Source organism: Bradyrhizobium sp. NDS-1, assembly GCF_032918005.1.
GTDB lineage: Bacteria > Pseudomonadota > Alphaproteobacteria > Rhizobiales > Xanthobacteraceae > Bradyrhizobium > Bradyrhizobium tunisiense.
Window position 1 is genome coordinate 7,161,937 of record NZ_CP136628.1, and the last position, 460,230, is coordinate 7,622,166.

Annotated in this window: 418 protein-coding genes, 4 tRNA genes, 1 other RNA gene, 1 pseudogene and 1 riboswitch (2 of these 425 cut by a window edge); of the genes and pseudogenes, 189 read left to right on the forward strand and 235 right to left on the reverse strand. The window is 64.5% G+C overall.

Annotated elements, in window-relative coordinates:
• On the forward strand, nt 1-415 hold the 3' portion of the coding sequence (locus RX330_RS33430) for a TetR/AcrR family transcriptional regulator (protein WP_317241309.1). Its footprint begins 215 nt before the window's first position; 415 of the gene's 630 nt are visible here — the last part of the coding sequence; the start codon falls outside the window, past its left edge; it ends in the stop codon at nt 413-415.
• Nucleotides 416-585: 170 nt separating this feature from the next.
• Here RX330_RS33430 and RX330_RS33435 read toward each other — a convergent pair whose 3' ends face one another.
• The 5 genes from RX330_RS33435 to RX330_RS33455 form a co-directional block, all read right to left on the reverse strand.
• Nucleotides 586-1,410 (reverse strand): alpha/beta fold hydrolase, encoded by an 825-nt coding sequence (locus tag RX330_RS33435; protein ID WP_317241310.1) that lies wholly within the window; start codon nt 1,408-1,410, stop codon nt 586-588.
• A gap of 129 nt (nt 1,411-1,539) precedes the next feature.
• On the reverse strand, nt 1,540-2,049 hold the full coding sequence (locus tag RX330_RS33440; RefSeq protein ID WP_317241312.1) for a hypothetical protein: 510 nt from the start codon (nt 2,047-2,049) through the stop codon (nt 1,540-1,542).
• Between the two features lie 206 nt (nt 2,050-2,255).
• On the reverse strand, nt 2,256-2,564 hold the full coding sequence (locus tag RX330_RS33445; protein ID WP_212087400.1) for an EthD family reductase: 309 nt from the start codon (nt 2,562-2,564) through the stop codon (nt 2,256-2,258).
• A 234-nt stretch (nt 2,565-2,798) separates the two neighbouring features.
• On the reverse strand, nt 2,799-4,505 hold the full coding sequence (locus RX330_RS33450) for an FAD-dependent oxidoreductase (RefSeq protein ID WP_317244022.1): 1,707 nt from the start codon (nt 4,503-4,505) through the stop codon (nt 2,799-2,801).
• A gap of 24 nt (nt 4,506-4,529) precedes the next feature.
• The gene (locus RX330_RS33455) at nt 4,530-4,718 is read right to left on the reverse strand and encodes a hypothetical protein (protein ID WP_317241313.1); all 189 of its coding nucleotides are present in this window, start codon (nt 4,716-4,718) and stop codon (nt 4,530-4,532) included.
• A gap of 317 nt (nt 4,719-5,035) precedes the next feature.
• On the opposite strand from RX330_RS33455, the gene RX330_RS33460 reads away from it, so the two are divergent.
• Nucleotides 5,036-5,110: transfer RNA gene (locus RX330_RS33460), tRNA-Thr, on the forward strand.
• A 94-nt stretch (nt 5,111-5,204) separates the two neighbouring features.
• The gene (locus RX330_RS33465) at nt 5,205-6,299 is read left to right on the forward strand and encodes a site-specific integrase (RefSeq protein WP_317241314.1); all 1,095 of its coding nucleotides are present in this window, start codon (nt 5,205-5,207) and stop codon (nt 6,297-6,299) included.
• A 1,107-nt stretch (nt 6,300-7,406) separates the two neighbouring features.
• Here RX330_RS33465 and RX330_RS33470 read toward each other — a convergent pair.
• Nucleotides 7,407-10,793: a phage tail tape measure protein gene (locus RX330_RS33470; protein ID WP_317241315.1), complete on the reverse strand. Its 3,387-nt coding sequence runs from the start codon at nt 10,791-10,793 to the stop codon at nt 7,407-7,409.
• Between the two features lie 765 nt (nt 10,794-11,558).
• Here RX330_RS33470 and RX330_RS33475 point away from each other — a divergent pair.
• Nucleotides 11,559-12,248, forward strand: a complete 690-nt coding sequence (locus RX330_RS33475; RefSeq protein ID WP_317241316.1) for a recombinase family protein — start codon at nt 11,559-11,561, stop codon at nt 12,246-12,248.
• A 598-nt stretch (nt 12,249-12,846) separates the two neighbouring features.
• Here the strand turns inward: RX330_RS33475 and RX330_RS33480 are convergent.
• The 13 genes from RX330_RS33480 to RX330_RS33540 form a co-directional block, all read right to left on the reverse strand.
• The gene (locus tag RX330_RS33480; RefSeq protein WP_317241317.1) at nt 12,847-13,212 is read right to left on the reverse strand and encodes a hypothetical protein; all 366 of its coding nucleotides are present in this window, start codon (nt 13,210-13,212) and stop codon (nt 12,847-12,849) included.
• A complete protein-coding gene (locus RX330_RS33485; protein ID WP_317241318.1) occupies nt 13,212-13,409 on the reverse strand; it encodes a hypothetical protein in 198 nt (65 codons plus the stop codon). Before RX330_RS33485 ends, RX330_RS33480 begins: the two co-directional genes overlap by 1 nt.
• Nucleotides 13,410-13,800: 391 nt before the next feature.
• On the reverse strand, nt 13,801-14,259 hold the full coding sequence (locus tag RX330_RS33490) for a hypothetical protein (RefSeq protein WP_317241319.1): 459 nt from the start codon (nt 14,257-14,259) through the stop codon (nt 13,801-13,803).
• A 109-nt stretch (nt 14,260-14,368) separates the two neighbouring features.
• Nucleotides 14,369-15,301 carry a hypothetical protein gene (locus RX330_RS33495; RefSeq protein WP_317241320.1) on the reverse strand — a complete coding sequence of 311 codons (933 nt, stop codon included), beginning with the start codon at nt 15,299-15,301 and terminating at the stop codon, nt 14,369-14,371.
• Nucleotides 15,302-15,373: 72 nt separating this feature from the next.
• Complete coding sequence (locus RX330_RS33500) at nt 15,374-15,553, reverse strand: ribbon-helix-helix protein, CopG family (RefSeq protein ID WP_317241321.1); 180 nt, start codon at nt 15,551-15,553, stop codon at nt 15,374-15,376.
• A 446-nt stretch (nt 15,554-15,999) separates the two neighbouring features.
• A complete protein-coding gene (locus RX330_RS33505; protein WP_317241322.1) occupies nt 16,000-16,260 on the reverse strand; it encodes a hypothetical protein in 261 nt (86 codons plus the stop codon).
• Between the two features lie 251 nt (nt 16,261-16,511).
• Nucleotides 16,512-16,703, reverse strand: a complete 192-nt coding sequence (locus RX330_RS33510; RefSeq protein ID WP_317241323.1) for a hypothetical protein — start codon at nt 16,701-16,703, stop codon at nt 16,512-16,514.
• Between the two features lie 69 nt (nt 16,704-16,772).
• A complete protein-coding gene (locus RX330_RS33515; protein ID WP_317241324.1) occupies nt 16,773-17,948 on the reverse strand; it encodes a GIY-YIG nuclease family protein in 1,176 nt (391 codons plus the stop codon).
• A 6-nt stretch (nt 17,949-17,954) separates the two neighbouring features.
• Nucleotides 17,955-19,934: a DEAD/DEAH box helicase gene (locus RX330_RS33520; protein WP_375848069.1), complete on the reverse strand. Its 1,980-nt coding sequence runs from the start codon at nt 19,932-19,934 to the stop codon at nt 17,955-17,957.
• A complete protein-coding gene (locus RX330_RS33525; protein WP_317241325.1) occupies nt 19,927-22,704 on the reverse strand; it encodes a class I SAM-dependent DNA methyltransferase in 2,778 nt (925 codons plus the stop codon). Before RX330_RS33525 ends, RX330_RS33520 begins: the two co-directional genes overlap by 8 nt.
• Nucleotides 22,705-22,885: 181 nt before the next feature.
• Complete coding sequence (locus RX330_RS33530; protein WP_317241326.1) at nt 22,886-23,767, reverse strand: hypothetical protein; 882 nt, start codon at nt 23,765-23,767, stop codon at nt 22,886-22,888.
• Nucleotides 23,768-23,826: 59 nt separating this feature from the next.
• A complete protein-coding gene (locus RX330_RS33535; RefSeq protein ID WP_317241327.1) occupies nt 23,827-24,477 on the reverse strand; it encodes a DUF4145 domain-containing protein in 651 nt (216 codons plus the stop codon).
• A gap of 168 nt (nt 24,478-24,645) precedes the next feature.
• Complete coding sequence (locus RX330_RS33540; RefSeq protein ID WP_317241328.1) at nt 24,646-26,343, reverse strand: DUF262 domain-containing HNH endonuclease family protein; 1,698 nt, start codon at nt 26,341-26,343, stop codon at nt 24,646-24,648.
• A 307-nt stretch (nt 26,344-26,650) separates the two neighbouring features.
• On the opposite strand from RX330_RS33540, the gene RX330_RS33545 reads away from it, so the two are divergent.
• A complete protein-coding gene (locus tag RX330_RS33545; RefSeq protein WP_317241329.1) occupies nt 26,651-27,001 on the forward strand; it encodes a RidA family protein in 351 nt (116 codons plus the stop codon).
• A gap of 1,049 nt (nt 27,002-28,050) precedes the next feature.
• On the opposite strand, the gene RX330_RS33550 is transcribed toward RX330_RS33545, so the two are convergent.
• The 4 genes from RX330_RS33550 to RX330_RS33565 all read right to left on the reverse strand — a co-directional run bounded on the left by RX330_RS33550 (nt 28,051) and on the right by RX330_RS33565 (nt 30,919).
• Nucleotides 28,051-28,527, reverse strand: a complete 477-nt coding sequence (locus RX330_RS33550) for a Crp/Fnr family transcriptional regulator (RefSeq protein ID WP_212084525.1) — start codon at nt 28,525-28,527, stop codon at nt 28,051-28,053.
• Between the two features lie 137 nt (nt 28,528-28,664).
• Entirely contained in the window at nt 28,665-29,303 is a 639-nt protein-coding gene (locus RX330_RS33555) for a ferric reductase-like transmembrane domain-containing protein (RefSeq protein ID WP_212084523.1), read from the reverse strand.
• A gap of 12 nt (nt 29,304-29,315) precedes the next feature.
• Complete coding sequence (locus tag RX330_RS33560) at nt 29,316-29,819, reverse strand: Twin-arginine translocation pathway signal (RefSeq protein ID WP_317241330.1); 504 nt, start codon at nt 29,817-29,819, stop codon at nt 29,316-29,318.
• Between the two features lie 161 nt (nt 29,820-29,980).
• Nucleotides 29,981-30,919: an ABC transporter substrate-binding protein gene (locus RX330_RS33565; protein WP_317241331.1), complete on the reverse strand. Its 939-nt coding sequence runs from the start codon at nt 30,917-30,919 to the stop codon at nt 29,981-29,983.
• A gap of 224 nt (nt 30,920-31,143) precedes the next feature.
• Here RX330_RS33565 and RX330_RS33570 point away from each other — a divergent pair, with 224 nt between their 5' ends.
• Nucleotides 31,144-32,148 (forward strand): LLM class flavin-dependent oxidoreductase, encoded by a 1,005-nt coding sequence (locus tag RX330_RS33570; protein ID WP_317241332.1) that lies wholly within the window; start codon nt 31,144-31,146, stop codon nt 32,146-32,148.
• A gap of 117 nt (nt 32,149-32,265) precedes the next feature.
• Here the strand turns inward: RX330_RS33570 and RX330_RS33575 are convergent, their stop codons facing one another.
• From RX330_RS33575 to RX330_RS33600, 6 genes are read right to left on the reverse strand one after another with little or no spacing between them, the layout of a single operon-like run.
• On the reverse strand, nt 32,266-33,141 hold the full coding sequence (locus RX330_RS33575) for an amidohydrolase family protein (RefSeq protein WP_317241333.1): 876 nt from the start codon (nt 33,139-33,141) through the stop codon (nt 32,266-32,268).
• 13 nt (nt 33,142-33,154) lie between these two features.
• Nucleotides 33,155-33,550, reverse strand: a complete 396-nt coding sequence (locus tag RX330_RS33580; protein WP_317241334.1) for a RidA family protein — start codon at nt 33,548-33,550, stop codon at nt 33,155-33,157.
• Between the two features lie 25 nt (nt 33,551-33,575).
• The gene (gene hpaH, locus RX330_RS33585) at nt 33,576-34,379 is read right to left on the reverse strand and encodes a 2-oxo-hept-4-ene-1,7-dioate hydratase (RefSeq protein WP_317241335.1); all 804 of its coding nucleotides are present in this window, start codon (nt 34,377-34,379) and stop codon (nt 33,576-33,578) included.
• A 3-nt stretch (nt 34,380-34,382) separates the two neighbouring features.
• Complete coding sequence (locus tag RX330_RS33590) at nt 34,383-35,243, reverse strand: fumarylacetoacetate hydrolase family protein (RefSeq protein ID WP_317241336.1); 861 nt, start codon at nt 35,241-35,243, stop codon at nt 34,383-34,385.
• A 45-nt stretch (nt 35,244-35,288) separates the two neighbouring features.
• The gene (locus tag RX330_RS33595) at nt 35,289-35,906 is read right to left on the reverse strand and encodes a flavin reductase family protein (protein ID WP_317241337.1); all 618 of its coding nucleotides are present in this window, start codon (nt 35,904-35,906) and stop codon (nt 35,289-35,291) included.
• 3 nt (nt 35,907-35,909) lie between these two features.
• Nucleotides 35,910-36,875: a Bug family tripartite tricarboxylate transporter substrate binding protein gene (locus RX330_RS33600; protein ID WP_212084503.1), complete on the reverse strand. Its 966-nt coding sequence runs from the start codon at nt 36,873-36,875 to the stop codon at nt 35,910-35,912.
• Nucleotides 36,876-37,021: 146 nt separating this feature from the next.
• On the opposite strand from RX330_RS33600, the gene RX330_RS33605 reads away from it, so the two are divergent.
• The 4 genes from RX330_RS33605 (at nt 37,022) to RX330_RS33620 (ending at nt 40,565) form a co-directional block, all read left to right on the forward strand.
• Entirely contained in the window at nt 37,022-37,813 is a 792-nt protein-coding gene (locus RX330_RS33605) for an IclR family transcriptional regulator (RefSeq protein ID WP_317241338.1), read from the forward strand.
• A 97-nt stretch (nt 37,814-37,910) separates the two neighbouring features.
• Nucleotides 37,911-39,206 carry an O-acetylhomoserine aminocarboxypropyltransferase gene (locus RX330_RS33610; RefSeq protein ID WP_317241339.1) on the forward strand — a complete coding sequence of 432 codons (1,296 nt, stop codon included), beginning with the start codon at nt 37,911-37,913 and terminating at the stop codon, nt 39,204-39,206.
• 3 nt (nt 39,207-39,209) lie between these two features.
• Nucleotides 39,210-39,992, forward strand: a complete 783-nt coding sequence (locus RX330_RS33615) for an alpha/beta fold hydrolase (RefSeq protein ID WP_317241340.1) — start codon at nt 39,210-39,212, stop codon at nt 39,990-39,992.
• A gap of 69 nt (nt 39,993-40,061) precedes the next feature.
• Entirely contained in the window at nt 40,062-40,565 is a 504-nt protein-coding gene (locus RX330_RS33620) for a DUF6496 domain-containing protein (protein ID WP_317241341.1), read from the forward strand.
• Here the strand turns inward: RX330_RS33620 and RX330_RS33625 are convergent, their stop codons facing one another.
• Nucleotides 40,566-40,769, reverse strand: a complete 204-nt coding sequence (locus RX330_RS33625) for a hypothetical protein (protein ID WP_212084635.1) — start codon at nt 40,767-40,769, stop codon at nt 40,566-40,568.
• A 393-nt stretch (nt 40,770-41,162) separates the two neighbouring features.
• Here RX330_RS33625 and RX330_RS33630 point away from each other — a divergent pair, with 393 nt between their 5' ends.
• Nucleotides 41,163-41,894 carry an SDR family NAD(P)-dependent oxidoreductase gene (locus RX330_RS33630; protein WP_317241342.1) on the forward strand — a complete coding sequence of 244 codons (732 nt, stop codon included), beginning with the start codon at nt 41,163-41,165 and terminating at the stop codon, nt 41,892-41,894.
• Nucleotides 41,895-42,081: 187 nt separating this feature from the next.
• Here RX330_RS33630 and RX330_RS33635 read toward each other — a convergent pair whose 3' ends face one another.
• From RX330_RS33635 to phnG, 9 genes are read right to left on the reverse strand one after another with little or no spacing between them, the layout of a single operon-like run.
• Entirely contained in the window at nt 42,082-42,693 is a 612-nt protein-coding gene (locus RX330_RS33635; protein ID WP_317241343.1) for a pyridoxamine 5'-phosphate oxidase family protein, read from the reverse strand.
• Between the two features lie 22 nt (nt 42,694-42,715).
• Entirely contained in the window at nt 42,716-43,312 is a 597-nt protein-coding gene (gene phnN / locus RX330_RS33640) for a phosphonate metabolism protein/1,5-bisphosphokinase (PRPP-forming) PhnN (protein ID WP_317241344.1), read from the reverse strand.
• Nucleotides 43,309-44,463 carry an alpha-D-ribose 1-methylphosphonate 5-triphosphate diphosphatase gene (locus RX330_RS33645; RefSeq protein ID WP_317241345.1) on the reverse strand — a complete coding sequence of 385 codons (1,155 nt, stop codon included), beginning with the start codon at nt 44,461-44,463 and terminating at the stop codon, nt 43,309-43,311. Before RX330_RS33645 ends, phnN begins: the two co-directional genes overlap by 4 nt.
• Before the next feature lie 11 nt (nt 44,464-44,474).
• Entirely contained in the window at nt 44,475-45,173 is a 699-nt protein-coding gene (phnL, locus tag RX330_RS33650; RefSeq protein ID WP_317241346.1) for a phosphonate C-P lyase system protein PhnL, read from the reverse strand.
• Nucleotides 45,174-45,181: 8 nt separating this feature from the next.
• On the reverse strand, nt 45,182-45,979 hold the full coding sequence (phnK, locus tag RX330_RS33655; RefSeq protein ID WP_317241347.1) for a phosphonate C-P lyase system protein PhnK: 798 nt from the start codon (nt 45,977-45,979) through the stop codon (nt 45,182-45,184).
• Nucleotides 45,972-46,862, reverse strand: a complete 891-nt coding sequence (locus RX330_RS33660) for an alpha-D-ribose 1-methylphosphonate 5-phosphate C-P-lyase PhnJ (RefSeq protein ID WP_317241348.1) — start codon at nt 46,860-46,862, stop codon at nt 45,972-45,974. The genes phnK and RX330_RS33660 overlap by 8 nt, the downstream gene beginning before the upstream one ends.
• Entirely contained in the window at nt 46,859-47,962 is a 1,104-nt protein-coding gene (locus tag RX330_RS33665) for a carbon-phosphorus lyase complex subunit PhnI (RefSeq protein ID WP_317241349.1), read from the reverse strand. The genes RX330_RS33660 and RX330_RS33665 overlap by 4 nt, the downstream gene beginning before the upstream one ends.
• Nucleotides 47,963-47,965: 3 nt before the next feature.
• Entirely contained in the window at nt 47,966-48,574 is a 609-nt protein-coding gene (phnH, locus tag RX330_RS33670) for a phosphonate C-P lyase system protein PhnH (protein WP_317241350.1), read from the reverse strand.
• 4 nt (nt 48,575-48,578) lie between these two features.
• Nucleotides 48,579-49,004, reverse strand: coding sequence for a phosphonate C-P lyase system protein PhnG (gene phnG / locus RX330_RS33675; RefSeq protein ID WP_375848261.1), 426 nt, complete (start codon nt 49,002-49,004; stop codon nt 48,579-48,581).
• A gap of 157 nt (nt 49,005-49,161) precedes the next feature.
• Here phnG and phnF point away from each other — a divergent pair, with 157 nt between their 5' ends.
• Nucleotides 49,162-49,893 (forward strand): phosphonate metabolism transcriptional regulator PhnF, encoded by a 732-nt coding sequence (phnF, locus tag RX330_RS33680; RefSeq protein WP_212084465.1) that lies wholly within the window; start codon nt 49,162-49,164, stop codon nt 49,891-49,893.
• A gap of 172 nt (nt 49,894-50,065) precedes the next feature.
• On the opposite strand, the gene phnE (RX330_RS33685) is transcribed toward phnF, so the two are convergent.
• The 4 genes from phnE (RX330_RS33685) to phnC all read right to left on the reverse strand — a co-directional run bounded on the left by phnE (RX330_RS33685) (nt 50,066) and on the right by phnC (nt 53,676).
• On the reverse strand, nt 50,066-50,890 hold the full coding sequence (gene phnE / locus RX330_RS33685) for a phosphonate ABC transporter, permease protein PhnE (RefSeq protein WP_317244024.1): 825 nt from the start codon (nt 50,888-50,890) through the stop codon (nt 50,066-50,068).
• Between the two features lie 20 nt (nt 50,891-50,910).
• Nucleotides 50,911-51,795: a phosphonate ABC transporter, permease protein PhnE gene (gene phnE, locus RX330_RS33690; RefSeq protein WP_317241352.1), complete on the reverse strand. Its 885-nt coding sequence runs from the start codon at nt 51,793-51,795 to the stop codon at nt 50,911-50,913.
• A 73-nt stretch (nt 51,796-51,868) separates the two neighbouring features.
• A complete protein-coding gene (gene phnD / locus RX330_RS33695) occupies nt 51,869-52,804 on the reverse strand; it encodes a phosphonate ABC transporter substrate-binding protein (RefSeq protein ID WP_317241353.1) in 936 nt (311 codons plus the stop codon).
• Between the two features lie 62 nt (nt 52,805-52,866).
• A complete protein-coding gene (gene phnC / locus RX330_RS33700) occupies nt 52,867-53,676 on the reverse strand; it encodes a phosphonate ABC transporter ATP-binding protein (RefSeq protein WP_317241354.1) in 810 nt (269 codons plus the stop codon).
• 174 nt (nt 53,677-53,850) lie between these two features.
• Here phnC and RX330_RS33705 point away from each other — a divergent pair, with 174 nt between their 5' ends.
• From RX330_RS33705 to RX330_RS33715, 3 genes are read left to right on the forward strand one after another with little or no spacing between them, the layout of a single operon-like run.
• Nucleotides 53,851-54,546, forward strand: coding sequence for a chloramphenicol acetyltransferase (locus RX330_RS33705; protein WP_317241355.1), 696 nt, complete (start codon nt 53,851-53,853; stop codon nt 54,544-54,546).
• A complete protein-coding gene (locus RX330_RS33710; RefSeq protein WP_317241356.1) occupies nt 54,543-55,739 on the forward strand; it encodes an alpha-D-ribose 1-methylphosphonate 5-triphosphate diphosphatase in 1,197 nt (398 codons plus the stop codon). The genes RX330_RS33705 and RX330_RS33710 overlap by 4 nt, the downstream gene beginning before the upstream one ends.
• 18 nt (nt 55,740-55,757) lie before the next feature.
• Nucleotides 55,758-56,456: a DUF1045 domain-containing protein gene (locus RX330_RS33715; protein ID WP_317241357.1), complete on the forward strand. Its 699-nt coding sequence runs from the start codon at nt 55,758-55,760 to the stop codon at nt 56,454-56,456.
• Between the two features lie 9 nt (nt 56,457-56,465).
• Here the strand turns inward: RX330_RS33715 and RX330_RS33720 are convergent, their stop codons facing one another.
• From RX330_RS33720 to RX330_RS33775, 12 genes are all read right to left on the reverse strand, one after another.
• Complete coding sequence (locus RX330_RS33720; protein WP_317241358.1) at nt 56,466-57,053, reverse strand: hypothetical protein; 588 nt, start codon at nt 57,051-57,053, stop codon at nt 56,466-56,468.
• Between the two features lie 83 nt (nt 57,054-57,136).
• On the reverse strand, nt 57,137-58,537 hold the full coding sequence (locus RX330_RS33725) for a selenium-binding family protein (protein WP_212084439.1): 1,401 nt from the start codon (nt 58,535-58,537) through the stop codon (nt 57,137-57,139).
• Between the two features lie 350 nt (nt 58,538-58,887).
• Nucleotides 58,888-59,826: a dihydrodipicolinate synthase family protein gene (locus RX330_RS33730; protein WP_212084438.1), complete on the reverse strand. Its 939-nt coding sequence runs from the start codon at nt 59,824-59,826 to the stop codon at nt 58,888-58,890.
• A gap of 222 nt (nt 59,827-60,048) precedes the next feature.
• Complete coding sequence (locus RX330_RS33735) at nt 60,049-62,130, reverse strand: methyl-accepting chemotaxis protein (protein ID WP_212084430.1); 2,082 nt, start codon at nt 62,128-62,130, stop codon at nt 60,049-60,051.
• Between the two features lie 120 nt (nt 62,131-62,250).
• Nucleotides 62,251-63,021, reverse strand: coding sequence for an enoyl-CoA hydratase (locus RX330_RS33740; RefSeq protein ID WP_317241359.1), 771 nt, complete (start codon nt 63,019-63,021; stop codon nt 62,251-62,253).
• Nucleotides 63,022-63,033: 12 nt separating this feature from the next.
• The gene (locus RX330_RS33745) at nt 63,034-63,498 is read right to left on the reverse strand and encodes a MarR family winged helix-turn-helix transcriptional regulator (protein WP_317241360.1); all 465 of its coding nucleotides are present in this window, start codon (nt 63,496-63,498) and stop codon (nt 63,034-63,036) included.
• A 48-nt stretch (nt 63,499-63,546) separates the two neighbouring features.
• Nucleotides 63,547-65,208, reverse strand: coding sequence for a tannase/feruloyl esterase family alpha/beta hydrolase (locus tag RX330_RS33750; protein WP_317241361.1), 1,662 nt, complete (start codon nt 65,206-65,208; stop codon nt 63,547-63,549).
• Nucleotides 65,209-65,291: 83 nt separating this feature from the next.
• Nucleotides 65,292-66,536: a phosphoglycerate dehydrogenase gene (serA, locus tag RX330_RS33755; protein ID WP_317241362.1), complete on the reverse strand. Its 1,245-nt coding sequence runs from the start codon at nt 66,534-66,536 to the stop codon at nt 65,292-65,294.
• Between the two features lie 117 nt (nt 66,537-66,653).
• Complete coding sequence (locus RX330_RS33760; protein WP_317241363.1) at nt 66,654-67,886, reverse strand: rhodanese-like domain-containing protein; 1,233 nt, start codon at nt 67,884-67,886, stop codon at nt 66,654-66,656.
• 70 nt (nt 67,887-67,956) lie between these two features.
• Nucleotides 67,957-69,135 (reverse strand): PepSY-associated TM helix domain-containing protein, encoded by a 1,179-nt coding sequence (locus RX330_RS33765; protein ID WP_317241364.1) that lies wholly within the window; start codon nt 69,133-69,135, stop codon nt 67,957-67,959.
• 2 nt (nt 69,136-69,137) lie between these two features.
• Nucleotides 69,138-71,468: a TonB-dependent siderophore receptor gene (locus RX330_RS33770; RefSeq protein WP_375848066.1), complete on the reverse strand. Its 2,331-nt coding sequence runs from the start codon at nt 71,466-71,468 to the stop codon at nt 69,138-69,140.
• A gap of 200 nt (nt 71,469-71,668) precedes the next feature.
• Nucleotides 71,669-72,553 carry a dihydrodipicolinate synthase family protein gene (locus tag RX330_RS33775; protein ID WP_317241366.1) on the reverse strand — a complete coding sequence of 295 codons (885 nt, stop codon included), beginning with the start codon at nt 72,551-72,553 and terminating at the stop codon, nt 71,669-71,671.
• A gap of 174 nt (nt 72,554-72,727) precedes the next feature.
• On the opposite strand from RX330_RS33775, the gene RX330_RS33780 reads away from it, so the two are divergent.
• On the forward strand, nt 72,728-74,140 hold the full coding sequence (locus tag RX330_RS33780) for an FAD-binding oxidoreductase (protein ID WP_317241367.1): 1,413 nt from the start codon (nt 72,728-72,730) through the stop codon (nt 74,138-74,140).
• An 8-nt stretch (nt 74,141-74,148) separates the two neighbouring features.
• Nucleotides 74,149-74,829: a GntR family transcriptional regulator gene (locus RX330_RS33785; RefSeq protein WP_317241368.1), complete on the forward strand. Its 681-nt coding sequence runs from the start codon at nt 74,149-74,151 to the stop codon at nt 74,827-74,829.
• 6 nt (nt 74,830-74,835) lie between these two features.
• Here the strand turns inward: RX330_RS33785 and RX330_RS33790 are convergent, their stop codons facing one another.
• The 3 genes from RX330_RS33790 to RX330_RS33800 all read right to left on the reverse strand — a co-directional run bounded on the left by RX330_RS33790 (nt 74,836) and on the right by RX330_RS33800 (nt 76,338).
• Complete coding sequence (locus RX330_RS33790; RefSeq protein WP_198172788.1) at nt 74,836-75,000, reverse strand: hypothetical protein; 165 nt, start codon at nt 74,998-75,000, stop codon at nt 74,836-74,838.
• A 125-nt stretch (nt 75,001-75,125) separates the two neighbouring features.
• The gene (locus RX330_RS33795) at nt 75,126-76,070 is read right to left on the reverse strand and encodes a DMT family transporter (RefSeq protein WP_317241369.1); all 945 of its coding nucleotides are present in this window, start codon (nt 76,068-76,070) and stop codon (nt 75,126-75,128) included.
• The gene (locus tag RX330_RS33800) at nt 76,051-76,338 is read right to left on the reverse strand and encodes a hypothetical protein (protein ID WP_317241370.1); all 288 of its coding nucleotides are present in this window, start codon (nt 76,336-76,338) and stop codon (nt 76,051-76,053) included. Before RX330_RS33800 ends, RX330_RS33795 begins: the two co-directional genes overlap by 20 nt.
• 207 nt (nt 76,339-76,545) lie before the next feature.
• On the opposite strand from RX330_RS33800, the gene RX330_RS33805 reads away from it, so the two are divergent.
• A complete protein-coding gene (locus tag RX330_RS33805) occupies nt 76,546-78,567 on the forward strand; it encodes a YgiQ family radical SAM protein (protein WP_317241371.1) in 2,022 nt (673 codons plus the stop codon).
• A 15-nt stretch (nt 78,568-78,582) separates the two neighbouring features.
• Here the strand turns inward: RX330_RS33805 and RX330_RS33810 are convergent, their stop codons facing one another.
• Nucleotides 78,583-78,876 (reverse strand): DUF718 domain-containing protein, encoded by a 294-nt coding sequence (locus RX330_RS33810; RefSeq protein ID WP_317241372.1) that lies wholly within the window; start codon nt 78,874-78,876, stop codon nt 78,583-78,585.
• A 290-nt stretch (nt 78,877-79,166) separates the two neighbouring features.
• On the opposite strand from RX330_RS33810, the gene RX330_RS33815 reads away from it, so the two are divergent.
• The 5 genes from RX330_RS33815 (at nt 79,167) to RX330_RS33835 (ending at nt 81,964) form a co-directional block, all read left to right on the forward strand.
• Complete coding sequence (locus RX330_RS33815) at nt 79,167-79,625, forward strand: Rrf2 family transcriptional regulator (protein WP_317241373.1); 459 nt, start codon at nt 79,167-79,169, stop codon at nt 79,623-79,625.
• A gap of 43 nt (nt 79,626-79,668) precedes the next feature.
• Nucleotides 79,669-80,334 carry a class I SAM-dependent methyltransferase gene (locus tag RX330_RS33820; protein WP_317241375.1) on the forward strand — a complete coding sequence of 222 codons (666 nt, stop codon included), beginning with the start codon at nt 79,669-79,671 and terminating at the stop codon, nt 80,332-80,334.
• Between the two features lie 246 nt (nt 80,335-80,580).
• The gene (locus RX330_RS33825; RefSeq protein ID WP_212084376.1) at nt 80,581-81,111 is read left to right on the forward strand and encodes a DUF1003 domain-containing protein; all 531 of its coding nucleotides are present in this window, start codon (nt 80,581-80,583) and stop codon (nt 81,109-81,111) included.
• Between the two features lie 212 nt (nt 81,112-81,323).
• Complete coding sequence (locus RX330_RS33830; RefSeq protein ID WP_212084368.1) at nt 81,324-81,488, forward strand: hypothetical protein; 165 nt, start codon at nt 81,324-81,326, stop codon at nt 81,486-81,488.
• A gap of 170 nt (nt 81,489-81,658) precedes the next feature.
• Nucleotides 81,659-81,964, forward strand: a complete 306-nt coding sequence (locus RX330_RS33835) for a hypothetical protein (protein WP_317241376.1) — start codon at nt 81,659-81,661, stop codon at nt 81,962-81,964.
• Nucleotides 81,965-82,126: 162 nt separating this feature from the next.
• On the opposite strand, the gene RX330_RS33840 is transcribed toward RX330_RS33835, so the two are convergent.
• Nucleotides 82,127-83,266 carry an HWE histidine kinase domain-containing protein gene (locus RX330_RS33840; RefSeq protein ID WP_317241377.1) on the reverse strand — a complete coding sequence of 380 codons (1,140 nt, stop codon included), beginning with the start codon at nt 83,264-83,266 and terminating at the stop codon, nt 82,127-82,129.
• A 768-nt stretch (nt 83,267-84,034) separates the two neighbouring features.
• On the opposite strand from RX330_RS33840, the gene RX330_RS33845 reads away from it, so the two are divergent.
• The 3 genes from RX330_RS33845 to RX330_RS33855 all read left to right on the forward strand — a co-directional run bounded on the left by RX330_RS33845 (nt 84,035) and on the right by RX330_RS33855 (nt 86,054).
• Nucleotides 84,035-84,193 carry a hypothetical protein gene (locus tag RX330_RS33845; RefSeq protein ID WP_317241378.1) on the forward strand — a complete coding sequence of 53 codons (159 nt, stop codon included), beginning with the start codon at nt 84,035-84,037 and terminating at the stop codon, nt 84,191-84,193.
• Nucleotides 84,194-84,440: 247 nt separating this feature from the next.
• On the forward strand, nt 84,441-84,914 hold the full coding sequence (locus RX330_RS33850; protein WP_317241379.1) for a hypothetical protein: 474 nt from the start codon (nt 84,441-84,443) through the stop codon (nt 84,912-84,914).
• Nucleotides 84,915-85,031: 117 nt separating this feature from the next.
• On the forward strand, nt 85,032-86,054 hold the full coding sequence (locus RX330_RS33855; protein WP_317241380.1) for an LLM class flavin-dependent oxidoreductase: 1,023 nt from the start codon (nt 85,032-85,034) through the stop codon (nt 86,052-86,054).
• Nucleotides 86,055-86,091: 37 nt separating this feature from the next.
• Here the strand turns inward: RX330_RS33855 and RX330_RS33860 are convergent, their stop codons facing one another.
• Both RX330_RS33860 and RX330_RS33865 read right to left on the reverse strand, forming a co-directional pair.
• On the reverse strand, nt 86,092-87,426 hold the full coding sequence (locus RX330_RS33860; RefSeq protein ID WP_317241381.1) for an aminotransferase class V-fold PLP-dependent enzyme: 1,335 nt from the start codon (nt 87,424-87,426) through the stop codon (nt 86,092-86,094).
• Nucleotides 87,427-87,520: 94 nt separating this feature from the next.
• Entirely contained in the window at nt 87,521-87,679 is a 159-nt protein-coding gene (locus RX330_RS33865) for a hypothetical protein (RefSeq protein WP_317241382.1), read from the reverse strand.
• A 438-nt stretch (nt 87,680-88,117) separates the two neighbouring features.
• Here RX330_RS33865 and RX330_RS33870 point away from each other — a divergent pair, with 438 nt between their 5' ends.
• From RX330_RS33870 to RX330_RS33890, 5 genes are all read left to right on the forward strand, one after another.
• Nucleotides 88,118-88,462, forward strand: coding sequence for a DUF1236 domain-containing protein (locus RX330_RS33870; protein ID WP_212084354.1), 345 nt, complete (start codon nt 88,118-88,120; stop codon nt 88,460-88,462).
• Nucleotides 88,463-88,536: 74 nt separating this feature from the next.
• On the forward strand, nt 88,537-88,941 hold the full coding sequence (locus RX330_RS33875) for a hypothetical protein (RefSeq protein ID WP_317241383.1): 405 nt from the start codon (nt 88,537-88,539) through the stop codon (nt 88,939-88,941).
• A 234-nt stretch (nt 88,942-89,175) separates the two neighbouring features.
• Complete coding sequence (locus tag RX330_RS33880; RefSeq protein ID WP_317241384.1) at nt 89,176-89,679, forward strand: hypothetical protein; 504 nt, start codon at nt 89,176-89,178, stop codon at nt 89,677-89,679.
• 58 nt (nt 89,680-89,737) lie between these two features.
• Nucleotides 89,738-90,091, forward strand: a complete 354-nt coding sequence (locus tag RX330_RS33885) for a hypothetical protein (RefSeq protein WP_317241385.1) — start codon at nt 89,738-89,740, stop codon at nt 90,089-90,091.
• Between the two features lie 22 nt (nt 90,092-90,113).
• The gene (locus RX330_RS33890) at nt 90,114-90,542 is read left to right on the forward strand and encodes a hypothetical protein (protein WP_212084346.1); all 429 of its coding nucleotides are present in this window, start codon (nt 90,114-90,116) and stop codon (nt 90,540-90,542) included.
• 53 nt (nt 90,543-90,595) lie between these two features.
• Here the strand turns inward: RX330_RS33890 and RX330_RS33895 are convergent, their stop codons facing one another.
• The 7 genes from RX330_RS33895 to RX330_RS33925 form a co-directional block, all read right to left on the reverse strand.
• Nucleotides 90,596-91,054, reverse strand: coding sequence for a hypothetical protein (locus tag RX330_RS33895; RefSeq protein WP_317241386.1), 459 nt, complete (start codon nt 91,052-91,054; stop codon nt 90,596-90,598).
• A gap of 10 nt (nt 91,055-91,064) precedes the next feature.
• A complete protein-coding gene (locus RX330_RS33900; protein ID WP_212084341.1) occupies nt 91,065-91,283 on the reverse strand; it encodes a hypothetical protein in 219 nt (72 codons plus the stop codon).
• 74 nt (nt 91,284-91,357) lie between these two features.
• Nucleotides 91,358-92,947 carry a hypothetical protein gene (locus RX330_RS33905; RefSeq protein WP_317241387.1) on the reverse strand — a complete coding sequence of 530 codons (1,590 nt, stop codon included), beginning with the start codon at nt 92,945-92,947 and terminating at the stop codon, nt 91,358-91,360.
• A gap of 81 nt (nt 92,948-93,028) precedes the next feature.
• Entirely contained in the window at nt 93,029-94,168 is a 1,140-nt protein-coding gene (locus tag RX330_RS33910; RefSeq protein WP_317241388.1) for a glycoside hydrolase family 5 protein, read from the reverse strand.
• 2 nt (nt 94,169-94,170) lie between these two features.
• Nucleotides 94,171-96,345 carry a GumC family protein gene (locus RX330_RS33915; protein WP_317241389.1) on the reverse strand — a complete coding sequence of 725 codons (2,175 nt, stop codon included), beginning with the start codon at nt 96,343-96,345 and terminating at the stop codon, nt 94,171-94,173.
• Between the two features lie 243 nt (nt 96,346-96,588).
• Complete coding sequence (locus RX330_RS33920) at nt 96,589-97,632, reverse strand: zinc-binding dehydrogenase (RefSeq protein WP_317241390.1); 1,044 nt, start codon at nt 97,630-97,632, stop codon at nt 96,589-96,591.
• Between the two features lie 13 nt (nt 97,633-97,645).
• On the reverse strand, nt 97,646-98,332 hold the full coding sequence (locus RX330_RS33925; RefSeq protein WP_212084325.1) for a class I SAM-dependent methyltransferase: 687 nt from the start codon (nt 98,330-98,332) through the stop codon (nt 97,646-97,648).
• 211 nt (nt 98,333-98,543) lie between these two features.
• Between RX330_RS33925 and RX330_RS33930 the strand changes: the two genes are divergently transcribed.
• From RX330_RS33930 to RX330_RS33940, 3 genes are all read left to right on the forward strand, one after another.
• Nucleotides 98,544-98,870: a hypothetical protein gene (locus RX330_RS33930; RefSeq protein WP_212084323.1), complete on the forward strand. Its 327-nt coding sequence runs from the start codon at nt 98,544-98,546 to the stop codon at nt 98,868-98,870.
• Nucleotides 98,871-99,078: 208 nt separating this feature from the next.
• Complete coding sequence (locus RX330_RS33935; RefSeq protein WP_317241391.1) at nt 99,079-99,870, forward strand: phytanoyl-CoA dioxygenase family protein; 792 nt, start codon at nt 99,079-99,081, stop codon at nt 99,868-99,870.
• A gap of 346 nt (nt 99,871-100,216) precedes the next feature.
• Nucleotides 100,217-101,704: a hypothetical protein gene (locus RX330_RS33940; RefSeq protein WP_317241392.1), complete on the forward strand. Its 1,488-nt coding sequence runs from the start codon at nt 100,217-100,219 to the stop codon at nt 101,702-101,704.
• A 105-nt stretch (nt 101,705-101,809) separates the two neighbouring features.
• On the opposite strand, the gene RX330_RS33945 is transcribed toward RX330_RS33940, so the two are convergent.
• The 5 genes from RX330_RS33945 to RX330_RS33965 all read right to left on the reverse strand — a co-directional run bounded on the left by RX330_RS33945 (nt 101,810) and on the right by RX330_RS33965 (nt 107,201).
• Nucleotides 101,810-102,712: a hypothetical protein gene (locus RX330_RS33945; RefSeq protein ID WP_317241393.1), complete on the reverse strand. Its 903-nt coding sequence runs from the start codon at nt 102,710-102,712 to the stop codon at nt 101,810-101,812.
• 59 nt (nt 102,713-102,771) lie between these two features.
• Nucleotides 102,772-104,637 carry a tetratricopeptide repeat protein gene (locus RX330_RS33950; protein WP_317241394.1) on the reverse strand — a complete coding sequence of 622 codons (1,866 nt, stop codon included), beginning with the start codon at nt 104,635-104,637 and terminating at the stop codon, nt 102,772-102,774.
• Nucleotides 104,638-104,875: 238 nt separating this feature from the next.
• Nucleotides 104,876-105,232, reverse strand: coding sequence for a 6-carboxytetrahydropterin synthase QueD (queD, locus tag RX330_RS33955; protein ID WP_317241395.1), 357 nt, complete (start codon nt 105,230-105,232; stop codon nt 104,876-104,878).
• A 90-nt stretch (nt 105,233-105,322) separates the two neighbouring features.
• Nucleotides 105,323-105,399 (reverse strand) — tRNA-Arg (locus tag RX330_RS33960).
• Between the two features lie 302 nt (nt 105,400-105,701).
• Entirely contained in the window at nt 105,702-107,201 is a 1,500-nt protein-coding gene (locus tag RX330_RS33965; protein ID WP_212084308.1) for a sensor histidine kinase, read from the reverse strand.
• A gap of 365 nt (nt 107,202-107,566) precedes the next feature.
• On the opposite strand from RX330_RS33965, the gene rpmH reads away from it, so the two are divergent.
• The 11 genes from rpmH (at nt 107,567) to dapE (ending at nt 117,293) form a co-directional block, all read left to right on the forward strand.
• Nucleotides 107,567-107,701 carry a 50S ribosomal protein L34 gene (gene rpmH / locus RX330_RS33970; protein WP_008542748.1) on the forward strand — a complete coding sequence of 45 codons (135 nt, stop codon included), beginning with the start codon at nt 107,567-107,569 and terminating at the stop codon, nt 107,699-107,701.
• A gap of 27 nt (nt 107,702-107,728) precedes the next feature.
• Nucleotides 107,729-108,115 carry a ribonuclease P protein component gene (rnpA, locus tag RX330_RS33975; protein ID WP_212084305.1) on the forward strand — a complete coding sequence of 129 codons (387 nt, stop codon included), beginning with the start codon at nt 107,729-107,731 and terminating at the stop codon, nt 108,113-108,115.
• 16 nt (nt 108,116-108,131) lie between these two features.
• Nucleotides 108,132-109,976 (forward strand): membrane protein insertase YidC, encoded by a 1,845-nt coding sequence (gene yidC, locus RX330_RS33980; RefSeq protein ID WP_317241403.1) that lies wholly within the window; start codon nt 108,132-108,134, stop codon nt 109,974-109,976.
• A gap of 182 nt (nt 109,977-110,158) precedes the next feature.
• Entirely contained in the window at nt 110,159-110,821 is a 663-nt protein-coding gene (gene yihA / locus RX330_RS33985; protein ID WP_212084301.1) for a ribosome biogenesis GTP-binding protein YihA/YsxC, read from the forward strand.
• On the forward strand, nt 110,818-111,186 hold the full coding sequence (locus tag RX330_RS33990; protein ID WP_317241404.1) for a DUF423 domain-containing protein: 369 nt from the start codon (nt 110,818-110,820) through the stop codon (nt 111,184-111,186). Before yihA ends, RX330_RS33990 begins: the two co-directional genes overlap by 4 nt.
• Before the next feature lie 225 nt (nt 111,187-111,411).
• Nucleotides 111,412-112,299 (forward strand): acetylglutamate kinase, encoded by an 888-nt coding sequence (gene argB / locus RX330_RS33995; RefSeq protein WP_128919182.1) that lies wholly within the window; start codon nt 111,412-111,414, stop codon nt 112,297-112,299.
• Between the two features lie 182 nt (nt 112,300-112,481).
• Nucleotides 112,482-113,468 (forward strand): DUF1036 domain-containing protein, encoded by a 987-nt coding sequence (locus RX330_RS34000; RefSeq protein WP_317244025.1) that lies wholly within the window; start codon nt 112,482-112,484, stop codon nt 113,466-113,468.
• 202 nt (nt 113,469-113,670) lie between these two features.
• Entirely contained in the window at nt 113,671-114,363 is a 693-nt protein-coding gene (locus RX330_RS34005; protein ID WP_317241405.1) for a pyrimidine 5'-nucleotidase, read from the forward strand.
• A gap of 126 nt (nt 114,364-114,489) precedes the next feature.
• The gene (dapD, locus tag RX330_RS34010) at nt 114,490-115,335 is read left to right on the forward strand and encodes a 2,3,4,5-tetrahydropyridine-2,6-dicarboxylate N-succinyltransferase (RefSeq protein ID WP_317241406.1); all 846 of its coding nucleotides are present in this window, start codon (nt 114,490-114,492) and stop codon (nt 115,333-115,335) included.
• 147 nt (nt 115,336-115,482) lie between these two features.
• A complete protein-coding gene (locus RX330_RS34015; protein ID WP_317241407.1) occupies nt 115,483-116,130 on the forward strand; it encodes a DUF805 domain-containing protein in 648 nt (215 codons plus the stop codon).
• Nucleotides 116,127-117,293 (forward strand): succinyl-diaminopimelate desuccinylase, encoded by a 1,167-nt coding sequence (dapE, locus tag RX330_RS34020; RefSeq protein WP_317241408.1) that lies wholly within the window; start codon nt 116,127-116,129, stop codon nt 117,291-117,293. The genes RX330_RS34015 and dapE overlap by 4 nt, the downstream gene beginning before the upstream one ends.
• Nucleotides 117,294-117,455: 162 nt before the next feature.
• Here the strand turns inward: dapE and truA are convergent, their stop codons facing one another.
• The 3 genes from truA to def form a co-directional block, all read right to left on the reverse strand.
• The gene (gene truA, locus RX330_RS34025) at nt 117,456-118,193 is read right to left on the reverse strand and encodes a tRNA pseudouridine(38-40) synthase TruA (protein WP_317241409.1); all 738 of its coding nucleotides are present in this window, start codon (nt 118,191-118,193) and stop codon (nt 117,456-117,458) included.
• Entirely contained in the window at nt 118,193-119,128 is a 936-nt protein-coding gene (gene fmt / locus RX330_RS34030; RefSeq protein ID WP_317241410.1) for a methionyl-tRNA formyltransferase, read from the reverse strand. Before fmt ends, truA begins: the two co-directional genes overlap by 1 nt.
• A gap of 206 nt (nt 119,129-119,334) precedes the next feature.
• Nucleotides 119,335-119,859, reverse strand: coding sequence for a peptide deformylase (def, locus tag RX330_RS34035; protein WP_212084262.1), 525 nt, complete (start codon nt 119,857-119,859; stop codon nt 119,335-119,337).
• A gap of 170 nt (nt 119,860-120,029) precedes the next feature.
• Here def and RX330_RS34040 point away from each other — a divergent pair, with 170 nt between their 5' ends.
• The 3 genes from RX330_RS34040 to RX330_RS34050 all read left to right on the forward strand — a co-directional run bounded on the left by RX330_RS34040 (nt 120,030) and on the right by RX330_RS34050 (nt 123,063).
• Nucleotides 120,030-121,229 (forward strand): DNA recombination protein RmuC, encoded by a 1,200-nt coding sequence (locus RX330_RS34040; RefSeq protein ID WP_317241411.1) that lies wholly within the window; start codon nt 120,030-120,032, stop codon nt 121,227-121,229.
• 83 nt (nt 121,230-121,312) lie between these two features.
• A complete protein-coding gene (locus tag RX330_RS34045) occupies nt 121,313-121,615 on the forward strand; it encodes a GIY-YIG nuclease family protein (RefSeq protein ID WP_317244026.1) in 303 nt (100 codons plus the stop codon).
• An 86-nt stretch (nt 121,616-121,701) separates the two neighbouring features.
• A complete protein-coding gene (locus RX330_RS34050) occupies nt 121,702-123,063 on the forward strand; it encodes an AmpG family muropeptide MFS transporter (RefSeq protein WP_317241412.1) in 1,362 nt (453 codons plus the stop codon).
• 100 nt (nt 123,064-123,163) lie between these two features.
• Here the strand turns inward: RX330_RS34050 and RX330_RS34055 are convergent, their stop codons facing one another.
• The 5 genes from RX330_RS34055 to ffs all read right to left on the reverse strand — a co-directional run bounded on the left by RX330_RS34055 (nt 123,164) and on the right by ffs (nt 126,595).
• Nucleotides 123,164-123,601, reverse strand: coding sequence for a hypothetical protein (locus tag RX330_RS34055; protein WP_317241413.1), 438 nt, complete (start codon nt 123,599-123,601; stop codon nt 123,164-123,166).
• A gap of 30 nt (nt 123,602-123,631) precedes the next feature.
• Entirely contained in the window at nt 123,632-124,234 is a 603-nt protein-coding gene (gene recR / locus RX330_RS34060) for a recombination mediator RecR (RefSeq protein ID WP_212084249.1), read from the reverse strand.
• Nucleotide 124,235: 1 nt separating this feature from the next.
• Complete coding sequence (locus RX330_RS34065; protein WP_317241414.1) at nt 124,236-124,556, reverse strand: YbaB/EbfC family nucleoid-associated protein; 321 nt, start codon at nt 124,554-124,556, stop codon at nt 124,236-124,238.
• A 23-nt stretch (nt 124,557-124,579) separates the two neighbouring features.
• Nucleotides 124,580-126,403 carry a DNA polymerase III subunit gamma/tau gene (locus RX330_RS34070; RefSeq protein WP_317241415.1) on the reverse strand — a complete coding sequence of 608 codons (1,824 nt, stop codon included), beginning with the start codon at nt 126,401-126,403 and terminating at the stop codon, nt 124,580-124,582.
• A gap of 95 nt (nt 126,404-126,498) precedes the next feature.
• Nucleotides 126,499-126,595: signal recognition particle sRNA small type (gene ffs / locus RX330_RS34075), an RNA gene on the reverse strand.
• A 229-nt stretch (nt 126,596-126,824) separates the two neighbouring features.
• Here ffs and RX330_RS34080 point away from each other — a divergent pair.
• The 4 genes from RX330_RS34080 (at nt 126,825) to RX330_RS34095 (ending at nt 129,730) form a co-directional block, all read left to right on the forward strand.
• Nucleotides 126,825-127,244, forward strand: coding sequence for an HIT domain-containing protein (locus tag RX330_RS34080; RefSeq protein ID WP_212084243.1), 420 nt, complete (start codon nt 126,825-126,827; stop codon nt 127,242-127,244).
• Nucleotides 127,245-127,254: 10 nt separating this feature from the next.
• Nucleotides 127,255-128,193 (forward strand): NAD(+) diphosphatase, encoded by a 939-nt coding sequence (gene nudC / locus RX330_RS34085; RefSeq protein WP_317241416.1) that lies wholly within the window; start codon nt 127,255-127,257, stop codon nt 128,191-128,193.
• Nucleotides 128,194-128,199: 6 nt separating this feature from the next.
• On the forward strand, nt 128,200-129,123 hold the full coding sequence (locus tag RX330_RS34090; protein WP_317241417.1) for a sugar kinase: 924 nt from the start codon (nt 128,200-128,202) through the stop codon (nt 129,121-129,123).
• Nucleotides 129,124-129,220: 97 nt separating this feature from the next.
• Entirely contained in the window at nt 129,221-129,730 is a 510-nt protein-coding gene (locus tag RX330_RS34095) for an Lrp/AsnC family transcriptional regulator (RefSeq protein WP_126260215.1), read from the forward strand.
• A 106-nt stretch (nt 129,731-129,836) separates the two neighbouring features.
• Here RX330_RS34095 and RX330_RS34100 read toward each other — a convergent pair whose 3' ends face one another.
• Together RX330_RS34100 and RX330_RS34105 are read right to left on the reverse strand one after the other, a co-directional pair.
• The gene (locus tag RX330_RS34100; protein ID WP_317241418.1) at nt 129,837-131,186 is read right to left on the reverse strand and encodes a sensor histidine kinase; all 1,350 of its coding nucleotides are present in this window, start codon (nt 131,184-131,186) and stop codon (nt 129,837-129,839) included.
• Nucleotides 131,186-131,908, reverse strand: coding sequence for a response regulator (locus RX330_RS34105; RefSeq protein ID WP_212084235.1), 723 nt, complete (start codon nt 131,906-131,908; stop codon nt 131,186-131,188). Before RX330_RS34105 ends, RX330_RS34100 begins: the two co-directional genes overlap by 1 nt.
• 183 nt (nt 131,909-132,091) lie before the next feature.
• On the opposite strand from RX330_RS34105, the gene RX330_RS34110 reads away from it, so the two are divergent.
• From RX330_RS34110 to RX330_RS34120, 3 genes are all read left to right on the forward strand, one after another.
• Complete coding sequence (locus RX330_RS34110; RefSeq protein ID WP_212084233.1) at nt 132,092-132,313, forward strand: hypothetical protein; 222 nt, start codon at nt 132,092-132,094, stop codon at nt 132,311-132,313.
• A 76-nt stretch (nt 132,314-132,389) separates the two neighbouring features.
• Nucleotides 132,390-132,713, forward strand: coding sequence for a cysteine rich repeat-containing protein (locus RX330_RS34115; RefSeq protein ID WP_212084232.1), 324 nt, complete (start codon nt 132,390-132,392; stop codon nt 132,711-132,713).
• A 9-nt stretch (nt 132,714-132,722) separates the two neighbouring features.
• Nucleotides 132,723-133,562 (forward strand): sterol desaturase family protein, encoded by an 840-nt coding sequence (locus RX330_RS34120; protein ID WP_317241419.1) that lies wholly within the window; start codon nt 132,723-132,725, stop codon nt 133,560-133,562.
• 12 nt (nt 133,563-133,574) lie between these two features.
• Here the strand turns inward: RX330_RS34120 and RX330_RS34125 are convergent, their stop codons facing one another.
• The 4 genes from RX330_RS34125 to RX330_RS34140 form a co-directional block, all read right to left on the reverse strand.
• Nucleotides 133,575-135,074, reverse strand: coding sequence for a phosphomannomutase/phosphoglucomutase (locus RX330_RS34125; protein ID WP_317241420.1), 1,500 nt, complete (start codon nt 135,072-135,074; stop codon nt 133,575-133,577).
• Nucleotides 135,075-135,267: 193 nt separating this feature from the next.
• Nucleotides 135,268-135,780: a TIGR02281 family clan AA aspartic protease gene (locus tag RX330_RS34130; RefSeq protein ID WP_212084226.1), complete on the reverse strand. Its 513-nt coding sequence runs from the start codon at nt 135,778-135,780 to the stop codon at nt 135,268-135,270.
• Between the two features lie 168 nt (nt 135,781-135,948).
• Nucleotides 135,949-138,423: an ATP-dependent helicase HrpB gene (gene hrpB / locus RX330_RS34135; RefSeq protein WP_317241421.1), complete on the reverse strand. Its 2,475-nt coding sequence runs from the start codon at nt 138,421-138,423 to the stop codon at nt 135,949-135,951.
• A 124-nt stretch (nt 138,424-138,547) separates the two neighbouring features.
• On the reverse strand, nt 138,548-139,864 hold the full coding sequence (locus tag RX330_RS34140; protein ID WP_212084222.1) for a UDP-glucose dehydrogenase family protein: 1,317 nt from the start codon (nt 139,862-139,864) through the stop codon (nt 138,548-138,550).
• A 194-nt stretch (nt 139,865-140,058) separates the two neighbouring features.
• On the opposite strand from RX330_RS34140, the gene RX330_RS34145 reads away from it, so the two are divergent.
• The 3 genes from RX330_RS34145 (at nt 140,059) to RX330_RS34155 (ending at nt 145,196) form a co-directional block, all read left to right on the forward strand.
• Nucleotides 140,059-141,126, forward strand: coding sequence for an acyltransferase family protein (locus RX330_RS34145; protein ID WP_212084220.1), 1,068 nt, complete (start codon nt 140,059-140,061; stop codon nt 141,124-141,126).
• A 193-nt stretch (nt 141,127-141,319) separates the two neighbouring features.
• Nucleotides 141,320-144,397 (forward strand): DNA polymerase I, encoded by a 3,078-nt coding sequence (gene polA, locus RX330_RS34150; protein WP_317241423.1) that lies wholly within the window; start codon nt 141,320-141,322, stop codon nt 144,395-144,397.
• Nucleotides 144,398-144,560: 163 nt separating this feature from the next.
• Nucleotides 144,561-145,196: a LysE family translocator gene (locus RX330_RS34155; protein ID WP_317241424.1), complete on the forward strand. Its 636-nt coding sequence runs from the start codon at nt 144,561-144,563 to the stop codon at nt 145,194-145,196.
• Nucleotides 145,197-145,371: 175 nt separating this feature from the next.
• On the opposite strand, the gene RX330_RS34160 is transcribed toward RX330_RS34155, so the two are convergent.
• A complete protein-coding gene (locus RX330_RS34160) occupies nt 145,372-145,998 on the reverse strand; it encodes a glutathione S-transferase family protein (RefSeq protein WP_317241425.1) in 627 nt (208 codons plus the stop codon).
• Nucleotides 145,999-146,172: 174 nt separating this feature from the next.
• On the opposite strand from RX330_RS34160, the gene pyrE reads away from it, so the two are divergent.
• The gene (pyrE, locus tag RX330_RS34165; RefSeq protein WP_212084206.1) at nt 146,173-146,736 is read left to right on the forward strand and encodes an orotate phosphoribosyltransferase; all 564 of its coding nucleotides are present in this window, start codon (nt 146,173-146,175) and stop codon (nt 146,734-146,736) included.
• Nucleotides 146,737-146,920: 184 nt separating this feature from the next.
• Entirely contained in the window at nt 146,921-147,697 is a 777-nt protein-coding gene (locus RX330_RS34170; RefSeq protein ID WP_317241426.1) for a DUF2865 domain-containing protein, read from the forward strand.
• A 55-nt stretch (nt 147,698-147,752) separates the two neighbouring features.
• On the opposite strand, the gene RX330_RS34175 is transcribed toward RX330_RS34170, so the two are convergent.
• From RX330_RS34175 to RX330_RS34205, 7 genes are all read right to left on the reverse strand, one after another.
• Nucleotides 147,753-148,184 carry a hypothetical protein gene (locus RX330_RS34175; RefSeq protein ID WP_063199785.1) on the reverse strand — a complete coding sequence of 144 codons (432 nt, stop codon included), beginning with the start codon at nt 148,182-148,184 and terminating at the stop codon, nt 147,753-147,755.
• A gap of 118 nt (nt 148,185-148,302) precedes the next feature.
• On the reverse strand, nt 148,303-148,974 hold the full coding sequence (gene pdeM, locus RX330_RS34180) for a ligase-associated DNA damage response endonuclease PdeM (RefSeq protein WP_317241427.1): 672 nt from the start codon (nt 148,972-148,974) through the stop codon (nt 148,303-148,305).
• Between the two features lie 42 nt (nt 148,975-149,016).
• Nucleotides 149,017-151,614, reverse strand: a complete 2,598-nt coding sequence (locus tag RX330_RS34185) for a ligase-associated DNA damage response DEXH box helicase (protein ID WP_317241428.1) — start codon at nt 151,612-151,614, stop codon at nt 149,017-149,019.
• A 258-nt stretch (nt 151,615-151,872) separates the two neighbouring features.
• Nucleotides 151,873-152,238, reverse strand: a complete 366-nt coding sequence (locus tag RX330_RS34190) for a nuclear transport factor 2 family protein (RefSeq protein ID WP_317241429.1) — start codon at nt 152,236-152,238, stop codon at nt 151,873-151,875.
• Between the two features lie 111 nt (nt 152,239-152,349).
• A complete protein-coding gene (locus RX330_RS34195; protein WP_212084196.1) occupies nt 152,350-152,700 on the reverse strand; it encodes a RidA family protein in 351 nt (116 codons plus the stop codon).
• 83 nt (nt 152,701-152,783) lie between these two features.
• Nucleotides 152,784-153,704 carry an alpha/beta hydrolase family esterase gene (locus RX330_RS34200; RefSeq protein ID WP_317241430.1) on the reverse strand — a complete coding sequence of 307 codons (921 nt, stop codon included), beginning with the start codon at nt 153,702-153,704 and terminating at the stop codon, nt 152,784-152,786.
• 4 nt (nt 153,705-153,708) lie between these two features.
• Entirely contained in the window at nt 153,709-155,367 is a 1,659-nt protein-coding gene (locus RX330_RS34205) for an FAD-binding dehydrogenase (protein WP_317241431.1), read from the reverse strand.
• Between the two features lie 262 nt (nt 155,368-155,629).
• On the opposite strand from RX330_RS34205, the gene RX330_RS34210 reads away from it, so the two are divergent.
• The 5 genes from RX330_RS34210 to RX330_RS34230 all read left to right on the forward strand — a co-directional run bounded on the left by RX330_RS34210 (nt 155,630) and on the right by RX330_RS34230 (nt 159,947).
• A complete protein-coding gene (locus RX330_RS34210) occupies nt 155,630-156,151 on the forward strand; it encodes a hypothetical protein (protein WP_212084189.1) in 522 nt (173 codons plus the stop codon).
• 126 nt (nt 156,152-156,277) lie between these two features.
• Nucleotides 156,278-156,472: a hypothetical protein gene (locus RX330_RS34215; RefSeq protein ID WP_317241432.1), complete on the forward strand. Its 195-nt coding sequence runs from the start codon at nt 156,278-156,280 to the stop codon at nt 156,470-156,472.
• A gap of 24 nt (nt 156,473-156,496) precedes the next feature.
• Nucleotides 156,497-157,087 (forward strand): SCO family protein, encoded by a 591-nt coding sequence (locus RX330_RS34220; RefSeq protein WP_317241433.1) that lies wholly within the window; start codon nt 156,497-156,499, stop codon nt 157,085-157,087.
• 197 nt (nt 157,088-157,284) lie between these two features.
• Nucleotides 157,285-158,220, forward strand: a complete 936-nt coding sequence (locus RX330_RS34225; RefSeq protein ID WP_317241434.1) for a transporter substrate-binding domain-containing protein — start codon at nt 157,285-157,287, stop codon at nt 158,218-158,220.
• Between the two features lie 83 nt (nt 158,221-158,303).
• Nucleotides 158,304-159,947 (forward strand): lysine--tRNA ligase, encoded by a 1,644-nt coding sequence (locus RX330_RS34230; protein WP_317241435.1) that lies wholly within the window; start codon nt 158,304-158,306, stop codon nt 159,945-159,947.
• Between the two features lie 103 nt (nt 159,948-160,050).
• Here the strand turns inward: RX330_RS34230 and RX330_RS34235 are convergent.
• Nucleotides 160,051-160,801: pseudogene (locus RX330_RS34235) on the reverse strand (carbonic anhydrase).
• A gap of 97 nt (nt 160,802-160,898) precedes the next feature.
• A complete protein-coding gene (locus RX330_RS34240; protein ID WP_212084177.1) occupies nt 160,899-161,510 on the reverse strand; it encodes a TetR/AcrR family transcriptional regulator in 612 nt (203 codons plus the stop codon).
• A 93-nt stretch (nt 161,511-161,603) separates the two neighbouring features.
• Between RX330_RS34240 and RX330_RS34245 the strand changes: the two genes are divergently transcribed.
• The 3 genes from RX330_RS34245 (at nt 161,604) to RX330_RS34255 (ending at nt 163,322) form a co-directional block, all read left to right on the forward strand.
• Complete coding sequence (locus RX330_RS34245) at nt 161,604-162,062, forward strand: ester cyclase (protein ID WP_317241436.1); 459 nt, start codon at nt 161,604-161,606, stop codon at nt 162,060-162,062.
• 55 nt (nt 162,063-162,117) lie between these two features.
• On the forward strand, nt 162,118-162,609 hold the full coding sequence (locus RX330_RS34250) for a DUF3237 domain-containing protein (RefSeq protein ID WP_317241437.1): 492 nt from the start codon (nt 162,118-162,120) through the stop codon (nt 162,607-162,609).
• Between the two features lie 77 nt (nt 162,610-162,686).
• Complete coding sequence (locus RX330_RS34255; RefSeq protein ID WP_317241438.1) at nt 162,687-163,322, forward strand: aquaporin; 636 nt, start codon at nt 162,687-162,689, stop codon at nt 163,320-163,322.
• Nucleotides 163,323-163,334: 12 nt separating this feature from the next.
• On the opposite strand, the gene RX330_RS34260 is transcribed toward RX330_RS34255, so the two are convergent.
• Nucleotides 163,335-163,988 (reverse strand): helix-turn-helix transcriptional regulator, encoded by a 654-nt coding sequence (locus RX330_RS34260; RefSeq protein WP_317241439.1) that lies wholly within the window; start codon nt 163,986-163,988, stop codon nt 163,335-163,337.
• Between the two features lie 292 nt (nt 163,989-164,280).
• On the opposite strand from RX330_RS34260, the gene RX330_RS34265 reads away from it, so the two are divergent.
• Both RX330_RS34265 and RX330_RS34270 read left to right on the forward strand, forming a co-directional pair.
• Nucleotides 164,281-164,625: a DUF952 domain-containing protein gene (locus tag RX330_RS34265; protein ID WP_212084169.1), complete on the forward strand. Its 345-nt coding sequence runs from the start codon at nt 164,281-164,283 to the stop codon at nt 164,623-164,625.
• Nucleotides 164,622-165,719 carry a quinone-dependent dihydroorotate dehydrogenase gene (locus tag RX330_RS34270; RefSeq protein WP_317241440.1) on the forward strand — a complete coding sequence of 366 codons (1,098 nt, stop codon included), beginning with the start codon at nt 164,622-164,624 and terminating at the stop codon, nt 165,717-165,719. The genes RX330_RS34265 and RX330_RS34270 overlap by 4 nt, the downstream gene beginning before the upstream one ends.
• 85 nt (nt 165,720-165,804) lie before the next feature.
• Here the strand turns inward: RX330_RS34270 and RX330_RS34275 are convergent, their stop codons facing one another.
• The 5 genes from RX330_RS34275 to RX330_RS34295 form a co-directional block, all read right to left on the reverse strand.
• Nucleotides 165,805-167,130, reverse strand: coding sequence for an MATE family efflux transporter (locus tag RX330_RS34275; RefSeq protein ID WP_317241441.1), 1,326 nt, complete (start codon nt 167,128-167,130; stop codon nt 165,805-165,807).
• A gap of 1 nt (nt 167,131) precedes the next feature.
• Nucleotides 167,132-167,866, reverse strand: a complete 735-nt coding sequence (locus tag RX330_RS34280; RefSeq protein ID WP_317241442.1) for an MBL fold metallo-hydrolase — start codon at nt 167,864-167,866, stop codon at nt 167,132-167,134.
• A gap of 23 nt (nt 167,867-167,889) precedes the next feature.
• Nucleotides 167,890-168,195, reverse strand: a complete 306-nt coding sequence (locus tag RX330_RS34285) for a DUF6460 domain-containing protein (protein ID WP_212084161.1) — start codon at nt 168,193-168,195, stop codon at nt 167,890-167,892.
• Between the two features lie 128 nt (nt 168,196-168,323).
• A complete protein-coding gene (locus RX330_RS34290) occupies nt 168,324-169,985 on the reverse strand; it encodes a cisplatin damage response ATP-dependent DNA ligase (protein ID WP_212084159.1) in 1,662 nt (553 codons plus the stop codon).
• Nucleotides 169,982-171,019, reverse strand: coding sequence for a ligase-associated DNA damage response exonuclease (locus tag RX330_RS34295; RefSeq protein ID WP_317244027.1), 1,038 nt, complete (start codon nt 171,017-171,019; stop codon nt 169,982-169,984). Before RX330_RS34295 ends, RX330_RS34290 begins: the two co-directional genes overlap by 4 nt.
• A 131-nt stretch (nt 171,020-171,150) precedes the next feature.
• Between RX330_RS34295 and RX330_RS34300 the strand changes: the two genes are divergently transcribed.
• Both RX330_RS34300 and RX330_RS34305 read left to right on the forward strand, forming a co-directional pair.
• The gene (locus tag RX330_RS34300; protein ID WP_317241443.1) at nt 171,151-172,077 is read left to right on the forward strand and encodes a class I SAM-dependent DNA methyltransferase; all 927 of its coding nucleotides are present in this window, start codon (nt 171,151-171,153) and stop codon (nt 172,075-172,077) included.
• Between the two features lie 116 nt (nt 172,078-172,193).
• The gene (locus RX330_RS34305; RefSeq protein ID WP_317241444.1) at nt 172,194-173,423 is read left to right on the forward strand and encodes an ABC transporter substrate-binding protein; all 1,230 of its coding nucleotides are present in this window, start codon (nt 172,194-172,196) and stop codon (nt 173,421-173,423) included.
• Nucleotides 173,424-173,469: 46 nt separating this feature from the next.
• Here RX330_RS34305 and RX330_RS34310 read toward each other — a convergent pair whose 3' ends face one another.
• From RX330_RS34310 to RX330_RS34355, 10 genes are all read right to left on the reverse strand, one after another.
• Entirely contained in the window at nt 173,470-174,321 is an 852-nt protein-coding gene (locus tag RX330_RS34310) for an amidohydrolase family protein (RefSeq protein WP_317241445.1), read from the reverse strand.
• A gap of 2 nt (nt 174,322-174,323) precedes the next feature.
• On the reverse strand, nt 174,324-175,301 hold the full coding sequence (locus tag RX330_RS34315; protein WP_317241446.1) for an aldo/keto reductase: 978 nt from the start codon (nt 175,299-175,301) through the stop codon (nt 174,324-174,326).
• A 102-nt stretch (nt 175,302-175,403) separates the two neighbouring features.
• Nucleotides 175,404-176,336 (reverse strand): sugar-binding protein, encoded by a 933-nt coding sequence (locus RX330_RS34320; RefSeq protein WP_212084149.1) that lies wholly within the window; start codon nt 176,334-176,336, stop codon nt 175,404-175,406.
• Nucleotides 176,337-176,428: 92 nt separating this feature from the next.
• Nucleotides 176,429-177,511 (reverse strand): ABC transporter permease, encoded by a 1,083-nt coding sequence (locus RX330_RS34325; RefSeq protein ID WP_212084147.1) that lies wholly within the window; start codon nt 177,509-177,511, stop codon nt 176,429-176,431.
• Nucleotides 177,511-178,269 carry an ATP-binding cassette domain-containing protein gene (locus RX330_RS34330; protein ID WP_317241447.1) on the reverse strand — a complete coding sequence of 253 codons (759 nt, stop codon included), beginning with the start codon at nt 178,267-178,269 and terminating at the stop codon, nt 177,511-177,513. Before RX330_RS34330 ends, RX330_RS34325 begins: the two co-directional genes overlap by 1 nt.
• 12 nt (nt 178,270-178,281) lie before the next feature.
• Nucleotides 178,282-179,604: a xylose isomerase gene (gene xylA, locus RX330_RS34335; protein WP_317241448.1), complete on the reverse strand. Its 1,323-nt coding sequence runs from the start codon at nt 179,602-179,604 to the stop codon at nt 178,282-178,284.
• The gene (xylB, locus tag RX330_RS34340) at nt 179,605-181,059 is read right to left on the reverse strand and encodes a xylulokinase (RefSeq protein ID WP_317241449.1); all 1,455 of its coding nucleotides are present in this window, start codon (nt 181,057-181,059) and stop codon (nt 179,605-179,607) included.
• Nucleotides 181,060-181,141: 82 nt separating this feature from the next.
• Nucleotides 181,142-182,185 (reverse strand): LacI family DNA-binding transcriptional regulator, encoded by a 1,044-nt coding sequence (locus RX330_RS34345; protein WP_317241450.1) that lies wholly within the window; start codon nt 182,183-182,185, stop codon nt 181,142-181,144.
• An 87-nt stretch (nt 182,186-182,272) separates the two neighbouring features.
• Nucleotides 182,273-182,737, reverse strand: a complete 465-nt coding sequence (locus RX330_RS34350; RefSeq protein ID WP_317241451.1) for a GNAT family N-acetyltransferase — start codon at nt 182,735-182,737, stop codon at nt 182,273-182,275.
• Between the two features lie 24 nt (nt 182,738-182,761).
• On the reverse strand, nt 182,762-183,343 hold the full coding sequence (locus RX330_RS34355) for a helix-turn-helix domain-containing protein (RefSeq protein ID WP_212084135.1): 582 nt from the start codon (nt 183,341-183,343) through the stop codon (nt 182,762-182,764).
• Nucleotides 183,344-183,515: 172 nt separating this feature from the next.
• Here RX330_RS34355 and RX330_RS34360 point away from each other — a divergent pair, with 172 nt between their 5' ends.
• The gene (locus tag RX330_RS34360; protein WP_317241452.1) at nt 183,516-184,508 is read left to right on the forward strand and encodes an alpha/beta fold hydrolase; all 993 of its coding nucleotides are present in this window, start codon (nt 183,516-183,518) and stop codon (nt 184,506-184,508) included.
• A gap of 5 nt (nt 184,509-184,513) precedes the next feature.
• Here the strand turns inward: RX330_RS34360 and RX330_RS34365 are convergent.
• Nucleotides 184,514-184,587, reverse strand: a tRNA-Gly gene (locus RX330_RS34365).
• Nucleotides 184,588-184,761: 174 nt separating this feature from the next.
• Here RX330_RS34365 and RX330_RS34370 point away from each other — a divergent pair.
• From RX330_RS34370 to RX330_RS34390, 5 genes are all read left to right on the forward strand, one after another.
• On the forward strand, nt 184,762-185,340 hold the full coding sequence (locus RX330_RS34370) for a methylated-DNA--[protein]-cysteine S-methyltransferase (RefSeq protein WP_317241453.1): 579 nt from the start codon (nt 184,762-184,764) through the stop codon (nt 185,338-185,340).
• Between the two features lie 97 nt (nt 185,341-185,437).
• Nucleotides 185,438-186,277, forward strand: a complete 840-nt coding sequence (locus RX330_RS34375; RefSeq protein ID WP_317241454.1) for a helix-turn-helix transcriptional regulator — start codon at nt 185,438-185,440, stop codon at nt 186,275-186,277.
• A gap of 213 nt (nt 186,278-186,490) precedes the next feature.
• Nucleotides 186,491-186,850, forward strand: a complete 360-nt coding sequence (locus RX330_RS34380) for a VOC family protein (protein ID WP_026202432.1) — start codon at nt 186,491-186,493, stop codon at nt 186,848-186,850.
• Nucleotides 186,851-186,991: 141 nt separating this feature from the next.
• Nucleotides 186,992-187,393: an SRPBCC family protein gene (locus tag RX330_RS34385; protein ID WP_317241455.1), complete on the forward strand. Its 402-nt coding sequence runs from the start codon at nt 186,992-186,994 to the stop codon at nt 187,391-187,393.
• 113 nt (nt 187,394-187,506) lie between these two features.
• Nucleotides 187,507-187,962 (forward strand): hypothetical protein, encoded by a 456-nt coding sequence (locus RX330_RS34390; RefSeq protein ID WP_317241456.1) that lies wholly within the window; start codon nt 187,507-187,509, stop codon nt 187,960-187,962.
• On the opposite strand, the gene RX330_RS34395 is transcribed toward RX330_RS34390, so the two are convergent.
• The 4 genes from RX330_RS34395 to RX330_RS34410 form a co-directional block, all read right to left on the reverse strand.
• On the reverse strand, nt 187,959-189,404 hold the full coding sequence (locus RX330_RS34395; RefSeq protein WP_317241457.1) for an MATE family efflux transporter: 1,446 nt from the start codon (nt 189,402-189,404) through the stop codon (nt 187,959-187,961). The genes RX330_RS34390 and RX330_RS34395 overlap by 4 nt on opposite strands.
• Nucleotides 189,405-189,569: 165 nt before the next feature.
• On the reverse strand, nt 189,570-190,622 hold the full coding sequence (locus RX330_RS34400; protein ID WP_317241458.1) for a hypothetical protein: 1,053 nt from the start codon (nt 190,620-190,622) through the stop codon (nt 189,570-189,572).
• 104 nt (nt 190,623-190,726) lie between these two features.
• Complete coding sequence (locus tag RX330_RS34405; RefSeq protein ID WP_212084119.1) at nt 190,727-191,143, reverse strand: PAS domain S-box protein; 417 nt, start codon at nt 191,141-191,143, stop codon at nt 190,727-190,729.
• Nucleotides 191,144-191,198: 55 nt separating this feature from the next.
• Complete coding sequence (locus RX330_RS34410; protein ID WP_375848060.1) at nt 191,199-192,335, reverse strand: 2'-deoxycytidine 5'-triphosphate deaminase; 1,137 nt, start codon at nt 192,333-192,335, stop codon at nt 191,199-191,201.
• Nucleotides 192,336-192,415: 80 nt separating this feature from the next.
• A riboswitch (SAM riboswitch) is annotated at nt 192,416-192,495 on the forward strand.
• A gap of 74 nt (nt 192,496-192,569) precedes the next feature.
• Here RX330_RS34410 and RX330_RS34415 point away from each other — a divergent pair.
• Complete coding sequence (locus RX330_RS34415) at nt 192,570-193,757, forward strand: O-succinylhomoserine sulfhydrylase (RefSeq protein WP_317241460.1); 1,188 nt, start codon at nt 192,570-192,572, stop codon at nt 193,755-193,757.
• A gap of 50 nt (nt 193,758-193,807) precedes the next feature.
• On the opposite strand, the gene RX330_RS34420 is transcribed toward RX330_RS34415, so the two are convergent.
• From RX330_RS34420 to RX330_RS34430, 3 genes are read right to left on the reverse strand one after another with little or no spacing between them, the layout of a single operon-like run.
• Nucleotides 193,808-194,800, reverse strand: a complete 993-nt coding sequence (locus RX330_RS34420; protein WP_317241461.1) for an SGNH/GDSL hydrolase family protein — start codon at nt 194,798-194,800, stop codon at nt 193,808-193,810.
• Nucleotides 194,801-194,812: 12 nt separating this feature from the next.
• Nucleotides 194,813-195,583 carry an SGNH/GDSL hydrolase family protein gene (locus RX330_RS34425; RefSeq protein ID WP_212084111.1) on the reverse strand — a complete coding sequence of 257 codons (771 nt, stop codon included), beginning with the start codon at nt 195,581-195,583 and terminating at the stop codon, nt 194,813-194,815.
• A complete protein-coding gene (locus tag RX330_RS34430) occupies nt 195,583-196,839 on the reverse strand; it encodes an OpgC domain-containing protein (RefSeq protein ID WP_317241462.1) in 1,257 nt (418 codons plus the stop codon). The genes RX330_RS34425 and RX330_RS34430 overlap by 1 nt, the downstream gene beginning before the upstream one ends.
• Before the next feature lie 207 nt (nt 196,840-197,046).
• Between RX330_RS34430 and apaG the strand changes: the two genes are divergently transcribed.
• A complete protein-coding gene (gene apaG / locus RX330_RS34435) occupies nt 197,047-197,439 on the forward strand; it encodes a Co2+/Mg2+ efflux protein ApaG (RefSeq protein WP_212084606.1) in 393 nt (130 codons plus the stop codon).
• Between the two features lie 911 nt (nt 197,440-198,350).
• Here the strand turns inward: apaG and RX330_RS34440 are convergent.
• The 3 genes from RX330_RS34440 to RX330_RS34450 all read right to left on the reverse strand — a co-directional run bounded on the left by RX330_RS34440 (nt 198,351) and on the right by RX330_RS34450 (nt 201,784).
• The gene (locus tag RX330_RS34440) at nt 198,351-199,370 is read right to left on the reverse strand and encodes an Hsp33 family molecular chaperone (protein ID WP_212084107.1); all 1,020 of its coding nucleotides are present in this window, start codon (nt 199,368-199,370) and stop codon (nt 198,351-198,353) included.
• A gap of 282 nt (nt 199,371-199,652) precedes the next feature.
• Nucleotides 199,653-200,576, reverse strand: a complete 924-nt coding sequence (argF, locus tag RX330_RS34445) for an ornithine carbamoyltransferase (protein ID WP_212084105.1) — start codon at nt 200,574-200,576, stop codon at nt 199,653-199,655.
• Nucleotides 200,576-201,784, reverse strand: a complete 1,209-nt coding sequence (locus RX330_RS34450) for an aspartate aminotransferase family protein (protein WP_212084103.1) — start codon at nt 201,782-201,784, stop codon at nt 200,576-200,578. Before RX330_RS34450 ends, argF begins: the two co-directional genes overlap by 1 nt.
• A 457-nt stretch (nt 201,785-202,241) precedes the next feature.
• Here RX330_RS34450 and RX330_RS34455 point away from each other — a divergent pair, with 457 nt between their 5' ends.
• Complete coding sequence (locus tag RX330_RS34455; RefSeq protein ID WP_317241463.1) at nt 202,242-202,754, forward strand: GcrA family cell cycle regulator; 513 nt, start codon at nt 202,242-202,244, stop codon at nt 202,752-202,754.
• 229 nt (nt 202,755-202,983) lie between these two features.
• On the opposite strand, the gene phoB is transcribed toward RX330_RS34455, so the two are convergent.
• The 10 genes from phoB to RX330_RS34505 all read right to left on the reverse strand — a co-directional run bounded on the left by phoB (nt 202,984) and on the right by RX330_RS34505 (nt 212,991).
• Complete coding sequence (phoB, locus tag RX330_RS34460; protein ID WP_008143479.1) at nt 202,984-203,691, reverse strand: phosphate regulon transcriptional regulator PhoB; 708 nt, start codon at nt 203,689-203,691, stop codon at nt 202,984-202,986.
• A 23-nt stretch (nt 203,692-203,714) separates the two neighbouring features.
• A complete protein-coding gene (phoU, locus tag RX330_RS34465; RefSeq protein ID WP_212084098.1) occupies nt 203,715-204,431 on the reverse strand; it encodes a phosphate signaling complex protein PhoU in 717 nt (238 codons plus the stop codon).
• Between the two features lie 11 nt (nt 204,432-204,442).
• Nucleotides 204,443-205,264: a phosphate ABC transporter ATP-binding protein PstB gene (pstB, locus tag RX330_RS34470; RefSeq protein WP_212084096.1), complete on the reverse strand. Its 822-nt coding sequence runs from the start codon at nt 205,262-205,264 to the stop codon at nt 204,443-204,445.
• Nucleotides 205,261-206,112 (reverse strand): phosphate ABC transporter permease PstA, encoded by an 852-nt coding sequence (gene pstA, locus RX330_RS34475; RefSeq protein WP_212084094.1) that lies wholly within the window; start codon nt 206,110-206,112, stop codon nt 205,261-205,263. The genes pstB and pstA overlap by 4 nt, the downstream gene beginning before the upstream one ends.
• A gap of 4 nt (nt 206,113-206,116) precedes the next feature.
• A complete protein-coding gene (pstC, locus tag RX330_RS34480; protein WP_317244028.1) occupies nt 206,117-207,106 on the reverse strand; it encodes a phosphate ABC transporter permease subunit PstC in 990 nt (329 codons plus the stop codon).
• A gap of 144 nt (nt 207,107-207,250) precedes the next feature.
• Entirely contained in the window at nt 207,251-208,264 is a 1,014-nt protein-coding gene (gene pstS / locus RX330_RS34485) for a phosphate ABC transporter substrate-binding protein PstS (RefSeq protein WP_317241466.1), read from the reverse strand.
• Between the two features lie 145 nt (nt 208,265-208,409).
• Nucleotides 208,410-209,708 carry an ATP-binding protein gene (locus RX330_RS34490; protein WP_317241467.1) on the reverse strand — a complete coding sequence of 433 codons (1,299 nt, stop codon included), beginning with the start codon at nt 209,706-209,708 and terminating at the stop codon, nt 208,410-208,412.
• Between the two features lie 44 nt (nt 209,709-209,752).
• Entirely contained in the window at nt 209,753-210,808 is a 1,056-nt protein-coding gene (locus RX330_RS34495; protein WP_212084088.1) for a lysylphosphatidylglycerol synthase domain-containing protein, read from the reverse strand.
• Nucleotides 210,809-211,297: 489 nt separating this feature from the next.
• Nucleotides 211,298-211,594 carry a hypothetical protein gene (locus tag RX330_RS34500; RefSeq protein ID WP_212084086.1) on the reverse strand — a complete coding sequence of 99 codons (297 nt, stop codon included), beginning with the start codon at nt 211,592-211,594 and terminating at the stop codon, nt 211,298-211,300.
• 2 nt (nt 211,595-211,596) lie between these two features.
• Entirely contained in the window at nt 211,597-212,991 is a 1,395-nt protein-coding gene (locus tag RX330_RS34505; RefSeq protein WP_317241468.1) for an OmpA family protein, read from the reverse strand.
• Between the two features lie 164 nt (nt 212,992-213,155).
• Here RX330_RS34505 and RX330_RS34510 point away from each other — a divergent pair, with 164 nt between their 5' ends.
• On the forward strand, nt 213,156-214,214 hold the full coding sequence (locus tag RX330_RS34510; RefSeq protein ID WP_317241469.1) for a polysaccharide deacetylase family protein: 1,059 nt from the start codon (nt 213,156-213,158) through the stop codon (nt 214,212-214,214).
• Nucleotides 214,215-214,463: 249 nt separating this feature from the next.
• Nucleotides 214,464-215,264, forward strand: coding sequence for an SDR family oxidoreductase (locus RX330_RS34515; RefSeq protein ID WP_317241470.1), 801 nt, complete (start codon nt 214,464-214,466; stop codon nt 215,262-215,264).
• A 179-nt stretch (nt 215,265-215,443) separates the two neighbouring features.
• Here RX330_RS34515 and boxB read toward each other — a convergent pair whose 3' ends face one another.
• The 5 genes from boxB to RX330_RS34540 form a co-directional block, all read right to left on the reverse strand.
• On the reverse strand, nt 215,444-216,895 hold the full coding sequence (gene boxB / locus RX330_RS34520; protein ID WP_317241471.1) for a benzoyl-CoA 2,3-epoxidase subunit BoxB: 1,452 nt from the start codon (nt 216,893-216,895) through the stop codon (nt 215,444-215,446).
• A 144-nt stretch (nt 216,896-217,039) separates the two neighbouring features.
• A complete protein-coding gene (boxC, locus tag RX330_RS34525) occupies nt 217,040-218,728 on the reverse strand; it encodes a 2,3-epoxybenzoyl-CoA dihydrolase (protein ID WP_317241472.1) in 1,689 nt (562 codons plus the stop codon).
• Nucleotides 218,729-218,845: 117 nt separating this feature from the next.
• Nucleotides 218,846-219,370, reverse strand: a complete 525-nt coding sequence (locus tag RX330_RS34530) for a DUF309 domain-containing protein (protein WP_317241473.1) — start codon at nt 219,368-219,370, stop codon at nt 218,846-218,848.
• Between the two features lie 18 nt (nt 219,371-219,388).
• A complete protein-coding gene (locus RX330_RS34535) occupies nt 219,389-220,207 on the reverse strand; it encodes an alpha/beta fold hydrolase (RefSeq protein ID WP_212084072.1) in 819 nt (272 codons plus the stop codon).
• Between the two features lie 135 nt (nt 220,208-220,342).
• Entirely contained in the window at nt 220,343-221,884 is a 1,542-nt protein-coding gene (locus tag RX330_RS34540; RefSeq protein ID WP_317241474.1) for a benzoate-CoA ligase family protein, read from the reverse strand.
• 138 nt (nt 221,885-222,022) lie between these two features.
• Here RX330_RS34540 and RX330_RS34545 point away from each other — a divergent pair, with 138 nt between their 5' ends.
• From RX330_RS34545 to RX330_RS34565, 5 genes are all read left to right on the forward strand, one after another.
• The gene (locus RX330_RS34545) at nt 222,023-222,931 is read left to right on the forward strand and encodes a helix-turn-helix transcriptional regulator (RefSeq protein ID WP_212084063.1); all 909 of its coding nucleotides are present in this window, start codon (nt 222,023-222,025) and stop codon (nt 222,929-222,931) included.
• Between the two features lie 2 nt (nt 222,932-222,933).
• Nucleotides 222,934-223,329 carry a group II truncated hemoglobin gene (locus RX330_RS34550; RefSeq protein ID WP_317241475.1) on the forward strand — a complete coding sequence of 132 codons (396 nt, stop codon included), beginning with the start codon at nt 222,934-222,936 and terminating at the stop codon, nt 223,327-223,329.
• A 64-nt stretch (nt 223,330-223,393) separates the two neighbouring features.
• Nucleotides 223,394-224,074 (forward strand): transglutaminase-like domain-containing protein, encoded by a 681-nt coding sequence (locus tag RX330_RS34555; protein ID WP_212084059.1) that lies wholly within the window; start codon nt 223,394-223,396, stop codon nt 224,072-224,074.
• 6 nt (nt 224,075-224,080) lie between these two features.
• Nucleotides 224,081-224,908, forward strand: coding sequence for a helix-turn-helix domain-containing protein (locus RX330_RS34560; RefSeq protein ID WP_317241476.1), 828 nt, complete (start codon nt 224,081-224,083; stop codon nt 224,906-224,908).
• Nucleotides 224,909-225,017: 109 nt separating this feature from the next.
• Complete coding sequence (locus RX330_RS34565) at nt 225,018-225,452, forward strand: VOC family protein (RefSeq protein ID WP_317241477.1); 435 nt, start codon at nt 225,018-225,020, stop codon at nt 225,450-225,452.
• An 11-nt stretch (nt 225,453-225,463) separates the two neighbouring features.
• Here the strand turns inward: RX330_RS34565 and RX330_RS34570 are convergent, their stop codons facing one another.
• Nucleotides 225,464-226,249, reverse strand: a complete 786-nt coding sequence (locus RX330_RS34570) for an IclR family transcriptional regulator C-terminal domain-containing protein (RefSeq protein ID WP_317241478.1) — start codon at nt 226,247-226,249, stop codon at nt 225,464-225,466.
• Nucleotides 226,250-226,360: 111 nt separating this feature from the next.
• On the opposite strand from RX330_RS34570, the gene RX330_RS34575 reads away from it, so the two are divergent.
• The 3 genes from RX330_RS34575 to RX330_RS34585 all read left to right on the forward strand — a co-directional run bounded on the left by RX330_RS34575 (nt 226,361) and on the right by RX330_RS34585 (nt 229,889).
• The gene (locus tag RX330_RS34575; protein ID WP_317241479.1) at nt 226,361-227,719 is read left to right on the forward strand and encodes an aromatic ring-hydroxylating dioxygenase subunit alpha; all 1,359 of its coding nucleotides are present in this window, start codon (nt 226,361-226,363) and stop codon (nt 227,717-227,719) included.
• Between the two features lie 153 nt (nt 227,720-227,872).
• On the forward strand, nt 227,873-229,309 hold the full coding sequence (locus tag RX330_RS34580) for a glutamine synthetase family protein (RefSeq protein ID WP_317241480.1): 1,437 nt from the start codon (nt 227,873-227,875) through the stop codon (nt 229,307-229,309).
• A 298-nt stretch (nt 229,310-229,607) separates the two neighbouring features.
• A complete protein-coding gene (locus tag RX330_RS34585; protein ID WP_317241482.1) occupies nt 229,608-229,889 on the forward strand; it encodes a hypothetical protein in 282 nt (93 codons plus the stop codon).
• Nucleotides 229,890-229,893: 4 nt separating this feature from the next.
• Here RX330_RS34585 and RX330_RS34590 read toward each other — a convergent pair whose 3' ends face one another.
• The 9 genes from RX330_RS34590 to RX330_RS34630 all read right to left on the reverse strand — a co-directional run bounded on the left by RX330_RS34590 (nt 229,894) and on the right by RX330_RS34630 (nt 238,656).
• A complete protein-coding gene (locus tag RX330_RS34590; protein ID WP_317241484.1) occupies nt 229,894-232,203 on the reverse strand; it encodes a TonB-dependent siderophore receptor in 2,310 nt (769 codons plus the stop codon).
• Between the two features lie 106 nt (nt 232,204-232,309).
• Nucleotides 232,310-233,194, reverse strand: coding sequence for an AraC family transcriptional regulator (locus RX330_RS34595; RefSeq protein WP_317241486.1), 885 nt, complete (start codon nt 233,192-233,194; stop codon nt 232,310-232,312).
• Nucleotides 233,195-233,332: 138 nt separating this feature from the next.
• Nucleotides 233,333-234,046 (reverse strand): ABC transporter ATP-binding protein, encoded by a 714-nt coding sequence (locus RX330_RS34600; protein WP_317241487.1) that lies wholly within the window; start codon nt 234,044-234,046, stop codon nt 233,333-233,335.
• Nucleotides 234,039-234,806, reverse strand: coding sequence for an ABC transporter ATP-binding protein (locus RX330_RS34605; RefSeq protein ID WP_212084035.1), 768 nt, complete (start codon nt 234,804-234,806; stop codon nt 234,039-234,041). The genes RX330_RS34600 and RX330_RS34605 overlap by 8 nt, the downstream gene beginning before the upstream one ends.
• On the reverse strand, nt 234,799-235,743 hold the full coding sequence (locus tag RX330_RS34610; protein WP_212084033.1) for a branched-chain amino acid ABC transporter permease: 945 nt from the start codon (nt 235,741-235,743) through the stop codon (nt 234,799-234,801). Before RX330_RS34610 ends, RX330_RS34605 begins: the two co-directional genes overlap by 8 nt.
• Complete coding sequence (locus RX330_RS34615; protein WP_212084031.1) at nt 235,740-236,657, reverse strand: branched-chain amino acid ABC transporter permease; 918 nt, start codon at nt 236,655-236,657, stop codon at nt 235,740-235,742. Before RX330_RS34615 ends, RX330_RS34610 begins: the two co-directional genes overlap by 4 nt.
• Nucleotides 236,658-236,953: 296 nt before the next feature.
• Complete coding sequence (locus RX330_RS34620; protein ID WP_212084029.1) at nt 236,954-237,172, reverse strand: hypothetical protein; 219 nt, start codon at nt 237,170-237,172, stop codon at nt 236,954-236,956.
• Nucleotide 237,173: 1 nt separating this feature from the next.
• Nucleotides 237,174-237,833, reverse strand: a complete 660-nt coding sequence (locus tag RX330_RS34625; protein WP_317241488.1) for an acyl-homoserine-lactone synthase — start codon at nt 237,831-237,833, stop codon at nt 237,174-237,176.
• An 85-nt stretch (nt 237,834-237,918) separates the two neighbouring features.
• Entirely contained in the window at nt 237,919-238,656 is a 738-nt protein-coding gene (locus tag RX330_RS34630; RefSeq protein WP_212084025.1) for a helix-turn-helix transcriptional regulator, read from the reverse strand.
• Between the two features lie 166 nt (nt 238,657-238,822).
• Between RX330_RS34630 and RX330_RS34635 the strand changes: the two genes are divergently transcribed.
• The 10 genes from RX330_RS34635 to RX330_RS34680 all read left to right on the forward strand — a co-directional run bounded on the left by RX330_RS34635 (nt 238,823) and on the right by RX330_RS34680 (nt 248,820).
• Nucleotides 238,823-238,999, forward strand: a complete 177-nt coding sequence (locus RX330_RS34635; protein WP_212084018.1) for a hypothetical protein — start codon at nt 238,823-238,825, stop codon at nt 238,997-238,999.
• A gap of 291 nt (nt 239,000-239,290) precedes the next feature.
• A complete protein-coding gene (locus RX330_RS34640) occupies nt 239,291-240,229 on the forward strand; it encodes a LysR family transcriptional regulator (RefSeq protein WP_317241489.1) in 939 nt (312 codons plus the stop codon).
• A 144-nt stretch (nt 240,230-240,373) separates the two neighbouring features.
• On the forward strand, nt 240,374-241,252 hold the full coding sequence (locus RX330_RS34645; protein ID WP_317241490.1) for a shikimate dehydrogenase: 879 nt from the start codon (nt 240,374-240,376) through the stop codon (nt 241,250-241,252).
• Nucleotides 241,253-241,308: 56 nt separating this feature from the next.
• Entirely contained in the window at nt 241,309-242,439 is a 1,131-nt protein-coding gene (locus tag RX330_RS34650; RefSeq protein ID WP_317241491.1) for an ABC transporter substrate-binding protein, read from the forward strand.
• A 100-nt stretch (nt 242,440-242,539) separates the two neighbouring features.
• Nucleotides 242,540-243,415, forward strand: a complete 876-nt coding sequence (locus tag RX330_RS34655; protein WP_317241492.1) for a branched-chain amino acid ABC transporter permease — start codon at nt 242,540-242,542, stop codon at nt 243,413-243,415.
• Nucleotides 243,412-244,410 carry a branched-chain amino acid ABC transporter permease gene (locus RX330_RS34660; RefSeq protein WP_317241493.1) on the forward strand — a complete coding sequence of 333 codons (999 nt, stop codon included), beginning with the start codon at nt 243,412-243,414 and terminating at the stop codon, nt 244,408-244,410. The genes RX330_RS34655 and RX330_RS34660 overlap by 4 nt, the downstream gene beginning before the upstream one ends.
• Nucleotides 244,407-245,150, forward strand: a complete 744-nt coding sequence (locus RX330_RS34665) for an ABC transporter ATP-binding protein (RefSeq protein ID WP_317241494.1) — start codon at nt 244,407-244,409, stop codon at nt 245,148-245,150. Before RX330_RS34660 ends, RX330_RS34665 begins: the two co-directional genes overlap by 4 nt.
• A gap of 9 nt (nt 245,151-245,159) precedes the next feature.
• Entirely contained in the window at nt 245,160-245,897 is a 738-nt protein-coding gene (locus tag RX330_RS34670) for an ABC transporter ATP-binding protein (RefSeq protein ID WP_317241495.1), read from the forward strand.
• The gene (locus RX330_RS34675) at nt 245,894-246,952 is read left to right on the forward strand and encodes a Gfo/Idh/MocA family protein (RefSeq protein WP_317241496.1); all 1,059 of its coding nucleotides are present in this window, start codon (nt 245,894-245,896) and stop codon (nt 246,950-246,952) included. The genes RX330_RS34670 and RX330_RS34675 overlap by 4 nt, the downstream gene beginning before the upstream one ends.
• Entirely contained in the window at nt 246,949-248,820 is a 1,872-nt protein-coding gene (locus tag RX330_RS34680) for a bifunctional sugar phosphate isomerase/epimerase/4-hydroxyphenylpyruvate dioxygenase family protein (protein WP_317241497.1), read from the forward strand. Before RX330_RS34675 ends, RX330_RS34680 begins: the two co-directional genes overlap by 4 nt.
• Before the next feature lie 286 nt (nt 248,821-249,106).
• Here the strand turns inward: RX330_RS34680 and RX330_RS34685 are convergent, their stop codons facing one another.
• Nucleotides 249,107-250,279 (reverse strand): ABC transporter substrate-binding protein, encoded by a 1,173-nt coding sequence (locus tag RX330_RS34685; RefSeq protein ID WP_212083990.1) that lies wholly within the window; start codon nt 250,277-250,279, stop codon nt 249,107-249,109.
• A gap of 329 nt (nt 250,280-250,608) precedes the next feature.
• Here RX330_RS34685 and RX330_RS34690 point away from each other — a divergent pair, with 329 nt between their 5' ends.
• Nucleotides 250,609-251,871: an NAD(P)/FAD-dependent oxidoreductase gene (locus tag RX330_RS34690; RefSeq protein WP_317241498.1), complete on the forward strand. Its 1,263-nt coding sequence runs from the start codon at nt 250,609-250,611 to the stop codon at nt 251,869-251,871.
• Between the two features lie 172 nt (nt 251,872-252,043).
• On the opposite strand, the gene RX330_RS34695 is transcribed toward RX330_RS34690, so the two are convergent.
• Together RX330_RS34695 and RX330_RS34700 are read right to left on the reverse strand one after the other, a co-directional pair.
• On the reverse strand, nt 252,044-253,255 hold the full coding sequence (locus tag RX330_RS34695) for an ABC transporter substrate-binding protein (protein ID WP_317241499.1): 1,212 nt from the start codon (nt 253,253-253,255) through the stop codon (nt 252,044-252,046).
• Between the two features lie 44 nt (nt 253,256-253,299).
• Nucleotides 253,300-254,520: a cytochrome P450 gene (locus RX330_RS34700; RefSeq protein ID WP_317241500.1), complete on the reverse strand. Its 1,221-nt coding sequence runs from the start codon at nt 254,518-254,520 to the stop codon at nt 253,300-253,302.
• 83 nt (nt 254,521-254,603) lie between these two features.
• Between RX330_RS34700 and RX330_RS34705 the strand changes: the two genes are divergently transcribed.
• Nucleotides 254,604-255,110 carry a MarR family winged helix-turn-helix transcriptional regulator gene (locus RX330_RS34705; protein ID WP_212083982.1) on the forward strand — a complete coding sequence of 169 codons (507 nt, stop codon included), beginning with the start codon at nt 254,604-254,606 and terminating at the stop codon, nt 255,108-255,110.
• Nucleotides 255,111-255,382: 272 nt separating this feature from the next.
• Here RX330_RS34705 and RX330_RS34710 read toward each other — a convergent pair whose 3' ends face one another.
• Nucleotides 255,383-257,239 (reverse strand): feruloyl-CoA synthase, encoded by a 1,857-nt coding sequence (locus RX330_RS34710; protein WP_317241503.1) that lies wholly within the window; start codon nt 257,237-257,239, stop codon nt 255,383-255,385.
• 152 nt (nt 257,240-257,391) lie between these two features.
• On the opposite strand from RX330_RS34710, the gene RX330_RS34715 reads away from it, so the two are divergent.
• Both RX330_RS34715 and atzF read left to right on the forward strand, forming a co-directional pair.
• Entirely contained in the window at nt 257,392-257,898 is a 507-nt protein-coding gene (locus RX330_RS34715; RefSeq protein WP_212083978.1) for a MarR family winged helix-turn-helix transcriptional regulator, read from the forward strand.
• A 194-nt stretch (nt 257,899-258,092) separates the two neighbouring features.
• Nucleotides 258,093-259,913, forward strand: a complete 1,821-nt coding sequence (atzF, locus tag RX330_RS34720) for an allophanate hydrolase (protein WP_317241504.1) — start codon at nt 258,093-258,095, stop codon at nt 259,911-259,913.
• Nucleotides 259,914-260,010: 97 nt separating this feature from the next.
• Here atzF and RX330_RS34725 read toward each other — a convergent pair whose 3' ends face one another.
• The 10 genes from RX330_RS34725 to ugpB all read right to left on the reverse strand — a co-directional run bounded on the left by RX330_RS34725 (nt 260,011) and on the right by ugpB (nt 271,135).
• Nucleotides 260,011-260,733 carry a GntR family transcriptional regulator gene (locus RX330_RS34725; protein WP_212083976.1) on the reverse strand — a complete coding sequence of 241 codons (723 nt, stop codon included), beginning with the start codon at nt 260,731-260,733 and terminating at the stop codon, nt 260,011-260,013.
• Nucleotides 260,730-261,125 (reverse strand): oxalurate catabolism protein HpxZ, encoded by a 396-nt coding sequence (gene hpxZ, locus RX330_RS34730; protein ID WP_212083974.1) that lies wholly within the window; start codon nt 261,123-261,125, stop codon nt 260,730-260,732. The genes RX330_RS34725 and hpxZ overlap by 4 nt, the downstream gene beginning before the upstream one ends.
• A gap of 12 nt (nt 261,126-261,137) precedes the next feature.
• A complete protein-coding gene (locus RX330_RS34735; protein WP_212083972.1) occupies nt 261,138-262,529 on the reverse strand; it encodes an AtzE family amidohydrolase in 1,392 nt (463 codons plus the stop codon).
• Nucleotides 262,530-262,536: 7 nt separating this feature from the next.
• Nucleotides 262,537-262,716: a DUF4089 domain-containing protein gene (locus tag RX330_RS34740; RefSeq protein WP_212083970.1), complete on the reverse strand. Its 180-nt coding sequence runs from the start codon at nt 262,714-262,716 to the stop codon at nt 262,537-262,539.
• Between the two features lie 18 nt (nt 262,717-262,734).
• Nucleotides 262,735-264,477 (reverse strand): ABC transporter ATP-binding protein, encoded by a 1,743-nt coding sequence (locus tag RX330_RS34745; RefSeq protein ID WP_317241505.1) that lies wholly within the window; start codon nt 264,475-264,477, stop codon nt 262,735-262,737.
• A 91-nt stretch (nt 264,478-264,568) separates the two neighbouring features.
• Entirely contained in the window at nt 264,569-265,468 is a 900-nt protein-coding gene (locus RX330_RS34750; protein WP_212083966.1) for an ABC transporter permease, read from the reverse strand.
• Nucleotides 265,469-265,471: 3 nt separating this feature from the next.
• A complete protein-coding gene (locus tag RX330_RS34755; RefSeq protein WP_212083964.1) occupies nt 265,472-266,485 on the reverse strand; it encodes an ABC transporter permease in 1,014 nt (337 codons plus the stop codon).
• Nucleotides 266,486-266,748: 263 nt separating this feature from the next.
• Entirely contained in the window at nt 266,749-268,371 is a 1,623-nt protein-coding gene (locus tag RX330_RS34760) for an ABC transporter substrate-binding protein (RefSeq protein ID WP_212083962.1), read from the reverse strand.
• A 373-nt stretch (nt 268,372-268,744) separates the two neighbouring features.
• A complete protein-coding gene (locus tag RX330_RS34765) occupies nt 268,745-269,686 on the reverse strand; it encodes an aminoglycoside phosphotransferase family protein (protein ID WP_317244029.1) in 942 nt (313 codons plus the stop codon).
• 126 nt (nt 269,687-269,812) lie between these two features.
• The gene (gene ugpB / locus RX330_RS34770; protein WP_375848050.1) at nt 269,813-271,135 is read right to left on the reverse strand and encodes a sn-glycerol-3-phosphate ABC transporter substrate-binding protein UgpB; all 1,323 of its coding nucleotides are present in this window, start codon (nt 271,133-271,135) and stop codon (nt 269,813-269,815) included.
• 297 nt (nt 271,136-271,432) lie between these two features.
• Here ugpB and RX330_RS34775 point away from each other — a divergent pair, with 297 nt between their 5' ends.
• The 10 genes from RX330_RS34775 (at nt 271,433) to RX330_RS34820 (ending at nt 282,503) form a co-directional block, all read left to right on the forward strand.
• On the forward strand, nt 271,433-272,428 hold the full coding sequence (locus RX330_RS34775) for a TRAP transporter substrate-binding protein (RefSeq protein WP_212083956.1): 996 nt from the start codon (nt 271,433-271,435) through the stop codon (nt 272,426-272,428).
• Between the two features lie 6 nt (nt 272,429-272,434).
• Entirely contained in the window at nt 272,435-274,513 is a 2,079-nt protein-coding gene (locus tag RX330_RS34780; protein WP_249153206.1) for a sensor histidine kinase, read from the forward strand.
• Complete coding sequence (locus RX330_RS34785; protein WP_212083954.1) at nt 274,483-276,228, forward strand: DUF3369 domain-containing protein; 1,746 nt, start codon at nt 274,483-274,485, stop codon at nt 276,226-276,228. The genes RX330_RS34780 and RX330_RS34785 overlap by 31 nt, the downstream gene beginning before the upstream one ends.
• A gap of 10 nt (nt 276,229-276,238) precedes the next feature.
• Nucleotides 276,239-276,976, forward strand: coding sequence for a response regulator (locus tag RX330_RS34790; protein ID WP_212083952.1), 738 nt, complete (start codon nt 276,239-276,241; stop codon nt 276,974-276,976).
• A 324-nt stretch (nt 276,977-277,300) separates the two neighbouring features.
• Nucleotides 277,301-277,912, forward strand: a complete 612-nt coding sequence (locus RX330_RS34795; protein ID WP_212083950.1) for a sigma-70 family RNA polymerase sigma factor — start codon at nt 277,301-277,303, stop codon at nt 277,910-277,912.
• Between the two features lie 334 nt (nt 277,913-278,246).
• On the forward strand, nt 278,247-278,945 hold the full coding sequence (locus tag RX330_RS34800; RefSeq protein ID WP_212083937.1) for a cytochrome c biogenesis CcdA family protein: 699 nt from the start codon (nt 278,247-278,249) through the stop codon (nt 278,943-278,945).
• Nucleotides 278,946-278,976: 31 nt separating this feature from the next.
• Nucleotides 278,977-279,564, forward strand: coding sequence for a thioredoxin family protein (locus RX330_RS34805; protein WP_317241507.1), 588 nt, complete (start codon nt 278,977-278,979; stop codon nt 279,562-279,564).
• 102 nt (nt 279,565-279,666) lie between these two features.
• Entirely contained in the window at nt 279,667-280,641 is a 975-nt protein-coding gene (locus RX330_RS34810; RefSeq protein WP_212083933.1) for a hypothetical protein, read from the forward strand.
• Between the two features lie 174 nt (nt 280,642-280,815).
• Nucleotides 280,816-281,409 carry a L,D-transpeptidase gene (locus RX330_RS34815; RefSeq protein WP_212083926.1) on the forward strand — a complete coding sequence of 198 codons (594 nt, stop codon included), beginning with the start codon at nt 280,816-280,818 and terminating at the stop codon, nt 281,407-281,409.
• Nucleotides 281,410-281,465: 56 nt separating this feature from the next.
• Nucleotides 281,466-282,503, forward strand: coding sequence for an amino acid ABC transporter substrate-binding protein (locus RX330_RS34820; protein WP_212084595.1), 1,038 nt, complete (start codon nt 281,466-281,468; stop codon nt 282,501-282,503).
• A gap of 266 nt (nt 282,504-282,769) precedes the next feature.
• On the opposite strand, the gene RX330_RS34825 is transcribed toward RX330_RS34820, so the two are convergent.
• The gene (locus RX330_RS34825) at nt 282,770-283,909 is read right to left on the reverse strand and encodes an acyl-CoA dehydrogenase family protein (RefSeq protein ID WP_317241508.1); all 1,140 of its coding nucleotides are present in this window, start codon (nt 283,907-283,909) and stop codon (nt 282,770-282,772) included.
• Nucleotides 283,910-284,037: 128 nt separating this feature from the next.
• On the reverse strand, nt 284,038-285,237 hold the full coding sequence (locus RX330_RS34830; protein ID WP_317241509.1) for an acyl-CoA dehydrogenase family protein: 1,200 nt from the start codon (nt 285,235-285,237) through the stop codon (nt 284,038-284,040).
• A 138-nt stretch (nt 285,238-285,375) separates the two neighbouring features.
• Between RX330_RS34830 and RX330_RS34835 the strand changes: the two genes are divergently transcribed.
• Together RX330_RS34835 and RX330_RS34840 are read left to right on the forward strand one after the other, a co-directional pair.
• The gene (locus tag RX330_RS34835; protein ID WP_212083920.1) at nt 285,376-285,921 is read left to right on the forward strand and encodes a carboxymuconolactone decarboxylase family protein; all 546 of its coding nucleotides are present in this window, start codon (nt 285,376-285,378) and stop codon (nt 285,919-285,921) included.
• 109 nt (nt 285,922-286,030) lie between these two features.
• Nucleotides 286,031-286,525, forward strand: coding sequence for a VOC family protein (locus tag RX330_RS34840; protein WP_317241510.1), 495 nt, complete (start codon nt 286,031-286,033; stop codon nt 286,523-286,525).
• A 122-nt stretch (nt 286,526-286,647) separates the two neighbouring features.
• Here the strand turns inward: RX330_RS34840 and RX330_RS34845 are convergent, their stop codons facing one another.
• Together RX330_RS34845 and RX330_RS34850 are read right to left on the reverse strand one after the other, a co-directional pair.
• Nucleotides 286,648-287,883 (reverse strand): MFS transporter, encoded by a 1,236-nt coding sequence (locus tag RX330_RS34845; protein WP_317241512.1) that lies wholly within the window; start codon nt 287,881-287,883, stop codon nt 286,648-286,650.
• 265 nt (nt 287,884-288,148) lie between these two features.
• Nucleotides 288,149-289,396, reverse strand: coding sequence for an MFS transporter (locus RX330_RS34850; protein ID WP_317241513.1), 1,248 nt, complete (start codon nt 289,394-289,396; stop codon nt 288,149-288,151).
• Between the two features lie 207 nt (nt 289,397-289,603).
• On the opposite strand from RX330_RS34850, the gene RX330_RS34855 reads away from it, so the two are divergent.
• Complete coding sequence (locus RX330_RS34855; protein WP_317241514.1) at nt 289,604-291,673, forward strand: prolyl oligopeptidase family serine peptidase; 2,070 nt, start codon at nt 289,604-289,606, stop codon at nt 291,671-291,673.
• Between the two features lie 53 nt (nt 291,674-291,726).
• Here the strand turns inward: RX330_RS34855 and RX330_RS34860 are convergent, their stop codons facing one another.
• On the reverse strand, nt 291,727-292,398 hold the full coding sequence (locus tag RX330_RS34860; RefSeq protein ID WP_317241516.1) for a DUF938 domain-containing protein: 672 nt from the start codon (nt 292,396-292,398) through the stop codon (nt 291,727-291,729).
• A gap of 260 nt (nt 292,399-292,658) precedes the next feature.
• Here RX330_RS34860 and soxX point away from each other — a divergent pair, with 260 nt between their 5' ends.
• The 10 genes from soxX (at nt 292,659) to RX330_RS34910 (ending at nt 300,258) form a co-directional block, all read left to right on the forward strand.
• Entirely contained in the window at nt 292,659-293,012 is a 354-nt protein-coding gene (soxX, locus tag RX330_RS34865; protein WP_317244030.1) for a sulfur oxidation c-type cytochrome SoxX, read from the forward strand.
• Nucleotides 293,013-293,037: 25 nt separating this feature from the next.
• The gene (gene soxY / locus RX330_RS34870; protein WP_317241518.1) at nt 293,038-293,523 is read left to right on the forward strand and encodes a thiosulfate oxidation carrier protein SoxY; all 486 of its coding nucleotides are present in this window, start codon (nt 293,038-293,040) and stop codon (nt 293,521-293,523) included.
• A 12-nt stretch (nt 293,524-293,535) separates the two neighbouring features.
• On the forward strand, nt 293,536-293,847 hold the full coding sequence (soxZ, locus tag RX330_RS34875) for a thiosulfate oxidation carrier complex protein SoxZ (RefSeq protein WP_317241519.1): 312 nt from the start codon (nt 293,536-293,538) through the stop codon (nt 293,845-293,847).
• Entirely contained in the window at nt 293,847-294,710 is an 864-nt protein-coding gene (gene soxA, locus RX330_RS34880; protein ID WP_317241520.1) for a sulfur oxidation c-type cytochrome SoxA, read from the forward strand. Before soxZ ends, soxA begins: the two co-directional genes overlap by 1 nt.
• Nucleotides 294,707-295,012, forward strand: coding sequence for a hypothetical protein (locus RX330_RS34885; protein ID WP_317241521.1), 306 nt, complete (start codon nt 294,707-294,709; stop codon nt 295,010-295,012). The genes soxA and RX330_RS34885 overlap by 4 nt, the downstream gene beginning before the upstream one ends.
• A 56-nt stretch (nt 295,013-295,068) precedes the next feature.
• Nucleotides 295,069-296,820, forward strand: a complete 1,752-nt coding sequence (gene soxB / locus RX330_RS34890; protein ID WP_317241522.1) for a thiosulfohydrolase SoxB — start codon at nt 295,069-295,071, stop codon at nt 296,818-296,820.
• Nucleotides 296,817-297,275, forward strand: a complete 459-nt coding sequence (locus tag RX330_RS34895) for a hypothetical protein (RefSeq protein ID WP_317241523.1) — start codon at nt 296,817-296,819, stop codon at nt 297,273-297,275. The genes soxB and RX330_RS34895 overlap by 4 nt, the downstream gene beginning before the upstream one ends.
• A 291-nt stretch (nt 297,276-297,566) precedes the next feature.
• The gene (locus RX330_RS34900; RefSeq protein WP_317241524.1) at nt 297,567-298,604 is read left to right on the forward strand and encodes an MBL fold metallo-hydrolase; all 1,038 of its coding nucleotides are present in this window, start codon (nt 297,567-297,569) and stop codon (nt 298,602-298,604) included.
• Nucleotides 298,605-298,689: 85 nt separating this feature from the next.
• A complete protein-coding gene (locus RX330_RS34905) occupies nt 298,690-298,860 on the forward strand; it encodes a hypothetical protein (RefSeq protein WP_317241525.1) in 171 nt (56 codons plus the stop codon).
• Between the two features lie 186 nt (nt 298,861-299,046).
• Complete coding sequence (locus tag RX330_RS34910) at nt 299,047-300,258, forward strand: MFS transporter (protein ID WP_317241526.1); 1,212 nt, start codon at nt 299,047-299,049, stop codon at nt 300,256-300,258.
• 156 nt (nt 300,259-300,414) lie between these two features.
• Here RX330_RS34910 and RX330_RS34915 read toward each other — a convergent pair whose 3' ends face one another.
• The gene (locus tag RX330_RS34915) at nt 300,415-301,755 is read right to left on the reverse strand and encodes an MFS transporter (RefSeq protein WP_317241527.1); all 1,341 of its coding nucleotides are present in this window, start codon (nt 301,753-301,755) and stop codon (nt 300,415-300,417) included.
• Between the two features lie 152 nt (nt 301,756-301,907).
• On the opposite strand from RX330_RS34915, the gene RX330_RS34920 reads away from it, so the two are divergent.
• From RX330_RS34920 to RX330_RS34935, 4 genes are read left to right on the forward strand one after another with little or no spacing between them, the layout of a single operon-like run.
• Complete coding sequence (locus tag RX330_RS34920) at nt 301,908-302,561, forward strand: ABC transporter ATP-binding protein (protein ID WP_317241528.1); 654 nt, start codon at nt 301,908-301,910, stop codon at nt 302,559-302,561.
• Complete coding sequence (locus tag RX330_RS34925) at nt 302,558-305,020, forward strand: ABC transporter permease (protein WP_317241529.1); 2,463 nt, start codon at nt 302,558-302,560, stop codon at nt 305,018-305,020. The genes RX330_RS34920 and RX330_RS34925 overlap by 4 nt, the downstream gene beginning before the upstream one ends.
• Nucleotides 305,010-306,092: a lipocalin-like domain-containing protein gene (locus tag RX330_RS34930; protein ID WP_317241530.1), complete on the forward strand. Its 1,083-nt coding sequence runs from the start codon at nt 305,010-305,012 to the stop codon at nt 306,090-306,092. Before RX330_RS34925 ends, RX330_RS34930 begins: the two co-directional genes overlap by 11 nt.
• 27 nt (nt 306,093-306,119) lie before the next feature.
• Complete coding sequence (locus RX330_RS34935) at nt 306,120-306,506, forward strand: MAPEG family protein (protein ID WP_317241531.1); 387 nt, start codon at nt 306,120-306,122, stop codon at nt 306,504-306,506.
• A 159-nt stretch (nt 306,507-306,665) separates the two neighbouring features.
• Here the strand turns inward: RX330_RS34935 and RX330_RS34940 are convergent, their stop codons facing one another.
• From RX330_RS34940 to RX330_RS34950, 3 genes are all read right to left on the reverse strand, one after another.
• Nucleotides 306,666-307,859, reverse strand: a complete 1,194-nt coding sequence (locus tag RX330_RS34940; RefSeq protein WP_317241532.1) for an ABC transporter substrate-binding protein — start codon at nt 307,857-307,859, stop codon at nt 306,666-306,668.
• Between the two features lie 284 nt (nt 307,860-308,143).
• Entirely contained in the window at nt 308,144-311,314 is a 3,171-nt protein-coding gene (locus RX330_RS34945; protein WP_317241533.1) for an efflux RND transporter permease subunit, read from the reverse strand.
• A complete protein-coding gene (locus RX330_RS34950; protein WP_317241534.1) occupies nt 311,311-312,516 on the reverse strand; it encodes an efflux RND transporter periplasmic adaptor subunit in 1,206 nt (401 codons plus the stop codon). Before RX330_RS34950 ends, RX330_RS34945 begins: the two co-directional genes overlap by 4 nt.
• Before the next feature lie 314 nt (nt 312,517-312,830).
• Between RX330_RS34950 and RX330_RS34955 the strand changes: the two genes are divergently transcribed.
• The 7 genes from RX330_RS34955 (at nt 312,831) to RX330_RS34985 (ending at nt 321,397) form a co-directional block, all read left to right on the forward strand.
• The gene (locus RX330_RS34955; RefSeq protein ID WP_212083871.1) at nt 312,831-313,985 is read left to right on the forward strand and encodes an iron-containing alcohol dehydrogenase; all 1,155 of its coding nucleotides are present in this window, start codon (nt 312,831-312,833) and stop codon (nt 313,983-313,985) included.
• An 18-nt stretch (nt 313,986-314,003) separates the two neighbouring features.
• Nucleotides 314,004-315,554 carry an AMP-binding protein gene (locus RX330_RS34960; RefSeq protein ID WP_317241535.1) on the forward strand — a complete coding sequence of 517 codons (1,551 nt, stop codon included), beginning with the start codon at nt 314,004-314,006 and terminating at the stop codon, nt 315,552-315,554.
• A 363-nt stretch (nt 315,555-315,917) separates the two neighbouring features.
• Complete coding sequence (locus RX330_RS34965) at nt 315,918-317,516, forward strand: ABC transporter substrate-binding protein (protein ID WP_212083867.1); 1,599 nt, start codon at nt 315,918-315,920, stop codon at nt 317,514-317,516.
• 40 nt (nt 317,517-317,556) lie between these two features.
• Nucleotides 317,557-318,504, forward strand: coding sequence for an ABC transporter permease (locus tag RX330_RS34970; RefSeq protein WP_212083864.1), 948 nt, complete (start codon nt 317,557-317,559; stop codon nt 318,502-318,504).
• Nucleotides 318,505-318,513: 9 nt separating this feature from the next.
• A complete protein-coding gene (locus RX330_RS34975) occupies nt 318,514-319,407 on the forward strand; it encodes an ABC transporter permease (protein ID WP_212083862.1) in 894 nt (297 codons plus the stop codon).
• Nucleotides 319,407-320,414 (forward strand): ABC transporter ATP-binding protein, encoded by a 1,008-nt coding sequence (locus RX330_RS34980; RefSeq protein WP_212083853.1) that lies wholly within the window; start codon nt 319,407-319,409, stop codon nt 320,412-320,414. Before RX330_RS34975 ends, RX330_RS34980 begins: the two co-directional genes overlap by 1 nt.
• Nucleotides 320,411-321,397, forward strand: coding sequence for an ABC transporter ATP-binding protein (locus RX330_RS34985; RefSeq protein ID WP_212083851.1), 987 nt, complete (start codon nt 320,411-320,413; stop codon nt 321,395-321,397). Before RX330_RS34980 ends, RX330_RS34985 begins: the two co-directional genes overlap by 4 nt.
• Here RX330_RS34985 and RX330_RS34990 read toward each other — a convergent pair.
• From RX330_RS34990 to RX330_RS35025, 8 genes are all read right to left on the reverse strand, one after another.
• Complete coding sequence (locus RX330_RS34990) at nt 321,369-322,130, reverse strand: hypothetical protein (protein WP_317241536.1); 762 nt, start codon at nt 322,128-322,130, stop codon at nt 321,369-321,371. The two genes, RX330_RS34985 and RX330_RS34990, sit on opposite strands and share 29 nt — an antisense overlap.
• A gap of 312 nt (nt 322,131-322,442) precedes the next feature.
• Entirely contained in the window at nt 322,443-324,431 is a 1,989-nt protein-coding gene (locus RX330_RS34995; RefSeq protein ID WP_317241537.1) for an acetyl/propionyl/methylcrotonyl-CoA carboxylase subunit alpha, read from the reverse strand.
• Entirely contained in the window at nt 324,428-326,044 is a 1,617-nt protein-coding gene (locus RX330_RS35000) for an acyl-CoA carboxylase subunit beta (RefSeq protein WP_317241538.1), read from the reverse strand. Before RX330_RS35000 ends, RX330_RS34995 begins: the two co-directional genes overlap by 4 nt.
• Nucleotides 326,045-326,146: 102 nt before the next feature.
• Complete coding sequence (locus RX330_RS35005) at nt 326,147-327,013, reverse strand: 3-keto-5-aminohexanoate cleavage protein (protein ID WP_212083843.1); 867 nt, start codon at nt 327,011-327,013, stop codon at nt 326,147-326,149.
• A gap of 198 nt (nt 327,014-327,211) precedes the next feature.
• Nucleotides 327,212-328,012, reverse strand: coding sequence for a helix-turn-helix domain-containing protein (locus RX330_RS35010; protein WP_212083841.1), 801 nt, complete (start codon nt 328,010-328,012; stop codon nt 327,212-327,214).
• A gap of 171 nt (nt 328,013-328,183) precedes the next feature.
• Nucleotides 328,184-328,840, reverse strand: coding sequence for a glutathione S-transferase family protein (locus RX330_RS35015; RefSeq protein WP_212083839.1), 657 nt, complete (start codon nt 328,838-328,840; stop codon nt 328,184-328,186).
• Nucleotides 328,840-330,003, reverse strand: coding sequence for an acyl-CoA dehydrogenase family protein (locus tag RX330_RS35020; RefSeq protein ID WP_317241539.1), 1,164 nt, complete (start codon nt 330,001-330,003; stop codon nt 328,840-328,842). The genes RX330_RS35015 and RX330_RS35020 overlap by 1 nt, the downstream gene beginning before the upstream one ends.
• Nucleotides 330,004-330,114: 111 nt before the next feature.
• On the reverse strand, nt 330,115-331,251 hold the full coding sequence (locus RX330_RS35025) for an acyl-CoA dehydrogenase family protein (protein WP_317241540.1): 1,137 nt from the start codon (nt 331,249-331,251) through the stop codon (nt 330,115-330,117).
• Nucleotides 331,252-331,513: 262 nt separating this feature from the next.
• Here RX330_RS35025 and RX330_RS35030 point away from each other — a divergent pair, with 262 nt between their 5' ends.
• The gene (locus RX330_RS35030) at nt 331,514-333,064 is read left to right on the forward strand and encodes an acyl-CoA synthetase (protein WP_317241541.1); all 1,551 of its coding nucleotides are present in this window, start codon (nt 331,514-331,516) and stop codon (nt 333,062-333,064) included.
• 39 nt (nt 333,065-333,103) lie between these two features.
• Here the strand turns inward: RX330_RS35030 and RX330_RS35035 are convergent, their stop codons facing one another.
• Nucleotides 333,104-334,588, reverse strand: coding sequence for a glycosyltransferase family 2 protein (locus tag RX330_RS35035; protein ID WP_317241542.1), 1,485 nt, complete (start codon nt 334,586-334,588; stop codon nt 333,104-333,106).
• Nucleotides 334,589-334,640: 52 nt separating this feature from the next.
• The gene (locus RX330_RS35040) at nt 334,641-335,411 is read right to left on the reverse strand and encodes a transcriptional regulator (protein ID WP_317241543.1); all 771 of its coding nucleotides are present in this window, start codon (nt 335,409-335,411) and stop codon (nt 334,641-334,643) included.
• Between the two features lie 184 nt (nt 335,412-335,595).
• Here RX330_RS35040 and RX330_RS35045 point away from each other — a divergent pair, with 184 nt between their 5' ends.
• The 3 genes from RX330_RS35045 (at nt 335,596) to RX330_RS35055 (ending at nt 339,757) form a co-directional block, all read left to right on the forward strand.
• Nucleotides 335,596-337,857 (forward strand): marine proteobacterial sortase target protein, encoded by a 2,262-nt coding sequence (locus tag RX330_RS35045; protein ID WP_317241544.1) that lies wholly within the window; start codon nt 335,596-335,598, stop codon nt 337,855-337,857.
• Nucleotides 337,858-338,034: 177 nt separating this feature from the next.
• Nucleotides 338,035-338,604, forward strand: coding sequence for a class GN sortase (locus RX330_RS35050; RefSeq protein ID WP_317241545.1), 570 nt, complete (start codon nt 338,035-338,037; stop codon nt 338,602-338,604).
• A gap of 160 nt (nt 338,605-338,764) precedes the next feature.
• Nucleotides 338,765-339,757, forward strand: a complete 993-nt coding sequence (locus RX330_RS35055) for a glycosyltransferase (RefSeq protein ID WP_317241546.1) — start codon at nt 338,765-338,767, stop codon at nt 339,755-339,757.
• Nucleotides 339,758-339,768: 11 nt separating this feature from the next.
• Here the strand turns inward: RX330_RS35055 and RX330_RS35060 are convergent, their stop codons facing one another.
• Nucleotides 339,769-341,409, reverse strand: coding sequence for a glycosyltransferase family 2 protein (locus RX330_RS35060; protein ID WP_317241547.1), 1,641 nt, complete (start codon nt 341,407-341,409; stop codon nt 339,769-339,771).
• A 211-nt stretch (nt 341,410-341,620) separates the two neighbouring features.
• Between RX330_RS35060 and RX330_RS35065 the strand changes: the two genes are divergently transcribed.
• Entirely contained in the window at nt 341,621-343,840 is a 2,220-nt protein-coding gene (locus tag RX330_RS35065; protein ID WP_317241548.1) for an acetate--CoA ligase family protein, read from the forward strand.
• A gap of 142 nt (nt 343,841-343,982) precedes the next feature.
• A complete protein-coding gene (locus RX330_RS35070; protein WP_212083816.1) occupies nt 343,983-344,813 on the forward strand; it encodes an MlaD family protein in 831 nt (276 codons plus the stop codon).
• Between the two features lie 29 nt (nt 344,814-344,842).
• Here the strand turns inward: RX330_RS35070 and RX330_RS35075 are convergent, their stop codons facing one another.
• The 9 genes from RX330_RS35075 to urtA form a co-directional block, all read right to left on the reverse strand.
• On the reverse strand, nt 344,843-347,833 hold the full coding sequence (locus tag RX330_RS35075; RefSeq protein WP_317241549.1) for an autotransporter domain-containing protein: 2,991 nt from the start codon (nt 347,831-347,833) through the stop codon (nt 344,843-344,845).
• A 320-nt stretch (nt 347,834-348,153) separates the two neighbouring features.
• On the reverse strand, nt 348,154-349,194 hold the full coding sequence (locus tag RX330_RS35080) for an aliphatic amidase (RefSeq protein ID WP_317241550.1): 1,041 nt from the start codon (nt 349,192-349,194) through the stop codon (nt 348,154-348,156).
• A gap of 43 nt (nt 349,195-349,237) precedes the next feature.
• Complete coding sequence (locus RX330_RS35085; RefSeq protein WP_212083804.1) at nt 349,238-349,615, reverse strand: FmdB family zinc ribbon protein; 378 nt, start codon at nt 349,613-349,615, stop codon at nt 349,238-349,240.
• A 97-nt stretch (nt 349,616-349,712) separates the two neighbouring features.
• On the reverse strand, nt 349,713-350,942 hold the full coding sequence (gene fmdA / locus RX330_RS35090) for a formamidase (RefSeq protein ID WP_254140991.1): 1,230 nt from the start codon (nt 350,940-350,942) through the stop codon (nt 349,713-349,715).
• Between the two features lie 27 nt (nt 350,943-350,969).
• The gene (gene urtE, locus RX330_RS35095) at nt 350,970-351,659 is read right to left on the reverse strand and encodes an urea ABC transporter ATP-binding subunit UrtE (protein WP_317241551.1); all 690 of its coding nucleotides are present in this window, start codon (nt 351,657-351,659) and stop codon (nt 350,970-350,972) included.
• A gap of 11 nt (nt 351,660-351,670) precedes the next feature.
• Nucleotides 351,671-352,426, reverse strand: coding sequence for an urea ABC transporter ATP-binding protein UrtD (gene urtD / locus RX330_RS35100; protein WP_212083793.1), 756 nt, complete (start codon nt 352,424-352,426; stop codon nt 351,671-351,673).
• A gap of 12 nt (nt 352,427-352,438) precedes the next feature.
• The gene (gene urtC / locus RX330_RS35105; protein WP_212083791.1) at nt 352,439-353,578 is read right to left on the reverse strand and encodes an urea ABC transporter permease subunit UrtC; all 1,140 of its coding nucleotides are present in this window, start codon (nt 353,576-353,578) and stop codon (nt 352,439-352,441) included.
• A gap of 17 nt (nt 353,579-353,595) precedes the next feature.
• Nucleotides 353,596-354,522, reverse strand: coding sequence for an urea ABC transporter permease subunit UrtB (urtB, locus tag RX330_RS35110; protein ID WP_317241552.1), 927 nt, complete (start codon nt 354,520-354,522; stop codon nt 353,596-353,598).
• A 126-nt stretch (nt 354,523-354,648) separates the two neighbouring features.
• Nucleotides 354,649-355,908: an urea ABC transporter substrate-binding protein gene (gene urtA, locus RX330_RS35115; protein WP_212083787.1), complete on the reverse strand. Its 1,260-nt coding sequence runs from the start codon at nt 355,906-355,908 to the stop codon at nt 354,649-354,651.
• A 168-nt stretch (nt 355,909-356,076) separates the two neighbouring features.
• On the opposite strand from urtA, the gene RX330_RS35120 reads away from it, so the two are divergent.
• Nucleotides 356,077-359,448 (forward strand): ATP-binding protein, encoded by a 3,372-nt coding sequence (locus RX330_RS35120; protein ID WP_317241553.1) that lies wholly within the window; start codon nt 356,077-356,079, stop codon nt 359,446-359,448.
• Nucleotides 359,432-360,358 carry a response regulator gene (locus RX330_RS35125; RefSeq protein ID WP_212083783.1) on the forward strand — a complete coding sequence of 309 codons (927 nt, stop codon included), beginning with the start codon at nt 359,432-359,434 and terminating at the stop codon, nt 360,356-360,358. Before RX330_RS35120 ends, RX330_RS35125 begins: the two co-directional genes overlap by 17 nt.
• A gap of 235 nt (nt 360,359-360,593) precedes the next feature.
• Here RX330_RS35125 and RX330_RS35130 read toward each other — a convergent pair whose 3' ends face one another.
• Both RX330_RS35130 and RX330_RS35135 read right to left on the reverse strand, forming a co-directional pair.
• On the reverse strand, nt 360,594-362,096 hold the full coding sequence (locus tag RX330_RS35130; protein ID WP_317241554.1) for a flavin-containing monooxygenase: 1,503 nt from the start codon (nt 362,094-362,096) through the stop codon (nt 360,594-360,596).
• Between the two features lie 124 nt (nt 362,097-362,220).
• The gene (locus RX330_RS35135; protein ID WP_212083779.1) at nt 362,221-362,979 is read right to left on the reverse strand and encodes a S1 family peptidase; all 759 of its coding nucleotides are present in this window, start codon (nt 362,977-362,979) and stop codon (nt 362,221-362,223) included.
• Between the two features lie 111 nt (nt 362,980-363,090).
• Here RX330_RS35135 and RX330_RS35140 point away from each other — a divergent pair, with 111 nt between their 5' ends.
• On the forward strand, nt 363,091-363,726 hold the full coding sequence (locus RX330_RS35140; RefSeq protein ID WP_317241555.1) for an HAD-IA family hydrolase: 636 nt from the start codon (nt 363,091-363,093) through the stop codon (nt 363,724-363,726).
• A 120-nt stretch (nt 363,727-363,846) separates the two neighbouring features.
• Here the strand turns inward: RX330_RS35140 and mtnA are convergent, their stop codons facing one another.
• The 3 genes from mtnA to RX330_RS35155 all read right to left on the reverse strand — a co-directional run bounded on the left by mtnA (nt 363,847) and on the right by RX330_RS35155 (nt 366,397).
• Nucleotides 363,847-364,953 (reverse strand): S-methyl-5-thioribose-1-phosphate isomerase, encoded by a 1,107-nt coding sequence (gene mtnA, locus RX330_RS35145; RefSeq protein WP_317241556.1) that lies wholly within the window; start codon nt 364,951-364,953, stop codon nt 363,847-363,849.
• Nucleotides 364,954-364,983: 30 nt separating this feature from the next.
• Nucleotides 364,984-365,859, reverse strand: coding sequence for an S-methyl-5'-thioadenosine phosphorylase (locus RX330_RS35150; RefSeq protein ID WP_212083774.1), 876 nt, complete (start codon nt 365,857-365,859; stop codon nt 364,984-364,986).
• A 265-nt stretch (nt 365,860-366,124) separates the two neighbouring features.
• Nucleotides 366,125-366,397, reverse strand: a complete 273-nt coding sequence (locus RX330_RS35155; protein WP_212083773.1) for a phosphopantetheine-binding protein — start codon at nt 366,395-366,397, stop codon at nt 366,125-366,127.
• A 358-nt stretch (nt 366,398-366,755) separates the two neighbouring features.
• Between RX330_RS35155 and RX330_RS35160 the strand changes: the two genes are divergently transcribed.
• The 7 genes from RX330_RS35160 (at nt 366,756) to RX330_RS35190 (ending at nt 376,491) form a co-directional block, all read left to right on the forward strand.
• Entirely contained in the window at nt 366,756-367,973 is a 1,218-nt protein-coding gene (locus RX330_RS35160) for an acyl-CoA dehydrogenase family protein (RefSeq protein WP_317241557.1), read from the forward strand.
• 54 nt (nt 367,974-368,027) lie between these two features.
• Nucleotides 368,028-369,008, forward strand: coding sequence for an amino acid--[acyl-carrier-protein] ligase (locus RX330_RS35165; protein WP_317241558.1), 981 nt, complete (start codon nt 368,028-368,030; stop codon nt 369,006-369,008).
• The gene (locus tag RX330_RS35170) at nt 368,989-369,921 is read left to right on the forward strand and encodes an acyl-CoA acyltransferase (protein WP_317241559.1); all 933 of its coding nucleotides are present in this window, start codon (nt 368,989-368,991) and stop codon (nt 369,919-369,921) included. The genes RX330_RS35165 and RX330_RS35170 overlap by 20 nt, the downstream gene beginning before the upstream one ends.
• A gap of 325 nt (nt 369,922-370,246) precedes the next feature.
• Complete coding sequence (locus RX330_RS35175; protein ID WP_317241560.1) at nt 370,247-373,114, forward strand: PAS-domain containing protein; 2,868 nt, start codon at nt 370,247-370,249, stop codon at nt 373,112-373,114.
• A 208-nt stretch (nt 373,115-373,322) separates the two neighbouring features.
• A complete protein-coding gene (locus RX330_RS35180) occupies nt 373,323-374,300 on the forward strand; it encodes a tripartite tricarboxylate transporter substrate binding protein (protein WP_317241561.1) in 978 nt (325 codons plus the stop codon).
• A gap of 192 nt (nt 374,301-374,492) precedes the next feature.
• Complete coding sequence (locus RX330_RS35185) at nt 374,493-374,978, forward strand: tripartite tricarboxylate transporter TctB family protein (RefSeq protein WP_317241562.1); 486 nt, start codon at nt 374,493-374,495, stop codon at nt 374,976-374,978.
• A gap of 4 nt (nt 374,979-374,982) precedes the next feature.
• Complete coding sequence (locus tag RX330_RS35190; protein WP_317241563.1) at nt 374,983-376,491, forward strand: tripartite tricarboxylate transporter permease; 1,509 nt, start codon at nt 374,983-374,985, stop codon at nt 376,489-376,491.
• A gap of 84 nt (nt 376,492-376,575) precedes the next feature.
• Here RX330_RS35190 and RX330_RS35195 read toward each other — a convergent pair whose 3' ends face one another.
• Nucleotides 376,576-378,270 carry a bifunctional diguanylate cyclase/phosphodiesterase gene (locus tag RX330_RS35195; RefSeq protein ID WP_317241564.1) on the reverse strand — a complete coding sequence of 565 codons (1,695 nt, stop codon included), beginning with the start codon at nt 378,268-378,270 and terminating at the stop codon, nt 376,576-376,578.
• A 220-nt stretch (nt 378,271-378,490) separates the two neighbouring features.
• Between RX330_RS35195 and RX330_RS35200 the strand changes: the two genes are divergently transcribed.
• Nucleotides 378,491-378,751, forward strand: a complete 261-nt coding sequence (locus RX330_RS35200; RefSeq protein ID WP_212084593.1) for a hypothetical protein — start codon at nt 378,491-378,493, stop codon at nt 378,749-378,751.
• A 6-nt stretch (nt 378,752-378,757) separates the two neighbouring features.
• Here RX330_RS35200 and RX330_RS35205 read toward each other — a convergent pair whose 3' ends face one another.
• The 3 genes from RX330_RS35205 to mtgA all read right to left on the reverse strand — a co-directional run bounded on the left by RX330_RS35205 (nt 378,758) and on the right by mtgA (nt 380,581).
• Nucleotides 378,758-379,414 carry a hypothetical protein gene (locus RX330_RS35205; RefSeq protein WP_212083747.1) on the reverse strand — a complete coding sequence of 219 codons (657 nt, stop codon included), beginning with the start codon at nt 379,412-379,414 and terminating at the stop codon, nt 378,758-378,760.
• 141 nt (nt 379,415-379,555) lie between these two features.
• On the reverse strand, nt 379,556-379,738 hold the full coding sequence (gene rpmF, locus RX330_RS35210) for a 50S ribosomal protein L32 (protein ID WP_007598106.1): 183 nt from the start codon (nt 379,736-379,738) through the stop codon (nt 379,556-379,558).
• Between the two features lie 168 nt (nt 379,739-379,906).
• On the reverse strand, nt 379,907-380,581 hold the full coding sequence (gene mtgA, locus RX330_RS35215) for a monofunctional biosynthetic peptidoglycan transglycosylase (RefSeq protein WP_212083745.1): 675 nt from the start codon (nt 380,579-380,581) through the stop codon (nt 379,907-379,909).
• 161 nt (nt 380,582-380,742) lie between these two features.
• Between mtgA and RX330_RS35220 the strand changes: the two genes are divergently transcribed.
• Together RX330_RS35220 and RX330_RS35225 are read left to right on the forward strand one after the other, a co-directional pair.
• Entirely contained in the window at nt 380,743-381,666 is a 924-nt protein-coding gene (locus RX330_RS35220; RefSeq protein ID WP_317241568.1) for a polyprenyl synthetase family protein, read from the forward strand.
• A 9-nt stretch (nt 381,667-381,675) separates the two neighbouring features.
• Nucleotides 381,676-382,368, forward strand: coding sequence for a DUF1345 domain-containing protein (locus RX330_RS35225; protein WP_317241569.1), 693 nt, complete (start codon nt 381,676-381,678; stop codon nt 382,366-382,368).
• 45 nt (nt 382,369-382,413) lie between these two features.
• Here the strand turns inward: RX330_RS35225 and RX330_RS35230 are convergent, their stop codons facing one another.
• Together RX330_RS35230 and RX330_RS35235 are read right to left on the reverse strand one after the other, a co-directional pair.
• Nucleotides 382,414-384,225 (reverse strand): caspase family protein, encoded by a 1,812-nt coding sequence (locus RX330_RS35230; protein ID WP_317241570.1) that lies wholly within the window; start codon nt 384,223-384,225, stop codon nt 382,414-382,416.
• 180 nt (nt 384,226-384,405) lie between these two features.
• Nucleotides 384,406-384,834, reverse strand: a complete 429-nt coding sequence (locus RX330_RS35235) for a GFA family protein (protein ID WP_212083738.1) — start codon at nt 384,832-384,834, stop codon at nt 384,406-384,408.
• 93 nt (nt 384,835-384,927) lie between these two features.
• On the opposite strand from RX330_RS35235, the gene RX330_RS35240 reads away from it, so the two are divergent.
• The 3 genes from RX330_RS35240 to RX330_RS35250 all read left to right on the forward strand — a co-directional run bounded on the left by RX330_RS35240 (nt 384,928) and on the right by RX330_RS35250 (nt 388,009).
• A complete protein-coding gene (locus RX330_RS35240) occupies nt 384,928-385,302 on the forward strand; it encodes a nuclear transport factor 2 family protein (RefSeq protein WP_007598116.1) in 375 nt (124 codons plus the stop codon).
• A 193-nt stretch (nt 385,303-385,495) separates the two neighbouring features.
• Nucleotides 385,496-386,353 (forward strand): class A beta-lactamase, encoded by an 858-nt coding sequence (gene bla, locus RX330_RS35245; protein ID WP_317241571.1) that lies wholly within the window; start codon nt 385,496-385,498, stop codon nt 386,351-386,353.
• 48 nt (nt 386,354-386,401) lie between these two features.
• Nucleotides 386,402-388,009, forward strand: a complete 1,608-nt coding sequence (locus RX330_RS35250; protein WP_317241572.1) for a Na+/H+ antiporter — start codon at nt 386,402-386,404, stop codon at nt 388,007-388,009.
• 8 nt (nt 388,010-388,017) lie between these two features.
• Here RX330_RS35250 and RX330_RS35255 read toward each other — a convergent pair whose 3' ends face one another.
• From RX330_RS35255 to RX330_RS35265, 3 genes are read right to left on the reverse strand one after another with little or no spacing between them, the layout of a single operon-like run.
• Complete coding sequence (locus tag RX330_RS35255) at nt 388,018-388,830, reverse strand: N-acetylmuramoyl-L-alanine amidase (protein WP_317241573.1); 813 nt, start codon at nt 388,828-388,830, stop codon at nt 388,018-388,020.
• A gap of 3 nt (nt 388,831-388,833) precedes the next feature.
• Nucleotides 388,834-389,664 (reverse strand): hypothetical protein, encoded by an 831-nt coding sequence (locus RX330_RS35260; protein ID WP_317241574.1) that lies wholly within the window; start codon nt 389,662-389,664, stop codon nt 388,834-388,836.
• 12 nt (nt 389,665-389,676) lie between these two features.
• Nucleotides 389,677-390,171, reverse strand: a complete 495-nt coding sequence (locus RX330_RS35265) for a Rieske 2Fe-2S domain-containing protein (protein WP_317241575.1) — start codon at nt 390,169-390,171, stop codon at nt 389,677-389,679.
• A gap of 429 nt (nt 390,172-390,600) precedes the next feature.
• On the opposite strand from RX330_RS35265, the gene RX330_RS35270 reads away from it, so the two are divergent.
• The gene (locus RX330_RS35270) at nt 390,601-391,434 is read left to right on the forward strand and encodes an outer membrane protein (protein ID WP_212083722.1); all 834 of its coding nucleotides are present in this window, start codon (nt 390,601-390,603) and stop codon (nt 391,432-391,434) included.
• Between the two features lie 85 nt (nt 391,435-391,519).
• Here RX330_RS35270 and RX330_RS35275 read toward each other — a convergent pair whose 3' ends face one another.
• From RX330_RS35275 to RX330_RS35290, 4 genes are all read right to left on the reverse strand, one after another.
• Nucleotides 391,520-392,416, reverse strand: a complete 897-nt coding sequence (locus RX330_RS35275) for a TauD/TfdA dioxygenase family protein (protein ID WP_317241576.1) — start codon at nt 392,414-392,416, stop codon at nt 391,520-391,522.
• Nucleotides 392,417-392,563: 147 nt separating this feature from the next.
• Nucleotides 392,564-393,847: a flavodoxin-dependent (E)-4-hydroxy-3-methylbut-2-enyl-diphosphate synthase gene (ispG, locus tag RX330_RS35280; RefSeq protein WP_317241577.1), complete on the reverse strand. Its 1,284-nt coding sequence runs from the start codon at nt 393,845-393,847 to the stop codon at nt 392,564-392,566.
• 12 nt (nt 393,848-393,859) lie between these two features.
• Nucleotides 393,860-394,813, reverse strand: coding sequence for a DMT family transporter (locus RX330_RS35285; RefSeq protein ID WP_317241578.1), 954 nt, complete (start codon nt 394,811-394,813; stop codon nt 393,860-393,862).
• Nucleotides 394,814-394,849: 36 nt separating this feature from the next.
• Nucleotides 394,850-395,344: a Fur family transcriptional regulator gene (locus RX330_RS35290; RefSeq protein ID WP_317241579.1), complete on the reverse strand. Its 495-nt coding sequence runs from the start codon at nt 395,342-395,344 to the stop codon at nt 394,850-394,852.
• 155 nt (nt 395,345-395,499) lie between these two features.
• On the opposite strand from RX330_RS35290, the gene RX330_RS35295 reads away from it, so the two are divergent.
• The 3 genes from RX330_RS35295 to RX330_RS35305 are packed head-to-tail and all read left to right on the forward strand — an operon-like array spanning nt 395,500 to nt 398,711.
• Entirely contained in the window at nt 395,500-395,982 is a 483-nt protein-coding gene (locus RX330_RS35295; protein ID WP_212083701.1) for a MarR family winged helix-turn-helix transcriptional regulator, read from the forward strand.
• Nucleotides 395,975-397,150, forward strand: a complete 1,176-nt coding sequence (locus RX330_RS35300; protein WP_317241580.1) for an HlyD family secretion protein — start codon at nt 395,975-395,977, stop codon at nt 397,148-397,150. The genes RX330_RS35295 and RX330_RS35300 overlap by 8 nt, the downstream gene beginning before the upstream one ends.
• A 4-nt stretch (nt 397,151-397,154) precedes the next feature.
• The gene (locus RX330_RS35305) at nt 397,155-398,711 is read left to right on the forward strand and encodes an MDR family MFS transporter (protein WP_212083697.1); all 1,557 of its coding nucleotides are present in this window, start codon (nt 397,155-397,157) and stop codon (nt 398,709-398,711) included.
• A 163-nt stretch (nt 398,712-398,874) separates the two neighbouring features.
• Here the strand turns inward: RX330_RS35305 and RX330_RS35310 are convergent, their stop codons facing one another.
• The 5 genes from RX330_RS35310 to pcaF all read right to left on the reverse strand — a co-directional run bounded on the left by RX330_RS35310 (nt 398,875) and on the right by pcaF (nt 404,677).
• Nucleotides 398,875-399,936 (reverse strand): phosphotransferase, encoded by a 1,062-nt coding sequence (locus tag RX330_RS35310; protein WP_317241581.1) that lies wholly within the window; start codon nt 399,934-399,936, stop codon nt 398,875-398,877.
• A gap of 77 nt (nt 399,937-400,013) precedes the next feature.
• Nucleotides 400,014-401,702: a methyl-accepting chemotaxis protein gene (locus tag RX330_RS35315; protein WP_317241583.1), complete on the reverse strand. Its 1,689-nt coding sequence runs from the start codon at nt 401,700-401,702 to the stop codon at nt 400,014-400,016.
• Nucleotides 401,703-401,962: 260 nt separating this feature from the next.
• A complete protein-coding gene (gene pcaG, locus RX330_RS35320) occupies nt 401,963-402,565 on the reverse strand; it encodes a protocatechuate 3,4-dioxygenase subunit alpha (protein WP_317241584.1) in 603 nt (200 codons plus the stop codon).
• On the reverse strand, nt 402,566-403,267 hold the full coding sequence (gene pcaH, locus RX330_RS35325) for a protocatechuate 3,4-dioxygenase subunit beta (protein ID WP_317241585.1): 702 nt from the start codon (nt 403,265-403,267) through the stop codon (nt 402,566-402,568).
• A 201-nt stretch (nt 403,268-403,468) separates the two neighbouring features.
• Nucleotides 403,469-404,677 carry a 3-oxoadipyl-CoA thiolase gene (gene pcaF / locus RX330_RS35330; protein WP_317241586.1) on the reverse strand — a complete coding sequence of 403 codons (1,209 nt, stop codon included), beginning with the start codon at nt 404,675-404,677 and terminating at the stop codon, nt 403,469-403,471.
• Nucleotides 404,678-404,893: 216 nt separating this feature from the next.
• Here pcaF and mutS point away from each other — a divergent pair, with 216 nt between their 5' ends.
• On the forward strand, nt 404,894-407,626 hold the full coding sequence (mutS, locus tag RX330_RS35335) for a DNA mismatch repair protein MutS (RefSeq protein WP_317241587.1): 2,733 nt from the start codon (nt 404,894-404,896) through the stop codon (nt 407,624-407,626).
• 109 nt (nt 407,627-407,735) lie between these two features.
• Here mutS and RX330_RS35340 read toward each other — a convergent pair whose 3' ends face one another.
• The 6 genes from RX330_RS35340 to RX330_RS35365 all read right to left on the reverse strand — a co-directional run bounded on the left by RX330_RS35340 (nt 407,736) and on the right by RX330_RS35365 (nt 414,179).
• Nucleotides 407,736-409,412 (reverse strand): PAS domain-containing methyl-accepting chemotaxis protein, encoded by a 1,677-nt coding sequence (locus tag RX330_RS35340; protein ID WP_317241588.1) that lies wholly within the window; start codon nt 409,410-409,412, stop codon nt 407,736-407,738.
• A gap of 381 nt (nt 409,413-409,793) precedes the next feature.
• A complete protein-coding gene (locus RX330_RS35345) occupies nt 409,794-410,600 on the reverse strand; it encodes a hypothetical protein (protein ID WP_317241589.1) in 807 nt (268 codons plus the stop codon).
• Nucleotides 410,601-410,775: 175 nt separating this feature from the next.
• On the reverse strand, nt 410,776-411,285 hold the full coding sequence (locus tag RX330_RS35350; RefSeq protein ID WP_063199224.1) for an OsmC family protein: 510 nt from the start codon (nt 411,283-411,285) through the stop codon (nt 410,776-410,778).
• Between the two features lie 55 nt (nt 411,286-411,340).
• The gene (locus RX330_RS35355; RefSeq protein ID WP_212083669.1) at nt 411,341-412,126 is read right to left on the reverse strand and encodes an ABC transporter ATP-binding protein; all 786 of its coding nucleotides are present in this window, start codon (nt 412,124-412,126) and stop codon (nt 411,341-411,343) included.
• Nucleotides 412,127-412,131: 5 nt separating this feature from the next.
• Nucleotides 412,132-412,977, reverse strand: a complete 846-nt coding sequence (locus RX330_RS35360) for an ABC transporter permease (RefSeq protein WP_212083667.1) — start codon at nt 412,975-412,977, stop codon at nt 412,132-412,134.
• A gap of 230 nt (nt 412,978-413,207) precedes the next feature.
• Nucleotides 413,208-414,179 (reverse strand): aliphatic sulfonate ABC transporter substrate-binding protein, encoded by a 972-nt coding sequence (locus RX330_RS35365; protein ID WP_317241590.1) that lies wholly within the window; start codon nt 414,177-414,179, stop codon nt 413,208-413,210.
• 188 nt (nt 414,180-414,367) lie between these two features.
• Between RX330_RS35365 and RX330_RS35370 the strand changes: the two genes are divergently transcribed.
• Nucleotides 414,368-417,157 carry a [protein-PII] uridylyltransferase gene (locus tag RX330_RS35370; RefSeq protein WP_317241591.1) on the forward strand — a complete coding sequence of 930 codons (2,790 nt, stop codon included), beginning with the start codon at nt 414,368-414,370 and terminating at the stop codon, nt 417,155-417,157.
• Nucleotides 417,158-417,295: 138 nt separating this feature from the next.
• Here RX330_RS35370 and RX330_RS35375 read toward each other — a convergent pair whose 3' ends face one another.
• Nucleotides 417,296-417,826 (reverse strand): methylated-DNA--[protein]-cysteine S-methyltransferase, encoded by a 531-nt coding sequence (locus RX330_RS35375; protein ID WP_317241592.1) that lies wholly within the window; start codon nt 417,824-417,826, stop codon nt 417,296-417,298.
• 50 nt (nt 417,827-417,876) lie between these two features.
• Here RX330_RS35375 and RX330_RS35380 point away from each other — a divergent pair, with 50 nt between their 5' ends.
• Together RX330_RS35380 and RX330_RS35385 are read left to right on the forward strand one after the other, a co-directional pair.
• On the forward strand, nt 417,877-418,284 hold the full coding sequence (locus tag RX330_RS35380; RefSeq protein WP_317241593.1) for a DUF1304 domain-containing protein: 408 nt from the start codon (nt 417,877-417,879) through the stop codon (nt 418,282-418,284).
• Between the two features lie 146 nt (nt 418,285-418,430).
• Nucleotides 418,431-419,657: an ABC transporter substrate-binding protein gene (locus RX330_RS35385; RefSeq protein WP_212083657.1), complete on the forward strand. Its 1,227-nt coding sequence runs from the start codon at nt 418,431-418,433 to the stop codon at nt 419,655-419,657.
• Between the two features lie 198 nt (nt 419,658-419,855).
• On the opposite strand, the gene RX330_RS35390 is transcribed toward RX330_RS35385, so the two are convergent.
• Entirely contained in the window at nt 419,856-420,281 is a 426-nt protein-coding gene (locus RX330_RS35390) for a DUF1330 domain-containing protein (RefSeq protein ID WP_317241594.1), read from the reverse strand.
• A 170-nt stretch (nt 420,282-420,451) separates the two neighbouring features.
• Between RX330_RS35390 and RX330_RS35395 the strand changes: the two genes are divergently transcribed.
• On the forward strand, nt 420,452-422,659 hold the full coding sequence (locus tag RX330_RS35395; protein WP_317241595.1) for a transglycosylase domain-containing protein: 2,208 nt from the start codon (nt 420,452-420,454) through the stop codon (nt 422,657-422,659).
• A 345-nt stretch (nt 422,660-423,004) separates the two neighbouring features.
• Here the strand turns inward: RX330_RS35395 and RX330_RS35400 are convergent, their stop codons facing one another.
• From RX330_RS35400 to RX330_RS35415, 4 genes are all read right to left on the reverse strand, one after another.
• The gene (locus RX330_RS35400; protein ID WP_212083651.1) at nt 423,005-423,844 is read right to left on the reverse strand and encodes a M48 family metallopeptidase; all 840 of its coding nucleotides are present in this window, start codon (nt 423,842-423,844) and stop codon (nt 423,005-423,007) included.
• Between the two features lie 268 nt (nt 423,845-424,112).
• Nucleotides 424,113-425,441 carry a polyhydroxyalkanoate depolymerase gene (locus RX330_RS35405; RefSeq protein ID WP_212083649.1) on the reverse strand — a complete coding sequence of 443 codons (1,329 nt, stop codon included), beginning with the start codon at nt 425,439-425,441 and terminating at the stop codon, nt 424,113-424,115.
• A 121-nt stretch (nt 425,442-425,562) separates the two neighbouring features.
• Nucleotides 425,563-426,378, reverse strand: a complete 816-nt coding sequence (locus RX330_RS35410; RefSeq protein WP_317241596.1) for an ABC transporter permease — start codon at nt 426,376-426,378, stop codon at nt 425,563-425,565.
• 150 nt (nt 426,379-426,528) lie between these two features.
• Entirely contained in the window at nt 426,529-427,332 is an 804-nt protein-coding gene (locus tag RX330_RS35415; RefSeq protein ID WP_317241597.1) for an ABC transporter ATP-binding protein, read from the reverse strand.
• 105 nt (nt 427,333-427,437) lie between these two features.
• Here RX330_RS35415 and RX330_RS35420 point away from each other — a divergent pair, with 105 nt between their 5' ends.
• Entirely contained in the window at nt 427,438-428,760 is a 1,323-nt protein-coding gene (locus RX330_RS35420) for an ActS/PrrB/RegB family redox-sensitive histidine kinase (protein WP_317244031.1), read from the forward strand.
• A gap of 101 nt (nt 428,761-428,861) precedes the next feature.
• Nucleotides 428,862-429,416 carry an ActR/PrrA/RegA family redox response regulator transcription factor gene (locus RX330_RS35425; RefSeq protein WP_212083645.1) on the forward strand — a complete coding sequence of 185 codons (555 nt, stop codon included), beginning with the start codon at nt 428,862-428,864 and terminating at the stop codon, nt 429,414-429,416.
• A gap of 151 nt (nt 429,417-429,567) precedes the next feature.
• Here RX330_RS35425 and RX330_RS35430 read toward each other — a convergent pair whose 3' ends face one another.
• Nucleotides 429,568-430,056 (reverse strand): MmcB family DNA repair protein, encoded by a 489-nt coding sequence (locus RX330_RS35430; protein ID WP_212083644.1) that lies wholly within the window; start codon nt 430,054-430,056, stop codon nt 429,568-429,570.
• A 281-nt stretch (nt 430,057-430,337) separates the two neighbouring features.
• On the opposite strand from RX330_RS35430, the gene RX330_RS35435 reads away from it, so the two are divergent.
• Nucleotides 430,338-432,035, forward strand: coding sequence for an alpha-amylase family protein (locus RX330_RS35435; RefSeq protein WP_317241598.1), 1,698 nt, complete (start codon nt 430,338-430,340; stop codon nt 432,033-432,035).
• A gap of 168 nt (nt 432,036-432,203) precedes the next feature.
• Here the strand turns inward: RX330_RS35435 and RX330_RS35440 are convergent, their stop codons facing one another.
• Nucleotides 432,204-433,802, reverse strand: coding sequence for an alpha-amylase family glycosyl hydrolase (locus tag RX330_RS35440; RefSeq protein ID WP_317241599.1), 1,599 nt, complete (start codon nt 433,800-433,802; stop codon nt 432,204-432,206).
• A gap of 174 nt (nt 433,803-433,976) precedes the next feature.
• On the opposite strand from RX330_RS35440, the gene RX330_RS35445 reads away from it, so the two are divergent.
• Entirely contained in the window at nt 433,977-434,645 is a 669-nt protein-coding gene (locus RX330_RS35445) for an MBL fold metallo-hydrolase (RefSeq protein ID WP_212083641.1), read from the forward strand.
• Nucleotides 434,646-434,846: 201 nt separating this feature from the next.
• Here RX330_RS35445 and RX330_RS35450 read toward each other — a convergent pair whose 3' ends face one another.
• The gene (locus RX330_RS35450; RefSeq protein WP_317241602.1) at nt 434,847-436,028 is read right to left on the reverse strand and encodes a PHB depolymerase family esterase; all 1,182 of its coding nucleotides are present in this window, start codon (nt 436,026-436,028) and stop codon (nt 434,847-434,849) included.
• Between the two features lie 783 nt (nt 436,029-436,811).
• On the opposite strand from RX330_RS35450, the gene RX330_RS35455 reads away from it, so the two are divergent.
• Together RX330_RS35455 and RX330_RS35460 are read left to right on the forward strand one after the other, a co-directional pair.
• Nucleotides 436,812-438,047, forward strand: coding sequence for an LLM class flavin-dependent oxidoreductase (locus RX330_RS35455; protein WP_212083639.1), 1,236 nt, complete (start codon nt 436,812-436,814; stop codon nt 438,045-438,047).
• A gap of 249 nt (nt 438,048-438,296) precedes the next feature.
• Complete coding sequence (locus tag RX330_RS35460; RefSeq protein ID WP_212083638.1) at nt 438,297-439,673, forward strand: cytochrome P450; 1,377 nt, start codon at nt 438,297-438,299, stop codon at nt 439,671-439,673.
• Nucleotides 439,674-439,779: 106 nt separating this feature from the next.
• On the opposite strand, the gene RX330_RS35465 is transcribed toward RX330_RS35460, so the two are convergent.
• The gene (locus RX330_RS35465; RefSeq protein WP_317241604.1) at nt 439,780-440,619 is read right to left on the reverse strand and encodes an SDR family NAD(P)-dependent oxidoreductase; all 840 of its coding nucleotides are present in this window, start codon (nt 440,617-440,619) and stop codon (nt 439,780-439,782) included.
• A gap of 194 nt (nt 440,620-440,813) precedes the next feature.
• On the opposite strand from RX330_RS35465, the gene RX330_RS35470 reads away from it, so the two are divergent.
• From RX330_RS35470 to RX330_RS35525, 12 genes are all read left to right on the forward strand, one after another.
• Nucleotides 440,814-441,779, forward strand: a complete 966-nt coding sequence (locus tag RX330_RS35470; protein WP_212083634.1) for a sensor histidine kinase — start codon at nt 440,814-440,816, stop codon at nt 441,777-441,779.
• A gap of 209 nt (nt 441,780-441,988) precedes the next feature.
• Complete coding sequence (locus RX330_RS35475; RefSeq protein WP_317241605.1) at nt 441,989-443,725, forward strand: putative bifunctional diguanylate cyclase/phosphodiesterase; 1,737 nt, start codon at nt 441,989-441,991, stop codon at nt 443,723-443,725.
• A 160-nt stretch (nt 443,726-443,885) separates the two neighbouring features.
• A complete protein-coding gene (locus tag RX330_RS35480; protein WP_317241606.1) occupies nt 443,886-445,325 on the forward strand; it encodes a sigma-54 interaction domain-containing protein in 1,440 nt (479 codons plus the stop codon).
• A 396-nt stretch (nt 445,326-445,721) separates the two neighbouring features.
• Nucleotides 445,722-447,749, forward strand: a complete 2,028-nt coding sequence (locus tag RX330_RS35485) for an acyl CoA:acetate/3-ketoacid CoA transferase (RefSeq protein WP_212083627.1) — start codon at nt 445,722-445,724, stop codon at nt 447,747-447,749.
• 106 nt (nt 447,750-447,855) lie between these two features.
• Nucleotides 447,856-449,040 (forward strand): substrate-binding domain-containing protein, encoded by a 1,185-nt coding sequence (locus tag RX330_RS35490; protein WP_317241607.1) that lies wholly within the window; start codon nt 447,856-447,858, stop codon nt 449,038-449,040.
• A 169-nt stretch (nt 449,041-449,209) separates the two neighbouring features.
• Nucleotides 449,210-449,983: an ABC transporter ATP-binding protein gene (locus tag RX330_RS35495; protein WP_317241608.1), complete on the forward strand. Its 774-nt coding sequence runs from the start codon at nt 449,210-449,212 to the stop codon at nt 449,981-449,983.
• Entirely contained in the window at nt 449,980-450,702 is a 723-nt protein-coding gene (locus tag RX330_RS35500) for an ABC transporter ATP-binding protein (RefSeq protein ID WP_317241609.1), read from the forward strand. The genes RX330_RS35495 and RX330_RS35500 overlap by 4 nt, the downstream gene beginning before the upstream one ends.
• Entirely contained in the window at nt 450,699-451,709 is a 1,011-nt protein-coding gene (locus tag RX330_RS35505; protein WP_212083619.1) for a branched-chain amino acid ABC transporter permease, read from the forward strand. Before RX330_RS35500 ends, RX330_RS35505 begins: the two co-directional genes overlap by 4 nt.
• A complete protein-coding gene (locus RX330_RS35510) occupies nt 451,706-452,791 on the forward strand; it encodes a branched-chain amino acid ABC transporter permease (protein ID WP_317241610.1) in 1,086 nt (361 codons plus the stop codon). Before RX330_RS35505 ends, RX330_RS35510 begins: the two co-directional genes overlap by 4 nt.
• Before the next feature lie 174 nt (nt 452,792-452,965).
• Nucleotides 452,966-456,076 (forward strand): EAL domain-containing protein, encoded by a 3,111-nt coding sequence (locus RX330_RS35515; protein WP_317241611.1) that lies wholly within the window; start codon nt 452,966-452,968, stop codon nt 456,074-456,076.
• On the forward strand, nt 456,076-457,140 hold the full coding sequence (locus tag RX330_RS35520; protein WP_212083612.1) for a diguanylate cyclase: 1,065 nt from the start codon (nt 456,076-456,078) through the stop codon (nt 457,138-457,140). Before RX330_RS35515 ends, RX330_RS35520 begins: the two co-directional genes overlap by 1 nt.
• Before the next feature lie 50 nt (nt 457,141-457,190).
• Nucleotides 457,191-457,267 (forward strand) — tRNA-Arg (locus tag RX330_RS35525).
• 27 nt (nt 457,268-457,294) lie between these two features.
• On the opposite strand, the gene RX330_RS35530 is transcribed toward RX330_RS35525, so the two are convergent.
• Complete coding sequence (locus tag RX330_RS35530; RefSeq protein WP_212083610.1) at nt 457,295-457,504, reverse strand: hypothetical protein; 210 nt, start codon at nt 457,502-457,504, stop codon at nt 457,295-457,297.
• A 334-nt stretch (nt 457,505-457,838) separates the two neighbouring features.
• Here RX330_RS35530 and RX330_RS35535 point away from each other — a divergent pair, with 334 nt between their 5' ends.
• Nucleotides 457,839-459,842, forward strand: a complete 2,004-nt coding sequence (locus RX330_RS35535) for an acyltransferase family protein (RefSeq protein WP_317241612.1) — start codon at nt 457,839-457,841, stop codon at nt 459,840-459,842.
• 29 nt (nt 459,843-459,871) lie between these two features.
• Here RX330_RS35535 and RX330_RS35540 read toward each other — a convergent pair whose 3' ends face one another.
• Nucleotides 459,872-460,084 (reverse strand): hypothetical protein, encoded by a 213-nt coding sequence (locus tag RX330_RS35540; RefSeq protein WP_317241613.1) that lies wholly within the window; start codon nt 460,082-460,084, stop codon nt 459,872-459,874.
• Nucleotides 460,085-460,140: 56 nt separating this feature from the next.
• Nucleotides 460,141-460,230: the 3' portion of a type I restriction enzyme HsdR N-terminal domain-containing protein gene (locus RX330_RS35545; protein ID WP_317241614.1), read on the reverse strand. Its footprint extends 753 nt past the window's final position; the window shows 90 of its 843 coding nt (coding positions 754-843); its start codon lies off the right edge, out of view; its stop codon occupies nt 460,141-460,143.

Genomic DNA, 460,230 nt, shown 5'->3' on the forward strand with positions numbered 1-460,230 from the left:
CAAGGAGGACGTGGTCGCCGCCTGGCAGGAAGGCGCAGCAAGCGCATTGGTCGCCGAGATCGTTGCCCGGCCTGCGGATGAACCCATGCTGACGGCCGCGGAGAATGCAATCGCCGCCGCGATCAAGCGGATCGATCCGGCGGAAGCCGCGGCGATGTCGCGGCTCAAGCGCGACAATCCGGCGCTTCAGGCCCGCGACCAGCTCAAATACGAGAAGCTCGAACGCGCGCTGGCCGACGGGCTCGCCCGGCGGGCCAGAACCAAATCGGACCAGTTGAAGGCGCGGCTCGTCGCCATGATCGCCACCGGCGCGATGCGCGTCGGCGGCGAGAGCTGGATCGGCGACGGCGCGCGGGAGAAGCCGGAGATTTTCGTCAAGCGCACCTTCGATGCGATCAGGGCGATCTTGAAGTGAGGCGCGCGTTTACCCATCAGTATCGTAGGGTGGCAAAGCGACTTGTCCGCCGTAGCTCGCAGAGCGCAGGCGGAAGCGTGCCCACGTTCTGAGTGTGATCGGAGAATGATCGTGGGCACGGCGCAAGTGCGCCTTTGCCCACCCTGCGATTCGAGACTCGCGGCGAGCCCTCACTCCCTGAAAAACGCCAACAGGTCCGCGTTGATGGTCTCGGCGTGCGTGGTCGGCATGCCGTGCGGGAAACCCTTGTAGGTCTTCAGCGTGCCCTTCTTGAGCAGCTTGGCCGACAGCGGGGCGGAATCGGCGTAAGGCACGATCTGGTCGTCGTCGCCGTGCATGACCAGCACGGGCACGTTGATCTTCTTGAGGTCTTCGGTGAAGTCGGTCTGCGAGAAGGCGACAATGCCGTCGTAATGCGCCTTGGCGCCGCCCATCATGCCCTGGCGCCACCAGTTCTGGATCACCGCTTCCGACGGTTTTGCGCCGGGGCGGTTGTAGCCGTAGAACGGGCCGGCGGGGAGGTCGCGATAGAATTGCGTACGGCTGGCGGCGAGCTGCTTCTGCAGATCATCGAACACGCTCTTCGGCAGGCCGCCGGGATTGGCGGGGGTCTGCACCATCAACGGCGGCACCGCCGAGAGGATCGCGGCCTTCGCGACCCGGCTCTCGCCGTGGCGCGCAATGTAATGCACGACCTCGCCGCCGCCGGTGGAATGGCCGACATGAATGGCGTTCTCGAGGTTGAGATGCGCGGTGACGGAAGCGAGATCGTCGGCATAGTGATCCATGTCGTGCCCGCCGGCGACCTGCGACGAACGGCCATGGCCGCGGCGGTCATGCGCGATGACGCGGTAGCCGTTGTTGACGAAGAAGATCATCTGCGCGTCCCAGTCGTCGGACGACAGCGGCCATCCGTGGCTGAACACGATCGGCTGGCCGCTTCCCCAGTCCTTGTAGAAGATCTCGACGCCGTCCTTTGTGGTGATGGTGGGCATTGTGGGGGCTCCTGTAATGAGAGAGTCATTCCGGACCACGCGAAGCGTGGATCCGGAAATCCCGAGATTGTGACGAGCGATCCCGGGTTCATCGCTGCGTGACGCCCCGGAATCACGGCCGGTCAGTGATCAGGCAAACGTCATCGGCTTGAAGCGGCGCCAGGCGCCGATGGTGATCACGACGAAGAACACCAGCACGATGCCCTGCACCACCGCGAACACGGGGCCCGACGGCGGCGCGGGCGCCACGGCGGGCGCGAGCGCGGCGAGCGCCGGCACCTTGAGGAACGACTGGATCACCAGCACGAAGACGTTGAAATAGAGCGAGATCATCGCGGTCACGATGTAGACCGGACGCCAGACGCCGGTGAGCTTCATGGCGTACAGCGCGACGCAGGCGATGGCGAGCAGCACCAGCGATATGATGCCTATGATGTGCGAGGGCAGCAGCGTTTCGAATGGAAACAGGAAGCCGGTGGCGCTGGTCAGGATCGTGAAAGCCAGGAAGATCGCGGTGAGACCCGGCATCGACTTCGAGCCGAGCAGGCCGAACATCACGACGAGGCCGGCGGCAATGGCGATCAGGCTGATGACGACATGGATCAGAGTCAGGGCGGACAGGCTCAAGCCAAGGATCATGACATCTCTCTCCTATTCTCCGCGTTGAGATCGAAGAGTAGTATTACGGTGCTCACGCAATTGCCACATGCGTTGTCGCCGCATGCATGTTCGCAGCCATGCGTCATCGTGCGAATCGACGAACGCATGACTGAATTTTTTGCATCGCCGTCACAAACGACAGCAGCTGGTGGCTCGTCGCTTTCGACGAAAGTTGAATCGTTTCCTCACACTTCCTTGGTGTCGAAGATCAGGAGGTCGGCGCCGCCGCTGGCGAATTTCGGCACGTCGGCCCCGGTCGCCTTGCCTTCCTCGCTGCCGAATGCCGCCTGAATATCGGCCACGCTGTCGAAGGTGAGGATGGCGACGAGATGGATTCCGGAAGGTCCGGCGGGGGATGCGACCGGCCCCTTGCTGATGGCGTATTTCTTCAGGCCGGGAAGTTTCTTGGCGAGCGGAATATGCGTCTCGGCATAGTACTTGTCGAAGGCGGCAGCATCCTTGGGTGTCTTGTAGAGCACGACGATTTCAGCCATTTAGTCCTCCCGTTAAGCGTTTTGTTTGTAGACCCTCATGGTGAAGGGCGTGCGAAGCACGCTTGCGGACGATGCTTGCGCATCGCCGCGCGAACCGTGAAAGGCCCAGATGCATCCGGACCTTCATCCTTCGAGACGCGCTCCGCGCTTCTCAGGACGAGGGGAGATAGTCACGCATGACGCGGCGCAATGGCAAGCCGGATTCGTCTTGCCACCCGCCCGTCTTCTCCCTGCCTAAAGCGCCGGTTTTGCGGCGTCGCCGAGATAGCCATGCAGGGAGGCCACGACCTGGGCGCCCTCGCCGATGGCACCGCCGACACGCTTGACCGAACCGGAACGGACGTCGCCGACGGCATAGACGCCGGGCACGGAGGTCTCCAGCGGCGCCACCAGCCGGCCCTGGTTCTGCTCGGACTGCGCGCCCGTCACGACGAAGCCGCCGCGATCGAGCGTCACGCCGCAACCGTCGAGCCAGGCGGTGGCGGGATCGGCACCGACGAACAGGAAGAGATTGCGGATGTCGGCGGAATCCTCGTCGTCGGACAAGCGGCTCTTCCAGCGGATGCGCCGCAGCAGCGAGGCCTCGTCGCCCTCCAGCGCCGTGATCTCGGTGTTGAACATCAATTCGATGTTCGGCGTGGCTTCGATGCGCTCGATGAGATAGCGCGACATGCTGGCGCCCAGGCCGCCGCCGCGGATGATCATCAGGACCTTCTTGGCGTGGCCCGACAGGAACACCGCCGCCTGGCCTGCCGAATTGCCGGCGCCCACCAGAGCCACCTCCTCGCCGGCACAAAGCCGCGCTTCGACCGGCGAGGCCCAGTACCAGACGCCGCGGCCCTCGAACTTGTCGAGGTCTGCGATCTCCGGCCGGCGATAGCGCGCACCGCTCGCGACCACGACGGCGCGCGAGCGCAAGGGATCGCAGCCGTCGAGCGATACCGCGAATGCGCCGTCCTTGCGCGTGCAGTCGAGCGACGTCGCAGTGACCGGAATCATGATATCGGCGCCGAACTTTTGGGCCTGGGTGAAGGCGCGCGCGGTCAGTGCCTGGCCCGAGATGCCGGTCGGAAAGCCCAGATAGTTCTCAATGCGCGCACTGGCGCCGGCCTGGCCGCCGAAGGCCCGGATGTCGAGCACGGCGACGGACAATCCTTCGGACGCCGCATACACGGCGGTGGCAAGCCCGGCCGGTCCGCAGCCGACGACCGCAACGTCGTAGATGCGGCCATCCTTGGCGCCGCCGATCATGCCGATGGCGCGCGCGAGCTCGGTCTCATTGGGATTGCGCAGCACCGCACCGCTGGCGGCGACGACCAGCGGCCAATCTTCCAGCTTCGGCGAATAGCGCGCGATCAACTCGGCGGCGTCGCGATCGCGGTCTGGATCGAGCAGATGATGCGGCTGACCGTTGCGGGTGAGGAAGCCCTGCAACCGCACCACGCCGGCGGAGTTCGACGGTCCGATCAGCACCGGACCGCCGATGCCGTCCTGAAGCAGGTTGACCCGGCGCAGGATCAGTGCGCGCATGATGCGCTCGCCGAGCTCGGCCTCGGCGACGAGAAGCGCGCGCAGCCGGTGCGGCGGCAGCAGCAGCGTCTCGACATCGCCCTCGGCGCGGCCGTCGACCAGCGCCGGCTGGCCCGAGAGCTGGCTGAGCTCGGCCAGGAATTGCCCCGGCCCCTGGTCGATCACGGGCGTGACGTGACCGAGGCCGTCGCGCTGGGTGATGGCGACATGGCCTTTCACCACGACGAACATGCCGGGCCCGGGCTTGCCGGTCTCGAACAGGAACTCGCCGTCCTTGTGATTGCGGACCTCGCCGAAATGCCTGACACGCTCGATCTCGGCCGGGGTCAGCGTCGGGAAGGTCTGCTCTGGGCGCGTGAAGCGCGACATCCGCGCGTCACCTTCATCTCGTTGCTGTCCGTCCTGCGCCATCGTCATTCTCACTCATTCCAAATTCTAGGTGCCGGCTTTGCCGGCGGTCCCCTCATTTAGGGAACCATCCTCGTTCTGCGAGGGCTCGGAGCTTGCCGCGCGTTCGCGCGCCTGCAGCTTCCGCCGCTTCAGGTTTTCGCGCAGCGCCGATTTCAGCCGGTCGTCCCGGGACGTCTTCGCCTGTCTCGTGCTCTTCTCGGTCTCGTCAGCCATCACACGGGTCCACTCGATGTCGTCGGCGCTACCATGCCCGAGGAATACGGCAGCTCAAGAGGCCCGTGCGACGGGATCGTGCGAAACGCGAAATGGATCCAGTGCGAGCTTTCAGGCAACTGGCCGTTTGGGTGGGGGATATCGGACCTGATCGACGGAAAGCCGGTGATTTCGGGCCCAAATGGGCACTTTGGCCCTGATATCGGCTCGATTTTCTCGTTTTGACCGGCCGAGCAAGCTTGCACAGGAGGGGGGCTTGTGGCAGATATCGGCCCGCTTGGTAGGCCCCTCGGGCGCCCGATTCTTCACCAGCACATGCTGCCGTAGCTCAGTGGTAGAGCACTCCATTGGTAATGGAGAGGTCGACAGTTCAATCCTGTCTGGCAGCACCAGCCATCTTATTGGATGCATTGATTTTCTTGAAAATTCGGTCCTGAGTGCCACACGAGAGTGCCACACAGACCAATGGTTTCAATAAAGCGTCGCATGGACAAGCGTGCTAATTCCAACGTCCCGCAATTCCGCTGTCGGGTTCCAACAAAGCTCTTAGGTGAGTTACGCGGCAAGCGGATCTTGCTGCACTTGTCGCGCCATACCGAGCCCGCGTGCATCAAGATCATCACGATCGGCGCAGACGTCGCGTTCAGTCTGGAGACCACGGATGAAGCGATCGCTTCGGCGCGCCACGCCGTTGCGCTTGAGCACCTGCAACGGCTGTTCGATCTGACGGCCGCACCACCAACCACGATGTCGCATCGTGACATGGTCGCATTGTCTGGCGAGACCTATCGTCTCTATTGCGAAGTTCACGAAAACAATCCAGGCGACCCTGGCAAATGGGCGTACCACAAGGCGATCAGCCGAGCCGTCCTGGAAGGTCGCATAAAGGATGCACCGCCAGCGACTCTCAAGGTGGACGACGCCACGGCAGCGACGGATTTATTCGGAGCCCAGGATCTTACTGCGGCAATCGACGCTCTGCCTCCCGATCAGCACGACGGGCTGGAGAATCGGTTTGGGCTTCTGGCGGACTGGGTTCTCATCCGACATCGAGTACGTCTTGCTCAATCCCACCGCCGAAGATTTCTTCAGCTGATCGGTACCGCTTCGCTTGATGCTGGTTGGCAGCTAAAGCGCAACGCAGCGGGCGACTACACTCCTGACCCGAAGGCGCAACGCTTCCCTCGTATCGACAGCGTTGCAGCGATCAAGCCTAAGCAAACCATCACCGGCCTGCTTGAACTGTGGTGGAGAGAGGCCAAGGCGACCGGACGCAGCCAAAACACTTACAACGCCTACAATGGAGCCATAGAGCGGCTCGTTAAGCACCTCGGTCACGACGATGCTGATCGCGTCACTGAGGAGGACATGCTGGCCTTTAAGGACGCTCGCCTGAAGGTCGTCTCCGCGAAGACCCTGAAGGATGGAGATCTGCCCGGGATCAAATCGGTGTTCGGCTGGGCGGTAGACAATCGAAAGCTGCCCCTGAATCCAGCTGATGTGGTCAAGGTAAAGGCCGAGAAGAAGATCCGGTCGAGATCCAAAGGCTTCCACAGATCAGGAGGCAGGAGCGATCTTTGACGCGTGCATTGGATATATCCAGAAGCCGAAGGAAGATCCGAGGACGGCGGCGGCCAAACGATGGGCACCGCTGATCGCTGCCTACACCGGCTGCCGGATCGCCGAAGCGCTTCAACTTCGGAAGGAGGATGTTCGTGAAGAAGCAGGCCATCACATTTTCGACCTGAATCCGCTCGCGGGCAGCATCAAGAGCGGAACCTACCGGCTAGTGCCTATCCACCCTCACCTTCTTGAGCTCGGCTTGCTGCGCTTCGTTGAGAGCTCCGAGGACGGTCCGTTGTTCGCGAAGGGAAGCTACAAGCGGGTCGTGGATTTTGTTCGAGCGGTAGTCACTGATAGCAGGGTTCAGCCGAACCACGCCTGGCGACATCGCCTAAAGTCCATCGGACGCAACCTCGGTTTAAACGAGCGCGTAGTGGACGCCATTCAAGGTCACGCACCTCGAACAGCAGGAGAAGATTATAGCGATGTTTCCGTCATTGCTATGGCTCGAGTGATCGCAGCGATCCCAAGACCACCCGGCAGAGCCACCCCAGCCAACCGGAACTGATGGTGGTTGCAATTCTTTCCAATCAAAGTGGAGTCTGCTTGTAGGTAGATGTTTGGCATCAAGTCGGTTTGTCACTCCAGTTTTTCCCGTCGGCTCTGCAGCCGCCTCGCCAATCTCGCTTGGCCAGACTCCTCGCCTGAGTACCCCACTCCTGGGGATGCGAATATTCGTCTCGCCTTTCGCGAACTTTCAGCTCCGGGCGCGTTGGCCTGAATGCGACACAGACGTCGCATATCCTCGATATCGGAGAGCGTCGTGTAGTGCTTTCCGGCGATCACCTCATAGGCGAGCCGCCCACGTGAAATCTCGCGGCGCAGCCCCGCCAAGGTCATGGAGCCGTCGGGGAAGGCAATTCTCGCTGCGACCGCTAGCCTTAACGGCGTCGTCGGCGTCAAGGACTCCTGAGGTAATTCGTTCTTTCTGTTGGACTGGTCGCACATTTCTCGGCCTGTATTGCTTGATCGGACGAGAACTTACCATGCGACTGGGCGTTCAGGAATTTGCATTCATGCAAATCCGAAATATTTTGGACGGCGATTGTGCTCGCCGTCCACTTTTCAGGTGTACTCCGATGTCGTGTCGTGCGTACGCCAGTTCATCGACTCGTCGATGCGGCGCTGTACCAGCGTGGCCAGCGCTTCCGGATCGTGGCTGGTACCATTGATGTTGATGCTCACCGGGCCGGCAGCACCGCCGACTCCGCCGCGCGGTACGCCTAGGCTCGCGTCACCACGGATCGGCGATGGGACGTTCCGGATTGTATCTGCCGGCGCTGGCACATTCTTCCACGGCTGCATCCCGTTCCACTCGAAGTGCATCGGGTCGTTGTACCTCCGGGACCAATCACCACCCCATGACAGACCGTACTTGGCCGCCATGTCGCGAACGTTCGCCGGCATGTCCGTGCGTCCGCTGCCGTCCTGAGAGTTCTTGCCCGGGTTGATGTCGATCGCGTTTCCATATGCATGCTGTGACCAGCCGCCGCCCTTGCGCTTGCCACGCATCGCGTAACCGCCGATCGACCCGATCTTGTAGCCAGAACCTTCCAGTTCATCGACGAAGCCCTTGAAGGACTCCGCCGCAGCCGCGTTGACGGTCAGCTTTTTGCCGGAGGCTAACGTGATGGTGGCCAGGTTCTGCCCCACCCCTCCGTACTGGCCATGCATGAAGTTCGCTTTGCCACGTAACCCCAACCTATCAGCCAGTCCAGGCGAGACTCCGGACGCGATAGCCGCAGCAGAGTTGCTGGCCATTATCGTTCCGTCACCCATGTCGCTCATGAACTTTTGGACGCCAGGAAGCCAGGAGCCGTTCAGCCCCCTCGGGTCATTCTTCGCACCGAGTGGAGCGTACGAGTCCCGCATCTTGGCGAGGTCACCGCCGGCCGCATTGAAGTTCTTCGCGACCGCGATCGCCGTTCTGTCGATGCCGGAGTCGAGATCGCCGAACTGCATCAGGCCGCCCCTACCCATGAGGCCACCGGGATTGTTGCCCCGCATGTGCTGTCCGCGACCTGTCTCCTGCGCCATGACTGACGCAAGCAGTGCGGGGCTCACCCCGGCTCTTCGGGCAGAGGCAACGATCTGGTCGTACTTTCCGGCCAGCGGCGTCCAGGCAAAAGTCTTCTCGAACTCGCTCCTGTTGAGCGAGCTGGGAATTCCCCCCGGACCGACTCCGCCGAACGACGGGATCTTGTCACGTTGGATGATGTTTCCGAGGTTGGCGTCGGGCGAGAAGAACGACCCGGGCCGACTCCTTAGCATGTCCGGGACGTTTCCAATCAGGCCTGAGCCGAGTCCGCCGCCGCTGCGTCCGAGCCCCCTCCCCGACCCACCCATAGCCGCATACTGCAACCCACCACCAAGACTGCTGTTGATGAACGCGGCGCGCTCGACCTTGCCCGTGAACTTGTTCAGCTCGCCTGACAGATCACTGGTGCGACGACGACCAGTGAAGTCGGTCGGACCCTCATAGCTGGACTTTTTGTATAGCTCCTTTCTGTGTTCGCGCTGGCGGACACGCCAATCGCTGGTAGATTCGCCGCGGCGCTTGATGTTGGCCTCGGGCAGACCGTAATTCTGGTACCGAGTCGCGAACATGCTCAGCAATGCGACCGCGGCCGGCATCCCGGCGATGAACGCGAGCGCGTTTCCAAGTCCCGTTAGTCCGAGAGTGACCGCGGCCAGAACCGAGATGAGTGGCGACAACGCCGCCAAGGCGACGGTCAGTCCGGTCAGCTGCGCGACGAGGTTGCCCATCTCCCTGGCATCAGCCGGGTTCTTGCCAGCGAGGAATCCCAGTGCTGAGAAGGTCGTCTTGAGACCGTTGGCAAAGTCGCGAAGGCCCTCCGCGAAACCCTTTCCGAACTCCCGCCACTTCGCGACGGTCCCGGCATCGAAGTTGTCGGCCATGGATTTGACGACTTCGCCCCAGTCCTTCAGCCCGAAGCCCTCGCGGGCACCATCAACCAGGGCTGCAAAATGTTCGCGGATCGAGTCGAAGTTGAAGCTGTCCGCTAGGTTGATGACGGCGCCCGAGATTTGGTCAAACCAGGTCTCAAGACCAGCGCCAACCTTCTCCCAGACGAGACCGTGCGCCGCGCTGATGGACGCCCACCGACCCTGCATCGATCGAATTTTCTGCAACGCGGTCTTGTCGAGGAAGCCAGGCTTGCTCTCGATATCCCGTACAACATCCCTCAGCTTGTCGCGACCAAGGACGAGAGTCAGAAGTTCGTCCATCCACTCGCGGCCACCGATCTGCTTTGCGACCTTCGTTCGCAGCCGCTCCGGCATCTTCGCGAGACCGTCGAGGATCTGTGTGATCGCCTCCATGGGCCGTTCGCGAATGGTCTTAGCCATACCGCTGCGGCTACCAAAACCAAGGGCGTTCGCGGCAGAGTTCAAGTCGGAGGCCTGTTGGCCCCTAGCAGAATCCGCGCCAGCGATCTGCGAGGTGAGGAAGCTGGTGAACGTGCCCATCTTGTGCGGCTGCACGCCAAGCGAGATGCCGGTGGCATCGATCGCGGCCAACTGCTCTGGGGTCATCCTCGTCGTGGCGAGCGCGGACAAGCTCCGACGCATCGCCTCGATGATCTCATTTCCATCGGCGGCGGTGGCGTTGTTCGCGACCGCGACTGCATTGAGGATGCTGCCGAAGCGGCCGGTGTTCCATGGCATCTGAGTCGAGAGGCGACCGAGCAGCTTTCCGACTGCTTCGGGGTTGACGTCGAGACCTGCCTGAGCCTTCAAAGCTAGGTCCGCGAACTCACCCGCGAACTGCTTTGCAACACCCGCCTTGAGACCTCCAACCGCCGTGTCGATGACTTTGCTGCTTCCGATGCCGTACTTGATGCCGGCGCGATCGGCAAAGCTCTGGCGCAGATCCGCGACTTCTTTGGACGTGAGATCGCCGAACATCTGGGCGCGCACTTCGGCCGCCTGGACCTCCATGCGCTTACGAAGGGCAGATGCGACACCAGCCCCCGTGATGGCCGCACCTGCTGCAATGGTGCGGATGTTCGGTGCCGGCAAGCGACCGACTCCACCGCCGTAGGACCGGCCCGAGCTTGCCTGACGTTCTACGGCAGCACGGCGCGCAAGCTGGCGCTGGTACCCAACCTCGAGTCGATCAAGAGCGGCATACGTCCTCCGGGCGTCGCTCAATCGCTGTGCGTTAGCTCGATTCCAATCAGCTGCGTACTCGCGTGCGGCAGACCGGCCGATGTTGGCCAGGCCTCTCATCTGATCTGAGACTGCTTTCGCAGATCGATTGAACCCGTCCAGAGCCGACATGCCGGCGCGTCCCATTCCGTTCAGTTGAACGTTGACCCTTTTGGCGACGCCTTCGAACTTCTGGATGTCGCTGAGGACGCGCTGGAGCACGGGGCTCAGTTCATTGATCGCGGTAAGGCGTGCCCGGATATCGAGATTGTTGTCTGACATTTTTCTTTCTTGAGAAGAGTTGATGTGATCGGGACAGCGCAGGGGGAAATCGGTCTTTTAGGAACTGCGCCGAAGAAAGGGTTTCGAACGTGCCCGCCAGATTTTTCGACCTGGTGGGGTCGTGCGGGAAGACTTGGTAATGCGGTCTTTTCCGGAATCGACAGCGGAGAAAGTCAGACGCTGCCAGGGCCATGCCGCATAAAAAATCTCGCCTTCACCTCTCCAGGCCTTCCGATCGCTAGGAAACTTCTGCGGAGCGGGCGAGGACGGTGCTGGCGTTGGTGACACTCCGAGGCAGAGCGAAGCGTAGCAAGGGCCAGTCGTGACCGCGTGCTCCGTCGTGGTCGTGCTGAAATATCCAGAGGCGAAGGGATCAGCGCTGGGCTGCCCGTCCTGGTCAGAGCGCCGGCCGGCGATAGGCAGAGAGGCGGAGGAGCATCCCTTACAGGGCAGGCCCGTGAAGTGTGGTTGTCGTGCCTCCACGCGAGCGGCGACGCGTCGGCATATGCGATGGCGGATCGAGGCTGGAGGCCTGGTACAGAGCACATCGCATGGGTGGCAATGGCGACTCGCCAGCCTCGCCATGGCACAGCCAGCACGGGAGCTGGCATGGACCACCGCGCGGCCGATGGTGCAAAGAGGCGAGAGCCAGCCTCTGCCCCTGCGAAAATTACGGGTGGTCGTCGAATTTTCCGATTGCGATCCTCTGTCGTCGCACTGTATAAAGTCAATACGTTCGTATTGAACTTGTACAAGGACCTTCAGATGACCGTCGCTGCCAAGAAACCTCTCGTTGGATACGTTCGCGTCAGCACGATCAAGCAAGGTCGCAGCGGCCTGGGCGAAGCGGCACAACGGGAGAGCATCCAGCGTTTCGCCGACGCTGAGGGTTTCGAGGTTGTAGCGTGGCATGCGGAAGTCGAGACCGGAAAGGGCAGCGATGCCTTGGAGCGCCGCCCTCAACTCGCAGCGGCCTTGCAGGCGGCTCGCAAGGTCAAGGCTATGGTGTGTGTCTCCAAGCTGTGCCGACTGTCACGCGACGTTGCTTTCGTATCGGGCCTGATGGCGCAACGGGTTCCGTTCGTCGTCGCGGAATTGGGAAAGGATACGGACCCCTTCCTGTTGCACTTGTACGCCGCACTGGCGCAGAAAGAGCGCAGCCTGATATCCACGCGGACTCGCGAGGCATTGCAGGCGAAGAAAGCTCAAAACGTGAAGCTTGGCGGACCTAAGCTGGCAGAGGCTCGCATTGCCGCCGCCGCGTTGAAAACGGCGGAAGCAGACAAGTTCGCTGCGAACGTTCTGCCGAATATCGAGGCTGTGCGGAAGGCTGGCGCCAATACCTTGCGTGCCATTGCGGAAGCGCTCAACAATCGTGGCATTCGCACCGCGAACGGTGGAAACTGGCACGCGACGACGGTCAAGAATGTCTTGGACCGAACCGTCACCGCTTGAGGGTGACGCAGTAGTCGCTATTGCTGGCGAATGCCCCGGTCGGACATGATCGACCGGGAACGCGGGCGAAGGCCCGTGGTGTGTTGTAGTGGAGCGCCTCGCAACATCGTCCAGTAGAGACGTATCCGCTTGGACAGACGCGGCCAGTCTCTGCGATCTGATTGCGGTCGTTAACGGGCTGACAGTAGGGGTCAGCGAGGGTCGGAGACGCAGCGGAGAGAGCCGCGAACGCCGCGAGCATGGCTATTCGAGCATCAATCATTTCCGCCGCGCCTCCAATAGACGGCGGCCAAGCTGGAGAACCATAACCGCCATCCGAACATGATCTATTTAGGCGGCCAACGCTTCTTTTGCCACCTCGCTCTCGACCTCTTCGAGCTTTGCACGCGCGGCCTTGAGAGCAGCCGCAGTTGCCGGCACGCTGGCCTTTGCGTGTTCATGTGCCTCGGTTGCCGCAGCCACTTCCGCCTGAGCCGCTGCCAATCGCTGGCCTCGCTCACGAGCGATTAGGTGCTGAGCCCGTTGCTCGCGCGCTTCGGGTTGGATGGCCTCAATGGCATGCCTAGTTGCGGTGGCGCTCCGTAGTCGTCGTGTCATGTCAGTTCCCTTTGCCTTCGCGGCGAGTTGCGATCTCGTCCATCATGGACTTGGTGATGCCGGTGGCACTGGCGAGGCGCGCACGCCATGCGGCATCGAGCGGTCGTTTCCGGCGAAGTTCGGACACCGTCAATGCAGCTTCCGGCTTGCCGTCGTCGATGGTGCTGAAGGCCTTAGGCATGCGAGCGCGAAGCGAGCGGGTGAAATCGGCCACCGAGATTGCACCGAGGCCGGGAAGGTGGATCAGCCCTTGGCTAGTTAAGATAGCTCCGGCAAGATCGACACCGGCCTGCCTGATAGCGTGCTGATCGGGTTGGCAGCCCTGCCGGTTCGCTTCCGTTAGGATCAAGGATTCAAGGTCGGTCATCAGGCAGCCTCTGCCTGACGGGCGAGATACGAGATGAGGGCGCGCCTCACCACCGATGATCGGTTCGGACTGGAGGGATCGTCGATCGCTGCTGCGGCATCGACCTTGTCGAGCAGGATTTTGGGTAGCCGGAACGTGCCGTGCGTCATCGGCGAGCAGACCAGTTCGTCCGCCCCGAATAGGGGTTTTTTCTTCATGAGAAACTCCAATAGAAAAGCCGCCTCGGCGACGCCGGGCGGCTTGCGGTGCAGGTATGACAAAGGCCCCGCGTGGGGGCCTTGATGGTTGCCTTTGGACCGGCCCTGAGACTCGATCCGGGCTGGCGTGTGTAAAAGTGCTAGTGTGCCTGTGAAGGTACCACGGTGGGTGGGGTTTCGTCAAGGGGTCCCTTCACACATGCGCGATTAACCGATTGAAATCGCGATCTTTTATGCCGCGCGTAAAGCTCATGGCGCCAGCCTCCCCCTTACATCTCACGCCGGAATCAATGCGCTTCCGACAATGGACCTACAAGCCGCAGGTGTGGCCGCTGATGGACCGAGGCGGGATAGGACCGCCCGTTCCGAATAACGCATGGAAGGTCGATTATCAGGCCTGATAGCAGGGGAAATTTTCACGCCGCTGGCGAGCGACGGTCAGCGCTTCAAGTGCCGCTTCGTCCATTGCCCGCGCCTTCCTGATCCGGAGGGTTGTCCTCAAGGTCTCCGCCTGCCCCGCCGTCAGCGGCCGGTGGATGCTCAACACGCCTTCCGTGTCGCCGTCCTGGGAGACGGTCGCGAATGAGAGCCGCGACTTGGCGCTGGTCCATGCCCGGGCGCTGGCGCAGGTGAGGTGTGCGTAGACCGCGCTGCCGTCGGTCGACACATGGCCGACCAGTCCGGTGATGGTCCAGTCTCCGCATGCGTCCCGCTTTAAGCTGGTCTTGGATGCGCCGATGGTCGCGGCGAACGCGGCCAGCTTGGCGCGGTCGGCTGCCTTGTCGTCGAGGTCGCTGCGGCGGCGGATGAAGGTTGCCTTAGTCGGCTTGCGGCGGGTGATGGTCGTCATGGTCATACTCGATTGCTTTCGGCCGGCGCCAAGCTCTGGCACCCGGCATGGTGGTGCTGTGGGATAGGTCGTCATCGCCGGCACCGCGAGGGGACCGGCGATGGCCCGACTAGATGGCGCGGGCGAGCGAACCATTGCTGTTTGCTCCCCGGGGCGGGGTGATGTCTTCGCCTTGCATAACGGTTGCGAGACCTAGTTCGCGACGAAGGCGGCCTCTCACTTCGTACTTGGCGATGGCCTTGACGGTCAGGTTCGCTGACATGCCCGCGCGCTTCCCGAAGATTGGCCCCCCAAGCTTGGTCGTGCGCCCCAAGTTGCGGCTGGCCTCGGGGCAGTTCTTCGTGATGTACGTAAGGACGTTCTCCGGTGCACCCCGACTGTTGCGTTTCGAGTAGTAGGAACTGGCCCTGACGTCGATTTCGTTGGCGGCCTCTGACCATCCGCGCACCACTTTGTTGAACCGGCGAGTCAGATGCTGCGGCACATGCATCAGAACGTGCAGATGTTCGTCGTCTCCGGTGTTTCGCTTCGACTCTCGCGTCCAAACATAGGCGAGCGGGAACTGATGATAGCTCGCAAACTCACTGAGCTTGTTCAGATACCGTTGCCACAGCTTGACACGCTCACCCGGATTAAGCCCGTCGATGATGGCTGACGCTGGCTTGACGGAGATGAAGCGGTTCAGGGGCAGGTGGAGCGTGGCTGCATGATACCAAGCTCTCTCTGCATCGCGGTACTGGGACAATGACAGAGACCTCGTGACCTTGCGGTTACCGATCCTGTGCTTGCTGATCCAACCTGTGAAGTTGTGCTTGGACACGGTTTGGTGGGAGAAACACGGGTCGGTGCTCTCAACAATATAAGGGTCGGCGCCAACCATCTGGGACGGCTCAGAACCTACGGATAGCGGAATTTCGCTGGGATTTTGATCGTTTCCACCATCTGCCTTGGTTGAAATTCGCTCTGAAAGTTCTGGAAAGTTTTCGGCGGAGTTTTCTGGAAAGTTTTTGCAGAAGTTGTCGCTGCGCTGATTTTGTGTCATGGTTGCTACGTGATCTCGAACTAAACTTTGAAGCCCATGGGCGTTGCTGCGCCCGTGGGTTTTTCGTTGGGATTACTTCGTGGCAGGGTGACGCTGATCCAAATAAGCAGCCACCGCCTGCCGCAGGAATTGCGACCTGGAGAGCCGCAGTTCGGTGCGCACTTGGTCCAGCTCTGCCAGCTGGTCGAGCGGCATGACGAAGCCGACATAGCCGCGAGCGGTGTCCGGGTTAAAGTGCATGTAGGTTCCCATTGGGTTCTTCTCCAAAAACAAAAAAGGCCGCAGCGGATGCTACGGCCATGGGTGGACGGAAAAGGCCCCACCTCCGGCAGGGCCTTTGTTCAAATAAAATAGCGATGTGAAGATAAGATAATCAGCGCTCCGGCAAAATGCAAATTTTTGATCTTCCGGGCCAACGCCTCGGGTGCTTTGCAAAAGTTGACACACCCAAAAAAGTCAGGGGTGCGCCTTAGGCTCGTCTGAGCAGCGAGTTTCCGCCCCGCCTCCGCTGACGCGAGTTCGATAAAGCCAAGGGCGACACAGCGTCTGACGATAAGCTGCACCCGCTGGGATCACCTAGGCAGACTCCCAATCAGATCGAGGAGGGCGGTGCGGTGCGCATCAATCGTGCCTGGAGACGTCTTCGCCGACAACGACGCCCTGTCCTTCCGACCAGGGAAGTAGGATAGCCGCGGGGATTACTTCTTGCTCGATGCAAAAGCTATTCCGAGAATAACGATCACGACGAGAATCCCAAAAGCTAGTCCTGCGTCGCGGCCGAAGAACTCCCGCCAGCCCAGAACAATCAGAATTATGACCGTAAACACCGCGGCGACCGCGGGCGGATTTTGAATGAGCGTTCGGTTGCTCATAAATTGACGAGAGCCTATCGCCACGAAAAACAGAACTATCAGGTACAGTGAGCCTATGCCTATAAGTGCCCAAAACAGGCTCTCCATATGAATCCCTCCCGCTACCTGATTGTGCATCGGCATCGACGAGATTCAAGCCGGGTAATGATTTCGGTGGCCGACCTTTCTTCGCAGGACGGTACGGCGTTTAGCTTGCGGGTTTGTATTCAGGCTCGGCTACCTTCTCCGCTTCCGCCTCGATCTGCTCGACGAGATCCTGTCTTCGCTGCGCCCAAGGCGGTCCAGCGATCAGCACCCGCTATGAGTTGTCGTCGCAATTCGCGCAACGCATTCCGGCCCTATTGGGCTCCGGGAGTAATCCCGACGATAGCAATCCGGGCGCCGTGCTGAATAAGCTCAAAGGGTGCATAGCTGATCGCAAGCGGATACTGCTGCGCGAGGAGAAGGCGGCCACCAAGCGTGACGTCTGCGGCAATCTCGGCCTCACGGGCCTCCGTGATCAGGTTCGCGAAGCGTTTTAGTTCCGACACCTCAATCCTCTTTACACTCGCGATCACTCGCGTGTCAGACGGTCGAGCAAAATCCGGCGATCGCTCTGGTCAGTCGCCCTTGGTAGCGATTGGCACAAGCGCACCCGCATCACGATCGTAGCGATAATTGACTATCGACCCATCCTTCAATCGTACAACCGCCTCGCCAATGATGTGGGATGGCACCAAGAACCATTCACGGGGCCGCACCTTCTGGCCAAAGCGGTCCGTGATCTCGATATCGAGCCGCGCGGATGCAAATAAATCGTGCAGTAAATGTTCAAGCTTAACCCGGTCGATGTTGTAGAGAGTGTAGGTCGTCACCGGATGCACGGAGGCCATCAGAAACGTTGGATCGTCCTTAGCATTCTGAATGCGGATTTCCATCTTGCCTGAAGTGAAGCCGATCTTGTGAAGCACGCCGTCCAATTTGCGGATTTCTGGGTCGTCTGAAAGGCTTTTCACAACGTAAATCATCCCCGTCTGCGCGTCGCCCGCAGCAGGTGTGTCCGTAAAGAGCGGCCCCATGTCGGTGGTGGTGATCCGGCGGCCGTTGGGGTCTTTGTACAGTTCAGTCGCAAGCGAACGCAAAAGGTTGTTGCCTTCGGTTCCGTTATCGAAGATGAGTCGCAGTCGCGCATTCTTCTTTCCGTTGCGGATGTGCATCTCGCCCACCTCCGCGACGTAAACGAGCACGCCGTTCAGGATGAAGAACTCCCCCGCGCCGATTTCCTGCTCGTTAGCGAAAGGGATGGCTTTACGCTTGCCATCAGCCATTTCGCGGACGCATTGCTCAAACAACGGCTTGAATTTGTCGAACTCGGTGCACAGCTGACGCTCGGCGATTTCGTCCGGCTTGGCAGCGGCCGGCTTAACATGGACGAGATCGAAGATGTCATCTTGCGGCGTCTTCAGCAGGTCGTCGTCGAATATCTCATCGAGCGTCTGCAGCTGCTTCACCGGAGCGATCGGAAGCAGCGCGTGGCGATCGAGCGGCAACAATACGTCGCGGATGGTCGGGTCCTTCAATAGGCCGTTCAATTTCATGCGCAAGGCCCGCTCGGAGACGGTCGGCTTGTCCGTATCGCCGGGTTTGCGCTTGTGATGATCGATGAACTTATTGACATCGACGAAGGTATCGACAATTCGCTGTTGCTCGCTTGAAACTGCTTTGGTGGCGGCTGGCTTGACGTCCAGCAAGGGGTCGCTACCGCTTAAGAGGTCATGGAGCGTCGGTTTTGGCATGGCGACTTAGCCCGACTGTTGGGCGCGCATCTGTTCGCGCTTTTTTGCCCTAATCCATTCAAGCGCCTCGGCGAGGCGGCGCTCCATCGGGTTCTGCGCCGTCAAGCTCGGCTCACGTCCATGCGTCTCGTTGAAGCTCTTGATGCGCGGCCAAAGTGCTACCGCCTCCTCCTCGGTCATCTGAATGCGACGCGCCGTGATCGCGCCGTGGATGCGCTTTAACACATCGGCATCTACTGACTTCGACATGATCTCATACGCAAGCTGGAACGGATTGATGCTATTGATCAAATCAATATCGAGCTCTTTAACGTTGACGAACTTATCGGCCATCTTGATGAGATTATCGTTCAACTCCGGCAAGCTGCCGTTACTGCTCGCCTTGAATGCGGCGTTAGCGACGACATGTTGGCGCACCTCTTCGACCTCTTGGGGCGTGAGGTCGGGGTATTTGGTCTCGATGACTTTCGGCACATAGACTTGCGTCACGACTTCCGCAGGAATCTCCTCCGGGTTCATCGCGGCACGGAGCACGCGCTCGTCCTGCATGACCGAAGCGGTGAGGTCGATCAGGTCGCTCTGCAGGATCTGCCGCACGCGAGGCGTACTGGGCTCGGCGAAGCCCTTGATGGCGACGGTAGTTTCGCTGTTCGTGTAGTCGATATCGACGATCTTGGTGCCGCCGTCTATATTATCGTCCGTGGCGCGTGTCTTGAACTTGAAGTTCGGTGCAAGCACCTGCTCCATCAGGAGCGAGGCGGCGATCGCCTTCAGCATGTTGTTGACGGCTTCGGCAACGTTGTCGGCGGAGGCGTCGGGCTCGGCGATTAGGTTAGTGAACTGGGCGTGCGACTTACCTGGGCAGTCCCGCGTGGCGCGCCCGATGATCTGGATGATTTCCGTAAGCGAGCCGCGATAGCCGACAGTCAGCGCGTGCTCGCAATAGATCCAGTCGAAACCTTCTTTAGCCATGCCGAGGGCAATGATGATGTCGACGTCATCGCGATCCTTGATATTGCGCAGCGTCTCCATCACACGGTTCCGCGTCTTCTCGTCATCCTCCACAAGATCGGCCACTTTGAGAATCTTGCCGCTCTTGTGCCGGACATGATGGAGCCCGGTGGCCGCATCTGTTTGGATGACGTCTCCCAAGTGATCTAGGATGCGGTCGACTTCCTCATACTTCTCCTTGGTGCTCTCGGCGGCGTTGACGCTTGGGATATGGATGATGGTCTTTTTGTCAGGGTCGAGAATCTCATTGATCGCATCGAGATAGCGGCCCCGGTAGAAATGATACCCAATGCCGAGGCTCTTAAGATGCGTGTAGCCGTTCAACTGCTCATAGTAGGTGTAGCTGACGCGAGTGAACCGCTCCTCGTCTTCCGGCCGGAGCACTGGAATGCTGTCGCCCCGGAAATAGCTGCCAGTCATAGCAACAATATGAACACGGCCGTCGGCCATTAGACCGCGAACGACCTCGCCAAGGCGGCTATCTGCGTCAGCCGAGGCGTGGTGAAACTCGTCGACGGCGAGGAGGCAATTGGCAAACGGCTCAGGGCCAATTTTGTCATAAGCGAAGCGTAGCGTGGCATGCGTGCAGATCAGCACCTCGGCGTCGCTCTCGATGAACGTCTGAAACCGGCCGACCTTTCCCGCATCACCGCCAGCGGTGCAGAGGTTCCATTCATCATCGACGGCCCAATCCCGAAAGAAGCCGTGGTCGGTGAGCTTCGTCGCACGAAATGACGAACCGATCGATCGCTCGGGCACAGCGACGATGACTTTGCGAATGGCCTGATGTTGCAGCTTGTCAAGACCAATGAACATCAAAGCGCGGGACTTGCCGGAGGCTGGTGGCGCTTTGACGAGGAGATATTGGGAGCCGCGCTCAGCGTAGGCTCGCGCCTGCATCGCGCGCATTCCCATGGCGTCCTGCTTTTGGCTCGCGCCGGTTTGCCCGTAAGTGACATGCACGAAATCAGGCACTCGCTACCTCCTTTTCCTTGCCGGAGGTCATCGCTGCATAAAGTTCGAACAAGTGTTCGAGGCGCTCGGTATCATTCTTGAAGGGCCGCCCGATGTAAATTCTCTCAAGACATGAATCGAGTTCACGATGAGCGTCGACCAAATTCTGCGGCATCGTTTTTGATGCATAAAGCCAAGCCAACGTCTTGCCCGAATGAGCTTCTCGTGCAGCGAGAACCTCCCATGCAAGTTCTTCGAGTAAGTTTATCTGCGCTTCGTCAAGACGAGGTAGAGGGAACGTATTGTACACGACGGTGTTCGAATATCGAAAATCGGTCTTCATCCGGCCGCCGACAAGACGCAACCACGCGACATGCATTTTTGAAACAACTACAGACAGCAAGTAGGCTGGCGGATCGACCACCATGTACGCGAGATGGGTAACAATGGTGTTGGCATCGACGAAACCGGCGGGTATGTACTCTCGACGTTCGGAAGAGACCGCTGGAACGACCAGCGTCGTCTCCTTTGCCGTGCGGCGCAGAAAGAACTGATGAGGACGATCGGCGCACGAAACGGCTGTCTGGCCGCCCTCAATACGGAATGCGCGAACCGCTTGAATGCGGCTCGCGATTTCCTCAATACGGCTTGCCTCCACTAGGTCCGCATCTTCAATCCACAGGCACCATCTTTTGATGCCGTTAATGTGCTCGCGAGAACCGACAACGGGACGAAGGAACTTGGCGGCGCCGGGCGCTGATGCCAGAAGTCGCTCCTTGTCTGGATCGGACAGTAGAAGCTGTCCGTCATCAAGCGCCGTATTGCCGTGATACATGCGTGGCAATCCCGACAATTGCCCTGATCGCTTGCGTACATAGTAGTTTGGCGCAGCGATGAGGTAGGAATTAATGTTAGGTACCTGAATCTGGGCTCCTTCCTTGAAGAGCCGCTTTCTACCTGGGCCACCAGCCCTACGAGCACCTACAATTGAACAAATGACGTTGGCATTATGCGACGCACTATTTGACCACTTGAAATCTCTAAATGCGAAAGAAATTTCCACGTTTCGTGCAAATATCTCGCGCCAAAGTTCGGAGGCGTGAATGCCCTGATTTAGAGAGTTGGTGCAAACAAAGGCGAACTCGATAGAATCGAATTTGCCAAGATAGTCAGTTGCCTTTGCAAACCAGCCAGCTACGTAGTCCAGATTTTTGGGGCTAAGCGGCCAGCCATCAAAGGACCGGCGCAGATCTCCCTTTTGAGTCGCATTCTGGATTTTTCCTCCCAGATAAGGCGGATTCCCAACAACGAACGTTTCTGCCTCGTTGTCGATCACTTCCTCGCTCGCATGAACCTTCTCCACACGCGCGAGGTCGAAAATTTTCTCCTTCTGAACCGTCTTGGTCGGCCGGGGACAAACGAGAAGCCAATCGATCAGCAAGGCGTTCCCGCAAACGATATGGCCCCCATCTCGTAGGGGAAAGCTCTTCGGCGCCTCGCCGAAGAGGCGCTTGAATCGCTGATTCATCTGGTATTCGGCGATCCAAAGCGAAAGTTTCGTCGTTTCCGCCGCAAAGTCGGCTAGTTCGATTCCGTAGAAGCTCGATAGCTTGACCCCACTCTTCTCGCGCCACGTCGTCTGGCCTCCGCCAATCTCGTCGATGCGCTGAAAGATGCGCATCTCGAGCGTGCGCAGTTCCCGGTACGCGATAATCAGAAAGTTGCCGGAGCCGCAGGCCGGGTCGAAGACGCGAATCTTTGAGATGCGCGTCAATAGCTTCCGCAAAAGCGAGCGCTCCTCGCGGTGCCCTCGTGCACGCTCAAACTCTTCTTCGAGCGACATCAGAAAAAGAGGCTGCAAAACCTTCATGATGTTCGGCACGGACGTATAATGCATGCCGAGATCGCCACGCATGGCAGTGTCGACAACGGCCTGGATCATCGACCCGAAGATGTCTGGATTGATTTCACGCCAATCGAGCTGGGCGGCTTCGATTAGCATACGTTTGGAGCGCCGATTGAAAGCGGGGACTTCCGTACTGTCCGCAAAGAGACCCCCGTTCACATAAGGAAACGCACGAATGTGAGCGGGCAGCTCGTTGCGACGGTCCTCGGGCAGGTTCATTACGTCGAACATCTGCTTCAAAAGTCCTTGCAGATGCTCGCCGTCGTTACCTCCATGTTCGGTGATGGTCTTGACGAACAAATCTTGAGGAAAACTGCCGGTGTCCTCGGCGAACATGCAAAAGAGGATGCGCGTAAGAAATTGATTGAGCGCGTGCCTCTTTCCCGGCACCAACCACTCGGGGTTTTGACGTTCGATTTCGTCGTGCAATTTAGCCAGACGGCCAGCCGCTTTGATGTCGGCCGGGTTCTCGGCGACCGCTTCGTACTTTTCGATTCCTACTAGCGGCAGGAAGAAATCGAAGCGATCGTTTAGCTTGTCGAAGTCGCAATGACAGGTGTCGTCGGCCTTTGTGTCGTAGACAGCAACGTCGCGCCCATCGGTTACCAGGAGGAAGCGCGGCTTTTGCGTCTTCGCCGCCTTGCTTTCCCTGAGCTGGTCCAGTGTCTCTGCAACTTTTCCGACTGGGGCGGGGCGGTAATAGAGCTTTCGTGACCAGAGCACATCGCTCGGCCTCTCCCCCTTATTCTGAGTGCCTGAGCGCAACTTCGTGAGTGTCGCCTTGGGAGCGTTGTAGACTTCTAGAAGTCGGAACGCGAACTCGCCTTGGTCAAATGGCTCCTTCACGAGGTCGGCAAACTGCATTACGATTTCGGCGATGTTCATCCGGCACAGCATTCATAGGTAGGGGGCACGCAGCGTTGCTCGGCATTTAGCGCCTTTGGGTGACGCATCTCGAAACGCGCGGCGTCCAGGGAATCTTCCGCGAGAATATATGCGAAGTATACCGCCAGGTCCAACGGGGACCTGTACATCTTTGGAAGCAGGCTGCCCATCGCGAGGGTCCTTACACTAGCTGCCTATCGACGATTTCGCCTTGTGTGATGAAGAGCCGGTTGATCTTCCGATCCTTCATCGTGGGTTGCGCAACGACCCTAAGGGTAAGTCCCTCATTAAGGGCACGGGTGTATATGTTTCCCGGCTTTAAAAGCTCATCGTCTGCGATCTTTCCGGAGACGATCTTCTTCTTTGGCGCGTTCAGGATTTCGACACGGCAGGCCCCATTCGTTTTGAAGACGCCGTGAATGCGAACAACATACTCCTCCTTTTCGCCGAGACTAAGCATGTCCGGCGATCTGAGTACCTCCGCTGCCGGCTCGTCTATTACTGTAGCGACGCTGGCCTCACCGATCTGCATGTGATTGACGGTTCTTCCGACTGGGTCGGGAAGCTGTCTGATCGAGGCCCGGTTCTCGCGCGCCATCGTTGTGATCATACGCTGTAGCCAAGCCTTATCCCGCATATGACCTTCGTGAACCTGCTTCCCAAACTCGTTGTGGGCCATGGCAAGTTCGTGGATACGATCGACGGCGTTGTTGCTCTCCTTCTTTGAAAGGACCCTGTCGATTACCGCCTTGATCGAAAGCTCGATGAACTTCTTCGCGACCGTAATGAGGATCGGACTGTAAAGCGGAAGCTGACCAGAATTGGAGATCGCGAAGATCTCTTGCAGTAGACCGTTCTCGCGGCTCGGCCCCACACAAAAGCGTATGTGATAGGAACGCGGATCGTGCGTGATGTTCTCCCAGAAGAGTTCGTGACAGATGCTATTGGCGAGTTTAGTTGTCCCAATGAGCGATCGGCCGAATTGCTGAGCATCAACGAAATGCTGATCGGCAAGCAGTCCTCTGTACGCAATAGGTATCGGCTCAAATAGTGGTTCCGACATTCTACCCCCGTTGACCAAACACCCTATCCATCCGGACCTCAAGGAGCCCCACCGTTGAATTACTTCTTCCTGGGCGGCACACGCCCGGCCAATGCGCGCGCTTCGTTCGCATGTCCAAAGATGGGAGCCATGACACCCTCGACGACGTCTAGCGCGACGTTCAAGTCTGCCTCGGTTGGTACAAAGCCGCGGTGCATTGCTGCATCACCGACATCAAGCGTCGCTCGCATTGCGTCGCGCTGAAGTGCAGATATGTAGCCGTCTCTCTGGAATGCGTCGAGTTTCTCATTGAATGTAGGCAAGTCGCCCACCTTCATAATCATCACCTGTTCGAGAAGCGCTCTGATACCCATTGCTGCAAGGCGATGCTGGCTTCCGTGCACGGCTTGATAAATTTCTCTTAGCAGGAACATCAGCTTCGCCGCTTGCTGCTCAGCGCTTGAACGAAACTGGCCCAGCCACACCCAGTACACCCAGTCTGGCTCTCTCCTCGACACGGGTGATGGAAAGAAATCATGGTCTATCGTGCCATCGTCCTTCCATACCCGCTGATAGCCCATCGAAATTCGAGAACAACCGCAGCATTCGATCATCGCATATTTCTCGATGGTCTCCTCTTCGTGTTGGGCCGTCTCGAATAATACCCGATGCTTCCGCTTGCCGAGGCAATCGGAGCAAGGCGCCATGACGATTTTGTCTTCCTCAATCACGACTAAGCTTCACTCGGTCTTTCGGGGCAGCATTCGATCCACCGCCTTTCGTTTTTGGATTCGATAGCTTCGGTATCGGTAAGTCGCTCGCCCCTTATCGATGGCCATCTGGCGGAGAGACACTCCCAGCTTATGTGGATGCGAGCGTCCGAAATTTGGGCTGCTCGATCAGGCTTTCCGGTTTTGCAAGCGCCAATGGCTCTCAAGCTTCTCGCAGAGTTGCTTCTGGCGAGCCTCAACAATCGAGGGCGTCCAATCAGCGTGCTCCAAAACTTGAGTGGTTAGCACGAACGGCGACACACCATCTTTGGCGAAATAGGCCTTCTTCTTGCGATCGAAATCCCAATTACTCGCCGCCGCGTTCTTCTTTCGCGTCAACAGGGCTAAATTTCCGAGGGAGTGAACCACCTCTAGACGCTTCTGCGCATCCGGAAACCACTCTACCCACTTGCTGTCTGCCTTGGGATTTTGGGGAAGCACATGCTCCACCGTGATCGTGTCATAGTCGTAACTTGCGCCGCCACCGGACATCAGTGCGTCCAGACGAAGCAACACCGCCGATCGGGCGCGAGCCGCAAGCGTATCATAGAGAGGGCCGCTCAGGACCTTGTATGTCGCCGCTTGTTCTGCCTGGGAGAGCTGCAAAGCGGATTTCGTGCTATCCAGGTCATCTCCATTCTCGACCTCTTTCGTAAGTCTAGAAAACTTTTCTATACGATCGTTTATGCTACTCTTACGGACCAGCATCGAATAGGCGAGACGCTCCAAATCTCGGAAGAACGCCTCCATTTTTTTGGGTTGATTTCGGTGTCGGACCGCAAAGGCCAGCCCTGGCGGCAGCCAATCATTAAACTCAAGTCTATTGAGCCACTTGAGATGCTCATTAATGATCTCAGCCCTTTCTGAGCTGACGTAAGCAGCGTCAGTCAGTTCAGCGAAGACTTCGCCAATTGGCACGATCACGTCGTCGACTAATTGCTTCGGTTTATAGGCTTGGGCTACGTGCTCGCGAAACTCTTTCAAGACTGTGCCTTTCGGCTTTGCCTTGCGATAGATCATGCGAATGAGGCTCAGAAGTTCGCTAAACTGATCGCGCCCTAGGGACTCTTCGAGGTCTTCCCATTTCTTGGTGTATGCGTCGCGTTGGCCATCTTCGATTGCGCCAACGATCTCCGCCTTCAAGATGTCACCTGGAGCGAGAGGCAGACCGCGGCTGTTGAGGATGGAAAAGATGCGGTAGGCGGAATCAAGATCGGGAGTTGACACTGCGACAAGAAAGCAGCGCGTCACAATGAACTGGGCGAGCGTAACGCGCTCCGCGGCAGTCAACTTCTTCAATCGTTCATCGAAATAGAGCGCATTTCTTCGCAGGTTTTGGCGGCTGTCGGAATTTTGTTCGCCCAGTGCGACAAGCTTGGCGAACCCGCCCTCACGTTGAACATACGTTTGAAAAAATTCGAGATCTCTGGATCGCAACGCCAGCCGAAATCGATCCTGCGTCCCAAGAATCTGACTACCCTTCTCGTATATCAGCTGGGTAATATCGCGGCCTTCTTCCGTAGCCAAGTTGGCGCGGATAGCTGAAAGCAGCAGAGTAATCGTTGTCAGCCTCTGCTGGCCGTCTACGACCTGACACAGGGGGGCGGTGCTTTCTGGTTTAATTAGAACAATGCTTCCGAGGAAATACGGCGTCGAGTCATCGTCCGACTCCTCTGATCTCGCGGTGTCCCAGATGTCATCAAATAGATCGCGCGCCTGCTCAACAGTCCAAGCGTAGGGACGTTGAAAACTGGGTATTTCAAAAACATAGTCGCCGCCAAAAATCTTGGATATGGGATGTTCGTGCGCTGAAAGTGGTGATGCCATTGATTTCCCCCGTCTAGAAACATTGACATCTGGCACCTAGGGTTGTCGAGAACCAACGCTACAAGCTAACAAGGTTCTTCGCTCAACGCGCAGTCCGCTTGACTAGACGCGGCCACGCATTGTGTTAGCTTGGAGCGATAGAGCGCCACCCAAGAGTGCCACACAAATCCATATCGCCGGGCCGAAAACTTCAATAAAATCAATTGACAACAGGACTGCGACATTAGTTCAATCCTGTCTGGCAGCACCAGCCTTTCCCTCCCGAAGCGAGCCCTCCAGAGAGTCCGCAACGTCCACGGATGCCATCGTGATCAAACGTTCCCTGCCCTATGAAGGACTGCTCCACGAGATCGTCGAGCACAACGGCGTGCTCTACCTCGGCGGCATCGTCCCTGAGGATGCGGGGCTCGACATGGCGGGCCAGGCCGACGATGTGCTTCGACAGTTGAAGACCCTGCTTGAAGGGGCCGGCTCCGATCTTTCCTGTATTCTGCAGGTGACCATCTTCATGGCTGACCTCGCCGACAAGGCGGCGTTCAACGACGTGTGGAAGCGCTATTTCACCGCGGACCATCTGCCGGCGCGCGCCGCTATCGGCGTTGCCGATCTCGGCAAGGGCGTCAGGCTGGAGCTGACCGCGACCGCCGCCCGTCGGTGACTCGAGCGAGGCGAGAAGGCGAGACGCCTAAGTCATTCTTGTGTTCACACATGAAGCTTCTGTGTTCACACATGAAGCTGCGTTCTCGCGGCTTGAAACGCCCGAGTTTTGCTCTTTTCCTTGACCCTCTTCCTTGAAGAGGGCGCAGGGAAGACCGGGTGCCGACAGGCACCCGCGGTCCGCTGCGCGAAATGCACACGCAGAAAGAACCGCACAGCAGCATACAGGTGGTGCCGATCACTCGGCCTTCCCTGCGCGATGGTCGGACGGCTTATGCCGTGCTCTCCCGGGAGCCGAACTTTCCTCTGGCCTCCCTCGCCCCGCGAATTGGATGATGCAGCCCGCCCGGTTGGGCTCGCTCGCACCTCCGAAGGGCTTGACCGTAGCAACGACGGCCAGGACCACACGGTTTTGCCGTACGCAGCAACATCGTTCGTCACACGGAGAAGGACCTCACGAGGTTCACCCGCCCTGGTCCCGCCTTGCCGTGCCCGACGCAGCCGCGTCCACCGCAGCCCGGCCCACGTTCGTTGCGACGTACGATCGCCCCTCTCCTCGGGCCGGGATGCCGGGACTATGCCGCAATTCCGAATTTCGGTAAAGTGGAATATTTTTGCAGGAGGGGATTGACGGGGTTTGGGTGTTTTGCCCGACGCGCCCAAATCGCTGCATGATGTCGGTTTCCGATGTCGAAAAGATGCAGCCATACTGTCCTTTTGACCGCTAAATTCGTGGTGATAGTGTCATATCGCGCAGTTTGTCCGGGAGGACACGATGGAATGGCTTGACCGGCTGTTTGGAAGGACGTCGGCGCCTCCGACCCGATTCTTTGCGAGATTTAGGCGGAGGGGACCGACCGATCCCGACCTTCTGAAAATTGCCAAGGACCGAAAAGGGCATGTCTCACGAAGGGCGGTACGGGATGAATATAACCGGCTGGTCTTGGAGAAGTACGCGCACGACAAGTCGTGACGTCCAAGACCCGTCGAGACCCTGCTCAGTGGCGAGACATGATGGTTTCGCAGCTGCCCTAGCGGTGCTGCGCACCATCAATTGTCGTTCTCCGCCTGGAGGCCGGTGAAGCGGTTATCCGCCCGGCGCAAGCGCCGGCAAAGCTCGCGATTGATGTTCTGCAGGACGACCACATAGGCGTGGATGTCGGCCTTGTAGCAGGCGTAGAGATTCCGGGCCGTCAACTCGTACAGCACCGTCGGCACCTCCGCGACGACCGTCGCCGAGCGGTTCTGCATTTCGATCAGCGTCATCTCGCCGAAGAAATCGCCACGCTCCAGAACGGAAATCGGGATGGTGCTTCCCGCATTCGCCCGCTTGCTCACCGCCAGACGGCCGGATTCGACGATGAACATCGAGCGTCCCGGCTCGCCCTCCGCCACGACGGTCGCCCCGGCATCGAAGCGGCGCTCGACCAGCATCGACATCAGGAGATCGAGGCCTCCGTCCGAGAGACCGCCGAAGAACGGCGTCGCGAGCAGGAACGCTTTCAGATCGGGGGCGGTGACGGTCATGGCGCGAGGGTACGCCTCGGCGCTATTTGCGGCAAGCGGAGCGGCGTGCTCCATCATTGCGAGCGGAAGCGAGGCGATCCGGAATCTTTCCGCAGAGATGACGCGTGGAGAGGCCTTCGCTTCTCGAATCCCAAGATCTACTGCCGCGCGACACTTTCCCCGCGCAACGTCCTTCGCTTTCGCCAGACCTGCAGATCAACCATCACCTTGATGCTCGCCGCGAGGATCAGCAGGCAAAGCGCCACCTTCGAAACCGTCTCCATCGTCCCCTCGATCAGCAGGCAATGGACCACGCTGCCTGCGACGATGACGATTGCGAGCGGAAGATGGACGATACGCCAGGTACGCAGGCGCAGTCCCAATCGCCGGCGCAGTGCAGCCAGAACGGCAACGATGAAGATGGCCCACATGGCGGTCACGCCAAAGGGTGAGAACGGCGTCGGCGATGCGTAGGTCAGCGCGTCGATCATATCGGGCGGGCTGGTGATCCAGAGACCGGCGACGTGGATTACCACGGCCAGTACCAACGCGCCGCCGATCCAGTGATGGACGCGCCGGCCACGATAGGTCGACAGGCCCGGCAGATAGCCGCCGATCAGCAGGGGCTGCACGAGCACGAGACCGAGGGCAATGATCCCTGCAAAGCCGGCGAGGATGTAGACCGGACCGCGCCATGCGAGCTGCTCGCTTGTCGCCGCCAGCGCGACCGGCACGCCAATAGCCAAGGCAAGAGCGACCCAGATCAGGATCACCCGCGCCGATCTCCACTCCGTCATTCGCTGGCCCGGTCAGGCCGGCTGCAGGACGAAGTGCGCCTCGAGGCTGGTCTCCTTTGCGCTCCGCATCACCGGCCGCAGGAAGACGGTCTTGAACTCGCCGCTGTCATAGGCGAGGTGGCCGTGCGGCTGGCCGAAGATCGGAATGATCTGCGGCATCTCCAGCCGGAACTTGCCGTCCTTGTCGGTGAGCGTGGCGCCATGGCTCTGCGGCTCGTGCTCCTGGCCTTCGACCGTGTGCGCCCAGATCTGGATGCGCTGCCCGGCCAGCGGCGTGCCGTCGCCGGCGCGACGGACGGTGCCGCTCATCCAGAAGCCGCCCTTGCCGATGCGATCCACGATCTGCGCGCCCTTGCGATAATTGTTCGCGCCGCCCGACATCGTTTCGGTCGGCGCGAGGCCTGCCGCACGGGCGGGGAGCAGGAGACCGGAAACGCCTGATGCCAGGACGCCTGTTGCGAGGACGGTGCCGCCCGCGGCGAGCAGGCTTCGGCGGTTGAATACGACCGTGGTCATGTCGGTTCCTCCTGGCAACCCTGCGGCTGCTCCCGCAAGCTACAACAACAGGCCCAAAACGCCCAGTTGCGACGAAGGGCGCCATAGGCCGCAATAACAGTGTTGTGAACGGGCGGGCGTGGGCCACTCAGGGCAGGCAGGACGGAAGCCATCCTGCGCGCTTACTCGATCACTTCATCCGTCAGCACGAGGATGGTGGGAGGAACAGTCAATCCGAGTGCACGCGCCGTCTTGAGATTGACAGCCAGCTCGAATTTGGTGGGGAGTTGAATCGGCATGTCCGCCGGCTTTTGTCCCTTCAGAATCAAATCGACATAACCCGCGGCGCGACGAAAGAGGTCGCCTATGTCGGCACCATAGCTGAACAGCGCGCCAGCTCGCGCAAATTCGCTCTGCTGACCGATGACGGCGATCTTCCTTTCGATGCCGATCTGACAGATCTCATTCTGCATTGCAGCGGTCATGTAATCGCGAATGACGATCACGGCGCTGCCACCGGCGGCCGCCAGCACATCAAACTGCTCGGCGACCGCTGCCGGCGACGCAGTGGTGAGACCAAGTCGCACCGGTTCGACGCCCGCTCGTCGTGCTTCCAGCACGGTTTGCGCGCCCCAGGCACTAAACGTCGGGTCCGTTGCGTTATTCAAAACGCCGATTCTCCTGAGCGTTGGCAAAATCTCGCGGATCATCTCGATGCGTTTGGCCGACATCTCTTCGCCAAATGCAGCAAAACCGGTGAGGCTGCCGCCGGGACGAGCGAGGCTCTCAAACAACTCGCGGTCGCTCTGCACAGCAGGCAGCGCGACCGCAACAACGGGGATATTGGTCCTCTTCACGATCGCGCGGGCCGCGGCCGGTCCCGGCGCAAGCAGCACATCGACGCGTTTTGCCACGAGCTCATCAATCAGCGTCAGGCCGCGCGAGACATCCCCTCCGGTCGAGCGTGCGTCGATGATGATGTTGCGACCCTCGACGTAACCGAGCCCAGCCATCGCCTTGCGAAAGGGAGCAAGCGCGGCGTTGTCCACCTCAGTGGTGGCAAACCCGACGAAGCCCACGACCGGAACGCGCTGTTGGGTAAACGCCACACGTGGCGACATGGCAGCAAGTCCCAAGGAAGCTAGAAAATTCCGCCGTCTCATTTGACCGTCTCGATAGACCTGAACGGTCGGATCATAGCTTGTCGGAGGGGTGGGGCGAAGCGAAACCGGCCAAGGTCTTGTACGATGGCGGTGCCTGCGGATCTCGCCAGTGCTCTACCGATCCGATGCACCGACACTACATGTGTGCAGACCCACACACGCGCTCAGTTCAGGTACCCCCCATGATCCCCTTCTCCGTGCTCGACCTCGCACCGATCTGCCAGGGCAGCGATGCCGCGCAGGCGTTTCGCAATTCGCTCGATCTGGCGCAGCATGCGGAGAGCTGGGGCTACAAACGGTTCTGGCTCGCCGAGCATCACAACATGACGGGGATCGCGAGCGCCGCGACATCGGTGGTGATCGGGCACATCGCAGGCGGGACCAGGACGATCCGCGTCGGCTCCGGCGGGATCATGCTGCCGAACCATTCGCCGCTGGTCATCGCCGAGCAGTTCGGCACGCTGGAATCGCTTTATCCCGGACGGATCGATCTCGGGCTCGGTCGGGCGCCGGGCACCGACCAGTTCACCGCACGGGCGCTGCGGCGCGACCTTGCGACGACATCCGAGAACTTTCCGCATGACGTGCTGGAATTGCAGGCCCTGCTCGGCGATTTGCAGCCGAACCAGGCGATCCGCGCCGTGCCCGGCATGGGCACCAAGGTGCCGCTGTGGATCCTGGGATCGAGCACCTTTGGCGCACAGCTTGCCGCGATGCTCGGGCTGCCGTTCGCGTTCGCCTCGCATTTCGCGCCGCAGATGATGATGCCGGCGCTGCGTGAATATCGCGCGCGCTTCGAGCCGTCGGCGCAGCTCGACAAGCCCTCCGCGATGATCGGCGTCAACGTCTTCGCCGCCGACAGCGATGACGAGGCGAAACGAATGTTCTCCTCGCTGCAGCAGCAGTTCATTAACCTGCGCCGCGGCACGCCGGGGCCGCTGCCGCCGCCGGTGGCCGACATGGACGCGCTGTGGTCGCCGGCCGAGAAGGCCATGGTCGACCAGTCGCTGTCCTGCTCCGCGGTCGGCTCGCCTGATGTGGTCGAAGCGAAATTGAAGGCGCTGATCACGGATACCGGCGCGGACGAATTGATGACGACGGGGCAGATCTACGATCACGCCGCCCGGCTGCGCTCGTTCGAGATCGCGGCCGAGGTGCGGGACCGGGTGGGGAGGCAGCCGCTGTGAGCGGTAGGACCGCACGTCATTGCGAGCGCAGCCAAGCAATCCAGACTGCCACCGCAGCAGGACTCTGGATTCCTTCGTCGCAAGAGCTCCTCGCGATGACGACCGAGGGAGTTCGCTCTAATCCGCAAACCCGAACAGCTTTGCCGGATTGCGCACCAGGATCTTCTCCAGCTCCGTCTGATCCGCGACGTAGCGGTACATCAGCTCGAGCAGGTCGGCGTCGTTGGGCGGCTGCTTCACCGAGACGGGATGCGGCCAGTCGCTGGCCCAGACGCAGCGGTCGGGCGCGGCCTCGATATAGACGCGCGCGATCGGGATGACGTCGTCATAGGGCGCACCGAGTTTCGAGGTCTTCTCGCCGAGCGACAGCATCACCCAGAAATTGCCCTTCTCGAGCAGCTCGAGCATCTTGCGCAGGTTCGGATCGGCCTTGCCGGCCTCGGGGTCGGGGCGAGCCATGTGATCGATCAGCACGGGCACGTCGAGGTTCTCGTATTTGGCGACGCTCGACATGATGCCGTCCTTCTCGGGCTGGATCTTGACGTACCAGCCGAGCTCGCGAATGCGCGCAATCGCACGTGCGAAATCGGCGTCCGACAGCACGGCGCCGAGCTCCTGGCGGAAGCTGAAGCGTGCGCCGCGCACGCCGGCCTGGTGCAGCTTGGAGAGGTACGAGTCGCTCGCCTCGGCGAACACCAGCGCGTTGGCGCAGCCGCGATAGTTCGGGCCCATCGCGGCGAGGCCGTCGAGCACGACCGCATGGTCGGCGCCGTAGGTCGTGGTCTGCACGATGATGCCGCGCTCGATGCCGAGCGTCTTGTGCATGCGCAGCGCCGCTTCCCAGGTCGCGGTCGGCATCCGATAGGCCGCGCCCGGACGCTCCGGATATTTGTCGATGGGCCCCAGCACGTGGAACTGGCTGTCGATGGTCTTCGGCGGTGGCGCCTTGCTGGGGCGGCGCGGGTTGGGATCGAACGGCAGATAGGTCGGCATGCGCAAAACTCCTTCAGTCGATCACGGCGGTAAAGTCGCACTGCACCAGCGCGCCGCCGTCCATGTTGTCCATCGGCAGCGCGTGGCGCGCCGGGCGCGAATGCTCGTCCGGAAACATCTTGAGCCATTCGACGTTGACGGGCCCGCGGTTGCTGCGGTCCTTCAGCCACACCGTCATCTTGATGATGTCGTCCGTGCTGCCGCCGGCGGCCTCCACCGTCGCCTTCATGTGCGCGAACATGTTGGCGCATTGGGCGTCGAGACTCTCAGGCATCGCGTTGGTCGCGGGATCGCGGCCGAGGATGACGCCGGACATCACGAGATTGCCGATGCGGCAGGCGTTCGGAATCGGATTGGCGTGCTTGAAGCCGCCGATGTGGATGCTCTTGCGCCGCGATTGACCACTCATGATGCGCTCCCTTTTTGTTGTTGGTTCAGACGAACTGGCACGACACCGAGCCGAACGGGCCGTAATCGGCGTGGAACGTGTCGCCGCGGCGGATGTCGACCGGCCGCGTGAACGATCCCGCCAGCACCACCTCGCCCGCCCTCAGATGCTCGTCATGCGGCGCGAGGCGGTTGGCGAGCCAGGCGATGCCGTTCGCGGGATGATTGAGCACGCCGGCGGCGAGGCCGGTTTCCTCGACCTCGCCGTTGCGGAACAGCAGCGCGCCGATCCAGCGCAAATCGGCATCAAGGGGGCGGAACGGCCGGCCGCCCAGCACCAGCGCGGCATTCGCCGCGTTGTCCGAGATCGTGTCCATCACCTTCCGTGTCTTGCCGGTCTCGGGATCGACGCGGTGCATGCGCGTCTCCAGGATTTCCAGTGCCGGCGTGACGTAATCGGTGGCGTTGAGGACGTCGAAGATGGTGCAATCGGGCCCGCGCAGCGGCGCCTTCAGCACGAAGGCGAGCTCGACCTCGATGCGCGGCGCGTGGAAGCGGTCGAACGGAATTGGCGTCGCGTCGGCATAGAACATGTCGGCGAACAGCACGCCGTAATCCGGCTCGGAGATGCCGACCGCGTTCTGCATCGCCTTCGAGGTCAGGCCGATCTTGTGGCCCTTGATAATGCGGCCGCGGCCGAGCTGGAGTTTCGTCCAGGCGCGCTGGACCGCATAGGCGTCCTCGATGCTGAAATCCGGATACTCCTTCGAGAACATCGGGATCAGCGACTTGGTGCGCTCGGCCTCGTCGAGGCGCGCGGCGAGACGTTCGATCGTGGCGCTATCCAGCATGATCTAGCTCTCCGCGGCCACGGTGTTGCGCAGCACGCCGATGCGACTCGACTCGACCTCGACGACGTCGCCCACCTTCAGCCAGCGCGGCGGATCGAAGCGGGCGCCCGCACCGGTCGGCGTGCCCGTCACGATCATGTCGCCGGGCTTGAGGGTCGCGAAGGTGGAGAGATAGGAGATGATGAAGTCGAACGGAAACATCAGCCGCTCGGTCGTGTCCTGCTGCCGCACCTCGCCATTGACGCGCGTGACGATGTCGTGGGGACCGCGCGGATCGAGCTCGTCCGACGTGACGATCCACGGACCGATGCTGCCGGAGCGGTCGAAGTTCTTGCCTTGAGTCACGTTGAACTTGCCGTGACGCAGCCAGTCGCGGATCGTGCCCTCGTTGCACAGCGTCATGCCGAAGATGTGCGACCACGCCTTGTCCCGCGGGATGTGACGGCCGCCCTGTCCGATGACGATGACGAGCTCGCCCTCGTAGTCGAGCTGGTCCGAAACCTTCGGCTTCTCCAGCGGCTGGCCGGAGCCCGTCATCGACGACATGCTGCGCACGAACAGGCTCGGATATTTGGGCAGGTCCGAACTGTCCTTGTATTCGGCGTTGCGCTCGGCATAGTTGACGCCGATGCACCAGAGCTTTTCCGGCGCCAGCACCGGCGGAAGCAGGACCAGCTCTTCCAGAGCGTAGTCCGGCGCGGCGCCGGCAACCGCTTCCTGCGCGTCGGGCAGCGCGTTGGCCGCGATCAGCGCGCGCACATCCGAGAAGTCGTGGCCGATCCGCTTGGTCAGATCGATCACGCCGCCTTCGACGGCCGCGCCGTAGCGCGGCTCTCCGTCCATGAGATAGCTTACGAGGCGCATGGTCGTTCTCCAATGGTGTTCGGGCAGAGCGGCGGGCGGCGGCGCTCAGTCTTTCGATTTCGGGGTCTGGAACACGGTCTTGAGCGTGACGATCTCGCCGAGCCGGGCGTAACGGGGACCTCCGATGCGGGCGATCGGGTCGAGGGCGGCAGTCTCGACCTTGCCGTCGTTCACGAGGCCGTCGCGAATGTGGAACATCACGACCTCGCCGACGATGAGCCGGCTCCTGGCCTCGCCGAATTCGAGGCACTGCCGGAAACGGCATTCCATCGCGACCGGCGCCGCCGCCAGCCGCCGCACCTTGACGAGCTCGCAGGGCAGCGTTTCGAGCCCGAGATGTTCGACCTCGCTGATCTCAGGCGGATGCTCGACGGATGAATCGTGCACCGCCGACATCAGTGGGGTATCGGCGATGTGGATGACATATTCCTCGGTATCGAGGATGTTGTGCGCGGTGTCCTTGTAATCGGCGCCCTTGCGGCCGACGCTGATGGCGAGCATCGGCGGCTTCTGCGAGACGAAGGTGAAGGCGCTGAACGGGGCGAGATTAAGCACGCCGCTGCGCGACAGGCTCGTCACCCAGGCGATCGGACGCGGCACCACGATGCCGGTCATCAGCCGGTAGATGCGCTCGGCGCCGAACTCGGTGGGATCGATCCGCATGGCTCAATTGGCCGTGATGTTGGCCTTGCGCACCACCGGAATCCACTTGGCGTCCTCGCGCTCCAGATAAGCCCTGAATTCGGCCGGCGTCATCGGCGTGGCTTCGCCGCCGAGTTTCTCGAATTTGTCGACCACGCTGGGGTCCTTCAGGATCGCGACGAGCGTCTCGTGCAATTTCTCCACGACCGGCGCCGGCGTGCCGGCAGGAGCGAACAGGCCGGTGAAGGTCTGGCCGTCGAAATCCTTGTAGCCGAGCTCGGCGAAGGTCGGCACGTCGGGCAGCGACTTCAGGCGGTGCGGGCTGGTGACCGCCAGCGCGCGGAACAGGCCGGCCTTGATGTGCTGGAGACTGACCGTGAGCTGGTCGAAGGCGAACTGCACCTGCCCGCCGAGCAGGTCGTTGATCGCCGGCGCGTTGCCGCGGTAATGCGCGGTGACCCATTGCACCTCGAGGCTTGATTGCATCAACTCGCTGAGCAAATGGTTGGTGGTGCCGGGACCGGGCGAAGCCATCGTCAGCTTGCCGGGCTCGCGCTTGGCAAGATCGAGAAACTCCTTCAGCGTCGTCGCCTGCACCGACGGATGAACCTCGAGCACCAGCGGCGTCATCGAGATCGTCGAGATCGGCAGAAAGTCCTTCTTCCAGTTATAGGCGTCGCGCTTGTTGATCTCGGTCGCGAACAGCACCGGGCCGTTGGCGCCGACGAACAGCGTGTAGCCGTCGGGCGCCGACTTCGCGAAAGCCTCGCCCGCGATCATGCCGCCGGCGCCGGCCTTGTTCTCGATGACGAAGGGCTGGCCGAGCTTTTCCTGCAGCTTGTCGGCGACGATGCGCGCGGCGCTGTCGACATTGCCGCCGGCGGGATAGGGCACGATCAGCTTGACGTTGCGTGCCGGCCATTGCTGGCCCGATGCGGGCCCGGCCAGCATCGCAGTCGCGGCTGCTATGGCGATCCAGATTAATCTCATGTTAACCTCCCGGCGGCGCTTTTCAATTTCACGTCGAATGCCTGACGTCGCACTGAGGGCAACTCGATAGGCAGCTCGATCGGAGCGCAATCTCCAGATGATTGCGCTTTACCTGTCGAGTGAATTGTGGCGTTCTTGTCCATATTATGGACAAAACCAGAGTACCCCGCAACGCCATGGCACCGCGGCAGGGCGCGCAGGCGATCCGGCGCGCGCTCGCGGTGCTGCGCATTCTGGCCGCAGGCCGCGAGGCCGGCGTGCCATTGGCCGAGGTCGTGCGCGGAACCGGCCTCACCCGCCCGACCGTGCATCGCATCGTCCACGTGCTGATCGAGGAAGGCATCGTCGAGCGGAACGAGCGGAGCGGCTGCTACGCGATCGGCAACCAGGTGCCGGAGCTGGCGCTGGCGCGGCCGCGGCCGTCGCGACTGCTGATTGCCGCCAATCCGTCGCTGCAACGCGCCTCCGCCGAGATCGGGGACACGCTGTTCCTAACGGTGCGCACCGGCAACGACACGCTGTGTGTCGACCGCAGGATCGGCGTCTATCCGATCCAGGTGCTGTCGATCGAGATCGGCGCGCGACGGCCGCTCGGCGTCTCCAGTGCGGGCGTCGCCATCCTCGCCGCGATGCCGGCGCAGGATGCGCGAAAGATCGTCGCAGCCAACGAGAAGAGATTCGAGGCCTACCGGACCGATGTGGCGACGGTAATGGGCGAAGTAATGGCGGCCAGACGCTTGGGCTACGGCAAGCGGGAGATTGGCCTCGTGCAGGGCACCAAATCGATCTCGACCTGGATCAAGACGCCGGACGGCCAGCCGGCTGCCGCGATGACGGTCTCCGCCGTGCGGACCCGGCTCGGCCCCCGCCGCGAGCAAGAGGTCGCGGAGATATTGCTGCGGGAGGCCCGGATCATCGAACAGGCGATCGGGGGTTAAACCCTGCAAGGCACTGTGCGACGCTTCAATGGGCTGACTTGCCCCGCCGTTCTGTGGCACAAGAGCGGCCTCCGCCGATTGACCAACGAGGCCACGCATGCCCGCACCGAAACCGCCTGCCTTCGAGACCCTGAGCCTGCATGCGGGCCAGCATCCGGATCCCGCGACCGGGGCCCGCGCGGTGCCGATCTACCAGACCACGTCCTACGTGTTCCAGGATTCGGATCACGCGGCTGCGCTGTTCAATCTCGAACGCGCGGGCCACATCTACACGCGCATCTCCAATCCGACCACCGGCGTGCTGGAGGAGCGGCTCGCGGCGCTTGAGGGCGGCGTCGGCGCGATCTGCACGGCAAGCGGTATGGCCGCACTGCATCTGGCCATCGCGACGCTCCTCAACGCCGGCGATCACATCGTGGCGTCGAGCTCGCTCTATGGCGGCACCATCAATCTGCTGGCGCACACGCTGCCGCGGTTCGGCATCACAACGACCTTCGTCAAACCGCGCGATCTCGACGCGTTCCGCGGCGCGATCAAGCCCAACACGAAGCTCGTGATCGGCGAGACCATCGGCAATCCCGGGCTGGAAGTGCTCGACATTCCCAAGGTCGCGGCCATCGCGCATGACGCGAAGATTCCGCTCTTGATCGACAACACCTTCGCCACGCCCTATCTCAGCCGGCCGATCGAGCTTGGCGCCGACATCGTGATGCATTCGGCGACCAAATGGATCGGCGGCCATGGCATCGCGATCGGCGGCGCGATCATTGACGGCGGCCGCTTCGACTGGCGCGGTTCCGGCAAGTTCGCCGTGCTGACCGAGCCCTATGGCGGCTATCACGGCATCGTCTTCGACGAGCAGTTCGGCACGGCCGCCTTCATCATGCGCGCCCGCACCGAAGGCTTGCGCGATTTCGGTGCGTGCCTGTCGCCGACCAACGCATTCCAGCTGCTGCAGGGCGTCGAGACGCTGGGCGTGCGCATGGACCGCCACATGCAGAACACGCATCTCGTGCTGGAAGCCCTGAAGTCCAACAAGGCGGTCGACTGGGTGCTGCATCCCTCGCTGGAGACGCACACGGACTATCAGCTTGCAAAGCAGCTTCTGCCGCGCGGCGCCGGCTCGATCATTTCTTTCGGCATCAAGGGCGGGCGGCCCGCGGGCCGCAAGTTCATCGAATCCCTGCGCATGATCAGCCATCTCGCCAATGTCGGCGACGCCAAGACGCTGGTGATCCACCCGGCCTCGACCACGCATCAGCAGATGGACGCCGAACAGCTCAAGGCGGCCGGCATCGGGGAAGAGCTGGTGCGGCTGTCGGTCGGCATCGAGACCGCGAGCGACATCATCGACGATCTCGCCCAAGCGCTGCGCATCTCGCAAAAGGTCTAAGCCATGAAGCTCTCCGTCAACGGCCTTGAAGTGTTTGTCGCAACCGGCGGCCGCGACTTCGACAAATCGCTGCCCGCGGTCGCCTTCATCCACGGCGCCGGCTTCGACCATTCGACCTGGGCGCTACATACGCGCTGGTTCGCTCATCACGGCTTTGCCGTGCTGGCGCCTGATCTCCCCGGCCACGGCCGCTCTGGCGGGCCTTCGCTCGGCAGCATCGCCGAGATGGCCGACTGGACGGCGGCGCTGCTCGATGCGGCAGGGAGCTCGAAGGCACATCTGATCGGCCATTCCATGGGATCGCTGATCTCGCTGGAGACGGCGGCGCGGCACCCGGACAGGGTTTCCGCGCTGAGCCTGATCGGCACCGCCGCGACCATGACAGTCGGCCCGGATCTGCTGAAGGCCGCCGAGGCCAATTCGCAAGACGCCAACGATATGGTCTCGATCTGGGGCCTCGGCTTCAACGCGGAGCTCGGCGGCAGTCTCGCGCCTGGCCTGTGGATGCATGGCGGCGCGCAGGCCGTGCTGAAGGCTTGCGAACCCGGCGTGCTGTTCAGGGATCTGTCGGCCTGCAACGCTTACGCGAATGCGCTGACCGCCGCCGCGACCGTCAAGGTGCCGACAACGCTGATCCTCGGCGAGCGGGACATGATGACGCCGGCGAAAGCCGGCAAGGCGCTCGCGGCGGCAATTCCCCATGCAAAGACCGTCGTGGTGCCCGGCGCCGGTCACATGATCATGGCCGAGCGGCCTGATGAACTGCTGGCTGCCTTACGGAACTGAAAAGGATCAATCGTCCGCGTCATGCGTTGCGGTCCGACATCCCTATGTCTCTCAGAGGGAACTCGGCCCATGCCAAGACAGGAAATCATTCGCAAAGCGAAGCAGGACAAGCGCGCCGGCAAATCCGCGAGCACGCAGGCCGGCGAATTCGTCAAGGACAAGATCGACAGGATCCGCAAAGGCAAGCACGGCGCACGCTCGACGAAGCAGGCAATCGCCATCGGCCTTTCCGAGGCACGCCGCGCCGGCGTCGACCTGCCGCCACCGCGCAAGGGGCGAACCAAGAAGGCGACCCGCCGCAGCGCCAAATACGCCTATGAGGTCGGCCAGGGCAAGCGCACGCCGAAGCGCCGGCCGAAAGTGTCACGCGCGGTCGAGAACGTCTTGAAGAAGGAGCCGCGCTCGACCGCATCGCGGAGCGCGCTGTCGAAGCAAAGCAAGCGTGCTGCGAGCCAGCGAAGCGCCGCGTCGCGTTCAGCGGCCGCGCGGAAGGCGAGCCGGACCAAGGGCGCCAAGGTCCGCTCGGCCGCCGCGAAGAAGGCGGCACGCACCAGGGCGCGCCGCCGCAGCTGATCAACTCGGACGCCGGCCCCGCTCGGAAAGCACCGCTCGTGCGGCGCGTTCGGCCTCACGCGCCGAGCGGAACTGGCGGCCCTCGAGACTGTCGAACAGGCGCTCGGAAGAGAAGAAGCGGAAGCCGCGCTGGTCCCTCGTGACGATGCCGGCGGCGCGGTCGTGGATCTCGATGATGTAAGCGTTCGATTGGGCTTGGGACATGACTGCTCGCTCGCCGTGGTCCCGGCGTTCCTGTTTTGAGATTTGTCGTGTGGGCTGCTGCTGGAAGGCGATCAGCAACAACAACAGGCGCCGGTAGCCGCCGAGAAACAGCGCGGCGTCATGCACGCATGCATGTCGTTCTGATTGCGCTGGTGATCGGTTCTCATATCGCGGCGTGGGCTCGAGGAGCAGTTTCGATGCTGCGACTATCGAGCGATCGGCGCGATTGGTCAATGAAATGGCTCTCCATATTTGCGATGACGGCGCTGGAGCGCTTCTCCTGCGGCAAGCACCGGCAACTGGATTCATCTCGCGATGAGTTCAACGCGGGGGCGCAGTCGTTATGATAGGATTCCAGCAGCCTACAGAACAGAAGAACCGGGAGGTCCGGCGATGACGCATGATTTGAAGGGACGCACCGCGCTCGTGACCGGCGGCTCACGCGGGATTGGCGCTGCCGTCTGTCGCGCGCTGGCCGCATCAGGCGCGGCGGTGGCGATCAACTGCCGCGAACAGATCGGCCAAGCCGAGCAGCTTGCAGGCGAGATCGTCAAGCAGGGCGGCCGCGCCATCGTCGTTGCCGCCGACGTCTCGCAAGCCGGGGCCGTGGCCGGCTTGGTCGAACGCGTGACAGGCGGGCTCGGACCGATCGACATCCTCGTCAACAACGCCGGCATCGCCATCACGCGCGGCATCGAGGATCTCACCGAGGAGGATTTCGACCGAACGATCCTGATCAATCTGAAATCCGTCTTCCTGTGCACGCAGGCGGTGCTGCCCTCTATGCGAGCGCGGAAATGGGGCCGCATCGTCAACATCTCCTCGGGCGCAGCGCGCGGCGCTGGCTCTATCGGACCGCACTACAATGCATCCAAGGCCGGCATGGAGGGCTTGACGCGAGGCTATGCGGCGCGGCTGGTGAAGGACGGCATCACCGTCAATGCGGTGGCGCCGTCGCTGATCGAGACCGACATGATGAGCGGCCCGCCCCAGCTCGTCAGCCGCATCCCGCTCGGCCGCTTCGGAACGGCGGATGAGGTGGCCAAGGCGGTGATGCTGCTGGTGGACAATGCCTATATGACCGGACAGACGATCGCGCTGAGCGGCGGTATGGCGTTCAATTGAGGGGGCGAAGCGGCAATCTCCACTTTCCTTCTCCCCTTGTGGGAGAAGGTGGCGCGCAGCGCCGGATGAGGGGTATCTCTCCACGAACCTCGATCGCGAGAGATGCGCGAATGGAGAGATACCCCTCACCCGTCTCGCCGCTATTGCGTCGAGCCACCCTCTCCCGCAAGGGGAGAGGGTAAGGCAATCACCACATCGTAGCGGCTGCGCGTTCCGGCCAGATCCGATCATATTCGTCGCCGCCGACCTTGTTGTCGCTCATCTCGGCGAGGATCTGGCCGGGCGTCGGCAGGGCCTTCGGATCAACCCGTTTGTCGGGATTCCAGAGGTCGGAGCGCACGATGGCGCGGGCGCACTGGAAGTAGATCTCGTCGACCTTCATCACCATGACGCTGCGCGGCGCCTTGCCTTCCACCTTGAACGAGGCCAGCAGCTCGGGATCGATGGAGAGATGGGCGCGGCCGTTGACGCGAACCGCATTGCCCGAGCCGGGGATCAGGAACATCAGCGACACCCTGGGATCGCGCACGATGTTGCGCAGGGAATCGACGCGGTTGTTGCCGCGGCGGTCCGGCAGCATCAGCGTCTTGGGGTCATGGATCCGGACGAAGCCGGGCAAATCGCCGCGCGGCGAGCAGTCGATGCCTTCAGGGCCGATGGTGGCGAGCGCCGCGAACGGCGCCTTCTCGAGGAAGACCCGATAGAGCGGCGTGACATGGTCGGCGACTTTCACGGTCGAGGCGTCGTTGGTGACGCCGTAGATGGCCTCGAGCTGAGCGACCGTTTCGATCACCGACATTCCGTTCTCCTGGTTGTACCGGCTATTCCTGCCAACCGTCATTCCTGATCACGCGCAGGAGCTGGCGGCCGTGATAGTCCGCGCTGCCGGCGTTGAGGATGGTGACATCGGCAGGCGCCGAGGCCTCATCGACGCTGCGGGCGAGGCGTTCGGCGATGTTGCCGTCGCTGTGCCGCGCACGCGCGGCAAGCCGCTGCGCCAGCACATCCGGCGGTGCCGTGATCGCGACCACCACGACATTCGCATAGGTCTGGCGCAGTGCGCCGATCACCGTACGCGAGACGTTGGCGACGACCGTGCGTCCGGCACGGATATCGTCGTTGATCCCAGTCGACAAGGCGTAGGAATGCCCATGCGCCTCCCAATGCACCGCGAAATCGCCGTGCTCGCGCGCTTGGCGGAATTCGTCCGATGTCGCCGCGATGTTGTCCTCGTCGGCGGAAGATTCGCGCGTCACGACACGGCGCGGAAAGACGACGCGGTGGTCATCGACGCACGCTGCCCGCGCCAGCCGCAGCAGCGTGTCCTTGCCGGCGCCGCTGGGACCGACCACGAGCACGAGCCGCCCGGGTCCGATCCCGCCTGCTGCGCCCTGCGCCATGGCCGCGGTCTCGCTCATGCGACGCGGCTGCCTTCGCGCCAGACGCTGCGGACGACCGGAACGTGGCCTGCTACATGCACGCGAATGAGGTCGGCGCGCTTGCCGATCGCGATCTCGCCGCGGTCGGTGAGGCCAACCGCCTCGGCCGGCGCCTTCGTCACCGTCCGGATCGCCGCCGGAAGGCTGATCGCGGGCACATGCTCGGGCAGTTGCAGCGCGCCCATCAAGAGGCTGGACGGGATGTAATCCGAGGACAGGATGTCGAGCAGGCCCTCGCGGGCCAGATCGACCGCGGCGATGTTGCCGGAATGCGAGCCGCCGCGCACGACGTTGGGCGCGCCCATGAGGATGTCGATGCCGGCCTCGTGCAGGCCGCGCGCGGCCTGCAGCGTGGTCGGGAACTCCGCCACGGCGACGCCGTCGCGCACTGCGTCCGCGACGTTCTCGTCGGTGGTGTCGTCATGGCTTGCGAGCGGGATCCTGTAGGCTTGCGCCAGCGCCACGATCTCGCGCATGTTGGTGGCGGCATAGGCCTTCTGGTACTCGAAACGCTTGGCGAACAGCTCGTCGAGCTCGGCATCGGTCTTGCCACCGCCCTTGCCGCGATAATAGTCGCGCAACTTGACCTCGTCGCGGAACTGGCGCTGGCCGGGGGTATGATCCATCAGCGACATCAGCTTGACGTCGGGGCGGTCGATCAGCTCCCTGGCCTCCTCGACCACGCTCGGCATCGGGATTTCGCAGCGCAGATGCAGGAAGTGGTCGGCGCGCAGCAAGTCGCCGTCACGCGCGGTCGTGATCGCGGCGGCGAGCACGCCGGCGCGACCATCGACCTCCTCGGCGCCGTCCTCGCGCCAGACACGCAGCGAATCGAACACCGTGGTGATGCCCGAGGTCGCGAGCTGGCCGTCATAGGAGATGACGGCGGCGACCGGATTCCAGAACACTTTCGGGCGCGGCACGTAATGGGCTTCGAGATGGTCGGTGTGGAGCTCGATCAGGCCTGGCATGATCAGGTCGCCGCCGGCATCCTCCGCACCTGCTGGCGCCCGGCCCTCGCCGATCTCGGCAATGCGGCCATTGGCAAGGGCGAGCCAGCCTTGCTCGATCACCCGGTCGGCCAGCACGATCCTGGCATTGGCGATCACGATGTCCTTCGGGGCGTTCATGTCCATGTCCTTCAGGCAGCGGCGGCAAAGCTGGTGACGTCGACGATACGGTCGGCAATCAAATGGCGGATTTCGTCGTCATGGACAATGGCGACCATGGCGACGCCCTGGCGCTTCTTTTCAGTGACCAGCTCGACCACCACAGCGCGGTTGGCGGCATCGAGCGAGGCGGTGGGCTCGTCGAGCAGAAGGATCGGCAGGTCCGAGATAAAGCCGCGCGCGATGTTGACGCGCTGCTGCTCGCCGCCGGAGAAGGTCGCGGGCGGAAGCTGCCACAGGCGCTCCGGAATATTGAGACGGTGCAACAACTCGCTGGCGCGGGCTTGCGCATCGGCGCGGGCCATGCCGTTCACGATCAACGGCTCGGCGACCACGTCGATGGTCGCAACGCGCGGCACTGCCCGCAGGAACTGGCTGACATAGCCGATGGTGGAACGGCGAATGTTGAGCACCTGCCGCGGCTCCGCGCTGGCGAGATCGATCAGCGCACCGCGATGGCGGATGCCAATGCGCCCCGAATCACAGCGGTAATTGCCGAAGATCATCTTCAGGATCGACGATTTTCCGGCGCCCGATGGCCCCGAGAGCACCACGCACTCGCCGGGATTGACCTGGAAGGTCACGCCGCTGACGACCGGCAGCTCGATGCCGCCCTGCAGGTGCATCGTGAAGGTCTTGTTGGCGTCAGCGATTTCGATCATTGCGGTCATCTGTGAGCTCATGGCGGCAGAATCGAGGAGACGAGGAGTTGCGTATAGGGCTCGCGGGGATCGTCGAGCACCTGGTCGGTCAGACCGGTCTCGATGACCCGGCCGCCCTTCATCACCATCACGCGGTGCGACAACAGGCGCGCGACCGCGAGATCGTGGGTGACGATGATGACGGCCAGATGCAGCTCGGCGACGAGGCTGCGCACGAGGTCGAGCAGGCGGGCCTGCACTGAGACGTCAAGCCCGCCGGTCGGCTCGTCCATGAACACCAGCCGCGGCTCGGTGACGAGGTTGCGGGCGATCTGGAGGCGCTGGCGCATGCCGCCGGAATAAGTCCGCGGCGCATCGTCGATGCGGGCGATGTCGATCTCGACACGCGTGAGCCAGTCGGATGCGGTGTCGCGGATGCGACCATAGTGATTCCAGCCCACCGCCATCAGCCGCTCGCCGACATTGGCTCCGGCCGACACCGCCATGCGCAGGCCCTGCGCGGGATCCTGATGCACGAATCCCCAATCGGTGCGGAACAGAAAGCGCCGCTCGGCCTCGCCGAGCGTGGCGAGATCGCGAGCGACCCCGTCCCGCATCCGATAGGACACATGCCCGCCGCTGGCCGCGAGCTGGCCCGACAGCAGCTGCAGCAGCGTCGACTTGCCCGAACCGGACTCGCCGACGATTGCCAGCACCTCGCCGGGATAGAGCGCGAACGACACGTCGCGGCACGCGGCGATGCGGCCGAAGGACTTGCTGAGAGATGTCGCGACCAGCAGCGGCTGGTCGCTTTCAAGGGCATCGAGATCAGCCATGTGCGCCCGCCTTCTCCTTGTACGGCGCAGCGCTGAGGCTGCCGTGATGGCCAGCGGCCTGACGGCCCTCGCAATAATCGGTGTCCGAGCAGACGAACATGCGGCTGCCCTTGTCGTCGGTGACGATCTCGTCGAGATAGGAATTCTCCGCGCCGCACAGCGCGCAGGGCGCGTTGAAGCGGTAAGGCTCGAACGGGTGATCCTCGAAATCGAGTGACACCACCTTCGTGTAGGGCGGGATCGCGTAGATGCGCTTCTCGCGGCCGGCGCCAAAGAGTTGCAGCGCCGGGCAATTATCCATCTTGGGATTGTCGAATTTCGGCGTCGGCGACGGGTCCATGACGTAGCGCGCGTTCACCTTTACCGGATAGGCATAGGCGGTGGCGATGTGGCCGAAGCGGGCGATGTCCTCATAGAGCTTCACATGCATCAGGCCGTATTCGGCGAGCGCGTGCATGCGCCGCGTCTCGGTCTCGCGCGGCTCGAGGAAGCGCAGCGGCTCCGGGATCGGCACCTGATAGACCAGCACCTGATTCTCATGCAGCGCCGTCTCCGGGATGCGGTGGCGCGTCTGGATCACGGTCGCCTCCTCCGTCGCCGTCGTGGTGGCGACGCCCGCGGTCTTGGCAAAGAACTTGCGGATCGAGATCGCGTTGGTGGTGTCGTCGGACCCCTGGTCGATCACCTTCAGCACGTCCTGTGGACCGAGGATCGCGGCGGTGACCTGGACGCCGCCCGTGCCCCAGCCATAGGGCATCGGCATTTCGCGGCTGGCGAACGGCACCTGATAGCCGGGAATGGCGATCGCCTTCAGGATAGCGCGGCGGATCATCCGCTTGGTCTGCTCGTCGAGATAGGCAAAGTTGTAGGCGGGCGCGTTCATTCCGCGGCTTCCTTCATGGCATCGGGCGCCTGGGCATCCGCGAACTCCTGACGCAGCTTGCGCAAGAGGCCGAGCTCGGACTGGAAATCGACGTAGTGCGGCAGCTTCAGATGCTCGACGAAGCCGGTCGCCTGGACGTTGTCCGAATGCGACATCACGAATTCCTCGTCCTGCGCCGGCGCACGCACCTCCTCGCCTAGCTCGCGGGCGCGAAGTGCGCGATCGACCAGCGCCATCGACATGGTCTTGCGCTCGCTCTGGCCGAAGGCGAGGCCATAACCGCGGGTGAAGCACGGCGCTTCCGTCGCAGAGCCCTTGAACTGATTGACCATCTGGCACTCGGTGAGTTCGATCGAGCCCAGCGGCACGGCGAATCCGGCGTCCTCCGCGACAAAGTCCACCTCGACCTCGCCGAAGCGGATCTCGCCTGCGAAGGGATGGTTGCGGCCATAGCCGCGCTGGGTGGAATAGCCCATCGCCAGCAAGAAGCCTTCGTCGCCGCGCGCGAGGTTTTGCAGGCGCAGGTCACGGTCCGCCGGAAAATTCAGCGGCTCGCGGGTGAGATCGCCGACGCTGGCGCCGTCTTCGGCCTGCGGCGAGGATTCGATCAGCCCGTCGCGGCCGAGAATGTCGGTCACGCGCGGCGTTGGCGCCGTCGACGCCTCAGCAGTCGCCGGCGCCTCCGGCACAAAACCTTGCGCGAGCGAGGGATCGAGCAGGCGGTGGGTATAGTCGAAGGTCGGCCCGAGGATCTGGCCGCCCGGAATGTCCTTGAAGGTCGAGGACACCCGCCGCTGCACCCGCATCGCGCCGGTGTCGACCGGCTCGCTCGCGCCGAACCGCGGCATCGTGGCGCGGAAGGCGCGGACCAGGAAGATCGCCTCGATCAGATCGCCGCGTGCCTGCTTGATCGCAAGCGAGGCGAGCTCACGGTCGTAGAGCGAGCCTTCGCTCATGACGCGGTCGACGGCCAGCCCAAGCTGCCCCGAGATCTGGTCGAGCGTGACCTCCGGAACGGCTTGGTCGCCGCGCCGCACATTGGCGAGCAGGCGGTGGGCGTTCTCAATGGCGCGTTCGCCGCCTTTGACTGCGACATACATGCTTTAGCTTCCCTTGCTCACGACGCGCGTGGTGCGGGGGATCGCCACCAATGCGTCATCGGCGACCAGCACGACATCGATGCCGCGCGGAAACAGCGCCTCGTTGACATGCAGGCGCTCGAACAGATCGAACGGCTTGATCGAGGCCTGGAGCGTCGCGGCGCCGTCGATCCCCGGACCTCGCAGCTCGAAGCTGCGTCCCGAGCCCAGATGATCGACCTGGATGATCAATGTGGTCGACCGATCCGGATATTCGCTGGTGCCGAGCGCGAAGCATTCGAGCGGCGGAAGCTCCGCGCCATCGCTGATCAGCGCGAAGCTTGCGATCGAGGAATCCTGCACCACCGGCGCGCCGGTGTGGAATTTCAGCCATTTCACCAAATCCGAGCTCTCCGCCATGCGCGCATCGAGCCAGAGCGGCGTATCATGGTCGAACAGCGTCAGCGCGATCGCGGCGGTGCCGCGCATCATCCTGTCGGGCGCCCCCGCTCCCGGCACGATGCGCCGGACCGAGCCGGGCCGCGCCATCGCGTCCATCACCGAGCGAAAAGTCGATTGCGCCGATAGCACCTTGTCGACGAAACCCGGCGGCAGTTCCGCAATCGTGGTCATGATCTCACCCCTCACCGCGCACCATGGTGTAGAAATCAACCTTCGTCGCGGCGGTCTCGGCCGCCGCCTGCTTGCGGCGAATCATAAGCTGCTCGCGCAACGGCGCGATAACGTCCCGTTCGACCGCTCTGCCGAAATCCCTGGACTGCACCAGCGCATCGCACAGGGCGATCAGCCGCGCCTTCTCACCGTCCCGCCCGAGCGTGTAGCCGAAGCCGACCTCGCCGCTTGCAAGCCGGACCGCCGCGCGCGAGACCGTGGCTTCGCCGAGATTGAAGGGCGCGCCGTCGCCGCCGGCCCGGCCACGCAGCATGACGACGCCGTTTTCGGGGGCGCGCAGATCCTGATGGGCCGGCAGAGCCGAGTTCAAGCCCAAGTCGCGGAGGCGGGCGGCGATCTCGCCCGCCTCCGCGTGCGCCAGCACGGCCATGGCGGCCTTGCGCTGGGCTTTCTGGTCGTTGTGCTGCGTCACCGATTCACCGAACTTGCCGATTCTAAGTTGTCTATGATAATAGACAACTTCATAAGTGAGCGCCATGACTGTTTCGTGACAAAACCGTGATTTCTGGGCTAGGCTGACCGGCGATATGAGCATGCAAGACACTGCGTCGTCGGGCGTTGCGCTGTGGCGCCTCGTTGCCGACGGCATCGAGCGCGGCATCGCCGACGGCCGCTTTGCGGCCGGCGACAAATTGCCGGGCGAGATGGAGATCGCCGAAACCTATCGCGTCAACCGCCACACCGTGCGGCGCGCGCTGGCGGCCCTTGCCGAGCGCGGCCTGGTGCGGGCCGAGCGCGGCAGCGGAACCTATGTCGAGGCGCAGAAGCTCGCCTATCCCTTGCGTTCGCGTACCCGCTTTTCCGAGATCGTCGGCGCCGAGGGGCGCGAACCGCATGGCCGGCTGATCGAGGCAACGGAGGACGTCGCGACGCGCGAGCTGGCGCGGGAGCTCGGATTGAAGACCGGCGCGCCCTTGGTGCGGATCGAGGCCATCCGCCTCGCCGATCGCACGCCGATCTGCGTCTCGACCACCTGGCTGTCGGCCGTGCTGTTTCCCGACGCGGGCGCCGTGTTCGCCGCGACGCGCTCGATGACGAAACTGCTCGAACATTTCGGCGTGCGCGACTATCGCCGCGGCGCGACCCGGATCACCGCCGGCATCGTGGACGCGACCGATGCGGCCCGGCTCGATCTCGCGCTGGGACGCCCGATCCTGGTGGTCGACGCGACCGACCACGATCTGGCCGGCAAGCCGCTGATGACCAAGCATTCGCGCTTCGCCGCGGAGCGGGTGGAGTTTCTGGTGGAGAACGGCTGACGTGACCGCTTCTTCCCCTCTCCCCTTGTGGGAGAGGGTGGCTCGCCGCGATTGCGGCGAGACGGGTGAGGGGTTCTCTCCGCGAGCGAATCTCTCGCGCCGAACTTGCGGAGACAGACCCCTCATCCGGCGCTTCGCGCCACCTTCTCCCACAAGGGGAGAAGGAAAAAACTCAGGCTATCGCGCGCCTTCCGATGATCGCAAAGCGCAGCTTGCCCGAGACGAAGTCGATCGCGGCGACGGCGACCAGGATCATCAGGATCAAGAACGACACTTTCTGCCATTCCAGCACGCGGATCTGCTCGGCGAGTTGGAGACCGATGCCGCCGGCACCGACGATCCCGATGATGGTGGCCGAGCGCGTGTTGGATTCGATGAAGTACAACACCTGGCCCGCGATCACGGGCAGCACCTGCGGTAACAGGCCGAAGCGGATCTCGTGCAGCGCGCTCCCGCCGGAGGCGCGAATGCCTTCGACCTGTTTCTGGTCGGCACCTTCGATCGCCTCCGAGAACAGTTTGCCAAAGGCGCCGAAATCCGCCACCGCAATGGCGAGCACGCCGGCGAACGGGCCCAGCCCGACGACGTTGATCCACACCAGCGCCCAGATCAGCGTGTCGACGCCGCGGATCGAATCCAGCACGCGGCGAACCGGAAAGCGAAGGAGCTTCGACGGCACCACGTTGCGCGCGGCAAGCAGGCTGACAGGAAGCGCGAACACCGCGGCCAGCGTCGTGCCGAGCAGCGCGATCGAGAGGGTCTCGCCGAGGGCCTTCAGATAGATCGGCAGCGAAGAGCCGGGATCAGGGGGGATCATCATCAATGTGATCCAGCCGAGCTGGCTGAGACCAGCGATGAATCGCGCCGGCGAAAAATCGAGATCGACGAGGCCGTAGACGAGGATCGCGAACGCCGCGACGATCATCCCGGGCATGGCGAGGCGCGCCGAGGCGGGCCGGTCGAAAACATCGGGGTGGCGCGCGCGAAGCTCTCGCATATCGAACTCGTGCGGCCTCGTCACGTGCGCACCTCCCCGCCGAACAGGCGGCCGCGCAGCCAGCCGGTGGTGATGTCGATGATGAAGACGGTGATGATGATGGTGAGCAGAATCGCGCTGACGTCCGAGTAATAGAACTTGCGGATGGCGACGACGAGCTCCTGACCGATGCCGCCGGCGCCGACGAAGCCCATCACGGAGGCTTCGCGGACGTTGATCTCGAAGCGCAGCAGCGCGTAGCTGGCATAGCCCGCCGTCACTTGCGGCACCACCGCGAACCGCATGCAGGACAGCCAGCTCGCGCCGGTCGAGCGGATGCCCTCGACCGGCTTCATGTCGGCGTTCTCGACGATCTCCGAAAACAGCTTGCCGAGCGCACCGGTGGAGTGGATCGCGATCGCCAGCACGCCCGCCATCGGCCCAAGCCCGAAGGCGATCACGAACACCAGCGCGAAGACGATGCCCGGAACGGTGCGGGCGAATTCGAGCAGGCGCCGCACCGAGAAGCGCAGCCAGGGGGCCGGCGAGGTGTTTTCGGCCGCGAGAAAGTTGAGGCAGAATGCCAGGGTCGCACCGATCAGCGTGCCGACATAGGAGATCAGCAGCGTCTCGCCCAACATCTTCAGCCATTTGCGCCAGCCCCACAGCCACTCACCGACGTCGGTCCAGACGCGCTGACCGGTGTCGAGCGTGAGGATACGGTCGAAATAGCTGATGAAATTGCCGAAATAAGTGAAGAGCGTGCGCAGATTCACTTCGGCGCCGATCGCTGCCAGCAGCAGCGCCGCGGCGAAGACCACGATCCCCAGCAGCAGGCGGAGCCGCTTGCGCCCAACCGCCCGGCGATAGGCGGCATTGAGCATGGCGAGCTGCTGGTCGGGAAGGAGCGAAACCGCTGTTGTCATCGGCCTGAGATCAAGTCCGGTCAAAGAAAGAGCCGGGTCGATGGACCCGGCTCGAGGTGCCTCGTCCCGAAACTCAGGACGCCTTCTTCTTACGTAGCGCGTCGACGAACTTGATCAGCTCGATCGTGCCATCCCAGTCCTTGGTGGTGGCGGGATGAAAGCCCTTCTTCTGCCCGTCGGAGAGACGATCGAAGGCGGCCTTGTCCTTGGTCGGCGCGTCGAAGAACGCCTTCGCGATGGCCGCCTTGGCCTCTGCCGGCAGGTCGGAATTATAGGCATAGGGCCCGTTGATGATCGGCGCCGATTTGTGGATGATGCGGAAATCGTCCTTCTTCATCGCCGAGCCGTCGGCGTTCTTCAGCATGCCCTTGGTCAGCATCTGCGCCAGCGTGGAATCGTTGTCGCTGGTCCACTGGTTGGCGGCAACCTCGACCGTGCCTTGCGCCAGCGCCAGCATCGCGTTCTCATGGCTGCCGGTGAAGACGACCTTGCTGAAATAGGTATCGGCGTCGTGGATGCCCAACTTGTCGAGTTCGAAACGCGGCACATTGTTGCCCGAAGTCGAGTTCGGATCGACGAGACCGAGGTTCTTGCCCTTGAGGTCATCGATCTTCTTGTAGGGGCTGTTTGCCTTGACGAAGAACACTGAATAATAGCCGGTCGAGTCATCGGCATTGATATCGTTGGCGAAGGCTTCGCTCTTGACGCCCGTCAGGCGCGCGCGCGCGAACGCCGCCGAGCCGTAGCTGGCGACGTGGATATTGCCGGCTCGCTGGCCCTCAATCACCGCGGCGTAGTCGTTGGCGATGCGCAGCTTGACCGCCACACCGAGTTCCTTCGACAGGTAGGTCATGAACGGGGCCCAGCGCTCGGTGACACCGGACGCGTTCTCGGCCGGGACGACCGCGAAAGTCAGTTCGGGATATTTGGCTTTCCAATCGTTTGCCGAGGCGGAGGCCGTGAAAGCGAGCGCGGCGGCGCCGGCAAGGACTAATCTGCGAGTGATCATGCTACCCTCTTCATCAGTTTGGGTCGGTTGACGCAAAGACTTGCAAAAGAAACAGGCGCCGCTCAGGCGGCCGCGGCCGTTCCGAGCGCCGGGACCCCGTCGGGCGCCGGGACAGGCACGGTGCCCATGACGTCGGCGGCTTCGAGATCGTAGAGCTCGCGTGCCACGTGGTCGGTCAGCGCGGACGGCGCCCCGTCGAACACGACGCGCCCCTGCGCCATACCGATCAGGCGGTCGCAATAGCTGCGCGCCAGATCGAGCGAATGCAGATTGCAGAGCACGGTGATGCCGAAATGCTTGTTGATGCGCAGCAGCGCGTCCATCACGATCTTGGTGTTGCGCGGATCGAGCGATGCGATCGGCTCGTCGGCGAGGATGATGTCGGGCTGCTGCACGAGGGCGCGCGCGATCGCCACGCGCTGCTGCTGGCCGCCGGAGAGCTGGTCGGCGCGCTGGGCGGCAAGCGACGCAATGTCGAACTGTTCGAGTGCGGACATCGCCAACGCCTTGTCCTGCTCCGGCCAGATTTGCGAGAGCGAGCGCCAGGCCGGCATCGTGGCAAGGCGTCCCATCAGGACGTTGGTGAGGACATCGAGCCGGCCGACCAGGTTGAACTGCTGGAAGATCATCGCCGAGCGTGCCCGCCACTGCCGCAGCTCCTTGCCGCGCAGCGCGGTGACGTCGATCCCGTCGAACAGGATGCGCCCGTCGTTCGGCGTCACCAGGCGGTTGATGCTCCGCAGCAGCGTCGACTTGCCGGCGCCGGACCGTCCGATCACACCGACGAACCCGCCGGGCGAAACTTGAAACGAGGCGTCGTCGACCGCGGCTTTTGCGCCGAAGCGACACGTCAGACCATCCACCACCAGCATGCAGCGCTCCAGATTAGCTGGGGCCAACCGCTAACGCCGGCACTTAACACTTGTGTGACACGGGCGTTGCAATGCGGCGATCCTGCACAACTCATCCCCTGTCATCGCGGCGTCATGACATCGTCATCAAGCCGCTCGAAGAGGAACGCTCACCCTCCTGACTCCGGATGCAACATGGTCGCCAAAGCTCTTTCGGTCCAGCCGACCATCGATCCCTCGGCCAAGCTGCATGAGACCAGGCTCGGCGCCTATACCGAGGTCGGCGCGCGCACGATCCTGCATGACGTGGCGATGGGCGATTACTCCTATGTCGTCAACGATGCCCAGATCACCTACGCCACCATCGGAAAGTTCTGCTCGATCGCGGCGATGACGCGGATCAATCCCGGCAATCATCCGATGCTCCGCGCGACGCAGGCGCATTTCACCTACCGCTCCAGCGCCTATTTCGAAGGCGAGAGCGACGATGCCGAATTCTTCGACTGGCGGCGCCGGCACCACGTCCATATCGGCCACGACGTCTGGATCGGCCATGGCGCGATCGTGCTTCCCGGCCGCAACATCGGCACCGGCGTGGTGATCGCGGCCGGCGCCATCGTCACCAAGGACGTGCCGGCCTATACCATCGTCGCCGGCAATCCGGCCCGCATCATGCGGCGGCGGTTCTCCGAGGAGATCGCCGGACGGCTCGCCCGGCTGGCCTGGTGGGATTGGAATCACGACAAATTGCGTGAAGCCCTGCCCGATTTCCGCAAGCTCGGGATTGAAGATTTCCTTGCGACATACGAAGCACGGGCGAGATCTCTCACCAATTCTCCTGCCAGTTCCCTTGCTAGTTCCCTTGCCAGCAAACGAAGCGCGGTCGCGTGACAGACATCATCCTTGAGGGCGGCCGGGCCCTGATCGGCGCCGAGCTCGTCGAAACGTCATTGGCGGTGTCCGGACAGGACATCGCCGCGATCGATGCCTCTCGCGGCCGGGCGCGGCTTGCGATCGATGCCCGCAATCTGCTGGTGCTGCCCGGCATCGTCGATCTGCATGGCGATGCCTTCGAGCGGCAGATGATGCCGCGCGCCGGCGTCGATTTCCCCATCGACGTCGCGCTCGCCGACAGCGATCGCCAGGCGATCAGCAACGGCATCACGACGGTCTTTCATGCCACGACCTGTTCGTGGGAACCCGGCCTGCGCAGCGCCGACAACGCGCGCGCCCTGATGGAGGCAATCGAGCGGCAGCGCCCGCAATTCGCCGCCGACACCCGCTTCCACCTGCGGCACGAGACCTACAATCTCGACACCGAGATTGAGATCAGCCAGTGGCTCTCCGAGCGCCGGGTCGACCTGTTCGCCTTCAACGACCACATGGACGGCACCGTCGCCGACATGGCCAAGCCGCGCAAGCGCAACCGCATGGTGGAGCGCACCGGGTTGTCAGCCGAGGATTTCGACCGCCTCGTCGAGAGCGTCGTCTCGCGCGCGGACGAGGTGCCAGCTTCCGTATCGCGTCTCGCCGCCGTGGCCCGCGCTGCCGAAGTGCGGATGCTCTCGCACGACGATGCGACACCGGCAATGCGCCAGGAGTTTCGCGCGCTCGGCGCTGAGATCGCGGAGTTTCCGGTCAACGAGGAGACGGCGCGGGCGGCGGCAAGCCACGGCGATGCCATCGTCTACGGCGCGCCGAACGTCGTGCGCGGCGGCAGCCACACCGGCTGGACCAGGGCCTCCGACATGATCGCCAAGGGCCTCTGCTCGGTGCTGGCGTCGGACTATTACTATCCCGCGCAGCTGCTCGCCGCGTTCCGGCTCGCCGCCGACGGCGTGCTGCCGCTGACCGAAGCCTGGAACCTAGTCTCCGCCGGCCCTGCGCGCGCGACCGGTCTTACCGATCGCGGCGTGCTCGCGGAAGGCCGCCGCGCCGACATTCTGCTGGTCGACGACAGCGTGAAGCTGAGACCGCGGCTGATCGCGGTGATATCAGGCGGAAAGCTGGTTCATCTCACCGATGCGACGCGGCTACTCACCGCTGTGGCGGCGGCGCCACGCGAAGCTGTCGTCGCGGCCTAAACCGGCTATGCTCGAGCAATGACAGGTTTTCCCCGCTACGCGATCTATTTTGCCGCAGGCGCCGATCACGCGCTCTCGCGCTTCGGCGCGGAGCTGCTCGGTTACGATGCCTACACCGGCAACGAGCTGCCATTTCCGCGCGAGGCGTTGGAGGTCGCGCCTGACTGGCGCGACGTCAGCGCCGATCCCCGCAAATACGGCTTTCACGCCACGCTGAAGGCGCCGATGGCGCTCGCGCCTGGCAAGACTGATGCCGAGCTGATGGCCGCCTGCGCGACATTCGCCGGCAAGCCGCGGCCGCTTCCTGTGATCCGGCCGGTCGTCGATGCCATCAGTGGCTTCATCGCCGTCATTCCAGCCGAGCCTGTCGAGGCACTTCAAGCGCTCGCCGCCGATTGCGTCCGCGAATTCGACTCGTTCCGCGCCGCTTTGTCTGCGGAAGACCGCGCGCGGCGCAGACCCGAGAAGCTCAGCGAACTGCAGCGCGACCATCTCGACCGCTGGGGCTACCCTTACGTGATGGAAGAATTCCGCTTCCACATGACGCTGACCGGGCGGCTCGATGCGGAGCGGCGCGGGCCGATTTTGGAGATGTTGCGAGCGCGATTTGCCGCGCTCCGTCTCGGCATGTTGGCAATCGATCGTCTCGCTCTGTTCGAGCAGGACGATGCGAGGGCACGCTTCCGCATCATCGGTGAATGGGCGTTGGCGCGGTAGGCATGACCCTCAGCTCGCAAGACTGAATGCGAGCGCCACCGCGCCGACCAGAACGAGGCTGATCGCCCAAACCGCATCCAGATTGAACCAGCTTCGCGAAACGAACTGCAATCCCAGATAGCGGTAGACCAGCCAGGCCAGACTTCCGCCGGCGCTGACCATGGCGATCACGTGCACGAAGGACACCAGCACCGCCATCCCGAGATTTGCCTTCATTAGCGCTTCTGCCGCCTCATGGCCGGGATCGAGTGCCAAGGCCTGGCAAAGCCCGAGATAAATCGGCACGAGCATCAGTGCGGCGCCGTGAGCGATGGCAACGGCAAATGACCAGAGTGCCAATTGCGTCGGCGGAATTCGTGCCAGCGCGCGGGGATGGCGCCGCGCGATCAACCGATAGACACCGAAAGCGATGACGAGAAGGCTCGCGCTGAGCTGGATCGAACGCTGCCACTCGGCCAGCACGAACAGGAATGCGAACGGCAGCACCACGAGAAGCGTCGCCAGAAGATGCCCGGCCGCCAGTGCCCACAACGCGCGGAAGAGCGCGCGTGGGCTCTTGTCCATCAGCCCGGCCGAAACCGCGAGCGGCCATCCCATCCCCGGATTGACCCCGTGGTAGAAACCGCTCGCAACAAGAGCGAACCAGAGCCAGCCAAGCGCCGGGCTCGCGTGCCCCCCGTCTAGACCGACGGGTAGCAAAACGAGTCTGTCGAACAATCGCCGCCCTCGAGCCTGATCTGGTGCGCGCGATATCCGTCGGGGAAGCTCACGAAGTAGTCCTTGTCGAGCTCGAGGCCGCCGTTGCGACCGACATTGGCCATCACCTCCACGCCCGGAACTCCGTCGGGATAGAACTGGTCGTCCCAGGTGGAATAGAGCGAATTGGTCCAGTATACGCGCCTGCCGTCGCGGCTGATCTCGACCATTTGCGGGCCGGCCGCAAAGGCCTTGCCATTCGGATGCGCCGTTCGGCGTGCAATGCCGCCGATGTGAACCGAGCCCGCAAGCTTCGGCTTGCGCGGATCAGTGACGTCGTACTGCCGCATTTCACCCGTGCCCCAGCACGAGACATAGAGGAACCGGTCATCCATCGACAGGTCGATGTCGGTCACCAGCGGCGGCACGGCACCAAAGCCCTGCAGCAGCGGCGGGAGCTTCTCCTTTGGCGCGGGCTCGGGCGGGATCGTGGCCGTCTTCTCTGCGTGGAATTTCCCGCCTTCGCGCCACCACGTCCAGATCGATGCTTCGAGATTGGTGGTGTCGACCACAACGCCAACGAAGCCGTATTCGCGAACCGGATCGTGCGCCGGCCGCACCTCCAGCGCCATCTGATGGTTGGCGCCGAGATCGATGGTCTGAACGTTGCGACGTGCGCGTAGATCCCAGAAGTGGAGACGATGGCCATATTTGTTCGACAGCAGATCTTCCGGGACGATCCCGTTCTCGAACTGCGGCGGCAACGCCCATTCGCTCGTCACCATGTAGTCGCGCGGCAGGTTCCACCAGAAATCATAGTGCAGCGTCTGCGGACCGCGGTCGATCTCCCATCGTCCCAGGACTTCGAACGTCTCGCAATCCATGATGAAGACGCCTGGAGGCCCGTTGGTGCCGTCCTTGCCGCCGCCACCCAGCGTGCTGACATAAATGCCGTCCGGCCCGCAATGGATCGTGTGCGGCCGCGAGTAGCCGGTTTTCTTGAACACTTCCTCGGGCTCGATGATCTTGTGGATCTTGGCTTGGGTCGGATCCGGCTTGGTATCGATGATGTAGATCCGCGACGAGCGCAGCCCGGGGATGATGAGATAGCGTCGCTCGATGAAGGCATGTCCCGCAAGCGGCGACAAGGCGGAGGAGCAGGCATTCCAGCCGAAGTGATGAAACTCGTCGCCCTTGTTGGGCATCGTCACGGTGTGGACGATCCGACTGTAGGTCGGCGATCCCGGCTTGACGTCGATGACCGCAAGAGCATCCGGCTTTGAGAAATCCGGACTGAGCAGCAACGTGTAGGCAAAGTTCTCCGCGGGCGCCTCCATCGCAAGCCTGGGCGATGCGTGGAAGGTGGGATCGGGCCTCATCGTCATGGCACTGCCTCCCTGTTCTGTCGGTTCGCGCCAACCTGGCTCGGGATAACGGCATAATGAAGAGGTATTAAGCGATGTCTTGGGATTCTCCGCAGGGCCGGCTGGCAGGCGTACAATATGTCATTGCCGGGCTGCGGGAAACCGGCGGAATCGCGCTAATTCGAAGCCTTCGGCCGAAATGCGGGCGCAACGTCCTACCCGCAGCCCTCGTAGGGCGAGCAAAGGCGCAGAGCGCCGTGCCCCCACTCTCCTCGACGGCAGACAGGTTGGTGGGCACGCTTCCGCCTTCGCTCTGCGAGCTACGGCGGACAAGTCGCTTTGCTCACCCTAGGCCTGCGGAGGCTGGGACTCTACTTTCCCCACCGCAAGGCCAGCGCATCGCGCTCCTTGGCGAGTTCCAGCAGGCCCGCGCGCGTTGCCGGATGCAGCGGTTGGAGCGGATGGCGCACGGCGTCCGACTTGATCACGCCGCCGGCTTGCATCATCGCCTTGCAGGCGATCAGGCCGCACTGGCGGTTCTCGTAATTGATCAGCGGCAGCCAGCGCTCATAGGCGGCCTTCGCCTTCTCCCGATCGCCGGCGAAATAGGGATCGATGATCTGGCGGATGCCGTCGGGATAGCCGCCGCCGGTCATCGCACCGGTCGCACCCGCGTCGAGATCGGCCAGCAGCGTGATCGCCTCCTCACCGTCCCAAGGACCCTCGATGTCCTTGCCACCAGCCTCAATCAGGCTGCGCAGCTTCGAAGCTGCGCCTGCGACCTCGATCTTGAAATAGCGGATGTTGGCGAAGTCGCGCGCCAGCCGTGCGAGCAGTTCCACCGAGAGCGGCGTACCGGCAACCGGCGCGTCCTGGATCATGACGGGAATGTTGATCGCGCCCGAGAGCACGCGGAAGAATTCGACGATACCCTTCTCCGGCACGCGAAAGGTCGCGCCGTGATAGGGCGGCATCACCATCACCATGGCGGCCCCGGCCGCCTCCGCCTGCTGGCTGCGTGCCGCGCAGACGGCCGAGCTGAAATGGGTGGTGGTGACGATCACGGGAACCCGGCCCGCGACATGCTCCAGCACGGCATGCATCACGGTTTCGCGCTCGGCATCGGTGAGAACGAACTGCTCGGAGAAATTGGCGAGGATGCAGATGCCATGCGAGCCGGCATCGATCATGAAATCGATGCAGCGACGCTGACCCTCGAGGTCGAGCTCGCCGCGCTCGTCGAAGATGGTGGGCGCGACCGGGAACACGCCGCGATAGGGGCGCTGGGCCTTGTGAGGGGTGACCGGCATCGAACTCTCCATCCCTGATGTGTCTTACGTCTGTTGCCGCCTACGCGACGCGGCGCCACAGATGTAGCCGCCGCACGGATCGGCGGCAATGCCCGCGCGACATCAGGTGGAGAATTGCGAGAAAGCTCGCTTGCGGCCATCCTTCGAGACACCCGCCTTCGGCGGGCCCTCAGGATGAGGTCCAGGTTCGTGGCGAGATATCGGCCAAGTGATCTAACGGAATTACGCGGTCTTCACCGCTCCCAAGAAGCCCTCGACCGCAACGCGGAGGCGATCGGCGTCGGCCGACATCTTCTTGACGGAGTCCGACAACACCGTGCCGGCGTTGCCGGTTTCCTGGTTGAGCCTGGCGACGCTGCCGATGGTGTCGGTGACCTCGCGGGTGCCCTGCGCGGCCTGCTGGAAGTTGCGCGAGATCTCGGTGGTCGCCGCGCGCTGCTCTTCGACGGCGGCGGCAATCGCCGTCATCTTCTCGTCGATGCCGCTGATGGCGCCGCCGATCGCGCGGATGGCGGTGACAGCCTGGCCGGTGGCGCCCTGGATTTCCTCGACCTGGCGCGAGATCTCTTCCGTCGCCGTCGCAGTCTGCGCCGCGAGGCTCTTGACCTCGCCGGCGACCACGGCGAAACCGCGGCCGGCCTCGCCTGCGCGCGCCGCTTCGATCGTGGCGTTCAAGGCCAGAAGGTTGGTCTGGGCGGCGATGGCATTGATCATTTTCACGACCTCGCCGATGCGGCTCGCGGTCTGGTCGAGAATCTCGACCGTCGCATTGGTCTGCTCGGCCTGTGCAACAGCCTCGCGGGCCTCGCGCGCGCTGGACTGCACTTGCGCGGAAATCTCGCCGACGGACGCGGAGAGTTCTTCGGTCGCCGCCGCGATGGTCTCGAGATTGTTGGTGGCCTGCTCGGCCGCGGAGGAGACCGCCGCGGTCTGGCTGCTCGATTCCGAAACCAGCGAGCGCACGCCGGTCGCGGTCGCATCGAGCTCCCGCGTCGAGGCCACAACGCTCTGGATGACGGCCTGCACGGTGTCGTCGAAGCTGCGGCATGCGGAATCGACGGTGCCGGAGCGGGCGAGTTGGAGTGCCTGCTGCGATTCGCGTTCCCGGCCCAGCCGTTCCGCAGTCGCCGCACTCTCGCGCAGGCTTTCGAGTGCGGCGGCCATGGTCCCGAACTCGTCGGGGTGCCGGGATTGCGGCACCGGCGTCGCGTAGTCGCGCGCACTGATGCGGGCGATGGCGCCGAGAATGGCGCGCACCGGGCGCATCAGGCGATTGCGCACCACGTACACGCCGGTCAGAGTCACGGCCAGCGCTAGCAGGAAGGCGAACGATTGCACGATGAGGTTGGTGAGGGCTTTCGCCTGAACCATCTCCGCACGCGCGATCGACTGGTCGAGCGCCATGTTGGCGACAGCAACGATGGGCGCGAAGGGCGACTGGCACAGCGCATTCCATTCCGCAGCGGGCATCGCCGGCTTGCCGCTGCCGTCGAAATTCCTGGTGAGGTCACCGATCTGCTTGAGGACGCCATCTGTCTTGGCGCGCGCTTCCTTCGCCGCGTTGACCAGGCTCGCCGTCACGTCGGGTGCGGCCAGCAGCTCCTCCATGCCGGTCCACCCGGCGGTGACGATGCCGTTCCAGCCGGCCACGGTCTGCTTCTGGGTCTCGTCGAGCGGCTTGGAGGTGTTGACGTTCGGGCGCAGGGTCGAGCACTGGATGCCGTAGCGGTCGCGCACCTGCCAGGCGAGGCGGCGGGCCTGGATCATGCGGGCGATGAAGGGATCATTCATCCAGGCGCGGTTCGACACCGCGGTGGACGCGAGGTTGGCGGTCTCGATCACCTTGGTGATGCCATCGTACCAGGGGGCGGTGCGCTCCACCTTGCGCTCGGCGCGCGGCAGCTTGGCCTCGTCGTGGAACAGCTGGAATTTCGGCGCGGCCTCGCTCCAGCGCTGCTTCAGCGTGCCTGCGAGCTCGTCGCGACGGGCGAATTCGACGGTGGAGAGCGCCGCGACGATGGCATCAAAGCCGGCCTGCTCGGCCTTCTCGGCGGCCCCGAGCTTGGCGCGCGGATCGTCCTCGCCGAGCAGCGCACTCTGGGCATCGCCCCGATTGTTGCGCAAGGACAGCACGCCATGGAAGATCGCCTTGTCGGCATTCGCAAGCCGTTCGGTCTCCAGACTATCGCTGTAGCGGCCGAAAGCCCCGACCATCTGGATCGCGGTCGAGGCCAACGCGCCGGCGGCCAGCAGCGCCATCAGCGTCAGGAGAAGCGAGCTTACCGATTTCTTAAACATCGTCATGGGTCGGGGGCCTACTCTTCACGAGAGGCCACCTTGCATGGCGACATGCCAAGGTTTGGTTAAGACTTTAATCAAGAGCCTGCGGTGGTGTCCGCCGCCGCTCCTGGCAGGCCGGTTCCCTCACGCAACCTTGGTGAAATCCGGCGGGCGGCGCTCGGCAAAGGCCGTGAATGCTTCGCGCGCCTCGGCGGTGCGCAGGCGCTGGGCGAACTGCTCGCCTTCGGCCTGCATCTGCGCGACCAACGCCTCGCCGTTGCGCATCAGCTTCTTGGTGGCGGTGAGGGCGCCGGCCGGCTGGCGGGCGAGACGCTGCGCGAGCGCGAGCGCCTCGGCATCGAGCTTGTCGAGCGGCACCACGCGGTTGGCAAGGCCCCATTCCAGCGCCGACCTGGCGGGAACGGTCTCGCCCAGCGCGAACATCTCATAGGCGCGGGCATAGCCGATGCGCGCCGGCATCAACAGGCTGGAGGCGGCTTCCGGCACCAGCGCGAGGCTGACGAAAGGAGTCGACAATTGCACGTTGTCGGCGAGCACGACGAGATCGCAATGCAGCAGCATCGTGGTGCCGACGCCGACGGCGCGGCCTTGTACCGCCGCGACCAGCGGCCTGGTGCAGCGCGCCAGCGATTGGATGAAGCGGATGACATTGCGGCTGCCTTCCGACTTGCCCGACGCCACAGCGGCGAATTCGCCGACGTCGTTGCCTGCAGTGAACATGTCGCCCTCGCCGCGGATCAGGATCACGCGGGCCGACGGATCGAACTCCGCGGACTCGATGCTGTCGGCGAGCTTGCCGTACATCGCATCGGTCAGCGCGTTCTTCTTGTCGGGACGCGCCAGCGTGAGGGTGAGAATTCCGCCATCGTTCTCGATCCGGACGTGCTCGGTCATCGGTCTCTCCTTCTAGTCGTCTGAACTTCTTGTCTCTGAAGGTCTTGGAAACTTGTCCTGAATGCTGGTCAGCCAGCGTGCGACGATGTCGATCTCCGCGGCTGTAAATCCGTCCGTCAGTGCCGCATTGACCTCGGCAGCGCCGGCCTTCGCCTGCGCCAATGCCGTCCGTCCCTTCGGCGTCAGCCAGATCCGCCAGGCGCGTCCGTCCTCGCGATCGGCCCGCCGCTCGATCAGCTTGGCGGCCTCCGTGCGGTCGACGAGGCCGGAAATGCCGGCCGGACCCAGATCGAGCGCCGCGCCCGCCTCGCCCATCAGGACGCCGTCCTGCCTGCCGAGAATGAACAACAGCCCGGCCTGCGCCGGCGTCACCTCGCTCTCGGGCCGAGCCGCCATCCAGCGCTGCAGGCGGCGCTGCGCGACGCTCAGCAGGTAGATCAGCCGATGATGCCGGGCCTCGATGCCGTTATTTCGCATGCGAAATAGATAGCCGGGCCCGAGGCGGTTGTCAAACCAGCCGTTTCGCTAGGGCGCGCAGGTAAAGCTCGCCGCCTCCGTCACCGCACCCGCCTTGTAATGCGGCCAGGCCGGCCAGCGGCACAGCGGCAGCGCGCGCAGTGTCGCGAACGACGGTGGCTCGACCTTCTGCTCGATCACCTCGAGATCGCCGGGCGCCTTGCCCTTCTCGACCCAGTCGACCAGCACACTGAGCATGTCGACATTGGCCGGCGCGCCGGAGCCGACATGATCGACGCCGGGCGCAGTGTAGAGCCGCGCGAACTCGGCGGTCTCGGCCTTGCCCATCTTGCGCTCGACGTTCTCGAAATAGCGGATGCCGGCATAGGGGCTCTGGGCGTAGTCGGCCATGTGCTCGAGCATGATCAGACGGCCGCCTCGGGCACGGAAGCGGCTGAGATCGGGATCGGTCGAATCCATCAGCTTGGAGACCTCGAGCAGCCGCGCCTTGTGCTCCTCCACCTTGTAGGTGGTGACGTCGAGGTTGGGATCGCGCGCGAAGACGTATTTGATGCCGCCGGCGCCGTAGATCCAGGCGATGCCGTTGTTGGGCGCAGGCGGTTGCGCCGGCGGCGCGGTGCCGAGCCACCACGAAACCCAACCGCCGGTCGGACCGATCGCCGGCGTGTCCTCGCCCGACACGCCCCAGCCGGGATAATCGTCGAGACCATTGGCGAGCGCGAACGGAAACTTGTAGGTGCCGTGCAAGGTCTCGATCGCCTTGATCTGCGGATCGGTCAAACACTGATCGCCGCTCTGGCCAGAGTCGCAGCGCAGCGTCTCGACCTTGAATGCCGCCTTGCAGGCGACGGGGTTCTGCACCAGCGCATCGTCGGAGCCGTCGGCCTTGTCGCAGGCCGCGCGCACGGCGTTGCCGACGAGCTTCACCTGCGCCGGATTGATCCAGCCCGGACCCATGGTCGCGAGACCCGAACGCGTACCGGCGTGCTGCAGGCCGACCCAGTTGATCACAGGCACGCGGGCAAAGATGCCGTCGAAATCGTCGGGGTAACGCTGCGCCATGGTGAGGCCTTCGCGGCCGCCTTCCGACGAACCCATGAAGTACATCTTTTCCGGCTTCCTGCCGTAGGCTCGCTCCATCAGGCCAACGGCCGCATCGCGCACTCTCTTGTAGGAGCGGTGAGCGAAATTCTCGAAGGCTTCGTCGTTGAGTGCGAACACCTGCGGCGGCTCGCCTTGTTTCGTTTCATGGCCGGAATCGGTGCCGTAGGTGACGAAGCCGCGCGCAAGCGGCGACGGCTTGTCGAAGGGATAGGCCGGCGGCAGCGCAAGGCCGGTGATCAGCACGCCGTTGAAACCGCCGCCGCCATATTGCAGCGAGCGGCCGTTCCATTCGACGGGAAGGTTGACCTGGAATTTGATCGGGGGCGCCTTGGGGTCGACCGGGTCGACATGGCCGAGCACCTTGCAGAAGCCGGGATTGGCCGGCGTGATGCGTCCGGACGGCGTCGGCCCGCGTTCGGCGACGGCGATTGGCGAGGGTGCCTGCAACGTGGTGGAATTGATCTTCACGGCGTCGGTGCCGCCGACGAGACCCTTGCAGACGGTTTCTGCGTCCTCCGCCAAAGTCAGCGCCAAGGCGGAATTCGCGCTCAGCGCCGCCGCCGTGGCCAGGAGCCATACGCACAGCTTCGCTCTTGTCAGCGTCATCGTTCCCACCCGGTCTTATGTTTCTCGTTCAACCCACCAGAGGCCGCATTCAATGCGACCTCCGGCCTGCCGTCAATGACGCGCTAATGCTCGAACACCAGCCGCGCGCCGACCGTGCCGTCGAGACCGCGGATCTGCTCGAGCAGCGCGCCGGAATCCTGGCCGCCGAGATCGGCATCGAGCACGACGTAACCGAGATCGCCGGATGTCTCCAGATATTGCGCTGCGATGTTGATGTCGCGCTGGAGGAAGACCTCGTTGAGCCGCCGCAGCATGCCCGGCACGTTGCGATGGACATGGCTGAAGCGCGCGCCGGAGGGGCGAAGATGCAGCTGCACCTCAGGGAAATTCACCGCGCCCATGGTCGATCCCGTGATGAAATAATCCACCAGCTTGCGCGCGACCTCGCCACCGATGCGCTCCTGCGCCTCTTCGGTGGAGCCGCCTATATGCGGCGTGAGAATGACGTTCTCGAGGCCCTGCACCGGGCTGTTGAAGCGATCCGCGTTCGAGGACGGCTCGACCGGAAACACGTCGATGGCGGCGCCGGCGAGATGGCCGTCGCGCAAGGCGCGCGCGAGCGCATCGAGATCGACCACGGTGCCGCGGCTGTTGTTGACCAGGAACGAGCCCGGCTTCATCGCCCGCAGCTCCTTCTCGCCGATCATGCCCGCGGTTTCCGGTGTCTCCGGAACGTGCAGGCTGACGACGTCGCTCTGCGCCAGCAGATCGTCCAGCCGCTCGACGGGCTCGGTGTTGCCGTGGCGGAGCTTGTCGGTGCGGTCGAAATAGATCACGCGCATGCCGATCGCCTCGGCCAGCGTCGAGAGCTGCGAGCCGATATTGCCGTAACCGACGATGCCGAGGGTGCGGCCGCGCACCTCGCGGCTGCCGGTCGCCGACTTGTCCCAGCCGCCCTCATGCGCCGACACCGAACGCGGAAAGATCCGCCGCAGCAGCATCACGATCTCGCCGATCACGAGCTCGGCGACGCTGCGCGTGTTGGAGAAGGGCGCGTTGAAGACGGGAATGCCGCGCTTGCGCGCCGCCGCCAGATCGACCTGGTTGGTGCCGACACTGAAGCAGCCGACGGCGAGCAACTGGTCGGCGGCGGCGAGCACCTCATCGGTGATCTGGGTACGCGAGCGGATGCCGAGCAGCGACACGCCCTTGAGCGCGCGCCGCAGGTCCTCGCCGTCCAGCGCCTTGGTCAGCCGCTCGACATTGGTGAAGCCGGCACTCCTGAACAGGTCCACGGCACTGTCATTGACGCCTTCGAGCAGCAGCGCCTTGGCACTCCGCTCAGGGCTTTGGCCTGGGGCTGGCATGGTGACTCCTGAAATGGCGGCTTTGCCGCAGCTCTTAGACCGCGGAAGAGGCCCAGCACAATAGGGGTCGGATACGGGGAGAAGATGGCGGGGCGGTGGGTGGGCCCAATAGCTGGGTCAAATCACATAAAACCCGTGCGTGCCGTCGCGGCGGAGCTGTTCGACGAGGCCATATTCCCAATCGAGATAGGCCTGCATCGCGGCTTGCGCGACGTCGGTACCTTCATAGGGACGGCGATAGCGATGGGCCGGATCCGGCTTGGGCAGCACGCGCGGCGGGCCGATCTCGAGCGCGCCGTCATAGCGGCCTTCGAGCACATAGACCTCCCAGCCCATCTGCGCCAGCCACGACGCCGTCATGTCGGCGCGGACGCATTTGTCGTCGGTCAGGACGATGCGCGCACCGCGCACGGGCGCAGCCATGTCGGTTTCCTGCACCAACTGGCCACCCGGATAATGGCGGAAGCCCGCGAGATGGCCGGCCGCATACTCTTCCGCGTCGCGCACGTCGAGCCGGTAGAGCGTGCGATCCGTCTGCGCGACAAGCGCAGCCATCTCGTTCGCGCCGATGAGGCGCACGCCGGCGCGATAGGCGACGTCGCGCGCATTGGCCGGACCGCCCTCGAACGGCCCGATCGCGCCGCGCCTATCGGCGCCGTGGTCGAGCGTATGTCGTGCCAGCGTCCACCCGATGGTGCCGTTGCGCAGCGCGCGAACCTTGTTGGGCACGCCGGCATTGATCAGCGACTGGGTGCCGATGATGGATCGGGTGCGGCCGGCGCAATTGACGATGATGGTGGTCTGGGGATCAGGCGCGGCCTGCCCTGCACGCAACACCAGCTCCGCGCCGGGCACGCTGACCGAGCCCGGAATGTTCATGGTGGCGTATTCGTCAAAACGGCGGACGTCGAGAATGGCGATGTCAGCCTTGTCGGCGATCAGCTTGGCCACCTCGTCGGCACTGAGCGACGGCGTGTGCCTGCGCGACTCGACCAGTTCGCCGAACGCTTTCGAATAGGAGTTGACGTCCTCGAAGACCTCGTAGCCTGCCGCCCGCCAGGCCTTCAGTCCGCCATCCAGCGCGCTGATGTTGGTATAACCCAGCGCGGCGAGCCGCTCGGCACCTCGCGCGACCAGCCCCTCACCGTCGTCATACAGCACGATCGCCACGTCCTTGCGCGGCAGCCGCGTCTCGGCCTCGATCTCGATCCGGTCAGCGGACATGTTGGCGGCGAACAGCGGATGCCCCGTCGCGAAGCCTGCCTCGTATCTGAGATCGAGCACCGCTATTTCTTCGCGCAGCAGCAGGGCGCGGCGGATATCGGCGGGAGTGACGGCGGGAAGCTTCATGGCATGGACCTTAGCGAGGACAGGCCTGGGCTTTTGACCGATTGGAAGCGTATTGGCTAGCCTTGAACGCTCACTCGCCGGGGACGAGCCGCCCGAGCGGCGGCTGCGCCGGACGCCGCAGCCGGCGGCGCGACAGATAGAGCAGGATGCCCGTGACCGCGAACAACGGCATCAGGATCGCGGCAATCATGAACGCGAGCTTGCCGGGCCAGCCCAGGATTTCGCCGCGATGGATGTCGTAGATGGCCGCGATGATCGTTTCGCCAAAAGTCTTGTCGGCGTAGCGCTCCGCGGAGACCAGTTGCCCGGTGACGGCGTCGATGCGGAATTCATCGCGCGTGGTCTCCAGCAGCGACGCCTTGCCCCACGAGCGGATGCGGATCGCCGTGCCCGATCCCGCCGGCAGCGTCAGCAGAGCCTTGGAGAACCGAGCGCCTTCCTCGCGCTGGAACGTCATCCAGGCTTGATCGAATCCGATCGGCGACGCCGGCTCTGCTCGGCCACCCGGCGACTTTGCGGGCATCTTCGCTGCGGCGACCTGGGGACGCGCCAGCAGCCAGGTTACGCCGTCCTTGTACCATTCGAACGAGAAATACAGTCCGGTGAGCGTCATCGTCAGATAGACCGGCAGGACCCAGGTGCCGATCACGGTGTGCAGCGTCCGGTGCAGTCCGCGGCCGCTGAGCCCGAGATTCGGCTTCAGCCACATCTTCACGCTACCCGTGCGACGCGGCCAGCGCAGCACGAGGCCCGACACCAGCATGATGATGAGGCCGATCGCGATGCTGCCGGTGATCGGGCGTCCCCAACCCTTGCCGTCGCCGGGAATCAGCAGCCAACGATGCAGCTGGCGCACGGTCGCGAAGAAGGCCTCGCCGCGGGGCGAGCCCAGGACGCGCGCATCATAGGGATCGACATAGAGCGAAGCGGGCCGGCCGCCCTGCTCGTCGCGGCCAAAGCGGACGTGGACCGCCGCCGACGGATCGCTCGACAGCGTGACTGCCGCGACCTTGCCGAGATGCTGCCCCGCTTTCAACCGCGCCACCAGCTCATCAGGCATCAACGCCGGCGCCTGGCGCGGCGCGACCTGCATGATGCCGGCATTGAGATGATCGACGATCTCGTCCTCAAAACTCATGATCGCGCCGGTCAGCGCGATCAGGGACACCAGTAGCGCGAGGACCAGGCCCGCGATGGAATGAACCTGGAACAGGACCGCCTTGATCGTGTGTCCTAGCCGCACTGCCATCGCTAGAACTTCACCGTTGCTGACAGCGAGACGCGACGCGCATCGCCGATGGCGACGTTCAGATTGTTGACGGCCGAGGAGTAGTAGACGGTGTCGAGCAGGTTCTTGACGTTGAACTGGTAGACCACCGGCGTGTTCTGGCGTTTCATCTCGTAGGTCGCGAAGATATCGGCGACGACATAGGACGGCAGGAAGAAGCTGTTGATGGAATCACCGGGGCGGTCGCCGACATAACGCGCGCCGCCGCCGAGGCGGAGCTGACCGGGCAATGCGGTGCCGAAGTCATAGACCAGATAGAGCGAGGCGGTGTTCAGGGCGACGTTTTGCAGCTTCTTGCCGAGCAACGTCAGATCGTCGGACGCCGTCACGCGGGCATCGGTAAAGCCATAACTGCCGATCAAGGCCCAGCTGTCGGTGAGCCTGCCGGTCACGTCCAGCTCGACGCCGCGCGAGCGGGCACGGCCGACGGTATGGAGCTCCACGATGCCCGCACTGTTGGTCTTCGTCGTCTGCACGTTCTTCTTGTCGAGATCGTAGAGCGCCAGCGTACCCGAGATGCGCTTGTTCAAATCGAACTTCACGCCGGTCTCGTACGACACGCCTTCCTCGGGCGCGACGTTGGAATCGATCATCACGCCAATCGGCGCAATCGTCGAATTCGGCTTCAGTGATTGCGTGTAGCTCGCATAGAGCGATATCTGGTCAGTAAGCTTGAAGATGGCGCCGCCGAGCGGAAGCACCTTGTCCTGCGACACATTGGTGTTGGTGATGAACGGCTTTCCGCGGCCGGCGATCTGGTCGTAGTCCATGTAGCGCACGCCACCGACCAGCGCGAACCGCTCGGTAAGATGCAGAGTGTCCTGGAAGAACAACGACCACTGGCCGAGCTTGTCGGTCTGGGCACTATCGGGATTGGAGGCGGTCGTCCCGGGCCCGATCAAGCCGTAGACGGGATTGTAGACATTGAAGGCGGGAGTCGTCTGCCGGATCAAGGTGTCGCGGTAGATGGTACGATACTGACCGTCGCCGCCGAAGACCACGTCATTGCGCATGTTGCCCAGCCAGAAGCTGCCGGACATGTAGGACGTTCCATAGCTGACATTGCTGAGCGAGCCTCGCGTGCCGTCATTGCTCCGCGTTTCGTTACCGGTCGTGAAGTTGATGCCGGTGATGCGGAGCTGGTTGGCGCTGAAGGTTTCGGTGTTGTAGCTGTAGCCGGCGTAGAGCTTCCAATCCTGGTTCAAGCGATGCTCGACCGAGGCCTGGATCAGGTCCGATGTCCCCCAAGTGTTGTTGAAGGGCTCATCCAGCCGGCGCGTCGCTGGCACCGCCAACGGTGCCTTGGTCACGGGATTGAAGGCCGTGCCGCGATCGAACGGATAAATGAACTCGCGGTGCTCGTAGTTGAGCTGGACCGTGGTGTCCTGGCCGTACCAGGCCAGCGACGGCGCGACCAGCATCTCGCGGTGACGGCCGAAATTACGCCAATAGTCCTCGCTGACGCCGTAGCCGATGAAACGATAGGCAAGGCCCTGATCGCCAATCGGACCGGTAACGTCGAGCAGGCCGTCCGCGCCGGTCTTCGAGGCACTGAAGGCCGATCCGAGCAGCGTGACGGAGCCGTGCTGATAGAGCTCCGGACGCTTGCTGATGGTGTTGACGATGCCGCCGGGATCCATGATGCCGTAGAGCAGCGAGGCCGGCCCTTTCAGCACCTCGACGCTTTCGACCGCGGGATTGAAGCTGCGGCCCTGCACCAGCGGCATGCCGTTGCGCATGATCGAGCCGTCGCGGTTGTCGCCGAAGCCGCGGCGGATCACGGCGTCCTGGCTGCCCGCCAGCGTATTGGTCTGGGTGATGCCGGAGACGTTGATGAGCGCATCATCGATGTTGCGCGGGAGCTGGTCCTTCAGCACCTGCTCAGGCACGACGTTGACGGCCTGCGATGTGTCGAGCGGCGTGGCGCCGCTGCGCAGCGTCGTCGCGCTCGGCATCGCGCGGTAGCCGAGCCTGGCGGCCTGCTGCGCGGCGGCTTCCGCGGCCGCGCGCTCCGAGAGCGTTGGCGGCGCGGGGGCAGGATTGCGGGCGGATTGGCGGCGAGCGGCCTGCATGCGGCGTGGCGATTGCTCCGACGCACGTGCTGGCCTGGACCGCGGCGCCGGGGCTTCCACCGTCACCGGCGGCAGCGCCGACTGCGCCCGCCCGCTCGTGGTATGGGACGAAAATCCGGTGAGCAGCACGACTACACCGACGAAAAGACCTGCACGGCTCTCGCCGGCACGATGACGATGGCTGCCGCTACGCAGGCCATCCACGGAGGCACGCACTTTCAATCCACTTCACGTCAGGACATTGAAGTGTGCGCGTGTAACAGCCGGCGAGATCGAGGAGAACCGTGACCGAGCTTGAATCGCTCCAGTATGGAATCGTTCTAAGAACGGACCGGCATTGAGCGGCAATCTCTAATTGGCCTCGCGTCGGCCGCGACACGCAGTACGCGAATCGCGGCGGCGTGTCGCGATGTCGTGCGGTCTCACGCGATGGCAGGCGCCATCAACTCGTCGAGCTTCCGCTTGAACGCGGAGCCGTCCGACAATGCGCGGAGCGGCGGGCGCACGCGCAACCACGCGGGGTCGCCGGTCTGCGCCGCAATGATGGCCTTCAGGGTCGCGAGGAACGACGGCGTCTTCAGCACGATATCGGCCGCAGCCTGCATGCGCGGTTCGACATCCTTGCCGTCGATCATCGCCCTGACCAGCTCCGGCACGATGTTGGCCATGCCGCAGATGGTGCCCGCGCCACCGGCGGCGATCGCGCGGGCGATGTCGGTTTCGTTCCCGACGGTGATGGCCAGATCGGGAGCCGCGGCACGGAACGCCTGGAACTGCTTGAAGTCGCCGCTGGAATCCTTCAGGCCCGCGACCACCCTGCCGTAACGCTTGCGCAGGTTCGCGGCGACGCCGGTCGGGATCGCAACGCCCGAGATCTGCGGGATATGATAGAGATAGGCGCGCAACCGGTCGTCGGAGACGCCGTCGATGATCGCGGCGAAGGCATCCTCGATGCCTTCAGCCGTGGCGCTGCGATCGAAGTAAGGCGGCAGCACCAGCACGTGACGCAGGCCGAGACCGAGCGCGGCGCGCGCGAGCGCGATGCTGTCCGTGATGGCGGGGAAGCCGCCGCCGATGCCGATGCGTTCCGGCGCGACACCAGCCTTGAGCACGGCTTCGATGGTTGCAACGCGCTCGGTGACATTGAACGAGGTGCCCTCGCCGGTGGTGCCGAACAGCACGACGCCGTCGACACCCTTGCCGAAGAGCTGCTTGGCATGAGCCGCGAGCTTTGCGGAATCCACGCTGCCGTCGGCCGCCAGCGGTGTCGCCGATGCCACCCAGAACCCGCGAATTGCCTCAGTCATCACACTGCCCTTTGCTTCGATCCCGAGCTAAGCCTCTGATCTCAAAGATCTTCCGAAGCCGGATCGGTCCTTGTTTTTGCTTTACTTTTTATCTTGTACCTTACATACAAGAAGCGCGCAAATCCTTTTCCGGTGTCACGGCGTATGGCGCAGCCAGATTTTGAGGAGGTTCGCATGGACATGGTGACCCCGGCCGGGCGCCCCGACCAATTGCTCGGCGCCCTGCGCGACAAGCTCGGCGCAGCGGCGGTGCTTGTCGGCACCGACGTGCCGGCGCGCAATTGCAACGACTGGAGCGCGAGCCTGCCGCAGACGCCGCTCGCGGTGATCCGCCCCGTGGATGCGCAAGGTGTCGCCGACGCGATTCTGACCTGCCGGCAGGCGCATCTGCCGTTCGTGCCGCAGGGCGGCTTGACCGGACTGTGCCGCGGCGCCTCGCCCGAGGCCGGCTGGGTCGCGATCTCGCTGGAACGCATGACCGGCATCGAGGAGATCGATCCTGCCTCGATGACGATGACCGTGAAGGCAGGCACGCCGCTCGAGACAATTCAGAAAGCCGCGGATGAAGCCGGCTTCTTCTTTCCGCTCGACCTCGGCTCGCGCGGCTCCTGCGCGATCGGCGGCAATCTCTCGACCAATGCCGGCGGCAACCGCGTGATCCGCTACGGCATGACGCGCGAGCTGGTGCTCGGTCTCGAAGTGGTGCTGCCCGACGGCACCGTCATCACCAGCCTCAACAAGCTGATGAAGAACAACGCCGGCTACGATCTGAAGCATCTGTTCATCGGCTCGGAAGGCACGCTCGGCATCATCACCCGCGTGGTGTTGAAACTGTTTCCGAAGCCGCGCTCGACCATGGCTGCGCTCTGTGCGCTGAAGGACTATGCCGCGGTGGTCGCGCTGCTCGGCGCGGCGCGCAGCGGGCTCGGCCCGCTGCTGTCGGCGTTCGAAGTGATGTGGCCGGACTATTGGGACGTGATCACGACCCGCGCCGGCGTGAAGCCGCCGGTCACCGCAGGTCACGGCCTCTACGTGCTGGTCGAGGCGCAGGGCACCGACGAGAGCGTCGACGCGCCGCGCTTCCAGGCCTGGCTCGAAGAGCTGATGGAGCGCGGGCTGCTGGCGGATGCCGCCGTGGCGCAATCGCTGGCGCAGACGCAGGCCTTCTGGCGCGTGCGCGACATCTGCGCCGAGTTCGGCCAGGTGCTGGGCCCGCACATCTCCTATGATATTGGCCTTGCCGTGGCGCGGATGGACGAGTTCGCCACGCGCTGCAAGGCCGCGCTGGCTTCCGGCATCGAGGGCTGCGAGAGCGTCTATTACGGCCATATCGGCGACGGCAATCTGCATCTCGTCTCCTGGGTCACCGGCCTTCCCGTCGAGCAGCAGCCGAAGGAGGAGATGGATACGATCATCTACGGTCTGGTGCGCGAGCTGGGGGGCAGCGTCTCGGCCGAGCACGGCATCGGCACGCTGAAGAAGAAGTGGCTGGGACATGCCAGGAGCGAGGCCGAGATCGCTCTGATGCGGACACTGAAGGCGGCGCTCGATCCTGACCATCTGCTCAATCCCGGCAAAGTCGTCTGAGAGAGCAGATGCGCTCGCTCAAGCTCGACACGCCGAAATCACTGTCGCAGCGGGTGATGCAGCGGTTGCGGCAGGCGATCATCGAGGGCGAGTTCACCCTGGGCGCCGCCATCTCCGAGGAGATGGTGGCCAATTCCTTCGGCGTCAGCCGCACGCCGGTGCGCGAGGCGATGGGCCTGTTGCAAGCGCAAGGCCTCGTGGTGATCCGCCCGCAGGTCGGCAGCTTTGTGTTCACGCCGAGCGCGGAGGACATCAATGCGCTCTGCACCTTCCGCATCGCGCTCGAACCCAGGGCGGCCGAGCTCGCCTATCGCTGCGATCGCGACGGTGCGGCCGCCGCGATGAGCGATGCGATCGCCGCAATGGAGCCGGCGGTCGCGGCGAAGGACAACATCGCCTATGGCCGCGCCGATGCGGCCTTTCACGAGGCGCTGTTCACCCATTGCGGCAACCGCTACCTCGCCGAATCCTATCAACTTGTCTCCGGCCGCGTCGCCGCGCTCCGCACCAATCTGACCTCGCCGATCGACGTGCGCACCCGCACCTCGTTCGACGAGCACCGCAAGCTTCTCGATTTGTTCGCGCGCGGCGACCTCGCCGCCTTCGAGGAGTTGATGACCACGCATATCACCAATTCGGGGCTGGTCTATGCCAGGGCTTTGAAGGTCGAGACATCTAAGGTGGATTGAGCGCGGCTATTTCGCGTCCTTCGATCCCGGCCTGTCCAGAAAATCCAGCGCGGTGTTGATCTGCTCGAGCTGGTGCTCGATCTTGTCGCGATCCTCGACCGATGGCGCCTTTTCGAGCTGCTCCACGAGTTTCTGCTTCCGCAACAGCAGGTTCTCTATGACTGTACTCACGGCTCCCCCACGCCAGAGGCGAACGTTGCCAGCGCGCGCGAGCCGGGCCCGCCGCAACCCCTCCATCAGAATGTTCACGACACCGGATGGTTCCTGCGGATGAACCGGGACGCGTGCGGATGGAACTAGCGGCGGAGGCTGGCCCAGACGCCGCCCAGGATCAGCAAACCGCCGAAGAGATGGATCAGCTTCGGCGGTTCGCCGAGGATGGCGAAAGACAGCAGCGCGCTCGCGATCGGCCCGAGATAGAGCACGAGCGAGGTCCGCACCGAGCCGAACTTGCCGCCGAGCCAGGCAAAGCCGGCATAGGCGAGCAGGCCGGGAACGATCCCGGCGAAGACATAGGCCGAGAGCGCCTTGGTGCTGAAGACCTGCCCCGGCGACGCCCACATCTCTATGGCCGCGAGCGGCAGCGAGAACAGCGCGCCCGCGCCGGAGAACAGGCTGATGCGTGCCAACAGCGAGGCCTTCGGCGCGGCGCGCGATTGCAGCAGCGTGTAGCCGGACCAGCCGAGCATGGCGATCACGACGAGGCCGTCGCCTGCCGCGGTCTGAAGCTCGATCAGCGTCTGCGGATGGCCGCCGGAGATGATCAGCAGCGCACCGGCGAGCGCGAGTGCCGTGCCGAGCCATTGCAGCGGGCCGACATGCTCGATGCCGCGCACGGCCGAAATCAGCAGCACCGTGATCGGCGACAGCGCCATGATCAGCGCGATGTGGATCGCCGTCGTCGATACGCCCGCGGCATAGACCGGACCGCCGCACAGGAACATGCCCATGAATCCGGCAGCGAGGATGGGCCAGATGCTCCCGGCCAGCGTCACGCGGCCATCGCGGATCTCCTTGAGCGCGATCGGCGCGAGCCCGATGGCGACGATGCTCCAGCGGAAGAAGGCGAGCGCGAAGGGCGGGACCGAGCCGGCAAGTCCGCGCGCCAGAATTTGATTGGAGGCCTGCGCGGTCGCCACCAGGATGAAGCCGATCAGCGCGACCGCGCCAAGCCAGGCGTGCGTGGACGGTGATGCACCGGTGCTCGCGCCACGACCGCCGTCAGAGGTTCCCTTGCCCATGGATCAATCGGATATCCGATGTCTGCGGCGGTGAGAACCCCGACGACGGCTCGTCCATATGCATATGAGGCACGCGCACCATTCCGGAAGGCGCGGAGGTGCTAGCGAGGAGAACCGGCACGATGGGGGTGCGGGTGATCGAGAGCGAGAACACCGCGAGCAGCGCGCACAGCATGCAGAGCCTCATCCGCACCGTCCGACGATCGGTGATCGGCAGGAACAGGAAGAACAACATCGCCAGGATCAGCAGCGCATCGACCAGCAACATGGGGCTCTCCTAGAGGACTGGAGTGAGCATGACGCGACGGCACCGGCTGTTATGTGGACGGCGTCACACACCTGCCGCCGCTGGTCGGGGAGGAGACGGTAGGCGCTGGCGAACCCGTTAACGCAGCGCATGGGCGGCTGGGGAACCGCGATCTTTCACGCGTCCGTCGGTTGTATTCGCAGGCCCGGAGTCCTATGCCTACGCCCCATGGACACCCAGATCATCACCGCCGCAAAGCCCCTGATGGCTCAGGCCCGGCCGCGCAAGCCGGCACCGTTCCTCCCGATGAGCCGCGCCGAGATGGACGCGCTCGGCTGGGACGCTTGCGACATCGTGCTGGTGACCGGGGACGCCTATGTCGATCACCCCAGCTTCGGCATGGCCATCATCGGCCGCCTTTTGGAGGCACAAGGCTTTCGGGTCGGCATCATCTCCCAGCCCGACTGGCACTCGGCCGAGCCGTTCAAGGCATTGGGCAAGCCAAAAGTGTTCTTCGGGGTCACCGGCGGCAACATGGATTCCATGGTGAACCGCTACACCGCGGACCGCCGCATACGCAGCGACGATGCCTATACGGCCGGCGGCGAAGGCGGCAAGCGGCCGGACCGCTGCACCGTGGTGTATGCGCAGCGCTGCCGCGAGGCGTTCAAGGACGTGCCGATCGTGCTCGGCGGCATCGAGGCTTCGCTGCGCCGGATCGCGCACTACGATTACTGGTCCGACAAGGTGCGCCGCTCGGTGCTTGCCGACGCCAAGGCGGACCTGCTGCTCTATGGCAACGCCGAGCGCGCCGTGGTCGAAGTCGCGCAGCGGCTCGCCGCCGGTGAAGCGCCGCGTGAGCTGAACGACATCCGCGGCGTCGCGCTGTTCCGCCGCGTGCCTGAAGATTACTCCGAGCTGCACGCCGACGATCTCGATTCCGCCGACGAAGGCGCAACCCGCCAGAAGGGCGCGACCGTGATCCGGCTGCCGGCGCTGGAGCAGGTCGAGCAGGACAAGGAAGCCTATGCCCGCGCGTCACGCGTGCTGCACCGGGAGAGCAATCCCGGCAATGCGCGGCCGCTGGTGCAGCGTCACGGCGACCGCGATCTCTGGCTCAATCCGCCGCCGATCCCGCTGACCAGCGACGAGATGGACGCGGTCTACGATCTGCCCTATGCGCGCGCCCCGCATCCGTCCTATGGCGACGCCAAGATCCCGGCCTGGGACATGATCAAGTTCTCGGTGACGATCATGCGCGGCTGCTTCGGCGGCTGCACCTTCTGCTCGATCACCGAGCACGAGGGCCGCATCATCCAGAATCGCTCGGAAGGCTCGATCCTGCGCGAGATCGAAAAAATCCGAGACAAGACTCCGGGCTTCACTGGCGTCATCTCCGACATCGGCGGCCCCACCGCCAACATGTACCGGATGGCGTGCAAGGACCCGAAGGTCGAGGCCGCGTGCCGGCGGCCGTCCTGCGTCTTCCCCGAGATCTGCCCGAACCTGAACACCTCGCATGACGATCTCATCAGGCTCTATCGCAAGGTGCGCGAGACCAAGGGCATCAAGAAGGTGATGGTGGCCTCGGGCGTGCGCTATGACCTTGCAGTGGAGAGCCCCGAATACATCAAGGAGCTCGTCACCCATCACGTCGGCGGCTATTTGAAGATCGCGCCCGAACATACCGAACGCGGCCCGCTCGACAAGATGATGAAGCCGGGCATCGGCGCCTACAACAAGTTCAAGCGGATGTTCGACGAAGCGGCCGAGCGGGCCGGCAAGAAATATTATTTGATCCCCTATTTCATCGCGGCGCATCCGGGCACGACCGACGAGGACATGATGAACCTCGCGCTCTGGCTCAAGAAGAACCGATATCGCGCCGACCAGGTGCAGACCTTCCTGCCCTCGCCGATGGCGACCGCGACTGCGATGTATCACACCGGCGTCAATCCCCTCCGCGGCGTGCGGCACGGCGGCAGCGACAAGGTCGAGGCGATCAAGGGCCTGCGCCAGCGCCGCCTGCACAAGGCGTTCCTGCGCTACCACGACCCCGACAATTGGCCCGTGCTGCGCGAGGCCTTGATCGAGATGGGCCGCCGCGACCTGATCGGCTCGCAGCCGCACCAGCTCGTGCCCGCGCACCAGCCGCCCGGCACCGGCAAGGCCGCCGGCACAAGGCGTCCGGTCCGTACGGGCGACAAGACCCAGCGGTTCACGACCAAGGGCCTGCGGGTGATGAAGTAGCGGGCCGATCGCCTGCTAGAGACCGAGCACCACCTCGCCCGAAACGGCATCCGTCACACCGCGGCCGTTGCCCTGGTCCTCGAGCACCGACCTGAAACTATCGAGGGTCTTGATCATTGCTGGTCGTGCCGCGAGCAGCGCATCCTGGCTGGACCATGTGCCGATGAGGCAGAAGGTCTGCTCGCCGGTCTTGATGATGACGCCATGCTCGAGGCCAGGCCATTTGGCCTTGCCGTTCCGGTGCGCGTCGAGGAAGGCGGCTTCCTCGCCCGGCTTCACCCTGAACTTCACCACATTGTAAACCTGCATGATGCGCCTCCAAAAAATGGATGGATGAAAACCGGCGCCGCGCGAGGTGAGGGACAAAAAGTCCACGCGGTGTCCGGCTGATTGTTGTCCTCGCGCGCGGCGGCGTCACCGTGACAAATCAGCATGGCGGCCTCGGTCCTTGGGCTCACCGAAACAAAAAAGTCGAAAACAACCCCATGCACAGTAGCCGGCATGAGCGGGATCAATGGGTTAGCGCGCAGCAAAATCGGGGGATTGTCATCGGGCCTTGGCCATTTGACATTTGAGCATCACGTAACATATAGAGTTACATGAAACGAGATTCCCGGCTGTCCGGCGTGCTCCATGTGCTCTTGCACATGAAGCAACAACCCGGCCCGTTCACGTCCGAGACCCTTGCGAAAGCCATGGACACCAACCCGGTGGTGATCCGCCGCATCATGGCCGGGCTGCGCGACCTCGGTTACGTCCGCTCCGAGAAGGGGCATGGCGGCGGCTGGACGCTTGCCTGCGACCTGTCGAAGGTGACGCTGCGCGATGTCTACAACGCGCTCGGCAGTCCCTCGCTGCTGGCCATGGGCAATCGCACGGAGGCGCCGGGCTGCCTCGTCGAGCAGGCCGTCAACGCCGCGCTCGACCAAGCCTTTCACGATGCCGAGGCTCTGCTGCTGTCGCGGCTCGGCGAGGTGACGCTGGCGATGCTGAGCGAGGATTTTCGCAAGCGCCTCGGCTCCCGCAAGCTTCAAGGCATCAGCGCGCATCACGCCTGATGCCGGCTTCAGCAAGGACAACGCAATGACCAGCATTCAAGATATGTTCTCCGATCCGCAAGCGGTGGCGACCTACACCAAGGGACCGCCGCGCTTCGTTCCCGGCTACAATTCCATGCTGTCGATGGCGGCGATCCTGCTGGCCGAGCGCGCGCGTGAGGATGCACGGATCCTCGTGCTCGGTGCCGGCGGCGGCCTCGAGTTGAAGACGTTTGCGCAGGCGCAGCCCGCCTGGCGTTTCGACGGCGTGGATCCGTCTGCGGCGATGCTGGCGCTCGCCCGGCAAACCCTGGGCCCGCTCGCATCGCGCGCACATCTTCATCAGGGCTATATCGACGACGCGCCGCAGGGACCGTTCGACGGTGCCAGCTGCCTGCTCACCCTGCACTTCGTGGACGTCGCGGAGCGACGCCGCATTGCCTCGGAAATCCGCCGCCGGCTCAAACCGGGCGCCGCCTTCGTGGTCGCGCATTTGAGCGCGCCCGACGGCGAGAAGGAACGTCCGCTGTGGCTATCGCGGTACTCCGCGTTCCTGGCCGCCTCCGGCGTCGAGCCCGACAAGGCCGCGGCCGCGCGAAACGCCGTCACCAACCACCTGGAAATTTTGGAGCCCGCGCAGGACGAGGCGGTTTTGCGCGATGCCGGCTTCTCCGAGCCGACCCTGTTCTATACCGGATTCACGTTCCGAGGGTGGGTGGCCTACGCCTGAGGCGGCACGGCTTCGCCAACCCAGCCGGGCATCAGGCAATGCCGGATAAGCCCGGGCGCGCAGTCACGATTCACTAGCCCGCGCGTCCGCTCTGGCTTCCAAACCGGACGTCGCCAGCTTCGCCCTGGCGAATCGGCGCCGGCCAATAAGTGACATAGTCACGGACTGGTCTAGGATGACCGCCAACTGAGCGGCGAGCAATGAAGGGCGCTCAGGCGCCTGGATCTCTCTTTACCGGGGATGCAAATGACCAGTGAGCAAAGCCACAAAATACACCTAAGTCTCGAGGATGAGCAGCGGTTGCAGGAACTTCGTGCGCAAAAGCCGGCTCGCAACATACCCAAACCTGCTCTAACGCCGGGAGCAATGCTGGCCGACCGGGTTGCCGAAACGGTCGGCTCCTGGCGCTTCATCATCATCCAGAGCGGACTACTCGGCCTCTGGATCATTCTGAACACGACAGCATTGATTGAGAGTTGGGACCCTTATCCCTTTATCTTGCTGAATCTGGTCCTTTCTTTCCAAGCAGCATACGCGGCGCCCATCATCATGATGAGCCAGAATCGTCAATCCGAGATTGACCGCAGACATGCCGAGCACGACTATCGAATCAATGTGAAGGCCGAACTCGAAATCGAACTGTTGCACAACAAGATTGACGCCTTGCGTGAGCAGGAAATCCTGAAGTTGCTCAACATCATTCAGCGCTTGTCCGCTCACCTCGCGCCCGAGCTTGTTGCAGCTATCGGGGCCGAAGCCGTGCCGGGGCGGTCCTAGATGATCCTGCTCGACCTACGTGCTTTCCAATACCGGCGGTCAGCGAGCGCGAATACGAATCAAGAAGCTGCGTGAATATCCCGAACCGTCATTAAGGGACAGCGCCGCTGAGGCATCTGGTCATCGGCCCAAAATAGACCTTGCATCGCGTGCGCAAGGGGTGGCTGATGTCAGCGTGAGCGCGCCACGCTGCTGAACTGCCGGAGGGCGCAATGAAGAATTACGTAAACCACGAAAACATCAGACGTTATGAGAAGCTCATCGCCATCAGTGAAGGTGACCCGTCGCGCGATGAAGCACGGCATCAGACGCTGTTGCGCCTCCTAGCCGAGGAAAAAGCCAAGGACGTGCGGCCGGACGACAGGCCGACCATCTGATCTGGACCGCCATAGGCGACGCAATCCAATTCGCTCCGAGTTCCGTTCCGGGGCAATCGCGTCCGTTTGCCGCTTACTCGCACATGGAAGAGTTTCTTCTTACGTTCGCGGAACCATTGTTCCTCGAGTCCATTGGCTCACTGACACAAGCTTCATTCAGGAGATACTTCATGAGAATATTCACAGTCTTGGCAGCCGCAGCCAGTACACTCATCGTGACGGCTGCTTCGGCAGCACCGCTTACCCTCAGCACGTCGTCCGCGCCGGAGAGCAGCCTCCAAAACGTTCGCATGGTCTGCAACGAAGACGGACGGTGCTGGCGCGAGCGCAGCGAAAGACGCGTCATCATCCGCGAAGGCCGCGATGCCTACGGATATGCACCTCGTGAGCGCTACCTCGAGCGGCGCGGCTATGAGGAACGCAGCGGCGTTGGCTTCCGCGCTCCGGGCGTAAGTGTCGGTATCGGCACCTACTGAGCGGCGAAGCGAGTGAATTCAAAAGGTCGCGGTGCAAACCGCGGCCTTTTTTGCTGGTCTCAGGTGATCGGCCGGCAAGTGATGCCGGCTCGGCTGGAGCGCCGCACGCACGACTTGCCGTCGATCCCGCGACCGAAACCTAGATCTCTCGCAGGCCCAAGCTCACGCTGCCGCGACGACCGAGCCGAGTGGCACGTCCAGTGCGTAAACGAATCCGCTCCGTTCATATGCGAGGCTCACCTGCCCCGTCAGTTGCTGGCCGAGAGACCCCATCATCCGGGTGCCGAAACTCCGGCGTGTTGGCGGTTCGACCGGGGGGCCGCCCCTTTCGGTCCAGACAAGGCGAAGCCTCTGCTTCACCTCATCAATCGCCCACGAAATCTCGACGCGGCCTGTCGGGACGGACAGCGCGCCGAACTTGGTGGTGTTGGTGCACAGTTCGTTGAACGTCATCGCAAGCGCAATGACGGCGACGGAGGTAATCCTTATATCCGGTCCATTGAAGTGGAAGCGTCGGTCTCCCTGACTGTCGTAGGGCTCCGTTGCGCTGCTCAGCGTGTGGGTCAAGCTCGCATCGGCCCAACTCACCTGCATCAGGAGATCATGGGCTCGCCCCAAGGCGAGCAGCCTGCCCTCCATGGCTTTCTGTCCATGCTCGATGCTCGGCGCTCCGCGGAAGCTCTGGGACGCGATCGCACTCACCATGGCAAGCGTGTTCTTGACGCGATGATGCAGCTCTCCGAGGATCAGCTTCTGCAACTTGTCGGCGGCACTTCGCTGCTCGGCATCGATACCGGCCTGAACGATCATAGCCCTTGCGTCGATCTCGGCCTGTTCGAGCAGCAAGCGAAGGCTGTCGTTCTCGGCAGACAGAGAAGCCTCCTGCTCCGACCGGGAGGTGGGCGCAGCGGTCCGCGCGGCGTCAAATATCGTACTTGGCGTCCAGTCGCCTGCCGTCGGAACGATCTGCAAAGCACCTGCGCCGACCATGGCCTTAAGCTCGGTGATCATTTGCTCGACACCGAGCGGTTTACCGAAAAATCTGCTGTCCGCTGGCCGTTCCGCCTCGGACGGCTTCACCTGGCCGGACACCAGAATGATCTTGATCGAGGGCCAGCGCTCGTGCACCGCATGGGCGAGCTTGAGGCCATCGATACTGCCGGGCATCTGAATGTCGGTCAGTAGCAGCGAGATGTCCGATCGGGACTCCAGAACCGAGATCGCCTCGTCGGCATTGATCGCCTCTATGGGACAGAACCCGGCATCCTCCACGATGTCGACCGCACGCATCCGCAGGATCATCTCGTCCTCCACGACGAGAACGTTCGGCACCTGGATTGGATCTGTCGACATGGTGATCTCGCTCTCTCTCGGCGGGGCCCGAGCGGTCTCGGCACCCGCGCAATGCTCTAGGCCGATTGCCCTTGACCGACGTCCGCACCCATTGCTGCGCTTCTCGGGCGGAGAAGGCCAGCCAATTCGCCTGCGTCAGCAGGTATCTCGTCTCGGCGCGACGGCCTGATCACGACCACGCGGGTCGGACGGGAAGCACTGGAGGGTTGGGCTGATCCCTCAAGAGCGGACTGACGGACGACCGATCTAACGCCGGGCAGTCACGAGGCGAGCTTCCTGGATCTTCGTTCCAGCACCGGCGTGTCGCAAGCAGGACGTGGTAAGGTCCGGCCAGACCTGTGCCGAGCAGTCCGTTGAAGCGGCCTGGATTGCGAGCCGGTCCCCTTTGGCCAGTGCCTGAAGCTCATCCGCTTGCACTTTTGGAGCAAAAGCCGGCAAAGCGATCACCGACGCTCCAAGGAGTACGAAAGCCGCGAGGGATGACAGAGATCCTACCATTTTTGTTCTGCTGACTTTTTCTCGTCGACCCTGCACGTCTGAGGATCCGGCATGACAACAACCATAACGAGATATTGTTCCAGTTTCTCAACTCTGCCGTTTGGCTTTACCCATTCCTGTGGCTGGTGCGCCGCGAGTATCCAGCGGAGCGACGCGCGCTGACACAACAGATTTGAACCATTGGCCCTGCCGATCGTCTTCCTCCGTGGAGGACAACAGATGATGGAAGACCAATTGGCGCGCCAGGAGCAGATCGCTTCTCGTTTAGAGCAATCCAAGCGCCTGCTGCGGGCTGCGAAAAGCCCCACGACCACGCAGCGCATTGGGAAGCTGATCAGTGCCCTTGAGCGGGAGCAAGCGGAAGAAGGCGAAAGATAATCACCGCTCGCGGCCGCGAACCCGCCCCGGGTCAGGCTTGCGCCGGCACGGGGCGTCACGCGTCGAACGGTAGCGACGGGTCGCAGCTCCCACGCGACGAACCGAAAGAGACCCGCCAGCGATCATCGGCACCGCCGCCGTTAACCCTGTCGGCAAATGATTCGCCGTGGGTCGGCGGCCGCCGGCAAAGTTGCCTTATTGGCGCGGAGAATTTCCCGCGGGGGCTAACTTGGGTTAGAGGCGCGTAATGCTGAGAATGGCGCTGTTGGGCCTCCTCATCCTGTTGAGCGTGGGAATGCTGTCAGCCATGGAGCTCAGCACTCCACCGCGTCGCTCCGCCGCGATCGTCCAGCCGCCTGCCGAAAGCACAGGCATCTCTGCTACGCATGACGCGCTAGAGAAGGCGGATCGCCTCGAAGTTGCCGCGGTAAGCAGCGCGATGCCGATGGCGCCAACGTCGGTCGACACCCCCGTTGCTCCGCAGGACGTCCATGTCGGTTCGCCCGCGCCGGCGCCGATCGTCCGTCAGCGAAACAAGCCGAAGTCCGTCGCCACCGCCGAACCTCCCAAGCCCAAGCCCAAGCCAAAGCCAACAGCAGCTGTCGTCAAGCGAACAGCCAATGTTCAGCGTGCAAAGGCCGCCAGCGAGAGCGAGTCCTGTCGGCTCAAGGCGTTCGGCGGCTTGCTCAAAGCGCTGAATTTGGCCCGCTGCGAAATCTGAGGGCGCCACAAGCAGCCGAGCCGGTGCCTGCTTCCTCCAGGAGCCGCTTACTGGCACGCGGCTCTTTCCCTCGGCCGGCGTCTCGCAAATTCTCCCCTTCGTCCATATGTTGCCCGCATGAAAAAGATCGGATTCCTCTCCTTCGGGCACTGGACGCCCTCGCCGCAATCGCAGACCCGCTCTGCCAGCGATACGCTTCTGCAATCGATCGAGCTGGCCGTGGCGGCCGAGCAGCTCGGGGCCGACGGCGCCTATTTTCGCGTGCATCACTTTGCGCGCCAGCTCGCCTCGCCCTTTCCGCTGCTTGCGGCCGTCGGCGCCAGGACCAGCAGGATCGAGATCGGCACGGCCGTGATCGACATGCGCTACGAGAATCCGCTCTACATGGTGGAGGACGCCGGAAGCGCCGACCTCATCGCCGGCGGCCGGTTGCAGCTCGGCATCAGCCGCGGCTCGCCCGAGCAGGTGATCGACGGCTGGCGCTATTTCGGCTATCGGCCGGCCGAGGGCCAGAGCGACGCCGACATGGGACGGCGTCACGCCGAAGTCTTTCTCGACCTCCTGCGCGGCGAAGGCTTTGCCGAGCCCAATCCGCAGCCGATGTTTCCCAATCCGCCGGGACTGCTGCGCCTCGAGCCGCATGCGCAGGGCTTGCGCGAGCGGATCTGGTGGGGCGCCGGCTCGAATGCGACCGCCATGTGGGCGGCCAAGCTCGGCATGAACCTGCAGAGCTCGACGCTGAAGAACGACGAGACGGGCGAGGCCTTTCACGTACAGCAGGCCGCACAAATCCGCACCTACCGCGCGGCGTGGAAGGAAGCCGGCCACGTCCGCGAGCCCCGCGTCTCCGTCAGCCGCAGCATCTTCGCGCTGATGAACGATCGCGACCGCGCCTATTTCGGCGGGGAGCGCGGCGGCGAGGACCAGATCGGCTTCATCGACCCGCAGACCCGGGCCATCTTCGGCCGGAGTTATGCCGCCGAGCCCGACGTGCTGATCGAGCAACTCAAGCAGGACGAAGCCATCGCCGAGGCGGATACGTTGCTGCTGACGATCCCGAACCAGCTCGGCGTCGACTACTGCGCGCATGCGATCGAGGCCATACTGAAGCACGTGGCCCCCGCGCTGGGGTGGCGTTGACATCAGCTCGCGCCGCACGACCAGAAGTCCGCGGCCTTCACCCCGTCTTCGTCCCCGTGACGACCGCCAGCGCCTCGACGAGGCGATCGAGATCGGCCTCGTCGGTGAAGAGTGCCGGCGTAACGCGGATGCACTGGCCTTTGGCGACGCCGGCCCGGCGCACCGTCATGATCTTGTGGCTGTCGCGGAGCTTCACCACCATGGTTTCGTTGTCGGCCTTGCTGGTCTTGCCGGCGAGGCGGAACGAGGTGATCGCGCCGTAGGAGCCGGCTTCGTCCGGCGTCAGGATCTCGATGTCCTTGAATCCGCGGACGCGGCTCACCCAATAGTCGCGCAAATGGCGCAGGCGGGCCTGCTTTGCGGCGGCGCCGATCTGCCGATGCAGCGCCAGGGCCGTCGGCAACGTCAGCACCGTCGCGAAATTGACCGTGCCGGTGTGGACGCGCGAGCGGATGTCGCTCTCGGCGAAGTCCTCGTCGCCCATGTCACGATCGATGGCCGCAAGGCGGTCCTTCCTGATGTAGAGGAAGCCGACGCCAAGCGGCGCGCCGATCCATTTGTGCAGATTGAAGCCGACGAAATCGGCCTCAAGCTCACTCACCTTGAAGTCAATCTGTCCCCAGGAATGCGCGGCGTCGACGATGGTGTCGATGCCCTTGGCCTTCGCCATGCGGGCGATCTCGGCGATCGGCATCACCAAGCCGGTGCGGTGGCTGACATGGGTCAGGAGCAGAAGTCTCGTCCTCGGGTTCGCCTCGATGGCGCGGGCATAGGCGTCGAGCACGGCCTGGCGTGTGGCGGGCTCCGGCACGTCGAACCTGACCACGTCGACGCCGCGCCGCGCCCTGAGCGAGTTCATCGCATACTGCATCGAATCATAGTCGAGGTCGGCATAGAGCACGGCGTCGCCCGGCTTCAGCCTGTTGTAGCCGCCGATGAGGAGCTGCAGCGCTTCGGTCGCACCGCGGGTGAGCGCGATCTCCTCCACAGCCACGCCGACCGCTTCCGCCACCTTGGCGCGCACCGCCTCGAAATCTCTCCCCGCGCGCAGCCGCGCGTAGTAGGTGTTCTGATAATTGATCATGTCGGACTGGCGAATGAACTCGTGCCTCACGGGTTCAGTCATGATGCCCCAATAGCCGTTCTCCAGATTGACGACGTCCGACGTGACGGCGTAGAGCCGCTTGACGTCCGCCCAATAGGCCTTGTCGGTGGCGATTGAGGCAGCCGCTCCAGTCGGCTGTGCCGGAAGACCTTCGACGGTCAGACCCTCGGCTGCCATGGCCGGTGCCGCCAGCGACGTGACGGCGGCGGCCGCCAGACCCTTCAGGATCGACCGCCGGTCGGACGAAATTTTCTCAGTCAGATGCATGTCAGCCTCCACGATGCGCGGCGAAGGAAGCAGCGATCAGTAGAGCGCGGATGACAGAGCTGTGACGGTTCGATGATAGCGGATCAGAGCGATCTCACACCAAGGAGGCTTTGGCCGCCTGCTGGTAGATCATCGCGGCCACGAGGGAAAGCAGCAGGCCCGCGCCGGCGAAAATCAGTAGCACCCTCAGAGTTTCGACGTCGAAATTGGTTCGCGTCGCGCGGGAGATTGCCCTTGCCAGTGCAGCCAACATCGCCATCTCCGAACTGGGCCACGCGGTGGCGAGGCCTGGGTTCATCTAGCCTCGCTGGCCACGTTTGCATGTGAAGCAGATTACAATGAGCTTGTGAGCTGCATCGAAGGCGAGCCGAGGGACAACCGGGAAATCGCCGACCACCGATTCATCGCCCGCACTCATAGGCAAGGCAGATTGCGCGGACCCCAATTTCTTCGTCACGGAAACCGGGGCCCCGTTACGTTCAATGCATATAGCCAATGAGATAGATGCCACCGCCAACAATCAGGATCGCCGGCACGGCCCAGAGAATCAATACGGGCATTGTCCTCTCCTCCAGTGACTGCTCCCGGCAAAGAAACGGGAAAAACCAGCAAATGTTCCGTTCGCGCTCGGAACGGCCATGCCAGTGGCGAGTTCATCGCTGCGTCGCATGTAGCGGCGAAGGAGAACGTGATGAAGAAGTTCATGCTGATTTCAGCCGCCGCCCTGCTCGTATCAACGAGCGCGATGGCGCAATCCACCGTCGTCACCACCACCGGTGCGGGCCATGGCGCTGCCGTGCAGATCGAGCCGGAGTATCGCACCAGGATTCGGTCTTACGTCACCGAGCACAAGGTCCGTCCGGTCGAAACGCGCGAAAGGATCGTGATCGGCTCGCCAGTGCCGCGCGACGTCGAGCTGGCGACGGTGCCGAGCGATTGGGGCCCCTCGCTTACCAAATATCGCTACGTCTATTCGGGTAGCCGCGTCATGCTGGTCGATCCCGAGACCCGCATGGTCGTCCAAGAGGTGGACTGATCGCATTGCGTGGCGGGCCGTCGCCGGCGGCCCGCCCGTGCAATTGCTCTTGGCTCGTCTATCGGTAGCGCCTGATGCCCATCATTCGATATTTTGCCTTTGCGGGCGCATTCGTCATAGCGCTGCTCTTCGTGCTCGATCGCAATCTGCCGCAGCCTGCGACGGCGTCCACGGCCCCGGATGTCGATCGGACAATCATTCGAATCCGTTCCGCCCACGCCCTCCCTGAAAAGATCATCCTGGACACGTCGGCCGGCATCGCCGCTGCGGCATCCCCGCCCCCGATCGCCGCCGGGGCGCCAAGCCATGCCGCGAGCGACGCGCTGGAAATGGCTGAGACATCGAAGGCGGAGACGAAAAGTGCGCCTCCAGCCCGACAGGGCGCGACGCACGCAGCCGGTGTCCGCTCGAATCGCATGGCCCGCCCGACGCCCTCGCATCGACACTTCGAACGCCAAGTGATGGTCGGGGCATTCTGAGAGATGCCGGCGTTGCGTGATTGCGAGGCAAGAGACGAGAAGCTTCCGGCAGATGAATGCTGGATGAATAGACGCGATGCGCGGTGCTCGTCGCGCGTTGCGCGTGGAACTGCGAGACCAAGGCGTGAAGAGAACGCGTCTGCGTGCACGACCTAAAGGAACGTTTGAGCGGTTGCCAATTTATCCCGAGCCTGATTTGGCAATTCGTTTTTGGAAACCCTGGAGGAGATCAACATGAGGATCCTGAAGCTTTCTGCGGCTGCGGCCGCGCTGCTGGCCGGCACTGCACTCGCGGTTGCGCAATCGAGCTCGACGATCGGCACCGGCGGTTCTTCGGCCGGCGGCGGCACGAGCAACTCGACGGTCGGTACCGGCGGCTCTTCCGCAGGCGGCAGCGGCTCGGGCTCTGCCTCGACGCTCGGCACCGGCGGCTCGTCGGCGGGCGGCGGCACCAGCAGCTCGACCGTGGGGACCGGTGGCACTGCGGCCGGCAGCGGTTCGGGCAGCGGCTCGGCCTCGACGCTCGGCACCGGCGGCTCATCGGCCGGCGACGGCAAGAGCTCGTCCAGCGTCGGCACCGGCGGGTCCGCTGCGGGCAGCGGCTCGACCGTTGGTCAGTCGGGCGCATCGAAGTCGCCCGGCATGGGCGACGGCAAGTCCGGTAGCCATGCCAGCGATACGGGCCTCGAGAAGGGCAAGGGCCACAACAAGGACGAGTGGAAGAAGGACAAGAACTAGTCCGATCCCGGGAGCGGCCATGTGCCGCTCCCTTCGTCCATGTTGAGGAGGACACGCAATGAAGAAGTCACTCGTTGCGATCACGGCGCTGGCTCTGATGAGCGGTGCTGCATCGGCAGAAACCATGGAAAAGACCGGGAAGACGACATCCGGCGAGACCTGCAAAGTCACGGTCGAGAAGCACGCTGACGGCAGCATCACCGCGGCCGGCGCATCGCGCTCGGGCACGACCGGATCGACGTCGTCGAGCGGTTCGCTGTCGAGCTCGAGCTCGGCGGGCGGATCGTCGGTGCATGTGCAGGCCGGCGGCGGCAGCGTATCGAGCTCGTCGTCGACGGCGGGCGGGCCTGGCTCCACCAGCGCCAGCACCATCACCGTCAACGGCTGCACGATCTCGACGTCGTCCCCCTGAATTCATAGAAAAGGATTGAGACATGAGAACTCTACTCACGACCTCGGCGGTCGCGCTTCTGCTTGCTGCCGCCTCGCCAGTTGTCGCACAGACCAGCATCACTGGCGGAAGCGGCGGCTCGGCCGCAGTGGGCGGCACTTCCGCTTCCACGGTCGGGACGGGCGGCACCTCCACTTCGACCGACGGCCGCACCGGCTCCTCGATCGCGGCCGGCGGGAGCGCTGCGGCCACCGACGGCAAGGCCCGGACCGGCGTCAGCATGAACAAGGGCAACGGCCCGGTGATGAACTCCAACGCCCGGGCCCAGGCCCATGACGGCGGCACGTTCAGCCGCTCGCACACCCGCACCAAGGTCAAGGCCGGCCAGGAGGTGGGTTCGACCACAAAGACGATGTCGCATGTGCCGGGCTCGAAGCCGACCATGTCGACCACATCGACAACGGCGCGATAATCCTCACGACCTGCTGCCCGGCTCGCCCCCGGGCAGCTTCTTCTCGCTCCGCTTCAGCCTGGGCTCAGACTGTGGCTAATCCGCGTGACGACACGATCCCATTGCCGCTTCTCGGCCGCGGGATAATTGATCAGCACGCAGTGCACGTAGCCCCGCGAAAAATTGCAGCGGTTGTACCAGATCGTGTCGCGCTTGATGCTCGAGACCACGAAGAAGTTCCGCGCAATGCGCTTGTAGATGATCCCGGGCGGCGGATTCTTCGCGGCGAGGAATTGAGCCGGCGAAAGGCCCTGCTGGTTGGCAACGGCCTGCACGGTGAAATCGGCCCTCCCGTCTGACGTACGAAATCGCTGGCCGTAGCCGTCGGGCTTGCCGGCTGTCTCCGTAAAGAGCGAGGCGGGAATGTCGACCGACGTTCCGGATTCGACGATGCGGTAGGTCGTCCAGCTCTCCGCGCGAGCGGCCGAAAGCGAGGTAAGGAGTGCAACGGTGACAGTGAATGTCGCCCTCATGACCGCCTGCCTATTCACGCGGCACCAGTTGCAGCTCCAACAAGGCGATCCTTTGCAGATCGACGGCGTTGCGCTCGCCCGCGCCGGCGGTACGCAGGATGGATTCGGCCAGCGCGTTGACATGCGAGGCATGCACGGGCTCGGGCAGGCTCGCAATCGCGGCTTTTAAGGCGCCCGTCATGACCTCGATCACATCGGGAGAAAATGCAGCGTTTGAAAAATCCTTCATCTCTCGCAATCGGCTGGGTGAGAGGCCACCCAGGATCAACGCCGAGAAAAACGGTCGGTTCCTGCGACAGTGAGTCAGGCCCGCACTGATGCGGAGCTACGCTCGGGCTGGTAGTGAGTGAGCTGCTCGAACGCGGCCTCCTCGCGGGCGAGGGCCTGCATTCTCACATGACTGCCGATGACGAGGCCAGTGAGCGAGAGCATGAGGCCGAGCGCCAGCGGCGCGAACAAGGCTTCTTCCTGAAACAATCCGTTGAGCAGCACGACCATGACGCCGAAGCCGGCGAGCCCCTGTGTCAGATATCCCGAGGACGCGTAGAGACGCCAGGCCTTGAGCGCCATCGCGAAATAGAAGGCAAGCGGCACGAAGGCGGCGATGCCCATCTGGTAGAGCAGCACGCCGATCGCGCTTTCGACCGCGCCGTCGATCGTGCCGGCCGCCTGCGCGGCGTTCCAGTCGATGGAAAAATAACTATCCGACAAATTGCCGCCGATGCCGAGCCCTCGGCCGAAGGGTCTCTGCACGAATCCATCCAGGCCACCCATCAGCCCAATGACATGATAGTCGCCGATCTGCAGGCCGAGGCGGATCGCCAGGACCGCAAAGGCGATCATACCCAGGAAGCCGAGCAGCAACGTCACCACGGCGCCGAGCAGACGGGTCGCGATCCAGGCCGCGACCACGAAGACCACGACGATGAGCGCTCCCTTCACGCTGCAAAACACCAGGAGCGGCAACGCCGCGAAGGCCAGGAGCGGACGTCCCACCGAGAACAGGAACAAGCCGAGAAAGCCGATCCCATAGGCGAAGCTGATCGGGTGCATGTTCGGACCGTGGATACGCAGCATCTTCGAGAGGCCGAACCCTTCGAGCAGAGGCGTGTTCAGGAAGTCGAAGCTGAAGCGATCCTTGAGATCGACCGGCACGTTTCCAGTCTGGCGCATCTGGGCTTCCCAGACACCCGAATGGGTCGCCTTGAGCTCGTCGAAACCCCAGAACGTATGGCCGTTGGTCATCGCCAGCCAGACGTCGCGGAAGACGAGTTCGACATAGCCGCAGAGCATGAGCACGACCGCAAGGGCCACCAGGAACGGCGTGATGCGCACCTCATAAGTCGCGGCGGTCAGAAGCGAGAGCTGGAACAGGAACAGCGGCAGCACGATGTTGCGCAAGTACACCGCTGCCGGCTGTCCGTCCTGGACGAAGCCGATCGCGAAATACAGCGACACCACGGCGAGGGTGACGACACCCCAGCGCATGATCCGGTTCACCTCGGCCGATTGTTTCCTCTGGCCCAGGACGTACAGGCCGAACGTCGCCAGCCACATGACGGAGCAGACGAGGAAGTTGTAACCCTTGATGAAGTCGAGATCGGACGGCAGCGGGACCAGCGGCGACAGAAGCGAGACGAACAGATTCTGGAAGAACAGAACGAAGATCGCAATGGCGGGCGCATAGGTCGGAACGCTAAGGACAATGGCGATACCGACCAGAGCCTCGACGGCAATGGCCAGGGCCGGATTGGCAAGGTGCAGGACCGGCGCGAAGCCGATCGTCGCCACGGCGATGCAGAATGTCGTGACCAGCTCGCGCCAGGCCGGCGGCGACGGCTCGGCCTGCTCGGTCTGCTCGGTCTGAACCTGGGTTAAGTCCCCGGCACTCATCAATCGTCCTTTGGCAGCGCGCGGGGAGCACGATAGCGGGGGGTGTGTAAGGATTCGTTAACGATAGCGGAAGCGAAGAGGTCAGCGCCGGCCGGGCCGCGGCGCGCCGAGCAGCGCCCGCATCACATCGGGATCGGGCTTGCCGGTGCTGCGGTCGACGAGGCCAAAACCCTGCGCCAGCTCCCAATGCGTCCAACCCCAGCAATGGTCACGGGCAAAAGCGGTGACTTCCGCCAGCCAGCGCACGCGGCTCTGCCTGGGCGCGCCGGCTTTCAACACGCCGAATTCGTTGATGATGATCGGCCGCGCAAACTGCTGCTGCCATTGAAGCGCGGGCGCGAGCCAGCGATCGGCACTTGGCCTGTCCCTGGCGGCGGCAATCGCGACGTCGAGCATACCGAGCGCCTTGGTCGCGCCCCGATCCTGCAGATCCTGGCGCAGCGCGCGAACTTTGGGATCGTCGGCGTTGATCGGATAAGGCAGATCGATGATGTCGTGCAGCGGATCCTGCGCATCCCAGTGGGCCTGATGGGTGAACACCATGGGATCGTAGAAGTGGATGGCATAGACGATGTCGGGATCCGGCAGCGGCCGGAACTGTGGCAGCGAGTCCGCGCGCTGCCAATTGACCGGACCGACAACGAGAGTCGTCTTGGGAAGCAATCCGCGCACGAAGACGGCGAGCGCCTCGACCTCGGTTTGCCATTTGCCGGCATCGACATCGGGCTCGTTGAGCAGCTCGGCGAAGATGCGATCGGGCGGATAGGATCGAATGACCTGAGCAAGACCGCTCCAGGCCTCCTGCATCTGACGCAGCGCCTCGTCCGGATCCTCCTTGTGCAGGCGGTTGAAGCGCTCGCCGGGATGAAGATCGACGGAGATGGCGTAGCCGAGCGCCGTGAGCTGCTTCAGCGCCTGGTCGAGCACGCGCAGCGCCTCGTCGCGCTCGGCCTTCGCAGCGAAACGAGGCATGACGCGCTCTGCCGGCACCGGAAGGCGGACATGTCTCATTCCCGCCTTGCGCAATTGCTGCAGCAACTCGCGGCTCGGGGCCGCACCGTTGATCCAGCCGTCCGCATTGAAGCCGCGGGACAGCGCGGCAAGCCGCTCCGGTGCGACCGTCTGCGGCAAGGGCACACAGTCCCCGGCAAAGACCGGCGGGCCTGACGAGATCGACAGGAGCATCGCAGCAGTCAGCAGGCGACGGCGCGAGCCCGTCATCGTCAAACCGCAAGGCCCAATGCGCCACCCTCGGGGTGCGGCGAGAGCGAGCCTGCGGGCGCATGATTGACGACGAGACCTGTCGGCACCGCGTCATACCGCGACAGCGCCGCGGTCACCCTGCGCATCGCCGCCGAGCCGAGCTCGCCGGAGCGCGCCACCAGCACGATGAGGTCCGCGTGCGCCGCCAGCGCGATGGCGTCGGGCTGCAAGGCGAGATTGCCGGCGTGGACGATGATCAGATCGAATTCCGAGCGAATATCGTCCTCGGGCCGCGCATCGGCCTTGCGGCCGGCGCTCAGGAGCTCGTCGATCGACTGAAGTCCCGCCGTGGTCGAGCCGTCATTCCATTCGGTCACCGGAGGCTGGTGACCTGCAAATTCCGGCTGCAGCCGGATCAACACGCTCATCATGCCGCGGTTCACGGCGGCGCGATTCAGGGAGCGGGCAACGGTGTTGCCGCCGGCGCTCTTGCCGACCGACAGCACGAGGGCGACCTTGCAGCCGCGCACCGGCACGCGATCGATCCGCTCGAGCAGCGGCCGCAGATAGGCACCGAGATCGAACTCGGCCGGGGTCGCACCCGGCCTTTGCCACACGGTGTTGATGGTGTTGGTCCCGGCTCCGGACGAAAGATCGGGGATGCGGGCCCAGACGGGAAGGCGCGGCATCGCTTCGGGCCGGCCCATGGCGGCGGTCGGTGGTTGAATTTGAGGCTGAACGTGAGCCTGGACCTGCCGGCCTTGCGTGCCCTCCACGACGGAAGGCACGGGAGCTTCAGTGGGCGCAGACTGGTCGGACATGCTCGTCATCGCCGCAATTGCGGCGGTCGACGTCAGCAGCGAGCCGATCGCCAGCGCCGCCAGCAGCAGAGCGAGGGGCGGACGCGTCGAGCGCAGCGGCGGAATGGCGGGCGAGGCGATCTTGGTCTGGGACGCCTGCAGTTGACGCTGCTCGTTGGTCGTCTTGAACCGTGACAGGAACTGCTCGTAGATGTTCCTGTTGGCGTCGGCATCGCGCTGCAGCTCCTGCAGCTTCACCAGTGCCTGACCGTCGACCAGCATCTGCGTCTCGACCGCCTTGAGCTGCTTTTCCAGCGCCTTCTGCTGCTCCAGCTGAGCTTCAAATTCGGACTTGGCGGTGTCGATGTTTTTCTTCCGCTCGACCTCGATCTGCCGGTTGATGTCGGCGAGCTGGCTGTAGGAGATCGCGAGGTCGGGATGGCGCTCGCCGTACACCGCCTTCTTCTGCGCGATCTGGTCATTGAGGGTCGAGCGCTGCGCCCGCAACATGCTCAGAAGGTCCTGCTTCACCGGTCCTTCGACATTGGCCTTGAGATCACGCTGCACCTGCTCGTAGCGCGCCTTGGCTTCCTCGGCGCGAAGACGTGCGGCAGAGACCTGCTGATTGAGATCGGTCACCCGCAATTGCTGGGTGGTCGAATCCTTGCCGGCATTAAGAATCTTGTGCTCAAGCCTGAAGGCGGCGACGGCGTCTTCCGAGGCGCGCAGGCGCTCGTTCAACGTCTTGAGCCGGTCCTTGAGCCAGTCGGCCGCCTCGTCGGTGGCCTCGGTGCGGACGCGGCCTTGGCTGGCGACGAACGCCTCGGCGATGGCGTTGGCATAGTAAGCGGCCCGCTCGGGGCGGTTCGAGGTGAAGGAAACCGCAATGACATAGGTGAGGCCGCGGCGCGTGATCTCGAGGCGGCTGCGGAATTTTTCGAGCAGGCGCGTCATGTCGGTATGACCGCCCGCGATATCCTCGTCGTCGGCGATCTTGAGCTGCTCGATCAGGGGGCGGAGAAAGCCGTCCGATTTGGCGATCTCGATCTGGCTCTGAAGCGCGGCGGCGTCCTGGCCGATGCCCGGCAAGACGTCCTGCTCCGTGGTGATCCGCAACTCGCGGGGATCGAGCACGACCAGGGCCGTCGCCGCGTACCGGACCGGCAGAACCATGAGAACGACGACGCCGAGGGCGAACAGCGCCAATGCCAGCGTCAGAATGCGCCGGCCGTTTTCGCGGAGGAACGAGAGCGCTCCGGAGACGGTCAGCGATCCCTTGATCAGCGCCGGCGCGGCGCCGTCAGGTTTCGTCCGCGCAGCCCGCGGCGCTTCCCACGAAGCCGCTGGCTCCGTCGGGGCGATGCTTCGCGGAGATGGGCGGCTACCGAACGCCATGGGCTCGACTCGAAATCAACTGACACAGTTCAGAGGCTTTCGACACCGTAAATATGCATGGTTAACCGGCGGTTACGGCCGGCGCGAAGCCGCAGGACGTCTGGCTTGGCCAGGCTGTCAGCCACGGCGCCATTGCAGATGCCGAAAGGCCTGCGAACGGCCCCGTTCAGGCTGAAAAGAACGGCTTTGATGATCTGCGCGCCGGACTTGCGGTGCCGGCTGCCTCGACCAGACTTGGCGCGCTCAGCAGATGTTCAGCAGAATTCGCCCCGATGTGCCGCTGCGCATCAGGTCCAGCGCGTCATTGACGTCGTCAAGCGCGAACTCGTGGGTCACGATCCCGCGATAGCTCACCTTGCCGGCATCGCTCAGCCGAACGAGACGCGGGATATCGCGCGCCGGCTGGCATTGCCCGCCTTCCGAGCCCTTCAGCACCTTCTCGAAGTGGAGCGGCAGCGTGTAGATTTCGGCCTTCTCGCGGGGAACGCCGACGAGGATGCAGCGGCCCTTCTTCGCCGTGATCTCGTAGGCGAGCTCGATCAGATGCTTGACGCCGGTGGTCTCGACGACCTTGTCGGGTCCCTCAGTACCCGTGATCGACCGAACCTCGGCAGCGATATCCCCGGCCGCTTCGGAGTTGATGGCGTGGGTCGCGCCGAACTGCCGGGCCATCTCGAGCTTGTTGTCGAGGCGGTCGATCGCGATGACGGGATAGGCGCCGACCATCGCGGCAAATTGCACGATGTTCAATCCGACGCCGCCGACACCGAACACGACGACGGCTTCGCCGATGGCGATCTGGGCGTCGTTGTTGACGACGCCGAGCGCGGTCGTCACCGCGCAGCCGAGCAGCGGCGCGCTGGTGCGGTCGATCGAGGCCGGAACGGGCGTGACGCGATTCTCGGACACCACGGCATAGTCGTTGAAGGTGGTGACCCAGCCTGCATTGAGGCGCTTGCCGCGCCAGGAATAGACCGGCGTGTTAGACTGGACGCCCTTGCCCGGGCGCCAATGCATGATGACGGTGTCACCCTGCTTGCAGGAGACGACGCCGGGTCCGGTCTCGACGATCGTCGCCAGCGCCTCGTGCCCGAGAAGGTGCGGCAGGAACTTGTCGACGCCTTTGACGGCGTCGATTTCGTTGATCTGCGCGCCACAGATGCTCGACGTGTGCACATGCGCGAGCACCTGACCGTGTTCGAGCCTGTCGGGCAAGGTGAACTCGTCGACGATCAGCGGCTTACCCGATTCGACGAGAATGGCCGCCTTGGCTGTCTTGATGTCCATGAGGAGCGCCCGATCACTCGAAATAGATGAATTCGTAATCGCCGGTGTAGCCGAGCTTGCCGTACAGCCAGATCCATTCCGAGGTGTGCAGGATGGACTCCGCCGTCAGCGCCCAGCACTCGAGATTGTGCAATTCGGCAACGGTCCGGTAGCCCTCGACCATGACGTATTTGTTCTTGCCGACGCGCTCGATCTCGTTCAGCGCGGCATTGAGTTCGTAGAGACGGAGATTGTGCAGCGTGCCGAGCGAGATCACGAGGTCGAAGCTCTGGTCGCCATAGGGATAGATGTCCTGGGCGCGATAGTTGAACAGATACGGCTTCACCTGCTCGTGGGCATTGGCAAGACCGTGCCTGGAGATGTCGAAGCCGACGACCTTCAGGCCGGGCAGGATCTTCTGCATCTCGTAGAGCAGAAAGCCCTTGCCGCAGCCGACGTCGAGCACGCTGGAGCCGTCCTTGAGGCCATAGGTCTCGATCAGCGCCTTGGCGACCGGCGCCCAGCGCCCTTCGATGAAGCGGTAACCGCCATAGCCGAAGCGGCGGTCGCCATCCCAATAATCGGCCTCGTATTCCCGCGCCTTCAGCGAGCAACCGATCTTGTCGTCGTTCATGCGGCCCATGTAGTCGCGCTTGGTCGCCGTATGCAGCGGCGTCACGATATTCAGGAGTCGTCCCATTGAGTCCTCGGGTTCCAGCACGCGATGCTGTTCTCGCGACCGGCTGGTCCGGAGTCGCGACTTGCGAATCGCTCTAGCATTTGTGGTCGAGATCATCATTGCTTCAGATCAATGACCCTAACCGTGCGACGGTGCCGTCGGCGATCGGCATGGGTCCTGTCACCGGCAGTGACGCGCAGACACATGGAACGGAAATGCGAGGCACAGCGTTTCGCCTCGCAGGAGTCCCGCCATGCCGACCAAGCCGACCATCGCCCGCATCTGGCGCGGCCGTACCCGCCGCGATCTCGCCGATGCCTACCAGGCCTATCTGCAGGCCGAGGGCATTCCACCGTTGCTGAAGACCGCACTCGGGGTGCAGCAACTGCGCGAGGACCGCGATGAGGAGACGTGGTTCACGACCATTTCCTATTGGGCCGACATTGCGGCCATGACGGCCTTCACCAAGGGCGAGCCGACCAAGGTCCATCATCTCGCGCGCGACGCGGAATTCCTGATCGAGCTGCCGCAGCGCATCGAGATCCACCGCATCTTGATCGACGAACAGGGCCTGCGGTGAAAGCCTGAGCTATGGAACTGAAGCTCGCATGGCCATGAAGCCGCTCGGCGCGACTTGATTCTCCGGTCTGCCGCTGTATACGTTCCCGCATGATGTTCATGTCCACATTCTTTCCGCTGATCTGAACGGCTGACGTCGCCGCGGCGCATCCGCGCCAATCAGATCAAACCGGCTGCGCTTGATGCGATAGCCGCACGGAGAATGTGCTATGCCCCAAACTGAACAGGCTGGCCTGACGTCTCGTCAGGTCCAGAACTTCATCGACGACGGTTTCGTCAAGATCGAGAACGCCTTCAGCACCCATCTCGCAAAGCAATGCAGGGACGAGCTGTGGGCGGAGATCGGCTTGTCACCGGACCGACCTGAATTTTGGACTCGACCCGTCGTCCGGGTGGGATTCAAGGCTTCGCCCCCTTTCATTGAAGCTGCGAACGCGGCGCCCCTGCACAAGGCCTATGATCAACTCGTGGGCGAAGGACGCTGGCTTGCACCCACCGGCCTCGGGACCTTTCCGATCCGCTTTCCGTCAGCCGAATCGCCCGGTGATGACGGCTGGCATGTGGACGTGAGCTTTGGCACCGCCAATCCGGATTTCATGGAATGGCGCGCCAATGTGAAGAGCAGCGGACGCGCATTGCTGATGATCTTCCTGCTCTCCGATGTCGGCGCCGATGATGCGCCGACGCGAATCCGGAAAGGCTCGCATGCCACCATCGCGCGGGAGCTGCTGCCCTATGGCGAGGCCGGCGCGACGCTCCGGCAGCTCGCTGCCGAGGACTGGGCCTCGACGAATGATTGCGAGATCGAGCTGGCGACCGGTACGGCAGGCAGCGTCTATCTGTGCCACCCGTTCCTCGTTCATGCCGCACAACCCCACCGAGGGACACGGCCGCGCTTCATGGCCCAGCCTCCGCTGTTGCCGAAGGGCGAGTTTGACCCGGCGTTGCCGCCTTCGCCTGTTCAGATCGCGATCCGGCGGGCTTGCGGGCTGACGGTGTAGTCGCAGCACGCCGTCAATGCCGGCGAGCAAATCCGTGACGCCCGCAGTCGCGATTCGCCGACGACCGGCAGCTTGCAGCACGATGGCGAGGCGGGACGCATCAGCGTCCGGCTGTCGTCACCACCCCTGATATTCGGCCCAGCAGTCCGCCGTTTCGTCGACCTGGACCGCCGCCAGCTCGTCTGCCGATCAGACGCCAAGAAATTCGTCGCATCAATTCAATCAGGCCCGCCATTGCGCGGCGTGTTCTCACCCGGAAGGGTGATGTGGCGTGCATTCGATTTGTCTAATTCAGCTTGGTCTTCCCGACTTACAGCAGCTGATAGCTCCATGCGATGAGGATGCGATGCCGCAGATCACCTTCAACCTATCGCAAACCTCTTTGTCTCCCGGCTGGGACCCTCACTCAGCGCTTCACGATCATCTCTGGAGAAACTTCGCGGCGGGTTACAAGTACAGAATTCTGGACAGCGACGGAACGCAATACGACAGTCTGCGCGGCTCCGATCCCGCTACACGCGGAACCTCTGACACATTTCAATCGTCAGCCGGGTCGCTCGACCTGTCCGCGAATAACTTCGCGGGAAATGTAAGTCTGGATTGGTTGGACGCGACCACGGCGCGGCTCTCGCTCGATTCGGCCTGGAATACAATCAAGAACGTCTATGTCAGCGATTTCTCAGGCTCCAAGCTGATTCTCGAGAACTGGGTCGATGCTTGGGTGTCGCTCGACAACACCGCCGGGCAAGAAATTCTGGTTGACGGCGCCAAGCGCGGTGAAATCTCGACGGGATCCGGGAGTGACGTCGTTTGGATAGGCGCGGACAGCAACGGCGCTGATTGGACGAATTATTTCAAGATCGATACCGGCGATGGCGACGATGTGATCACCATCGCAGCCGCCTCTCGCGACTATAGCGGCTCGGCTTTCTCTGCCGCCTACAATCCCGATTGGACAGATACGGATATTCACTCCGGCGCAGGTCATGACACGATTACAGGAAGCGGTGGAACGGATACAGCCGACGGTGGAGGCGGGTTGGACACCTTCGTATTTCACGGCCCGCGTTCTGCTTACGATCTAAGCTGGGACGGCGACACCTTGACCGTGACGGATACGCGAATCGGCCATTCAAATCTCGACGGGACGGATTTCTTGACGGGGATAGAGCGGCTGCAGTTCGAGGACCTGATCGAGTATGTCGGCTCGCCCGAGGACGGTGATGGTGTAGGCGTTCTCGCTCCGAATTTTTCTGCGCAGGACATCGACATCTCCCCGAGTCCCGCTCTTTTGACGGCGACACTCGATTTTGGCGATGATCCATATGACGCGACCGACTTTGGCGAGCTCAGCGAGGCCGCTCAGACCATCATCAGCTCGCACGCTCCGGGAGCCAGCGCCGCTTTATCGGAGGCTTTTTCCTTCGAGGTGCTGTTTCGTGCCGCCAATGCTGAACTGATCAAGACTGAGGATCAAATTCAGTACCTCGATCAAGGTGGCGAGAAAATCGACTACACTGTCGAAATCGACGGCGATGTCTTCGGCGTTTCGGCCGGCAAGGCAGCCGAATTTCCTCCGGGCACGCCGATAGGCGCCCCTGACGCCCTTGCCTTTGTGGAGAGCAGTCTGCAAGAAATTCAAATGGCCCGCGCAAACGTCACGATGGATGATCAATGGAGCAAGGGAATCCTTCATTATCTTGCCATCGATCAGCAAGCCGCGGATGCGGTCAGCGCTGCCTGGAACGCGGTAGACGACGGAACACGCGGTGATACGATCCTCATCGTCACTCGCACGGACGGTCTCGATCAATCCCTCTATTTCGTTCTGTAGGAGCAGCTTCGCGTCCAGAGCTGCCACGGCCAATGGGGAGCTCGAAAGCCGGCGTAGGCGTTCAGCTCATCCGCGGGCTATTACAACAATCGTCCTGCCGCGCCGTTACAGCTTTCCATAGATGCGCCCGGCGACCGCCTTCAGGCGCTCGACCGAACCGGACTCGGGATGCGGCTTGACCGGTGCGAACACGACCGAAGCCTGCCTGCCGTTCTTCCAGACATAGATGGTGACGGCGTTACCGTTGCCCTTGGTGCAGGAATGCTCGCCGAACGCTTCACTGCCGAGTTCTTGTATCGCCACATGCTTGCAGGGTCCTGCGCGCTTCATCATGCTGATGGCGGTGTCGCGCGAAGTCGCGATCACCGAGGCGATCATGGTGTTGGCCTCGCCATCGAACATCATGCAGCTGCCCGCGCCGGTCCGCTGTACCGTCAGCGTGCTCTTGTCGAGAAAGCCGTCGGCATCCGCGGCCGTGAGCCACTCGCAATTGCCGAACCGCTCGCTGCTCCTGCTCACGCTTCCGACGGCAATGCGCGCGGCTTCGGTCAGCGGCCCGAGCAGCGCATCGTCGGCACGCCGGCCTATCGGATGGACGGTGATCTGGAGAATGTAATCGCCGGCCAAAACGACGACCGAGGCCTCCTGGCGCTCCGCGCCGGCGGCGCTCGTTCCGCGCTGGGCTTCGTCGCCGATCCCGGACACCGCGCTCAGTGGCATGCGCTCGCCGAGGGTCTTGACGAAGGTCGCGTACAATTCCTTTGCGCGGTCCTTGTCGGGATTGCGGAAGACGGTGAGCATCATCGTGTCGCCGCGCCCGGCCTGGTAGATGCAGCCGCGGCCATCCTGATTTGAAATCAACGACCATTTGATCGCCGGCATCGCGCCGGCGAGCTCCTTGGCACTGATGAACGGGCAGGGTTCGGCCGCGGCTGCGGGAAGCGCCGGGGCGGCTGCGATGGCAAGGAGTAGGACGAGGCGGAAGAATAGATGATCGATCGTGCGCATCGGACGAACTTACTATCGAAACGGTGCGCCCGACGAGATGAAACTGAACAAAAATCCTATTACGCAGCCCCCGGTGCCTTCGCCCGCGTCAGGTCCTTCAGGAACTGCTCCATGAGTGGCTTGTTGCCAAACCGGCGATAAGAGCGCTCTGCCTCCAACGAAAATGTCGGTTGGGCTCCTACCAAGCTTGCCATCGTCAGCTGCGCCGCTTCTTCATCACCGCGCCGCCCTTGCAGCGCAGCCTGGATGAGCAGGCAGTTGGCATCGCGCGGCGCCCTTACAAGGCATTCGGAGATCACGGTAGCCGACTCATCGCGACGATCAGCGGCGTAAAGAGCCTGGCCATGCACATAGGCGTAATATTCCGGTGCCATGGGATGAAGGCGACGCGCCCGCTCGGCATTGGCAACGGCGTCCGCGTAGTCCCCGAAACGGACTTGCGCTTTTGCCAATGCCATCATGCTATCCGGGTCATTGGGATTCAGTTCGACGGCGCGCTTGGCGGCCTGCAAGCCGCCCGCATAATCGCCCTGCACCGCCAGCCCGAAGCTGATCACCTGATAGCCGAGCGAGAGATTGGGATCGAGGCGCACAGCCTGGCGCGCTTCGCTAAGACCTAGTTCCAGCTCATGCGCTGTCGCCCGACCACTCGACCTCTTGGCCACATCCGCGATGTAAGTGAGGGCCAAGCCCGCACGGGCGGCGGCATAGGCCGGGTCCATTTCCAGCGCGCGGTGATATAGGCCGCGTGCCTCCATAAGTGCTTCCGCATCCTGGACGCCATGCCGGTATCGATGACGGGCCCGCAGGAGAAGATCGTAAGCCTGGAGGTTGTCGGTCGGACGTTGCGCGGCAGCGATGGCTTCATTTCGGCCGATATACGGCGCGAGCTGGGCGACGATTTCCGTGGTCAGCTCGCTTTGTACGGTGAAGACGTCGGCAACCTGCCTGTCGAAGCTGCGCGACCAAAGGTGCGCGCCCGATTTCACGTCGATCAGCTGCGCCGAGACGCGAAGCCGGTCCCCCTCGCGGCGCGCGCTGCCTTCCACCACGTAGGAAACGCCCAGCTTTGCCCCGAGCTTGCGCATATCGCTTTCTTGCCCGCGCACGGCATAGGTGGAGTCGCGCGCGATGATCTGAAGCTCGGAATTCCTTGCAAGCGCCGTGGTCACATCCTCGGTCAGCCCGTCTGCAAAGTACGACTGGTCGCCGCTCATGGTCGCAAAGGGCATGACCGCAACTGACGGCCGCGGGTCGGCGCGGGTCTGGTCGAAAAGCAGCGCGGCCGGGAGCCGACTGACCATCGCCGCCAGGGAAAGCGGTTGGATTTGGGTACCGATGAGGACAAGGGCTACGGCGGCGACGCCATACGACCAGCGCGCAGCGGTACCGTGTAGAACGCGCTGGACTTTTCGCCAGCGGGACCACGAGGATTGCGCGCGCCGGACCCGGTAGACATTAAGACGCTCGGGAATGTTCTTGGCGCGCCTGCGGCCCACACGCGCGAACACATCGCCGCGATTGCGGTCTGCGGCCATGACGACAGCGCCGCTAACGAAGATGCTACCGGGATCGGCCATCGTCTCAAGCCGTGTGGCGACATTAACGCCGTCGCCGTACATGTCGCCATTGTCCTCGATGACATCACCGAGGTTGATGCCTATGCGCAGCTCAAACGGGGCGTTGTCGAACCCTTGCTGGATGGCAGAGCCCGCATCAACGGCTTCGTTGACGCTTGGAAACATCGCCAGAAACCCGTCCCCGGTCATCTTGAAGATGCGTCCACCATGCTGCGCGACTGTGGGCTCGATCAGGTTGTCGAAGACCGCGCGCAGCTCTTTATAGGTGGAGGCCTCGTTTTCGGCCATCATCAGGCTGTAGCTGACGATGTCGGCGGCCATGATCGCGGCGAGCTTGCGTTCCATCAGCGGTTTCCCTGAACGGGGGCCAAGCATAGACTGGCATTGCAGACATTCGACGCCAGCTTGAAATTAAACCCTCCAACCCGCGTGCGGTTATCAACACAGCTCATATATTCGTGAGTAATGAGACCCGTCCGGCGGCGCGCAAGCAGCACCACTCCGCTCATACGGCTGATCCTGAGTTTCCCTGCGGGTTCCCATATGGCGACGGTGAGGCCGGCGCTGGGTCAGCGGGCCGTCGTCACCGCCCCTGATATTCGGCCCAGCAGTCCGCCGTTTCATAGACGCGGACGGCCGACAGTTGCGCAAGGCCCGGCTTCAGCCGATCCCAGATCCAGATCGCGATGTTCTCGGCGGTCGGGTTTTCGAGGCCTGCGACCTCGTTCAGGCAGTGGTGATCCAACGCGCCGATGATGTCGGCGAAGCACTTTTCAATATCGAAGAAATCAGCGACGAAGCCGGTGTGCGGGTCGACCGGCCCGTCCAGCTGGACCTCGACCCGGTAGGAATGACCATGCAGCCGGCGGCATCGATGGGTCTCGGGCACGTTCGGCAGCCGATGCGCTGCCTCGAACTTGAACGCCTGCGATATCTTCATCCAGCTTTCTCACACGGCATGGCCACTTGGTCCTAGGCCATCTGGCGACGGCGACCGGATGCTGCTTTGTCCTGATCTTTCGTCGAAGAATGGCGCGCCCGGAACGATTCGAACGTCCGACCCTCAGATTCGTAGTCTGATGCTCTATCCAGCTGAGCTACGGGCGCGTTTTTCGCAGACAGCGCGGGCTGGGCCCGCAGGCAGCCTCCGGACAGCGCCGGAGGGGTGCGAAAGAGCGCTCTGACTAACCGCTCTTGTCCCGATTGGCAAGGTCCGGGATGGGGGATTTTCGCGTACCTCCACCTCACCGTCGTCATTCCGGGATGGCCCGTAGGGCCAGGTCCGGACTCCATAACCCCGGCTGGTGGTTATGGATTCCGGGCTCGCGACTTCGTCGCGCCCGGGAATGACGGGTTAGATGGCTGTGCACGGCCGCGCGCAAAAATCGCCAACTCGGCCCATGGCCGACTTACGCCCTCTGCCGCTCGTTGCGGATGGAGAGCAGTTCCACGGGGCGGTCGGGGATGACGATGCGGAAGGTGGCGCCGATGGTGCCTTCGACCAGATGAATGTCGCCGCCATGGGCGCGGACCAGCTCGGCCGCGATGGCGAGGCCAAGGCCGCTGCCGCCAGGGCGGCCGGAGGTCTGGAACGCCTCGAACAGGTGCTCCCGGGTCTTCGGGGGCACGCCGGGACCGGTGTCGGACACTTCGATGATCGCCACGGCGCCCTCGCGCTTTCCGGTGATCCGGATCTGCTGCGGGCCACCCTCGCCGGAGGAATGGCTCTCCAAAGCCTGGGCGGCATTGCGCACGAGATTGAGCAGCACCCGGAACAGCTGATCGGGATCGGCATCGATCGCAAGCCCGCGCTCGATCGCAGCGACCCAGGCGATCGAGGCATCGGAGGCGAGGCCCGCGGTCTCGCGCACCTCCAGCACCACGGGCTCGATCAGGATCATGCGGCGATCCGGCGCCGCCTCCTGGGCGCGGCCGTAAGACAATGTCGACTGGCAGAAGGCGATGGCGCGCTCGAGCGAGCGCACGAGCTTGGGCGCAAAGCGCTGCACCCGCGGATCCGGCACGCTGGCGAGCTGATCCGACAGGAGCTGGGCCGAGGCCAGCAGATTGCGCAGATCGTGGTTGATCTTGGAGACGGCAAGGCCAAGGGCGGCGAGCCGGCTCTTTTGATTCAGCATCGACATCAAATCGCGCTGCATGTCCGACAATTCGCGCTCGGCGACCCCGATCTCGTCGCTGCGCTGGCTCGGCACGATGATGCGCGCGGAGCTTTCAGGGTTCTCGTGGAAGCCGACCAGGCTCGCGGTCAGCCGCCGCATCGGGCGCACGAAGAGATAATGAAGCGCGAGATAGACGAGGCCGGCAGTCAGCGCCGCGATGATCAGCGCGACCACCACGAGGTTGCGGGAGAAGCGGTACATCTGCTGCCGCAGCGGCAGCTCGTCGGTCACGATCTCGATGAACTGGGCATTGCCGACGCCCGGCCCGACGATGCGGATGGCCTGGTTGCCGGTCTCCAGCATCATCCGGAACGAGCCGGTGATCGCCTCCCACGCGGTCATGTCGCGCAGGTCGAGGTCGTGCTCGATCGTGGCCGGAATGTTGTCGCTGGCGAGCAGCCGGCGCTGCTGGCCCATCTTGATGGCGACGGCGCGGGCATTGATGCTTTTCAGGATCTGGCGCGACAGCGAATCGGGAACCATGCCGAGCGGCGCCGCATCCAGCACCAGCGCCGCGGTGTTGGCCGCCGCGACGCGGTCGTTCAGCCGGTTGACCCAGAAATTGGCAATGGCAGGCACGTAGAGCAGGATGGCCGCGATCATCACCAGAGGAATGGTGAGCAGCAGCAGTTTGCCCGACAGCCCAAGCCCGCGCGTCCCGCGGGGACGTATCGCCGGCGGGTCCGGCTGATCCTGATCCTGGATCGGCTGGAGGTCTGTCGCTGCCACGGATTTCGCCCTTGCTGCCTTTGGCGGGTGAAGGATTGGCGGTATGAAGATGCGGCCCGACCCCCGGTCGGGTCAAATTACGGATCGCTAATCTGCCAAGGTGGGATGTAAGCGCTGATATCGCGAGTCGCTACCTCAAGGGTTAAAAACCCCGCGCAACCAGCGATATTCACCGGAAACGTGCGCTTGTGCGGCGTTGACGAAAACAAGGCGCTCGCTTATAAGCCGCGCAAATTGTCCGCGATGACCCGGTGCGACGCCGGGAGCGGCTCTCTTGGGGCCGGAAACGGCCCGTTTTGGGCCGCATCTTCCGGACTTTACCTTCAATTCTACAGGCAAATTGCCCGGTCAGCGGAGAAAAACCCGTGAAGCGGACTTATCAACCCAGCAAACTGGTGCGCAAGCGCCGTCACGGCTTCCGTGCTCGTCTCGCCACTGCCGGCGGCCGCAAGGTTCTCGCCGCCCGCCGCGCCCGCGGCCGCAAGCGTCTGAGCGCCTGAGCCGGACCCCCTTTTCGGGATTTCATCATGGATCGGCTGAGGCAGCGGGCGGATTTCCTCGCCGTTGCCAATGGCGCGCGGGTGAACAGTCCCGCGTTCGTCCTGCAAAGCCGCCTCCGCGATGACGGCGGCCCGATCCGGATCGGCTTCACCGTTACCAAAAAGAACGGCAACGCCCCCGAGCGCAATCGCATCCGGCGCCGGCTTCGCGAACTGGTGAAGCGGCTCGATCCGGTGTCGATGCAGCCCCATCATGATTATGTGCTGGTCGGCAGAAGGGACGCGCTCTCGCGCCCCTTTGCCACCATGCTCGACGATCTGCGCATAGCGTTCACGAAGCCCGCGCGGCATACGGCCAAAGCGCGCGGCCAGAGGCCAGGTCACGCCGCAGCGACCAGCCGCAAACCGGATTGATGGCGAGACAATAGTGATGACCGACAATCGCAATACCATCCTCGCCGTCATTCTCTCCGGCCTGGTGCTGATCGCCTGGCAATATTTCTACAATGTGCCGCAGATGGAGAAGCAGCGCGCCCAGCAGGCTCAGACCGAGCTCCAGAAGGGCACGCCGCAGCCGAGCGCGTCTGCGACGCCGGGCGCCGCGCCGCAGCCTGGCGCGGCCCAGCCGTCGACGCCGGCGGTGACCCAGGTCCAGCCGGTCGTGTCCCGCGACGCCGCGATTGCAGCCAGCCCGCGCGTGAAGATCGAGACGCCGCGCATCGTCGGCAGCATCTCACTGAAGGGCGGCCGCATCGACGACATCGCGCTGGTGCAATATCGCGAGACGGTCGATCCGAAATCGCCGCCGATCGTCCTTTATTCGCCCTCGGGCACGGCGGAGCCCTATTACGCCGAGTTCGGCTGGGTGGCGGCGACCGGCGTGACGGCGAAGATGCCGGACGCCCAGACCGTCTGGCAGCAGGAGGGCGGCGGCAGCCTGACGCCGTCGACGCCCGTGCTGCTGAAATGGGACAATGGCGACGGCCTGACCTTCCGCCGCACCATCGCCGTCGACGACCATTATCTCTTCACCCTCAAGGACGAGGTGAGCAATGTCGGCAACGCGCCCGTCACGCTCTATCCGTTCGCGCTGATCTCGCGCCATGGCGCGCCGCATGTCTCGGGCTATTACATCCTGCATGAGGGCCTGATCGGCTATCTCGGCGAACACAGGCTGCAAGAATACGCCTACAGCAAGATCGACGAAGCCAAGCAGGTGAACTTCAAGGCCACCAATGGCTGGCTCGGCATCACCGACAAATACTGGGCTTCCGCGCTGCTGCCGGACACCAATGCCCAGCTCCAGGCGCGTTTCTCGTCGAACCCGGTCGGGAAGGTCCATACCTACCAGACCGACTACCTGCTCGATCCTGTCACCGTCGCGATCGGCGGCACCGCGACGGCGCACGCGCGGCTGTTTGCAGGCGCCAAGGAAGCCGGCGTGGTCGGCATCAATTTCCCGCTCGCAGGCCTCGGCGGCTACAACAAGGAGCTCGGCCTCAACCAGTTCGACCTGCTGATCGACTGGGGCTGGTTCTACTTCCTCACCAAGCCGATGTTCCTCGGCCTCGACTTCTTCTTCCGCTTCTTCGGCAATTTCGGCATCTCGATCCTGCTCGTGACGGTGATCGTGAAGCTGTTGTTCTTCCCACTGGCGAACAAGTCCTACGCCTCGATGGCGAAGATGAAGTCGATCCAGCCGCAGCTGATGGCGCTGAAGGAGCGTTATCCCGACGACAAGGTGAAGCAGCAGCAGGAGATGATGGAGATCTACCGCAAGGAGAAGATCAACCCGGTCGCCGGCTGTCTTCCCGTGCTGATCCAGATCCCGGTATTCTTCGCGCTCTACAAGGTCCTGTTCGTCACAATCGAGATGCGGCACGCACCGTTCTACGGCTGGATCAAGGATCTCTCGGCGCCCGATCCGACTAATCTGTTCAACCTGTTCGGGCTGCTCCCGTTCGATCCGACCACGATTCCGGTTTTCGGCTATTACCTCGCGCTCGGCATCTGGCCGATCATCATGGGCATCACGATGTGGTTCCAGATGAAGCTGAACCCGACGCCGCCGGATCCGACGCAGCAGATGATCTTCAACTGGATGCCGCTGATCTTCACCTTCATGCTGGCGGGCTTCCCGGCGGGTCTCGTGATCTACTGGGCCTGGAACAATCTGCTGTCGGTGATCCAGCAGAGCTACATCATGCGTCGCAATGGCGTGAAGGTGGAGCTGTTCGACAATCTCAAGGCGACCTTCGCGAAGAAGGCGACGTAGTTTCACACGAGCGTGCCCGGTTATGCGGGCGCAAATGCCTCCACATCGTCATGCCCGGGCTTGTCCCGGGCATCCACGTTTTGGAAGCTCGCCCAGTAACAAGACGTGGATGGCCGGGACATTTGGTTGAAAGCCGCGCTTCGCGCTTTTGCCCGGCCACGACGAGAGGATAGGTCCTTCTCATGAACGAGAAGAACGACGACAAGGATGCGAAGCTGATCGAGGCCGGGCGCAAGCTGTTCGCCCGCGACTGGCAGTTCATCTGGGCCTCGCCCTCGATCCAGACGCTGCCGCCGATGGCGGGGCTGGAGGTCGCCTTTGCCGGACGCTCCAATGTCGGCAAGTCGAGCCTGATCAACGCGCTCACTGGCCGCAACGCGCTCGCGCGCACCTCGCATACGCCTGGCCGCACCCAGGAGCTGATCTTCTTCGAGGTCCCGGGGAAGACCGACCTGCGCCTCGTCGACATGCCCGGCTACGGCTATGCCAAGGCCCCCAAGAGCCAGGTCGCGTCCTGGACCGAGCTGATCCACAAATTCCTGCTGGGACGTGCCTCACTGGCGCGCGTCTACGTGCTGATCGACGCGCGGCACGGCATCAAGGACGTCGATCTCGAAGTCCTGAAGACGCTCGACCGCTCCGCGGTCAGCTATCAGATCGTGCTGACCAAGACCGACCAGGTGAAGGCCGCCGAACTGCAGTCGCGCATCGCCGAAACGGAGGCCGCACTGGCCAAGCATCCCGCCGCGTTCCCGAACGTGCTCGCGACGTCGTCACGCAGCTCGACTGGCATGGAGAGCTTGCGCGCGGCAATGGCGAAGCTGCTGGAGGAGCGGGCCTCGTGACGGCGGCGCACCGCCTGTTGATCGGGCTTGCCGGCTTGATGGGCGCCGCCGGCGTCGCACTGGCCGCCGCCTCGGCGCATGGCGGCGATGCGAGCCGGCTGGCATCGGCGAGCGCGATGCTGCTGTTTCATGCAACTGCCATACTTGCGGCCGTCGCCCTGCTCGCGCGCGGCCTTCTGCACGGCGGAATTGGCCTCGTTGGTGCATCCGGCTTCGCGATCGGCGCCGTGCTGTTCGCCGGCGACCTCAGCTTGCGGCAATATGCCGGGCACTCGCTGTTTCCGATGGCGGCGCCGACCGGCGGAATGGTGATGATTGCGGGCTGGCTTGCGGTGACGTTGGCGGCGGTGGTGGCGCAGAAGTAGCGCTCGTGTCCCGGACGCGGTGCGGCACCTAAAGCGCGGTTACGCGCGTCTGTGACGCGCTATGGACGCTCCGCAGAGCCGGGAGCCAGCGGCCACATGGGCCCCGGCTCTGCAGCGCACCGCTGAAGAAGCGCTGCGCTGCGTCCGGGGCACGAAGACCACTTTGCGCTGCCCCCGCCAATCGGATAGAACGCGCACCGACCGTCCCGCCAGCGAGACCGCGACATGACCGACATCTCCCCGCTCGACCAGGCCCGCATCCTGTCGGAAGCGCTGCCGCACATGCAGCAGTACGACGAGGAAACCATCGTCATCAAATATGGCGGCCATGCCATGGGCGACGAGGAGACCGCGAAGAATTTTGCCCGCGACATCGTGCTGCTCGAGCAGACCGCGATCAATCCCGTCGTGGTGCATGGCGGCGGGCCGCAGATCGCGACCATGCTCAAGCGCCTCGGCATTCAATCGGAATTCGCTGCCGGCCTCCGCATCACCGACGCCGCGACCATCGAGATCGTCGAGATGGTGCTGGCCGGCTCCGTCAACAAGCAGATCGTCGGCTACATCAACGAAGCCGGCGGCAAGGCCGTGGGGCTGTCGGGTAAGGACGGCAACATGGTGAAGGCGTCGAAGACGACGCGCACCATCATCGATCCCGGCTCGAACATCGAGAAGGCGATCGATCTCGGCTTCGTCGGCGATCCCGAGAAGGTCGACCTCACGCTGCTCAACCAGCTGATCGGCTACGAGCTGATTCCGGTGCTGGCGCCGCTCGCGACCTCCAAGGAAGGCCAGACCCTGAACGTCAACGCCGACACCTTTGCAGGGGCCGTCGCCGGTGCGCTGAAGGCCAAGCGCCTGTTGCTGCTCACCGACGTGCCCGGCGTGCTCGACAAGTCGAAGAAGCTGATCCCGCAGCTCTCGGTGAAGGACGCACGAAAACTGATCGCCGACGGCACCATCTCCGGCGGCATGATCCCGAAGGTCGAGACCTGCATCTACGCACTGGAGCAGGGCGTCGAAGGCGTCGTCATCATCGACGGCAAGATGCAGCACGCGGTGCTGCTCGAGCTCTTCACCAACCAGGGCACGGGCACGCTGATCCACAAGTGATGCGGAAGCAAAAAACGAAAGCCGTCATGGCCGGGCTTGTCCCGGCCATCCACGATCTTTCGGCCCGCACCAGGAACGTGGATGCCCGGGACTCGTCCGTCCAGATGCGCTCCGCGCTTTTGCCCGGGCTTGACGGATCGAGAGCGAAGCAACGCCGCCGCTCCCCCCTCACCCGCTTCCTGATGACGCTGCCGGCCGCGGCCGTCTCGTTCTTCTTCTCCTCCGCTCCGGCCGTCGCCGACCTCAAGATCTGCAACCGCATGTCCTATGTGGTCGAAGCCGCGATCGGCATCGACGACAAGGCGGCGACCGCAACGCGGGGCTGGTTCAGGATCGATCCCGCCACCTGCCGTGTGATGGTGCAGGGCACGCTGACGGCCGACCGCATCCTGCTCCACGCCCGCGCGCTCGGCGTCTATGGCGCCTCGCCGATCCCGCAGAACGGCCGCGACATGCTGTGCGTGGCGCAGGACAATTTCGTCATCGCGGCGGCACGGCAGTGCCGCAGCGGCCAGACGCAGGTCGCGTTCACGCAAGTGACGCCGACGCAAGCAGCGGACGGCAACCTCACCGCCTATCTCGCCGAGGATTCCGAATATGACGACGAGCAGGCCCGCCTCGCCGGCATCCAGCGCCTGCTGGTGATCGCGGGCTACGACGCCGCGCCGATCGACGGCGTCGACGGGCCGAAGACGCAAGGCGCGCTGGCCGCGTTCCTGAAAAGCCGCGGCTTATCGGCGGACATCGTGGGCTCGCAAAACTTCTTCAAGACCATGGTCGATGCGGTGCAGACGCCGTCTGCGACCGGCCTCACCTGGTGCAACGACACGCCGCACAAGGTGATGGCGGCGATCGCGACCGACGACGGCAAGTCCGTGACCAGCCGCGGCTGGTATCGCATCGATCCCAGGACGTGCCTGCACCCCGATGTGACCGGCCAGCCGAAACAGATCTTCAGCTTCGCGGAAGCCGTCGACGCCGACAACCGCGCCGTCAAGCTGAAGGACAGGCTGCTGAACTGGGGCGGCGACAGGCCGCTGTGCACGCGCGAGACCAAGTTCGAGACCAATGAGCAGACCGATTGCGGCGCGCGCGGATTTTCGGCAACGGGCTTCGGCGCGGTCGACATGTCGAGCGGCGGCAAGACGCTGCGGTTCGCGGTGCCGTGAGATTGGCGTCATGATTAGCATGCAAGCGACTACAAGCTCCGCTGTCGTCCCCGCGAAGGCGGGGACCCATAGCCACAGGCCGCTGTTGTGGAGCGAGATGTCACCACGATCCGCAAACGATTGCTTCCCGTGGTTATGGGTCCCGGATCGGCGCTCCGCTTCGCTGCGCTTGTCCGGGACGACGAACTGAGAGTTTGTTGAAATGGCCTCCCCCCGCACCTTCGATCACGTCGACACCTGGGTGTTCGATCTCGACAACACGCTCTATCCGCATCACGTCAATCTGTGGCAGCAGGTCGATGCGCGGATCGGGGAGTTCGTCTGCAACTGGCTGAACGTCGGCCCGGAGGAAGCGCGGGCTATTCAGAAGGACTATTATCGCCGCTTCGGCACCACGATGCGCGGCATGATGACCCTGCATGGCGTTTCCGCCGACGACTATCTCGCCTACGTCCACAAGATCGACCACTCGCCGCTGGAGCCGAACCCGGCGCTCGGCGCGGCCATCGCAAGACTGCCGGGACGAAAACTGATCCTGACCAACGGCTCGGTCGACCATGTCGATGCGGTGCTGGCGCGGCTCGGCTTCGCCAGCCATTTCGACGGCGTGTTCGACATCATCGCCGCCGGGTTCGAGCCGAAGCCGGCGGCGCAGACCTATCAAAAATTCCTCTCCGACCACGCGGTCGATCCGACGCGCGCCGCCATGTTCGAGGACCTCGCCCGCAACCTCACCGTCCCGCACCTGCTCGGCATGACCACCGTGCTGGTGGTGCCGGACGGGACGAAAGAGGTGGTGCGAGAGGATTGGGAACTGGAGGGCCGGGACGCCGCCCATGTCGACCACGTCACGGATGATCTGAGCGGGTTTTTGGCACGGGTGTCGCCACGATAGCCGCCGTCGTCCCGGGGCGCGGAGCGAGCCCGGGACGACGGTGGAGTTTGCCTTGACTCCTCCCCGCCAAATCCCGAAAAAGCGCTCCAATTCACGCGAAACCACGTTGCCCCAGAGGAAATCCCGATGTCCCTGTCCGCCCTCGAATCTACCATCAACAGCGCCTTCGACGCGCGTGACGGCATCTCGATCTCGACCAAGGGCGAGGTGCGCGAGGCCGTGGACCAGTCGCTGGAGATCCTGGACAAGGGCGAAGCGCGCGTTGCCGAGCGCGGCGCTGACGGCAAGTGGAAGGTCAACCAATGGCTGAAGAAGGCGGTGCTGCTGTCGTTCCGCCTCAACGACATGGCTGTCATTCCCGGCGGATCCGGCAAGGCGACCTGGTGGGACAAGGTGCCCTCGAAGTTCGAGGGCTGGGGCGAGAACCGTTTTCGCGATGCTGGTTTCCGGGCCGTGCCCGGCTCGATCGTGCGCCGCTCGGCCTTCATCGCCAAGAACGTCGTGCTGATGCCGTCCTTCGTCAATCTCGGCGCCTATGTCGATGAGAGCACCATGGTCGACACCTGGGCGACCGTGGGCTCCTGCGCGCAGATCGGCAAGCGCGTGCACATCTCCGGCGGCGCCGGCATCGGCGGGGTGCTCGAGCCGCTGCAGGCCGAGCCCGTCATCATCGAGGACGATTGCTTCATCGGCGCGCGCAGCGAGGTCGCCGAAGGCGTGATCGTGCGCAAGGGCGCGGTGCTGGCGATGGGCGTGTTCCTGGGCGCCTCGACCAAGATCGTCGACCGCGAGACCGGCGAGGTCTTCATGGGCGAAGTGCCCGAATATTCAGTGGTGGTGCCCGGCGCGCTGCCCGGCAAGCCGATGAAGAACGGCCAGATCGGCCCCAGCACCGCGTGCGCGGTGATCGTCAAGCGCGTCGACGAGCGCACACGGTCCAAGACCAGCATCAACGAGCTGCTGCGGGATTGATGTCAGGCGAATAGCGAATGGCGGGTTGGCGAATGGGTCCGCACCCTATTCGCCACTCGCAATTTTGCATTCGTCCCTGAATCGAACCCACCCTCCTCCCATCGCGACCAACTCTCCGGGTGGCCTCTCCCGCCTGGAGCGGTTCGCATGGACTGGACCTGGTATTTCTTCCGCTTCGACGGCCGCATCAACCGGGCGCTGCTGTGGCAGGCGCTGCTGATCGTCGCGGTGCTGGCGGGCCTGCTGGAGATCGCCAGTCAAGTCATCGGAATCATTGGAGGGACCAGATCCACCTTGAAGCCCGGCATTGAGCTCGATTTCGACTTCGGCCTCGGCGACCTCTTCAACCTGGTCGATCCCCGGGCCTATCGCTCGCTGGCGTCCGTCGACCGCACGGATCTGATCCTGAAATCGTCCGGCCTGGCGCTGTTCTCATGGATTTTCCTCGCGACGGCCATCAAGCGGCTGCACGACCGGGACCGGAGCGGCTGGTGGATCGTTCCGTTCTTTGTCGCACCCTGCCTGTTCGGCCAGTTCTCGGACCTGCTTCCTGACTCCAGCTGGATGCTTCCGTTCGGCCTGACCGCCTCCGGCCTGTGGCTGTGGGGCTTGGTCGAGATGTTCTGCATCGCCGGCACTATCGGCCACAACCGGTTCGGCCCCGATCCGCTCGCTGAGATCGAGGACAGCTCCGCCACGCCCCCTGCCAAAGGCTGGGACCAGAGCCGCGAGATCGAATTTGTTCCGCCCCGTGCTAGCCCACCCGGCGGCATGCATGTTAAGCGGGACGCATGACCGATGCTCTCTCCATTGCCCGCGATCTCATCCGCTGCCCCTCGGTAACCCCTGAAGATGCCGGTGCGCTCGGGGTGCTCGAAAAAAACCTCTCCGCCGCCGGCTTCACTTGTCACCGCATAACGTTCAGCGAGGAAGGCACCGCCGACGTCGACAATCTCTATGCACGGATCGGCAGCGAGGGGCCGCACATCGCCTTTGCCGGGCACACCGACGTGGTGCCGCCAGGCGACGAGAGCGCCTGGAGCGTCGGCGCGTTCTCCGGCGAGGTGAGGGACGGGGTCCTGCACGGCCGCGGCGCGGTCGACATGAAGGGCGGCATCGCCTGCTCGGTCGCAGCTGTCCTGGAGCATCTCGCCGCCCATGGCGGCAAGCCGCGCGCCGATGGAAAAGGCTCAATCTCCTTCCTGATCACCGGCGACGAGGAAGACGTCTCCATCAACGGCACCATCAAGCTCCTGAAATGGGCCGCGGAGCGCGGCGAGAAGTTCGACCATTGCGTGCTTGGCGAGCCCTCCAATGTCGAGACGCTCGGCGACACCATCAAGGTCGGCCGCCGCGGCTCACAGTCCGGCACGCTCGTTGTCGAGGGTGTGCAGGGCCATGTCGCCTATCCCCATCGCGCCTCCAATCCGGTGCCGGATATTTCGCGCCTGATCGTGGCGATCTCCGACGAGCCGCTCGACCATGGCAGCGCGCAGTTCCAGGCCTCCAATCTCGAATTCACGTCAGTGGACGTCGGCAACAAGGCGAGCAACGTGATCCCCGGCGAGGCCCGCGCGAAATTCAACATCCGCTACAATGACAACCACACGCAGGCGAGCCTGCGCGAGCTGGTCGAGACGCGGCTGACAAAAGCCTGCGGCAACCGCATCCGCGCGCGCATCGTCTGGGACCCGTCGAACTCCAACGTGTTCGTGACCAAGCCCGGCCCGTTCACCGACCTCGCGGTCGCCGCGATCGAGGAGGTGACGGGACGCAAGCCGGAGCTGTCGACCTCGGGCGGCACCTCGGACGCGCGCTTCATCTCCAGCTATTGCCCGGTGATCGAATTCGGCCTGGTCGGCCAGACCATGCACCAGGTCGACGAGCGCGTGCCAGTGACGGATCTGGAGAAGCTGACGAAGGTGTATCGCGGGATTCTGACAAGGTATTTTGGGTAGGGCGACTGCGGCCTCACATTCCGCTGTCGTCGCCCGGCTTGACCGGGCGATCCAGTATTCCAGAGACAGCAGAGATTGAACCGAGAAGCCGCGGCGTACTGGATGCCCCGGTCAAGCCGGGGCATGCCAGCGGTGAGTGGAGCGTGAGGGCGCGCCTCGCGTTTAATAATCCACCTTCATCAGATACAGCCCGTCCGGCGGCGCCACGATGCCACACGCGGCGCGGTTGCGCGCGGCGAGTGCGGCGGACAGATCGTCCGCGGTCCAGCGGCCGTCTCCGACCCAGACCAGCGATCCCACCATCGAGCGGACCTGGCTGTGCAGGAACGAGCGTGCCGAGGTGACAATGGTGATCTCGCGACCCTCGCGCGTCACGTCGAGCTGATCGAGTGTCTTCTCGGGCGACCTGGCCTGGCATTCGGTGTCGCGGAAGGTGGTGAAATCGTGCTTGCCGAGCAGACGTTGTGCCGCCGCATGCATCGCATCGGCATCGAGCCGGCGCGGCACACGCCAGGCATGGCCGATGTCGAGGGCGAGATTGGCGCGCGTGTTGATCACGCGGTAGCGATAGTGGCGCTTCACGGCAGAGAAGCGCGCTTCGAAAGTATCGGGCACGATCTCGGCCTCCAACACCCCAATCGGATGCGGGCGCAGATGCGCATTCAACCCGTCGCGAAAACGGCCCGGAGGAAACTGCTTGTCGACATCGACATGCGCGACCTGGCCGCGCGCATGCACGCCGGCATCGGTGCGGCCCGCGCCATGCACACGCAGATCCGCGCCGGTCATCGCCTTCACGGCTGCCTCCAGCGCGCCCTGCACCGAGGGCAGCGTCTCCTGCACCTGCCAGCCGAAGAACGGCGCGCCGTCATATTCGATGGTGAGCTTGTAACGGGGCATCAGACGAGCCGCATCGGCGGCTTCAACGGCACTCCACGCAAAAAGTCGGTAGCCTGCATCCGGGCCTTGCCTTCGCGCTGCAGCTCGATGACGCGGATCGCGCCCTCGCCGCAGGCGATGGTGAGCTGATCGTCGATTACCTCGCCCGGTGTGCCCGAACCCTTCGCCAGCTCGCAGCGCAGGATTTTGACGCGCGCGCCTTCACCGACCTCCGCGAGCTCGGTCCAGGCACCTGGAAATGGCGACAGGCCGTGGATGTGGCGCAGCACCGCGCGTGCCGGCTTGGCCCAGTCGATCCGCGCCTCCGCCTTGTCGATCTTGGCGGCGTAGGTGACGCCGTCCTCGCTCTGCTTTTTAAGCTGGAGCCCGCCGCGGGCAAGCGCGGCCATCGCCCGCACCATCAGGTCCGCGCCAAGCCGGGACAGGCGATCATGCAGATCGGCCGCGGTCATGCCGTCGGTGATGGCAAGCCGCTCGGCCATTGCGACGTCGCCAGTGTCGAGACCGACATCCATCTTCATCACCATCACGCCGCTCTCGGCATCATCAGCCATGATCGCGCGGTTGATCGGCGCCGCGCCGCGCCAGCGCGGCAACAGCGAAGCGTGCAGATTGTAGCAGCCGAGTTTTGGCGCATCGAGGATCGCCTGCGGCAGGATCATGCCGTAGGCGACGACGACGGCGGCATCGGCATCGAACGCGCGGAACTCCTCCAGCGCTTCTTCGGTCTTCAACGTCTTCGGTGTCAGCACGGGCACGCCGAGTTTTCGCGCGGCCTCCTCGACCGGGGTCGGCTGCAATTGCAGGCCGCGCCGCCCGCCGGGCTTCGGCGCGCGGGTGTAGACGGCGACGATCTCGTGGCCATGCGCGACCAGCTCGAGCAGCGTCGGCACGGAGAAATCGGGCGTGCCCATGAAGATCAGGCGAAGGGGCATGACAAGGACTCAGGTATGTTCCCTCCCCCCTTGCGGGGGAGGGTTAGGGAGAGGGGTGCCACACGACGCGCTCACTCGGTTGAGCGCCGATCAATTCTATGCACCGGTTAGACTACCGCCGGGGTTACCCCTCTCCCCCGCCCTCCCCCGCAAGGGGGGAGGGAGCGCAGGAGAGCGTGCGGCAACGCCAGTCGCTCACAACATACTCACTCCGCCCGCTTGGCGGCCTTCTCGAACTTCTTGATCACGCGGTCGCGCTTGAGCTTCGACAGATAATCGACGAACAGCACGCCGTTGAGATGGTCGATCTCATGCTGGATGCAGGTGGCGTAGAGGCCTTCGGCGTCCTCCTCGTGCACCTTGCCGTCGAGATCGGTGAAGCGCACGCGTACCTTCGCGGGACGCTCGACCTCCTCGTAATATTCGGGGATCGAGAGGCAGCCTTCCTCGTAAGTGGACAGCTCCTCGGACGAGGCGATGATCTCGGGGTTGATGAAGACGCGCGGAAGCGGCTTGGTCTCGCCATTCTCGTCGCGCTTGGCGAGGTCCATGGTGATCAGCCGCAGCGGCTGCGCGACCTGGATCGCGGCCAGGCCGATGCCGGGCGCGTCGTACATGGTCTCGAACATGTCGTCGGCAAGCTTGCGGATCTCCGAGGTGACCTTCTCGATCGGCTTGGAGACCAGACGCAGCTGCTTGTCGGGCAGGATGATGATTTCTCTAAGGGCCATGGCCGCGATTTAAGCCGCTGCCTGCAGCCGGTCAATGCGGCCCGGAACCCGTTAACACTCCGCTAACCATAAAACTTCAGGCTTTATTAACCATAAAAATCAAGGGGCCGACAACCATAACCGTTCGCTATTCGTTCGCGCCTCCCGGCGAATCGGATAGAACGTTCGGCATGAACGAAATCATTTTCCTGGCCGGTGACTGGCCGGTACGCGCCATCCACGCGCTGATCGGCTTTGGTGCGCTCGTGCTCGTCCTGCTGGTGGCGATCGCCATCGTCATCTCGCGGTCCGGGCGGCGCGGCGCGGAACTCGCCATGGCGCACGCGATCCGGGCCGACGAGCTCGAGGAGCGCCTCAGCGAGGTACTCCGCGCCCAGAGCGAATCCTCAGGCCGGGTCGACGCCATGACCCAGGCGCTGGCCGGCCGTCAGGCCGAAATGGCGCGGGCGGTCAACGAGCGGCTGGATTCGGTGACCCACCGGGTCGGCCAGTCCATGGAACACTCGACTCGCAACACCATGGAGAGCCTGCGGGCGCTGCATGAGCGGCTCGGCATCATCGACAGCGCCCACAAGAACCTCACCGATCTGACGACGCAGGTGACGACCTTGCGCGACGTGCTCGCCAACAAGCAGTCGCGCGGCGCCTTCGGCCAGGCGCGGATGGAGGCGATCGTTCAGGATGGCCTTCCGAAAGGCTCCTACGAGTTCCAGTTCACGCTCTCGACCGGCAAGCGGCCCGACTGCGTCGTGTTCCTGCCCGACCAGCGCCCACTCTGCATCGACGCGAAATTCCCGCTGGAGGCGATGACCGCGCTGCACGACGCCCGCACCGACGAGGAGAAGCGCCTCGCCACGCAGCGGCTGCGCGGCGACGTGATGAAGCATGTCAGCGACATCGCCGAAAAATATCTCGTTACCGGCGAGACCCAGGAGATGGCGCTGATGTTCGTGCCGTCGGAATCGGTCTACGCCGAGATCCACGACGGCTTCGACGACGTGATCCAGAAGGCCTACCGCGCCCGCGTCGTGCTGGTGTCGCCCTCACTGCTGATGCTGGCGATCCAGGTGATGCAGCAGATCATGAAGGACGCGCGCATGCGCGATGCGGCCGACCAGATCCAGACCGAAGTGATCAAGCTCGGCGACGACCTCGGCCGCCTGCGCGACCGCGTGGTCAAACTACAGAAACATTTTTCCGATGCGAACGAGGACGTCCGCCAGATCCTGATCTCCGCCGACAAGATCGAAAAGCGCGCAGGACGAATCGAGGAGCTCGATTTCAGCAAGAGCGACGCGCCGGAGGGACCGCGGCTGGTGGCGACAGACCCGGGCGAGTTGTTTCCGCGGAAGCTCCAGGCGGGAGAGTGACATTCTGCCGAGGCACGCTGTCTGCCCTCAATACCAGTGTCGTCGCCCGGCTTGACCGGGCGACCCAGTATCCCAGACGGCAGATGGGCGGACGGTGCTACTACGTCTACATCCTCGCCAGCAGGATCGGCGGCACGCTCTATATCGGCGTCACTAGCGATCTCATTCGTCGCGTGGCAGAGCACAAGTTAAAGCTGATCGATAGCTTTACGAAGGAATATGGCGTTGTGAAGCTCGTCTACTTCGAGCAATTCGATGATCCCGAGAATGCGATCAAACGCGAGAAACGCCTCAAGAAATGGAAGCGCGATTGGAAGATCGCGCTGATCGAGAAAGACAATCCGAATTGGAACGATCTCTACGCCGAGATTGCAGGCCCTCCATAACTCAGGCCTCTGGGATACTGGGTCGCCCGGTCAGGCCGGGCGACGACACCTCCCTTGTGGCCCCCAGAATCTGCTAACACCTCCGCATGACCGCACCCGACGCGACTTCTCCCGCCGCGACTTCCGCTCCCGCGCCCTCCTGGCGCGAAAGTCTTGCCGTGTACCTGCAGCCGCGGGTGCTGATCGTGCTGTTCCTCGGCTTCTCGTCGGGCCTGCCGCTGGCGCTGTCGGGCTCCACGCTGCTGGTGTGGATGGCGGAGGCGGGGGTCGATCTCGGAACGATCGGGCTGTTTGCACTGGTCGGAACGCCCTACACGCTGAAATTCCTGTGGGCACCGCTGGTCGATGCGCTGCATGTCCCGTTCTTCACGCGCGCCTTCGGACGTCGCCGTGGGTGGCTGGTGTTTTCGCAGCTACTGCTGATCGGCGCGATTCTGCTGTTGGCGCTGACCGACCCTGCGCGTTCGCCGCTGTTCGTCGCGCTCGGCGCGCTCCTGGTGGCGACCATGTCCTCGACGCAGGACATCGTCGTCGATGCATTCCGCGTCGAGAGCCTGCCCGAGAGCGAGCAGGCGGCCGGTATGGCCGCCTATGTCGCGGCCTATCGCATCGGCATGCTGATATCGACAGCGGGCGCCTTGTTCATCGTCACGGGCTTCGAGGCGATCGTCCCTCGTGGCGCCGCCTGGATGTGGGGCTATGTGGTGATGGGGGCTCTGGTGCTGATCGGCACGATGACCGCGCTCGCCGCCACGGAGCCGCCCCAGTCCCTGCGCGCTGAGGCCGCCACGCAGGCAGACGATGCCCTGACGCGGGTGCTCCATGCCGCACTCGGCGCATTCTCGGAATTCCTGCAGCGAAAAGAAGCGTGGGCCGCGCTTGCCTTCGTCGTGCTGTTCAAATTCACCGACGCGTTTTCCGGAAACATGACCGTGCCGTTCGTGATCGACATCGGTTTTACTCGGAACGACTATGCGGTCATCGTCAAGGGTGTCGGGATTATCGCCACTCTCGCCGGCGGATTCGCCGGCGGCTATGTGGCCCGACGCTATCCGCTGGCGCTGAGCCTGTGGATCGGCGGCATCGTGCAGGCGATGTCCAACCTGTCGTTTTCGTGGCTGGCGCTGGTCGGCGTCAATGAATGGGCGCTGACCCTCGCAATCACGTCCGATAATTTCTGCAACGCGATCGGCACCGTGATCTTCGTCGCCTATCTCTCGGCGCTGTGCCAGAATCCGCTGCATACCGCGACCCAATATGCGCTGCTGACGGCGCTCGCCGCCGTGGGACGCACCTACTTGTCGTCGGGCGCAGGCTATCTGGCGAAGGCGACGGGCTGGCCAATGTTCTTCGCGATCTCCGTGCTCGTCGCGATCCCGAGCCTGGTGCTGCTGGCCTGGTTGCAGAAGCGCGGGCATTTCGAGGCGCTGAGGCCGGTGAGGGTGTGACGATTTCGTAGGGTGGGCAAAGCGAAGCGTGCCCACCACGTCCAAATGGTGGGCACGGCGCGTTGCGCCTTTGCCCACCCTACGGCAGCTCATCGGCCTCCTACTGCTTCTTGATCAGGCTCCATTTCGTGACCACGGCTTCGCTCATCTGGCCGGGATCGCTGGCGCAGGCGATCTCGTCGACCTTGACCGAGATTTCCTTGCCGACGAAGGATTTCAACTGCGTGGCCTGCGCGTCGCTGGAGGTGACCAGTTGGAAGGTCTCCGGCCCGGTCTCGAGATTGCACAGCCCGTTCGGCGCAGGCAGGCGGCGCGGCTCGGAAGTGATCTGGTACATCGCGATCCGCTTGCCGGCCTTCTTGACGTCGCGAACTTTCATCGCGTTCAACTCGCCCGACAGCACGTCGCCGGCGTTGATCGGCTTGCCGGGCTTGGACGGCGGCGCCGCCTCTTCGCCCTGCTGCGCGGAGATGGCCGGGCTCACCAGCATCGCCATCGTCGCGACCAAAGCCAATCGTGTGGCGAAAAGTTTCGTCATGTCGTCCGTTCCGTGAGATCTCTGGGATGGCTAGAACAGGGTCCGCTGCCGCATCGCTGCGGATAGCGTACCTTCATCGAGATAATCAAGCTCGCCGCCGACCGGAACCCCATGGGCGAGCCGCGTCACCTTCACATTGGCATCCTGAAGCAGGTCGGTGATGTAGTGCGCCGTGGTCTGGCCGTCGACCGTCGCATTCAGCGCCAGGATGATTTCGTGCACCTGCGAATCATGGGCGCGCGCGACCAGCGCGTCGATGGTCAGATCCTGCGGGCCGACGCCATCGAGCGGCGACAATGTCGCGCCCAGCACGTGATAGCGCCCCTGGGTCGCATTGGCCCGTTCCAGCGCCCAGAGGTCGGCAACGTCGGCGACGACGACGATGATGGATGGGTCGCGCTTCGGATCGGTGCAGACGGTGCAGGGATTTTGCGTGTCGATGTTGCCGCAGGTCTTGCAGACTTGGACCTTGTCCAGCGCGACCTGCATGGCCGAGGACAACGGCATCATCAATGCTTCGCGCTTCTTGATCAGATGCAGCGCCGCGCGCCGCGCCGAGCGCGGACCGAGGCCCGGCAGCCGTGCGAGCAGCTGGACCAGCCGTTCGATTTCGGGACCTGCAACAGCGCCCATATTACTGGCCGAACAACCCCGGCGGCAGGCCGAGCCCACCGGTGAGAGCCTGCATCTTCTCCTGCATCGCGGTCTCCGCCTTGCGGCGCGCATCGCCCATGGCGGTGACGAGCAGGTCTTCCAGCACCTCGCGCTCTTCCGGCTTCATCAGCGAGGGATCGATCTTGACGGCCTTGACGTCCATCTTCGCGGTCATGCGCACGGCGACGAGGCCGCCGCCGGAGATGCCCTCGACTTCCACGTTGGCGAGTTGCTCCTGCAACTCCTGCATCTTGGATTGCAGCTGTGCCGCCTGCTTCATCATGCCGAGAAAATCAGCCATGGGTGCTTGTCCTTGAAAGAGGCCTAGAGATCGTCGCCGTCGGAATCGTCGGGCGGATCGTCGCTGCCATAGTCTGCATTGATATTGGTTTCCGGCGCCTCGGGGGCAAGCCTGCGGACCTCGACGACCTTCGCACCGGGAAAGCGCGACAGCACCTCCCGCACGCGCGGATCGGCCTCCGCGGTACGCGCATGCTCCTGCTTGGCGGCCTGGTTCACCGAGCGCAGCGTCGGCTGGCCCGCCTCGTTCGAGACGATCACGGTCCAGCGCCGTCCGGTCCACAGCTCGAATTTCTTCGCGAGCTCGGAGATCATGGTCTTGGAGGCGTTCGGCTCCAGCGCGACCTCCAGCCGGCCCTCCTCGAAACGGACGAGGCGCATGTCGCCTTCGAGCGCGCTCTTGGTCATGATGTCGCGCTTCTGCCCGGCGAGTGCGACGAGCTGAGTGAAGCTGGTGACGCGCAGCACGGGCGCGGCAGCTTGCGGATCCGGCGCCGGCGCCGCCATCTGCGGCCGGGCTCCGCCACCGCCAAACGAGGACGGCGAGGATGCCGGCATACGAACTGGCGCCGCGGAGGCCACCGGCGCGGCCGGCGCACTGCTGCGGGCGGCACCGCCCCCGCTCACGACCGGCGAGCCACCGCCGTTCTGCTCCAGCATCTTGATCGCTTCGTCCGGCGTCGGCAGGTCGGCGACATAGGCGATCCGCACCAGCACCATCTCGGCGGCGGCAGCGGGACGTGTGGCGGCCTGCACCTCGGTGATGCCCTTGAGCAGCATCTGCCACATCCGCGACAGCACGCGCATCGAGATTTTCGAGGCGAATTCCTTTGCGCGCACGCGCTCGGTTTCGCCATAGGCGACGTTGTCGGCGGTCGCGGGAACGATCTTCACGCGGGTGACGAAATTGACGAACTCGGCGAGGTCCGAAAGCACGACGATCGGGTCGGCGCCGACGTCGTATTGATCGCGGAACTCCTTGAAGGCCGCGGCGATGTCGCCGCGCGCCAGCGACTCGAAGAGGTCGATGACGCGGGTGCGGTCGGCGAGCCCCAGCATCTGCCTGACGGCGTCGGCCCTCACCTGCCCGGCGGCATGCGCGATCGCCTGGTCGAGCAGCGACAGCGAATCGCGCACAGAACCTTCGGCGGCGCGCGCGATGATGCCGAGCGCCTCCGGCTCGATCTCAACATTTTCTTTCGTGGCAATGTTGGCGAGGTGCTTCATCAGCACGTCCGCCTCGACGCGGCGAAGATCGAAACGCTGGCAGCGCGACAGCACCGTGACCGGAACTTTGCGGATCTCGGTCGTCGCAAACACGAATTTGGCGTGTTCCGGCGGCTCCTCCAGCGTCTTCAGGAAGGCGTTGAATGCCGCCGTCGACAGCATGTGGACTTCGTCGATGATGTAGACCTTGTAGCGCGCGCTGGCCGGCGCATATCGCACGCTGTCATTGATCTGGCGAACGTCGTCGACGCCGGTATGCGACGCCGCGTCCATCTCCAGCACGTCCATGTGCCGGCTTTCCATGATCGCTTGGCAATGCACACCCAGGGTCGGCATGTGGATGGTCGGGCCCTTCACCGAACCATCCGGCATCTCGTAGTTGAGCGCACGGGCCAAAATGCGCGCGGTAGTGGTCTTGCCGACGCCGCGGACGCCGGTGAGGATCCAGGCCTGCGGAATGCGCCCGGTTTCGAACGCATTGGAGACGGTGCGGACCACTGCCTCCTGGCCGATCAGATCATCAAAGCTGGAGGGGCGGTATTTGCGCGCCAGCACCCGGTAGGGCGTGTTGCCGGCTTGGCCGGCGCTGTCGGGGTTTGGAGGGGCGCCAGCGTCGGTCATCGGTCGATCCGCAATGAAATGTCTCTTGGCCGGGTTTTGCGGAAAGGAGCACGCTGGCGGCTGGTGCCGCCGGCGCTGGTTCGCTCGAAAAACAGGTAGGAGACTGACGAGCGACCCGATCCGGACCTCGTTAGGGCTGCTTCCTTCCGGACCTGACCCGGTTGGCGAGTGGCTCGTCCACCGCCAATCTCCCGGTCCCTATTTGGGGCCAAAAGGACCGGAAAGCAAGCCGGGTGTACGGCTGTTCCGCAGCCGCTGGGCCCTTCCAGGCCCGAACCGCTCCGTTTCCTCTCGGGGTCCGTTTTCCGAGCAGGGAAGCGCGGGGCTGGCCGGGTCCGGGCGCATACGGACCACGGCGCATACGGATGTTGTCTGAGAGCGAGGTCTCTGCGACGGTAGGAATCAATCCAGAGAAGTCTTTATGCCCGAACCCGCCTGGTCGCTGCATTCCCGCCTGAAAGACGACACCATCGATATCGGCGATTTGCCGCTGTCGAAGGTGCTGGTCATCAAGGATGCGCATTATCCCTGGCTGCTGCTGGTGCCGCGGCGCCCCGACGCGGTCGAGATCATCGATCTCGACGAGGTACAGCAGGCGCAACTGATGACGGAGATCTCACGCGTGTCGCGCGCGCTGAAGGAGATCACCAAATGCGACAAGCTCAATGTCGCCGCGCTCGGCAATCTCGTGCCGCAGCTTCACGTTCACATCATCGCACGCCGCACCAGTGACGCCGCCTGGCCGCGACCGGTCTGGGGCGTGATGCCGCCGTTGGCGCATGACGCCGCGGAGGTTCAGAATTTCATCAGCGCACTTCGCCGCAAGATCTGGTTGGGTTGAAAGAACGATAATGTCAGCATTCGACGCATTTCCGCTGGGGCGGCCGGCCTTCGTCACCAACATTCTCGACCGCGCCGCGCATCTGCGCCGCGACGACGAGAAGCTGTTCGCGATGGAGCAGAAGCCGACCTCGCGCGCCTATGTCGTCTACCGCGACTCGCTCCTGGTGAAGCGCGAGGGCGACAAGATCCGCGCGCGGCTCTCGATCGACGAGGCGCTGAAGTGCGGGGCCAATCCCGGCACGATCTTCCTCGGTCTGCGTGACGGCGCTGCGATGTTCGGCATGGGCCTGTCGCAGGCGACCGCCGAGAAACTGGTGGGACGCGAGGACTATACCCTGACCGAGCTGCGCGGCATGGCGATGCAGGGTGCGATTCCCCCAGAGGAGCTCTCGGCGATCGCGATGGCGAAGTCGATGGTGAGCTGGCACCAGCGCCACGGCTATTGCGCCAATTGCGGCACGCGCAGCGCGATGAAGGAAGGCGGCTGGAAGCGCGAGTGCCCGGCTTGCAAGGCCGAGCATTTCCCGCGGACTGACCCTGTCGTGATCATGCACGTCGCCTCCGGCGACAAGTGCCTGCTCGGCCGCCAGAAGCAGTTTCCGCCGGGCATGTATTCATGCCTCGCCGGCTTCGTCGAGGCCGCCGAGACCATCGAGGACGCCGTGCGCCGCGAGATCCTCGAAGAGTCCGGCATCATCTGCACCGACGTGCAGTATTACATGACCCAGCCCTGGCCCTATCCGTCGTCGCTGATGATCGGCTGCAGCGCGCGGGCCGTGAGCGAGGACATCGTGGTCGACCGCACCGAGCTGGAGGACGCGCGCTGGTTCACCCGCGAGGAGGCCGCCTTGATGCTGACACGGACGCATCCGGACGGGCTCGCCGGCCCGCATCCCTTCGCCATCGCCCATCACCTGCTCGGCCGCTGGGTGCACGACAAGAGCTGACCGCCGATGGCGCTATCTGAGGCCGCGCCGCGCATTCTCTGCATCGGCATTCCCGTCCGCGACCTGACCTTCCGGGTCGAGGCGGTGCCCGTACGCGGCAGCAAGGCCAACGCCACGCATCTCGCCGAGATCTGCGGTGGCAACGCGCTCAACGCGGCCATCGCGATCGCCCGACTCGGCGGCCGCGTCGCTTTCGCGGGACCGATGGGTGATGCTCGCGAGACGTCGAGCGACTTCATCCTCGAACGCATGGCCGCCGAAGGCATCGAGACCAGCCATATCGTGCGCTTGCCCGGCGTGAGCACGCCGGTCTCGGCGATCATCATCGACGCGACGGGCGAGCGGACGCTGACCATCTATCGCGATCCTGTTCTCTGGACGGTCAAGCTGCCCGAGACCGACGAGTTGCTCGACGATTGTCGGGCTGTCCTCGTCGAGAGCCGCTGCGCGGGGTTCGCGATCTCCCTCTGCACCGAGGCACGCCGGCGGGGCATTCCCGTCATCGTTGGCGTCGACCGCGCGATGTCGTTGCAGGACGGCCTGCTCAAAGCGGCCTCGCACCTGCTGTTCGCCAGCGAGCAGGTGCAGGAGACGGCCGGCGTCACTGATGACGGCGAGGCCTTGAGGCGTCTCGCCAAGCTGACGCCCGCCTTCCTCGCCGCGACCCGCGGTCCGCGCGGCACGATCTGGCTGAACGAGGCGGGCGAGCTGGAGGAGACACCGGCCTTCCCGGTCCGGGCGGTCGATACGCTCGGAGCTGGCGACGTCTTCCATGGCGCCTTCACGCTTGGTCTCGCCGAGGGCGACGCACTGCGGGAGGCGCTGCGATTCGCCGCGGCGGCCGCGGCGCTGAAATGCACCCGCCATGGCGGTGGCCTGGCGGCCCCACAACGCATTGAAGTTGAAGGGCTTTTGCGCGACGTGCCGTAGAGCGATTCTACTCTCGCGCCGAGATTCTGGGCTTGCCGTGGAAAGATTTTCTCTATATCAGGGAAATTGGCCCCTGAAATGGAACAAAGTTCTTCAAATGACCGATGTCGCTGTCCAGATCCCCGAGACCAGCCGCCGCCTCGATGCCATTGACCGCAAGATTCTGATGGTGCTCCAGGAGGATGCCTCGCTGTCCGTCGCCGAGATCGGCGACCGCGTCGGCCTGTCCTCGACCCCCTGCTGGAAGCGCATCCAGCGGCTGGAGGCCGATGGCGTGATCATCAAGCGCGTCGCCCTCGTCGACCAGAACAAGATCGGGCTCGGCATCTCCGTGTTCGTGTCGGTCGAGAGCTCCGACCATTCCGACGCCTGGCTGAAGAAGTTCGCCGAAGCCGTCAGCGCCATGCCCGAGGTGATGGAGTTCTATCGCATGGCCGGCGACGTCGATTACATGCTGCGCGTCGTGGTCGCGGACATGCAGGCTTATGACGTGTTCTACAAGAAGCTGATCAGCGCCGTACCGCTGAAGAACGTCACCTCGCGCTTCGCGATGGAGAAGATCAAGTCGGTCACCGCACTGCCGATCCCGGCGGTGGTGGCGGCCTGACGCTTGGAGCATTGTCGGTTCTGATCGAATCCGAGCCGAGTCCCGGGATTTTTGTCCTCTCGCGTTTTCGTCACGCAAACCGGTATCCACGTCGTTCGAAAGCGCTCTAAGCCGGCCGAAACACCGGCAACGTGACGTTGACGCGCGTGCCTCCGCCCGGGGCCGCAACGATCTCGATCGTTCCGCCATGGGCCTCCACCAGATTGCGGACCACAGCGAGGCCGAGACCGGCACCGCCGGTCGCGCGATTACGCGACTTCTCCAGGCGGTGGAACGGTTCCAGCACGGTCTGCCGCTGATCGGCGGGAACGCCGGGTCCCTCGTCGTCGATGGACACGACGAGAGCTCCGTCCTTCACCGCAATCGCCACATGCGCGGCATGGCCATAGACCAGCGCGTTGTCGAAGATGTTCGCGAAGATCCGTCGCAGCGCCAGCCTGTCACCGAGCACCACCACATTCCGCCCAGTCTCATCGCGAACCAGGTCGATTGCCGCGCCCTGAACGCGCCGATCGTGCACCTCGGCAGCGATCAGCGCGGGGAGCTCGATCATCTCCTGCGACAGGCCGCCGGCGCCGGCCCGCGTCGACAACAGGGCGTCGTCGAGCAGCCGGATCATGTCATCGATATCGGCTATCGCTCGCTGCCGCTCGGCATCGTCGGGGATGTGCTCGACGCGCAGCCGCAGCCGTGTCGCAAAGGTCCTGACGTCATGCGCGATGCCGCCAACCAGCGTCATGCGCGCGCGTAGCATCTCCGCGAGCCGCCCCTGCAAGCGGTTGAACGCGGCGATGACGGCGCGGATCTCCGGGGCGCTGCGCCGTGCGTCCGGCAGCGGCGGCGGATCGGCCGACAGGTCAACGCGATCGACCGCGGCGGCCAACCGTGCCAGCGGCCGCGTCTCACGCTGCATGACGAGCAGCGCCAGCAGAGCCACGATCGAGCCGAACACGCCCGCACCGAAGCCGACGGGCAGGCCGAACGGGGTGACCGGCAGGCGGGTATAGGCATCGATGATCAGCAATTCGCCGCCGCGGAGGCCAATACGGAATTCGACCGCGTTGGCCATCAGCCGCGCGAGGCGGGGAAATGCCCGGCCGCTCCGATGATCGGACGGCGGCACGATCTCGACGGGGCGGCCCGCAAGGCCGGCCGCATAGGTCTCGCGCAGCTCCTGCTGCGGTGGCGGCGTCTCGCCGCCGACCGGCGCGCCCGTCGGCACGATGCGCACCGTGAACTGCGGCGAAGACACCGCATCGAGCACGGCCTGCCGTGAACCGGCGGCCGTTCGCTCCAAGAGCGTGGCCAGCGCATCGAGACGCGCGGGCGAAGGCCGTGCCAGCTCGTTCTCGCGGAGCGTCGTCCGGTAGAAGATCGCAACGACCACGGTACTCACCAGGATGAACCCCACCAGCCCGATCAGGGCGAGCCGCGCGGCCAGCGTCACGCGCAGCATCACGACACCTGCTTCACGGAGGCGGTGAACAGATAGCCGCCGTTGCGCACCGTGGTGATCAGGTTGGAGCCGGGGCTGGCGCCATCGAGCTTGCGGCGCAGCCGCGAGATCAGCATGTCGACGGTGCGATCGAACGGCTCGGCCGAACGACCGCGGGTCCAGTCGAGGATCTGGTCGCGCGTGAGCACCCTTCGCGGCCGCTGCACGAAGCAGCCGAGCAGGTCGAACTCGGCGCTCGTCAATTGCAGCTCAGACGCCTCGGCCTCGGTCGTCTCGACACTGCGCGCATCGAGATCGATCACGAAGCGGTCGAACGCGAAGCGCCGGACCAGCGGCTTTGACGGTGCACCGTTGGCCCGGCGCAGGATGGCGCGAACCCGCGCCAGCAGTTCGCGCGGACCGAACGGCTTCGTCAGGTAATCGTCGGCGCCCATTTCGAGGCCGACCACGCGATCGATCTCGTCGCTCTTGGCGGTCAGCATCAGGATCGGGATGGAATCGTCGGCCCGCAAGCGGCGGCAGATCGAAAGCCCGTCCTCGCCCGGCAGCATCAAATCAAGGATGACGAGGTCGGGCCGCAGGCGCTGCAGCATGGAATCCATCGCCTTGCCGTCGGCGACGCAGGCGACCTCGAACCCCTCGCGCCGCATGAAATCGGCGACGAGGCGGCTGATCTCGGGATCGTCTTCCACCATGAGAATCGTGGCCGGATGCGTGTTCATGGTCGGCATTTTGGCCGACGGCACGCCGCACGCAAGAGCGGCGGCGCGGTTGTTACATACTGTTACGTGCGTCCGACAAAGCCATAACTATCGTTTCGTCCCGGTCATGCGGCACCGACGCCGTCCGTCCAGTCTCCTCCGCACGGCTCCCGCTCCCGGCAGCCTCACACGGAGACGACGACCATGAGCAAGTTCTTCCTCACTTCCCTCGTCATCGGCACCTTTGCGGTTGCCGCTGCGGCCGACGCCAATGCCTGGACGCGATCGGGGACCGCGAGCGGCCCGCGCGGCACGTCCACCGTCACCGCGAGCGGCGCCTGCGCCAACGGGAGCTGCACGCGCAACGTCACCCGCACGGGCCCGGCCGGCAGAACCTACACCCGCACCGGCACAATCTCGCGCTGACGCCGCGCCGCCGTCGCCGCGCCAGCCGGCCCGCGCGGCGACGGCCAGCCTTGCCTGATCAGAAAGGACCATCACCGTGTCATCGATCTTCCATCCCATCTCACTGCCGCGAATCGCAACCGTCGTCGCCCTCGGCGTCACGATCTCGACCTCCGCGCTCGCCCAGACCCAGCTACAGACGCAGATCACGCCGCAGATGCGCAGCGAAGCGAGGAGCCTGATGCAGGCCTGCCGCACCGACCTCGACAAGCTCTGCGGCACCGTCACGCCGGGCGGCGGCCGCGTCCTCGCCTGCCTGCAATCCCATGCTGGTCAGCTCACCTCGTCCTGCGCCCAAGCGCTGCCCCGCGCCCAGGCGCTGCGCAACAGTGCCGCTGGCGCCGGCGTAGCGCCGAAATAGGAGGAGAACGTGGGCTACGCTTCGCTCCTGCTCGATCCGGCGCTCAAGAGCGTGATCCTCGCAACCGCGCTCGGCCTGATGCTGCTCGAATACGGCATCGGCCGCCTGGCGCATCGAGACACCTACGACTGGCGCGAGAGCGTCGCGTCTTTTGGCGTGGCATTGGGACAGAACCTGCTGCGCGCGCTGGAGGCCGGCATCCTCGCCATTCCGTTCGCATTCCTGTACGAGCACCGGCTGCTCGACTTTGCGCAAACAGCACCGCTCGCACTCGCCGGATTATTCGTCGGCAGCGAGTTTCTCTATTACTGGCAACATCGCGCCTCGCATCGCATCCGCTGGATGTGGGCGACGCATGCGGTCCATCACTCGACCACGCGGCTGAATTTAACCGCGGCGATCCGGCTCGGCTGGACAGGAAACATCTCGGGCAATTTCCTGTTCTTCCTGCCGCTGGCGCTGATCGGATTTCATCCGCTCGCGATCGTGGCGATGCTCGGCATCAACCTGCTCTATCAGTTCTTCATTCACAGCGAATTCGCGCCGAAGCTCGGCATACTGGAACGGGTGCTGAACACGCCCAGCCATCATCGCGTGCACCATGCCTGCAACGAGCCATGCCTCGACAAGAACTACGGAGGCGTCCTGATCGTGTTCGACCGCCTGTTCGGCACCTTTGCCGAGCGGCCGTCGGATCAGCCGCTTCGCTTCGGCCTCGTCGGCCGCACGCCGTCCTACAATCCGTTCCGAATCGCGCTCGGCGAATGGGTCGCGATGCTGAGCGATGCCTGGAAGGCGCGCGGCGCAGGTGCAAAGCTCCGCGCGCTGTTCGGTCCGCCGGAAGGCTGAGCGCGCAAGCGCTCAGATCTTCTGATTGTACTCGCCCACCTCGGGATGCGTGCGCAGCACGCTGTTCACCATCTCGAACATGTCGTGCATGCGCTGCTCGGAGACCGGGCTTTCGACCACGACGACGAGCTCTGGCTTGTTAGAGGAGGCGCGCACCAGGCCCCAACTGCCGTCCTCGACCGTGACGCGCACGCCGTTGACGGTGACGAGATCGCGGATCGACTGGCCGCCGATCTTGGCGCCCTTGGCCTGCAGGTCCTCGAAGTGCTTCACCACGGCGTCGATGACGCCGTATTTGGTCTCGTCGGCACAGTGCGGCGACATGGTCGGCGACGACCATGTCTTCGGCAGCGCGTTCTTCAGGTCCGCCATCGACTTGCCCGGCGCGCGGTCGAGCATGTCGCAGATCGCGATCGCCGACACCAGACCGTCGTCATAGCCGCGGCCATAGGGCTTGTTGAAGAAGAAGTGGCCCGACTTCTCGAAGCCCGCGAGTGCACCGGTCTCGTTGGTGCGGCGCTTCATGTAGGAATGGCCGGTCTTCCAATAGGCAACCTTCGCGCCCTGCTTCTGCAGCACGGGATCAGTGACGAACAGGCCGGTCGACTTCACGTCGACGATGAACTGCGCGTCCTTGTGGATCGCCGACATGTCGCGCGCGAGCATCACGCCGACCTTGTCGGCAAAAATCTCCTCGCCGGTATTGTCGACGACGCCGCACCGGTCGCCGTCACCGTCGAAGCCGAGGCCGACATCGGCCTTGTGATGCAGCACCGCGTCGCGGATCGCGTGCAGCATCTCCATGTCTTCCGGATTCGGATTGTATTTCGGGAAGGTGTGATCGAGTTCGGTGTCGAGCGGGATCACCTCGCAGCCGATCGCCTCCAGCACCTGCGGCGCGAACGCGCCGGCGGTGCCATTGCCGCAGGCCGCGACCACCTTGAGCTTGCGCTTGAGCTTAGGGCGATTGGTGAGATCGGCGATATAGCGCGCCGGATAGTTCTCGTGGAATTGGTAGGCGCCGCCGGCCTTGTTCTTGAAATCGGCGTTCAGCACGATCTCCTTGAGCCGCGTCATCTCGTCGGGGCCGAAGGTCAGCGGACGGTTGGCGCCCATCTTGACGCCGGTCCAGCCATTGTCGTTGTGCGAGGCCGTGACCATGGCGACGCAGGGCACGTCGAGATCGAACTGCGCGAAATAGGCCATCGGCGTCACCGCGAGCCCGATGTCGTGCACCTTGCAACCCGCCGCCATCAGGCCGGAGATCAGCGCATATTTGATCGAGGCCGAATAGCCGCGGAAATCATGCCCGGTGACGATCTCCTGCTTGACGCCAAGCTCGGCAATCAGCGCGCCCAGCCCCATGCCGAGCGCCTGCACACCCATCAGGTTGATTTCCTTCTGGAACAACCAGCGCGCGTCGTATTCGCGAAAGCCGGTCGGCTTCACCATCGGCTCGGATTCGAAGGCGTAGGTGTTGGGCAACAATACGGATTTCGGCTTCGGGAACATTGCGACGGTCTCGTGAAATGGGGGCAAGATCTGATGCAGCCTTAGCGAATGCCAGGCCGCAACGAAAGGCGGGATTGAAGGCTTATGGCCGCTAATTGCGGCAGTTTGGTAACGAAGAAGCGTTACCGCGAGGGCGGTCGACGCAAAGAAATCTCATTTGAAATGGACGGTGCCTATGCGCGGAAAGCTCCGCCTACTGCTCCAGCACCATCTGGCCGTTGGCGTATTCGAAGCGCTTGAGGCGGGAGAGGAAGGAGAGGCCGAGCAGGTTCTCCGACAGCGCCGCGTCCGGCAGCACCATGGCATCGACGTCTCGCACGATGAGGCCGCCGACATCGAGCATGGCGATGCGGGTGCGGGCGGCCTTGATGGTGCCGTTGGCAGTGGAGACGGTGGCGTTGTACTCGCTGCGCGAGGGACGCAAGCCGAACCGTGCGGCCGAGGTCTCATTCAACGCAACCACGGAGGCGCCGGTGTCGACCATGAAACCGATGCGCTGACCTTCGATCCTGCCCTCGGTCTGGAAATGACCACGGCCGTCGCGGGAAATGGCAAGGCTGCGGCCGCCGGTTGGTGCCGCAGCAGCCACCGCAACCGTCGTGCGCGGCGCTGACGTGGCGGACGCCGAGCTCATCTTGTCCGCAATCTGGGCCATGAAGGTGCCGAGGCCGATCATGACGGCCGCGAAAATCATAATGTTACGCATTACACCACTTCCGAGCCGAAAGCCCGATTTCACCACGCGACACGCCGGGCCGCGAGTGACGCCGCGGCCTGGATGGTGACATTTTGGCGAAAAGGATGAGCGGAGGGTTAATGCGACCGCGCAGAACCCCTCACCGCGCGTCATGCCCGGCCATGACGCCTTAGGCAGTCACGTCCCGCGCGGCTTTGCCCGGCGGGTCGGCACTGCACTGGCCGGATCGTCCGGCCAGGGATGGCGCGGGTAGCGGCCGCGCAGGTCGGAGCGCACGGCGGCGTAGCTGCCGCGCCAGAAGCCCGGGAGATCACGCGTCACCTGCACCGGGCGCTGTGCCGGCGATAACAGCTCCAGCACCAGCGGCACCTTGCCGGCCGCGATCGAGGGATGGGTGTTGAGTCCGAACAATTCCTGCAGCCGCACCGCGATGGTCGGTCCCTGCTCGGCCTCATAGTCGATCGCGAGCACGCTTCCGGTCGGCGCCTCGAAATGCGTCGGCGCCTCGCGGTCGAGCCGCGCGCGCATCTCCCACGGCAGCAGCGCCATCAGCGCGTCGGAGAGATCCCCCGGCGAGATCTCCTTCAGCGCGATCTTGTCGTAGAGCGCAGGCACCAGCCAATCGTCGCGCCGCGCGATCAATCCGTCATCCGACAGGTCGGGCCAGCTGCCGCCCTCGGCCCTGCGCAGGAACATCACGCGGTCGCGCCATTGCTTGGCCGCCTTCGACCAGGGCAGCCGGTCGAGGCCGGCGGCGATTAATCCGTCGGCGAAGATGCGCGCGGTATCTTCCGAGGGCGACACGGCCAGTGTCGCCTCGGAGAGCGTGATGGCGTGCAGCACACGCTTGCGCCGCGCGCGCAGCGCCATCGCGCCGCGATCGAACGAGATCTCGTCGGCGGTCTCGACATGCTCGGCGAAATGCCGCTCGATCTCGCCCTCGGTAATTTGCGCGGCGAGCAGGATGCGCCCGCTCGCCGCCGTTCCCGTCATCTCGCCGATCGCGATGTAGGGTGCACGGGCCAGTGATGAGGTCTGCTCGACGGCGGCGCCGCGGCCGTTGGCAAGTACGAAACTGCCATTGCCACGGTTACGCGCGACACGGTCCGGGAACGCGTAGGCGAGCATCAGGCCCGTCGAGAGATCCTCCTGCGGTCCCGCTTTCTCTGAAGCTGCCACTTGCGAGGCCCAGCGCCGCGCCAGATCACGCGCGCTGGAGGCGCGCGGCGAGCGGTCGCGGCGGAACTGATCGCGGCGGTGCTCGAGATCGACGCTGTCGCCGCCAAGCCCGCGCTCGGTGATGATCGCGGCGATCTCGGCGGCAGCTTCGCCCTCGCCGGCACGATGCGAATCCACGATCATGCGCGCCAGCCGCGGCGGCAGCGCCAGCGCGCGCAGGCTCTTGCCTTCCGCGGTGATGCGGCCGTCACCATCGAGCGCGTTGAGCTCGGTGAGCAGGCTTTTGGCTTCCTTCCAGGCCGGCGCGGGCGGCGGATCGAGGAACGACAGCGCGGCGGGATCAGTGACGCCCCATTGCGCGAGATCGAGCACCAGCGATGACAGATCGGCGCTGAGGATTTCCGGCTGGGTGTAGGGCGCGAGCGAGGCCGTCTGCGGCTCGTCCCAGAGCCGGTAGCAGACACCCGGCTCGGTGCGGCCGGCGCGGCCGCGGCGCTGATCCACCGCCGCACGCGACGCACGCACGGTCTCGAGCCGGGTCAGCCCGATGTCCGGCTCGTAGCGCGGAACGCGGGCAAGACCGGAATCGACTACGATGCGCACGCCTTCGATCGTCAGCGAGGTCTCCGCGATCGATGTCGCCAGCACCACCTTGCGCGTGCCCTTGGGTGCCGGCGCGATGGCTCGGTCCTGCACGGCGGCATCGAGCGCACCGAACAGCGGCACGATCTCGATCGAGGCGTCCTGCACGCGCTCGGAGAGGAAATTCTGGGTGCGGCGGATTTCGGCGGCACCCGGCAGGAATGCCAGAACCGAGCCGCCATCGGCGCGCAGCGCGGAGGCGATCGCTTCCGCCATCTGTCGCTCCACCGGCGCGTCCGCCTTGCGGCCGAGATAGCGCGTCTCGACCGGAAAGGCGCGGCCTTCGCTCTCGACGACGGGCGCTTTGCCGAGCAGTCTTGCCACGCGCGCACCGTCGAGCGTCGCCGACATCACGAGGATGCGCAGATCCTCGCGCAGGCCGGTCTGCGCATCACGGGCCAGCGCGAGGCCCATGTCGGCATCGAGCGAACGCTCGTGGAATTCGTCGAACAGGATGGCTGCGACGCCGGAGAGTTCGGGATCATCGAGGATCTGGCGGGTGAAGATGCCCTCGGTCACCACCTCGATGCGGGTGGCGCGCGAGATCTTCGAGCCGAACCGCACACGATAGCCGACGGTCTCGCCGGCGCGCTCGCCGAGCGATTTGGCCATACGATCGGCGCTGGCGCGCGCAGCGATGCGGCGCGGCTCCAGGACGATGATCTTCTTGCCCTTCGCCCAGGGCGCATCGAGCAAAGCCAGCGGCACGCGCGTGGTCTTGCCGGCCCCCGGCGGCGCCACCAGCACCGCGGCGTTACTGGCTTCCAGCGTGCGCGACAGATCGTCGAGCACGGCATCGATCGGCAGGGGCGTGTCGAAGCTGCGGGGCAAGAAATCATCCCGTCGTCATGCCAGGGCTAGTCCCGGGCATCCACGTTCTTTCATCTGGCAGTGAACAAGACGTGGATGGCCGGGACAAGCCCGGCCATGACGAATCGTTCGCAATGGAGGATCGTCAGCCCTGCACCGGCGGGCGGCCGACGCTGTCATAGGTGAAGCCGGCGGCTTTCATGTCCTCGGGACGGTAGATGTTGCGCAAGTCGACGACGACGGGCTGCGCCATCACGGTCTTCAGCCGGTCGAGATCGAGCGCGCGGAACTGGATCCATTCGGTGACGATGACGAGCGCATCGGCGCCTTGCGCGCAGGAATAGGCGTCCTCGCAATAGGTGATGTCAGGCAGCTCGCTTTTTGCCTGCTCCATGCCGACGGGGTCGAACGCCTTCACCTTTGCGCCCATGTCGATCAGGCCCGTGACCAGCGGGATCGACGGCGCATCGCGCATGTCGTCGGTGTCGGGCTTGAAGGTGAGGCCGAGCACGGCGACGGTCTTGCCGCGCAGATTGCCGCCGAGCGCCTGGCTCACCTTGCGCGCCATCGCGCGCTTGCGGTTCTCGTTCACGGCCAACACGGATTCGACGATGCGCAGCGACACATCGTAATCCTGCGCGATCTTGATCAGAGCCTTGGTGTCCTTCGGGAAGCACGAGCCGCCAAAGCCGGGACCCGCATGCAGGAACTTGGTGCCGATGCGATTGTCCAGGCCAATGCCGCGCGCGACCTCCTGAACGTTGGCGCCGGCCTTTTCGGAGAGATCGGCGATCTCGTTGATGAAGGTGATCTTGGTCGCGAGGAACGCGTTGGCGGCGTATTTGATCATCTCGGCGGTGCGACGTTCGGTGAACATCAGCGGCGCCTGGTTCAGCGACAGCGGCCGGTAGACGTCGCCCATCACCTTGCGGCCGCGCTCGTCGGAGGTGCCGACCACGACGCGATCGGGAAACTTGAAGTCGCGGATCGCCGCACCCTCGCGCAGGAACTCGGGGTTCGAGGCGACCACGACGTCGGCGTTGGGATTGGTCTCGCGGATGATGCGCTCGACCTCGTCGCCGGTGCCCACAGGCACGGTCGACTTCGTCACCACGACGGTAAAGCCGGTCAGCGACTGCGCGATCTCGCGCGCTGCGGCATACACGTAGGTCAGATCGGCGTGGCCGTCGCCGCGGCGCGAGGGCGTGCCGACCGCGATGAAGACGGCATCGGCATCCGCAACCGGCTTGGACAAGTCGGTGGTGAAGTCGAGTCGCTTGGCCTTGACGTTGGTCGCAACAAGCGCGTCGAGCCCGGGCTCGTAGATCGGGATCTCGCCGCGATGAAGACTGGCGATCTTCTTCTCGTCCTTGTCGACGCAGGTGACGTCGTGACCGAAATCCGCAAAGCAGGCCCCGGACACCAATCCCACATAGCCCGTGCCGATCATCGCGATGCGCATGAAGATCCCTGTTTCAGATTGGTTAACGAAATCCCGACGCGGGGCGGTTTAGCATTTTCCCGAGGGGAGGGAACAGTCCGCAGACAAAAAAGCGGCATAGGAATTGAACCGGTAAAGAAGTCGGAAACCCCTGGGGCCCCACACTGCCCCACACCCGAACAGGACAGGCGAAAGGCGCCTCGAAAAAGGACACCATGGCACCATCAGGCACAATCGCGGGGAGCGGAAGCGCCAGAGCCGCTTCTGCCGCGCGTGTCGACTGGGTCGACTACGCCAAGGGCATTTGCATCATCATGGTCGTGATGATGCATTCGGTGCTGGGGGTCGAGCTCGCCGCAGGGCAGACCGGCTTCATGCATGTCGCCGTCGCCTTCGCAAAGCCGTTCCGGATGCCGGATTTCTTCCTGATCTCGGGCCTGTTCCTGGCACTGGTGATCGACCGGGACTGGCGAACCTATCTCGATCGCAAGGTGGTACATTTCGCCTATTTTTATGTCGTCTGGGTGACAATCCAGTTCGGCTTCAAGGCGCCGGCGTTCGCGGCGCAGACGGGTTGGCGTGACGTCGGCCTCTTGTATCTGGAATCCTTCATCGAGCCGTTCGGCACGCTGTGGTTCATCTATCTGCTGCCGATCTTCTTCGTCGTCACAAAACTGACACGCAAGATCCCGCCGCTGGCGATCTGGCTCGTCGCCGCCGCGCTGGAGACGGCACGCATCACGACAGGGTGGACCGTCATCGACGAGTTCTGCTCGCGCTTCGTCTATTTCTATTCGGGCTATCTGTTCGCGCCGTGGGTGTTCGCACTGTCGGACCGCGCGCGGAAGCATCCCGCGTTTGCGCTCGCAGCGCTCGCGATCTGGGCGCTGGTCAATGCCGGCCTCGTCGTGCTCGGGGCCAGCGAATGGAAGATCGTCTCGCTCGTGCTCGGCTTTGCCGGCGCCTGCGCGATCATCACGATGGGCACGCTGCTCGCGCGCGCCCGATGGATGAATTTCCTGCGCTTCTGCGGCGAACATTCGATCGTGATCTATCTCGCCTTCTTCCTGCCGATGGCGGCGACACGGACGCTGCTGCTGCGCACCGGCATTATTCCCGACATCGGCACGGTTTCGCTGATCGTCACCGTCGCCGGCGTGATCGGTGCGATTGCGATCTGGCGGGCCGCCTTGCAGTTCAATGCCCGCTTCCTGTTCGAGCGGCCTGACGCGCTCTGGATCGCGCCGAAGAAGACGGGGCCGGCGTTGCAGGCGGCGGAGTAGCCGCACCCTCGGTGGCGTCGCCCGGCTTGCGGGGGACCCAGTATCCCAGAGACAGTCGTCGTCGACCGATAGGCCGCGGCATACTGGATTCCCCGGTCAAGCCGGGGAATGACAGTGGGGATAGCGGCGGCAACGTCGTAAAAACTCGCGGCCTGAGGCTGTCAAAGCCCGCAAAAATTCATACATTGCGGCCATGCCCAAGACCTCCCCGAAGACCTCCGCCAAAGCTGCTGCGCCCAAGCCTGCCACTGAAAGCAAGGCCGCCGCCGAGAGCAAGCCCGCCGCGACAGCTGCCGCCAAACCTGTTGCGGCCAAGGCCGCCGGCAAGGGCGACCACGTGTTCCTGGTGGACGGTTCCTCCTATATCTTCCGCGCCTACCACGCGCTGCCGCCGTTGAACCGCAAGTCCGACGGGCTGCAGGTCAATGCGGTGCTCGGCTTCTGCAACATGCTGTGGAAGCTGCTGCGCGACATGCCGGAGGACAACCGGCCGACGCACCTCGCCATCGTGTTCGACAAGTCGGAGGTCACCTTCCGCAACGCGATCTACCCCGAATACAAGGCGCACCGGCCGCCGGCACCTGACGACCTGATCCCGCAATTCGCGCTGATCCGCGAGGCGGTGCGCGCCTTCGACCTGCCCTGCCTGGAACAAGGCGGCTTCGAGGCTGACGACCTCATCGCGACCTATGTGCGCGAGGCCTGCGAGCGCGGCGCGAGCGCGACGATCGTATCCTCCGACAAGGATCTGATGCAGCTCGTGACCGATTGCGTCACCATGTACGACACCATGAAGGACCGCCGCATCGGCATCCCCGAGGTGATCGAGAAATTCGGCGTGCCGCCGAACAAGGTCGTAGAAGTGCAGGCGCTGGCCGGCGATTCCACCGACAACGTGCCCGGCGTGCCCGGCATCGGCATCAAGACCGCGGCGCAGCTGATCACCGAATATGGTGACCTCGACCAATTGTTGTTCCGTGCCGGGGAGATCAAGCAGCCCAAGCGGCGCGAGGCGCTGCTCGAGAACGCGGAGAAGGCGCGGATCTCGCGAAAACTCGTGCTGCTCGACGACAAGGTCAAGCTGGACGTGCCGCTCGACGACCTCGCCGTCCACGAGCCCGACGCGCGCAAGCTGATCTCCTTCCTGAAGGCGATGGAATTCACCACCTTGACGCGCCGCGTCGCCGACTATTCGCAGATCGATCCCGCCAATGTCGACGCCGATGCCAGCAACAGCAGCGCCGCCAGATCCGGCGAGGGCGCATCGAAAGCAAGAACGTCCGAGGCGTCCGGCGATCTCTTCGCCGCCCCCGCAGCTGGCCCGACGGGCGGCGACAAGGGCGACAAGGGCGCCAGCCTGAAGGGCGCGCCGATCTCGCTGGCTGCCGCGCGCGAAGACGCCATGCGCAAGCTCCCCGTCGATCGGGGCAAGTATCAGACGATCAAGACGCTCAAGGAGCTCAACGCATTCGTCGCGCGCATTCATGACGCCGGCCATGTCGCGATCGAGATCAAGGCAAACTCCATCGATCCGATGCAGGCCGATCTCTGCGGCATAGCGCTGGCGCTGGCGCCGAACGATGCCTGCTACGTGCCGCTGGCGCACAAGCAGTCCGGCGGCGGTGCCGGCCTGTTCGACGCCGGCCTTGCGCCCGACCAGGTCAAGCATGAAGAGGCGATTCAAGCGCTGCGGCCGGTGCTGGAATCATCAGGCGTCCTCAAGATCGGCTTCGACGTCAAGTTCACCGCCGTGATGCTGGCGCAGCACGGCATCATTTTGCGCAATATCGACGATGCGCTCCTGATCTCCTACGTGCTCGATGCCGGCCGCGGCTCGCATGCGCTGGACTCGCTGTCGGAGCGCTGGTTCGGTCATGCCATGCTGAAGGAAAATGAGCTGCTCGGCAGCGGCAAGGGCAAGATCACCTTCGACCAGGTGCCGATCGACAAGGCCGCGGCGCTGTCGGCCGAGGGCGCCGACGTCGCCTTGCGCGTCTGGCACGTGCTGAAGCCGCGCCTCGTCGCAGAGCACATGACCGCGGCTTACGAGACGCTGGAGCGGCCGCTGGTTGCGGTGCTTGCGCGCATGGAGCGGCGCGGTATCTCGATCGATCGTCAGGTGCTGTCGCGTCTTTCCGGCGACTTTGCCCAGACGGCGGCGCGCGTCGAGGCCGAGATCCAGGAGATCGCGGGCGAGCCGGTCAATGTCGGCAGCCCCAAGCAGATCGGCGACATCCTGTTCGGCAAGATGGGATTGTCAGGCGGCACCAAGACGAAAACCGGCGCATGGTCGACCACCGCCCAGGTGCTGGACGAGCTTGCCGAACAGGGCCACGACTTCCCGAGAAAGATCCTGGAGTGGCGCCAGGTCTCGAAGCTGAAATCGACCTACACGGACGCCCTGCCGACCTATGTCAATCCGCAGACCCATCGCGTGCACACCACCTACGCGCTGGCCGCGACCACGACGGGCCGACTGTCGTCGAACGAGCCGAACCTGCAGAACATCCCTGTTCGTACCGAGGATGGCCGCAAGATTCGCCGCGCCTTCATTGCCACGCCCGGGCACAAGCTCGTCTCCGCCGACTATTCGCAGATCGAGCTGCGGCTGCTTGCCGAGATCGCCGACATTCCCGTGCTGAAGCAGGCGTTCCGCGACGGGCTCGACATTCACGCCATGACGGCGTCGGAAATGTTCGGCGTGCCGATCAAGGGCATGCCCAGCGAAATCCGCCGCCGCGCCAAGGCGATCAATTTCGGCATCATCTACGGCATCTCGGCGTTCGGCCTCGCCAACCAGCTCGGCATCGCCCGCGAGGAAGCCTCGGCCTACATCAAGAAATATTTCGAGCGCTTCCCCGGCATCCGCGCCTATATGGACGAGACGCGCGATTTCTGCCGCAGCCACGGCTACGTCACCACGCTGTTCGGCCGGAAGATGCACTATCCCGACATCAAGGCGTCCAACGCCTCGGTGCGCGCCTTCAACGAGCGCGCCGCGATCAACGCCCGGCTCCAGGGCACCGCGGCCGACATCATCCGCCGCGCCATGACGCGCGTGGAGGACGCGCTCGCCGAGAAGAAGCTGTCGGCGCAGATGCTGCTCCAGGTGCACGATGAGCTGATCTTCGAGGTGCCCGACGCCGAGGTCGAGGCGACGCTCCCCGTCGTGCAGCACGTGATGCAGGACGCGCCGTTCCCCGCCGTGCTGCTCTCGGTGCCGCTGCACGTCGACGCACGAGCGGCCAATAATTGGGACGAGGCGCACTAGCGCCACTCACAGTGTCCTCCCGGCATCATGCGCAATTGCGCATGGGCCGGGACCACCATGGGGCATGATTCTGACCGGCCCTCAATTGCTCTCCGAGCAATTGCGCGGTGGTCGTGCGATCCCCCGCATATTAGAACCGAACCATCCTCGCACCGGTTCGCCCATGCCCCATACCCCCGCCCTGCTCGGCTTCGCCCTCGTCTGCCTCGGTCTCGTGCTCACGCCCGGACCGAACATGATCTACCTGATCTCACGCTCGATCACGCAGGGCCCCGCGGCCGGCATCGTCTCGCTCGGCGGCGTGGCGCTCGGCTTCGTGTTCTACATGCTGTGCGCGGCGTTCGGCATCACGGCGCTGCTGCTTGCGATTCCCTTTGCCTATGACGCGCTGCGCCTTGCGGGTGCCGGTTATCTGCTCTGGCTGGCCTGGCAGGCGGTGAAGCCGGGCGGCCGCTCGCCGTTCCAGGTCCGGAAGCTCGCCATCGACAGCCCGCGCAAATTGTTCGCGATGGGCTTCGTCACCAACCTGCTCAACCCGAAGATCGCGATGCTCTATCTGGCGCTGCTGCCGCAATTCATCGATCCCGCCGCCGGCAGCGTGCTGACCCAGTCGGTGGTGCTGGGCGCGATCCAGATCGCGATCAGCGTCAGTGTCAACGCGATGATCGCGCTGGCCGCCGGATCGATCGCGTTGTTCCTGGCAAACCGGCCGAGCTGGATGCTGGTGCAGCGCTGGTTGATGGGCACCGTGCTGGCCGGGCTCGCGGTGCGGATGGCGGTGGAAGCGAAGAAGGTGTGAGAGTTTCTCTTACCCTCTCCTGAAGGGGGAGGGTCGATACGCATGCAGCGAAGCGGAATGCGTAGCGGGGTGGGGTGACGGCCCCTCCCCGTCCAACAGTATTGGTGTGGAGAGATCACCCCACCCCGGCGCTACGCGCCGACCCTCCCCCTCCAGGGGAGGGTAAGAGCGCCCCTCAATCCAACTTCGCATCCATGCCCCGTTTCACCGCTGGACGGGCCATCAGGGCCTCATACCAACGCTTGACGTTGGGGAAGTCCGCCAGCTCGACCTTGTGGCGCGGGTGGCGCCAGGCCCAGCCCAGGATGGCAAAATCGGCAATCGACAGGTCGCCGGCAACGAAGTCGCGCCCCTCCAGGCGGCGGTCGAGCACGCCGTAGAGCCGGCGCGTCTCGGCCATGTAGCGCTTCAAGCCGTAGGCGCGGTCCTCCTCGTTCTCGAGTGCGATGAAATGGTGCACTTGGCCCGGCATCGGACCGAAGCCGCCCATCTGCCACATCAGCCATTCGTAGACCGGAATCCGTGCGCCAAGTGATTTCGGCAGGAATTTGCCGGTCTTTTCACCGAGATAGAGCAGGATCGCGCCTGATTCGAAGATGCTGACCGGCTTGCCGTCGGGGCCCTCGGGGTCGACGATCGCGGGGATCTTGTTGTTCGGGGACAGCTTCAGGAACTCCGGCGCCATCTGCTCGCCCTTGGTGATGTTCACCGGAACCACCTTGTAGGGCAGCCCCATCTCCTCCAGCGCGACCGAGATCTTGCGGCCGTTCGGCGTGTTCCAGGTGTGCAGCTCGATGGTCATGCGTTGTTTCCTTGCCCCTGACAGGTTCGGCCTCCACCTACTCCATAAGGTCGCAGCCCCACAACCGGCAGCCGGGGATGGCCGATCCCTGTTGACGAGGGACGCCCCCTCTGGAATGTCGCGGCCGTCGCGGATAAATTCCGCCTCCTCCAAAAAGCTGTTCGAGGGACCGCCGTGTCGAAATCTGCCTCCCGCGCCCGCCTGTTCGAAATCATCCGCCGGCGCTCCTTCGGCCGCGGCGAGGTGACGCTCGCGTCGGGCCGCAAGAGCGATTTCTACTTCAATCTCAAGCCGACCATGCTCGACCCCGAGGGAGCGACCCTCCTCGCCGAGCTGACCTATGAGGCACTGAAGGACGACAATCTCGATTTCATCGGCGGCCTCGAGATGGGCGCCGTGCCGCTCGCCGGCGCGCTGGCGCAGATCTCCTGGATCAAGGGCCATCCGATCGCTGCCTTCTTCGTGCGCAAGAAGCCGAAGGAGCACGGCGCCAAGCTCGCGATCGAAGGTCTGCCAAAAGGCGAGACGCTGGAAGGCAAGCGCGTCGTGATCGTCGAGGACGTCACCACCACGGGCGGCTCGGCGATGAAGGCGGTGGAATCGGTGCGCGAGGCCGGCGCCAATGTGGTGCTGGTCCTGACCATGGTCGACCGCGAGGAAGGTGCCACCGATACGTTCGGTGCGGCCGGCCTGCCGTTCCGCTCGCTGTACAAGGCGTCGGAATTCTTGAAGGCGTGATGCCTCTCGTGTCCCGGGCGCTGCGTTCGGGGCACGAGATCAACTCCCCCTCAACCGCTCATTTACCATCCCGCCTTATGGTGAATCATGTGCTGAGGCCCTGGGGTCTCGGCCAGTTCAGTAGCGTCGGGTGGAGTGAGCGTTGCGTACAGTTCTGTCCCATGCGCGCCGGCGGCGTCGCGCGATGCTTGTAGCCGCCACCCTCGCAGCACCACTGCTTGCGGCTCCCGCCCCGGTTTCGGCCGAAGGCCTGTTCGATTTCTTGTTCGGCGGCATGCAACAGCAACGGCCGCGGCGCGAGGTGCCGCAACAGGCGAACTCCTACGCCGATCCCTTCACCGGCCAGCAAGATGCCGCGACCCCGCATTATGTGCCTCCGACGCGGTCAGCCGCGGCTGGCGGCTCGGGCCCTGCCTTCTGCGTGCGCAGCTGCGACGGCAAATACTTTCCGCTGATGCGCGGCCTCGCCTCGCCGGCACAGATGTGTCAGGCGTTCTGTCCTGCCAGCGCGACCAAGGTCTATTTCGGCTCCTCAATCGACGGTGCCGCGTCGCAGACCGGCGAGCGCTACGCCGACAGCGAGAACGCGTTCGCCTACCGCAAGGCGTTACGCGCCGACTGCACCTGCAACGGTCGCGAGCCGGTCGGGCTTGCGCCGGTCGATCTGGCGCTGGACTCCTCGCTGAAGGCCGGCGATGTGATCGCCACCACTGACGGCCTCGTCGCCTATACCGGCATCCGCGTCGGCAACGACCAGGCGGCGGACTTCACCCCGGTTGCCTCCTATCCCGGCCTCACCGCCCAGGTCCGCGCACGTCTCGGCGAGATGAAGGTGGCGCCCGTGCGGGCGGAGACGGTGTCCGCGGATGCGCCGACCTCGCCTGAGATCGTGCGCGAGGCGCTGCCCGATGTGACGGTGCCGAAGACACAGAAGCCGGCGAAACGCGCGGGATTGGAATAACTCGCTCTCGCGTCCCGGACGCGGCGCGTTGCGCAGCGTCCGGGACACAAGACGATTATCTCCCGATGATCACCCCGATCACATTCGGCGCCGCCAGATATTTCTCCTCGATCGCCGCGCGCGCGGCGGCCCGGTTGTCCGGCGTCAGGAGACCGCGCTTCTCAGCCAGGATCATCCAGCAGAAGCCCCACCAATCCGTCAGCATGCCAGCCTCGCCGACGAGGTCGTAGCCCTGCTCGGCTGCGAAGATGCGCGCATGCGCTTCGTCCAGCGTGTCGAGAAACAGATGATCCTCAGTCGAGAACAGATCATCGCTGACGTCGTCGATGGTGTAGCCCCAGATCGACTGGCACACCGCGTTGAACTCGCGGTCGAACTGATCGTCGTCGATCCTCTGGCGCCGCGCGGCCTGATGCAGCCGCGACAGCGAGCGCGCAAAATCGGCGATCCGGGTGAGGGCGAATTGATCGAAGGCGATGGTGGACATCTAGTCCTCGCAAAGTCTGACAGACGCTAGATATTGTGTCGGCAATGCGCCGAATCACTATGATATATCAAAGACTTGCTAAAGTGTTCTTAATTTGTTCCAGAGCAGGGCTGAAATCTCAGCAGCAGCGCGAGGCCGCGATGGCGTGGACCCGGCGATCGCCCAGGAGATGGGCGACAAAACAATTGGCCGGAAAGATCTTTGCAAATGCAGCATCGCGGATGCTGAGGCCGCCGGCGTAAGCGCCGAACGCCGGCATCACCGCGCGCATCCCGTCGGAAGCGAAGCAGCGGCGCTCCATCGAGCGGCCGCGCGCGGAGACGCGCGCCTTGGGATGGAGATGGCCCGCGATCTCGCCGTGGGCGCCGGTGGGCTCGTGACGAAAGGTGATCGCGCCGACCGAGACCTCGCCCGCGACGGTGCCGCCGAGATCGCGGGGCAGCATCGGATCGTGATTGCCGGAGATCCAGATCCAGTCGCGGCCGGTCTGGAGCGCGGCGACGGCATCGCGGTCGTCCGGCGACAACCGCTCATGCGCCCTGCGGTCGTGAAAGCTGTCGCCGAGCGCGATGACGGTGCGCGGATCATGGCGGGAGATGGCAGCAGCGAGACGGCCGAGCGTCGCGACGGTATCGTAAGGCGGCAGCAGCACGCCGCGAGCGGCGAAGCTGGACCCTTTTTCCAGATGCAGATCGGAGACGACGAGCAGGCGCTGCTCTTCCCAGAACAAAGCGCCGGAGAGATCGGCGGCGAAAGTCACATCGCGGATGGTGACTGTGGACACGCGCATGTCGTCGACATCCCCCGAAACTTGCGCGCCTGCCGTCACGTCTTACCCGCTTCTATCCATCGCCTCTTTGACGAGCTCGTCGGCGGCTTCGGCCAAAAGCTCGTCAGCCGCTTCGCCATAAACTGACTCGCGGCCGATTTCCAGCATCACGGGCACGGCCAGCGGAGAGACGCGATCGAGTTCCCGGTGCGTGATGCGGCCGTGGATGCGGGCGAGCATGTCGCCGAGGCGGCGCAGGTCGAGCAAACCGGTGGCAGCGTCGGCGCGCGCGGCACGCAGGAGGACGTGATCGGCCTGATGCTTGCGCAACACGTCATAGACGAGATCGGTCGAGAACAGCACCTGACGGCGGCTCTTCTCCTCGCCGGTGTGGCGGCGCGCGATCAGGCCGGAGATGATCGCGCAGTTGCGGAACGTGCGCTTCATCAGCGCGGATTCCGCGAGCCACGCCTCGAGATCGTCGCCGAGCATGTCGGGGTCGAACAGCGCATTGAGGTCGACCCGGCCGTCGCGGATCATGAAGGAGAGATCTCCAAGCCCCCAGATCGCCACCGCATATTCATTGGCGACGAAGCCGAGCGGCCGCGCGCGGGCGCGCTCGAGGCGCCGCGTCAGCAGCATGCCGAGGGTTTGATGCGCGAGGCGTCCCTCGAAGGGGTAGCAGACCAGATAGTGCTTGTTGGCACGCGGAAAACTCTCGACCAGAAGCTCGCGCACGGCCGGCACCTGCGAGACGTCCTTTTGCAGCGACAGCCAGTCGCGCACCTGTTCCGGCAATGCGCCCCACGCGCGGCCGTCATCGAGCAGCCGGCGCACGCGTTCGGCGAGATAGGTCGAGAGCGGAAACTTGCCGCCCATATAGGACGGCACTTTCGGGTCCTTGTCATGCGCGCGCGAGACATAGACCTGGTCCTCGACCAGGGTCTCGTAGCGCACCACCTCGCCCGAGAACACGAAGGTATCGCCGGCGCTCAGGCCCTCGATGAAGGCTTCCTCGATCTCGCCGAGCAACCTGCCGCCGCGCGCGATCACGCCGGTCGAGCCGCCCGCTTCTCCCTGCCTCCCGCCGCGTGAGCGCACCAGCCGCACCTTCAGCATGTCGTCCTCGACGATGGTGCCGACATTCATGCGGTAGCTCTGCCGCACCTTGGGATTGGCGACGCGCCAGCGTCCCTCCTTGTCCTGCTTGATGCGGGCGAAGCGCTCGTAGGTCTTCAGTGCGTAGCCCCCGGACGCCACGAAATCGACGACGTCGTCGAAATCCTGCCGCGACAGGTCGGCGTAGGGGGCTGCGGTGCGAATCTCGGCATAAAGTTCATCGGAGAGGAACGGCTCGCCGCAGGCACAGCCCAGCACATGCTGGGCCAGCACGTCGAGGCCACCGGTGCGCAACGGCGGCGTATCCTGCGCGTTCTCGGCGATCGCGTCGATGGCGACGCGGCACTCCAGCACTTCAAAACGGTTGGCCGGCACCAGCACCGCGCGCGAGGCCTCGTCGAGGCGGTGATTGGCGCGACCAATGCGCTGCATCAGGCGCGAGGAGCCCTTTGGCGCGCCGATATTGACGACGAGATCGACATCGCCCCAGTCGACGCCGAGGTCGAGCGAGGATGTGCAGACCACGCCGCGCAAGCGTCCCGCCGACATCGCGTCCTCGACCTTGCGGCGCTGGGCGACGTCGAGGGAGCCGTGATGCAGCGCGATGGCGAGGCCGTCGTCGTTCATGCTCCAGAGATTCTGGAACAGCATCTCGGCCTGGCTGCGGGTATTGACGAAGACCAGCGTGGTCTTGTTGGCCTTGATCAGCTCGTAGATTTCAGGGAGCGCATGGCGCGCGCTATGGCCGGCCCAGGGCAGGCGCTCGCGCGTGTCGAGCATCTCGACCTCGGGCGGGGCCGCACCGCCGGCGACGACGATGTCGGCGGCGGCTTGCTTGCCGCCCGGCTGGGGCACCAGGAAACGCGCGAGCTGATCCGGCTCGGCCACGGTTGCCGACAGGCCGATCGCGCGCATCTGCGGCGCGAGCCGCCACAACCGCGCAAGGCCCAGCGAAAGCAAATCGCCGCGCTTGGACGTCACCAGTGCATGCAGCTCGTCGAGCACGATGCGCTTCAGGGAGGAGAACAGGAACGGCGCGTCGTCGGAGGAGAGCAGCAGCGCGAGCTGCTCGGGCGTCGTCAGCAACACGTCCGGCGGATAGCGCCGCTGCCGCTGCCGCCGCGACACCGGCGTGTCGCCGGTGCGGGTCTCGACCTTGATCGGCAGGCTCATCTCGGCGACCGGCCGCTCCAGATTGCGCGCGATATCGACGGCGAGCGCTTTCAGCGGCGAGATGTAGAGCGTGTGCAGGCCACCCGTCCGTTGCACGCTGCGGCCGGTGGAGACGAGGCTTCTCTTCTCACCCGCCTCCCGCTCGATCGGCTGCATCGACAGTTCCACCAGCGTGGGCAGAAATCCCGCCAGCGTCTTGCCGGCGCCGGTCGGTGCGATCAGCAGCGCGCTGGCGTCCTCGCGCGCCTTCTCCAGCAGCGCCAATTGATGCGCACGCGGCGACCAGCCGCGGCCCGCGAACCATTGCTGGAAGCGGCGAGGCAGCAGCGCGGCCGGCTCGGCCGATGTTTGGAGAGTACGGGGCGGCACGGCATGACAGGTAAGCCGTGGGGATGGCTTCGTCGAGGGGTTCGACCATCCGTCCGTGGCAGACCAATCGCGTGTGAGCCTGTACATTGGGGCGACGATAGTCTCCGCATCGTCATGGCCGGGCTTGTCCCGGCCATCCACGCCTTCCGACGGCTCACGGAGAACGTTGATGCCCGGGACAAGCCGGGCATGACGACCTCTTGTGAAGGTCCAAACGCAGTTCCCCTCCCGCACGTGCGGCGAGGACGGCGAGCGGCCTCACGCCCCGGCCGGCACCTGATCGAGAAATCCGGTCACGCTTCTGATGCGGCCGTCCTTTAGCACGGCAAAATCGGTGCCCTTGATAGGGCTATCGGTGCCGTCGGGACCAAGGCCCCAGGAAAAACGGACGTGCTCGCCATAGCCGTTGGGCTCACCGATCAGGCTGAACTTGAAATCCGGAAAGCGCTGCTGCACGCCTGCGATCAGCGCCTCGATGCCGTCGCGGCCATCGCCCTTCATCAGGGGATCGACATAGCTCGCATCCGCGGTCCAGTTTTCGCTGAGCAGCTCGCGGCGCCGGCCGGCCGTGCGCTCGTTCCAGAGCTCAATGTAGCGGCGGGCGATGGTGACGGGGTCGGTCATGGTACTCTCCTTCGATGGCGCCGTGTTGTCCGGCTGACCTGACTATCGAAGGTTCACGCGCGTTGATCGATTACCTGGGAGGTCATCAACGCGCGTGAAGTTTTCGCGAAATCACTTCGCCGCAATGACCATGATCTCGACGGTGTATTGCGGCGCCGCCAGCTTGGCTTCGACGGTGGCGCGCGCCGGGGTGTTGCCCGGCGAGACCCAGGCGTCCCACACCGCATTCATCTCGCCGAACGTCTTCATGTCGGTGATGTAGATCGTGGCCGAAAGCAGCTTCGACTTGTCGGTGCCGGCCTTGGCGAGATGGCCGTCGATGGTCGCCAGGATGTCCTGGGTCTGCTTCGTCACGCTTTCGCCGGCGGCTTTGTTCGCGACGACGCCGGCGAGATAAACGGTGTTGCCGTGCACGACGACCTGGCTCATGCGCGGGCCGGTTTCGAAACGTTCAATGCTCATTGGGGATCTCCTCACTGGAATGGCGGCCCTGTCTAGCCCAGCGACCCGCGCTCTGCCACCCCCGGGGTGCATGCGCTGCCCGCTCAACGAGACTGGCTGAAGAACGACCAGATCGTCTCGGCGCCGTCGATGTCGCCGTTCTGCGGGCCGAGCAACTTGGTTGCGACCCTTGGGAAGCGGGCATCCGGGGCGAAGCCGGGCATGCGGTGGCCGCCCTGGTTGATGCGATAGAGCATGACGTCGTGCCCGGGCGGGCAGCGCGAGGTGATCCGCGTGACCGTGGATTGATCCGCAACGTTCCTGTCGGGTAGATCGGACACGCTGGCGTCACCCGTCTCGCAGCCATTGAGCTTGCGCCAGAACGCCAGTGTCTCGTCGGTCGACCAGAATCCGTCCGCGGCATAATAGCTCGATCCGCGTCCGCCCTCATAAGGCACCAGCGGATCGGCCGTGCCGTTCATGAGCAGCATCGGCAGCGGCCGGGACGGATGACAGGTGACCGCGGCCTCGTCGGTGAGATTCATGATCACGCTCGCGCCCGCGGCAAACAGATCGGCGCGGGCGCAAACCAGCGTCATCGCCATGGCGCCGCCATTGGAGAGGCCGGCGACATAGACGCGCTCTGCATCGGCCGTGCCGTCGGCCACCAGCTTTTCGACGAGCTTGGCGATGAAGGCGACGTCATCGGTCCCCACCGGTGGGCCGCGCAGGGCAGGTCCCGCCTTGGTCCGCGCATCGGCCCAGGCGTGGTTGAGCCCGTCGGGAAACACCACGGCAAAACCTTCGCGTTTGGCGACCTGCGGCCACCCCGTCCGCGCGATCATGTCGGCGCCGCGCTGGGTCTTGCCGTGCAGCACGACCACCAGCGCGGCAGGCTTTTTGGCCGGCAGTTGCGTGGTGTAGGAACGCTTCACGCCGCCAACGTCGATGGTCTCGGCGGATGCGGCCGAAGCGGCGGCCAATACCGCGACCAGCGCGCCGATGCACAGCATCCACCACCGCATGGATCTAGCCCACCGCTTTGGCCGCGGCACGTCCCGCATTGCGGCCCGAGAACAGGCAGCCGCCGAGGAAAGTACCCTCCAGCGAGCGATAGCCGTGTACGCCGCCGCCGCCAAAGCCGGCGGCTTCGCCGACCGCATAGAGGCCGGGAATGACGCGTCCCTCCGCGCCGAACACACGGGAATCGAGATCGGTCTCGAAGCCGCCCAGCGTCTTGCGGGTGAGGATGTTGAGCTTCACCGCGATCAGCGGCCCATGCGCGGGGTCGAGGATGCGGTGCGGGGAGGCGGTTCGGATCAACTTGTCGCCGATATAGCGGCGCGCATTGTGGATGTTCATCACCTGCGCGTCCTTGACGTAGGGATTGGCGATCTCGCGGTCGCGCGCCTCGATCTGCATCCTGATGTGCTCGAGCTTGAGAAGGTCGCTGCCGGCAAGCTTGTTCATCTCCGCAACAAGGTCGTCGATCTTGTCGCGTACGATGAAGTCGACACCATGGCTTTTGAACGCTTCCACCGGCGCCGGCGCGCCCTTGTTGGTGGCGCGGCGCAAGGTCATGCGCCAGCTCTTGCCGGTCAGATCGGGGTTCTGTTCCGAGCCCGACAGCGCAAACTCCTTCTTGATGATGCTCTGGGTCAGGATGAACCAGGAATAATCATAGCCCGTCGACATGATGTATTTGAGCTGGCCGAGCGTGTCTGAGCCGGGGAAGAGCGGCGCCGGCAGCCGCGTCCCTGTTGCGTCGAACCACATCGAGGAGGGTCCGGGCAGGATGCGGATGCCGTGGCGCGGCCAGATCGGCGACCAATTCCGGATGCCCTCGACATAATGCCACATGCGGTCGCGATTGATCAGGCGCGCGCCTGATTTCTCCGTGATGCCGATCATGCGGCCATCGACATGTTCGGGCACGCCGGAGATCATGAATTTCGGGGGATCGCCAAGCCGCTTCGGCCAGTGCTGCCGGACCAGCTCGTGATTGCCGCCGATGCCGCCGGAGGCCACGATCACGGCCTGCGCCTTCAGCGCGAACTCACCGACCACGTTGCGCGAGGAGCTCTTTCCGCGCTCGATATTGTCAGGCGCGAGGATGGCGCCGCTGACGCCATCCACCATGCCGTTGGTGATCGAGAGCGCGTCGACGCGGTGGCGGAACCGGAAGTTCAGCCGGCCGCTGCTGGCGGCCTCGCGCGCGCGGCGCTCGAACGGCTCGACGATGCCCGGGCCGGTGCCCCAGGTGACGTGAAAGCGCGGCACGGAATTGCCGTGGCCCATCGCGTCGTAGCCGCCGCGCTCGGCCCAGCCGACCACCGGAAAGATGCGATGGCCCATGGCCCGCAGCCAGGCGCGCTTCTCGCCGGCCGCGAACGCCACATAGGCCTCGGCCCATTGCCGCGGCCAGAAATCCTCGTCCCGGTCGAAGCCCGCCGCACCGACCCAGTCCTGCATGGCCAGGTCGAAGGAATCCTTGATGCCGAGCCGGCGCTGCTCCGGGGAATCGACCAGGAACAATCCGCCGAACGACCAGAATGCCTGGCCGCCGAGCGACTGCTCGCCCTCCTGGTCGACCAGGATCACGCGCTTGCCCGCCTCGGCGATCTCGGTTGCGGCAACCAGCCCCGATAGTCCCGCGCCGACAACGACCACGTCCGTCTCTTCAGCCATGTTTTCCCCCACCATGAATTCCCCTGTATTTGCCCGGATTGAAGCCAGCGGTTGTAACTGAGATCAAGTATGGGGCGCGCAAGACATCATTAACTTGTTCCGCTTTGGGATGGAGACTCTCCGAGTGCAGCGCGGACGCAACACTGGATTTGAATTTGTTTCGAGCGAGCCGGCCTGCCTAGACAAAACCTCGGTTAAGACGGACGCTAGCCGTGCATCACCACCTGACACGCAGATTCGAATTCGACCGGGGCGGGGGCCAATGAAGTTTCTGACGGGGTTGCTTGCGGCGGTTCTGTTGATCGCTGGCATGGGGGTTTCTCACGCGGTGGTTCGGATCGCGGATGACCGCGGCGGCCGGATCGGAACCTACGTCGACAAATACCAGGATCTGCGTCAGTCGGGCGAAACCGTCATCATCGACGGCCTCTGCGCCTCCGCCTGCACCATCGTCCTCGGCGCTATCCCGCACGACCGGATTTGCGTGACCTCGAGCGCGACGCTTGGCTTCCACGCGGCCTGGGATTTCGGCAACAATGGCCGCGCGGTCACCAATATTGAAGCAACCCAGATGCTCTATGCGATGTACCCGTCGCAGGTGAGGCGCTGGATCAGCCAGCGCGGCGGCCTCACCCCGAACATGCTCTTCCTGAAGGGCAGGCAGCTCCAGGCCATGTACAAGCCCTGCTACCTCGACGCGCAGGCCTCGGCAATCAAGCCGTCGCGCCGGTCTCTCCCGCAGGCGGACCGGATCGAGTCCGCCCGGGGCCAGCTCCTGCGCTGACGTTCTCGACCTGACTGGATCGTTCTGAGCCGCCAGCGGCGCCCTGCCCGCCGGCGGCGACTTGTCCGCAGGCGGACTGACGCTTATCTGAAGGTTGGGAACCCGGGCTTTTGCCCCGTCATTGCCATGGCTCAACCACTGCACCCGGCACATCGCCTACAGGACAATTCGCCCAATGCCGGCCGGACGTCATCCGTGCTGCTGTGGGCGGGCGCGGCGACCGGTGGACTGCTGGTGCTCGGCGCGCTGGCGCTGTGGTTCCACTACGGCACGCAGATGTTCTTCGAAATGATCAGGACCGGTTTCGCCGCCTGCTTCTGATCCGCGACAGGAAGTTTTCCGCTCATGAGTTCCGCCACCCGTCCGCTGGTGATCGCGACCGCCTTCGCCGCAAGCCTCGTTGTCGGGCTCCTGATCATGTTCTGGGCCATGGGCGGGGTCAGCAAGGTGGCGCAGCCGGCCGCGATCGGCGGTCCGTTCCAACTCACCGATCAGAACGGCAAGGCCGTCACCGACAAGAACCTCAAGGGCAAGCCGACCCTGATCTTCTTCGGCTACACCCATTGCCCCGACGTCTGCCCGACCTCGCTGTTCGAGATCTCGGAAGTGCTGCGCGCGCTGGGCAAGGATGCCGACAAGATCAACGCCGTCTTCATCTCGGTCGATCCCGAGCGGGATACGCCGGCGACCATGAAGGAATATCTGTCGAGCTTCGATCCGCACCTCGAGGGCCTGTCCGGCGACCCCGCCGAGACCGCAAAGGTCATCAGCTCCTACCGGGTCTACGCCAAGAAGGTCCCGACCAAGGACGGCGACTACACCATGGACCACACCGCCCTGATCTATCTGATGGACCGCGACGGGAGGTTCGTGTCGCCGTTTAACCTGAAGCGGACGCCGGAAGAGGCGGCGGCGGATTTAAAGAAGTATCTCTGAGGGCCAAGCAGCCTGCGCCAGGTGGGGGCTCGCTCCATTGAGGGGTTCTCGCCAAGAGGAGACACCCTCTCCCCCGCCCTCCCCCGCAAGCGGGGAAGGGAGCGCACCCTCCCCTTGGCCGCATTCCGCGCTCGCGTTCCCGGTGGGATGGTCTATAAGGCCCTCCGATCTCACTGAAATTCGTTCATTTCCGGCCGATGGCTCCATCGCACCAGGCGAAATCGTCCAAATCTGCCCGTGGCTTGCTGACGGCACTGGCCGTCGGCGCCTGCCTGCTCACAGGCCTGCCCGGGGCCGAGGCTCAGGCTCCCGCCAAGCGGCCCCCGGCGGCACCTCAGGCCACGCCGCAGGTCGCGCCTCAAGCCGCCCCGCAGGCCGTTCCCGGCTTCTGGGATCCGCGGCGACGACCGGAACGGCCGGACCTGTCGCGCCTGACCGTGATCCGCTTCCTGACCGAGACCGACTACCCGCCGTTCAACTATACTGGCGCTGACGGCAACCCGGCCGGCTTCAATGTCGATCTCGCCCGCGCGCTGTGCGAGGAGATCAAGGTCACCTGCACCGTGCAGATGCGGCGCTTCGAGACGCTGGTCGATGCGCTCTCCTCCAACCGGGGCGATGCCATCATTGCCTCGATGGCGGTGAGCCCGCAGCTGCGCGCCCGGGTCGACTTCACCGATCCCTATTACCGCGTGCCGGCGCGCTTCGTCTCCCGCAAGGACGCGGTGATGCCGGAGATCCGGCCCGAATATCTCGAGGGCAAGAAGGTCGGCGCCATCGCCGGCTCCGCGCACGAGGCCTATCTCAAGGCCATGTTCACCGACGCCGAGCTGCATCCCTACCCCAACGACGACGCGATGCGCGCCGCATTGCGCAAGGGCGAGGTCGATTTCATCTTCGGCGACGCCATCTCGCTCGCGTTCTGGATCAACGGCACCGATTCCGGCGATTGCTGCGCCTTCTCCGGCGGCCCCTTCGTCGAGAGTCGTTTCTTCGGCGAGGGCATCGGCATCGCCGTGCGCAAGGGCAACGACGTGCTGCGCCAGGCGCTGAACTGGGCGCTGTTCCGCGTCTGGGAAAAAGGCCGCTACACCGATCTGTGGCTGCGGTATTTTTCAGTGAGCCCGTTCTAGCCATCGCCTCGGAATGACGACCGAGACCATTTTTGCATTCTGCCCGGAAATCGCTATTTTCCGCGGCCCGGAGGCCCTTCTTGATGTCCGTTATCGATCCCGACATGAACCCGAGCGATTTGCGTGCGCTCGCCGAACAATCCAACGCCTGGCCGTTCGAGCAGGCGAAGGCCATCGTCGCGCGGCTGAAGAAGAGCCCGAAGGACGAGGTGCTGTTCGAGACCGGTTACGGGCCGTCAGGCCTGCCGCATATCGGCACGTTCGGCGAGGTCGCGCGCACCTCGATGGTGCGGCATGCCTTTCGCGTGCTGACCGAGGACAAGATCAAGACACGCCTGCTCGCCTTCTCCGACGACATGGACGGGTTTCGGAAGGTGCCCGACAACGTGCCCAACAAGGAGATGCTGACGGCGCATCTCGGCAAGCCGCTGACGCGGGTGCCGGATCCGTTCTCGAACGAATATCCGTCGTTCGGCGCGCACAATAACGCGCGCTTGCGCGCGTTTCTGGATCATTTCGGCTTCGACTACGAGTTCGCGAGCTCGACCGACTACTACACATCAGGCCGCTTCGACGCGACGCTGCTCAAGATGCTGGCCGCCTACGACCAGGTGATGGCGATCATCCTGCCGACGCTGGGTCCCGATCGCCGCGCCACCTATTCGCCGTTCCTGCCCATCAGCAAGACGACGGGCGTCGTGCTGCAGGTGCCGATGATCCGCCGCGACGTCGCCGCGGGCACGGTGACCTATGTCGATCCCGATACGAACCAGGAAGTCGAGACGCCCGTCACCGGCGGCAATGTGAAGTGCCAATGGAAGGCCGACTGGGCGATGCGCTGGGTCGCGCTCGGCGTCGACTACGAGATGGCCGGCAAGGACCTGATCGACTCGGTGAAGCTGTCCGGTGCCATCGCGCGGGCGCTCGGCGCCACGCCGCCGGAAGGCTTCAACTACGAGCTTTTCCTCGACGAGAAGGGCCAGAAGATATCGAAGTCCAAGGGCAATGGCCTCACCATCGACGAATGGCTGCGCTACGCCTCGCCGGAATCGCTGTCGCTGTTCATGTATCGCGAGCCGAAGGCGGCCAAGCGGCTCTATTTCGACGTCATCCCGCGCAATGTCGACGACTACCAGCAATTCATCGACGGTTTTGCCAAGCAGGACGGCAAGCAACAGCTCGGCAATCCGGTCTGGCACATCCACAACGGCCATCCGCCGAAGGGCGACATGCCCGTGACGTTCCAGCTTCTGCTGACGCTGGTGTCGTCGTCGAACGCGGAGAATGCCGAGACGCTGTGGGGCTTCATCGGCCGCTACCGTCCCGGCGTGAGCCCGCAGACGCATCCGAAGCTGGATGCGATGGTGGGCTATGCCATTAATTATTATCGCGATTTCGTCGCGCCGACGAAGACGTTCCGCGAACCCACCGAGACCGAGCGCGCCGCGCTGCAGGATCTGCGCGATGCGCTGTCGCAGCTCGCGCAGGACGCATCGGCCGAGGACATCCAGAACGTCGTCTACGAGATCGGCCGCCGCGAGCCGTTCCTCGATCCTGTCAAGAAGGGCAAGGACGGCCGCCCCGGCGTCACGCTGGACTGGTTCAACATGCTCTACCAGGTGCTGCTTGGCCAGGAGAAGGGCCCGCGCTTCGGCTCCTTCGTCGCGGTGTACGGCGTGCAGAACGCGGTCAACATGATCGACGGGGCGCTGGCGCGGAGCGCGTGAGGCCGGTGTAGCCCGGATGGAGCGAACCGCAATCCGGGGTTCTCACCAGATGCACGAGCCGTCCCAGATTGCGCTTCGCTCCATCCGGGCTACGAACTCCCGCTCAGATCGACCTTAGCACGTAGCGCCTGTTGTCCTTCTGCACCGGGCGCGCATTCATCGGATAGAGCTTTGCGAATGCGGCGACGTCGGTGGCCGACACCTGGATCGCGGTGGTCAGCAGCAGCCATTCGACCACCTCCGAGCACGGCGGCGTCGTCAGCGAGCCGGGATAGCGGAAATAGCTGAGCTTTTGGGGCAGCATGGCGTGCGGATCGATGCCGGCATCGGCCTTCACCGCCGGGCCTTCCGCCGCCGGCATGGTCTTGACGATCTTGCCGAAGGCCGCGTTCGGCCTGCCCTCGCCATCAGCACGCCGACCACGGCGAGCCCGCCGGCCTCGTGCGATGGACGAAATGCGCCTCCATCGGAAAATTCTTGCCGCCGATCATGTGCTCGCTCGGCCGGTGGAAGTGCACTTGAAGCAGCTTGTACTTGACGTCGCCGAGCATCAACGTGCTGCCCTCGGCGAAATTGAGCTGGATCGTGTGGCCGTTGTTGACGATGGTGTCGGCGCTCTTGCCCCAATTCAGTTTCAGAACCGGCAATTGCGACTTGATCGTCCCCTCGATGTCGATCGGCGATTGCTGCAGGCCGACCGCACAGGCCTTGTTGGCCGCGTCGAGATCGCCCCATTTGGCCGGGCCGCCGACGCCCTCATAGCTCCAATGCGCGCCTTCGGCGGCAAAGGCCGGCTTGCACAGCGGACAGAGCGCGAGACCCGCGAGGGCCTTCAAGGCATGACGGCGATTCATCATATTCCCCTAAGATAAAGGTGGGCCGGCAATATCGGCCGCAACCCATGCGAGAGGGTCGGTGAGTCGCAATGGCGATCACGGGGATCAGGAAGGCTCACGCCTTGTTGCGGAAGGTCTCCAATACCGCCGCGACGATCTTCTGTCCGTTTCTGCGCAGCTTCCTGGAATCGTCCGCGTAGGGGAGCAATAGCCCGATCTTGCAGATCATCGCGTCGATCATCCGGCTGAGCAGATCGACATCCTCCGCATTCAATTCGCCATCGCGCTTCAGCGCCCGCAGCGTCGCGATCAGGAGCGCGGTCGGATAGGTCTCCTCGATCTCGCGATAGCGCGGTTCGCCGAGCACGGCCTGCGCTTCCTGGATGACGATGCGCGCATAGGCCGGCTCTTCGCAGGCGTCGAGATAGGCGTCGATGCCGGCGCTGAGACGGTCCCAGATCTTGCGCTCGCCCCTTGCCGCGGCCTCGATTCTGGCGGCCGCCTCGCGCTGCATGGCGACCACCACGGCGTCGAACAGCGCCTTCTTGTCCTCGAAGTGATGGTAGAACGCACCGCGCGTGACCCGCGCCGCCCGCGAGATGGCCTCCATGCCCGCCGCCTGAAATCCATTGGCGGCGAACGCTTCGCGTCCGGCATCGAGCAGCGCCTGCCTGGTGGCCTCGCTGTACTCTTCCCGACGGCTCTTTGGAGGATCCTTCGCCCGCATCGCGCGCAACCTAATGCTTGACGCGTCGGTATCAAACCGCATATAACATACATTATGTATGTATTAGACATATGGAATGTCATGAGGTGCCCTATGGACGGCAGGCGGATGTTCGAGCTGGCGGAACGGCTGGCGATCGCGAAGAGCCGGCAGGACGTTCCTGCGGCGCTGGAGGTGCTGCATCCGGACATGGTGCTGGAGACGCCGGCCTTCGGCACCAGGGTGCAAGGTCTCGCCGAAAACGAGCGCATCCTGACGCGCTTCTTCAAGTCCTTCCCCGACTATCACGTCACGCTCGACGGCCACGCCAATTCCGCCGATACGCTGATCTGCTGGGGCACCGCCCGGATGACGATGACGGGCGATCGCTTCGGAGGCGAGCCCAACGGACGCCGTGCCGAGCTGCCCGTGTTCATCGCCTTCTCCTTTCGCGACGACAAAATCGTGCATGAACGCTTCGTCTTCGATCTCTCCGAACTGTGCGCCCAATCCGGCCTCTCGACCGACGCGGTCCGGCGCAAGCTGTTCGGCGATGTGCCACGGGCGGCATAGCCGGCACATTCCATCCAAGACGTCCATCCGAGACAATCAAGGAGTGCCAGAGACCATGGCCGATCCCCGCCTCAAATCCGTCGGCGATCTCGAGACCCGGCATCTCCTGGACATCGTCGTCGATCTCGATCCGCGCCTCAATTTCGGTGCCGGTCCCGTCGGGCAGCGCGTGCTGTTCCGCGCAGCCAAGGGATCGTTCGAAGGCCCGCGCCTGCGCGGCGAGGTGCTGCAGGGCGGCGGTGACTGGGCCTTGTTTCGCGCCGATGGCACCATGACGCTCGATGTCCGCCTGTCGCTGCGGACGCATGATGGCGAGCTGATCTATATGACGTATGGCGGCCGCTGGGTGACGCCGCAGGCTCTGCGCGCCGAGATGGCGGATCCGGCGCGGCGCACCAAGGTCGATCCCGCCCGATATTACTTCCGCACCAATCCGCTGTTCGAAACCGGCTCGCAGAGCTACGCCTGGCTCAATGACATCGTCTGTGTCGGCAAGGGCTATCTCGTCGAGGGCGCGGTCGCCTACAAGATCTTCGAAGTGCTGTGAGGCGTTTCGTGAATGCGGTGAGCGAATTGCGTCATGCCGGTGGTCGCAATGACGGACCTTCCCTCGCGCGGTCACTGGTGGCAGAGGGACTCGGCACCGCCTACCTCCTCATCGCGATCGTGGGCTCCGGTATCCTTGGCGAGAGGCTGGCCGCAGGCAATATCGCTCTGGCCTTGCTCGCAAATGCGCTCTCGACGGGGGCAGCGCTCTACGCCCTGATCGTCTGGCTCGCGCCGTTGTCGGGCGCTCATTTCAATCCACTGATCTCGCTGGTACTGGCATTTCGCGGCGACATCGCGCCGCGCGTCGCCGGATTATATGTGCCAGCCCAGTTGGCCGGCGCCATCGCCGGCGTCGCCATCGCTGACGCGATTTTCGACATGCCGCTCTACTCGCTGTCATCCCATCTGCGCAGCGGTCATTCGCAATGGCTGAGCGAATTCCTGATCACGTTTGGCCTGATCGGAATGGTGTGGACCTGCTCGCGCGTGCAGCCCTCCGCTCTTGCGGGCGCGGTCGCCGCCTATATTGGAGCCGGCTTCTGGTTCACTGCGACGGATTTTGCCAATCCAGCAGTCGCTCTGGCGCGCGCATTCACCGACACTTTCTCCGGAATTCGTCCGATCGACGTCCCCGGCTTCCTCATCGCGGAAATGCTGGGCGCTGTGGCGGCCGTGGCGTTGTTTCGCTGGCTCGTGCCGAGCTTGCGCTGACGACGAGCACCGTCACTGGCTCGTCCACACGATCCGCGCGACCCACGCCACCTCCCCGACGGCCATCGTGCGTCCGGCCGGTGACGCATCGAGCGACTGCAGCTCCAGGGCCTTCGCGGTACGGCGCCTCAGCGTTGCGATGGTCACCTCACCCGCCTTGCTTCTCACCACCACGCGATCGCCCTTGCGGATCTGCGCGCCCGGCGACACCAGGACGATGTCGCCGTCGCGGTAAACGGGGGCGAACGCATCGCCGGAAATCTCCAGCGCAAACGTGTCGCTGTTCTCGGTGGTGGGAAGCGCGGTTTCGGTCCAGCCCTTTCCCGAGGGAAGGCCGGATTCGTCGAAGGCGCCGCTCGTGCTGGCCTGCGCGAAGCCGAGCATCGGGACCGAGCGGCCATGACCGGCGTCGTCGTCGATCAGCCTCGCAAAGCTCTCGATCGAGGCGCCGGCCGCCGCCAGCGCCTTCGCGATCGATTCGGTCGAGGGCCAACGCTCGCGGCCGTCAGAGGTGACGCGCTTGGACCTGTTGAAGGTGGTGGGATCGAGCCCGGCGCGCTTGGCAAGGCCCGACGGCGACAGGCCGGCGCGCTCCGCCAGCCGATCCAGCGCGACCCAGATCTGGTCGTGAGTCAGTATCCTCTGCGCTTTGGCCTGTTTGACCATGGAAGGTCCAGCCCGTCGCAACTCAGGAAAACTGTCCTCAAATCAACCGGTTTTCCGTTTTTCGCGCAAGAGGCGGCGGGCGAGGCGCTTTCAACCCGGACGGACACCGGTTCGCGTCCAGAAAACGCGTCAAAACGGAGATTTGGAGCCCGCTCCGATTTCATCGGAACGGAATAGGCTCTAAGCCTTGAGTTCGGAGGGGGCGGCCTTTACGGTCGCCCCCGGGTTTTGAGGACCCGCAAGAGGCGAAAAAACCTAGAAGACTCAAAGAGCAAACAGGGCTGCGGTAGCGGTGGTCAAGATCTACAAAATCTGTCCGGCCTCGGCCTGGCGCGAGGCGGAGCGGCAGGGTGTCTACCGGGGCAGCGCTGACGATGCGCGCGACGGCTTCATCCATTTCTCGACCGCCGCCCAGGTTCCCGAGACCCTCCGCAAGCACTATTTCGGGCAGCGCGCGCTGTTCCTGGTCGAGGTCGACGGCGACGCGCTCGGAGCCGAGCTGCGCTGGGAGCGCTCGCGCAATGACGAGCTGTTTCCACACCTCTATGGCGAGCTCGATTTCGGCGCTGTGCTGTCGGTGATGAACCTCAACATGCGCTCCGACGGCAGCCACGACACTCCGGAGCTTGCGCCGTGATCCGTGCTTTCGACGCCTTTTCGCTGCCGGTGCTGCGCTGGCTCGATCCGGAGGATGCGCATCGCCTCGCGATCCAGGGCCTCCGCTTCCTGCCGCCGGCCAAGCCGCGTGCCGACGATCCCAAGCTCGCGGTGCGCGCCTTCGGGCTCAATTTCCCCAATCCGATCGGCATGGCCGCCGGCTTCGACAAGAGCGCCGAGGTGCCGGATGCGCTGCTGCGTCTCGGCTTCGGCTTCGTCGAGATCGGCTCGGTGACGCCGAAGCCGCAAGCCGGCAATCCGCGGCCGCGACTGTTTCGCCTGGAGCGCGACGAAGCCATCATCAACCGCATGGGTTTCAACAATGACGGCGCGGATGTCGCGTTGCGCCGCCTCGCCGCGCGCGCGCAGCACGGCGGCATCGTCGGCGTCAATGTCGGCGCCAACAAGGATTCGCCGGACCGCGTCGCCGACTACGTCAAGCTGATCGAGACCTTTGCGCCGGTCGCGAGCTATTTCACCGTCAATGTCTCCTCGCCGAATACGCCCGGCCTGCGCAATCTGCAGGAAGGCGCGCTGCTCGACGAGCTCCTTGCGCGGGTGATCAACGCACGCGAGCGGGTGCGCCAGAAGGCCGGCGACACGCCGGTGCTGCTCAAGATCGCGCCTGATTTGAGCCTTGCCCAGCTCGACGACGTCGTGCAGGTCGCGCGCTCGCGCCGGGTCGACGGCATGATCGTGTCGAACACGACCATCGCGCGGCCGAGCACGCTGCGCGAGCAGATGCGCGCCAAGGAGCAAGGCGGCTTGTCCGGCCGACCGCTGTTCCGCCTGTCGACGCGCATGGTCGCGGAGACCTATGTGCGCGTCGAGGGCGCATTCCCGCTGATCGGCGTCGGCGGCGTCGATTCCGGCGGCGCTGCCCTGACCAAGATCCGCGCCGGCGCCAGCCTGATCCAGCTCTATTCGTCGCTGGTCTACAAGGGCCTCGGTCTCGTCGACGAGATCAAGCGCGATCTCACCTCGACGCTGCTCCGCACCGGGCGGGATTCGCTCTCCGAGATCGTCGGCGCGGATGCGGCGACGCTGACGGCGGAAGACTGGCCGGGCATGTAAGGCAGTCTCGTGCCCCGGACGCAGCGCTTCTTCAGCGGTGCGCTGCAGAGGCGGGGCCCATACTGCAGCGCGTCCGGGACACGAGCTACGATTTCGAGAACGTCGCCCGGTACAACGCCGGATACATTGCCCCCTGCAATCCGCCGCGTGCCACGTAGAACGCGATCAGCGCACACCACAGCCCGGCATTGCCGAGGGACTGCAGCGCCCACCAGGTGATGAGGAAGATCGCGAGCGACGCCAGCATCAGGTTGCGCATCTGGCGCGCCCAGGTCGCGCCGACATAGATGCCGTCGAAGCCGAAGGCGAACACGCCGGGGATCGGCGCAAGCACGATGAATGGAAGGAAGTCGCGCGCGGCGCGACGCACGTCCTCGCTCGCGGTCATGACGTTGATGATATCAGGTCCGAACGTCGCGAACAGCGCGGCGACGACCATCGCGAAGCCGAGCCCCCACAGCAGCACCAGCCGTGTCGAATCCGCAAAGCCCTTTGCGTTGCGTGCGCCAAAGCTTCGGCCGCAAAGCTGCTGGGCGGCGTTGGCGAGGCCGTCGAGGAAGAAGGCGCTCACCAAAAGGAAATTGTTGAGCACGGAATTCGCCGCGAGCGTCACGTCGCCGGCACGCGCGCCCTTGGCGGTGAAGAACAGGAACACCGCGATCAGCGCCGCGGTGCGGATCAGGATGTCGGTGTTCACCGCCAGGAGCCGCATCAGCTTTGCGCGATCGAACAGAACTGCGCGAGGCACCTTGAAGCCGCCAACGGCATATCGGCGGCAGACAATGACGCCGAGCACGAATCCCGTCGTCTCCGACAGCACCGCAGCGATGGCCGCGCCCGCGATGCCGGTGTCGTAGACCAGCACCAGCAGGATAGTCGCCGCCATGTTGATCAGGTTGATGACGACCTGGAGGCCGAGCGCCGGATTGGCGCGGGCCTGCCCCACCAGCCATCCGAGAATGACGTAATTGGCGAAGGCGAAGGGCGAGGACCAGATCCGGATCATGAAATAGGTCTTCGCGGCGCGTGTCACGCCTTCGCTGCCGCCCATCAGGTCGAACAGCACGGCGGCCAGCGGCAATTGCAGCAGGATCAGAGCGGCGCCGACCAGGCCCGCCACGATGAAGCCGCGCACCAGGATCACGGTCTGCTCGCGCGCCTCGCCGGCGCCGAGCGCCTGTGCGGTGAAGGCGAGCGTGCTCATGCGCAGGAAGCCGAACAGCCAGAACAGGCAGTCGAAGATCACGGAGGCCATCGCGACGCCGCCGAGCAGGGCGGCGTCATCGAGCCGTCCGATCGCCGTGGTCGAGACCACGCCGATCAGCGGCGTGGTGAGGTTCGCGACCATCGCAGGTCCGGCGATGGTGAATACCTGGCGGGAGCCGATCCTGGGATGAACGGGCGCGTTCATGTCAGAACACGAGCACCATGCCGTCTTCGGCGGCGAGGTGCTCGATGTCGTCCAGACGCGACAGCATGTCGTCGCTCATATGGGTGAGGACGAGACGTTTTGCGCCGATGGCCGGCAAATTCCGTTCCAAGGTCTTCAGGCTGAGATGGTTCTTGACCACCCTCTCGTACATATAGGCTTCCACAATGAAAAGGTCGGCGCCATGCGCCAGCGGAATGAGCGTATCCGTCCATTCGGTATCGGCACTGTAGGCGAGCGTGCGGCCCTCGGCCTCGACGCGATAGGCGAGGAAGGGACCTCCGGATTCGCCGTGCACGACCGGATAGGGCGTCACGCTTACCGCCCCGAAGGTCTTGCTTTGCTCGGGCGCGAGCTCCACGACCTCCAGCTCGAAACGCTGTTTGGTCCGGGAGGAGTGCTCGAACAGCGCCTCCATCACCTGGGCGAGCCGTGCCTCGATACCTGCAGGGCCGGCGATGGTCAGCGGCCGCATCCGCCGCGAAAACTGCGCGTCGAGCAGCAGAAACGGCAGCCCGGCGAAATGGTCGCCGTGGAAATGCGTGATCAGGATCAGGTCGATGTCGTCGCGCGCGATCTCGAGCCGCTTCAACGCCGGCAGAGCCGACGCGCCGCAATCGATCAGGAAATTGGTCGCGCGCCCCGAGACGTGGAAGCAGGTGTTGAGCCTGCCTCCTGAGCCGAAGGCGTCGCCGCAGCCGACAAAGCGCAGTTGCATCGGCTGCGCTACTCCTTTGACCTTTAGCGGCGGCGCGGCGCGCCGAAGACGCGCGAGAGCAGCCAGATCGGGATCACGATGACCGCGCCGAGCAGGAAGTAGCGCCACAGCCAGTTCACGGTGTCGAAACCGAGATCCCACAGGCGCTCGAACAGCAGGCGGATGCTGGTGAGGATGTTCCAGGGATCGAAGCCGATCGCGGCGAGCACGACGCCGACCAGGATCGAGAGCAGGACCAGGCGGAACGCGACCGCCAGCGGCGAGCCGCCGAGAAAGCGGTTCAGGCCATCGCTGTGGCCGGCCGGCAAATCTCTGACGTCTTGGACCATCTCAAACTCCTCAGGCGGATTCGACCCCATTATAGGGCACGGCGAGGGACATGGGGAACCCGTATGGGGGCGTCAATCGGGTTACGGGAGTTTAATTCGGGTAGGCGCGCCCGGGCCACCGTCGACTATCACATCTCCATCTCCGCCGGCTCCGCCTTCAGCATCCTCTCCAGCGTTTCCAGCCTGTCCGCTTCCTTCGGAGGCTTGTCCCAGCGCAGGCGGCTGATGCGGGGGAAGCGCATGGCGACGCCGGATTTGTGCCGTGGCGAGCGCTGCAGACCCTCGAACGCCACCTCCAGCACCAGACCCTGGTCCGGCTCGTGCACGACATGGCGAACGGGGCCGAATTTCTCCGTGGTGTTGCGGCGGACGAAGCGGTCGATCTGGAGCAGTTCCTCGTCGGTGAAGCCGAAATAGGCCTTGCCGACCGGCACCAGCTCATCGCCGCCCTCGCCTGCGGTCCAGACGCCGAAGGTGTAGTCGGAATAATAGGACGAGCGCTTGCCGTGACCGCGCTGTGCATACATCAGCACGGCATCGATGATGTGCGGATCGCGCTTCCACTTCCACCACTGCCCCTTCGGCCTGCCCGGCAGATAGGATGCATCGCGCCGCTTCAGCATGACGCCCTCGACGGCGTCCGCGTCCTCGCCGGCGCCGGCGCTTGCCGGATCGGCGCGCGCAGCGGTCAGCGCGTCCCAGCTTGCGAAGGGCACGGTGGGCGACAGATCGATGCGGGGATCGCCGAGCTTCGCGATGAAGGTCTCCAGCCGCTCGCGCCGCTCCGCGAACGGCAGCTCGCGCAGATCGTTCTCGTCGTCGCCGAGCAAATCATAGGCGCGCAGATGGATCGGAAATTCCTTGATCAGCTTCGGCGAGACGACCTTGCGGTTGAGCCGCTGTTGCAGAACGTTGAAGCTCTGCACGCGACCCTCGCGCAGGATCAGCAACTCGCCGTCGATGGCGCCCGGCAGCCGCAGCGACGGCACGAGGTCCGGGAAACTGCCCGTGATGTCCTCGCCGGTACGCGAATAGAGCCGCGCGGTGACATGACCGCGGTCGTCCCGCCCCGCCACCGCTTGCACGCGGATACCGTCCCATTTCCACTCGGCGATATAGTCGGCGGGATCGAGCGCGGCAAAATCCGTATCCTCGATCGCATGCGCGAGCATGACCGGCCGGAACGGTGCGGGATCGCGATTGACCGGCTTGTCGCCGCGGCCTTCCAGCCAGGCGAACAGGTCGAGATAAGGCGGCGAAAGCCCCGGCCAGATCAGCTCGACCTCGTGCGGGTCCTTGTCGCCGAGCGCGGCGGCTGCGGTCTTGGCGAGGCGCGCGGAGATGCCGATGCGAAGCGCGCCGGTGACGAGCTTCAGTAGCGCCCAGCGGCCGGTCTCGTCCAGCTCGTCGAGCCAGCGTTCGAGCTGCTTCGGCAGCTCGGTCTTGCCGAGCGTGCGAAGCGTGGTGACGACTTCGCTGAGCGATGGCGGCGGCGGGTTGTTGTGGCCAGCCAGCGCAGCCTTCGGCCACATCAGCGCCACCGTCTCCGAGAGATCACCGACATAGTCGTAGGACAGTCCAAACAGCACCTCATCGGTGCGCGACGCAATGAGATCGCGGATCAGCGCGGGCTTGGCATGCTTGAAGCTGAGCGCGCCGGTGAGCGCGGCCAGCGCGTAGCCGCGGTCGGGATCGCCGACCTCACGAAAATAGCCGGTGATCAACCGCAGCTTGTTGTTGCGGCCGGGCTCATAAGCGAGACGGTCCAGAAGCTCGGCGAAGCGGTTCATGCTTCGGCCTCGTCTTGAAGCGGCGTCTCGCTCTCCTCCTCGTCGCCATAACCGACGAGATCGAGCGGCTGCGCTTTCAGGCCTTTGCTCCGGCACCAATGCACCAGCGCATCTTCCTGGCCGTGCGTAACCCAGATTTCGCCGGCGCCGGTCGCGCCGATCGTGGCGGTAAGGCCGTCCCAATCGGCGTGGTCGGAGATCACCAGCGGCAGCTCGACGCCGCGCTGCCGCGCCCGGGCGCGCACGCGCATCCATCCCGAAGCGAACGCGGTGACGGGATCGGGAAAACGCCGCGTCCAGAGATCTGATGTCGCCGAGGGCGGTGCCAGCGTGATGGTGCCGGCGAGCGCGGCCTTTTTCACGCCTTTCACCGGCCTGAGCTCGCCGAGCGCGATCCCGCGGCACTGATAATACTCGGTGATCTTCTCCATCGCGCCATGCAGATAGATCGGCGCCTCATAGCCGGCCTGCCGCAGCAGCGCGATCACGCGCTGGGCCTTGCCGAGCGAATAGGCACCGACGAGATGCGCGCGTTCCGGAAACAGCGCGACGGAGGCGAGCAGCTTCTTCACCTCGTCCGCGGCATCGCCGTGCCGGAACACAGGCAGCCCGAACGTTGCCTCCGTGATGAAGACGTCGCAGGGCACCAGCTCGAACGGCGCGCAGGTCGGGTCGGGCGCGTCCTTGTAGTCGCCGGAAGCGACGATGCAGGTATCCTTGCAGGTCACGGCGACCTGCGCCGACCCCAGCACGTGGCCGGCCGGGTGAAATTTCACGCGGACATCGCCGAGCCGGATCTCCTCGCCGTAGCGGATGGCTTGCGTCGATCCGGCAAAATTCTCGCCGTAGCGCAGCCGCATCATGTCCAGCGTTTCCTGCGTCGCCAGCACCGCGCCGTGGCCGGCGCGGGCATGGTCGGAATGGCCGTGGGTGATCACGGCACGCTCGACCGGGCGAACGGGGTCGATATGGAAGCCGCCGGGCTTGCAGCACAGGCCGCTCGCGACTGGCAGCAGGATGTCTTGCGGACGCATCGTTGTCATATAGGGAGGAGCCATTCCAAATTAAGCCGTCATGCGCGGGCTTGACCCGCGCATCCATCCTCTTAAACAGTTCCATTTTTGATGGATTGCCGGTCAAGTCCGGCAATGACAATTGGTTCCCAATGCCTCTGCGCCTATTCCAGTCCTCCGGCGATCTCATGGCCGACCGCCGCTTCGAATTCGCGCGCGACCTCCAGCTCAAGGGCGACCTGACCGCCGCCGCGGACCTCCTGGAGCAGGCGCTCGAGCTCGCGCCTGACTTCACATCGGCCTGGTTCACGCTCGGCGAAATCCGTCAGCAGCTCGGCGAGCGCGACAGGGCGATCGCGGCGTTTCGAGAGGCGCGCCGGTCCGACCCTGGCGATCAGCACGGCGCTGGCCTGCATCTGATGCGGCTCGGCGATGCCGAGATGGCGGAGATGCCCAAGGCCTATGTGCAGGCACTGTTCGACCAGTACGCGCCGCGCTTCGAGCATACGCTCATCAACGATCTCGGCTACCGCGCGCCCAGCCTGATCTTCAAGGCGGTGCTGGCCGCACGGGTCGCGGCGAAGAAGCCGGCCTACTTCAAGCGCACCATCGATCTCGGCTGCGGCACCGGCCTTGCGGCAGCCGCCTTCGCCAAGCAGGTTGACCATTTCATCGGCATCGATCTGTCGCCCGGCATGATCAAGCAGGCGCGCGCCACGGGCCTCTATGCCGAGCTCGAGGTCGCCGACATGATCGAGGGCCTGCGCACCAAGAGTGATGGATTCGCAAACCTCATCGTCGCCGCGGACGCCTTCGTCTATCTCTCCGATCTCGCACCGGTGCTGACCGAAACTAGGCGCGTGCTCGTCTCGGGCGGCGTGCTCGCCTTCACGCTGGAGACGCATGACGGCAGCGGCGTCGTTCTCGGCGAGGGCCTGCGTTATGCCCACTCCGCGGAATATGTGCGCGGCGCGCTCACCAGGGCCGGCCTGAAGCTGCTGACGCTGGAGCCCGCCTCGCCGCGCAACGAGAACAACGAGCCGGTGCGCGGTCTCGTCGTCGTCGCCGAGAAAACTTGAGTCCAGGCGCTAGGCGCCCTGCGATTTCAGCATCATTGCGTCGCAAAGCCGCGACTTCCCACTTGCGAGCCGAGCCGCAATGCCAGCACAATGCTCCCGCTAGGGAGAAACAAATAATGACGAAGAATCCATCGCGGCGCGATTTCAGCGCCGCCGCGCTCGCCACCATCGCCGCATCCACTCTACCCGCGCCGTACGTCTGGGCCGCCGAGAAGAAATACGATGCGGGCGCCAGCGACACCGAGATCAAGATCGGGCAGACCGTGCCGCATTCCGGCCCCGGCTCGCTCTACGGCGTGCTGGGCCGCGTCGGCGAAGCCTATTTCCAGATGCTGAACGAGAAGGGCGGCATCAACGGCCGCAAGGTCAAGTTCCTCACGATGGACGATGCCTACAGCGCGCCGAAATGCGTCGAGGCGACGCGGCGCCTGGTCGAGCAGGAGGAGGTGCTGGCGCTCTACGGCTCGCTCGGCACTGCACCGCAGACCGCCGTGCACAAGTACCTGAACTCCAAGGGCGTGCCGCAGCTGCTGCTCAACACCGGCGCGTCGAAGTGGAATAACCCGAAAGAGTTCAAATGGACGATGGCGGGCCTGCCGCTCTATCCGACCGAGGCGCGCATCCTCGCGCGCCACGTCGTCAGCGTGAAGCCGAACGCGAAGATCGGCATCCTCTACCAGAACGACGATTTCGGCCGCGACTTCCTCGGACCGTTCAAGAAAGTGCTGGCCGATGCGGGCGGCACCGCGCAGGTGATCATGGAGCAGACCTATGATCTCACCGAGCCGACCGTGGATTCCCAGCTCATCAACCTGTCGAAGTCGGGCGCCGACGTCTTCTACAACATCTCCACCGGCAAGGCCTCGTCGCAGTCGATCCGCAAAGTCGCCGAGCTCGGCTGGAAGCCGCTGCAGCTTCTCTCCGCCGGCTCGACCGGCCGCTCGATCCTCAGCGCCGCCGGGCTCGAGAACGCCACCGGCATCGTCGCCATCCGCTACAACAAGGAGGTCGGCCTGCCCAAATGGGAGAAGGATCCCGACGTGATGGCGTTCGAGGAGCTGCGCAAGAAATACACCCCGGCGATCGACCCCGACAATACGATCGCCTTCGCCGGCTACGGCCAGGCCGCGAGCATGGCCGAGATCCTGCGCCGCTGTGGCAACGATCTCACCCGCGCCAACGTGCTGAAGCAGGCCTCGACGCTCGCGGGCTTCCATTCGCCCTACTTCCTCGACGGCGTCAGCTACAGCTACACGCCCGAGGACTACACGCCGATGAAGACGCTGTTCATCTCCACCTTCACCGGCAAGGATTGGGATATTTCCGACAAGCCGATGTCGGAGTAGGCGATACATTTCCCTGCGGCCGTCCTGCGGGACGTCCGCTCGGGCGCTAACTCGCGACTGCCAGCCGATAGGCCCGCGCGGCGTTCATTCCAAAAGCCTTGTCCCGCACCTGCGGGCCAAGCCTCGCCAGGCACGCCTCCAGCACGCGCTTGATCTCGCCGTAGCTGCCCGCAAGCAGGCACACCGGCCAGTCCGAGCCGAAGATCAGCCTGTCCTCGCCAAAGCACTTTGCCGCGTGCGCGACGAACGGAAACAGCCGGTCCGCATCCCAGTCGTCCCAGACCGCCTCGGTCGCGAGTCCGGAGATCTTGCACCAGACATTGCCGCAAGCCGCGAGCGCTTTGATGCGGTCGGACCATTCGTCGCTTCCACCCTCCGCGATCGGCGGCTTGGCGGCGTGATCGAGCACGAAGCGCGCCTGGGGGAAGGCCTGCGCAGTTGCGATGGCGGCGGCGAGCTCGCGGGTGCGGACGAGGACATCGTAGGCGAGATCGTGCGCGAACACGGCGGTGAGGCCACGCTGGACGTCCTCGCGGAGCAGCCAGTCGGGATCGGCCTCGTCATGCACCTGGTGGCGGATGCCGACGAGCTTGTCCCCGCCCGGTAAGCCGCGCAGCCGGTCGAGCGTGTCGCCGAGCGCGCCGTCCGTCAGGTCGGCCCAGCCGACGACGCCAATCACGGACGGCGTCGCCTGCGCGATGCGCAGAAATTCCTCGGTCTCGTCGACCGACGAGCGGCATTGCACCACGATGCTGGCGTCGATGCCGTTCCCTTTCAGCAACGGTGCGAGGTCGGCCGGACCGAAGGCGCGGCGGATCGGCGTCAGCTCGGGCGCGTCCATCCAGGGATAATCGGCGCGCGCCGGATCCCAGAAGTGCTGGTGGGCGTCGATGATCATGCCTACGCCCCGCCCGGCAGCGGCGCCCGCGCATCGACGAGGTTTCGCGCACGCAGTTCCTGCCAGAACGCCGCCGGCACCGCCATCTCCGACATTGCGATGTTGTCGGAAACCTCGGCGGCGTTGCGCGCGCCCATCACGGCGACCGTCACCGCCGGATGCGCCATGCAGAACTGCAGCGCGGCGGCTTTCAGCTCGGTGCCGTGCTTGCGGCAGAGCGCGTCCAGCTCGAGCGCCCGCGCAACCAGCACGGCATCGGCGTCCTGATAATTGAACTTGGCGCTCGTATGCGGATTGGCCAGAATGCCGCTGTTGTAGATGCCGCCGAGCAGGATTCCGATGCTCTTCGCTGCGCAGGCCGGAAACAGCGCATCCAGCGCACCCTGGTCGAGCAGCGTGTAGCGACCGGCGAGCAGGAAGCAATCGACAGGCACGGCCTCGGCAAAACGCGTCAACATCTCCGACTGGTTCATGCCGGCGCCAATCGCCTTCACCGTGCCGTCCTCGCGCAGCCGCTGCAACGCGCGGAAGGCGCCAGTGACGGCGTCGTCATAGTGATCGTCGGGATCGTGCACCAGCAGGATATCGACGCGGTCGAGCCCGAGGCGGGCAAGACTCTCCTCCACCGATCGCATCACGCCGTCATGGCTGAAATCGAACACCGGCCGCTCGCGCGGCGTGCCCTTGTAGTGCTCGTCCTCGGTGGCGTTGCCTTCCGGCGCACGCAGCAGGCGGCCGACCTTGGTCGAGATGACGAAGGACTCGCGCTTCTGTTGCCGCAGGAAGGCGCCGAGCCGCCGTTCCGCGAGACCAAAGCCGTAGAGCGGCGCGGTATCGAAGAAGCGCACCCCGGCTGACCATGCACGCGCGATCGTTGCTTCCGCATCGGCATCGCTGACAGGGCTGAACAATCCGCCGAGCGGGGCGGAACCGAGCCCGAGCGAGGTGACGTCGAGCGAGCCCAGCCGCGACCGTTTCATTCCCATTGCCCTGTCTTCATTCCAACAATCCAGATCATCTCCCCCGCTCGCGGAAACCGCAAGCGGGGGAGGCATGCAGGAGCGCGGGGCTGGCGGACGCTCCTACTTCAACATCTGCGCGACGTTGTCCTTGGTCACGAGATCGAGGCCGGTGTAGACGATCTCCGGCACCTTCTCGCCCTTCTTGATCGCGAGCAGGGTGTCCATGGCTTTTACGCCCATCTCGAACGGACGCTGGCCGACCAGAGCGTTGGCGTAGCCGTCGCGCAACAGCTCGAGCTGCATCTTGAGGGTATCGGCGACGACAAGCGTGAACTTGCCGGAATCGATGTCCTTCTTGTTGCGGGAGGCGAACGCCTTGAAGCCTTCCGGGGCGAACATCGGCCAACCGCCGATGGGAACGATGGCGGCGAGATCAGGCGTTGCGGTGCGCATATCCGTCATCTGCTGCACCGCGAGCGCGGGATCGTCGTTGCAGAATGTCGGCGAGCCCGCGACCTCGGTCCATTTCGAGCCCTTCAGCGCCTCACGCACGCCGTCGACGCGCTCGGCGAGATTCTTGGCACCGGGACCGCCCGAGACCATGGCGTATTTGCCGCCGTCAGGCCGCAATTTCAGCAATTCCTTGCCGAGCGCGACGCCGAACTCCTTGTTGTTGGTGCCGATATAGGCGATGCGCTTGGAGCCGGGTGCATCGGCATCGAAGGTGATGACGGGGATGCCGGCGGCGGTCGCCGCCTCGATCGACTTGGTCATGGCTGCGACGTCGGCGACCGAGATGGCGAGACCGTCGACCTTCTGGGTGACGAAGTCCTGGATGATCTGGGCTTGCGTCGCCGGCTCGTGCTCGACCGGCCCCTTGTAGATGCACTCGATGTTGCCGAGCTCCTTGGCGCGCTTCAGGCAGCCGTCGCGCGCGAAGTCGAAGAACGGATTGTTCATCGCCTTGGGCACGATGACGAAACGATAGTTCGCGGCGAAAGCCGGCGTCGCCATCATCGCAACCGCGATGCCGGCAAGAAGCAGTTTCCTCATTGTCTCCTCCACCCTTGTTTGGTGCCCGTCCTCTTTGGAACGACCGGGAAGCGGACAGGCGGCATTTCTTGCCTCCCCGGAACGACGTCAATTCAGGTCATCCGCGAGCGGATGCGGTCGACCAGCACGGCCAGGATGATGATCACGCCCACCAGCGTCTGCTGCCAGTAGGAAGAGACCTGCGCCAGCACGAGGCCGTTGCGGATCACCTCCAGCAGCACGCAGCCGACGATGGCCCCCAGCGGGCCGCCGATGCCGCCGGCGAGATTGGCGCCGCCGATCACGGCCGCCGCGATCACGTTGAGCTCGTAGGACGTCGCCATGTTGGCCGGCGCCGATCCGAGCCAGCCGGAGATGATGATGCCCTGAAGGCCTGCAGCGAGCGCGCAGATCACGTAGACCTCGATCTTGACGCGCACCACCGGGATGCCGGTGAGCTCGGCCGCCTTCTCGTTCCCACCGAGCGCGAAGACGTGACGGCCGAACGCGGTATGGTGCAGCACCACGGCCATCGCCAGCGCGAGCACCACGAGATAGACGAACGGCACGGGCAGGCCGAGCACGTTGCCCGACGTCGCTGCATAGAAGTAATCGGCGTCCGGCCCGCCCGGGAAACTGCCGCGGCCGTTGGAGACGACATAGCCGAGCCCGCGCACGATCGAGAGCATGCCGAGCGTGGTGACGAAGGGCGACAGCCCGAGCACCGCGATGCAGAAACCGTTGACGAGCCCGGCAATCAGCGCGACGCCGAGCCCGGCGAGTACGGAGATCACCAGGATCAGCCCCGGCACATTGGCAACGACGGTCTTGCCGTCAGCCGCCATGTGCACGAACAAGGCGCCGGCGGGCGAGCCGGGCGCCGACAGCTCGGTCATCACCATCGAGGTGATCATGGCGGAGAAACACATCATCGATCCCACCGAGAGGTCGATGCCGCCGGTGATGATCACGAAGGTCACACCAAGGGTCGCAATGGCGATGAAGGAAAAGTTCTTCGCCACGTTCTGCATGTTGCCTTCGGTGAAGAAATACGGGCTGGCGAAATGCATGATCACCAGCAGCACAGCGAGCGCGAGCAGGACGTAGCCGGTCTGGGAGGCGAAGATGCCGCGCTGCCACCATTTGATCCGGCCGACATTCGAGAAGGTGATCGGGCTTTCCATGGGCATGGCCATCACGCCGCCTCCTTCGCGCCGGTGATGAGGGCAGTGATCTCCTCTGGCGACGTCTCGTGGATCGGCTTGTCCGCCCGCTTCTCGCCGCGGCGCATGACGACGACCCGGTCGCACACGGCGAACACGTCGGGCATGCGGTGCGATATCAACATCACCGCGACGCCCTGCTCCTTCAGCCGGTGGATCAGGCCGAGCACCTGCTCGACCTGGCGCACCGAGATCGCGGCGGTCGGCTCGTCCATCATCACTAGCCGTGCGTTGGAAAGCCGCGTCCGCGCGATCGCGACCGCCTGGCGCTGGCCGCCCGACATCTGCTTGACGAGATCGTCGGGGCGCGTCTCCGAGCGCAGCTCGCCGAACAGCTCCAGCGCGCGCGCCGCCATCGCCTTGTGGTCGAGCAAGGCAATGGGGCCGAATTTGCGCTTCAGCTCGCGGCCGAGGAACACGTTGGCGGCCGCCGTGAGATTGTCTGATAGCGCGAGGTCCTGGTAGACGACCTCGATGCCGACGGCGCGGGCATCGATCGGCCGGCTGAAATGGACCGCGTTGCCCGCAAAGCGGATCTCGCCGTGGCTGGGACGGAAATTGCCGGCGATGACCTTGACCAGCGTCGACTTGCCGGCGCCATTGTCACCCATCAGGCCGACCACCTCGCCCGGGAAGACCTGCATGTCGACGTCGTGCAACGCGCGGATCGCGCCGAACTCCTTGCCGATGCCGGAGAGCTCGAGGACCGGCGTCGCGTCAGCATTTGCCATCAGCAGCTTTCCTCAGACATAGCGGTTGACCAGGGATTCCAGATATTCCTGCCGGCCCGATTGCGGCTGCGGGTCGAAGCCGGGCGCGAGCGCGCGGTCGGCGAGATCGGCGAGCGAACGCTGGCCACCGAGAATGGCGCGGCCCTCGGGCCTGGCCCATCCCTCGTAGCGTTTGGCAAGCGGCGTCGTGAGCGCGCCGGCGTCGAGCATGTCGGCCGCGGCGAGGAAGGCGCGCGCGCAGGCATCCATCGAGCCGACATGGGCATGGATCAAATCGTCCGGGTCGATCGACTGCCGCCGGATCTTGGCATCGAAATTGAGCCCACCCGTGGTGAAGCCGCCGCGGTTCAGGATCTCGTGAAACACCAGCGCCAGCTCCGGCACGTTCATCGCGAACTGGTCGGTGTCCCAGCCGAGCAGATCGTCGCCGCGGTTGATGTCGAGCGAGCCGAACACGCCGAGCGCCTCGGCGAGCGCGACCTCGTGATGGAAGGAATGGCCGGCGAGGATGGCGTGGTTCTGCTCGATGTTGAGCTTGACGTCCTTCAGGAGATCGTAGCGTTCGAGGAAGCCGTAGCATGTGGCGACGTCGAAATCATACTGGTGCTTGGTCGGCTCCTTCGGCTTCGGCTCGATCAGGATCGGGCCCTTGAAACCTATCTTGTGCTTGTGCTCGACGACCAGCGAGACGAAGCGGCCGAGCTGGTCGAGCTCGCGCTTGAGATCGGTGTTGAGCAGCGTCTCGTAGCCCTCGCGCCCGCCCCACAGCACATAATTCTGGCCGCCGAGCCGGTGCGTCACCTCCAGCGCGGCGCGGACCTGGCCTGCCGCATAGGTGAATATCTCGGGATCCGGGTTGGTCGCCGCGCCCGCCATGTAGCGGCGATGCGTGAACAGATTGGCGGTGCCCCAGAGCAGGCGGACTTTTGCGGATGCCATCTTCTGCTCGAACAGATCGGCGATCGCGTTGAGATTGGCGACGGACTCGGCGAGCGAGGCGCCTTCCGGCGCCGCGTCGACGTCGTGAAAGGTGAAGAACGGCACGTCGAGCAGGCGGAACAGCTCGAAGGCGATATCGGCCTTGGCCCGCGCCATCGCCATCGCGTCGGCGCCCTGGTGCCACGGCCTCAGGAACGTCTCGCCGCCGAAAGGATCGCCGCCCGGCCAGCAGAACGAATGCCAATAGCAGACCGCAAAGCGCAAATGATCCTCGAGCCTGCGGCCCTGGACCATGCGATCCCTGTCGTACCAGCGGAACGCGGGCGCTTGTCCCGCGTCCTTGCCGGCGAAGGTGACGGGTGCGCTTGCATCGAAGAATTTGACTGGCGCGTTCACTTAAAGGGTCTCCTTCAATGCGGGATAAAGCGCACGCCATTGCCGATAGGCCTCGTCATAGGCCGCAGCGACGGACGTCCGGGGCACGAAGCTCGCGAGCCGCCGCGGACGGGTGCAGACCTGCACCGGATCCTCACCTGTCGCAGCGAGTCGGCCGAGCCGCGCGGCCCCGAGCGCGGCTCCCACCTCACCTTCCTCGACGCGGTGAACGGGAATGTTGAGCACGTCGGCGCAGATCTGCGCCCACAATGGCGAGCGCGAGCCGCCGCCAACGAGATCGAGCTCGGCAACAGGCCCGCTCGCCGCGCTCAGCGCCGCCAGATTGTCGCGCGCGGCAAAGGCCACGCCCTCGAGCACGGCCTGCACGATCTGCGCCCGCCCGGTCGCGCCGCGCAGGCCGACAAAGGCGCCGCTCGCCGCGGCATCGTTGTGCGGCGTACGCTCGCCGTCGAGATAGGGCAGAAATCTGATCGGGCTCGGTCCGTCGACGCGCTCACCGAGCGGAGCCAGCAGCGTTGCGGCCGGCGTCTCCATCACACCGGACAGCCAGGCGAGCGAGGCCGCAGCCGAGAGCATCACACCCATCTGGTGCCAGAGGCCGGGCAGCGCGTGGCAGAATGCATGCACGGCCGATGCCGGTGCCGGCGCGAAGCGATCGGTGACGCGAAATACGACGCCTGATGTGCCGAGCGACAGGAAGGCATCGCCGGGCGTGATGGCGCCGAGCCCGATCGCGCTGGCTGCATTGTCGCCGGCGCCGCCCGCGACCACGACGTTCTCATCCATGCCCCAGCGCTGCGTGAATTCCGCCGCCAGCAGCGCGCTGGCCGCGCTGCCCTCGACGAGGCGCGGCATGTGATGCAGATCGAGCCCGGTCGCATGCAGCAGCAGCGCCGACCAGCGGCGCTGGCCGACGTCGAGCCAGAGCGTGCCGGCGGCGTCGGACATGTCCTCGATCATCTCGCCGGTCAGGCGATAGCGGACATAGGCCTTCGGCAGCAGCACTTTCGCCACGCGCGCGAAAATATCGGGCTCGTGTCGCGCGATCCAGAGCAGCTTCGGCGCGGTGAAGCCGGGCATCGCCAGATTTCCGGCGATCGTGTGCAGCGACGGACAGCGCCGCTCCAGCAGGGCGCATTCGCTTTGCGAGCGACCGTCATTCCAGAGAATCGCGGGACGCAACGGCCGGCCGGTCTCGTCGAGCAGCGTCGCGCCGTGCATCTGGCCCGACAGGCCGATGCCGGCCACATTCGCAACCTCGCGCGGATGGCGGGCGGCGAGATCATCGACCACGCCGATCGCCGCATCGACCCAGGAATCAGGATCCTGCTCGGACCACAGCGGCGCCGGATGCGACAGCACAAGCTCGCGCGTTGCCGTAGCGACAATCGCGCCGGCTTCGGTCACGAGCACCGCTTTCACACCGGATGTGCCGATGTCCAGTCCGAGATACAAATCATCCTCCTCTTGACCCATGACGATGCGCGATCTTGGTCGTCGCGCTGGCCGTCAGAGGCAGTTCGAAATCCACCTGCCGCTAGGGCAGATTATCCCGCATCACGATGTCGATCCTGATCTTCTCCTGTTCGCGCAGGATCGGCTCGCCGCGGGCGAGCGCGAGCAGCACGCGCACGGCGGCGCGCGCCTCATGTCCCGGGTTCTGCGAGATCGCCGCATCCATCACGCCCTGCAGCAGCAGCCGCCGGGTCAGCACGGTGACATCGTGGCCGACGAAGACCACTTGCTTGTCGCGGCCGGCGTCACTCAACGCCTTGGCGACACCCTGCGTGCCGGCGCCGACATTATAAAGGCCGACAATGTCGGCATGTCGGCCGAGCAGCCGCGCCAATAATTGTTCCGAACGATCGTCCTCGTCGCGCCCTTCCAGGACCGGCAGCACGCCGAGACCGGGGAATTCCGACGCCATCACCTGGTTGAAGCCGAAGATGCGCTCGGCGTGGTCGCGCAAGCCCTGCGAGCCCGCGACGATCGCAACCTTGCCGGAGTTTTGGCCGACCAGCCGCCCGACCAGCGCACCGGCGGTGCGCCCTGCGGCGATGTTGTCGATGCCGACATAATGGTGGCGGCGCGACGACGGCACGTCCGAAACCAGCGTCACCACCTTGGTTCCGGCATCGACGAGATCGTTGATCGCGGCGCGGACGCTCGGATGATCCAGCGCTACCACGGCGACGCCGTCGCAATCGCCCGACAGCGCCTCCAGGGTGCCTGCGAGCACCGACGGGTCGAATACGTCGGTTGTGACCGTCTCGACGCTGAGACGGCGCGCCGAGAGCCAGGCCGACATCTCGCCGAGATAGGCCTCGATCTGCTGCATGAACGGGTTCGATCCCGACGGCATCACGAAGGCAAAGCGGCGGGCGCGGCCGCGCGCGAGCTCCGCCGCGGCCACATGCGGTTGGAACGAATTGCGCTCGATCGCCGCCTTGACGCGCCGCACCGTGTCGGGCCGCACGCCCGGCCGGTTGTGCAGGACACGGTCCACCGTCGCCAGGCTCACGCCCGCCTCGCGGGCGATGTCCTTCAGCGTCAAGGCGGTCGGGGTGAGCGTCTCAGCCATGCCTGAAGGCTAGCAGAGGTGTTTTGAGGTACGCAACTCATTTTGAGGGATGGCGCCGTTTCCGGGCCCGGGTTGCACAGAGCCCCCTTAGCCGACCGTCAGGTCGAGGGTCAGGAACAGGCTGTTGGGATCTTCGGCATAACCCTCAAACGGACCGCACAGGACGAAGCCGTGCGCCCGGTAGAGCGCATGCGCCGGCTTGAAATAGTCCCATGAGCCGGTTTCGAGGCTGAGACGCGTCATGCCGCGCGCGCGGGCCTCGGCAATGATGTGGCGCAGCATCTGCCCGCCAAAGCCGCGGCGCCGCGTGGTCTGAAGCGTGTGCATCGACTTCACCTCGCCGTGGCTCGCTGAAAGCGTCTTCAACGCACCGGTCGCAACCAGCGTCTCGCCGTCCCAGCCGGTCCAGAACGCGACCTCGGGTGCACGCAGGCCCGCGAGATCGAGCGCATGGGCGCTGCCCGGCGCCGTCTGCGCCCGCGCGGCGCTGACGTGATGATCGAGCAGCGCGACGACGCGCGAATCATGGGTGTCGCCGGTTCGGATCTGCATCGTGCTCGTCTCCACGTCCTGTCCTCACATCTTGCCGTAGGACGCGCCGCGCCGCGTGATGATGACGTAGCGCGCGTCCTGCTTGGTTTCGTTCTCGAAGATCACGGCGCGCATCACGTCGAAATCCAGGCAATCGCCCTCGCGCAGCCGCACCGCCTTGGCGTCGATGTGCACGGCAATCGCGCCCTCCAGCATCAGCAGCTGCTGAGTGAAGGCGTTGCGGCCCCAGGGGCTGTAAGAGACGCGCGCGCCGGCTGGAAGGTCGACGACGATGATCTCGATGCCGCTGGCCGCATCCGGCGGCGAGGCGTGCCGCCGGCGATAGCCGCTGTCGGGGTCGCGCCAGAGCGGCTGGTCTGCCAGCCGCACCAGGCGCTCCGGCGGCTTCTCGATGAGCGCGACGACATCGCTGAGCGTGACGTCGAGCGCCGCGCAGAGCTTGTTCAGCAGCGCCGCCGTCGCACTGCTCTGCGCCCGCTCTACCCGCCCGATCATGGCCCGGCTGACGCCGGAGCGGCCTGCAAGCTCGTTCAACGTCATGCCCGCCTGCGTCCGCAGCGTCTTCAAGCGGCGACCGATGGCGCGGTCGAGTTTCTGCTGGTCCATAGGTTTCATCCGAACGTCGCCCGATACGAGGACCGCACCCGCCCGGGTGAGAGAAGATTAGCGCGCGGGGAGGCACACGCGCGGAGCGGCAGTCCAATATATTAGAATCTTTGCGGGAGCCGTATGCCCGACTAGGATGTGCCCCAACCACAAATAAGATCGGAGGCGACGAATGGGTGGCCCGACACAGCGGATGATCAAGGCCAACGGTATCAGCCTCAACGTCGCCGAGCAGGGCAAGGGACCAATGGTCCTGCTCTGCCACGGCTTTCCGGAAGGCTGGTACTCCTGGCGCCACCAACTCGACGCGCTGGCAGCGGCCGGCTACCACGCGGTCGCACCCGACATGCGCGGCTATGGCAAGAGCGAGCGGCCTGAGGCGATCGATCAGTATACGATCCTCCACATGGTCGGCGATCTCGTCGGCGTGCTCGACGCCTTCGAGGCGAAACACGCCGTCATCGTCGGGCATGATTGGGGCGCCACGATCGCCTGGCACACGGCGCGCCTGCGGCCGGATCGCTTTCGCGCCGCCGCCATCCTCAGCGTGCCCTATCGACCACGGAGCCCGGTGCGACCGACGAGTGTCATGCCGCAGACAGCGGATACGCAGTTCTATCAGCTGTACTTCCAGGAGCCGGGTATTGCCGAAGCCGAATTCGAACGAGACCCGCGCGCAACACTGGGCGCGATGCTCTATGGCGGCTCGGGCGAGGGAGCGGCGGCGATCCGCGCCAAGGCCGAGCGTCAGGGGCGGACCGCTGGCGCCGGCATGGTCTCGCGCAAGGACGGGATGCTGCCGAAGGTGCAGGTGCCGCTGCCGTCTTGGCTGAGCGCCGCCGACCTCGACCATTACGGCGCCGAGTTTGCCCGCAGCGGATTTCGCGGACCACTCAATTACTACCGCAACATTGATCGCAACTGGGAACTGATGGCGGCCTTCGAAGGCGTGAAGGTGTCGGTGCCCTCGCTCTTCATCGCGGGCGACCACGACATGGTCCTCGCCTTCCCCGGCAGTGCCGAGCTTCTCGCCAACATGAAGCAATGGGTGCCGCAGCTGCGCGAGATCAGGATGCTGCCCGGCTGTGGGCACTGGACGCAGCAGGAGCGACCGGCAGAGGTCAGCGCGGCGATCGTGGAGTTTCTGCGAAGCTTACCGAATTAAGGGCTTGGAGCGGGCGAAGGGAATCGAACCCTCGTATGCAGCTTGGGAAGCTGCCGTTCTACCATTGAACTACGCCCGCGGATGCGCTGGTCACGCCCGTTCTGATTAGCCGAGACGGCGCGTCCCGCCAAGCGGTTTGGCGCATGCGGCCCGACGCTCATTAACTTTTCAGTAAGATTCCACGTGCGCCGGATTGTGGCGGTGTTATGATCTCCGCGTCTGGGGAGAGACGTGCACTGAGTGGGGCGTGTGCATGGTGGGGCATGGCTATTCGATATTCGACACGGCCATAGGCCGCTGCGGCATCATCTGGAGCGGGACCGGCGTGGTCGCGGTGCAGTTGCCGGAGGCGCGGGAGATCGACACTCGCCGCCGGATTTTTCAGGTCCATCCCGAGGCGCGCGAACAGCGGCCGTCCGAAAATGCCGAGCTTGCGATCGAGGGCATCGTGGGCCTGCTGCAAGGTGGCGATCCCGATTTTTCCGAGGTCAGCCTGGATGCCGGCGGCGTGCCCGGCTTCAACCGGCGCGTCTATGAGTTCGCCTGCTCGATTCCGCGCGGGGAGACGCGCACCTATCGCGAGGTCGCCAAGGCGCTGGGCGCCTCAGGCGCCGCGCATTCGGTGGCGCAGGCGATCGCCAAGAATCCCTACATGCTGATCGTGCCCTGCCACCGGGTGCTGGAGGCCGGCAATTACACCGACCGGCTCTCGCCCTATGGCGGAGTGATCTCCAAGCGGCGGCTGCTGGCGCTGGAGGGCGCCCATCCCGTCGCCAGCAAGACGCTGTTCGAGGTGCTGCTGCCCGTTGCTCCGCCGAGGCCGTCCAGCTAAGGCGCGATCTCGATCGCACCTTGGCTTTGATTTTTTCAGGCATGATCTTGTCGGACAACCGCTACACACTTGTCCGATCATGCCTAGATAAGGTGGCATGGACGCGACCACGCTGCTGACGTCACAATCGATCACGGTCTTCGAGTTTCGCTGCGATGCGGGACCAGGCGACACGCCATTTGCCGAGTGCCGCACCGGGCATTCCATCGCCTATGTCCGCTCGGGCAGCTTTGGCTGCCGTTGCCGCGCCGGGTTCTTCGAGCTGGTGGCGGGCTCGTTGCTGGTCGGCGCGCCCGGCGAGGAATACACCTGCACGCATGAGCATGTCAGCGGCGATGTCTGCCTGGGGTTCTTCCTCAGCGAGGACATGGTCGATGCCCTCGGCGGGCGGCGCGAGATCTGGCAGGTCGGCGCCACGCCGCCGCTCCCCGAATTGATGGTGCTGGGCGAGCTCGCCCAGACGGCGGCAGATGGCAACAGCGACATCGGCCTCGACGAGGTCGGCCAGATCCTGGCCGGCCGCTTCGTTGACGTGGTCTCGGGCAAGGCGCGCAAGCCGGCCGCACCGAATGCGCGCGACCGCCGCCGCGCTGTCGAGGCCGCCCTGTGGATCGACGACAATTCGCATGCAGAGGTCGATCTCGAGCAGGCCGCGAAGCAGGCGGGCCTCAGCCCGTTTCACTTCCTGCGGCTGTTCTCCAGCGTGCTCGGTGTCACCCCGCATCAATATCTGGTGCGCTCGCGGCTGCGGCACGCGGCACGGCTGCTCGCCGATGACGACATCGCGGTCACCGATGTCGCCTATGACGTCGGCTTCGGCGATCTCTCCAACTTCGTCCGCACCTTCCACCGCGCTGCCGGCGTATCGCCGACCAAATTCCGCCAGGCCTCGAAGGGGGAGCGCGGGATCTTCGCCGAACGCCTCGTCCTCAACTGAGACGGGCCGGCCGCCACGGCAGCCCTCTCCGCGTTCCTGCTCGTTCTCGCCCCTCATGATCTGCAAGAGTTCACGTGATCCGGTGGCAATCGGAGGCACCGGCGAACTAGCCGGGCGCGAGCGCAAGATTCTCCAAGAGCCTCCCGCCTCTCCCCGACTAGGTTCGTCTCCGGCGCGCGCCATTTGCGGCGCGCTTTGCAAATGGAGACGAAAATGTACGACCACATCGGACTTCGCGTTGCCGACCTCGACGCTGCGACGCGCTTCTACACCGCGGTGCTGGCGCCGCTCGGCTACGTCCTGTGCTCCAGCGGCGACGGTTATGCCGGCTTCGGCCCGAAGGGCGAGCCCGCGCTCTGGCTGCATCTCAACAAGGGCCGGAAGGCCGACGGGGCGCACATCGCGTTTCGTGCCGGTAATCATGATGCGGTCAAGGCGTTTCACAGCGAAGGCCTGAAGAGCGGCGGCCGCGACAATGGCGGCGCCGGGCCGCGCAAGGATTACAGCCCGACCTATTATGCGGCGTTCTTGATCGACCCCGACGGCAACAATGTCGAGGCGGTTTGCGTGTGAACGTCAGCCGCTCGCGAGATCTCGTAGGGTGGGCAAAGCGGAAGCGCGCCCACCACCTGCTCGTGACAATGGCCCACGGAACGTGGGCACGGCGCTATGCGCCGTTGCCCACCCTACAAGACTGCATTTGAGGGGACTCCCATGGCCTCCATCCACAACGACATCCTCCTCCCCGCCCCGGCGCACGCCATTTGGGATGCGGTGCGCGACTTCGGTGCGCTGCATGAACGGCTGGTGCCGGGCTTCGTCACCGCCTGCACGCTCGACGGCGATGCCCGCATCGTCACCTTCGCCAACGGCGCGGTGGCTCGCGAAGTGCTGGTCGATTGCAGCGATGCGCGGCGGCGTCTCGTCTATGCCATCAGCAACGAGCGGCTCAAGCACTACAGCGCCTCGGTGCAGGTGATTGCCGAGGGCGACGACAAGAGCCGGATGCTCTGGACCATCGACATGCTGCCGAACGATCTCGCGGCTTACGTCGAAGGCCAGACCAGGGAGGCCGTGATGGCCTTGCACAGAGCCTTTCCACCGGTCGCGGCCTGATCAGGCTGTGTGAGTTTTTTCACAGAGCTCCGCCCTCGCCGTCCGCAATCATGCCCGCGTGCGTCCGGTTGGCTCCGCTTTCCCGGCGGCGCTCCGCACGCGAGGAGCATGCCATGAGAGGTGCGGACAAGGTGATCTGCCAGGCGGCCGCCGTGCTGCTGCTGTTTTCTGTCGCGAGCTCGCCGGCGAAGGCGCAGTTCCTCGGCGGCGGCGGCGCCGGTGGCGAGGACATGATGACCCAGATGGCCCCGATGCTGGAGATGATGAAGGCGAAGATGGGCAAGCGCCGTTTCGCCATGATGATGCAGACCATGGGCCCGATGATGAGTCGCATGATGGAGAATGGCGGCGGCATGATGGGCGGCGGCTTCGGCGCGCCCAATTACGGCGGCGCAACGCCGATGGGCGGAGGCGGTTATATGCCGACCGGATTCAGTGGCATGGGCGGCGGCGACATCATGGGCATGCTCGGTGGCACCGGCGGCGGCGACATGATGGCGATGATTCCGCAATTGATGCGGCTCGCCAATGTCGGCGGCGGTGGCCATCGCCGCCACAGGCATCGCTAATCGGGAACAGCCGAGAGAGCCGGCCTGATCGCGCCCTTGCTCGCGCGCGGCCCCCAGCGCGTCAGCAAGACGCTGGAGGATGAGAGCAGGCCGAGCACGACCATCGAGCTCGCAGCCAGCCAGAAAAAACTCTGCGCGGTGGCCTCGTGCGTCGACAGCCACCAGCCGACCGCCGCGATGTAGATCAGCCGCGCCGTCTGCGCCAGCACCGGCCCGATCACCTTGGCTGCGCCTTGCGATGAGAAATACATCGTCGTGGCGAGGCCGAAAAACGCGTAGAACGGCCCGACCGTCGAGAGATATTGATGGCTCGCCGCGCGCACGGCTTCGCTGTCGGTGAAGATGTTGATCCAGAGATCTGGGAACAGCGCAACGACGCACGCCGGCGCGCCGACGGCCACGAAGGCGGCAGCACTGGCGATCCACGCGACCCGCCGCGCCCGCGCGACGTTGCCTGCGCCGATCGCCATCCCGACCATCGGCACGCAGGCGATGCCGAACGAGAACGCGATCGAAGTGAGCAGGAATTCGAGCCGGGCGCCGATGCCGTAGCCGGCGAGGATCGCGGTGCCGAACTGCGCCAGCATGTGGGTGAAGATCGAGATCGTCAGCACCGATTGCAGCGGCGAGAAGCAGGCGATGGCGCCGACCTTGAGGATGTCGAAAAACATCGCCCATTGGATCCGCAGGCCGCGCAGCCTCAAGGTGACACGCGCACGACCCGAGAACAGGTACCAGCCCATGATGCCGATGCTCATGCAATAGGCGATCAGCGCGCCGGCCGCGACGCCGCGCATGCCGAACTGCGGCACGGGTCCGAGGCCGAGACCGAGCGTGCCCCCGAGCACGATCTGCCATGCCGCGGAGTTGAGGATGAGGAACGACGGCAGCTTCATGTTGCCGGTGCCGCGCAATACGCCGGCCATGGTGTTGAGCAGCCAGGGCAGCACGGCGCCGCCGAAAAACACCTCCGTATAGGCGACCGCATGCATCAGCACATCGCCGCGGCCGCCGAGCATTTCCAGCACTGTCGGCCCGAAGATCAGCATCCCCAGCATGAAGACGAGGCCGAAGCCGATGCCGATCAGCAGCGCATGCATCGCGAGCGTGCCGGCGCGCTCGCGATCGCCGGCGCCGAGCGCGCGCGCAATGGCGGAAGCCACCGCACCGCCCATGGCCCCGCCCGACATCGTCATGGTCAGGATGATGGCCGGGAACACCAGCGCCATCGCCGCCAGCGCCTCGACGCCGAGCCGTCCGATATAGGAGGTCTCCGCGATCACCGTACAGGTGCCGGCCGACAGCGCGATGACGTTGGGCCAGGCGAGGCCGAGCAGCGTGCGCAGGATCGGCCCGTCCGTCAGCGCGCTTCGCACCGGCGGTGGAGGCGGCGGCAGCGGACGCTCTTGCTCATCGACCGGGATCTCGGCGATGTCGGACATATCCTCTCCGGGGCATGAGCGCTCTTCGCGGCGCGGCAATGCGTAGGTGTGACAATCAATTTGTTCGCGCACAGGCGCGGCGGAGGCTTGTTAGCACGGCGTGGAGCAATTCCTCCTGCGCCAGATGCAGGCGTGCCCTGCGGCAGCGCATTCCGATGGGTGAAGCTATTCGATCGTCCAGACCAGCGGCGGACGACCGCCGACGGCGGGACGCAGATGCACGGCGATATGCCGCCCGCAACCCGCAGCCAGGCCTTCGAACAATCCCGCCAGCACCCTGGCGCAAGCGGGATGATAGTCGGCGACGTCATCCATCAGCTTCCAGCTCTGCTGGCGGAGTTCGAACGCGTTTTCGGATCGCGTCGTCTCGACAGCGTCGTCCTGCGCTGCAAATATCGCGCCCAGGAACGAGGCGAACGTGCTCGCACCGCCGCGGTCCATCGCCAGCGCGGCGGCGACGTCGTCGAAAGACTGCATGCCGATCAGCTTGCCGGTGAGGTGCAGCAGGTAGCCGGCGTCTTCCGGGCCGAACAGCTGCACCATCACGGGCGCGGCGGTGCGCACATATTCCATCGCGTAGTTGCGATAGGCCTTCTCCAGGCGCGGTTTCGGCCAGCTTGCCACCGGCAAAGCCGGCGCGGCTTTCGCATCGAACAGCGGCGCTTCGAGGTGACGTGCGAAGACGAGCCGCTGATCGAGCTCGAGCGGATGATCGTATTGATGGTAGTAACCTTCCAGTCCGTCCTGGCCGTCGACACTCTGCTTGGTGCAGACGAAGCCGAGACGGAGGTCACCGAGGGCTGCGCCATTGTTGGCGTGCCAGCCGCGCAGCATCGCGCGGGAGACCTCGCCGGGCACGCCGCAGATCGCCGTGCCCTTCCAGATCCAGCGTGGCGGCGGATAGCGGATCCAGGCCTTGGTGTCGCTCTCGTACATGTACTCGACATGCACGCCGCCGATCCAATTGGAGAGATAGTGATACTGCGCAGCCGCCACCGCCGGCGGCAGATGATCGATGCCGAGCTTTTGCAGGCCCGGCAGGAAGCGCTCCTGCTGCTGGCGGCGGAACACGCGAAAGACGAACTCCGCCGCATCGGCCGTGCCGCGTCGCGTGACGACGGTGAGAATGAGCCCGGTGAAGTAGGCGTGGTAGAGGTCGGCGACCGCGCGCCAGCGCTTCCATTGAGCTTCCTGCGCGGGGTCCGATGCGGCGGTCATGTTCACTCCCGATCGTTGTCTTGATCGAGTGTGTCACTGCGCCTTCAGGCAAGCAACATGACGCCCAAGCAGAGCGCCCTGCGTGACCGCCAACCAATTCCGCATCACGAAGTTTGCGGCGGCGTCCTGGCCGCGCGCTCGCGCTCGACCCGTTCGGTGACGTCGCGCGCCATCGCCACGGATCCGAGCACATTGCCGCCGGAATCGCGCACCAGCGCGAAGGTCATCTCGATGTAGAGCTTGCGTCCGCTCTTGTGTTGCGCGCGGGTCAGCGTCGGCCTGCCCGCCAGCTTCATCGCGCCGCTGGCGAGCGCCGCCTCGAAGCCCTTCCAGTGCGCCGCGCGGAGATGTTCGGGAATGATCAGATCGAGATTCTGGCCGAGCGCTTCCGCAGCGGTGAAGCCGAACAGGGCCGTTGCTGCGCGGTTCCACCGCATGATCGTGCCGTCGCGATCCGAATAGATCAGCGCATCCGCAACGTCTTCGGCGATCTTGGCGTCGAGCTCGGATTGATTGCTCATGTCGGCACCTCGTAGCCTGGATCGAGTGAAACGCAATCCGGGCTACAGGATCGCGCTACACCCGGAAATGCTTCGAAAGTTTGAGGCCCTGAGCCTGGTAGTTGGAACCGATGCGCTGGCCGTACATCGCGTCTGGACGCGCCAGCATCCTCTCGTAGACCAGGCGGCCGACGATCTGGCCATGCTCCAGGATGAACGGCACTTCGCGCGAGCGCACCTCCAGCACCGCGCGCGATCCGAGCCCGCCGGCACCGGCATAGCCGAAGCCGGGATCGAAGAATCCGGCATAGTGCACGCGGAATTCGCCGACCAGCGGATCGAACGGCACCATCTCCGCGGCGTAGTCGGGCGGCACCTGCACGGCTTCCTTCGAGGCCAGGATGTAGAACTCGCCGGGATCGAGGATCAGGCTGCCGTCGGGACGTGCCGAGATCGGCTCCCAGAAATCCTCGACCGCGTAGCCGGAGCGACGATCGACGTCGACGACGCCGGTGTGGCGCTTGGCGCGATAACCGACGAAGCCGCTGCCTTTCTCGCCGGACAGATCGACGGAGACGGCGACGCCGCCGGAGAGATCGGCATCGTCGATGTCGACGAGGCGCTCGGCGGCATGCAGGCCATCGAGCTCGTCGGCATTGAGGATGGCGTCACCGGTGCGGAAGCGCACCTGGCTGAGGCGCGAGCCCTCGCTGACCAGCACCGGAAACGTCTTCGGGCTGATCTCGGCATAGAGCGGGCCGTGATAGCCGGCGCCGATCATGTCGAAGCGGCGGGTGCCGTCGGCGATCACGCGGGTGAAGACGTCGAGCCGGCCGGTGGAGCTCTTCGGGTTCGCGGCCGCGACGATCTCCGGCGGCAGCGCGAGGCTTTCCAGGAGCGGCACGATGTAGACGCAATTGGTCTCCAGCACCGCGCCGTCGGCGAGGCTGAACTCGTGCAGCTTCAATTCGTCGATGCGCTCGGCCACCGTGGCGCCGGGACCCGGCAGGAAGCTGGCGCGGACGCGGTAGGCGATGTCGCCGAGGCGCAGGTCGAGGCTCGCCGGCTGGATCTGGCTCTCGACGAAGTCGTAGGCGGGCAGGATGAGGCCCGCGTCCGCCATCGCCGCGATCATGCGGTCGGGCAGGATACCATTGGCGTCGGGCGCGACCGTAAACGTCAACCGGGGATCCTCATCAGGGGTCAAATGCATCCGGACATGCGGGAAATACAAGCCTTTTACGGCTATCCGATGGACGCCTTGACGGAAAGGGCATTGCGGAATATGAGCATCACTTATCCCGTGGTGATTTGAGCCGGCCGGCTTGCAGCCACGTTAAATAAGTCGCTAAACAGGCCGGGGACCTCTGTGATCCCGGCCCGTGGAGATATCCAGGCCGGTTTTTTTGTGACCGTTTTCGACGAAGCGGTCACGTCGGAGGGTCCTATGTCGAAGTCGCCTGCTGCTTACCGTCCCGAAACCCGCCTGGTCCATTCCGGCACCCTGCGCTCGCAATATGGGGAGACGTCGGAGTCGCTGTTCCTGACGCAAGGCTACGTCTACAACAGCGCCGAGGAATGCGAGGCGCGGTTCAAGGGCGAGGATCCGGGCTTCATCTATTCGCGCTATTCCAATCCCACCATCGCGATGTTCGAGCGCCGCATGATCGAGCTCGAGGGAGCCGAAGCCGCCCGCTCGGCGGCAACTGGCATGGCCGCGGTGACGACCGCGATCCTGGCGCCGCTCAAGGCCGGCGATCATGTCGTGGCTTCCCGCGCGCTGTTCGGCTCCTGCCTCTATGTCATTCAGGACCTGCTGCCGCGCTACGGCATCGAGACCACGCTGGTCGACGGCCTCGATCTCGACCAGTGGCAGCGCGCGGTGCGGCCGAATACCAAGACGTTCTTCCTGGAGAGCCCGACCAATCCGACGCTCGACGTGCTCGACATTCCCGGCATCGCCGAGATCGCGCACAAGGGCGGCGCGCGGCTCGTCGTCGACAACGTGTTCGCGACCCCGATCTGGCAGAGCCCGCTCGCGCTGGGCGCCGACGTCGTGGTCTATTCCGCGACCAAGCATATCGACGGCCAGGGCCGCTGCCTCGGCGGCATCATCCTGTCCTCGGAAGCCTTCATCGCCGAGCACATCCACAATTTCATGCGCCAGACCGGCCCGTCGATCTCGCCGTTCAACGCCTGGGTTCTGCTCAAGGGCCTGGAGACGCTCAGCGTGCGCGTGCGCGCGCAGACCGATACCGCGGCGCGCATCGCCAAGGTGCTGGCGAGCCATCCGAAGATCGCGCGGCTGGTCTATCCCGGCCGCGCCGATCATCCGCAAGCGGCGTTGGTGAAAAAGCAGATGCGCGGCGGCTCGACGCTGGTCGGCTTCGAGGTCAAGGGCGGCAAAGCGGCTGCGTTCCGCGTGCTCAACGAGCTCAAGCTCGCGCGAATCTCGAACAATCTCGGGGACGCCAAGAGCCTGGTCACGCATCCGGCGACCACGACGCATCAGCGCCTGAAGCCGGAAGACCGCGCCGCCCTCGGCATCGGCGAAGGCTTCATCCGCTTCTCCGCAGGGCTCGAGCATGCAGACGATCTGATCGAGGATCTGACCGCCGCGCTGGAGAAGGCGTAAGGGCTTCGTAGGGTGGGTTAGCGCAGCGTAACCCACCTTACAGCACCGTCTCACATCGGCCGATACGTCCGCACGTCCGCCGGCACGTTCACGCCCAGCTTGATCTGGCCGACGGAGCGGATGATGTCGTCGGCAAGCAGTTGGGCGAAGCAGGCATAGCCCCAATCGTTCATGTGCAGCCCGTCGGCAATGACGAAGCTCTCGACCGGGATCGACTGGTTCTCGTGCCAATCCCGCATCACCTCGAAACGGGGGAAGATGCCGACCTTGCGGAGCTCGGCAACATTGCCGAGCAGCTTGATCATCTTGCCGGCGCTCTCCTTGCGCTGGTTGACGGCCGGCGAATATTGCGGATCGACCAGCACGATGTCGGTGCCACCGGCGGCCTGAATGCGGCTGATGCCGTCCTCGACCAGCTTGGCGGTCTCGCCGGGATCGAGATTGCGCAGTACGGCGTTGGTGCCGACCTGCCAGATCACGAGATCCGGATGAGTATCGATCACCTGCGTCTGCAGGCGCTTCATCATCTCGGGGGCGTCCTCGCCGCCGACGCCGGCATTGACGACGGTGATGTCGGCGCTCGGATAGTGCCGGCGCAGCTGCGCGGCAAGACGGTTCGGATAGTTGAACTCCGGCGAACTCGCCCCGAATCCCTGCGTCGAGGACGAGCCGAATGCGACGATGACCACGGGCTGGCCCGCGGCGAGCTTGCCTGCGACATGCGGCAGCGTGCCCATCGCCTTCGCACCGCCCTTTGGCGGAAGGCAGGGTACGCGGCTGAAAATGTCGGCGGCGGACTTGGCGACCTGCTTGACCTTGTCGACGGCGCGCGAGGTGACGCCACGCTGCTCGGGCGAGGTCGCGGCGACAGTGGTCTGGGAGGGGGAAGCGGGAGCAGGATCAGCCGTCTGCGGCGCGGTGGATGTCGCCTGTGCGGTTTGCGACTGCGCATGCGACTGCGAGGCCGTCGCCAGCAACAACAGCATCGCGGCTACAGGCGCGGCCAACCATGTCGTCAGGCAAAAAGGGCGGAGAGAACTCATTAACGCTAGACCTCAATTTTGCTGCTGGGCCGGCTCCAGATGGGCAGCGTCAATCACGAACTGTGCCAACGCCCGGCCGAGGCAATCATGGACCTGTTTCGCCAGCTCGGGCCCGCGGGACGGGCTGAACAGGTCGAACTGACCCTGATCATTCCACTGCCGCATGATCGCGAAACGATCGAACAGGGGAATATCGTGCTCCTGCGCCACCACGCGCATATTATCGAGAAACGGTTGCGCCGAGATCATCGTTTCGGTGCGCGGGCTGTACTGCAAATTCATCAAGACGACGTCGGCCCCTGCCTTTTGCAACGCAACAACCCCATCGGTCACGGCGCTGCGAAATTCGTCGGGATCGATGGATCGGATGGCATCCACGGTCCCGGTCTGCCAGATGACCAAAGTAGGCGTTTTTGCTTCCAACAGCTTAACGAAGGTGGAGGCGGCCTCCTCCGCGGTTCTCTTGCTCTGTATTTCTACGGAGACGTGCACCACCTCGGACGGCGGCAGCTTCTCCTTGAGCATCGCCTCCATGCGCGCCGGATAGGAGCTGCCCTCCGAAGACGGAATCGTGGTCGAGCGGCTGCCGATGACGAGGATGTCGAGCGGTTTGCCGGCCTTGATGGCATCGGCGACCTTGGGAAGCCGGCTTTCGCTGGTAAGTAGATAAGACGGCAATTCGCATGCCGCGGGCGCGGCAGATGCGGCATCCCCCGCGCGCGCCACAGGCGCGGCGAGGCTACCGCATAGCAGGATCAGGCTCAGGAGAACCTTCGCCTTCATCAGCCCCCTCCCGCCAGATCGGCATTGCCGACGGCGTTCTTGGTTTTCGTACCGCTCTTGTCAGCCACCCGCTTGTACCACGAAATCACCCACGCCACGCCCCACATGATCAGGACCCCGGAGAGACTAATCAACGCATGCATGGCCGCGCCGCCGGAGACTTCGGCGAGGATGAAATGGCCCGCAAAGGCCAGGAAGACGCCGAGGCAGAAGATCTCGAGCGAATGCTGGCCACATAGAATCAATGGTCGCAGCCAGCGCGATTTCAAGCCCGGCCAATCCCGGGGCAGGAAGCGCACGGTAAGCGCGGCCAGCGCCAGGAAGTGCGTGAAGCGCAGCACGTCGAGATCGGTCTTGTTGATCGGATACATCCATTGCTCGATCCGCTTCGGCATGAACTGGGAGAGCTGCGGCACGTACCAGGTCAGCGTCACGTAGAACGCCGCGACGAGATAGGCGATCGCCATCCACATCGTGACGCGTGACGACAGGATACGGGACATGCGCCGCGCACCTCCGAGCGCACACCATGCACCGAACACGAACAGCAATTGCCAGGCGAAAGGATTGAAGGCCCAGAAGCCGTTCGGATAGGCCGAAAGATAAAGATCGTACTCCCAGGTCACCGCGTAGAGTACGACCGAGAGGCCGAGGGTGACGTCGGGTCGCCACTTCATCGACCACAGGATCAAGGGCAGCGCCATCATCAGCACGATGTAGAGCGGCAGCACGTCCATGTTGACGGGACGGAAGCGCAGGAGCAGCGCCTGCACGATGGTGACGTCCGGATGCTTAAGGAAGTCCATGATACCCATCTCTTCGGTGTAGAGCGGGTTCTCGAACCTGGTCGCGACGTAGGAGATTTCAGCGAGGAAGATCGTGAACAGGAAGACGTGGGCGACATAGATCTGCCAGACCCGGCGCAGGATGCGCGCGGTGGCGATGAGGACGCCGCTCTCCAGCATAGCTCTTCCGTAGACGAAGGCCGCGGTGTAGCCGGAGATGAAGATGAAGATCTCGGTGGCGTCGCTGAAGCCGTAGTTGCGGATCGTGAACCACGTCAACAGGCTGGCCGGCAGATGGTCGATGAAGATCAGCCACAGCGCCAGCCCGCGGAACAGGTCGAGCCGGAGCTCGCGCTCGCCGATGGCGGGCAGCGTGATCGCCGGCGCCCTCACGCGCGGCCTGGTCCCCGCGGGCTTGGCCCCTGCGGTTCCCGCGATCGTCTGTCCCGTCACTTGGTCGGCAATGGTCATCGGGGGTCAAAAACCCTTCCGCAAATCGCGACGTGTCAAGGAGTGTACCGGTCCGGTCGTCATCTCGCAAAGCGACCGGATCAGAAGGGGGTGCTTGCCTTGGAATGTTTTCCGAGGGTGTCATTTCCTCTGAATTCTGGCGGGACGATGTCGCCAGGCGGCCCGCAGCGTTTGGTTCCGGAGCGAGATTTCGGTATGGTAGCAGCCATGTACCGCGCCGTGACCCGCCAGATTGAAGTGACCGTCGAGCCGAACTTTGTTCCGGAGCAGTCGTCGGCCGACCGTTCGCGCTACTTCTGGTCCTACACCATCGTCATCACCAATTCCGGCGAGGAGACCGTGCAGCTCAAGACGCGGCACTGGATCATCACCGACGCCTCCGGCCGCCAGCAGGAGGTGAAGGGCGAGGGCGTGGTCGGCGAGCAGCCGATCCTGGGCCCCGGAGAGCGCTTCGAATACACCTCGGGCGTGCCGCTCTCGACCGCCTCCGGCTTCATGACCGGCCGCTACCAGATGGTCACCGAAAGCGGCGAGCGCTTCGAGATCGACGTCCCCGCGTTTTCGCTGGACAGCCCGGACAGCAAGCGGGTGCTGAATTAGGGCGGTGCCGGTTTTGCAGGTGCCGTAGGGTAGGCAAAGGCGCGAAGCACCGTGCCCACGTATCTTTAGCGACCGAGAGAGATCGTGGGCACGGCGCAAGAGCGCCTTTGCCCACCCTACGACGTCGAGTTTGTGACAGGCACCTCGACTCACAGACACGCCTTCGCAGCCTCGCGGCTGAATTCGCCCGAGCTTTGCTTCATCTCTCACCCTCTTGTCCAAGAGGGCACAGGGAAGGCCGGGTGCCGACAGGCACCCGCGGTCCGCTGCGCGAAATGCACGCGCAAAAAGAACCGCACAGCAGCATACAGGTGGTGCCGATCACTCGGCCTTCCCTGCGCGATGGTCGGACGGCTTATGCCGTGCTCTCCCGGGAGCCGAACTTTCCTCTGGCCTCCCTCGCCGTCCGAATTGGATAATGCCGTCCGCCCGGTTGGGCTCGCACGCATCTTCGAACGACTTGACCGTGGCAACGACGGCCAGGACCACACGGTTTTGCCGTACGCACGGCCCGCCATGTCGCCGCAGTATTCCCAGCCCTGTCGACGGAGCTGAGAACTTACAGGCGAGACGAAGCCTGGCAGCGCCGTCGTCCGCACGCGGTTACGAGCTCACGGGGACTACCCGCCCTGCCCGCACCTCTCGCGCCGACGCTGCCGCGTCCACCGCAGACCCGGCTCGCGAAAATGACGACCTCATGATCGCCCCTCTTGAGTGAGCCGGGATGCACGACACATACGCCGAAACCGAATTTCGGTAAAGTGGAATATTTTCGCGCGAGTGGATTGACAGAGGCCGACACAGGCGAGGTGTCCACCCATCTTTCACGATTTCAGGGACGTGGGCCCGCTTCCGCCTTCGCTCTTCGAGCTACGGCGGACAAGTCGCTTTGCCCACCCTACGCGAGCTCGCTACGCGTCTTCGACCCCCGCTTCATCCGGCGTGAAATCGTACACCGAGCTGCAGAACTCGCAGGTGACGACGACCTTGTCGTCCTTGACCATCGCGGCGCGATCGTCGGGCGAGAAGCTCTTGAGCATCGAGGCGACGGCATTGCGCGAGCACGAGCACTGCGCCTTGAGGACCTGTGGCTTGAACACGCGCACGCCGCGCTCGTGGAACAGGCGGAACAGCAGGCGTTCGCCGGAGAGCTCGGGATCGATCAGCTCGACGTCTTCGACCGTCTCGATCAGCGAGCGCGCTTCGACCCACGCGTCGTCTTCAGTGACGCTGTGCACCTCGACGCCATCCGGGGCGTCGCCGGGATGCAGATCGGCCTGCCGAGCGCGCTCCGGCGCCTTCGGCAGAAACTGCATCAGCATGCCGCCGGCGCGCCAGCGATGCTTGCCGCCGTCGCTCGAGCGCCACTCCTCGCCGACCGCGAGGCGCACGCGCGTCGGGATCTGCTCGGAGCGCAGGAAATATTCGTGGGCGGCGTCCTCCAGGCTGCCGCCATCGAGCGCGACGAGGCCCTGGTAGCGGCTCATGTCGGGCCCCTGGTCGATGGTCATGGCGAGATGACCGCGGCCGAGCAGCGCGCCGGAATTCATGCCAGATTCCCTGGCCTCGCCGAGACGCGCGGCGTCAAAGCGCGCATAGGCGCGCAGGCGATCCGGCGCCATGTAGTCGACGACCAGGAACGACACCGGGCCGTCGGTCTGGGCCTGCAGAATGAAGCGGCCGTCGAATTTCAGCGCCGTGCCGAGCAGCGTCGTCAGCACGATAGCCTCGCCGAGCAGCTTGCCGACCGGCGCGGGATAGTCGTGCTTGGTCAGGATCTCGTCGAGCGCCGGGCCAAGCCGCACCAGGCGACCGCGCACGTCGAGCGCATCGACCTCGTAGGGCAGCACGGCGTCATCGATCGAAACCGCCGATGGTGCGCGGACCGGGCCTTCGGGCCCGGCTTTCATGTCAGGAGATTGGGAAACCATGGCGGTCTATCTGGGGTCGGAGGTCGGGAAATGGAAGGGGGCGCGGGACGGCGTGTTCCGGATGCGAGTGGGTTGCACATCGCTACAGCAAACTCGGTGTCGTCCCGGACAAGCGAGCGCTGATCCGGGATCCATACCCACAGGGTCAGGTGTGGCGCGAGCTGGCAACCGCGAGTCCTCGCCAAATCACGTCCTGTGGCTATGGGTCCCGGATCGTCGCGCGCTTTTGGCGCGCTTGTCCGGGACGACGGCGGAGGGTGGCGCGGTCGCCCTCGCCACGGATTACTTCACCGCATCAAAGCACCAGGCCAAAATCCCCTTCTGCGCGTGCAGGCGGTTTTCGGCCTCGTCGAACACAACCGATTGCGGGCCGTCGATCACTTCATCGGTGACCTCCTCGCCGCGATGGGCGGGCAGGCAGTGCATGAACAGCGCGTCGGGCTTGGCCAGCGACATCAGCTTGCCGTTGACCTGGTAGGGCTTGAGCACGTTGTGGCGGTGCTCGCCCTCCTTGTCGCCCATCGACACCCAGGTGTCGGTGACGACGCAATCGGCGCCGCGCACGGCGGCTTCCGGATCGGTGCCGAGCACGATCGGCGCGCCGGTCGTCTTGATGAAGTCGCGCATCGCCTTTTTCGGCGCGAGCTCGGGCGGCGTTGCGACGTTGAGCTGGAACTTGAAGCGCTCGGCGGCGTGGGCCCAGGAGGCCAGCACGTTGTTGTCGTCGCCGGTCCAGGCGACCGTCTTGCCCTCGATCGGGCCGCGATGCTCCTCATAGGTCATGAGGTCGGCCATCACCTGGCAGGGATGCGAGCGCCGCGTCAGGCCGTTGATGACGGGCACGGTGGCGTTGGCCGCAAGCTCCAGCAGCGCCTCGTGATTGAGGATGCGGATCATGATGGCGTCGACGTAGCGCGACAGCACGCGCGCGGTGTCGGCGATGGTCTCGCCGCGCCCGAGCTGCATCTCGGCGCCGGTGAGCATGATGGGCTCGCCGCCGAGCTGGCGCATGGCGACGTCGAACGACACCCGCGTCCGCGTCGAGGGACGCTCGAAGATCATCGCCAGCGTCTTGCCTTCGAGCGGCTTGACCGGCTGCTGCGCCTTCTGCTTCGCCTTCATGGCGGAGGATGCGGCGAGCATGCGCTTGAGCTCCGACAGCGGGAGCTCGTTGATGTCGAGGAAATGTTTCGGCGACTTGCTCATCAGCTTGCCGCCCGCTTGGTCTGGCTGGACGAGATCGCAGCGCAGGCGCGCTCGAGCCTGACGACGCTGTCCTCGATCTCGGCTTCAGTGACGATCAGAGGCGGCAGGAAGCGCACGACATTGTCGCCCGCGCCGACCGTGAGCAGCTTTTCACCACGCAAGGCAGCCACGAGATCGCCCGACGGCACCACGGCCTTGATGCCGACCAGGAGGCCCTCGCCGCGCACTTCGCTGACGACATCGGGGTGACGGTCGATCACGGAGGCGAGCTTCTGCTTGAGCAGCAGCGACATTTTCTGCACGTGGTCGAAGAAGCCGGGCTCGAGCATGACGTCGAGCACGGCGTTGGCCGCCGAGATCGCCAGCGGATTGCCGCCGAAGGTCGAGCCGTGCGAACCGGGTCCCATGCCGGAAGCCGCTTCCGCCGTCGCCAGCACCGCGCCGATCGGGAAGCCGCCGCCGAGCGCCTTGGCCAGCGACATCACGTCGGGTGTGACGCCGGTGCGGCGATAGGCGAAGAGATCTCCCGTGCGGCCCATGCCGGTCTGCACCTCGTCGAAGGCGAGCAGCAGGCCCTTGTCGTCGCAGAGCTGGCGCAGCGCCTTGAGGAAGGCCGGCGTCGCGGCGCGCACGCCGCCCTCGCCCTGGATCGGCTCGATCAGGATGCCGGCGGTGTCGGGCCCGATCGCCTTCTTGACGGCGTCGAGGTCACCATGCGGGACCTGGTCGAAACCATCCATCGGCGGGCCGAAACCTTCGAGATATTTCGCAGAGCCGGTCGCTGCGAGGGTCGCCAGGGTGCGGCCATGGAAGGCGCCTTCGAAGGTGATGATGCGGTAGCGCTCGGGATGGCCCTTGGAGAAGTGATGATGGCGGACCAGCTTGATCACGCCCTCCAGCGCTTCGGCGCCGGAATTGCAGAAGAACACGAAGTCCGCGAAGCTCTCGTTGCACAGGCGCACGGCGAGCTTCTCGCCGTCCGGGCTCTGGAACAGGTTCGACATGTGCCACAGCTTCGTCGCCTGCTCCTGCAGCGCCTTGGTTAGATGCGGGTGGCAATGGCCGAGCGCATTCACGGCGACGCCCGAGGTGAAATCGAGATAGCGCTCGCCATTGGTCGCGATCAGCCAGCAGCCTTCGCCGCGTTCGAAACCGAGGTCGGCCCTGGCGAAAACGGGGAGCAAATGCGGCGCTGCGCTGTTAGTCATGACGGCCACTTGAATGTTGCGGACGGTGTGACGCGCGCATTGGGCAACGCACCATCGACCGGCCCGGAAAACGAAACGTGCCGCCTTTTAAGGGCGGCACGCGCGACTATCTTATGCCTGGCAAGACGGGTGTCAATGCCGCTGGGAAAGCCTCGGGAAACGCTGAATCCGTAGTCTTGCGGTGCCGATTTCGCGGGTTTTCACCACGGAACATGTGGAAGCGAGTCGGCGGACTCTTGCGCGGGAGTCACGCCATATTGTAGCGTTTGGATTGTCAGATACGACATCTCGTGCAGCGGTTCTGATCCCAAGAGTCCTCATGTACCGGCGTAAACGTTCGGGCGTCAGTGGCGCGCCCGGCGAGCCTTAAGGGATTCTGACGACACGGGTTTTTGAAGGCTTAGGCATTCGCTGCAAGGCCCCAGGATGGTTGGCCGGCAGCGAGGGAAAGGGTGCAATGACGGTTTTGACCTGGTCCGATGATCGCGTCGAGCAGCTGAAAAAGTTCTGGGAGGCCGGACTTTCGGCCAGCCAGATCGCAGCAGAGCTCGGCAATGTGACCCGCAATGCCGTGATCGGCAAAGTGCACAGGCTCGGTCTGTCCGGCCGTGCCAAAAGCCCTTCATCGGCAGCACCCCGGCCGCGCAAGGCGCGTCCCGCGCAGCACATGATGCGGGTGACCCGCCCCATTGCGCGCGGCAACACCGCGCTGGCGCAGGCCTTCGAGGTCGAAGTGGAGGCCGAACCGGTCACCTACGACAACGTGGTGCCGATGAGCCAGCGGCTGTCGCTGCTGGAGCTGAACGAGGCGACCTGCCACTGGCCGGTCGGCGATCCCTCGAGCCCGGATTTCTTCTTCTGCGGCGGCAAGGCGCTCTCCGGCCTGCCCTATTGCGCCCAGCACTCGCGCGTGGCGTATCAGCCCGCAGCGGACCGCCGTCGTGCACCGGCCAAGCCGAGCACGCGGTAAGTTAGCTGATTTGCTGACTGCAACGACGGCTGCCGTAGCGCGACGGCGCCTCAACCAACTCGGTGTCGTCCCCGCGAACGCGGGGAGCCATAACCACAGGGCGCAGATGTTGCGCTAGACGGTCACTCCGAGTCTTCGCCAAACCACGCCCTGTGGTTATGGGTCCCGGATCAGCGCTTCGCTTGTCCGGGACGACACTGAGTGTGTCGCCAGAATTTCCCAGAACCCCTTACGTCTGCTCCGCCTTCGCGAAGCGATCATCGAGCGCATAGCCCGCGCCGCGGACGGTGCGGATCGGGTCCTGCTCGCGGCCGAGATTGAGCAGCTTGCGCAGGCGGCCGATATGGACGTCGACGGTGCGCTCGTCGATGTAGATGTCGCGGCCCCAGACGCTGTCGAGCAGCTGCTCGCGCGAGAACACGCGGCCGGGATGCTCCAGGAAGAACTCCAGCAGCCGGTATTCGGTCGGTCCGAGATCGATCGGCCGGCCCGAGCGCGCCACGCGGCGCTTGTCGCGGTCGAGCTCGATGTCGCCATAGGCGAGCACGGTGGCTAGCCGCTCGGGACTGGCGCGCCGCAGGAGGCCCTTCACGCGCGCCAGGAGCTCCGGCACGGAGAACGGCTTCACGATGTAGTCGTCGGCGCCGGTCGCAAGGCCACGTACGCGCTCGCTCTCCTCGCCGCGCGCGGTGAGCATGATGATCGGCAGTTGCTTGGTCTCGGGACGGGTGCGCAGGCGGCGGCACAGCTCGATGCCTGACAGGCCGGGCAGCATCCAGTCGAGCACGATCAGGTCGGGAATGTGCTCCTTGAGGCGGGTGTCGGCGTCGTCGCCGCGCATGACCGTCTCGACGTCATAGCCGTCGCCTTCGAGGTTGTAGCGAAGAAGCTCGGTGAGAGCTTCCTCGTCCTCAACCACCATAATGCGTGCGCCCATGGTGTCGTCGCTCCTTGAGGTCTTCAGCTATTCGGGATCGTCGTGGCGAAGTTGGTCATGTCCCCCTTCGGCCGCTTGTCGGTGATCGCCTGGCCCTCGATCATGTAGAACACGGTCTCGGCGATGTTGGTGGCGTGGTCGCCGATCCGCTCGATGTTCTTGGCGCAGAACATCAGATGGATGCAGAACGAGATGTTGCGCGGATCCTCCATCATGTAGGTGAGGAGCTCGCGGAACAGCGAGGTGCAGATCGCGTCGACTTCCTCGTCGCCCTTCCACACCGCCATCGCCGCCGGCAGATCGTGCGCGGCGTAGGCGTCCAGCACCGACTTGACCTGCTGCTGCACGAGGTCGGTCATGTGCTCCAGGCCACGGAACAGTTTCAGCGGATGGAAATCCGTCTCCAGCGCGGCGACGCGCTTGCCCATGTTCTTGGCGAGGTCGCCGATGCGCTCGAGGTCGGTCGCAACGCGCATGGCGCCGACGATCTCGCGCAGATCGACCGCCATCGGCTGACGGCGGGCGATGGTGAGCACGGCGCGCTCCTCGATCTTCTTCTGCAGCGCGTCGAGTTCGGTGTCGATGGTGACGACGCGCTGGCCGAGCGCGACGTCGCGGCGGATCAGCGCGTCGACGGATTCGACGATCATGCGCTCGGCGATGCCGCCCATCTCGGCGACCAGTCGGGTGAGCTCCTGGAGGTCGGTGTCGAAAGCCTTTGCGGTATGTTCAGTACCCATGTCCCGTCTCCTCAGCCGAACCGGCCGGTGATGTAATCCTGCGTGCGCCGGTCGGTCGGCGACGTGAAGATCTTGCTGGTGTCGTCGAACTCGATCAGCTCGCCGAGATACATGAAGGCGGTCTTGTCGGAGACGCGCGCCGCCTGCTGCATGTTGTGGGTGACGATTGCGATCGTGTAGTTCTCGGACAGTTCCTGGATCAGTTCCTCGACCTTGGCGGTCGAGATCGGGTCGAGCGCCGAGCAGGGCTCGTCGAACAGGATCACTTCGGGCCGCACCGCGACGGTGCGGGCAATGCACAGGCGCTGCTGCTGGCCGCCGGAGAGCGACAGGCCGGAGGCGTTGAGCTTGTCCTTGACCTCGTTCCACAGCGCGCCGCCGCGCAGCGCCTTCTCGACGCGGCCGTCCATCTCGGACTTCGAGATCTTCTCGTAGAGACGGATGCCGAACGCGATGTTCTCGTAGATCGTCATCGGGAACGGCGTCGGCTTCTGGAACACCATGCCGACCCGGGCGCGCAGAAGATTGAGGTCGAGCCTGGGGTCGAGGATGTTGGTCTGGTCGAGCATCAGCTGGCCGGTAGCGCGCTGGCCCGGATAGAGATCATACATCCGGTTGAAGATGCGCAGCAGGGTCGACTTGCCGCAACCGGACGGGCCGATGAAGGCCGTGACGCGGTTGGTGCCGAGCGCCAGATTGATGTTCTTCAGCGCATGGTGCTCGCCGTAGTAGAAGTTGAGGTTGCGCGCGGTGACCTTGGCGGGTGCCTCGGGCAGCGGCTGCGAGCCGGGATGAACGGTCGGCGCGCTCACGGAAACAGACATTTCACTCATTTTGCAGTCCTCTCGGCGCCGATGATGCGCGCGCCAATGTTCAGGGCAAGCACGGTCAGGGTGATCAGCAGCGCGCCGCTCCAGGCGAGCTGCTTCCAATAGGCGTAGGGGCTCTGGACGAAATTGTTGATGGTGACCGGCAGGTTGGCCATCGTCTTGTCCAGGCCGAGGCTGAAGAACTGGTTCGACAGCGCGGTGAACAGCAGCGGCGCGGTCTCGCCGGCGACGCGGGCGGTGGCGAGCAGCACGCCTGTGATGAGGCCCGCGCGTGCCGCGCGATAGGCGATGCGCTTGATCACCAGCGAACGCGGGAGACCCAATGCGCTGGCGGCTTCGCGCAACGGATTCGGCACCAGCAGCAGCATGTCCTCCGTGGTGCGCACCACGACCGGGATGACGATGACCGCGAGTGCCAGCGCTCCCGCGAGCGCCGAGAAGCCGCGCATCGGCACCACCACCGCGCCATAGATGAACAGGCCGATGATGATCGAGGGCGCCGACAAGAGGATGTCGTTGATGAAGCGGATCACCGAAGTCAGCCTGTCGTTGCGGCCGTACTCGGCAAGATAGGTGCCGGCGAACAGGCCGAGCGGCGCGCCGATGCCGACGCCGAGCACGGTCATGATGATCGAGCCGACGATGGCGTTGCGCAGGCCGCCTTCGGTCGAGCCGGGCGGCGGCGTGTCGGCGGTGAAGACCTGGAGGTTCAGGCCAGCCAGGCCGTTGTAGAGCAGCGTGATCAGGATCAGCGCGAGCCAGGTGACGCCGAAGGCGGCCGCGGCGATGCAGAGCCCGCGGATGACGATGTCCTTGCGGCGGCGGCGCGAATAGATCGGATTGAGGGCCATGACGTCAGTTCCCCGCTTTCTTGTCCAGCCGCATCAGCATCAGCCGCGCTGCGGCCAGCACGAAGAACGTCAACACGAACAGCAACAGGCCGAGCAGGATCAGGCCGGACTGGTGCAGGCCGTCGCTCTCGGCGAACTCGGAGGCGATCGCCGCCGAGATCGTGGTGCCGGGCGCGAAGATCGACGAGGAGATGCGGAACGAATTGCCGATGATGAACGTCACGGCCATGGTCTCGCCGAGCGCGCGGCCCAGCGCCAGCATGACGCCGCCGATGATGCCGACCCGGGTGTAGGGGATCACCACGCTGCGGACGACTTCCCAGGTGGTGCAGCCGACGCCGTAGGCGGCTTCCTTCAGCACCGGCGGCACCGTCTTGAACACGTCGACCGAGATCGAGGTGATGAAGGGCAGCACCATGATGGCGAGGATCAGCGCGGCGTTGAACGTGCTGAGATAGGACGGGGGACCTGCGAAGATCGCCCCGAGGACGGGAACGCCGTCGAAGACGCTGATCATGAAGGGCTGGAAGCTGTTGGCCAGGAACGGGCCCAGCACGAAGAAACCCCACATGCCGTAGATGATCGAGGGAATTCCGGCGAGCAGCTCGACCGCCATGCCGATCGGCCGGCGCAGCCATTGCGGACAGAGCTCGGTGAGAAAGATCGCAATGCCGAGACCGACCGGAATGGCGATCAGCATCGCGATGAAGGAGGTGACGAGCGTGCCGTACATCGGCCCGAGCGCGCCGAGCACGGGCGGATCGGCCGACGGCGCCCAGCGCTGCGTCCACAGGAACGACACGCCGTATTCCTTCATCGCCGGGAACGCCCCGACGACCAGCGAAATGATGATGCCGCCGAGGATCAACAGCACCGAGATCGCGCTCAGCCGCGTGATCCAGTAGAAAGTGACGTCGCCGAGCTTGAACGCGCTCAAGGCCTTGGCGCGGTCATACGGTCCGGCATCGTCGATTACATCGCTCTGAACGGCCATCTCTGCCACGCCGATCCCCTGTGCCCGTTTTATATACGCTTGCTGTCGGTCTTGTTGCTGGTCTTGCGCTCCGGATGCGACGCGATGCCGATCCGGAGCGCAGGTCTCTCGAGGTCCCGGGCGGTGCCCCGGGACAAGAGCGCGTTAGCTCTTGATCTCGGCAGCCCAGGTCTTCTCGATCTGCTTCACGACCGTGTCGGGCATCGGGATGTAGTCCAGCTCTTCGGCCATCTTGTCGCCCTTCTCGAAGGCCCACTTGAAGAACTTGATGGCCTCCTGGGACGCCGCCTTGTCGGTCGCATCCTTGTGCATCAGGATGAAGGTCGCGCCGGTAATCGGCCACGATGCTTCGCCCGGCTGGTCGGTCAGGATCACATAGTAATTCTTGGATCCAGCCCAGTCAGCGTTGGCTGCCGCAGCCTGGAAGGCCCCGACGGTCGGCTGCACGGTCTTGCCAGCCTTGTTGATCATTGCGCCGTAGGTCAGCTTGTTTTGCTTGGCATAGGCATACTCGACGTAACCGATCGAGTTCTTGGTCTGGCTGACATTGCCTGCGACGCCTTCATTGCCTTTGGCACCAACGCCCGTCGGCCACTCGACCGCAGTACCGGCACCGGCCTTCGTCTTCCACTCGGCATTGGATTTCGAAAGAAAATCGGTCCAGATGAACGTCGTGCCGGAGCCGTCCGACCGGCGCACGACGGTGATGGCATCCGAGGGGAGCTTCACATTGGGATTGAGCTTGGCGATCGCCGGGTCATTCCATGTCTTGACCTTGCCCAGGTAGATGTCGCCCAGCAACTCGCCGGAGAAGACCAGCTCGCCCGGCTTGATTCCCTCGAGATTCAGGACGGGCACCAACGCACCCATCGCCTGCGGCCATTGAATCATTCCGTCCTTCTCGAGTTGCTCAGGCTTGAGGGGCATATCGCTGGCGCCGAAGGTCACGGTCTTGGCCTGGATCTGCTTGATGCCGCCGCCTGAGCCAATCGACTGGTAGTTCAGACCATTGCCGGTCTCTTTCTTGTAGGCGTCAGCCCATTTGGAATAGAGCGGGAACGGGAACGTCGCACCTGCACCGGTGATGTCGGCGGCAAAGGCCGCCGTCGCCGACGCGGCGACCAAGCCGGCGGCAACGATCGTTTTGAGGAAATTCATGCTGGTCTCCATACAGGGGAGCGAAGCGCCATCCGCGCCCGATCGCGCTCCCCACGCCGCCCCCTTTAGGTGCGGTCGGCTGTGCTTTTACGAAGGTTTCGTGACAGTCGGATGACAGGATCAAGCAGTTGATATCGCTTGATTTTCAGACCTGCGCCGGAGGCTTCGGTTGGGGAAAACAGGCACTGAAAGTGGCGCCCTGCCGGGGCACGCTCTCGATCAAAAGCCGGCCGCGGTGACGGTTAAGAATATGTTTCACCAGCGATAATCCGAGCCCGGTCCCGCCTTGCGAGCGACTGTCGCCGACATCGACCCGGTAGAACCGCTCGGTCAGCCGCGGCAGGTGCTCGGGCGCGATGCCGGGGCCGAAATCCCGAACCAGGATCCGGATTTCCTGAGTTCCGTCAGCGGCCGCGCCCGAGGTCAGCGACACGATGACGCGTCCGCCGGAGGCGCCGTATTTGAGGGCGTTCTCGATCAAATTCTCGAACAGGCGGAGCAGCTCCTCGCGGTCACCCGCGATCATCACCGGGCTATCGGGCAAATGGATCTCGACCTCGACCTGCCGCTCGCGCGCCAGCGGCTCGAGCCCGTCGGCGACCTGGCGGATGATCGGCAGCAGGTCGACCAGGGTGTCGGGCCGGACGTGAGCCGACAGCTCGACCCGCGACAGCGACAATAGATCGTCGATCAGGCGGGCCATCCGGGTGGCCTGGTTGTGCATGATGCCGAGGAAGCGCTCGCGCGCCTTGGGATCGTCCTTGGCCTGGCCCTGGAGCGTGTCGATGAAGCCCGACAGCGCGGCGAGCGGCGTGCGCAGCTCGTGGCTGGCATTGGCGACGAAGTCGGCGCGCATCTCCTCGACCCGGCGCAGCGGCGTCTGGTCGTGAAAGGTCATCAGCATGCATTTGTCGGCGCCGCCGAAGCTGGTCGGCACCGGCACCGGCGTGATCATGAGCTCCATCCAGCGATCCACCGGGACGTGATCGAGATAGGTCGCGCGCCGCGGCTCGGTGGTCGCGATCGCTTCGCGCAGCGCGGTGATGATCTCCGGCGAGCGCAGCGCGAACTGGGCGAGTTCGTTCCGGCGCAGCGCCGGCGCGAGCTGGGCGGCCGCGGCATTGAGGTGGATGACGCGGCCGGCGCGGTCGAGCAGGACCGCCGGATCCGGCATGCCGGCGACGACCGCAGCCACCGCCGCGCTCTCGACCGGGTTGGTGCGCCTGACGTCGTCGCGGGAAGCTGCAGGATCATGCAGACGCCACGGGATCAGTGCAGCGGCGGCGATGCAGAGGAACACGATCGCGGCGTGCAGCGCCGTCAATTCGCCGAGGGAGACGACGACGGACAGCGCCAGCGCCGCAGCGATCAGGATGATGGTCGAGTGCCGGAGCCGGTCGGACCAGGGCCGGGCGGAGGGAGAAGATGGGGCGTCGATCGCCATCGGGGCGGACTTCTCCTGGAGGCTGGTCCCAAAGCTTGGCGCCGTCAGGCACCGCCGTCGCTGCGCTCTCTCACATAGGCGGCTTCACGCGCCGGACCGGGGTCGAGCTTGAGCGCCGCCTGCTGCAGGCGCTTCGATCGTGCGCCGATCATAACTTCGCGAAACGTCAGCAAGATTACAGATAGGATGAAGGGGGCCAGATAATAGAGGACGCGGAACAGCAGCATGCCGCCCAGAAGCTCCTCGCGGTCCATCTGCCAGAGGCCGACCAGCATGGCGGCGTCGAACACCCCGAGCCCGCCGGGCGAATGGCTGGCGAACCCGAGCAGCGTCGCCGAGACGAAGATCACCGCGACCACGACGAAGCCGAGATTGGGCTCGTCCGGGACCAGGACATACATCGCGAGCGCGCAGAAGCCGAGATCGATGATGCCGATCGCGATCTGGAGCAGCGTCAGGGGGCCGCCCGGCAGCACCACGGTCCAGGGCCCGCGGCCGACCACGCGCGGCCGGGTCCAGACCCAGACCACATAGCCGATCAGCCCCACGATGATCGTCAGCGCCAGCGTCCGGTTCAGCCACGGCGGAAGCTGGTCGATCGAGGCCGCGGCCTCTGGATGATAGGCGATGCCGAGGCCGAGCACGGCGGCGTTGCCGAGCCAGAAGGTCAGGCCGGCGAGGAAGCAGATCTTTGCGACGTCGATCGCATTCAGCCCGTAGGCCGAATAGATGCGGTAGCGCACCGCCCCGCCGGTGAAGACCGATGCACCGACATTGTGGCCGATCGAATAGCTGGTGAAGGCCGCGAGCGCGTTGATGCGGTAGGGCACATGGGCGTGGCCGATCGCGCGCGTGGCGAACAGGTCGTAGAAGGTCAGGGTGAAATAGCCCGCGGCGACGAACAGCGCCGCCATCGCGATCTGGCTCGGCTCGGTGCTCTTGATCGCTTCGAGGACCTCGTTGAAATCGATGCCTCGCAGCATGTGGTACAGCACATAGCAAGCGATGCCGATGACCGCGACGCTGATCACAACTCCAAGCTTATGCAGGATTTGCTTCTGGCGCAGAAACGTCGTCGCCCTGCGTATGGCTTCCAGCATCTAGACCTCGAACAACGCTTCAGCGACCAGGGTGGCCGGCGAACGGGCGGACGACGCACGGGCACTCAACGAACCTTCGCCGCCGGCTCCGGCATCGCGCATGCCCCCTGCCCCTCCACTAGCGCGTTTTCGGGCCGAGTGGAATTCGCCAATTCGAACAAAAACACGTGCATTCAATATTTTAGGCAGGGTTGCGGGCTCCTGATGCACGGTTTGGCGCCTTCGACGGCAGGACTTAAGTCGAATCTCCATGGCAATCCTGCGCAAGCGCCATGAAGGTTTGATGATTTCCGCCTTACAATGTTCCGTCACGCCTTAAGCCGACGTCAATCTATGGACGGCGTCTGCCTGTTGAAAGAGGGTGGCGACCCAGGCCTTGTTCACGGATATTCCGATGCGCCCGAAGGTCGCGGGGCGCTGAACAGCAGGGCAGCAGCGGCCAGACCGCCGCACCGGCCTCCACCGGCCCGATCCCCGCGGGCTCAAGACTCAGGCCACGGGCATGCTGCGCGACACCACCCGGTCCCGCAGCCAGGCGCCGATGGTGCAGCCGACCAGATAGCAGGCGAACATGATCAGGCCGAGGTCGAGCCAGTAGCCGAAGCGGCCAGGGACGACACGGGCGAACGAGGCCGCGACCAGGGCGGCGGCAAGCGCGGCGAGCCAGCGCGCCGTCACCTTCGAGGTGCCGTTGCCGCGCTGGACCACGGAGATCCAGCCCATGCAAAAGCCCAGCAACAGCGAGCCGATCAGCCAGCCCAGATGAAACGAGACGAGATAGGGCATCGTCACCTCACCAGAAATTCGATGCGGCGGTTCTTCGCCTTGCCGTCGTCGGTGTCGTTGCCGGCGACGGGCTGCGTGCTGCCATGGCCGACCGCGGTGAAGCGGCCGGGGGGCAGGCCGGCCTTGACCAGATAGTCGATCACCGCCTGCGCGCGCTTCTCTGAAAGAGCCTGGTTGAAGACGTCCTCGCCGTCGGCGTCGGTATGCCCGGCAACCTCGATATTGGTGGTGGGGCAGCGCAGCGCCGTCTCGATCAGATGATCGAGGATGGCGGCGGAGTCCGGATCGATTTCGGCGCGCTTGGCGGCGAAGCGGATCTTGCCCTTGGCCAGGAGGTCCGTGAACAATTGCTGGCACACGGTGCCGTCGACCGGCCCTGCGGCGGGCTTCACGGTGATCTCCGGCTTGTACTGCCAGTTCTTCGGGAAGTCCTTGCCGAGGCCTGCGCGGATGTCGTTGGCGGCCCCCTCGTAGAGCGCATCGCCCGACAGCTTCACTTCGCGGTCGGAGACGACGAGCGTGCCGGTCGACAGCCGCGACAGCGCGCCGAGCGCTGCGACCACGGCCGTGTTGAAGGAGCCGGGCGCGCCGATGCTGGCCTTGAGATTGTCGACGACCTTTTCGGTGAAGAATTTTCGCGAGGCGCTGGTTGCGATCGCCGCATGCACGTTGTTGTCCGGAACGTAGCCGGTCAGCGTCACCGTCGCGGCAACCGGATCCTTGTACGCCTGGAAGATATAGGGCGGCGCCTTGACGTCGTTGGCGGCGACCGAAAAGCCCTCGGGCAGGTTCTTCAGCGCGGCAGCGATCGCTTCGCGGCCGCCGAGCTCGCGTGCCATGCCCGACAGATTGACCTGGGTGTCCGTAATCGTGATCTTGCCGTCCTTCAGCTTGCCGATCTGGTCCAGCAACAGCGTGGCGGCGGCTTCGAACCGCGGCGGCGCACCGCGCGCCAGCCCCATCTGGTCTGCCACCTCGGCGCCGCCAACCTCCTTGCGGGCCGCCTCGGTCAGCCGGCCCTTCATCGAGGGCAAAGGCGCGGAGCCGGACAGCGTCACCCGCACCACGTCGCGCTCGGCGCTCCAGACGAAGGGTTTGGCCTCGGGAACAAGGCGGGTCCGGTCGTCGACCAGGCGCACGCCGGGCACGGTCTCGACCGCCGTCACGGCGTCGCGGCGCCCCTCCTCCGAGAAGGCTTCCGCGGCCAGGCCGACGTCCCGGCCGTCGACCGCGATCCGGGTCTTGTCCAGGACGGTCCCCTTGAGCGCGGCCGTGCTGCGGGCCGAAAGGTCGGCTTCGACCGGTAAAGTGTTATTCCAGCCCGCAAATCCCCACATGATGGCCAGGGGAATCAGCCCTGGCCACCATTTGCTGGCCCACCTGAAAAGCTTCTGCATTCGACGACCCGAACTCTGGAACCGGAGACAAAACAAACCCTTGGCAGGCTGTCAAACCGGAAATGGCGCCCTTCCGAAGGCGCCGCCTGGACAATCGGAATAACTTTTTCTTCAAGGGTTCTTCCGTAAGTTGAAAGCGGAATGCGAGAGTCCGCCAGCCGGTCATGAAACAACTGCGTAACAACGTCATCCGCGCCGGGCTGGAAGCACTCTATTTCAGCGGCGCACACCATCTGCTGCGCCCGCTCTTGTCGGGCGTCGGCGCCATTTTCATGCTGCACCACGTTCGGCCGGCCCGCGAGGCCGCGTTCCAGCCGAACCGGCATCTCGAAGTCACCCCCGAATTCCTGCGCGAGACGCTGTGCCATTTGCGCTCGCGCGACATCGACATCGTCAGCATGGACGAGCTGCATGAGCGGCTGGTGCAGGGCCGGTTCGACCGCCGCTTCGCGGCCTTCACCTTCGACGACGGCTATCGCGACAATCTGGATCATGCCCTGCCCGTGCTGCGCGAATTCGACGCGCCCCTCGCTGTCTATGTCGCGAGCGACTTTGCGGAGGGTACCGGACGACTGTGGTGGGCGGCGCTGGAGGCTGTGATCGCCAAGGCCGAGCAGGTCGACGTCAGAATCGGTCATTCCGCGTTGCGGCTCGATGCGACGACGCCTGCGGCCAAGCAGGCAACATTCGACCGCCTGCACGACTGGCTGCGCGCGCTGCCGGGCGAGCACGACCTCAAGCGGGAGATCGAGGCGCTCTGCACGACGCACGACGTCGACATGGCCGCGCTGTGCCGTAGCCTCTGCCTGTCCTGGAACGAGGTGAAGACATTCGCCGCCGATCCGCTGGTCACGATCGGCGCCCACAGCGTCAGCCATTGCAACCTCGCCAAGGCGGCGGAAGACATCGCCGCGCAGGAATTGGCCACGAGCCGCGCGCGGATCGAGCAGGCGCTGGAGCGCCCCGTGTTGCATCTCGCCTATCCCTATGGCGACCGCGAGGCGGCGGGGGCGCGCGAATTCGGCCTTGCTGCAACGGCCGGGTTCAAGACCGCGGTGACCACGCGGCCCGGCATGCTGTTCGCCGAGAATGCCGGCCAGATGACGGCGCTGCCGCGCGTCTCGCTCAACGGCAATTACCAGGACGCGCGAATCCTGCCGGTGTTGACCTCGGGCGCCGCGACCGCGATGTGGAACGGCTTCCGCCGGATCGCGGCGGCATAGGCGCGCTCCAATCCCGCTGTCGTCCCTGCGAAAGCAGGGACCCGTACCGCGGAATTTATCGATCTCGGTTGGTAGCAGTCCCGATCGACGAATCTTCGCCAAACTACTCCCTGGGGTTATGGGTCCCCGCGTGCGCGGGGACGACATCGAGTGAGTCGAAGCGCCGTCGCGCCACGTTCCCCATCCCCTGCCCCTTCCTTGACTCCCCTCGCCTCCCCGCCCAAAACAGCGCCAACCAAGGGAGGCCCCATGTTCAACGACCTGTTTTCGCTCAAAGGCCGCGTCGCGCTGGTGACCGGCGGCTCGCGCGGCATCGGCAAGATGATTGCGGCGGGATTTCTCAGCGCCGGCGCCGCAAAGGTCTACATCACCGCGCGCAAGGCCGGACCGTGCGAGGCGACCGCCAAGGAGCTCAGCGCGCAATATGACGGCGAATGCATCGCGCTGCCGATCGACATCTCCACCGTCGAAGGTTGCGACAGGCTCGCCTCCGAAATCATCAAGCTGGAGCCGAAGCTCGACATCCTCGTCAACAATGCCGGAGCTGCCTGGGGCGCGGAGTTCGACGAGTTCCCCGAAAGCGGCTGGGACAAGGTGATGGACCTCAACGTCAAGTCGCTGTTCTTCCTGACCAAGGCCCTGGCGAAGCCGCTGCGCGCGGCCGCAAGCGCAGAACGTCCGGCGAAGGTGATCAACATCGCCTCGGTCGACGGCATCTTCGTCAATCCGGGCGAGACCTATTCCTACGCCGCCAGCAAGGCCGCCGTGATCCATCTGACGCGGCGCATGGCGACCAAGCTGATCAAGGACAACATCAACGTCACCGCGATCGCGCCGGGCGCGTTCAAGTCCGACATGAACCGGGCCGCGCGCGACCATTCGGACGAGGTCGCAAAGCGTATCCCGTCGCGGCGGATCGGAAGCGACGAGGACATGGCAGGGGTGGCGATCTATCTCGCCTCGCGTGCGGGCGATTACGTGGTCGGCAACACCATCGCCGTCGACGGCGGCGTGGTGTACGCGAATGCGGGGCTGGAGATCGCGGGGTAGGCCGAGAGGTATCGCCTCGCCCTCACCGCATACTCGGTGTCATGCCCCGGCTTGACCGGGGCATCCAGTACGCTGCGGCTTCTAGAGTTATCTCTGCTGTCTCTGGAATACTGGATCACCCGCTTTCGCGGGTGATGACAGTCTTCGTGTGGTGCGAGCGTCGCGTCTCGTGAAAATCGTTACGACTCGATCTTCACGTATTCGAAATCGCCGGGCTTGTTGTCGATGCCGACTTTCGGCGGCGAGATCCAGGAGGCGAACTTGCCGGTCTCGGTGACGGGCTGCATCAGGGAGGTGATGAAGTCCCCGTCGGCAGTCGAGGGCAGCCACTCGTCCTTGCGCCTGGCCCAGGTGGCATCGTCGATCAAAATGCCGTCCGGCGTCGCATGCACGTCCTTGAACTCGCCGATGTGGCGGTGGAAGGCGACGTTGGGCAAGGTCAGCTTGAAGTCGTAGCCGGCGGTCGAGATCACCTTGTTCCAGCGCAGCATGCCCTTGACGCAATCCTGGCTGTAATCGTCGCGCAGGCGCATGTTGAGGGCGGTCAGCGCCGGCTCGTCCACCAGCTTGATCTCGCCGTTGATGAACTTCAGCACCGGATAGGTGGCGTTCTTGAGCTGGTGATCGTCTTCGATCTGGGTCTCGTGATAGCGGCCCTTGATGCCGGCGTTGAAGGCGTTCGCCGCGTTGGTCGAAACCTCCGAACCAAAGAGATCAAGCGACAGCGTGTAGTGCAGGTTCAGCTTCTTCTGGATGGTGGGCAGGTCGATCACCCCGAGCGCGCGGACCTTGGCGATGTCGGTGGGGTCGGTGATGCCGGCCTCGCGCATCGCATCGCAGGTGCGCTGCACGACGCGGGTGATGCCGGTCTCGCCGACGAACATGTGGTGCGCTTCTTCCGTCAGCATGAAGCGGCAGGTGCGCGACAGCGGATCGAAGCCGGACTGCGCCAGCGAGTGCAATTGCATCTTGCCGTCGCGGTCGGTGAAGTAGGTGAACATGAAGAAGGACAGCCAGTCCGGCGTCGCCTCGTTGAAGGCGCCGAGCATGCGCGGTGCGTCGGCATCACCGGAACGGCGGCGCAGCAGATCGTCGGCCTCCTCGCGGCCGTCGCGGCCAAAGTACTTCTGGAGCAGATAGACCATCGCCCAGAGGTGGCGGCCTTCCTCGACATTGACCTGGAACAGATTGCGCATGTCGTAGAGCGAGGGCGCGGTCTTGCCGAGATGGCGCTGCTGCTCGACCGAGGCCGGCTCGGTGTCGCCCTGGATCACGATCAGGCGGCGCAGCATGGCGCGATGCTCGCCCGGGACTTCCTGCCAGGCCGGCTCGCCATAATGCTCGCCGAACGGCACCACGCGATTTTCCTCCTGGGGCGCAAGGAGAATGCCCCAGCGATAGTCGGGCATGCGGACATAGTCGAACTTGGCCCAGCCGCGGGGATCGACCGAATACGCCGTGCGCAGATAGACCAGCGATTCCTGGAAGCCTTCCGGCCCCATGTCGCTCCACCAATCCATGTAGCCGGGATGCCAACCCTCGAGTGCCTTCAGCACCTGGCGGTCCTCTGCGAGATTCACGTTGTTGGGAATCTTGGTCGAGTAGTCGACGTTCATGATGTTCATGTTCATGGCCGTGCTCCTTGTTTCTTGTCCCGGACGCAGCGCAGCGCGAAGCGGTGCGCTGCTGAGCCGGGACCTATTGTCTCGTCTCTCTGGGTCCCGGTTCTGCGCAGCGGCATTGCATGCCGCAGCGCGCCCGGGACACGAGCGTTGTTACACCCGCGTCATATCGAATTTCGGCTTCTGGCCGCTGCCGTAGCGGCGCAGCGCGCCTTCCTCGCCGACCGCGTTGGGACGCTGGAAGATCCAGTTCTGCCAGGCGGTGAGGCGCGCGAAGATCTTTGATTCCATCGTCTCGGGGCCGACGAAGCGCAGGCTCGCCTCCATGCCGGTGAGACTGTCGGGCGAGAAGCTGGCGCGCTCCTCGAGAAACACACGGACCTCGTCGTCCCAGTCGATGTCGTCGAGCGCGAAGGTGACGAGGCCGAGCTCTTCGGCCTGTTCGGCATCGAGCGAGGTCCCGAGCGTGGCTTCCGCCCGCTCGATGTCGGCCGGATCGGCCTGGAAGCGCGATTGCAGCCGCGTCAGGCCATGGCTCATCGGGTAGGGGCCGAAGTTCATGGCGGAGAGCTCGATCGACGGCGGCGGACGGTTGTCGCCCTGGCGCGTGCCGATCAGCATGTAGGAGCGGTCGGCGGCGAAGACGAGCTCGGCGAGCGTGCCGGCAAAGCAGGAGCCGGGCTCGACCAGCGTCACCAGCGTGCGCGAGGTGACGTCGATGCGCTTGAGCACGCGCTTCCAGTAGTGGCGGATCTCATTGACCAGCCAGTGCGCCTTGTTGGCTTCGAGGAAGGCATCGCAGGCCAGCACATGAGCGCGATCGCCATGACTCTTGAACACCAGCATGGCAATCTCGAGCTCGTTGATGCGCAAGTGCAGGATGGCGTCGTCGATCTCGCGCGCGACCTGGAGCGGCCAGAACGAAGCCCCCTGCGCCATCATGCCGTCGATGTCGGCGGGCGGCGCGGTCTCCGGCGCCTTGATCGAGATCGTGGCGATGCGGGCCGTGCGATCGATGTCGACGGTGACGAAGCCGTAGCGGATGCTGGTCTGGTCGATCAGGCGCTTGAGCGGCGTCAGCGCGATGCCCTTGCCGCTGCCCTTGCGCTGCGATTGATCCGCGAATTCCCTGGCGCGCTCGGCGATCCTGGCCTCGAGCTTCGAGTTCGGCGCGATCTCGTCGACAAGGCGCCATTGCACGGCGCGCTTGCCCTTCACGCCCTCCTCGATGGTGCAGAAGAAATCGGCGTGGTCGCGGCGCACCTTGCGCTTGTCGACGACGCGCGTGAGTCCACCGGTGCCCGGCAGCACCGCGAGCAGCGGCACCTCGGGCAGCGCGACGGCGGAGGAGCCGTCGTCGGCGAGAATGATATGGTCGGTCGCAAGCGCCAGCTCGTAGCCCCCGCCAGCGGCGGAGCCGTTTACGACGGTGATGAAGCGCTGGCCGGAATTCTCCGAGGAGTCTTCCATGCCGTTGCGGGTCTCGTTGGTGAATTTGCAGAAATTGACCTTGTGGGCGTGCGTTGAGCCCGCGAGCATGCGGATGTTGGCGCCGGCGCAGAACACGCGGTTCTTGGCCGAGCGCATCACCACGACCTTCACCTCGGGATGCTCGAAGCGCAGGCGCTGGACCGCGTCGGCAAGCTCGATGTCGACGCCGAGATCATAGGAATTGAGCTTGAGCAGATAACCTTCGAACAGGCCGCCGTTCTCGTCGACGTCCATGGTCAGCGTCGCGACGTCGCCCTCGACCGCCAGCTTCCAGTGCTTGTAGCGGGACGGTTCGGTCTGGAAATCGATGAATGTCGCGCCGCCTGCGAGGCGCCGATCTTCCCCGGCCATGGGTCATCCCTGAGCTTGATTATTGCATTTCGCCGTAGCGTTAGATGCACAATAGTGCATCTTTTCGAGCGCGTCCAGCCCTTAACCAGACTCACATGCATTTTGCTTCATGGCGCCTCAGGACCGCACGATCGCCCCGAGTGCGATCCAGTCTGCCTTGGAGAGCTGGGGACGGCCGAGCTTGGCTTGCAACAGCGCGACCAGGGCCGGGACAGGGAAGGTCTCCACGAAGCCGTCGCCGGCCGCAGCCGCCTTGCGGGAATTCAGAGCCCGCAACTCTCCGAACGCGTCCCCGAACAGCCGCGCGGCCGAGCGCGCGCGCTGCATCCGCAGCCGCAAATTGGCGTTGGTGATGTAGATGCAAGCGCGCAGCAGAACGCGCTCGCGGCCGCCTTGGGGCGCGGCGGCCCATACCGCCTCCAGCACTTCCTGTGCTTCCCAGAAATAGCCGCGGTCGTTGAGCGCAAGCCCGTAGCGCAGCGCCGGATGGCGCGCCGGCACGTAGCCGCGGAAGGCCGATGGCACCATCGCCTTGGCCAGACCAAGCGTCTCGAAATCGGCATCCACCGCACCGGTCTCGCCCGGGACATAGGCCCATTGCGGCCACGGCAACGGGCGGGTCGCATGTGAAGGCACATTCATCGATGTGCCTCCGCATGGTCATGCGGCGCGTCCCTGGAGTCCCTGATCGTCGCGCAGGGCCGCTTTTGCAAATTGCTCAATCGCGTCAAGCGTCGCCCCCGGCGCTTCACGATGCGGGGAATGTCCCGCGTCTGAAATGACTTTAATATCTACCGGACAGTAACACTCTTCCTGCGCGATTTCGACCTGGCGCAGTGTCCCATATTGATCATTCTCGCCTTGCAGGATCAGGACGGGAACGCGGATATAGGCAAGGTATTCCGAGATGTCCCAATCGCGGAATTCCGGATCGAGCCAGGCGCCGTTCCAGCCATAGAAGGCGTTGTCGACGTCCTTGTGCCAGCGCGCGAGCTTGGCCTTGAGGTCCGTGGTCTCGTAAGCAGTCTTGATCGCGGCGATGGACGCGACCGAGATGTCCTCGACGATGAAATGCGGCGCAATCAGCACGAGGCCGCTCAGGCGATGATCCTGGTGCGCGCCGGCATAGATCGTCGCGATCGAGGCGCCGTCGGAATGGCCGAGCAGCAGGCCGCACCTGAAGCCGATCGCATCGAGCAGCTTCGGCAGCACGTCCAGCGCCTCGCGCTGCATGTAATCCAGCGGTCGCGGCAACGTCACCTTGCTCGATTGGCCGTAGCCCGCACGCGAATAAGCGAAGATGCCGGCACCGGTGGCTTGCTGGAGCTTTTCCGGAAAGTCGCCCCACTGTCCGACCGAGCCGAGGCCTTCGTGGAGCATGACGATGGTGGGGGCGTCCGCAGAGGCCGGCGCCAGCCATTTGTATTCGAGGCTGGCGTTGCCGATGCTGAGGAAGCCGGTGGGGGTGAGGTTGGTCATGGTGTCACTCTTCTTCCGTCGTATCCAACGTGGGACGCAGTCACGCGCCACTCGCTCAGTGGTTCCCCTCCCCCTTGCGGGGGAGGGAGCGCAACGGAGTTTGCGGTGACCGCTCTCGGCACAGCATGTGCAATCTCAATTCGCGCCCTCACGCAATTTGAACCGCTGGATCTTCCCCGTCGCCGTTTTCGGCAGCGAGTCCACCACGTCGATCCAGCGCGGATATTTCCATGGGCCGATCTTCTGCTTGACGTGCTCCTTGAGCATGTCCTGCAGATCCTTCGTCGTCGCGCCAGGACGCAGCACGACGAAGGCCTTCGGCTTCAGCAATCCTTCCGGATCGGCCTCGGGCACGACGGCGGCTTCCAGCACGGCGGGATGGGTGATCAGCGCGCTTTCGACTTCGAACGGCGAGACCCAGATGCCGGAGACCTTGAACATGTCATCGGCGCGGCCGCAGAAGGTGTAGCGGCCCTCGCCGTCGCGGACATATTTGTCGCCGGTGCGGGTCCACGGCCCCTCGAAGGTGCGGCGGCTTTTATGGCGCTGGTTCCAGTAGCCCTCGCCGGCCGAGGGCGCATCGACCAGCAGCTCGCCGACCTCGCCGTCGGCGACGTCCTGGCCGGCCTCGTTGACGAGCCGCACCGCATAGCCGGGCACCGGCTTGCCCGATGAGCCGTATTTGATGTCCCCCGGCGCGTTCGACAGGAAGATGTGCAACAACTCGGTGGAGCCGACGCCGTCGAGAATGTCGACGCCGAAGCGCGCCTTCCAGCTGTTGCCGACGGATTCCGGCAGTGCCTCGCCGGCCGAGGTGCAGATGCGCAAGGCCTTGCCGCCGCGCTCGGCCTTCATCGTTTCGTCGTTGAGCATCGCGGCGAACAGCGTCGGCACGCCATAGAAGATCGAGGGGTTGTAGCGGTTCATCAGGTCGAACATGCGCGCCGGCGTCGGCCGCTCGCTGTTGAGGATCACGCTGGCGCCGACCGACATCGGGAAGGTCAGCGCGTTGCCGAGACCATAGGCGAAGAACAGCTTTGCGGCGGACAGACACACATCGCTCTCGCGGATGCCCAGCACCTGCTTGGCGTAGGTGTCCGCAGTCGCCTGCAAATTGGAATGGATATGGCGCACGCCCTTGGGCATGCCTGTCGACCCCGACGAGTAGAGCCAGAACGCGGGCTCGTCCGGATGCGTCACGGCGGTGGTGAATTGGTCGCTCTCGCCGGAGATCTCCTCAGCGAGCTGCTTGTGGCCGTTCTGCTTGGCGCCGGAGACCACGACATGCTCGAGATCGGGCATGCGGCCGACCACGTCCTTGATGACGGGATAGAGCGCTTCGGAGACGAACAGCACGCGCGCGCGGCAATCGGCGAGGATGTAGGCGTATTGATCCGCGGTCAGCAGCGTGTTGAGCGGCACCGGCACGATGCCGGCGCGGATCGCGCCCAGGAACACGATCGGGAAATCGACCGTATCGAGCATGATCATCGCCACGCGCTCCTCGCGGCGAACGCCGAGCCGGCGCAGCATGTTCGCCGCGCGGCGGGTCTGGCGCTGAAGCTCGCCATAGGTGAGCTGCGAAACGGTGTCGTCGAAGGCCAGCTTGTTGCCACGGCCCTCCTCGACGTTACGGTCGAGCAGCCAGGTCACCGCGTTATAGGATCCCTCGCTCACGGACGTCCCCCTCGAATTTAGAATTATAATTCATAGAAAGACACTGCGGCGGCTTGCTGTCAATGCCAGCAGGCATTATGTTTCATTAAAACGCGCCGCAGGACCTCCTTCAAGAAGACATCCCCTCAAAGAAGGCTCATGACCGACAGTCCCGACGCCGAATCCCGATTCCTCGAACAGCTCGGCCAACGCGTGCGCACCATGCGCGCGTTGCGCGGCATGTCGCGCAAGGTGCTCGCCAAGGTATCAGGAATCTCGGAGCGCTACATCGCGCAGCTCGAGAGCGGCAAGGGCAATGTCTCGATCGTGCTGCTCCGCCGCGTCTCCGACGCCATGGGCGCTCATCTCGAAGACTTGCTTCCCTCCGCCGAACCGACACCGGACTGGCAGATGTTTCGCGATCTGTTGCGCAAGGCAACGCCGGCGCAGATCGCGCAAGCAAAAGATCTGCTCGCGGGCGGCAGTGCAACCGCGCCGCGGCGCGCGCCGTTCTGCGGCATCGCGCTGATCGGCCTGCGCGGCGCCGGCAAATCGACGCTTGGCCGAATGCTGGCGAAGAAGATCGGCTGGAGCTTCGTCGAGCTCAACAAGGAGGTCGAGCAGCAGAACGGGCTCTCCGTCGCCGAGATCATCGCGCTCTACGGCCAGGAAGGCTTTCGCCGCATGGAGCAGGCGGCGCTGCAGCAGCTGCTCGCGCGCAACGAGCTGATGGTGCTGGCGACCGGCGGCGGCATCGTCTCGGAGCCCCTGACCTTCGACCAGATCCTGACCTCGTTCTACACGATCTGGCTGAAGGCCGAGCCTGAAGAGCACATGGCCCGCGTCCGCCGCCAGGGCGATTTGCGGCCGATGGCCGACGACCGCTCCGCAATGGCCGAGCTGCGCAACATCCTGCTCAGCCGCGAGCCGCTCTATTCGCGCGCGACGGCGGTGGTGGATACCGCGGGGCTCAGCGTCGATGCGGCCGCCGCGCGGTTGATCGATGCAGTGCGGCCGGTGCTGCAGAACGAAGCCCGCAGCTTCGGCCTGCGGAGCGTGGCGCTGTAGCGATGACCTCCACCGACGTCACCACCTCCATGTTCGAGCGGATCGGCGGGAGCAGCACGATCGACGCCCTCGTGGATCGCTTCTACGACCGCATGGATACGCTGCCGGAGGCGAAGCTCATCCGCGCCATGCATGCAGACGACCTCGGCCTGATCCGAGACGTGCTGAAGCGCTATCTCACCGAGTGGACCGGCGGCCCGCGGCTGTATACGCCCGAGAAAGGTCATCCGCGGCTGCGCCAGCGGCACATCGGCTTCGCCATCGGCGATGCCGAGCGCGATGCGTGGATGCTCTGCATGCGCGGCGCGATGGAGGAGACGGTGACAGATGCCGCCGCGCGGCGGGAGCTCGACAAGGCGTTGTCAGGCCTCGCCGACTGGATGCGCAACCGGCAGTGAGATGGCCGCAGCGCCCCGCATCCGTCATTTGAGTTCCGCGGCGATCGCCTGCTAAGCTCTGGATATGACCGACATCCTTCCCGACACGATCCGCCGCCTCTACACCGATCCCGGCGAGTACATCGACAGCGATCATCCGGCCGTGCAGCAATTCGCCAACGCCTCCGTTGGTGCGGATGCGAGCCCACGCGAAAAGGCGAGCGTGCTCTACAAGGCGGTGCGCGACGGCATCCGCTATAATCCTTACGTCAGCATGCGCGTCGCGGAAACGTTTCGCGCCTCGAGCGTGCTCGCCGCAGGACAAGGCTATTGCGTCGGCAAGGCCGCGCTCTATGCCGCCGCCTGCCGCGTCCATGGCATCCCCGCCCGGGTCGGCTTTGCCGACGTGAAGAACCATCTCACCACCGAGAAGCTGCGCGCGAGCATGGGCACCGATATCTTCACCTGGCACGGCTTTACGGAGGTGCACGTGGATGGTGCCTGGCGCAAGGCGACTCCGACCTTCAACGACACGCTCTGCGCCAAGGTCGGCGTGGCCCCGCTCGATTTCGACGGCCACACCGACGCGCTGCTGCATCCGTTCGACGGCGAGGGCCGCGCCTATATGCAATATGTCAACGACCGCGGCACCTATCATGACGTGCCGGCGAAATTCCTGATGCGCGAGATGGCGCGGGATTACGTCAACATGCAGGGCGAGGACCTGTCGGGCCGCGACATGGAGCGCGAGGCTGCGGAGCGATAGAGCACGATGGGCGCGCCTCCCGATGCAGTCCGTCGACCGGCCTCGCCGCTCCTCGCGCAGCTGGTGTCCAGCATCTCGTTCTATCGCGAGCGTGGCCTCGGCCTCGTCGCCTTCCGGCACGCCGCGCCGCTGGCACTGCCTCTCCTGGTGAATTTGGGAACGCCGTTCCGCATTGCGCTCGGTCACCACCCCGACAGCGCCGACGCGCGGCCGAGTTTCGCGGCAGGCCTGTTTCCCGGCCCCGTCATGATCGAATCCGATGGGCGCGCCGAATGCGTTCAGGTCGATTTCACGCCGCTCGGGGCTTACCGCTTCTTCGGAGGAGCCGTCCCCGATCTGACCGCGCGCATGGTCGGCCTTGACGATATCCTTGGACAGGACGGTGAGAATCTCCGCGCCAGGGTGGCTGAAGCGGCGGGCTGGCAGCGACGCTTCGAGATCGTTGAAGACTTCGTGCTTCGGCGCGCCGTGCACGAGCCTTCGCCTGCGGTCGCGTTTGCCCTGGAGACGCTCTGGCGCGGCGCAGGTGCCGTCAGGATCGCCGACATCGCCGCCGATATCGGCTGGAGCCGCAAGCATCTCACGCGCCGCTTCCACAACGAGATCGGCGTTCCGCCAAAGACGCTGGCCCAGATGCTGCGCTTTCATCGCGCTTGCGTTCTGGCCCGGAGGGACGGCACAGGCGGCTGGGCGGCAATTGCCGCGGAGGCCGGCTATGCCGACCAGGCACATCTTGCCCGCGATTTCCGGGTATTGAGCGGCGAGACGCCGACCGGATGGGCCGCGCGGCTCGACGTCGTCGATCCACGTCTGATGCGAGACGGCGGGGGCTAGCGCCAGGGCGGCGCGCGACAGGGCCAGGTCCCATTTGTTCAAGCCGGCCACCATGATCGGAACTAGGATCGGCTTCGCAACGGGGCTTGCACCGAATCTGGAGAGTGTCATGAACCAGCCGAACGGCTACGAAGCGCCGCGCCTCTACCACACCATGCGCTGCAAGGACGCGGAGGCGATGATCGCCTGGCTGACGAACGTTCTCGGCTTCACTGAACGCGTGGTGTATCGCAAGGACGACATGGTCGTTCACGCCGAGCTGGCATTCGGATCGTCGATCCTCATGCTGGGCGCGCATCGCGACGACGCCTACGCCAAGCAGGTCGGCGACATCGGCGGACGGCGGACGGATGCCGTCTATCTCGCCGTCGATGATCCCGACGCGCTCTATACGAAGGTGAAGGCCGCCGGTGCGCAGATCGAGATGGAACCCTACACGACCGATTATGGCAGCCGGGATTTTGCCGCACGCGATCCGGAGGGCGGCCTCTGGAGCTTCGGCACCTATTGGCCCAAGGCCGACGAGCAGCCGCTGCCGGGTTAGCGGGAATGCGGCTACAGAAGTTGTGACCGCAACGACGCCGCCCCTTCTTGCAGCAGCGGCAGGAAACGATCGATCAATTCCTGTTCCGGCACGCGGTCGACGTGGGCGCCCATGTTGATCGCGGCGATGATGACGCCGTCATAGCGGCGGACGGGAACGGAGATCGAGCGGAAATGCGGCTCGGCTTCGCGGTCGACCAGCGAATAGCCCTGCACGCGGTCGGCCGTGATGCGCGCGAGCAGTGCCTTCGGGTCCGTCACCGTCTGCGGCGTGAGCTGCTCGCGCTTCATGGCCTTCAGGCGTGCGGCAAGCTCGGCATCGTCGAGCTGACCGAGCATGGCGCGGCCGACCGAAGTGCAGAAGGCCGGCAGGCGATAGCCGATTTCGAGGCCGCCTGAGAACATCCGCGCCGGACTGCTGCGTGCGACGAACACGACGTCGTCGCCGTCGAGCACGGCGAGCGAAGAGATTTCGTTGGCCGCCGTCGCGACGCGATCAAGCACCGGCTGAAGCACCGCGACGAGCTGATTGGAGCGCAGATAGGACGCTGCCAGCGTCAATACATGCGGCGTCAGCGAGAACAGCTTTCCATCACCGGAGACGTAGCCGCCGCGCTGCAGCGTGAACAGCATGCGCCGGGCCGTCGCGCGCGGCAGATCGGCGGCACGAGCGAGATCGCTCAGCGTCATCGGGCCTGCCGTGGTGCCGAAGCATTGCAGCAGGCGCAGGCCACGATCGAGGCTCTCGACGAAATCCGTCGCGCGCTCCTCGCTCTCGTTCCGCTTCAGCTTGGGCATAGGGAGGGACAATCCTGCAAAATAGTGCTTGCTGGCGGTTCAAGTCATGTCATAATTCGCCCATTCGTTCAATAGGCGAACAATCGCCACTCCATAAGGGATGCTACTGCCATGATGAGCCAGGAGCAGAACGACCTGATCACCCGCACCGGACCGAAGGACCCTTGCGGCAAGCTGATGCGGAGCTACTGGCAGCCGGCGGCGCTGGTGGATGAGCTGGAGGGCGCGCGGCCGATCCGTCCCGTCAAACTGCTCGGCGAGAATTTGGTGCTGTTCCGCGACGAGACCGGTCGCTACGGCCTGATCGACCGCCACTGCGCGCATCGCGGCGCCGACCTTGCCTTCGGACGGTTGGAGCATGGCGGATTGCGCTGCGCCTTTCATGGCTGGCTGTTCGACGCGACCGGCCAGTGCATCGAGACGCCGGCCGAGCCGAAGGATTCGAAGCTCTGCCAGAACATCCGCCAGCGCTCCTATCCCGTGGTCGAGAAGAGCGGCATCCTCTGGGCTTATCTTGGCGAGGGCGCCCCGCCTGCATTCCCGGAGATCGACTGTTTCGTCGCCCCTGATACTCACACCTTCGCGTTCAAGGGCCACATGGCCTGCAACTGGCTGCAGGCTCTCGAAGTCGGTATCGATCCCGCGCACGCCTCCTATCTGCACCGCTTCTTCGAGGACGAGGACACCTCCACCGCCTACGGCAAGCAGTTTCGCGGCGCCTCAGCCGGCTCCGATCTGCCGATGACGAAAATCCTGCGCGAATACGACCGCCCGATCATCAATGTCGAGCACACCGAATATGGCCTGCGGCTGATTGCGCTGCGCGAGATCGACGAAGAGCGCACCCATGTGCGCGTCACCAACCAGCTCTTCCCCCACGGCTTCGTCATTCCCATGAGCACGGAGATGACGATCACGCAGTGGCACGTGCCTCTCGACGACGAGAACTGCTATTGGTACGCGATTTTCACCAGCTATTCGAACCCGGTCGACAAGAAGAAGATGCGCGACCAGCGGCTCGAGCTCTATGAGCTGCCCGACTACAAGTCGCGCAAGAACCGGGCTAACGATTACGGCTTCGATCCGCACGAGCAGCAGACCGCGACCTATACCGGCATGGGCACCGACATCAACGTCCACGATCAATGGGCGGTGGAATCGATGGGTGCGATCCAGGACCGCACCAAGGAGCATCTCGGCTCGAGCGACAAGGCGATCGTGCAGTACCGCCGATTGTTGCGGCAGGAGATCGAGAGGGTCTCGGGCGGCGAGAAGCCAATGCTCCATCTCGACGAGAGCAACGCTCGTTCGATCCAGGGACCGGCGACCATGGACGGCATCGGCCCGACGCGGGGCTGGGAAACCTACTGGATGGAGGTCGACGTCAAGCGCCGCCGCGGCGCGCCCTGGACCGCGCCGGTGCCGAAGGAGATCGCCGACAACGTGCACAAGCTGACGGCGGCGGAATAAGAGTGACGGCCCATCCTCGTCATTGCGAGCGCAGCGAAGCAATCCAGTCTTTCACCGCGTATGCATTTCTGGATTGCTTCGCTGCGCTCGCAATGACGGAGAATGTGGCAGGCGTCTTGCACATCGAGCATCGGTGACTGAGGAGCAACAAAAGTGACTTTCGTCGTGCGTCATGCGCTGTGGTCGGATGAGCAGAAGGACGCGGCGGCGCGCATGCGACGCATCGTCGAGGAGAAAAACCTCGAGGTCCTCCGCCTCGCCTTCCCCGACCAGCACGGCATCTTGCGCGGCAAGACCATCATCGCCTCGGAGGCAATCGCCGCGCTGGAGAGCGGCTGCTCCATCACCACCACCATGCTCGCCAAGGACACCTCGCACCGCACGGTTTTTCCGGTGTTCACGTCAGGCGGCGGCTTCGGCATGAAGGAGATGGAGGGCGCGGCCGACGTGCTGATGGTCGCCGATCCCACCACGTTTCGCGTCTTGCCCTGGGCGCCGACCACGGGCTGGGTGCTGTGCGATCTCTATTTCAGTGACGGCCGTCCGGTGCCGTTCGCTACGCGCTCGCTCTATCGCAAGGTGCTCGACGAGCTCGCCGGCCGCGGCCACGACTTCATCGCCGGCCTCGAGGTCGAGTTCCACATCTTTAGGCTCGACGACCCGCATATGCGGCCTGAGGATGCCGGCCAGCCCGGCACGCCGCCGTCGGTGAGCCTGCTCAGCCACGGCTATCAATATCTGACCGAGCAGCGCTTCGATCAGATGGAGCCGGTGCTGGAGATCTTGCGCCGTGACATCGTCGCGCTCGGCCTGCCCTTGCGCTCGGTCGAGGTCGAGTTCGGACCGAGCCAGTGCGAATTCACCTTCGCACCAAGGAAGGGCCTGGAGCCCGCCGACAACATGGTGCTGTTCCGCTCCGCCGTGAAGCAGATCGCGCGCCGCCACGGCTATCACGCCACCTTCATGTGCCGGCCGAAGCTACCGAATGTGTTCGCGAGCGGCTGGCACCTGCATCAGTCCATCGTATCTCGTGCTACGGCTGAGAATCAGTTCATGGCGAAGGACGGCGGCGAGCCGCTCAGCGCGTTCGGCCGCGCATATCTCGCCGGCCTGCTCGACCACGCCCGCGCCTCCACCGTGTTCACGACGCCGACCATCAACGGCTACAAGCGCTACCGCTCCTATTCGCTGGCACCGGACCGCGCGATCTGGGGCCGCGATAATCGCGGCGTGATGATCCGCGTGCTCGGATCTGCCGGCGATGCCGCCACGCGCCTGGAAAATCGCATCGGCGAGCCCGCCGCCAATCCCTATCTCTACATGGCCTCGCAGATCCTCTCGGGCCTCGACGGCGTCGACCGCAAGCTCGATCCCGGCCCATCCGCCGACACGCCCTACGAGACCAAGGCGGCGCTGCTGCCGAAGAGCTTGCGCGATGCGGTCAGCGCGCTGAAGGACGACCCGTTCTTCCGCGAGAAGTTCGGACCTGAATTCGTCGACTACTACACCCACATCAAGAACGCCGAGATCGACCGCTTCCTGTCCGAGGTGACCGACTGGGAGCACCGCGAATATTTCGAGGTGTTTTGAGGGGTAAACCTCTCACGCGGGCGTGAGGTGACTTCGTCCGGCCTGTTCCGACGACATCACTCCGCTTGTCAACGAAGCCGTTTTCCCTGCGCCTCGAAAACCGCTTGAAAGATACGTGGTCTAATTTGGCCCCCATGATCAACAGTGGAGTTCGATCATGTTGGGTCAATTGTTCAGTCTGATCTATCGCCTGTCCTGCCGGGCCACCCTCATCGAAATCGGCACACATCGGCTGGCGCGCTAGCGGCCAAGCGAGCGGATTTAGGTCAGAGGGATTGACCGGATAATGGGGATGGCCATGTGCAAGCTCATCCTGATTGCCGTTATGTCGCTGCTCGCAAGCCAGGCCTGTGCCGGTGGCTCGCGCAGCCTGAGCCTTGCGGCGAGCCCGCCGAATCAGCAGGCGACCGAGCAACCGGCAGCTGCGCAGCCGGCGACCACGCAAACGGCAACGACGACGCCAGCTGCAACCGCGTCAGCCGCATCGAGCCCGGCCGCGACCAAGCCGAAGCGCCGTCAGCCGTCCACCGAAGCCCGCGTGATCCGCGAACTGCACCACCGCCACGGAATCTATTGGTGATCGCTCACCAGCGATAGCCGAGCGTGGCGATGACGGTCAGCGGTGCGCCTCGGTAGCAATAGCCGACTTGGCACGTCGTGTAGTGCAGATTGAACAGGTTCTTGGCGTTGACCTGGAACGAGAGCCCCTTCAGCTCCCTCGCCGCCTGACCGAAATCATATTTCAACGCCGCATCGACCAGGGTCACCGAGCTGTTCTTGAACGTGTTCAGATCGTCGCCGTAGCTCCAGGACATGTGACGCGCGCCGCCACCGATGCTCAACCCAGCAAACGGGCCTGCCAGCGGCAGGGCATAGTTCGCCCACAGCGTCGCGGTATGGGGCGGATTGCCCGACGGAAACTTGCCGACCAGCGAGCTGTCGCCGGCCTGCCTGGTGACCATGTCGAGATAGGTGTACGACGAGGTGATGTCGAAACCGCCGCCGAGGCTCGCGAGCCCCTGCAATTCGAAGCCGCGGCTCTGGATCTCGCCGCGCTGGACCGTCACGCCCGTTCCCGTCGTCACCAGGCCGCCGTCCTGGGTCAGGTCGAACACCGCAGCGGTGATGAAGCTCCTCGTCCCCGGCGGCTGATATTTGACGCCGATTTCGGTCTGCTTGCCGGTGGTCGGCTTGAAGAACGCGCCCGAGGGATCGACGCCGAGATTGGGAAAGAACGAGGTCGAATAGGCGACGTAGGGTGCGATTCCGGAATCGAACACGTAGGTCAGCCCGGCCCGGCCGCTATAGGCCTGTTCGGACTGCTGCTGCCGGGTCAACGCGAACAGATTCTCACCGGAGGTGCTGACCCAGTCGCTGCGGCCACTCAGAGTCAGGATCCAGCGATCGAGCCTGGCCTGGTCCTGGATGTAAACTCCGGACTGGGTTTGCCGCTGCCGCGTCGAGGACGAGATCGCGGGATCGGGAATCGATTCCGGCACGTAGGCCGGCGCGGCCAGATTGAGATCGGAGACGCCGAAGCCGAATCCCTGCTTGTCGGTGAACTTCGAGGAGGTGTAGTCGGTGCCGACCAGGAGCGTGTGCTGCACGGGCCCGGTTGCCAGCCTGGCCTCCATCTGGTTGTCCATGATGGCCGATTGCAGCGTGTCGTGGACGTAGCCGGTATAGCGCGAGACGACATTGCCGACGGGCGCGCCGAGAAAGCCGACATAGCGGGTGACCGCGTCGACATCGACGTAGCGGAATTTCTGGCGAACGGTCACCGCGTTGTTGAAGGCATGCTCGAACAAATAGCCGATGCGTCCCTGTTCCTGATCGAGCGAATTGTAGGACGGGCTGCCGGTGAAGATGTCGGTGGTCGTGCCGGTTCCCGTAGAGTAGGTGAACATGGATCCCGGCGTCTTCGATTTCTGATAGGCGCCGAGAATCGTGAGGGTCGTCGACTGATCCGGTTTCCAGGTGACGGCGGGCGCGACGTAGACGCGATTGTCCTTGCCGCCGGGCACGAACACATCGGCATCGCGCACGACGCCGGTCAGCCGGTAGGAAAACTGACCGTTGGGATCGACCGGCCCTGACAGATCGAAATTGCCCTGCACGCGATCGCGGTCGCCAAACAGCGTCTGCACCTCGTGGAACGGCTGGCTGGTCGGCAGCTTGCTCTGCAGGTCGATCAATCCGCCGGGCGAGCCGAGGCCGTAGAGCGCCGAACTCGGGCCGCGCACCACCGTGATGCTGTCGGCGCCATAAGGCTCGGTCTTGAACACGCCGAGACCGGCGCCGACCAGACGTAAGCCATCGAGATAGACGCCGTTATAGGTGATGTCGAAGCCGCGGATCGCAATGGCGTCGAAGCGCGGATCGTAGCCGGAGGCATCGATGCGGACGCCCGGTTGGTAGCCGACGGCCTCCGTCAGCGTCTGCACGGCGCGATCGTTGAGCTCCTTGCGCGTCACGACCGAAATCGACTGCGGCGTCTCCAGCAACGGCGTATTCGTCTTCGTGCCCGCCGAGCTTCCGCTTGCAACATAGCTGTTCTCGCCCGACGCATTGGCAGGGCCGCCACCTGCCTCGCGCGTATCGGGGTTTCTGGCTTGGCCTGCTGCGGCATTGCGCGGCGGCGTGGCGCGGCCACGCTGCGATTGCGCGGCGCGCTGGGCAGATTGAGGCCGCGGACGCGCCTGGTTCGGCGCCTCGACCGTGACGGGAGGCAATGTCGCCGCGCTCGATCCCGAATTGGTCCCGGAAACCTGTGCGAGCGACGGCGTCGCATGCAGCATCACGCCCAAACCGGCCGCCCCCAGGCCGGCCATGCCCCGGCCAGCCTTCAGCATTCGTTCCCAGCCGGGCATTTGCCCGTCGTTGCGCCTCATCATCTTCCCCGAGTTCCGTAGTTTGATACCCGGGAGTAATCAGATCGAGACGCTCACCGCCTTTGCGCACGCGCAAATCACCTTTGATCGCGCGTGGAGGCTTTCGAGTTTACTGACAGCTCTTCGGCGAATGGCCGAAACGCCTGCGGAAGGCCGTCGCGAAATTGGCGGGATGGGCATAGCCGACCCGATAGGCCGCTTCGGTCACGGACAAGCGCTGATGAATCAAAAGGGCACGTGCAGCATCGAGCCGCTGCGCCCGCAAATAGTCGATCGCGCTTGCGCCATACGCGATCTGGAATTTCTGGTTGAAGGACCTGCGGCTCAATCCTGCGCTCCGCGCCAGCTCGTCGATGCTCCAGGGATAGGCGAGATCGGCATCCATCCGCTCCTTGACCGATTGCAACCGCATCCGTTGGAGGTCGGCAGCCGGGTCGAGCGCGATCCGACCGCGCTCACTGAACAAGGCGTGGACGATGATCTCGGCGGCGTGCGCCGACAGCAACAATTGGCCGGCGTTTCCCGCGACCGGCGGCGAGAACATTTCTGCCGCGACGGCCTCGATGCGCGGCGATGCCGTCGAAGGGACGACGGCCGTGCCTGCCCCGTCGTTTTTGAACAGCGCCTCAAACTCGTCGCCGAGTCCAAGCTCAAAGATGGAGGCCCGGGGAACAGCAAGACCGATGGCAGAACGATCGCCAGGGCATACCGCGCGCCTGACGGTGCAGTCTTCGCGCACGGCAATTGCCGTCATTTGCCTTTCACCGCTGACTGCGCGCGCCAGAATGCCACGGCCGGCGCTGTCGTCGAATGCCACGGAGATGAACAGGCCCGAAGCTGCGATCGCACGGCCGCCCGCGTCGGCGCGAAACTCGCCCCTGACAAAGACGCAGCCCGGAAAATCCAGCCATTGGCCCGCTGTCGAAGCGTCGGGCTGTGCGGAACCCATGTCGTCCTGAGGCCGTCCGACAATTTGCTCGTAGAAGTCCCGCATCGAATTCCGCTTGCGCAGCGGCCTCTTTGACGGCTGACGTCGCCGCACTCAAGAGTGAAGCGCGCAGTTTGGAGGATTTCGAAACTGGATTTGCTCGAAGAGGCTGTGCGGCTTGCGCGCGATGGAGCGGCGAACGCGTCAGATGCCCAGATATTTGTGCTGGAGATCCGGTTCCGCCATCAGCTCGTCGGAGGTGCCGCTCCACACCGTCCTGCCGCGCTCGATGATGGTGTGGCGATCGCAGATGCGCGCGAGGTGGTCGACGTTCTTGTCGACGACCAGGATCGACTGGCCCCGGCTCTTGAGCAGCGACAGGCAGTTCCAGATTTCTTCGCGGATCAGCGGCGCGAGGCCCTCGGTCGCTTCGTCCAGAATCAGGAGCTTCGGGTTGGTCATCAGGGCGCGTCCGATCGCGAGCATCTGCTGCTCGCCGCCGGAGAGCTGGTTGCCCATGTTGGCCGCGCGCTCGGCGAGGCGCGGGAACAGCACATAGATCGCGGCCAGCGTCCAGGGATTGGGGCTGCCGAAACGATCGGCCGCGGCCGCGACCAGATTTTCGCGCACGGTGAGGTTCGGGAAGATCTGACGTCCCTCGGGGACCAGGCCGACGCCGAGTTTTGCAATTCTGTAGGACGGAAGCTGCCTGACCTCGGCACCCGCGAAACGGATGCTGCCGGCGCGCGCCGGCGTCAAGCCCATGATGGAGCGGATGGTCGTGGTCTTGCCCATGCCGTTGCGGCCCATCAGCGAGACCATCTCGCCCGGCCTGATCGACAGCGACAGGCCGAACAGCACCTGGGACACGCCGTAGCAGGTTTCGATGCCTTCGACGTCGAGCAGCGTGTCAGCCATGATGCGTCACCACGTGCTGATCGCCGAGATAGGCGCGCTTGACGTCCTCGTTCTGGCGGATCGCGGCGGGATCGCCCGAGGCGATGACGCGGCCATAGACCAGCACCGAGATGCGGTCGGCCAGCGCGAACACCGCCGCCATGTCGTGCTCGACAAGCACGATCGACACTTCCTTCCGCAGCTCCTGGAGCAGCTTCACCATGCGCTGGGATTCGGTAACACCCAAGCCGGCCATCGGCTCATCCAGCAGCAGCAGTTTCGGCTTGCTCGCGAGCGCGACCGCGAGCTCGAGTTCGCGACGCTCGCCATGGCTGAGCCTGGACACCACGACATCCGCGCGATGCAACAGGCCGACGCGATCGAGCGCGGCATGCGCGGCGTCGCGCAAACCTTTCTCCTTGCGCGCATTGGCGAAGAAGCGGAACGAGGTGCCGGCATGCGCCTGGGCTGCGAGCGCGACGTTGTCCGCGGCGGTGAAGTCGAGCAGCAACGAGGTGATCTGGAACGAACGCGCAAGGCCCAGCGCGCAGCGGCGATAGGCCGGCAGGTAGGTGATGTCGCGCCCGGCCAGCGAGACGCTGCCGGAATGCGGCTCGAGGTGCCCGGTGAGCTGGCTGATCAGCGTGGTCTTGCCGGCCCCGTTCGGGCCGATGATGGCGTGCAGCTCGCCGCTGGCGACGTCGAGCGAGACGTTGTCGGTTGCGATGATGCCGCCGAAGCGGCGCACCAGCTTTTCGACGCGGAGCAGGGGTTCAGCCACGGCCGGCCCTCCCGAGCATGCCCATGATGCCGCCGCGACCGAAAAGCACGATCAGCAGCAGCAGCGGGCCCATGATCAGCGCCCAATATTCGGTGATCTGCGACAGGAACTCTTCCAGCAGCAGGAACACGACCGAGCCCATGACCGGGCCGAACAGCGTGCCCATGCCGCCCAGGATCACCATGACCATGAGATCACCGGAGCGGGTCCAGTACATCACGGCCGGGCTGACGAAATCGGTGTTGTTGGCGAGCAGCGCGCCGGCGAGCCCGCACATGGTGCCCGAGATCACGAAGCAGACGAGCTGGTAGCGCTTGGCGGGGAAGCCGATCGCCTGCATGCGCTGCTCGTTGGAGCGCAGGCCCTGCACGACGAGGCCGAAGCGCGAATTGACGATGCGCCAGATCAGGAAGATGACGGCGAGCAGGCAGGCGAGGCAGAGATAATAGAACTGCGTGCGGTTGCCGAGATCGATCAGCCCGGAGAAGTCGCTGCGCTTGTAGACGGTGAGACCATCGTCGCCGCCGTAACGCGCGAGGCCCGAGGCGACGTAATAGGCCATCTGGGCGAAGGCCAATGTGATCATGATGAAATAGACGCCGCGGGTGCGAAGGGAGAGCGCACCGATCACGAGCGCGTAGATCGCGGAAGCCGCGAGCGCGACCGGGAACTGGATGAAGCCGCTCCCTACGCCTTCCTGCGCGAGCATGCCGACCGCATAACCGCCGATGCCGAGATAGGCGGCGTGGCCAAAGCTCATCATGCCGCCGAAGCCCATGATGAGATTGAGGCTCGCGGCCGCCAGGGCCAGGATGATGATGCGGGTGAACAGCGTCAGGATGAAGATGTTGCCCGACATTTGCGAATAGAGCGGCAGCAGCACGAGGCCCGCCAGCACCAGGACCGTGACGGCCTTGCTCACCGTGAAAGCCTTCATCGACGGTTGGCCGGAAACAGCCCCTCCGGCCGAACCACCAGCACGATCGCCATGAGGAGATAGATCAGCATGGACGACAGCGCGGGCGCGGCGGTGGAGGCAGCGGCGCCGCTCAGCACCTGCCGCAGCAGATTGGGCAGGAAGGCGCGGCCGAGCGTGTCGATCATGCCGACGAAGATCGCGGCGAGGAAGGCGCCACGGATCGAGCCGATGCCGCCGATCACGATGATGACGAAGGCGAGGATCAGGATGTTCTCGCCCATGCCGATCTGCACGGTGAGGATCGGCGCCTGCATCAGCCCGGCAAGGCCGGCGAGCGCGGCGCCAAGCCCGAACACCAGCGTGTAGAGCAGCTTGATGTTGATGCCGAGCGCGCCGATCATCTCGCGGTTGGAGGCGCCGGCCCGGATCAACATGCCGATGCGGGTGCGCATCACGCCGAGATAGAGCAGCAGCGCGACCAGCAGCGCGACGACGATGATGGCAAGGCGATAGGCGGGATAATGGATGCCGGGCAGGATCGGCACCGGCACGGTGAGCCAGGCCGGCAGCGGCAGCGCCAGGCCCGCCGGGCCCCAGATCAACCGCACGGCCTCGTTGAAGAACAGGATCAGGCCGAAGGTCGCGAGCACGTGGTCGAGATGGTCGCGGCCGTAGAGATGCCGCAGTGCCGACACTTCGAGCACGATGCCGAGCACGAGCGTGGCCCCTAGCGCCATCAGCGCACCGAGCAGGAAGCTGCCGGTCCACGCCGCGAAGGTCGCGGCGAAATAGGCGCCCATCATGTAGAGCGAGCCGTGCGCGAGGTTGACGAGATCCATGATCCCGAACACCAGCGTCAAGCCGGCTGCGAGCAGGAACAGCAGCAGGCCGAACTGCAATCCGTTCAGGAACTGTTCGACGACGAGCAGCATCAAGACTCTTTCAGGCGCACGCGGTGTCGCGCCGATGTTCGAGCACGGTCGCCATCAGTGAAAGAGCTCCCCCTGCCTGTTCAAGGCGGAAAAATGGGTAATGGCAGTATCGTTCCGAGGCAAGAGCGATTCGACATTCAACATGCACTTTGTTGCATCCCGGCGCAGGCGAGCCGAAACCTGCCCTGCAATGCAAAAAGGTTGCCGCGCGACATGGGTCAAGCTGCCGCACCCAAACGATCACCCTCCCCCGGGCGGGCCGAGGGAGGGTGCGACGTTCGTTGGAATGTGAGCGTCTAGTGCGACGTCATCCGCTGGGGAAGGTCATCCGGTTCGGCGAGCACGCTATTGGCCGTCGAGGCCTCCAGCGCCGCCATCCGGAACAGATAGGCGAGCGTCGCCAGTCCGGTGTCTTCCGCCATCTGCGCCAGCTCGATCGCCATGTCGGACATGTAGCCGAGATTCTCGTCCTTGATCTGCGCCATGATCTGGCTGTCCCGCATCATGTTCGACATCTCAGGCGCTCTTTCGTTGCGCGGCAGCAGCGCCGCAGAGGTTGGCACGGGCAATGCAGTCGATCCGCGGACCGTCCTGCTGGACGACGCTCGTCATCCCGATACGGTCACGCACGACATCGAGCGACTCCTGACGGATCTCGATCGTTGCCGCCATGGTCCAGGAATTCTCCACCAGCGCGGGCAATCCCAGCGGCACCACGACGAATCCGATGTCGTGGAAGCGCGGCAGCCACCAGGTCTCCATCACGAGGCAAAGCCGCTCGATGCCCTGGTCGAGACAGAACTCCTGCGCAGCCGCCATCAATTGCAGATTGAATGCGCCGTCGCGGCGCTCGCGCGAGACGAAGAAGCGCGACCACTCCCAGACCAGCGGATGCGAGGGGCAACCGCGCACCGTGGCGAGATGCGGGAAGACCTCGCTCATCATCGTCGGCCTGGTGGTCGGATAAAGGCGCGAGCCGCCGAGGACCCGGCGGTTCTCGAGAGCCAGCAGGTAGACCGCGTCCTCATTGTCGTAGGTATCGATCTCGCGGCCATCGGGCTTGCGCAACGCCTCCCATTTCCGCTCCTCGACGAAAATCTCGTGACGAACCCGAAAATGCTGTTCGAGGACGTCCTCGTACAGGTGCCGGTTGACGGCTGAAATCACATGAATCATGAACTCCCCCATGGCTTGAAATGAGGGGAGCCTCGGCGAAAAAGGCAAAACCGACTATTGGGAAATTTCCCAGTAGGCGAGGATTTCAGGGATTGATGATTCTGTGGCGGATCGCGATCGCGACCGCATGCGTCCGGTTGACGGCGCCGAGCTTGCGCGCGGCGGTTGAAAGATGCTCTTCCGCCGTGCGCTGCGTGATGTGCAGGATCTCGCCGATCTCCCACGCCGACTTGCCCTGCGAGGCCCAGGCGATCACCTCGCGCTCGCGGGGGGTGAGGCGCATCGATGGATGCGGCGCCGGATCGAGCAGACGGCGAATGTGGTCGAAGCCGTACATCCCGATCAGGTGCAGCGCCGGCTTGCTGCGCGCATTGAGATCGAGGTGGACGCCACTGAGCGAGACGCCGGCCTCGTAGCCGGTCAGGCCGTGGATCGGCACGACGAAGCCACGCGACATGCGGAAATCGGCGGCGCGCCGCATCACCTCCACCGCACCCGGCTCCAGCTCCGCATCGTACGGCGCTTCAGACCATTCGAACGGGTTCACCGTCTGCCGGCATTTGCGGATCACGGGATCGACACGGTCGTAGCTCTTTTGGGTGTAGAGGCTGAACCATTCCGCCGGCCACTTCTTGGCGAGCACCATCTGGGAAAAGCGTTGCTCGGGATTGGGCAGGCCCGTCACGATGATATGTTCGAAACCGTAGCGGCCGAACGCGGCTGCAAGCGCGTCCATGGCGTCCGGAACCTTGGTGTAGGCTCCGAGCCCTTCGATGAAGTCGAGCGCCTCCCGGCCATAATCAACGGCGTCTGCGGCGGACATCGGTGCGTTTCCTGACCCTCGCCCCTCCGTATAGCACGTATTCGGGAGCGGCCTCAAATGCGCTGCGGCCGTAGTTTCCCGGTGCTCATCTGCTCGGAAGATTTCAGCTACTTGTGGCAGAATAGGCATCAAGTTACACCTGAGCGGTCCGCAGCGGGAAAAACAGATGGAAGACGAGGACATTGCCCTCAACAGCGTGCTCGGCCTCGAATTGAACCGCGTGTTTTTCGCCGTCCACGAAACGGCGAACAAGCAGAAGATCATCGAGTTCGCGCGCGAGGTGCTGCAAGGCGAGCGCGAGGCGCTGGCCGACAGCGTCTCGCCGGAAGAGCCGGCGAGCTGAAGCGCGGTTGCGGCGAACGATACCGACGCAACAGATCGCGCGACGCCGCCCTCCATTCGAAACGCGTTGGTTTTAGTCGAAACAATCTGAACGAGAAGTTGCCTTTCCTTCTCCCCTTGTGGGAGAAGGTGGCGAAGCGCCGGATGAGGGGTTGTCTCCGCGCACTCATCGCGGCAGGATCATTCGCGGAAACAACCCCTCATCCGTCTCGCCGCTGAGCGGCGAGCCACCCTCTCCCACAAGGGGAGTGGGAAGGCAGCGCCGCCATGATGGTGTCGGGATGCCCTCTTCATGATGACGCTGCGCCAGGTTGAAGTGATCCGGGCCGTGATGGTGACGGGCACCATCGGCGGTGCGGCGAAGCTGCTCAACGTCTCGGCGCCGGGCATCAGCCGCCTCGTCAAATACACCGAGCGCTCACTCGGCATCCGCTTCTTCCAGCGCCAGAACGGGCGTTACTTCCCGACGCCGGAAGCCGAAAATATCTTCGAGCAGATCAACGGCGTCTACAAGAAGGTCGACGATCTCTCGGAGATCATCTCCAAGATCGGCCGCGGCGGGTTGTCCGAACTGCGGATCGGCTCGGTACCCAGCATCTCGCAGGTGATGGTGCCGCGCGCGATCGAGCGTGTCCGCCGCCGCTATCCCGACCTCGGTATCGACATCAACATCCTCAAGCTTGAGGAGGCCATCGACTATCTCATGCTCGGGCGCGGCGAGTGCGTGGCGATGAGCTACCGGCTGGAGCATTCCGCGCTCGACTTCATGCCGCTCGCCTCGGGCGAGCTGTACTGCATCGTGCCACCGGGACACGAGCTCGCCGGCCGCAAGCAGGTCTCGGCCGCCGAGATCACCCGCTACCCGCTGATCGGCATCGATCCCAACGATCCCTACGGCCGGATCATGGCCGAAATCTTCGCGCGCAACCGGCTTGACTACGACATCACCATCCGCGCGCGCTTCGGTACCACGGTCTGCGCGCTGGTGAAGGCCGGACTCGGCATCGCCATCATCGACCAGTTCACGGTGGCCCATGGCGGCTATCCCGGAATCGAGCTCTTGAAGATCGCCGAGCCGACGCGGTTCGACACCTACATCGCGGTCAAGCGCGGCGCGCCGCTGTCACTCCATGCCGAGTATTTCATCGAGGCGCTGCGCGCCGAGATGCGCGCGGTCGAGCCGTCCCGCGGCAATGGAAAGGCGGCGCCGGGGCGTGCGCGAAAGAGATAACATGATGTTAGGTTTACCGGATAAAAGGGTAATTGTGTTAGGCAACGGACAGGCTATCGTCGCAGCTGGAAGCTCCCTTGGAGTTGCGCGGATTTTCCCGCTAATGACCGGGACCGAACGCTCCCTTTGAGACGATAGCGAACCATGTCGAAGCGCGGATACGCCGCCAGCCAGAAGCTCCTCACCGGCCTGATCGGCGCGCCGATCGCGCATTCCGCGTCCCCTGCCATGCACGAGCGCGCCGCCGAGGCGCTCGGCCTGCGCGGCCACTACCAGCTCATCGAGGTCGCCGGCGCCGACGCGGCCGGGCTGCGCATGATGCTCGAAGGCGTGCGGCGGCTCGGCTTTGCCGGCGTCAACATCACCTATCCCTACAAGGAAGCGGTGGTCCCGCTGCTCGACGCGCTGGCGCCGGGCGCTGCCGCCATGGGCGCGGTCAACACCGTCGTCGTCAGAGACGGCCGCCTGACCGGCCACAACACCGACACCACCGGCTTTGCGCGCGCGGTGGCGCCGCTGCTGGCCGCGTCCGCCAACGCCGTGGCGGTGATCGGCGCCGGCGGCGTCGGCAAGGCGATCGCGTTTGCACTGGCGAGCCTCGGCGTGACCGACATCCGCATCTTCGACAGCGAGCCGGCGCGTGCCGAAAAGCTGGTTTCCCTGCTCGCCCCGCGCGGCGGCGCTCGCGCTGCCGCCAGCGTCGAGGATGCACTCGATGGCGCAACCGGCCTCGTCAACGGCACGCCGGTCGGCATGCTGCCGAACCGGGACACGCCAGTGCCGGCGGCACTGCTCAGGGCGGACCTGTGGGTCGCCGACGCCGTCTATTCGCCGCTGGTCACGCCGCTGCTGGCCGCAGCGCGAGAGAAGGGTGCCCGGACCATGACCGGCCGCGAGCTCGCGATCTACCAGGCGGCGGATGCCTTCGAACTGTTCACCGGCCTTGCCCCATCGACGGAAGTCATGGGAGAGGCTTTCGATGCCGTGATGGCTGCGCGCAGCGCCGCCTATCAGGCAGCTTGAGACGAGGCGGCCGGATACAAGGCCGCTTGCAAAATTTGAAACGTGAGGAGACGACGATGAAATCAACGCTACTGGTGGGCGCGCTGCTCACCGCCATGACCGCAACCAGCGCCTTTGCCCAGGCGATCAAGCTCGCCGACGTCGCCGAGCTCTCGGGTGGCGGCGCCACGGTCGGCACCAATTGGAAGAACGGCATCGATCTCGCGATCGAAGAGATCAACGCCAAGGGCGGCGTGCTCGGCCGCAAGCTGGAGGTCACCCACGCCGACTCGCAATCCAATCCGGGCGTGGCGCGTGCCCAGGTCCAGAAGGCGCTCGACGCCGAGCCCTACGTGCTGCTCGGGCCCGGCTATTCCGGCTCGGTGAAGGTCACAGCCCCGCTCGCGGCCGAAGCCGGCATCGCGCAGATCATGGGCGGCGAAGCGGCCGAGCTGACGCAGGGCGGCAACAAGTTCCTGTTCCGCACCTCGTTCGGCCAGCAATCCTCGATGCCGAAGGTTGCGAAGTACATCCACGACGAGATGAAGGCGAAGACGGTCGCAGTGGTCTGGGTCAACAACGACTTTGGCCGCGGCGGGCGCGATGTCGTCATCAAGGAGCTGGACCGGCTCGGCTCGAAGGTGGTCGCCGACCTCTCCACCGAAGCGGGTCAGGCCGATTTCGCCGCTGACGTCGGCAAGATCAAGGCTGCCAATCCCGGCGCCGTCTTCGTCTATCTCAACGAGGAAGAGAGCGCGCGCATCCTGAAAGAGCTGAAGCGCCAGGGCGTCAGCGCACCCCTGATGGGCGAGACCACGCTGATCGGCCAGAAGGTGATCGAGCTTGCGGGCGATGCCGCCAACGGGGCACGCGGCCATGTCGGCCTCACCACCGATGCGCCGGTCGACCTGATCAAGCAATTCCGCGAGAAGTTCTCGAAGAAGTACAATTACGTCCCCGACCACAACGGCCTGAAGGGCTATCTCGCGGTCTACATGGTGAAGGCCACCACCGAGAAGATGGGCAAGGTCGACCCGAAGAAATTCGCCGACACGCTGCACGGCCTCACCATCAAGGCCGCGGACGAGCCGGGCATCCTGATGGACGTCACCTTCAGCGAGACCGGCGACATCGACCGCCAGAGCTTTCTGGTGGAGGTGGTCGAGGGCAAGCAGGTCGTGAAGCAGGTGCTGCCTAAGGTGAAGTGAGGACTCCCCTTCTCCCTCGCCCCGCCCTTCGCGGGGAGAGGGAGTGATAGGCCTGAATTCGCGTGGCGTTCACTCGGGCTCTAACGATCAAAGAGAACCCATGTCCAATCTGTTCGATCTTCTGGTCGCAGGACTTGCCACCGGCGCGATCTATGCGCTGGTCGCGGTCGGCTTCACGCTGCTGTGGCAGACCTCGCAGACCATCAATTTCGCGCAAGGCGAGTTCGTGATGCTGCCGGCCTTCCTGATGTTGGCGGCGATGCATGTCGGCGCGCCGTTCTGGCTCGCGATCATCCTCGGCATCCTCTTGTCGATGATCCTGCTCGGCCTCGCCTTCAAGCTGCTGCTGGTGGACTCCATGATGCGCCACGGCGTGCTGCCGCTCGCGATCGCAACCATGGCGTTGGCGATCGGCATCAAGGAATCCGTCAAGCAGTTCTTCAGCGCCGAAGCCCAGCCCTTTCCATCCATCGTGCCGACCGGTGACGTCTCAATTTTCGGCTATGCGGTGTCGCTGCAGAGCATCGGCGTGCTCGTCGTCGCCATCCTCGCCGTGGTCGGCCTGACCACGCTGCTCAACCGCACCTCGCTCGGCCACCAGATGCAGGCGGCTGCCCAGAACCCGACGGTGGCCCGCATCATCGGCGTGCCGGTCGAGCGCATGATCCTGCTGACCTTCCTGATCAATGCCTTCCTGGTGGCGCTGGCTTCGTTGCTGATCACGCCGATCTATCTCGCCAAATTCTCATCCGGCGAGGTGCTGGGCCAAGCCGCCTTCATCGCCGCGATCGTCGGCGGCTTCAACCAGGTGCGCGGGGCGATCGCGGGCGGCCTGCTGATCGGCGTGCTCGACAATCTCGCAGCCGCCTATGTCTCGACGCAGTACCGCGCCGCCGTGCCGATGCTCTTCCTGATCGCCGTCATCCTGTTCCGGCCGCAGGGCTTGCTCGGCCGCGCCGAGGAGCGCACGGTATGACCGGCTTTGCCAAACCCCTGAAGATCGCGCTCGGCCTTGCCGTGATCGCCGCGCTGATCATCGTGCCCATGAACTTCAACCGCTACGGCCTGTTCATCCTGAGCCAATGGGCCGTGATGAGCATCGCCGCGATGGGGCTCAATCTCACGCTCGGCTATGCCGGCCAGGTCTCGCTGGCGCAGGGCGCCTTCGTCGGCATCGGCGCCTACGCGTCCGCCATCATGACCACGCATGGCTGGCCGTTGCCGGCGGCTATTCTGGTCGCGATCGCCTTGAGCTTCGCCGTCGGCTGGGTGCTCGGCTATCCCGCGCTGCGCGTGCAGCATCACTATCTCGCCTTCGTCACGCTCGCCTTTTCCACCCTCGCCTTCCTGGTGTTCCGCAACGAGAGCTGGCTCACCGGCGGCATCTACGGCATCTCCAATATTCCCCGCCCGAACATCTTCGGATTCGCGACCAACAAGCCGCTGCCGTTCTATTATGTCTGCCTCGGCGCGCTCGCGATCGTGTCGCTGGCGGTGTGGTGGCTGATCCGTTCGCCCTGGGGCCGCGCCTTCATGGCGCTGCGCGAGAACCCGCTGCGCGCGCAATCGCTCGGCATCGACACGCGCCGCTACACGCTGATGGCGTTCGCGATCGGCTCGGCACTCGGCGGCGTCGCCGGCGCGCTCTATGCGCCGCTGACGCAATATATCGATCCGGTGCCGTTCAACCTCTCGCTCTCGCTCGACCTGCTGATGATGGTGATCGTCGGCGGCGCCGGTTTCTATTTCGGCCCGTTCCTCGGGGCGATGATCGCGGTGCTGCTGCCGGAATGGCTGCGCTTCACCGAAGGCTATTATCTGATGCTCTATGCCGTGGCGGTGATGCTGCTGCTGATCTGGTCGCCGACCGGCATTCTCGGGATCCTCGACCGTTATCTTGCCGAACGCCGCACCAAGGCAGCGTCCGCGCTGCGCGCCGTCGCAAAATCCCGACTGGAGGCAGCGCAATGAGTGCGGTCCTCGAAGTCACCGACATCAGGAAGAACTTTGGTGGCATCAGCGCCGTCGATGGCGTTTCCTTCGACGTGCGCGAGGGCGAGATCCTCGGCCTGATCGGACCGAACGGCTGCGGCAAGTCGACCCTGTTCAACTGCATCCTCGGCCAGCTCACTCCAAGCGGTGGCGAGGTCAAGCTCGACGGCAAGCTGGTCACCGGCCTGCGTCCTGCCGAGCTCAACAAGCTCGGCGTCAGCCGCACCTTCCAGCTCCTTCAGGTGTTCCCAAAACTCTCGGTCCGCGAGAACCTGATCCTCGCAGGGCAAGAGCATCAGGGCAACATGGCCTCGCGCCTCGTCGGCCGCTCCGATGCCGGGCTCACCGAGACCGCCAACCAGATGATCGGCTTCTTCAAGCTCGACCATCTCGCAGACGAGCCCGCCGGCGGCCTCTCCTATGGCCAGCAAAAGCTGCTCGACGCCGCCATGGCCTTCATGGGCGGCCCGCGCCTCGTGCTGCTCGACGAGCCCGCCGGCGGCGTCAACCCGTCGATGCTGGCGGATCTGAAGGACCGCCTCGTCGCGATCAACCGCCAGAAGAACGCCACCTTCGTCGTGATCGAGCACAACATGGAGTTCGTGATGTCGCTGTGCTCGCGCGTGATGGTGATGGCGGAAGGCAAGGTGCTGGCGATGGGACGGCCCGACGAAGTGCGCAAGAACCCCGCCGTGATCGAAGCCTATCTCGGACATTAGGAAGCCAACATGAGCGACCCGATCCTCTCGGTTCACAATCTCGTCGGCGGCTACGGCAAGATGACGATCCTGAACGGCACCACGTTCTCGGTGCCGCCGGCGACCATCACCACCATCATCGGCCCGAACGGCGCCGGCAAGTCCACCGTGTTCAAGGCGATCTTCGGCCTGCTCAGGCTGCGCGAGGGCAAGATCAGCTTTGCCGGCCGCGACGTCACCAACTTAAGCCAGCGCGCGCTGCTCAATGCCGGCATCTGCTACGTGCCGCAGGGCCGCAACATCTTTCCCGAACTGTCGGTGCGTCACAACATCGAGCTCGGCGGCGTCGCCGCCGGAAAGGGACTCGACATGCCCCGGCGGATCGAGGCGGCGCTCGACCTGTTCCCGGCGCTGCGGCGGAAGTCGACGCAACAGGCCTCGACGCTCTCGGGCGGCGAGCAGAAGCAACTCGAGATCGCGCGCTCGCTGTTGCTCGAGCCGAAGCTGGTGTTGGTCGACGAGCCTTCGATCGGGCTATCGCCCCTGATGGTGCAGCAGACCTTCGATATCCTCAGAAGCCTGCGCGACCGCGGCGTCACCATCCTGATGATCGAGCAGAACGCGCGCTCGGCGCTGGAAATCTCGGACATCGGCATCGTGCTCGAGCTGGGCCAGACCCGCATGGTCGACGACGCCAAGCGCATTCTGAACGATCCGCGGATCGGCCAGTTGTTCCTCGGCGGCGCGATGGAGGAGAGTGCGGCATGAGCGCGGCAATGCGCATCGCCGTCGCCGGAGCCGGCCTGATCGGCCGCCGCCATATCGAGCTGATCACGGCATTGGAGGACTGCGAGCTCGCCGGCATCGCCGATCCCTCGCCCGCCGCGAAGGATTATGCACTGGCGCACAACGTGCCCTGCTATCCAGATCATCGCGCGCTGCTGGCACAGGAGAAGCCGGACGGTCTCGTCATCGCCTCGCCCAACACGCTGCATTTGCCGATGGCCCTTGATTGCGCCGCGGCGGGCGTTCCCGCGCTGATCGAGAAGCCGGTGACCGAGACGGTTGCCACCGCACAGCGCCTCTGTGCCACGGTGAGGCGCACCGGCGTGCCGATGCTGGTCGGTCACCACCGGCGGCACAATCCCATCATCAAGTCGGCCCGTGGAACAGTGGCAAGCGGCAAGCTCGGCCAGCTCACCGCAGTGGCCGGACTGTGGCTGCTGAAGAAACCGGACGATTATTTCGATGTCGCCTGGCGGCGTGAGGCGGGCGGCGGTCCGCTGCTGATCAATTTGATTCATGACATCGACAATCTCCGCTTCATCTGCGGCGAGATCGTCGAGGTGCAGGCGCTGACATCGAACAAGGTGCGCGGCCTCGCCGTCGAGGACACCGCGGCGCTCTTGCTGCGCTTCGCCAACGGCGCCCTCGGCACGGTGACCGTGTCGGATGCGACGCCGGCGCCATGGAGCTGGGAACTCACATCGGGCGAGAACGCGGTCTATCCCAGACAGGACCAGCCCTGTTACGTCTTCGCCGGAACTAAAGGCTCCCTCTCGGTGCCCACCATGGAGCTGTGGTCGTATCGACAAGATCCCGGCTGGCACGCGCCGCTGGTTCGCGAGCCCGTCGCACTCTCGGCTTACGATCCGCTCGCCGAGCAGCTTCGGCATTTCCTGGCCGTGATCGCCGGCCGCGAGCAGCCTCTGATTTCGGTCGAGGATGCAATGGGCACGCTCGCCGTCGTCGAGGCCGTCAGCGAAGCGGCGCGCACGGGACAAAAGATCTCGCCGGGGCAGATCATGGAGCAGGCCGCATGAACAAGCGCTCGATCGCCACCGTCTCGCTCTCGGGCTCCCTCGACGAAAAGCTTCGCGCCATTGCAGCGGCCGGCTTCGACGCGGTCGAGATCTTCGAGAACGATCTGCTGTCTTTCGGCTCAGGCCCGCGCGAGATCGCTATGCTCTGCAAGGAACTCAATCTCGAGATCTGCGCGTTCCAGCCGTTCCGCGATTTCGAAGGCATGCCCGAGCCGCAGCGCGCCCGCAACTTTGCCCGCGCGGAGCGAAAGTTCGATCTGATGCAGGAGCTTGGCACCGACCTGCTGCTGATCTGCTCCAACGTCTCGCCCGTCTCGCTCGGCGGCATCGACCGCGCCGCCGATGATTTTCGCGAGCTGGGCGAACGCGCGGCCAAGCGCTCCGTGCGCGTCGGCTACGAGGCATTGGCCTGGGGACGCCATGTCAACGACTACCGCGACGCCTGGGAGATCGTACGGCGCGCCGATCATCCCGCGATCGGGATCATCCTCGACAGCTTTCACACGCTCGCACCGGGCTTTCCAACCCGCGCGATGGCCTCGATCCCCGGCGACAAGATCTTTCTGGTGCAACTCGCGGACGCGCCGAAGCTCGAGCTCGATATCCTGTCCTGGAGCCGGCACTTCCGGTCCTTTCCCGGCCAGGGCGATCTGCCGGTCGGCGAGTTCATGGCGGCGATCGCAGCAACCGGCTATGCCGGACCGCTGTCGCTGGAGATCTTCAACGACCAGTTCCGCGCCGGCTCGGCTGCGCAGACCGCGGTGGACGGCCTGCGCTCACTGATCCTGCTGGAGGACCAGCTTGCACCGGATTGGCCGAAATTCGCCGCCGAGCCGCTGGCGCCGAAGGCGAAGAGCCGCGGTACCGGGTTCATCGAATTTGCCGTCAACGAGACCAAGGCCGGCGAGCTCGCCCGTCTGTTTTCGCAACTCGGCTTCCGCAAGACGGGCGCGCATCGCAGCAAGGCGGTGGAGCGCTGGTCGCAGGGCAAGGTGGAGCTCGTCATCAACAGCGAGACCGACGGGTTTGCCCATTCCCACTACGTCACGCACGGCCCCGGCGTCTGCGCGATCGCGCTCGACGTCGACAATGCCGGCCTTGCCATGCAGCGTGCCGAGACGCTGAAGGCGCGCACCTTCTACCAGCCGGTCGGGCCGGGCGAGCTGGAAATCCCCGCGATCCACGGTGTCGGCGGCAGCCTGCTCTATTTCCTCGACCAGGCCGGCAAGAACTGGGACACGGATTTCGAGCCTGTTGCGAGCGATGCGGGGGCGGATGCGCTGCTCGCCGTCGATCACATCGCGCAGTCGATGCCCTATGACGAGATGCTGTCCTGGCTGCTGTTCTACACCGGCATCCTCGACCTGACGCGGCTGCCGCAGATGGAGATCGCCGACCCCAGAGGTCTGGTGCAGAGCCAGGCCATCATCAACGCCGACCAGAGCCTGCGCTTCGTGCTCAACGGCTCTTCCGCCAACCGCACGCTGCCGGCGCGCTTCATCTCGGAGTTCTTCGGATCAGGCGTGCAGCACGTCGCATTCGCGTGCCCGGACATTTTTGCGGCGGTCGCGGAGATGCGCAAGCGCGGCGCGGATTTCCTGGACATCCCCGATAATTACTACGACGACATCGAAGCCAAATACGACCTCGCGCCCGAGCTGATGGCGCAGTTGCGCGTCAACCACATCCTCTACGATCGCGAGGGCGACGGCGAGTTCTTCCAGGTCTACACCCACATCTTCGACGAGCGCTTCTTCTTCGAGATCGTGGAGCGGCGGGACTACCGGGGCTTTGGCGCGGCCAATGCCGGAATCAGGCTCGCAGCGCAAGCCCGCGAGGTGCGGCCGGCGAGCATGCCGAGGGTATAGGTGTCTCTTTCTCGCACGTCGTTCTCCTCATCGTCATTGCGAGGAGCCCTTGCGACGAAGCAATCCAGACTGCCTCCGCGGAGGGATTCTGGATTGCTTCGCTGCGCTCGCAATGACTGTGCGGAGGCTATCGAGGAACATAGGGTGGGCAAAGGCGCGCTTGCGCCGTGCCCACCACCTCGCCGATTATGCGGTGCGAATGGTGGGCACGCTTCGCTTTGCCCACCCTACGATACTTACAATTGAAGGGGCAGAAGAGCCCCCTCATTCGGCGGCTACGCCGACCTCACTTCATCTTGCACTTCTCGTGGAAGCGATCCTGGTCGTTCTCGACGATGGTCGCGACCGTCTTGAGCGCGAGCTGGCCTTCGGCGTCCTTGACCACGTCCTGCAGGTAGAAGTTCTGAATCGGGATGTGGTTGTTGCCGAACTTGAACGCGCCGCGCACCGACTTGAAGTTGGCCTTCTCCATTTCGGCCTTCATTGCGTCCTTCTTGCTGGTGTCGCCCTTCACGGCGACGACGGCGCTGTTGATCAGGTTCGCAGCGTCGTAGGACTGCGCGCCATAGAAGGTCGGACGCAGGCCGGGATACTTCTTGCGGTAGTCGGCGACGAAGCGCTTGTTCTGTTCGTTGGGGAGGTCGTTGACCCATTGCTGCGCGCCGGGCACCCCGAGCGCGTTCTCCTTCTGGAGCGGCAGCGACAGCTCGTCGATGGTGAAGGCGGTGTAGAGCGGCATCGTGCTCTTCAGCCCGGCCTGAGCATATTGGTTCAGGAATTGTACGCCCGCAGCACCTGGATAGAACACGAAGATCGACTCGGCGCCGGAGGCACGCGCCTTGGAGAGCTCGGCCGAGAAGTCGAGCTGGCTCGGCCACACCGTGTATTCCTCACCCACGACCTGCCCTTTGAAGGTACTCTTGACACCAGCCAGCATGTCCTTGCCGGCGGCGTAGTTCGGGCCGATCAGGAACACCGACTTGACGCCCTTCTGGTTCATATAGGTGCCGACCGCCTGCGGTGTCTGGTCGTTCTGCCAGGAAGTCGAGAACACGTAAGGCGAGCACAGATCGCCCGCGAGCTGCGAAGGGCCGGCATTGGCCGAGATCAGGAAGGTCTGCGAATCCACCGCGGTCTTGAGCGAGGCCAGCAGCACGTTCGACCAGATGTAGCCGACGATGAAATCGACCTTGTCGGACTGTACCAGCTTCTCGGTCTTCTGCTTGCCGACGTCGGGCTTCTGCCCGTCGTCCTCGTAGATCACCTCGACCGGCTTGCCGTCCATCTTGCGGCCGAGATGATCGAGCGCGAGCTCGAAGGAGTTGCGCATGTCGTTGCCGATCACGGCGGTCGGGCCGCTGAAGGTCGAAACGAAGCCGATCTTGATGGTGTCGCCGGCGGATGCCTGATTTGCCAGCACGAGCGCCGCTGCGCCCGCCAGCCAGAATGCCGTCCTCATAACCACTCCCCTCCTTAATTATTGAGCCCGCAAGCGGGGTGATCGCCGCCCGGGTCGTCTCTATTGAACGCAAAATCCATCGAGCCGCCAATGGCTCAGCGCCTGCCCTGCACCATATTTCGCGCCCGTCGCGGATGGCAAGAAATATAATTCTACTTACTTCGGCCCAAGGTCCAAGGTTGGCCCAAGCCCGGTCCGGGGGCTGCGGCGCTTTTTCCGCGCCGGACCGATACGTCCGGCCTATCCGACCATTGATGACGGCTATTGGACCGCGACACCCAATTCGCACTTAAATGAGCAGGAAGAGCAGCGAGATTCGAGGGCACATCATGACCACGACACCGCACCGCGTCGTCATCGTCGGGGCCGGCTTCGGCGGGCTGGAGACGACCTACCGGCTCGCTGGCGCCCCGGTCGAGATCACGCTGATCGATCGCCGCAACCATCATCTGTTCCAGCCGCTGCTCTACCAGGTTGCGACCGCCTCGCTCGCGACCAGCGAGATCGCCTGGCCGATCCGCCATCTCATGCGCGACCGGCGCGAGGTGACGACGCTGTTTGCGACTGTCAGCGGCGTCGATGCGGCAAGGCGCTGCGTCCTGATCGACGACGGCAGCGAGGTGCCCTACGACACGCTGGTGCTGGCGACCGGTGCGCGTCACGCCTATTTCGGCCATGACGAGTGGGAGCAATGGGCGCCGGGCCTGAAGACGCTGGAGGATGGCACCACCTTGCGCCGTCATATCCTGGTGGCGTTCGAGCGCGCCGAGCGCGAGACCGATCCGGCGAAGCGCGCGGCGCGGCTGACCTTCGTCATCGTCGGTGCCGGCCCGACCGGCGTCGAGCTCGCCGGCACGATCGCCGAGATGGCGCATCACACTCTGCCCGGCGATTTCCGCAACATCGACACCACCAAGGCGCGCGTGGTGCTGATCGAGGCGGGGCCGCGCGTGCTCGCGGGCTTTGCCGACGATCTCTCGGCCTATGCGCAGGCCTCGCTGGAGAAGATCGGCGTCGAGGTCGTGCTCGGGCAGGCCGTGACCGAGATCAACCGCGAGGGTGTGGTGTTCGGCGGCAGGCTGCTCGAGGCAAAAACACGTATCTGGGCCGCCGGTGTGCGCGCCTCGCCCGCCGCCGAATGGCTGGACGCACCCAGCGATCGCGCCGGACGCGTGCAGGTCGAGGCCGACCTGACCATTCCCGGTCATCCCGAGATCTTCGCGATCGGCGACACCGTCAGCATCAACGCCTGGGACGGCAAGCCGGTGCCGGGCATCGCGCCGGCTGCCAAGCAGCAGGGAAAGCACGTCGCCGAGACCATCAAGGCCCGGCTGCGCGGTGCTGCGACCGGCCCATTCCGTTACAAGCACGCCGGCAGCCTCGCCCAGATCGGCAAGCGGCTCGCCGTCATCGATTTCGGCCGCTTCAAGCTGCGCGGCACCATCGCATGGTGGATCTGGGGCATCGCCCACATCTACTTCCTGATCGGCCTCCGCCACCGCCTCAGCGTCGCCTTGAGCTGGCTCTGGATCTACGCGCGCGATCAGCGCGCGGCGCGGTTGATCACACAGGGAAGCAGCAAGGTGGTGTAGTGCTCTTCCTTCTCCCCTTGCGGGAGAAGGTGGCGCGAAGCGCCGGATGAGGGGTATGTCTCCACTCGCGAGATCGTCCGTGAGGAGAGAACCCTCACCCGGCTTCGCTTCGCGAAGCCACCCTCTCCCGCAAGGGGAGAGGGCGCAGCGACGCTTGCCGCAACAGCGGCAGCTACTTCACCAGCTCGCACCCGCCCTCCGCCAGCGGCCTGAACGCCTGCTCCGCGGGGATCGTCGAGACCAGCTTGTAATAATCATACGGATATTTCGACTCCTCCGGCTTCTTCACCTCGAACAGGTACATCGGGTGCACGACGCGGCCGTCCTGGCGGATGGCGGTGTCGCCGAAGAGCTTGTCCTTGCCCTTGAATTTCTTCATCTCGGGCACGACGTTCTTGGCGTTGTCACTGCCGGTGGCGGCGACCGCGTTCAGATAAGCGAGCGTGGAGGCGTAGACGCCCGCCTGGTTGCCGCTCGGCATCTTGCCGTTCATGCCGGGCCGGGCGGCGAACCGCTTGGCGAACGCGCGGGTGTCGTCGTTCATGTCCCAGTAGAAGGCTTCCATGAGCTGGAGCCCCTGCGCGACCTTGATGCCCATGCCGTGGACGTCGTTGATGAAGAGCAGGAAGGCGACGAGCTTCTGCCCGCTCTGCTGGATCCCGAACTCGGCGGCCTGCTTCACGGCGTTGATGGTGTCGCCGCCGGCGTTGGCGAGTCCGATCACCTGCGCTTTCGAGCTCTGCGCCTGCAACAGGAAGGAGGCGAAGTCGGAAGTGCCGAGCGGATGCTTCGATGAGCCCAGCACCCTGCCGCCGTGCCCTTCGATGTACTTCTGCGCCTCCGCCTCGATGCCCTTGCCCAGCGCGTAATCGACCGTGAGGAAATACCAATCCTTGCCGCCGCGCGACATCATCGCGGCTGCGGTGGTGTTGCCGGTTGCCCAGGCGTCGTTGACCCACTGGATGGTGTTGGGCGAGCAAGCCTTGCCGGTGAGATCCGAGCTCGCGGTCGAGGAGGCCAGAAAGGTCATGCGGCCGTCGCGCAGCAGCGCGTTGATGGACAGGCCGACCGCCGAATTCGGCACGTCGACGATGGCGTCGACGCCCTCGACGTCGAGCCATTTGCGCGCGATGGCGTTGCCGACATCGGCCTTGTTCTGGTGATCGGCATAGACGATCTCGACCTTGATACCTTTGCCGCCGCCATTGAAGTCCTCCGCCGCCATGCGCGCGGCTTCCACCGAGCCCATGCCGTTGGTGTCCTGGAAGATGCCGGAGATGTCGTTGAGCACGCCGACGCGCACGACATTGTCGGATATCTCGGCGCTTGCCGCGCCGCTCGCCAGGCTCGCCGCCAGTGCGAACGCCCATTTCAGATGCTTCATCGTTCCCTCCCGTGTTGTATGTGTTGTTTGCGTCGCCGGCGGCGTCAGGCCGGCGTGATGGTCACCGGCAGGCTGTCGAGCCCGCGCAGCGTGTTGTTGAAGCGGCGCCTCGGCTCGCCGGCGAGCTCGATGCTGGCAACACGGCGGGCCAGCGCCGAGAGCATCGTCTCCCCTTCGAGCCGCGCCACGAGCTGGCCCACGCACATGTGGATGCCGGAGCCGTAGCCGACATGGCCGGAGGTGCGGCGGCCGATGTCGTAGCTGTCGGGCTCGTCCCAGCGCCGCGGATCGCGATTGGCGGCGGCAAGGAACATGAGCACCTTCTCGCCCTCGCCGATGGTCGCACCGGAGAGCTCGACTTCGCGGGTGGTGGTGCGGAAAAACGTCTGCACCGGGCTCTCGAAGCGCACCGCCTCCTCGAAGGCATTGCGCGCAAGGGTGAGATCGCCGCGCAGGCGCTGCCACTGGTCGGGAAAACGCGCCAGGCAATAAACGGCGGCGCCGATGCCGTTGACGGTGGTATCGAGGCCGGCGGAGAGCAGCGAGCGGACCAGAAGCGGCGCTTCGGTCGCGGTGATCGCGCCCTCGTCGACATGGGCGTGAATGCAGGCGCCGATGCCGCCGGGCGTGAGATTTTCTCGCTGACACTGCGCGGTGACGTAAGCCTGATGGGGCGCCGAGCGCTCGATCGATTCCTGGCGCAATTCGTTGGGCGGCCCGAACGCGTTGAAGACGACGCTCGCGTAGGGGATCAGATGTTCGCGGCCCTCCGGCTTCAGCCCGAGCGCGTCCGGAAAGATCGAGAGCGGATAGGCTTCCGCCAGATCAGCGATCGCGTCGAAGCTGCGTTTGTCCAGCAATTCGTCGACCCGCTGCTCGGCCGCCGCGGCGAAGCGGTCACGAAGCCCCTTCATCACCGTGGGCGATAGCACCTTCGACAGCACGGCGCGGGTGCGGGTGTGCGCAGGCGGATCGGCTTCGAGGATCAGGCTCGGCGGTCGCCACGGCGTCTCCTTCTTGAAGTCGGACAGGCCGACGCCGCGGCTGGAGCAGAAGGTCGCGGGATCGTTCAGCACCGCATGGACCTCGGCATAGCGTGCCACGCCATAGACGTTCCACTTGTCGAGATAGACCACTGGCCCGGCCTCACGCAGCCGCTGATGCGTGGGGTAGGGGTCGGCAAAAAATTTCATGTCGAAGGGATCAACGTCGAGATGCGGAACGGCCGCAGAGCCAGTCGATACCGGGGAGCCGGATGCGGTCATGGTAGACCTCCCTCATTTTGATCTTGTGAAAGAGCGGCGCATGCCCTTAGGTCAACCGGCCCGCCGCGAGATAGAATCCCGATATGCCCGCGCCATCGACCAGAATCCGCCAAAAGCCTGCGCTTCACGAGGCGGGACCGACGCTCGACCTCGACCGTTACGTTCCGGCGTTCGTCACCTTCATCGCCAACAAGCTCTCGAACAGCGCGACCGCGTTCTATCAGCGGCAGTTCGGCGTCAACGTCACGGAATGGCGGATCATGTCGCTGCTGGCGATCGAGCCCGGCATTCCGGCCTCGCGCATCTGCCACGTCATCGGCTTTGACAAGGGACCGGTGAGCCGGACGCTGGCGGGGCTCGAGAAGCGCGGGCTGGTGTCGATCCGCACCGATCCGAACGACGGCCGCACCCATTCGATTTCGCTGACGGCGAAGGGCCGCGCGACCCATGACAAGGTCATCGTCGCGGCGCTCGAGCGCGAGCGGCGGCTGTTGTCCTGCCTCAGCAAGGACGAGCGTGAGGTGTTGATCGATCTCTTGCGCCGGCTCCACGAAAACCTTGGCGCGGTCACCGGCGGCGCTGAGCCCTGACGAGCCGCGCGCCGGGCGCCACCTTCCATCACATCCAGGCATGCGCCGGCGTTTGCCGGCGGCACCGTGCGGGCCGAGCATCGTTTCCTCCAGAGAAGTCGCGGCGGTTCGCCCGCCGTCATCCTTGTCCGGAACGGTTCGCACAAATTAGTTGCTTAAGCAACAAAAGAATCGGCAAGATAATGCGGCAGGGCTGTTGGCCTACTTCGAACATTGCGGCGTCATGAAAGCGAGATGAGCTACGCGCCCTCTTTTGCGGCGGCTTCGTCAGCTCAGGCGCTGCAACCGATCCATTCGCCCGACGCGTCGTCGTTCAGCCGCGCCACCGCGTCCGCTCGCCGCGTCAGCACGGCGCGCTGGTTGATGTAGCCCTTGTCGGTGATCTCGCCGCCGTCGACCGAGGGCGGCTCGGCGAGGAGCAGCGCGCGCGTGGCGTGACCGGAGGAGTGGGGGCCCTGCTGCTTGAGTTTCGCCAGGCCCTGCGCGATTGCGGTCCTGACCTTGTCATGCGCCAGCACCTCGTTCACGCCTGCCGTCTCGGACAGACCGGCGTGGACACGGCAGGCGACAACATTGGGAAACACCAGAAAGCGCACCTCGTCACCGCCATGACCCGACACGACGATGTCCTGCGCCAGCGGCGAGAGCGCGGCAATGCCGGCAACGCGCAGCGTGCCGACGTTGACCCAGGTGCCGGAATTGAGCTTGAAGTCCTCCGCGACGCGGCCGTCGAAGAACAGGCCGCGCTCCGGCCTGCCGTTATCGGCCAGCTTGACCGCGTCACCGATCAGATAAAAGCCCTCCTCGTCGAAAGCCTGCTTCGTCAGCTCCGGCGCTTTCCAATAGCCGGGCGTGACGTTCGGCCCGCGGACGCGCACCTCCAGCTTGTCGCCGGTCGCGACGAGCTTCAATTCGGTGCCGGGGATCGGCACGCCGATATTGCCGGAACGCTCGGCGAGAAAATGGCAATCGGTCGCGAGCGGCGACGTCTCGGTCGAGCCCCAGGCCGAAACCATCGGCAGCGTACGGCCGACGGTTTTGATCGAGAGCTCCTCGAGCGCGTCCCACAGATTCTGCGGCAGCGCGGCGCCGGCATAGAAGGCGAATTTCACCTCGTTGAAGAAGCGGCGGCACAGCTCCTCGTCCCCGCGCAGCGCCGCGATCAGCATGTCGAAGCCGCGCGGCACGTTGAAATAGACCGTCGGCATCACGCTTTTCAGATTGGCCAGCGACGTCGCGAAGAGACCGGGCGCGGGCTTGCCGCCGTCGATATAGAGCGAGCCGCCATTGCGCAGCACGAGATTGAAATTGTGGTTGGCCCCGAAGGTGTGGCTCCAGGGCAGCCAGTCGAGAATGACCAGATCGTCGCGCTCCTGCTCGAGAAATATCCAGGTCTGGGCCTTGGCCTGCTGGCTCGAGGTCAGCATGCGCTGGGTGTTGATGACGGCCTTCGGCGTGCCGGTCGACCCTGACGTGAACAGGAATTTCGCGATCGTGTCCGGCGTCACCGCGGCGAAGGCAGTTGCGACGCCGGGACTCTCGGGCGTTCCCGCTACAGCACGGAAGGCGAGCGCACCGGCGTCGTCCTCGTTGCCGCTGATGATGCGCGCCCGGTGCAGCGGCGCGATCGCCTCCAGCGCCGCCGCAAAGGGTTTTGTCGCAGCGACGTAGATCGCGCCCGGATCGAGCAGCGTGATCATGCTCTTGAGCTTCTCGAAATCCCGGGACATCAGCGAATAGGCCGGCGAGATCGCGGCAGAGGGCACGCCGACATGCTGAGCGGCAAGCGCCAGCAGCGCGTGATCGATGCTGTTGTCGGACAGGATCGCGAGCGGGCGCTCTGCGCTGAGGCCCTGCGCCAAAATCCAGGACGCCGCCGCACGCACCTGGCGCAGCGCCTGCGCATAGGTGGCGGTGGTCCAGGGCGCATCGACATTGCCGCGCTCGGCAAGGAAGATCGCATCCGGGGTTTGCCGCGCCCATTGCTCCAGCCAGTCGCCGACGCAACGCGCGCCTTCACGCAACGGATCGGGCGAGCGCAGCACGATGCTGCCGTCGGCGCGATGCTCTGCGACGGTCCGCGGGCTTGCGAACAGGCCTGCAACGTCACTGCGTGGAGCGACTGTCATGTGTTTCCTCCCTCCGCCCGGATACCGGATCGGCCGCAGCTTCGTTCCAGGCTGCCTTGGCCATAATGTTGGGCATGACAATTGTTGTCGTCAACAACAAACTTTCGCTCAGGCCGCCGAGACGCTAAGGTTGCGCGGCAGGAGACCTTGACGTGACAGCCAGTGCAGCCCGGGCCGATACCCGCCCCTCCCCACGCAAGCGCGCCGGCAATGGCGCGGCGCCCCGCGATATTGCCGATGATGTCGGCCTCGACGCCCTGGTCGGGCACGCCGGCTATGCGGTGCGACGCTTCCAGATCTGGATCTTTCAGGATTTCATCAGGACGCTCGGCGATGTCGACATCCGGCCGACGCAATATTCGGTGCTGACGGTGATCGGGGCCAATCCGGGCCTGTCGCAAATGGCCGTGGCCAAGCGCCTGGGCATCGAGCGCGCCAGGCTGGTGCATCTGCTCGACAGTCTCGAACAGCGCAGGCTGGTCAAGCGGGTCAAGTCGAAGGCGGACCGGCGCTCGCATGCGCTGCATCTCACCGCGCAGGGCGAGACGGCGCTGGCGAAGTTCAAGCGGCTCGCGGCCGAGCACGAGCGGAACGTCGAGGCGAAGATCGGCAAGGAGAACCGGGCCCACCTGCTCCGGATCCTCGCTGGCTTCACCTGACCTCGACTGCCCATGATTTGGGCAAATGCTCGCCACAGGGCGCCGCTGCGGCCGCCCATCTGCCGGTCGAAATATCTCCCAAGCCACTGATCACGCGATAATATCCGGAGCAATGGTGCTGCCCGGATATTGTACACAATGGCACATCGCTTGCTTCACTCCGGGCGAAGTCGAATTGCCGGAGTTTTGTCGCCATGAGGGCTGAAATGGGGGCCGAGCAGCCTGAAACGATCGCCGCGATTGTAGCCGCGCATCGCGCGGGGACGCTGACGCCGGCGCAGACGATCGCGCGGACCTATCAGCGCATCCGCGACCGCAACGATCCTGCCATCTTCATCAGCCTGCGCGAGGAGACGGACGCGATCGCGGAAGCCGAGCGGCTTGCCGCGCGGAAGGAGGCCGCCGACCTGCCGCTTTATGGCGTGCCGGTCGCGGTGAAGGACAATATCGACGCGCTGGGTTTTCCGACCACCGCCGCCTGCCCGGCCTTCTCCACCACGCCGGCGCACGACTCGACCGCGGTAGCGCGCCTGCGTGCCGCCGGCGCCATCATCATCGGCAAGACCAATCTCGATCAGTTCGCAACCGGCCTCGTCGGCGTGCGCTCGCCCTACGGCATTCCCAAGAACGCAATTCGCGACGATCTCATTCCCGGCGGGTCGAGTTCGGGCTCCGCGGTCGCCGTCGGCGCCGGCCTCGTGCCGCTGTCGCTGGGCACCGATACCGCAGGCAGCGGCCGCGTGCCGGCCATGCTCAACAACATCGTCGGCCTGAAACCGAGCCTCGGCATGATCTCGAATGCGGGTCTCGTGCCGGCCTGTCGCACGCTCGACTGCATCTCGGTGTTTGCGCTGACGGTGGATGATGCTGCGCTCGCTTTGTCGGTGATGGCGGGGCCGGACCAGGCCGACCCGTTCTCGCGCGACCGGCCGCTTCAGCCGCTCACGCCGTTCCCGGCAGGCTTGCGCCTCGGCGTGCCGCGCAACGGACAGCTGATCTTCTTCGGCGACAAGACATCGGAAGCCGCCTACGCCGATGCGCTGAAGCGCTGGACCGCGCTTGGCGCCGAGTTGATCGAGTTCGACCTCGAGCCGTTCTACGAGACGGCGCGGCTGCTCTATGAGGGCCCGTGGGTCGCGGAACGCTATCTCGTGATCAAGGATCTGCTGGCCTCCGCGCCTGATGCGATCCATCCCGTGACGCGCGAGATCACCGCGGCGGGCGCGCGGCTGACGGCGGCAGACACGTTCTCGGCGCTCTACCGCCTGCAGGGCCTGCGAAAGATCGCCGAGCGCACCTTTACCAATATCGACGCGTTAGTGCTGCCGACGGCGCCGACGGCCTATACGACGGCGCAGGTGCTCGCCAACCCGATCGAGCTCAACAGCCGGCTCGGCACCTACACCAATTTCGTCAACCTGCTCGACCTCTGCGGCCTTGCCGTTCCGGCCTCGATGCGCGCCGACGGCATTCCGTTCGGCGTCACGCTGCTCGCGCCGGCAGGCCGCGACGGGCTGCTCGCCAGCATCGGCCGCGTCTTCCATGCCGATACGAAGCTGAGTCTCGGCGCAAAGAGCGTAGCGCAAGCACCGCTCGCACCCTTGCCGGCGAGCAGCGCCGACGAGATCCCGATCGCCGTGGTCGGCGCGCATCTGTCCGGCATGGTGCTGAACGGCGAGTTGAAAGCGCTGAACGGCCGCCTGATCGAGGCAACCAGAACGGCGCCGGACTACAAGCTCTACGCGCTCAAGACCACGCCGCCAAAGCCGGGCATGCTTCGCGTCGAGGCCGGCAAGGGCGCCGCGATCGAACTGGAGATCTGGTCGTTGTCGTCGTCCGCCTTCGGCAAGTTCGTCGACGCAATCCCCGCGCCGATGGCGATCGGAACGGTGCGGCTGGCCGACGGCCGCAGGGTGAAGGGGTTTCTGGTCGAGCCGGAGGTGCTAAGCGATGCGCGGGATATCACCGCGTATGGCGGCTGGCGGAAGTATATGGCGGAAGCCACAACAAAATAGGCCTCCTAGAACGGGCAAAGCGAAGCGTGCCCACGATCTCGTGCTTCATGAGAAGATCGTGGGCACGGTGCTTTGCGCCCTTGCCCGCCCTACGACACTACAGCGACACTGCGTAAATCTCGTACTCGCCGCGCACCAGCTCGATATGCGCGCGCATCGCGGCGGCCGCGCCCTGCTTGTCGCCGCGCATGATGGCGACGACGACGCGGTCGTGCTCGGCTTGGGATTTGGCGAGACGTCCGAGGTTGCGGAACTGGGCGCGGCGGAACGGCTGAACGCGCACGCGCGTCGCCAGCGTGATCTCGGCGATATAGCCGTTCTGCGATCCCGCATAGATCGCGTTGTGGAAGCGCTCGTTGACCTCGTGAAAGCGGTCGGGATTGCCGGCGTAGCTCAGCAGCCGCAGCTCCTCGTGGACAGCCTCGAGGCCATGGCGCTCGGCCGCGGACATGCGCTCGGCGGCGAGCCCTGCGCACAGCGCCTCGAGCTCGGCCATCGCCTCGAACATGCCCGTCAGCCGCTCGATCGAGGGCTGCGCCACCACCGCGCCGCGATGGGCGCGCGCTTCGACGAGGCCGCTTGCCACGAGCTGGCGCAGCGCCTCACGTACCGGCGTCCGCGAGACGTTGAAGCGGCGCGCGATGTCGGTCTCGTCCAGCGGCGCGCCGGGGGCCAGGGCGCCGCGCACGATCTCGTCCGCGAGTTGCAGGCGCAGCTCCTCTGCGCGGGTGACCTTCTGCACCGATGCCGAGGGACGATCGACGCGCGGCACGACCGGTTCAGCCGGCGGTGTCCCTCGCGGAAACTCGTCGAGCGTCATGCGGTCTCTTTCGGCTCGTCGATGATGCTGACATGGGCGGCGACGACGCGCCAGCCCTCGGGAAAGCGAATCCAGGTCTGCATCTGCCGGCCGACCTTGCCGGGCGCGGTGTCGCGATAGAACAGCGTGGAAGCAACGGCCGTGTCGCGGCCATAGCTCGAGATGACCGTCTTTGTGGTGCGGCGGTTCAGGCCGACCGGCGATCGGCCGGCGCGGAATCCGCTTATCGCCTCGTAGCCGTAGAGGTTCTCGCCGATGCCGTAGCGCAGCGTGCGGGGATCGTTGCGGAACAGCTCGCCCAGCACCGCGACGTCGTTGCTGACGAGGGCCTGCTCATAACGCTCGAACGCGGCTTTGACTTCCGCGATCACCTCGGGGAGATCGATCTCCATCTCAAATTCCACTTAAAGTCCCCTTGGAGCAGGCGCGGATGCCACACCCATCTTTTCCAATGCGTGCGCGACACGAAGCGCGATGTCCTCGCGCCAGGGCGCGGCGATGATCTGCACGCCGATCGGCAGCGGCTCGAGCGGCACCGGCACCGCGACCACCGGCAACCCGATGAAGGAGATCGGCTGGGTGTGAACGCCGATATTGGCGCGGACCGGAAGCTCGACGCCGTCGAGATTGAAATTCACCTGGCCGAGTTTCGGCGCGGTGCAGGGCGTCGCGGGCGCCAGCAGCACGTCGACGGACTTGAAGATCTCGGCAAGCTGCGCGCGGTACCAACGGCGGAATTTTTGCGCGCGGTCGACCATGGGCGCAGGTACCATCGCGCCTGCAATCAGCCGGTCGCGCACGGCCGGATCGAAATCGTTCGGGCGCTTGCGCAGGCGATCGAGGTGGAGCGAAGCGCCTTCGGTGGTGGTGATGACGTAGGCCGCCGCGCGGGCGCGCGCGGCTTCGGGAATATCCACGACTTGCGTTGCGCCGAGCGCCTTGGCGACGCGGCCGACGGCCTCGACGGCTTCCGGGAACACGTTCTTCTGGAAATATCCGCCCGCGATCGCGATCCGCAGGTCCGAGACCGGATTGGCGATCAGCGGCAGCGTCGGCTCCAGCCCGCGCGTCGTGCAGGCGCTGTCCTCCGCATCCGGGCCCTGCATCACATCATAGGCGAGCGCGAGATCGGTGACCGAACGCGCGAACGGGCCGAGATGATCGAGGCTCGCGACGAACGGAAAGGAACGCGCCCGAGTGAGCCGGCCATAGGTCGGCTTCAAACCGAAGATGCCGCAGAAGGAGGACGGCACGCGGATCGAACCGTTGGTGTCCGAGCCCAGCGCGATCGGCACCAGCGCGCCGCCGACGGCGCTGCCCGAACCACCGGAGGAACCGCCGGTCATCCGCGTCGTATCATGCGGATTGCGCGAGGGACCGTCATGGACGTTCTCGCCGGTGAAGTCGTAGGCGTATTCGCCCATGTTGAGCGCGCCGACCAGAACGGCGCCGGCGGCTTCCATCCGCTCGATCAGCGTGGCGTCACGTTTGGCCGGCGCGAGGTCGCGGTTGATCTTCGAGCCCGCACGTGTGGGCAGGCCCGCGACATCGAACAGGTTCTTCACCGCGAAAGGTACGCCGGCGAGCGGGCCGATTTCCTTTCCGGCTGCGATGTCGGCGTCGATCGCGCGCGCCTTGGCGCGGGCGCGATCGGCGGTGACGTCAGTGAAGGAATTGAGAATGGTGTCGTGCTGCTTGATGCGCGAAAGCGCGGCTTCGGTGGCATCGAGCGCGGACATTTTGCGGGCCGCGACCGCGCTTGCGATTCCCGAGGCCGTTTCTGGCTTGGTGGTCATGGCAGCATCAGACCGTGAAGATCGGCGCCGGCTCGGTCTCGTCCGGCAGCGCGAATTCGTCGACGAGGCGGGAAAGGCGCAGCGACACGTCGAGATTCGCACGCACCGCGGGCCTCCAGGCCTCCTCGACCGGCAGCGCCAGCGCTTTGGATACGGCGTCGATATAGTCGTCCAGGGGTTCGGCCATCACTCTCTCAAGCTGATCTCAGTGCACCGGCAACGGCGGATGCGGGATCGCCGTCAGCAGTTCCTTGGTGTAGTCGTCCTGGGGATCGCCGAGCACCTGCTCGGAAGAGCCCTCCTCGACGATCCGTCCCGTCCGCATCACAATGACACGATCGCACAACAAGCGCACCACATTCAAATCATGCGAGACGAACAGATAGCTCATACCCAGCCGCTGCTTCAGATCCTGAAGCAGATTGAGCACCACGGCCTGCACCGAGACGTCCAGCGCCGCCGTCGGCTCGTCCAGGATGACGAGCTTCGGATGCAGCGCGATGGCGCGGGCGATGCCGACGCGGGCCTTCTGGCCGCCTGAGAGCTGATGCGGGAAGCGGTCGAGCAGGTTGTGCGGCAGGCCGACCATGGTCGCCAGTTCCTCGCAGCGGGCTCGGAGTGCGTCGCGTCCCCTGACATCACCCAGCTGCATGATGGGGTCGGCGATGGCGCGCGCGGCCGTGAAGCGCGGGTTGAGGCTGTCGGTCGGGTCCTGGAACACCATCTGGATGCGGCTGCGCTGCGGCATCCGGGCGAAGGCGGCAGGCGCGATGCCGCCGATGTCCTCGCCGTCGAACTGGATCAGGCCGGAGGTCTGGTCCAGGAGGCGCATCACCATCATCGACGTCGTCGATTTGCCGCAGCCGGATTCGCCGACGAGACCGACGCTCTCGCCATGGCTGATCGAGAAGCTGATGCCGTCGACGGCGCGGAACACGTCCGGCTCCACCGGCGGCTTGCGGCCGAACAGTTTTCCGAGCACGGCGGTGGCGCCCTGGCGGGGGTATTCCTTGACGAGCTTGTCGACGAGGAGAAGGGGCTGCGCGCTCTTCTCATCGCTTTGCGCGACGCGCCGGTCGGGCGAACCGACGACGGATGCGGATGAGGATGAGGTTGCTCCCTCCTCCTCCGGCAGCAGATCCCGCAAGCTCACGCCAAGCCGCGGCGTGGCGCGCATCAGCTTCTTGGTGTAGGGGTGCTGCGGGTTCGCGAAGATGTCGGCGGCCTTGGCGGTCTCGACCACGCGGCCCTTCTCCATCACCACGACGCGGTCGCAATAGGCCGCGGCAAGGCCGAGATCGTGGGTGATCAGGATGGTCGACATCGCGCGGCGCTTGGTCAGCTCGACGATCAGATCCATCACCGCCTTCTGCGTGGTGACGTCGAGGCCGGTGGTCGGCTCGTCCGCGATCAGCAGCTGTGGATTGCAGGCGAGCGCGAGCGCAATGACGACGCGCTGGCACATGCCGCCCGAGAGCTCGAACGGATAGGCGTGGTAGCGCTCGCGCGGGCGGGCGATCTTGACCTGCTCCAGCGCCTCGATCGCCTTCTCGCCGCCATCTGTGACCTGGGCCTGTTGCACATGGGTGCGCAGCACGTCCTCGATCTGGTCGCCGACTTTGCGGATCGGGTTCAGCGCGGCGCGCGGGTTCTGGAAGATCATCGAGACCTCCCGCCCGCGCAGGTCTCGCATCTGGTCCTCGGTCGCGGCCTTGACGTCGATGCCGGAGAACATCACCGAGCCCTCGGCGATCCGCCCGGCGCGGTCGAGGATGCGCATCACCGCGTAGGAGGTCACCGACTTGCCGGAACCGGACTCGCCGACGATGGCGAGCGTCTCGCCCTTGGCGACGGAGATGTTGACGTGCTGCACCGCCTTGACGATGCCGCGGCGGGTGGTGAATTCGACGGTGAGGTCCTGAACGTCGAGCAGGGGCTGGGCGGTCATGTGGGCCTACGAAGCAAAAAACGCGAAAACAACCCCATGCACAGTAGAATGGCATTGGAATCGTTGGAGAATTTTTGACGAAAAACTGCCATCACGTCCTCCGCTGGGGGTCCACGATGTCGCGCAGGCCGTCGCCGAGGAGATTGAAGCAGAACACGGCGATCATCAGGGCAAGGCCGGGGAAGAGCGCGATCCACCATTCGCCCGACACCATGAAGCCGGCGCCCTCGGCGACCATGATGCCCCATTCGGCGGTGGGCGGGCGGACGCCGAGGCCGATGAAGGACAGGCCCGCGGCATTGAGGATGGCGTAGCCCATGGTCAGCGACATCTGCACGATCATGATCGGCATGATGTTGGGCAGGATGTGCACCAGCAGGATGCGGAACTCGCCGTTGCCCGACAGACGCGCGGCCTGCACGAAGCCGGCATTGCGGCGGACATTGGCCTCGGCGCGAGCGACGCGGGCATAGAGCGGGAAGTTCACGATGGCGGTGGCGAGGATAATGTTCTGCACGGTGTTGCCGAGCGCGGCGACGATGCCCATGGCCAGCACGAACAGCGGAAAGGCCATGATGGTGTCGGCGATGCGGCCGACGATGCGGTCGGTCCAGCCGCCGAAATAACCCGCGGCAATGCCGGCCAGCCCGCCCATCAGGAACACCAGCGCGACCGAGGCGATCGCGATGAAGACGTCGAGCCGGGTCGCGACGATGACGCGGCTGAAGATGTCGCGCCCGAGCTGGTCGGTGCCGAACCAGTGCGCCGCCGAGGGCGGCTTCAGCGCCGCAGCGGTGTCGGAAGCCAGCGGATCATACGGCACCACATAGGGGCCGAAGATCGCGGCGACGAGGATCAGGATCAGCAGCGCGAAGGCAAAGCCCGTGACCTTGTTCTCGCCGAGCACGTAGCGGGTTTGTTCGAGGACGGCAGCGAGTCCCGACGTGCGGGCGGGACCGACGGGTTCAACAGCAGGCGCAACGGAGCTCATAGTCTAGCCCTCCAACCTGACGCGGGGATCGATCACGCCGTACAAAATGTCGATGATCAGATTGAGCAGCACGTACATGACCGCCATGGTCAGCACGAAACCCTGCACCGGCGCGAAGTCCGACGAGATCAGCGCTTCCACCGCGTAGGAGCCGATGCCGGGCCAGGCGAACACTTTTTCGACCAGCACGTTGGCGCCGAGCAGGAACGAGAACACCATGCTGAGCGTGGTGATGACGGGAAGCATGGCGTTGCGGAAGGCATAGGTGACGATGACGGTTGCCGGCGACAGGCCGCTGGCGCGCGCGGTGCGGACGAATTCTGAAGCCAGCACCGCGAGCATCGAGGCACGCGTCATGCGCGCGATCGGCGCCAGCGAGAAGATCGCGAGCGTCGTCGCGGGGAGGATCAATTGGCTCAGCGCGGAGCGGAACGCCTCGAGATCGCGCGCGATCAGGGTGTCGATCAGATAGAAGCCTGTGACCGTCGGCGGCGCGCTGTAGAACACGTCGAGACGGCCGAGGGGCGCGGGCGACCAGCCGAGGCGGAAATAGAACACGTAGACCAGCACGAGGCCGGTGAAGAACACCGGCAGCGAGACTCCCGCCGTTGTCGTGATGCGACAGAGATGGTCGATCCATGATCCCGGCCGCGTCGCAGCTAACACGCCGAGCGGAATCGCGATCACGACGGACACGACGAGGCCCAGCAGCGTCAACTCGGCGGAGGCCGGCAGACGGTTGCGGATTTCGGCTGCAACCGGCTGACCCGTGGTGAGCGAGTTGCCGAAATCGCCATGGGCGAGGTCGTTGGTGTAGCGGAAGAACTGCTCGATCAGCGGCCTGTCGAGGCCGAGCTTCTTGCGGATCTGCTCGACGGCTTCTTTCGTTGCGGCGGGACCGGCGAAATAGGCGGCGGGATCACCGGGCAGCGCCCGCGTCAGCAGGAAGGTGACGATGACGACGCCGATCAGCGAGGGGATCGCGAACATCAGGCGCTTGCCGATCATGGTCAGCATGGGGTGCTCCTGATGTGCTCAGCTTGACAGCGAGATCGAGCCACTTGCTCCGCTGCGTTCCCTCCCCCCTTGCGGGGGAGGGCCAGGGAGAGGGGTGCCACACGGTGACCCATGGTGTGACGAAGAACAGGCCGCGCGCGACAATGAACACCATTGCTTGGGCTACCCCTCTCCCCAACCCTCCCCCGCAAGGGGGGAGGGAGCCTGAAGAGTGTGCTCACCTCACGTGAAGGGACAGCCAGCACCGCGGGCCCCATGACGTCTCACCCCTTCGCCATCGCGCGATAATCCAGCCTCCGGTGGAACCAGTATTGGTAGCCGCTGACGTTCTTCTGCATCGCGACGTTGACGAAGGGCTGGTACAGCGGGATGCGCGGCACGTCGGTGAAGGCGAGATCGACGAAGCCTTTCACGTCCTTGTCGTAGGTCGCCGTGTCGCCGGTCGCGGCGGCCGTGCGCGCGCCGTCGATCAGCTTGTCCATCTCCGCCGACTTGTAGCTCATGGTGTTGAAGACGGAATTGTTGCCGTGATAGCACCAGTAGAAGAAGTATTCGGGGTAATCGAGCCAACCCGAGAACACGTTGGTGAAGAGCGGCATCTCCTTCTTGTTCAACTCGGTGCGCCAATTGGCGCCGGGCACCTTGTTGATGGTGGTCTTGATGCCGATCTGAGCCAGGCTCTCCTGCACCAGCACGCAGAGCGGCTCGTTGACGCCAGCGAAATTGAGATCGAACGAGATCGTCGTCTCGAAGCCGTTGGCATAGCCGGCTTCCGCCAAGAGCGCCTTCGCCTTCTCCATGTCGGTGTTGTATTTGTGCGGCTGCGGCCAGGCGACTTCGGTGGCCTTGTCCTTGGCCGCACCGAACATCGGGTTGGCGAGCCCGAACAGCACCGCGTCCATGATCTTCTGGTACGGCAGTGCATAGGCGACGGCCTGCCGCACCTTCGGATTGTCGAACGGCGGCTTGGTCACGTTCATGCCGATATATTGGATGCCGTTGGAGAACGGCAGCGAGACCACATTGAGCTTGCCGTTCGCCTTCATCTCCTGGAAATCCTTGAACGGCAGCTCATAGGAGATGTCGGCATCGCCGCGCTCCAGCAGCGCACGACGATTGCCGGCCTGCGGTACCATGCGCCAGATTACGCGCTTGATCTTCGGCAGCGGACCGCAGACCCAGTCGTCGTTGCGCTCCATGACAACTTCAGTGCCGGCGGTCCATTTCGTCACCTTGTAGGCGCCGGAGCCCGCGGTCTGCTGCTTGGTGAATTCGAGACCCCAGGGGTCCTTCTCGCTGGCGTTCTTCTTCACGAGCTCGGAGTTAACGATGCAGGGCACGATCACGGCGAGATCGGGGATCGTGAGCCTGTCCTTCTTCAGGAAGTCGACCCGCACCGTGTGGTCGTCGATCACGACGAACTGCTCCGGCTTGGTCAGCGAGCCCGCGCTCATCTGGAAGGTCGGGAAGCCGCCGACGCTCACGGCGCGGTCGAGCGACCATTTCACGTCCTTGGCAGTGACAGGCGTGCCGTCGTGGAATTTGGCGTTCTTGCGCAGCTTGAAGGTGACCGACATGTCGTCGATCTTGAAGTCCTCGGCGAGCTCGCCCTTGAACTTGTCGCGATCGTAATAGGGCACGCCGCCGGGGCCGCTCTTCATCTCGTGGCTGATGAGCCGGTCGTAGCAATTCCAGGACACCTCATAGCCGGGCACGTTGGTGCCGATGCCGTGGATGTCGAGATTGTTGGGGCCGCCTTCCGAGACGATCAGCAGCGTCTCCGAACGGGCGTCGGCATAGGCGGAGGAGACGACGCTCGGCATGGCCGGAAGCGCCGCTCCGGCGGCCAATCCGGAAACGGACTTGAGGAAATCGCGGCGCTTCATGAAATGGCTCCAACACAAAAGTTTCGGGTTGGAACTGGATTCGCAAGGTTCGTGCCAAGGCTTAATGGGCGTTTACGATCGAGCTAAACGATTGAAACAAAGAAAAAATATCGATCCTGCCCGCGCGCGGCCTTTGCGGCGGCTTCCCCGATATTGCATACAAAGATGCGTATTTGCATATTTATTGAGCATAAACGACTGGCCGCCTGCCTCGCGAGCAGAGCCGTCATTCCGGCGCATGCGCAGCATCGAGCCCGGAATCCATCGGGTGGCAACAGGCGCCGGAGAATGGGTTCTCAGGTGCGCAATTGCGCACCATAGTTCGACGCTGCGCAGCGCCCTGGAATGACGGAGAGAGGCTGAGCGCGAGCACTCAGCCCGGCCAGATCAGGTCCTGCAGCTCAATGAGATCGGTCGCCCTGTCCTGCCAGCCCTCGATGCAGATATGGCTGTTGAGATCGCTAGCCCGGTGCAGCAGCATCAGGGCCATCAGGCGGCGCTTGAGCGTGTAGTCGAGGGTCGCATAGCCGAAGCCTTCCAGCAGGCTGCGCACCCTCCCCGGCCGGCCTGCCGCCATGAAGGCGCTGGGGCCGAGCAAGTCGTAATCACGCCAACCCGCGAGCACGTCGCCGAAATCGAACAAGCCGGCGAGCGACCATTGGCCGTCCTCGCATGCGAGCAGGAAGTTTTCAGGAATGTATTCGCCGACCAGAATCACCGGCGGCGCATCCATCGGAATGAGCTTTGCCGCGTCGCGCAGGAGATCGTCAAGGCCTCTAAGGAATTTCGGCGCAAGGCCAAGACGCTCGTGCCTGGCGCGGCACCCCTGCATCTGCCGGCGCATGAAGTCCTCCCAGCGCGGCTCGATTGTCGCAAGCGGCCCAAGCGGGGCGCGCTGCACGGCGGCGACGGTCTCGCCGACCCGGCGCAGCAGGCGCTCCTTCTGGTCTTCCGGCAAGGACGGCCACACTTCCGAGCCGAGCGTGCCGGCAAGGCGCGTGATGATCAGGTATGGCCAGCCGTCGCGCGTCCCTTCGGCGACGATCTCGGGAATCGGCAGATCGACATGGCCGTTCAGCTGCGCCAGCGAGCCACGCTCGGAGACGAACTGCGCTGCGAGCTGCGGCGGAAAGATTTTCAGGATCAGCTTGTCGCCGAGACCGGCCACCAGATTGGTGCCGGTCGCAAACACGTGAAGCGAGCCGACATCGAGACCGTGGCTGCGCGCGATGTCGAGCGCGATCGGCAGCCAGCGCGGCGCATCGGAACGGAAGGCGCGGAAGCTCTCGGCGTCGGGAAGGTATGGCAGTGTCATCCAAATACGCTCGAGTTCGTCATGCCCGGGCTTGTCCCGGGCATCCACGTTCTTCGGCTGCGGCAAGGCATGGATGGCCGGGACACGCCAGGCCATGACGCTGTCGAGAGACCTCGCGCGCCACCCCTACCGCTCCGGACTGGCCCGCTCGAACTGGCGGAGGATCTTGTTGCCGCGCTCGACGGCGGAATCCAGCGCGGCTTGCGCGCTCTTGTGGCCGGCAAAGGCCTGCTCCAGCTCGTCCTCGATGGCGCCGCGGATTAGCACGAAGGAGCCGAGCCGGATGCCCTTCGAATTCTCCGTCGGCGGATTGAGCGTGATCTCCTCGAACGAGATCGCCGAGCCCGGGTTGCGCTCGTAAAATCCTTGCGACCGCGTCAGCTCGAAGGCGGCACGGGTGATAGGCAGATAGCCGGTGTTCTGGTGCCAGGCGGCCTGCACGCCGGGCTGCGACAGATAGGAAAAGAACCGCGCCACGCCCTTGTATTCCTCGCGCGGGCGGTCGCGCAGCACCCACAGCGTGGCGCCGCCGATGATCGAGTTCTGCGGCGCGCCCTTCATGTCCGGCCAGTACGGCATCATGCCGTAGCCGATCTCGAACTTCGAATTCGCCCTGATGTCGGCACGCGTCGCCGAGGAGCCGATGAAGATGCCGCACTCGCCCTTCTGGAAGCGCGGCTCGGCCGACTGGCCGCGACCGCTATAGTCGAACAGCCTGGTCTTCTGCCACTCGCTGAGCGCTGCGATGTGATGCACCAGCGACGGATTGTTGATGGTCAATTCCGCATCCAGCCCGGCAAAGCCGTTGGCCCGGCTCGCCAACGGCAGATTGTGGAAGGCGGAGAAATTCTCGACATGGATCCAGGATGGCCAGGAGGTGGTGAAGCCGCAAGCAGCGCCGCGGTCGCGCAAGCGCTTTGCAGCGAGCCCCAATTCCGGCCAGGTCTTCGGCGGCGCCTCCGGATCGAGCCCGGCATCGCGGAACATGGTCTTGTTGTAATAGAGGATCGGCGTCGAGGAATTGAACGGGAACGACAGCAGGTTGCCCGCTGCATCGGTGTAGTAGCCGGAGACCGCAGGCAGGTAATCGCCCAGCGAGAACGGCTCGCCCTGGTCCCGCATCAGGCTGAACACCGGATAGATCGCGCCCTTGGCCGCGGTCATGGTGGCGGTGGCGACCTCGTTGACCTGGACGATGGCGGGCTGGCTGCGCGAGCGGAAGGCGAAGATCGCGGCGGTCACCGTCTCGGTGTAATTGCCCTTGTAAGCAGGCACGATGCGGTAATCGGACTGCGAGGCGTTGAAATCCGAGGCCAGTTTCTCGAGCTGCCGCCCGAGCTCGCCGGACATGGCGTGCCACCACGCGATCTCGGTGGCCGCCTGCGCTTTCGAGATGAATGCGAGAGCCGCGACGGTGGCGACGACAGGCAAAAGGCGCAATGCTGAAATCACGATGGCTCTTCCCGTGTCGCGCGACGAAAGACGGCTGTTCTGCTTAAGGCGCCCCCTTTGCGGTTTCAACCGGGAATGCGCGCCGACCGCGCCGCACAATCGCCACCGCGGCGCCAGCGGGATGGCCTTCCCCCGCCCAGCTGCCAGCGCCCCGTTCCGATCGGAAACGGGTCTCCAGATTCTTAATTTGACGCGTTTTCCCGACGCGAACCGGTATCCACTTCGCTTGAAAACGCTCTAGATTGCATTGAACCTTTTGCTCCCGCCATAGACTCCACCACTGAGGGGTTGAGTGTGCCAGTGCTGAGCCGTGCCGAATTCTCGCGGACCGGGGTGATCTTCGTCGCGCTTCTGCTTGCCGTCTGGACGACGGGCGCCGGCGCGCGCGAATTTCGTGCCGCCGATACCCAGACCGCGGATTATCCGACCGTCCAGGCGCTACGCTACATGGGCGCCCTGATCGCCGAGCGCACCAGCGGCCGGCACGAGATCAAGGTGTTCCACTCCCGCCAGCTCGGTGAGGAAAAGGAGACCATCGAGCAGACCCGGGCCGGTGCGATCGACCTCAACCGGACCAACGTGGCGCTGATCGGCAATTTCGTCCCGGCGATGAACGTGCTGGCAATGCCGTTCCTGTTCCGGTCCATCGAGCACATGCAGAAGGTGCTGGACGGGCCGATCGGCAGCGAAATCCTCGGCAGTTTCGAGCCTTATGGCTTCATCGGGCTCGCCTTTTACGATTCCGGGGCGCGGTCGATCTACAATGGTGTCCGCCCGGTCAGGAACGTCGCGGACCTCAAGGGATTGCGGATCCGGGTGCAGCAGTCGGAGTTGATGAGCCAGATGATCCGTTCGCTCGGCGCCGAACCGGTCGAGCTGCCCTACGGGCAGGTGCTCACCGGGCTCACCAATCATTTGATCGACGGCGCCGAAAACAACTGGCCATCCTTCGTGACGACGGACCATTACAAGCATGCCGGCCATTACACGCTTACCGAGCACACGATGAGCCCCGAAGTGCTGGTGATCTCGCTGAAGGCCTGGCAGAGCCTGTCGCCGGACGACCAGAATATCTTCCGGGAGGCCGCGCAACGCTCCAGCCGATTCATGCGCGAGAAATGGCGCGACCTCGAGGAGCAGTCGCAGCGCAAGGCCCAGGAAGCTGGCGTCACCGTCGTCAGGGATATCGACCGCAAGCCGTTCGAGGACGCCATGGCCGCGATCTACGCCAAGGCCGGGCGCGATCCCGCCGCGGCCGCGCTGATCGAACGCATTCGCAAGGTGGAGTAGAGCTTCTTGGCTGGGCTCGGACACAGCGAGACCGCGGAAAGGCCGCCCGGCCCGATCGGGAGGGCGCGCGCGCGCATCGTCGGTGTGCTGCGGGCGGTGCCGATCCGCTGGCGCATTCTGTCGATCGCGGCGCTGAACTCCGCCGTGGTGGTGGTGCTGGTGGCGATGATCTGGAATGGCGCCCAGGTGCTGGGCTCGGCCTGGGACGACGTGCGCCAGGTGCGCGAATCCGACCGAATCCTTGCGCTGCTCGAAAGCGAGACCGGACGCCTGCACAATCTGATCCACCGCTACATCAACCAGCCGAGCCCGGACCTGTTCGCCGAGATCCTGCTGCTGCGCGAAGCGGTGCTGGGCACGCTTTCCAACCGTGCCGCCAAGGACCCGATGCTGTCGGGCTCGGTCGAGGAGCTGGAGCGTACCACCGACCGCTTCCTCAACGGCTTCGGCGAGCTGCGCAGCGTGCAGGCCACCATCGCGAAGACCTATGAGGAGCAGGTGCAGGGCCCGGCCAGGGACATGGCGGGCCTCTACTCCATCATCGAAGGCGCCACCGGCCATCGCGACGCGCTGATCTGGCCTTCGCTCGGAAAATCCCGCGAGGCCTTCACCGCGATGCTGGTGGCGGCCAATTCCTATTATCTCTCGCTGTCACCGGGCGCGGCCGACGACGCGCGGCGCAACACCGAGACGATCGAGAAGACCATCCCCGTGATGATCGACCTCGCCGACAACGACCTGCAGAAGATGGCCTTGCGGCGGCTCGGAGCCCGCACCGCCGCGCTGCGCGAGGGCTTTGCAAAGCTCTCCGAGCAGCTTGCGAGCCGCACCGAACTGCTCCGCAACACCATCGACGCCAGCCAGGCCGAGGCGATCGGCGCCATCGACGATCTCTCGACCAAGATGCGGCAGCGCGAGCAGAAGGCGCAGGAGACGTTCGACCGCACGCTGGCCGCCATTTCCAGGCGGGTGCTGTCGATCGCGGTGGTCTTTCTCGGCATCATCCTCACCGCCGGCGTTCTGATCGCGCTCTCGATCCGGCTGCCGCTGCAGCAGATCATGGCCGCGATGCGCGCGATCACGCTCGGCGACCTCGACCGCGAGGTGCAGGGCACCAAGGCACGTGACGAGGTCGGAGCCATGGCGCGCGCGGTGGAGGTGTTCCGCGAGAATGCGATCGCGAAGCGCCAGACCGAGGACGAGCTGCGCGCGTCCAAGGAGAAGGCCGAGAGCGCGCTGCTCGAACTCAACACCGCGCAGCAGAATCTGATCGACGCCGAACGGCTGGCCGCGCTCGGCGGCCTCGTTGCCGGCGTCGCGCACGAGGTCAACAACCCTATCGGCATCAGCCTGACCGTTGCCTCGAGCTTCGCCCGGCGCACCGAAATCTTCGAAGCCCAGCTCAAGGGCGATGGAGGCCTGCGCCGCTCGCAGCTGGAGGAGTTCGTGCAGTCCTCGCGCGACGCCTCGCAGCAGCTCGTCGCCAATCTCCAGCGCGCCGGCGAATTGATCCAGTCGTTCAAGCAGGTCGCGGTCGACCGCTCCCATGCCGAGCGCCGGCAATTCTCGCTCAGCGAGGCCACCGACCAGATCATTGCAAGCCTGCGGCCGGTGCTGAAGCGCTCGGCGATCGCGCTCCAGGTCGACGTGCCCGAGGGGTTGCTGCTCGACGGCTATCCGGGCTCCTATGGCCAGATCCTGACCAATCTGTTCCTCAACGCCGCCAACCACGCCTTCGGCGACGGGCGGGCCGGCATGATCACGATCTCGGCGCGGCCGCGCGGGGCCGACGACGTCGAGCTCATCTTCACCGATGACGGGGCCGGCATGACCCCCGACGTGCAGCGCCAGGCCTTTGACCCTTTCTTTACCACCCGGCGCAATGAAGGCGGCACGGGACTTGGCCTGCATATCGTCTATAACCTCGTCACCCAGCAGCTCGGCGGGCGGATGATGCTGGAATCCAAGCTGGGACAAGGCACCACTTTTCGCATTATCATGCCCCGGGTCGCCAGGGGCGGCGCGCAAAGCACAGAAAGTGACGGGACTTCTCAATGGCCGAACAGGACGATGTCCTCCACCTGATCGACGATACCGGTACCGCGTCGGAGGATGCCAACGCCCGGAAATGGAAAATCGCCGTCATCGACGACGATCCGGCCGTGCATGACGGCACCCGTTTCGCGTTGTCCGACTACAGCCTCAACGGCCAGGGCCTCGAGATCCTGTCGGCCTATTCCGCGGCGGAAGGCCGCAAGCTGATGGCCGAGCACGGCGACATCGCCGCCGTGCTGCTCGACGTCATCATGGAGACCGACGTCGCCGGCCTCGATCTGGTCGAGTTCATCCGCAACGAGATCCGGAACGAGACCGTGCGCATCATCCTGCGCACCGGACAGCCGGGCCAGGCGCCCGAGCGGCGCGTGATCGTGCAGTACGACATCAACGACTACAAGGCCAAGACCGAGCTCACCGCGGACAAGCTGTTCACCTCGCTGACCGCGGCGCTGCGCTCCTATCAGCAGCTCGAGCGCATGGTGCAGACGCGGCGCGGGCTGGAGATCATCATCGACGCGGCCTCGACGCTCTACGACTTCAAGTCGATGCAGCGGCTCGCCGAGGGCGTGCTGACCCAGCTCGCCTCGCTGCTCAACGTCGATTGCGCCGGTATACTCGTCTTGCGCGACAATGGCGGCATCGACCCCGAGCTCTCGGTGCTCGCCGGCAGCGGCTGCTACAGCCGCTTCATCGGCACCACCACGTCGAAGGCGCTCGATCCCGATCTACGCTCGATGGTGGAGGCCGCGTTCCAGCGCCGCAAGAACGAATTCGCCGACCATCGCAGCGTGATCTATCTGCGCACCGGAAGCGGCCGCGAGGTCGTGGTGCTGCTGCAGGCCGAACGCGAGCTGTCGGAGACCGACCGTTCCCTGGTCGAGATCTTCTCCTCGAGGCTCTCGATCGCCTTCGACAACGTCATCCTCTACCAGCAGCTCCAGGACGCCAACACGCAGCTGGAGGACCGCGTCGCCCAGCGCACCCGCGCGCTGATGCAGGCCAACCGCCGCCTGTCGGCGCAATGGCTGCGCCTGCAGCGCGCCAACGGCTTCAAGAACGAGATTTTGGGCACCGTCGCGCACGATCTGAAGAATCCGCTCGGCGTCATCCTCGGCCGCACCGAGATGCTGAAGGAGCTGATTTCGACCGGCGCCTCGGAAAGCGGCGTGGTCGCCCAGGTCGACCACATCCGCGATGCCACCAAGCGGCTGACCACGATGGTCGATCACCTGATCTCGGACGCGATGGCGGATGCCTTCGACATCACCATCCGCCGCGAGCCGGTCGACGTCGCGGCGCTGGTCAAGGAGGTCGCCGAGGCCAACCAGCCGCTCGCCGTCAACAAGCAGCAGGCGATCAGCGTCGCCGCACCGGCCAATATCGTCACCATGTGCGACACCGACCGCATCCGCGAGGCGATCGACAATCTCATCAGCAACGCCATCAAATACTCGCCGATCGGCGGCAAGATCGACGTCGTCGTCAGCCACGAGAGCGGCGACACCGTCGTCCGCGTCAGCGACGAGGGCGCCGGCCTGTCCCCGGAGGATCTCGGCCGCCTGTTCGGCCGGTTCCAGCGGCTGTCGGCAAAACCGACCGCCGGCGAGAGCTCGACGGGACTTGGCCTGTCCATCGTCAAGCGTATCGTCGACATGCACGGCGGCGAGGTGACCGCCGACAGCGACGGGCCCGGCAAGGGCTCGACCTTCACCATCACCCTCCCCGCGACCGAAATGCCGTGATCCAGAGACCATGACCCAAAGCCAGCACATCATGATCGTCGACGATGAAGCCCCGGCCCGGGAGATGGTCGGCGATTATCTCAAGATGCACGGCTTCACCGTGACGCTGTGCGACGGCGGCAAGTCCTTGCGCGCCGCGATCGACGGCAGCATGCCGGACCTCGTCGTGCTCGACCTCAACATGCCCGAGGAAGACGGACTCTCGATCATCCGCGACCTCAAGAGCCGCATCAACGTGCCCGTGATCATGCTGACGGCGACCGCGAGCCCGATCGATCGGGTCGTCGGGCTCGAGCTCGGCGCCGACGATTACGTGGCAAAGCCCTGCGAGCTGCGCGAGCTGATGGCCCGCATCCGCTCGGTGCTGCGGCGGAGCGTGCCGGCCAAGGCGGCCGCGCCGGACACGGCGGCGGCGAAATCCGACAAGGAGCAGCTGGTGCGGTTCGGCACCAAATGGCTCGATCTCGAAGCCCAGGCCTTGCGCGACGACGAGGGCAACGAGCATCCGCTGACGGCATCCGAGTTCGGGCTGCTGAAGGTTTTCGCGGCCAATCCGAAGCGCGTGCTGTCGCGCGAACGCCTGCTGGAATTGGCCAATGCGCGCGACGCCGAAGCCTTCGACCGCGCCGTGGATTTGCGCATCATGCGCATCCGCCGCAAGATCGAGCCCGACCCGGCCAAGCCGGCCGTGATCCGCACCATCCGCGGCGGCGGCTATCTGTTCTCGCCGGCGGGCGAGAAGGCGTAGGGGACGACACACCCTACGGCGCTGTTGTCCTGGCTACGGGCGCCCGCGACAGCGGCCATGTGCATCGCGCGACCGAACGCAATCCCCCCAATTACGTTCCGCACGGCGTAACGCCTCGTAAAACCTACGCCCCCGTATTTTCCGTATATTGAAATTGCACGACTATTTGCCCCGAATGTTTCGTCGCCCCCACTCCGACGAAACAATTTCGCGACGCACGAAACCATTTTCCCCTTTTCGTGCAGACGTCCCGAAACGTTGGCTCATTAACACTTCGCTCCAAGGAAACGCCGCTCGGTTGCGGCGCTACGGGGAGCCAAGTCAATGCGGAACGTCATCGCCATCAACGCCCAGGCCAGCCAGAGCATCATTGCCGCTCAGGCGACTTCGGACGACATGCTTCTCGAAAGCATTGCCGGCGGAAACCGGACGTCGATGCACATCCTTTATTGCCGGCATCATGTGCGGGTGTACCGCTTCATCCTGCGCATCGTGCGTGACGCCACCGCGGCGGAAGATCTCGTCAGCCAGGTGTTTTTGGACGTGTGGCGGACCGCCGGCCAATTCCAGGGCCGCTCGCAGGTTTCGACCTGGCTTCTCTCGATCGCCCGCTTCAAGGCCCTGACCGCGATGCGCCAGCGCCGCTTCGAGGACATCGACCAGGAAGACGTGCGCCAGATTCCCGACGATGCGGAGACGCCCGAGACCTCGCTCGACCGCAGCGACACCAGCGCCATCCTGCGTGCCTGCGTGCAGAAGCTGTCGCCCGCACATCGCGAGATCATCAACCTCGTCTACTACCACGAGAAGTCGGTGGAGGAGGTCGGGCAGATCATCGGCATCCCCCAGAGCACCGTGAAGACGCGGATGTTCTACGCCCGCAAGCAGCTGGCCGAATTGCTTAAAGGCGCCGGCGTCGAGCGCTTCGCCGCCTGACATCAACGATTTCAAGGGGATAGGGCCCTATCCGGGGCCCTTCCCGGGGACACGGAAGTGTTACCGCCGACGAAACAATTGAAACAAAGCACAACATCAGGCGGAAAAACTTCTCCCCTATAAAACTCACATACGGTTTTGTTAAACCTCCCAAGGACCTCCAGCGACCCGGACGGGATGCCCCCCTCCGGGTCGTTTTGTGTTTGGGGCAGGCTGGCCGCTCCCGCCTGCAGCTGCGTCCCGCAACCAGCCGCCGTCACGAAGGCGTGACGCTGCGTAACGGGCCCCGCGTCCATTCCGAACTGCCCTCGTGACTTCCTTCACGAGGGCCCCGATGCTCGAACTACTCTTCGCTCTTCTCGCCGGCATTCTCACCATCGCCGCGCCCTGCACGTTGCCGATGTTGCCGATCCTGCTCGGCGCCTCGATCGGGCGCGCGGGACATTTGCGCCCCCTCATGATCGCGCTCGGCTTCGTCGTCTCGTTCTCGGCGACCGCGCTGCTGCTCGGCGCGATCACGCGGCTGTTCGATTTCGATCCGAACGTGCTGCGCGAGGCGGCCACGATCCTGCTGCTCGGCTTTGGCCTGCTGATGCTGTGGCCGGCGCCGTTCGAATGGTTGTCGATCCGCCTCAATGGCTGGCTCGATCTCGGCAATTCCGGCACCACGCAACGCGAGGGCGCGCTCGGCGGGCTGATCCTCGGCACCACGCTCGGCCTGGTCTGGACGCCCTGCGCCGGCCCGGTGCTCGGCTCGATCCTGACGCTGGTTGCGACCTCGAACAACCTGACCTGGGCCGGCACGCTGCTGCTCGCCTACGCCATTGGTGCTGCGATCCCGATGCTGGCAATCGCCTATGGCGGACAGGCCGCGACCACGCGCGTGCGCAGCCTATCGCGGATTTCGCCGCGCCTGCAGCAGGGCTTTGGAATCGTCGTGATCGCCTTCGCACTCGCCGCCTATTTCCAATACGACACGCTGATCGTGGCGTGGCTCACCGGCTTCTACCCGACCGGCCAGATCGGCCTGTAATCACCGAAGATTTCACCCGGAGGACGCTTCCATGGCTTTCAAACTTCTCGCCGTCTCAGCTGCAATTGTCGGCTTCGCCGTCACCGGCGCCGTCATCCCCGGCGTCTGCGACGAGGTGTCCCGCGCAACGCCTGTCTTCACTGCTCCCGCCGCGCCGATCACCGTCGCCGCCGCGAGCCAGCAGGCCGCGCCCGACTTCGTCGGCATCAACAATTGGTTCAACTCCAAGCCGCTGAGCATGGCCGACCTCCGCGGCAGGGTCGTGCTGGTCGACTTCTGGACCTATGGCTGCGTCAACTGCGTCAACACGCTGCCGCACGTCACCGAGCTCTATGCGAAGTACCGAGACAAGGGCCTCGTCGTGGTCGGCGTGCACACCCCGGAATTCCCGTTCGAGCGCTCCGCCTCCAACGTGCAAGCCGCGCTGAAGCGTCACGGCATCACCTATCCGGTGGCGCAGGACAATGATTCCAAGACCTGGAACGCCTACCGCAACCAATATTGGCCGGCGCAATACATCATCGATCAGAACGGCAAGATCGTATTCCAGCACGCCGGCGAAGGGGCTTACGGCGAGATCGACCGCACCGTGGCGAAGCTGCTGAACGCGAGCAGCTGATCCCACACGGACATCGCGGCCGGTTTCGGATGACGCCCTTGTTGCTTGACTCCACGGACCCGTCCGTGGAGTTTCGCGAGCACCGGAATCAGCCCGCCCGCAATGGACGCCGCGCCCACCAGCACCGACATCCGCCTTCGTGAAGGCACCTCGATCGCGCAGCGGCTGATCGTGGCCGGCTGCGCGGCTGCGGTTGCGCTGTGCTTCACGCCGGGCCTGTTCACGCACGACACGCTGGAGATCATCATCTCGGTGGTCGCGCTGCTGGTGGGAGCGGGATTCGTCGTCGGCATCATGATTGCGCCGGCGGTGGTGTGGATCATCACGGCGAACGAGATCCTGATCGGGCGGCAAAGTCCGTTCGGCAAGCTGCGCACGCGGGTCGTCGCGAAGGACGAGATCACGGCGCTACAGGTTCCGGGCAGCAAGCGCGTGAAGGCCCGTTTCCAGCTCGTGTTCACGCTGGCTTCCGGGGAACGCCTCACCTCCCCGCCGATCTCCGACGTCACCCATGTTCGCGACACCGTGGCCCGGATCGCGGCGCAGTTCGAGGTCCCCAATGTCGAGGATCCCGCCAATCCGCTCGACGCCAGCAATCCCGAGATGCATCTCGGCGAGCCGCTGGAGGCGTTTCCCGCGCGGGACATCAGGATCGTGTCCCTGATCGCGATTGCGCTATGCGCCGGGCCCTACGCCTACAAGCTCTGGCGTGGGCTATCGCCGAGCCATGTCGACATCCTGCTGCTGCCGCTCGGCGCGCTCGCCGCGTTCGCGGTCTACAGATACGCCAACCTCGTGACCGGGGCGTTCTGGATCATTCGCGAGGGCGATATCCGTGTCGAACGCCTGTGGGGTGACGGCAGCCTGCGCGCCGACCATATCGCAGGACCCGACGTGAAGACGATCACGGTCGAGCGCCGCGGCCGGTCCGAGGACGAGCACTGCATCGTGGTGATCCGGTTGCACTCGGGGCGGAGGTTTCGCAGCCCCCGCATCGGGTCTCGGGTGGAGGCGCGCGCCGTGGGGACGGAGATCGTCCGGCGGCTCGGGATCGCGGCGGAGAGCAACAAGATCTAGCCCCGATTGCGTCCACATCGCCATGCCCTGTTTGTGGCATTGCCCGGCTCCGTCAAAAAACCATAGGTATTCTCGTGACATACCAGGGTGGCGCGCCATCAACTTGCCATGAACTTGCCCCTCAGGTTTGATGCTTCGGAATGATTTGCGCTGTGGCAGCGGGGAGAACTTGAAATGACGGATTTTCGTCGCCTGACCGGGATGTTCATGGCTGCGGTGGGGCTTATTCTGTCCGCCCCGCAGGCGTCCGCCCAACAGCCTGACCGCGGCGACGAGCCGGGCCTGATTGCCGACGACGGCTACCAGCTCGAACCTGAATGGCAGAAGCAGGTGGTCTATTTCCGCACCACCGAACCGCCGGGCACGATCATCGTCTCGACTGCCGAGCGGCACCTCTATCTGGTGCAGCCCGGCGGGCGCGCAATCCGCTACGGCATCGGCGTTGGCCGCGACGGCTTCCAGTGGCAGGGGCTGGTGACCATCACCAACAAGAAGGAATGGCCGGATTGGACGCCGCCGCCGGAGATGATCCAGCGCCAGCCCTATCTGCCGCGCTTCATGGCCGGCGGCCCCGGCAATCCGCTTGGCGCCCGCGCCATGTATTTGGGCACCACGGTCTACCGCATCCACGGCACCAACCGCCCCGACACGATCGGCACCAAAGTGTCCTCGGGCTGCTTCCGCCTCGTCAACAACGACGTCGCCGATCTCTACGACCGCGTCCCTGTTGGCACCAAGGTGGTCATCCGGCAGAAGCCTGAACTCTAGAGACCCCCTCTTCCTCGTTCACACTTCTTTTTCCGATTTTTCGAGAGAGCAACATGATGCGCACTTTTCGAGGCGGCCTGCTGATCGGGCTCGCGGTCGCCGTGCTGGTCGCCGTTCTGGCGATCATTTACGAGTTCTACGACACCCGCACCTTGAAGCGCACCGTGCGCCGCGGCGAGGTGCTGTGCGGCGTCAACAAGGGCCTGCCGGGCTTCTCATATTCCGAGGACAATCAGAACTGGACCGGCTTCGACGTCGATTTCTGCCGCGCGGTGGCCGCGGCGATCTTCAACGACCCGGGCAAGGCGAAGTTCATCCCGCTCGACGCCAATGAGCGTTTCAAGGAGCTGCAGAGCCGCAAGGTGGACATCCTCTCGCGCAACACGACCTGGAGCATGGCGCGCGAGCTCGACTATGACCTGTACTTCCCTGCCGTCGCCTATTACGACGGCGTCGGCTTCATGGTGCCGCGTTCGCGCAACAAGGAGACCTCGCTGGACCTGACCGGCAGCAAGGTCTGCGTGCAGTCCGGCACCACGACGACACTCAACGTCGTCGATTACTTCCGCATCAACAACATGAAGTATGAAGAGGTGAAGTTCGATAACCTCAACGACGTGGTGAAGGCCTACGATACCGGCAAGTGCGACACGCTCTCCGCTGACGTCTCCCAGCTCTACGCACTGCGGATAAACCTGTCCAAGCCGGGCGACCACATGATCCTGCCGGACATGATCTCCAAGGAGCCGCTCGCGCCCGTCGTGCGCCAGCGCGACGACGACTGGATGATGATCGTGAAGTGGACGCTCTATGCGATGATCAATGCCGAAGAGCTCGGCGTCACCTCGGAGAACATCGACGAGGCCCTGAAGTCGAAGAAGCCCGAAGTGATGCGCCTCGTCGGCACCGAGGGCCGTTACGGCGAGCAGCTCGGTCTCACCAAGGACTGGGCCGCCCGTATCATCCGTCACGTCGGCAATTACGGCGAGATGTACGAGCGCAACATCGGCGAGAAGTCGAAGCTGAAGATCCCGCGCGGCATGAACCAGCTGTGGAACGCGGGTGGCGTTCAGTATGCACCGCCAATGAGGTAGCAGGTCTCTCCTGCCGTCTTTGCGAGCGTAGCGAAGCAATCCAGACTGCCTCTGCGGAAAGACTCTGGATTGCTTCGCTTCGCTCGCAATGACGAGCTTGGGGTAAGTGCTGTCCAATCACTCAACTGTCATCGCCCGGCTTGATCGGGCGATCCAGTATTCCAGAGACGATTGTGATCAATCGAGAGGCCGCGGCGTACTGGGTCGCCCGGTCAAGCCGGGCGACGACACCGATTGCGAGGCGGCATCCCGCGCCTCAGCCCCCCTCAATACCCCCGCGCCCTTGCGAGCTGCTCGGTGTGGTAGTTGGCGTCGCCGAACAATTCCTCGCACACGCGCGCGCGCTTCATGAAGAAGCCGATGTCGAACTGGTCGGTCATGCCCATGCCGCCGTGCATCTGCACGCCCTCCTGCACGGCGCGCGTCGCGGTGGTGCCGGCGCGCGCCTTTGCGACCGCGACGGCTGGCGCGGCCCTCGCGACGTCGGCATCCAGCGCCTGAAGCGCCTTCATCGTGGCGGCGCGGGTGATCTCGATGTCGACATAGAGCTCGGCAGCGCGATGCTGCAGCGCCTGGAATTCGCCGATCAGCTTGCCGAACTGCTTTCTGTTCTTGAGGTACTCGACGGTGCGGTTGAAGACCTCCTCGCTGAGGCCGACCATTTCGGCGGCGACCGCGCCGCGGCCGATGTCGAGCACGCCGTCGAGCAGCGCGGCCCCCTGATCGACTTCGCCGAGCACGCTGTCGGCGTTGACCTCGACATTGGCGAGCTCGATCCGCGCGGCATTGTGCGCATCGACCATGATGGTGCGTTCGATCGCGACGCCCTTGGCCTTGGGGTTGACCAGGAACAGCGTCAGGCCGTCACGCTCTCCTGCGGAGCCCGCGGTGCGCGCGGCAACGATCACGAGATCGGCGACGTGGCCGTCAACGACCAGCGCCTTGGCGCCCGAGAGCTTGAAGCCGTTGCCGGCACGCACGGCTTGCAAGCTCGTCTGCAGCGGGCGATGCTTTGCGCCTTCGTCGATCGCCAGCGTCGCGAGCAGCGAACCGTTCGAAATCTTCGGCAGATATTCCGATTTTTGCGCAGCATTGCCGCCGCGGTTCAGCGCGGAAGCCGCGACCACTGACGTCGCGAGGAACGGCGACGGCATCAAGGTGCGGCCGATCTCCTCCATGACCACGCCTGCCTCGACATAGCCGAGTCCGCTGCCGCCGAACTCTTCCGGCACCAACAGGCCGGCAAAGCCCATCTCGGCGAAGGAATGCCAAATCTCCTTGGAGAAGCCGGTGGGGTCTTTGCTGTCGCGCAAATGGCGCAGGTGCGACACCGGCGCCTTGTCGCTGATCAGCCCGCGCGCGCTGTCGCGGAGCATCGATTGTTCTTCGGTGAGGACGAGGGCCATGGTGTCTAAATCTCTAAAGTCTTGCGGAATGCATGCTTGTTGCAGTCATTCCGGGGCACGCGAAGCGTGAACCCGGAATCTCGAGGTTCCGGGTTCGATGCTGCGCATCGCCCCGGAACGACGGTTGATCACGCCCCCGGCAGATCCAGGATGCGCTTGGCGACGATGCCGAGCATCACCTCCGTGGTGCCGCCCTCGATCGAATTCGCCTTGGTGCGCAGCCAGGCGCGCGGGCGGGCGCCCTGCCTGGAGCGTTCGCTCTCCCATTCCAGCGCATCGACGCCGCCTGCCGACATCAGGATCTCGTGGCGTCGCTTGTTGAGCTCGGTGCCGTAATATTTCATCGCCGAGGAGAACGCCGGATGCGCCTGCCCCGCCTTGGCCAGATCGACCGCACGCTCCGCGCAGGCCGCGAGCGCGGCCTCATCCACGTCGAAGCTTGCGATCTTGCCGCGCAGCATCGCATCGTCGAGCCGCCCTTGCCCATCGGTGCCGACGGAGTCCGCCGCGATCTGGCCGAGCGGACGGCCGACGCCGCGCTCGCCCATGCCTGATATCATCGCCCGCTCGTGCTGGAGCAGGTATTTCGCGACGTCCCAGCCGCGGTTGACGGTGCCGACCACATGCGATTTCGGCACGCGGACGCCGTCGAAGAAGGTCTCGCAGAAAGGCGAATAGCCGGAGATCAACAGGATCGGCTTGGTCGAGACGCCCTTCGAGGTCATGTCGAACAGGATGAAGCTGATGCCGTCGTGCTTCTTGGCAGCCGGATCGGTGCGCACCAGGCAGAAGATCCAGTCGGCGTAGTTGGCGTAGGACGTCCAGATCTTCTGGCCGGTGATGATGAAATCGTCGCCATCGCTCTCGGCGCGGGTCTGGAGCGAGGCGAGGTCGGAGCCGGCATTCGGCTCGGAATAGCCCTGGCACCAGCGGATCTCACCCGCGGCGATCTTCGGCAGATGCTCCTTCTTCTGGGCGTCGTTGCCGTATTTCAGCAGCGCCGGCCCGAGCATCCAGATGCCGAAGCTCGACAGCGGCGGACGCGCGCCGATTCGTCCCATCTCGGTGCGCAGCACCTTGTGCTCGGCCGCGCTGAGGCCTCCGCCACCATATTCCCTGGGCCAGTCCGGCACGGTCCAGCCCTTGTCGCGCATGCGCTCGAACCAGATGCGCTGCGGCTCGGACGAGAATTTGGCGTTGCGCCCGCCCCAGAACACGTCGGCGTCCGACGTCGCGGGCTTGCGCATCTCCGGCGGGCAGTTGGCTTCCAGCCAGGCGCGCGTCTCGTTGCGGAATGTTTCGAGATCGGCCGTCTCAGTGTCGCTCATGGTCGTTTCCATCAGTCAAAATCGGCTTGTTGGGCGCGACTCTGGGCCATCGCCCCGCGGAATTCAACCACTTCCGTACCCGTGCATCGGCTATAGTCGCGGTCGTGGCGGTGCTTGAAAAACAAAGAGGAAACGACAATGCGCCTGAAGCTTCTTTCGCCTGGCGAAATGAACGAGAGCCAGCGCCAGACCTATGACGAGTCGATCGCGGGCAAGCGCGGCAAGCCGCCGGCGCCGATGATGGCCTGGCTCAACAGTCCGGAGATGGCACGGCACGCCACACGGCTCGGCGAGGTGATGCGGTACGACACGATCTTTCCCGCCAGGCTTTCGGAGATCGCGATCCTGGTGACGGCGCGGCACTGGACCGCGCATTACGAATGGTACGCGCACAAGCGCCTCGCGCTTGCCGGCGGCATGGACCTGAAAATCATCGACGCGATCCGCGACCGCCGCACGCCTGAGTTCGACGATCCCAAGGGCAAGATGATCTACGATCTCGCGAAATCCTTGCATGAGGGCCACGGCGTCGAGAAGGGCCTCTATGATGAGGCGGTGAAGCTGCTCGGCGAGCGCGGCATCGTCGAGGTGATCGGCCTGTGCGGCTATTACACGATGGTGTCGATGACGCTGAACACCTTCGAGTTCGAGCTGCCCGAGGGCGAAGTGCGGGAACTGGCCTAGTTTCCCATCCTGATGCGCAATTGCGCATCGGGAAACGATGGGTTTCGAGATGGGCAATAGCGCCAACCCGAGGCCCGCCCTATGTGGAGTTCATCAACGGAGCAGCCACATGTCGCAGAATCAAGCCGTCGCCGCCGGCACACGGATCGGCCACGTCCACCTCAAGGTTGCCGATCTCGAGCGCGCGCTCGGCTTTTATTGCGGCGTGCTCGGCTTCGAGCTGATGCAGAAGATGGGCTCGGGCGCGGCCTTCATCTCGGCCGGCGGCTATCATCACCACATCGGGCTCAACACCTGGGAGAGCAAGGGCGGCTCGCCGCCGCCGCCGGATGCGACCGGGCTCTATCACACCGCGATTCTCTATCCAACGCGGCCGGCGCTGGCGGACGCGCTGCACCGCGTGCTCACGGCCGGCATTGCGCTGGACGGCGCCAGCGATCACGGCGTGAGCGAGGCGCTATATTTGCGCGATCCCGACCAGAACGGCGTGGAGCTGTATTGGGACAAGCCCAGGGAGCAATGGCCGTTCGGGCCGGATGGCAAGCTCGCGATGTTCACCAAGCGTCTGGATGTGGAGGGTTTGCTGAAGCAGCGGGAGGGGTGATCTCCGCTCTCTCCTCGTCATTGCGAGGAGCGAAGCGACAAAGCAATCCATCCCTCCACGGCAAGACTCTGGATTGCTTCGCTGCGCTCGCAATGACGGAGTTTGTTGAGGCGCCGCCGCATCTATTTCAACTTGGCGGATGGCGTCCCCCGCACCATGATCAGCGCCGCGGCCGCCAGCTCCAGCGCGATGCAGAGATAAAACGGCAGCGAATAGCCACCGGACCAATCGCGCAAGGCCCCGACGACGCCGGGGCCGAACGCATACGTCACCTGGTTGATCGCGGTGTTGAGGCTGATCAGCACGCCGAACGAGGCGCTGTCGAATTCCTGCTGCACGATCAGCGACGGCAGCGTGATGAGATTGCCGACGGAGAAGCCAAACACCGCACAGGCTGCGATCAGCACGTAGTCGTTGTGCAGATTGATGACGACCAGAAGCGCCGCCGCCTGGCTGAGGAACGACAGCGCGGAGGCCAGCCGCTGATTGAGGCGGTCGATCACCAGAGAGAACAGTACGCGGCCGACCACGGCCATCGCGGTCAGCACCGCGACCGCAATCGCGGCGCGCTCGCGGCCGATCACGGGATCGAGGAACGAGATCAGATGCACGATGAAGCCGACCTGCGCGAACAACACCAGCGCAAAGGCAATCGTCACCGTGAGGAAGCCGACATCGCGTAGCGCAGCGGTCCGGATCTCCGCCGATGATTGCGGCTTCGCCTTCGTCGCCGCGTGCCAGCCGTGGTGATCCGGCGGCCGGCCGACGACGAGCAGGATCACCGGCAACAGCAGCACCAGCATGGCACCGGAGGCGGCATACATCGCGCTGGCAAAACCGACATGGCCGATCAGCGTCACCAGCAGCGGCACGCCGACGATGCCGCCAAAGCTGGCGCCGTTCAGCGCCAGGCTGATCGCCATGCCGCGCTTGTGGTCGAACCACAGGCTGATCGTGTTGGTGATCATGGCAAGGCTGGTGCCGGCCCAGCCGAAGGCGAGCACGGCATTGGCGAGATAAAGCTGCCATGGCTCGCGCACCGCGCCGATCGCAACGGCCGCCGCCGCCATCGCCAGCGTGCCGGCGATCAGGCAGAGGCGCGGACCGTATTTCCGCACGGCTTCTCCGACGAACACGACGAGCAGCGCGCCGAACAGATAGAAGAACGTGGTCCCTGCGGAGATCAGCGAGGCCGGCCAGCCCCGCGCGCGCTGGAGCTCGGCGACGTAGACGCTCTGGCCATAGAAGCCGAGCCCCCAGCCGAAGGTCGCAAGCAGGAAGCAGACCGCGACGATGCGCCAGCCTTGGTAGCGGAGGGAGGATTCGTCAGTTGGAGGCTGCTGAAGATTATCGAGCATCACCGCTTACTCCGTCACGGCCGGGCATGGCCGTCTGAAGGACGGCGTCGCTTCCGCTCGCCTATGTCCCGGGCATCCACGTTCTTCGACCCGCGCGTCCAAGACGTGGATGGCCGGGACAAGCCCGGCCATGACGACATCTAACTAGCCTTCACCAGAAAATCACTTCGACAGCGATCGAAGCGTCAACGTTGCTGACAGCCTCCTGCCACTTATGCGCCTGATCTTTCCCGAAAGCCGCTTCGCACTTTTCGGGATCATGCGGTTACACCGCGTCCGGGAACTCGCCCATGGCCGCCTCCAGCCGCGCCTTGCGGCGGCGGGCCCACGAGACCAGCGAGAGCACGGCAAGGCCCAGCACCACCGGCGGAAACACCACCAGATTCACCGCCGACCAGCCGTAATTGGCGAGCAACTGGCCCGAGGAGAACGAGCCGATCGCCATCATGCCGAACACCAGGAAATCGTTGAAGGCCTGAACCTTGTTGCGCTCCTGCGGCCGGTGCGCCTCCAGCACCAGAGCGGAGGCGCCGATGAAGGAGAAATTCCACCCCACGCCCAGCACGACCAGCGTCGCCCAGAAATGCATCGCGGTGAGACCGGAGAGGCCGATGCCGGCGGCGCCAGCTTCCAGCAGCAGTCCTGCGGCCACGATTTTCGGCGCACCGAAGCGGGCGATCAGCGCGCCGGTGAAGAAGCTCGGCCCGTACATGGCGACGATGTGCCATTGAATGCCGAAATTGGAATCGGACACGGACAGACCGCACATCTTCATGGCGAGCGGCGCCGAGGTCATCACCAGATTCATCATGGGGTAGGAGATGATGCCGCACAGCGCCGCGGCGATGAAGCGCGGCTGCGTCACGATGGTGAGCAACGGCCGGCCGCCACGCAGATCGGCCGGCGCGGGCTTCGGCATATCGACGCCGGCAACGATGCCCATCGCGACCAGTGCCACCGCGGCCTGCACCAGGAAGCTGAAGGCGAACAGATAGGGCTGCCAGACATCCATGGTCCATTGCACGAGCTGCGGTCCGAGCACGCCGGCGAACACGCCGCCCGCCATCACCCAGGACACGGCCTTGGGCCGGTAGGCCGCGCTGGCGCCGTCGGCGGCGGCGAAGCGATAGGACTGCGCCACGGAGCCGTAGAGGCCGCCGAGGAAGGTCGCGATGCAGAACAGCGCGAACGAACCGTGCAGGATCGCGAGCGAGCCGAGCACGCCGGTGAGGACACCGCAGCCGGTGCCGATGACGAAAGCCCAGCGGCGGCCGAAGCGGCGCGAGATCGCGCCGGTCGGCAGCGTGCCGGCAGCAAGCCCGACGACGTACATCGACAGCGGCACCGTCGCGAGCGACATGTCGGGCGCCAGCGTCGCACCGACGATCGAGCCGGTGGCGAAGATCACCGCCGAATTGGCGCCGGTCAGCGCCTGCGCGGCGGCAAGGCGCACCACGTTGGCACGCGCGCGCGCGTCGTCGGCGAGTTCATCGGTTGCAGTCACGTCAAGCATCGGCTTTTCCGGCCCCGAGATACTTTCAAGGGCTCACGAAGGTTTGTTGATTCCCGGCACTATGGAGGGACACGGGTGGGCGGACAACCGGCGCAAACGGGCGCAGGCCATGCCTCTGACGCAATCGGACGGATGATAGCGGCCCGCGCACTTGACGGCTTGCGCTCGATCAAATCCTATCCGCCGCGATTTCCCGGAGTTTCGTTCATGACCGTCGACGACAGGCCCACGCTCAGCGCTCCCGACGACGATCCCTTTCTGTGGCTGGAGGAGATCGAGGGCAAGCAGGCGCTCGATTTCGTCGAGCGGCAGAACCAACTGACGCTGCAGGCGTTCGGCGGCAAGGCCTTCGAGCACGACCGCGACATCCTCGCTGCGATCTACGACCGCCCGGACAACATTCCCTATGTCAGCCGGCGCGGCACCGATCTGCATAATCTTTGGAAGGATGCCACCAATCCGCGCGGCCTGTGGCGGCGGACGACGATGACGGAGTTTCGCAAGGCGAGCCCCGCATGGGAGACCATGCTGGATATCGACCAGCTCGCAGCGAGCGAAGGCGAGGACTGGCTGCTCAGCGGGATTGCCACCATGCCGGGAAGCTCGCGCGCCATGCTGAGCCTGTCTCGCGGCGGCAGCGACGCGGTGACGTTGCGGGAGTTCGACCTCGTTACGAAGAGTTTTGTCACGGGCGGCTTCAGCCTGCCGGAAGCGAAGGGTGGCGTCGACTGGATCGATGCCGACACGCTGCTGCTGTCGAGCGCGCATGGCGAGGGCATGGCGACGAGCTCGGGTTATGCGCGAACGGTTCGGCTGTGGCGGCGCGGCCAGCCTGTCGGTCAGGCGCAAACGATCATCGAGACCACCGCCGATCACATGACCATCTATGGCATGGCCGACGACACCGGACCTGAACCGCGGGTCTGGATCGTCGACCAGATCGACTTCTTCAATCACGCCATCTGGCTGCGTGATGCGGCCGGTCGCATGACGAAGCTCGATATGCCGACCGGCGTCTGGATGCAGGCCCATGGCGACTGGTTCGCGATGAAGCTGCGCAAGGACTGGCCTGTGCAGGGGCGGACCTACGCCACCGACACCGTGCTCGGCATCTCGCTCTCGGCGTTCCTTGCCGGCAGCCGCGATTTCACCGTGCTGTTCGAGCCGGCGCCGCGGCGCGCGCTGCAAGGCCTGTTCTGGGCCGCCGGCAAGCTCGTGCTGTCGATTCTCGACGAACTCAGGCCGCGCTTCGAGGTCTGCACACCCTCCGCGGCGGGCTGGAGCCGCGCAACGCTTGGCGGCCTGCCGGAGATCGGCGTCGTCGACGTCTGGCCGCTCGACCGACATCCCAGCGAGAGCAATGGCGAACTGCTCGCCAATGTGCAGGACCCGCTCACGCCGCCGTCGCTGCTGCTGCTCGAACGCGGCGCCGCAAGCCCGGTCGTGCTGAAGCAGGCGCCGAAGATTTTCACCGCAGACGGCCTCGTGGTGACGCAGCACGAGGCGATCTCGATCGACGGCGAGCGCATTCCCTATGTCCAGACCGGTCCGGCGGGCGAGACCGGCGATGCGCCGGTCTATATGAGCGCCTATGGCGGCTTCGCTCTTGCCGTGAAGCCGTATTACAATTCCTCGCTGGGCAAGCTCTGGCTGGAGCGCGGCGGCACCACGGTGCAGGCGAACTTGCGCGGCGGCGGCGAGTTCGGCACGCGCTGGCACGATGCCGGCCGGCTCGCCGGCAAGAAACTCTCGCATGACGATTTCGCCGCGGTCGCCGCCGATCTCGTACGCCGCGGCGTGACGAGCGCAAAGCGCATCGCCGCGCAAGGCGGATCGAACGGCGGCATCCTCATCACCAACATGCTGGTGCGCTATCCCGAGCGCTTCGGCGCGCTGTTCTGCACCATCCCGCTGATCGACATGCGTCGCTACACCAAGCTGCTGGCGGGCGCGAGCTGGATCGCCGAGTATGGCGACCCCGACAAGCCCGAAGAGTGGGACTGGCTGAAGACCTACTCGGCCTATCACAACGTGAAGGACGGCCAGACCTATCCGCCAATCCTGATCGCCACCACACGGCGCGACGACCGCGTCCATCCCGGCCACGCGCGCAAGATGGCCGCCAAGCTGCAGACGATGGGCTATGAGGCCTGGTTCTACGAGCCGGCAGCCGGCGGTCACGGCTACGGCAAGGATAACAGGGAGCGCGCAGGCTTCGAGGTGATCGGCTTCCGGTTTCTGAAGGAGAAGATCGGGTGGGGCGATGGCGCGGTGTAGCGCTGCGCTCGCGGCTGCGCAGCGTGCATCCCAACTCAAGCCGGCGGCGTCAGCTACCGCGAGAACACCAGCGTCAGATTGTTCGCGGGCATGTCGACGGAACCGACGAGGCGAAGACCCGCGCCACGCGCAAGTGCCTCCACGTCGCCGATTTCGCGTACCCCCCATTCGGGATTGCCTTCACGCAAGGAGGTGTCGAACACCGCATTGCTGAGCGCGGTGTGCTTGCCGTCGCGCTTGAAGGGACCGTAGAGGAACAACTTGCCGTCGGCCCGCAGATAGCGGCCCGCGCCGGCGAACAGGCCTTCCGCCACGGCCCAGGGCGCGATGTGAATGACATTGGCGCAGAACACGGCCGCAAGACTCGTCGGCACCTGCCCGTTCTTCATCTCCGGACACCAGTCGGGGTCGGTGAGGTCGATGCGCAGGGGCGAGCGGACGTTGGACAGGCCCGCATGCACGCGCCAGGCCTCGATGCTCCTGAGGTGACGCTGATTGAGGTCGCTCGGCCACCAGATCAGGCCAGGCGTGTGGCGGGCGAAATGGACCACGTGCTGGCCGGTTCCGCTGCCGAGCTCGACCACGTTGCCGGTCAGGCCAACGAGGTGCTTTTCCAGCGCCGCCCAGATCGGCGCGTGATTACGATGAAACGCGGGTGCATCGAGCCGCCCATCCGGCTCGACCCGACCGCCGTCCCTGCCAAATTCGACGACATATTCAGCCAAGTGAGGTCCCCTTGAAAAAACGAGAACACGATGAAAACGGATGAGCGCCCAAACACCTCGGAAACAGCCGGCCCAGGCCCATGGCCCTTACAGTTTCGGCCGAATCCGCCGCACAAATAATCTGTTTAGTTGCAATGCGGAAGATATTAGCTCCATTTTGCCGCCTGCATAGTCTCGATTGTCAGGTGATGCCCTTTGTGCTTTGGAACGCTCCTATTTCCGCGATCGCGACCATCGCCACAACGCCTCGGAATGACGCCTTGACCGCCTTGTCCCGGATGCCCGTCCTGCTCCTCCTGCTGGCCATTGCCGCTGGCCTCGCCAGCCCGGCGCGGGCGCAATCCGCCGTCGCCGACGGCCAAAAGCTTGCTTTCGACCGCAGCAAGGGCAATTGCCTGACCTGCCACGTCATCAAGGGCGGCGATCTGCCGGGAACGATCGGCCCGGAACTGAAGGACATGAAGGCCAAATATCCCGATCGCAATGAGCTCACCGCGATCATCTTCGACGAGACCAAGCGCAATCCGCAGACCATGATGCCGCCGTTCGGCCGGAACCGGATTTTGACTGAGCAGGAGATCAGCGCGATCGTTGATTTCCTGCAGACGCTGTAACGGCCGGCACGCCAGGAGACCTCAGATGACCACGACCACCGGCAAGCCTGCGACAAGGCGCCTGATCCTTCAGGGCGCGGCCTCGGTCGCGCTGATCGGCCTTGGCAATTTGCCGTTCGCAGCTGCGCATGCCGCAGCCAACGACAAATATCCGGAAGAGGCCTTCAAGCAGAAGAGCGAGGCCGACGCGATCAAGGCGCTCTATGGCAGGACCGCCGAGCCCTCCGACAAGGTCAAGCTGGATGCCCCGGAGATTGCCGAGAATGGCGGCGTGGTCCCGGTCTCGGTGACGACGACGCTCGACAAGGTGACCTCGATCTCGTTCCTCGTGGCCGAGAACCCGTTCGCGCTCGCAGCGTCCTACAAGATCGCCGACGGCACCATTCCTGCTGTCGCCAACCGGCTGAAGATGGCCAAGTCCACCAAACTGGTCGCGATCGTCGAAGCCGACGGCAAGCTCTACAGCGCGACCAAGGACGTGAAGGTCACCGTCGGCGGCTGCGGCGGCTAGGAGGATCGGTCGATGGCATCGAGCATTCGCGTACGCGCAACATCCAATGGCGACATCACCGAGGTGCAGGCGCTGATCCAGCACCCGATGGACACCGGCCTGGTCAAAAATCCCAACGGCGAGCTGATCCCGGCGCACTACATCCAGCAGCTAAAGTTCGAATGTAACGGCAAGGACGTCTTCGTTGCCGATTGGGGCACCGCGGTTTCCAAGGACCCCTACGTCAAATTCAGCTTCAAGGGGGCCAAGAAGGGCGACGAGCTCAAGATTTCCTGGACCGACAACAAGGGTGCGTCGGATACGACCACCGCGAAGATCGCGTGATGAAGGCCCGCCTCTCCCTCCTGCTCGGCGCGGTGAGCGCCGCGTTCGTCGTATTCGCCCTCACCTCCGCGCACGTCGTCGCAGCCGACAAGGTCGATCCTGTGGCCGACGCCAAGGCATTCCAGAACTTCTTCTTCCAGAAGTTTCCGAACGTGAAGCACGAGGATTTCGTCAACGGTCCCTATTCCATGAATGAGGACATGAAGCGGCAATGGCAGGAGAAGGAAGAATTCCCGCCCTACGAGTTCGCGCTCGAGGCCGGCAAGGAGATGTTTTCGACCCCGTTCAAGAACGGCAAGACCTACGCCGACTGCTTCCCGAACGGCGGCATCGGCATCCGGCAGAACTATCCCTATTTCGACGAGAAGGAAGGCAAGGTCGTCACGCTGGAGCTCGCGCTCAACCGCTGCCGCGAGGCCAATGGCGAGCCGCCCTATTCCTACGTCAAGGACGAGATGGCCTCGCTCACCGCCTACATGGCCTTTACCTCGCGCGGCAAGCTGATGGACATCAAGATTCCCGACGATCCGCGTGCACTCGCGGCGTTCGAAAACGGCAAGCGCTATTTCTACACGCGGCGCGGCCAGATGAACTTCTCCTGCGCGGGCTGTCATGTGCAGAGCCCGGGCGAGCGCATCCGCGCCGAAACTCTGGCGCCGGCGCTGGGCATCGTCAACGCGATGCCGATCTACCGCTCCGAATGGAGCGGCATGGGCACGACCAGCCGCCGCTTCGTCACGTGCAACAGCCAGACCCGCGCGGTTCCGCTGGAGCCGCAGGCGGACGAGTATCGCGACGTCGAATATTTCCTGTCCTACGTTGCCAATGGCCTGCCGATATCGGGCCCGGGAGCGCGGCCATGAAGCTGACACTTGCCTTGGCCATGCTGCTCGCCCTCGGCTTCGCGCCGACGGCGCGCGCGGCCACCGAAGCGGACTACAAGGCGGCCTATGCCGCCGCGGAAGCCGCAGCCAAGGAGGCGGCCAGCCTGCGTCACCAATGGACCACCACCGTCTCCACGCTGGCAACGGCGAAGAAGGCGGCGGATGGCGGCGATTTCGACCGCGCCACCGCCGCAGCCAAGGAGGCCGAGGCACTGGCGAAGGCGTCGATCTTCCAGGCGACGTCGGAAAAAGAAGCCTGGAAGGCGATGGAAATCCGCTAGACTGCCCCCGGGGTGGACTAGTTTTTGCGATCATGAGAGGGCGCGGAGAATTTGGAATGGCGATCCGCCGCCGCGATTTCCTGAAGTCTGCAGGCCTTGCCGCTGCCACGCTCAGCCTGCCGCAGCTTGCGCGGGGCACTGACACCGCGAGCATTTACGAACTCGAGCGGTTCGGCAACGCGCGAATCCTGCACATCACCGACACACATGCGCAGCTCAACCCGGTCTATTTCCGCGAGCCCAGCATCAACATCGGCATCGGCGAGATGGCCGGACGGCCGCCGCATCTGGTCGGCCGCGCCTTCCTCGAACGTTTCGGCATCCGTTCCGACAGCGCCGATGCCTATGCCTTCACCTGCGTCGAGTTCGAAAAGTCGGCAGGCCGCTTCGGCAAGCTCGGTGGGTTTGCGCATCTGAAGACGCTGGTCGACCGCTTACGCGGCGATGTCGGCGAGAAACGTTCGATGCTCCTCGACGGCGGCGATGCCTGGCAGGGCACCGGGCTTGCCAATGTCATGCGCGGCCGCGACATGGTCGAGGTCGCCAATTTGCTGGGCATCGAAGCGATGACCGGGCATTGGGAATTCACCTATGGCGAGCAGGTGCTGCGCGACAATATCGAGCACTTCAAGGGCGAGTTCCTGGCGCAGAACGTTTTCCTGACCGAGGAAGCCGCATTCAACGATGCCCCCGCATTCGACAAGGCCACGGGGCGCGTGTTCAGGCCTTCGCTGATCAAGGAGATCGGCGGGCATCGGGTCGCGATCATCGGCCAGGCCTTTCCGTACGTGCCGATCGCGCATCCCAAGCGGTTCACGCCGGACTGGACCTTCGGCATCCGCGAGGAGGAACTGCAGAAGCATGTCGATGCCTTGCGCGGCACCGACAAGGTCGATGCGGTCATCCTGCTGTCGCATAACGGCATGGATGTCGATCTCAAGCTCGCAAGCCGCGTCACCGGCATCGACGTCATTCTCGGCGGCCATACCCACGACGCCGTGCCGCAGCCGATTCCGGTGAAGAACGCCGGCGGGACCACGCTGGTCACCAATGCCGGCTCCAACGGAAAATTCCTTGCCGTGCTCGATCTCGCGATCGACAGGGGCAAGGTCGGCGACGTCCGTTATCATCTGCTGCCGGTCTATTCCGAGCTGCTGAAGCCCGACCCTGGAATGGCCGAGTTGATCGGCCGGCTGCGCGAGCCGCATGTGACCGACTGGTCGGCGAAGATCGCAACGCCCGACCGCCTGCTGTATCGGCGCGGCAATTTCTCCGGACCGATCGACGAGCTGATCTGCACTGCGCTCCGCAGCGAGCTCGATACCGAGATCGCGTTGTCACCGGGATTCCGCTGGGGCGTCTCCGCGCTGTCGGGCCAGGCCCTGACCATGGAGGACCTGCTCGCGGAGACCGCCATCAGCTATCCCGAGACCTATGTGCAGGAGATGACGGGAGCCCAGATCAAGGACGTGCTGGAAGACATCTGCGACAATCTCTTCAACCCCGATCCCTATTACCAGCAGGGCGGCGACATGGTGCGCGCCGGCGGGCTCAGCTACACCTGCACGCCGACCGCCGCGATCGGCAGCCGCGTTTCGGAGCTGAAGCTCAACAGCGGCAAGTCGCTCGGCGCCGGCCACCGCTACAAGGTCGCAGGCTGGGCTTCGATCAACAGCCAGCAAGGCGCGCCGGTGTGGGACGTCGTCGGCAAATATCTGCGCTCGGGCCGGATGTTTCAGGAGCGGCTCGGCGCCGGCGTCACGCTGAAGGGCGTCGAGGGCAATCCGGGCATCGCGGGGCAAGGATGAGGCGGGCGCGGATCTTATCCGGGATCATGCTGGCGCTGCTCGCCTTCGCCGCGATCCTGCCGGCCGCGGCGCAACAGGTGCCGCTCCAGGACAAGCCGTTCGCCGAGCACAAGGTCGTCCTCCAGCTCTCCGACGGCGATGCCAGGAAGCAGGCGCTGGTGCTGAGCGTCGCCAACAATCTTCTAAAGGCTTATGATCCGGACAAGATCGCGATCGAAGTGGTGGCGTTCGGTCCCGGCATCGACTTGCTGCTGTCTGGCAACGAACGTCGCAAGCAGGTCGAAAGCCTGATCGCGCAAGGTGTGCGTTTCGACATCTGCCTCAACACGGTGGATGCGGTCGAGCGCGAGACGGGCAAGCGGCCGGAGTTCATCCAGGCCGCAACACAGGTGCAGGTGGGCGTCGGGCAGATCCTGTTCCTCAGCGAGAATGGGTACACGCTGGTGCGGCCCTAGGGGTCGGGCGACGTGTCACGCCGCCGGGACACACTCGGTGTCATTCCCCGCGAACGCGGGGAATCCAGTACGCCGAGTTCCCTCCGTATCCCACCGCCGCCTCTGGAATACTGGATCGCCGCTTTCGCGGGCGATGGCGGCGTGGGGACGACGGCATGCGGCCAACGACCTCCCGCACGCACCGCAATAAAAATCTTCCAAACCTTGCCGCCGACGTAGTGAATTGCTTCTCTTCAAGACCGCTTTCGTAGTAGAATCCTCGAAATCAGTTCCACTGCCGGACTTCCTGCCATGATCTTCCGCCAGCTCTTCGACAGCGTTTCGGGCACCTATAGTTACGTTCTTGCCAGCCGCCCCGGCGGCGAGGCGCTCATTCTCGATCCGGTGCTGGAGAAGGTCGACCGCTACTGCCAATTGCTGCGCGAGCTCGACCTCAAGCTGGTCAAGGCGGTCGACACCCATCTGCATGCCGACCATGTCACCGGCCTCGGTGAGCTGCGCGACCGCACCCATTGCATGACCGTGATGGGCGATCAGACCAAGGCCGACGTGGTGGCAATGCGGGTCGCCGACGGCGACAAGGTGACGATCGAGGGCCTGTCGCTCGACGTGATGTACACGCCCGGCCACACCGATGATTCCTATTCCTATCTGATGGGCGATCGCGTCTTCACCGGCGACACGTTGCTGATCCGTGGCACCGGCCGGACCGATTTCCAGAACGGCTCTTCGCGCGCACAATATGATTCGATCTTCAATCGGCTGCTGAAGTTGCCGGACGAGACGATGGTATTCCCGGCCCACGACTACAAGGGCGACACCGTCTCCACCATCGGCGAGGAGAGGCGCTACAATCCGCGGCTTCAGGTGCGCTCGGTCGACGAATATATCGAGCTGATGGCGAACCTGAAGCTGCCCAATCCCAAGATGATGGACGTCGCGGTGCCCGCCAATATGCATGTCGGCCTGCATCAGGAGGAGCTGGAGAAAGAGGGCCGCGCGCTCAGCGCGGCGGAGGCGATCCGCAGCCTCGGCCGGCCCGACATCCTGCTGGTCGATCTGCGCGAGAGCAGCGAGCGCCTCAAGCACGGCATGCTCGAAGGCGCGCTGCATACGCCCTATCCGTCAGTCGAGGAGAGCCTCAAGCCCGGCGGCATGTTGCGCGAGGTCGCCGCGGCCACCGGCCGCCGCGTCGTGTTCTTCTGCGCCTTCGGGGAGCGCTCGGCGATGGCGGTGACCGCCGCCAAGGACGCCGGCCTCTCCAACACGGCGCACATCGCCGGCGGCATCGACGCCTGGAAGAAGGCAGGCGGGCCGCTGGTGCATTGACGGCCTCGTCGCCGTTCTTGAGATAGATCAGGAAGGGCCCATATATTCAGGCTAGGACGGATGAGCATCACCATCCGGGAGTCCCATGGCCAAGATAGGCAAGCCGGGCGCGGCGCCCAAAATCGCCGAAAATCAGGCGACGGACGACAAGGCGAAGAAGCCGTCTCCGCCTCGCGACGACGACGATGATTACGAAGATGGCGACATCTCAACGCCCAAGCGCGACCGCTACGGCCCGGATGACGAGCCGTTGTGAGAGGGTGAACCCCGAACTCCGCTGTCGTCGTCCTGCCCAGGGCGCAATTGCGCAACAGGCAGGGACGGCAGCTGGGACGAGACCGCAGTCCCTACCCGCGCTACCTGCCATGCGCCTGCGTTCATGGACAAATAACCGCTCTCCCCGATAGTTTCCGCCGCTTCAGGGAGTGAAAACGGAACTGCAATGGTCGACGTTCTCGCCGCACCGCAGCAAGGCAAGGCGGACAGCGCGCTGCGCACGCTGACGGGAATCTCGGTCGCGCATTGGGTCAGCCATTTCCATCTGCTGGTGCTGCCAATGCTGTTCCCGTTCCTCAAGGGCCAGCTCGGCGTCGGCTATATCGAGCTCGGCTTCGCGCTCACCGTGTTCGCGGTGGTGTCGGGACTGACCCAGGCGCCGACCGGCTATCTCGTCGACCATTTCGGCGCGCGCAAGATTCTGCTGGCGGGGCTCACGCTCGGCGGCTTCGCGCTGATCCTGCTCGGCCTGCACCTCAGCTACGCCTCGCTGATCGCCTGCGCCGTGCTGCTGGGCCTCGCCAACAGCGTCTATCATCCCGCCGATTACGCGATCCTGGCCGAGCACATGGACGAGGCGCGGATGGGCCGCGCGTTCTCGATCCACACCTTTGCCGGTTTTCTCGGCGGAGCAGTGGCGCCGGCGATCGTGGCCGCGCTCGTCACCTTGTCCGGCGGCGTCGGCGCGCTGATCGCATCCGGTGCGATCGGCATTCTGGTGGCGCTGCTGCTGCTCGTCATGAACATTCCCGACGCCGGGGCCAGCAAGAAGAAGCCGGGCGCGGAGAACGCGCCGAAGCAGGCCGTCATCACCCCGGCGCTGATCGTGCTGACGGCGCTGTTCATGCTGCTCAGCCTGTCGGTCGCGGGCATCAACAATTTCGGCGTCGTCGCGCTGATGAGCGGCTATGGGACGTCCTACTCGGCAGCCAACGTCATGCTGACCGCATTCCTCGGCGCCAGCGCGGCCGGCGTGCTGGCAGGCGGCTTCCTCGCCGATCACACCGAACGCCACGGTTATGTCGCCGCGGCCTGCTTTGCCGCGAACGCGGGAATCGTGCTGTTGATCGCGCTCGTGACGCTGCCGGGTTGGGCGCTGACTGCCGCGATGACGCTCGCAGGCTTCCTCTCCGGCGTGATTGCACCCTCGCGCGACATGCTGGTGCGCAACGCCGCGCCCGCGGGCGCAGCCGGCCGGGCCTTCGGCATCGTCTCTACCGGCTTCAATCTCGGCGGCATCGTCTCACCGCTGCTGTTCGGCTGGATCATGGACCAGAACGCGCCGCACTGGGTGTTCGGCGCGTCCGTGATCTTCATGGTCGCCACCGTGGTGCTGTCGCCGTTCACGGAACGGAAGCGGGAATCTTCTGCGAATTAGGCGGTCGGTCTCGCTACAAACTCATCTGCCGTCCCGCCGAGTGCGCAATTGCGCACGGGGGCGCGGACCCATGATCATAGGGAGGAGTCGTAGCGCGAGACTGGTCGCTCCGAGTCTTCGCCTAACATCTTCCTGTTTCGAGGCGGCGAGCAGTCCTCACGTCGGCGACACCGCGCCCTTCAGCGCAGCCGTCTGCGCCGCCGCACCGCGTGTCAGCCTGGCCTTTTCCGTGTTCGGCCACAGCAGCAGCAAGCCGAGCAGGCCGGAGCCGACCATGATCGCGGCATTGATGGTGAAGCCGGTCATGTAGCCGTCGATCGTGCTGCCGGCACGCTGGATCATCGCCCCCATCACGGCCGGCGCGATGATGCCGGCCAGCGTGTAGAGCGCACCATAGATTGCGAGGATGGCGCCGCGCTGCGAGCTCGGCGTGAACTCGCCGAGCATGGGCGGGCAGACGACGTAGATCGCCCCGCACAAGCCCGAGCCGACCACGAGCAGCGCGATCTGGAGGCCCGCACCGTTAGCATGCGGCATCATCGCCAGGATCAACCCACCGATCACCAGCGGCACCGAGCCGAGAATGCCGCGAGCCGCGCGGGTGTTGTAGCCGCGCACCATCATCACCTGCGAGATCCATCCCGTGAGAATGACGATGGTGGCGCCGAACACCCAGGGCAGGATCGAGACGAAGCCGGCCTGGCTCTGCGAGAATCCGAGCCCCTTGACGATGAAGGGCGTGAACCAGGTCAGGCCGAGCGACAGCGCCCAATAAGCACCGAAGGTCGCCGCGACGCAGCCGATGAAGGTGCGAGACGTGAGAAGCTGCAAGTAAGGGATCTTCTGCTCGGTCGCCGCGAGGGCCGGCGTGTCTTCCAGCGGACCTTCCTTGCCGAGCGCGAGCCAGGCCGCGACCCAGATCAGACCGACGACGCCGAGCGCACCGAAGGCATAGTGCCAGGAATGGTTGACGATGATCCAATTCAACGCCGGCACCGCGAGGATGACGCCGAAAGCCGAGCCCTGCGACAGGATCGCGGTCGGCAGCGTGCGCTTCTCGTCGGGGAACCATTTGTAGATGGCGTGCGCGGCAACGGAGAACGCCGGGCCTTCGCCGGCGCCCAGCACGATGCGGCAGATCAGGAGTGTCGTGAAGGAGACGGTACCGACCATCGGAAACTGTGCCAGCGCCCAGATCACCGCGAGCGCCAGCAGCACCCAGCGCGTCGGCACCTTGTTGACGATGAAGCCGACCACGATGGCGGCGATCGAGAACAGGAAAAAGAACGAGGAACCAAGCAGGCCGAACTGCTCCGGGGTGAGCTTCATCTCGGTCATGATCGGCACACCGGCAAGACCCACCACGATCTTGTCGGCGAAGTTCACGAGCATGAAGAGGAAGAGGAGAAAGGTGATGGTCCAGGCGCCCTTTGGCGTCGCGTTTGACACCGTCGCCGATTTGCCCGCCGCTTCTTCTGGCGTTCCCTGAGCGCTCATGGATCTCCCCGTCTTGTCCTTCGGTCTTTTTGGCACTTTTCTGATTTGGCCGTCTTGGAAGCTAACAACGGCTTCAAGACCAACGCAACCAGCATTTCCCCGGCAGGTGTGCTACGCAGCAATTCCGCTAATTCAGTCCGGCGTCGTTCATCGTGCTGAGCATCCGAAACCTGTCCAAGTCCTTCTCCTCGGCCGGCGAACCGGTCCATGTGCTACGCGGCGTCGATCTCGACCTCAGCGAGGGCGAACGCATCGCGCTGACCGGCGAATCCGGCAGCGGCAAGAGCACGCTGCTGCATCTGATCGCAGGGCTCGATGCCGCCGATAGCGGCACGATCCGGCTGGCGGATATCGAGATCACAGAGCTGTCCGATGCGGGGCGCGCCAGCTTGCGGCGTGACCGGATCGGCCTGGTTTTTCAACAATTCAACCTGATCCCGAGCCTGTCGGTCGCGGACAATCTGGCTTTTCAAGCGCGGATCGCCGGCCGACATGATGCAGCCTGGTCCAAGGAACTGACCGAGCGGCTCGGGCTCGGCAGCCTGCTCAAACGCTATCCAGAGCAATTATCAGGCGGGCAACAACAGCGCGTCGCGATCGGCCGCGCCCTGGCGACGAAGCCGTCGCTGCTGCTGGCCGACGAGCCCACCGGCAATCTGGACGAAGCGACAGCCGAGAACGTGCTGGCGCTGACGCGCGATCTCGTCGCGCGCACCGGCTGCGGTTTCCTGATGGTGACGCATAGCCTGCATCTGGCAGCGACGCTCGACCGCCATGTGACCCTGCATGCGGGGCGGATCGCATGAGGCGCGCGCTGTGGGTCCTTGCCGTGCTGCTCAGCCATTGGCGGCGTCACAAGATGCAGTTCGCGACGCTGCTGGTCGGGCTGATCGCGGCAACCGCGCTGTGGAGCGGCGTGCAGGCCATCAACCAGCAGGCCCGCACCGCCTATGACCGCGCCGCGGCGACGTTCGGCGGCGCCCGCACGGCAATGCTGGTAGCGCCTGCCAGCGCGACCTTTCCCCAGGAATTGTACGTAAAACTCCGCCGCGCCGGCTGGCCGGTGTCGCCGGCGCTGGAGGGCCGGGTCCAGATCAACGGACGTTCGCTGCGCCTGCTCGGGATCGAGCCGGTGACGCTGCCGATCGAAATCGGCAACGCACCGCGACTTGGTGCTGCGGATTTGAGCAGTTTTGTTGCACCACCGGGTCAGACATTGGTGGCGCGGGAAACGCTGAACGATATCCAGCAAACGGAAGGCGCAGTGCCTCCGACCAGCGACGGCGCAACATTGCCGCCGCTGCGCGTGCTGCCGCAGCTCGTGCCCGACGTGCTCGTGGTCGATATCGGCGTGGCACAGCGCCTGCTGAACAAGCCGGATCAGGTATCGCGGCTTCTGCTCGGCAAGCCGAAGAGCAAGCCTGCGCCGCTGACAAGCGTCGTCGGCGATCAGCTGCAGCTGATCGAGCCGACCGCGGAGACCGAGCTGGAGCGCCTCACCGACAGCTTCCATCTCAACCTCACGGCGTTCGGACTGTTGTCGTTCTTCGTCGGTCTCTTCATCGTCAATTCGGCCGTCGGCCTCGCCTTCGAGCAGCGGCTGCCGGTGCTGCGGACGCTGCGCGCCTGCGGCGCCTCGGCACGGCTCGTCAATACGGTGCTGGTGGTCGAACTCGTGGCGCTGGCCCTCGTCGCCGGGCTGATCGGGCTCTCTTGCGGCTATTTCATCGCCGCTGCGCTCCTGCCCGACGTCGCAGCGTCACTGCGCGGGCTTTATGGCGCACAGATTCCAGGGCAGCTCTCCTTGCGGCCCGAATGGTGGCTCGCCGGCATCGGCATCAGCGTCGCGGGCGCGCTCGTTGCGGCGGCGACCAGCCTGATCAAGGCGATCAGGATGCCGGTGCTGGCAACGGCGCAGCCGCACGCCTGGCAGCAGCGGCAGCGCCGCTGGCTCATGCTGCAGAGCCTGGGCGCCTGCGCCGTGTTCGCGGTCGCACTTCTGTTGCTTCGCTACGGCGAATCGCTGATCGCAGGCTTTGGACTGCTGGCGGCGCTGATGCTCGGTGCGGCCCTGATCCTGCCGGCGTTGCTCGAGATCCTCCTGCTCGCGGGCCAACGTAGCGCGCGAAAACCACTTGCGCTGTGGTTCTGGGCGGACAGCCGGCAGCAGCTCTCCGGACTTTCACTGGCGCTGATGGCGCTGCTGCTCGCCCTCGCCGTCAATGTCGGCGTGTCCACCATGGTGGAGACGTTCAGCCGCACCTTCATCGGCTGGCTGAACGGACGGCTCGCAGCCGACGTCTACATCAGCGCCTCCGACAATACGCAAGCCCTCGCCATTCGAAACTGGCTGCGCGAGCGCAGCGACGTACAGGCGATCCTGTCGGGTGGCCGCGCCGAGGCGCAGGTTGAAGGGCAGCCCGTGGAGCTGCTCGGCCTGCCCGACCACACGCTCTATCGGGAGCGCTGGCCGCTGCTGGACGCCTCCCCGCGCGCCTGGACGCGGCTCGTGCCCGGCAATGCCGCCTTCATCAGCGAGCAATTGAGCCGCCGCCTCAACGTCGGGATCGGCGACGTCGTCGAGGTGCCGGCGCCAGGCGGGAGCTGGGAGCTCGACATCGTCGGCGTCTATGCGGATTACGGCAATCCCAAGGGGCAGCTCGCCGTAAACGTCGCAGCGCTGATGCGGCAGTTTCCAAAGACGCCGCAGACGCGGATGGGTCTGATCGTCGCCAGGGAGAACATCTCCGGCCTGATCGCGGCCCTGCAAGAACAGTTTGCGCTCGGCGACCGCAGCGTGGCGGATCAGGCGACGGTGAAAGCCGAATCGATCCGCATCTTCAACCGCACCTTTGCGGTGACGTCGGCGCTGAATGCGTTCACGCTCGGCGTCGCCGGAATCGCGCTGTTCACCAGCCTGTTGACGCTGGCGAACTCCCGTCTGCCGCAACTCGCACCGCTGTGGGCGATCGGCATCACGCGACCGCGCCTTGCCGCGATCGAATTGACCAAGACGCTGTCGGTGGCGCTGTTCACGGCGCTGCTGGCCGTGCCGCTCGGGCTGCTGGTGGCGTGGTGCCTGATTGCGATCGTGAACGTGAAGGCATTCGGCTGGCGGCTGCCGTTTCATGTATTCCCGCTGCAACTGGTGGAGCTGGTCGCGGTGGCGCTGTTTGCGTCGCTGCTTGCGGCTCTCCTGCCGGTGGCACGGCTGGCGCGGATGCAGCCGGCAAGTCTCGTCAAGGTGTTCGCCAATGAGCGCTGATCTACTATCGCGCCGCGCCTTCGCCGGCGGCATCGCTGCACTGACGCTCGCACGCCGCGCCGGTGCGCAAGGCTATGCCGGACTCGGTGAGACGGCGGATGGCTTTGCGAGGGTCACGCCGGGAAAGCTGTTCGCCTTTCCGACCGATCACGGACCGCATCCGGAGTTTCGTATCGAGTGGTGGTATCTCACGGCAAATCTCGTCGATGGCAGCGGTGCGGCCTGCGGGCTGCAATGGACGCTGTTCCGCCAGGCGGCGCAGCCGGGCCCCCAGGGCGAGGGCTGGGCCAATCAGCAGGTGTGGATGGCTCATGCCGCCGTGACGCGCGCCGACACCCACCGCTTCAACGAGGCCTTTTCACGCGGTGGCATCGGGCAGGCCGGCGTCACCGCAACGCCGTTTGCGGCCTGGATCGACGATTGGGAGATGAAGGGTCTCGAGCGCGCCGACGATCGCACTTTGGCGCCGCTGACGCTGAAGGCAGCCAGCACCGATTTCAGCTACGCACTGACGCTGGAGGCCGATCGCGCCGTGGTGCTGCAAGGAGATGGCGGCTACAGCCGCAAGTCGGAGCGTGGGCAAGCGTCTTATTATTATAGCCAGCCGTTCTACCGCGCCCGCGGCACGCTCACCATCGACGACAAGCCGATCGATGTTTCAGGGCAGGCCTGGATGGACCGCGAATGGAGCAGCCAGCCGCTCGACGCTGACCAGACCGGTTGGGACTGGCTGTCACTGCATCTGTCGTCCGGCGACAAGCTGATGCTGTACCGGTTGCGGCAAAGGGACGGCAGGGATTATCCGTTCGGCAATTGGATCAGCGCTGCCGGCGAGACGCGGATGATTGCGGGTGGCGACATCCAGATGATCCCGAAAGCGACGACGGAGGTTGCGGGACGCAAGCTGCCGGTGGAATGGCAGATCGCGATCCCGTCGCGCTCGTTATCGGTTCTTTGCAAGCCACTCAATCCGAGAGCCTGGATGGGAACGGGCTTCTCCTATTGGGAGGGACCGATCGGCTTTGCCGGGACGCATGATGGCGTTGGCTATCTCGAGCTGACCGGGTATTGAAGCGCGACCTCTCCAAAGGGATCCGCAATGTATCACCTTACCGCCCTCGTCACGCTGCTGGCGATCGCATTTTATTTCTTCACCAGCATCAACGTCTCGCGCTTGCGCACCAAGACCGGCGTCAAGGTGCCCGCGACGTCCGGCCATCCGGATTTCGAACGCGCCTTCCGCATCCAGATGAACATGCTGGAATGGATGCCGATCGTCCTGCCGGCGCTGTGGCTGTTCGCGATCTATATCAGCGACGCGGTCGCCGCCGGGCTCGGCGCGGTCTGGATCATCGGCCGCATCGTCTATTTCATCGGCTATTCCAAAGCCGCAGCGAAGCGCGGCCTGGGTTTCATGATCCAGGGTATCGCCGCCATAGCGCTGTGGGTGGGGGCGCTGGGTGCGGTGGTGTTGCGGCTGGTGTGAGGCCACGCAACACGCATTCTCGCGTCCCGGGCGCGATGCAGCGTGCAACGCTGCGCCGCTGAACCGGGACCCAGCAGGCGGCACGCTGTTCGGAGAGATGGGCCCCGGCTCTGCATCGCACCGCTGCGCGCTGCGATGCGTCCGGGGCACGAGAGAGCCCTACTTCGTCAGCGGGCAGCCGCTCTCCTTGGCGGTGAAGAAGGCCTTGTCGCCGGGGACGGTGGCGAGCAGCTTGTAATAGTCCCAGGGCTTCTTCGACTCCGAAGGCTTCTTGACCTCGAACAGATACATGTCGTGGACCATGCGGCCGTTCTCGAGCACCTTGCCGCCTTGCGCGAAGTCGTCGTCGACCGGCAGCTCCTTCAGCTTCTTGGCGACGGCATCCGGATCCTTGGTGCCGGCGGCCTTGACCGCCTTGAGATAGCTCAGCGTCGCCGAGTAGGTACCGGCCTGGATCATGTTCGGCATCCGGCCGGTGCGCTTGAGGAAGCGTTCGCCGAGATTGCGCGACTTGTCGTTGACGTCCCAGTAATAGCCCTCGGTCAGCACCAGGCCTTGCGCGGCCTGCAGGCCGAGGCCGTGCACTTCGGCCAGGGTCATCAGCAGGCCCGCGAGCTTCTGGCCACCGGCGACGATGCCGAACTCGGACGCCTGCTTGATCGAGTTGGTGGTGTCGAGGCCGGCATTGGCGAGGCCGACGATCTTCGCCTTGGAGCTCTGCGCCTGCAGCAGGAAGGAGGAGAAGTCCGAGGAGTTGAGCGGCACGCGCACCGAGCCGGCCACCTTGCCGCCGTTGGCGGTGACGATCTCGCTGGTGTCCTTTTCCAGCGCATAGCCGAAGGCGTAGTCCGCGGTGAGGAAGAACCAGGTGTCGCCGCCAGCCTTGGTCAGCGCACCGCCGGTGCCGACGCCGAGCGCGCGGGTGTCGTAGGCCCAGTGGAAGCCGTAGGGCTGGCAGGCATCGCCTGTCAGCCGCGAGGTCGCGGCGCCGACGACGATGTCGATCTTCTTCTTTTCCTTGGACAGCTCGTGGATCGCGAGCGCGACCGAGGAGGTCGTCAGCTCCGTGATCATGTCGACGTTCTCGACGTCGTACCAGCGCCGCGCGATCGAGGCGGCGAGATCCGGCTTGTTCTGGTGGTCGGCGGTGACGAGCTCGATCTTCTGGCCGAGCACCTCGCCACCGAAATCCTCGATCGCCATCTTGGCGGCCTCGACCGACCATTTGCCGCCGTAATCGGCGTAGACGCCGGACTGGTCGTTGAGGATACCGATCTTGACGCCTTGGGCGGAGGCGGGAACCGCCAGCACCAGGGCAGAGGTTGCGACGGCGGCCAAAAGTACTGATTTCATCTATTATCTCCCAGCAGTTTCTGTTTTGAAATCGCGCGGATATTAGGGAAGAACCCCGCGCGTGCCCATCCATTTCATGTTGGTCGTTAGTATGGAGGTGTGCGCAAGCAATCGGTGTCGTCCCGGACGAGCGAAGCGAAGATCCGGGACCCATAGCCACAGGAAGTCGTTTGACGAAGTCTCGGAGTGACCATGTCGCGCGAAACTACTTCCAGTGGTTATGGCTGCCCGCGTTCGCGGGGATGACACCGTGAATGAGGGGACGCGAGTGGCCGCTACCGACACTAAGACGCCGCCAGTTCCGGCTTCTTCCCCTCGTTCCGTCCCTCCGCCAGGTTCCGCACGACCACGTAGAAGATCGGCGTGAACAACAGGCCGAACAGGGTAACGCCGATCATGCCGAAAAAGACGGCGACGCCGACCGCCTGTCGCATCTCCGAGCCGGAGCCGCTCGAGATCACCAAGGGCAGCACGCCGAGGATGAAGGCGAAGGACGTCATCAGGATCGGCCGCAGGCGTAGGCGGCAGGCCTCGATCACGGCCTCCAGCCGCGACCTGCCTTCGTTCTCGATGTCTCGCGCGAATTCGACGATCAGGATCGCGTTCTTCGCGGCTAGCCCTACCAGCACGACGAAGCCGATCTGGGTGAGGATGTTGACGTCCTGGCCCATGATGCGCACGCCGATGGTGGCGGCGAGCAGGCACATCGGCACGATCAGGATCACCGCGAACGGCAGGGTCCAGCTGCCATATTGCGCGGCGAGCACGAGATAGACGAACAGCACGCAGATCGGGAACACGTAGAGGCCGGCATTGCCGCCGGTGACCTGTTGATAGGACAGGTCCGTCCATTCGAAGGTGAAGCCGCTCGGCAAGGTGTCATCCGCCAGCTTCTTGATGGTGTCGAGCGCGGTGGTCGAGCTGGTCCCCGGTGCCGGCTCACCCTGCAACTCGGACGCCGCATAGAGATTGTAGCGCGCCACGCGGTCGGGACCGGAGACATCCTTGAACTCGACCACGCTGCCGAGCATCACCATGTCGCCGGAGGCGTTGCGCGTGCGCAGGCGCGCGAGATCGCTGGGTTCTTTCCGGAATGGGAAGTCGGCCTGAGCGGTGACGTGATAGGTGCGGCCGAACAAGTTGAAGTCGTTGACATAGGTCGACCCGAAATAGCTCTGGATCGTGTCGTTGATGTTCGAGATGGGCACGCCGAGCTTCTGCGCCTTGGTGCGGTCGATGTCGACGAAGAGCTGCGGCGTGTTGGCGCTGAACGGCGAGAACACCGAGGGGCCGAGCAGCGAGGGCGATTTGCGCGCCGCGGCGACAAGCTCGTCGGTGGCCGCAGCGAGCATTTCGGGCCCGCGGCCCTGGCGGTCCTGGATGCGGATGGTGAAGCCGCCGCCGGTGCCGATGCCGGGCACGGCCGGCGGCGGAATCACGATGATGAAGGCGCCCTGGATCGCAGACAGGCGCTTGCGCAGCTCGACCGTGATGGCGTTCGCGGACAATCCCTTCTTGATTCGCGCCTCCGGCTCGTCGAACACCGGGAAAAGCGCCGCCGCGTTACCGGCCTGCGTGCGCGTCGCGCCGGAGAAGCCGGCGAAGGCGGCGACGCGCACGATGCCCGGCGTATCCAGCGCGATCCGCTCGATCTCGCGCACGACCTCGGTGGTGCGCGCCAGCGAGGCCGCACCCGGCAATTGCACGGAGACGATGACGTAGCCGCGATCCTGCGCCGGGATGAAGCCTTGTGGCGTGGTCACGATCAGCCAACCGGCGCTGCCGATCAGCACGACATAGATCAGGAGCATGACCACCGAATGCCGGATCACGAAATCGGCAAGACCCGCATAGCCGTGCGCCAGCCGGTCGAACACGCGGTTGAAGACCCCGGTGAAGGCATTCCAACCGCGCGCGATGACATTCCAGCTTGCCGGCGGCCGCTTCTCCTCGTGCGGGGTGAGGATCTGCGAAGCCAGAGCCGGCGACAATGTCAGCGAGCAGAAGCAGGAGATCGCAGTCGCAACCGCGATGGTGACAGCGAATTGCTGGAAGAACTGCCCGGAAATGCCGCCCAGGAAGGCGGTGGGAACGAACACCGCGCACAGCACCAGCGCGATCGAGACCAGCGCGCTGCCGACCTCCTCCATGGTCTTGAGCGCGGCGTCGCGCCGGCTCATGCCGCGCTCGAGATGCCGCTCGACGTTCTCGACCACGACGATGGCGTCGTCGACCACGATGCCGACGGCAAGGACGAGGCCGAACAGAGTGAGATTGTTGATGGAGAAGCCCAGCGCCGCCATCACCGCGAAGGTGCCGACCAGCGACACCGGGATCGCGATGATCGGAATGATCGCAGGTCGCCATCCCTGCAGGAACACCAGCACCACGACGACCACGAGCAGCATGGCCTCGTAGATGGTCTTGATCAGCTCGTGGACGGACTGTGCGATGAACTCGGTCGGGTTGTAGCCGATATTGTAGTCGAGGCCTTTCGGGAAGCTCTCCTTCAGCCTCGTCATGGTGTCGGTGATGTTCTTTGCCGTGGCCAGGGCGTTCGATCCCGGCCGCTGCGTCACCAGCATGGCAACCGCCGATTTGCGCAGCAGGAAGCTGTTTGTGGAGTACGCGAGCGCACCGAGCTCGATACGCGCGACGTCGCGCAGACGAACGACCCGGCCGTCGGAGCCGGCCTTGATTAGGATGTCCTCGAACTGCTTCTGGTCCTTCAGGCGGCCCGTGAAGGTGAGGTTCGGCTGGAAGGCGCGGTCGGCGATCGGCGGCTCGGCGATCTGGCCACCGGCGATCTGCACGTTCTGGGCGCGGATCGCCGCCAGCACCTCGGCCGACGTCAGGCCCAGATTGGCGATGCGGTCAGGATCGAGCCATAGCCGCATCGAATAATCGCGTGCGCCAAAGATCTGGATGTCGCCGACGCCGTCGAGGCGCAGCAGCTGGTCGCGGACCTGGAGCAAGGCGTAGTTCGAGATATAGAGCTGGTCGAACGTATCGTCCGGCGACAGCATGAACACGACCATCAGGATGTCGGGCGAGTTCTTTCGCGTGGTGACGCCGTTGCGCTGGACTTCCTCCGGCAGGCGCGGCTGCGCGATCGCGACGCGGTTCTGCACCAGCACCTGGGCCTTGTCGAGGTCGGTGCCGAGTTTGAAGGTGACGGTGATGGTGAGCTGGCCGTTCGAGGTCGCCTGGCTGTACAGATACAGCATGTCCTCGACGCCGTTGATCTCCTGTTCAATCGGTGCGGCCACCGTGTCGGACACGGTCTGCGCGGACGCGCCGGGATATTGCGTGGTGACGACCACGGTCGGCGGAACCACTTGCGGATATTCGGAGACCGGCAGCGTGGTGTAGGCCAGGGCGCCGACGATCAAGAGCACGATCGACAGCACCATCGCGAGGATGGGCTGGTTGATGGAAAGACGACCAAGATTCATGGCTTGCCACCGGCCGGGGCTTGTGCAGTCTGCGGGGCGACCTTGGCGCCGACACGGGCACGCTGAATGCCGTTGACGATGACGCGGTCCTCCGCCTTCAATCCTTCGCGGATCACGCGCAGGCCGTCGTCCAGCGGCCCGAGCACGACGGGACGCGCCTCGACAGTGTCGTCGGGTTTGACCACGAACACGATCTTGCGGGACTGATCGGTCGCGACAGCAGCATCCGGAATCAGCAGCGCCTCGTAGGGCGCGCTGCCGATCAGACGGACGCGGCCGAACTGGCCGGGCAGGATCGACAGATCGGTGTTCTTGACGACTGCGCGGCTGCGGAGCGTGCCGGTGGAGACGTCGAGGCGGTTGTCGAGGAAGTTGATGGTGCCTTCGCGCGACGGCTTGGTCTCGCCGGCGAGGGTCACCTGCACCGGGTTCGCCGTATCGCGTGAGCTCGGGCGACGGCCTTCGAACCACAGCTTGCTGTATTTCATGAAGGTCGCCTCATCCATGTCGAAATAGACATAGATCGGGTCGAGCGTGACGATCGAGGTCAGCAGTGTCGAAGTTCCGTTGTCGCTGCCCTGCACGAGATTGCCGGGGCTGACGAGATGGCGGCTGACGCGGCCCGTCAACGGCGCCGTCACGTGCGTGAATTCGATGTTGAGCTTGGCGGCCTTAAGCGCGCCTTCGGCCTGCACCTCGGCGGCGTGCGCGGCCTGCAAGGCCTGACGGCGCTGATCGACGACCTGCTCGGAGACCGCGCTGGTCTGCACCAGGCTGAGGCCGCGATCGAGTTCGCGCTTGGCAAGCTCCACCTTGGCGCGGGCATCCGACAGTTGTCCCTCCGCCTGCGTGGCCACCGCCTCGAACGGGCGGGGGTCGATGACATAGAGCAGGTCGCCTTTGCGCACGATGGCGCCGTCCTGGAATTCGACCGAATTGACGAAGCCGCCGACGCGCGGGCGCACCTGCACCTCCTCCATCGCTTCGAAGCGGCCAGTGAACTCGTCCCAATCGGTGACGGTGCGCTTGACCGGCTGGGCAACCGTCACAGCCGCTGGCGGAGGGGCCGCTGCCTGCGAGGTCGGCTGCCCGCAACCGGTGAGCGCGAAAGTCGCGCCGGCAAGCGCGGCGATTGCGCCAATTCGAGCCAGAACGAAATCGTGCTTTTTGACAACCTGCTCGCTTCCGTCCGGTTCGCTCATCCCAGGTCCTCACCTCAAAGCCGCAGAAAAGGCAGGGTACGCTTGTACCTGCGGGCGCCACAAGATGGGTGGCAAAAATGAACTCTTCAAGACCGCGGTGCGCGCAATGCTCGGAAGAACGCCCCGGCCGGATGGCGGGTTGACAGGAAGCGAGACGGTCGCACACGCGGGATGCGAGGTGGTGACAAGGCAGCGACGCCCGCTACCCTCCCCTGGAGGCTAAGAAGCGGCCAGCGCCTTCGCACATGACGGGCACGCTGGGCTCGGCTAGATTATCCTTGCAAAAACAAAGGCGAATTGTCCGGGAGGACAGCGTGCACCAGGGACGTGTCGTTTTCGGCGCGATCGAGGAGGTCGTGTTCGGCCATCCTGCGGCCGGCGCCATCATCGCGCAGATGGACCGGCTCGGAGCAAATCGTGCCTTCCTGATGGTTTCGGGCACGCTCAGCCGGCAGACCGACGAAATCGAGAAGATCAAGCAAGCTTTGGGCTCCCGCTGCGCCGGCCTGTTCGACGCCATGCCGGCGCATACGCCGCGTGAGGCGGTGATCGCCGCCACCCATGCCGCCCGCGAAGCGAGTGCCGACCTGATTGTCACCGTGGGCGGCGGCTCGATCACTGACGGCGCCAAGGCGGTGCAGCTTTGCCTCGCCAACGGCATCACCGATGTCGACGGCATCGAGCGCATCCGCGTCCACAAGGGCGTCGCGCCCGACATGAACGCGCCGACGGTGCGGCAGATCAGCGTGCCGACCACGATCGCCGGCGGCGAGTTCAGCGCGATCGCCGGCGTGACCGACCGGGCTACACATGTGAAGCAGATGCTGCGGCATCCGCTCACGGTGCCGCGCGCGACCATCCTTGACCCTGCCATCACCGTGCACACGCCGGAATGGCTGTTCCTGTCGACCGGCATCCGCGCCGTCGACCATTGCGTCGAGGCGATCTGCTCGCGTGAGACGCATCCCTATGCCGATGCGCAATCGGTGAAGGGCCTCGCCATGCTCGCCGACGCTCTGCCGCGGGTGAAAGCCGATCCGTCCGATCTCGACGCGCGGATGGACGCGCAGATCGGCACCTGGCTGTCGATGGGCGCACTCGCCGCCGGCGTGCCGATGGGCGCGAGCCACGGCATCGGCTATGTGCTGGGCGCGGCCTTCGACGTGCCCCACGGTTGCACCTCCTGCATCATGCTGCCGGCGGTGATGCGCTGGAATGCGCCCGACAATGCCGAGCGCCAGATGATCGTCGCGGCCGCGATGGGCTTCCCCGGCCACAACGCCGCCGACGTGCTCGATGCCTTCATCCGCTCGCTCGGCATGCCACGCAGCCTCGCGGATGTGCGTGTGGCGCCGGAGCATTTCGACGCCATCGCCGAACAGGCGATGCGTACGCCCTGGGTACCGCGCAATCCGCGCAAGATCGAGGGTGCGGCACAGGTGCGCGAAATCCTGCTTCTCGCCGCATAGAACAAAGCCGGAGGATAGATGTACCCAGGTCAGCATGCCCGCCTACGTCCGCTGCAGCCCGCCTTCATCATGGCGGCCACGGGCGAGGCCGTCACCTATCGCGAGCTGGAGGCGCGCAGCAACCGGCTGGCCCACCTGTTCCGCAAGCACGGCCTGAAGCGGCTCGACCACTATTCGATCTTCATGGAGAACAATTCGCGCTATCTCGAAGCCTGCGGCGCGGGCGAGCGATCAGGTCTCTACTACACCTGCATCAACTCCTTTCTGACGCCGGGCGAGTTGGCCTATCTGCTCGTCAACAGCCAGTCCCGGATTCTGATCACGTCGGTTGCGAAACTCGACATCGCCCGCGAGGCGATCAAGGCCTGCCCCGACATCGAGCTCTGCATCGTCGCCGACGGCCCGGGCGAGAGCGGGCGCATCGTTGGTCTTGCGGACGTGACAGCGGATATGCCGACAACACCGATCGCGGATGAGTGGCTCGGCACGGCCATGCTCTATTCGTCCGGCACGACGGGACGGCCGAAAGGCATCCTGCGGCCGCTGCCGGAGGAGCCGCCGAAGCACAATCTGCCCCTGTTCGACTTCCTGACAAAGCTCTGGCACTACCGTGAAGGCATGGTCTACCTCTCGCCGGCCCCGCTGTATCATTCGGCGCCGCAAGCTGCCGTGAACCTCACGATCCGCATGGGCGGCACGGTGATCATCATGGAGAGCTTCGATCCCGAGCGCTACCTCGAGCTCGTCGAGCGGTGGGGCATCACCCATACCCAGCTCGTGCCGACGATGTTCTCGCGCATGCTGAAGTTGCCGGAGGACGTGCGCAGCCGCTACGACCTGTCCTCGCTTGAGATCGCGATCCATGCCGCCGCGCCCTGCCCGGCCCTGGTCAAGGACGACATGATCAAATGGTGGGGCCCGATCATCCATGAATATTACGGTGCGACCGAAGGCCTCGGCTTCACCGCCTGCAACAGCGAGGAATGGCTTAGCCACCGCGGTACCGTCGGCAAGGTGCTGCTCGGCGACCTCCACATTCTCGACGAGAACATGCAGCCGTGCCCGACCGGCACGCCGGGTCAGGTCTGGTTCAAGACGGCCTCGCCGTTCGAGTATTTCAACGACCCTGAGAAGACCAGGGAGGCGCGTTCGGCCGACGGCAGCATGAGCACGGTCGGCGATGTCGGCTATGTCGACGCCGACCGCTTCCTGTATCTGACCGACCGCGCGACCTTCATGATCATCTCCGGCGGGGTGAACATCTATCCGCAGGAGTGCGAAAATCTCCTGATCACCCATCCGAAGGTCGCCGATGCCGCGGTGTTCGGCGTGCCCAATCCCGATCTCGGCGAAGAGGTGAAGGCGGTGGTGCAGCCGATGCATGGCGTGGTGCCGGACGCCGCGCTCGCCGAGGAGCTGATCGCGTTCTGCGCTAAGTCGCTGTCGCGGCAGAAGGTGCCGCGTTCGGTCGATTTCGAGAAAGAATTGCCGCGGCTCCCGACCGGGAAGCTGTACAAGCGGCTGCTGCGGGATCGCTATTGGGGGAATAAGGCGTCACGGATCGTGTGAGGGCTCCGATTCACTTGTACACGAGAGGCGCAAGACGCAACCACAGGGAGTAGCTGTCGCCCGAGCAGACAACTCCCAGCCCTCGCAAAACTCCTGCCTGTGGTTATGGTCCCGATCGGCGTGCGCTCGAGGCGCGCTTGTCCGGGACGACGGCGGAGGTTGGCGATACCGTTGCGCGCGACGTCTGCCAAACAGTGCAGGAACCATCTCTTCGCACCTGCACTCACACAATGTGAGACGATCGGCCTTGCGTCATCCCAATTGTCGAGGCGGCCTGCGGTCCTACCGGGGTTGCCTCCCTCAACTTGCGTGCTATCGTTACGCCAAACAGGCCGCAAAGGCCGATGTCCAGGGAGGATGAGCATGCGGAGCGTGTGGGCGCTCGCCGCAATGGCGGCGCTATCTGTGCTGACGACCTCAACCACCACGCTCGCAGGCGAGCCCAAGCAGGGCGGTATCTTGCGGATGTATCACCGCGACAGTCCGGCGAACGCGTCGATCCTCGAAGGCGCGACCTATTCGGTCAACGTGCCGTTCATGGGGGTCTTCAACAATCTCGTCATCTACGACCAGCATATCGCGCAGAACAGCCCCGATACGCTCAGGCCTGAGCTGGCCGAAAGCTGGTCCTGGAGCGGCGACAACAAAAAACTGACGTTCAAGCTGCGCCAGGGTGTGAAGTGGCACGACGGCAAGCCGTTTACATCGGCCGATGTCAAATGCAGCTTCGATCTCCTGATGGGAAAATCGCAACAGAAGCTGCGGCAGAATCCGCGCAAGGCCTGGTACAGCGAAGTCAACGAGATCACGACGAGCGGCGATTTCGAGGTCTCCTTCGACCTGAAGCGGCCGCAGCCCTCGCTGCTGGCGATGCTCGCGTCCGGCTATACGCCGGTCTATCCCTGCCACGTCTCGCCCGCGGACATGCGCACGCATCCGATCGGGACCGGACCGTTCAAGTTCGTCGAGTTCAAGGCCAATGAATCGATCAAGCTGACGCGAAATCCGGACTACTGGAAGAAGGGTCTGCCCTATCTCGACGGCATCGAATACACGATCATCCCGAACCGCTCGACCGCGATCCTCGCTTTCGTCGCCGGCAAGTTCGACATGACCTTCCCGACGCACATCACGATCCCGCTTCTGAAGGACATCAAGTCGCAGGCGCCGAAGGCGACTTGCGTCGTCGAGCCGACCAACGTTTCGACCAACATCATCGTCAATTCGACCTCGGCGCCGTTCGACAACATCGACATCCGCCGGGCCATGTCGCTCGCACTCGACCGCAAGGCCTTCGTCGACATCCTGTTCGAAGGCCAGGCCGACATCGGCGGCACCATGCTGCCGCCGCCTCAGGGCATCTGGGGCATGCCCAAGGACAGGCTGGAGACCATTCCTGGCTACGGCCGGGACGTGAATGCGAACCGTGAGGAAGCAAAGAAGCTGATGCAGAAGGCGGGCTACGGCCCCGACAAGCATCTCGCGGTGAAGGTCTCGACGCGCAACATTGCGGAATATCGCGACCCCGCAGTGATCCTGATCGACCAGCTCAAGAGCATCTACATCGACGGCGAGCTCGACGTCGTCGAGACCGCAAACTGGTTCCCGAAAGTCGCGCGCAAGGACTACATGCTCGGCCTCAATCTGACCGGCAATTCCGTCGACGATCCCGACCAGTCCTTCTACGAAAACTATTCCTGCGGCTCGGAACGGAACTACACCAATTACTGCAACAAGGAGATCGAGAAGCTGTTCGACGTGCAGTCGCAGGAGACCGATGTCAGCAAGCGCAAACCGCTGGTATGGGATATCGACAAGAAGCTGCAGGAGGATGTCGCCCGCCCGATCATCTTCCATGCACGAGCCGGCACGTGTTGGCAGCCCTACGTCAAGGGCATCACGATCATGTCGAACAGCTCCTATAACGGCTTTCGCTACGAGGATGTGTGGCTCGACAAGTAGTGCGCGTGGCTGAAGATTAGCGGCTCGCGGAGGGCGCAGGATGTTTGCCTATCTCGTGCGACGCCTGTTCCTGATGCTCGTGACCCTGTTCGGGATCTCGATCGTCATCTTCCTCCTGCTGCGTATCGTGCCCGGCAATATCGTCGACATCCTGTTCGCCGCCGCCGGCTATGTCGATCCCGCCGACAAGGCCAATCTGGAGAAGGAGCTCGGCATCGACCAGCCGCTGATCGTGCAATATTGGCACTGGATCAGCGGTTTTCTGCGCGGCGACTTCGGGTACTCATACGTCTCCGAGAAGCCCGCGCTGCAGGAGATATTGCCGCGGATTCCGATCACGGCGAAGCTTGCCGGCCTGGCGCTGTTGTTCTCGGCCTCAATCGGCATTCCCCTGGGTGTCATCAGCGCCGTGAAGCAGGGTACGCGGCTGGATTACTTCTTGCGCGTCGTCAGCCTCAGCGGCTTGTCGCTGCCCTCGTTCTGGCTCGGCCTTTTGATCCTCACCGCGTCGGTGGCGATGTTCGGCCAGATGCCGATCTTCAATCCGAATCCGCAGACCTGGCTCGAGGCGTTCGCAACCTATGCGGTCCCGGCCGCCGCGGTCGGCTTCCGCAGCGCGGCGCTGACCATGCGCATCACCCGCTCCTCGATGCTGGAAGTGCTGCGGCAGGATTACATCCGCACCGCACGTGCCAAGGGCGCCTCCGATATCGCGGTGAACTATCATCACGCGCTGAAGAACGCGATCCTGCCCGTCATCACCGTGATCGGCATCGAAGCGGCATTCCTGATCGGCGGCCTGATCGTCACCGAGACCGTGTTCAACATCCCCGGCGTCGCCCGCTTCCTGGTCGAGGCGATCCGCTGGCGCGACTATCCGATCGTGCAGAATCTCGTGATGCTGATCGCCGTCGTGGTGGTGAGCGCGAATTTCATCGTCGACATGCTGTACGCGGTGTTCGACCCGCGTATCAGGTACACGGATTAGGAGGCCGGCTTGGCCGCGATCGACTACGATCTCGAACTACGGCGGGCCGGCGCGCATGCGACCGGCGGCTGGCGTCGCGTGCTGTTTATGGCGCAGAGGCACGTGCTCGGCGCGGCCGGGCTCGCCATCATGACCTTGTTCGTGCTCACCGCGATCTTTGCCGACTTCATCGCGCGCTATGATCCCCTGACGATCGATTCCACGCGGGCGCTGGCCCGGCCGAGCCTGGCGCACTGGATGGGAACCGACTCGTTCGGCCGCGACGTATTCAGCCGCATCATCCACGGCGCGCGCATCTCGCTGGCTGTCGGCATCGGCTCGACCGCGCTCGGCGGCACCATCGGGGTCATCGTCGGGCTGACATCAGGCTATCTCTCCGGCTGGGTCGATCTCGTATTTCAGCGCGTTTCCGACGTTCTTCAGGCGCTGCCGCTGCTGGTCCTCGCCCTCATCATGACGGCAGCTCTCGGCCCGTCCTTGCCGAACGTCATCATCGCCATCGCCATCCCGCTGATCCCGACCGTGTCGCGCGTCATTCGTGCCAATACGCTGGCGCTGCGCGAGCAGCCCTTCGTCGAAGCCGCCAAGTCGATCGGCATGAGCGAGATCCGCATCGCGCTCCGCCATGTGCTGCCGAACACGCTGGCGCCGCTGATCGTGCTCGCGACCGCCCAGCTCGGCTCGACCATCCTCACCGAAGCCTCGCTGTCCTTCCTCGGCCTCGGCATTCCCGAGCCTTATCCGTCATGGGGCCGGATGCTTTCGGAGTCCGCCGCCGAATATGTGCGCACCGCGCCCTGGCTCGTGATCTTCCCGGGCATTGCCATCAGCCTCGCCGTGTTCGGCGCCAACCTTTTCGGTGACGCCCTGCGCGACATCCTGGACCCGAGGCAACGCGGCTGATGGCGGACAGATCCGATCTCGTGCTCGAGGTGAAAAACCTGAAGACGGTGTTCTTCACCAATTCCGGCCTGTTCAAGGCCGTGGACGATCTCTCGTTCAGCGTGAAGCGAGGCGAGACGCTGGCGATCGTCGGCGAGTCCGGCTGCGGCAAGAGCGTCACCGCGCTGTCGCTGATGCGGCTGGTGCCGGATCCGCCCGGCCGCATCGTCGGCGGCTCGGTCTCGCTCGAAGGCACCGATCTGCTGGCGCTGGACGAAACGCAGATGCGCGCCGTCAGGGGCAACCGCATCTCCATGATCTTCCAGGAGCCGATGACCTCGCTCAATCCGGTCATGCGGATCGGCGACCAGATCGTCGAGGCCGTGCGGCTGCACCGGAGCCTCTCAAGCAAGGAAGCCGGCAACATCGCGGTCGAGATGCTGCGCCTGGTACGCATCCCCGAGCCGGCGCGACGTGCGCGCGAATATCCGCATCAATTGTCCGGCGGCATGCGCCAGCGCGCGATGATCGCGATGGCACTGGCCTGCCGGCCGGCGCTGCTGATCGCGGATGAGCCGACCACCGCACTCGACGTCACCATCCAGGCGCAGATCCTGGCCTTGATCCTCGACCTTCAGAAGGAGCTCGGCACCGGGCTCGTGCTGATCACGCATGATCTCGGCGTCGTCGCGCAGACGGCGCAGCGCGTGATCGTGATGTATGCGGGGAGGAAGGTCGAGGAAGCCAGCGTCGAGGCGCTGTTCGCGGCGCCAAAGCACCCCTACACGCGCGGGCTGATGGCGTCGATTCCCGCGGTCCCCGCACCCGGCGTCGTCGCACCGGCGCGGCTGAACGAAATTCCCGGCACCGTGCCGTCGCTGGTCCGATTGCCGAGGGGTTGCGCCTTCGCGCCGCGCTGCAAGCTTGCGATCAAGCGTTGCGAGGCCGAATACCCGCCGCTGGCGGATTGGGGCGGCGGCCATCTCGCCGCCTGCTGGCGCGCGGAAGAAGCCGCGGAGGTGGCATGACCAAGCCACTGCTCGAGGTCACCGATCTCAAGAAGCACTACCCGGTGCGTGCCGGCGTGCTGCGGCGACAGGTCGGCACCGTGCACTCGGTCGACGGCGTCTCGTTCTCCCTTGGGGCCGGCGAGACGCTTGGGCTCGTGGGCGAGTCCGGCTGCGGCAAGTCGACGGTGGCACGCAGCGTGCTGCGGCTGGTGGAGCCGACTTCGGGCCAGATTCGTCTCGATGGTGAGGATATCACCCATCTGTCCAAGTCGGCGCTGCGCCCGCACCGCCGCTCGATGCAGATCGTGTTTCAGGATCCCTTCGCTTCACTCAATCCACGCATGACCGCCGGCGACATCGTCGGCGAGCCGCTCGCCGTGCACGGGCTCGCCACCGGCAAGGCGCTGGAGGCGAGGGTCGCAACGCTGTTCGAGCAAGTGGGCTTGCGGCCCGACCAGACGGGCAACTTCCCGCATCAATTCTCCGGCGGCCAGCGCCAGCGCATCTGCATCGCGCGTGCGCTGGCGCTCGGGCCGCGCCTGATCGTCTGCGACGAGCCGGTGTCCGCGCTCGACGTCTCGATCCAGGCCCAGGTGATCAACCTGTTGATCGACCTGCAGCGGCAACACGGCTTCTCCTACCTTTTCATCGCGCACGACCTTGCCGTGGTCGCGCATATCAGCCACCGCGTCGCCGTGATGTATCTCGGCCGCATCGTCGAGATCGCCGGCAAGGATGAATTGTTCCGCAATCCGCGGCATCCCTATACGCAGGCGCTGCTCGCCTCCGTGCCGGTCCCCAATCCGCTCGCGAAGAAGCTTGTGCCATTGGTTGACGGCGACGTGCCAAGCCCGGTCAATCCGCCGTCCGGATGTGCGTTTCACACTCGCTGCCGGTTTGCGATGGAGCGGTGCAAGATCGAGCGGCCGGCGCTCCTGGAAGCGGGCGACGGGCATCAAGTGGCGTGTCTGCTCAATGAGGGCACGGGGCGGAGTCAGTAGGCCGCAGCGCCCGGATCACCGGCCACGCGGCCAGCGCGGCAGCCAGATGCTTGAGGGTGTGGCCCGAGACGATGTGCCCGGTCGCTTCGAAAATAAGTGCGTCACCGAGCTCGAAAAGCTTGGCCAGCACATAGAACGCAATCACGGCACCGAGCGGCACGCCGAGCGCGCCGGGCCGGGGCCGCGTCAACGCCAGGCCGACGACCAGCGCCATGCCGCCGTACTGCACGACGACCCATGGCGTGAGATTCTCACGCGCCACCCAGGCCGCCAGCAGGCCGGCGATCATCATCAGCACCAGCACGGCTTCACCGGCGCGCGCGCTGACGCGCTCACTGGCTGCGATACCCAGAAAGCCCGCGAACGCGACTGCCATGCCGAGCCGGTCGGCCACGAGCCGTTGCGGCATGTCGGGGTCCAGATGATAGAAGCCCGAGCCCAGGCACGTGAGGATCAGCCCCACGAATAGCGAGCTCGCACCGACGGGCGCATCGTAGCGGGCGCGCAAGCGCTCCGAACCCCAGACGCCCATCGCGAGGAAGGCGAAATTGCTCAGCACATCGCCGGCGTTGGGTATGCCGAGCCAGGCGCGGCTATCGACGAAGTGCGGAATGTGCCAGGCGGCGGCGGGCATCGCGGGCGCCAAAAGCGCCACTAGAACCAGGAGGATGAGCGCGCAGGTCAGATATTTTTCGCCGGCTTGCGGGGCGCCGAACGAGAGGTGGCGGGTCACTGAGGGGAGTATGGAAGAGGTCGCTTGGGTCGGACCATTTGCGCGCAACATAAAAGGGCTCCCGGACAATGAACATCGTTCAATATTCGTAGCGCGAAATTGAACAAGGTTCAATACGAATGAGAATGCCGCCCGCAAGGGTAACTAGTTTGTTGAAATTACTTGCGTTTCTTCGTCAACCCGCGCGGTGCTGCAAGGTGGGCAACGCGACTTGTCCGCCGTGGCTCGAAGAGCGAAGGCGGAAGCGTGCCCACGCATATCTCGCGAACGATCAGGTGTTCGTGGGCACGGCGCTGTGCGCCTTTGCCCTCCCTACGATGCCGCGCTAGCCACCCCGATCTCCGCCACGATCCGTCCCGTGGTCACCTGCTCCCCCTCGGCGACGTCGATTGCTGCGATGACGCCATCGATGCCGGCCTTGTGGACGTGCTCCATCTTCATCGCCTCCAGCGTCAGCACCGGCTGGCCGGCGGTGACCCGGTCGCCTGGCTTGACCAGGACGGCGACGACACGGCCGTTCATGGCGGCGCGGACCTTGCCATCCCCGCCGTTGGCTGCGGTGGCCTTCGGCGCGGCGAGGGTGAGATCGGTGACCGCAAGCGGCATACCGCGGTGCTGGAGATAGAGCCGATCGCCGTCGCGCAGGAGCTTTGCGCTGTCCATCACGCCGTCGCGGCGGAAGCGGATGGCGTCCGCATCGAGCTGGTCGATCTCAAACCTGTCCTGCCTGCCATCGGTGACGACACTGTAGCTGCCGTCGCGTTCGCGCGTGACTTCGAGCTCCAGCGTCTGGCCGGCGATCTCGATCTTCGCCGGCAGCGGGAACGTTGCCGACAGGCTCCGGCCCGTCCGCCACGAAGGCGCGCGCGGATTTGTCACGTAGAGCAGCAGGCCCGCCAGCGCCGTATCGAATGCCGCGTCCGCGCGCGGCGCCAACAGTTCGTCGCGGTGTACGCCGATGAAGGCCGTCGTCGCCTCGCCCTTGGCAAAGCCGGGATGACGCAGACACGACAGCAGGAACGACTGGTTGGTGGTCACTCCGAAAGCGGTGAGCTGCTCGAGGCCGACGATCAGCCGTCCCCTCGCCTCCTCGCGGGTGACGCCATGGCTGATCACCTTGGCGATCATGGAATCGTAGAACGGCGGGATCTCCGAACCCGATTGCAGCGCGTGCTCGACACGGATGCTTTCGGGAACCTGCCAGCGCGCCATGCGGCCCGACTGCGGCATGAAGTCCTGCCCGGCATCTTCCGAACAGAGCCGCACCTCGATGGCGTGGCCGGAGAGCTTGATGTCCTGCTGCTTCACCGGCAGCGGCTCGCCGCGCGCGACACGTAGCTGCAGCTCGACGAGGTCGAGACCGGTGATCGCCTCGGTGACGGGATGCTCGACCTGAAGGCGGGTGTTCATTTCCATGAAGTAGAACTCGCCGCTGCTATCCAGCAGGAATTCCAGCGTACCAGCGCCCTCATAGCGCAGCGCCTTCACGGCCGCGACCGCGACTTCGCCCATCCTGGCCCGCAGCTCCGGCGTGACCGCCGGCGACGGCGCCTCCTCGATCAGCTTCTGATGCCGCCGCTGCACCGAGCAATCGCGCTCGCCGAGATGAATGGCGTTGCCGTGGCTGTCCCCGAACACCTGGATCTCGATGTGGCGCGGGTTCTGGATGGCGCGTTCGAGGATCACCGTCGGATCGCCGAACGCAGCCTTCGCTTCCGAGCGCGCGCTGCGCAGCGCATCGGGGAAGGATGCCGCGTCGGTGACAAGCCGCATGCCGCGCCCGCCACCGCCGGCGACCGCCTTGATCATCACGGGAAAGCCGATCTTCCTGGCCTCCGCGAACATGATCTCGTCGCCCTGCTCGGCCCCTTGATAGCCGGGCACAATGGGCACGCCGGCCTTTTTCATGATCTCCTTGGCGCCGGCCTTGTTACCCATCGCCTCGATCGCCTGCGGCGACGGCCCGATGAAGACGAGCCCCGCATCCTTGCAGGCTTGCGCGAAATCTTCGTTCTCGGCGAGGAAGCCGTAGCCGGGGTGAACGGCATCCGCGCCGCTCGCCTTGGCAGCCGCGATGATCGCAGAGATGTTGAGATAGGATTGGGCCGGCAAGGCTTCGCCGATGCGCACAGCCTGGTCAGCCTGGCGCACATGCAGCGCATCCCGATCCGCATCCGAATAGACCGCGACGACACCGAGGCCGAGCTGCCGCGCGCTGCGCATCACGCGCAACGCGATCTCGCCGCGGTTGGCGATCAGGACTTTGAAGAACGGCCGGTGCTGCACTGATCCGTTCCTCATGGGCGGGCCACCGAAAACTGCATGCGCTGGGGCGTGCGCGCATCGCCCTCGCGGCAGATCGCGAGCACTTCGGACAGCACCGCACGGCTGTCGCGCGGATCGATCACGCCATCGTCGAGCACGCGCGCACTGGTCGAGAACACGTCCATCTGGCCGTCGAACACGCCGATGATCTGCGCCTTCATGGCATCCAGCTTGTCCTTCTCGATCGGCTTGCCGCGGCGCGCGGCGGCGGCCTCGGTCACGATCGCCATGGTTTCAGCCGCCTGCTCGCCGCCCATGACCGCGGTCTTGGCGTTGGGCCAGGAGAAGCAGAAGCGCGGATGAAAGCCACGGCCGCACATGCCGTAATTGCCGGCGCCGAAGGAGGCGCCGCAATAGATGGTGATCTGCGGCACCGTGGCCGACGTTACCGCCTGGATCATCTTGGAGCCGTGCTTGATCATGCCGGCTTCTTCATAGGCCTTGCCGACCATGTAGCCCGTGGTGTTGTTGAGATAAAGGATCGGCGTGCGGGTCTGGCAGCAGGCCTGGATGAAATGCGTCGCCTTGTTGGCGCCGGCGGGATCGAGCGGACCGTTGTTGGTGATGATGCCGATCGCCTGGCCCTCGATGCGGGCATGACCGCAGACCGTGGCTGGGCCGTAGTTCGGAGCCATCTCGGTGAAATCGGAATCGTCGACGATGCGCGCAATCACCTGCTTCATGTCCACGGTGCGCTTGTGGTCCATCGGCATGATGCCGAGCAGCTCGTCCTGGTCGTAGCGTGGCGGCTTGAATAGCGGAGCCGCCTTGCCCGGCCGCTCCCATTCCATCGCCGCCATGATCTCGCGGGCGATGCGAAGCGCGTCGCGGTCGTCTTCAGCCAGGTAGTCGCCAAGGCCGGACACTTGCGTGTGCATCTCGGCGCCGCCGAGCTCCTCCTCGGTCGCGATCTCGCCGGTCGCCGCCTTCAGCAGCGGCGGCCCCGCGAGGAACGCGCGGGTGCGGCCGCGCACCATGACGATGTAGTCGGAGAGGCCGGTTTGATAGGCACCGCCGGCAGTCGAAGAGCCATGCGTGACGGTGACGACGGGCAGGCCTGCCGCCGAGAGCCGGGCGAGATTGCGGAAGATGTTGCCGCCGCGGACAAAGTCCTCGACGCGGTAGCGCAAAAGGTTGGCACCGGCGCTTTCGACGAGCTGGACATAGGGCAGCTTGTTCTCGAGCGCGAGCTCCTGCACCCGCAGCGTCTTGTCGAGACCGTAAGGTTGCAGCGCGCCGGCATCGATGCCGGCATCGTTGGCGCTGACCATGCAGCGGATGCCCGAGACGAAACCGATGCCGGCAATGACGCCGCCGCCGGCCACGCTCTTGGCGGCATCCGGCACGTCGAACATGTAGCCGGCGAGCGTCGACAGCTCGATGAAGGGCGCGCCGGGATCGAGCACCAGCGCGACGCGCTCGCGCGGCAGCAACTGTCCGCGCTTGTGGAAGCGGTCCTTCGCTGCCGCCGAAGCCGCGCGGGTGCGCTCCTCCAGCGCGCGCATGCGGTCGATCAGGCCGAGCATGCCGTCGCGGTTGGCCTGGTAGGCGGCGCTGCCGGGGGAGATGGTGTTTTCGAGAATGGACACGTTCAACTTGCTCCGTCGTTCCGGGGCGATGCGACAGCATCAAACCCGGAACCTCGAGATTCCGGGTTCACGCTTCGCGTGCCCCGGAATGACAGGATGTGGCTAGCGATTCGTCCCAAAGATCTTCCGCGCCTCGGCGGGAGACGCGATCTCGCGGCCCGCACGTCTTGCGCAGGCGGCGATGGCTTCGATGAGCTGGCCGTTCGACGTCACCTTCTTGCCGTCGGCGAGATAGAAGGCGTCCTCGAGGCCGGTGCGCAAATGGCCGCCGAGCTCGGCGCAGCGCTGGTGCAGCGGCCAGATCTCCTCGCGGCCGATGGCGGTGACCTGGAAATGCGCCTCGGGACGCTTCAGCTTGATCAGGATCGGGAGCAGCTCCGGATCAGCAGGCATGCCGGACGCAACGCCCATGACGAAGTTGTATTCGAGCGGTCCCTTGTACATGCCGACCTGGCGGTACATGCCGACGCAGCGCACGATGCCGACGTCGAAGCACTCGAACTCGGGGACGGTGCCGACCTCGTTCATGACGTCGAGATAATCCTTCACCTTCTCGACCGCGTTGTCGAACATCATCGGCGGCCAGGCCCAGGTGTTGTCGGCCTTGACCTTCAGGTAATTCAGGGAGCCGGCGTTGCAGGCCGCGATCTCGGGCTTGGTCTCGCGGATGCAGTCCAGTGCGCCTGAGTAGTTCGGCCCCGACACGCCCGAGGTGTGATTGATGATCACGCCGGGGCAGGCTTCGCGGATCGCCTGTTGGATCTCCCTGCTGACCGCGACTTCCCAGGACGGCAGATGCCCCTTGTTCGGCGCCTGCTGGCGCAGATGGATGTGCATGATGGAGGCGCCGGCATCGAACGCTGCCTTGGCCTCGCGCGCCATCTCTTCGGGCGTCACGGGCACGTTGTGCTGCTTCGGGTCGGTGAGCACGCCGTTCAGCGCGCAGGTGATGACGGCCTTGTCGCTCATGCCACTAATGTCTCGCACGTTGAGAATTCAACGGCTGCGATCATGTGATGGGCGGCATGCGGCTTCTTGCGCGGAGAAGCTGGAAAAAACGACGAATTCGTAGGGTGGGCAAAGGCGCCCTTGCGCCGTGCCCACCATCTTCTCGATCGCAAGAAATGCGCGGGCACGCTGCGCTTTGCGCACCCTACGGCAGCGGCGTCAACTCGCTTCCGCGAGCCGTACCGTCTCGGTGCTGCGGTAGATCGCAAGGTCGCGCGAACCGACGAAGATCGCGCGCGGCTTGAGCCCGTAGAAGCGGCGGATCGAGTGACTGAAATGCGTGGAATCGGGATAGCCGATGTCCTGCGCGAGATGGGCGAGGTTGAGGTCCTGGTTGGCGAAGTGCAGCAGATGGCGCGCACGCTTCCAGGCGCGGAAGGAGCGGAAGGAGATGCCGGTCTCTTCCTTGAACAGATGCAGGAAGCGCGAAGCCGAGAGCCCTGCTTCAGCCGCACAGGTGTCGGCCGTCACCGGCTCGCCGGAGAAGCGCCCGATTCGGGCGACGGCGCGGGTCACTCGCGGATCGAGCACGCGGCGCGGAAGCGCCTCGCCGAAGCACATCTCGTCGAACTCGGCGGTGGTGATATCGCCATAGCGGCGCCGGCGCAGCAACGTGTAAGCGGCCAGGATCTTGCGGGCATAGGCGGCCTTGTCCGGTCCCCGCAGCCGCTCGGCCAGGATTTCGATCATGCCATCCGGCATGCTCTCCGGCTCCAGCGTGACGCTGATGACGGTGCGGTAATCGCTGGCAATGGTGTGCCGCTGGTTCGGCAGGGTCACGATTAATTCGTCCGACGTGTGAACGTCGTCGATCGTCAGGTGCAGGCTGCCCTTCACCGCCACATAGACATGGCAGCACCCGGGGGTCCGCTTGCGAGGGCGACCGAGCAGGCCGGCATAGAATACCCGCTCCGGCGTGATCAGCATTAGATGGTCGGATTCGCGACCTTTATCTTCCATTGGGATCCTCCTCGCGCGGCTCTCAGGCCGCTGCGGACGGAGGTCACCTTAGCGGAAATTCAGGCGCTGTCACGACGGGATAGCGCTGTCATGACGCGTAAAGCGTTGGCATTCCAGGAGGCGACATGCCTGCCCGGAACCGTCATGGGACGGTAGTCCCATGACGTTAGCTCACGCCCTCGCCCTTGGCGCAACATTCTGCTCGACACCGGCCTTTTGCTCCGCAGCAACCGCGCGCTTGAATCCGTCGCGCTGCTGCAGGCGCGCCCAATAGGCTGCGACATTTGGCCCGAAATCCTTGGCGATGCCGATATTGTCGGCCAGGCGAAGCGCGTAACCGATGACGATGTCAGCGGCGGTGAAGCGGCCCGCGCACAAGGTTTCGGCATTGCCGGTCGCTGCCTCGACGGCGCGCAGCCGACCCAGGAACCATTTATGGTAATCGCCGGCGACTTGCGGGTTGCGCCGCTCCTCCGGCTCGAGCTGGCTATACCGAAGCACCAGCGTTTGCGGGAAGGTTAACGTGGCGTCGCTGAAGTACATCCAGTTCAGGAAGGCGCCATAGGCCGGATCCTCCGGCCCCACCATCAGCGGCGTCGGTCCATGTTTGATGCCGAGATAGTAGCAGATGCCGGAGGACTCCGTCATCCTGGTCTCGCCGTCGATCATGAATGGAATCGTGCCCAGCGGATTGACCGCAAGGTATTCCTTGGCGAGCACCCGTGGTGGGAATGGCAGCATCTTCAATTCGTATGGCAGCCCCATCTCCTCCAGCATCCAGAGCGGACGGAACGAGCGCGCTGCGTCGCAATGATAGAGCGTGATCATCAGGCATTCCCTTTACTGCCGGGGAGCGTCCCCATCATCTTGCACAGGACCATCAGCATGACCTCGTCGGCGCCGCCGCCGATCGAGGTCAGGCGGCTGTCGCGATAGGCGCGGCTGACCGGTGTCTCGTTGGTAAAGCCCATTCCACCCCAATATTGCAAGCAGGCGTCGGTGAGCTCGCGGCCAAGCCGGCCGGCCTTCAGCTTGGCCATGGTCGCAAGCCTGGTCACGTCCTCCCCTGCCACCAGCGCCTCACCGGCACGATAGATCAGCGCACGCAACAGCTCGACCTCGGTCTGCATCTCCGCCATCTTGAAGTGCACGACCTGGTTGTCGAGGATGCTCTGGCCAAAGGCCTTGCGGTTACGGGTGTATTCGATGGTCTGGTCGATGATGTATTCATGCGCCTTCAGGCAGGCCGCCGCGCCCCAGAGCCGCTCCTCCTGGAACTGGATCATCTGATAGGTAAAGCCCTTGCCCTCCTCCCCGATCCGGTTGCGCTTGGGCACGCGGACATTGTCGAAGAAGATCTGCGCGGTGTCCGAAGAGCGCATGCCCATCTTGTCGAGCTTGCGGGCGACGGTGATGCCCTTGCTCTTCATGGGCACGCAGATCAGCGACTTGTTGCGGTGAACGGGCCCATCGCCGGTGTTGGCGAGCAGGCAGATCCAGTCGGCCTGGGTGCCGTTGGTGATCCACATCTTGCCGCCGTCGATGACGTAATCGTCGCCGTCGGAGCGCGCCTGAGTCTTGATCGAGGCGACGTCGGAGCCGGCACCCGGCTCGGAGACGCCGATGCAGGCGACAAACTCGCCCGAGATCGAGGGCGCCAGGAATTCGCGGCGCACCTCGTCCGAGCCGAACCGCGCCAGCGCCGGTGTTGCCATGTCGGTCTGCACCCCGATCGCCATCGGCACGCCACCGCAGGTGATGGCACCTAGCTCCTCCGCCATCATCAGCGCGTAGGAATAATCGAGACCGGAGCCACCGAATTCGGCCGGCTTGTTCAGCCCGAGAAAGCCGAGGCTACCCATCTTCTTGAACAGCTCGTGCGCCGGGAAGATGTCGGCCTTCTCCCATTCATCGACATGGGGGTTGATCTCATTTGCGATGAATTTCTGCAGGGAACGGCGGATGTCGTCGTGGTCGGCAGTGAATAGCATTTTGCTCCTGTCATTCCGGGGCGGCGCGAAGCGTCGAACCCGGAATCTCGATATGTGGGACTCAGCTCTAGGTCCCGGGTTCGCGCTCCGCGCGCCCCGGGACGACACGTTTCACAACCCCATCTGCCGGCTCGCCAGATCCTTCATGATCTCCTCGGTGCCGCCGCCGATGGCGTTGACCTTGACCTCGCGGTAGATGCGCTCGGCCTTGATGCCGCGCATGAAGCCGGCGCCGCCGAAGATCTGCACGGCTTCCGAGGCGCAGAACGCCATGGTCTGCGTCGCCTGGTTCTTCATCATGCAGATTTCGGCGACCGGGCTTTCGCCCTGCTCGAGCCGCCAGGCCAGCACCTCCAGCATCGCCTGGGACGCTGCGACCTTCTGCGCCATGTCGACGATCTTGTGGCGGATGACCTGGTGCTGCGCGAGCGGCTTGCCGAAGGTCTTGCGCTCCCGGGCATAGGCGACCGCCTCGTCGAGACAGACCCGGGCGAACGCGGTGCAGCTTGCCGCCATGCCCATGCGCTCGCTGTTGAAATTCTGCATGATGATCTTGAAGCCCTGACCTTCCTCGCCGATCAGATTCTCGGCCGGCACGCGACACTCGTCGAAATGCAGGGTCGCGGTGTCGGAGGCCCACCAGCCCATCTTCTTCAGCTTGGTCCGCGACAGGCCGGGCGTGTCGCCTTCGATCAGGAGCAGGCTGACGCCGCCGGCCCCCTCGCCGCCCGTACGCACCGCAACGGTCAGATAGTCGGCGCGCATTCCTGAGGTGATGAAGGTCTTCTCTCCGCTCACGACGTAGTGATCACCGTCGCGTCGCGCGCTTGTGCTGAGGTTCGCGACATCGGAGCCGCCGCCCGGCTCGGTGATCGCGAGCGCGGAGATTTTCTCGCCTGCGAGCACTTGCGGCAGCACCCGTGCCCTGACCTCAGGGCTGGCAGCGCGCGCGATGGGCGGCGAACCGATGGTGTGGCTCATCAAGCTCGCGCTTATGCCGCCCGCGCCGGCTCGCGCCAGCTCCTGACTGGCCACGATCTTCATGAACTGATCGGCGGCGACTCCGCCATATTCTTCAGGAAATCCCAGTCCCAACAGGCCGATCTCGGCCGCCTTGCGATAGAGCGGGCGCGGAAATTCACCGGCCTCGTCCCATTCATGCGCGAACGGGGCGATCTCTTTTTCGACGAAGCGGCGCATCATTTCGCGGAAGGCATCATGCTCGGCGGTATAGAACGGGCTCTTCATTGCGCTTTCGCCTCGCTGACGGATTCGTCCTGTCCACCATCGCCGGAACACGGGCGGTTACTTGCGTGGAGTGGCTGACCGGCAACGGCACTTCGCAGGACATGGCCAGCAACTCAACGCAAGACGATTTTGACCCCTCGCGCGCCAACTCCAAGGCAAAAAAGCGCTGCTGTGCAAACTCCGGCGGGCCTCAGGGCCCCGCCGGGCATGGTGCAGAGGCAGCAAGGAAAAGGGCGGCACACGACCGCCGAGGGAGGATTGTTTGACCGTTCGTTACTACGACTGGATCGTCCATCATGGCCGCCGCACGCCTGACAAGGTCGCGGTCATCGACCTCGCGAGCGAGCGCCGCTTCACCTATGCGCAGCTCGATGCCCGCGTCTCGCGCCTCGCCTCGTTCCTGCGCCACACGCTCAACGTCTCCCGCGGCGACCGCGTCGCGGTGCTGGCGCTGAACACCACCGATACGCTGGAGGTGCAGTTCGCCTGCGGGCGGCTAGGCGCCATCTTCGTGCCGCTGAACACCCGCCTCACCGTTCCCGAGCTGCAGTTCATCACGGCTGACTGCGCGCCGAAGGTGATGATCCACGACACCGACCTGACGGACACCGCCCTTGCCGTCGCAAAGCTCTGCGGCATCGCGACCAGCCTGCTGCTCGGCCCGGCCGGCAGCTATGAGGCCGGCATCGCCGCCGCAAAGCCGATCGAGCGCGCCGAGGAAGTCACCCTCGATGATGTCTCGACCATCATGTACACGTCGGGCACGACGGGGCATCCCAAGGGCGCGACCATTACTCATGGCATGACCTTCTGGAATTGCGTCAATCTCGGCGGCCCCGCCTGTATCGGCCCGTCGTCGGTGCTGCTCACCGTGCTGCCGCTGTTCCACACCGGCGGACTGAATTGCTACACCAATCCGGTGCTGCATGCCGGCGGCACCGTGATGATCATGCGCGCCTTCGATCCCGGCACCGCGCTCGGCCTGATCAACGATCCCGCGCAGGGCATCAACGTGTTCTTCGGCGTGCCTGCGATCTACCAGTTCATGGCGCAGCATCCGTCTTTCCCGACGACCGATCTCAGCCGGCTGATCGTCGGTGGCGTCGGCGGCGCGCCGATGCCGGTGCCGCTGCTCAAGGTCTGGGAGGCGCGCGGCGTTGCGCTCCAGCAGGGCTATGGCATGACTGAGACCTCGCCCGCCGTGCTGGTGCTCGACCGCGAGGATGCGGCGCGGAAAGCCGGCTCCGCCGGCAAGCCGGTGCTGCATACCGAGGTCCGCATCGTACGGCCCGACGGCAGCGATGCCGATGTGGGCGAGCTCGGTGAACTCTGGGTCAAGGGACCCAACATCACGCCGGGCTACTGGAACAGGCCGGAGGCGAACAAGACCTCCTTCACGGATGGCTGGCTGCATACGGGCGATGCCACGCGCGTCGACGAGGAGGGGTTCTACTACATCGTCGACCGCTGGAAGGACATGTACATTTCCGGCGGCGAGAACGTCTATCCGGCCGAGGTCGAGAACGTCCTGCACCAGCTCGATGCCATCGCTGAAGCTGCCGTGATCGGTATCCCCGATCCGCAATGGGGCGAGGTCGGTCTTGCCATCGTCGCGGTCAAGCCCGGCCAGAAGCTGACCGAGGCTGAAGTGCACACGCACTGCACAACCAATCTGGCGCGGTTCAAATGCCCGCGCCAGATCCGCTTCGTCGAGGCGCTGCCGCGCAACGCAACCGGCAAGATCCACAAGCCGACCTTGCGCAAGGAGTTCTCGGTAGCCTCCGAAGTCGACAAGAAAGCCGCCAACGCCTGATCAAAGCATGTCCTTGCCCCAAATGCAGAGCCGCCCCGCTCAGGGCTGAATTGAAGCTCCGATGTCCTGGCTCACCTCGATGGACGCCACAGAAAGGCCAAGGCGGCGGGGATCGCCGATGCCCCTGAACACGGGGCATGACCATGCAAGGATCGCGATGCCTGAGGGCGGCAGGTCGAGGCGCAGCGTGTAGCTGTCTGGGCCGATTGCGATTGCAGAGGCATCCACGCGCGCACCGTTGACATAGAAATGCGCACCGATCTCGCGCAGCGGCTCGCGCAAGACTGGACTTTGGATACGAACGGTGTTGCGGCCCGCGCTCCCCTGGATGCGGACTGCAGCCTGCGGCTCGCTCCAGCGGAAGATGTGCCCCGATGACGATTCGAGGGCATGAAAGCCGGCTTGTCCGAGAACGCGATCTCCCAAGAATCTCGCCGCCGGCCCCGCTGGTCCGGCAATGCGACGAATGCATTCAAGCCGCTGCAGATGGATCAGCGCGGCGATGTAGCGTCTCATCGAGCGTGCGATCGCTTCGCTCTGTCCGATCACCATCAGCGCGCACAAACCGAAATACGCCTGCATCACCGCCAGCCGCGCGGCGACGCGCGACCCGAGATCTCCGCACAACGCCAGTGCACCCCAGCGCCGGAAGGCGCGCAATTTTTCCCCAGGCCGCTTCCGGCCGCGACCTGCAAAGCCGTCATGCACGAGCGCGTTCAACGCCGCGCGGGCGAGCGATACGTCGAATCCGGCCCACTCGACCCATTCAACGGGAACTTCGAGCAGCTCGCTGCCGGGATCACGGCGTGCCTCGCCGAGATAGCGAATCTCGCCCTGAACGAAATCGAGCGTGAACGTCTTCAGTTCGCCGAGCTCGCCGACGTAATAGTGATGGAAGCGCGCCTCTTCCAGATAACCGATGGCATAGCCTTTCGCGTGATAGGCTGCCGCCAGTACCCATTCGGCGAAATGGCCGAGTTCCTCCCGCAAGCCTCCGCATTCCCAGTAGACGTCCCGCCGCGTCACGAAGCACTGATCGAGCACTTTTCGCCAGGGATGCTGCTTCATGCCGAACTCGATGTCGGCCTGGTACATCGCAGCCTCTGCCACGGACAACCGATTATGGCAGATCGGGACCGAATGGCAGGAAAAGCCGGCCCAGTCCGGATGAGCCTCGATAGCGCGGATGCACAGTTCGATCACGCCGGGCTCGGGCCAACAATGCGACTCCGTGAAGAACAGATGGCTACCGCGGGCCTTGGTCGCGCCGAATGCGCACAGCCCGATGTCGTGTTCGGAGTCGGTGAACTCGAGGCGAGCCCTGTCACCGGCCAGCGCCTTCAACTCTTCGCGCGCCCTGAAATCGGGCGGCACGACCAGGATGATTTCGTAGAGAGACTTGTCCGCGGTCTGCGATGTCCAACCCAGCCAGGACTGCTCCCATTGCCCGCGGTGATATTCGAGCGGAATGATGATGGAGAACAGCGGAGATCCGCCGCCGTATCGCCCGGTCCCGTCCTGCATGGACTATCCTTATAGACGCACGCCAGGCCGGTGCAGGACTATTTCTTGCGGACTATACCGTCAAAAACAGCGCGAATGGCTCTTCTACCGTGCGTCGCAGGTGCTTTCGATACAAGGCATGGTTGGCGTCGTCGGGCGCAACGCGTCCCAGGGACGGCTTCGGGACGTTTTTGAGCGGCACGTAGGCGATCGGCGCCGCGATCGGCGTGAGCTGCGAGCCGGGGCCCGCGCGCAGCGTCGAGATGATGCCGTACATCTCGCCGGCAACCGTCGGCCGCGACACCGTGATCACGCGATGCTGGCCGTGCTTGATGATGACGAGGTAGATGAAGCCGGACTGATGGGGAACGGCGACCTCGCCGGTGTGCTCGTAGGCGGCGTCGGTCCGATCGCCCTCGCGGAAGACCAGCGAAGAGATTTTCGGCTCCCAGGCGATCTCGGTGCGATAGGCGAAGATCGCATCCTTGTCGCCGAACGACGGCCGCAGCGTGATGTAGACGTCCTCAAGCCAGCTCACGGCGCGATGCGCATAGGAGCCAAGGCTGTCAGGCGCGACATCGTTTGCGGGCGGCGGCGTCACCACGACGACGCTCTTGCGCAAGGAGACGCCCAGCGCCTGCTCCAGCCGGACCGTCGTCGCCAGCGTGAACGGTCGGCGGCCGCCAAGGACCTTCTCCAATGTCGACAGGCTGAGCTTGGCCTGCTCGGCCAGCGCCTGCCGGGAGATCCGGCGTCTGGCGAGCTCCTCGCGAATGGTCTCGGCGATCTCGCGGCTTTGCTCGTCCGAAAGCTGCTTGTCGGTGAGTTTATCCTGCGTCTGCATCAAAGCCCTGCTCCAGAGCGGCCATTCTAGCAGGGCGGACAAACCAGCACAAAACCGCACATGACCGCCCGGCGGCGGCGCGCCCGGGCCGGGGGCGGCGGAACATGACCGATCATTCTGCTCGCGAACTCAGGCCCTCCGGACCGATGCTCAGAGCCAGCAAAATCCTTCGGGAGCAGGCCAAATGGACACCTACGACACCGCCGGCAACGACGAACACCCCATGCTGGGTCGGCTGATGAAGCTCGGATTGCTTCTTCTCGCGCAGGGCATCGCGGTGATGCTGATGGCGTTCGTGGCCCTGCTCGTCAGCTTCGGAGCGAGTTGGTCGGCGACGGCCGAGCAGGCCAGCCTGCTCCAGCCCGGCGATGCACGGTCCGGTACACTGCTCCTGAAGGACGACGGCGCCACCACGGAAGCAATCCGCCTTGGTATCGACGTCGACATCACGGTATCAGGCCCGACGCTGCGCGCCCGGGTCACTCAGGTCTTTCGCAATCCGACCCAGAACTGGGTCGAGGCAACCTATGTCTATCCGCTCGCGACCGGCGGCGCCGTCGATACGCTGAAGATGGTGGTCGGCGATCGCGTCATCGTCGGAGACATCAAGGAGCGGCAGCAGGCGCGCCTGATCTACGAAGAGGCGCGCCGTGCAGGTCGGAAAGCCGCTCTCACCGAGCAGGAGCGGCCGAACATCTTCACCAATTCGGTTGCCAATATCGGTCCCGGCGAAACCGTGCTGGTGCAGATCGAGTATCAGGAACCCGTGCATCAATCAGGCAACGAATATTCGCTCCGCCTGCCGCTCGTGGTCGGACCGCGCTACAATCCGGCGCCCATCGTTCAAAGTGTCGACTTCCGCAACGACGGATCGGGCTGGGGCACGGCGACGTCGGACCCGGTCCCGGACCGTGACCGCATTTCGCCGCCTGTGCTGGATCCGGCCAAAGACGTGCCGGTCAATCCGACCACCATCACGGTGCGCCTGAAGGCCGGCTTCGCGCTTGGCGAGGTCAGGAGTCACCACCACCACGTCAAGATCGAGAGCCCGGACAGCACGGCACGCATCATCACGCTCGCCGATGGCGCTGTTCCCGCCGACCGCGACTTCGAGCTGACCTGGAAGCCCGCCGCCGACAAAGCGCCGTCGGTCGGCCTGTTCCGAGAGCATGTCGGCGATGCCGATTACCTGCTCGCCTTCGTCACCCCGCCCAGCGCCGAGCAGTCGACACAAAAGCCACTGCCGCGAGAGGTCGTGTTCGTGATCGACAATTCGGGGTCGATGGGCGGCACGTCGATCGTCCAGGCCAAGGCGAGCCTCACTTATGCTCTCTCTCGGCTCCAGCCGACCGACCGTTTCAACGTCATCCGCTTTGACGATACCATGGACGTGCTGTTTCCGGCCTCCGTGCCGGCAGACGCTGCGCATGTCGGCGAGGCGACCTCGTTCGTGAGCGCGCTGCAGGCGCGCGGTGGCACCGAAATGGTGCCGGCGATGCGCGCCGCGCTCGCCGACAAGCTCGGCGACGCCGGCATGGTTCGCCAGGTCGTCTTCCTGACCGACGGTGCCATCGGCAACGAGCAGCGATTGTTCGAAACGATCACCGCGATGCGCGGTCGCTCGCGTGTCTTCATGGTCGGCATCGGGTCGGGGCCCAACACCTACCTGATGACACGCGCCGCCGAGCTCGGCCGTGGGGCCTTCACCCATATCGGGTCCGTCGAGCAGGTGGAGGAGCGCATGCGCGGCTTGTTCGCCAAGCTCGAAAATCCGGCCGTGACCGGCCTCACCGCGACATTCTCCGAAGCCAAGGCCGACGTCACCCCGACGATCATCCCCGACGTCTATCATGGCGAGCCGCTGGTGCTGGCGGCAAGGCTGGACAAGCTCGCGGGCTCGCTCGAGATCAGGGGGCGCGTCGGCGACCGTCCATGGTCGGTGACGCTGCCGCTGCAGAATGCCGCCGAAGGCAACGGCCTGTCGAAACTCTGGGCCAAGCGCAAGATCGGTGACGCCGAGGTGGCGCGCGCCATGCGGGAACTCGCGCCCGAGGAGGCCGACAAGACGATCCTGGCGCTGGCACTCGACCATCAGGTCGTCACGCGCCTGACCAGCCTTGTGGCTGTCGACAAGACGCCGAGCCGCCCCGAAGGCGCGCCGCTCAAGCTCAGCGAGCTGCCGATCAACCTGCCTGCCGGCTGGGATTTCGAGAAAGTGTTCGGCGAACGGCCGCCGATCCCGGGGCAGGTGCGTGAACGCCATGCCGATGCGCGCGTCTCGCCGGCCGCACGGCGTCCAACACCTGCGGCACCTGATGCGATCCGTCTGCCCAAGACGGCAACCTCAGCCGAGCTGAAAATGATCGGAGGCTTCGTCCTGATCGTGCTCGCCTTGTTGCTGTTCGTGTTCAACCGGCGTCGGCTCTTGCTCACCAACGCCGCTTGAGAGAGGAGCACCCCGACTCCTCTGTTAGCGCGCGCGGTCGCCCGTCCCGTACCCAACGGCCGCGCGCCTTTTTCTCAACGTCATTGCGAGGAGCGAAGCGACGAAGCAATCCAGACTGCCGCTCAGGAGACAGCCCGGATTGCTTCCCTTCGCTCGCAATGACGGAAGAGACACACGATGCCCCGCCTCTCATCTCCCCTGGTTCTGGCACTGATCGGCCTCATCCTGTTCGGCGACGGCGCCTATATCCATGCCAAGGCGTGGCTCGCGCAGATACTGCTGGAGCGCGCCTTCGACAGAAGCCTGGCAACGGGCGAGGTGATCAAGCCGTGGTCATGGGCCGACACCTGGCCGGTCGCGCGGATCGAGGTGAAGCGGATCGGAGCCAGCGCGATCGTGCTGGAAGGTGCGAGCGGACAGGCGCTTGCCTTTGGCCCCGGCCACATCCACCAAACGGTTGATGCCGGCGAGCGCGGCACCGCCGTATATGCTGGACATCGCGACACACATTTCCGCTTCCTGCGCAACGTCGCAGTTGGTGACGTGATCGATGTCACACGTCGTGACGGCAAACGCTTTCGCTATCGCGCGGATTCATCCGCCGTGGTCCGCTTCGATGCATCGGGCATCGATCCCACAGCGCAGGATGTCGAGCTCGTGCTCACGACCTGCTGGCCGTTCGACGCCGTCACCGAAGGTCCGGAACGATATGTCCTGCATGCCATCCTGATCGGAACGGGTGAATAGCCGTTCGCAATCAACCCATGAGGGAGCGATCGAGCCTCTGAAATCGCGCCAGCAGGCCGGGCCATCGCGTTTGACGCAACCGTGAACTGGCGCCGTTGGCCGGGGAATGCAAGAATGGCCCATTGATTTCTGCACGTCCTGATTTGTGAAAGAACGATAGATGGACGACGAGTTCAGGCAGCGCCTCGAACAACGATTGGAGCAACTCGAAAATCGCGTCGCGCTCCTGGAAAGGAAGCAGGATCTCATCGCCGCCGGGCAAAGACGATCCTCACTGCGGAGCCTCTGGCGGCGCCCGCCGATGTGGACTTTCGAGCAGTATCCCCCGCGACTGCTCAATCTGAGGACTTTCCCGCCGGCTCCCTCGATCGAGGGGAATGCACCGCGGATCGCGATCGTCACGCCGAGCTACAACCATGCGCAATATCTCAACGCCACGATCGAGAGCATCGTCAGTCAGAACTATCCGAACCTGCATTATCACGTGCAGGATGGCGCCTCGATCGATGGTACGACAGATCTCCTGAAAAGCTGCGGCGACGGCATCAGCTGGAAGAGCGAACCTGACAGCGGGCAGTCGAACGCCATTAATCTGGGCTTTGCGGACATCGACTGCGAGATCATGGCCTATCTCAACAGCGACGACATGTTGCTGCCAGGAACGCTGGCCTATGTCGCCAACTACTTCACGTCGCATCCGCAGGTCGACATCGTCTATGGCCATCGCGTCTTCGTCGACCGCGAAGGTCTCGAGGTCGGCCGCGCCGTGCTGCCGCCCCATGACGGGCACGCGCTGCAATATGCCGACTATATCCCCCAGGAGACGATGTTCTGGCGCAAGCGCGTGTGGGACAAGATCGGGCCGATCGACGAAGGCTTCCATTACGCGATGGATTGGGACTTCATCCTGCGAGCGCAGGCCGCCGGATTCAGATTCGTGCGTCTGCCGCGATTTCTCGCCTGCTTCCGAATCCATGACGCCCAGAAGACGGCAGCAACCTACGCGATCGGCGTCAAGGAGATGGGCATCCTGCGGCGCCGCGTTCTCGGCTACGATCCGACCCAGATGCAGATCCGCCGCGCCATCGCCCCCTATCTCGCGCGCCAGGTCGTCTTTCACTATGCCTACAAGCTGAGCCTGCTGCGGTACTGACCAGGCGGCGATCAGCGGTCTCGTGACGGATGGACATCGTCGAGCCAGACCCGCTCGATGCCGATGCCGAGAGGACGCACATCCGAGCTCAGTCCCAGATCGGCGGGCGAGCGTGGATCGGATAGCGACAGGCTGATGGTCAACATCCCGTCGGCGCCAATCGCGGCGGGATCGAGCATCAACCTGCGCAAGCCCGCAAATGCTTCTTTCGAAAACGTCAAGTGCTGCTCCACTCCGTTGCCGACGCGGCAAGCCGCACGCAGTTGCGGGTTGCCGTCGGAAACGAAAGCCCGGCACGCCAGCACGAGCTCTACAGGTCGCGACGGGATGGGACGAACCTCAAAGCGGAGCACGCAATTCCTGGCAACGGACCAGGTGCCCCATTGCTCCGGCTCGCTCCAACCCTCGATCAACGCGGCGACGCCCGCCGCGCCCCACCTGAATTCAAGCTCCTCCGCGCCGAGGACCGGCGCAGACACGACCTCCAGAGCGGCCGGATCGAACGGCTCCTGATCCGGCACGAAATGCGCGATCAGGCGCACTGCATCCGCTATCGAATTGAGCCCGAGCGCAGAACCATCCAGCTCGTAAATCACGCGGTTCTGTCCGATGACGCGAACACCCTTACCGGGCGGCGGCCGATCCGGGAGGCGGGCAGGAATGACGATGTCGGCGACATCGAACCCATGCGTGCGGGCGAGCTCGCCGATGGTCCGTAAGGTTCGATCATAGAGGGGCGGCCGATTGTTGATGTCGGTCGCAAGCGCCTGTGCCAGTGCCTTGAAGTCGAGCCGCACGTCGTCGCCGTCCGTCAGCAGCAGTCGTTTGAGGACGAGCATGTCCTTGGCGATGAAGAGCTGGAGCGCGTTGAGATCAGGGAGCCGGGGATCGTCGTCAATGGGTCCGAAATCGCGCGCCCCCCGCGACGTTTCCAGCAGATCCGTGGTCTCGAAGAACAGCGCGTGACCGGTGCTGTGCTGCGAAAATCCGGCCATGCTCAGAGGCCGCGACAGCCGGACGAAACTGTCGGTCAGCGCAGCGTTCGCGATACCGGATGCCACGTCGGGCGATAGGCCGACGAAGTAGCGGCCGCCGACCGCACGCATCCGGTCGATGACGCTGCGTTGGACGAACGAATTGTAGATCATCGGCAGATTCGCATAGTGCGCCTGGAAACCGAAGACGCGCGCCAGCTCGCGGCGCGACGAGACGCGCCTGACCGACGAAGTCAGGTCGATCTCGGCAACCAGGCGATTGCGGAAAGCCGGATGGTAGTAGCCCGGCCAGTAGTAGCTGTATGCGGGCCAGCTCAGAAGATCGATCTTTCGGCCGGAGAGCAGCTCCGACGCCGTGGCACAGGCATAGGGCATCAATCCGTCGTCGTCGCCGAGGAAGGCAATGTACTCGCCCGAGGCATGGCCGAGCGCCGCCTCCCAATTGTCGGTCATGGTCAGGACGGTGTCGCTGGCAAAATGCTTGAAGCGCTCGTCCTCGAGGTCTGCGACCATCTTCGCGATCTCGGGATTGCCGCCATTGTTCTGAACGACGAACTCGCAGTCCGCATGCGCAGGCTGGCACGCCATGGTCGCGAGCGCGTGGCGAAGCGTGTTGGGACGATCGAGGGTCGGCACCACGATGGATAGAAGCGGCATGATCACCATTTGAGAGGGTATGCGTCACAGTTCCTAGCATCTTGCCGGATCGTTCGCACTTTCGCCAAAAGGCTCGCGATGCTAGCCTCATCGTCAGGCCTTGTCGTCGAGACTTGCCCATTCCGTCTCGCGGCATGGAGTCCCGCCACGGTCAGCCCGCGAAGCCGGCGCAACAGCGCGTTGCAACAAGAACAAGAAGTGAGGGAAGCGCATGGAAGCTCGAGTGCCTGCCGCACCGGTTTCGCAACGACCATGGTCTCCAGCTCCCGACGCCGGAGATACCGTCAAGGGCATTCACGCGATGCTGCACCCGCTCAACATCGTGTTGGTGGGCGCGACCGACAAGCCCGGGAATTATGCCGAGCGCATCTGGAACAATCTGGTCAAGTACGGTTACGAGGGCGGCCTCTATCCGGTCAATGCCAAACGCGAAGCCATCTGGGGCGTCCCCTGCTACAAGGACTTTGCGAGCCTCCCGGAGAAGCCCGATCACGTGTTGGTGCTGGTGCCGGCGCGCTTTGCCGTCCAGGTGATCCGCGACGCCGCTGCGGCCGGCGCGCGCTCCGCCACCATCGTCACCTCGGGCTTCAGCGAGCTGCAGGATGAGGACAGCCAGAAGCTCGCTGCCGAACTGCAGACGGCGATACGCGAGACCGGGCTTGCCGTCACCGGCCCGAATTGCCTCGGCAACCTAAGCGCCGGCGAGAAGCTCTTCACCAACATCGACGACCGCATCGTCACCATGGAGCAAGGTGCGGTGGCGATCGCCGGACAGTCGGGGGCCATCGTCATGGCGATCCGCCAGGCGCTGGAGGATCGGGGCGTCGGTGTCGGCTATATGGTGACGACCGGCAACGAGGCCGGGTTAGAGACGCCAGACCTGATGCGCTACTTCGCCGAGGATCCGAGCATCAAGGTGATCGTCGTCTACCTCGAAGGCGTGCGCAATACCAAGGCGTTCCGTGATGCCTGCAAGGCAGCGCGCGCCGCGAGCAAGCCCGTGATCGCGCTCAAGCTTGGCGCGTCGGAGGGCGGCCGCGCCGCGGCGATGGCGCATACCGGCGCGCTCGCGGGCTCGATCGAGACTTTCGATGCGGTTGCGACGCGCGAAGGGGTGATCCGGGTCGACGGACTCGATGAGCTGATCGAGACCACGGAATGCTTCGTCCACGCGGCGGTGCCCAAAGGCAACCGCCTCGCCGCCGTCACGCTGTCGGGCGGCAAGCGCGGCATGCTGCTCGATGCCTTCTACAAGGAAGGCCTGAACTTCGCGCCGCTCAGCCCGCATGTCGGCTGCGAGCTGGCCAAAATGCTCGGACCGGGCTCGATCGTCGGCAATCCGCTCGATGCCGGCTTTGCCGCGGTGGTCGATCCCTCCGTCTACATGAAGTCGATCAAGCTGATGATCGACGATCCCGACATCGATATCGTCATCGTCGACGCTGAACTGCCCAAGGCGCCGCATGAGCTGCGCGAACGCAACCTGCGCATCGTCGACGACATGGCGCGCCAGGGCGGCAAGCCCGTGATCTACATCAGCGCGATGTCCATCGGCTTCACCGAGTTCACCAAGACCCTGCGCAAATCGCTGCCGCATCTCGCGGTCATGCAGGGCATGGACCGGGCGGTGACCGCGATCAAGTCGCTGCTCGACTACGCCAAGCTGCGCAAAGAGGTGCCCGACGTCGCCTCGAGCTCGAAGCCTGCCGCGCGCGCCGTGCTCGAGAAGGCGTTGAAATCGGCAAACGGTGCCGCGCTGGACGAGGTCGCCTCGAAGAAGCTCCTGAAGGCCTACGGTATTCCGATCTCCAAGGAGGCGATCGCACGGACTGCGGCGGAAGCCGCAAGGATCGCCAAGGAGATCGGCTTTCCGGTCGTGGCAAAGCTCGTCAGCGCGGAGATCCTGCACAAATCCGACATCGGCGGTGTCGTGCTGAACCTCAACAGTTCCGCCGAGGTGAAGAAGGCGTTCGCCGACATCACCGCACGGGTGGCGAAGCTGAAAGGCAAGCCGAAGCTCGACGGCATCCTCATCGCGCAACAGGTCAAGGCCGAGCTCGAGCTCGTCGTCGGCGCCTCGCTCGATGCCGAGATGGGACCGGTCGTGCTGTTCGGCACCGGCGGCATCGACATCGAGCTGATGAAGGACGTCGCGCTCGCCGGCGCGCCCCTGGACGAGGCCGAGGCGCGGCTCCTGATCGGCCGGACCAAGGCCGGAATCAAGCTGCGTGGCTATCGCGGCAAGCCGGCCCTGCACGAGGCCTCCGCAGTGAAAGCGCTGGTCGGCCTGTCCAATTTGATCGCGGACGCCGGCGACCGGATCGCCTCGATCGACATCAACCCGTTCCTGATCAACACCAGGACCGGCGTCGCCGTCGATGCCCTGATCGTCCTGAACAACGCTGCGGCAAGACGCGCTGCCGAACATTGAGATCGCGTAGGGCGGATTGGCGTCAGCGTAATCCGCCCTCTTGGATCCCTAAAGCGGAGGCGGGTTACGCTTCGCTAACCCGCCCTACTTAACATTACGGACTTCTTCCAACTTCCCTGCTTTGGCCGTAAAACCTTCCCGCATGGCACGCGCGAGCAATCTGGTGATCGGAACGGCGACGCTGGCGGTCATCGCCGTGGCGTTCGGTGGCCTGCTAGGCGTGCAGAAATGGCGTACCCTCCAGAGCCGCAGCCAGTTGCGCGTGGTATTTGAGAGCGGGTCCGCCAGCGGGCTGCGTCGCGGCGGGCCGGTCAATTTCGACGGCGTCCCGGCGGGCCAGATTCTGTCGATCAAGCTGGAGAATCCGCGCAGGATCGTGGCGCTGGTGATGCTCGACAACTCCGCGCCGATCCGCAAGGACACCGTGGCGGGCATCGAGTTCCAGGGCCTCACCGGCGTTGCCGCGATCTCGCTGATCGGTGGCGCTCCCTCCGCGCCCCCGGTGCCGCTGGACTCGGACGGCGTTCCCGTGCTGACCGCCGATCTCAGCGACGCCGAATCCATCGTCGACACCCTGCACAGCGTCGACCGCACGATCGTCAGCAACGCCCCTGCAATCAAGGACGGCCTGCGCACGTTCGAGAACTACACCGCCGATCTCCGGAGCAAAGGCGGCGAGATCGATTCCGTCATGGCCAAGGTCGATAGCGCCTTCGCGGGCTTCGACAAGGCGGTCACGAAGATCGAGAGCGTCGTGCCCGGCTTCGTCGACGGCAAGGCCGACGAGCTGTACGAGAAGATCAAGGGATTGCACGAGCTTGCCGATATCATGAAGAAGAAATCGGCGGGCTATCTCGAGGACATTCGTCGCTCGCTGCTCGACGTCAGCGAAGCAGCCAACAAGATGAGTGGAACGCCGGCAGCACCCGCCGCCCCGCGTCCACCACGCAGGCCCGAGCAGAAGAAGCGGTGACGCCTACCTCCCAAGGGACGTGCAACGCCTCACCACGCGTAGCGCACGAGGCCCTTGCCGGCGTAGGAGCGAGTAATGTTCGAGAACTCCCCCTCGAAGGTCGCCGAGGCTGACCAGCCATTCATCCAGTTCATCTGCGCTGATGCCGTGGTCAGAGCAGAATCGCGCGCCAGAGCAGCGCCGTTCACGACGAAAGCCGACCCCGGCAGCGTCTGGAACACCGCGCCGGCACTGCGGTCCGGATTGTAATCATGCGCCCAGGCGAGGCGGCCGCGCAGGGTCAGAAGGCCGCCGGCCGCGGCAAACGACCTGTCCGCGCGCAAGCCGAGTTCGGTGCGGGTGCTGGTCACATCCTTGGCGGCATAGTTGAGCGCGAAGACGTTGCTGCCGACCACCGCCCATTCTGCATAGCCGGGAAGGCTGAACAGGGTGGCCTGCAGTGCGGCATAGGGCGTGACGCCGACCCACGGCGTGGCATAGCGATAACCGCCCTCGATGCGGCCCGAGACCGCGTTGGCGTTGAACTGCGCGCGCAGCTGGTCGTAACCGGCAGCCGTCACGACGCGGTTGGTCGTGACGTCCTGCCAGCCATAGGCGAGCGCCGCTGTGACATAGGCCGGTCCGGCCGCATGACGCACGAAGGCGCCGGCCTGGAACAGGTCGGAGCGGCCCCAACCGAGTCCGTTGACGTTGAATCCAGTCGCGCCGCCTGCGAGGGCGAAGCCCGCAACCGTCGACGGCGAGAAGCGGTAGTCGAGGCCCACGGCGGTGCCATAGACGCTGCTGGTCGTATTGCTCGAGCCGAGGCCGGCATTGCCGTCGGTGGTCTGCGAGCCGCCGTAGCCGGCCGCCCACACATCCCAGCGCTGCTCGAACGTCGCAGCCGGCGCCTTCATCGAGGCAAAGGCATCATGCGCGTTCCTATCCTTCGCATTCGTGTCGGGGGCATAAGGCGTCGCACCCGACGTGCCGCTGCGCCCCGCCCCGAAGACGTCGGTCAACAGGCTCATGAACAGATTCATCGCATTGAACGTCGTCTGCTGCGATGCCGTTGCGGGTTCGCCGGAGGCCTGCGTCAGGCCGTTGGGCCCAAGCCCCGCCAATTCGGCTTGCAGGAAACCGTTGGCGTTGAAGAAATTCTGAAGCGTCGTGGCAACGTTCTTCCGATTGACGTTGAGCGCGTATTTCGCGCCGTAGTCTAGCGCAAAATCGAGAAAGACTTCGTCCGATCCGACGCTCGTCGTGCCGATGAGGCCGCCGGGCGCGGCGACGCCGGAAAAATTGCCGGTGGGAGCGCCGAAGAACTCCATGATCGAATAGTGCTTCTTCACCGTGCTGCCCGGATACAGCGCGACGCCAACGCTGCCATCCAGCGCGACATTGCCCGTGACGAGCGCGTGGCTCGTGCTGGTCCCGCTACCGACCTGAACGCCATAAAGCGAGCCGGGCTGCAAGGTGAGGTCGCCCTGAACCTGCATGCTCGAACCCGGACCACCGTCGCCGGGTGCATAAATTCCGCCGCTCGCAATCACGGTATTGCCGACGATTCCGGCGCCGAACAGCGCGCCACCCGCATTGACGGTCGTCAGGCTCGATTGGGAGATATCGCCATCGACCCGCAGGATGCCTGCATTCACCGTGGTCGTTCCGGTGTAAGCGTTCGTGCCCGAGAGGATCAGCGTGCCACTGCCGACCTTCTCCAGCGAGCCCGGTCCGATAAAGCCGCAACCGCAGGGATCGTAATCGCCAATGACGCCGCTGACCTCCGTCGAGAGGTTGTTGCCGCCGACGACGAGGGTATTGCCGCCGCCGATGTAATAGAAGCCGCTGCCTTCGATCGAGCCCGCGGTGATGCGGCCGTCACTGCCCGGCCCGATGCTGCCCCCGAAATCGACGATGCCCGTTCCAATGGTGATGAAGCTTGCGTTGCCGCCGGTGGAATTGTCGAAGAACTCGGTCTTGCCCCCGTCCTTGGTGGTAATCGTCGCATTCCCGGCCGTCGTGAACGCGCCGAAATTGGTGAGACCGTCAGCTTCATTGATGATGGTTGCATTGCCGGCAGTCGCAGTATCGGAGCCGGCCAGCGTACCGAAAATGGTCCCGCCGAAATCCTTGTTCACGATCGTTGCCGAGCCCGCCGAGGCTTGTTCGAAGAATGCGGTGCCACCACCATTCTGGTTGGTGATGGTGGCGGTGCCCGCATTGGTCCGTCCGAAGAAGCCGACCAAGCCATTGTCATTGACGATGGTCGCGCGACCGGCCGTCGCGGTGTCGGAACCGCCTCCGTTCGGATCTCCGAAATACAGCTGGCCGTTGTTGGTGATCGCCATCGCGCTGGCCGAACTGGCATTTAGAAATAGTGTCGTGCCGGAGAAGTCGTTCAGGAGCGAGGTGATCCCCGACGTGTCGGCATTGACGATGCTGAAGAGGCCCTCATTGGTGACGGCGCCCACGATGCTCGCGGTGTGGGTCGCGTCGCCGAGCTGCAGGGAGCCGCAATTGCAGATGAAGGTGCCACCGGTATAGGCGTTGGCGCCGAGTAGCGCCAAGGTGCCCACGCCCTGAACATTGATGCCGTCGCTGCCGACGATGCGGGAAGCAACGATGGCCGACGGATCGCTGGTACCGGTCACGTCGGCCGTGACGAATGTGGTGCCGCCCGGGGCCAGCCTGAGATCGCCGCCCTGGATGGTGTAGATCGTACCATCGCCGGTGACGTCGAACCCCACGAGGCTGGTGAGTTGCACGCCGGCCGGCGTCACCGTCACCGTGCCTCCCGTCGCCGGGATCGAAGGGCCGCTGCTGCCAAATAGCGTACCGACTGACGAGGGATCATAGGCCGTGCTGACCGCGCCGAAGACGTCCGTCCAACTGGTCGTGGTGGCGTCCCAGACGCCGCCTCCGCCGTTGACGATGCCGTTCGGCGTGGTCTGTGATCCATTGAAGACCTGCTGCGCCCGGACGGGGCCCGCCAGAGCGATCGCGCCCAAGGCGAGACTCGCCCCGAAGGCCGCGCGCATGGCAGCAGCGCTCCGGCGCAGGCAACCCGCGCGCGATCGCAACCAAGCCCCCAACGCCCGTCTCCTCAGCCGCGGCGCTCCCCAGCGGCGCCGCGGGGGAACTTAGGCGAAGAGGCTGGGCAGTAGAACTACGGTGCCTCGAGAATCTGCCGACCCGGCCGCACCTCGGGCTGATTCAACATCCCATGTTGCAGCCGCGCCACGCTTTTGCCGAACGCCATTCTCATCCTGAGCATACACGGATGCGTCAGACTGTCCGCCCATATGGACGGCTGTTCACATCGGGAGCGGATCATCGATCTCGTGGCGCCAGCAAGGGCTCAATAGTTGCTCGGAGCCGACCCATTCGGGATGCCGTCGATCGGACACTCGTCGGTCCCCGGCGTCGAGCGGGTCATGGCCTCGACCATGTCGCGCGTGCCTTCGGGATCGGCGATCCAGTTCTTGTAGAAGTCATACGGACAGGCGGCGACGCCGCGCGGGCTTTCGCCGGAATTGATCATGCCGGTGTAGCCGCGGTGGACCAGCTTGTAGAGGTGGTTCTGCGACTGGCAGTTGCGGCGCGCGTCGCGGATGAGATTTTTCGAGAGCTGCGCGTACTGGATGCCGTACTCCTCCTCCCCGCACTCGCCGAGCGTGCGGCCATCGAAGCCGATGATCGCGGAGTGGCCGAAATAGGAATAGACGCCGTCGAAACCGGCGGCATTGGCAACCGCGACATAGACGTTGTTGGCCCACGCCATGGCCTTGGAGATCAGGACCTGCTGCTCCTTGGCCGGGTACATGTAGCCCTGGCAGCGCACGATCAGCTCGGCGCCCTTCATGGCGCAATCGCGCCAGATTTCCGGAAAATTGCCGTCGTCGCAGATGATCAGGCTGACCTTCATGCCTTTCGGGCCTTCAGAGACATAGGTGCAATTGCCGGGATACCAGCCCTCGATCGGCACCCACGGCATGATCTTGCGGTACTTCTGCACGATCTCGCCCTTGTCATTCATCAGGATCAGGGTGTTGTAGGGCGCCTTGTTGGGGTGCTCCTCATGGCGCTCGCCGGTCAGCGAGAACACGCCCCACACCTTCGCCTTGCGACAGGCCTCGGCGAAAATCGCCGTCTCTTCACCGGGCACGGCGGAGGCCGTCTCGTACATCTCCTTGGAGTCGTACATGATGCCTTGGGTGGAATATTCCGGGAAGATCACCAGATCCATGCCGGGCAGTCCGGCCTTCATGCCCACCAGCATGTCGGCGATCTTGCGGGCGTTGTCGAGCACCTCGGCCTTGGTATGCAGGCGAGGCATCTTGTAGTTGACCACTGCGACGCCGACGGTGTCGTTGCTGCTGGAAATGTCGCCGTGAAGCATTGGGCCGCTCCTGTCTCTTATTCGTTTGAGGTTGCCGCGAAAGTCAGTGGCTGATCATCCAGGGCCGCGCAGTGGGGAAACCCTTGGCCCCGCTCCCGGACTTGGTCATCAGCCGCGCGGGCTTCTTTTTGTCAGTGGTGCTCTTGTCCTTCACCGTCTTTCCCGACGAGCAGCAACCGCAACCGGGACCATGCGAAGCCTTGTATTGCGCCAGCGTCTGCGGCGCATGGGTGCTGCGCTCGTTGACGGCATGCGCCTTGCGCTTGTCGGCGGGCATGCAGAAGAAGTTCGGCGCGGTCAGGATCACGCGCGGCGCCATGGTCTCGCAGTGCGGGCAGCTCTGCGGATCGTCGCATTCCGCCATCGGGCGAAGATCCTTGAAGGGCCCGCAATCGTCACAGAGATATTCATACACCGGCATCGCATCGTCCTTACGATCTTGCGTGTTCACACTTCGCTGCCACCATTCGTGCGGCGACAGCCTCTCCCCGTGAGAACGGGGAGAGGGAGGGCGCCGACTATTTGTCCGGCGAAATCGGCATCTGGATATCGCCGGTGATGTGCTTGATCGGGCCTGCCGCCGACGGCATCACGTCGAAGTCGAAGATCTCCGTCGGCAGCCATAGCGTGGCGCAGGCGTTGGGCACGTCGACCACGCCGGAGATGTGGCCCTGGCACGGCGCGGTGCCGAGGATCGAATAGGCCTGGGCGCCGGAGTAGCCGAACTTCTTCAGGTATTCGATCGCGTTGAGGCAGGCCTGGCGATAGGCGATGTGGACGTCGAGATAGTGCTGCTTGCCCGCCTCGTCGACCGAAATGCCTTCGAAGATGAGATAGTCCTTGTAGTTCGGCGTGATCGGCGACGGCTTGAAGATCGGGTTCTTGATACCGTATTTGGCCATGCCGTCCTTGATCACCTCGACCTTGAGATGCAGCCAGCCGGCCATTTCGATGGCGCCGCAGAAAGTGATCTCGCCGTCCCCCTGGCTGAAGTGCAGATCGCCCATCGAAAGACCCGCGCCGGGCACATAGACCGGGAAGTAGATCTTCGAGCCGCGCGAGAGATCCTTGATGTCGCAATTGCCACCATGCTCGCGCGGCGGCACGGTGCGCGCGCCTTCGGCGCCGATCTTCGCCTTCACGTCACCCTTGGCGCGGCCGCCATGAGCGGTCGGCGCGAACGGCGGATTGGCCAAGCCAGGCACGCGCGTCGGGTTGGTCGAGATCAACTCGGCCTCGCGCTTGTTCCAGGTCTCGAGCATCTTGGGATCGGGCAGACAGCCGATCAGGCCGGGATGGATCAGGCCAGCGAAATTCACGCCAGGCACGTGACGCGACGAGGTGTAGAGGCCCTTGATGTCCCAGATCGACTTCTGCGCCAGCGGGAAGTGATCCGTGAGGAAGCCGCCGCCGTTCTGCTTGGAGAAGAAGCCGTTGAAGCCCCAGAGGCTCTCTTTCATCGGACCGACGTCGAGCAGATCGACGACCAGGAGATCACCCGGCTCGGCGCCCTTGACGCCGATCGGGCCGGACAGGAAGTGCACGATCGACAGGTCGATGTCGCGCACGTCATCCGCCGAATCGTTGTTCTTGATGAAGCCGCCGGTCCAGTCGTAGGTCTCGATGATGAAATCGTCGCCGGGATTGACCCAGGCCACGATCGGGATGTCGGGGTGCCAGCGGTTGTGCACCATGTCATTTTCGTAAGCGGACTTGGTGAGATCGACCTTGATCAGTGTCTCTGGCATCGAGATGCTCCCCTTTTACACGGTTGGTTAGACGGACAGATATTTCGAAACCTGCGCGGCATCGACGGCGTCGCGCGGATCGTCGCGCACGATCTCGCCGTTCTCGATCACCAGCACGCGGTCGGCGATCTCGAGCGCGAAGCTCAGGACCTGCTCGGACACCACGATCGAGAGCCCCTTCTCGTCGCGGATGCGCTTCAAAGTGCGCGCCATCTCCTTGATGATCGAGGGCTGGATGCCTTCGGTCGGCTCGTCCAGCAGCAAAACCTTTGGTTTGGTTGCGAGCGCACGGGCGATCGCGAGCTGCTGCTGCTGACCACCGGAGAGATTGCCGCCGCGGCGACCCTTCATCTCGAGCAGGACCGGAAACAATTCATAGATATCGCCCGGCACCTCGGATCCGCCCGAGACGACGAGCCCGGTCTCGATGTTCTCCTGCACCGTCATGGTCGAGAAGATCATGCGACCTTGCGGCACGTAGGCGAGGCCCTTGGCGACGCGCTCGTAGCTCTTGAGGTTTCCGAGCTCGGCACCGTCCATGGCCACCGAGCCGCTTTTGGCCGGCAGGATGCCCATCAGCGACTTCATCAGCGTGGTCTTGCCCATGCCGTTGCGGCCCATGATCGCCACGATCTCGTTGGGCGCGACCTTGACATTGAGCCCGTGCAGCACCTCGCTCTGGCCGTAGGCGACGTGGAGATCGGAAATTGCCAGCATCGGTGCGCTCCTTAGTGGCCCAGATAGACTTCGACGACCTTGGGATCGTTCTTCACCTTCTCCATCGTCCCCTCGGAGAGGATCTGACCCTGGTGCAGCACGGTGACCTTGTGGGCGATGTCCTCGACGAACTTCATGTCGTGCTCGATCACCAGCACAGAACGGTTCTTGATGATGCGGTTGAGCAGTTCGGCGGTCTTGGCGCGCTCGGAGACGCTCATGCCGGCGACGGGCTCATCCAGCATCAGCAGGTCTGGGTCCTGGATCAGAAGCATGCCGATCTCGAGCCACTGCTTCTGGCCGTGGCTCAGCTCGTCGGCATAGGTGTTGAGCTTGTCCTTGAGGAAGATCATCTCCGCGACCTCCTCGACCCGGTCCTTCACGGGCTGGTCGCGCTTGAAGGTCAGCGAGCCGAATACGGTACGACCGCGCGGGAACGAGATCTCGAGGTTCTCGAACACGGTGAGATCCTCGAACACCGACGGCGTCTGGAATTTGCGCCCGACGCCGGTCTGGACGATCTCGTTCTCCTTCATCTTCGTGAGCTCCTTGCCACGAAACTGAATCGAGCCCGAGGTCGCCTTGGTCTTGCCGCAGATCAAATCGAGCACCGTGGTCTTGCCGGCGCCGTTGGGACCGATGATGACGCGAATCTCGTTCTCCTCGACATAAAAGGAGAGATCATTGACCGCCTTGAACCCGTCGAACGAGACGGTCAGGCCGGAGACGGCGAGCAGGAATTCCTTGGGCTGATGACCGACGAGCATGACCTATCTCCCTCACTCTGCCGGCGCGCCGTCGGCGACCGAGCTTCCGTTCCAGTCGGGTTTCGGCTTGCGTGAGCCAAACAGCCGATCGATGCGCGGCTGCACGTAGTCAGCCCAGAGCCCGGACAGACCGTTCGGGAAGGCGAGCACGACCGCGATGAACAGCGCGCCGAGGCCGAACAGCCAGAGTTGCGGGAAGGATTCGGACAGGCTGGTCTTGGCGAAATTCACCAGGAGGGCGCCCCATATCGCGCCGAAGATCGACATCCGTCCGCCGACGGCGGTGTAGATCACCATCTCGATCGACGGCACGATGCCGACGAAGGACGGCGACATGAAACCGACATTGAGCGCGAACATGGCGCCTCCGATCGCGGCGAAGACCGCGGCCATGCAAAAGGCAAAGATCTTGAAATTGGCAACGCTGTAGCCGGAGAAGCGGACGCGGTCCTCCTGTTCGCGCATCGCCACCAGGATGCGGCCGAGCTTGGTCAGGCGGATGAACTGCGCGATGCCGATGCAGGCGAACAGCAGCACCACCTCGACGAAATACAGGATGACCTTGGCGTGGTCGGGCCGGATGTCCCAGCCCTTGAGCGTGCGCAAATCGGTCATGCCGTTGATGCCGCCGGTATAGCCCTGTTGTCCGACGATCAGGATGGTGAGGATGGCCGCGACGGCCTGGGTGATGATCGCGAAGTACGTGCCGCCGACACGGCGCTTGAACATCGCGGTGCCGATGATCAGGGCAAACAGACCCGGGACCAGGATGATGGCGAGGATCGTGAAGGTGAGGCTGTGAAAGGGCTGCCAGAACAGCGGCAATGACGTGATCTGGTTCCAGTCCATGAAATCGGGGATACCGGGCGTCGACTGGATCTTGGTGTTCTCGACGCTCGAAGCCTCGAGCTTGAGGAACATCGCCATGCAATAGCCGCCGAGGCCGAAGAACACGCCCTGGCCAAGGCTCAGGATGCCGCCATAGCCCCAGCACAGCACCAGGCCGAGCGCGACAAAAGCGTAGGTCAGGTATTTCGCGACCAGATTGAGGCGGAACACGTCCAGCGTCAGGGGCAGGATCACGAACAGCACGGCGGCCAGGGCGATGAAGCCCATGAGTTCGGATCGATTGAAGAAGCGTGAGTTGATCATGACTTGCCTGCTTCCTGCTATTTGCGAACCTTGAGGGCGAAAAGACCCTGCGGCCGCAGCATCAGGATGCCGACAACGGCGAGCAGCGTGAGCACCTTGGCCATCGAGCCCGACATGAAGAATTCGAGCGTGGATTGCGTCTGCGAGATCGAGAAGGCCGAGGCGATGGTGCCGAGCAGGCTCGCGGCGCCGCCAAACACAACCACCAGGAACGTATCGACGATGTAGAGCTGCCCGGACGTCGGCCCGGTCGAGCCGATCATGGTGAAGGCGCTGCCGGCGATTCCGGCGATGCCGCAACCGAGGCCGAACGTGTAGCGGTCGACTTTTTCGGTGTTGATGCCGACGGCGCCGGCCATGATGCGGTTCTGCACGACAGCGCGCACCTGGCGGCCCCAACGCGATTTGTACATCACGTAGGCGACCGAGATCGTGATCAAAACGGTGAGACACATCACGAAGACGCCGTTGATCGGCACTTCGATGCTCTCAGTGACATGCAGCGAGCCCAGCATCCACTGCGGCAGCTCGACCCCGACCTCGCGCGCGCCGAAGACGGAGCGATAGGCCTGCTGCAGCATCAGGCTGAGACCCCAGGTGGCGAGCAGCGTATCGAGCGGGCGCTTATAGAGGTGACGTATCAGTACCCATTCCACCAGCATTCCCAGCGCGCCGGATGCGACAAAGGCCAGGATCATCGCGAGGAAAAAGTAGCCGCTGAACAGGCTTGGCAGATGGGCCTGGAAGAGATTGGAGGTCATCCAGGTAACGTAGGCCCCGAGAATCATGAACTCGCCATGGGCCATGTTGATGACGCCCATCTGGCCGAAGATGATGGCGAGCCCGAGCGCCATCAGGACATAGACCGAGAACAGGATCAGTCCGGCAAACCCCTGCATGACGAAAATGGAGCCGAGATCACCAAGCGAGTAGTCGCCGAACATCGATGTCCTCCGTCAGGGAAAGGGTCCCGCGTCGCGAGCAGGTTCGCGACGCGGGGTCTTGAGCGTGGATTTGCGGTCCACGCCAGGGAGCTCGTTGGTGTTGGGAGAAGCGCGGTCGAGTTGCGCTTACTGGTAGCCCTTCGGGAACGGATCCGGCTCGACGAGATCGGCGGTCTCGTAGATCAGCTCGAACTGGCCATCGAGCTTGGCGCGTCCCACCCGGGTCTTCGACCAGAGGTGATGATTCTCGTGGATCCGCACGTAGCCTTCCGGTGCCCCCTTGAACTCGACGCCCGGCGAGGCTGCTGCGATCTTGTCGACGTCGAAGGAGCCGGCCTTCTCGACGGTCAACTTCCACAGCCACGGCCCGAGATAGGCAGCCTGGGTGACGTCTCCGATGACAGTCTTCTCGCCCCACATCTTCTTGAACGCCGGCACGAAGGCCTTGTTGTTCGGATTGTCGAGCGTTTGGAAGTATTTCATGCAGGCATAGGCGCCCGCGATGTTCTCGCCGCCGATGCCGTCGATTTCGTCTTCGGTGACCGAGATCGTCAGCAGCGCCTGCTTGGAGAGGTCGATGCCGGCCGCCTTGAGCTGCTTGTAGAAGGCGACGTTCGAGCCGCCGACGACGTCGGTGAAGATCACGTCGGGCTTGGTCAGCTTGATCTTGTTGATGACCGAGTTGAACTGGGTGCTGCCGAGCGCATAATACTCCTCGCCGACGACCTTGCCCTTCAGCACGTTCTCGACGTGCTTGCGCGCGATCTTGTTCGAGGTGCGCGGCCAGATGTAGTCGGAGCCGATGAAGAAGAACGACTTGGCGCCCTTTTCCTTGGCGATCCAGTTCAGGCCGGCCAGAATCTGCTGGGTCGCTTCCTGGCCGGTGTAGATGACGTTCTTGGACTGCTCGAGGCCTTCGTAGAAGGTCGGGTAATAGAGCATGCCGTTATACTGCTCCATGACCGGCAACACGGCCTTGCGCGAAGCCGAGGTCCAGCAGCCCATGATCGCCGCGACCTTGTCGTTGACGAGCAGCTTCTTGGCCTTTTCAGCGAAAGTCGGCCAGTCGCTGGCGCCGTCTTCCTGGATGAACTTGATCTTGCGCCCGAGCACGCCGCCGGCCGCGTTGATCTGCTCGATGGCGAGCTTTTCGGCCTCGATCGAGCCGGTCTCGGAGATCGCCATGGTGCCGGTCGCGGAGTGCAAGATACCGACCGTGACCTCGGTATCCGTCACCGCAAGACCCGTGGTGTTGACCGCAGAGGTCGCCGGGGCCTGCGCAAAGGATCCCCGCGGCAGCATCGTGATGGCCGGAACAGCGGCCATTCCCATCAATAATTTGCGCCGGAGCGGCGACAACAGGCCCTTGTTTTCTTCGTCCGACATGAGCACCCCACTTTTGTTCGAGAACACGCAATTGGCGCTGTGAGGATGGCTCGGATTTATGCAGCGCAAGCATACGCAAGATCGCGTATACTGCACCGCAAAATGCCGACGTAGGCTTTTGGTACGGAATTTGCGAGGGCTCGGGTCCGTATCGGGAGTGGGGTCAGAGTGGCAGGGCGGCAGCGAATAGACCGCGTCAGGCGCCAGTATAACCAATGGGTTGCCAACCAGACGCTGGAAGACTACGCGCTGCGCTTCACGGCCAAGAGCGCGCGTCGCTGGTCGGCCGCCCGGGTCGCCAACACCGCGTTGGGCGCGATCTCGTTCCTGGCGATGGAGGCGATCGGCGGCACCATCACCCTGAACTACGGCGTCACCAACGCGACCGCCGCCATCCTGGTGGTCTCGACCATCATCTTCTGCTGTGGCGTGCCGATTGCTTATTATGCCGCCAAATGCGGCATCGACATCGACCTGCTGACGCGGGGCGCCGGCTTCGGCTACATCGGCTCGACCGTCACCTCGCTGATCTACGCGTCCTTCACCTTCATCTTCTTTGCGATCGAAGCCGTGATCCTCGCGTCTGCGCTCGAAATGTGCTTCGGGATTCCGCGGCCGATCGGCTATCTCCTCAGCGCCGTCGTCATCATCCCGCTGGTGGCCTATGGCATCACGCTGATCAGCCGCTTCCAATTGTGGACGCAGCCCCTCTGGATCGTGCTCCACATCATTCCGTTCGCGGCGATCGCCTGGCACAACCCGCGCTCCTTCACGGAGTGGCGCAAGTTCTCGGGCGAGCACGGCGATCTCAACGGACATTTCGACCTGCTGCTGTTCGGAGTTGCGGCCTCGGTGGTGTTTTCGCTGATCGCGCAGATCGGCGAGCAGGTCGACTTCCTGCGATTTCTGCCGCGGGACCGCCGGGCGTCCAGGGCCTCCTGGTGGATAGCGCTCATGAGCGCCGGGCCAGGCTGGATCGTGCTCGGCGCGTTGAAACTTCTGGCCGGCTCGTTTCTCGCCTTCTTCGCGCTCAGCCACGGGGTGCCGCCCGAGGAGGCCGCCGAGCCGGCGCACATGTATCTCGAAGCGTTCCGCTACGTGCTATCGCAGCCTGATCTTGCGCTGGCATTGACCGGCACGTTCGTGATCCTGTCGCAAGTGAAGATCAACGTCACCAACGCCTATGCCGGCTCGATCGCGTGGTCGAATTTCTTCTCGCGCTTGACCCACAGCCATCCCGGCCGCGTCGTCTGGCTGGTCTTCAACGTCATCGTGGCGCTGCTGCTGATGGAGATCGGCGTCTACAAGGCCCTGGAGCAGACGCTGGCGCTCTATTCCAACGTCGCGATCGCCTGGGTCGGCGCGCTGGTCGCGGATCTCATCGTCAACAAGCCGCTTGGATTGCGGCCGCAGCAGATCGAGTTCAAGCGCGCCCATCTCTACGACGTCAATCCGGTCGGCGTCGGCGCGATGACAATCGCGACCATCATCTCCATCAGTGCCTTTTACGGCCTGTTCGGACCTACCGCGAAGGCGCTGTCAGCCTTCATCGCGCTCGCGGTCGCCTTCATTGCCGCACCGTTGATCGCCTGGGCCACAGGCGGCAAGTACTACATCGCACGCAAGCCGAAGCGAAGCTGGCAGAACCTCGAAGCCATCCAGTGCTGCATCTGCGAGCACTCGTTCGAACCGGAAGACATGGCGTCCTGCCCCGCTTACGCCGGGCCGATCTGCTCCTTGTGCTGTTCGCTCGACGCCCGCTGCCACGATCTCTGCAAGCCGCACGCGCGGATCCAGGCGCAGGTGTCGGAGACGCTGGGCAAGCTGATGCCGCAGCCGATCTACGCAAGGATCAACTCGCAACTCGGCCAGTATATCGGCGTTTTCGTGGTCTCCGCCGGCCTCGTCGCGCTGGTGCTGGGCCTGATCTATCTGCAGACCTCGGCGAGCGTGCATGGCGAGAACGTGCTGGTCTCCGACGTGCTCTGGAAGGTGTTCTTCTCGCTCAGCATCATCATCGGCGTGGTGGCCTGGCTGTTCGTGCTGGCGCAGCAGAGCCGCCGCGCGGCTGAAGCCGAGACGCGGCGACAGACCACACTGCTGATCCAGGAGATCGACGCGCACAAGCGCACCGACGCCGAACTCCAGCGCGCCAAGGAGGTCGCCGAATCCGCCAACCTCGCCAAGAGCCGCTATGTCGTGGGCCTTAGCCACGAGCTTCGCTCGCCGCTGAATGCGATCAGCGGTTATGCGCAACTGCTCGAGCAGGACGCGACGCTGAGCACCAAGCCGCGCGATCAGGTTCGCGTCGTCCGCCGCAGCGCCGACCACCTCTCCGGCCTGATCGACGGCATTCTGGATATTTCCAAGATCGAGGCGGGGCGGCTGTATCTGTCGCGCGACGAGGTGCGCCTCAGCGAATTCCTCGACCAGCTCGTCGGCATGTTTCGCCTTCAGGCCGCCGCCAAGGGCATCGATTTCTTGTTCCGGCGGCCGCCACACTTGCCGGTCGTGGTCTATGCCGACGAGAAGCGGCTGCGCCAGGTGCTGATCAACCTGCTCTCCAACGCGATCAAGTTCACCCAGACCGGCAGCGTGCAGTTCGTGGTGCACTATCGCAGCCCCGTCGCCGAGTTCGAGGTGATCGATACCGGCCCCGGCATCCAGAGCGACGATCTCGAGCGCATCTTCGCGCCCTTCGAGCGCGGAGCGCTCGGTGTCTCGCAGCCGCAGACCGGCACCGGGCTTGGCCTGACCATCAGCCGCCTGCTCGCCGGCGTGATGGGCGGCGATATCAAGGTCTTGAGCAAGGTCGGCTCCGGCTCGACGTTCAAGGTCAAGATCCTGCTGTCGGAGGTGACCAATCCCCAGCGCATCGCGCCGGTGGAAGCCCCGGTCTCCGGCTATCACGGCGCGCGCAAGACCATCCTCATCACCGACGACGATCCCGTTCATCGCGACCTCCTGCGCGAGGTGCTGACGCCGCTCGGCTTCATCCTGCTCAGCGCCCCCGACGGGCCCGGCTGCCTCGCGCTGGCGCAGCATTGCCGGCCCGACCTGTTCCTGCTCGACATTTCGATGCCCGCCATGGACGGCTGGGCCGTCGCGGAGGCCTTGCGCGCGAGCGGCCATCACCAGGCGCGCATCCTGATGGTCTCGGCGAGCGCCTTGGAGGCTCACGGCACCCCGCTGGCGCAGCCTTTCCATGACGGCTATCTGATGAAGCCGATCGACATCCCGCGGCTGCTGGAGACGATCCGCCAGCTCCTAAGGCTCGAATGGCAGTATGGCTCGGACGAAATCGCAGTGCCGTTCTGGCGACCGGAGAGCGGATCGAGGCCGCCGGTGCGGCATATCGAGGCGCTGATCGGGCTGGGCCAAATCGGCTACGTCAAGGGCATTCAGTTGAAGCTGGACGAGATTGGCAGCGAGCACCCGGAGCATGCCGACTTCGTCGCGCAGATGCGGTCGCTGGTCGACCGCTTCGATCTCGACCAGTACATGGACACATTGAAAACATTGCATGCGCATGAGCATTGAGTCGAAGAAGCGCGACGTCGCGCTCGTTGTGGATGACTCTCCCGAAACGCTTCGGCTGCTGACCGATGCGCTCGACGGCGCCGGCATGACGGTGATGGTGGCGCTCGACGGCGCGGCCGCGATGCGCATCATCGACCAGATCACGCCCGACATCATTCTGCTCGACGCCGTGATGCCGGGCATCGACGGCTTCGAGACCTGCCGCCGGCTCAAGCGCGATGCGGGTCTTGCCAATGTCCCTGTCATCTTCATGACGGGCCTTGCCGAGACCGAGCATATCGTGCGCGGCCTTGAAGCCGGCGGCGTCGACTACGTGACCAAGCCGATCGTGATCGAGGAGATGCTGGCGCGCATTCGCGTCCATCTCGGCAATGCCCGGTTGACGCAGAGCGCGCGCGCAGCGCTAGACGTCTCCGGCCGCTTTCTGTTCGCGGTCAACCGCCAGGGCAATTTGCTATGGGCGACGCCACAGGCGCAGAAGCTGATGTCCGACCATCAGGGCGCACAGCCCGACGACTTCGTCCTGTCGCCATCACTGCTGCAATGGCTGGAACAGGCCAAGGTTAAGGGCAGCTCGAAATCTCAGGCGGCCTCCTTGCCCGAGAACCCCCAACTCCGGCTCTATTACATGGGCGAAACCGCGCCGAACGAGTTTCTGCTGCGGCTCTCCCGGGAATCCGGCACCGCACTGCCCCCCGAATTCACCAGCGAACTCGGCCTCACCACCCGCGAGGGCGAGGTACTGGCTTGGCTCAGCAAGGGCAAGACCAACCGCGACATCGCGCAGATCCTGGGTCTCAGCCCGCGCACGGTCGACAAGCATCTGGAGCAGATCTACGCCAAGCTCGGGGTGGAGAATCGAACGGCAGCCGCGGCAATCGCAACGAACGCGACGCGAAGGAATTCGTAGTGGTGGTGGGAATGAGAACGCCGCTCACCCAGCGAACAGTGTCGTCCCGGACAAGCGCAGCGAAGCGGAGCGCTGATCCGGGACCCAGCCACGGGGAGACATTTGACAAAGACTCGGAGTTACCAGCTCGCTCCCTAACTATTCCCTGTCGTTATGGGTCCCGAGTTCGCTTCGCGCCCCGGGACGACGGTGGAGTGTGTGGTGACAGTAGTCGCCCCTCACCCACGAACGCCCCTCACCCGTAAACAAACGCCTTGTCGTCCAGATCCGTCTTCGGGATCTCGTCCTTTTCGGTCCAATAGTCCTGGCTGTGCTGCCATTCCGGCTTGTCGCCGCGCTTGGGCAAGAGGTCCATGTTGCGTATCATGTAGCCGGGGTTGAAGTTTTCCGGATCGATCCAGGGCAGGATCGGCATGTTGTGGTCCTCAGCACGCAGCTTGACCTCGACCTTTTTGGCACCCTTGGCCTTCATGTGGCCGAGCAGCCGGCAGACGAAATCGGCGACGAGGTCGACGCGCAGCGTCCAGCTGGCGCGGAAATAACCAAACACCCAGACCATGTTCGGCACGCCCGTGAACATCATGCCGCGGTAGGTGACTGTGTCGCCGAAGGCGAGCGGCTTGCCGTCGATCTCGAAGGCGATGTCGCCGAGGGCCGCGAGGTTGAAGCCGGTCGCGGTGACGACGACATCGGCTTCCAGTAACTTTCCGGATTTGAGCTGGATTCCGTTCTCCACGAAGCACTCGATCTCGTCGGTGACGACGGAGGCCTTGCCGCTGGCAATCCCCTTGAAGAGGTCGGCGTCGGGCACGAACGCAATGCGCTGCCGCCACGGCCGGTATGTCGGCGTAAAGTGCGTCTCGACGTCATAGTCCGGACCTAGGACCGCGCTGATCTGGCCAATGAGCTCCTTCTTGACCTGCTCGGGCTTTGACACGCAGAGTTTCGTGAAAGCATCCTGTTCGAACAGGATCTTGCGTCGCACGATCTCGTGGATCCATTCCTCGTCGACCTGGAGCCGGCGCAACTCCTCCGCTATTTCGATGGCGTTGCGGCCCAGCCGGAAATAGGTCGGCGAGCGTTGCAGCATGGTGACGTGCGCGCACTTGTCCGCGATGTTCGGCACCAGCGTTGCCGCCGTCGCGCCCGAGCCGATCACAACCACCTTCTTGCCCGCGAGGTCGATATCGTCAGGCCATGTCTGGGGATGGACGATGCGGCCCTTGAACCGGTCCATGCCCTTCCATTCCGGCGTGTAGCCTTCCGAATGGCGATAATAGCCCTGGCACATCCAGAGGAAGTTTGCGGTGAACGTCCTGCGCTCGCCGGCGTCGGTCGTCACCGCCTCGATGGTCCAGAGATTTTGCTTGCTCGACCAGCTCGCGGAATTGATCTTGTGCTTGTAGCGGATGTGCCTTGCGAGGTCGTTATCCTCGATGACCTCGTTCATGTAGGACAAGATCTCCTCGGCGGTCGCGATCGGCGGACCGACCCACGGCTTGAAGCTGTAGCCGAAAGTATGGAGATCGCTGTCGGAACGAATGCCGGGATAGCGATGCGTGCTCCAGGTGCCGCCAAACGTTTCCTGGGTCTCCAGGATGACGTAACTGGTGCCCGGCAGCTGCTTTTCGATGTGATAGGCGCTGCCGATGCCGGAGATGCCGGCGCCGACGATCAGCACGTCGAAATGTTCGGAAGCTTGCTTGGTGGCGGTGTGACCGCGAACAGCGACATTCATTGTTGCTTCTATGCCTTGCTTGCTTTTGTGGCCGCCCTTGATGGACGACGCGTTTCCTCCGCGGCCGGCATGATCACCCGACGCGCTTCCGCTTCAAAATGACATAGATCAAGTCGCGGTCAAATCACAGCGCCGCACCCCAGCTCCGCGCCGTCTGCAAGATCCAGTCGCGGTAGAGCGTGAGCGGCGTGACGCCAGTTAGCCCGCCGCAGCCGGCAGCGCCGTTCGGCCCGGTGGACCAGCTGATGAGGCCGACCAGCACGGCACCATTCGGCTTGTCCTCGAACACAGGACCACCGGAATCACCGGTGCAGGCGCCAATTCCGTCGCGAACACCGTTGGTTACGGGATCGACCAGCCGGATCTGAAGCGTCCCGGGCTGGCCGGTGGCGACAAGCGCGGCAACACGCGTGATGCCGCCGCTCTTGCCATCGCCACGAGCGGTGACGCCGATGCCGGCGATGGTAAAACGGCCGCCGACCCGAATTGGAATTTGCGGCATGCCGACCGGCACCGTGGATTTTCCCTTGAGTGGAATTTCCAGTTGCAGCAGCGCCACGTCCGCGGTGGCGCGGTGCGACTGCATCGCCTGCATGTTGAAGTTCGGGTGGATCGCGACCGTGCGCACGTTCGTCAATTGCGGCTGGCCGTCCATTCCGCGATCGACGATCTTATAGTCAGCGCCGGGCTGCACGCAGTGAGCGACGGTGAGCACGAGCCTCGGCGCGATCAGGCTGCCGGTGCAGAAATTGCCGCGCGAGCCGACGATGGTGACGACGGCACGCGCGACACCATCCGCCTGCGGCGTGCCGCCGCCGACGATGGCCTGCGCGGGCGTGGCGAGCAGCAGAGCAGCCGCGGCGAATGTCGCAATCGTCTTCATGGGGAACATGTCTCGGCCGTCGGTTCGGTGAGCGCCTGAATTTGCTTCGGACTGGCCCTTGCCGATAGCGCATGCTAGCCCTCTTGGAAAGGAATTGACGGGGGGCAGGAATTGGCGATCCAAGCTGTGATCTTTGATTTTGGCGGCGTGCTGACGAGTTCGCCGTTCGAGGCCTTCGCGCGATTCGAGGCGGAGCGCGGACTGCCCACCGACATCATACGGCGGACCAACGCCGCCAACCATCTGGAAAACGCCTGGGCCAAATTCGAGCGCGCCGAGGTGGATATCGACACGTTCGATCACTTGTTCGCCGAAGAATCCCGTGCACTCGGCGCCGAGGTGCGCGGACGCGACGTGGTATCGCTGCTGCAGGGCGATCTGCGCCCCGAGATGGTCGAGGCCCTGAAGCGCATCAAGGCGAAATTCAAGACCGGCTGCATCACCAACAACCTCCCGGCCAATGCCATTGGCAGCATGACCGGACGCTCGCTCTACATTGCCGAAGTCATGGTGCTGTTCGATCACGTGATCGAGTCCGCCAAGATCGGCCTGCGCAAGCCCGACCCGCGCATCTACGAGATGATGGTGGAGACCCTGAAGGTCGATCCGAGCGACTGCGTCTATCTCGACGACCTCGGCGTCAACCTGAAGCCCGCCCGCGAGATGGGCATGACCACGATCAAGGTCGCGAGCGGCACGCAGGCGATCGCCGAGCTTGAGCAGGCGACGGGGTTGAAGCTGAGCTAGCGCGTCATTCTCCGTCATTGCGAGCGCAGCGAAGCAATCCAGACCGTTTCCGCGGAAAGACTCTGGATTGCTTCGCTACGCTCGCAATGACGGTGTGGGACATCTCGCCTGGCAAACTGCCTACTCCGCCGCAGGGGCGATGCGCTCCGGAAACGCTGCTGCCAGCGCAGCACGATCCGGCTTCAGCACACCGCGCTCGGTGATGAGGCCGGTCACGAGCCGCGCCGGTGTCACGTCGAAGGCGTAGTTCGCGACCGGCGAACCCTCGGGGACGATACGCACCGTCTCCAACCTTCCATCTGCCGTGCGGCCGGTCATGTCGGTAACCTCGACGCCGCTGCGCTGCTCGATGGGAATGTCGCGGATACCGTCCTGGACGGCGAAATCGATCGTCGGTGACGGCAGTGCGACGTAGAACGGTACGCCGTTGTCGTGCGCGGCGAGCGCCTTCAGGTAGGTACCGATCTTGTTGCAGACGTCGCCATTGGCAGCAACGCGGTCCGTGCCGACGATGGCGAGGTCGACCATGCCATGCTGCATCAGGTGCCCGCCGGTGTTGTCGGGGATCACCGTGTGCGGCACGCCGTGATGGCCGAGCTCCCAGGCGGTGAGGGAGGCGCCCTGGTTGCGCGGACGCGTCTCGTCGACCCAGACATGGATCTTGACGCCGCGCTCATGCGCAAGATAGATCGGCGCCGTCGCCGTGCCCCAGTCGACGGTGGCGAGCCAGCCGGCGTTGCAATGGGTGAGGACGTTGACCGTCTCACCCGGCTTCTTGGCCGCAATCGCCTCGATCAGCTTCAGGCCGTTGCCCGCAATGCCGCGGTTGATCTCGACATCCTGCTCGACGATTTCGTCGGCGCGAGCGTAGGCCGCCTCGGCTCTTTCAATCGGATCAATCGGCGCCAGCGCCGCGCGCATCTCATCCAGCGCCCATTTCAGATTGATCGCCGTCGGCCGCGCCACGACGAGCGTATCGTAAGCGCGCTTCAGCCCGGCATCGGAGGCGTCCTCGCGCATGGCGAGCGCCATGCCATAGGCCGCGGTCGCACCGATCAGCGGTGCGCCGCGCACCAGCATGTCGCGAATGGCAACAGCGGCGTCTTCACACGATGTCAGCTTCGCGACGACGAACTCGTGCGGCAGCCGGCGCTGGTCGATCGCGCCGATCGACCAGCCGTCGCCTTCGCGCCAGATGCTGCGGAAATGCTTGCCGTCGACCTTCATGGCATTCTGCCTTTTCGTCCTTCTTGCGCCTCAACCGCGCAGGATGCGCCCGGCTACCGCATCGAGCTTCTTCAGAAGCTCGGGGTCCCTCGCCTCGGGCGCCGTGATCAGCGCCGTGTCGAGCGCACGGTCCGAGCCGATCGGACACGGCTCGTGCTCGCGCGGGAAATCCTTCGCCAACCGCGCCACCAGGGCCTTCGCCTTGTCGGCATTCGACGTCAGCACACGGATGATGTCCTGAACGGTGACGGCATCGTGGTCGGGATGCCAGCAGTCGAAATCCGTCACCATTGCAACGGTGGCGTAACAGATCTCCGCCTCGCGCGCGAGCTTCGCCTCGGGCATGTTGGTCATGCCGATCACCGAATAACCCAGCGTCTTGTAGGTCATGCTCTCCGCGTATGTGGAGAATTGCGGCCCTTCCATGCAGACATAGGTCCCGCTACGCCCGATTGCGATGCCCTCGGCCTCGGCTGCTGCGGCCAGGTGAATGCGCAGCCGCGGCGAGACCGGATGCGCCATCGACACATGCGCGACGCAGCCCCGGCCGAAGAACGAACTCTCGCGCTTGTGGGTGCGGTCGACGAACTGATCGACGAGAACGAACGTGCCGGGCGGCAGTTCCTCTTTGAAGGAACCGCAGGCCGACAGCGAGATCAGGTCGGTGACCCCGGCGCGCTTCAACACGTCGATGTTGGCGCGATAGTTGATGTCGGAGGGTGAGAGACGGTGGCCCTTGTCATGTCGCGGCAGGAACACGATTGGCAGGCCCGCGATGGTGCCACGCCTTAAGGCCGCCGACGGCTCACCCCAGGGGCTCTCGATCACCTCTTCGCGCGCACCCTCGAGGCCCGGCAGATCATAGATGCCCGAGCCGCCGATGATGCCCAATACCGCCTGCGTCATACCTGCTCCACCCTATCGGCCCCGTGCGACATGGTTAAGCTATGCCAGTTTTGGAGCGGTTTTGGAACGGGGGTGGGGGAATGATGCCGGTGGTGTGAGGAGCAATGATGCCCGGGCCTCACACTCAGTGTCGTCCCTGCGAATGCAGGGACCCGTAACCACAGGCCGTCGTTTGGCGGAGACTCATCGTTCGGTACTTCGACCGTCAAAGGTCGATAGATTCCGCGGCACGGGTCCCTGCATGTGCAGGGACGACACCGCTTGCTTAAGCCGCGTTCGCCAGCCGCAGCTGGGTCGTGACCATGCGCTCCAGCGTCTCGACGGACTGGAAGTTCTCCGGAGTGATCTCGGATTGTGGGATGGTGAAGTCGAACTCGGCTTCCACCCCGAGCATCAGATTGACCATGTCCATCGAGGTCAGGCCGACGTCGACGAGCTTGGCAGACGGCGTGACGTCGGCGGTGAGCGAATTCTGTTCGAGGATGCCCTTCACCAGCTTGATGATGCGATTGCGCAATTCGGTATCAAAGGCTTGCATCGGCAAATTCCCATGTGTCTGTCAAAAGGTCGGACCGGCTTCCGGCTACGATGGGCACAGCCTGCCGGTCCCGCAATGGGCGGCACTCATACTTCGCGTTTCTTAGTAAACGATGACTCAGATTGTCTGGAATTCGGGCTTCTTCCGGATTCCTAACGTGGTGCTGGAAAAACGGGAGAGGCAAACAACCCGGCCTTAACTGTTTGTTCGGAATTCGACTTTGTTTACCTTCTATTTCATCGACGAATTTGAATTAAATCCGTAGCCTCGTCTCACAAGCAAAGATGGCCGGAGGATCGCTGACGCGCATCGTGAATGATGCCGGCGATCTCGAACGGCGAACCGGAGGCGGACGAGCATGAACGTGCGTGAAGCGGTCCTCACTGTCGACGAAACGCAGACGAGCTTCCTGGAGCAGGGGCCCTCTCTGATCGAACGGGCAGCCCGGACTGCAGCCGCTGCGGCGGCCGACGCCGATGGGGTCGATCGCGACGCTCGTTTCCCGCGCAAGGCTTTCGAGGTCGCGCGCGAGCAAAAACTGCTCGGCGTCATGATCCCGGTCGAGTTCGGCGGCTTCGGTGCCTCCATCTACGACGTCACCGACATCTGCTACACGCTCGGACGCGCCTGCGCCTCGACCGCTATGATCTACGCGATGCACCAGACCAAGGTCGCCTGCGTCGTCAGGCACGGCCACGGCATCCCCTGGATGGAAACCATGATGCGCCGGGTCGCCCGCGACCAGTGGCTGCTCGCCTCCTCCACCACCGAGGGCCAGAACGGCGGCAACATCCGCGCCAGCGCCGCCGCCGTCGACCACGCCGGTGACACGGTTTCGCTGGTGCGTGACGCCACCGTGATCTCCTACGGCGCCGAGGCCGACGGTCTCGTCACCATCGCCCGCCGCGCCACCGAGGCCGCCGCCTCCGACCAGGTGCTGCTGGCGCTTGCCAAGGACGATTATTCGCTGAAGCGGACGCTGGGCTGGGAAACGCTCGGCATGCGCGGCACCTGCTCGACCGGCTTCGAGCTGAAGGTTGATTGCCCCGCCGACCGGGTCTTCCCCGAATCCTACGACAAGATCCACGCCCAGACCATGACGCCGTTCGCACATCTTTGCTGGTCCTCGGCCTGGGCCGGCATCGCCGCCGCGGCCGTGACCCGCGCGCAGGCCTTCATCCGCAAGGCGGCCCGCAGCTCCGGCGGCCAGATGCCCCCGGCCGCGGCGCACTTCGCCGCCGCCAAGATGTCGCTGGCCAAGCTGCGCGCGCTGATCGCTGCCAACACCGACGCTTTCGCCCGCGCCGAGCATGACGAGCGCGCGCTCGGCTCGCTCGACTTCCAGTCCTCGATCACGCTTCTGAAGGTGCAGGCCTCCGAGCTCGCGGTCGAGACCGTGATGCATGCGATGCGCACTTCCGGCCTCTCCGGCTACCGCAACGACGGCGAGTTCACCATGGGGCGGCACCTCCGCGACGTGCTGTCGTCCCCGATCATGATCAACAACGACCGCATTCTGGCCAATGCCGCGACATCGACGCTGATGAGCGGCGTGCCGACCAGCCTTCGTGATTGAGTGCTTTGCGACTGAACCAACAAGAACAATTTTGAGATAGCAGGATATCGACCCATGAACATTGCCGTCCTCCCCGACTCGCCCGCGACCGCGCCGCAGATGATTGATCCCCTCGATCACCTCGCCGACAAGCTGTTCCACCGCATGGGCGCCGACGGTGTCTATGCCCGTACCGCACTCTATGAAGGCATCGTCGAGAAGCTCGCTACGCTGATCACGAGCCATCGCGAGTCCGGCACCGAGGTCATGCGCTTTCCCCCGGTCATGAGCCGGGCTCAGCTGGAGAAATCCGGCTACCTCAAGAGCTTTCCGAACCTGCTCGGCTGCGTTTGCGGCCTGCACGGGACCGAACGCGAGATCAACGCCGCGGTGAGCCGCTTCGATGCCGGCGGCGACTGGACCTCATCGCTCTCGCCGGCCGATCTCGTGCTGTCGCCGGCGGCTTGCTATCCGGTCTATCCGATCGCGGCGAGTCGCGGACCCTTGCCGAAGAGCGGCCTGCGTTTCGACGTCGCCGCGGATTGCTTCCGCCGCGAGCCGTCCAAGCATCTCGACCGGCTGCAATCGTTCCGAATGCGCGAATATGTCTGCATCGGCAGCCCCGACGACGTCGCCGATTTCCGCGAGCGCTGGATGGTGCGCGCGCAGAAGATCGCGACCGATCTCGGCCTCACCTTTCGCGTCGACTATGCCAGCGACCCCTTCTTCGGCCGCGTCGGCCAGATGAAGGCGGTGAGCCAGAAGCAGCAGCAGCTCAAGTTCGAGCTCCTCATTCCGCTGCGCTCGGAAGAGCAGCCGACGGCCTGCATGAGCTTCAACTATCACCGCGAGCATTTCGGCACGACCTGGGGAATCCAGGACGCCAACGGTGAGCCAGCCCACACCGGGTGCGTCGCCTTCGGCATGGACCGGCTGGCTGTCGCCATGTTCCACACCCACGGCACCGACCTTTCCGCCTGGCCCGCCAAGGTGCGTGACGTCCTGGGCCTGCAGTCGCAGGTCACGGCCGACGCCCATGTCGAAGGCTGGCGCTAACCAAACGAGGCCTGTCATTTCCACGGGTAAGACGAGCGCGATTCACACCAAGGTGCGATGCCGCGAGATTACCGAGTCCGACGCGGAAGCGATCGCGGACCTGTTGACGCGCGGCTTCGTGGGCCGCTCGCGCGACTATTGGATCCAGGGTCTGCGCCGGCAGGCCTTCCGCTCCGTGCCGGAGGGCTATCCGCGCTTCGGCTACATGCTCGATAGTGACGGCACGCCGGTCGGCGTGCTGCTGCTGATCTACACCACACGCAAGAACGGCGAAGAGACCGCCATCCAGTGCAACCTGTCGAGCTGGTATGTCGATCCGGCCTACCGCAACTATGCCCCGCTGCTGACCAAGATCGCGCAGCGGCACAAGGACGTGACCTATTTCAACATCAGTCCGGCGCCGTGGACCTGGCCGATCATCGAAACGCAGGGCTTTCAGGCCTATTGCCGCGGCCTATTCTTCTCGGTCCCTGCACTGGCGCGCGTCCCGCGCTGGAGCAAGATCGAGGTCATCTCGCCTCATGCCAAGACGATCGAAGGGCTCTCCGAAGCAGAGACCGAGCTCCTGACACGGCACGCGCGCTACAACTGCCTCAGCTTCGTCTGCCGCACGCCGAAGGGAACATTCCCCTTCATCCTGCAACCTGTGCGCATCCGCCGCGGCTTCATTGCGCCTCCTGCGATGAAGCTGATCTACTGCCGCAGCGCTGCCGAATACGTCGCTTGCGCAGGCCGCATCGGCCGGCTGCTGCTCCGGCTCGGCAAGATCTCGGTGGCGATCGATTCCAACGGCCCGATTCCCGGCCTCGTCGGTATTTATACAGAGCGGCGCGGTCGGAAATATTTCAAGGGCCCGCATCGGCCACAGCTCGGCGATCTCACGGATACGGAACTCGTGTTGTACGGGCCGTAGGTTGTCGTCCCTGCGAACGCAGGAACCCATACCGCGTGATCTATCTCGAAGCCACGATGGTGGTACCGCAGGAAGGTCCGTTCACTTCCAATCTTCGCCAAATTCCTTCCTGTAGTTGCGAGTCCCTGCGTTCGCAGGGATGACACCTTATATGTTGCGTCCTCCCGGCCAACTCTTGCGGGCACCTCGGCAATCAAGACCCGCTATCCATCCCGGTCACCCTCCGTAAACTACCGCGCTTAAGGGAATTTTCCCGCCTCTTCGCTACGCTCGGTGGCTGAACTAGGTTGCGTTAATCTATTGCCCGCCGAGACCTGCCGAACCCATGACGTCGACCCGCGACAATGAGCTTGGTGCACGCCGCGAGCAGGGCCCGGAGGCCCTGGTCGCGCTGAGCCAGCTTGCGCTCGACCACATGGAGCAGGGCGTCTGCGTCTACGATGCCGACAACCGCATCGTGCTGATCAATCAGAGCTACTTGTCGCTGTTCGACATGTCGCCCGACATCGTGCGGGTGGGCACGAGTTACCGCGAAGTACTCGCGCACAGCGCCGAACGCGGCAACTTTCCGGAAGGCGAGCTCGACGCGCTGTATTCGGCGCGGATCGCGCAGATCGCAGGGGGAAAGCCGTTCCGGACCGAGCAGCGTCTTGGAACCGGTCACGTCATGTCGCTCGAGCTGAAGCCGCTTCCCGGCGGCGGCTGGATGACGATCTGCGACGACGTCAGCCGTCTCGCCCGCCTCGAAGCAGAATTGCGCGTGCAGACCGAGCGCAGCCAGCACGCGCTCTCCAACATGTCGCACGGCCTCATCATGTACGATGCCGAGAGCCGCGTCGTCGTCTGCAACGAACGTTTCCTGAACCTCTACAACCTCGACCCCGAGATCGTGAGGCCAGGGGTCCCGCATTCCACGGTGATCGACCATTGGGTGTCGCGCGGCAATTCGCCGGGCATGCCGGCCGACGAATTCCAGAGCTCCAGGTTGGAGGACGTGCGCGCCAGAAAGGCGAAATCCCTGCTGGTGATGCGTTATGACGGACGGATGGTGCAGGCGGTCTCGCGCTTCCTGCCCGACGGCGGCTGGGTGACCGTGCACGAGGACGTCACGGAGCGGCTGCAATATGAGGAAACGCTGAGGCAGCAGAACTTCATCCTCGACGCGGCTCTGGAGAACATGGCGCACGGGCTCGCCTTCTACGACAGCGATATGCGCCTGCGCGTCTGCAACACCACCTATCGCGAGATCTTCCGGCTATCGCCGGAGGAGACCAGGGCCGGCACACATCTCTCCGAGCTGATCGAGCGGTCGATTGCGAACGGCGCCTTTGCTTCCGAATACAGCACTCAACAACTGCTGGAAGCAGCTCGCGCGAGAATCGCGGGCCGCGATTCTTCGCCGATGCGCCGGCGCATGTCCAACAGCACCGTGATCTCGGTCCGCTATTGCACACTGGCTGAGGGCGGCTTCGTCGCCACCTATGAGGATATCACCGAGCGGGAACACGCGATCGAGGAGCTGAGCGAACAGTACCGGCGTTTCGACGCGGCGCTGAACAACATGAGCCAGGGCCTGTGCATGCTCGATGCGAGCCTGCGCGTGATCGTCTGCAATCGCCGCTATATCGAGATGTACGGACTGTCGCCTGATATCGTGAAGCCCGGCGTCTCGATGCGCGAGATCATGGAGCACAGCTGCGAGCTCGGCATCCACCCGAACATGACGGGCGCCAGGCTTTATGCCGACTACGTCGAACGGCTCCGCGAAGGCGAGCATACTCTGCACCGGCATTTGAACGACGGCCGCATCATCAAGCTCAATCACAAACGCATGGAGCTGGGCGGCTGGGTCGTCACCTATGAGGACGTCACCGAGCGTCACAAGGCCCAGGCCCGCGTCGCGCATATGGCGCGCCACGATTCGCTCACCGACCTGCCCAACCGCACGCTGTTCCGCGAGAAGATGGGCGAGGGACTGAACCAGGTCGCGATCGCCGGCGGCGCGATGGCGGTGCTGTGCTTCGACCTCGACAATTTCAAGACCGTGAACGACCGCCTCGGCCATGCCGCCGGCGACCGCCTGCTGCGCTGGGTCGCAGCGCGTCTGAAGGAGAATGTTGGCGAGCACGACACCGTCGCACGCCTCGGCGGTGACGAGTTCGCGGTGCTCCAGCGCGGACCGCAGCCGCAATCGGCGGAAAAACTCGCCCGGCGCCTGGTCGAGGTCATCGGCCACCCTCCACCGCTGGGAAACCAGTCGATCCATGTCGGCGCCTCGGTCGGCATCGCGATCGCGCCCGACCACGGGCTCGATGCCGACGAGTTGATGAAATGCGCCGACCTTGCGCTGTACCAGGCCAAGGCCAAGGGGCGCGGCGCCTATCAGCTGTTCGAGCCCGAGATGGAAGAAGAGGCGCGCAGCCGGCACGCACTGGAGCACGATCTGCGCAGCGCGCTCGAGGCGCGCGAGTTCCATCTGGTGTTCCAGCCGCAGATGCGGCTCGATTCGTCCGAGCTCACCGGGTTCGAGGCGCTGCTGCGCTGGAAACATCCCTCCCGCGGTTTGGTCTCTCCCGCCGAGTTCATTCCGATCGCCGAGGAGAACGGGCTGATCGTTCCGATCGGCGAATGGGTGCTGCGCAGCGCCTGTGCGACCGCCGTGTCCTGGCCCGACGTCACCGTCGCGGTGAACTTGTCGCCGGTGCAGTTCCGCTCGCGCGGGCTGGTGACGATGGTCACGAGCGCGCTGGCCGAAGCGGGCCTGCCGCCGCAGCGGCTCGAGCTCGAGGTCACCGAGACGGCGCTGCTCGACGACAGCGAGGCGACGATCGAAATCCTGCACCAGCTCCGCGCGCTGGGAGTACGCGTCAGCCTCGACGATTTCGGGGTCGGCTATTCCTCGCTGAGCTATCTGCGCAAATTTCCGTTCGATCGCATCAAGATCGACCGCTCCTTCGTCGGCACGCTCGGCGAATGTCCGGAGAGCGTGGCCATCGTCCGCACCATCGCAAGCCTTGGCTCCGTGCTCGGCGTCGAAACGACGGCGGAGGGTGTGGAGACCGAGAAGCAACTCGACTTCGTCCGCGAATGCGGCTGCACCGCCGTGCAAGGCTATTATTTCGGCAAGCCCTGCCCCGCATCGGAGGTCGGCCGCACCATCGAGACGCTGAACACGGTCCGGCGCGTGGCGTAGCGCCGCGGCGGCTCCCCTCAAATTCCGTATCTCGGCAAACCTTCAAACGACCAATTTGTCGCACGCATCGCTTCCGGCGCAATTGGCATCGAGCGCTCTACCCGCAGACCCGCAATGGCGCTTTTCTTCTCCCGTGATTTCGGGAACAATCACCTCACAAGAACGAGAAACGGCGGTCCCAAGAGGCCGTCGCGAGGGAGGAGTTTCGATGTCGCGATACGGGCTGAAGACGATCGCATTTGCCACGATGCATGCTGTCATGGGCGCATTGCTCCCGACTGCCGCCAGTGCGCAGGACTATCCTACCAAGCCGATCACGCTGATCGTGCCTTGGCCGGCCGGCGGATCGACCGATATCTCGATGCGGGCGATCGCCGACAGCGCCGCGAAGGTGCTGGGGCAGCCGGTCGTGATCGACAACAAGGCCGGCGGCGGCGGCACGGTGGGACCGGCGACCATGGCAGGGGGAGCGAAGCCGGACGGCTACACCATCTCGCAGATTCCGATCACCGTCTTCCGCCTGCCCCTGATGCAGGAAGTGTCATGGGATCCGGCGAAGGATTTTACCTACATCGTCCATCTCACCGGCTATACTTTCGGTGTCACGACCAGCGCGGAATCCCAGTTCAAGAGCTGGAAGGACGTGGTGGAATTCGCCAAGGCAAACCCGGGCAAGGTGACCTACGCAACGCCCGGCGCCGGCACCTCGCTCCATATCGGCATGGAGCAGATCGCGGGGATGGCCGGCATCAAGCTGACGCAGGTGCCGTTCAAGGGCGGCGCAGAGACCAATGCCGCCGTGCTCGGTCAGCACACCATGCTTCAGGCTGATTCCACGGGATGGCGGCCGCTGGTCGACGCCGGCAAGCTACGCCTGCTGATGGTGTGGACCGGTGCCCGCTCGCCGAACTATCCCGACGTGCCGACGCTGAAGGAACTAGGCTATCCGATGGTCTATGATTCACCTTTCGGCATTGCCGGACCGAAGGGTATGGATCCCAAGATCGTCGCCAAGCTGCACGATGCCTTCAAGAAGGCGCTCGAGGACCCCGCGGTGATCGCAACGCTGGCCAAATTCGACATGGTGCCGAACTACAAGAACACCGAGGACTACAAGAAGTTCGTCGTCGAGGTCACGGAATCCGAGCGCAAGGTGATCGACACGCTCGGGCTGGCCAAGAAGTAGGACGGAGCCGACTTTCGTGTCCCGGACGCGGTGCAGCGCTTCTTCAGCGGTGCACCGCGGAGCCGGGACCCACCTTTTCCGTCCACGCACATGGACCGCGGATCGGCAGCGTACCGCCATAGCACGTCAAAGACGTGCGTGAACGCACTTGTGGCCCTGCGCAGCGTCCGGGGAACGGCCGAGAGAGAATCGATGACCAACCCAACCAACGTCAAACTCCGTCTCAGCAATTCCGAACTCTGGGGCGGAGTGATCGGGCTCGCGCTCGGCGGCTTCGTGATCTGGTCGGGCCTGAAGCTCAAGCTCGGCACCATCAACGATCCCGGCTCGGGCTACGTGCTGTTCTACACGGGCATTCTGATGTGCGTGTTCGCAGGCTCCATCATCGTCTCGGCGATTACCGAGGGCGGGCCCACGCTGGCCTCGCGCTGGGAAAATGTGCGCTGGAGCAAGCCGCTCGTGCTGATCGCGTGCCTGGTGGCATTCTCCATTGCCCTGGAGCCGCTCGGCTTTTTGCTGTCGTCGATTCCCTTGATGCTGCTGTTGTTGCGAGTGATCGATCCCGTCCGCTGGACACTGGCGATCCCGATCGCCGTGCTGGCGCCACTGGGTATGTGGTGGGTGCTCAAACGGCTGCTGCTGATCCAGCTGCCCTCGGGCCTGTTCGGGATCGGCTGACCCCATGGATACGCTTCTCAACGTCGCCCACGGATTCGGCGTCGCGCTGCTGCCGATCAACCTGCTCTACTGCTTCATCGGCGTCTTCATCGGCACGCTGGTCGGCGTGTTGCCGGGCATCGGGCCGATCTCGGCGATGTCGCTGCTGCTGCCCGTGACGCTGTCGGGAACGCCGGAATCCGGCATCATCATGATGGCCGGCATCTATTACGGCTCGATGTATGGCGGCTCGACCACCTCGATCCTGGTCAACATCCCCGGCGAGGCCGCTTCCGTCGTCACCTGCATCGACGGCCATCAGATGGCGAAGCAGGGCCGCGCCGGCCCTGCGCTCGGCATCGCCGCCTTCGGCTCTTTCGCCGCCGGCACGTTTGCGCTGATCGCGCTGATGCTGGTGGCGCCGAAGCTCGCCAGCATCGCGATCGCATTCGGCCCGGCGGAATATTTCAGCCTGATGGTGCTCGGCCTGGTGGTGCTCACCTTCCTGACGCAGGGCTCGATGCCGAAGGCGCTGCTGATGGCCTGCATCGGCGTCGTGCTCGGACTGATCGGGCTCGACAGCATCACGGCGCAGCCGCGTCTGACCTTCGGCCGCATGGAGCTGATCGACGGCATCGGCCTAGTACCGGTCGTGATGGGCCTGTTCGGGGTGGCCGAGGTGCTGCTCAACACCGAGCAGGCGATCAAGCGGGACATCATCAACACGAAGATCACGCATCTCCTGCCCAGTAAAGAGGACTTGAAGGCGAGCGCGGGCCCGGTCGGCCGCGGCACGCTCCTCGGCTTCTTCCTGGGCATTCTGCCGGGCGGCGGCGCGGTGGTGGCGTCTTTCGCGTCCTACGCGCTCGAGAAGCGGCTGTCGAAGACACCCGAACGTTTCGGCCATGGCGCGATCGAAGGCGTCGCGGGGCCGGAATCGGCGAACAACGCCGCAGCGGGAGGCGCCTTCATTCCGTTGATGACGCTCGGCATCCCGCCGAATGTGGTGATGGCGCTGCTGCTGGGGGCATTCGTCATTCACGGGCTGCAGCCGGGACCACTGATGATTACGCAGAACCCCGGCCTGTTCTGGGGCATCGTCGCCAGCATGTATATCGGCAACGTGATGCTGCTGATCCTGAACCTGCCGATGATCGGCATGTGGGTGCAACTGCTCAAGCTGCCCTACAACATCCTGTTCCCTCTGATCATCCTGTTCACGATCCTGGGCGTCTACTGCTCCAGCAACAACGTGTTCGACGTCTATGTGATGATCGCGTTCGGGATCATCGGCTATTTCCTGCGCAAGCTCGGCTATGAGCCGGCGCCGCTGGTGCTGGCCTTCGTGCTGGGACCGATGATGGAGAACAATCTGCGCAAGTCGCTGATCCTGTCGCAGGGCGATCTGTGGACCTTCGTGCAGCGGCCGATCTCGGGCGTATGTCTCGTATTCGCAATGGCGCTGCTGATCGCACCGCTGTTGCCCGCGCTGCGCAAGAAGCGCGAGCTGGTGGCGCTGGATGAAGGGGTCTAGGAGATTTTGCAGGGTGGGCAAAGGCGCGCACGCGCCGTGCCCAGGCTCTGCTTGAGTTGGAGAGAGGTCGTGGCCTACGGCACCTCAACTCGCCGCTGGCAGCGCGCTGTCCGCCGGAGCACCCCACGGCCGCTCGGCTGACGCGAGCCCGATCAGCCGGCCCTGGATGTAGTCGCAGCCCCAGTCGCGCAGCATGCTTGCGGCTTCCTCGTCCTGCACCCATTCGGCGACGGTCTTGATGTCGAGGCGGCGGGCGAGGTCGATCAGGGTCTGCACGAAGGCGCGGTCGTCGGCGGAATGGGTGATATTCTGCACGAAGGCACCGTCGATCTTCACGATGTCGACGCCGAGCTTGCGCAGGTTTCGGAACGAGGTGTAGCCGGCTCCGAAATCGTCGATGGCGATGCGGCTGCCGAAATGCTTGAGACGACCAACGAAAGCGCGAACGTCGTCGATATCCTGGATCGCAACCGTTTCGGTGATCTCGACGATCAGCCGCTCGGCAACGCCGGGATGGGCCTGCATCAGCGATTCGATTCCCGCCCACCAGTCCGGATCCATGGTGGTATCGGGCGAGATATTGAGGCTGAGGCAGATGTCGGGCGCGGCCGCGAGCTCGGCGACGACGAGCTCGAGCACGCGATGATCGACCAGGCGAATCAGGCCGAGCCGTTCGGCGACCGGCACGATGTCGGGCGCGAGCAGCACCTGGCCGTCGCCCTGGTCCATCCGAACCAGGCATTCGTGGAACGCGCGCTCGCGCGAGGCGGCCGACACCACCGGCTCATAGGCGAGCTTGATGCGGCGCTCGTTCAGCGCTGTGACGATCTCGTCGGTGACGCGGATGTTGACGCGACGCTGCGCGTCGCGCGCGGCATCCGGGCGCCAAGCCGCGAACGAGCCGACGCGGCGGCGCTTGGCAGCATCCAGCGTCTCGTGGGCACGATTGACGGCCTCGTCGGAGTTCCGCGCATAGCGCGGCACGCTGACCGCGCCGATCGAGGCGGTGACAGAGACCGGACCGGATTTGGTTGGGACCACTTCGTCGCGGATACCGGCAAGGAAACGCTCGGCGGCGACATTCATGTCGTCGACAGTGCAGTTCTTCAGGATCAGGCCGAACTTGTTACCGGAAAAGCGGCCGAGCACGTCGCCGCCGCGCAAGCGCGAGCGGATGCGCTTGGCGATGTCGAGGATCACGGCGTCGGCAACGTCGAAGCCGAAAGCGTCGTTGACGCGGGCGAGATGGTCGATGCCAACCAGCATGAAGGCCGCGGTCGAGCGGAAGCGGGTCGTCTCCTCGATCGCCTCGGCCAGCGCCGCGATCAGGTGCGAACGGTTGAGTTCGCCTGTCAGCGGATCGAGCCGGGCCAGCTTCGTCAGCTCCTCGTCGCGGGCATGACGCTCATTGTTGATGCGGACCGAGCCGATCGCGCGCGTGGGGCGGCCGTCGGGACCGGCAAACCAGCGGCCGGTCTCCTCGATCCAGATCACGGGATCGGCGGCGCTCATGCGGACGCCGTACTCGATCCGGTATGGCGTGCCGTCCGCACCATGCACGGCAAACGTTTGCGCCAGCGCGGCGGTCCGGACCGATGGCGCGGGTTCGATCAGCCTGGCAAATTCGGCGCCGGTCGCCAGTCGCTCGGCGGGAATGCCGGGAAAGACGCTGGCGACCTGATCACCCCAGACGATCGAATCACTGCCGATGTCCCAGGCGAACACGGCCTGGCCGAGGGCAGCCAGAATGTCGGAGGCTTGCGGTAATGCGGGGATCAATATCGCCTCGTTTCGGGACAGCGGGGAGTCCTGAGCCGGCACAGGATAGAGCCAGATTCGTCCCCGACCCTAGGCAAAGTTGATAAACAATTTGGAAACCACGTTCCCAAAGTACCTAGGAACCGATTAGACTCGCGCGGCATAGGCCTTGCGAGACCATCACATGCACCGGCGCGAATGTCTCAAAACGCGCCAGTTCGACCTGATGGACGGTGTTGCGATGGCAACTGCGGATGGAATGGAACAAGCAGAGCGGCAGGCCGGCACGGCCCTGGTGCCGCTGATGCCGACGTTGTGCTGGGTTCACAAGGCGCCGATGCCGCGCCCTGATCCGAGCTTCGTCGCCCAGCTCATCGCCAATGCCGAGCACCTGCCCCAGACGAGCCGGCTCCGCCGCGGCTCTTCCGAAGACGCACAGATGGCCTATGGCAGCAAACACCCGTTGCAGAGCGTCAGTGCACGTACGCGGCAGGTGGCTTGAAGCTGATCAGCGCCGCGGCGGCGCGTCGGGAGACGGCGGCGTGCCGTTGCCCGGCTGAAGATCCGGCGAGGGAATTTCCGGCGAAGGCGGGCTCTGCACGGGCTTGGGCGCAGGATGATCCATCAGCACGGATTCGGCGACGGACTGTGCCGAAGGTGCAGGAGGCTCCACCTGTGCCGGCTGCGGCGCAATCACCGGCTCGAACTTGCGATCGGACGCCACATCCTCACCCGACGCTTCGGCCTGACGCTTGGCCTTGCGCGGCGCCGCCACCGTCGTCTCGGCGACATAGGTGACGCGACGACGCGTGCGCTGGGCGATGCCAGCGAAGAAATCGGCCATCGCAAGCAGCACCAACAGGAAATAGGTCGAGTTGCCGAATTTGGGCCACATCACGAACTCGGCCGCGGCCGCGCCGAAGATGATCAGCGACAGCAGGTGGTCCATCAGGAACTTCGAGCCGGGCCGCGCGCCCTTGACCACTTCGAGCAGCAGGAGCACCACGCCGAGCGCGAGCAGGAGATCGGCGAGCGTGACCGGCCAAGCCTCGCCGGACAGCATCGGCACCCTGAACAGCACGTCCGTAAAGGACACGGTCGGCATCAGGAAGGCGATGATGTTGTACACCGCGAGCGGTATCAGGAGCAGCGGGAAACCGACCATCGGCAAAACGCCTTCTCGATCAAGATGTCCGGACAGAACAATGCAGCGGCGAAGCATTTGCTCCGCCGCCGTCACCGTCTATCTCATGGATGGGCCGAATTCAGGCAGGCCAAATCATCCTGCCCAAGAAAGGTCCTGACTTCAGGACTCTTTCTTCTTCAGGACCTGCCGGCCCTTGTACATGCCGGTCTTGAGGTCGAGATGATGCGGACGGCGGAGCTCACCGGAGTCCTTGTCTTCCACATAGGTCGGCTTCTTGATGGCGTCTGCCGAGCGGCGCATGCCACGGCGCGACGGCGAGGTTTTTCTTCTCGGAACGGCCATTTCAGTATCCTCTAGGGATTGGTGTTGTCAGGGCATCGTCCGGGAGGGACGGCTCAGCACCCGCAATACGAGGCGAGCTGAATGCCGATCAAGGCCGGGCTTATAGAGGAAGGCTGGCCGTAAAGCTAGGGTTCTGGGCCGAAAAATACGCCCGGAACGGGCCCCACTTCAGCGATTTTCCCGCCAGCAGGTCGCAAGCGAGCTCGCTTGCCCCCTGGCCGTATAGGTCGCTGCCAGCCGCCGGACACCCGGGCCGGGGGTCCGGGCGCTGCGTTTGACCGGATTCGGCAGGATCGAGGCCAGAAGGGCGGCTTCCCGGGCGGAAAGGCTGGCGGCCGACTTGCCGAAGGCATAAGCGCTGGCCGCCTCGACGCCAAATTGTCCCTGTGGACCGAGCTCGGCGATGTTGAGATAAATCTCCAGGATCCGTGGCTTGGGCAGGACCAAATCGATCCAGAGTGCCAGCGGAAATTCGAGCGCCTTGCGGACGAAATCCCGGCCCTGCCAGAGAAACAGGTTTTTTGCGACCTGCTGGGTGATCGTGGAAGCGCCCCGGAACGGCGTGCCGTCCTCCTGCGCGTCGTCGATCGCCTCACGCAGCGCGCCCCAATCGATCCCGTGATGCTTGCAGAAATGCGCATCCTCGGCCGCCACCACCGCGCGCGGCAGTGAGGGCGACATCGCCGCCAGGTCGATCCATTCCCGCTGCATCGGCGCGCCGCGAAGCGAGCGCCACGCCATCAGCGTCGAAACGGGATGGCCGGTGCGGTAGAACGGCGCGATCACATAGGGCGCGAGAAGGACGACCGCGAGCGCTACGAGCAGAATTTTGACGATGCGCAAATCGAGCTTTCCGGCATGGATCGACACGCGGCCACGGATCCCCCCATTAAGTCTGTGATAATTCGGGCCTTTTCCAGCACTTTTTAGGCCTTCCAAACGATTGACTGGGGCGGTCTCATAAAGGATTGTCCCGCCGAATTTTAGTTCTGGAGCCCTTCTTGATGACTGGCACGTCCCCGTCCGATTTCGCCAAGCGCCTGGACAAGACCGCTGATGACACCGAGGCCCTGCTCGGGCGCCTGTTGTCGGACGACATCCTGCACGATGAGATCGCCCGGCCCAAGCGACTGATGGACGCAATGCGCTATTCCAGCCTGAACGGTGGCAAGCGTCTGCGGCCGTTCCTGGTGGTCGAGAGCGCAGCCGTATTCAGCGTGCCGCGCGAAGCGGCCCTGCTCGTCGGCGCCGCGCTCGAATGCATTCACTGCTATTCGCTGATCCACGACGATCTGCCGGCGATGGACAATTCGGATCTGCGCCGCGGCCGCCCCACCCTGCACAAGAAGACCGATGACGCCACCGCGATCCTTGCCGGCGACGGCCTGTTGACGCTCGCTTTCGACATCATCACCCGCGACGAGATCCACCGCGACGCCAATGTGCGACTGCTGCTGACGCGCGCACTGGCGCGCTGCGCCGGCATTGGCGGCATGGTCGGCGGCCAGATCCTCGACCTCGCCGGCGAAGGCCGCTTTGGCGGCAACGAGCCGATCGACGTCGCGCGTATTCAGCAGATGAAGACCGGCGCGCTGCTGCGCTACGGCTGCATCGCCGGGGCGATCCTCGGCCAGGCCTCGCAGAAGGAATATCAGGCGCTCGACGATTACGGACGCGCGCTCGGCGAAGCGTTCCAGATCGCGGACGACCTGCTCGACGTCGAGGGCGATGCGGCCGCGCTCGGCAAGCCGGCCGGCGCCGATGCCGCACTCGGCAAGACCACCTTCGTCACCCAGCTCGGCATCGAAGGCGCCAAGCAGCGCGTGCGCGACCTGCTCGCGCGCGCCGACGGCGCCGTGTCGATCTTCGGCGATCGCGCCGCCGTGCTGCAGGCCGCGGCGCGCTTCGTCGCCGAACGGAAGAACTGACGCGCGTCGATGGCGGCCGGCGGCAAAGAGGATCCCGCCCTCGTCCGCTTCCGCCAGATGTCGCGGCCGATGCGGCTGATCTATGCGCGGCCGCGAACGTTCATCGCACTCGGCGTCGGCATTCTCGTCTGCCTGCTGCTGCCGGGCACGCACCGCCTGGTGACGCGACTGTTGTTCGGATGGGACGCTCTGATCGCGGTCTATCTCGTGCTGGTCTATACGATGATGCTGTGCAACGACCACCATCACATCCGCCGTGCTGCGGCGATGCAGGACGACGGCCGTTTCGTGATCCTGCTGGTGACCGCGACCGGCGCCTTTGCCAGCATCGCCGCAATCGTCTCCGAGCTCGGCGCACGACATCGCGGCGTCGTGGACTTGATCATCGCGATCACCACGATCGCGCTGTCATGGGCCGCCGTGCACACGACCTTCGCGCTGCATTACGCTCATGATTACTACCGCAACGCCAAGCCGGGCGGCTTGCAATTCCCGAGCGGCGACAAGGAAGATCAGCCCGATTATTGGGACTTCGTCTATTTCTCGTTCGTGATCGGCATGACCGCGCAGGTATCCGACGTCGGCATCACCGACAAGACCATCCGCCGCACCGCCACGGCCCATGGGATCGTGTCGTTCATCTACAACACGGCCCTGCTGGCGCTGACGGTGAACATCGCGGCGAGCGCAATTTCGAATTGACGTCGTCCCGGTCTTGCCGGAACGACGATTCGATCTGGCACGGACTCAGTTGCACACTTCGGCGTTGGCGTCGACGTGGGGGCCGCCGCCACCGCGATACTCGAGACGGCAGCCGGGCTTGACCGGACGGCAGATGATGTTGTTACAGAAGATCTGACCGCCACCGGCGGAGCGGCCTGCGCGAGCAGCGATGCCCGCAGAGGCTCCATAGCCGACCGCCTCCCCGCCAGCAGCGCCGCCGGCCTGACGACGCTGCCGTGCCGGACGATCCTCGCTCTCGTCGCGGCGGGAGGTCGCGGGCTTGGCCGGCTTTGCGGCGCGCTGCTTCACGCACTCATTGTCGTCGTTGACCGCATAGCCCTCACGGCAAACGATCTTCGTGCATTTGTCGCCGTCGGCCTTGAAGCCGTGCTCGCAAACCAGCGGACAGACGCGCGACGGCTTCGCCTTGACCGCGTCGAGCGCGTCGGTGCTCGCGACCTTCACGTCGAGCTTGGTGCCGGCGTAGCGGTTGAATTGCGACAGCGAGCGCTGCGACGACGTATTCCAGTTGCCGTCGGCAGCGCCGGAAAAGCAGCCGACGCGGCCAAGCTCGGTCTGCACCGAACGGCCGAGATCCGCCGGTGCGGTCGCCGGGGTCAGCGACGCGACGTTGGTGCCGGTTGGGCTCGCCGTGCTGGCAGGCGCCGCGCTCGGAGCCGTGGCGGCAAGATTGACGCGCTGCTGCTCTGCGGCAGCGGCCTGCTGCTGCGCCTGCTCCTTGGCCTTCTGCGCGGCAAGCTGCGCCTGCTCGGCGGCTTTCGCATCGGCGGCAGCTTTGGCCTGCGCATCCTTCTGCGCGCCGAGGGCAGCGAGACGATCGCGCTCGGCCTCGGCCTGCTTCGCCTTCGCGATCGCCGCGGCGTGGGCCTGCTCGGCACCGATCTTCTCGACCTGGAGCCTGGCAAGGCTTGCATAGAAGCCATCGGGATGCTGAGCGAGGAAGGCATCCCATGCCGCCTTGTTGCCAAGCTGGAGCGCGAGTTCATAGTCGCGGCGGATATCGGCCTGCGGGTTCGCCACGGGCGTTGCAGCCGCCACCTTGACCGGCACCAGTGGCATGTCTTCGCCCCCGAGTGAGCCGTAAACGAACGGCTCCTGCTTGTTACCGGTCGACTTGAGCACGTCGTCGCGGACGAAGCCGAAGGCGCGGCGCACGTCGAGGCCTGGCGTCGTCAGATGCCTCGACAGCGCGACCGTAAACGGGCTGTTGGCGCCGTCTCCGTCCTGCGCCGTGAAGCCGGCCTTCGCCGAATAGGCGATCAGCGTGTTGGGGCTGGTCGGCTCGACCTGAGCCAGGCCACGGCCGATGCCGCGCGAAGCCAGCGTGCGCTTCATCCTCTTGCCGAACGGATTGTCGCGGCAGGCATCCAGGATCACAAGACGGAGCTGCTTTGCCGGCTCGACCGCGACCAGGACGCGGTCGAGCGAAAGGGCCTCGTCGTAAACGTCGGTGTCGCGCTCGAGCTTGGCATCGACGGGGATCAGATAATTCGACCCCTCGACCTCGATACCGTGACCGGCATAGTAGACCACGGCAATGTCGGCACTGCGGGTCGCGTCGGCAAAGTCGCGCAGCACGCGCCGTGTGTCCAAAGCCGATAGGTCGCGCCGGTAATCGACGACGTCGAAACCGGCCTCTTTCAGCGTCTTCGCCATCACCGTCCCGTCGTTGACGGGGTTGGCGAGCGGCGGCGCGTGCTGATAGGCCGAGTTGGCGATCACCAGCGCGACGCGGTTGCCGGCGAGGGCGGGATCCGTGCCGAACAGCAGCGCTGCGGCGAGGAGAAGCGGGCATAGTCTGAGCAGATTGCGCATGACACGACTTCCGAAGTTCGGGCCGTTTCGAGCCCCTTGGGACCGCTTTAGCAGGATCTGGCGCCGGCGCTTGTGATGGAGGTCACGAAGGCCGCGCTGGCGACAGCCCGAAAGGCTCCTTTTGTTTGTCGCTCCAGCGCGGTCAGGGTTCGCTGCCACGCTGGTGTCGACCGAGTTCCCTTAGCCATCGCCGATATGCCCCCGATATTGCGGCAGATTGTCCGTGATGTCGTGCCAGGGCGCCTTCGAGGCTACGAAAATGTGGGCGCTTGGCCGGATTGAGGGGGCATCGACCAGGGTTCCCATGGTGACATGGACCCATTGTCCGTCACGCACCCGGGAATAGAGCAGCGAGCCGCATCGGGCACAATGTGCGTCATGGGTGGTGTCGTCGCCGAAAATCATCCGCTGGTCCCCACCCCGGACAATGCGGAGCTTGTCCTGTGGGATGCCGGCGAACGGCTTGAAGGCGGAGCCGGTGGTGCGACGGCAGTTCGAGCAGTGACAGTTCATCGCATAGGAGAACGCGTCGGCTACCTCAAAGCGCACGGTGCGGCAGTAGCATTCGCCGATCAGGATACGAGCGTTCGAAGTTTCTGATCCGGTCATTCCGATGTCTCCGCAGTCGGCGAGAGACACCCATAGCGCATTTTGATGCGTACGACTAAGTTCATCCCAAAGCCATCAGCAAAGGGATGCCCCATGAGCCAGAACCGTTCGAGCGTCGAAGCCGTCGTGCAATCCTATTTTGACGGGCTCTACGAGGGCGACGCCGAAAAGCTCGGTGCCATCTTCCATCCCTCCGCGGATCTGCGCTGGGTCGAGAAGGGCGAATTGCAGGTGCTGACCGTGCCCGACTGGCTCGACCGCGTGCGCAAGCGCCCGTCCGGCAAGGCCGAAGGCAAGCCGCGCGAGGATTTCATCGTCACCATCGACCGTTCGGACGACAAGACCGCCTTCATCAAGGTCCGGTGCCAGTTGCCGCCGCGTTTCTTCACCGATTATCTGGTGGCGATGAAGCTCGCCGACGGCTGGCAGATCGTGTCGAAATCGTATCGATATGATCTGAGGGAGTGACGAGGCTCGACGTTCGCCCAATATCTGCCGCGCTCGACGTTATCCTTCGTCCTTGCGAGGAGCTCTTGCGACGAAGCAATCCAGAATCCCTCCGCGGGAGACTCTGGATTGCTTCGTCGCTTCGCTCCCCGCAATAGCGCCGCGGATACAGCATCCGCATATTCCCCGCCTCCCATTCACCTGAAAGTCCCCCATGCTGCTCGACCGCCGCTCCCTGCTCGCCTCACTTGGCTGGATGGCCGTATCTCCCGTGCTAGCCGCGGGCGCGCCGCCTGAGCTCGAATCCTACGAGCGCGAGAGTGGCGGGCGGATCGGGGTCTATGCGGAAAATCTGGCCAGCGGCGCAAGGCTCACCTGGCGTGCCGACGAGCGCTTCGTCATGTGTTCGACATTCAAAGCCTCGCTCGCGGCCTGCGTGCTGGCACGGGTCGATCGCGGCGAGGAGCAGCTCGCAGCCAGGATCCCTTACGGCAAGACCGACTTGCTCGACTACGCGCCGGTCGCTAAGCAAAATCTCGCGGCGGGTGCGATGTCTGTCGCCGAGATGTGCAAGGCGATCGTCGAGCGCAGCGACAACACCTGCGCCAACTTGCTGCTGGCGCGGATCGGCGGCCCTGCCGCGCTCACTGCATTCTGGCGATCGCTCGGCGACACCACCTCGCGGCTCGACCACGACGAGCCCGAACTCAATCGCTCCCCGCCCGGAGATCCCCGGAATACCACGACGCCGGCGGCGATGGCCGGGAACTTGCGCCGCCTGGTGACGGGCGAGGCGTTGCCTCCGGCCTCTCGCGCGCAGCTCACCGAATGGATGGTGAACTGCAAGACCGGCGCCAACCGGCTGCGCGGCGGCCTGCCCGCGAGCTGGAAGATCGGCGACAAGACCGGCTACAATGGCAAGGACGCAGCGGGCGACATCGCGGTGGCTTGGCCCAAGCCCGACACGCCGATCCTGATCGCGGCCTATGTCCAAGGCGGCACGCCGACGGCAGCGCAGATCGAAGCCGTGTTCGGGCGAATCGGGCGAATGGTGGTCGAGCGGCTGGCGTAAGCCGCACGCATTGACGCAGCAGTCGCTTCCGGTTCAAGACAGACCATCATGGAAGCGAAATTTCAGACCTTTCTCATCCTGCTGGCCGTATTGGCGGGCGTGGCGCTCGCCGCACGCCGCTTCAACGTTGCCCCTGCCATCCTGTTGATGCTGGCCGGCGTCGGCCTCGCCTTCGTGCCGGGCATGCCGTCGGTGGAGCTGCCGCCGGAGCTGGTGCTGCTGGTGGTGCTGCCCCCGCTGATCTACTCGGCAAGCGTCGCGATGAGCTGGCGCGAGTTCAAGAACAATTTGCGCCCCATCGTGCTGCTCGCGGTCGGCGCGGTGATCTTCACCGCGGCGATGGTGGCGGCCGCCACGCATTACCTGATCGGCCTGCCCTGGGCCATCGGGTTTCTGCTCGGCGCCATCGTCGCGCCACCCGACGTCGTGGCGCCGCTCGCGATCGCGCGCCGGCTCAATTTGCCGCGGCGGCTGTTGGTCATCCTCGAGGGCGAAGGGCTCGCCAACGACGCCACGGCGCTGACCCTCTACCGCTTCGCGCTGGCCGCAATCATGGTCGGACATTTCTCCCTGCCGCTGGCGGCCGGCGAGTTCTTGCTGATCGTCGCCAGCGAGATTGCTTTCGGCATCGGCGTCGGGTTGCTCTCCCTGCGCTTCCGCAAATGGTCCAGGGACCCGCAGGTTGAGCTGACGTTGTCGCTGATCACGCCCTACGTCTCCTACTGGCTGCCCGAGCATGTCGGCGGCTCCGGCGTGATCGCCACCGTCGCCTGCGGTCTCTATGTGAGCTGGAACGGCCCGCTGCTGATCTCGTCGGCGACACGGCTGCAAGGCATCTTCTTCTGGGATCTCATCATTTACCTGATCGAGGGCGTGCTGTTCCTGCTCACCGGCTTCCAGATGCGCGCGCTCTACGAGAAGTCGAAGTCGTTTCCGCTCGACGACATTCTGATCGCGACGGCCCTTGTCCTGATGATCGTCGTGATCGCGCGCTTCGCCTGGCTCTATCCCGCAACCTATCTGCCGCGGATGCTCAGCAAATCGTTGCGCGAGCGCGATCCGCCGCCGCCGTGGCAATGGCCGTTCGTGCTCGCCTTCACCGGCGTGCGCGGCGCGGTGTCGCTTGCGGCCGCGTTGGCGCTGCCGTTCACGCTCCCTGATGGCGAGGCGTTCCCATATCGTGACCTGATCCTGTTCGTTGCCTTCGGCGTCATCTTCGTCACGCTGATCGGCGTCGGCCTGACGCTGCCGCCGGTGGTGCGGTGGCTCGGCGTCGCCGATGCCGGCCGAAACGAGCATGCCGCCGAGCACGAGGCCGAGATCGCCGCACGCCGCCAGGCGCTCGATGCGGCACTGAAATCACTCGACGCGCTGACTGCGGAAAAGGAGGTGTCCGAGGAGGTGATCCGGCTTTTGCGTGCGCGACACGAGATCCGCGTCAACCAGCTTCCGGATTCGCTCGACCCTGCCCGCCACGACGTCTCCGCCGCCGGCACCGCGCTGACCCGCAACCTAATCGCCGCCGAACGGAAATTCATCCACGACCTCTTGCGCGACGGCCAGATCACCGACGAGACGCGGCGGCGGATCGAGCGCGATCTGGATCTGGAGGAGGCGAGCCTGGCAAACCGGGAGTATCGCGGGGTGCCGCTGTAGGGCGGGAGCTACCGCCTTGCGCAAAACTCCCCTATTGCCGCGGCAACAGCCCCGGCAATCGTCTCATGCCGCTCCGGCGAGTTCATCGCCATCTCCTCGTCGCGATTGATGATGGAGCCGGCTTCGAGCAGCACTGCGGCGCTGCTCGTCCGCGAGAGAACGACGAGTCCGTCGTAGCGGTAGACGCCGACATCCTTGTCGAGCAGCTGGCGCCGGTACCGGCCCATCACCGGCAAGGTATATTGGCTGGCATAGTCCAGGCCCTGCTCTTTCAACTGCCGGCCGATCATCCGGGCCAGCATCAGGCTGGTGGCGAAGTGCGGGTTGTGCCGCGACACGAACAGGGAGTGGCCCGAAAAGCGATCGCTGAAATAGCTCTTCGCGCCGTCGAACTCCCAGGTCTCGAGCAGCTTGTCCGGCACCGAATCGTGGTGAATCGACAGGAAGAGATCGGCCCGGCCGCCATTCGCGGCACTGACCCGCTTGAAAAGGCTCGGCCGCGCCTTGCCGTCCGTGACGAGCAGTCGGGTTGCGGCGAAGCCGTCGGACTTGAGTCTTGCCGCGATGAGTCTTGCGAGACGGAAGTTGAAGCCGAACTCCGGATCATTGCGCGCGCTCAGCGCGCCGTAGGAGTCCGGGGTGTGCCCGACGTCCACCATGATCCGGAATTTTGGCATCTCACATCTGGCCGATACCTGCGGCTTGGCCTTGGGTCTTGCAAACTTTCGTGCGGTCGCGGCCTCGCTGCTGTCAACAGTCGCAAGCGACGATAGCAGGATCGACGCAACCAGCCCGACGATGATGCCCCGCGATTGCCCCAAGCGCTACTCCGCCGCTGCAATCCTGGGGCGCCCGACGAAACCCGCGGCATCGCCGAAACGTTCCAGCATGACCGCAGGCAGGTCTTTGGACTTGCTGGTCACGCAGGCGCCGGAGCGCACCGCATAGCGGTCCTGATGCGCAGCCTGCGGCGGCGGTTCGCCCCGCTGGAGCGCCCGCGCCAGATCCATCACGACCTTGCGGAAATGCATGATGCCGAGATCCGTCGGCCCGAGATGCTCGCGGGTGCGGTCGGCGATCGGCCCCTGGCTGTCCTGCACGGCGGCGTCCTGCTCGGACACGCCCTTGATGCCCGTGTAGCTTCGGGTCTTCTGGAGCTTGCGGTCGATCAGATAGTCGTTGCCCCTATGACGCAGCGGCACGTAGTTGTCGTCGACCTCCGCGATCACGCCGTTGCCATGGTCATAGGCGTCGCGCTCTCCTTGCGTCAGCGGACGCTCCGGATTCCAGGCATAGGTATAGATCCAGCAATTCGTGTCGGTGACAGGCACGAAAGTCTGCCCGAAAATGTTCTCGCCCGGCATCGCGCTGGGAGCGTAAGCGTGGAACGGCATCAGGAACTGCGCGATGCGCCAGTAGATGTTGTCGCCGCCGGTGAGCCGTCCGCCGGCGATGGTCAATCCGGCCTCGTGCGGACTGATCTTGATCACCGGGCGTGGATCCTCCGCGATCCAGCGCATGTGATCGCTCGACATCCGCGCGATCGGATTCACGAAGTGCTTCTTGATGTCCAGGATCTCGGTCTCCTCCTTGTCGAAGGAAAGATGGGCAAAAGTGAAATGCGCCGTGTCGATCGAGCCTTCCAGCGCCTGCACCCAGTTGCAGTCCTACCATTTCTTGCTGACGTAGCGATGCGAGGCCGGCAGCAGTGCCATTTCGAGATCGGGCAGCTCGGGCATGGCCTCAAGAGGCCCCATATAGGCCCAGATCATCTCGCCCCATTCCCGCACCGGATAGGACTTGATGCGGATCAGGTCCTTGGCGTTGAGATCGGGATAGGAGGTCGGCATGTCCAGGCAGCGGCCGTCGGTGTCGAACTTCCAGCCATGATAGACGCAACGGATGCCGCACTCTTCGTTGCGCCCAAGCCAGAGATTGGCGCCGCGATGCGGACAGTATTGGTCGATGACGCCGACGACGCCGCGCGTGTCGCGGAAGGCGAGAAGCTCCTCGCCGAGCACGACGATCTTCTTCGGCTCGCCATCGGGCTCGGCGAGTTCTTCGCAGAGCAGGACGGGAATCCAGAACCGGCGCAACAATTCGCCCATGCCCGTTCCAGGGCCGGCCTCGGTCAGGAATTTATTGTCCTCGGCGCGGAGCATGGCATCCTCCCGATTTGTTTTTTGGGGAAGATTGGCGCGGACGCTGGAAGACGTCAACGCAGAGCCGCGGAGTATGTAGGGCGGAGGCAAAGGCGGCTCTTCGCGCCGTTACTATGTCTGGCGCGCCTAGCTAGGGGCGAGATGGTGGGCACTCCCATTCTAAGGCGCCGCTCCGTCGCTACCCCGTCGCTACCCCGGCGCTCTCCGCGTGCAGGAACGCGTATGAAAGCCCCGCCCGCCGGGGCCTTCTTGTTGCCTCAGCACTGCGGCTGCCATTTTCGACGGCTGACAATCACACCTTGTATCGTTCCCCTAATCGCGCAAGCCGGGAAATATATTCAGGTACCGTTGCTCACGGGTGACAGACGAAGCCGGCTGTCAACTGGTAATTTAAGGAACGTGCCTCCTTGAAATGAGGGAAACTTCGTCGTGAAAAAACTTGCGCTGGCCGTTGCAGTTACCTCCGCCCTGTTCACCGGCGCCGCTGCGGCAGCCGACCTGGGCGCCCGTCCTTACGCCAAGGCTCCGGCACCGGTCATTGCCGCTTGGAATTGGACCGGCTTCTACGTGGGAGGCAACGTCGGCGGTCACTGGGGAGACGATCGGATCACTCCCGCTGCGAATCCCGTCGGTTGGGGAGCTGCCGGGGCCGCAGATTTGAACGCGTTCACCCGGACCAATTTGCACCCTGAGGGGGTGATTGGCGGCGTGCAGGCTGGCTACAATTGGCAGACCAGCAACCTTGTTGTCGGTGTCGAAGCCGATGCCAACTGGGCCGACGGTACGGCGACCCGGGTTCAGGTCCCTCCGGTCGGATTCCTGGTCATCAATCCCCTCGACGTAATGACCAATTCGAGCAAGCTAACATTCCTGGGAACACTCCGCGGAAGATTGGGCTGGGCGGCGGGTGATGCACTCTTTTACGTCGCTGGCGGTTTGGCTGTAGGAAATCTGAAGACGACCGATACATTTTGCTTTTTCGGCGCGCCGTGCATTGATCCCGGCGATCTTGGCATCGTGAATTCTTCAGTGACCCGGGCTGGCTGGACGGTTGGCGCCGGCATGGAGTATCACGTTGCCGGAAATTGGACGGTCAAAGCTGAATATCTCTATGTCGACCTCGGATCGTACGCGACGAGCATTCCGGGGTGCGCAAATTGTCTTCCCGGCTCGGACATCACGGTCAATCACAAGTTCACAGACCAGATTGCCCGCGTCGGCGTGAACTACAAGTTTGGCGGCCCGATCGTTGCCAGATACTGAGCGGCGCTTTCCCGTGACGATCGAAGGCCCCGGCATCGTCCGGGGCCTTTTCTTTTTCAGTGCAGGCCAGCCGAACGTCCACCGCTCACACCGGCCGCTCTCCCTTCACCGTCACGCGTGTGCCCGAGCGCGTATGCGGCCAGTAGTCCCACATCGCGCGGTGCTGGGTGCAGCGGTTGTCCCAGAACGCGATGGCGTTCTCGGTCCAGCGGAAGCGGCACTGGAACAGCGGGTTTTCGGCGTGCTGGTAGAGATAGGCCAGCATCGCATCGCTCTCGTCGCGCGGGATGCCGTTGATGTGGCGGGTGAAGCCGCGGTTGACGTAGAGCGCCTTCTTAGCCGTGACCGGATGGGTTCGCAGCACGGGATGCTCGGCTTGCGGATAGGAGGGACGATCGGCGACGCCATAATTCGCATAGAGCCCACGGTAGATCGGCTCGCCGTCGTGCAGCGCGGTGAGGCCGTCGAGATAGGCCTTCATGCGGTCCGATAAGGCTTCGTAAGCCGCATACATGTTGGCGAACAGCGTGTCGCCGCCGCGCGGCGGGCACTGCTTGATGTAGAGGATCGAGCCCATCGGCGGCTCGAGATCGCAAGACACGTCCGAGTGCCAGCCCTCGCCCTTGGCGCGCGGCGAGTTCTTGTCGGCGTAGATCTTCATCAGCGCCGGGTCTTCGTCTTGGTGCGGCGCGGCGGGATGAAAATGCAGCTCGCCGAACTTGCGGCCGAAGGCGAGATGCTGCTGCGGCGTGATGTGCTGGTCGCGGAAGAAGACGACGAGGTTTTCGGCGAGCGCGCGGTGGATCTCGTCCATCTGCTGGTTGGAGCGCGCGTCGCCATCAACGAGCGAGCCGATGTCGATCCCGGAGATTTCCGCGCCGATGATGGGCGTGAGCTTTTCGACCGCGATGGTTTCGTAAGGCGCGCCGTCCTCAGCCGTGTGGCGATAGCGCGGACCCTGCTTGCCGGCGAGTGAGCTCATGGCGTGTCTCCCGATCATTGTTGATTGGGAGCCATCGTAGCAATGTAGGGCGGGTTAGCGAAGCGTAACCCGCCACTGCGCGCCCGCAAAAAATAAGGCGGGTTACGCTGCGCTAACCCGCCTTACGATTCGATGTTGAGGAGACGCCTACTCCGCCGCCGTCACCGGCACCTTGGCGCCCTGGCCGTAGCGCTGATCGATGTAGTCGATCACAAGTGCCTTGAAGTCCGCGGAGATCGTGGGTCCGCGCAGCGTGCGGAACTTCTTGCCGTCGACGAAGACAGGCGCAGCCGGCGCTTCACCGGTGCCGGGCAGCGAGATGCCGATATTGGCGTGCTTGGATTCGCCCGGGCCGTTGACGATGCAGCCCATCACCGCGACGTTGAGCTCCTCGACGCCGGGATATTTCGTCTTCCAGGCCGGCATCTCGTCGCGGATGAAATCCTGGATCGAGCGGGCCAGTTCCTGGAACGTGGTGGAGGTGGTACGGCCGCAGCCGGGGCACGCGGCAACCAGCGGCACGAAGGTGCGGAAGCCCATGGTCTGGAGCAGCTCCTGGCCGACCTGCACCTCACGGGTACGATCGCCGCCGGGTTCCGGCGTCAGCGAGATGCGGATGGTGTCGCCAATGCCCTGATGAAGCAGGATGCCGAGCGCAGCGGACGAGGCGACGATGCCCTTCGAGCCCATGCCGGCCTCGGTCAGGCCGAGATGGATCGCATAGTCGGAACGGCTGGCGAGATCCTGATAGACCGCGATGAGATCCTGCACCGCCGAGACCTTTGCGGAGAGGATGATGCGGTTCTTGGGCATGCCGAGCTCTTCGGCGCGCGCGGCCGAAAGCAGCGCGGATTGCACCATGGCCTCGCGGGTCACCGCGCGCACGTCGCGCGGATTGGCGGACGCGGCATTCTCGTCCATCAGCTTGGTCAGCAGCTCCTGGTCGAGCGAGCCCCAATTGGCGCCGATGCGAACCGGCTTGTTGTTCTTGTTGGCGATCTCGATGATGTCGGCGAACTGGGTGTCGCGTTTGTCCTTGAAGCCGACATTGCCGGGATTGATGCGGTACTTGGCGAGTGCCTCGGCGCAGGCCGGATAGGCCGCGAGCAGCTTGTGGCCGATATAGTGGAAGTCGCCGATCAGCGGCGTGTTGATACCGCGCTTGGCGAGGCCGTCGCGAATGTGCGGAACGGCGGCAGCGGCTTCCTCGCGGTCCACGGTGATGCGGACCATTTCGGAGCCGGCGCGCGCGAGCGCTGCGACCTGGGCAATGGTGCCGTCGATGTCGGCGGTGTCGGTGTTGGTCATCGACTGCACGACGATCGGCGCACCGCCGCCGACGGCGACGTCGCCGACCTTGACCTGGGTGGTACGATGGCGCGGTGCGGGTCCCGCGATGTCGGAATCGATGGTGGTTTCGGGCTTGTTCATGGGGTCCAAATATCAGGTTTTGGTGACGTTCAGCAATGCATCAGCCGGCGCCGCGGCCGTTTGGCTCGGACGGTTAACCAGAAAAAGCCCAGCAATTACAAGGAGGGCGGCCGCCCCGAACGCCAGGCTTAGGGTGTCGTGCATGATGAAATAGCTACCCACCACGCCAAACAAAGGGGTGATGAAGGTAAAAGCCGACAATTTGCTGGCCGAATAGGTCTTCACCAGCGCGAACCAAAGCGTGAACGTGGTTCCAACCACCCAGATCGCCTGGAAGGCCATCAGGCCGAGCGACAGCGGCGCCGGCGTGTGCGTGATGGTCTCGCCGAACAGCCAGGCCGCCAGCCCCAGGATCGGGATCGAAATGGCAACCTGATAGCCCAACGCCTTCTCGGGCGCGGCGAACCGCAGCCTCGTGCCCTTGGCAACCAGCGTCGTCGCGGCCCACAGCGCGGCGCCGCCGACGATCATGAGGTCGCCGAGCAGAACATGCGAATCCACATTGGACTGCGGCACGCCGATCGCGAGGGCAACGCCGGCAAAGCTGATGGCGAGACCCAGCCATTGCGAGGCGCCGAGCCGCTCGCCGAGCACCTGGTAGGAGCCGAGCGCAACGAAGAACGGCGCGGTGTAGAGGAACACCACCGCGCGCGAGGCCGAGGTGAGGCGCAGCCCCTGGAAGATCAGCACGAATTCAATGCCGAACATCAGCCCGGCGATCAGGCCCGGCTTCCAAGTGCCGTCGTTCTCGAAGAATTTGACGCCGCGAAACGTGCCGATGATGAACAGCACCGGCAATGCGCCGGCCGAGCGGATCGTGGCCTGGAGCATCGGCGGAATGTCCGGAAGCACCAGCTTCACCGCGATCTGGTTGAACCCCCAGGTCAGGCACAGCATGAGCATCAGGGCGATGGCGCCGGCACTGAGGGGACGGCCGGCGGACGGTATGGCTTGTGGTGAGGACATTTCTTCCCGAAAAACCGGCCTTGCGCCGTTGTTGCTTTATGCAGCTTTCTGACAATGGGTGCAGACGCCCGTGATCTCCACCACGGACAATTTCGGGGCAAAGCCTGAGCTGCGTGCCGCGGCATTGAGGTTCCCGGCAAAGGACGCCGACGGGATCTCGCCGACGAGGCCACAGCGCTCGCAGATCAGGAACGCCACCGCCGAGGTCGCGTCATGGTCGTGGGCTGCACAGGCGAGGTAGGCGTTACGGCTCTCGATGCGGTGCACGAGGCCGTTGGCCATCAGGAAATCGAGCGCGCGATAGACCGTGATCGGCGCCGGCCGCGCCATCGACTTGGCGAGTTCGTCGATCACCTCATAGGCGCCGAGCGGCCGGTGGCTGGAGAGCAGTGCACTCAGCACCTGGCGGCGGATCGGCGTGAATTTCTGCGCGCGCTGCTCGCACACCTCCTCGGCATGCGCCAGCGCATCCGCGGTGCAGCGGCCGTGATCGTGACCAGGCGCGGGAAATGCCGATTTAGCAGGGGCCATACAATCGCCTTCTAGCATTTCGGCGGCGGAACCCAAAGCGCGACCGCCATTGCGGCGACCAGCCATGCCTTTGCAGCGGGACAGCGTCGCGTTGTCCCCCGATGGAATAATCATAAGCTTGCTTATTATATGCCTGCTTATTGGAGACCAAGCTCATGAGCCGCGGGCCTGTCGACCAGAACTTCCTGTTTACGTTGGGCGAGCTCTACCGCCTCTTGCGTGTCTATGCCGACAAGGAGGCATCGCGGTTCGGGATCACCCGCGCCCAATGGGCGGTGCTGGCCAAGGTCGAGCGCAGCGAGGGCATGAAGCAGTCTGAGCTCGCCGAGCTGCTGGAAATGCAGCCCATCACGCTGACCCGCCTGATCGACAAGTTGTGCGACAACGACTGGATCGAACGCCGCAGCGATGCCTCGGATCGCCGCGTCAAGCGCCTGTATCTCAAGAAGGCCGGCCGGCAATTGCTCGGCCGGATGAGCGGGCTGAAGTCCGAGCTGACGGCCAACGCCCTCGAGGGCATCACGCCGGCTGACGCCCATCGCCTCCTCACCCAGCTCGAAACCATCAAGGAAAACGTGCGCACCGCGATCCAGACCTCAGGAGCGGAACAAGCACGTAAGGAGCAGCGCTATGGCTGACCAGGTCCTCAAGTTCCAGCCCGAGCAGAAGACCGACAACGGCAAGCCCACAAAGAAGGCGGGCAGCGATCCGCGCCGCCGCATGATGGCGGGCTTGCGCCGCTACCGCCGCTTCCTGCTCCTGGTCGTGCTGCCTGTGATCGCCGTCATCGGCGGCCTCACCTTCTATCTCAAAGGCGGTCGCTATGTCGGCACCGACGACGCCTATGTCGGCGCCCAGAAGGTGCTGGTGACGCCCGACATCTCCGGCAAGATCCAGAAGGTCATCGTGAAGGAAGGCCAGTCGGTCAAGCAGGGCGACGAGCTGTTCGAGATCGATCCCATTCCGTTTCGTCACGCGGTAGACGAAGCCAAGGCGCAGCTCGCGCAGGCCCGCACGACCTATGACAATCTCGTCGCCAACATCAAGATCTATGGCGACATGCTCGATCTGGCCCAGCAGGGCATCGATTTGAAGAAACGCGACGTCGAGCGCAAGCAGGCGCTGGTGAAGAACAATTATGGCTCGCAGCTCGATCTCGACAACGCCTCGAATGCACTGGTCACCGCAGGCGCGCAGGCGCAATACATCAAGCAGCAGCTCTCAAACGCCAAGACGCAATTGCTCGGCGACGTCGCGTTGCCGCTCCAGCAATTCCCGGCCTACGCACAGGCGAAAGCCAAGCTGGACGATGCCCAGCGCAACCTCGACCACACCGTACTGCGCGCTCCGATGGATGGCGTGGCGACGCAGGTCGAGCAGATCCAGCTCGGGCGCTATGTCGCTGCCGGCACGCCGGTGTTTTCGATCATCGACGTCACCCACCCCTGGGTCGACGCCAACCCGAAGGAGAGCGATCTCACCTATGTGACCGAAGGACAGCCCGTCACGCTCGAGGTCGATGCATTCCCGAACCACGTCTTCAAGGGCAAGATCGGCTCGCTCTCGCCCGGCACCGGCGCTCAATTCGCGATCTTGCCGCCGCAGAACGCCACCGGCAATTTCGTCAAGGTCGTGCAGCGCGTGCCGATCCGCATCTATTTCGACGAGACCGACAAGCACGTGCGGAAACTGAAGGCCGGCATGAGCGTCTATGCCACCATCGACACCGGCCACAAACGCTCCCTCGCCGGCCTGTTCGGCCTGTCGGCGACCGCGGGCCAAGACAAAGATCAGGACAAGGACTGATCCGATGGCGGAGTCCAATCCCGCTTTGATGGTTCCCGGCCTGCGCCGGAACATGGTGACGATCTGCGCCATGACCGCGACCATCATGCAGGCGCTGGACACCACCATCGCCAACGTTGCCCTGCCCTACATGCAGGGAACGCTGTCGGCCTCGCAGGACCAGATCAACTGGGTGCTGACATCCTACATCGTCGCCGCCGCGATCATGACGGCACCGGTGGGCTGGATTGCCAACCGCTTCGGCCGCAAGCGCATCTTCATCATCTGCGCGGCCGGTTTCACCATGGCCTCGGTGCTGTGCGGCCTCGCCCAGGACATCAACCAGATGGTGCTGTTCCGGCTACTGCAGGGCGTGTTCGGCGCCGCCCTGGTGCCGCTGTCGCAATCGGTGATGCTCGACTATTACACGCTCCAGGAACGCGCCAAGGCGATGTCGATCTGGGGCATGGGCGTGATGATGGGCCCGATCATGGGACCCTCGCTCGGCGCCTGGCTGACCGAGACCTATTCCTGGCACTGGGTGTTCTTCGTCAACCTGCCGTTCGGCGCCATCACGGTGCTCGGACTGATCGTGTTCATGGACGAGACCGAGAAGAACCTCAGCCTCAGATTCGACTGGTTCGGCTTCGCTGCGCTGGCGGTCGCGATCGGCGCGCTGCAGCTCGCGCTCGACCGCGGCGAGCAGTTGGGCTGGCTGGAATCCAACGAGATTCTCGCAGAGTTCATCGTCTCGGCCGCCGCCTTCTATTTCTTTCTCGCGCACTCCTTCACGACCTCGACGCCGTTCATCCGCTTCGGCCTGTTCCGGGATCGCAACTTCGTCACTGGTTGCATGTTCATGATCGTGATGGGGCTCGTCCTGTTTTCGACCATGGCGCTGGCCTCGCCCTACATGCAGAACGTGATTGGCTATCCCATCATCACCGCCGGCCTCCTGCTGGCAAGCCGCGGCTTCGGCACTTTCTTCGCCATGATGCTGGTCGGCCGCATGATGCGGTATTTCGAGGCGCGCACGCTGATCATCGCGGGGCTGGCGATGACCGCGGGCTCGCTGTTCCAGATGACCGGCTGGACCGATCTGACCCAGGTGCCTGAGATCGTCACCGTCAGCGTGATCCAGGGCTTCGGCTTCGGTCTCGTGTTTGTGCCGCTTTCGACCGTGGCGTTCCTGACGCTCTCGAACGAGTTGCGTACCGACGGCACCGCGATGCTGACGCTGATGCGCAACGTCGCGAGCTCGGTCGGCATCTCCGTCGTCATCGCTCAGCTGACCCAGGGGACCCGGCGGACCTATGCGATCCTGTCGGAGCACATCAATCCGTTCAACCATGCGCTCCAGATGCCTGACGTCAGCGGCATGATCAACCTGTCCACCGACACCGGCCGTGCCATGGCCGACAGGATGGTCAACGTACAGGCGCAGATCATCGCCTTCGCGCACGACTACCAACTGGTGATGCTCTTCGTCCTCTGCACCATCCCGCTCGCCTTGCTGATCGGCTCGACCAAGGCCACGCTGCGCAAACAGGCGGCTGGGCCGGAACATGCGGTGATGGAGTAGGCGCGCTCGATCCACACTCTCCAATGCCGTCCCTGCGAGCGCAGGGACCCATAATAATCACAGGAAGTGGTTTGGCGAAGACTCGGAGTTGCCGGCTCGCTCCTCCCTGTGGTTATGGGTCCCCGCGTTCGCGGGGACGACGCCGAATTTGGAGTACAAGCCGCTACAACAATTCCTCGCAGCCCAGGTCATCCACGGCCGCGAATATCCGCTCCAGATTGTTCCACCAGATCACCGGCGGAATGTTGATGCTCCACTGCCAGACCGGCCGCGTGATCTGCCACAGCACGGCCCAGCGATAATCGCGATCGAGCGCACCGCGCGTGTAGCCGGTGATTCCGCTCTCGATCAGAGCGTCATGATAGAGATTGAGCAGCAAGCGCTCGAGCGATTGCCGGCGCTCCGGATACCAGTGCATCGCGATCATGTAGGCGAGGTCGTGGGTCGGAACGTTGATGCTCCACAGATCGAAATCGAAGATCCGGACGGTATCGGCTACGCCCGCGCGCGGCAGCAGGAAGTTCCAGACATGGGCATCGCCATGGGTGATGCTGAGGTGACGGCGTGAGTGGTAACGCTGGGACAGCCGCTCCGACTGATCGATCAGGCGACGATAGAGCGTACGCCGCTCCTCGCTGAGACGGTCACCGAGCGAATCGGCAAAGCGGTCGTAATGCCCCGCGAACGTCTCCATGCGCTCCGCGCCGTCTTCGGGGCTTGCAAAGGTGCCGACGGTGTCGCCGAGGCTCGGATGGTCCCACCACGACGCGTGCCAGCGTGCGAGCGTCGTCACGACCGCAATAGCCTGCTCGCGCGACGGAGGCAGGGGCCAAGCCGCCGCGACGTCGTGGCTGTCGGTGAGATCCTCGAGCAGAAGATGCCAGGCTAGGCTGCCCTCATCGAAATGTCCGTCGAAGCAGCCGGGCACGAGCCCGGACGGCATGCTCGTCGCGAGTTGGGTGTAGTATTCCACCTCGCGCCGGCCGCCATTGGCAAGCTTCGCGGCGAACGCGGGATTGGCGGTCTTCAGGATCAGCGATTGCGGGGCGCCGGTGGATTCGCCGACATAGCGCAGGCCGAGCCGGATGATGTGCGACACGACGGTGTCGCGCTGGTGCAGCACCTTCACCTCGCGCACCGCGCCAGCGTCCAGCACACCGCCCCGGCGCAGCGCGGCCGTCAATCGGGCGGGCTCAACGACCGCCGGCAATTGTGGAGATGTCATGAACCACGATGCCCCTGTCCCGCGCCATACTGCACGATCACACCCCCAAGGCACTAGCGGCCGAAATACCGCCGGGCTCAGGCTGCCGCGGTCGAGTCGCGCACGGTCCTGACCACGACCGACCGTAGCTGTTCGAGATTGGCCGTCATGCCGGCAATCGCCTGCCTGACCTCCGCGGCGCGCTCGTTCACGGACGCGGCGTCGCGGCTGACATTGCCGATCTTGGCCGAGACTTCCTTCGCCGCGGACGCCGATTCGGAAATCGACCGCGTGATCTCCCGCGTCGCGGCGTCCTGCTCTTCCATCGCGGCGGCAACCGAGGTCGCCACGCCATCGATCTCGACGATGTGCCCTCCCATCGTCTCGACGGCATCGACCGCAGCCTGCGTCGAAGCCTGGATCTCGGTAATCAGCCGCGTGATCTCCTCGGTGGATTTGGCGGTCTGGTCCGACAGGGACTTTACCTCGGCGGCGACCACGGCGAAGCCGCGACCGGCCTCGCCGGCGCGCGCCGCCTCGATCGTGGCGTTGAGCGCCAGCAGGTTGGTCTGGCCGGCGATGCCGCCAATGAGATCGGAGACCTCGGCGATCTTCTTGACCGATCCGGCCAGCGCCTGGATGGTCGAGCGCGCCTGCTCGCGGCCGGCGACCGCGGATTTCGTGACCGTGCTGGTCCGCGCGACCTGGCTCGCGATCTCGCGGATCGAGGCGCTCAACTCTTCAGCCGCGGCCGAGACGGTCTGCGAGCTGCCCAGGGCCTGGGTGGAGGCCGCGGCGACGGCCTGCGACTGCGCGGAGAGCGAACTTGCGATCTCGGACAGGCTGGTAGCAGCCCGCTCCACGCCATGGCTCGCCGCGCTCGCGGTGTCGACCGAGCGGCCGGTCTCGCGCTCGACGGTCTCTGCCATCTGGTGCAGGGCCGAGCGCTTGGCAAGCGCCGCCTCCTGCTCCTGCCGCAATTGCTCCTCGCGCAGCCGGGAATTCTCGACTGCCGACTGCTTGAACACCACAAGCGCACCCGCCATCGAGCCGACCTCGTCCTGGCGGTGGGCGAATGGAATGTCGGCGGCGAGATCGCCGGTCGCCAGCTTCTGCATCGTGTCCGTCATGCGCACGATCGGCCGCATCACGCCGAAGGCAACGCCGAGCAGGCCCGCGGCAATGAATGCCAGGACGGCAGCGGAGACGCCGAGGAGGATCCAAAGCATCGCGCTGTCGCGGTCGGCGGCGAGCTTCTCCATGGCGGCATTCTGCTTGTTGGCGCTCTCGACGATGCTGTCGATCACGGCGCGATGCGCGGTGTAGGCGTCCTTGAGCTGGGCATAGATGCGTTCGGACGCAGCCGCGTCCTTGGCCTTGAGGGCCAGCAGGAGCTGGTCGGACGCCTTCCAGAACTTCTGCACCTCGGCGTCGGATTTCGACACCAGCGCTGTCTTCAGGTCGGCCGAGAGGCTGGAGGAGACCCAGAATGCCTTGCGTTCGTCGTAATCCTTGCGGAGCTGGATCAGGCGTTCGCCATGGGCCGCCAGCTGGTCCGGCTCGCGCATGGCCAGGGTCGCCTCGAGATAGGCCTCGATGACATATTCCGGCGGCGGCAGAATGTCCGCGATGAGGTCGTTGCCCAGCTTGATGTCGGAGTAGAGCGGACCGCCGACCTTGAGCTCTTTCAAGGCATACAGGCTGGTCGAAACCACGGCGGCAAAACCGACGGCAAGAACGATGCCGAATGCGATGATCGCAGACGATAACGACAGACGAAATTTCATGAAAACAATCCAGGACCGGCGTCAAAACTGGAGCCACCCTAGACGAACACGGTAAATACGGGATTGCTTTGCGGTCGAATTGCACCGCCTGGAGCCCGCATAATTGCGGAAGTCGAGCCTAATACTATCGGAATTTGAGTCAGTAGAGCTGACGCACAGGCCTGCAAGACAGTCCATTCCGCCCCGCCGCGCGTCGGCTTGATGCGAGGGGACGGAGAAAGGCGTGCCGAAGAGCAATACTTCTTCGGCACGCAGCGCCTTCACACGTCGAAGAACACCGTCTCGTTGTCGCCCTGCAACCGCAGATCGAGCCGGTAGACCGGCTTGCCGGCATCCCGCACGGCGGTCAGCGTAGCGCGCCGCTCAGTGGGCACCAGCGCCAACACGGGGTCGGCTGCGTTGCCGGCCTCGTCGCTGAAATAGATGCGGGTGTAAAGATGCCGCAGCATGCCGCGACCGAACACCGCCAGCAGGACGTGCGGCGCCTGCGGCTTGCCGTCGGGATCCGGCACCGCGCCCGGCTTGATGGTTTCGAAAGCGTAGTTGCCGTCCTTGTCGGTGCCGCAACGGGCAAAGCCGCGGAAACTCGCATTCGGTAACGCGCGCCTGTCCTGCAGGTCGGCGAAGCGGCCTTGCGCGTCCGCCTGCCAGATCTCCAGCATGCAATCCGGCACCGCAACGCCGTCGCCGTCGAACACCCGGCCTTCGATCCGAACGCGCTCGCCGGTGACATCGGGGGTCAATGTCGAGCTGGTGAACGCGTCGTTCCAGGCGTACTCGCCATTGGGCGTCAGGCCGTACTTGAAGAACGGACCGACGGTCTGCGATGGGGTGATCCCGTTGGGTTTCACAGAATCTTGCACTTAACTGTTCTCCATGGGCGTGGCGTTCTTGCCGCGCAGCACGATGTCGAAGCGGTAGCACAGCGCCCATTCAGGCTGCGTGTTCTCGAGGTCGAACGAGGAGACCATCCGCGCCCGCGCCTTCTCGTCCGGCACCGAGTTGAAGATCGGGTCGAACGGGAACAGCGGATCGTTCGGGAAGTACATCTGCGTCACGAGGCGCGAGACGAAGGAATGACCGAAGACCGACAGATGGATATGCGCAGGCCGCCAGGCGTTGTGATGGTTGCCCCAGGGATAGGCGCCCGGCTTGATGCTGACGAAGCGGTAGTAGCCGGCCGCATCGCTCACGGTGCGGCCGGCACCCGTAAAATTGGGATCGAGCGGCGCCGGATGCTGGTCGCGGACGTGAACGTAGCGGCCGCAGGAATTGGCCTGCCAGATCTCGACCAATGAGTTCGGTACGCCCCGGCCGTCCTCGTCACGCACATGGCCGTGGACGATGATGCGCTCGCCGAGCGGCTCGCCGCTGTGCTGGCGGGTGAGATCGTTGTCGCCCTCGCGAACGGTCTCGTGGCCGTACACGGGCCCGGTCAATTCCGACAATGTATGGCGCATCGGGATCAGCGGCTTGTTCGGCGCGCGCTTGATCGAGCTCTTGTATTCGGGCGACAGCGGCAGCGGATGCGCCTTGTTGCTGTCGGTGGGATAGATGAACGTCATTGGCGAACTCCTCCCCGGCCATTGTGGTCCGGCCGGTCAACGCTTCCGCCAATCATTATAGGATATAACTAATTGGGGGAAGCGGGTTTCGGAGCCCCAAGCTGTCATTCCGGGGCAGCCGCAGGGCTGACCCCGGAAACTCGAGATCCGGGATTCCGCTCTGACGAGCGGCTCCGGGATGACGGTCCACTTTGTGGACCGTCAGTTCAGCTTCTCGATGGCGACCGCGACGCCCTGGCCGACGCCGACGCACATGGTGGCGAGCGCAAGCTCGCCGCCGCGCTTCTCCATGCCGTGCACGGCGGTGAGCGCCAGGCGCGCGCCGCTCATGCCGAGCGGATGGCCGAGGGCGATGGCGCCGCCATGCGGATTGACGTAGTCGGCATCGTCGGACACGCCGAGCTGGCGCATGCAGGCAATGCCCTGCGAGGCGAAGGCTTCATTCAGCTCGATCAGGTCGAAATCGCTGATCTTCTTGCCGAGCCGCTCCATCAGCTTGCGGGTCGCCGGCACCGGGCCGATGCCCATGATGCGCGGCGGCACGCCGGCGGAAGCAAGGCCGAGGATGCGCGCGCGGGGCGTTAGACCATGCTTCTTCACTGCTGCTTCCGAAGCCAGGATCATCGCGGCAGCGCCGTCATTGACGCCGGAGGCGTTGCCGGCGGTCACCGTGCCGGGATTGCGCACGATCGGCTTCAGCTTGGCGAGGCCCTCCAGAGTGGTCTCGGGACGCGGATGCTCGTCCTTGTCGATGGTGATGGGGCCCGCCTTGCCACCGGGAATGGTGATCGGGATGATTTCTTCGGCAAAATAGCCGGCTGCGATCGCGGCACCTGCCCGCTGCTGCGAGCGGATGGCGAAGGCGTCCTGGTCGGCGCGCGAGACCTGGAATTCCTCGGCGACGTTCTCGCCGGTCTCGGGCATGGCATCGACGCCGTACTGCGCCTTGAGCAGCGGATTGATAAAGCGCCAGCCGATCGTGGTATCGAAGATCTCGGCCGAGCGCGAGAAGGCCTCTTGCGCCTTGCCCATCACGAAGGGCGCGCGGGTCATCGACTCGACGCCACCGGCGATGGCGAGCTCGATCTCGCCGGAGCGGATGGCGCGGCCGGCCGCGCCGACCGCATCAAGGCCGGAGGCACAGAGGCGGTTCAGGGTCTGGCCGGGAACCGAATCCGGGAGGCCCGCGAGCAGGAGCGCCATGCGCGCAACGTTGCGATTGTCCTCGCCGGCCTGGTTGGCGCAGCCGAAAAAGACTTCGTCCACCTGCGCCCAGTCGAGGCTGGGGTGCCTGGCCATCAGCGCCTTGATCGGGGCGGCGGCGAGATCGTCGGCGCGCACCTTGGCGAGCGAGCCGCCGAAGCGTCCAATCGGGGTCCGCACGGCATCGCAGATAAAGACGTCACGCATCGTTGTTCTCCCTGAATGCCGCGGTTCGGCTCAATTTCTTCAATGTCGGCGGAGTTTTAGGAGGGCGCCCGCGGCAGGTCAATTGACCGATGCGCGCGTGTTCCGAGGGGTGTGCGCGCTTCCAGCGCATGCCGCAATGCGGACAACGTGGAAAACCCGCTCCTCCCGGCCAAACCGATAGGAGCAGGTGCCGAAATTTTGTAGGTTGCGCCGCCCATGACGATGCAACAGCCGATACCCGTTCCGCCCCCCGACGAAGCGCCCGCGCCGCCAGCGGAAGCGCGCGTCACGCCGATGATGGAACAGTACCTGGAGATCAAGGCGGCGCATCAGGGCCTCTTGCTGTTCTACCGGATGGGCGATTTCTACGAATTGTTCTTTGAGGACGCCGAAATCGCCTCCAGGACGCTCGGCATCGTGCTGACCAAGCGCGGCAAGCATCAGGGCGCCGACATCCCGATGTGCGGCGTGCCAGTCGAGCGCTCCGAGGACTATCTGCATCGCCTGATCTCGGCCGGCCATCGCGTCGCGGTGTGCGAGCAGACCGAGGATCCCGCGGCGGCCAAGGCGCGCGGCAACAAGAGCGTGGTCCGCCGCGGCGTGGTGCGGCTGGTCACGCCGGGCACGCTGACCGAGGACACGCTGCTCGATGCGCGCGCCAACAATTACCTGCTGGCGATCGCGCGGGCGCGGTCCTCTGCCGGCGGCGACCGCTTCGGTCTCGCCTGGATCGACATCTCGACCGCTGAATTCATGGTGACGGAAGTAGCGGGCGGCGAGCTTGCCGCGACGCTGGCGCGCATCAACCCGAACGAGGCGATCGTCACCGACGCACTCTACAACGACAACGAGCTCGGACAGACCCTGCGCGAGCTGCCGGCGGTGACGCCGCTGACCCGCGACGTCTTCGACGGCGCCACCGCCGAGAAACGGCTGTGCGACTACTTTGCCGTCGCAACCATGGACGGGCTCTCCCAGCTCACGCGCCTGGAAGCCACCGCCGCGGCCGCCGCCGTCACCTATGTCGACCGAACCCAGGTCGGCAAGCATCCGCCGCTGTCGCCGCCCGCGCGCGAGGCCTCCGGCGCGACCATGGCGATCGATCCGGCGACCCGTGCCAATCTCGAGCTGACGCGGACGCTCGCGGGCGAACGCCGCGGCTCGCTGCTCGATGCGATCGACTGCACGGTGACCTCGGCGGGCTCGCGCCTGCTCGCCCAGCGGCTGGCGGCGCCGCTGACGGATGCGACGGCGATCGCAAGGCGGCTCGATGCCGTCACGGCCTTCGTCGCCGATCCCGCCGCGCGCGAAGACGTCCGCAGCATCCTGCGCAGCGCGCCCGACATGTCGCGTGCGCTGGCGCGGCTCTCTGTCGGGCGCGGCGGCCCGCGCGACCTCGCCGGCATCCGCGACGGCATCATCGCCGCCGACCAGGTGCTGGCGCGGCTTGGCGAGCTCGACCAACCGCCGCAGGAGATCGCTTTGGTGATGGCGGCGCTGCAAAGGCCCTCGCGCGAGCTCGCGGCGGAATTCGCCAGTGCGCTCGACGAACAACTGCCGCTGATCAAGCGCGACGGCGGCTTCGTGCGACAGGGCTACGAGCCGGCGCTGGACGAAGCACGAAATCTGCGCGACGCCTCGCGCCTCGTCGTCGCCTCGATGCAGGCGCGCTACGCCGATAGCACGGGCGTCAAGGGCCTGAAGATCCGGCACAACAACGTGCTCGGCTATTTCGTCGAGGTCACCGCGCAGCACGGCGACAAGCTGATGTCAGCGCCGCTGAACGCGACCTTCATCCATCGCCAGACGCTGGCGGGGCAGGTGCGCTTCACGACATCGGAGCTCGGCGAGATCGAGGCCAAGATCGCCAATGCCGGCGACCGCGCGCTCGGGCTTGAGCTCGAGATCTTCGAGAGGCTCTCGGCCAAGGCGCTCGCGATCAGCGATGACCTGCGTGCCGCGGCGCAAGGCTTTGCGCTTCTCGATGTCGCGACCTCGCTCGCCAAGCTCGCGGTCGACGAGAATTATGTGCGGCCCGAGGTGGACACCTCGCTCGGCTTTGCGATCGAAGCCGGCCGCCATCCGGTCGTAGAGCAGGCGCTCAAGCGCAATGGCGAACCGTTCATCGCCAATGCCTGCGATCTGTCGCCAGGCCCTGCGCAAAAATCCGGCCAGCTCTGGTTGCTCACCGGACCCAACATGGCCGGTAAATCGACTTTCCTGCGCCAGAACGCGCTGATTGCGCTGCTGGCCCAGATCGGCAGCTTCGTGCCGGCAACACGTGCGCGGATCGGCATCATCGACCGCCTGTTCTCGCGCGTCGGCGCCGCCGACGACCTCGCCCGCGGGCGCTCCACCTTCATGGTCGAGATGGTCGAGACCGCGGCGATCCTGAACCAGGCGGGCGAGCGCTCGCTCGTGATCCTCGACGAGATCGGCCGCGGCACCGCGACGTTCGACGGCCTCTCGATCGCCTGGGCCGCGATCGAGCATCTGCACGAGAGCAACCGCTGCCGCACCCTGTTCGCCACGCATTATCACGAGTTGACTGCGCTCTCCGCCAAGCTGCCTCGGATGTTCAACGCCACGGTGCGGGTGAAGGAGTGGCAGGGCAATGTCGTGTTCCTGCACGAGGTGCTGCCGGGCTCGGCCGACCGCTCCTACGGCATCCAGGTGGCAAAACTGGCCGGCCTGCCGCCCGCCGTGATCACGCGCGCGAAATCGGTGCTCTCCAAGCTCGAGGCGCAGGATCGCGGCCAGACCGCGCGCGCGCTGGTGGACGATCTGCCGCTGTTCGCCGTGCCCTCGCGCGCCGCCGCAGAAGCCGCGCCGCCGAGCGAAGCCGAGTTGTTGCTGGAAGCCGTGAAGGCGCTGCACCCCGACGAGATGTCGCCGCGCGAGGCGCTGGATGCACTGTATGCGCTCAAGGCGAAGCTGCCGAAGCCGTGATAGTACCGTAGGGTCTGCAAAGCGGAGCGTGCCCACCCTGCAACGTCGAATTCGCGGATAGAGGGCACGGCGCGCGAAGAGCGCGCCTTTGCCCGCCCTATGATTCGAACTACGCCCTTGCCGCGATTGCAGCGGCCTCCGCGGCGGCGCGCTGCATGCTGTTCGACATCTCGTTCGTCACCGTGCTCTGCTCCTCGACGGCGGCGGCGGTCGAGGTCACGTATTCGCTGACGCTGGTGATCGCCTGCTTGATCGAGCCGAGCGCGCTGACGACGTCGCCGGAGATGCCGTTGAGGCTGCCGATCTCCTGGCCGATCTTGTCCGTGGCCTGCTTGGCCTGGTTGGCGAGGCTCTTCACTTCGGAGGCGACCACGGCAAAGCCGCGGCCGGCTTCGCCGGCACGAGCGGATTCGATCGTAGCATTGAGCGCCAGCAGGTTGATCTGGCCGGTGATGCTGTTGATCATCTCGACGATACCGCTCATCGACTGCGCGGCCTCGGTCAGGCGCTGGGCCTGAGCGTCGGCGGAAGCGACCTGATCCACCGCACTCATGGCGGTCTCGCGCGACTTGGTCATGGCCTCGGAGATCTCGCGCACCGAGGCGTTCAGCTCCTCGGAGCCCGCGGCGACCGATTCCATCATGCCGCGGACGCGCTCGTTGCCCATGCGGACCAGCACCTGCCTGGTCGTATCGGTTGCATATTTGACGACCTTGAACGGCTTGCCGTTGAGATCGAAGATCGGGTTGTAGGAGGCCTGAATATAGACTTCCTTGCCGCCCTTGCCGATGCGCTTGTATTCGGCCGCCTGGTACTGACCGCGGTTGAGCGCGGCCCAGAACTCGCGATAGGCGGAGCCATCGCGCTCGCCGGGCTCAACGAACATGCTGTGATGCTTGCCCTTGATCTCGGGCAGCGAATAGCCGAGCGTGCCGAGGAAATTCGCATTCGCGGTGATGATCGTGCCGTCCATGTTGAACTCGATCACAGCCTGGGCCTTGTCGATAGCTGCAATCTGACCGGCGAGATCGGCGTTCTTCAGCTTCTCCGCGGTGACGTCGGTCGCGAACTTGACGACGCCATACGGCTTGCCGGTCTCGTCGATCAGCGGCGTGTAGGAGGCGATGATCCACACCTCGCGACCGCCCTTGCCGATGCGCTTGTACTCGCCAGTCTGGTATTCGCCGCGGTTGAGCGCGGCCCAGAACTCGCGATAGGCCGCACCGTCGCGGTCGGCCTGGGCGACGAACAGGCTGTGGTGCTTGCCCTCGATCTCGGCAAGCGAATAGCCCAGCGTCTTGCAGAAATTCTCGTTGGCCGTGACGATGGTGCCGTCGAGCCTGAATTCGATGACGGCCTGGGCACGGCCGATGGCGGCGATCTTCGATGCATCCGTCATGCTCCGGATCTTCTTCGCGGTGATGTCGGTCGCAATCTTGGCGACCATCACCGTCTTGCCGTTGCCGTCGAGCACCGGATTGTAGGATGCTTCGATCCAGACCTCGCGGCCATCCTTCGCGATCCGCTTGAACTCGCGCGCCTGGTACTCGCCACGGTTCAATGCAGCCCAGAACGCCTTGTACTCGGCGGTGTCGCGCTGCTCGGCCGGCACGAACATGGAGTGATGCTTGCCCTGAATCTCGTCGAGCCGATAGCCGAGGGCGTCGAGGAAGTTCTTGTTGGCCGTGACGATCGTACCATCCAGATTGAATTCAATCATGGCCTGGGAGCGGCCGATCGCATCGAGCCGTGCTTGTGCATCAATCTGGGGCTTGCGACCGAACATCAAAGAATCTCCATCTCAAAATTACGAGGACAGCTCGTAGGGGAAGTAACCGTTGCGGCGACACAGCCGTATTCAAATCTACAATTCCCGCGAGTCCCTGCATTCGGATGCAGCTCGGACGAGTTCGCGCCGACGGCTGCGGAAGCGGGTACCTCGGCCATTCATAGGTGAGAAGCGCGAAGAAAGTTCTAATAGAACTGTCGGAATTCGGTGAAGGATCGACGGGCCTGTCCCCGTCATCACATCGACGCTCGATCCAAGAAAACGGCAAAACTCGAAATGACGCTCTCATTCAACGGCTTGAGAAGGCGCTTCGAATTTGACTGGCGTGAATTGAGCTTACTGCAATGTCGCGACGCCATGTCGCGCTAATCCGTAGTCTCACGGCTCTCGCGCCTTGTGCATCGCACGCCGGCCGATCCCCCACAGCGTCAGGTTCCATGCGATGCAGGTACCGAGCGCGAGGCACAGACCGACGGCAGAGCCGAACGACGCCACCCCGACGTGCAAGACTGCGATTGCAGTACCAAACCCGAGCAGGCCCCACGCTGAGTTGGCGAGCACCGCGGCGGTCGGCGGGCCGCCGATCCGCGGATGCAGAATCACCATGATGCTGGTGAACACGACCGGATACAGCGCGATGATGCCGCTGATACGGGGACCGACCCAGCCCGAGGTCGAGACCACGATCGCGACGAGCGTCGCGACCAATGCGGCCCGCATCGGAACGTCGTACCAGCGGCGCGTCACCAGCGGCATTTTCACATGGCGATAGCCGGCCAGGAGCGGAATGCAGATGCCGAAGGCGATCAGATTCGCGGCCAGTCCGGCGGTGAGCGACCAGTCGAACTGACGGATGATCGAAGCAAGCACGATCCAGATCGCGACCGCGCCGCCACAACTCACCAGAAGACTGTGCCGTTGCGCCAGCACGACATAAGCGACACACATGAAGATGGTTGCCGCGTTGACCGGCAGGCTCGCCAGCGCACCCTGCGCGATGAAGGCGGCGTCATGGTCGAGCGCGAGGAAGACGTAGGAGGGACCGGCCGACACCGGCAGGGTCGCCACCAGCGCGCCGATCACCGGTCCGGTGCGTTCGGTGATGATCGACGCCGTCACGACGAACGCCGCCGCAATCGCCATGCGCAGGAGGAGGAAGAGAAGGAAGTGAAGGTCGAGGGACATTTTTTCTTCTTACCCTCCCCTGGAGGGGGAGGGTCGCTGTGCATGGAGCGAAGCGAAATGCGCAGCGGGGTGAGGTGATCTCTCGACACGAACAGTGTGCGACGTGGAGAGATCACCCCACCCCGCTCGCGCTGCGCGCGATCCACCCTCCCCCTCCAGGGGAGGGTACACAGAGTCACATCCGCTGCATCGACACCGAGACCTTCGGGCCGTTCTTGATGGTCTGATAGACCACACAATAACGCTCGGTCAGCTTGAGCAGGAGATCGAGCTTGTCCTGCGGCGCGTCGGTGTCGACCTCGAACCGCAGACGGATCTCCGCGAAGCCGACCGGCGTCTCCTTGTCGACGCCGAGCGTGCCGCGGAAATCGAGATCGCCCTCGGCATAGACGTTGCCGGTCTTGAGCGGCACCTCGATCGCGGTCGCAACCGATTTCAGCGTGACACCGGCGCAGGCGACCAAGGCTTCGAGCAGCATGTCTCCGGAGCAGAGCTCGAGGCCGGACCCGCCCGTCGCCGGATGCAGTCCCGCCATTGCGATGGCGCGGCCGGTCTCGACCTTGCAGGCGATGCCTTCGCCATCGGTGGAGCCCTTGGCCTTCAGCGTGATCAGCGCGGTCTTGGGGTCGGTCTTGTAGCGCTCCTTGATCGGAGCCTGCATCTGGCGCAGCTCTGCAGCGTCCATGTTCGTTCTCTCCCGGACAATTCGCCCTTCGATGTACCGGCTCGGCGAGAAATTGTCACCACCACATGGCCTGACCGGGACCCTGGGTTGCGTCACGGTCGGGCACGCTTCGGTCGAGCGAACGGTCGAGTGACGTCAGCACACTTCGCTTGAAATTCTCGAACAACGACGAATTGCGGTCGCGCGGACGACCGAGATTGATCTCGATCTGGTCGAACAGCCGGCCCGGCCGCGGCCGCATCACCAGGACGCGATCGGCCAGCACCACGGCCTCGTCGACGTCATGGGTGACGAGGATGAGCGTCGGCCGCGTGTCCGCCCAGAGGTCGAGCAGATGATCCTGAAGGTCCCTGCGAGTGAAGGCGTCGAGCGCCGAGAACGGCTCGTCGAGCAAGAGCACCTCCGGCTGCGGCACCAGTGCGCGGGCGATCGCGACGCGCTGCGCCTGCCCGCCGGAGAGCTCGCGCGGCCAGGCCTGCGCCTTCTCGGCCAGCCCGACGCGCTCGAGCGCACGCGCCACCTTCTCGTTCCGCTCGGCCGTGGGCAGATCGGCGAGGCCAAAGCCGATGTTGTCGGCGACGCTGAGCCAGGGCAGCAGCCGCGGCTCCTGGAAGATGATGCCGATCTTGGCATGGGGCGAAGTGATCGCCTCATTGTCGAGCGTCACGGCGCCCGAGCTGGCACGATCGAGACCGGCGATGGCGCGGAGCAACGTTGATTTGCCGCAGCCTGAGCCGCCGATGATGGCGACGATCTCGCCTTGCCTGATCTCGGCGGAGAAGCGCGCCAGCGCCTGCACGCCGTTGGGATAGGTCTTGCTGACCCGGTCGAGCGCCAGCATCGCCTTTAAGCTCCCTTCGCGCCGACGAAGGCGTCCTGCCAGCGCAGGAAGGGCGCGCTCGCGACCTCGATGAGCCAATCCGTGAGCTTGCCGAGAATGGCGAAGATCACGATCGCTGCCAGGATCTGCGCCGGCTTGCCGAGCTGCTGGCCATCAAGCAGGAGATAGCCGAGGCCCTCGGAGGCGCCGATCAGCTCGGCCGCGACCACGAACATCCAGCCGAGGCCAAGTCCGACGCGCAAGGACACGACATAGGCCGGCAACACGGCGGGCAACAGGATGCGGCGGATCATCGCCGGGCCGGACAGGCGGAAGGTGCGACCGACCTCCACGATCTTGCGGTCGACGGACAGGATCGCGCCCATCACGCCGAGATAGACCGGGAAGAACACGCCGACCGCGATCAGCGCGACCTTCGATGTCTCGAAGATCCCGAGCCAGAGGATGAATAGCGGCACCCAGGCGAGGGACGGGATCGCGCGCAGAGCCTGCACGGTTGGATCGAACAGCCGCCGCGCCAGCGACCAATAGCCGGAGACTGCCCCCAGCAGCGTGCCCGCGACGACACCGAAGGCGAAACCGAGCCCGACCCGCCACAGCGTTGCGGCGATGTGGCGTACCAGCTCGCCTGAACGGGCGAGCTCGGCAATGGTGGCAAAGATGCGCGAGGGCGGCGGCACCAGCCGGCCGTTGGACCAGCCGAGCCACACCACGAGTTCCCATCCGAGCGCGAGCGTGAGCGGCAGCAAGATCCCAAGCAGCGGCCGCGCGTAACGCGACAGCCGCGAGGGCGCAGCGGTGCTCTCGGCCGGTTCCGAGGTCTGTTGCAGGACTGGCGCGTCGGAGATCATGACCCTAGCAAGCGCGTCTGAGGAGCTAATGCAAGGGCGCGCGACGTTCTCGGTCGTCGCCCCGGACAAGCGAAGCGCAGATCCGGGGTCCATAACCACAGGATGATGTTGGTTACGGGGACTCGAAGTGCCCGTCTTCGCGCAAAACCGCGCCCCGTGATTGGGTCCCGGGTTCGCTACGCGCCCCGGGACGACAGCGAGATCCAACGGCGCGCTCGCCTACACGCCGATCAATTCGTCGGCAGCGGGACCTGGTCGTCGAGCAGGGTGTCCAGCGTTGCCTTCACGTCGACCTTGGCATCGACGACGCCGGCTTGCTGGAGTGCGAGACCGGCGGCGAGGATCGACTCGCGCTGGGGCGCGCCGATGCGGCTATGGGTGAGCTCGGTGCGCTCCTTGAGCTGCTTGTCGACGACGGCCTCGGGCAGCTTTGTGACCGCGATGAAGGTCTTCTTCAGCTCGTCGTAATTCGCCAGTGAATACTTGCGCGCCTCTTCATAGACGGCGAGCACGCGGCGGGCCGCATCCGGATGGTCCTTCAAGAACTGCTCGCGCACATTGAGGATGCCCCAGGTGTTGGCGTCGGCCTTGCGGTAGAACAGCTTTGCGCCTTCCTCGACCTCGGCCTGCGCCATCATCGGATCGAGGCCGGCCCAGGCATCGACGTCACCGCGGATCAGCGCGGTCTTGCCGTCGGCATGCTGGAGCAGAACCGGCGTGATGTCCTTCTCGGTCAAGCCGGCGCCGAGCAGCGCGCGCACCAGGAAGATGTGCGGATCGGTGCCGCGCGTCACCGCAACGCGCTTGCCCTTGAGATCAGCCACGCTTGCAATCTTGGAGTCCTTGCCCGTCACCAGCGCGGTCCATTCGGGACGCGAATAGACGTAGATTGACTTGATCGGGTTGCCGTTGATCTTCGCCACCAGCGCCGCCGAGCCCGCGGTCGAGCCGAAATCGATCGAGCCCGCATTGAGGAATTCGAGCGCCTTGTTGGAGCCGGCCGACTGCACCCAGGTGACAGTGATCCCGTCCTTGGCGAACTCCTTCTCGAGCAGCCCCTTCTGCTTCAGGACCATCGAGACCGGATTGTAAGTCGCCCAGTCAATGCGGATTTCCTTGAGTGAATCGGCCGCCCGCGCCGCAGGGGTGATTGCGAGTGCCATTGCCCCCGCCAGCAGAATACGTCGTGTGACCATGGTCATGCCCAGCCTCCTCCAAAATTTCATTGCTTTTCAAGGAGTTAAATCTAGAAATCAACGAGAAAATCCGCCCCTCCGAGGCGGACCCGCCGAGAACAGATTTGCCCAAAGCCGCAGCTTTCCAGCATGGAACGACTATTGCCAGAGAATGGCGGGTGACAGCGCCTGTCACCTCTTATATCCGGTGAGGCATGGACAGCGTCGCGACTGAGCACAGGACCGAGGTGGACGATCGTTTCGACACGGCGCGGATCACCGCAGCGGTCGATGCGCTTGCCGAAAAGCATCAGGGACGCGAAGACGCGTTCCGCACCGCCATGGCGCAATTGCTCAAGGCCGAGCTGATCGCCGCACGCGCCGCGGCGCAGCAAATCCTTCTGAAGGACCGCCACGGCCGCCGCTGCGCCGAGCGGCTGTGTCACGTCCAGGACGAGATCATCCGCATCCTCTATTCGGCGGCAACCCGTCATCTCTACCGCTCGCCGATCCCGAGCGGCGCCGAGCGCATGGCGGTGGTCGCGACCGGCGGCTATGGCCGCGGTCTGATGGCGCCCGAATCCGACATCGATCTCCTGTTCATCCTGCCCTACAAGCAGACCGCCTGGGGCGAGCAGGTCGCCGAAGCCATCCTCTATTGCCTCTGGGACATGGGGCTGAAGGTCGGCCACGCCACGCGCTCGGTCGACGAGTCGATCCGGCAGGCGCGCGGCGACATGACCATCCGCACCGCGATCCTGGAGACGCGCTTCCTGACCGGCGACAAGCCGCTCTATGACGAATTGGTCGAGCGCTTCGACAAGGAAGTCGTGCAAGGCACCGCGTCCGAATTCGTGACCGCCAAGCTTGCCGAGCGCGAGGAACGGCACCGCCGCGGCGGCCAGTCGCGCTATCTGGTCGAGCCCAACGTCAAGGACGGCAAGGGGGCGCTGCGCGACTTGCACACGCTGTTCTGGATCGCCAAATACGTCTACCGCGTGCGCGACACCCACGAGCTGGTCGGGCGCGGCGTGTTCGACGCACAGGAATATCGCACCTTCCGCCGCTGCGCCGACTTCCTCTGGTCGGTGCGCTGCAATCTGCATTTCTATTCCGGCCGCGCCGAAGAGCGCCTCTCCTTCGACCTCCAGCGCGAGATCGCAGTGCGGCTCGGCTACACCTCGCATCCCGGCATGCAGGACGTCGAGCGCTTCATGAAGCACTACTTCCTGGTCGCCAAGGAGGTCGGCAACCTCACCGCCATTCTCTGCGCCAAGCTCGAGGACCAGCAGGCCAAGCCCGCCCCGGTCCTGAGCCGGATGATGGCGCGGCTGCGGCCGACCGCGGCGAAGCGGCGCGTCCCTGACAGCGACGACTTCATCGTCGACAACAACCGCATCAACGTCGCAGCGCCCGACGTCTTCAAGCACGATCCGGTCAATCTGATCCGTATCTTCCGCCTGGCCCAGAAGAACAACCTCGCCTTCCATCCGGATGCGATGCGCGACGTGACGCGGTCGCTGAGCCTGATCAACGCGCAGCTTCGCGAAAATCCCGAGGCCAACCGGCTGTTTATGGAGATCCTGACCTCGGACAATGCCGAGATCGTGCTGCGGCGGATGAACGAGACCGGCGTGCTCGGCCATTTCATCCGCGCCTTCGGCAAGATCGTCTCGATGATGCAGTTCAACATGTATCATCACTACACCGTCGATGAGCATCTGATCCGCTGCATCGGCTTCCTGCAGGACATCGAGCGCGGCGGCGTCGAGGAATTCGCCCTTGCCAGCGACCTCATGCGCAAGTCCCGGCCCGAGCATCGCGCGGTGATCTACATCGCCACCTTGCTGCACGACGTCGCCAAGGGCCGGCCGGAAGATCACTCGATCGCAGGCGCCAAGGTGGCTCGGCGGCTGTGCCCGCGGCTCGGCTTCAGCCCGGCCGACACCGAACTCGTGGCCTGGCTGATCGAGGAACACCTGACGATGTCCACGGTCGCGCAGTCGCGCGACCTCTCGGATCGCAAGACCATCGAGAATTTCGCCGCCGTGGTGCAATCGGTCGAGCAGATGAAGCTGCTGACCATCCTGACCACCGCCGACATCCGCGGCGTCGGTCCGGGGGTGTGGAACGGCTGGAAGGCCCAACTGCTGCGCTCGCTCTACTACGAGACCGAGCCGGTGCTGACCGGCGGATTCTCGGAGGTCGATCGCGGCAAACGCCTCGCGGCTGCCTATGCCGAGTTCCGCATGGCCTTTGCCGAGTGGCCGGAGGACGAGCTCGATGCCTATATCGGCCGGCACTATCCGGCCTATTGGCTCAAGGTCGAGCTGCCGCGCAAGGTGCGCCACGCACGCTTCGTCCGCTCCAGCGAGCAGGCCGGCCACAAGCTCGCGATCAATGTCGGCTTCGACGAGGTGCGCGGCGTCACCGAGCTGACGATCTTCGCGGCCGACCATCCGTGGCTGCTCTCGATCATCGCCGGCGCCTGCGCCTCGGCCGGCGCCAACATCGTCGACGCCCAGATCTACACCACCACCGACGGCCGCGCGCTCGACACGATCTCGATTTCGCGGGAATACGACCGCGACGAGGACGAAGGCCGCCGCGCCACGCGCATCGGCGAGATGATCGAGGACGTCCTCGAAGGCAAGCTGCGCCTGCCCGAAGTGGTGGCGCGGCGCACGGTGCGCAGCAAGGCGCGGCCCTTCGTGATCGAGCCGGAAGTGACCATCAACAACCAATGGTCCGACCGCTACACGGTGATCGAGGTCTCCGGCCTCGATCGCCCCGGCCTGCTCTACGAGCTGACCACGGCAATCTCGAAGCTCAACCTCAACATCGCCTCGGCCCATGTCGCGACCTTCGGCGAGCGCGCCCGCGACGTGTTCTACGTCACGGACCTCCTGGGTGCACAGATCAGCGCGCCGACACGCCAGGCCGCAATCAAGAGCGCGCTGACCCATGTGATGGCCGGCGACAAGGCGGTGCAGCCGGCGGCGTGAGGCGGCGGTCTCTCTACTCGTCATTCCGGGCGCGCGAAGCGCGAACCCGGAATCTATTCCTCGGCACCGTCGGTGTAGCCGGATGGATTCCGGGTTCGCCGCTGCGCGGCGCCCCGGAATGACGATGTGGAGAGAGCGCTAAACCTCTACGCCCTCATGCCGCAACAGCCACCTTTTCCGCTCCAGCCCGCCGCCATATTTCACGAGCGAACCATTGGCGCCGATCAGCCGATGGCAGGGCAGCACCACGCTGATGGGGTTGGAGCCGTTGGCATGGCCGACGGCGCGAATCGCTTTCGGCATGTCGATCCTTGCGGCGAGCGCGCCATAGCTCATGGTGGTGCCGGCAGGGATTTGCGCGAGCGCAGCCCAGACCTTCTGCTGGAACGGCGTGCCGGCGATGCGCCATGCGATGCCCGAGAGCTGGCCGAGATCGCCCTCGAAATAAGCCGACAGCGCCGTCCGCGTGGTCGCGGGCGCCGGCTGGTCGCCCAGATCGACTGCGCCGTAGTGCAGGCGCAGGAGCCCGCGCATGCGGTGCTCGTAATCGTCCCAGTCGAGCGCGCGCAGCGCACCCTCGGCATCGGTGACGAGCAGCGCGATTCCGATCGGCGTCGTCAGCCGATCGAGGCCGAAGCGAACAGAGAGCTTGGTTGACCGGCTGGCCATTGCGGCACCATTGCATCGAAACACGCCCCATCGCACTTGCCATGCCGGTCATGCTAACGTCCACCCGAAAGCTGACGCTTTTGGGGGAGCTGACTTTGATCCTGATCGCCAATGTCCTGGTGGCGCTGGTTGCCGCGCTGCACGTATTCTTCCTGATCCTGGAGATGTTTCTCTGGGACAAGCCGCAGGGTCTGAAGGTGTTTCGCAACACGCCAGAGAAGGCCGAGATCACGAAAGTGCTGGCTGCCAATCAGGGACTCTACAACGGCTTCCTCGCCGCGGGCCTGATCTGGGCTCTCGTCCACGGCAATCCGGCCTTCGCGTTCCAGATCAAGGCGTTCTTCCTGCTTTGCGTGATCGTCGCCGGCGCCTATGGCGCTGCCACCGTCAGCTCACGCATCCTGATGGTCCAGGCGCTGCCTGCGGCGGTCGCGCTGGCGGCATTGCTCCTGGCCTAGCTTTTTGGCCTGAGACGCTACGGCGCGGCGTCGCGATCCTTGCGCGCGGCGGCGCCTTCCTCCACAATCTTCGGCAGCGATGGCGACCGTTGCAATCAACGGAAAAGACCGTCGGCCGAAAATTCCGTCAGGAGGAACGACCCAACATGAACAATCGCAGAGCCTTCCTAGCTGCCACGGCAGCGCTCGCCGTCACGTTTTCGGCCAGCCAAGCCCTCGCCCAGAAGAAATACGACACCGGTGCGACCGACACCGAGATCAAGATCGGGCAGACCGTTCCGTTCTCCGGCGCCTATTCCGTCTACGCCAATATCGGCAAGACCCAGGCCGCCTACTTCAAGATGATCAACGATCAGGGCGGCATCAACGGCCGCAAGATCAATCTGATCCAGTATGACGACGCCTATTCGCCGCCGAAGACGGTCGAACAGGTGCGCAAGCTCGTCGAGGGCGACGAGGTGCTGTTCACGTTCCAACTGATCGGAACCGCGGCCAACGCCGCCGTGCAGAAATATCTCAACGGCAAGAAGATCCCGCAGCTCCTTGCTTCCACCGGTGCAGCTCGCTTCAACGACCCCCAGAACTATCCCTGGACCATCGCCTACAATCCCAACTACGTGTCCGAGGGACGGATCTACGCCAAATACATCCTCGCCAATCATCCGAACGCCAAGATCGGCGTGCTCTACCAGAACGACGACATGGGCCGCGACTATCTCGCAGGCCTCAAGAGCGGCCTCGGCGCCAAGGCCGCCAGCATGATCGTCGGTGAAGTCTCCTACGAGGTCACCGACCCGACCGTCGATTCGCAAGTGGTCAAGCTGAAGTCGATGGGCGTCGACCTGTTCTATGACGCCTCCACGCCGAAATTCGCGGCGCAGGCAATCAAGAAGCTTGCCGACCTCGGCTGGACCCCGGTGCACATCCTCGACATCAATGCGAGCCCGGTGTCGGCCACCCTGAAGCCGGCCGGCCTCGACATCTCCAAGGGCATCATCTCGACCAACTACGGCAAGGACCCCGGCGATCCCCAGTGGAAAGACGATGCGGGCGTGAAGGCCTTCTTCGCCTTTATGGACAAGTATTTCCCCGAGGGCGACAAGCTCAACACCATCAACACCTATGCCTATTCGGTGGCCGAGCTGCTGGTGCAGGTGTTGAAGCAGTGCGGCGACGACCTGACGCGCGAGAACGTCATGAAGCAGGCCGCCAATATCAAGGGCTACTCGCCGAGCCTGGCGCTGCCCGGCATCAAGATCAACACCGGGCCGAACGACTATCGCGTCAACAAGCAGATGCAGATGATGAAGTTCAACGGCGAACGCTGGGAGCTGTTCGGACCGATCATCGAGGACTCGGGCCCGTCGGGCTAGTTTCCCCTCTGTCATTCCGGGGCGATGCGACAGCATCGAACCCGGAATCTCGAGATTCCGGGTTCGGCTCTTCGAGCCGCCCCGGAATGACGGAACGAGAGATCGTTGATGGTCCAGTCATAGGCGAGCGGAAGCGACGCTGTCCTTCGGACGGCTATGCCCGGCCATAACGATGGAGGCGGATTCGCCTCATGACGTTCACGTCGGTATCTCCCCAAAGTTCTTTCCCACCGGCAGCACGGCGTGCCGGATCAGCCGGGAATCCTCCACTGCGGCCTGGCGATGCTTCACCGCCTCGCGATAGACGGGATCGCGGATCATCTCGACGAAGGCTCCGACATCAGGATATTCGGCGATGAAGCAATGGTCCCAGCGCTCGTCCTGGGGGCCGATCAACATCAGCTCGAACCTGCCCTGCCAGACGATGCGGCCGCCGAGGCGTTCGAACACCGGGCCGCTCTCGCGGCCATAGGCTGCGTAAGCTTCCGCGCCGCTCGCCTTGCGTCCGTCCGGATAGGCCGCTTCCTTGCGCAGGCGCACCAGGTTGAGCATGTGGATCGGGCCGGGGCGATCGTCGTCCCGGAATTGTGCGAAGATCTCCTTGGTCGGATCGATATGGCCCATGTGTGTTTCCTCGGGTTTTGTGCGGACGATCCTAGCTCCGGCACCAAAGGAGCGGAACTGCGGGGTGCGAATGCCCCACCTCCTAATCACGCGTTAACGCCGGGGTAACCGGGCCTTAAACAGCGCCCGCTAGCGTCTCGGCGGGGCGGGCTGACCGGACGTATTTGCGTATGGCGTGGGGAAAGAAAAAGGGTGGGCGGAAGGAGCCGCTGTTCGGCTTGCCCGCGGCGCTCGCCGATCTGCGCCTCACCGCGGCCGATCGCATTCCCGGCGGCGACGACAAGCCGAAGAAATCGACGAAATCATCCGCCAAGCGCAAGAGCGAGGATGCCGGCGCCGAGCCGCCGCGCGAGCGCAAGGCACCGGCCGGCCGCAGCGGCGCCAAGCGGCGCGCAAAGTCGCGCGGCGGCTTTGGTCTCGGCCGCCTGGTCTATTGGGGCGCCGTGCTGAGCCTGTGGGGCGTGATCGCCGCGATCGGCGTCGTGATCTATGTCGGCGCCCATCTGCCGCCGATCCAGTCGCTGGAGATTCCCAAGCGCCCGCCGACGATCCAGATCGTCGGTGTCGACGGCAGCATGCTGGCGCAGCGCGGCGAGATGGCCGGCGCCAATGTCGCACTGCAGGACCTCCCGCCATACCTGCCAAAGGCGTTCATCGCCATCGAGGACCGCCGCTTCTATTCGCATTTCGGCATCGATCCCGTCGGCATCGCGCGTGCCCTCGTCACCAACGTGCTCCATCGCGGCGTCTCGCAGGGCGGTTCGACCCTGACGCAGCAGCTTGCCAAGAACCTGTTCCTGACCCAGGAGCGCACCCTGCAGCGCAAGCTGCAGGAGGCGGAGCTCGCGATCTGGCTGGAGCGCAAGCACTCCAAGAACGAGATCCTGGAGCTCTATCTAAACCGCGTCTATTTCGGCTCGGGCGCCTATGGCGTCGAGGCGGCGGCGCAGAAATATTTCGGCAAGTCGGCCAAGAACGTCACGGTCGCCGAAGCCGCAATGCTCGCCGGCCTCGTCAAGTCGCCCTCGCGGCTCGCGCCGAACCGCAATCCTGAGGGTGCGGAAGCGCGCGCGCAAATCGTGCTGGCGGCGATGGCGGACGCGAAATTCATCACCGACGCGCAGGCGAAGGCATCGATCGGCCATCCCTCCTATAACGTGAAGCCCACCGGTGCCGGCACGGTCAATTACGTCGCCGACTGGGTCGGCGAGGTGCTGGACGATTTGGTCGGCCAGATCGACGAGAGCATCAAGGTCGAGACCACGATCGATCCGAAGCTGCAGAGCGTGGCCGAAGCCGCCATCATCGACGAGCTCGCCGCCAAGAGCGTCAAGTTCAATGTCAGCCAGGGAGCGCTGGTGGCGATGACGCCTGATGGCGCCGTGCGCGCCATGGTCGGCGGGCGGAACTATTCCGACAGCCAGTACAACCGCGCGGTCACGGCCAAGCGCCAGCCCGGCTCCTCGTTCAAGCCGTTCGTGTACCTCACCGCGCTCGAACAGGGGCTGACGCCCGACACGATGCGCCAGGACGCGCCGATCGAGGTCAAGGGCTGGCGGCCCGAGAACTACACCCACGAATATTTCGGCGCGGTGACGCTGACGCAGGCGCTGGCGATGTCGCTCAACACGGTCGCCATCCGCCTCGGCCTCGAGGTCGGGCCGAAGAACGTGGTGCGCACCGCTCACCGGCTCGGCATCTCCTCCAAGCTCGAGCCGAACGCCTCGATCGCGCTCGGCACCTCCGAAGTCTCAGTGGTCGAGCTGGTCGGTGCCTATGCGCCCTTTGCCAATGGCGGCTTCGCGGTGGCGCCGCATGTCGTGACGCGGATCAGGACGCTCAGTGGCAAGCTGCTCTACATGCGCCAGCCCGATGAGCGTAACCAGGTCGTCGACCCCCGCTATGTCGGCATGATGAACACGATGATGCGGGAGACGCTGATCTCAGGCACCGCCAAGAAGGCGGAGATCGCGGGCTGGCCGGCGGCCGGCAAGACCGGCACCAGCCAGGATTATCGTGACGCCTGGTTCATCGGTTACACCGCCAACCTCGTCACCGGCGTCTGGCTCGGCAATGACGACAACTCGCCGACCAAGAAGGCGACCGGCGGCGGCCTGCCAGTGGAAGTCTGGACGCGCTTCATGAGGACGGCGCACGAGGGTGTGCCGGTGGCAGCCCTTCCGAGTGCACCAGGTGGCTGGGGCCTGTCGAACCTCGCGCAGGCGGCCTCGCAGGTATCACCACCGACAGCGGCTCCAGCGCCGGCTAACAATGGCGGCTATCGTCCGCCGCCCCCGACGCGCGCCAATGTGCGGCCGGAAGCGGCTGCCGGGCTCGATGGCTGGCTGATGGACCGGCTGTTTGGCGGAAACCGATAGGTTCTGCCTGAGGTCGAGGATGGCCTCAGAACAAAAATTGCGAAAACAACCCCATGCACAGTAGCCGGGGATAACGAAATCAACGGCTTGCGCGGGCAGCGCAAAGGCTTGAAGCGCGCCAGAAAACCGCTGTCATGCCCCGCGACCCGGCTACGCCCAAGGCTTCGCCGAGCTTTCGGTCTTGGGCGCGCCGAAGCTTTAGCGCAGGCGGCAAGCAGGGAGGCTGGTACGCCGCGGCTTCTCGGCTCCATAGCAAGTGGCTCTGGAATACCGGATCGCCCGCTCCAGTGCGCAAGAGCGCACAAGGCGGGCGATGACAGCGTCGGATGAGGCGACAGCGAGGGCCTAATCCTCGACGCCGTACCGGTGCAGATCGTTGCCGTAGGTGTCGAGCCACTTCTTGGCGCGTTCCATCGACGGACAGACCTTGCCGCAGACGCGCCAGAACCGCGCTGAGTGGTTCATCTCGACGAGATGGGCAACCTCATGCGCGGCGAGGTAGTCGAGCACGAAGGGCGGCGCGAGGATCAGGCGCCAGGAGAACGACAGCGATCCCGCAGAGGTGCACGAACCCCAGCGGCTGGACTGGTCGCGGATCGACAGGCGCTTGACCCTGACGCCAAGCTCGGCCGCGTAGGCTTCCGCCGAGCGCTGAAGATCGCGACGCGCCTCGCGCTTGAGGAAGTCACCGACGCGGCGATCGACATGTTCGAGCCCGCCGGCAACGCAGAGAACGCGCTCCCCGCTGTCGCGCGTCTCGGTCCACACCGTACCGCGCGTGCCGGCGCGGTGAACGATGCGATGCGGCGTGCCGCGCAGCGGTATCACCGTGCCCGGCTGGAACGGCGCCGCCTTCGGCAAGCGACCGAGACGGGCGGCGATCCACGCACCGTGACGCTGCGCGAAGTCCTTTGCTTCGGCCAGCGTGCCGCGTGGCGGCATGGTGAGGATGGCTTCGCGGTCGCTCGGATGAATTCTGAGTGTGTAGCGGCGCGCACGTCTGTGCCGGCGCAATCGGATGGCAAAAAATTGCGATCCGTGGGTGATGACGAGGGTCTTCGGTTCGTGGGGCCGACGATAAAGGAGTGCGCGGGTAGCCATGTCTGTCAGTCCGGGGGGCAGGAGGGCGCCCGGATTCTGCCATAACCGCCGCCAGGGAAAGCGCTCGGCGCAAAAACAAATCATTTGCCCAATATACAGCGGTCTGGCGTCCGGGAGACCCTACAGACTGGGGGTGGAACCGGCTTTTTTCGCCCCCGCTGGACGCATGCGACACCCCCAAGGGGTGAGGGCGGACTCACTCCTATGAAGCTACCTAAATACCGCGAATCTGGCGGGAACCCACCCCTGTCGGAGGCCCAAACAGGACCCGAATTTTCGCCGGGAAAGCCGAAGACCGTAGCGAGAGCCGCTCCGATGGAAAATCGGAACGGCTACTTCGCGTGTAAACACGCTATTCGGCGGCGCGCGCCTGCAACGAGCTCGGATTCGCGGCCGAAACCATGAAGTCATGGATCCGCGGCACGATTTCCGACCTGAAGCGCGAGCCGTTGAACACGCCGTAATGTCCGACGCCCTTCTGGACGTAATGGACGCGGCGATGATCCGGGATCGAGCTGCACAAGGCGTGCGTTGCTTCGGTCTGGCCGAGACCGGAGATGTCGTCGTTCTCGCCTTCGACCGTCATCAACGCCACGCGCGTGACCTTGGAGGGATCGACGCGTGTTCCGCGATGGGTCATCTCGCCCTTCGGCAGCGAGTGCTTCACGAACACGGTGTCGACCGTCTGCAGGTAATATTCGGCGGAGAGGTCCATCACCGCGAGATACTCGTCGTAGAATTCGCGATGCTTGTCGACGAGGTCGCCGTCGCCCTTCACCAGATGGGCAAAAAGCTGCTTGTGGGCGTCCATATGCCGGTCGAGATTCATGCTGATGAAGCCGTTGAGCTGCAAGAATCCCGGATAAACGTCACGCATCATGCCCGGATGCGGGAACGGCACCTTGGTGATGACGTGGTTGCGGAACCAGTCGATGCCGCGCTCCTGGGCGAGATTGTTCACCGCGGTCGGATTGCGGCGGGTGTCGATCGGGCCGCCCATCAGCGTCATCGAGGTCGGCACGAACGGATCGCGTCGCGCTTCCATGACCGAGACGGCGGCGACGACGGGCACCGAGGGCTGGCACACCGCGATGACGTGGGTGTTGCCGCCGAGAACGTGCAGCATCTCGATGACGTAGTCGATGTAATCGTCGAGATCGAAGCGGCCGTCGCTGAGCGGCACCATGCGGGCATCAGCCCAGTCGGTGATGTAGACCTCATGCGCGGGCAGGAAAGCCTCCACCGTGCCGCGGAGCAGCGTCGCATAATGGCCGGACATCGGCGCCACGATCAGCACGCGCGGCTGCGGGCTGCGCAGCGGACGGGTGAATTTGCGGTCGAAGTAGAGCAGCCGGCAGAACGGCTTTTCCCAAACCGAGCGGATCTCGATCGGGACGCGGATGCCGTTGACCTCGGTGTCGTTGAGACCCCATTCCGGCTTGCCGTAACGGCGCGTGGTCCGCTCGAACAATTCGCAGGCCGCGGCGACCGACTTGCCGACTTCGGTGCGCGCCCAGGGATTGAGCGGATTCTGGAACAGCAGCTTGGTCGCGTCAGTGACCGCACGCGCCGGATTGAGAGAGGCGTGCGCCATCTCGTACATCCAGTACATCGGCGTCGTCAGAACCGGACTGCCTTCGGCCGCCAGGGGCGGCGCGCCGCCAAACTCACCAATCGGCATTTCTATATTCCTCTTCGCATCGCAGCATACTGCCGAATGCGTAATATTGCGTCAATGCATGGTTCCGTACATCTACGTAAGCAGATCGGCCAAATCAGGCTGAATCCACGAGAAAGTGACGTTATTCGCCGCCCGACAGCAGCGAGCCGTTCAGCTTGGCGCTGCGTAAAAGGGCAAGGAATGCTGCAAAAGATGCAACCAGAAGGGCCGCGTTGAGGGCCAACGCGCCGAGCATCAGATCGGTCCTGAAGGTCTGCATGAGAAGCGCGCGCATCCCTTCGAAGACGTAGGTCGGCGGCAGCGCCCAGGCGACGTACTGCAAAAAGGCCGGCAGCACGCTGACGGGATAATAGACGCAGGCCAGCGGCAGGATCGCGAACATCAGGGTCCAGACGATGCTCTCCGCGCCGAGGCCGTTGCGCAGCACGAGACCCGACACGAAGATGCCGACCGACCAGCTCGTGAAGATCAGATTGCAGAAGAACGCGATCAACGGCAGGCCGAGCGCATAGACGTTGAAGTGAAACAGGAACAGGGCGAGCAGCGTCATCGGAACGATCCCGATCGCGAGCCGGATCAGGCTCATCACCATCAGCGACAGCAGAAACTCGATCGGCTTCAGCGGGCTCATCATGAGGTTGCCGATGTTGCGCGCCCACATCTCCTCCAGGAACGAGATGGAGAAGCCGAGCTGGCCGCGGAACAGGATGTCCCAGAGGATGACCGCGCCGATCAGCGTGCCGCCGGCGCGCGCGAAGAAATTGGCGTTCTCGGCGATGTAGAGCTGGAGGAAGCCCCAGGTGATGACCTGCAGTGCCGGCCAGTACAGCAGCTCGAGCAGCCGCGGCCACGACGACATCAGCAGGTACCAATAGCGCAGGATCATCGCGCCGATGCGATGGACGGAGATGCCGCGATGGAGGGAGACGTCGGTCATGGCAGCTACGTCATCTTGAAAGGGCCGTCATTCCGGGGCGATGCGCAGCATCGAGCCCGGAATCCATCGGCCCGCAGCACACGCGGCGAAATGGATTCCGGGCTCGCGCTCCGCGCGCCCCGGAATGACGGATGAGACACGTGGGCCGCCTCACCTCACCCCCTCCTTGACCCCGTTCACGCGGCCGCGCGCGACGTCCAGAAACACCTCCTCCAGCGTGGTGCGGTTGTAACGCGCCATGATGGCCTCCGGCGTGTCGTCGTCCTCGATGCGGCCGCGCTTCATGATGATGACGCGGTCGCAGAGCCGCTCGACCTCGAGCATGTTGTGCGAAGCCAGCAGAATGGTGGCGTTGTTCTCCTTGCGATAGCGCTCCAGATGCGCCCGCACCCAGTCGGCGGTATCGGGGTCGAGCGAGGCGGTCGGCTCGTCCAGGAGCAGCAGTTCGGGCCGGTTGATCAGCGCTTTCGCAAGCGCGACGCGGGTCTTCTGCCCGGCGGACAGTTTGCCGTTGGCGCGATCGATGAAATCGGTGAGATCGAGATCGTCGGCGAGCTCCTTGATGCGGCCGGCGAGGTGCTTCACCGCATAGAGCTTGCCGAACACGGTCAGGTTCTGCCGGACCGTGAGCCGCATCGGCATGTCGACATAGGGGCTCTCGAAGTTCATCCGCCCCAGCACGGCCGCGCTCTCCTCGGGCATCCGATGACCGAGCACCTGGACGCGGCCGGAGGTCGGCAGCACCAGGCCCATGATCATCGCGATGGTCGTGGTCTTGCCGGCGCCGTTGCCGCCCAGAAGGCCGGTGATGCTGCCGCGCGGCAGCGAAAACGAGATATCGTCGACGGCGCGGGTCTGCTTGTAGACCTTGACGAGATGATCGACCGTGATCGCCGCGGACGGGCTGCGCTCCGCGACAGTCGGCCGACTTGAAGCCTTGTCATTCTCGGTCATGCTGACCGTCTTCTGCTATTGCGGCAGGGAGCGCAAGGCTTGTAATCCGGTGGTTCCGCGAGCCCAGCGCTTATGAGCTTAGAAGGCACCACCGCATTGGCCGACATGACCGAACTTGCCGCCTCCAACTTCCGCCATGCACAGCGGCATATCCGCCTGGACACGATCCTGCGGCTGCGCTGGCTCGCGGTGCTGGGCCAGCTCGCCGCGATCTTCATCGTGGCGCAGGGGCTGGAGTTCAACGTCGAGATCGTCCCCTGCGTCAGCATCATCGCCCTGTCGGCGGCGCTCAATCTGGGGCTCCAGACCGCGGCCAATCCGATGCACCGGCTGGAGCCGATCCAGGCTGCCGGCCTGCTCGCGTTGAACATCGTGGAACTGGCTGGTCTGTTGTTCTTCACCGGGGGTTTGCAGAACCCGTTCTCGTTCCTGTTCCTCGCGCCGGTGCTGATCTCGGCCACGGCGCTGCCGGCGCGCTTCACGTTCGGCCTCGGCCTGCTCGCCGTGACCTGTGCCTCGATCCTGTTCTTCTTCCACCTGCCGCTGCCCTGGGATTCCGACGATCCGCTGGTGCTGCCGCCGATCTATCTGCTCGGCGTCTGGCTCTCGATCGCGCTCGCGATCGGCGTCACCAGTCTCTACTCGTTCCAGGTGACGGAAGAGGCGCGCAAGCTCGCTGACGCGCTGGCCGCCACCGAACTCGTGCTGACGCGCGAGCAGCACCTCACTCAGCTCGACGGGCTCGCAGCCGCAGCCGCGCACGAACTCGGCACGCCGCTCGCCACGATCTTCCTGATCTCGCGCGAGCTGGAAAAGACGGTGAAGGACGCCGCTTTTGCCGCCGATCTGAAGACCCTGCGCGAGCAGACCCAGCGCTGCCGCGACATCCTGAGCAAGATCACCCAACTCTCCTCCATCGGCGCGCCGTTCGACCGCATGAAGATGTCGGAGCTGATCGAGGAGGTGGTGGCCCCGCACCGCGATTTCGGCGTCGACATCAAGGTGCGGATCGCGGTGACCGCCGCGGCCGAGCCGGTCGGCTCGCGCAATCCGGCCATCCTCTACGGCATCGGCAACATCGTCGAGAACGCGGTCGACTTCGCCCGCACCACCGTCGAGGTGAATGCCTGGTGGAACAAGGACCACATCGAACTTCTGATATCCGACGACGGTCCCGGCATTCCGCCCGATATCCTTAACCGGATTGGCGAGCCCTATCTGTCGCGGCGACGCGGCCATGATGATGGCAGCGGCGAGCGGCGCGGCCTCGGTTTGGGCGTGTTCATCGCGCGCACCTTGCTGGAACGGACCGGCGCCAAGGTCTCGTTTACCAACCGGATCTTCCCGGAACACGGTGCCGTGGTCCAGATCACGTGGCCGCGACAGCGATTTGAGACTATCGAGACGCTCGAAGAAACAATAGGATAGGCGCGACCTTGCGTCGCAAACAGGGCCGATCGACTATCGGCGGCCTTGGCACCGCCCGCTTGCGAGGCCATATGTAGACGCGTTGGAGAGAGGACAAAACCTTGAACGCCATCGCCGAACTGAACGAACAGGCCGACCGCTCGCTGCTCATCGTGGAGGACGACAAGCCGTTCCTGGAGCGGTTGTCGCGCGCCATGGAAACGCGCGGCTTTGCGGTGACGTCATGCGATACCGTCTCGGACGGTCTTGCGCAGATCGGCAGGGCGGCGCCCGCATTCGCCGTGGTGGATCTGCGGCTCGGCGACGGCAACGGCCTCGACGTGGTCTCTGCGCTGAAGAAGAAGCGCCCGGATGCGCGCGCGATCGTGCTGACCGGCTACGGCAACATTGCCACCGCCGTCACCGCGGTGAAGATGGGCGCGATCGATTATCTCTCCAAGCCCGCGGATGCCGACGACGTCGTCGCGGCGCTGCTGTCGACGAGCGCGGAGAAGTCCGAGCTGCCGACCAACCCGATGTCGGCCGACCGCGTGCGCTGGGAGCACATCCAGCGCATCTACGAGATGTGCAACCGCAACGTCTCGGAAACGGCACGGCGGCTGAACATGCACCGGCGCACGCTGCAGCGCATTTTGGCGAAGCGCGCGCCAAGGTAAGTTTCAACGGCTCTCGTGCCCCGGACGCAGCGCAGCACGAAGTGATGCGCTGCGTCCGGGGCCCATTTCTCGGATTCCATTGCCGCCTTCTGGGTCCCGGCTCTGCGCAGCAACGCTACGCGCTGCAGCGCGTCCGGGACACGAGACCACGCTACTCCCAAAAATCCGCGTGCCCCTGCGGGTCGACCAGGCGGTTGATGCGCAAGGCTGCCGCCATTCCAAACCGCACCGTCATCTGCTTGCGCGTGGCGGCCGCGAGCTTGTGCTCGGGCGCCTCGCAATGCATGTGCGCGCCATAGGCATCCGCGACGATCAGGCCGGTGTCTTCCGGAAAGATCTCGCACGGCAGGTCCTGCGTGAAGGCGAAGTACAGCCGGTCGCAATGGGCGCGGTATTCGTGCCATTTCTGATCGGCGCGCAGATCCTCCACCGACGACTTGATCTCGACGATCCATATCTCGCCGCGCTCGTTCAGCGCCACGAGATCGGCACGCCGGCCCGAGGGCAGCGGCAATTCGCTGATGCAGGAGAAGCCGAGCGAACGTAGGAGCCGCGCCGTGCCGCGCGCGACCGCGAGCGCCGTCTCCGACTGGCGGCGATCGGGTGGCGGCACGAGCGTGATGCGGGCGGTGTTGTCCATGGGTGGGAGATTAGCCGATTCCATGAAGGGCGAACACTGTTCGATGAAAGCGAGCTGTTGGCACACTCTCGGTGTCGTCCCCGCGAACGCGGGGACCCATAACCACAGGGCAGAGTTGGGCGACGTCTCGTCGAACGGTACTCCTACCAGCCACGACCGATAGATCACGCGGTATGGGTCCCCGCGTTCGCGGGGACGACAGCGGAGCGGAACCTCCCCTCCCCCACGCACTTATCACGCAGCCGCCGCACCTCGGCGGAACAACCCGAGGCTATCGGCGCATGATCGACGATCTCTGGTACAAGAACGGCGTGATCTACTGCCTGTCCGTCGGCTCCTACATGGACGCCAACGGCGACGGCATCGGTGATTTCAAGGGCCTGCTGCGCCGGCTCGACTATCTGCACGGCCTCGGCATCACCACGATCTGGCTGATGCCGTTCCAGTCCTCGCCGGGCCGCGACGATGGCTACGACATCGCGGATTATTACAGCGTCGATCCCCGCTACGGCACGCTCGGCGATTTCGTCGAGTTCACCCATGGCTGCAAGCAGCGCGGTATCCGGATCATCATCGATCTCGTCGTCAATCATACCTCGGACCAGCATCACTGGTTCAAGGAAGCGCGGCGCGACAAGAACTCGCCCTATCGCGACTGGTATGTCTGGTCCGACAAGAAGCCGGCCGGCGCCAACAAGGGCATGGTGTTTCCAGGCGTGCAGAAATCGACCTGGACGCGGGACAAGGAGGCAGGCGCGTACTACTTCCATCGTTTCTACGATTTCCAGCCCGACCTCAACACGTCGAACCCGTACGTGCAGGCGGAAATTCTCAAGATCATGGGCTTCTGGATCCAGCTCGGCGTCTCCGGCTTCCGCATGGATGCCGTGCCCTTCGTCATCGCGACCAAGGGCGCAAAGGTGAAGAATCCGGTCGAGCAGTACGACATGCTGCGCGCGTTCCGCGAATTCCTGCAATGGCGGCAGGGCGACGCCATCATCCTCGCCGAGGCCAACGTGCTGCCCAAGACGGACATGGAGTATTTCGGCCACGACGCCGACCGCATGCACATGATGTTCAACTTCCACGTCAACCAGCATCTGTTCTATGCGCTGGCCTCCGCGGATTCGCGCCCGCTGGCGAAGGCGCTGAAGGCGACCAAGCCGCGGCCGGCGACGGCGCAATGGGGCCTGTTCCTGCGCAATCACGACGAGCTCGATCTCGGCCGCCTGACCAAGGCGCAGCGCGATGCCGTGTTCAAATCGTTCGGCCCCGACAAGGACATGCAGCTCTACGATCGCGGCATTCGCCGCCGCCTCGCGCCGATGCTGGGCGGCGACCGCAGGCGGCTCGAGCTCGCCTACAGCCTGATGTGCACGCTGCCGGGAACGCCCGTGATCCGCTATGGCGACGAGATCGCGATGGGCGACGACCTCTCGCTTCCAGAGCGCAATTGCGCGCGCACGCCGATGCAATGGTCCACCGAGCCGCACGGCGGCTTCACCAAGAGCAACAAGCCAGCCTGCCCTGTCATCGACAAGGGACCGTACGGCTATCCGCACGTCAACGTCGCAAAGCAGCGGCGCGATCCCAACTCCATGCTGAACTGGACCGAGCGCATCGTTCGGATGCGGAAGGAAGTGCCGGAGGTCGGCTGGGGCGATTTCGCTATCATCCCGACGCGCGATCCCGCCGTGTTCATCATGCGCTACGACTGGCGCAACAATTCGGTGCTGTTCGTGCACAATCTCGACGAGAAGCCGCGCGAGATCGCGTTCTCGACGGGCCTGTCAGGCGAGGCCGGCGCACGGCTGATCAATCTGCTCGCGGAAGACCACAGCCATGCCGACAAGCGCGGCCAGCACCGCATCGTGCTGGAACCTTACGGCTATCGCTGGTACCGGATCGGCGGGCTGGACTATCTCTTGAAGCGGAGTGACATCGACAAGAACACTGCGGGCAACAAGCATCCGGGGTGACGTCAATGAGGTTGCTCCGCCGCCTCCACGATCGTCATTGCGAGCGCAGCGAAGCAATCCAGAGTCTTTCCGTTGAGGGATTCTGGATTGCTTCGTCGCAAGGGCTCCTCGCAATGACGGGGAGAGAGCGTCGATTCCGGGCCCACCTTTCCTTCGGTGAAGGCCCACCTACGGCGGCGCGACGATCACGCCTTCGTTGCCGCGCAAATCCAGCACGCCCTCGATCCGCTCCCCTTCGCGATCTAGGAACGTCGACAGCAATATGCTGCTACCGAAGCGGATGGCGCTGGTGGTCACCGCGACGGGATCGGGGCCGAGATTGAGCGCCACGATCATCGCCTTGCCCTCGGCCTCACGGCGATAGATCAGAAGATCACCTTGCGCCGCGATCGGATGATAATCGCCCGCGACCAGCGGCGGACAGCTCTGCCGCAAGCCGATCAGGCGCTTGTAGAGGTTGAGGATCGAGCGCGCATCCGCTTCGAGATTGACGACGTTGTCACGCACATGATGCTCCGGCAGCGGCAGCCATGGCCGCACCCCGGAGAAGCCGCCGAATTGCGAGGAATCCCATTGCATCGGCGTGCGGCAGCCGTCACGGCCGACGCCGATCCCGGGCACGTTCTTCTCGAAGGGATCGCGGACATCCTCCGGCGCGATGGCCACCTGGTGCATGCCGATCTCGTCTCCGTAATAAAGAGTCGGCGTGCCGCGCAGCGTCAGCAGCAGCATGGCGGCGACCCGGGCCTGTTCCGGCCCGACGCGGCTCGCAACACGCGGGCGATCGTGGTTGCCGAGCACCCAGTTCGGCCAGGCGCCGCGCGGCAGCGCCTTCTCGTAATCCTCGATGATCGTCTCGATCGAACGGGCGCTCCAGAACGTCGAGAGCAGCGCGAAATTGAACGGCATCTGCGCGCCGGTGAGGTCGTTGCCGTAATAGGCCATCAGACGATGCAGCGGCAGATAGATCTCGCCGATCAAGACGCGCGCGCCATACTCATCGGTGACGCGCCGCATCTGCGCGATCACGTCGTGCACCTCCGGCTGATCCGTGGAATATTGCGTCATGATCCTTTCGTTCGGCGGCCGGCCCTGGACGTAATGCGGATTTGGCGGGTTGTCGCGGAATTCGGCGTCCTTGATCAGGTGCCAGATCACGTCGACGCGAAAGCCGTCGACGCCCTTCTCGAGCCAGAACCGCATCACGTCGTAGATCGCGTTGCGGACGTCGGGATTGCGCCAGTTCAGGTCCGGCTGCTGGGCCAGGAAGGCGTGATAGTAATATTGGCCGGTGGTCTCGTCGTACTGCCACGCACTGCCGCCGAACTCGGACAGCCAGTTGTTCGGCACGCCGCCGTCGGGCGCGGGATCGCGCCAGATGTACCAGTCGCGCTTGGGATTGTCGCGCGAGGCGCGGCTTTCGACGAACCAGGAATGCTGGTCGGAGGTGTGGTTCGGCACGAGGTCGAGGATCAACTTCAGGCCATTGTCGTGGGCGGCAGCGATCAACGCATCGAAGTCTTCCATCGTGCCGAACAGCGGCTCGATGCCGGTATAGTCGGAGATGTCATAGCCGAAATCGGCCATTGGCGAGGGAAAGATCGGTGACAGCCAGATCGCATCGACCCCAAGCGATTTCACATAGGGCAGCCGCCGCAAGATGCCGGCGAGATCGCCGACGCCGTCACCGTTGGAGTCCTGAAAGGAGCGCGGGTAGATCTGGTAGAAGATGCCGTCGCGCCACCAGTTTTCGTTGCCGTGAGCCATGCCGGAAGACCACCCAGAATCTGCATCTTGCGCGGGAGAACGCGATAGCGACGCCCCGGTTCAAATTGGCAGGTCAATTGGGACAGCCGTGTGACGGCTGTTCCCGGGCTCGTTCTGGCTCTCAGGGACGAATCTTTTGCTTGGCGGCATGGCAAAAATCGGCATTGTGAGGCCATGACCGAGCAAAACGATACCAAAGCCAAGGCGGGAGCGATCATCGTTCCCGTGACGCTGTTCGAGCAGAACTGCACCATCATCTGGGACGAGCCTTCCAAGAAAGCCGTGGTGATCGATCCCGGCGGGGACGTGCCGAAGATCCTTGACGCGATCAAGCAGACCGGTGTCACCGTGGAGAAGATCTGGTTGACCCACGGCCATATCGACCATGTCGGCGGTGCGGCGGACTTGCGCGACGCACTGAAGGTGCCGATCGAGGGGCCGCACGAGGCGGACAAATTCCTGCTCGACAATGTCGTGGAGAGCGGCGCGCGTTTCGGCATGACCGGGGTGCGCAACTTCGCGCCGGACCGCTGGCTCGAGGAGGGCGACAGCGTCTCGATCGGCGACCTCACGTTCGAGATCTTCCACTGCCCCGGCCATTCGCCCGGCAGCGTGGTGTTCTTCAACAAGGACTTGCGTTTTGCCCATGTCGGCGACGTGCTATTCGCCGGCTCGGTCGGACGCACGGATTTGCCCGGCGGCAGCCACGCGACATTGATTAACTCGATCAAGTCCAAGCTCTTGCCGCTCGGCGACGATGTCGGCTTCATCTGCGGCCATGGCGCCGGCTCGAGCATCGGCCAGGAGCGGATGACCAATCCGTTCATTACCGGCGAGATGTGAGCGTTGCGACAAACTCCCCCGTCATTCCGGGGAGCGCAATAGCGCGAGACCGGAATCCATAACCGCAGGACGATGTGGTTGCCGGGACTCGGAGTTATGTCTTCGCGTCTCACGATGTCACGGGAGCATGGGTCCCGGATCCACGCGCGCCTGAGGCTTGCTGGGCCGGGACGACAGCGGAGTGTGCGTCCCGGTTGGAAATTACTTCATCAACCCCGCGGCGGTCAGCGCGCGCGTGATGATCTGGCCGATATCGAAGCCACGGGCCTCCTCGCGCGTCGGCGCGACCGGCTGTTCGGCGACGGCCGCGCGGATCGAGCGGGCGAGATGCGGCGCGGGCGAAAGCGCCTGCTTTGTTGCAGGCTTGGTTACGGACTTGGCTTCCGCCTTCGCAGCGTCCGCAATCCAGTCGGTGAGACCGAAGAACGTTGCGATGTGATAGGACGAGGAGATGCCGGCCTCGATCAGGAAGGCGCCTTCGACGCCATAGCGCTGATCATTGTCGGCGATCCCGAGTGGCGTGCCGTGCGCCATGTCGGTGATGGCGTAGGATTCCACCAGCGTCTCGCCGTCCTTGTTCCACCAGGCCTGGCGCGGATAGCCGTCGACATTGGTCTCCGCCATCGGCGCTTCCGGCAGATCGTGCAGGTCGAGCCATTGCTTGACGATCTCGTTGGCGTTGCCGGGATTGACGGTGCGATCGGCACTGCCGTGCCACACCGAGATTTTCGGCCAGGGGCCCCGATAGTCGGAAGCGTTGCGCACGAGATCGCCGAGTTCGCGCGCAGGACGCACCGGGGAGTGGAACATACCGTCCAGCGCCTCGCGCAGGTTCGAGGCGATGCCATAGGGCAATCCGGCAATGACCGCGCCCGCCGCGAAGACTTCCGGATAGGTCGCGAGCATCACCGACGTCATGCCGCCGCCGGCGGACAGACCGGTAATGAAGACGCGCCTGGGGTCGATGCGATGCGCCTTGACCATGTGCGCGATCATCTCACGGATCGAATGCGCCTCGCCGCCGCCTCGCGCCGTGTCTTCCGGATTGAACCAGTTGAAGCAGGTGTTGCCGTTGTTGATGCGCTGCTGCTCGGGCATCAACAGCCCGAAGCCATAGTGCTGAGCCAATGTCGACCAGCCGGCGCCGAGGTCGTAGCTGGCCGCGGTCTGCCCGCAGCCATGCAGCACGACGACCAACGCGCGCGGCTTCTGCAACTGCGCCGGCACGAACGCGAACATGCGCAGGGCCCCGGGATTGTCGCCGAAGCTCGTGACCTCTTCCAATGGACTGGACACATCAGCGCTGCGGCCGAGATCGGCAAAGCGCAGACCGTCCAGCCTCGGCAGACGTCTCAACAAATCGACATTTTTGGCTAACGACACGGCGAATTCCTGGTGGGCGACGTTCAACGTCCAGCCAAACCAGATAGTTGCTGCGTTGCAAAATAAAAAGACCGTGCGCTGTCAATCCTGCGAAATCGTAGGGATTCCGCGGAATTCCCAGGCATTAACCACAAATGCCTCAACTTCGTGCAGGGGCGACGCGCATCCACGTCAGAAATACGGCGTAGACCGGACTTAATGTCATAAACAGCGCAAGCGAGACGAGAGATCCTGCGCGCCCTGATTGCAGGGTCTTCGACCGCTGAAGACCGCCGCGTCGATTGCGGCCGCTCCGGCCGCATTTCCGATCTGCGCAATGGTGTCGTACATCCCGGAGGCCGAGCCTGCGGCGACAGGCTTCACGGTCGAGAGCACTGCGCCGGAGAGTGGCGCCATCACCAATCCCCGACCGTGGCCGAAGACGATCTTGGTGAGCGGGAGCGGCGACGACGCATCGAAGAAGACGCGACGAGCGCGAGCACCGCAAGTCCCGCGATCAGAAACCGCGCAGCCTTCGATCAAGACCCTGATGCCGCGATGGCGCATTTGCACGCCGCTGTGACGTGACGCCACGACTCTGCATGAACAGTGAGTCACACTGCCGCTGGAACGGGGCACTCTCGACACGTCAATGCGAGCGAAGCTCGTCGCGCAGGCAGGGAGAGGGAAGAAACACGCATGCCAGCATTCCGCCGTGCGGGACACCGCACGATTGCGTTCGTGCCATCAGGCACGTAGCCTCACCGTCTCAACGAACAGAAAATCAAAGCCGGAGAGAACGCCATGGCGCGCCTGAAGTTCGGAGCCTTTCTTGCCCCGCATCATCCAATCGGGGAGCATCCGATGCTGCAGTTCCGGCGCGATCTCGACCTGGTCGAGCAGCTCGATGCGCTCGGTTATGACGAGTTCTGGTGCGGCGAGCATCATTCCTCCGGCTGGGAGATGATCGCCTCGCCCGAGATGTTCCTGGCTGCTGCCGGCGAGCGTACTAAGCGGATCAAGCTCGGCACCGGCGTGGTGTCGCTGCCCTATCATCATCCCTACAATGTCGCCCAGCGCATGGTGCAGCTCGACCACATGACCGGCGGCCGCGCCATCTTCGGCTCCGGCCCCGGCGCGCTCGCCTCCGACGCACACACGCTCGGCATCGACCCGATGACGCAGCGCGACCGCCAGGACGAGGCCATCGGCGTGATCCGCCGGCTCTTCAACGGCGAGCGGGTCACCGCCAGGAGCGACTGGTTCACCATGAACGACGCCGCGCTGCAGATCCTGCCGCTGCAGGAGGAGATGCCGTTCGTCGTGGCCTCGCAGATCTCACCTTCCGGCATGACGCTCGCCGGCAAATACGGCATCGGCATCATCTCACTGGGCTCGATGACGACGCAAGGCCTGATGTCGCTGCAGCAGCAATGGCAGTTCGCCGAAGATGCCGCGAAGAAGCACGGCACCACGGTGAACCGAGCGGATTGGCGCGTGCTGCTGACCTTCCACATCGCCGAGACCCGCGAGCAGGCGCGCAAGGAGGCCGGCGCCGGGCTGATGCGCTGGCACAACGAATATAATGTCGGGACGTTGCAGCGGCCGGGGCTGACCGCATTCTCCTCGCCCGACGAGGCCGTGGACAAGACCGCCTTCGTCGAGGGCGCGGCATCCACCATCGGCACGCCCGACGATCTCGTCAAAACCATCAAGAACGTGATGCAGGTCTCCGGCGGCGTCGGCGCCATCATCGGGTTCGTGCACGACTGGGCCAATCCGGAAAATACACGCCGGAGCTGGGACATGGTGGCGCGCTATGTCGTACCCGAGATCAACGGCTACATCGATTCCTTGCGCAGGTCACAGAAGTTCGTGATCGAGAACCGCGCGATCTTCGAGCGCGCAGGCCAGGCGGTGATGGCCAAGATCATGGAGAACGAGAAGGCCGCCGAGGCGCTGAAGGTGACCGGCCCCGGCCGCGTCGCCATTCCCGCCGTCAACGCCCCGGATCTGCAGAAGGAAGCGGCGAAGCGGTAGTGCCCAATCTGCAATCCCGCAAGGGCCATCCAGATGACTTCGTAACGTTTGAGCGAACGCCTCGTCCTTCGAGACGACCGCTACGCGGTCTCTCGGGATGAGGCTATGCAGCATCGGCGTCGGCTGAAACGGCCGCCGCGCGTAATTGCGACGGCGGTGGGCTGTGACGATCTTGTGCGCTACACGACCGCAGCCCATCGCGGTCGGATCGTGCTATGTTCGCGGCGCCTGCCAACCGGAGCAATCGTCATGTCGATGCAACATATGGCCGCAACGGCGCCCGACTTCACCGCGCCCAAACGCAACGCGCTGACGCACATTCCCGGCGACGAGGGCTGGCCCATCTTCGGCAAGACGTTCCAGGTGCTGGCCGATCCCAAAGGCCATGTCGAGGCGAACGGCGTCAAATACGGCCCCGTCTACCGCACCCATGTTTTCGGCGAGACCAATGTCGTGCTGCTCGGACCGGAGGCCAACGAGCTCGTGATGTTCGACCAGCAAAAGCTGTTCTCGTCGACCCACGGCTGGAACAAGGTGCTCGGCCTGTTGTTTCCGCGCGGGTTGATGCTGCTCGATTTCGACGAGCACCGGCTGCACCGCAAGGCGCTGTCGGTCGCGTTCAAGTCCGGGCCGATGAAGTCCTATCTCAGCGACCTCGACCACGGCATCTCCGCGCGGGTCGCACAGTGGAAGGCCAAGCCCGGCGAAATGCAGCTCTACCCGGCGATGAAGCAGCTCACGCTCGATCTCGCTGCGGCCTCGTTCCTCGGCGCAGACATCGGACCGGAGGTCGACGAGATCAACCGCGCCTTCGTCGACATGGTCGCCGCTGCCGTCGCCCCGATCCGCCGCCCCTTGCCCGGCACCCAGATGGCGGCCGGCGTACGCGGGCGCAAGCGAATCGTCGCCTATTTCCGCGAGCAGATCCCGCTGCGACGCGGCAATCATGGCGGCGATGATCTGTTCTCGCAGCTCTGCCGTGCCACCCATGAGGACGGCGCGCTGCTGTCCGAGCAGGACATCATCGACCACATGAGCTTCCTGATGATGGCGGCACACGACACGCTGACCTCGTCGCTGACCTCCTTCATCGGCGAGCTCGCAGCGAATCCGGACTGGCAGGACCGGCTGCGCGCGGAGGTGCTCGCGCTCGGGCTCGCCCCGGGCGCGCCGAGCAGCTTCGACGATCTCGAGAAAATGCCTCTGTGCGAGATGGCGTTCAAGGAGGCGCTGCGGATCAAGCCGCCGGTGCCCTCGATGCCGCGCCGCGCCATGCGCGATTTCACCTTCAAGGGCTTCACGATCCCCGCCGGCACGGCGGTCGGCGTCAATCCACTCTATACGCATCACATGAAGGATATCTGGCCGGACCCGGACCGCTTCGATCCGCTGCGCTTCACCGAGGAAGCGCAACGGGCCCGCCACCGCTTCGCCTGGGTGCCGTTCGGCGGCGGCGCGCATATGTGCCTCGGCCTGCACTTCGCCTACATGCAGGCGAAATGCTTCGCGCGGCATTTCCTGCAGAATATCGAAGTGTCGCTCGCGCCCGGTTACAAGCCGGACTGGCAGATGTGGCCGATCCCGAAGCCGCGGGACGGGCTGAAGGTCAGGATGAAGGCGGTGTGAGCGACTCACACCGTCATTCCGGGGCGATGCGGAGCATCGAACCCGGAATCTCGAGATTCCGGGTTCGCACTTCGTGCGCCCCGGAACGACAGAAGGTGACCTGCTCCTACGCGCCCTGGCCGAACGCCTTGCGCAAGTCCACGTAGCCCTGCTGCTGCTGGCTCCAGTTGCGGCCGCCGGTCATGGCGCCGTCGACGACGAGGTCGTGGCCGTTGATGAAGCTCGATTCGTCGCTGGCGAGGAACACGGCGGCATGGGCGATGTCATCGGGAAGGCCGGCACGCGGGATCGGCTGCGCGGTCTTGTAGACCTCGCGCATCACCGCCGGCGTCTTCTCCGCCGCATCGGTCGAGAGCCCGAGCGCCTTGCCGAAAATGCCGGTCGCGATCGCTCCGGGCGAGATCGCGTTGACGCGTACATTGGACTCGCCGAGCTCCATCGCCACGCATTTGGTGAGATGAATCACCGCCGCCTTGGCCGCGCTATAGACCATCGAGGACGAGAACCCGGCAAGGCGCCCGGCGATGCTGCCATTGTTGATGATGCTGCCGCTTCCCTGCTTCTTCATGTAGGGCGCGGCATGCTTCATGCCCAGCATGACGCTGCGCACCAGCGTCGCCATTGCGGCATCGAAGCGATCGGCCTCGAGACCCTCGATGCCGCCGGTCTGCGCCGGGCCGCCGGCATTGTTGAACAGGCAGTCGATCCGGCCGAACTTGTCCACGGCCAGCGCGATCAGGGCCTGCATCTGCGCTTCGACCGTCACGTCGGTCTGGCGGAAGATGCAGTTGACCCCGAGCTGGCTCGCCAGCGCCTCACCTTCCGGTACACGCCGGCCCGCGATCACAATTTTGGCACCTTCGGCAACGAAGACTTCCGCAGTGCGCAATCCGATCCCGCTCGTCGCGCCCGTAATCACCGCAACCTTGCCGTCCAGCCTGCCCATGGAATGTCCCTGTTTTCGAACCATTTGACGCCCGATGGCGGACACCGATCGATGACGGCGCCGCGACGGTCGGCGGCGCAAGCGCCACTATTCCCGCCGGCTTCCGTCAAGGCAAGCTTTGCTTCCGCCGGGGACGTGCGTACCATTCCTGGCAATCGCCCGATTTTCGGACGCGTCTCGCAACCGGGCTGTGCATGGGGAAGCTGATCGACGAATTCCGCAGGGGTTGGCAGGGCGTGGCACCGCCATCGCTGGGCCTGAGCCTCACCTTCGCGGTCGCCTGCCTGCTGGTTGCGACGCTGGCGCGCTGGGCCCTCGCGCATGTGCGGCCCGACGTCTACTTCACCCCGTATTTCCCGGCCGTGTTCTTCGCCGCCGCGTTCGGAGGATTCCGGATCGGCATCATCACCGCGCTCTTCGGCGGGGTGCTCGGCGTCGTCGTGAACTTCAGCGACGCCATGGCCGACAACGCGCGGTTTGCCTTGCTGGCGCTCTACTGGGCCGTGAGCGCGCTGACCATCTGGGGGGTCGAGCATTATCGCACCATGCTGGCCGAGCAGCGCAGGATCTCCAGGCGCCTGATCGAGGAAGAGGATTACCGCAAGCTGCTGGTCGACGAGCTCCAGCACCGGTTGAAGAACAAGTTGTCGACGGTGCACGCCGTAATCCACCAGGTGCTGCATGACCAGCCGCAGGTCTGGGCCCGGGTCGATCCGCGGCTGCGGTCGCTGGCTGCGACCGACGATTTGATCTCGCGCATCGACAAGGCTGGCTGCGACATCCGCGATCTCCTGATTTCGGAGCTCGGCCCCTACGGCCATGTCCGCTTCACTCTCAACGGCGAGCGATTGTTCCTGCCGCCGAAGCTCGCGGTCACACTGTCATTGATGTTTCACGAGCTCGCCACCAATGCGGGCAAATATGGTGCGTTCTCCTCGCCTCGCGGTCTGCTGCAGGTGTCGTGGACAGTCAGCGACGACCGGCTGACCATCACCTGGGACGAAACCGAGGGGCCGAGCGTGGACAAGGTGTCCGAGCCCGGCTTCGGCACCAAGCTGCTGAAATCGGCGCTGACGGCCTTCGATGGCAAATCCGAGATCTCCTATCTGAAGACCGGGCTGCATTGCATCATGCAGTGCCGAATCCCGCAAAGCGAATAACGTCGCGCGCCAAGCGAAAGCGCACCCGCGTTCCGCTCGCGTTTTCTCGTGCGCTGTTGACCCTCTGTTAATGACGATCGTCGGCGCGCGTCGCAGCGCCGCAAAACATCCCCGTATTTCTCCGGACCCCTTAACCAAACTTAAGAGGGAACCGCGCAAGATCGCGTCCATTGCAAAGGCGCGCTGAAACAACAAGATTCACGACTTCTATGAACGACAACAGATATTCCGGCGCGAATGAAGCCGAGCTCGGTTTTCTCAAGGAAATCGTTAGAATGCTGCCGGCCGGCCTGACCGTACAGGACGCGCATGGCGAGATTCTGCTGGCTAACGACGCCGCGGCCGCGCAGCTCGGCATGGACGGCAGCCGCCCCTCACCCGATCTGGCGAGGCGTCGCGAAGCCTGCCGCAAGGCTTTCAGTGCCGGCCAGCCTGTCGTCACCGAAGAGGCGCTTCACGGCGGCGCTGCGCGCCAGGTGCTGCTCACGACGCATCGTCCCGTTCGCCTCGCCGGACGCGAGCTCCTGATCTCGGCATCTTCCGACATCACCGAGCAGAAGAATTTCGAGGACCAGCTCTTCCGCTCGGCCTATTTCGACGAGTTGACCGGACTGCCCTCGCGGCGCGTGATCGAACATCGCGTCAACAATTTGCTCACGGAGAATCGCGCCGGCGAGCGCTTCGCGCTGGCCTTCCTCGACGTCGACAATTTCAAACACATCAACGACTATTACGGCCATGCAGTCGGCGATGCGCTGCTGGTCGAGCTGTCGAAGCGGCTCGGCCGCGACCTGCGTGATTCCGACATGCTGTCGCGCATCTCCGGCGACGAATTTTTGCTGCTGCTCTCGCCGATCCAGAGCCAGGAGGAGGTCGCCGAATTCATGCAGTCGACGCTGGAGCGGCTGACGGCGCCGTTCTTCATCGACAATTCGGAGGTCTTCGCCTCCACCTCCGTCGGCATCAGCCTCTATCCCGATCATGGAAGCAGTTTCGAGACGCTGCGCCAGAACGCCGACATCGCGATGTACCGCATCAAGAACAACGGCAAGGGACTCGCCGCCTTCTTCGACGCGAGCATGGAGCGTGAGGCGCAGGCGCGGATGAAGGTCGAGCAGTCGCTGCGGCTCGCCATCCTGGAGAAGCGCTTCTGCTGCGCCTTCCAGTCCAAGGTCGACATCCGCACCCGGGCCGTGAAGGGTATCGAGGCCCTGGTGCGCCTGCGCGACGACGAAGGCGTGATCCAGGCGCCCGGCTCGTTCATCAATCTCGCCGGCGAGCTCGGCCTGATCGACGAGCTCACTCACCTCGTGCTCGCCGAGATCGTCAAGTCGATCGATTTGATCAACGAGACGTTCGGCGCGGAAGCCACCATCAGCATCAACGTCGCCGCCAAGCAGGCCGGCAATCCCGAATTCATGCGCAGCTTCGCGCGAGCGCTGGACGACACCGGCTTTCCGCAGCGTTTCATGATCGAGGTGACGGAAGACGCTTTCGTCGCCAAGAATCATTTCCAGGACGAGATCCTGCCGATGTTCCGCAAGCTCGGCGTCGGCATTTCGATCGACGATTTCGGCACGGGCTATTCCTCGCTCTCGGCGCTGGCCGACATCACCGCCGACGAGATCAAGATCGACCGCTCCTTCATCACCGACATTCATAAGCGCCCGCGCAGCCAGGGCATCCTGCGCGCGATCGAGTCCTTGAGCGAAGCGCTCGGCATGACCGTGATTGCCGAAGGCCTCGAATCCTACGAGGAACTCGCTTATCTCCAGGCCGCAACCAAGATCCGCTACGCGCAGGGCTATTACTTCTCCCGACCGATCTTCCTGGAGGAGCTGAAGCTCGCAACGCCGCTCTCCAGCGAGGCGCGGGCGAACGTCGCGAGCCGCCCGACACAGCACAACCGCCAGGGCTATTCGCGCGCGAACGGTTATCGGCGGTAAAGAAGTCCGGGATTTTGCGTTCCGTCATCGTTCGAGGCCGCTGAAGAAGTGGCCGCCTCAGGGTGACGGGGGACAGATCAGCAAGTGGCCGCCCCCATTTCCCGCTTTGAAATTGCTGGCCTTTTGCTAATACACGGGCGGACCTCCCGCAAGGCATGTCATGTCCGCTTCCGCCTCGATCAGCGATCCCGCCTATCTCCGTGCGCGCGCGATGGAGACGCTGTTCGAGCGGCTGGAGAAGCTCTGCGAGGGCGCGATCGCGATCAACCGCGGCGGACGGGTCGTCTACGTCAACGAAAAATATCTCGCCGCGCTCGGCCTCAAGCGCGTCAGCGAGGCCATCGGCCGGCCGATCGAGGAGGTCATCCCCAACAGCCTGATGCGCAAGGTGGCCGAGACCGGCGAGCCGATCCTGCTCGACATCATGGAGCTCGGCGGCGAGCAGCTCGTCGTCACCCGCATGCCGATCGAGGACGAGAACGGAACGGTGATCGGCGCGATCGGCTTCGTGCTCTATGACCACCTCGAAAGCCTCAAACCCCTGTTGGCCCGCGTCGCCCAGCTCGAAAGCGACCTGCGGCTTGCGCGGCGGCAATTGTCGAACACCCGCGCCGCACGTTTCACTTTCGCCGATTACGTCGGCACCACGCCGGGAATCGCGCAGGCCAAGCAGCTCGCAAGCCGCGCCGCGCGGCAGAGCGTCACGGTGCTCCTCACCGGCGAGACCGGAACGGGCAAGGAGATGCTCGCGCAGGCGATCCACAGTGCTTCCACCCGCGCAGAGAAGCCGTTCGTCAGCGTCAACGTCGCCGCCATACCCGACACGCTGATCGAGTCGGAGTTCTTCGGAACGGCGCCGGGCGCCTTTACCGGCGCCGACCGCAGGGGACGCGAAGGCAAGTTCCGCATCGCCGACGGCGGCACGCTGTTCCTCGACGAGATCGGCGAGATGCCGCTGCAATTGCAGGCCAAGCTGCTGCGCGTGCTGCAGGAGCGCGAGATCGAGCCGCTCGGCTCGGACAAGATCTCCAAGGTCGACGTGCGCGTGGTCGCCGCGACCAATGTGGATTTGCGCAAGCGCGTCAGCGACGGCGCGTTCCGGCCCGATCTCTATTACCGGCTGAACGTGCTCGCGATCGACCTGCCGCCGCTGCGCCACTGCCTGGAGGATCTTCCTGACATCTGCGCCCGGCTGCTCGAGGACATCAGCGCATCCGGCGACTATGTCAGTGCCAGGATCACGCCGAGCGCGCTGGCCGCGCTCGCACGCTACGACTGGCCGGGCAACGTTCGCGAGCTCCGCAACATCCTGGAGCGGGCGCTGATTCTCAGCGATTCCGGCCGGCTGACCGGCGAGGATGTCGCGCGCATCCTTCCCGTCGGCACCGAGATCAGAACCGCAACGTCCGAGCGCCCCGCCGGGCTGGTGGTGCCCTATGCCGAGGCCGAGGCCGAGTTCGAGAGGCAAACGCTTGAACAGGCGCTCGCCGCCAGCAATGGTCAGATCACCGAGGCAGCCAGGATGCTGCGGATCTCGCGTGCGACCTTCTACAAGAAGCTCGCCAAGTTCGGCCTCGCCTCGGGGCCGGCCTCCGTCTGAGTTTCGAGACACGGGTCCGTCCGGAGTCTCGGATTCCGGACACGGCATCTCCTCGCTCTTCCGGTGCCTGTTTCAGAAAATGCCGTGTTTTCCGCCAGTTTGCGCAAACCCTCCGCATCTGGCGCGGACCTTGCTCTTCGCTTTGCACAATGACGCGTGCTGCACATGCGCATTCGCAACGGGGAGGACGCAACATGAGTGAAGCGATCGCGGTCCATCAGCTTCGAGCGAGGCAGCCCTCGCACGTCACGCCACCGAAACACGCAAATTAGCTCCGGGCCGAATGCACTGCTCATATTGTCCAGCACGAGGACAAGCTGTCCCGGCGCGGCTCCTCGCGATAGGATCAATGCACGACAAGATCGGCATACGGTCGAAGCGATCGGGAGGTTCGCGGTGAGCCATCACCCAGCTCTGCCCTATTTGCGCAACTCCGAGAAAGGCAAGGTCGTCACGGCGGCCGAAGCGGTGATGCTGATCCGCGACGGCGACACGGTGGCGACCGGCGGCTTCGTCGGCATCGGCTTTGCCGAGGAGATCGCGATCGCGCTGGAGGAGCTTTATCTCTCCCACGAGGGAGATGCGCCCTATGCGCAGGGCAAGCCGCGCAACCTGACGCTGGTCTATGCGGCGGGCCAGGGTGACGGCAAGGATCGCGGCCTCAATCATCTCGCGCATGAGGGCCTGGTCCGGCGCGTGATCGGTGGACATTGGGGGCTTGCGCCGAAACTGCAGCAACTCGCGATCGCAGGCCAGATCGAGGCTTATAACCTGCCGCAGGGCGTCATCACGCATCTGTTCCGCGACATCGCCGCGCACCGGCCGGGCCATGTCACCCGCGTTGGCATGGGCACCTTCGTCGACCCGCGGCACGGCGGCGGCAAGCTGAACGCGCGCACCACCGAGGACCTGGTGGAGCTGATCAGGATCGGCGACGAGGACTGCCTGCTCTACAAGACGTTCCCGATTCAGGTCGGGATCATCCGCGCCACCACCGGCGATCCCGACGGCAACCTCACCATGGAGAAGGAGGCGCTGACGCTCGAGGCGCTCGCCATCGCCATGGCGGCGCACAATTCCGGCGGCATCGTCATCGCCCAGGTCGAACGCGTAGCCGAGGCCGGCAGCCTCAATCCGCGTCAGGTCAAGATTCCCGGTATCCTCGTCGACTGCGTCGTGGTGGCGAGGCCCGAGAACCACTGGCAGACCTTCGGCACGCAATACAATCCGGCCTTCTCGAGCGAGATCCGTGTCCGCGCCGCCTCGCTGCCGGTGATGCCGGTCAGCGAGCGCAAGATCGTCGCCCGTCGCGCCGCCCTCGAGCTGAAGGCAAACAGCGTCGTCAATCTCGGCATCGGCATGCCGGAGGGCATTGCCTCCGTGGCCAATGAGGAGCGAATCATCGATCTCATCACGCTGACGGCGGAGCCGGGCGTGATCGGCGGCATCCCGGCGAGCGGCATCGATTTCGGCGCGGCGATCAACACGCAGGCGGTGATCGACCAGCCCTATCAGTTCGACTTCTACGACGGCGGCGGTCTCGATGCGGCCTTTCTCGGGCTCGCCCAGGTCGATCGTGCCGGCAACCTCAATGTCAGCAAGTTCGGGCCGAAACTCGCGGGCGCCGGCGGCTTCATCAACATCAGCCAGAGCGCCAAGGAGGTCATCTTCGTCGGCACTTTCGGCGCGGGCAAGCAGCGCATCGCAGTGAACGGCGGCAAGCTCGTCATTCTCGACGAAGCCAGGTCGCGCAAATTCGTGGACAGCGTCGAGCACGTCACCTTCAGCGGCCCGCTCGCGGCAGCGCGCCAGCAGCGCACGCTCTACATCACCGAGCGCTGCGTGTTCGAGCTGCGCCCCGGCGGGCTCGAACTCACCGAAGTCGCGCCCGGCATCGATATCGAGCGCGACATTTTACGTCTGATGGATTTCAAGCCCTTGATCCCACGCGATCCCGCCTTGATGGATGCGCGCATCTTCGGCGAAGGTCTGATGGATTTGCGCGAGCGCCTGCTCACCATTCCGCTCGACCAGCGCTTCACGCTGGACGAGCAGCAGAACCTTTTCTTCGTCAATCTCGAACGCTACCCGCTGCGCAGCAGGGCCGAGATCGACGCCATCGCCGATATCGTCGAGGCCAGGCTCGCACCGCTCGGCCGCCGGGTCTACGCCATCGTCAATTATGACAATTTTTCCATCCTGCCGGAACTGATGGACGATTATTCGGCCATGGTCCGCAGCCTCGTCGATCGCTTCTATTCCGGTGTCTCGCGCTACACCACGTCGGGCTTCCTGCGCATCAAGCTCGGCGAAGCCCTGGAGAGGCGCGGCGTCGCACCGCATATTTTCGAGAGCGCGGAGGAGGCGCAGTCGGATCGGCGTCAGGCCGAAGGAGCCGGCAACGCGCGGCTCGCTCAAAAATGATGCATGTTCGAAAGGCCGGCACGCTCGGCCGGAAGGTTCAATTGCAATGTTCGTAGTGTTGTGCAAATCGCTGTTGCCGAGAAACTTTAAATCAGGAGGGACCATCGTGCGTCGATCACTCATCATAACAACAACCGTCCTCGCGCTCGCCGCGAGCACGTCCGCACGGGCCGACGATCTCAAGGTCGCGCTGATCTACGGCAAGACCGGTCCGCTCGAGGCCTATGCCAAGCAGACCGAAACCGGCCTGAAGATGGGCTTCGAATACGCCACCAAAGGCACGATGACGCTCGACGGTCGCAAGATCGTCATCATCACCAAGGACGACCAGGGCAAGCCGGACCTTTCGAAGGCCGCGCTCGCCGAAGCCTATCAGGACGACAAGGCCGACATCGCGATCGGCACGACTTCGTCGGCCGCAGCCCTCGCCATTCTCCCGGTCGCCGAGGAGAACAAGAAGATCCTGATCGTCGAGCCCGCGGTCGCGGATCAGATTACCGGCGAGAAGTGGAACCGCTACATCTTCCGCACCGGACGCAACTCGTCACAGGACGCGATCTCGAACGCCGTCGCCATCGGCAAGCAGGGCGTCACCGTCGCGACCCTGGCGCAGGATTATGCGTTCGGCCGCGATGGCGTCGCAGCCTTCAAGGAGGCGCTCGCCAAGACCGGCGCGACGCTCGCCGCCGAAGAATATGCCCCGACCTCGACCACCGACTTCACCGCGGTCGGCCAGCGCCTGTTCGACGCGCTGAAGGACAAGCCCGGCCGCAAGGTGATCTGGGTGATCTGGGCCGGCGCCGGCAATCCGCTGGCCAAGCTCCAGGACATGGACCCGAAGCGCTACGGCATCGAGCTCTCCACCGGCGGCAACATCCTGCCGGCGCTCGCCGCCTATAAGGGCCTCCCCGGCATGGAAGGCGCGACCTATTATTTCTACGATATCCCGAAGAACCCGGTGAACGACTGGCTGGTCGCCGAGCACCAGAAGCGCTTCAACGCGCCGCCGGACTTCTTCACCGCGGGCGGCTTTGCTGCCGCGATGTCCGTCGTCGCCGCCGTCACCAAGGCGAAGTCGACCGACACCGAGAAGCTGATCACGGCCATGGAGGGCCTGGAGTTCGACACGCCGAAGGGCAAGATGGTGTTCCGCAAGGAAGATCATCAGGCGCTGCAGAGCATGTATCACTTCAAGGTCAAGGTTGATCCGAACGTCGCCTGGGCCGTGCTCGAGCCGGTGCGCGAGCTGAAGATCGAGGACATGGACGTTCCCGTCCGCAACAAGCGCTGACCTTCCTTGCTTCACCTCTCCCGCTTGCGGGAGAGGCCGGGAGAGGACTTCTCCTCTTGGGAGATTATCCCATCGCGGAAGCACCCTCTCCCCTCCCTCCCCCGCAAGCGGGGGAGGGAGGGCTGCGTGACTCGCGGATGGATTCCGTTTCATCATTTGTAGATTCTCAATGACGCTGACCCTCGAAACCCGCGACCTCACCATCCGCTTCGGCGGCCATGTCGCGGTCAACAACGTCACCTGCACGTTCCGCCCGGGCGAGCTCACCGCGATCGTCGGGCCGAACGGCGCCGGCAAGACCACCTACTTCAATCTGATCTCGGGCCAGCTGCGCGCCTCGAACGGCAGTATCCTGTTCGGCGGCACCGACATCACCCAGCACTCCGCGCCAATGCGGACCCGTGCGGGTCTCGGGCGCGCGTTCCAGCTCACCAATCTCTTTCCGAACCTCACCGTGGAAGAGAACGTTCGCCTTGCGGTGCAGGCGGCAAACGGCACGCACTACGACATGCTGCGGCCCTGGACGGTGCGCCGCGACCTGATCGCACGCGCCGATGCCATCCTCGACCAGGTCGCGCTCGGCAGCCGCCGCGGCGTTGCCGCGACAGCGCTGTCACATGGCGATCAGCGCAAGCTCGAAGTGGCGCTGATGATCGCGCTGGAGCCGAAGGTCTTCATGTTCGACGAGCCGACCGCGGGCATGAGCATCGACGAGGTGCCTGTGGTCCTCAACCTGATTGCGCAGCTCAAGCAGGACAGGAGCAAGATCATCCTTCTGGTCGAGCACAAGATGGACGTGGTGCGCTCGCTCGCCGACCGCATCATCGTCCTGCATAACGGGCAACTCGTTGCGGACGGGCCGCCTGCCGAGGTGATCGCCTCCCCGATCGTGCAGGAGGCCTATCTCGGCGTCGCCCCCAAGAGCGCGGAGAGCGTCGCATGACCGACCTGCTCAAGCTCTCCGGCGTGCACACCCATATCGGCCGCTATCACATCCTCCAGGGCATCGACCTCGCGGTCCCGCAGGGACAGGTCACGATGCTGCTCGGCCGTAACGGCGCCGGCAAGACGACGACGCTGCGCACCATCATGGGGCTGTGGCAGGCCTCGCACGGCGAGATCAGCCTCGCCGGGATGCGCATCGAGAGCCTCGCCACGCCCGATATCGCCCGGCTCGGCGTCGGCTACGTGCCGGAGAGCATGGCGGTGTTCTCCGACCTCACGGTGAGGGAGAATCTGGTGCTGGCGGCGCGCGACGGCCCGCTCGACGACGCCCAGCTCGAGTGGATTTTCGGCTTCTTTCCGGCGCTGCGCCGCTTCTGGCTGTCGCGCGCCGGAAGCCTCTCGGGCGGACAGAAGCAGATGCTCTCGATCGCGCGCGCCATCATCGAGCCGCGCAAGCTCTTGCTGATCGACGAGCCGACGAAGGGCCTCGCGCCCGCGATCGTGATGGCGCTGATCGAGTGCCTGAAGGAGATCAAGCGCAAGGGCGCGACCATCCTCATGGTCGAACAGAACTTCTTTGCCGCCCGCGAGCTCGGCGACAACGTGCTGGTGATGGACAACGGCACTATCGTTCATCGCGGAGAAATGGCGGCGCTCGCCGCCGACGTGCCGTTGCAGGAGCGGCTTCTCGGCCTGAGCCTGGAGACACATCAGTGACTGAACTTGCCGCAACCGATCCCCTGCCGAAGCCGAAACGCGACATCGCGCCGGTCCTGCTGCCGATCGCGCTCGCCCTGCTCATGATCCCGCTGATTGGATCAACCAGCTCCTGGCTGACGCTGACCGTCGCGAGTCTCGCCATGGGCATGATGATCTTCATCATGGCCTCGGGCCTGACGCTGGTGTTCGGCCTGATGGACGTGCTCAATTTCGGCCACGGCGCCTTCATCGCCGTCGGCGCCTATGTCGCGACCCTGGTGCTGGCGCCGTTCGCGGCCTCCATCCAGGCCGACTCGCTCTGGATGAACCTCGCGGTGCTCGCCCCGGCCGCGCTGCTCTCAATGGCGGTATCCGGCGCGCTCGGCCTGGTCGTCGAGCGCGTGCTGATCCTGCCCGTCTACGGCCAGCATCTGAAGCAGATCCTGATGACGACCGGCGGCCTGATCGTCGCCGAACAGACGCTCTATGCGCTGTGGGGGCCGCAGATCATCCCGATGCCGCTGCCGACCTCGTTGCGCGGCTCCTTCATCCTCGGCGACGTCGCGATCGCGAAATACCGCGTGCTGGCGATGCTGATCGGCCTTGGCATCTTCATCGCGATCCAGCTCGTGCTCAACCGCAGCAAGCTCGGCCTCTTGATCCGCGCCGGCGTCGAGAACCGCGAAATGGTCGAGGCGCTCGGCTATCGCATCCGCCGCCTGTTCCTCGGCGTGTTCATGACGGGATCGGCGCTGGCCGGCCTCGGCGGCGTGATGTGGGCGCTCTATCGCGAGCAGGTTCACGCCTCCATGAGCGACGACCTCACCGTCCTGATCTTCATCGTCGTCATCATCGGCGGACTCGGGTCGATCGGCGGCTGCTTCATCGGTGCGATCCTCGTGGCCATGGTCGCCAATTACGGCGGCTTCCTGGTGCCGAAGCTCGCCCTCGTCTCCAACATCCTGCTGATGGTCGCCATTCTGATGTGGCGGCCGCGCGGCCTCTATGCGGTGACCAGCCGATGATGATCCTCTCCGGCGACCCGCCGCGCAGCCGCATCCTCACGCTCGTTCTCGTCGTCATCATCCTGGCGCTGGCGGCGACGCCGTTCCTGTTCCCGGGCGCCAAGGCGCTGAACGTCGCAGCCAAGATCTGCGTCTTCGCCGCGCTGGTCGCCTCCTATGACCTGCTGCTCGGTTACACCGGCTCGGTCTCGTTCGCCCACACCATGTTCTACGGCATCGGCAGCTACGCGATCGCCATCGCGCTGTACGGAATGGGGCCCAATTGGTCCGCGGTCGCGACCGGCATCGTCGTCGGACTGCCGCTCGCAGCTCTGCTCGCGCTCGCCATCGGGCTCTTTTCTCTGCGCGTCGCCGCGATCTTCTTCGCCATGATCACGCTCGCGGTTGCCTCCGCCTTCCAGGTCCTGGCCTCGCAGTTCTCCTGGCTGACCGGCGGTGAGGACGGGCGCAGCTTCCAGCTGCCGGAGCTGCTGCGCCCCGGCACCGTGCTGATCTCGAAAAACCTGTTCGGCTTCGAGGTCAACGGCCGCATCCTGACCTTCTACCTGGTGTTCGCCGTCTCGGCCCTGATGATCCTCGCTTTGCTGCGCGTCGTGAACTCGCCGTTCGGGCGCGTGCTGCAGGCCATCCGCGAGAACCGGTTTCGCGCCGAGGCGCTCGGTTTCCGCACGGTGTTCCACTTGACCTACGCCAATTGCCTCGCCGCGCTGGTCGCTGCCGGCGCCGGCATCCTGAACGCACTGTGGTTACGCTATGCCGGTCCCGATACCTCGCTCAGCTTCTCGATCATGCTGGACATCCTGCTGATGGTCGTGATCGGCGGCATGGGCACGATCTACGGCGCGATCATCGGCGCCAGCATCTTCATCCTCGCCCAGAACTATTTGCAGTCGCTGATGGGGGTCGCCTCCACGGCGGCGTCGGAAGCCGGCCTGCCGCTGCTGCCGGGGCTGTTGCATCCCGACCGCTGGCTGCTGTGGCTCGGGCTGCTCTTCATCGCCAGCGTCTACTTCTTTCCGACCGGCGTGGTCGGACGGCTGCGCAACCCGACCGGTGCCAAGGGCGGCGGCAGCTCGCATTAACCCCCGGTTAATGATGCAGCGCAGCGGTCACTATGCGCGCGGCACAACCGTGACGCGATTCCCGCTCCGCTGCATGCGAATGCGACTGCGCAACCGGATTAAGGCTTAGGTAACTGGCTTTCCTAAGGTTTAGGCCATTTGTGCGGTGTATTCGTGTTCCTCCAGGGAGGGGGAATGCGCCAGGTCTTTGCGCGGATTGCAGCCGGAATGTCCCTAGCCGCGAACAGCGGCTGGAGGGCGGCGATTCGGCGTGGTCCGGTCCTGTGGCTGACCCTGTGCGGCGTGGTGCTGGTCGCGGGAATCTTCATCGTGACCGCCATGGCCATCGGCGAATTCCGCGAGCGGCCCCTCGCCAATCGTGAACGTGAGCTGGAAAACACGGTACAGCTGATCGCACGGCACTTTGACCAGCAATTCGAAGACTCCGACGTCGTCGCCGCTGATGTGATCGGGCAGATGAACCTGCCGGAGATCACCTCGCCTGCGGTATTCCGCGAGCGCATGTCGGGATCCGCGACGAACCAGATGCTGCGCAGCAAGATCAGCTCTGTGTCCTATCTCGGCGACATCGCGATCTACGACGCGGAGGGCGAGCTGATCAACTGGTCGCGGGCCCAGCCGTTGCCCAAGATCAACGTTTCCTCGCGCGCCTATTTCCAAGCCTTCAAATCCAATCCGACCGGCGAGCCGGTCATCCTGGAATCCGTCCGCAGCTTCATCATCGGCAAATGGACCACCGTCGTCGCGCGGCGGTTGACCGGCCCCGACGGCACATTCCTCGGCGCAATGGTCCGCCGGATCGATCCGGCCAGCTACCAGCATTATTTCGCATCCGTGGCGCTTGCCGAGGGTACGGCGATCTCGCTGTTCGATCGCGAAGGCAAGATGCTGGCGCGCTATCCGCATCTGGAAGAGATGATCGGACGAAGCTTCAAGGATGCGCCGCTGATGCAGAAGGTGCTGGCCAACGGCGGTCAGCACACGCTGCGCGTCAGGAGCCCCGTCGACGGCGAGGAGCGGCTGGGCTCGGCAACGACATTGACGCATTTTCCGCTCGTCATCGTCGCGACCAACATCACCAGCGCCGCGCTGGCCGACTGGCGACAGCAGACCGGCTTCATGGTCGCTACGGCGGGTTTCTCGGCCGTCGTGATCGCGTTGATCCTCTATCTGATCATTCGCCAGATCAACCGGCAGAACCGCGAAGCCCAGGAACGGATCGAGGCGGAGCGGCGGCGGCTCGACACAGCCCTCAACAACATGTCGCAGGGACTGATCCTGTACGATGCCGCCGGCTACATCGTCACCTGTAACCGCCGCTATGCGGAGATGTTCGGCCTGTCCCACGACGTCATCAAGCCCGGCTGCCACATCCGCGAGGCGATGTACCATCGCAAGGAGCGCCGCGCGTTCGACGGTGATGTCGAGGAATTCTGCGCCGATGTCATGCGGATCGTCGCCGAAGGCACGGTCTCCACGAGAATTCATCAATTGGCCGACGGCCGCGCCTTCCAGGTCATCAATACCCCGCTTGCGCAGGGCGGATGGGTCGCCACCATCGAGGACATCACCGAGCGCCGCAGCCTGGAGCAGGAGCGCGACCGCAACCACACCTTCCTCCGGGAGATCATCGATCACATCCCGTCGCGGATTACCGTGAAGGACGCGCGCACGCGGCGCTACCTTCTCGCCAACCACGTGGCCGAGGAGCAGCTCGGCGTCACCCCGGAAACGATCGTCGGCAAGACCGCGTTCGACCTTTATCCGACAGACGAGGCCGGCATCATCACCCGGGACGACGACAGGCTGTTGCAATCGCCGGACGGCCTGTTCCTGGACGAGCATAGCTGGAACACCCCGACCATCGGGCGGCGCTACATCACGTCGCGGAGGATCGGCATCCGCGACAAGTCCGGCGAACCCCGCTACATCATCAACGTCGTGGAGGACGTCACGGAGCGGCGGCGCGCCGACGAGAAGATCGCACACATGGCGCATTACGATGCGCTGACCGACCTGCCGAACCGCACGCTGTTCCGCGAGCAGATCGAACGCCAGCTGGCGCGGGCCGCCGATGGCTGCCAGTTTGCGCTGCTCTACATCGATGTCGACGAATTCAAGGGCATCAACGATTCGCTCGGCCACCATGTCGGCGACGAGCTGCTCAAGGCCATCGCCGGCCGTCTGCGCGGCTGCCTGACGGAAGGCGACCTGATCGCGCGGCTTGGCGGCGACGAGTTCGCGGTCATCCAGACCGGAATCCAGTCCTCGGCCGACGTGGTGGCGTTCGTGACGCGGATCTACCAGGCGATCCGGCAACCCTATCATTGCTTCGGCCATCAGCTCTCCACCGACGCGAGCATCGGGATCGCGCTGGCGCCGCAGGACGGCTCCGATCTCGATCAGCTCATCAAGAATGCCGACCTCGCGATGTACGGTGCCAAGGCCGAAGGGCGCCGCACCCACCGCTTCTTCGAGCCGGCGATGGATGCGAGCGCCAAGGCGCGCCTGTCCATGGAGCAGGACCTGCGCCAGGCGCTGGTCGACGGCGGCTTCGAGATTCACTATCAACCGCTGGTGGACCTGCGTTCCGGCGAGGTCTCGGGTTGCGAAGCGCTGCTGCGCTGGCGGCATCCCGAGCGCGGCATGGTGTCGCCGGCGGAGTTCATTCCGGTCGCCGAGGATACCGGCCTGATCAACGAGCTCGGCGACTGGGTGCTGCGTATGGCCTGCAACGAGGCCGCGACCTGGCCGGCGCATGTGCGTGTCGCAGTGAACGTCTCGCCGGTGCAGCTCAAATGCGACACGCTGGCGCTGCGGATCGCGGGCGCACTCGCCGCCTCCGGGCTGGACCCGCGCCGGCTCGAGCTCGAGATCACCGAGGCCGTGCTGATCCGCGACGACGAGGCTGCGCTCTCGATCCTGCATCAGCTCCGCTCGATCGGCGTGCGCATCGCACTCGACGATTTCGGCACCGGCTACTCCTCGCTCAGCTATCTCAAGCGTTTCCCATTCGACAAGATCAAGATCGACCGCTGCTTCGTCGCCGACATCGCGGAGGAGAGCGGCGCACCCGTGATCGTGCAGGCGGTGGTGAACATCGCGGCCGCCAGCAACATGACCACGGTCGCCGAAGGGGTCGAGACCGAGGCGCAGCGCGACCTGCTGCGCACACTCGGCTGCACGCAGATGCAGGGCTATCTGTTCAGCCCGCCGAAGCCGGCCAGCGAGGTGCGGAAATTGTTCGGCTCCGGCAGTGCCGTGCCGGTGGCGGCGGTGGCGTGATGGTGAAGTCGCGCGAGAACGCCACGAAGACAGTCGACGTCGCGGATTCCTACGCCGTCCGACTGATGCAGCACCTTGTGGTGCCGACCTTCGTGATCGACCCGAAGCGCCGCGTCGTGATCTGGAACAGAGCCTGCGAGCGGCTGACGGGCGTCGCCGCCTCGGAGGTGATCGGCACCAACAAGCACTGGCAGGCCTTCTACGAGACCAGGCGCCCCTGTCTTGCCGACCTCGTCGCGCTCGACCGGCCCGAACAGCTGCCGGAATTCTATTCGGAATATGCCGCGCGCGGCCATAACGGGCTCGGTTTTTCCGCGGAGAACTGGTGTGTGATGCCGAAGCTCGGCAGCCAGCTCTACCTTGCCATCGACGCAGGCCCGATCCACGACGAGGCCGGCAAATTGATTGCGGTGGTGGAGACGCTGCGCGATCTCACCGACCAGAAGCGCGCCGAGATGGCGCTGAAGGAGCTCGCCACCAAGGACGGCCTGACCGGCCTGTCGAACCGCCGCGCCTTCGACCAGATGCTGATGAACGAATGGGCCCGCGCCCAGCGCACGCAGAAGCCGCTGGCGCTGCTGTTCGTCGACGTCGATCATTTCAAGCTGTTCAACGACCGGCACGGCCATCAGACCGGCGACGAATGCCTGCGCGCGGTCGCCGCCACCGTCAGCCGGCATGCCGTGCGTCCGCTCGATCTCGCCAGCCGCTACGGCGGCGAGGAGTTCGCGCTGATCCTGCCGGACATGGATTGCGACAGCGCCTGCGTCATCGCCGAGGAGATCCGCTGCGCCGTCATGGCCTTGGCGATCGCCCACGGGGCCGCGGGCGCCGGCGACCACGTCACTCTCAGCGTCGGCGTCGCCAGCCACATTCCCGGTGGGGCCGATGGCGGTCCCGACCGGCTCCTCGGGGCGGCCGACGAGGCGCTCTATGTCGCCAAACGCCTCGGCCGCAACCGCGTCATCTGCGCCGAGAGGGTACTGGCCGAATTCGCCGCCCTCGGCCGGGAGACCGCCGCGGTTCCGGCGCCTGTCCAGCGCAAATCAGCTCGCGCGCGATAGGCGAGAAGCGGTTGCCCCCCTCTCGCCAATCGGCTAAATGAACCTCACTAGCACCCGTAGCTCAGCTGGATAGAGCGTTGCCCTCCGAAGGCAAAGGTCACACGTTCGAATCGTGTCGGGTGCGCCAGCCTTGTCGCCGTTTTTGCACCGGCGCCTATGTCAGCACCGCGATAATCGCCTGGATCTGATCGGAAGCCGACGTCACCAGTCCGTCATATGACGTCTGGCCGTGTGCGGCGGCGTTCAGGATGCATTCGGCGACGGCCGCTTTCAGACCGAACACCGACTGATGGGCCGGTACGCTCGCCATCACGGTTTCCAGGGCTTGACGCATCGTTTGAACGAGCTCGGAGCTGTATTGCATTGAATGTCCTCCGCAGGCTCATATTGGGCCCCACGATCATGCTTGCCACTCACAAGCCTGCGAGGCGGCAAGCTCCTTCCAACTGATTCATTCTGGAGCAGCTAGCGCGCCGTCGGGAGCCGAAAACGCCGGATCGCCGCGTGGAGCACATCGGCAAACGCGATCCACGCATGAAGCATGAACGGTGGAGCCGCCAGCGAGAAGACGTATTTGATCGCAGCCAGTGTGGTTGACGTGACTGCACCGTCGGCAGTTGAGGAAAGCATGCCGGCAAGCTAATGCGAATGCGAGCGCGCGGATCGGTCCGGGACGATCCGGCGTCAACGGGTTCGGCATGCAATTGGTCACAAAGCTCTCTCATCGGCGCGATATTGACGGGCTACGGGCGATCTCCGTCCTGAGTGTTTTCCTCTATCACCTGGACGTTCCGCCGTTCGGCGGCGGCTTTGTCGGCGTTGACCTGTTTTTCGTTGTGTCGGGCTATCTGATCTCGCGGATCATCCTCAGCGAGGCTGACCGCGGCGAGTTTTCGGTCCAACGGTTCTACGAACGGCGCATCCGGCGCCTCTTTCCCGCAGCCATCGTCACCATCATCGGCACCATGGCCATCGGAGGCCTCTGGTTCTCTCCGGAGCTTTTCAAGGGCCTGGCTCAAGACGTCGTGGCAACGCTGGGCTCGGTCTCGAACTTCTACTTCTGGCGCGGCAGCCACGCGTACTTTGCGAGCTCCGCCGATCCAAGCCCCGTGCTGCATTTCTGGTCGCTGGCCGTCGAGGAGCAATTCTATCTCCTGTGGCCCGTGTTTATCCTGCTGGGACGCAGATTGCTCGGCGGCGCGCTGCCTCTGCTCATTCTCGGCAGCGCAGTTCTTTCGCTTGGCTGGTCGCAGGCGACGCTCGCAACCGACAGCTCCGGTGCATTTTACCTCCCAACCTGCCGCGCCTTCGAGTTTGCGATCGGATCGCTCATCATCTTCGCGGAGCAAAGGCTGGCCCTCTCGGTCGCCGCGCGCTCGCTGCTGGCTGCCGCCGGACTGGCTTTGATCGGTTACGCGATCGTCAGCTTTGATAGTGCAACTCCCTTCCCCGGCGTGAATGCCCTCATCCCCTGCCTGGGTGCGGCCAGCGTGATCTTGGCGGGCGATCGCCACGCCCTCTCGCCTCTTCTGACCAATCCGCTGTCTGCCCGGATCGGGCTGGTTTCTTATTCGCTCTACCTCGTACACTGGCCGCTGATCGTCTACGCAAGCTATATCATCGGCGATGACGCCAAGTCGGCCACGGCGAAAGTGCTGATCGTCGCCCTGGCGATGACACTTGCCGAGCTCATGTATCGGCGGATCGAAACGCCGTATCGCGAGGGTCGCTCGTCATTGCTGCGGGTTGTCGGCCCTGCCGCCGCGATGATCGTCTCGCTCGCCGCCGTTGCTTTCGTAGCCAATCGCCAGGATGGCTGGCCATGGCGGCTCCCGGCGCAGGCCCGCGAGCTCGCCGATCTCCAGCGGTTCGGATTTTGGCCGTGCGCCAAGAGCGCGCAGTCGAAATGTGCCTTCGGCTCGTTGAGCGATCCCGTCGGCCTGCAACTGCTCGGCGACTCCTTTGCCGAGCATTATGTCGCCGCGCTGGATCCGGTGGCAAAGCGCGCCGCGATCCGGGGAGAGGCGTATACGGCCGAGGGTTGTCCGTTGCTGGCCGGCCTCGTGCGGACTGATTTCGACGGTTCGCAGGATTGCAAACGCCAGCGCGATAGCTACCTCGCCGCGATCAAGCAGAGCCAGGCGGCAGTGGTGCTCAGTCAATCCTGGATGACTTACGGCGACTCGATCAGCAACGAGCTCGCGCCGGAAGTCAAAGCTCCGGCGTTGCAGATCTGGCGGGCCGGCATCGAGAATTCGATCCGTGACCTGGGCGGCAGCGGACGGCGCTTCCTGATCATCGCGCCCGGCGTCGAGCCGGGCTGCCGCAGCTTGATGTCCCGCTTCGCGCCCGGACCGCTCTGGCATGCGCCGGGCAAACCTTGTCCATCTGTACCCCTCGATCGCGTGCAGGCCGACAATCGCGAGTTCCACGCTATGCTCGAGGACATTCGGAGCCGCTATGCGGACCAGCTTTTTGTTCTCTATCCGGAACGTTATTTGTGCGGAGAGGCCGAATGCCCCACCTCCGTGGACGGGCTCTGGCTCTACTGGGACGTCAATCACCTCACCGTCGCGGGTGCGCGGCGTGTTGGCGAGGGAGCCTCAGACCAGCTTCTCGAGTTCATTCGGGGCCGACAAGTGGCTCCACTTTCTCCAGCCAATCGCAACCGAACTGAAGCCACCTCGACGGAACGGAACTGACAAGACCTCTCATCTCCAGCAACTGGTTGTCAGGCCTTTGGCCTGATGTGATCCAGGAAGAAGCCAAAGGAATTCGGTCGATCCTTATGCCACTTCGCGCGGCTGGGGAATGCATCAGCTAAAGTATGTCGACGGGCCACGTACCACATTCGTTCGCGCTGCTCCCGCACCTCTTGGCAGTTCGGATCCAAGTTGATAGGCGCTTCGGCCTGCCTTTTGTAAATCTCCGGATCGACGTCCATCAATTTGTCCTACTATAGCGACACGCCCCCCGCTCTAGGGCCGTACGCCAGATTCCCTATTCAGGAATGGCGACTGCTCGCGGCGTGGAGGCGGAAGCATCCTGAACCGGGGCGACTATCGGCGCGTCTTCATCGGCGGCTTTTGG

Bases quoted from the DNA above. Each gene is read 5' to 3' on its own strand.
- RX330_RS34430 (WP_317241462.1), bottom strand. From the start codon at position 196,839: ATGACCATTGCCGACCAAGTGACGGGACAGACGATCGCGGGAACCGCA.
- RX330_RS34825 (WP_317241508.1), bottom strand. From the start codon at position 283,909: ATGGCCCTCGTCCTCACCGAAGAACAATCGATGCTCCGCGACAGCGCG.
- urtD (WP_212083793.1), bottom strand. From the start codon at position 352,426: ATGCTCGTCGGTCATCAGCCCAAGGAATTCCTGCTCGCCGTCTCCGGC.
- RX330_RS34885 (WP_317241521.1), top strand. From the start codon at position 294,707: ATGAAGCTGACACTTGCCTTGGCCATGCTGCTCGCCCTCGGCTTCGCG.
- RX330_RS35080 (WP_317241550.1), bottom strand. From the start codon at position 349,194: ATGCTTCACGGCGACATTTCCAGCAGCAACGACACCGTCGGCGTCGCA.
- phnC (WP_317241354.1), bottom strand. From the start codon at position 53,676: ATGCTGGTGGTGGATGGTCTGACGTGTCGCTTCGGCGCAAAAGCCGCG.
- RX330_RS33750 (WP_317241361.1), bottom strand. From the start codon at position 65,208: ATGACGCTGACAAGAGCGAAGCTGTGCGTATGGCTCCTGGCCACGGCG.
- RX330_RS35515 (WP_317241611.1), top strand. From the start codon at position 452,966: ATGCGCCAGGTCTTTGCGCGGATTGCAGCCGGAATGTCCCTAGCCGCG.
- RX330_RS33500 (WP_317241321.1), bottom strand. From the start codon at position 15,553: ATGGGAACCTACATGCACTTTAACCCGGACACCGCTCGCGGCTATGTC.
- rpmF (WP_007598106.1), bottom strand. From the start codon at position 379,738: ATGGCCGTTCCGAGAAGAAAAACCTCGCCGTCGCGCCGTGGCATGCGC.
- RX330_RS35050 (WP_317241545.1), top strand. From the start codon at position 338,035: ATGCCCCGCCTCTCATCTCCCCTGGTTCTGGCACTGATCGGCCTCATC.
- RX330_RS35160 (WP_317241557.1), top strand. From the start codon at position 366,756: ATGAACGTGCGTGAAGCGGTCCTCACTGTCGACGAAACGCAGACGAGC.
- RX330_RS34055 (WP_317241413.1), bottom strand. From the start codon at position 123,601: ATGACGAAACTTTTCGCCACACGATTGGCTTTGGTCGCGACGATGGCG.
- phnE (WP_317244024.1), bottom strand. From the start codon at position 50,890: ATGCGAGAGCTTCGCGCGCGCCACCCCGATGTTTTCGACCGGCCCGCC.
- RX330_RS34830 (WP_317241509.1), bottom strand. From the start codon at position 285,237: ATGAGCGACACTGAGACGGCCGATCTCGAAACATTCCGCAACGAGACG.
- RX330_RS35185 (WP_317241562.1), top strand. From the start codon at position 374,493: ATGACCAACCCAACCAACGTCAAACTCCGTCTCAGCAATTCCGAACTC.
- RX330_RS35465 (WP_317241604.1), bottom strand. From the start codon at position 440,619: ATGGGCAGGCTGGACGGCAAGGTTGCGGTGATTACGGGCGCGACGAGC.
- RX330_RS34705 (WP_212083982.1), top strand. From the start codon at position 254,604: ATGCCCGCGCCATCGACCAGAATCCGCCAAAAGCCTGCGCTTCACGAG.
- RX330_RS35010 (WP_212083841.1), bottom strand. From the start codon at position 328,012: ATGGAAGATAAAGGTCGCGAATCCGACCATCTAATGCTGATCACGCCG.
- RX330_RS34505 (WP_317241468.1), bottom strand. From the start codon at position 212,991: ATGCAGAAGCTTTTCAGGTGGGCCAGCAAATGGTGGCCAGGGCTGATT.
- RX330_RS35310 (WP_317241581.1), bottom strand. From the start codon at position 399,936: ATGACATCTCCACAATTGCCGGCGGTCGTTGAGCCCGCCCGATTGACG.
- RX330_RS35230 (WP_317241570.1), bottom strand. From the start codon at position 384,225: ATGCGCAATCTGCTCAGACTATGCCCGCTTCTCCTCGCCGCAGCGCTG.
- RX330_RS34345 (WP_317241450.1), bottom strand. From the start codon at position 182,185: ATGGCTGAGACGCTCACCCCGACCGCCTTGACGCTGAAGGACATCGCC.
- RX330_RS34695 (WP_317241499.1), bottom strand. From the start codon at position 253,255: ATGAAGCATCTGAAATGGGCGTTCGCACTGGCGGCGAGCCTGGCGAGC.
- RX330_RS34125 (WP_317241420.1), bottom strand. From the start codon at position 135,074: ATGTTCCCGAAGCCGAAATCCGTATTGTTGCCCAACACCTACGCCTTC.
- RX330_RS33795 (WP_317241369.1), bottom strand. From the start codon at position 76,070: ATGGGCAAGGGAACCTCTGACGGCGGTCGTGGCGCGAGCACCGGTGCA.
- RX330_RS35460 (WP_212083638.1), top strand. From the start codon at position 438,297: ATGTCGATGCAACATATGGCCGCAACGGCGCCCGACTTCACCGCGCCC.
- RX330_RS35085 (WP_212083804.1), bottom strand. From the start codon at position 349,615: ATGCCGGTGTATGAATATCTCTGTGACGATTGCGGGCCCTTCAAGGAT.
- RX330_RS35295 (WP_212083701.1), top strand. From the start codon at position 395,500: ATGAGCCGCGGGCCTGTCGACCAGAACTTCCTGTTTACGTTGGGCGAG.
- RX330_RS34395 (WP_317241457.1), bottom strand. From the start codon at position 189,404: ATGTCCGACATCGCCGAGATCCCGGTCGATGAGCAAGAGCGTCCGCTG.
- RX330_RS33595 (WP_317241337.1), bottom strand. From the start codon at position 35,906: ATGCGGATCGATCCCACCGAGTTCGGCGCCGAGCGCATCTACCGGCTG.
- hpxZ (WP_212083974.1), bottom strand. From the start codon at position 261,125: ATGGAGATCGATCTCCCCGAGGTGATCGCGGAAGTCAAAGCCGCGTTC.
- RX330_RS34815 (WP_212083926.1), top strand. From the start codon at position 280,816: ATGACGGATTTTCGTCGCCTGACCGGGATGTTCATGGCTGCGGTGGGG.
- RX330_RS35155 (WP_212083773.1), bottom strand. From the start codon at position 366,397: ATGCAAGCCTTTGATACCGAATTGCGCAATCGCATCATCAAGCTGGTG.
- RX330_RS34170 (WP_317241426.1), top strand. From the start codon at position 146,921: ATGCTTGTAGCCGCCACCCTCGCAGCACCACTGCTTGCGGCTCCCGCC.
- RX330_RS34545 (WP_212084063.1), top strand. From the start codon at position 222,023: ATGACCGACAGTCCCGACGCCGAATCCCGATTCCTCGAACAGCTCGGC.
- RX330_RS34940 (WP_317241532.1), bottom strand. From the start codon at position 307,859: ATGAAATCAGTACTTTTGGCCGCCGTCGCAACCTCTGCCCTGGTGCTG.
- RX330_RS35015 (WP_212083839.1), bottom strand. From the start codon at position 328,840: ATGATCACGCTCTATCATTGCGACGCAGCGCGCTCGTTCCGTCCGCTC.
- RX330_RS35340 (WP_317241588.1), bottom strand. From the start codon at position 409,412: ATGTTCGGTCGCAAGCCCCAGATTGATGCACAAGCACGGCTCGATGCG.
- RX330_RS34050 (WP_317241412.1), top strand. From the start codon at position 121,702: ATGACCGCACCCGACGCGACTTCTCCCGCCGCGACTTCCGCTCCCGCG.
- phnN (WP_317241344.1), bottom strand. From the start codon at position 43,312: ATGAGCGAGACCGCGGCCATGGCGCAGGGCGCAGCAGGCGGGATCGGA.
- RX330_RS34835 (WP_212083920.1), top strand. From the start codon at position 285,376: ATGCGCCTGAAGCTTCTTTCGCCTGGCGAAATGAACGAGAGCCAGCGC.
- phnE (WP_317241352.1), bottom strand. From the start codon at position 51,795: ATGACAACAGCGGTTTCGCTCCTTCCCGACCAGCAGCTCGCCATGCTC.
- RX330_RS34375 (WP_317241454.1), top strand. From the start codon at position 185,438: ATGGACGCGACCACGCTGCTGACGTCACAATCGATCACGGTCTTCGAG.
- phnF (WP_212084465.1), top strand. From the start codon at position 49,162: ATGAGCATGCAAGACACTGCGTCGTCGGGCGTTGCGCTGTGGCGCCTC.
- RX330_RS35070 (WP_212083816.1), top strand. From the start codon at position 343,983: ATGGCACGCGCGAGCAATCTGGTGATCGGAACGGCGACGCTGGCGGTC.
- RX330_RS33835 (WP_317241376.1), top strand. From the start codon at position 81,659: ATGAGAATATTCACAGTCTTGGCAGCCGCAGCCAGTACACTCATCGTG.
- fmdA (WP_254140991.1), bottom strand. From the start codon at position 350,942: ATGCCAGAGACACTGATCAAGGTCGATCTCACCAAGTCCGCTTACGAA.
- RX330_RS34390 (WP_317241456.1), top strand. From the start codon at position 187,507: ATGAGAGGTGCGGACAAGGTGATCTGCCAGGCGGCCGCCGTGCTGCTG.
- RX330_RS33610 (WP_317241339.1), top strand. From the start codon at position 37,911: ATGCCCGCACCGAAACCGCCTGCCTTCGAGACCCTGAGCCTGCATGCG.
- RX330_RS35165 (WP_317241558.1), top strand. From the start codon at position 368,028: ATGAACATTGCCGTCCTCCCCGACTCGCCCGCGACCGCGCCGCAGATG.
- RX330_RS34655 (WP_317241492.1), top strand. From the start codon at position 242,540: ATGTCCAATCTGTTCGATCTTCTGGTCGCAGGACTTGCCACCGGCGCG.
- RX330_RS34900 (WP_317241524.1), top strand. From the start codon at position 297,567: ATGATCTTCCGCCAGCTCTTCGACAGCGTTTCGGGCACCTATAGTTAC.
- RX330_RS34760 (WP_212083962.1), bottom strand. From the start codon at position 268,371: ATGAAGCGCCGCGATTTCCTCAAGTCCGTTTCCGGATTGGCCGCCGGA.
- RX330_RS35075 (WP_317241549.1), bottom strand. From the start codon at position 347,833: ATGCGCGCGGCCTTCGGGGCGAGTCTCGCCTTGGGCGCGATCGCTCTG.
- soxB (WP_317241522.1), top strand. From the start codon at position 295,069: ATGGCGATCCGCCGCCGCGATTTCCTGAAGTCTGCAGGCCTTGCCGCT.
- RX330_RS34555 (WP_212084059.1), top strand. From the start codon at position 223,394: ATGACCGACATCCTTCCCGACACGATCCGCCGCCTCTACACCGATCCC.
- RX330_RS33490 (WP_317241319.1), bottom strand. From the start codon at position 14,259: ATGACGACCATCACCCGCCGCAAGCCGACTAAGGCAACCTTCATCCGC.
- yihA (WP_212084301.1), top strand. From the start codon at position 110,159: ATGAACGAGAAGAACGACGACAAGGATGCGAAGCTGATCGAGGCCGGG.
- RX330_RS34560 (WP_317241476.1), top strand. From the start codon at position 224,081: ATGGGCGCGCCTCCCGATGCAGTCCGTCGACCGGCCTCGCCGCTCCTC.
- RX330_RS34285 (WP_212084161.1), bottom strand. From the start codon at position 168,195: ATGGTCCAAGACGTCAGAGATTTGCCGGCCGGCCACAGCGATGGCCTG.
- RX330_RS34250 (WP_317241437.1), top strand. From the start codon at position 162,118: ATGGCCGATCCCCGCCTCAAATCCGTCGGCGATCTCGAGACCCGGCAT.
- RX330_RS35380 (WP_317241593.1), top strand. From the start codon at position 417,877: ATGCTAACGTCCACCCGAAAGCTGACGCTTTTGGGGGAGCTGACTTTG.
- RX330_RS35265 (WP_317241575.1), bottom strand. From the start codon at position 390,171: ATGCTCCGCGCCGAGGACAATAAATTCCTGACCGAGGCCGGCCCTGGA.
- RX330_RS34455 (WP_317241463.1), top strand. From the start codon at position 202,242: ATGACGGTTTTGACCTGGTCCGATGATCGCGTCGAGCAGCTGAAAAAG.
- RX330_RS34400 (WP_317241458.1), bottom strand. From the start codon at position 190,622: ATGACCGCCGCATCGGACCCCGCGCAGGAAGCTCAATGGAAGCGCTGG.
- RX330_RS35285 (WP_317241578.1), bottom strand. From the start codon at position 394,813: ATGTCCTCACCACAAGCCATACCGTCCGCCGGCCGTCCCCTCAGTGCC.
- RX330_RS34195 (WP_212084196.1), bottom strand. From the start codon at position 152,700: ATGAGCATTGAACGTTTCGAAACCGGCCCGCGCATGAGCCAGGTCGTC.
- RX330_RS34675 (WP_317241496.1), top strand. From the start codon at position 245,894: ATGAGCGCGGCAATGCGCATCGCCGTCGCCGGAGCCGGCCTGATCGGC.
- RX330_RS34290 (WP_212084159.1), bottom strand. From the start codon at position 169,985: ATGAACCGCTTCGCCGAGCTTCTGGACCGTCTCGCTTATGAGCCCGGC.
- RX330_RS35475 (WP_317241605.1), top strand. From the start codon at position 441,989: ATGAACGACAACAGATATTCCGGCGCGAATGAAGCCGAGCTCGGTTTT.
- bla (WP_317241571.1), top strand. From the start codon at position 385,496: ATGCTGCTCGACCGCCGCTCCCTGCTCGCCTCACTTGGCTGGATGGCC.
- RX330_RS34215 (WP_317241432.1), top strand. From the start codon at position 156,278: ATGGCTCAACCACTGCACCCGGCACATCGCCTACAGGACAATTCGCCC.
- RX330_RS35305 (WP_212083697.1), top strand. From the start codon at position 397,155: ATGGCGGAGTCCAATCCCGCTTTGATGGTTCCCGGCCTGCGCCGGAAC.
- RX330_RS34820 (WP_212084595.1), top strand. From the start codon at position 281,466: ATGCGCACTTTTCGAGGCGGCCTGCTGATCGGGCTCGCGGTCGCCGTG.
- RX330_RS34490 (WP_317241467.1), bottom strand. From the start codon at position 209,708: ATGGCGATCGACGCCCCATCTTCTCCCTCCGCCCGGCCCTGGTCCGAC.
- RX330_RS33445 (WP_212087400.1), bottom strand. From the start codon at position 2,564: ATGGCTGAAATCGTCGTGCTCTACAAGACACCCAAGGATGCTGCCGCC.
- RX330_RS33940 (WP_317241392.1), top strand. From the start codon at position 100,217: ATGCCGCAGATCACCTTCAACCTATCGCAAACCTCTTTGTCTCCCGGC.
- RX330_RS33725 (WP_212084439.1), bottom strand. From the start codon at position 58,537: ATGACGATGAGGCCCGATCCCACCTTCCACGCATCGCCCAGGCTTGCG.
- RX330_RS34660 (WP_317241493.1), top strand. From the start codon at position 243,412: ATGACCGGCTTTGCCAAACCCCTGAAGATCGCGCTCGGCCTTGCCGTG.
- RX330_RS34175 (WP_063199785.1), bottom strand. From the start codon at position 148,184: ATGTCCACCATCGCCTTCGATCAATTCGCCCTCACCCGGATCGCCGAT.
- RX330_RS34735 (WP_212083972.1), bottom strand. From the start codon at position 262,529: ATGACCACCAAGCCAGAAACGGCCTCGGGAATCGCAAGCGCGGTCGCG.
- RX330_RS34360 (WP_317241452.1), top strand. From the start codon at position 183,516: ATGGGTGGCCCGACACAGCGGATGATCAAGGCCAACGGTATCAGCCTC.
- RX330_RS34110 (WP_212084233.1), top strand. From the start codon at position 132,092: ATGAGCAAGTTCTTCCTCACTTCCCTCGTCATCGGCACCTTTGCGGTT.
- RX330_RS33620 (WP_317241341.1), top strand. From the start codon at position 40,062: ATGCCAAGACAGGAAATCATTCGCAAAGCGAAGCAGGACAAGCGCGCC.
- RX330_RS34275 (WP_317241441.1), bottom strand. From the start codon at position 167,130: ATGAACGCGCCCGTTCATCCCAGGATCGGCTCCCGCCAGGTATTCACC.
- RX330_RS33855 (WP_317241380.1), top strand. From the start codon at position 85,032: ATGAAAAAGATCGGATTCCTCTCCTTCGGGCACTGGACGCCCTCGCCG.
- RX330_RS33815 (WP_317241373.1), top strand. From the start codon at position 79,167: ATGAAACGAGATTCCCGGCTGTCCGGCGTGCTCCATGTGCTCTTGCAC.
- fmt (WP_317241410.1), bottom strand. From the start codon at position 119,128: ATGCCCCTTCGCCTGATCTTCATGGGCACGCCCGATTTCTCCGTGCCG.
- RX330_RS33575 (WP_317241333.1), bottom strand. From the start codon at position 33,141: ATGCCGACCTATCTGCCGTTCGATCCCAACCCGCGCCGCCCCAGCAAG.
- RX330_RS33840 (WP_317241377.1), bottom strand. From the start codon at position 83,266: ATGATCCTGCGGATGCGTGCGGTCGACATCGTGGAGGATGCCGGGTTC.
- RX330_RS34630 (WP_212084025.1), bottom strand. From the start codon at position 238,656: ATGTCCGCCGCAGACGCCGTTGATTATGGCCGGGAGGCGCTCGACTTC.
- pcaF (WP_317241586.1), bottom strand. From the start codon at position 404,677: ATGCGTGACGTCTTTATCTGCGATGCCGTGCGGACCCCGATTGGACGC.
- RX330_RS34670 (WP_317241495.1), top strand. From the start codon at position 245,160: ATGAGCGACCCGATCCTCTCGGTTCACAATCTCGTCGGCGGCTACGGC.
- RX330_RS35390 (WP_317241594.1), bottom strand. From the start codon at position 420,281: ATGGGCCATATCGATCCGACCAAGGAGATCTTCGCACAATTCCGGGAC.
- RX330_RS34380 (WP_026202432.1), top strand. From the start codon at position 186,491: ATGTACGACCACATCGGACTTCGCGTTGCCGACCTCGACGCTGCGACG.
- serA (WP_317241362.1), bottom strand. From the start codon at position 66,536: ATGCCAGCCCCAGGCCAAAGCCCTGAGCGGAGTGCCAAGGCGCTGCTG.
- RX330_RS35200 (WP_212084593.1), top strand. From the start codon at position 378,491: ATGGCAACTGCGGATGGAATGGAACAAGCAGAGCGGCAGGCCGGCACG.
- RX330_RS34355 (WP_212084135.1), bottom strand. From the start codon at position 183,343: ATGGACCAGCAGAAACTCGACCGCGCCATCGGTCGCCGCTTGAAGACG.
- RX330_RS33730 (WP_212084438.1), bottom strand. From the start codon at position 59,826: ATGCCGGTCACCCCTCACAAGGCCCAGCGCCCCTATCGCGGCGTGTTC.
- RX330_RS33785 (WP_317241368.1), top strand. From the start codon at position 74,149: ATGCGCTCGCTCAAGCTCGACACGCCGAAATCACTGTCGCAGCGGGTG.
- RX330_RS34790 (WP_212083952.1), top strand. From the start codon at position 276,239: ATGACCCAAAGCCAGCACATCATGATCGTCGACGATGAAGCCCCGGCC.
- RX330_RS34515 (WP_317241470.1), top strand. From the start codon at position 214,464: ATGTTCAACGACCTGTTTTCGCTCAAAGGCCGCGTCGCGCTGGTGACC.
- RX330_RS35125 (WP_212083783.1), top strand. From the start codon at position 359,432: ATGCGCATGAGCATTGAGTCGAAGAAGCGCGACGTCGCGCTCGTTGTG.
- RX330_RS34420 (WP_317241461.1), bottom strand. From the start codon at position 194,800: ATGAGTTCTCTCCGCCCTTTTTGCCTGACGACATGGTTGGCCGCGCCT.
- apaG (WP_212084606.1), top strand. From the start codon at position 197,047: ATGTACCGCGCCGTGACCCGCCAGATTGAAGTGACCGTCGAGCCGAAC.
- RX330_RS34325 (WP_212084147.1), bottom strand. From the start codon at position 177,511: ATGGCCATGCCCATGGAAAGCCCGATCACCTTCTCGAATGTCGGCCGG.
- RX330_RS34710 (WP_317241503.1), bottom strand. From the start codon at position 257,239: ATGACAGTCGCTCCACGCAGTGACGTTGCAGGCCTGTTCGCAAGCCCG.
- RX330_RS34330 (WP_317241447.1), bottom strand. From the start codon at position 178,269: ATGGCAAATGCTGACGCGACGCCGGTCCTCGAGCTCTCCGGCATCGGC.
- RX330_RS35060 (WP_317241547.1), bottom strand. From the start codon at position 341,409: ATGCCGCTTCTATCCATCGTGGTGCCGACCCTCGATCGTCCCAACACG.
- RX330_RS34370 (WP_317241453.1), top strand. From the start codon at position 184,762: ATGGTGGGGCATGGCTATTCGATATTCGACACGGCCATAGGCCGCTGC.
- RX330_RS34155 (WP_317241424.1), top strand. From the start codon at position 144,561: ATGCCCCATACCCCCGCCCTGCTCGGCTTCGCCCTCGTCTGCCTCGGT.
- RX330_RS35220 (WP_317241568.1), top strand. From the start codon at position 380,743: ATGACTGGCACGTCCCCGTCCGATTTCGCCAAGCGCCTGGACAAGACC.
- truA (WP_317241409.1), bottom strand. From the start codon at position 118,193: ATGCCCCGTTACAAGCTCACCATCGAATATGACGGCGCGCCGTTCTTC.
- RX330_RS33465 (WP_317241314.1), top strand. From the start codon at position 5,205: ATGGACAAGCGTGCTAATTCCAACGTCCCGCAATTCCGCTGTCGGGTT.
- phnG (WP_375848261.1), bottom strand. From the start codon at position 49,004: ATGGCCGTGCTGGCGCACGCGGAGGCGGGCGAGATCGCCGCCCGCCTC.
- RX330_RS33550 (WP_212084525.1), bottom strand. From the start codon at position 28,527: ATGACCGTCACCGCCCCCGATCTGAAAGCGTTCCTGCTCGCGACGCCG.
- mtnA (WP_317241556.1), bottom strand. From the start codon at position 364,953: ATGAAGGTCGACGGCAAGCATTTCCGCAGCATCTGGCGCGAAGGCGAC.
- pstS (WP_317241466.1), bottom strand. From the start codon at position 208,264: ATGAATTTCCTCAAAACGATCGTTGCCGCCGGCTTGGTCGCCGCGTCG.
- RX330_RS33660 (WP_317241348.1), bottom strand. From the start codon at position 46,862: ATGAACGCGCCCGCCTACAACTTTGCCTATCTCGACGAGCAGACCAAG.
- RX330_RS35130 (WP_317241554.1), bottom strand. From the start codon at position 362,096: ATGAATGTCGCTGTTCGCGGTCACACCGCCACCAAGCAAGCTTCCGAA.
- RX330_RS34145 (WP_212084220.1), top strand. From the start codon at position 140,059: ATGGCACCATCAGGCACAATCGCGGGGAGCGGAAGCGCCAGAGCCGCT.
- pstA (WP_212084094.1), bottom strand. From the start codon at position 206,112: ATGGCCCTCAATCCGATCTATTCGCGCCGCCGCCGCAAGGACATCGTC.
- RX330_RS35520 (WP_212083612.1), top strand. From the start codon at position 456,076: ATGGTGAAGTCGCGCGAGAACGCCACGAAGACAGTCGACGTCGCGGAT.
- RX330_RS34615 (WP_212084031.1), bottom strand. From the start codon at position 236,657: ATGCTGCTCGTCGTCGAACAGTTCCTGAACGGATTGCAGTTCGGCCTG.
- RX330_RS35355 (WP_212083669.1), bottom strand. From the start codon at position 412,126: ATGCTGGCGCTCGACCGGGTCAGCAAGACCTATCCCAACGGCGTGCAG.
- RX330_RS34535 (WP_212084072.1), bottom strand. From the start codon at position 220,207: ATGACCAACCTCACCCCCACCGGCTTCCTCAGCATCGGCAACGCCAGC.
- phoB (WP_008143479.1), bottom strand. From the start codon at position 203,691: ATGGGCGCACGCATTATGGTGGTTGAGGACGAGGAAGCTCTCACCGAG.
- RX330_RS33645 (WP_317241345.1), bottom strand. From the start codon at position 44,463: ATGAACGCCCCGAAGGACATCGTGATCGCCAATGCCAGGATCGTGCTG.
- RX330_RS35430 (WP_212083644.1), bottom strand. From the start codon at position 430,056: ATGGACAACACCGCCCGCATCACGCTCGTGCCGCCACCCGATCGCCGC.
- RX330_RS35495 (WP_317241608.1), top strand. From the start codon at position 449,210: ATGACGCTGACCCTCGAAACCCGCGACCTCACCATCCGCTTCGGCGGC.
- RX330_RS33910 (WP_317241388.1), bottom strand. From the start codon at position 94,168: ATGACGGGCTCGCGCCGTCGCCTGCTGACTGCTGCGATGCTCCTGTCG.
- RX330_RS35025 (WP_317241540.1), bottom strand. From the start codon at position 331,251: ATGAAGAGCCCGTTCTATACCGCCGAGCATGATGCCTTCCGCGAAATG.
- RX330_RS34320 (WP_212084149.1), bottom strand. From the start codon at position 176,336: ATGAGGAAACTGCTTCTTGCCGGCATCGCGGTTGCGATGATGGCGACG.
- RX330_RS33800 (WP_317241370.1), bottom strand. From the start codon at position 76,338: ATGTTGCTGGTCGATGCGCTGCTGATCCTGGCGATGTTGTTCTTCCTG.
- RX330_RS34440 (WP_212084107.1), bottom strand. From the start codon at position 199,370: ATGGTTTCCCAATCTCCTGACATGAAAGCCGGGCCCGAAGGCCCGGTC.
- RX330_RS33780 (WP_317241367.1), top strand. From the start codon at position 72,728: ATGGACATGGTGACCCCGGCCGGGCGCCCCGACCAATTGCTCGGCGCC.
- urtA (WP_212083787.1), bottom strand. From the start codon at position 355,908: ATGTCGGACGAAGAAAACAAGGGCCTGTTGTCGCCGCTCCGGCGCAAA.
- RX330_RS33450 (WP_317244022.1), bottom strand. From the start codon at position 4,505: ATGGCGCAGGACGGACAGCAACGAGATGAAGGTGACGCGCGGATGTCG.
- RX330_RS34625 (WP_317241488.1), bottom strand. From the start codon at position 237,833: ATGATTCATGTGATTTCAGCCGTCAACCGGCACCTGTACGAGGACGTC.
- RX330_RS35365 (WP_317241590.1), bottom strand. From the start codon at position 414,179: ATGACCATGGTCACACGACGTATTCTGCTGGCGGGGGCAATGGCACTC.
- soxA (WP_317241520.1), top strand. From the start codon at position 293,847: ATGAAGGCCCGCCTCTCCCTCCTGCTCGGCGCGGTGAGCGCCGCGTTC.
- RX330_RS34980 (WP_212083853.1), top strand. From the start codon at position 319,407: ATGGCGGACAGATCCGATCTCGTGCTCGAGGTGAAAAACCTGAAGACG.
- RX330_RS33495 (WP_317241320.1), bottom strand. From the start codon at position 15,301: ATGACACAAAATCAGCGCAGCGACAACTTCTGCAAAAACTTTCCAGAA.
- RX330_RS33820 (WP_317241375.1), top strand. From the start codon at position 79,669: ATGTTCTCCGATCCGCAAGCGGTGGCGACCTACACCAAGGGACCGCCG.
- RX330_RS34685 (WP_212083990.1), bottom strand. From the start codon at position 250,279: ATGAGGACGGCATTCTGGCTGGCGGGCGCAGCGGCGCTCGTGCTGGCA.
- RX330_RS34745 (WP_317241505.1), bottom strand. From the start codon at position 264,477: ATGACCGCCCAGCCCCTGCTCGACGTTCAGGACCTCACCGTCGAATTC.
- RX330_RS34905 (WP_317241525.1), top strand. From the start codon at position 298,690: ATGGCCAAGATAGGCAAGCCGGGCGCGGCGCCCAAAATCGCCGAAAAT.
- RX330_RS33735 (WP_212084430.1), bottom strand. From the start codon at position 62,130: ATGACGATGTTTAAGAAATCGGTAAGCTCGCTTCTCCTGACGCTGATG.
- RX330_RS35040 (WP_317241543.1), bottom strand. From the start codon at position 335,411: ATGCAGACGCAGGATAAACTCACCGACAAGCAGCTTTCGGACGAGCAA.
- RX330_RS35480 (WP_317241606.1), top strand. From the start codon at position 443,886: ATGTCCGCTTCCGCCTCGATCAGCGATCCCGCCTATCTCCGTGCGCGC.
- RX330_RS34040 (WP_317241411.1), top strand. From the start codon at position 120,030: ATGAACGAAATCATTTTCCTGGCCGGTGACTGGCCGGTACGCGCCATC.
- RX330_RS35400 (WP_212083651.1), bottom strand. From the start codon at position 423,844: ATGATTTGTTTTTGCGCCGAGCGCTTTCCCTGGCGGCGGTTATGGCAG.
- RX330_RS35175 (WP_317241560.1), top strand. From the start codon at position 370,247: ATGACGTCGACCCGCGACAATGAGCTTGGTGCACGCCGCGAGCAGGGC.
- RX330_RS33895 (WP_317241386.1), bottom strand. From the start codon at position 91,054: ATGAGGGCGACATTCACTGTCACCGTTGCACTCCTTACCTCGCTTTCG.
- RX330_RS34260 (WP_317241439.1), bottom strand. From the start codon at position 163,988: ATGGTCAAACAGGCCAAAGCGCAGAGGATACTGACTCACGACCAGATC.
- RX330_RS35350 (WP_063199224.1), bottom strand. From the start codon at position 411,285: ATGGACGCTGCAGAGCTGCGCCAGATGCAGGCTCCGATCAAGGAGCGC.
- RX330_RS35035 (WP_317241542.1), bottom strand. From the start codon at position 334,588: ATGCAGGACGGGACCGGGCGATACGGCGGCGGATCTCCGCTGTTCTCC.
- RX330_RS33870 (WP_212084354.1), top strand. From the start codon at position 88,118: ATGAAGAAGTTCATGCTGATTTCAGCCGCCGCCCTGCTCGTATCAACG.
- RX330_RS33530 (WP_317241326.1), bottom strand. From the start codon at position 23,767: ATGTCGGAACCACTATTTGAGCCGATACCTATTGCGTACAGAGGACTG.
- RX330_RS35045 (WP_317241544.1), top strand. From the start codon at position 335,596: ATGGACACCTACGACACCGCCGGCAACGACGAACACCCCATGCTGGGT.
- RX330_RS35020 (WP_317241539.1), bottom strand. From the start codon at position 330,003: ATGCTATTCACTGCCGACCACGACGACATCCGCCGTTCCCTGCAGAAA.
- yidC (WP_317241403.1), top strand. From the start codon at position 108,132: ATGACCGACAATCGCAATACCATCCTCGCCGTCATTCTCTCCGGCCTG.
- RX330_RS35190 (WP_317241563.1), top strand. From the start codon at position 374,983: ATGGATACGCTTCTCAACGTCGCCCACGGATTCGGCGTCGCGCTGCTG.
- RX330_RS34510 (WP_317241469.1), top strand. From the start codon at position 213,156: ATGAAACAACTGCGTAACAACGTCATCCGCGCCGGGCTGGAAGCACTC.
- RX330_RS34280 (WP_317241442.1), bottom strand. From the start codon at position 167,866: ATGCAACTGCGCTTTGTCGGCTGCGGCGACGCCTTCGGCTCAGGAGGC.
- RX330_RS34415 (WP_317241460.1), top strand. From the start codon at position 192,570: ATGTCGAAGTCGCCTGCTGCTTACCGTCCCGAAACCCGCCTGGTCCAT.
- RX330_RS34725 (WP_212083976.1), bottom strand. From the start codon at position 260,733: ATGACGCTCGACGAGTTTCCGCGAGGGACACCGCCGGCTGAACCGGTC.
- phnD (WP_317241353.1), bottom strand. From the start codon at position 52,804: ATGATCACTCGCAGATTAGTCCTTGCCGGCGCCGCCGCGCTCGCTTTC.
- RX330_RS34610 (WP_212084033.1), bottom strand. From the start codon at position 235,743: ATGAAGGCTTTCACGGTGAGCAAGGCCGTCACGGTCCTGGTGCTGGCG.
- RX330_RS34565 (WP_317241477.1), top strand. From the start codon at position 225,018: ATGAACCAGCCGAACGGCTACGAAGCGCCGCGCCTCTACCACACCATG.
- RX330_RS34295 (WP_317244027.1), bottom strand. From the start codon at position 171,019: ATGCGTCCGCAAGACATCCTGCTGCCAGTCGCGAGCGGCCTGTGCTGC.
- RX330_RS34130 (WP_212084226.1), bottom strand. From the start codon at position 135,780: ATGCGTAACATTATGATTTTCGCGGCCGTCATGATCGGCCTCGGCACC.
- RX330_RS35540 (WP_317241613.1), bottom strand. From the start codon at position 460,084: ATGGACGTCGATCCGGAGATTTACAAAAGGCAGGCCGAAGCGCCTATC.
- RX330_RS35225 (WP_317241569.1), top strand. From the start codon at position 381,676: ATGGCGGCCGGCGGCAAAGAGGATCCCGCCCTCGTCCGCTTCCGCCAG.
- RX330_RS35420 (WP_317244031.1), top strand. From the start codon at position 427,438: ATGACCGAACTTGCCGCCTCCAACTTCCGCCATGCACAGCGGCATATC.
- RX330_RS34845 (WP_317241512.1), bottom strand. From the start codon at position 287,883: ATGCTCGATAATCTTCAGCAGCCTCCAACTGACGAATCCTCCCTCCGC.
- atzF (WP_317241504.1), top strand. From the start codon at position 258,093: ATGAGGGCTGAAATGGGGGCCGAGCAGCCTGAAACGATCGCCGCGATT.
- RX330_RS34690 (WP_317241498.1), top strand. From the start codon at position 250,609: ATGACCACGACACCGCACCGCGTCGTCATCGTCGGGGCCGGCTTCGGC.
- phnK (WP_317241347.1), bottom strand. From the start codon at position 45,979: ATGGCTGATCTCGATGCCCTTGAAAGCGACCAGCCGCTGCTGGTCGCG.
- RX330_RS33515 (WP_317241324.1), bottom strand. From the start codon at position 17,948: ATGCCAAAACCGACGCTCCATGACCTCTTAAGCGGTAGCGACCCCTTG.
- RX330_RS33440 (WP_317241312.1), bottom strand. From the start codon at position 2,049: ATGATCCTTGGCTTGAGCCTGTCCGCCCTGACTCTGATCCATGTCGTC.
- RX330_RS33615 (WP_317241340.1), top strand. From the start codon at position 39,210: ATGAAGCTCTCCGTCAACGGCCTTGAAGTGTTTGTCGCAACCGGCGGC.
- RX330_RS35455 (WP_212083639.1), top strand. From the start codon at position 436,812: ATGGCGCGCCTGAAGTTCGGAGCCTTTCTTGCCCCGCATCATCCAATC.
- RX330_RS33590 (WP_317241336.1), bottom strand. From the start codon at position 35,243: ATGCGCCTCGTAAGCTATCTCATGGACGGAGAGCCGCGCTACGGCGCG.
- RX330_RS34700 (WP_317241500.1), bottom strand. From the start codon at position 254,520: ATGACCGCATCCGGCTCCCCGGTATCGACTGGCTCTGCGGCCGTTCCG.
- RX330_RS35180 (WP_317241561.1), top strand. From the start codon at position 373,323: ATGTCGCGATACGGGCTGAAGACGATCGCATTTGCCACGATGCATGCT.
- phnL (WP_317241346.1), bottom strand. From the start codon at position 45,173: ATGACCGCAATGATCGAAATCGCTGACGCCAACAAGACCTTCACGATG.
- RX330_RS34015 (WP_317241407.1), top strand. From the start codon at position 115,483: ATGGACTGGACCTGGTATTTCTTCCGCTTCGACGGCCGCATCAACCGG.
- RX330_RS33760 (WP_317241363.1), bottom strand. From the start codon at position 67,886: ATGAAGCTTCCCGCCGTCACTCCCGCCGATATCCGCCGCGCCCTGCTG.
- RX330_RS33560 (WP_317241330.1), bottom strand. From the start codon at position 29,819: ATGACCACGGTCGTATTCAACCGCCGAAGCCTGCTCGCCGCGGGCGGC.
- RX330_RS34530 (WP_317241473.1), bottom strand. From the start codon at position 219,370: ATGAATGTGCCTTCACATGCGACCCGCCCGTTGCCGTGGCCGCAATGG.
- RX330_RS34645 (WP_317241490.1), top strand. From the start codon at position 240,374: ATGTCGAAGCGCGGATACGCCGCCAGCCAGAAGCTCCTCACCGGCCTG.
- RX330_RS34220 (WP_317241433.1), top strand. From the start codon at position 156,497: ATGAGTTCCGCCACCCGTCCGCTGGTGATCGCGACCGCCTTCGCCGCA.
- RX330_RS33885 (WP_317241385.1), top strand. From the start codon at position 89,738: ATGAAGAAGTCACTCGTTGCGATCACGGCGCTGGCTCTGATGAGCGGT.
- RX330_RS35170 (WP_317241559.1), top strand. From the start codon at position 368,989: ATGTCGAAGGCTGGCGCTAACCAAACGAGGCCTGTCATTTCCACGGGT.
- RX330_RS33935 (WP_317241391.1), top strand. From the start codon at position 99,079: ATGCCCCAAACTGAACAGGCTGGCCTGACGTCTCGTCAGGTCCAGAAC.
- RX330_RS34140 (WP_212084222.1), bottom strand. From the start codon at position 139,864: ATGCGCATCGCGATGATCGGCACGGGCTATGTGGGATTGGTGTCCGGG.
- pcaH (WP_317241585.1), bottom strand. From the start codon at position 403,267: ATGACGTTCATCTATCCCACCGACAGCAACAAGGCGCATCCGCTGCCG.
- RX330_RS34045 (WP_317244026.1), top strand. From the start codon at position 121,313: ATGGGCGGACGGTGCTACTACGTCTACATCCTCGCCAGCAGGATCGGC.
- RX330_RS33860 (WP_317241381.1), bottom strand. From the start codon at position 87,426: ATGCATCTGACTGAGAAAATTTCGTCCGACCGGCGGTCGATCCTGAAG.
- RX330_RS34945 (WP_317241533.1), bottom strand. From the start codon at position 311,314: ATGAATCTTGGTCGTCTTTCCATCAACCAGCCCATCCTCGCGATGGTG.
- RX330_RS34495 (WP_212084088.1), bottom strand. From the start codon at position 210,808: ATGCTGGAAGCCATACGCAGGGCGACGACGTTTCTGCGCCAGAAGCAA.
- RX330_RS34405 (WP_212084119.1), bottom strand. From the start codon at position 191,143: ATGAGCAATCAATCCGAGCTCGACGCCAAGATCGCCGAAGACGTTGCG.
- RX330_RS34635 (WP_212084018.1), top strand. From the start codon at position 238,823: ATGGAAGACGAGGACATTGCCCTCAACAGCGTGCTCGGCCTCGAATTG.
- RX330_RS34840 (WP_317241510.1), top strand. From the start codon at position 286,031: ATGTCGCAGAATCAAGCCGTCGCCGCCGGCACACGGATCGGCCACGTC.
- RX330_RS33865 (WP_317241382.1), bottom strand. From the start codon at position 87,679: ATGTTGGCTGCACTGGCAAGGGCAATCTCCCGCGCGACGCGAACCAAT.
- RX330_RS34755 (WP_212083964.1), bottom strand. From the start codon at position 266,485: ATGCTGACCATGATCGGCAAGCGCCTGATGTTCGCGATCCCCTCGCTG.
- phoU (WP_212084098.1), bottom strand. From the start codon at position 204,431: ATGGGTACTGAACATACCGCAAAGGCTTTCGACACCGACCTCCAGGAG.
- RX330_RS34985 (WP_212083851.1), top strand. From the start codon at position 320,411: ATGACCAAGCCACTGCTCGAGGTCACCGATCTCAAGAAGCACTACCCG.
- RX330_RS35055 (WP_317241546.1), top strand. From the start codon at position 338,765: ATGGACGACGAGTTCAGGCAGCGCCTCGAACAACGATTGGAGCAACTC.
- RX330_RS34805 (WP_317241507.1), top strand. From the start codon at position 278,977: ATGGCTTTCAAACTTCTCGCCGTCTCAGCTGCAATTGTCGGCTTCGCC.
- RX330_RS34070 (WP_317241415.1), bottom strand. From the start codon at position 126,403: ATGACCGACGCTGGCGCCCCTCCAAACCCCGACAGCGCCGGCCAAGCC.
- RX330_RS33850 (WP_317241379.1), top strand. From the start codon at position 84,441: ATGCTGAGAATGGCGCTGTTGGGCCTCCTCATCCTGTTGAGCGTGGGA.
- RX330_RS33740 (WP_317241359.1), bottom strand. From the start codon at position 63,021: ATGACCGAGCACGTCCGGATCGAGAACGATGGCGGAATTCTCACCCTC.
- RX330_RS34100 (WP_317241418.1), bottom strand. From the start codon at position 131,186: ATGCTGCGCGTGACGCTGGCCGCGCGGCTCGCCCTGATCGGGCTGGTG.
- RX330_RS34315 (WP_317241446.1), bottom strand. From the start codon at position 175,301: ATGAAACGGTCGCGGCTGGGCTCGCTCGACGTCACCTCGCTCGGGCTC.
- RX330_RS35375 (WP_317241592.1), bottom strand. From the start codon at position 417,826: ATGGCCAGCCGGTCAACCAAGCTCTCTGTTCGCTTCGGCCTCGATCGG.
- RX330_RS33455 (WP_317241313.1), bottom strand. From the start codon at position 4,718: ATGGCTGACGAGACCGAGAAGAGCACGAGACAGGCGAAGACGTCCCGG.
- RX330_RS34230 (WP_317241435.1), top strand. From the start codon at position 158,304: ATGTCCGTTATCGATCCCGACATGAACCCGAGCGATTTGCGTGCGCTC.
- RX330_RS34385 (WP_317241455.1), top strand. From the start codon at position 186,992: ATGGCCTCCATCCACAACGACATCCTCCTCCCCGCCCCGGCGCACGCC.
- RX330_RS33600 (WP_212084503.1), bottom strand. From the start codon at position 36,875: ATGAGATTAATCTGGATCGCCATAGCAGCCGCGACTGCGATGCTGGCC.
- RX330_RS34300 (WP_317241443.1), top strand. From the start codon at position 171,151: ATGCCTCTGCGCCTATTCCAGTCCTCCGGCGATCTCATGGCCGACCGC.
- queD (WP_317241395.1), bottom strand. From the start codon at position 105,232: ATGAAGATATCGCAGGCGTTCAAGTTCGAGGCAGCGCATCGGCTGCCG.
- RX330_RS34585 (WP_317241482.1), top strand. From the start codon at position 229,608: ATGTGCAAGCTCATCCTGATTGCCGTTATGTCGCTGCTCGCAAGCCAG.
- RX330_RS35435 (WP_317241598.1), top strand. From the start codon at position 430,338: ATGATCGACGATCTCTGGTACAAGAACGGCGTGATCTACTGCCTGTCC.
- RX330_RS34080 (WP_212084243.1), top strand. From the start codon at position 126,825: ATGCCCGAACCCGCCTGGTCGCTGCATTCCCGCCTGAAAGACGACACC.
- RX330_RS33565 (WP_317241331.1), bottom strand. From the start codon at position 30,919: ATGTCGCCACGTGTGGCGTTTACCCAACAGCGCGTTCCGGTCGTGGGC.
- RX330_RS35370 (WP_317241591.1), top strand. From the start codon at position 414,368: ATGGACAGCGTCGCGACTGAGCACAGGACCGAGGTGGACGATCGTTTC.
- RX330_RS34995 (WP_317241537.1), bottom strand. From the start codon at position 324,431: ATGAGGAACGGATCAGTGCAGCACCGGCCGTTCTTCAAAGTCCTGATC.
- RX330_RS34810 (WP_212083933.1), top strand. From the start codon at position 279,667: ATGGACGCCGCGCCCACCAGCACCGACATCCGCCTTCGTGAAGGCACC.
- RX330_RS34765 (WP_317244029.1), bottom strand. From the start codon at position 269,686: ATGACACTGCCATACCTTCCCGACGCCGAGAGCTTCCGCGCCTTCCGT.
- RX330_RS33845 (WP_317241378.1), top strand. From the start codon at position 84,035: ATGATGGAAGACCAATTGGCGCGCCAGGAGCAGATCGCTTCTCGTTTA.
- RX330_RS35500 (WP_317241609.1), top strand. From the start codon at position 449,980: ATGACCGACCTGCTCAAGCTCTCCGGCGTGCACACCCATATCGGCCGC.
- RX330_RS34965 (WP_212083867.1), top strand. From the start codon at position 315,918: ATGCGGAGCGTGTGGGCGCTCGCCGCAATGGCGGCGCTATCTGTGCTG.
- RX330_RS34205 (WP_317241431.1), bottom strand. From the start codon at position 155,367: ATGGCTGAAGAGACGGACGTGGTCGTTGTCGGCGCGGGACTATCGGGG.
- RX330_RS35445 (WP_212083641.1), top strand. From the start codon at position 433,977: ATGACCGAGCAAAACGATACCAAAGCCAAGGCGGGAGCGATCATCGTT.
- RX330_RS33705 (WP_317241355.1), top strand. From the start codon at position 53,851: ATGGTCGCCAAAGCTCTTTCGGTCCAGCCGACCATCGATCCCTCGGCC.
- RX330_RS33945 (WP_317241393.1), bottom strand. From the start codon at position 102,712: ATGCGCACGATCGATCATCTATTCTTCCGCCTCGTCCTACTCCTTGCC.
- RX330_RS34925 (WP_317241529.1), top strand. From the start codon at position 302,558: ATGAGGCGCGCGCTGTGGGTCCTTGCCGTGCTGCTCAGCCATTGGCGG.
- RX330_RS34005 (WP_317241405.1), top strand. From the start codon at position 113,671: ATGGCCTCCCCCCGCACCTTCGATCACGTCGACACCTGGGTGTTCGAT.
- RX330_RS34795 (WP_212083950.1), top strand. From the start codon at position 277,301: ATGCGGAACGTCATCGCCATCAACGCCCAGGCCAGCCAGAGCATCATT.
- RX330_RS34895 (WP_317241523.1), top strand. From the start codon at position 296,817: ATGAGGCGGGCGCGGATCTTATCCGGGATCATGCTGGCGCTGCTCGCC.
- RX330_RS34160 (WP_317241425.1), bottom strand. From the start codon at position 145,998: ATGACCATCGAGCTGCACACCTGGAACACGCCGAACGGCCGCAAGATC.
- urtC (WP_212083791.1), bottom strand. From the start codon at position 353,578: ATGATCAACTCACGCTTCTTCAATCGATCCGAACTCATGGGCTTCATC.
- RX330_RS33525 (WP_317241325.1), bottom strand. From the start codon at position 22,704: ATGAACATCGCCGAAATCGTAATGCAGTTTGCCGACCTCGTGAAGGAG.
- RX330_RS35345 (WP_317241589.1), bottom strand. From the start codon at position 410,600: ATGTCCCTCGACCTTCACTTCCTTCTCTTCCTCCTCCTGCGCATGGCG.
- dapE (WP_317241408.1), top strand. From the start codon at position 116,127: ATGACCGATGCTCTCTCCATTGCCCGCGATCTCATCCGCTGCCCCTCG.
- RX330_RS34640 (WP_317241489.1), top strand. From the start codon at position 239,291: ATGATGACGCTGCGCCAGGTTGAAGTGATCCGGGCCGTGATGGTGACG.
- RX330_RS33830 (WP_212084368.1), top strand. From the start codon at position 81,324: ATGAAGAATTACGTAAACCACGAAAACATCAGACGTTATGAGAAGCTC.
- boxB (WP_317241471.1), bottom strand. From the start codon at position 216,895: ATGAACATGAACATCATGAACGTCGACTACTCGACCAAGATTCCCAAC.
- RX330_RS34960 (WP_317241535.1), top strand. From the start codon at position 314,004: ATGTACCCAGGTCAGCATGCCCGCCTACGTCCGCTGCAGCCCGCCTTC.
- RX330_RS34450 (WP_212084103.1), bottom strand. From the start codon at position 201,784: ATGACTAACAGCGCAGCGCCGCATTTGCTCCCCGTTTTCGCCAGGGCC.
- RX330_RS34410 (WP_375848060.1), bottom strand. From the start codon at position 192,335: ATGCATTTGACCCCTGATGAGGATCCCCGGTTGACGTTTACGGTCGCG.
- RX330_RS33605 (WP_317241338.1), top strand. From the start codon at position 37,022: ATGGACAAAACCAGAGTACCCCGCAACGCCATGGCACCGCGGCAGGGC.
- ispG (WP_317241577.1), bottom strand. From the start codon at position 393,847: ATGAACAAGCCCGAAACCACCATCGATTCCGACATCGCGGGACCCGCA.
- RX330_RS34855 (WP_317241514.1), top strand. From the start codon at position 289,604: ATGACCGTCGACGACAGGCCCACGCTCAGCGCTCCCGACGACGATCCC.
- RX330_RS34740 (WP_212083970.1), bottom strand. From the start codon at position 262,716: ATGGCCGAACCCCTGGACGACTATATCGACGCCGTATCCAAAGCGCTG.
- RX330_RS35395 (WP_317241595.1), top strand. From the start codon at position 420,452: ATGGCGTGGGGAAAGAAAAAGGGTGGGCGGAAGGAGCCGCTGTTCGGC.
- RX330_RS33570 (WP_317241332.1), top strand. From the start codon at position 31,144: ATGATCCCCTTCTCCGTGCTCGACCTCGCACCGATCTGCCAGGGCAGC.
- polA (WP_317241423.1), top strand. From the start codon at position 141,320: ATGCCCAAGACCTCCCCGAAGACCTCCGCCAAAGCTGCTGCGCCCAAG.
- RX330_RS34930 (WP_317241530.1), top strand. From the start codon at position 305,010: ATGAGCGCTGATCTACTATCGCGCCGCGCCTTCGCCGGCGGCATCGCT.
- RX330_RS34910 (WP_317241526.1), top strand. From the start codon at position 299,047: ATGGTCGACGTTCTCGCCGCACCGCAGCAAGGCAAGGCGGACAGCGCG.
- RX330_RS34915 (WP_317241527.1), bottom strand. From the start codon at position 301,755: ATGAGCGCTCAGGGAACGCCAGAAGAAGCGGCGGGCAAATCGGCGACG.
- recR (WP_212084249.1), bottom strand. From the start codon at position 124,234: ATGGGCGCTGTTGCAGGTCCCGAAATCGAACGGCTGGTCCAGCTGCTC.
- RX330_RS34310 (WP_317241445.1), bottom strand. From the start codon at position 174,321: ATGATCATCGACGCCCACCAGCACTTCTGGGATCCGGCGCGCGCCGAT.
- RX330_RS34240 (WP_212084177.1), bottom strand. From the start codon at position 161,510: ATGCGGGCGAAGGATCCTCCAAAGAGCCGTCGGGAAGAGTACAGCGAG.
- RX330_RS33470 (WP_317241315.1), bottom strand. From the start codon at position 10,793: ATGTCAGACAACAATCTCGATATCCGGGCACGCCTTACCGCGATCAAT.
- RX330_RS35415 (WP_317241597.1), bottom strand. From the start codon at position 427,332: ATGACCGAGAATGACAAGGCTTCAAGTCGGCCGACTGTCGCGGAGCGC.
- RX330_RS35315 (WP_317241583.1), bottom strand. From the start codon at position 401,702: ATGAAATTTCGTCTGTCGTTATCGTCTGCGATCATCGCATTCGGCATC.
- RX330_RS34785 (WP_212083954.1), top strand. From the start codon at position 274,483: ATGGCCGAACAGGACGATGTCCTCCACCTGATCGACGATACCGGTACC.
- hpaH (WP_317241335.1), bottom strand. From the start codon at position 34,379: ATGCTGGATAGCGCCACGATCGAACGTCTCGCCGCGCGCCTCGACGAG.
- def (WP_212084262.1), bottom strand. From the start codon at position 119,859: ATGGCCCTTAGAGAAATCATCATCCTGCCCGACAAGCAGCTGCGTCTG.
- RX330_RS34575 (WP_317241479.1), top strand. From the start codon at position 226,361: ATGATGAGCCAGGAGCAGAACGACCTGATCACCCGCACCGGACCGAAG.
- RX330_RS34600 (WP_317241487.1), bottom strand. From the start codon at position 234,046: ATGGCTGACACGCTGCTCGACGTCGAAGGCATCGAAACCTGCTACGGC.
- RX330_RS33805 (WP_317241371.1), top strand. From the start codon at position 76,546: ATGGACACCCAGATCATCACCGCCGCAAAGCCCCTGATGGCTCAGGCC.
- RX330_RS33900 (WP_212084341.1), bottom strand. From the start codon at position 91,283: ATGAAGGATTTTTCAAACGCTGCATTTTCTCCCGATGTGATCGAGGTC.
- pdeM (WP_317241427.1), bottom strand. From the start codon at position 148,974: ATGCGCGTGTCCACAGTCACCATCCGCGATGTGACTTTCGCCGCCGAT.
- RX330_RS33540 (WP_317241328.1), bottom strand. From the start codon at position 26,343: ATGGCATCACCACTTTCAGCGCACGAACATCCCATATCCAAGATTTTT.
- RX330_RS34680 (WP_317241497.1), top strand. From the start codon at position 246,949: ATGAACAAGCGCTCGATCGCCACCGTCTCGCTCTCGGGCTCCCTCGAC.
- RX330_RS35065 (WP_317241548.1), top strand. From the start codon at position 341,621: ATGGAAGCTCGAGTGCCTGCCGCACCGGTTTCGCAACGACCATGGTCT.
- rnpA (WP_212084305.1), top strand. From the start codon at position 107,729: ATGGATCGGCTGAGGCAGCGGGCGGATTTCCTCGCCGTTGCCAATGGC.
- phnH (WP_317241350.1), bottom strand. From the start codon at position 48,574: ATGACCACGATTGCGGAACTGCCGCCGGGTTTCGTCGACAAGGTGCTA.
- RX330_RS34190 (WP_317241429.1), bottom strand. From the start codon at position 152,238: ATGACCGACCCCGTCACCATCGCCCGCCGCTACATTGAGCTCTGGAAC.
- RX330_RS34225 (WP_317241434.1), top strand. From the start codon at position 157,285: ATGGCTCCATCGCACCAGGCGAAATCGTCCAAATCTGCCCGTGGCTTG.
- RX330_RS34305 (WP_317241444.1), top strand. From the start codon at position 172,194: ATGACGAAGAATCCATCGCGGCGCGATTTCAGCGCCGCCGCGCTCGCC.
- RX330_RS34850 (WP_317241513.1), bottom strand. From the start codon at position 289,396: ATGCTTGACGTGACTGCAACCGATGAACTCGCCGACGACGCGCGCGCG.
- RX330_RS35275 (WP_317241576.1), bottom strand. From the start codon at position 392,416: ATGAGCTCACTCGCCGGCAAGCAGGGTCCGCGCTATCGCCACACGGCT.
- RX330_RS33485 (WP_317241318.1), bottom strand. From the start codon at position 13,409: ATGAAGAAAAAACCCCTATTCGGGGCGGACGAACTGGTCTGCTCGCCG.
- RX330_RS33720 (WP_317241358.1), bottom strand. From the start codon at position 57,053: ATGGGATGGCCGCTCGCGGTTTCGGCCGGGCTGATGGACAAGAGCCCA.
- RX330_RS33810 (WP_317241372.1), bottom strand. From the start codon at position 78,876: ATGCAGGTTTACAATGTGGTGAAGTTCAGGGTGAAGCCGGGCGAGGAA.
- RX330_RS33475 (WP_317241316.1), top strand. From the start codon at position 11,559: ATGACCGTCGCTGCCAAGAAACCTCTCGTTGGATACGTTCGCGTCAGC.
- RX330_RS33890 (WP_212084346.1), top strand. From the start codon at position 90,114: ATGAGAACTCTACTCACGACCTCGGCGGTCGCGCTTCTGCTTGCTGCC.
- soxZ (WP_317241519.1), top strand. From the start codon at position 293,536: ATGGCATCGAGCATTCGCGTACGCGCAACATCCAATGGCGACATCACC.
- RX330_RS35405 (WP_212083649.1), bottom strand. From the start codon at position 425,441: ATGCCGATTGGTGAGTTTGGCGGCGCGCCGCCCCTGGCGGCCGAAGGC.
- RX330_RS35135 (WP_212083779.1), bottom strand. From the start codon at position 362,979: ATGAAGACGATTGCGACATTCGCCGCGGCTGCTCTGCTGCTCGCCACG.
- RX330_RS33920 (WP_317241390.1), bottom strand. From the start codon at position 97,632: ATGGACATCAAGACAGCCAAGGCGGCCATTCTCGTCGAATCGGGTAAG.
- RX330_RS33905 (WP_317241387.1), bottom strand. From the start codon at position 92,947: ATGAGTGCCGGGGACTTAACCCAGGTTCAGACCGAGCAGACCGAGCAG.
- soxY (WP_317241518.1), top strand. From the start codon at position 293,038: ATGACCACGACCACCGGCAAGCCTGCGACAAGGCGCCTGATCCTTCAG.
- RX330_RS34500 (WP_212084086.1), bottom strand. From the start codon at position 211,594: ATGCCCTATCTCGTCTCGTTTCATCTGGGCTGGCTGATCGGCTCGCTG.
- RX330_RS34665 (WP_317241494.1), top strand. From the start codon at position 244,407: ATGAGTGCGGTCCTCGAAGTCACCGACATCAGGAAGAACTTTGGTGGC.
- RX330_RS33435 (WP_317241310.1), bottom strand. From the start codon at position 1,410: ATGCCCACCATCACCACAAAGGACGGCGTCGAGATCTTCTACAAGGAC.
- RX330_RS35410 (WP_317241596.1), bottom strand. From the start codon at position 426,378: ATGACCGACGTCTCCCTCCATCGCGGCATCTCCGTCCATCGCATCGGC.
- RX330_RS33775 (WP_317241366.1), bottom strand. From the start codon at position 72,553: ATGACTGAGGCAATTCGCGGGTTCTGGGTGGCATCGGCGACACCGCTG.
- RX330_RS33930 (WP_212084323.1), top strand. From the start codon at position 98,544: ATGCCGACCAAGCCGACCATCGCCCGCATCTGGCGCGGCCGTACCCGC.
- RX330_RS34950 (WP_317241534.1), bottom strand. From the start codon at position 312,516: ATGAGCGAACCGGACGGAAGCGAGCAGGTTGTCAAAAAGCACGATTTC.
- RX330_RS35535 (WP_317241612.1), top strand. From the start codon at position 457,839: ATGCAATTGGTCACAAAGCTCTCTCATCGGCGCGATATTGACGGGCTA.
- RX330_RS33630 (WP_317241342.1), top strand. From the start codon at position 41,163: ATGACGCATGATTTGAAGGGACGCACCGCGCTCGTGACCGGCGGCTCA.
- RX330_RS33635 (WP_317241343.1), bottom strand. From the start codon at position 42,693: ATGTCGGTGATCGAAACGGTCGCTCAGCTCGAGGCCATCTACGGCGTC.
- RX330_RS35300 (WP_317241580.1), top strand. From the start codon at position 395,975: ATGGCTGACCAGGTCCTCAAGTTCCAGCCCGAGCAGAAGACCGACAAC.
- RX330_RS35530 (WP_212083610.1), bottom strand. From the start codon at position 457,504: ATGCAATACAGCTCCGAGCTCGTTCAAACGATGCGTCAAGCCCTGGAA.
- RX330_RS33880 (WP_317241384.1), top strand. From the start codon at position 89,176: ATGAGGATCCTGAAGCTTTCTGCGGCTGCGGCCGCGCTGCTGGCCGGC.
- RX330_RS35440 (WP_317241599.1), bottom strand. From the start codon at position 433,802: ATGGCTCACGGCAACGAAAACTGGTGGCGCGACGGCATCTTCTACCAG.
- RX330_RS33950 (WP_317241394.1), bottom strand. From the start codon at position 104,637: ATGGAACGCAAGCTCGCCGCGATCATGGCCGCCGACATCGTCAGCTAC.
- argF (WP_212084105.1), bottom strand. From the start codon at position 200,576: ATGAGCAAGTCGCCGAAACATTTCCTCGACATCAACGAGCTCCCGCTG.
- RX330_RS34065 (WP_317241414.1), bottom strand. From the start codon at position 124,556: ATGGCTGATTTTCTCGGCATGATGAAGCAGGCGGCACAGCTGCAATCC.
- RX330_RS33625 (WP_212084635.1), bottom strand. From the start codon at position 40,769: ATGTCCCAAGCCCAATCGAACGCTTACATCATCGAGATCCACGACCGC.
- RX330_RS34800 (WP_212083937.1), top strand. From the start codon at position 278,247: ATGCTCGAACTACTCTTCGCTCTTCTCGCCGGCATTCTCACCATCGCC.
- RX330_RS34000 (WP_317244025.1), top strand. From the start codon at position 112,482: ATGACGCTGCCGGCCGCGGCCGTCTCGTTCTTCTTCTCCTCCGCTCCG.
- RX330_RS34750 (WP_212083966.1), bottom strand. From the start codon at position 265,468: ATGAGCTCCGTTGCGCCTGCTGTTGAACCCGTCGGTCCCGCCCGCACG.
- RX330_RS34650 (WP_317241491.1), top strand. From the start codon at position 241,309: ATGAAATCAACGCTACTGGTGGGCGCGCTGCTCACCGCCATGACCGCA.
- pstB (WP_212084096.1), bottom strand. From the start codon at position 205,264: ATGAGTGAAATGTCTGTTTCCGTGAGCGCGCCGACCGTTCATCCCGGC.
- RX330_RS35290 (WP_317241579.1), bottom strand. From the start codon at position 395,344: ATGGCCCCTGCTAAATCGGCATTTCCCGCGCCTGGTCACGATCACGGC.
- RX330_RS34550 (WP_317241475.1), top strand. From the start codon at position 222,934: ATGACCTCCACCGACGTCACCACCTCCATGTTCGAGCGGATCGGCGGG.
- RX330_RS34970 (WP_212083864.1), top strand. From the start codon at position 317,557: ATGTTTGCCTATCTCGTGCGACGCCTGTTCCTGATGCTCGTGACCCTG.
- RX330_RS33875 (WP_317241383.1), top strand. From the start codon at position 88,537: ATGCCCATCATTCGATATTTTGCCTTTGCGGGCGCATTCGTCATAGCG.
- RX330_RS34590 (WP_317241484.1), bottom strand. From the start codon at position 232,203: ATGATGAGGCGCAACGACGGGCAAATGCCCGGCTGGGAACGAATGCTG.
- RX330_RS33765 (WP_317241364.1), bottom strand. From the start codon at position 69,135: ATGGCAGTGCGGCTAGGACACACGATCAAGGCGGTCCTGTTCCAGGTT.
- RX330_RS33665 (WP_317241349.1), bottom strand. From the start codon at position 47,962: ATGTATGTCGCAGTCAAAGGCGGCGAACGCGCCATTGAGAACGCCCAC.
- RX330_RS34935 (WP_317241531.1), top strand. From the start codon at position 306,120: ATGTATCACCTTACCGCCCTCGTCACGCTGCTGGCGATCGCATTTTAT.
- urtB (WP_317241552.1), bottom strand. From the start codon at position 354,522: ATGTTCGGCGACTACTCGCTTGGTGATCTCGGCTCCATTTTCGTCATG.
- RX330_RS34210 (WP_212084189.1), top strand. From the start codon at position 155,630: ATGAAGTTTCTGACGGGGTTGCTTGCGGCGGTTCTGTTGATCGCTGGC.
- RX330_RS33715 (WP_317241357.1), top strand. From the start codon at position 55,758: ATGACAGGTTTTCCCCGCTACGCGATCTATTTTGCCGCAGGCGCCGAT.
- RX330_RS34200 (WP_317241430.1), bottom strand. From the start codon at position 153,704: ATGCGGTGGTGGATGCTGTGCATCGGCGCGCTGGTCGCGGTATTGGCC.
- RX330_RS33555 (WP_212084523.1), bottom strand. From the start codon at position 29,303: ATGACGGAGTGGAGATCGGCGCGGGTGATCCTGATCTGGGTCGCTCTT.
- dapD (WP_317241406.1), top strand. From the start codon at position 114,490: ATGTCCCTGTCCGCCCTCGAATCTACCATCAACAGCGCCTTCGACGCG.
- RX330_RS35150 (WP_212083774.1), bottom strand. From the start codon at position 365,859: ATGACGCAGGCGGTATTGGGCATCATCGGCGGCTCGGGCATCTATGAT.
- pstC (WP_317244028.1), bottom strand. From the start codon at position 207,106: ATGGCCGTTCAGAGCGATGTAATCGACGATGCCGGACCGTATGACCGC.
- RX330_RS35005 (WP_212083843.1), bottom strand. From the start codon at position 327,013: ATGAGCGACAAGGCCGTCATCACCTGCGCGCTGAACGGCGTGCTCACC.
- nudC (WP_317241416.1), top strand. From the start codon at position 127,255: ATGTCAGCATTCGACGCATTTCCGCTGGGGCGGCCGGCCTTCGTCACC.
- RX330_RS35510 (WP_317241610.1), top strand. From the start codon at position 451,706: ATGATGATCCTCTCCGGCGACCCGCCGCGCAGCCGCATCCTCACGCTC.
- RX330_RS35235 (WP_212083738.1), bottom strand. From the start codon at position 384,834: ATGACCGGATCAGAAACTTCGAACGCTCGTATCCTGATCGGCGAATGC.
- RX330_RS35240 (WP_007598116.1), top strand. From the start codon at position 384,928: ATGAGCCAGAACCGTTCGAGCGTCGAAGCCGTCGTGCAATCCTATTTT.
- RX330_RS33480 (WP_317241317.1), bottom strand. From the start codon at position 13,212: ATGACCGACCTTGAATCCTTGATCCTAACGGAAGCGAACCGGCAGGGC.
- RX330_RS34245 (WP_317241436.1), top strand. From the start codon at position 161,604: ATGGACGGCAGGCGGATGTTCGAGCTGGCGGAACGGCTGGCGATCGCG.
- RX330_RS33915 (WP_317241389.1), bottom strand. From the start codon at position 96,345: ATGGCGTTCGGTAGCCGCCCATCTCCGCGAAGCATCGCCCCGACGGAG.
- boxC (WP_317241472.1), bottom strand. From the start codon at position 218,728: ATGGCCGGGGAAGATCGGCGCCTCGCAGGCGGCGCGACATTCATCGAT.
- RX330_RS35470 (WP_212083634.1), top strand. From the start codon at position 440,814: ATGGGGAAGCTGATCGACGAATTCCGCAGGGGTTGGCAGGGCGTGGCA.
- RX330_RS35250 (WP_317241572.1), top strand. From the start codon at position 386,402: ATGGAAGCGAAATTTCAGACCTTTCTCATCCTGCTGGCCGTATTGGCG.
- RX330_RS33825 (WP_212084376.1), top strand. From the start codon at position 80,581: ATGACCAGTGAGCAAAGCCACAAAATACACCTAAGTCTCGAGGATGAG.
- RX330_RS33745 (WP_317241360.1), bottom strand. From the start codon at position 63,498: ATGCGAAATAACGGCATCGAGGCCCGGCATCATCGGCTGATCTACCTG.
- mutS (WP_317241587.1), top strand. From the start codon at position 404,894: ATGACGATGCAACAGCCGATACCCGTTCCGCCCCCCGACGAAGCGCCC.
- RX330_RS33580 (WP_317241334.1), bottom strand. From the start codon at position 33,550: ATGAGTGGTCAATCGCGGCGCAAGAGCATCCACATCGGCGGCTTCAAG.
- RX330_RS33505 (WP_317241322.1), bottom strand. From the start codon at position 16,260: ATGGAGAGCCTGTTTTGGGCACTTATAGGCATAGGCTCACTGTACCTG.
- RX330_RS34105 (WP_212084235.1), bottom strand. From the start codon at position 131,908: ATGAACACGCATCCGGCCACGATTCTCATGGTGGAAGACGATCCCGAG.
- RX330_RS34620 (WP_212084029.1), bottom strand. From the start codon at position 237,172: ATGTCGAACATGATGCGGGACAGCCAGATCATGGCGCAGATCAAGGAC.
- RX330_RS34570 (WP_317241478.1), bottom strand. From the start codon at position 226,249: ATGCCCAAGCTGAAGCGGAACGAGAGCGAGGAGCGCGCGACGGATTTC.
- urtE (WP_317241551.1), bottom strand. From the start codon at position 351,659: ATGCTGGCAATTTCCGATCTCCACGTCGCCTACGGCCAGAGCGAGGTG.
- RX330_RS35205 (WP_212083747.1), bottom strand. From the start codon at position 379,414: ATGGTCGGTTTCCCGCTGCTCCTGATACCGCTCGCGGTGTACAACATC.
- RX330_RS35360 (WP_212083667.1), bottom strand. From the start codon at position 412,977: ATGATCTCCGACGCGCCAGTCCTGCAACAGACCTCGGAACCGGCCGAG.
- RX330_RS34425 (WP_212084111.1), bottom strand. From the start codon at position 195,583: ATGAAGGCGAAGGTTCTCCTGAGCCTGATCCTGCTATGCGGTAGCCTC.
- RX330_RS34350 (WP_317241451.1), bottom strand. From the start codon at position 182,737: ATGCAGATCCGAACCGGCGACACCCATGATTCGCGCGTCGTCGCGCTG.
- RX330_RS34095 (WP_126260215.1), top strand. From the start codon at position 129,221: ATGACCGATGTCGCTGTCCAGATCCCCGAGACCAGCCGCCGCCTCGAT.
- RX330_RS34595 (WP_317241486.1), bottom strand. From the start codon at position 233,194: ATGCGGGACTTCTACGAGCAAATTGTCGGACGGCCTCAGGACGACATG.
- argB (WP_128919182.1), top strand. From the start codon at position 111,412: ATGACCGACATCTCCCCGCTCGACCAGGCCCGCATCCTGTCGGAAGCG.
- RX330_RS35385 (WP_212083657.1), top strand. From the start codon at position 418,431: ATGAACAATCGCAGAGCCTTCCTAGCTGCCACGGCAGCGCTCGCCGTC.
- RX330_RS34090 (WP_317241417.1), top strand. From the start codon at position 128,200: ATGGCGCTATCTGAGGCCGCGCCGCGCATTCTCTGCATCGGCATTCCC.